The 447002-nt window shown below is 62.4% G+C and carries 456 protein-coding genes, 13 tRNA genes and 1 other RNA gene; 176 read left to right on the plus strand and 294 right to left on the minus strand.

Annotated features, from left to right (window positions below):
• Nucleotides 1-346 precede the first annotated feature (346 nt).
• The 5 genes from MST27_RS02980 to MST27_RS03000 all read left to right on the plus strand — a co-directional run bounded on the left by MST27_RS02980 (nucleotide 347) and on the right by MST27_RS03000 (nucleotide 5074).
• Nucleotides 347-1675: a TRZ/ATZ family hydrolase gene (locus MST27_RS02980; protein ID WP_243604536.1), complete on the plus strand. Its 1329-nt coding sequence runs from the start codon at nucleotides 347-349 to the stop codon at nucleotides 1673-1675.
• Nucleotides 1676-1773: 98 nt separating this feature from the next.
• Nucleotides 1774-2472, plus strand: a complete 699-nt coding sequence (gene ubiG / locus MST27_RS02985) for a bifunctional 2-polyprenyl-6-hydroxyphenol methylase/3-demethylubiquinol 3-O-methyltransferase UbiG (protein ID WP_243604537.1) — start codon at nucleotides 1774-1776, stop codon at nucleotides 2470-2472.
• A complete protein-coding gene (mupP, locus tag MST27_RS02990; RefSeq protein WP_243604538.1) occupies nucleotides 2472-3143 on the plus strand; it encodes an N-acetylmuramic acid 6-phosphate phosphatase MupP in 672 nt (223 codons plus the stop codon). Before ubiG ends, mupP begins: the two co-directional genes overlap by 1 nt.
• A gap of 63 nt (nucleotides 3144-3206) precedes the next feature.
• The gene (locus MST27_RS02995; protein ID WP_243604539.1) at nucleotides 3207-3947 is read left to right on the plus strand and encodes a YciK family oxidoreductase; all 741 of its coding nucleotides are present in this window, start codon (nucleotides 3207-3209) and stop codon (nucleotides 3945-3947) included.
• Nucleotides 3948-4147: 200 nt separating this feature from the next.
• The gene (locus MST27_RS03000; RefSeq protein WP_243604540.1) at nucleotides 4148-5074 is read left to right on the plus strand and encodes a GGDEF domain-containing protein; all 927 of its coding nucleotides are present in this window, start codon (nucleotides 4148-4150) and stop codon (nucleotides 5072-5074) included.
• Nucleotides 5075-5117: 43 nt separating this feature from the next.
• On the opposite strand, the gene rluB is transcribed toward MST27_RS03000, so the two are convergent.
• From rluB to zwf, 4 genes are all read right to left on the minus strand, one after another.
• Nucleotides 5118-6260 carry a 23S rRNA pseudouridine(2605) synthase RluB gene (rluB, locus tag MST27_RS03005; RefSeq protein ID WP_243604541.1) on the minus strand — a complete coding sequence of 381 codons (1143 nt, stop codon included), beginning with the start codon at nucleotides 6258-6260 and terminating at the stop codon, nucleotides 5118-5120.
• A 128-nt stretch (nucleotides 6261-6388) separates the two neighbouring features.
• A complete protein-coding gene (locus MST27_RS03010) occupies nucleotides 6389-7039 on the minus strand; it encodes a bifunctional 4-hydroxy-2-oxoglutarate aldolase/2-dehydro-3-deoxy-phosphogluconate aldolase (protein ID WP_243604542.1) in 651 nt (216 codons plus the stop codon).
• 17 nt (nucleotides 7040-7056) lie between these two features.
• Nucleotides 7057-7770: a 6-phosphogluconolactonase gene (gene pgl, locus MST27_RS03015; RefSeq protein ID WP_243604543.1), complete on the minus strand. Its 714-nt coding sequence runs from the start codon at nucleotides 7768-7770 to the stop codon at nucleotides 7057-7059.
• A complete protein-coding gene (gene zwf, locus MST27_RS03020; RefSeq protein WP_243604544.1) occupies nucleotides 7757-9226 on the minus strand; it encodes a glucose-6-phosphate dehydrogenase in 1470 nt (489 codons plus the stop codon). Before zwf ends, pgl begins: the two co-directional genes overlap by 14 nt.
• 153 nt (nucleotides 9227-9379) lie before the next feature.
• Here zwf and MST27_RS03025 point away from each other — a divergent pair, with 153 nt between their 5' ends.
• Nucleotides 9380-10243, plus strand: coding sequence for a MurR/RpiR family transcriptional regulator (locus MST27_RS03025; protein WP_459705563.1), 864 nt, complete (start codon nucleotides 9380-9382; stop codon nucleotides 10241-10243).
• On the opposite strand, the gene MST27_RS03030 is transcribed toward MST27_RS03025, so the two are convergent.
• From MST27_RS03030 to edd, 10 genes are all read right to left on the minus strand, one after another.
• Nucleotides 10244-10435 carry a DUF1289 domain-containing protein gene (locus MST27_RS03030; RefSeq protein ID WP_243604545.1) on the minus strand — a complete coding sequence of 64 codons (192 nt, stop codon included), beginning with the start codon at nucleotides 10433-10435 and terminating at the stop codon, nucleotides 10244-10246.
• An 84-nt stretch (nucleotides 10436-10519) separates the two neighbouring features.
• Complete coding sequence (locus tag MST27_RS03035) at nucleotides 10520-11743, minus strand: maltoporin (RefSeq protein WP_243604546.1); 1224 nt, start codon at nucleotides 11741-11743, stop codon at nucleotides 10520-10522.
• 219 nt (nucleotides 11744-11962) lie between these two features.
• Nucleotides 11963-13120 carry an ABC transporter ATP-binding protein gene (locus MST27_RS03040; protein ID WP_243604547.1) on the minus strand — a complete coding sequence of 386 codons (1158 nt, stop codon included), beginning with the start codon at nucleotides 13118-13120 and terminating at the stop codon, nucleotides 11963-11965.
• Between the two features lie 9 nt (nucleotides 13121-13129).
• A complete protein-coding gene (locus MST27_RS03045; RefSeq protein ID WP_243604548.1) occupies nucleotides 13130-13975 on the minus strand; it encodes a carbohydrate ABC transporter permease in 846 nt (281 codons plus the stop codon).
• The gene (locus MST27_RS03050; protein ID WP_243604549.1) at nucleotides 13968-14894 is read right to left on the minus strand and encodes a carbohydrate ABC transporter permease; all 927 of its coding nucleotides are present in this window, start codon (nucleotides 14892-14894) and stop codon (nucleotides 13968-13970) included. The genes MST27_RS03045 and MST27_RS03050 overlap by 8 nt, the downstream gene beginning before the upstream one ends.
• 158 nt (nucleotides 14895-15052) lie before the next feature.
• Nucleotides 15053-16303, minus strand: a complete 1251-nt coding sequence (locus tag MST27_RS03055; RefSeq protein ID WP_243604550.1) for an ABC transporter substrate-binding protein — start codon at nucleotides 16301-16303, stop codon at nucleotides 15053-15055.
• A gap of 160 nt (nucleotides 16304-16463) precedes the next feature.
• Nucleotides 16464-17924: an ATP-binding protein gene (locus tag MST27_RS03060; RefSeq protein WP_275973056.1), complete on the minus strand. Its 1461-nt coding sequence runs from the start codon at nucleotides 17922-17924 to the stop codon at nucleotides 16464-16466.
• A complete protein-coding gene (locus MST27_RS03065) occupies nucleotides 17908-18645 on the minus strand; it encodes a response regulator (RefSeq protein WP_243605037.1) in 738 nt (245 codons plus the stop codon). Before MST27_RS03065 ends, MST27_RS03060 begins: the two co-directional genes overlap by 17 nt.
• A 36-nt stretch (nucleotides 18646-18681) precedes the next feature.
• The gene (locus MST27_RS03070) at nucleotides 18682-19656 is read right to left on the minus strand and encodes a glucokinase (RefSeq protein ID WP_243604551.1); all 975 of its coding nucleotides are present in this window, start codon (nucleotides 19654-19656) and stop codon (nucleotides 18682-18684) included.
• Complete coding sequence (edd, locus tag MST27_RS03075) at nucleotides 19653-21482, minus strand: phosphogluconate dehydratase (RefSeq protein ID WP_243604552.1); 1830 nt, start codon at nucleotides 21480-21482, stop codon at nucleotides 19653-19655. The genes MST27_RS03070 and edd overlap by 4 nt, the downstream gene beginning before the upstream one ends.
• A gap of 123 nt (nucleotides 21483-21605) precedes the next feature.
• Here edd and gap point away from each other — a divergent pair, with 123 nt between their 5' ends.
• Nucleotides 21606-22607, plus strand: a complete 1002-nt coding sequence (gap, locus tag MST27_RS03080; protein ID WP_243604553.1) for a type I glyceraldehyde-3-phosphate dehydrogenase — start codon at nucleotides 21606-21608, stop codon at nucleotides 22605-22607.
• 31 nt (nucleotides 22608-22638) lie between these two features.
• On the plus strand, nucleotides 22639-23118 hold the full coding sequence (locus tag MST27_RS03085) for a methylglyoxal synthase (protein WP_243604554.1): 480 nt from the start codon (nucleotides 22639-22641) through the stop codon (nucleotides 23116-23118).
• Here the strand turns inward: MST27_RS03085 and scpB are convergent.
• Genes scpB through MST27_RS03110 form a run of 5 tightly spaced genes read right to left on the minus strand, consistent with a single transcriptional unit; the run spans nucleotide 23115 to nucleotide 27519 of the window.
• Nucleotides 23115-23873: an SMC-Scp complex subunit ScpB gene (gene scpB, locus MST27_RS03090; RefSeq protein ID WP_243604555.1), complete on the minus strand. Its 759-nt coding sequence runs from the start codon at nucleotides 23871-23873 to the stop codon at nucleotides 23115-23117. The two genes, MST27_RS03085 and scpB, sit on opposite strands and share 4 nt — an antisense overlap.
• Complete coding sequence (locus tag MST27_RS03095; RefSeq protein WP_476756124.1) at nucleotides 23870-24727, minus strand: segregation and condensation protein A; 858 nt, start codon at nucleotides 24725-24727, stop codon at nucleotides 23870-23872. The genes scpB and MST27_RS03095 overlap by 4 nt, the downstream gene beginning before the upstream one ends.
• A gap of 42 nt (nucleotides 24728-24769) precedes the next feature.
• The gene (locus MST27_RS03100; protein WP_275973076.1) at nucleotides 24770-25975 is read right to left on the minus strand and encodes a tryptophan--tRNA ligase; all 1206 of its coding nucleotides are present in this window, start codon (nucleotides 25973-25975) and stop codon (nucleotides 24770-24772) included.
• Nucleotides 25976-26020: 45 nt separating this feature from the next.
• Nucleotides 26021-26644 carry an L-threonylcarbamoyladenylate synthase gene (locus MST27_RS03105; protein ID WP_243604556.1) on the minus strand — a complete coding sequence of 208 codons (624 nt, stop codon included), beginning with the start codon at nucleotides 26642-26644 and terminating at the stop codon, nucleotides 26021-26023.
• Nucleotides 26641-27519 carry a PHP domain-containing protein gene (locus MST27_RS03110; protein ID WP_243604557.1) on the minus strand — a complete coding sequence of 293 codons (879 nt, stop codon included), beginning with the start codon at nucleotides 27517-27519 and terminating at the stop codon, nucleotides 26641-26643. Before MST27_RS03110 ends, MST27_RS03105 begins: the two co-directional genes overlap by 4 nt.
• Before the next feature lie 174 nt (nucleotides 27520-27693).
• Between MST27_RS03110 and ispZ the strand changes: the two genes are divergently transcribed.
• The 6 genes from ispZ (at nucleotide 27694) to MST27_RS03140 (ending at nucleotide 31699) form a co-directional block, all read left to right on the plus strand.
• The gene (gene ispZ / locus MST27_RS03115) at nucleotides 27694-28275 is read left to right on the plus strand and encodes a septation protein IspZ (RefSeq protein WP_243604558.1); all 582 of its coding nucleotides are present in this window, start codon (nucleotides 27694-27696) and stop codon (nucleotides 28273-28275) included.
• 3 nt (nucleotides 28276-28278) lie between these two features.
• Complete coding sequence (locus tag MST27_RS03120) at nucleotides 28279-28578, plus strand: YciI family protein (protein WP_243604559.1); 300 nt, start codon at nucleotides 28279-28281, stop codon at nucleotides 28576-28578.
• 64 nt (nucleotides 28579-28642) lie between these two features.
• Nucleotides 28643-29032 (plus strand): hypothetical protein, encoded by a 390-nt coding sequence (locus MST27_RS03125; protein WP_243604560.1) that lies wholly within the window; start codon nucleotides 28643-28645, stop codon nucleotides 29030-29032.
• A gap of 19 nt (nucleotides 29033-29051) precedes the next feature.
• A complete protein-coding gene (locus tag MST27_RS03130) occupies nucleotides 29052-29729 on the plus strand; it encodes a response regulator transcription factor (RefSeq protein WP_243604561.1) in 678 nt (225 codons plus the stop codon).
• Nucleotides 29730-29855: 126 nt separating this feature from the next.
• On the plus strand, nucleotides 29856-30266 hold the full coding sequence (locus MST27_RS03135) for a Spy/CpxP family protein refolding chaperone (RefSeq protein ID WP_243604562.1): 411 nt from the start codon (nucleotides 29856-29858) through the stop codon (nucleotides 30264-30266).
• A 77-nt stretch (nucleotides 30267-30343) separates the two neighbouring features.
• On the plus strand, nucleotides 30344-31699 hold the full coding sequence (locus MST27_RS03140; RefSeq protein ID WP_243604563.1) for a sensor histidine kinase: 1356 nt from the start codon (nucleotides 30344-30346) through the stop codon (nucleotides 31697-31699).
• Here the strand turns inward: MST27_RS03140 and MST27_RS03145 are convergent.
• On the minus strand, nucleotides 31696-32262 hold the full coding sequence (locus MST27_RS03145) for an NAD(P)H nitroreductase (protein ID WP_243604564.1): 567 nt from the start codon (nucleotides 32260-32262) through the stop codon (nucleotides 31696-31698). The two genes, MST27_RS03140 and MST27_RS03145, sit on opposite strands and share 4 nt — an antisense overlap.
• Nucleotides 32263-32320: 58 nt before the next feature.
• Entirely contained in the window at nucleotides 32321-32692 is a 372-nt protein-coding gene (locus MST27_RS03150) for a YkgJ family cysteine cluster protein (RefSeq protein WP_243604565.1), read from the minus strand.
• A 316-nt stretch (nucleotides 32693-33008) separates the two neighbouring features.
• Between MST27_RS03150 and MST27_RS03155 the strand changes: the two genes are divergently transcribed.
• On the plus strand, nucleotides 33009-34460 hold the full coding sequence (locus MST27_RS03155; protein WP_243604566.1) for a TrkH family potassium uptake protein: 1452 nt from the start codon (nucleotides 33009-33011) through the stop codon (nucleotides 34458-34460).
• Between the two features lie 3 nt (nucleotides 34461-34463).
• On the opposite strand, the gene MST27_RS03160 is transcribed toward MST27_RS03155, so the two are convergent.
• Genes MST27_RS03160 through MST27_RS03170 form a run of 3 tightly spaced genes read right to left on the minus strand, consistent with a single transcriptional unit; the run spans nucleotide 34464 to nucleotide 36959 of the window.
• Nucleotides 34464-34904, minus strand: a complete 441-nt coding sequence (locus tag MST27_RS03160; protein WP_243604567.1) for a nucleoside deaminase — start codon at nucleotides 34902-34904, stop codon at nucleotides 34464-34466.
• A 32-nt stretch (nucleotides 34905-34936) separates the two neighbouring features.
• Nucleotides 34937-35863: a DUF808 domain-containing protein gene (locus MST27_RS03165; RefSeq protein WP_243604568.1), complete on the minus strand. Its 927-nt coding sequence runs from the start codon at nucleotides 35861-35863 to the stop codon at nucleotides 34937-34939.
• A 46-nt stretch (nucleotides 35864-35909) separates the two neighbouring features.
• Nucleotides 35910-36959, minus strand: a complete 1050-nt coding sequence (locus MST27_RS03170; RefSeq protein WP_243604569.1) for an AraC family transcriptional regulator — start codon at nucleotides 36957-36959, stop codon at nucleotides 35910-35912.
• A 161-nt stretch (nucleotides 36960-37120) separates the two neighbouring features.
• On the opposite strand from MST27_RS03170, the gene MST27_RS03175 reads away from it, so the two are divergent.
• The 4 genes from MST27_RS03175 to MST27_RS03190 all read left to right on the plus strand — a co-directional run bounded on the left by MST27_RS03175 (nucleotide 37121) and on the right by MST27_RS03190 (nucleotide 40835).
• Nucleotides 37121-37438, plus strand: coding sequence for an Mpo1-like protein (locus MST27_RS03175; protein ID WP_243604570.1), 318 nt, complete (start codon nucleotides 37121-37123; stop codon nucleotides 37436-37438).
• Nucleotides 37439-37590: 152 nt separating this feature from the next.
• Nucleotides 37591-38979 carry an adenylate/guanylate cyclase domain-containing protein gene (locus tag MST27_RS03180; protein WP_243604571.1) on the plus strand — a complete coding sequence of 463 codons (1389 nt, stop codon included), beginning with the start codon at nucleotides 37591-37593 and terminating at the stop codon, nucleotides 38977-38979.
• Between the two features lie 64 nt (nucleotides 38980-39043).
• Nucleotides 39044-39811: an AraC family transcriptional regulator gene (locus tag MST27_RS03185; RefSeq protein ID WP_243604572.1), complete on the plus strand. Its 768-nt coding sequence runs from the start codon at nucleotides 39044-39046 to the stop codon at nucleotides 39809-39811.
• A gap of 133 nt (nucleotides 39812-39944) precedes the next feature.
• Nucleotides 39945-40835: a DMT family transporter gene (locus MST27_RS03190; protein ID WP_243604573.1), complete on the plus strand. Its 891-nt coding sequence runs from the start codon at nucleotides 39945-39947 to the stop codon at nucleotides 40833-40835.
• 40 nt (nucleotides 40836-40875) lie between these two features.
• Here the strand turns inward: MST27_RS03190 and MST27_RS03195 are convergent, their stop codons facing one another.
• The 4 genes from MST27_RS03195 to MST27_RS03210 form a co-directional block, all read right to left on the minus strand.
• On the minus strand, nucleotides 40876-42612 hold the full coding sequence (locus MST27_RS03195) for an IlvD/Edd family dehydratase (protein ID WP_243604574.1): 1737 nt from the start codon (nucleotides 42610-42612) through the stop codon (nucleotides 40876-40878).
• 64 nt (nucleotides 42613-42676) lie between these two features.
• A complete protein-coding gene (locus tag MST27_RS03200; protein ID WP_243604575.1) occupies nucleotides 42677-43978 on the minus strand; it encodes a TRAP transporter large permease in 1302 nt (433 codons plus the stop codon).
• Nucleotides 43975-44547, minus strand: coding sequence for a TRAP transporter small permease subunit (locus tag MST27_RS03205; RefSeq protein WP_243604576.1), 573 nt, complete (start codon nucleotides 44545-44547; stop codon nucleotides 43975-43977). Before MST27_RS03205 ends, MST27_RS03200 begins: the two co-directional genes overlap by 4 nt.
• A gap of 78 nt (nucleotides 44548-44625) precedes the next feature.
• Complete coding sequence (locus tag MST27_RS03210; RefSeq protein WP_243604577.1) at nucleotides 44626-45645, minus strand: TRAP transporter substrate-binding protein; 1020 nt, start codon at nucleotides 45643-45645, stop codon at nucleotides 44626-44628.
• Between the two features lie 159 nt (nucleotides 45646-45804).
• Between MST27_RS03210 and MST27_RS03215 the strand changes: the two genes are divergently transcribed.
• Entirely contained in the window at nucleotides 45805-46779 is a 975-nt protein-coding gene (locus MST27_RS03215) for a LysR substrate-binding domain-containing protein (protein ID WP_243604578.1), read from the plus strand.
• A gap of 21 nt (nucleotides 46780-46800) precedes the next feature.
• On the opposite strand, the gene MST27_RS03220 is transcribed toward MST27_RS03215, so the two are convergent.
• Together MST27_RS03220 and araD1 are read right to left on the minus strand one after the other, a co-directional pair.
• On the minus strand, nucleotides 46801-48381 hold the full coding sequence (locus MST27_RS03220; RefSeq protein WP_243604579.1) for an aldehyde dehydrogenase (NADP(+)): 1581 nt from the start codon (nucleotides 48379-48381) through the stop codon (nucleotides 46801-46803).
• 129 nt (nucleotides 48382-48510) lie between these two features.
• Complete coding sequence (gene araD1, locus MST27_RS03225; protein ID WP_243604580.1) at nucleotides 48511-49506, minus strand: AraD1 family protein; 996 nt, start codon at nucleotides 49504-49506, stop codon at nucleotides 48511-48513.
• 123 nt (nucleotides 49507-49629) lie between these two features.
• On the opposite strand from araD1, the gene MST27_RS03230 reads away from it, so the two are divergent.
• Nucleotides 49630-50562 carry a LysR family transcriptional regulator gene (locus MST27_RS03230; RefSeq protein WP_243604581.1) on the plus strand — a complete coding sequence of 311 codons (933 nt, stop codon included), beginning with the start codon at nucleotides 49630-49632 and terminating at the stop codon, nucleotides 50560-50562.
• 6 nt (nucleotides 50563-50568) lie between these two features.
• Here MST27_RS03230 and MST27_RS03235 read toward each other — a convergent pair whose 3' ends face one another.
• A complete protein-coding gene (locus MST27_RS03235) occupies nucleotides 50569-50853 on the minus strand; it encodes an Rdx family protein (protein ID WP_243604582.1) in 285 nt (94 codons plus the stop codon).
• A 69-nt stretch (nucleotides 50854-50922) separates the two neighbouring features.
• On the opposite strand from MST27_RS03235, the gene MST27_RS03240 reads away from it, so the two are divergent.
• A complete protein-coding gene (locus MST27_RS03240) occupies nucleotides 50923-53100 on the plus strand; it encodes a patatin-like phospholipase family protein (RefSeq protein ID WP_243604583.1) in 2178 nt (725 codons plus the stop codon).
• An 18-nt stretch (nucleotides 53101-53118) separates the two neighbouring features.
• On the opposite strand, the gene MST27_RS03245 is transcribed toward MST27_RS03240, so the two are convergent.
• The 3 genes from MST27_RS03245 to recQ form a co-directional block, all read right to left on the minus strand.
• Nucleotides 53119-55053 (minus strand): FimV/HubP family polar landmark protein, encoded by a 1935-nt coding sequence (locus MST27_RS03245; protein ID WP_243604584.1) that lies wholly within the window; start codon nucleotides 55051-55053, stop codon nucleotides 53119-53121.
• 203 nt (nucleotides 55054-55256) lie between these two features.
• Nucleotides 55257-55688 carry a MarR family transcriptional regulator gene (locus MST27_RS03250; protein WP_243604585.1) on the minus strand — a complete coding sequence of 144 codons (432 nt, stop codon included), beginning with the start codon at nucleotides 55686-55688 and terminating at the stop codon, nucleotides 55257-55259.
• A gap of 152 nt (nucleotides 55689-55840) precedes the next feature.
• Nucleotides 55841-57964 (minus strand): DNA helicase RecQ, encoded by a 2124-nt coding sequence (recQ, locus tag MST27_RS03255; protein ID WP_243604586.1) that lies wholly within the window; start codon nucleotides 57962-57964, stop codon nucleotides 55841-55843.
• Nucleotides 57965-58188: 224 nt separating this feature from the next.
• On the opposite strand from recQ, the gene MST27_RS03260 reads away from it, so the two are divergent.
• The gene (locus MST27_RS03260; protein WP_243604587.1) at nucleotides 58189-58776 is read left to right on the plus strand and encodes a UPF0149 family protein; all 588 of its coding nucleotides are present in this window, start codon (nucleotides 58189-58191) and stop codon (nucleotides 58774-58776) included.
• Nucleotides 58777-58792: 16 nt separating this feature from the next.
• A complete protein-coding gene (locus MST27_RS03265; RefSeq protein ID WP_243604588.1) occupies nucleotides 58793-59194 on the plus strand; it encodes a YbaN family protein in 402 nt (133 codons plus the stop codon).
• Nucleotides 59195-59203: 9 nt separating this feature from the next.
• On the opposite strand, the gene MST27_RS03270 is transcribed toward MST27_RS03265, so the two are convergent.
• The gene (locus MST27_RS03270; RefSeq protein WP_243604589.1) at nucleotides 59204-59782 is read right to left on the minus strand and encodes a tRNA-uridine aminocarboxypropyltransferase; all 579 of its coding nucleotides are present in this window, start codon (nucleotides 59780-59782) and stop codon (nucleotides 59204-59206) included.
• A 95-nt stretch (nucleotides 59783-59877) separates the two neighbouring features.
• On the opposite strand from MST27_RS03270, the gene MST27_RS03275 reads away from it, so the two are divergent.
• On the plus strand, nucleotides 59878-60552 hold the full coding sequence (locus MST27_RS03275; RefSeq protein WP_243604590.1) for a glutathione S-transferase: 675 nt from the start codon (nucleotides 59878-59880) through the stop codon (nucleotides 60550-60552).
• 21 nt (nucleotides 60553-60573) lie between these two features.
• Here the strand turns inward: MST27_RS03275 and MST27_RS22395 are convergent, their stop codons facing one another.
• Nucleotides 60574-60699, minus strand: coding sequence for a PA1414 family protein (locus MST27_RS22395; RefSeq protein WP_275973058.1), 126 nt, complete (start codon nucleotides 60697-60699; stop codon nucleotides 60574-60576).
• Nucleotides 60700-60888: 189 nt separating this feature from the next.
• On the minus strand, nucleotides 60889-62610 hold the full coding sequence (aceK, locus tag MST27_RS03280; protein WP_243604591.1) for a bifunctional isocitrate dehydrogenase kinase/phosphatase: 1722 nt from the start codon (nucleotides 62608-62610) through the stop codon (nucleotides 60889-60891).
• Between the two features lie 154 nt (nucleotides 62611-62764).
• Between aceK and MST27_RS03285 the strand changes: the two genes are divergently transcribed.
• Nucleotides 62765-63682 (plus strand): DMT family transporter, encoded by a 918-nt coding sequence (locus MST27_RS03285; RefSeq protein ID WP_243604592.1) that lies wholly within the window; start codon nucleotides 62765-62767, stop codon nucleotides 63680-63682.
• Nucleotides 63683-63742: 60 nt separating this feature from the next.
• Here the strand turns inward: MST27_RS03285 and cysK are convergent, their stop codons facing one another.
• Nucleotides 63743-64717 (minus strand): cysteine synthase A, encoded by a 975-nt coding sequence (cysK, locus tag MST27_RS03290; protein ID WP_243604593.1) that lies wholly within the window; start codon nucleotides 64715-64717, stop codon nucleotides 63743-63745.
• A 142-nt stretch (nucleotides 64718-64859) separates the two neighbouring features.
• Here cysK and MST27_RS03295 point away from each other — a divergent pair, with 142 nt between their 5' ends.
• The 4 genes from MST27_RS03295 to MST27_RS03310 all read left to right on the plus strand — a co-directional run bounded on the left by MST27_RS03295 (nucleotide 64860) and on the right by MST27_RS03310 (nucleotide 68592).
• Nucleotides 64860-65936 carry an AsmA family protein gene (locus MST27_RS03295; protein ID WP_243604594.1) on the plus strand — a complete coding sequence of 359 codons (1077 nt, stop codon included), beginning with the start codon at nucleotides 64860-64862 and terminating at the stop codon, nucleotides 65934-65936.
• Between the two features lie 140 nt (nucleotides 65937-66076).
• Nucleotides 66077-66922: an AAA family ATPase gene (locus MST27_RS03300; protein WP_243604595.1), complete on the plus strand. Its 846-nt coding sequence runs from the start codon at nucleotides 66077-66079 to the stop codon at nucleotides 66920-66922.
• Nucleotides 66923-66969: 47 nt separating this feature from the next.
• Nucleotides 66970-67368, plus strand: coding sequence for a GFA family protein (locus MST27_RS03305; RefSeq protein ID WP_243604596.1), 399 nt, complete (start codon nucleotides 66970-66972; stop codon nucleotides 67366-67368).
• A 45-nt stretch (nucleotides 67369-67413) separates the two neighbouring features.
• Nucleotides 67414-68592 carry a vWA domain-containing protein gene (locus tag MST27_RS03310; RefSeq protein WP_243604597.1) on the plus strand — a complete coding sequence of 393 codons (1179 nt, stop codon included), beginning with the start codon at nucleotides 67414-67416 and terminating at the stop codon, nucleotides 68590-68592.
• A 10-nt stretch (nucleotides 68593-68602) separates the two neighbouring features.
• Here the strand turns inward: MST27_RS03310 and MST27_RS03315 are convergent, their stop codons facing one another.
• From MST27_RS03315 to MST27_RS03325, 3 genes are read right to left on the minus strand one after another with little or no spacing between them, the layout of a single operon-like run.
• Nucleotides 68603-69142 carry a DUF2937 family protein gene (locus MST27_RS03315; protein ID WP_243604598.1) on the minus strand — a complete coding sequence of 180 codons (540 nt, stop codon included), beginning with the start codon at nucleotides 69140-69142 and terminating at the stop codon, nucleotides 68603-68605.
• Nucleotides 69142-69918 (minus strand): class II glutamine amidotransferase, encoded by a 777-nt coding sequence (locus MST27_RS03320; RefSeq protein WP_243604599.1) that lies wholly within the window; start codon nucleotides 69916-69918, stop codon nucleotides 69142-69144. Before MST27_RS03320 ends, MST27_RS03315 begins: the two co-directional genes overlap by 1 nt.
• A 43-nt stretch (nucleotides 69919-69961) precedes the next feature.
• Entirely contained in the window at nucleotides 69962-70429 is a 468-nt protein-coding gene (locus MST27_RS03325; protein ID WP_420864214.1) for an MFS transporter, read from the minus strand.
• 206 nt (nucleotides 70430-70635) lie between these two features.
• Here MST27_RS03325 and MST27_RS03330 point away from each other — a divergent pair, with 206 nt between their 5' ends.
• Nucleotides 70636-71076 carry a universal stress protein gene (locus MST27_RS03330; protein ID WP_243604601.1) on the plus strand — a complete coding sequence of 147 codons (441 nt, stop codon included), beginning with the start codon at nucleotides 70636-70638 and terminating at the stop codon, nucleotides 71074-71076.
• A 100-nt stretch (nucleotides 71077-71176) separates the two neighbouring features.
• Here the strand turns inward: MST27_RS03330 and MST27_RS03335 are convergent, their stop codons facing one another.
• Entirely contained in the window at nucleotides 71177-71869 is a 693-nt protein-coding gene (locus tag MST27_RS03335; RefSeq protein ID WP_243604602.1) for a DUF6901 family protein, read from the minus strand.
• Nucleotides 71870-71992: 123 nt separating this feature from the next.
• Nucleotides 71993-73912, minus strand: coding sequence for an ATP-binding cassette domain-containing protein (locus tag MST27_RS03340; protein WP_243604603.1), 1920 nt, complete (start codon nucleotides 73910-73912; stop codon nucleotides 71993-71995).
• 224 nt (nucleotides 73913-74136) lie between these two features.
• Here MST27_RS03340 and MST27_RS03345 point away from each other — a divergent pair, with 224 nt between their 5' ends.
• Nucleotides 74137-76065 carry a transglycosylase SLT domain-containing protein gene (locus MST27_RS03345; protein ID WP_243604604.1) on the plus strand — a complete coding sequence of 643 codons (1929 nt, stop codon included), beginning with the start codon at nucleotides 74137-74139 and terminating at the stop codon, nucleotides 76063-76065.
• Nucleotides 76066-76113: 48 nt separating this feature from the next.
• Here the strand turns inward: MST27_RS03345 and MST27_RS03350 are convergent, their stop codons facing one another.
• From MST27_RS03350 to yegS, 3 genes are all read right to left on the minus strand, one after another.
• Nucleotides 76114-76917 (minus strand): MOSC domain-containing protein, encoded by an 804-nt coding sequence (locus MST27_RS03350; RefSeq protein ID WP_243604605.1) that lies wholly within the window; start codon nucleotides 76915-76917, stop codon nucleotides 76114-76116.
• A 24-nt stretch (nucleotides 76918-76941) separates the two neighbouring features.
• Nucleotides 76942-77874, minus strand: coding sequence for a chemotaxis protein CheV (locus MST27_RS03355; RefSeq protein ID WP_243604606.1), 933 nt, complete (start codon nucleotides 77872-77874; stop codon nucleotides 76942-76944).
• Between the two features lie 119 nt (nucleotides 77875-77993).
• The gene (gene yegS, locus MST27_RS03360) at nucleotides 77994-78914 is read right to left on the minus strand and encodes a lipid kinase YegS (RefSeq protein WP_243604607.1); all 921 of its coding nucleotides are present in this window, start codon (nucleotides 78912-78914) and stop codon (nucleotides 77994-77996) included.
• Nucleotides 78915-79295: 381 nt separating this feature from the next.
• Here yegS and MST27_RS03365 point away from each other — a divergent pair, with 381 nt between their 5' ends.
• The 10 genes from MST27_RS03365 (at nucleotide 79296) to MST27_RS03410 (ending at nucleotide 91615) form a co-directional block, all read left to right on the plus strand.
• The gene (locus MST27_RS03365) at nucleotides 79296-80732 is read left to right on the plus strand and encodes an undecaprenyl-phosphate glucose phosphotransferase (RefSeq protein WP_243604608.1); all 1437 of its coding nucleotides are present in this window, start codon (nucleotides 79296-79298) and stop codon (nucleotides 80730-80732) included.
• Nucleotides 80733-80884: 152 nt separating this feature from the next.
• Nucleotides 80885-81322 carry a low molecular weight protein-tyrosine-phosphatase gene (locus MST27_RS03370; RefSeq protein WP_243604609.1) on the plus strand — a complete coding sequence of 146 codons (438 nt, stop codon included), beginning with the start codon at nucleotides 80885-80887 and terminating at the stop codon, nucleotides 81320-81322.
• A gap of 15 nt (nucleotides 81323-81337) precedes the next feature.
• Nucleotides 81338-83548 carry a polysaccharide biosynthesis tyrosine autokinase gene (locus MST27_RS03375; RefSeq protein WP_243604610.1) on the plus strand — a complete coding sequence of 737 codons (2211 nt, stop codon included), beginning with the start codon at nucleotides 81338-81340 and terminating at the stop codon, nucleotides 83546-83548.
• Between the two features lie 154 nt (nucleotides 83549-83702).
• Nucleotides 83703-84764: a glycoside hydrolase family 5 protein gene (locus MST27_RS03380; protein ID WP_243604611.1), complete on the plus strand. Its 1062-nt coding sequence runs from the start codon at nucleotides 83703-83705 to the stop codon at nucleotides 84762-84764.
• A gap of 351 nt (nucleotides 84765-85115) precedes the next feature.
• Nucleotides 85116-86372, plus strand: coding sequence for a hypothetical protein (locus MST27_RS03385; protein ID WP_243604612.1), 1257 nt, complete (start codon nucleotides 85116-85118; stop codon nucleotides 86370-86372).
• Nucleotides 86332-87216, plus strand: a complete 885-nt coding sequence (locus MST27_RS03390) for a glycosyltransferase family 2 protein (protein WP_243604613.1) — start codon at nucleotides 86332-86334, stop codon at nucleotides 87214-87216. The genes MST27_RS03385 and MST27_RS03390 overlap by 41 nt, the downstream gene beginning before the upstream one ends.
• Nucleotides 87206-87967, plus strand: coding sequence for a WecB/TagA/CpsF family glycosyltransferase (locus tag MST27_RS03395; protein ID WP_243604614.1), 762 nt, complete (start codon nucleotides 87206-87208; stop codon nucleotides 87965-87967). Before MST27_RS03390 ends, MST27_RS03395 begins: the two co-directional genes overlap by 11 nt.
• 129 nt (nucleotides 87968-88096) lie before the next feature.
• Entirely contained in the window at nucleotides 88097-89128 is a 1032-nt protein-coding gene (gene gmd, locus MST27_RS03400; RefSeq protein WP_243604615.1) for a GDP-mannose 4,6-dehydratase, read from the plus strand.
• A gap of 151 nt (nucleotides 89129-89279) precedes the next feature.
• The gene (locus MST27_RS03405; RefSeq protein ID WP_243604616.1) at nucleotides 89280-90200 is read left to right on the plus strand and encodes a GDP-mannose 4,6-dehydratase; all 921 of its coding nucleotides are present in this window, start codon (nucleotides 89280-89282) and stop codon (nucleotides 90198-90200) included.
• A gap of 326 nt (nucleotides 90201-90526) precedes the next feature.
• Nucleotides 90527-91615, plus strand: a complete 1089-nt coding sequence (locus tag MST27_RS03410; protein ID WP_243604617.1) for a polysaccharide biosynthesis/export family protein — start codon at nucleotides 90527-90529, stop codon at nucleotides 91613-91615.
• Between the two features lie 108 nt (nucleotides 91616-91723).
• On the opposite strand, the gene MST27_RS03415 is transcribed toward MST27_RS03410, so the two are convergent.
• A complete protein-coding gene (locus MST27_RS03415) occupies nucleotides 91724-91915 on the minus strand; it encodes a hypothetical protein (protein WP_243604618.1) in 192 nt (63 codons plus the stop codon).
• 264 nt (nucleotides 91916-92179) lie between these two features.
• Between MST27_RS03415 and MST27_RS03420 the strand changes: the two genes are divergently transcribed.
• From MST27_RS03420 to MST27_RS03430, 3 genes are read left to right on the plus strand one after another with little or no spacing between them, the layout of a single operon-like run.
• A complete protein-coding gene (locus MST27_RS03420; RefSeq protein ID WP_243604619.1) occupies nucleotides 92180-92974 on the plus strand; it encodes a PP2C family protein-serine/threonine phosphatase in 795 nt (264 codons plus the stop codon).
• The gene (locus tag MST27_RS03425; RefSeq protein ID WP_243604620.1) at nucleotides 92971-94521 is read left to right on the plus strand and encodes a serine/threonine-protein kinase; all 1551 of its coding nucleotides are present in this window, start codon (nucleotides 92971-92973) and stop codon (nucleotides 94519-94521) included. Before MST27_RS03420 ends, MST27_RS03425 begins: the two co-directional genes overlap by 4 nt.
• A gap of 53 nt (nucleotides 94522-94574) precedes the next feature.
• Nucleotides 94575-95423, plus strand: coding sequence for an FHA domain-containing protein (locus MST27_RS03430; RefSeq protein ID WP_243604621.1), 849 nt, complete (start codon nucleotides 94575-94577; stop codon nucleotides 95421-95423).
• A gap of 22 nt (nucleotides 95424-95445) precedes the next feature.
• On the opposite strand, the gene MST27_RS03435 is transcribed toward MST27_RS03430, so the two are convergent.
• The 3 genes from MST27_RS03435 to MST27_RS03445 all read right to left on the minus strand — a co-directional run bounded on the left by MST27_RS03435 (nucleotide 95446) and on the right by MST27_RS03445 (nucleotide 100393).
• Complete coding sequence (locus MST27_RS03435; RefSeq protein ID WP_243604622.1) at nucleotides 95446-96684, minus strand: sensor domain-containing phosphodiesterase; 1239 nt, start codon at nucleotides 96682-96684, stop codon at nucleotides 95446-95448.
• Nucleotides 96685-96855: 171 nt separating this feature from the next.
• Entirely contained in the window at nucleotides 96856-97878 is a 1023-nt protein-coding gene (locus MST27_RS03440) for a GGDEF domain-containing protein (protein WP_243604623.1), read from the minus strand.
• Nucleotides 97879-98392: 514 nt separating this feature from the next.
• Nucleotides 98393-100393 (minus strand): TonB-dependent receptor family protein, encoded by a 2001-nt coding sequence (locus tag MST27_RS03445; protein ID WP_243604624.1) that lies wholly within the window; start codon nucleotides 100391-100393, stop codon nucleotides 98393-98395.
• A 305-nt stretch (nucleotides 100394-100698) separates the two neighbouring features.
• Between MST27_RS03445 and MST27_RS03450 the strand changes: the two genes are divergently transcribed.
• The gene (locus MST27_RS03450) at nucleotides 100699-100875 is read left to right on the plus strand and encodes a hypothetical protein (RefSeq protein WP_243604625.1); all 177 of its coding nucleotides are present in this window, start codon (nucleotides 100699-100701) and stop codon (nucleotides 100873-100875) included.
• Between the two features lie 159 nt (nucleotides 100876-101034).
• Entirely contained in the window at nucleotides 101035-101220 is a 186-nt protein-coding gene (locus MST27_RS03455) for a hypothetical protein (protein ID WP_243604626.1), read from the plus strand.
• Between the two features lie 87 nt (nucleotides 101221-101307).
• Here the strand turns inward: MST27_RS03455 and MST27_RS03460 are convergent, their stop codons facing one another.
• On the minus strand, nucleotides 101308-103047 hold the full coding sequence (locus tag MST27_RS03460; protein ID WP_243604627.1) for an amidase: 1740 nt from the start codon (nucleotides 103045-103047) through the stop codon (nucleotides 101308-101310).
• 151 nt (nucleotides 103048-103198) lie between these two features.
• Between MST27_RS03460 and MST27_RS03465 the strand changes: the two genes are divergently transcribed.
• Entirely contained in the window at nucleotides 103199-105325 is a 2127-nt protein-coding gene (locus tag MST27_RS03465) for a TonB-dependent siderophore receptor (protein WP_243604628.1), read from the plus strand.
• A gap of 83 nt (nucleotides 105326-105408) precedes the next feature.
• Here MST27_RS03465 and MST27_RS03470 read toward each other — a convergent pair whose 3' ends face one another.
• Complete coding sequence (locus MST27_RS03470; protein WP_243604629.1) at nucleotides 105409-106620, minus strand: MFS transporter; 1212 nt, start codon at nucleotides 106618-106620, stop codon at nucleotides 105409-105411.
• 98 nt (nucleotides 106621-106718) lie between these two features.
• Here MST27_RS03470 and MST27_RS03475 point away from each other — a divergent pair, with 98 nt between their 5' ends.
• From MST27_RS03475 to tal, 4 genes are all read left to right on the plus strand, one after another.
• The gene (locus tag MST27_RS03475) at nucleotides 106719-107669 is read left to right on the plus strand and encodes a LysR family transcriptional regulator (protein WP_243604630.1); all 951 of its coding nucleotides are present in this window, start codon (nucleotides 106719-106721) and stop codon (nucleotides 107667-107669) included.
• Between the two features lie 220 nt (nucleotides 107670-107889).
• On the plus strand, nucleotides 107890-108414 hold the full coding sequence (locus tag MST27_RS03480) for a nuclear transport factor 2 family protein (RefSeq protein ID WP_243604631.1): 525 nt from the start codon (nucleotides 107890-107892) through the stop codon (nucleotides 108412-108414).
• 241 nt (nucleotides 108415-108655) lie between these two features.
• Complete coding sequence (gene dusA / locus MST27_RS03485) at nucleotides 108656-109657, plus strand: tRNA dihydrouridine(20/20a) synthase DusA (protein WP_243604632.1); 1002 nt, start codon at nucleotides 108656-108658, stop codon at nucleotides 109655-109657.
• Nucleotides 109658-109782: 125 nt separating this feature from the next.
• A complete protein-coding gene (tal, locus tag MST27_RS03490) occupies nucleotides 109783-110709 on the plus strand; it encodes a transaldolase (RefSeq protein ID WP_243604633.1) in 927 nt (308 codons plus the stop codon).
• Here tal and rssC read toward each other — a convergent pair whose 3' ends face one another.
• Both rssC and rssB read right to left on the minus strand, forming a co-directional pair.
• Nucleotides 110710-111192, minus strand: a complete 483-nt coding sequence (rssC, locus tag MST27_RS03495) for an anti-sigma factor antagonist RssC (RefSeq protein ID WP_243604634.1) — start codon at nucleotides 111190-111192, stop codon at nucleotides 110710-110712.
• Complete coding sequence (gene rssB, locus MST27_RS03500) at nucleotides 111189-112373, minus strand: two-component system response regulator RssB (RefSeq protein ID WP_243604635.1); 1185 nt, start codon at nucleotides 112371-112373, stop codon at nucleotides 111189-111191. Before rssB ends, rssC begins: the two co-directional genes overlap by 4 nt.
• Nucleotides 112374-112577: 204 nt before the next feature.
• Here rssB and MST27_RS03505 point away from each other — a divergent pair, with 204 nt between their 5' ends.
• Entirely contained in the window at nucleotides 112578-112877 is a 300-nt protein-coding gene (locus MST27_RS03505) for a PilZ domain-containing protein (protein ID WP_243604636.1), read from the plus strand.
• Between the two features lie 75 nt (nucleotides 112878-112952).
• Here MST27_RS03505 and MST27_RS03510 read toward each other — a convergent pair whose 3' ends face one another.
• Nucleotides 112953-113654, minus strand: coding sequence for an MlaA family lipoprotein (locus MST27_RS03510; protein ID WP_420864215.1), 702 nt, complete (start codon nucleotides 113652-113654; stop codon nucleotides 112953-112955).
• 224 nt (nucleotides 113655-113878) lie between these two features.
• Between MST27_RS03510 and MST27_RS03515 the strand changes: the two genes are divergently transcribed.
• Nucleotides 113879-114145, plus strand: coding sequence for a DUF4404 family protein (locus tag MST27_RS03515; RefSeq protein WP_243604637.1), 267 nt, complete (start codon nucleotides 113879-113881; stop codon nucleotides 114143-114145).
• Nucleotides 114146-114208: 63 nt separating this feature from the next.
• On the opposite strand, the gene queF is transcribed toward MST27_RS03515, so the two are convergent.
• The 3 genes from queF to MST27_RS03530 form a co-directional block, all read right to left on the minus strand.
• On the minus strand, nucleotides 114209-115039 hold the full coding sequence (queF, locus tag MST27_RS03520) for an NADPH-dependent 7-cyano-7-deazaguanine reductase QueF (RefSeq protein WP_243604638.1): 831 nt from the start codon (nucleotides 115037-115039) through the stop codon (nucleotides 114209-114211).
• A gap of 75 nt (nucleotides 115040-115114) precedes the next feature.
• Nucleotides 115115-115894 (minus strand): ABC transporter permease, encoded by a 780-nt coding sequence (locus tag MST27_RS03525; protein WP_243604639.1) that lies wholly within the window; start codon nucleotides 115892-115894, stop codon nucleotides 115115-115117.
• On the minus strand, nucleotides 115891-116823 hold the full coding sequence (locus tag MST27_RS03530; RefSeq protein WP_243604640.1) for an ABC transporter ATP-binding protein: 933 nt from the start codon (nucleotides 116821-116823) through the stop codon (nucleotides 115891-115893). The genes MST27_RS03525 and MST27_RS03530 overlap by 4 nt, the downstream gene beginning before the upstream one ends.
• Before the next feature lie 239 nt (nucleotides 116824-117062).
• Between MST27_RS03530 and MST27_RS03535 the strand changes: the two genes are divergently transcribed.
• Both MST27_RS03535 and MST27_RS03540 read left to right on the plus strand, forming a co-directional pair.
• Entirely contained in the window at nucleotides 117063-119510 is a 2448-nt protein-coding gene (locus tag MST27_RS03535) for an acyl-CoA dehydrogenase (RefSeq protein WP_243604641.1), read from the plus strand.
• Between the two features lie 374 nt (nucleotides 119511-119884).
• Complete coding sequence (locus tag MST27_RS03540; protein WP_243604642.1) at nucleotides 119885-120292, plus strand: PA2817 family protein; 408 nt, start codon at nucleotides 119885-119887, stop codon at nucleotides 120290-120292.
• Nucleotides 120293-120565: 273 nt separating this feature from the next.
• Here the strand turns inward: MST27_RS03540 and MST27_RS03545 are convergent, their stop codons facing one another.
• From MST27_RS03545 to MST27_RS03640, 20 genes are all read right to left on the minus strand, one after another.
• Complete coding sequence (locus MST27_RS03545) at nucleotides 120566-122557, minus strand: polysaccharide biosynthesis protein (protein WP_275973080.1); 1992 nt, start codon at nucleotides 122555-122557, stop codon at nucleotides 120566-120568.
• A 45-nt stretch (nucleotides 122558-122602) separates the two neighbouring features.
• On the minus strand, nucleotides 122603-123787 hold the full coding sequence (locus tag MST27_RS03550) for a DegT/DnrJ/EryC1/StrS family aminotransferase (protein ID WP_243604643.1): 1185 nt from the start codon (nucleotides 123785-123787) through the stop codon (nucleotides 122603-122605).
• A gap of 77 nt (nucleotides 123788-123864) precedes the next feature.
• The gene (locus MST27_RS03555) at nucleotides 123865-124296 is read right to left on the minus strand and encodes a MaoC family dehydratase (protein ID WP_243604644.1); all 432 of its coding nucleotides are present in this window, start codon (nucleotides 124294-124296) and stop codon (nucleotides 123865-123867) included.
• Nucleotides 124297-124299: 3 nt separating this feature from the next.
• Nucleotides 124300-124956 carry an acetyltransferase gene (locus MST27_RS03560; protein ID WP_243604645.1) on the minus strand — a complete coding sequence of 219 codons (657 nt, stop codon included), beginning with the start codon at nucleotides 124954-124956 and terminating at the stop codon, nucleotides 124300-124302.
• Nucleotides 124949-125557 carry a sugar transferase gene (locus MST27_RS03565; protein ID WP_243604646.1) on the minus strand — a complete coding sequence of 203 codons (609 nt, stop codon included), beginning with the start codon at nucleotides 125555-125557 and terminating at the stop codon, nucleotides 124949-124951. Before MST27_RS03565 ends, MST27_RS03560 begins: the two co-directional genes overlap by 8 nt.
• Complete coding sequence (locus tag MST27_RS03570; RefSeq protein ID WP_243604647.1) at nucleotides 125554-126699, minus strand: hypothetical protein; 1146 nt, start codon at nucleotides 126697-126699, stop codon at nucleotides 125554-125556. The genes MST27_RS03565 and MST27_RS03570 overlap by 4 nt, the downstream gene beginning before the upstream one ends.
• A 1-nt stretch (nucleotide 126700) precedes the next feature.
• Nucleotides 126701-127798: an alpha-2,8-polysialyltransferase family protein gene (locus MST27_RS03575; protein ID WP_243604648.1), complete on the minus strand. Its 1098-nt coding sequence runs from the start codon at nucleotides 127796-127798 to the stop codon at nucleotides 126701-126703.
• Nucleotides 127799-127805: 7 nt separating this feature from the next.
• Nucleotides 127806-128513, minus strand: coding sequence for an acylneuraminate cytidylyltransferase family protein (locus tag MST27_RS03580; RefSeq protein ID WP_243604649.1), 708 nt, complete (start codon nucleotides 128511-128513; stop codon nucleotides 127806-127808).
• Nucleotides 128497-129558, minus strand: coding sequence for a nucleotidyltransferase family protein (locus tag MST27_RS03585; RefSeq protein WP_243604650.1), 1062 nt, complete (start codon nucleotides 129556-129558; stop codon nucleotides 128497-128499). Before MST27_RS03585 ends, MST27_RS03580 begins: the two co-directional genes overlap by 17 nt.
• A gap of 11 nt (nucleotides 129559-129569) precedes the next feature.
• A complete protein-coding gene (locus MST27_RS03590; RefSeq protein WP_243604651.1) occupies nucleotides 129570-130232 on the minus strand; it encodes an acetyltransferase in 663 nt (220 codons plus the stop codon).
• Complete coding sequence (gene neuB / locus MST27_RS03595; RefSeq protein WP_243604652.1) at nucleotides 130229-131317, minus strand: N-acetylneuraminate synthase; 1089 nt, start codon at nucleotides 131315-131317, stop codon at nucleotides 130229-130231. The genes MST27_RS03590 and neuB overlap by 4 nt, the downstream gene beginning before the upstream one ends.
• Before the next feature lie 3 nt (nucleotides 131318-131320).
• Nucleotides 131321-132475 carry a UDP-N-acetylglucosamine 2-epimerase gene (gene neuC, locus MST27_RS03600; protein ID WP_243604653.1) on the minus strand — a complete coding sequence of 385 codons (1155 nt, stop codon included), beginning with the start codon at nucleotides 132473-132475 and terminating at the stop codon, nucleotides 131321-131323.
• The gene (locus MST27_RS03605; RefSeq protein ID WP_243604654.1) at nucleotides 132472-133623 is read right to left on the minus strand and encodes a LegC family aminotransferase; all 1152 of its coding nucleotides are present in this window, start codon (nucleotides 133621-133623) and stop codon (nucleotides 132472-132474) included. Before MST27_RS03605 ends, neuC begins: the two co-directional genes overlap by 4 nt.
• Before the next feature lie 9 nt (nucleotides 133624-133632).
• The gene (locus MST27_RS03610) at nucleotides 133633-134613 is read right to left on the minus strand and encodes an NAD-dependent 4,6-dehydratase LegB (RefSeq protein WP_243604655.1); all 981 of its coding nucleotides are present in this window, start codon (nucleotides 134611-134613) and stop codon (nucleotides 133633-133635) included.
• Between the two features lie 11 nt (nucleotides 134614-134624).
• Nucleotides 134625-135872 (minus strand): lipopolysaccharide biosynthesis protein, encoded by a 1248-nt coding sequence (locus MST27_RS03615; protein WP_243604656.1) that lies wholly within the window; start codon nucleotides 135870-135872, stop codon nucleotides 134625-134627.
• 54 nt (nucleotides 135873-135926) lie between these two features.
• Nucleotides 135927-137534 carry an MBL fold metallo-hydrolase gene (locus MST27_RS03620; protein WP_243604657.1) on the minus strand — a complete coding sequence of 536 codons (1608 nt, stop codon included), beginning with the start codon at nucleotides 137532-137534 and terminating at the stop codon, nucleotides 135927-135929.
• 63 nt (nucleotides 137535-137597) lie between these two features.
• Complete coding sequence (locus tag MST27_RS03625) at nucleotides 137598-138698, minus strand: LPS O-antigen chain length determinant protein WzzB (RefSeq protein ID WP_243604658.1); 1101 nt, start codon at nucleotides 138696-138698, stop codon at nucleotides 137598-137600.
• Between the two features lie 152 nt (nucleotides 138699-138850).
• Nucleotides 138851-139135 (minus strand): integration host factor subunit beta, encoded by a 285-nt coding sequence (gene ihfB, locus MST27_RS03630; RefSeq protein WP_243604659.1) that lies wholly within the window; start codon nucleotides 139133-139135, stop codon nucleotides 138851-138853.
• Between the two features lie 242 nt (nucleotides 139136-139377).
• Nucleotides 139378-141039, minus strand: coding sequence for a DEAD/DEAH box helicase (locus tag MST27_RS03635; protein ID WP_243604660.1), 1662 nt, complete (start codon nucleotides 141037-141039; stop codon nucleotides 139378-139380).
• 483 nt (nucleotides 141040-141522) lie between these two features.
• A complete protein-coding gene (locus MST27_RS03640; protein WP_243604661.1) occupies nucleotides 141523-142272 on the minus strand; it encodes a spermidine synthase in 750 nt (249 codons plus the stop codon).
• A 113-nt stretch (nucleotides 142273-142385) separates the two neighbouring features.
• On the opposite strand from MST27_RS03640, the gene MST27_RS03645 reads away from it, so the two are divergent.
• Together MST27_RS03645 and MST27_RS03650 are read left to right on the plus strand one after the other, a co-directional pair.
• Nucleotides 142386-143735: a class II 3-deoxy-7-phosphoheptulonate synthase gene (locus MST27_RS03645; RefSeq protein ID WP_243604662.1), complete on the plus strand. Its 1350-nt coding sequence runs from the start codon at nucleotides 142386-142388 to the stop codon at nucleotides 143733-143735.
• A 127-nt stretch (nucleotides 143736-143862) separates the two neighbouring features.
• Nucleotides 143863-145314, plus strand: coding sequence for an SLC13 family permease (locus MST27_RS03650; RefSeq protein ID WP_243604663.1), 1452 nt, complete (start codon nucleotides 143863-143865; stop codon nucleotides 145312-145314).
• Nucleotides 145315-145377: 63 nt separating this feature from the next.
• Here MST27_RS03650 and efp read toward each other — a convergent pair whose 3' ends face one another.
• The 4 genes from efp to ffs all read right to left on the minus strand — a co-directional run bounded on the left by efp (nucleotide 145378) and on the right by ffs (nucleotide 147536).
• Nucleotides 145378-145944: an elongation factor P gene (gene efp, locus MST27_RS03655; protein ID WP_243604664.1), complete on the minus strand. Its 567-nt coding sequence runs from the start codon at nucleotides 145942-145944 to the stop codon at nucleotides 145378-145380.
• Nucleotides 145945-146079: 135 nt separating this feature from the next.
• Nucleotides 146080-147240 (minus strand): elongation factor P maturation arginine rhamnosyltransferase EarP, encoded by a 1161-nt coding sequence (gene earP / locus MST27_RS03660; protein ID WP_243604665.1) that lies wholly within the window; start codon nucleotides 147238-147240, stop codon nucleotides 146080-146082.
• 20 nt (nucleotides 147241-147260) lie between these two features.
• Nucleotides 147261-147431 (minus strand): hypothetical protein, encoded by a 171-nt coding sequence (locus MST27_RS03665; protein ID WP_243604666.1) that lies wholly within the window; start codon nucleotides 147429-147431, stop codon nucleotides 147261-147263.
• An 8-nt stretch (nucleotides 147432-147439) separates the two neighbouring features.
• An RNA gene (gene ffs / locus MST27_RS03670) (signal recognition particle sRNA small type) lies at nucleotides 147440-147536 on the minus strand.
• 291 nt (nucleotides 147537-147827) lie between these two features.
• Here ffs and MST27_RS03675 point away from each other — a divergent pair.
• Nucleotides 147828-148820, plus strand: coding sequence for an NAD(P)/FAD-dependent oxidoreductase (locus MST27_RS03675; protein ID WP_243604667.1), 993 nt, complete (start codon nucleotides 147828-147830; stop codon nucleotides 148818-148820).
• Nucleotides 148821-148853: 33 nt separating this feature from the next.
• On the opposite strand, the gene MST27_RS03680 is transcribed toward MST27_RS03675, so the two are convergent.
• From MST27_RS03680 to MST27_RS03690, 3 genes are all read right to left on the minus strand, one after another.
• A complete protein-coding gene (locus tag MST27_RS03680) occupies nucleotides 148854-149783 on the minus strand; it encodes a ZIP family metal transporter (RefSeq protein ID WP_243604668.1) in 930 nt (309 codons plus the stop codon).
• Nucleotides 149784-150054: 271 nt separating this feature from the next.
• A tRNA-Gly gene (locus tag MST27_RS03685) sits at nucleotides 150055-150130 on the minus strand.
• A gap of 6 nt (nucleotides 150131-150136) precedes the next feature.
• Nucleotides 150137-150212, minus strand: a tRNA-Glu gene (locus tag MST27_RS03690).
• A 215-nt stretch (nucleotides 150213-150427) separates the two neighbouring features.
• Here MST27_RS03690 and MST27_RS03695 point away from each other — a divergent pair.
• Both MST27_RS03695 and MST27_RS03700 read left to right on the plus strand, forming a co-directional pair.
• Nucleotides 150428-151195: a hypothetical protein gene (locus tag MST27_RS03695; RefSeq protein WP_243604669.1), complete on the plus strand. Its 768-nt coding sequence runs from the start codon at nucleotides 150428-150430 to the stop codon at nucleotides 151193-151195.
• A gap of 47 nt (nucleotides 151196-151242) precedes the next feature.
• Nucleotides 151243-151926 carry a glutathione S-transferase family protein gene (locus MST27_RS03700; protein WP_243604670.1) on the plus strand — a complete coding sequence of 228 codons (684 nt, stop codon included), beginning with the start codon at nucleotides 151243-151245 and terminating at the stop codon, nucleotides 151924-151926.
• A gap of 35 nt (nucleotides 151927-151961) precedes the next feature.
• Here MST27_RS03700 and MST27_RS03705 read toward each other — a convergent pair whose 3' ends face one another.
• The 3 genes from MST27_RS03705 to msrB are packed head-to-tail and all read right to left on the minus strand — an operon-like array spanning nucleotide 151962 to nucleotide 153806.
• Nucleotides 151962-152840 (minus strand): ATP-binding protein, encoded by an 879-nt coding sequence (locus MST27_RS03705; protein WP_243604671.1) that lies wholly within the window; start codon nucleotides 152838-152840, stop codon nucleotides 151962-151964.
• A 58-nt stretch (nucleotides 152841-152898) separates the two neighbouring features.
• Nucleotides 152899-153381, minus strand: a complete 483-nt coding sequence (locus MST27_RS03710; RefSeq protein WP_243604672.1) for a glutathione peroxidase — start codon at nucleotides 153379-153381, stop codon at nucleotides 152899-152901.
• Nucleotides 153382-153407: 26 nt separating this feature from the next.
• Nucleotides 153408-153806, minus strand: a complete 399-nt coding sequence (gene msrB, locus MST27_RS03715; RefSeq protein ID WP_243604673.1) for a peptide-methionine (R)-S-oxide reductase MsrB — start codon at nucleotides 153804-153806, stop codon at nucleotides 153408-153410.
• A gap of 191 nt (nucleotides 153807-153997) precedes the next feature.
• On the opposite strand from msrB, the gene MST27_RS03720 reads away from it, so the two are divergent.
• From MST27_RS03720 to htpX, 3 genes are all read left to right on the plus strand, one after another.
• Nucleotides 153998-155209 (plus strand): pyridoxal phosphate-dependent aminotransferase, encoded by a 1212-nt coding sequence (locus MST27_RS03720; RefSeq protein WP_243604674.1) that lies wholly within the window; start codon nucleotides 153998-154000, stop codon nucleotides 155207-155209.
• Between the two features lie 3 nt (nucleotides 155210-155212).
• Nucleotides 155213-155656, plus strand: coding sequence for a hypothetical protein (locus tag MST27_RS03725; RefSeq protein WP_243604675.1), 444 nt, complete (start codon nucleotides 155213-155215; stop codon nucleotides 155654-155656).
• A 114-nt stretch (nucleotides 155657-155770) separates the two neighbouring features.
• The gene (gene htpX / locus MST27_RS03730; RefSeq protein ID WP_243604676.1) at nucleotides 155771-156643 is read left to right on the plus strand and encodes a protease HtpX; all 873 of its coding nucleotides are present in this window, start codon (nucleotides 155771-155773) and stop codon (nucleotides 156641-156643) included.
• Nucleotides 156644-156718: 75 nt separating this feature from the next.
• On the opposite strand, the gene MST27_RS03735 is transcribed toward htpX, so the two are convergent.
• The 15 genes from MST27_RS03735 to ccmA form a co-directional block, all read right to left on the minus strand.
• Complete coding sequence (locus tag MST27_RS03735; protein ID WP_243604677.1) at nucleotides 156719-157387, minus strand: thiopurine S-methyltransferase; 669 nt, start codon at nucleotides 157385-157387, stop codon at nucleotides 156719-156721.
• A gap of 51 nt (nucleotides 157388-157438) precedes the next feature.
• Complete coding sequence (locus MST27_RS03740; protein ID WP_243604678.1) at nucleotides 157439-158824, minus strand: sigma-54-dependent transcriptional regulator; 1386 nt, start codon at nucleotides 158822-158824, stop codon at nucleotides 157439-157441.
• Nucleotides 158821-160029: a sensor histidine kinase gene (locus MST27_RS03745; protein ID WP_338052418.1), complete on the minus strand. Its 1209-nt coding sequence runs from the start codon at nucleotides 160027-160029 to the stop codon at nucleotides 158821-158823. The genes MST27_RS03740 and MST27_RS03745 overlap by 4 nt, the downstream gene beginning before the upstream one ends.
• Before the next feature lie 98 nt (nucleotides 160030-160127).
• Nucleotides 160128-161594 carry a sigma-54 dependent transcriptional regulator gene (locus MST27_RS03750; protein ID WP_243604679.1) on the minus strand — a complete coding sequence of 489 codons (1467 nt, stop codon included), beginning with the start codon at nucleotides 161592-161594 and terminating at the stop codon, nucleotides 160128-160130.
• Between the two features lie 410 nt (nucleotides 161595-162004).
• A complete protein-coding gene (fliT, locus tag MST27_RS03755) occupies nucleotides 162005-162301 on the minus strand; it encodes a flagellar protein FliT (RefSeq protein WP_243604680.1) in 297 nt (98 codons plus the stop codon).
• Nucleotides 162302-162415: 114 nt separating this feature from the next.
• Nucleotides 162416-162844, minus strand: coding sequence for a hypothetical protein (locus MST27_RS03760; RefSeq protein WP_243604681.1), 429 nt, complete (start codon nucleotides 162842-162844; stop codon nucleotides 162416-162418).
• A gap of 29 nt (nucleotides 162845-162873) precedes the next feature.
• Nucleotides 162874-164100: a c-type cytochrome biogenesis protein CcmI gene (gene ccmI, locus MST27_RS03765; protein WP_243604682.1), complete on the minus strand. Its 1227-nt coding sequence runs from the start codon at nucleotides 164098-164100 to the stop codon at nucleotides 162874-162876.
• A complete protein-coding gene (locus tag MST27_RS03770) occupies nucleotides 164097-164570 on the minus strand; it encodes a cytochrome c-type biogenesis protein (RefSeq protein WP_243604683.1) in 474 nt (157 codons plus the stop codon). Before MST27_RS03770 ends, ccmI begins: the two co-directional genes overlap by 4 nt.
• Nucleotides 164567-165097 (minus strand): DsbE family thiol:disulfide interchange protein, encoded by a 531-nt coding sequence (locus MST27_RS03775; RefSeq protein WP_243604684.1) that lies wholly within the window; start codon nucleotides 165095-165097, stop codon nucleotides 164567-164569. Before MST27_RS03775 ends, MST27_RS03770 begins: the two co-directional genes overlap by 4 nt.
• Before the next feature lies 1 nt (nucleotide 165098).
• On the minus strand, nucleotides 165099-167072 hold the full coding sequence (locus MST27_RS03780) for a heme lyase CcmF/NrfE family subunit (protein ID WP_243604685.1): 1974 nt from the start codon (nucleotides 167070-167072) through the stop codon (nucleotides 165099-165101).
• Complete coding sequence (gene ccmE, locus MST27_RS03785; protein WP_243604686.1) at nucleotides 167069-167536, minus strand: cytochrome c maturation protein CcmE; 468 nt, start codon at nucleotides 167534-167536, stop codon at nucleotides 167069-167071. The genes MST27_RS03780 and ccmE overlap by 4 nt, the downstream gene beginning before the upstream one ends.
• Nucleotides 167533-167709, minus strand: a complete 177-nt coding sequence (ccmD, locus tag MST27_RS03790; RefSeq protein WP_243604687.1) for a heme exporter protein CcmD — start codon at nucleotides 167707-167709, stop codon at nucleotides 167533-167535. Before ccmD ends, ccmE begins: the two co-directional genes overlap by 4 nt.
• The gene (locus MST27_RS03795) at nucleotides 167706-168461 is read right to left on the minus strand and encodes a heme ABC transporter permease (RefSeq protein ID WP_243605043.1); all 756 of its coding nucleotides are present in this window, start codon (nucleotides 168459-168461) and stop codon (nucleotides 167706-167708) included. The genes ccmD and MST27_RS03795 overlap by 4 nt, the downstream gene beginning before the upstream one ends.
• Nucleotides 168462-168613: 152 nt before the next feature.
• A complete protein-coding gene (gene ccmB, locus MST27_RS03800; protein ID WP_243604688.1) occupies nucleotides 168614-169285 on the minus strand; it encodes a heme exporter protein CcmB in 672 nt (223 codons plus the stop codon).
• Nucleotides 169282-169917, minus strand: coding sequence for a cytochrome c biogenesis heme-transporting ATPase CcmA (ccmA, locus tag MST27_RS03805; RefSeq protein WP_243604689.1), 636 nt, complete (start codon nucleotides 169915-169917; stop codon nucleotides 169282-169284). Before ccmA ends, ccmB begins: the two co-directional genes overlap by 4 nt.
• 133 nt (nucleotides 169918-170050) lie before the next feature.
• Between ccmA and fliK the strand changes: the two genes are divergently transcribed.
• Nucleotides 170051-171571, plus strand: coding sequence for a flagellar hook-length control protein FliK (fliK, locus tag MST27_RS03810; protein ID WP_243604690.1), 1521 nt, complete (start codon nucleotides 170051-170053; stop codon nucleotides 171569-171571).
• Nucleotides 171568-171891 carry an EscU/YscU/HrcU family type III secretion system export apparatus switch protein gene (locus tag MST27_RS03815; protein ID WP_243604691.1) on the plus strand — a complete coding sequence of 108 codons (324 nt, stop codon included), beginning with the start codon at nucleotides 171568-171570 and terminating at the stop codon, nucleotides 171889-171891. Before fliK ends, MST27_RS03815 begins: the two co-directional genes overlap by 4 nt.
• Here MST27_RS03815 and MST27_RS03820 read toward each other — a convergent pair.
• The 15 genes from MST27_RS03820 to flhA form a co-directional block, all read right to left on the minus strand.
• Entirely contained in the window at nucleotides 171872-172312 is a 441-nt protein-coding gene (locus MST27_RS03820) for a rhodanese-like domain-containing protein (RefSeq protein ID WP_243605044.1), read from the minus strand. The two genes, MST27_RS03815 and MST27_RS03820, sit on opposite strands and share 20 nt — an antisense overlap.
• Before the next feature lie 125 nt (nucleotides 172313-172437).
• Nucleotides 172438-172842 carry a DUF2802 domain-containing protein gene (locus MST27_RS03825; RefSeq protein WP_243604692.1) on the minus strand — a complete coding sequence of 135 codons (405 nt, stop codon included), beginning with the start codon at nucleotides 172840-172842 and terminating at the stop codon, nucleotides 172438-172440.
• Between the two features lie 3 nt (nucleotides 172843-172845).
• Complete coding sequence (locus MST27_RS03830; protein ID WP_243604693.1) at nucleotides 172846-173325, minus strand: chemotaxis protein CheW; 480 nt, start codon at nucleotides 173323-173325, stop codon at nucleotides 172846-172848.
• Nucleotides 173326-173407: 82 nt separating this feature from the next.
• On the minus strand, nucleotides 173408-174304 hold the full coding sequence (locus MST27_RS03835; RefSeq protein WP_243604694.1) for a CheW domain-containing protein: 897 nt from the start codon (nucleotides 174302-174304) through the stop codon (nucleotides 173408-173410).
• Between the two features lie 84 nt (nucleotides 174305-174388).
• Nucleotides 174389-175177: a ParA family protein gene (locus tag MST27_RS03840; protein ID WP_243604695.1), complete on the minus strand. Its 789-nt coding sequence runs from the start codon at nucleotides 175175-175177 to the stop codon at nucleotides 174389-174391.
• A 90-nt stretch (nucleotides 175178-175267) separates the two neighbouring features.
• Nucleotides 175268-176080: a flagellar motor protein MotD gene (motD, locus tag MST27_RS03845; protein ID WP_243604696.1), complete on the minus strand. Its 813-nt coding sequence runs from the start codon at nucleotides 176078-176080 to the stop codon at nucleotides 175268-175270.
• 114 nt (nucleotides 176081-176194) lie between these two features.
• On the minus strand, nucleotides 176195-176935 hold the full coding sequence (locus MST27_RS03850; RefSeq protein ID WP_243604697.1) for a flagellar motor protein: 741 nt from the start codon (nucleotides 176933-176935) through the stop codon (nucleotides 176195-176197).
• Complete coding sequence (locus MST27_RS03855; protein WP_243604698.1) at nucleotides 176935-178050, minus strand: protein-glutamate methylesterase/protein-glutamine glutaminase; 1116 nt, start codon at nucleotides 178048-178050, stop codon at nucleotides 176935-176937. Before MST27_RS03855 ends, MST27_RS03850 begins: the two co-directional genes overlap by 1 nt.
• Before the next feature lie 48 nt (nucleotides 178051-178098).
• Nucleotides 178099-180270 carry a chemotaxis protein CheA gene (locus MST27_RS03860; protein WP_243604699.1) on the minus strand — a complete coding sequence of 724 codons (2172 nt, stop codon included), beginning with the start codon at nucleotides 180268-180270 and terminating at the stop codon, nucleotides 178099-178101.
• A gap of 12 nt (nucleotides 180271-180282) precedes the next feature.
• On the minus strand, nucleotides 180283-181077 hold the full coding sequence (locus tag MST27_RS03865) for a protein phosphatase CheZ (protein ID WP_243604700.1): 795 nt from the start codon (nucleotides 181075-181077) through the stop codon (nucleotides 180283-180285).
• A 20-nt stretch (nucleotides 181078-181097) separates the two neighbouring features.
• Complete coding sequence (locus MST27_RS03870; protein ID WP_243604701.1) at nucleotides 181098-181472, minus strand: chemotaxis response regulator CheY; 375 nt, start codon at nucleotides 181470-181472, stop codon at nucleotides 181098-181100.
• Between the two features lie 122 nt (nucleotides 181473-181594).
• Complete coding sequence (fliA, locus tag MST27_RS03875) at nucleotides 181595-182317, minus strand: RNA polymerase sigma factor FliA (protein ID WP_243604702.1); 723 nt, start codon at nucleotides 182315-182317, stop codon at nucleotides 181595-181597.
• An 18-nt stretch (nucleotides 182318-182335) separates the two neighbouring features.
• Nucleotides 182336-183163 carry a flagellar synthesis regulator FleN gene (fleN, locus tag MST27_RS03880; RefSeq protein WP_243604703.1) on the minus strand — a complete coding sequence of 276 codons (828 nt, stop codon included), beginning with the start codon at nucleotides 183161-183163 and terminating at the stop codon, nucleotides 182336-182338.
• A 91-nt stretch (nucleotides 183164-183254) separates the two neighbouring features.
• Nucleotides 183255-184544 carry a flagellar biosynthesis GTPase FlhF gene (gene flhF / locus MST27_RS03885; protein WP_243604704.1) on the minus strand — a complete coding sequence of 430 codons (1290 nt, stop codon included), beginning with the start codon at nucleotides 184542-184544 and terminating at the stop codon, nucleotides 183255-183257.
• A gap of 15 nt (nucleotides 184545-184559) precedes the next feature.
• A complete protein-coding gene (gene flhA / locus MST27_RS03890; protein ID WP_243604705.1) occupies nucleotides 184560-186680 on the minus strand; it encodes a flagellar biosynthesis protein FlhA in 2121 nt (706 codons plus the stop codon).
• Between the two features lie 238 nt (nucleotides 186681-186918).
• On the opposite strand from flhA, the gene sodC reads away from it, so the two are divergent.
• Complete coding sequence (sodC, locus tag MST27_RS03895; protein WP_243604706.1) at nucleotides 186919-187440, plus strand: superoxide dismutase [Cu-Zn] SodC; 522 nt, start codon at nucleotides 186919-186921, stop codon at nucleotides 187438-187440.
• Nucleotides 187441-187496: 56 nt separating this feature from the next.
• Here the strand turns inward: sodC and flhB are convergent, their stop codons facing one another.
• From flhB to fliE, 18 genes are all read right to left on the minus strand, one after another.
• The gene (gene flhB / locus MST27_RS03900; RefSeq protein WP_243604707.1) at nucleotides 187497-188633 is read right to left on the minus strand and encodes a flagellar biosynthesis protein FlhB; all 1137 of its coding nucleotides are present in this window, start codon (nucleotides 188631-188633) and stop codon (nucleotides 187497-187499) included.
• Between the two features lie 39 nt (nucleotides 188634-188672).
• Entirely contained in the window at nucleotides 188673-189452 is a 780-nt protein-coding gene (gene fliR / locus MST27_RS03905) for a flagellar biosynthetic protein FliR (protein WP_243604708.1), read from the minus strand.
• Nucleotides 189453-189485: 33 nt separating this feature from the next.
• Complete coding sequence (gene fliQ / locus MST27_RS03910; RefSeq protein WP_243604709.1) at nucleotides 189486-189755, minus strand: flagellar biosynthesis protein FliQ; 270 nt, start codon at nucleotides 189753-189755, stop codon at nucleotides 189486-189488.
• A gap of 15 nt (nucleotides 189756-189770) precedes the next feature.
• Nucleotides 189771-190547, minus strand: a complete 777-nt coding sequence (gene fliP / locus MST27_RS03915; RefSeq protein ID WP_423707487.1) for a flagellar type III secretion system pore protein FliP — start codon at nucleotides 190545-190547, stop codon at nucleotides 189771-189773.
• Nucleotides 190547-190966: a flagellar biosynthetic protein FliO gene (gene fliO, locus MST27_RS03920; RefSeq protein ID WP_243604710.1), complete on the minus strand. Its 420-nt coding sequence runs from the start codon at nucleotides 190964-190966 to the stop codon at nucleotides 190547-190549. The genes fliP and fliO overlap by 1 nt, the downstream gene beginning before the upstream one ends.
• Before the next feature lies 1 nt (nucleotide 190967).
• Nucleotides 190968-191438, minus strand: coding sequence for a flagellar motor switch protein FliN (gene fliN / locus MST27_RS03925; RefSeq protein ID WP_243604711.1), 471 nt, complete (start codon nucleotides 191436-191438; stop codon nucleotides 190968-190970).
• 42 nt (nucleotides 191439-191480) lie between these two features.
• Nucleotides 191481-192452 carry a flagellar motor switch protein FliM gene (gene fliM, locus MST27_RS03930; RefSeq protein WP_243604712.1) on the minus strand — a complete coding sequence of 324 codons (972 nt, stop codon included), beginning with the start codon at nucleotides 192450-192452 and terminating at the stop codon, nucleotides 191481-191483.
• Between the two features lie 12 nt (nucleotides 192453-192464).
• Nucleotides 192465-193001: a flagellar basal body-associated protein FliL gene (gene fliL, locus MST27_RS03935; RefSeq protein WP_243604713.1), complete on the minus strand. Its 537-nt coding sequence runs from the start codon at nucleotides 192999-193001 to the stop codon at nucleotides 192465-192467.
• 224 nt (nucleotides 193002-193225) lie between these two features.
• A complete protein-coding gene (locus MST27_RS03940; RefSeq protein ID WP_243604714.1) occupies nucleotides 193226-194482 on the minus strand; it encodes a flagellar hook-length control protein FliK in 1257 nt (418 codons plus the stop codon).
• 63 nt (nucleotides 194483-194545) lie between these two features.
• Nucleotides 194546-194854 (minus strand): Hpt domain-containing protein, encoded by a 309-nt coding sequence (locus MST27_RS03945; RefSeq protein ID WP_243605046.1) that lies wholly within the window; start codon nucleotides 194852-194854, stop codon nucleotides 194546-194548.
• Nucleotides 194855-194929: 75 nt separating this feature from the next.
• Nucleotides 194930-196633 carry an ATP-binding SpoIIE family protein phosphatase gene (locus tag MST27_RS03950; RefSeq protein ID WP_243604715.1) on the minus strand — a complete coding sequence of 568 codons (1704 nt, stop codon included), beginning with the start codon at nucleotides 196631-196633 and terminating at the stop codon, nucleotides 194930-194932.
• Nucleotides 196634-196939, minus strand: coding sequence for an STAS domain-containing protein (locus tag MST27_RS03955; protein ID WP_243604716.1), 306 nt, complete (start codon nucleotides 196937-196939; stop codon nucleotides 196634-196636).
• A gap of 178 nt (nucleotides 196940-197117) precedes the next feature.
• Nucleotides 197118-197570 carry a flagellar export protein FliJ gene (fliJ, locus tag MST27_RS03960; RefSeq protein WP_243604717.1) on the minus strand — a complete coding sequence of 151 codons (453 nt, stop codon included), beginning with the start codon at nucleotides 197568-197570 and terminating at the stop codon, nucleotides 197118-197120.
• 3 nt (nucleotides 197571-197573) lie between these two features.
• Nucleotides 197574-198932, minus strand: a complete 1359-nt coding sequence (fliI, locus tag MST27_RS03965; protein WP_243604718.1) for a flagellar protein export ATPase FliI — start codon at nucleotides 198930-198932, stop codon at nucleotides 197574-197576.
• Nucleotides 198922-199701: a flagellar assembly protein FliH gene (fliH, locus tag MST27_RS03970; protein WP_243604719.1), complete on the minus strand. Its 780-nt coding sequence runs from the start codon at nucleotides 199699-199701 to the stop codon at nucleotides 198922-198924. The genes fliI and fliH overlap by 11 nt, the downstream gene beginning before the upstream one ends.
• 19 nt (nucleotides 199702-199720) lie before the next feature.
• Nucleotides 199721-200737 carry a flagellar motor switch protein FliG gene (gene fliG, locus MST27_RS03975; RefSeq protein WP_243604720.1) on the minus strand — a complete coding sequence of 339 codons (1017 nt, stop codon included), beginning with the start codon at nucleotides 200735-200737 and terminating at the stop codon, nucleotides 199721-199723.
• Nucleotides 200730-202517 (minus strand): flagellar basal-body MS-ring/collar protein FliF, encoded by a 1788-nt coding sequence (fliF, locus tag MST27_RS03980; RefSeq protein ID WP_243604721.1) that lies wholly within the window; start codon nucleotides 202515-202517, stop codon nucleotides 200730-200732. The genes fliG and fliF overlap by 8 nt, the downstream gene beginning before the upstream one ends.
• A gap of 15 nt (nucleotides 202518-202532) precedes the next feature.
• On the minus strand, nucleotides 202533-202862 hold the full coding sequence (fliE, locus tag MST27_RS03985; RefSeq protein WP_243604722.1) for a flagellar hook-basal body complex protein FliE: 330 nt from the start codon (nucleotides 202860-202862) through the stop codon (nucleotides 202533-202535).
• Nucleotides 202863-203150: 288 nt separating this feature from the next.
• On the opposite strand from fliE, the gene MST27_RS03990 reads away from it, so the two are divergent.
• Nucleotides 203151-204338: a benzoate/H(+) symporter BenE family transporter gene (locus tag MST27_RS03990; RefSeq protein WP_243604723.1), complete on the plus strand. Its 1188-nt coding sequence runs from the start codon at nucleotides 203151-203153 to the stop codon at nucleotides 204336-204338.
• Nucleotides 204339-204412: 74 nt separating this feature from the next.
• On the opposite strand, the gene MST27_RS03995 is transcribed toward MST27_RS03990, so the two are convergent.
• Complete coding sequence (locus MST27_RS03995; protein ID WP_243604724.1) at nucleotides 204413-205174, minus strand: SDR family oxidoreductase; 762 nt, start codon at nucleotides 205172-205174, stop codon at nucleotides 204413-204415.
• A gap of 212 nt (nucleotides 205175-205386) precedes the next feature.
• Here MST27_RS03995 and MST27_RS04000 point away from each other — a divergent pair, with 212 nt between their 5' ends.
• Nucleotides 205387-206391, plus strand: a complete 1005-nt coding sequence (locus tag MST27_RS04000; protein WP_243604725.1) for an NADP-dependent oxidoreductase — start codon at nucleotides 205387-205389, stop codon at nucleotides 206389-206391.
• 36 nt (nucleotides 206392-206427) lie between these two features.
• On the opposite strand, the gene pyrF is transcribed toward MST27_RS04000, so the two are convergent.
• The gene (gene pyrF / locus MST27_RS04005) at nucleotides 206428-207123 is read right to left on the minus strand and encodes an orotidine-5'-phosphate decarboxylase (RefSeq protein WP_243604726.1); all 696 of its coding nucleotides are present in this window, start codon (nucleotides 207121-207123) and stop codon (nucleotides 206428-206430) included.
• 153 nt (nucleotides 207124-207276) lie between these two features.
• Here pyrF and MST27_RS04010 point away from each other — a divergent pair, with 153 nt between their 5' ends.
• Both MST27_RS04010 and MST27_RS04015 read left to right on the plus strand, forming a co-directional pair.
• Nucleotides 207277-207444, plus strand: coding sequence for a DUF2897 family protein (locus MST27_RS04010; RefSeq protein WP_243604727.1), 168 nt, complete (start codon nucleotides 207277-207279; stop codon nucleotides 207442-207444).
• 116 nt (nucleotides 207445-207560) lie between these two features.
• The gene (locus MST27_RS04015; RefSeq protein ID WP_243604728.1) at nucleotides 207561-210155 is read left to right on the plus strand and encodes a bifunctional diguanylate cyclase/phosphodiesterase; all 2595 of its coding nucleotides are present in this window, start codon (nucleotides 207561-207563) and stop codon (nucleotides 210153-210155) included.
• Nucleotides 210156-210168: 13 nt separating this feature from the next.
• Here MST27_RS04015 and MST27_RS04020 read toward each other — a convergent pair whose 3' ends face one another.
• The 7 genes from MST27_RS04020 to MST27_RS04050 form a co-directional block, all read right to left on the minus strand.
• On the minus strand, nucleotides 210169-210711 hold the full coding sequence (locus tag MST27_RS04020) for a hypothetical protein (RefSeq protein ID WP_243604729.1): 543 nt from the start codon (nucleotides 210709-210711) through the stop codon (nucleotides 210169-210171).
• 17 nt (nucleotides 210712-210728) lie between these two features.
• Nucleotides 210729-212159: an aminotransferase-like domain-containing protein gene (locus MST27_RS04025; protein ID WP_243604730.1), complete on the minus strand. Its 1431-nt coding sequence runs from the start codon at nucleotides 212157-212159 to the stop codon at nucleotides 210729-210731.
• Between the two features lie 116 nt (nucleotides 212160-212275).
• A complete protein-coding gene (locus tag MST27_RS04030) occupies nucleotides 212276-213073 on the minus strand; it encodes an OmpA family protein (RefSeq protein WP_243605047.1) in 798 nt (265 codons plus the stop codon).
• A gap of 5 nt (nucleotides 213074-213078) precedes the next feature.
• Nucleotides 213079-213426 (minus strand): DUF4398 domain-containing protein, encoded by a 348-nt coding sequence (locus MST27_RS04035; protein WP_243604731.1) that lies wholly within the window; start codon nucleotides 213424-213426, stop codon nucleotides 213079-213081.
• Between the two features lie 11 nt (nucleotides 213427-213437).
• Nucleotides 213438-214268 carry a substrate-binding periplasmic protein gene (locus MST27_RS04040; protein WP_243604732.1) on the minus strand — a complete coding sequence of 277 codons (831 nt, stop codon included), beginning with the start codon at nucleotides 214266-214268 and terminating at the stop codon, nucleotides 213438-213440.
• A gap of 119 nt (nucleotides 214269-214387) precedes the next feature.
• Nucleotides 214388-215317, minus strand: coding sequence for an electron transfer flavoprotein subunit alpha/FixB family protein (locus MST27_RS04045; RefSeq protein ID WP_243604733.1), 930 nt, complete (start codon nucleotides 215315-215317; stop codon nucleotides 214388-214390).
• Nucleotides 215318-216067, minus strand: a complete 750-nt coding sequence (locus MST27_RS04050; protein ID WP_243604734.1) for an electron transfer flavoprotein subunit beta/FixA family protein — start codon at nucleotides 216065-216067, stop codon at nucleotides 215318-215320.
• A gap of 332 nt (nucleotides 216068-216399) precedes the next feature.
• Here MST27_RS04050 and MST27_RS04055 point away from each other — a divergent pair, with 332 nt between their 5' ends.
• Entirely contained in the window at nucleotides 216400-218055 is a 1656-nt protein-coding gene (locus tag MST27_RS04055; protein ID WP_243604735.1) for an electron transfer flavoprotein-ubiquinone oxidoreductase, read from the plus strand.
• Nucleotides 218056-218113: 58 nt separating this feature from the next.
• Here the strand turns inward: MST27_RS04055 and MST27_RS04060 are convergent, their stop codons facing one another.
• From MST27_RS04060 to ttcA, 5 genes are all read right to left on the minus strand, one after another.
• On the minus strand, nucleotides 218114-218680 hold the full coding sequence (locus MST27_RS04060) for a DUF1285 domain-containing protein (protein ID WP_243604736.1): 567 nt from the start codon (nucleotides 218678-218680) through the stop codon (nucleotides 218114-218116).
• 8 nt (nucleotides 218681-218688) lie between these two features.
• Complete coding sequence (locus MST27_RS04065; RefSeq protein WP_243604737.1) at nucleotides 218689-219291, minus strand: DUF4823 domain-containing protein; 603 nt, start codon at nucleotides 219289-219291, stop codon at nucleotides 218689-218691.
• A gap of 76 nt (nucleotides 219292-219367) precedes the next feature.
• Complete coding sequence (locus MST27_RS04070; protein ID WP_243604738.1) at nucleotides 219368-220039, minus strand: DNA-3-methyladenine glycosylase I; 672 nt, start codon at nucleotides 220037-220039, stop codon at nucleotides 219368-219370.
• A gap of 71 nt (nucleotides 220040-220110) precedes the next feature.
• Nucleotides 220111-221175: a 3-deoxy-7-phosphoheptulonate synthase gene (locus tag MST27_RS04075; protein ID WP_243604739.1), complete on the minus strand. Its 1065-nt coding sequence runs from the start codon at nucleotides 221173-221175 to the stop codon at nucleotides 220111-220113.
• A 498-nt stretch (nucleotides 221176-221673) separates the two neighbouring features.
• Nucleotides 221674-222498 (minus strand): tRNA 2-thiocytidine(32) synthetase TtcA, encoded by an 825-nt coding sequence (ttcA, locus tag MST27_RS04080; RefSeq protein ID WP_243604740.1) that lies wholly within the window; start codon nucleotides 222496-222498, stop codon nucleotides 221674-221676.
• Nucleotides 222499-222611: 113 nt separating this feature from the next.
• Between ttcA and MST27_RS04085 the strand changes: the two genes are divergently transcribed.
• From MST27_RS04085 to MST27_RS04100, 4 genes are all read left to right on the plus strand, one after another.
• Entirely contained in the window at nucleotides 222612-223238 is a 627-nt protein-coding gene (locus MST27_RS04085) for a DNA-J related domain-containing protein (protein WP_243604741.1), read from the plus strand.
• A gap of 137 nt (nucleotides 223239-223375) precedes the next feature.
• Entirely contained in the window at nucleotides 223376-223975 is a 600-nt protein-coding gene (locus MST27_RS04090) for a Yip1 family protein (RefSeq protein WP_243604742.1), read from the plus strand.
• 161 nt (nucleotides 223976-224136) lie between these two features.
• Nucleotides 224137-224799, plus strand: a complete 663-nt coding sequence (locus tag MST27_RS04095) for a Yip1 family protein (protein ID WP_243604743.1) — start codon at nucleotides 224137-224139, stop codon at nucleotides 224797-224799.
• Between the two features lie 54 nt (nucleotides 224800-224853).
• Nucleotides 224854-225348, plus strand: coding sequence for a SprT family zinc-dependent metalloprotease (locus tag MST27_RS04100; RefSeq protein WP_243604744.1), 495 nt, complete (start codon nucleotides 224854-224856; stop codon nucleotides 225346-225348).
• A gap of 2 nt (nucleotides 225349-225350) precedes the next feature.
• Here the strand turns inward: MST27_RS04100 and MST27_RS04105 are convergent, their stop codons facing one another.
• Nucleotides 225351-226538: an MFS transporter gene (locus MST27_RS04105; protein ID WP_243604745.1), complete on the minus strand. Its 1188-nt coding sequence runs from the start codon at nucleotides 226536-226538 to the stop codon at nucleotides 225351-225353.
• A gap of 252 nt (nucleotides 226539-226790) precedes the next feature.
• On the opposite strand from MST27_RS04105, the gene MST27_RS04110 reads away from it, so the two are divergent.
• From MST27_RS04110 to MST27_RS04145, 8 genes are all read left to right on the plus strand, one after another.
• Complete coding sequence (locus tag MST27_RS04110) at nucleotides 226791-226964, plus strand: periplasmic nitrate reductase, NapE protein (RefSeq protein WP_243604746.1); 174 nt, start codon at nucleotides 226791-226793, stop codon at nucleotides 226962-226964.
• Nucleotides 226965-227007: 43 nt separating this feature from the next.
• Complete coding sequence (locus MST27_RS04115) at nucleotides 227008-227268, plus strand: chaperone NapD (RefSeq protein WP_243604747.1); 261 nt, start codon at nucleotides 227008-227010, stop codon at nucleotides 227266-227268.
• Nucleotides 227265-229769 (plus strand): nitrate reductase catalytic subunit NapA, encoded by a 2505-nt coding sequence (gene napA / locus MST27_RS04120; RefSeq protein WP_243604748.1) that lies wholly within the window; start codon nucleotides 227265-227267, stop codon nucleotides 229767-229769. Before MST27_RS04115 ends, napA begins: the two co-directional genes overlap by 4 nt.
• 11 nt (nucleotides 229770-229780) lie before the next feature.
• Nucleotides 229781-230263 (plus strand): nitrate reductase cytochrome c-type subunit, encoded by a 483-nt coding sequence (locus MST27_RS04125; protein WP_243604749.1) that lies wholly within the window; start codon nucleotides 229781-229783, stop codon nucleotides 230261-230263.
• A gap of 10 nt (nucleotides 230264-230273) precedes the next feature.
• On the plus strand, nucleotides 230274-230870 hold the full coding sequence (locus tag MST27_RS04130; protein ID WP_243604750.1) for a cytochrome c3 family protein: 597 nt from the start codon (nucleotides 230274-230276) through the stop codon (nucleotides 230868-230870).
• A gap of 142 nt (nucleotides 230871-231012) precedes the next feature.
• Complete coding sequence (locus MST27_RS04135) at nucleotides 231013-231804, plus strand: dienelactone hydrolase family protein (protein WP_243604751.1); 792 nt, start codon at nucleotides 231013-231015, stop codon at nucleotides 231802-231804.
• A 130-nt stretch (nucleotides 231805-231934) separates the two neighbouring features.
• A complete protein-coding gene (locus MST27_RS04140) occupies nucleotides 231935-232372 on the plus strand; it encodes a hypothetical protein (protein WP_243605048.1) in 438 nt (145 codons plus the stop codon).
• Nucleotides 232369-232770 carry an META domain-containing protein gene (locus MST27_RS04145; RefSeq protein ID WP_243604752.1) on the plus strand — a complete coding sequence of 134 codons (402 nt, stop codon included), beginning with the start codon at nucleotides 232369-232371 and terminating at the stop codon, nucleotides 232768-232770. Before MST27_RS04140 ends, MST27_RS04145 begins: the two co-directional genes overlap by 4 nt.
• Before the next feature lie 332 nt (nucleotides 232771-233102).
• Here the strand turns inward: MST27_RS04145 and dinB are convergent, their stop codons facing one another.
• A complete protein-coding gene (gene dinB, locus MST27_RS04150; RefSeq protein ID WP_243604753.1) occupies nucleotides 233103-234101 on the minus strand; it encodes a DNA polymerase IV in 999 nt (332 codons plus the stop codon).
• Nucleotides 234102-234469: 368 nt separating this feature from the next.
• Here dinB and MST27_RS04155 point away from each other — a divergent pair, with 368 nt between their 5' ends.
• Nucleotides 234470-234742 carry a hypothetical protein gene (locus MST27_RS04155; protein WP_243604754.1) on the plus strand — a complete coding sequence of 91 codons (273 nt, stop codon included), beginning with the start codon at nucleotides 234470-234472 and terminating at the stop codon, nucleotides 234740-234742.
• 9 nt (nucleotides 234743-234751) lie between these two features.
• Here the strand turns inward: MST27_RS04155 and MST27_RS04160 are convergent, their stop codons facing one another.
• The 9 genes from MST27_RS04160 to MST27_RS04200 all read right to left on the minus strand — a co-directional run bounded on the left by MST27_RS04160 (nucleotide 234752) and on the right by MST27_RS04200 (nucleotide 238696).
• Nucleotides 234752-235201, minus strand: coding sequence for an acyl-CoA thioesterase (locus MST27_RS04160; protein ID WP_243604755.1), 450 nt, complete (start codon nucleotides 235199-235201; stop codon nucleotides 234752-234754).
• Nucleotides 235202-235398: 197 nt separating this feature from the next.
• Nucleotides 235399-235474 (minus strand) — tRNA-Glu (locus tag MST27_RS04165).
• Between the two features lie 48 nt (nucleotides 235475-235522).
• A tRNA-Ala gene (locus MST27_RS04170) sits at nucleotides 235523-235598 on the minus strand.
• Between the two features lie 50 nt (nucleotides 235599-235648).
• Nucleotides 235649-235724 (minus strand) — tRNA-Glu (locus tag MST27_RS04175).
• 50 nt (nucleotides 235725-235774) lie between these two features.
• Nucleotides 235775-235850 (minus strand) — tRNA-Ala (locus MST27_RS04180).
• Between the two features lie 50 nt (nucleotides 235851-235900).
• A tRNA-Glu gene (locus MST27_RS04185) sits at nucleotides 235901-235976 on the minus strand.
• Nucleotides 235977-236026: 50 nt separating this feature from the next.
• Nucleotides 236027-236102, minus strand: a tRNA-Ala gene (locus tag MST27_RS04190).
• A 121-nt stretch (nucleotides 236103-236223) separates the two neighbouring features.
• A complete protein-coding gene (gene gltX, locus MST27_RS04195; RefSeq protein WP_243604756.1) occupies nucleotides 236224-237705 on the minus strand; it encodes a glutamate--tRNA ligase in 1482 nt (493 codons plus the stop codon).
• A 61-nt stretch (nucleotides 237706-237766) separates the two neighbouring features.
• The gene (locus MST27_RS04200; protein ID WP_243604757.1) at nucleotides 237767-238696 is read right to left on the minus strand and encodes a LysR family transcriptional regulator; all 930 of its coding nucleotides are present in this window, start codon (nucleotides 238694-238696) and stop codon (nucleotides 237767-237769) included.
• Between the two features lie 107 nt (nucleotides 238697-238803).
• On the opposite strand from MST27_RS04200, the gene MST27_RS04205 reads away from it, so the two are divergent.
• Entirely contained in the window at nucleotides 238804-239838 is a 1035-nt protein-coding gene (locus MST27_RS04205; RefSeq protein WP_243605049.1) for an HlyD family secretion protein, read from the plus strand.
• Nucleotides 239828-241381 carry an MDR family MFS transporter gene (locus MST27_RS04210; protein ID WP_476756125.1) on the plus strand — a complete coding sequence of 518 codons (1554 nt, stop codon included), beginning with the start codon at nucleotides 239828-239830 and terminating at the stop codon, nucleotides 241379-241381. The genes MST27_RS04205 and MST27_RS04210 overlap by 11 nt, the downstream gene beginning before the upstream one ends.
• A 95-nt stretch (nucleotides 241382-241476) precedes the next feature.
• Here the strand turns inward: MST27_RS04210 and uvrB are convergent, their stop codons facing one another.
• Nucleotides 241477-243492, minus strand: coding sequence for an excinuclease ABC subunit UvrB (uvrB, locus tag MST27_RS04215; RefSeq protein WP_243604758.1), 2016 nt, complete (start codon nucleotides 243490-243492; stop codon nucleotides 241477-241479).
• 267 nt (nucleotides 243493-243759) lie between these two features.
• On the opposite strand from uvrB, the gene MST27_RS04220 reads away from it, so the two are divergent.
• On the plus strand, nucleotides 243760-244956 hold the full coding sequence (locus MST27_RS04220; protein ID WP_243604759.1) for an amino acid aminotransferase: 1197 nt from the start codon (nucleotides 243760-243762) through the stop codon (nucleotides 244954-244956).
• Between the two features lie 52 nt (nucleotides 244957-245008).
• Nucleotides 245009-245084: transfer RNA gene (locus tag MST27_RS04225), tRNA-Asn, on the plus strand.
• Between the two features lie 360 nt (nucleotides 245085-245444).
• Here MST27_RS04225 and MST27_RS04230 read toward each other — a convergent pair.
• The 3 genes from MST27_RS04230 to MST27_RS04240 all read right to left on the minus strand — a co-directional run bounded on the left by MST27_RS04230 (nucleotide 245445) and on the right by MST27_RS04240 (nucleotide 246601).
• The gene (locus tag MST27_RS04230; protein WP_243604760.1) at nucleotides 245445-246200 is read right to left on the minus strand and encodes a BamJ family beta-barrel-assembly machinery protein; all 756 of its coding nucleotides are present in this window, start codon (nucleotides 246198-246200) and stop codon (nucleotides 245445-245447) included.
• Nucleotides 246201-246435: 235 nt separating this feature from the next.
• Nucleotides 246436-246512 (minus strand) — tRNA-Asp (locus tag MST27_RS04235).
• A gap of 13 nt (nucleotides 246513-246525) precedes the next feature.
• A tRNA-Val gene (locus MST27_RS04240) sits at nucleotides 246526-246601 on the minus strand.
• A gap of 215 nt (nucleotides 246602-246816) precedes the next feature.
• Between MST27_RS04240 and rdgC the strand changes: the two genes are divergently transcribed.
• From rdgC to sugE, 3 genes are all read left to right on the plus strand, one after another.
• Nucleotides 246817-247737 carry a recombination-associated protein RdgC gene (gene rdgC / locus MST27_RS04245; protein ID WP_243604761.1) on the plus strand — a complete coding sequence of 307 codons (921 nt, stop codon included), beginning with the start codon at nucleotides 246817-246819 and terminating at the stop codon, nucleotides 247735-247737.
• A 149-nt stretch (nucleotides 247738-247886) separates the two neighbouring features.
• Entirely contained in the window at nucleotides 247887-248831 is a 945-nt protein-coding gene (locus MST27_RS04250) for a bile acid:sodium symporter family protein (protein WP_243604762.1), read from the plus strand.
• Nucleotides 248832-248959: 128 nt separating this feature from the next.
• Nucleotides 248960-249274 (plus strand): quaternary ammonium compound efflux SMR transporter SugE, encoded by a 315-nt coding sequence (sugE, locus tag MST27_RS04255; RefSeq protein ID WP_243604763.1) that lies wholly within the window; start codon nucleotides 248960-248962, stop codon nucleotides 249272-249274.
• Nucleotides 249275-249293: 19 nt separating this feature from the next.
• On the opposite strand, the gene malK is transcribed toward sugE, so the two are convergent.
• Together malK and MST27_RS04265 are read right to left on the minus strand one after the other, a co-directional pair.
• On the minus strand, nucleotides 249294-250409 hold the full coding sequence (gene malK / locus MST27_RS04260) for a maltose/maltodextrin ABC transporter ATP-binding protein MalK (RefSeq protein WP_243604764.1): 1116 nt from the start codon (nucleotides 250407-250409) through the stop codon (nucleotides 249294-249296).
• A 73-nt stretch (nucleotides 250410-250482) separates the two neighbouring features.
• A complete protein-coding gene (locus MST27_RS04265; protein WP_243604765.1) occupies nucleotides 250483-252102 on the minus strand; it encodes an alpha-glucosidase family protein in 1620 nt (539 codons plus the stop codon).
• A gap of 346 nt (nucleotides 252103-252448) precedes the next feature.
• Here MST27_RS04265 and MST27_RS04270 point away from each other — a divergent pair, with 346 nt between their 5' ends.
• Complete coding sequence (locus tag MST27_RS04270) at nucleotides 252449-253729, plus strand: hypothetical protein (RefSeq protein WP_243604766.1); 1281 nt, start codon at nucleotides 252449-252451, stop codon at nucleotides 253727-253729.
• A 68-nt stretch (nucleotides 253730-253797) separates the two neighbouring features.
• Here MST27_RS04270 and MST27_RS04275 read toward each other — a convergent pair whose 3' ends face one another.
• The 5 genes from MST27_RS04275 to malE all read right to left on the minus strand — a co-directional run bounded on the left by MST27_RS04275 (nucleotide 253798) and on the right by malE (nucleotide 260924).
• On the minus strand, nucleotides 253798-254346 hold the full coding sequence (locus MST27_RS04275; RefSeq protein WP_243604767.1) for a sugar O-acetyltransferase: 549 nt from the start codon (nucleotides 254344-254346) through the stop codon (nucleotides 253798-253800).
• 73 nt (nucleotides 254347-254419) lie between these two features.
• The gene (gene malT, locus MST27_RS04280; protein WP_243604768.1) at nucleotides 254420-257164 is read right to left on the minus strand and encodes an HTH-type transcriptional regulator MalT; all 2745 of its coding nucleotides are present in this window, start codon (nucleotides 257162-257164) and stop codon (nucleotides 254420-254422) included.
• A gap of 38 nt (nucleotides 257165-257202) precedes the next feature.
• A complete protein-coding gene (gene malG, locus MST27_RS04285; protein ID WP_243604769.1) occupies nucleotides 257203-258093 on the minus strand; it encodes a maltose ABC transporter permease MalG in 891 nt (296 codons plus the stop codon).
• A gap of 10 nt (nucleotides 258094-258103) precedes the next feature.
• Complete coding sequence (gene malF, locus MST27_RS04290) at nucleotides 258104-259669, minus strand: maltose ABC transporter permease MalF (protein ID WP_420864216.1); 1566 nt, start codon at nucleotides 259667-259669, stop codon at nucleotides 258104-258106.
• Between the two features lie 67 nt (nucleotides 259670-259736).
• A complete protein-coding gene (gene malE / locus MST27_RS04295) occupies nucleotides 259737-260924 on the minus strand; it encodes a maltose/maltodextrin ABC transporter substrate-binding protein MalE (protein ID WP_243604771.1) in 1188 nt (395 codons plus the stop codon).
• A 259-nt stretch (nucleotides 260925-261183) separates the two neighbouring features.
• On the opposite strand from malE, the gene MST27_RS04300 reads away from it, so the two are divergent.
• Both MST27_RS04300 and MST27_RS04305 read left to right on the plus strand, forming a co-directional pair.
• Nucleotides 261184-263250: an alpha-amylase gene (locus tag MST27_RS04300; RefSeq protein WP_243604772.1), complete on the plus strand. Its 2067-nt coding sequence runs from the start codon at nucleotides 261184-261186 to the stop codon at nucleotides 263248-263250.
• Nucleotides 263251-263272: 22 nt separating this feature from the next.
• Nucleotides 263273-264352 (plus strand): protein kinase family protein, encoded by a 1080-nt coding sequence (locus MST27_RS04305; RefSeq protein WP_243604773.1) that lies wholly within the window; start codon nucleotides 263273-263275, stop codon nucleotides 264350-264352.
• A 184-nt stretch (nucleotides 264353-264536) separates the two neighbouring features.
• Here the strand turns inward: MST27_RS04305 and MST27_RS04310 are convergent, their stop codons facing one another.
• Nucleotides 264537-266201: a glucan 1,4-alpha-maltotetraohydrolase domain-containing protein gene (locus MST27_RS04310; RefSeq protein WP_243604774.1), complete on the minus strand. Its 1665-nt coding sequence runs from the start codon at nucleotides 266199-266201 to the stop codon at nucleotides 264537-264539.
• Between the two features lie 368 nt (nucleotides 266202-266569).
• Between MST27_RS04310 and MST27_RS04315 the strand changes: the two genes are divergently transcribed.
• Both MST27_RS04315 and MST27_RS04320 read left to right on the plus strand, forming a co-directional pair.
• Nucleotides 266570-267862 (plus strand): maltoporin, encoded by a 1293-nt coding sequence (locus MST27_RS04315; RefSeq protein ID WP_243604775.1) that lies wholly within the window; start codon nucleotides 266570-266572, stop codon nucleotides 267860-267862.
• Nucleotides 267863-268008: 146 nt separating this feature from the next.
• The gene (locus MST27_RS04320; RefSeq protein WP_243604776.1) at nucleotides 268009-268932 is read left to right on the plus strand and encodes a MalM family protein; all 924 of its coding nucleotides are present in this window, start codon (nucleotides 268009-268011) and stop codon (nucleotides 268930-268932) included.
• Between the two features lie 20 nt (nucleotides 268933-268952).
• Here MST27_RS04320 and MST27_RS04325 read toward each other — a convergent pair whose 3' ends face one another.
• The 4 genes from MST27_RS04325 to MST27_RS04340 all read right to left on the minus strand — a co-directional run bounded on the left by MST27_RS04325 (nucleotide 268953) and on the right by MST27_RS04340 (nucleotide 272732).
• Nucleotides 268953-270830, minus strand: coding sequence for an MFS transporter (locus tag MST27_RS04325; RefSeq protein ID WP_243604777.1), 1878 nt, complete (start codon nucleotides 270828-270830; stop codon nucleotides 268953-268955).
• Between the two features lie 97 nt (nucleotides 270831-270927).
• Complete coding sequence (locus tag MST27_RS04330) at nucleotides 270928-271254, minus strand: AzlD domain-containing protein (RefSeq protein WP_243604778.1); 327 nt, start codon at nucleotides 271252-271254, stop codon at nucleotides 270928-270930.
• Nucleotides 271254-271967 carry an AzlC family ABC transporter permease gene (locus MST27_RS04335; RefSeq protein ID WP_243604779.1) on the minus strand — a complete coding sequence of 238 codons (714 nt, stop codon included), beginning with the start codon at nucleotides 271965-271967 and terminating at the stop codon, nucleotides 271254-271256. Before MST27_RS04335 ends, MST27_RS04330 begins: the two co-directional genes overlap by 1 nt.
• A gap of 195 nt (nucleotides 271968-272162) precedes the next feature.
• Entirely contained in the window at nucleotides 272163-272732 is a 570-nt protein-coding gene (locus MST27_RS04340) for a GNAT family N-acetyltransferase (RefSeq protein WP_243604780.1), read from the minus strand.
• 456 nt (nucleotides 272733-273188) lie between these two features.
• Between MST27_RS04340 and MST27_RS04345 the strand changes: the two genes are divergently transcribed.
• Both MST27_RS04345 and MST27_RS04350 read left to right on the plus strand, forming a co-directional pair.
• A complete protein-coding gene (locus MST27_RS04345; protein WP_243604781.1) occupies nucleotides 273189-276656 on the plus strand; it encodes a hybrid sensor histidine kinase/response regulator in 3468 nt (1155 codons plus the stop codon).
• An 85-nt stretch (nucleotides 276657-276741) separates the two neighbouring features.
• Nucleotides 276742-277986 carry an MgtC/SapB family protein gene (locus tag MST27_RS04350; protein WP_243604782.1) on the plus strand — a complete coding sequence of 415 codons (1245 nt, stop codon included), beginning with the start codon at nucleotides 276742-276744 and terminating at the stop codon, nucleotides 277984-277986.
• 7 nt (nucleotides 277987-277993) lie between these two features.
• On the opposite strand, the gene MST27_RS04355 is transcribed toward MST27_RS04350, so the two are convergent.
• Both MST27_RS04355 and MST27_RS04360 read right to left on the minus strand, forming a co-directional pair.
• A complete protein-coding gene (locus MST27_RS04355; protein ID WP_243604783.1) occupies nucleotides 277994-279469 on the minus strand; it encodes a DNA recombination protein RmuC in 1476 nt (491 codons plus the stop codon).
• Nucleotides 279470-279536: 67 nt separating this feature from the next.
• On the minus strand, nucleotides 279537-279890 hold the full coding sequence (locus tag MST27_RS04360; protein WP_243605051.1) for a tetratricopeptide repeat protein: 354 nt from the start codon (nucleotides 279888-279890) through the stop codon (nucleotides 279537-279539).
• A 559-nt stretch (nucleotides 279891-280449) separates the two neighbouring features.
• On the opposite strand from MST27_RS04360, the gene MST27_RS04365 reads away from it, so the two are divergent.
• From MST27_RS04365 to MST27_RS04375, 3 genes are all read left to right on the plus strand, one after another.
• Nucleotides 280450-283029: an intermembrane phospholipid transport YdbH family protein gene (locus tag MST27_RS04365; RefSeq protein ID WP_243604784.1), complete on the plus strand. Its 2580-nt coding sequence runs from the start codon at nucleotides 280450-280452 to the stop codon at nucleotides 283027-283029.
• A 99-nt stretch (nucleotides 283030-283128) separates the two neighbouring features.
• Nucleotides 283129-283320, plus strand: coding sequence for a YnbE family lipoprotein (locus MST27_RS04370; RefSeq protein ID WP_243604785.1), 192 nt, complete (start codon nucleotides 283129-283131; stop codon nucleotides 283318-283320).
• Between the two features lie 8 nt (nucleotides 283321-283328).
• Nucleotides 283329-283673: a YdbL family probable chaperone protein gene (locus MST27_RS04375; protein WP_243604786.1), complete on the plus strand. Its 345-nt coding sequence runs from the start codon at nucleotides 283329-283331 to the stop codon at nucleotides 283671-283673.
• A gap of 39 nt (nucleotides 283674-283712) precedes the next feature.
• On the opposite strand, the gene MST27_RS04380 is transcribed toward MST27_RS04375, so the two are convergent.
• The 12 genes from MST27_RS04380 to MST27_RS04435 all read right to left on the minus strand — a co-directional run bounded on the left by MST27_RS04380 (nucleotide 283713) and on the right by MST27_RS04435 (nucleotide 298500).
• Complete coding sequence (locus MST27_RS04380) at nucleotides 283713-284939, minus strand: c-type cytochrome (protein WP_243604787.1); 1227 nt, start codon at nucleotides 284937-284939, stop codon at nucleotides 283713-283715.
• Nucleotides 284936-286702, minus strand: coding sequence for a GMC family oxidoreductase (locus tag MST27_RS04385; protein ID WP_243604788.1), 1767 nt, complete (start codon nucleotides 286700-286702; stop codon nucleotides 284936-284938). Before MST27_RS04385 ends, MST27_RS04380 begins: the two co-directional genes overlap by 4 nt.
• Nucleotides 286699-287454 carry a gluconate 2-dehydrogenase subunit 3 family protein gene (locus MST27_RS04390; protein ID WP_243604789.1) on the minus strand — a complete coding sequence of 252 codons (756 nt, stop codon included), beginning with the start codon at nucleotides 287452-287454 and terminating at the stop codon, nucleotides 286699-286701. Before MST27_RS04390 ends, MST27_RS04385 begins: the two co-directional genes overlap by 4 nt.
• Before the next feature lie 231 nt (nucleotides 287455-287685).
• Entirely contained in the window at nucleotides 287686-288438 is a 753-nt protein-coding gene (map, locus tag MST27_RS04395; protein WP_243604790.1) for a type I methionyl aminopeptidase, read from the minus strand.
• Entirely contained in the window at nucleotides 288435-288695 is a 261-nt protein-coding gene (locus MST27_RS04400; protein WP_243604791.1) for a ParD-like family protein, read from the minus strand. The genes map and MST27_RS04400 overlap by 4 nt, the downstream gene beginning before the upstream one ends.
• 117 nt (nucleotides 288696-288812) lie before the next feature.
• A complete protein-coding gene (locus MST27_RS04405) occupies nucleotides 288813-289799 on the minus strand; it encodes a lipid A deacylase LpxR family protein (RefSeq protein ID WP_243604792.1) in 987 nt (328 codons plus the stop codon).
• Nucleotides 289800-289926: 127 nt separating this feature from the next.
• On the minus strand, nucleotides 289927-291888 hold the full coding sequence (locus MST27_RS04410) for a PhoX family protein (RefSeq protein WP_243604793.1): 1962 nt from the start codon (nucleotides 291886-291888) through the stop codon (nucleotides 289927-289929).
• Nucleotides 291889-291922: 34 nt separating this feature from the next.
• Nucleotides 291923-292750, minus strand: a complete 828-nt coding sequence (locus MST27_RS04415; RefSeq protein WP_243604794.1) for an energy transducer TonB — start codon at nucleotides 292748-292750, stop codon at nucleotides 291923-291925.
• Between the two features lie 11 nt (nucleotides 292751-292761).
• A complete protein-coding gene (gene tolR / locus MST27_RS04420; RefSeq protein ID WP_243604795.1) occupies nucleotides 292762-293223 on the minus strand; it encodes a protein TolR in 462 nt (153 codons plus the stop codon).
• A 12-nt stretch (nucleotides 293224-293235) separates the two neighbouring features.
• Complete coding sequence (gene tolQ, locus MST27_RS04425) at nucleotides 293236-293943, minus strand: protein TolQ (RefSeq protein WP_243604796.1); 708 nt, start codon at nucleotides 293941-293943, stop codon at nucleotides 293236-293238.
• An 86-nt stretch (nucleotides 293944-294029) separates the two neighbouring features.
• A complete protein-coding gene (locus MST27_RS04430) occupies nucleotides 294030-295958 on the minus strand; it encodes a phytase (RefSeq protein ID WP_243604797.1) in 1929 nt (642 codons plus the stop codon).
• Between the two features lie 61 nt (nucleotides 295959-296019).
• Complete coding sequence (locus MST27_RS04435) at nucleotides 296020-298500, minus strand: TonB-dependent receptor (RefSeq protein WP_243604798.1); 2481 nt, start codon at nucleotides 298498-298500, stop codon at nucleotides 296020-296022.
• Between the two features lie 1064 nt (nucleotides 298501-299564).
• Here MST27_RS04435 and MST27_RS04440 point away from each other — a divergent pair.
• On the plus strand, nucleotides 299565-300476 hold the full coding sequence (locus MST27_RS04440) for a GGDEF domain-containing protein (RefSeq protein WP_243604799.1): 912 nt from the start codon (nucleotides 299565-299567) through the stop codon (nucleotides 300474-300476).
• Between the two features lie 10 nt (nucleotides 300477-300486).
• Nucleotides 300487-301509 (plus strand): AraC family transcriptional regulator, encoded by a 1023-nt coding sequence (locus MST27_RS04445; protein ID WP_243604800.1) that lies wholly within the window; start codon nucleotides 300487-300489, stop codon nucleotides 301507-301509.
• A gap of 36 nt (nucleotides 301510-301545) precedes the next feature.
• Here MST27_RS04445 and MST27_RS04450 read toward each other — a convergent pair whose 3' ends face one another.
• The 5 genes from MST27_RS04450 to MST27_RS04470 form a co-directional block, all read right to left on the minus strand.
• Nucleotides 301546-301965 carry a hypothetical protein gene (locus MST27_RS04450; RefSeq protein WP_243604801.1) on the minus strand — a complete coding sequence of 140 codons (420 nt, stop codon included), beginning with the start codon at nucleotides 301963-301965 and terminating at the stop codon, nucleotides 301546-301548.
• 10 nt (nucleotides 301966-301975) lie between these two features.
• Nucleotides 301976-303427 carry a GMC oxidoreductase gene (locus tag MST27_RS04455; RefSeq protein ID WP_243604802.1) on the minus strand — a complete coding sequence of 484 codons (1452 nt, stop codon included), beginning with the start codon at nucleotides 303425-303427 and terminating at the stop codon, nucleotides 301976-301978.
• A gap of 180 nt (nucleotides 303428-303607) precedes the next feature.
• Nucleotides 303608-304609, minus strand: a complete 1002-nt coding sequence (locus tag MST27_RS04460) for a 2-hydroxyacid dehydrogenase (protein ID WP_243604803.1) — start codon at nucleotides 304607-304609, stop codon at nucleotides 303608-303610.
• Nucleotides 304610-304781: 172 nt separating this feature from the next.
• Complete coding sequence (locus tag MST27_RS04465; protein ID WP_243604804.1) at nucleotides 304782-305423, minus strand: hypothetical protein; 642 nt, start codon at nucleotides 305421-305423, stop codon at nucleotides 304782-304784.
• 87 nt (nucleotides 305424-305510) lie between these two features.
• The gene (locus MST27_RS04470; RefSeq protein WP_243604805.1) at nucleotides 305511-305810 is read right to left on the minus strand and encodes a hypothetical protein; all 300 of its coding nucleotides are present in this window, start codon (nucleotides 305808-305810) and stop codon (nucleotides 305511-305513) included.
• A gap of 11 nt (nucleotides 305811-305821) precedes the next feature.
• On the opposite strand from MST27_RS04470, the gene ampC reads away from it, so the two are divergent.
• Nucleotides 305822-306997, plus strand: a complete 1176-nt coding sequence (ampC, locus tag MST27_RS04475) for a class C beta-lactamase (protein WP_243604806.1) — start codon at nucleotides 305822-305824, stop codon at nucleotides 306995-306997.
• A gap of 118 nt (nucleotides 306998-307115) precedes the next feature.
• Here the strand turns inward: ampC and MST27_RS04480 are convergent.
• The 4 genes from MST27_RS04480 to dapA form a co-directional block, all read right to left on the minus strand.
• Nucleotides 307116-307205 (minus strand) — tRNA-Ser (locus MST27_RS04480).
• A 118-nt stretch (nucleotides 307206-307323) separates the two neighbouring features.
• Nucleotides 307324-308190: a phosphoribosylaminoimidazolesuccinocarboxamide synthase gene (locus MST27_RS04485; RefSeq protein ID WP_243604807.1), complete on the minus strand. Its 867-nt coding sequence runs from the start codon at nucleotides 308188-308190 to the stop codon at nucleotides 307324-307326.
• A 121-nt stretch (nucleotides 308191-308311) separates the two neighbouring features.
• On the minus strand, nucleotides 308312-309412 hold the full coding sequence (gene bamC / locus MST27_RS04490) for an outer membrane protein assembly factor BamC (protein ID WP_243604808.1): 1101 nt from the start codon (nucleotides 309410-309412) through the stop codon (nucleotides 308312-308314).
• Nucleotides 309413-309452: 40 nt separating this feature from the next.
• Nucleotides 309453-310331, minus strand: coding sequence for a 4-hydroxy-tetrahydrodipicolinate synthase (gene dapA, locus MST27_RS04495; RefSeq protein WP_243604809.1), 879 nt, complete (start codon nucleotides 310329-310331; stop codon nucleotides 309453-309455).
• A 208-nt stretch (nucleotides 310332-310539) separates the two neighbouring features.
• Between dapA and MST27_RS04500 the strand changes: the two genes are divergently transcribed.
• The gene (locus MST27_RS04500) at nucleotides 310540-311100 is read left to right on the plus strand and encodes a glycine cleavage system transcriptional repressor (RefSeq protein ID WP_243604810.1); all 561 of its coding nucleotides are present in this window, start codon (nucleotides 310540-310542) and stop codon (nucleotides 311098-311100) included.
• Between the two features lie 17 nt (nucleotides 311101-311117).
• Nucleotides 311118-311591, plus strand: coding sequence for a peroxiredoxin (locus MST27_RS04505; RefSeq protein ID WP_243604811.1), 474 nt, complete (start codon nucleotides 311118-311120; stop codon nucleotides 311589-311591).
• 65 nt (nucleotides 311592-311656) lie between these two features.
• Here MST27_RS04505 and MST27_RS04510 read toward each other — a convergent pair whose 3' ends face one another.
• Both MST27_RS04510 and MST27_RS04515 read right to left on the minus strand, forming a co-directional pair.
• Nucleotides 311657-312727, minus strand: a complete 1071-nt coding sequence (locus tag MST27_RS04510; protein ID WP_243604812.1) for an AI-2E family transporter — start codon at nucleotides 312725-312727, stop codon at nucleotides 311657-311659.
• Nucleotides 312728-312746: 19 nt separating this feature from the next.
• The gene (locus tag MST27_RS04515; protein WP_243604813.1) at nucleotides 312747-312998 is read right to left on the minus strand and encodes a sulfurtransferase TusA family protein; all 252 of its coding nucleotides are present in this window, start codon (nucleotides 312996-312998) and stop codon (nucleotides 312747-312749) included.
• Between the two features lie 106 nt (nucleotides 312999-313104).
• Between MST27_RS04515 and MST27_RS04520 the strand changes: the two genes are divergently transcribed.
• Nucleotides 313105-314535 carry a M48 family metalloprotease gene (locus tag MST27_RS04520; protein WP_243604814.1) on the plus strand — a complete coding sequence of 477 codons (1431 nt, stop codon included), beginning with the start codon at nucleotides 313105-313107 and terminating at the stop codon, nucleotides 314533-314535.
• 42 nt (nucleotides 314536-314577) lie between these two features.
• Here the strand turns inward: MST27_RS04520 and nadA are convergent, their stop codons facing one another.
• The 17 genes from nadA to aspS all read right to left on the minus strand — a co-directional run bounded on the left by nadA (nucleotide 314578) and on the right by aspS (nucleotide 329616).
• On the minus strand, nucleotides 314578-315636 hold the full coding sequence (nadA, locus tag MST27_RS04525; RefSeq protein WP_243604815.1) for a quinolinate synthase NadA: 1059 nt from the start codon (nucleotides 315634-315636) through the stop codon (nucleotides 314578-314580).
• A gap of 241 nt (nucleotides 315637-315877) precedes the next feature.
• Nucleotides 315878-317374 carry an acetyl-CoA hydrolase/transferase family protein gene (locus MST27_RS04530; RefSeq protein ID WP_243604816.1) on the minus strand — a complete coding sequence of 499 codons (1497 nt, stop codon included), beginning with the start codon at nucleotides 317372-317374 and terminating at the stop codon, nucleotides 315878-315880.
• 198 nt (nucleotides 317375-317572) lie between these two features.
• Nucleotides 317573-317648 (minus strand) — tRNA-Lys (locus MST27_RS04535).
• 54 nt (nucleotides 317649-317702) lie between these two features.
• Nucleotides 317703-318377, minus strand: coding sequence for a 7-cyano-7-deazaguanine synthase QueC (queC, locus tag MST27_RS04540; RefSeq protein WP_243604817.1), 675 nt, complete (start codon nucleotides 318375-318377; stop codon nucleotides 317703-317705).
• Between the two features lie 53 nt (nucleotides 318378-318430).
• Complete coding sequence (queE, locus tag MST27_RS04545) at nucleotides 318431-319078, minus strand: 7-carboxy-7-deazaguanine synthase QueE (RefSeq protein ID WP_243605052.1); 648 nt, start codon at nucleotides 319076-319078, stop codon at nucleotides 318431-318433.
• 119 nt (nucleotides 319079-319197) lie between these two features.
• Nucleotides 319198-320019: a tol-pal system protein YbgF gene (ybgF, locus tag MST27_RS04550; protein WP_243604818.1), complete on the minus strand. Its 822-nt coding sequence runs from the start codon at nucleotides 320017-320019 to the stop codon at nucleotides 319198-319200.
• Between the two features lie 5 nt (nucleotides 320020-320024).
• On the minus strand, nucleotides 320025-320528 hold the full coding sequence (pal, locus tag MST27_RS04555; RefSeq protein ID WP_243604819.1) for a peptidoglycan-associated lipoprotein Pal: 504 nt from the start codon (nucleotides 320526-320528) through the stop codon (nucleotides 320025-320027).
• A 50-nt stretch (nucleotides 320529-320578) separates the two neighbouring features.
• Nucleotides 320579-321880, minus strand: coding sequence for a Tol-Pal system beta propeller repeat protein TolB (gene tolB, locus MST27_RS04560; protein WP_243604820.1), 1302 nt, complete (start codon nucleotides 321878-321880; stop codon nucleotides 320579-320581).
• The gene (tolA, locus tag MST27_RS04565) at nucleotides 321877-322881 is read right to left on the minus strand and encodes a cell envelope integrity protein TolA (RefSeq protein ID WP_243604821.1); all 1005 of its coding nucleotides are present in this window, start codon (nucleotides 322879-322881) and stop codon (nucleotides 321877-321879) included. The genes tolB and tolA overlap by 4 nt, the downstream gene beginning before the upstream one ends.
• Nucleotides 322881-323333 (minus strand): protein TolR, encoded by a 453-nt coding sequence (tolR, locus tag MST27_RS04570; protein WP_243604822.1) that lies wholly within the window; start codon nucleotides 323331-323333, stop codon nucleotides 322881-322883. The genes tolA and tolR (MST27_RS04570) overlap by 1 nt, the downstream gene beginning before the upstream one ends.
• 12 nt (nucleotides 323334-323345) lie before the next feature.
• Nucleotides 323346-324038 (minus strand): protein TolQ, encoded by a 693-nt coding sequence (gene tolQ, locus MST27_RS04575; protein WP_243604823.1) that lies wholly within the window; start codon nucleotides 324036-324038, stop codon nucleotides 323346-323348.
• A gap of 2 nt (nucleotides 324039-324040) precedes the next feature.
• Nucleotides 324041-324484 (minus strand): tol-pal system-associated acyl-CoA thioesterase, encoded by a 444-nt coding sequence (gene ybgC, locus MST27_RS04580; protein WP_243604824.1) that lies wholly within the window; start codon nucleotides 324482-324484, stop codon nucleotides 324041-324043.
• 51 nt (nucleotides 324485-324535) lie between these two features.
• Nucleotides 324536-325588 carry a Holliday junction branch migration DNA helicase RuvB gene (ruvB, locus tag MST27_RS04585; protein ID WP_243604825.1) on the minus strand — a complete coding sequence of 351 codons (1053 nt, stop codon included), beginning with the start codon at nucleotides 325586-325588 and terminating at the stop codon, nucleotides 324536-324538.
• A gap of 75 nt (nucleotides 325589-325663) precedes the next feature.
• Entirely contained in the window at nucleotides 325664-326269 is a 606-nt protein-coding gene (gene ruvA / locus MST27_RS04590; protein ID WP_243604826.1) for a Holliday junction branch migration protein RuvA, read from the minus strand.
• A gap of 75 nt (nucleotides 326270-326344) precedes the next feature.
• A complete protein-coding gene (gene ruvC / locus MST27_RS04595) occupies nucleotides 326345-326869 on the minus strand; it encodes a crossover junction endodeoxyribonuclease RuvC (RefSeq protein ID WP_243604827.1) in 525 nt (174 codons plus the stop codon).
• 148 nt (nucleotides 326870-327017) lie between these two features.
• A complete protein-coding gene (locus MST27_RS04600; RefSeq protein WP_243604828.1) occupies nucleotides 327018-327764 on the minus strand; it encodes a YebC/PmpR family DNA-binding transcriptional regulator in 747 nt (248 codons plus the stop codon).
• A 76-nt stretch (nucleotides 327765-327840) separates the two neighbouring features.
• Entirely contained in the window at nucleotides 327841-329616 is a 1776-nt protein-coding gene (gene aspS, locus MST27_RS04605) for an aspartate--tRNA ligase (protein WP_243604829.1), read from the minus strand.
• Nucleotides 329617-329940: 324 nt separating this feature from the next.
• On the opposite strand from aspS, the gene MST27_RS04610 reads away from it, so the two are divergent.
• Both MST27_RS04610 and MST27_RS22400 read left to right on the plus strand, forming a co-directional pair.
• Complete coding sequence (locus MST27_RS04610) at nucleotides 329941-330411, plus strand: Dps family protein (protein WP_243604830.1); 471 nt, start codon at nucleotides 329941-329943, stop codon at nucleotides 330409-330411.
• A 228-nt stretch (nucleotides 330412-330639) separates the two neighbouring features.
• Entirely contained in the window at nucleotides 330640-331266 is a 627-nt protein-coding gene (locus MST27_RS22400) for a cold shock domain-containing protein (protein WP_275973090.1), read from the plus strand.
• Between the two features lie 24 nt (nucleotides 331267-331290).
• Here the strand turns inward: MST27_RS22400 and MST27_RS04620 are convergent, their stop codons facing one another.
• Nucleotides 331291-331497 carry a SlyX family protein gene (locus MST27_RS04620; RefSeq protein WP_243604831.1) on the minus strand — a complete coding sequence of 69 codons (207 nt, stop codon included), beginning with the start codon at nucleotides 331495-331497 and terminating at the stop codon, nucleotides 331291-331293.
• Nucleotides 331498-331500: 3 nt separating this feature from the next.
• Nucleotides 331501-331923: an HIT family protein gene (locus MST27_RS04625; RefSeq protein WP_243604832.1), complete on the minus strand. Its 423-nt coding sequence runs from the start codon at nucleotides 331921-331923 to the stop codon at nucleotides 331501-331503.
• Between the two features lie 457 nt (nucleotides 331924-332380).
• On the opposite strand from MST27_RS04625, the gene MST27_RS04630 reads away from it, so the two are divergent.
• The 4 genes from MST27_RS04630 (at nucleotide 332381) to MST27_RS04645 (ending at nucleotide 337072) form a co-directional block, all read left to right on the plus strand.
• Complete coding sequence (locus tag MST27_RS04630; RefSeq protein WP_243604833.1) at nucleotides 332381-333661, plus strand: OprD family porin; 1281 nt, start codon at nucleotides 332381-332383, stop codon at nucleotides 333659-333661.
• 156 nt (nucleotides 333662-333817) lie between these two features.
• Entirely contained in the window at nucleotides 333818-335533 is a 1716-nt protein-coding gene (locus MST27_RS04635; RefSeq protein ID WP_243604834.1) for a proline--tRNA ligase, read from the plus strand.
• Nucleotides 335534-335541: 8 nt separating this feature from the next.
• A complete protein-coding gene (locus MST27_RS04640; protein WP_243604835.1) occupies nucleotides 335542-336495 on the plus strand; it encodes a hypothetical protein in 954 nt (317 codons plus the stop codon).
• Nucleotides 336496-336499: 4 nt separating this feature from the next.
• Nucleotides 336500-337072 (plus strand): lytic transglycosylase domain-containing protein, encoded by a 573-nt coding sequence (locus MST27_RS04645; protein ID WP_243604836.1) that lies wholly within the window; start codon nucleotides 336500-336502, stop codon nucleotides 337070-337072.
• Between the two features lie 62 nt (nucleotides 337073-337134).
• Here the strand turns inward: MST27_RS04645 and MST27_RS04650 are convergent, their stop codons facing one another.
• The gene (locus tag MST27_RS04650) at nucleotides 337135-337587 is read right to left on the minus strand and encodes a TlpA family protein disulfide reductase (RefSeq protein WP_243604837.1); all 453 of its coding nucleotides are present in this window, start codon (nucleotides 337585-337587) and stop codon (nucleotides 337135-337137) included.
• 28 nt (nucleotides 337588-337615) lie between these two features.
• The gene (locus tag MST27_RS04655; RefSeq protein ID WP_243604838.1) at nucleotides 337616-338836 is read right to left on the minus strand and encodes a virulence factor BrkB family protein; all 1221 of its coding nucleotides are present in this window, start codon (nucleotides 338834-338836) and stop codon (nucleotides 337616-337618) included.
• Between the two features lie 157 nt (nucleotides 338837-338993).
• On the opposite strand from MST27_RS04655, the gene arsC reads away from it, so the two are divergent.
• Genes arsC through MST27_RS04670 form a run of 3 tightly spaced genes read left to right on the plus strand, consistent with a single transcriptional unit; the run spans nucleotide 338994 to nucleotide 340352 of the window.
• Nucleotides 338994-339347 carry an arsenate reductase (glutaredoxin) gene (arsC, locus tag MST27_RS04660; protein ID WP_243604839.1) on the plus strand — a complete coding sequence of 118 codons (354 nt, stop codon included), beginning with the start codon at nucleotides 338994-338996 and terminating at the stop codon, nucleotides 339345-339347.
• A complete protein-coding gene (gene wrbA, locus MST27_RS04665) occupies nucleotides 339344-339949 on the plus strand; it encodes an NAD(P)H:quinone oxidoreductase (RefSeq protein ID WP_243604840.1) in 606 nt (201 codons plus the stop codon). The genes arsC and wrbA (MST27_RS04665) overlap by 4 nt, the downstream gene beginning before the upstream one ends.
• Nucleotides 339942-340352 carry a DUF2069 domain-containing protein gene (locus tag MST27_RS04670; RefSeq protein ID WP_243604841.1) on the plus strand — a complete coding sequence of 137 codons (411 nt, stop codon included), beginning with the start codon at nucleotides 339942-339944 and terminating at the stop codon, nucleotides 340350-340352. Before wrbA (MST27_RS04665) ends, MST27_RS04670 begins: the two co-directional genes overlap by 8 nt.
• Before the next feature lie 15 nt (nucleotides 340353-340367).
• Here the strand turns inward: MST27_RS04670 and hda are convergent, their stop codons facing one another.
• The 3 genes from hda to MST27_RS04685 form a co-directional block, all read right to left on the minus strand.
• Nucleotides 340368-341072, minus strand: a complete 705-nt coding sequence (hda, locus tag MST27_RS04675; RefSeq protein ID WP_243604842.1) for a DnaA regulatory inactivator Hda — start codon at nucleotides 341070-341072, stop codon at nucleotides 340368-340370.
• Nucleotides 341069-342169, minus strand: coding sequence for an AI-2E family transporter (locus MST27_RS04680; protein WP_243604843.1), 1101 nt, complete (start codon nucleotides 342167-342169; stop codon nucleotides 341069-341071). The genes hda and MST27_RS04680 overlap by 4 nt, the downstream gene beginning before the upstream one ends.
• A 76-nt stretch (nucleotides 342170-342245) precedes the next feature.
• Complete coding sequence (locus MST27_RS04685; RefSeq protein WP_243604844.1) at nucleotides 342246-343346, minus strand: DUF2066 domain-containing protein; 1101 nt, start codon at nucleotides 343344-343346, stop codon at nucleotides 342246-342248.
• A gap of 308 nt (nucleotides 343347-343654) precedes the next feature.
• Here MST27_RS04685 and purM point away from each other — a divergent pair, with 308 nt between their 5' ends.
• From purM to dapC, 5 genes are read left to right on the plus strand one after another with little or no spacing between them, the layout of a single operon-like run.
• Nucleotides 343655-344716, plus strand: a complete 1062-nt coding sequence (gene purM / locus MST27_RS04690; RefSeq protein WP_243604845.1) for a phosphoribosylformylglycinamidine cyclo-ligase — start codon at nucleotides 343655-343657, stop codon at nucleotides 344714-344716.
• Nucleotides 344716-345363 carry a phosphoribosylglycinamide formyltransferase gene (purN, locus tag MST27_RS04695; protein WP_243604846.1) on the plus strand — a complete coding sequence of 216 codons (648 nt, stop codon included), beginning with the start codon at nucleotides 344716-344718 and terminating at the stop codon, nucleotides 345361-345363. The genes purM and purN overlap by 1 nt, the downstream gene beginning before the upstream one ends.
• Nucleotides 345364-345371: 8 nt before the next feature.
• Nucleotides 345372-346082 (plus strand): DUF3108 domain-containing protein, encoded by a 711-nt coding sequence (locus tag MST27_RS04700; RefSeq protein WP_243604847.1) that lies wholly within the window; start codon nucleotides 345372-345374, stop codon nucleotides 346080-346082.
• 56 nt (nucleotides 346083-346138) lie between these two features.
• On the plus strand, nucleotides 346139-346780 hold the full coding sequence (locus MST27_RS04705; RefSeq protein WP_243604848.1) for a COG3650 family protein: 642 nt from the start codon (nucleotides 346139-346141) through the stop codon (nucleotides 346778-346780).
• A 47-nt stretch (nucleotides 346781-346827) separates the two neighbouring features.
• Nucleotides 346828-348024: a succinyldiaminopimelate transaminase gene (dapC, locus tag MST27_RS04710; protein ID WP_243604849.1), complete on the plus strand. Its 1197-nt coding sequence runs from the start codon at nucleotides 346828-346830 to the stop codon at nucleotides 348022-348024.
• 29 nt (nucleotides 348025-348053) lie between these two features.
• Here the strand turns inward: dapC and MST27_RS04715 are convergent, their stop codons facing one another.
• Together MST27_RS04715 and MST27_RS04720 are read right to left on the minus strand one after the other, a co-directional pair.
• The gene (locus MST27_RS04715; protein ID WP_243604850.1) at nucleotides 348054-348203 is read right to left on the minus strand and encodes a hypothetical protein; all 150 of its coding nucleotides are present in this window, start codon (nucleotides 348201-348203) and stop codon (nucleotides 348054-348056) included.
• A gap of 11 nt (nucleotides 348204-348214) precedes the next feature.
• Complete coding sequence (locus tag MST27_RS04720; RefSeq protein ID WP_243604851.1) at nucleotides 348215-348460, minus strand: hypothetical protein; 246 nt, start codon at nucleotides 348458-348460, stop codon at nucleotides 348215-348217.
• A gap of 132 nt (nucleotides 348461-348592) precedes the next feature.
• Here MST27_RS04720 and MST27_RS04725 point away from each other — a divergent pair, with 132 nt between their 5' ends.
• Nucleotides 348593-348925: a thioredoxin family protein gene (locus MST27_RS04725; protein WP_243604852.1), complete on the plus strand. Its 333-nt coding sequence runs from the start codon at nucleotides 348593-348595 to the stop codon at nucleotides 348923-348925.
• A gap of 327 nt (nucleotides 348926-349252) precedes the next feature.
• On the opposite strand, the gene MST27_RS22545 is transcribed toward MST27_RS04725, so the two are convergent.
• The 40 genes from MST27_RS22545 to MST27_RS04925 all read right to left on the minus strand — a co-directional run bounded on the left by MST27_RS22545 (nucleotide 349253) and on the right by MST27_RS04925 (nucleotide 376652).
• Nucleotides 349253-349837 (minus strand): DUF2514 family protein, encoded by a 585-nt coding sequence (locus tag MST27_RS22545; RefSeq protein ID WP_420864217.1) that lies wholly within the window; start codon nucleotides 349835-349837, stop codon nucleotides 349253-349255.
• On the minus strand, nucleotides 349765-350238 hold the full coding sequence (locus MST27_RS04735; RefSeq protein ID WP_243604854.1) for a hypothetical protein: 474 nt from the start codon (nucleotides 350236-350238) through the stop codon (nucleotides 349765-349767). The genes MST27_RS22545 and MST27_RS04735 overlap by 73 nt, the downstream gene beginning before the upstream one ends.
• A gap of 45 nt (nucleotides 350239-350283) precedes the next feature.
• Complete coding sequence (locus tag MST27_RS04740; RefSeq protein ID WP_243604855.1) at nucleotides 350284-352449, minus strand: hypothetical protein; 2166 nt, start codon at nucleotides 352447-352449, stop codon at nucleotides 350284-350286.
• Between the two features lie 73 nt (nucleotides 352450-352522).
• Nucleotides 352523-355204 carry a host specificity factor TipJ family phage tail protein gene (locus tag MST27_RS04745; protein ID WP_243604856.1) on the minus strand — a complete coding sequence of 894 codons (2682 nt, stop codon included), beginning with the start codon at nucleotides 355202-355204 and terminating at the stop codon, nucleotides 352523-352525.
• Nucleotides 355158-355592, minus strand: coding sequence for a hypothetical protein (locus MST27_RS04750; protein WP_243604857.1), 435 nt, complete (start codon nucleotides 355590-355592; stop codon nucleotides 355158-355160). Before MST27_RS04750 ends, MST27_RS04745 begins: the two co-directional genes overlap by 47 nt.
• Nucleotides 355592-356074, minus strand: coding sequence for a DUF1833 family protein (locus MST27_RS04755; protein WP_243604858.1), 483 nt, complete (start codon nucleotides 356072-356074; stop codon nucleotides 355592-355594). The genes MST27_RS04750 and MST27_RS04755 overlap by 1 nt, the downstream gene beginning before the upstream one ends.
• The gene (locus MST27_RS04760; RefSeq protein ID WP_243604859.1) at nucleotides 356074-356586 is read right to left on the minus strand and encodes a hypothetical protein; all 513 of its coding nucleotides are present in this window, start codon (nucleotides 356584-356586) and stop codon (nucleotides 356074-356076) included. Before MST27_RS04760 ends, MST27_RS04755 begins: the two co-directional genes overlap by 1 nt.
• Entirely contained in the window at nucleotides 356583-358916 is a 2334-nt protein-coding gene (locus tag MST27_RS04765; RefSeq protein WP_243604860.1) for a phage tail tape measure protein, read from the minus strand. The genes MST27_RS04760 and MST27_RS04765 overlap by 4 nt, the downstream gene beginning before the upstream one ends.
• Nucleotides 358917-358975: 59 nt before the next feature.
• Entirely contained in the window at nucleotides 358976-359344 is a 369-nt protein-coding gene (locus tag MST27_RS04770; RefSeq protein ID WP_243604861.1) for a hypothetical protein, read from the minus strand.
• A 44-nt stretch (nucleotides 359345-359388) separates the two neighbouring features.
• Nucleotides 359389-359646, minus strand: a complete 258-nt coding sequence (locus MST27_RS04775; RefSeq protein ID WP_243604862.1) for a phage tail assembly protein T — start codon at nucleotides 359644-359646, stop codon at nucleotides 359389-359391.
• A 29-nt stretch (nucleotides 359647-359675) separates the two neighbouring features.
• The gene (locus tag MST27_RS04780; protein ID WP_243604863.1) at nucleotides 359676-360026 is read right to left on the minus strand and encodes a phage tail assembly chaperone family protein, TAC; all 351 of its coding nucleotides are present in this window, start codon (nucleotides 360024-360026) and stop codon (nucleotides 359676-359678) included.
• A 2-nt stretch (nucleotides 360027-360028) separates the two neighbouring features.
• Nucleotides 360029-360514: a phage tail tube protein gene (locus tag MST27_RS04785; RefSeq protein ID WP_243604864.1), complete on the minus strand. Its 486-nt coding sequence runs from the start codon at nucleotides 360512-360514 to the stop codon at nucleotides 360029-360031.
• A gap of 73 nt (nucleotides 360515-360587) precedes the next feature.
• Nucleotides 360588-360953, minus strand: a complete 366-nt coding sequence (gene gp17, locus MST27_RS04790; protein WP_243604865.1) for a tail completion protein gp17 — start codon at nucleotides 360951-360953, stop codon at nucleotides 360588-360590.
• A complete protein-coding gene (locus tag MST27_RS04795; protein ID WP_243604866.1) occupies nucleotides 360954-361451 on the minus strand; it encodes an HK97-gp10 family putative phage morphogenesis protein in 498 nt (165 codons plus the stop codon).
• Nucleotides 361444-361785, minus strand: coding sequence for a phage head closure protein (locus MST27_RS04800; RefSeq protein WP_243604867.1), 342 nt, complete (start codon nucleotides 361783-361785; stop codon nucleotides 361444-361446). The genes MST27_RS04795 and MST27_RS04800 overlap by 8 nt, the downstream gene beginning before the upstream one ends.
• Nucleotides 361782-362276, minus strand: a complete 495-nt coding sequence (locus MST27_RS04805; RefSeq protein WP_243604868.1) for a head-tail connector protein — start codon at nucleotides 362274-362276, stop codon at nucleotides 361782-361784. The genes MST27_RS04800 and MST27_RS04805 overlap by 4 nt, the downstream gene beginning before the upstream one ends.
• Nucleotides 362277-362489, minus strand: coding sequence for a hypothetical protein (locus MST27_RS04810; protein ID WP_243604869.1), 213 nt, complete (start codon nucleotides 362487-362489; stop codon nucleotides 362277-362279).
• Nucleotides 362490-362534: 45 nt separating this feature from the next.
• A complete protein-coding gene (locus MST27_RS04815) occupies nucleotides 362535-363734 on the minus strand; it encodes a phage major capsid protein (protein WP_243604870.1) in 1200 nt (399 codons plus the stop codon).
• 12 nt (nucleotides 363735-363746) lie between these two features.
• A complete protein-coding gene (locus MST27_RS04820; RefSeq protein ID WP_243604871.1) occupies nucleotides 363747-364409 on the minus strand; it encodes an HK97 family phage prohead protease in 663 nt (220 codons plus the stop codon).
• The gene (locus MST27_RS04825; protein WP_243604872.1) at nucleotides 364406-365635 is read right to left on the minus strand and encodes a phage portal protein; all 1230 of its coding nucleotides are present in this window, start codon (nucleotides 365633-365635) and stop codon (nucleotides 364406-364408) included. The genes MST27_RS04820 and MST27_RS04825 overlap by 4 nt, the downstream gene beginning before the upstream one ends.
• Nucleotides 365635-367308 (minus strand): terminase large subunit, encoded by a 1674-nt coding sequence (locus tag MST27_RS04830; protein WP_243604873.1) that lies wholly within the window; start codon nucleotides 367306-367308, stop codon nucleotides 365635-365637. Before MST27_RS04830 ends, MST27_RS04825 begins: the two co-directional genes overlap by 1 nt.
• Complete coding sequence (locus MST27_RS04835) at nucleotides 367309-367752, minus strand: terminase small subunit (protein ID WP_243604874.1); 444 nt, start codon at nucleotides 367750-367752, stop codon at nucleotides 367309-367311.
• Nucleotides 367753-367846: 94 nt separating this feature from the next.
• Nucleotides 367847-368182 carry an HNH endonuclease gene (locus tag MST27_RS04840; protein WP_243604875.1) on the minus strand — a complete coding sequence of 112 codons (336 nt, stop codon included), beginning with the start codon at nucleotides 368180-368182 and terminating at the stop codon, nucleotides 367847-367849.
• Complete coding sequence (locus tag MST27_RS04845; protein WP_243604876.1) at nucleotides 368182-368337, minus strand: hypothetical protein; 156 nt, start codon at nucleotides 368335-368337, stop codon at nucleotides 368182-368184. The genes MST27_RS04840 and MST27_RS04845 overlap by 1 nt, the downstream gene beginning before the upstream one ends.
• A 263-nt stretch (nucleotides 368338-368600) precedes the next feature.
• Nucleotides 368601-368921, minus strand: a complete 321-nt coding sequence (locus MST27_RS04850) for a phage holin family protein (RefSeq protein WP_243604877.1) — start codon at nucleotides 368919-368921, stop codon at nucleotides 368601-368603.
• A gap of 101 nt (nucleotides 368922-369022) precedes the next feature.
• Nucleotides 369023-369238 (minus strand): hypothetical protein, encoded by a 216-nt coding sequence (locus tag MST27_RS04855; RefSeq protein WP_243604878.1) that lies wholly within the window; start codon nucleotides 369236-369238, stop codon nucleotides 369023-369025.
• Nucleotides 369239-369595: 357 nt separating this feature from the next.
• Entirely contained in the window at nucleotides 369596-370141 is a 546-nt protein-coding gene (locus tag MST27_RS04860; RefSeq protein WP_243604879.1) for a hypothetical protein, read from the minus strand.
• Nucleotides 370138-370326, minus strand: a complete 189-nt coding sequence (locus MST27_RS04865) for a hypothetical protein (RefSeq protein ID WP_243604880.1) — start codon at nucleotides 370324-370326, stop codon at nucleotides 370138-370140. Before MST27_RS04865 ends, MST27_RS04860 begins: the two co-directional genes overlap by 4 nt.
• Entirely contained in the window at nucleotides 370323-371468 is a 1146-nt protein-coding gene (locus tag MST27_RS04870; protein WP_243604881.1) for an oxidoreductase, read from the minus strand. Before MST27_RS04870 ends, MST27_RS04865 begins: the two co-directional genes overlap by 4 nt.
• Complete coding sequence (locus tag MST27_RS04875; RefSeq protein ID WP_243604882.1) at nucleotides 371468-371842, minus strand: hypothetical protein; 375 nt, start codon at nucleotides 371840-371842, stop codon at nucleotides 371468-371470. The genes MST27_RS04870 and MST27_RS04875 overlap by 1 nt, the downstream gene beginning before the upstream one ends.
• Nucleotides 371843-372056: 214 nt before the next feature.
• A complete protein-coding gene (locus tag MST27_RS04880; protein ID WP_243604883.1) occupies nucleotides 372057-372689 on the minus strand; it encodes a hypothetical protein in 633 nt (210 codons plus the stop codon).
• A gap of 154 nt (nucleotides 372690-372843) precedes the next feature.
• Nucleotides 372844-373146, minus strand: a complete 303-nt coding sequence (locus MST27_RS04885; protein WP_243604884.1) for a nuclease domain-containing protein — start codon at nucleotides 373144-373146, stop codon at nucleotides 372844-372846.
• On the minus strand, nucleotides 373143-373583 hold the full coding sequence (locus MST27_RS04890; protein WP_243604885.1) for a recombination protein NinB: 441 nt from the start codon (nucleotides 373581-373583) through the stop codon (nucleotides 373143-373145). The genes MST27_RS04885 and MST27_RS04890 overlap by 4 nt, the downstream gene beginning before the upstream one ends.
• Nucleotides 373576-373842: a TraR/DksA C4-type zinc finger protein gene (locus MST27_RS04895; RefSeq protein WP_243604886.1), complete on the minus strand. Its 267-nt coding sequence runs from the start codon at nucleotides 373840-373842 to the stop codon at nucleotides 373576-373578. Before MST27_RS04895 ends, MST27_RS04890 begins: the two co-directional genes overlap by 8 nt.
• Nucleotides 373839-374093, minus strand: coding sequence for a hypothetical protein (locus tag MST27_RS04900; protein ID WP_243604887.1), 255 nt, complete (start codon nucleotides 374091-374093; stop codon nucleotides 373839-373841). Before MST27_RS04900 ends, MST27_RS04895 begins: the two co-directional genes overlap by 4 nt.
• Nucleotides 374090-374260, minus strand: coding sequence for a hypothetical protein (locus tag MST27_RS04905; protein ID WP_243604888.1), 171 nt, complete (start codon nucleotides 374258-374260; stop codon nucleotides 374090-374092). Before MST27_RS04905 ends, MST27_RS04900 begins: the two co-directional genes overlap by 4 nt.
• Nucleotides 374257-374550 (minus strand): hypothetical protein, encoded by a 294-nt coding sequence (locus tag MST27_RS04910; RefSeq protein ID WP_243604889.1) that lies wholly within the window; start codon nucleotides 374548-374550, stop codon nucleotides 374257-374259. Before MST27_RS04910 ends, MST27_RS04905 begins: the two co-directional genes overlap by 4 nt.
• The gene (locus MST27_RS04915) at nucleotides 374547-375206 is read right to left on the minus strand and encodes a replication protein P (RefSeq protein ID WP_243604890.1); all 660 of its coding nucleotides are present in this window, start codon (nucleotides 375204-375206) and stop codon (nucleotides 374547-374549) included. The genes MST27_RS04910 and MST27_RS04915 overlap by 4 nt, the downstream gene beginning before the upstream one ends.
• Nucleotides 375206-376057: a replication protein gene (locus tag MST27_RS04920; protein ID WP_243604891.1), complete on the minus strand. Its 852-nt coding sequence runs from the start codon at nucleotides 376055-376057 to the stop codon at nucleotides 375206-375208. The genes MST27_RS04915 and MST27_RS04920 overlap by 1 nt, the downstream gene beginning before the upstream one ends.
• Nucleotides 376058-376226: 169 nt before the next feature.
• On the minus strand, nucleotides 376227-376652 hold the full coding sequence (locus MST27_RS04925) for a helix-turn-helix domain-containing protein (protein WP_243604892.1): 426 nt from the start codon (nucleotides 376650-376652) through the stop codon (nucleotides 376227-376229).
• On the opposite strand from MST27_RS04925, the gene MST27_RS04930 reads away from it, so the two are divergent.
• The 22 genes from MST27_RS04930 to MST27_RS05030 all read left to right on the plus strand — a co-directional run bounded on the left by MST27_RS04930 (nucleotide 376651) and on the right by MST27_RS05030 (nucleotide 388010).
• Entirely contained in the window at nucleotides 376651-377436 is a 786-nt protein-coding gene (locus MST27_RS04930; RefSeq protein ID WP_243604893.1) for a S24 family peptidase, read from the plus strand. The two genes, MST27_RS04925 and MST27_RS04930, sit on opposite strands and share 2 nt — an antisense overlap.
• Before the next feature lie 327 nt (nucleotides 377437-377763).
• Complete coding sequence (locus MST27_RS04935; protein WP_243604894.1) at nucleotides 377764-378357, plus strand: hypothetical protein; 594 nt, start codon at nucleotides 377764-377766, stop codon at nucleotides 378355-378357.
• 166 nt (nucleotides 378358-378523) lie between these two features.
• The gene (locus tag MST27_RS22550) at nucleotides 378524-378775 is read left to right on the plus strand and encodes a DUF1654 domain-containing protein (protein ID WP_420864218.1); all 252 of its coding nucleotides are present in this window, start codon (nucleotides 378524-378526) and stop codon (nucleotides 378773-378775) included.
• A 157-nt stretch (nucleotides 378776-378932) separates the two neighbouring features.
• Nucleotides 378933-379310, plus strand: coding sequence for a helix-turn-helix domain-containing protein (locus tag MST27_RS04940; RefSeq protein WP_243604895.1), 378 nt, complete (start codon nucleotides 378933-378935; stop codon nucleotides 379308-379310).
• Between the two features lie 264 nt (nucleotides 379311-379574).
• Nucleotides 379575-380051, plus strand: coding sequence for an HNH endonuclease (locus tag MST27_RS04945; RefSeq protein ID WP_243604896.1), 477 nt, complete (start codon nucleotides 379575-379577; stop codon nucleotides 380049-380051).
• Nucleotides 380052-380355: 304 nt separating this feature from the next.
• Nucleotides 380356-380706, plus strand: a complete 351-nt coding sequence (locus MST27_RS04950) for a hypothetical protein (protein ID WP_243604897.1) — start codon at nucleotides 380356-380358, stop codon at nucleotides 380704-380706.
• A 62-nt stretch (nucleotides 380707-380768) separates the two neighbouring features.
• The gene (locus tag MST27_RS04955) at nucleotides 380769-381083 is read left to right on the plus strand and encodes a hypothetical protein (RefSeq protein WP_243604898.1); all 315 of its coding nucleotides are present in this window, start codon (nucleotides 380769-380771) and stop codon (nucleotides 381081-381083) included.
• 439 nt (nucleotides 381084-381522) lie between these two features.
• Nucleotides 381523-381894 carry a hypothetical protein gene (locus MST27_RS04960; RefSeq protein ID WP_243604899.1) on the plus strand — a complete coding sequence of 124 codons (372 nt, stop codon included), beginning with the start codon at nucleotides 381523-381525 and terminating at the stop codon, nucleotides 381892-381894.
• Entirely contained in the window at nucleotides 381891-382271 is a 381-nt protein-coding gene (locus MST27_RS04965) for a hypothetical protein (RefSeq protein WP_243604900.1), read from the plus strand. The genes MST27_RS04960 and MST27_RS04965 overlap by 4 nt, the downstream gene beginning before the upstream one ends.
• The gene (locus MST27_RS04970) at nucleotides 382268-382504 is read left to right on the plus strand and encodes a hypothetical protein (protein ID WP_243604901.1); all 237 of its coding nucleotides are present in this window, start codon (nucleotides 382268-382270) and stop codon (nucleotides 382502-382504) included. The genes MST27_RS04965 and MST27_RS04970 overlap by 4 nt, the downstream gene beginning before the upstream one ends.
• A complete protein-coding gene (locus MST27_RS04975; RefSeq protein WP_200630016.1) occupies nucleotides 382501-382740 on the plus strand; it encodes a hypothetical protein in 240 nt (79 codons plus the stop codon). The genes MST27_RS04970 and MST27_RS04975 overlap by 4 nt, the downstream gene beginning before the upstream one ends.
• A 222-nt stretch (nucleotides 382741-382962) precedes the next feature.
• Nucleotides 382963-383145: a hypothetical protein gene (locus MST27_RS04980; protein ID WP_243604902.1), complete on the plus strand. Its 183-nt coding sequence runs from the start codon at nucleotides 382963-382965 to the stop codon at nucleotides 383143-383145.
• Complete coding sequence (locus MST27_RS04985; RefSeq protein ID WP_243604903.1) at nucleotides 383142-383294, plus strand: hypothetical protein; 153 nt, start codon at nucleotides 383142-383144, stop codon at nucleotides 383292-383294. The genes MST27_RS04980 and MST27_RS04985 overlap by 4 nt, the downstream gene beginning before the upstream one ends.
• A 3-nt stretch (nucleotides 383295-383297) precedes the next feature.
• Nucleotides 383298-384029, plus strand: coding sequence for a phage recombination protein Bet (gene bet, locus MST27_RS04990; RefSeq protein ID WP_243604904.1), 732 nt, complete (start codon nucleotides 383298-383300; stop codon nucleotides 384027-384029).
• 449 nt (nucleotides 384030-384478) lie between these two features.
• Nucleotides 384479-385126 (plus strand): lambda exonuclease family protein, encoded by a 648-nt coding sequence (locus MST27_RS04995; protein ID WP_243604905.1) that lies wholly within the window; start codon nucleotides 384479-384481, stop codon nucleotides 385124-385126.
• Complete coding sequence (gene ssb, locus MST27_RS05000; RefSeq protein WP_243604906.1) at nucleotides 385123-385596, plus strand: single-stranded DNA-binding protein; 474 nt, start codon at nucleotides 385123-385125, stop codon at nucleotides 385594-385596. The genes MST27_RS04995 and ssb overlap by 4 nt, the downstream gene beginning before the upstream one ends.
• 43 nt (nucleotides 385597-385639) lie before the next feature.
• The gene (locus MST27_RS05005) at nucleotides 385640-386005 is read left to right on the plus strand and encodes a hypothetical protein (RefSeq protein WP_243604907.1); all 366 of its coding nucleotides are present in this window, start codon (nucleotides 385640-385642) and stop codon (nucleotides 386003-386005) included.
• Entirely contained in the window at nucleotides 386002-386202 is a 201-nt protein-coding gene (locus tag MST27_RS05010; protein ID WP_243604908.1) for a hypothetical protein, read from the plus strand. The genes MST27_RS05005 and MST27_RS05010 overlap by 4 nt, the downstream gene beginning before the upstream one ends.
• A 17-nt stretch (nucleotides 386203-386219) precedes the next feature.
• A complete protein-coding gene (locus tag MST27_RS05015) occupies nucleotides 386220-386957 on the plus strand; it encodes an HNH endonuclease signature motif containing protein (protein WP_243604909.1) in 738 nt (245 codons plus the stop codon).
• Nucleotides 386941-387180, plus strand: coding sequence for a hypothetical protein (locus MST27_RS05020; protein ID WP_243604910.1), 240 nt, complete (start codon nucleotides 386941-386943; stop codon nucleotides 387178-387180). Before MST27_RS05015 ends, MST27_RS05020 begins: the two co-directional genes overlap by 17 nt.
• Nucleotides 387181-387192: 12 nt before the next feature.
• On the plus strand, nucleotides 387193-387363 hold the full coding sequence (locus tag MST27_RS05025; RefSeq protein ID WP_243604911.1) for a hypothetical protein: 171 nt from the start codon (nucleotides 387193-387195) through the stop codon (nucleotides 387361-387363).
• Entirely contained in the window at nucleotides 387360-388010 is a 651-nt protein-coding gene (locus MST27_RS05030) for a hypothetical protein (protein WP_243604912.1), read from the plus strand. The genes MST27_RS05025 and MST27_RS05030 overlap by 4 nt, the downstream gene beginning before the upstream one ends.
• On the opposite strand, the gene MST27_RS05035 is transcribed toward MST27_RS05030, so the two are convergent.
• Complete coding sequence (locus MST27_RS05035) at nucleotides 388007-388255, minus strand: hypothetical protein (protein WP_243604913.1); 249 nt, start codon at nucleotides 388253-388255, stop codon at nucleotides 388007-388009. The genes MST27_RS05030 and MST27_RS05035 overlap by 4 nt on opposite strands.
• On the opposite strand from MST27_RS05035, the gene MST27_RS05040 reads away from it, so the two are divergent.
• The 8 genes from MST27_RS05040 (at nucleotide 388254) to MST27_RS05075 (ending at nucleotide 394672) form a co-directional block, all read left to right on the plus strand.
• Nucleotides 388254-388988: a hypothetical protein gene (locus MST27_RS05040; protein ID WP_243604914.1), complete on the plus strand. Its 735-nt coding sequence runs from the start codon at nucleotides 388254-388256 to the stop codon at nucleotides 388986-388988. The genes MST27_RS05035 and MST27_RS05040 overlap by 2 nt on opposite strands.
• A gap of 180 nt (nucleotides 388989-389168) precedes the next feature.
• Nucleotides 389169-390146 carry a DNA-methyltransferase gene (locus tag MST27_RS05045; protein ID WP_243604915.1) on the plus strand — a complete coding sequence of 326 codons (978 nt, stop codon included), beginning with the start codon at nucleotides 389169-389171 and terminating at the stop codon, nucleotides 390144-390146.
• Between the two features lie 45 nt (nucleotides 390147-390191).
• The gene (locus MST27_RS05050) at nucleotides 390192-390404 is read left to right on the plus strand and encodes an excisionase (protein ID WP_243604916.1); all 213 of its coding nucleotides are present in this window, start codon (nucleotides 390192-390194) and stop codon (nucleotides 390402-390404) included.
• Nucleotides 390385-391470, plus strand: coding sequence for a phage integrase Arm DNA-binding domain-containing protein (locus MST27_RS05055; RefSeq protein WP_243604917.1), 1086 nt, complete (start codon nucleotides 390385-390387; stop codon nucleotides 391468-391470). Before MST27_RS05050 ends, MST27_RS05055 begins: the two co-directional genes overlap by 20 nt.
• A gap of 45 nt (nucleotides 391471-391515) precedes the next feature.
• Nucleotides 391516-391893, plus strand: a complete 378-nt coding sequence (locus tag MST27_RS05060) for an ArsC family reductase (protein ID WP_476756126.1) — start codon at nucleotides 391516-391518, stop codon at nucleotides 391891-391893.
• 42 nt (nucleotides 391894-391935) lie between these two features.
• Nucleotides 391936-392970 (plus strand): 2,3,4,5-tetrahydropyridine-2,6-dicarboxylate N-succinyltransferase, encoded by a 1035-nt coding sequence (gene dapD / locus MST27_RS05065; RefSeq protein ID WP_243604918.1) that lies wholly within the window; start codon nucleotides 391936-391938, stop codon nucleotides 392968-392970.
• Nucleotides 392971-393056: 86 nt separating this feature from the next.
• Nucleotides 393057-394259 carry an aminotransferase class V-fold PLP-dependent enzyme gene (locus tag MST27_RS05070; RefSeq protein WP_243604919.1) on the plus strand — a complete coding sequence of 401 codons (1203 nt, stop codon included), beginning with the start codon at nucleotides 393057-393059 and terminating at the stop codon, nucleotides 394257-394259.
• Nucleotides 394256-394672, plus strand: a complete 417-nt coding sequence (locus MST27_RS05075) for a SufE family protein (protein ID WP_243604920.1) — start codon at nucleotides 394256-394258, stop codon at nucleotides 394670-394672. Before MST27_RS05070 ends, MST27_RS05075 begins: the two co-directional genes overlap by 4 nt.
• On the opposite strand, the gene tcdA is transcribed toward MST27_RS05075, so the two are convergent.
• Complete coding sequence (gene tcdA, locus MST27_RS05080) at nucleotides 394669-395466, minus strand: tRNA cyclic N6-threonylcarbamoyladenosine(37) synthase TcdA (protein ID WP_243604921.1); 798 nt, start codon at nucleotides 395464-395466, stop codon at nucleotides 394669-394671. The genes MST27_RS05075 and tcdA overlap by 4 nt on opposite strands.
• A 161-nt stretch (nucleotides 395467-395627) precedes the next feature.
• On the opposite strand from tcdA, the gene MST27_RS05085 reads away from it, so the two are divergent.
• From MST27_RS05085 to MST27_RS05100, 4 genes are all read left to right on the plus strand, one after another.
• Nucleotides 395628-398225 (plus strand): glycosyltransferase, encoded by a 2598-nt coding sequence (locus MST27_RS05085; RefSeq protein ID WP_243604922.1) that lies wholly within the window; start codon nucleotides 395628-395630, stop codon nucleotides 398223-398225.
• 133 nt (nucleotides 398226-398358) lie between these two features.
• Nucleotides 398359-399504: a succinyl-diaminopimelate desuccinylase gene (gene dapE, locus MST27_RS05090; RefSeq protein ID WP_243604923.1), complete on the plus strand. Its 1146-nt coding sequence runs from the start codon at nucleotides 398359-398361 to the stop codon at nucleotides 399502-399504.
• A complete protein-coding gene (locus tag MST27_RS05095; RefSeq protein WP_243604924.1) occupies nucleotides 399498-400307 on the plus strand; it encodes a putative RNA methyltransferase in 810 nt (269 codons plus the stop codon). Before dapE ends, MST27_RS05095 begins: the two co-directional genes overlap by 7 nt.
• A gap of 24 nt (nucleotides 400308-400331) precedes the next feature.
• Nucleotides 400332-400703, plus strand: coding sequence for a hypothetical protein (locus MST27_RS05100; RefSeq protein WP_243604925.1), 372 nt, complete (start codon nucleotides 400332-400334; stop codon nucleotides 400701-400703).
• Between the two features lie 118 nt (nucleotides 400704-400821).
• Here the strand turns inward: MST27_RS05100 and MST27_RS05105 are convergent, their stop codons facing one another.
• From MST27_RS05105 to MST27_RS05120, 4 genes are all read right to left on the minus strand, one after another.
• Complete coding sequence (locus MST27_RS05105) at nucleotides 400822-401031, minus strand: cold-shock protein (protein WP_243604926.1); 210 nt, start codon at nucleotides 401029-401031, stop codon at nucleotides 400822-400824.
• 248 nt (nucleotides 401032-401279) lie between these two features.
• Nucleotides 401280-403115, minus strand: a complete 1836-nt coding sequence (locus MST27_RS05110) for a GldG family protein (protein ID WP_243604927.1) — start codon at nucleotides 403113-403115, stop codon at nucleotides 401280-401282.
• A gap of 9 nt (nucleotides 403116-403124) precedes the next feature.
• Nucleotides 403125-403856, minus strand: coding sequence for an ABC transporter permease subunit (locus MST27_RS05115; RefSeq protein ID WP_243604928.1), 732 nt, complete (start codon nucleotides 403854-403856; stop codon nucleotides 403125-403127).
• The gene (locus MST27_RS05120) at nucleotides 403853-404776 is read right to left on the minus strand and encodes an ABC transporter ATP-binding protein (protein ID WP_243604929.1); all 924 of its coding nucleotides are present in this window, start codon (nucleotides 404774-404776) and stop codon (nucleotides 403853-403855) included. The genes MST27_RS05115 and MST27_RS05120 overlap by 4 nt, the downstream gene beginning before the upstream one ends.
• A 184-nt stretch (nucleotides 404777-404960) precedes the next feature.
• On the opposite strand from MST27_RS05120, the gene MST27_RS05125 reads away from it, so the two are divergent.
• The 5 genes from MST27_RS05125 (at nucleotide 404961) to MST27_RS05145 (ending at nucleotide 410198) form a co-directional block, all read left to right on the plus strand.
• Nucleotides 404961-405431: a YqhA family protein gene (locus MST27_RS05125; RefSeq protein WP_243604930.1), complete on the plus strand. Its 471-nt coding sequence runs from the start codon at nucleotides 404961-404963 to the stop codon at nucleotides 405429-405431.
• Between the two features lie 164 nt (nucleotides 405432-405595).
• Nucleotides 405596-408085 (plus strand): glycerol-3-phosphate 1-O-acyltransferase PlsB, encoded by a 2490-nt coding sequence (gene plsB / locus MST27_RS05130; RefSeq protein WP_243604931.1) that lies wholly within the window; start codon nucleotides 405596-405598, stop codon nucleotides 408083-408085.
• A gap of 122 nt (nucleotides 408086-408207) precedes the next feature.
• On the plus strand, nucleotides 408208-408894 hold the full coding sequence (locus MST27_RS05135; protein WP_243604932.1) for a DUF4197 domain-containing protein: 687 nt from the start codon (nucleotides 408208-408210) through the stop codon (nucleotides 408892-408894).
• Nucleotides 408895-408903: 9 nt separating this feature from the next.
• Entirely contained in the window at nucleotides 408904-409521 is a 618-nt protein-coding gene (gene trhA, locus MST27_RS05140) for a PAQR family membrane homeostasis protein TrhA (protein WP_243604933.1), read from the plus strand.
• Between the two features lie 224 nt (nucleotides 409522-409745).
• Entirely contained in the window at nucleotides 409746-410198 is a 453-nt protein-coding gene (locus tag MST27_RS05145) for a DUF305 domain-containing protein (protein ID WP_243604934.1), read from the plus strand.
• 9 nt (nucleotides 410199-410207) lie between these two features.
• On the opposite strand, the gene MST27_RS05150 is transcribed toward MST27_RS05145, so the two are convergent.
• Complete coding sequence (locus tag MST27_RS05150) at nucleotides 410208-411566, minus strand: heavy metal sensor histidine kinase (protein WP_243604935.1); 1359 nt, start codon at nucleotides 411564-411566, stop codon at nucleotides 410208-410210.
• A complete protein-coding gene (locus MST27_RS05155; protein ID WP_243604936.1) occupies nucleotides 411563-412246 on the minus strand; it encodes a heavy metal response regulator transcription factor in 684 nt (227 codons plus the stop codon). Before MST27_RS05155 ends, MST27_RS05150 begins: the two co-directional genes overlap by 4 nt.
• Before the next feature lie 219 nt (nucleotides 412247-412465).
• Here MST27_RS05155 and MST27_RS05160 point away from each other — a divergent pair, with 219 nt between their 5' ends.
• From MST27_RS05160 to MST27_RS05185, 6 genes are all read left to right on the plus strand, one after another.
• Nucleotides 412466-412732 (plus strand): heavy-metal-associated domain-containing protein, encoded by a 267-nt coding sequence (locus MST27_RS05160; RefSeq protein WP_243604937.1) that lies wholly within the window; start codon nucleotides 412466-412468, stop codon nucleotides 412730-412732.
• A 23-nt stretch (nucleotides 412733-412755) separates the two neighbouring features.
• Nucleotides 412756-413199 (plus strand): DUF411 domain-containing protein, encoded by a 444-nt coding sequence (locus tag MST27_RS05165; RefSeq protein ID WP_243604938.1) that lies wholly within the window; start codon nucleotides 412756-412758, stop codon nucleotides 413197-413199.
• Nucleotides 413200-413269: 70 nt separating this feature from the next.
• Entirely contained in the window at nucleotides 413270-414019 is a 750-nt protein-coding gene (locus MST27_RS05170) for a multicopper oxidase domain-containing protein (RefSeq protein ID WP_243604939.1), read from the plus strand.
• Entirely contained in the window at nucleotides 413950-415101 is a 1152-nt protein-coding gene (locus MST27_RS05175) for a copper resistance system multicopper oxidase (RefSeq protein ID WP_243605055.1), read from the plus strand. The genes MST27_RS05170 and MST27_RS05175 overlap by 70 nt, the downstream gene beginning before the upstream one ends.
• Nucleotides 415091-415975: a copper resistance protein B gene (locus MST27_RS05180; RefSeq protein ID WP_243604940.1), complete on the plus strand. Its 885-nt coding sequence runs from the start codon at nucleotides 415091-415093 to the stop codon at nucleotides 415973-415975. The genes MST27_RS05175 and MST27_RS05180 overlap by 11 nt, the downstream gene beginning before the upstream one ends.
• 10 nt (nucleotides 415976-415985) lie before the next feature.
• Complete coding sequence (locus MST27_RS05185) at nucleotides 415986-416636, plus strand: c-type cytochrome (protein ID WP_243604941.1); 651 nt, start codon at nucleotides 415986-415988, stop codon at nucleotides 416634-416636.
• A 10-nt stretch (nucleotides 416637-416646) separates the two neighbouring features.
• On the opposite strand, the gene mdoH is transcribed toward MST27_RS05185, so the two are convergent.
• The 3 genes from mdoH to MST27_RS05200 form a co-directional block, all read right to left on the minus strand.
• Nucleotides 416647-419175 carry a glucans biosynthesis glucosyltransferase MdoH gene (gene mdoH, locus MST27_RS05190; RefSeq protein ID WP_243604942.1) on the minus strand — a complete coding sequence of 843 codons (2529 nt, stop codon included), beginning with the start codon at nucleotides 419173-419175 and terminating at the stop codon, nucleotides 416647-416649.
• The gene (locus MST27_RS05195; RefSeq protein ID WP_243605056.1) at nucleotides 419168-420667 is read right to left on the minus strand and encodes a glucan biosynthesis protein G; all 1500 of its coding nucleotides are present in this window, start codon (nucleotides 420665-420667) and stop codon (nucleotides 419168-419170) included. Before MST27_RS05195 ends, mdoH begins: the two co-directional genes overlap by 8 nt.
• Nucleotides 420668-420884: 217 nt before the next feature.
• On the minus strand, nucleotides 420885-421424 hold the full coding sequence (locus MST27_RS05200; protein WP_243604943.1) for a DUF3087 domain-containing protein: 540 nt from the start codon (nucleotides 421422-421424) through the stop codon (nucleotides 420885-420887).
• Between the two features lie 134 nt (nucleotides 421425-421558).
• On the opposite strand from MST27_RS05200, the gene MST27_RS05205 reads away from it, so the two are divergent.
• On the plus strand, nucleotides 421559-422047 hold the full coding sequence (locus MST27_RS05205; RefSeq protein ID WP_243604944.1) for a GNAT family N-acetyltransferase: 489 nt from the start codon (nucleotides 421559-421561) through the stop codon (nucleotides 422045-422047).
• Nucleotides 422048-422087: 40 nt separating this feature from the next.
• Here the strand turns inward: MST27_RS05205 and wrbA (MST27_RS05210) are convergent, their stop codons facing one another.
• The 5 genes from wrbA (MST27_RS05210) to MST27_RS05230 form a co-directional block, all read right to left on the minus strand.
• A complete protein-coding gene (gene wrbA, locus MST27_RS05210) occupies nucleotides 422088-422687 on the minus strand; it encodes an NAD(P)H:quinone oxidoreductase (protein WP_243604945.1) in 600 nt (199 codons plus the stop codon).
• A 43-nt stretch (nucleotides 422688-422730) separates the two neighbouring features.
• Nucleotides 422731-423429, minus strand: a complete 699-nt coding sequence (locus MST27_RS05215; protein WP_243604946.1) for a pirin family protein — start codon at nucleotides 423427-423429, stop codon at nucleotides 422731-422733.
• A gap of 130 nt (nucleotides 423430-423559) precedes the next feature.
• Nucleotides 423560-424435, minus strand: coding sequence for an alpha/beta fold hydrolase (locus tag MST27_RS05220; RefSeq protein WP_243604947.1), 876 nt, complete (start codon nucleotides 424433-424435; stop codon nucleotides 423560-423562).
• A gap of 62 nt (nucleotides 424436-424497) precedes the next feature.
• Nucleotides 424498-425208 (minus strand): LrgB family protein, encoded by a 711-nt coding sequence (locus MST27_RS05225; protein WP_243604948.1) that lies wholly within the window; start codon nucleotides 425206-425208, stop codon nucleotides 424498-424500.
• Nucleotides 425205-425570: a CidA/LrgA family protein gene (locus tag MST27_RS05230; RefSeq protein ID WP_243604949.1), complete on the minus strand. Its 366-nt coding sequence runs from the start codon at nucleotides 425568-425570 to the stop codon at nucleotides 425205-425207. The genes MST27_RS05225 and MST27_RS05230 overlap by 4 nt, the downstream gene beginning before the upstream one ends.
• A 363-nt stretch (nucleotides 425571-425933) precedes the next feature.
• On the opposite strand from MST27_RS05230, the gene ccoG reads away from it, so the two are divergent.
• Both ccoG and mapR read left to right on the plus strand, forming a co-directional pair.
• Nucleotides 425934-427343 (plus strand): cytochrome c oxidase accessory protein CcoG, encoded by a 1410-nt coding sequence (gene ccoG, locus MST27_RS05235; protein WP_243604950.1) that lies wholly within the window; start codon nucleotides 425934-425936, stop codon nucleotides 427341-427343.
• 107 nt (nucleotides 427344-427450) lie between these two features.
• Entirely contained in the window at nucleotides 427451-428866 is a 1416-nt protein-coding gene (gene mapR, locus MST27_RS05240) for a GntR family transcriptional regulator MpaR (RefSeq protein ID WP_243604951.1), read from the plus strand.
• 8 nt (nucleotides 428867-428874) lie between these two features.
• On the opposite strand, the gene MST27_RS05245 is transcribed toward mapR, so the two are convergent.
• The 5 genes from MST27_RS05245 to MST27_RS05265 all read right to left on the minus strand — a co-directional run bounded on the left by MST27_RS05245 (nucleotide 428875) and on the right by MST27_RS05265 (nucleotide 435347).
• Nucleotides 428875-429657 carry a PhzF family phenazine biosynthesis protein gene (locus MST27_RS05245; protein WP_243605057.1) on the minus strand — a complete coding sequence of 261 codons (783 nt, stop codon included), beginning with the start codon at nucleotides 429655-429657 and terminating at the stop codon, nucleotides 428875-428877.
• A gap of 130 nt (nucleotides 429658-429787) precedes the next feature.
• Nucleotides 429788-432919, minus strand: a complete 3132-nt coding sequence (locus tag MST27_RS05250) for a transglycosylase domain-containing protein (RefSeq protein WP_420864219.1) — start codon at nucleotides 432917-432919, stop codon at nucleotides 429788-429790.
• Between the two features lie 142 nt (nucleotides 432920-433061).
• The gene (locus tag MST27_RS05255) at nucleotides 433062-433808 is read right to left on the minus strand and encodes an MBL fold metallo-hydrolase (RefSeq protein WP_243604953.1); all 747 of its coding nucleotides are present in this window, start codon (nucleotides 433806-433808) and stop codon (nucleotides 433062-433064) included.
• Between the two features lie 3 nt (nucleotides 433809-433811).
• Nucleotides 433812-434741: a pyridoxamine 5'-phosphate oxidase family protein gene (locus MST27_RS05260; RefSeq protein ID WP_243604954.1), complete on the minus strand. Its 930-nt coding sequence runs from the start codon at nucleotides 434739-434741 to the stop codon at nucleotides 433812-433814.
• Between the two features lie 9 nt (nucleotides 434742-434750).
• Nucleotides 434751-435347: a glutathione S-transferase family protein gene (locus tag MST27_RS05265; RefSeq protein WP_243604955.1), complete on the minus strand. Its 597-nt coding sequence runs from the start codon at nucleotides 435345-435347 to the stop codon at nucleotides 434751-434753.
• Between the two features lie 131 nt (nucleotides 435348-435478).
• Between MST27_RS05265 and MST27_RS05270 the strand changes: the two genes are divergently transcribed.
• The gene (locus tag MST27_RS05270) at nucleotides 435479-436039 is read left to right on the plus strand and encodes a TetR/AcrR family transcriptional regulator (RefSeq protein ID WP_243604956.1); all 561 of its coding nucleotides are present in this window, start codon (nucleotides 435479-435481) and stop codon (nucleotides 436037-436039) included.
• A gap of 18 nt (nucleotides 436040-436057) precedes the next feature.
• Here MST27_RS05270 and MST27_RS05275 read toward each other — a convergent pair whose 3' ends face one another.
• Together MST27_RS05275 and MST27_RS05280 are read right to left on the minus strand one after the other, a co-directional pair.
• Complete coding sequence (locus tag MST27_RS05275; protein WP_243604957.1) at nucleotides 436058-439132, minus strand: efflux RND transporter permease subunit; 3075 nt, start codon at nucleotides 439130-439132, stop codon at nucleotides 436058-436060.
• 5 nt (nucleotides 439133-439137) lie between these two features.
• Nucleotides 439138-440235: an efflux RND transporter periplasmic adaptor subunit gene (locus MST27_RS05280; protein ID WP_243605058.1), complete on the minus strand. Its 1098-nt coding sequence runs from the start codon at nucleotides 440233-440235 to the stop codon at nucleotides 439138-439140.
• A gap of 97 nt (nucleotides 440236-440332) precedes the next feature.
• Here MST27_RS05280 and MST27_RS05285 point away from each other — a divergent pair, with 97 nt between their 5' ends.
• A complete protein-coding gene (locus MST27_RS05285; protein WP_243604958.1) occupies nucleotides 440333-440986 on the plus strand; it encodes a TetR/AcrR family transcriptional regulator in 654 nt (217 codons plus the stop codon).
• A 23-nt stretch (nucleotides 440987-441009) separates the two neighbouring features.
• On the opposite strand, the gene MST27_RS05290 is transcribed toward MST27_RS05285, so the two are convergent.
• A complete protein-coding gene (locus MST27_RS05290) occupies nucleotides 441010-442218 on the minus strand; it encodes an ammonium transporter (RefSeq protein WP_243604959.1) in 1209 nt (402 codons plus the stop codon).
• Nucleotides 442219-442537: 319 nt separating this feature from the next.
• Nucleotides 442538-444031, minus strand: a complete 1494-nt coding sequence (gene dgt / locus MST27_RS05295) for a dGTPase (RefSeq protein WP_243604960.1) — start codon at nucleotides 444029-444031, stop codon at nucleotides 442538-442540.
• A gap of 123 nt (nucleotides 444032-444154) precedes the next feature.
• On the opposite strand from dgt, the gene MST27_RS05300 reads away from it, so the two are divergent.
• Both MST27_RS05300 and MST27_RS05305 read left to right on the plus strand, forming a co-directional pair.
• Complete coding sequence (locus MST27_RS05300; RefSeq protein WP_243604961.1) at nucleotides 444155-444352, plus strand: hypothetical protein; 198 nt, start codon at nucleotides 444155-444157, stop codon at nucleotides 444350-444352.
• Nucleotides 444349-445053 (plus strand): MOSC domain-containing protein, encoded by a 705-nt coding sequence (locus MST27_RS05305; protein ID WP_243604962.1) that lies wholly within the window; start codon nucleotides 444349-444351, stop codon nucleotides 445051-445053. The genes MST27_RS05300 and MST27_RS05305 overlap by 4 nt, the downstream gene beginning before the upstream one ends.
• A 124-nt stretch (nucleotides 445054-445177) precedes the next feature.
• Here the strand turns inward: MST27_RS05305 and MST27_RS05310 are convergent, their stop codons facing one another.
• The gene (locus MST27_RS05310) at nucleotides 445178-446074 is read right to left on the minus strand and encodes an EamA family transporter (RefSeq protein WP_243604963.1); all 897 of its coding nucleotides are present in this window, start codon (nucleotides 446072-446074) and stop codon (nucleotides 445178-445180) included.
• 211 nt (nucleotides 446075-446285) lie between these two features.
• Between MST27_RS05310 and MST27_RS05315 the strand changes: the two genes are divergently transcribed.
• Nucleotides 446286-446990, plus strand: coding sequence for a YebC/PmpR family DNA-binding transcriptional regulator (locus MST27_RS05315; RefSeq protein ID WP_243604964.1), 705 nt, complete (start codon nucleotides 446286-446288; stop codon nucleotides 446988-446990).
• Nucleotides 446991-447002: the final 12 nt, after the last annotated feature.

Here is a 447002-nt window from a genome sequence, read left to right on the forward strand (position 1 = left end):
AACCGCTGTCAACCACCTCCTTCCACCGCCCCGACCATCCGACCAGAGCCGCCAGCAGCGCCCAACCTCCGCCGCGCTGCCAGCGCGGCGCATTCTACTCGAATCCGCCCTCCGTGCAAGCCCTTTGTCTCGATAACCTATTGATATACAACTGGTTTTTCGAAGGGCCTGCGCCGGAGAAGGTGCGCATTATAGGGCGCCCGAAGATCGCGTCAACACTTTAGTACGTTTTATTCAGCCTAGCCTCTAAACGAATTCGCGCAAGCTCGGCCCCGCTGGTTTCCTTCTATATCCCTGACTCTCGCTTTACACTGACAACACCACTCTTACCAATCGAAACGATCCAATGCCTCAAGCGCACCCAGACCCGCTGGACCTTCTTCTCTTCCCGACTTGGTTGGTCCCGATCGAACCTGCAGGAGTGGTACTCAAAGACCACGCGATCGGCATCTATCAAGGGCGCATCGCGCTAATCCTCCCCCATGAGCAAGCTAAGGCATTGAGGGCGGAGAGGTCACTCCAGCTGCCTGGCATGATGCTTACTCCGGGTCTCGTGAACGGCCATGGCCATGCCGCAATGACATTGTTTCGAGGCCTAGCCGATGATCTGCCGCTTATGAGCTGGTTGCAGGAGCATATCTGGCCTGCCGAAGCAAAATGGGTCAATGAAGCCTTTGTCCGTGCCGGAACCGAACTCGCGGTGGCCGAACAGATACAAGGCGGTGTGACCTGCTTCTCCGATATGTACTTTTACCCTGAGATCGTCAGTCAAGTGGTTCATGCCTTTGGTGTCAGGGCACAGATCGCCATTCCTGTCCTGGACTTTGCCATACCAGGCGCCCGCGACGCTGACGAAGCCATGCGTAAAGGAGTCGAACTGTTCGACGACCTGAAACATCACCCCCGACTATCGGTGGCGTTCGGCCCCCATGCGCCCTACTCCGTCGCGGACAGTAAGCTCGAAGCCATTCGCACGCTCGTAGCTGAGATGGACATCGGCATCCATATGCATGTGCACGAGACACTGCATGAGGTGGAAGAAGCTGTGCGCAATGATGGCGAGCGCCCGCTAGCCAGGCTGGCGCGCTTGCAGCTTCTGGGTCCTCGGTTCCAAGCGGTTCATATGACCCAGGTCGCCGAGCAGGATGTCGAGCTGCTTGTCGAACACAATTGCAGTGTCATCCATTGCCCAGAATCCAACCTTAAGCTCGCCAGTGGGTTTTGCCCCGTGGAGCAGCTCTGGGAAGCTGGAGTGAATGTTGCGATCGGCACCGATGGTGCTGCGAGTAACAACGACCTTGACCTGCTAGGCGAGACTCGCACCGCCGCGCTGCTGGCCAAAGCTGTGGCGGGATCAGCCACGGCACTGGACGCACATCGAGCTCTACGCATGGCAACCCTGAACGGCGCGCGTGCCTTTGGCCTCGATGAGTGCATCGGATCGCTGGAGGTGGGGAAGTTCGCTGACATGGTCGCTTTCGACCTATCCGGTCTTGCTCAGCAGCCCGTCTACGATCCGGTCTCCCAGCTCATCTACTCATGCAGCCGAGATTGTGTGCGACACGTATGGGTGGGCGGGAAGCAGCTGCTTGATGACGGTAAGCTCACACGAATGGATGAACAACTCATCATTAAGAACGCGTGGGAGTGGGCCGAGAAGATCAAGGCCAGATAGCACCGAACCGCGACAAACCGCCATACTCTCCGCTTGAAGGAAGCTGGCACCATTCAGCGTTTAGAGGGAAACCCCTCGCGCAATCAACGGGACAGATCATGAGCAACGTCGACCACGCCGAGATCGCTAAATTCGAAGCGCTGGCCCACCGCTGGTGGGATCGGGAAAGTGAGTTCAAACCCCTGCATGAAATCAACCCCTTGCGGGTTAACTGGATTGACGAGCACGTCCCGCTCGCCGGCAAGAAGGTGCTCGATGTCGGCTGCGGCGGCGGCATCCTGTGCGAGGCGATGGCGCAAAGAGGCGCCGACGTAACCGGCATCGACATGGGTGAAGCCCCATTGGCGGTCGCGCGCCTCCATTTGCTTGAATCCGGACTCGAGGTGGATTACCGGCAAACCACAGCCGAAGCGCTGGCGGAGGAGTGCCCATCTCAGTTCGACGTGGTTACCTGCCTTGAGATGCTGGAGCACGTGCCGGATCCCGCCTCGGTGATTCGGGCGTGCTCCGCAATGGTGAAACCCGGTGGGCAAGTATTCTTTTCCACAATCAATCGGAATCCCAAAGCCTACGCACTTGCGATCATCGGCGCGGAGTACGTCCTAAAGCTATTACCCCGTGGCACCCATGACTACCGCAAGTTCATCCGCCCCTCCGAGCTTGGCGCATGGAGCCGTGATGCCGAACTGGAAGTCCAGGACATCGTCGGCCTGACCTACAACCCCCTTACGAAGCACTACAAGCTATCGCCCGATGTAGACGTCAACTACATGATCCAGACAAGGCGGGAGGTGTGATGCGCCTAGGTGCCGTATTGTTCGACATGGACGGAACGCTGCTCGATACCGCTCCCGATTTCATTGCCGTCACCCAAGCCATGCGCGTTTCACGTGGGCTCAGCCGGATAGCTGACCAATCCATTCGTGACGTCGTATCCGGCGGGGCCCAGGCGATGGTGCTGGCCGCTTTCGATGTCGACCCACTTTCCGCCGAGTTCGAAGCGTTACGTCAGGAGTTTCTGGACCGGTATCAGGACCACTGCGCACTTGAAAGCCGCCTGTACGATGGCATGGAGCAACTACTCGCCGACATCGAACAGGCCAAGATTGCCTGGGGAGTGGTTACCAATAAGCCTGTCCGCTTTGCTGAACCGATCATGCAGCGACTCGGGCTGGCTTCGCGCTGCGCCGTACTGATATGCCCGGATCACGTGAGCAGAAGCAAGCCGGACCCGGAACCCATGCTGCTCGCATGCAGTCGCTTGGCGCTTGATCCCTCGACAGTCCTATTCGTTGGCGATGACCTGAGAGATATCGAATCAGGTCGCGCGGCAGGAAGCAAAACCGCAGCAGTACGCTACGGGTACATTCACCCGGATGACAATCCCGACCACTGGGGCGCCGATGTCGTTGTCAGCCACCCGCTCGAGCTACGTGCAGTGCTGGATCGTGCGCTCGGTTCTTGCTGACGCCAGTTCAACCTCCTCCGTCGCCGGCTCCCAGGCACCTCGTTCTGATAGTGAGATATACAGATGTTCGACTACTCCGCGCGTCCAGACCTATTGAAAGGCCGGATCATTCTTGTGACAGGCGCCGGCCGCGGAATCGGCGAAGCTGCAGCGAAAGCTTATGCCGCCCATGGTGCAACGGTGCTGCTACTGGGCAAAAACGAGGAGAACCTGAACCGCGTCTACGATGAAATCGAAGCAGCGGGCTGGCCTCAGGCTGCGGTGATCCCACTTAATCTGGAAACTGCACTGCCCCATCAATTTGATGAACTGGCTGCGATGATCGAGCGCGAGTTTGGCCGCCTCGATGGCCTGCTGCACAACGCAGGTATCGTTGGACCTCGAACGCCAATCGAGCAGCTGTCCGGCGACAATTTCATGCGCGTCATGCAGGTCAATGTAAACGCCGCGTTCATGCTCACCAGTACCCTGCTACCACTGCTCAAGCTATCGGAAGATGCCTCGGTGATCTTCACCTCCAGCAGCGTTGGCCGAAAAGGGCGCGCTTACTGGGGGGCATATGCCGTATCCAAATTCGCCACGGAAGGCCTGATGCAGGTCGTGGCGGACGAGCTCGACGGCACTTCCCGCGTTAGAGCCAACAGTGTGAATCCCGGGGCGACGCGTACCGATATGCGGGCGAAGGCGTACCCGGGCGAGAACCCCAGTGTGAACCCGCTGCCTGAGACAATCATGCCCGTCTATCTTTACCTCATGGGACCTGATAGCCGAGACGTCAACGGCCAGGCTATGGACGCCCAGTAGAGACAATGATCACGACGGATTTCCGGCAGACGGCAACCCTTGGCCAATCAAAGCGAGGACTGATTGCCGCTTTGCTGGCGCAACGCCATCAAACGAGGCGGAAAGACTCGCTTAAGTCTTTGAAAAACAACACGATATGCGACGTGGCATTCAATTCGCATAGCTTTGCTCATTAACGCAACTTGCGTTCGAGGATTGCCATGCTGCCACTGAAGCAGAATAACGTTACGGTCGATATCGGTGCCGCTCGAAGCGAGCCGTCCTTCAGGCCGTCCACATCGCCTGCAGGACGCCCTTACGAACTGGCGGACCTGGTACGCGCCCTGACAGGCCGCCTTCAGATGAGCCTCGAAGTGGATAGGCTCCTGGGCTTCTTTTTCGAAGAAGTCGGCAGGCTGATGACAGTCGACGGACTGGTCTATCGCCACGCTGCCACAGAAGTCGAACTGCTGTTGGGTCAGTCGTCCGAGGCCCGGATGGGCTTCCGCTTGTCGATCCAAGGCGACGAGCTGGGAGAGCTGCTGATCTGCAGCGGCGAACCTGTCTCTGAGCTGCTCGCCACCCAACTTGCCGCCGCGCTCGACTGCCTTATCTTCCCACTACGTAACGCCCTGCTGTACCGCCAGGCCGTTCGCGCGTCGTTGAGAGACCCGTTGACCGGTACGGGAAATCGCCTGGCACTGGAGCAAAGTCTGAGCCGAGAAACCGAGCTGGCCCGGCGGCATGCTCAAGACTTGTCAGTGGTCATGCTCGACATGGATCACTTCAAGACCCTCAATGACCAGCACGGCCATCACGCCGGCGACGCAGCACTGCGAGCAATATCCTTGCTGATGAAGGAACAGCTACGCAATGTCGACATGGTCTTCAGGTTCGGTGGCGAAGAATTCGCGCTCGTGCTTTCGAACACTAGCGCCACAGCCGCGGCTGTGGTGGCTGAGCGCATCAGGGCTGCGATCGAACAGCTGCCCTTCCTGGTGGGCGAACGTCAGGTCAAGCTGTCAGCCAGCCTGGGTTGCGCAACCTACCTCACGGGCGAACCTCTGGACACACTACTTCAGCGCGCCGACCAGGCGCTCTATCAAGCCAAGCGCAGCGGCCGTAATCAGGTCGCCAGCGCAGATTAACGCGCTCGAGTGCAAGCATGTCGCCGCACTCGACTGTTGCGTGTCATTGGGACCGCTTCGGGCCCTGGCCTCGCCCAGTCGCTGGACGCCGACCGTTCTTCACCGGTACTTCACCACGGGGCTTCGGAGACGGCTTGCGTCCAGCCTTATCACCTGAGCCGGAGGTTTCGGCCGGTTTTCCGCGACCGCGCCGCACGTCGGCTGGTCGATCCGCCACCGGCGTACCACGACGTGACGCCGGTGTGTCGCGCTCGTCGCGTCTTTTACTGCCAGAAGCAGGCACTTCGGCCTCAGCCGCCGAACGCAACACGCGCACGCGTCGATCACCGCGAGGGATCGGCTTCGCCACCTTGCGCTGCATACGGTCGAGCTTTTCCTTGGTCTTGGCCCTCATCTCGGGCAACGTCACCGGCTTGAGACCGACTTCCTCGCTCAGAATGTCGACCTCGCTTTGCGACATCTCACGCCAACGGCCCATAGGCAAATCAGACGTCAGAAATACCGGACCGAAGCGAACGCGTTTCAGGCGGCTGACGACCAGCCCCTGGGACTCCCAAAGGCGTCGCACCTCGCGATTCCGGCCTTCCATCACGACGCAGTGGTACCAATGGTTGAAGCCCTCGCCGCCTGGCGCCTGCTGGATGTCGGTGAAACGTGCTGGGCCGTCCTCGAGCATCACACCGGTCTTGAGGCGCTCGATCATTTCGTCGTCGACCTCACCCCGTACCCGGACGGCATACTCACGATCCATTTCGTATGACGGGTGCATCAAGCGGTTGGCGAGCTCACCGTCGGTGGTGAACAGCAACAGACCGGTCGTATTGATATCCAGCCGACCGATATTGATCCAACGACCGTCCTTTGGCCTTGGCAAGCGATCAAACACCGTCGGACGCCCTTCCGGGTCGTCGCGCGTGCAGATCTCACCGTCGGGCTTGTTGTAGATCAGCACCCGACGGACGCTCTCGGCCGCCTCCTCCCGCTTCAGCAGCCGACCATCGACCGAGATGGCATCGTGCGAATCGACCCGCTGGCCGAGCGTCGCAACGCTCCCGTTGACCTTGACCCGCCCGGCGGTGATCCAGCTTTCCACGTCGCGGCGGGATGCGAGGCCGAGACGCGCCAATACTTTCTGGAGTTTTTCGCCGTGGGCTACATGAGGGGTTGAGTCTTCGTGTTCGGTCATTCTGGGCACCTCCCGGTGTGCAGTTCCGATGGGAAAAGGCCGCGCACTATACGCGCAACGGCCTAGGTAAGCACTATCAGATTAGCAACCCGTATTGCCCGCAGGAGCCGATCGGTGAGCCAAATCGATCAATGCGAGCCGAGCGCCGCCAGCGCATCGGCAGTCGCCTGTGTGATACCACGCCAGTCCCCGGACTTGAGCGCAGCGGCATCGATCATCCAGGTACCGCCCACGCACATCACGTTCGGCAGCGCCAGATACTGAGCGGCGTTAGCGGCATTCACGCCGCCGGTCGGACAGAAACGGACGTCGCCGAAAGGACCGCCCAAGGCTTTGATGGCATTGACGCCACCGCAGACCTCCGCAGGGAAGAGCTTGAACCGACGATACCCCAGCGCATAGCCACGCATGATGTCAGAGGCGCTGCTGATGCCGGCCAGCAGGGGCACGGAGCAATTGACACCAGCTTGCAACAGTTCGTCGGTACAGCCAGGCGAGACTATGAACTGTGCACCGGCCGCTTCGACCTCATCCATCATGCGCTTATCCAGTACCGTGCCGGCACCGATGCAAAGGTCAGGGCGCTCCTGGCGCAACCGACGAATCGCGGTCAGGCCATGCGCCGAGCGCAGCGTGATCTCCAGGGCGGTCAGCCCGCCGGCGGCAAGGGCGTCGGCCAACGGCAGGATCTGCTCCTCGCTTCCAATGGTGATCACCGGAAGGATGCGTGCCTCGGTGCAGATCCGTTCAATCTGAGCGTTTTTTTGTTCCATGGACATGACTGAATCCTCGGCCCTCAGGGGCACCAGTAAATTTCGAGAGGGGGATGCATGAATGCCCGAATGGGCATCTGTGATGGCTCAAGACGCATGGCTTGCTGCAGCGTGTCGAGCTTCGCCGCGCCCTGGATTGCGAGGCATTGCACAGAGGCGGCCGACAGAAGCGAATAGGTCATGCTGAGACGTTCATGAGGCTCGACCGGTGCACGCATGGGTAGGCAGCGGGTAGCTTCCGCCGCGCTCAGGGCCTGCGACAACAAGGGGCTACCTGGGAACAACGAGGCGGTATGGCCATCATTTCCCATGCCGAGGACCAGCACATCGATAGGCGAAGCGAGACTTGCCAGCGCCTCGCTCGCCAGCTTGGCGGCCTGCGCCAGCGTCTCGGCCGGCTTATAAAGCCCGATGAATTGCGCCTGCGCCGCGGCATTGCATAACAGGTGCCGCCGTACGAGCCCCTCGTTACTGTCCGGATGGCTCGTGTCGACCCAGCGTTCGTCGGCCAGGCTGACCTGCACTCGTGCCCAATCGAGTGAGTGTTGGGAAAGTGCCTCGAAAAACGCGATCGGGCTGCGCCCGCCTGAGACCACCAGACTGACTGAAGCCTTTTCCGCGAGTGCGGCCTCGAGAGCGCGCGCGACCCGCTCGGCCAACGCCACGGCCAGATGCTGGGCATCCTGAAGCTCATGCGATACCACGCCCGCCGGGAGCGCCAGATCAGAGATCGCCATACCAGGACCTCCCGTCACGTGTAATGAGCGCGATGGAGGCTACCGGCCCCCAGGAACCCGCCGGATACGCTTTCGGAGGTTCGCCAATGCGAGACCAGCCGTCGATCAACTGGTCACACCATTTCCAGGCGTACTCGATTTCGTCCTTGCGCACGAAGAGGTTCTGGTTGCCCTGCATCACCTCGAGCAACAACCGCTCGTACGCATCGGGGATCCGCGAACTCTTGTACGTCTGTGAAAAATTGAGCTGAAGCGGCCCGCTGCGCAGGTGCATGCCTTTATCCAGGCCCTGCTCCTTGGTCATGACCTGAAGCGATATACCCTCATCGGGCTGCAAACGGATGATCAGCCGATTGCTGATGAGGGAGCGCTGCTCCGGCGCGAAGATGTAGAACGGCGGCTCCTTGAAGTGGATGACGATCTGCGAAACTTTCTCCCCCATGCGCTTGCCGGTGCGCAGATAGAAAGGCACGCCGGACCAGCGCCAGTTGCAGATGTCGGCACGCAGCGCGACAAAGGTTTCGGTGCTGCTCTCGGCATTGGAGTTCTCCTCCTCGAGATACCCCGGCACAGCCTTGCCACCGACCGAGCCAGCGACGTACTGGCCGCGCACCACGTAGCGCCCCAGTCGCTCCGGCGTAATGGGCGCGAGGGCTTTGAGCACCTTTACCTTTTCGTCGCGAATGCTATCGGCCGTAAGGTCGCTCGGTGGATCCATCGCAATCAGGCACAGGAGCTGCAGCAGGTGGTTCTGGATCATGTCCCGCAGCTGACCAGCCTGGTCGAAATAGCCCCACCGCCCTTCGATCCCGACCGTCTCAGCCACCGTGATCTCCACATGGGAAATATGGTGTTGGTTCCACTGGGTTTCGAACAGACTGTTGGCGAAGCGCAACGCAATGAGGTTCTGAACCGTTTCCTTGCCCAGGTAATGGTCGATCCGGTAGATCCGCGATTCGGGGAAATATTGCGCGACCGCCTCGTTGACCACGCGAGACGACTCAAGGTCATGACCGATCGGCTTTTCGAGCACGACGCGCGTCTGGTCCGCCAGGTCGGCGTGGGCAAGGTTCTCGCAGATCGCACCGTAGACCGAAGCCGGTGTGGCGAAATAGGCGATCAATGGCAGTACTGGCGACACCTTTTCTGCCAACGAGGCGTAATCGGCCTGGTTGCGGAAATCCATCGTCAGGTAATCGAGCCGGGCCATGAACCGCGACAGTACGTCTTCATCCAGCTGCGTAGCGGACACGTGCTTGCGGAGCGCCTGATCAATCCGCGCCAGATGTGCCCCGGCATCGCCTGTATCGCGGGAAAGCGCGAGAATGCGTGTGTCGGCATGTAGCAGACCTGCTCGGTCCAGCTGATAAAGTGCCGGGAACAGCTTGCGCAGCGCCAGATCGCCGAGGGCACCGAACAAGGCGAAGGTCGTCGCATCAACAGTAATAGCAGGCATGATTTTTTTATTAACCAAATTAAGCTGCGTGACAGGTAAGCTTGCGCATCTTAAGCACAAAATGTTGTTGTTAAAACAACATATGTCGTTTTTTTCGCTATCCGCGCCGCCCAATAGGCTTCGCCATGGATACGAACCCTTGAAGGAAGAGACATGGATCGCATGAAAAATCTCTTGGAACAGATAAAAAATCGACTCGACGAGCTGAACAAGGCCGAACGCAAGGTGGCGGAAGTCATTCTCAGCGATCCACAGCAGGCCACCCGTTACAGCATCGCGGCCTTGGCTCAGGCGGCGAATGTCAGCGAACCGACCGTCAATCGATTCTGCCGGTCATTTGGTGCGGCCGGTTATCCGGCCTTGAAGATTCAGCTGGCGCAAAGCCTGGCCAGCGGAGCGGCTTATGTCAGCCAGGCGGTCGAAGCCAACGATGGACCCGAGGCTTACACACGCAAGATATTCGGTAGCGCCATCGCCTCGCTCGACAGTGCCTGCCAGGCCATCGACCCGCGCGTCGTGAGTCAGGCGGTCGATCTGATGATCCAGGCGCGTCAAATCCATTTCTTCGGACTGGGCGCATCGGCGTCGGTAGCGCTGGATGCCCAGCACAAGTTCTTCCGCTTCAATCTGCCGGTCAGCGCTCATGCCGATGTGCTTATGCAACGGATGCTCGCCTCGGTCGCACACACGGGTGATCTGTTCGTCATCATCTCTTATACCGGACGCACCCGCGAACTGGTCGAAGCGGCCCGAATCGCGCGAGACAACGGCGCTTCGGTACTCGGCCTCACAGCGGCCGACTCTCCATTGGCCAAGGTATGCACCCTGAGCCTCGACATCCCGCTGCCGGAAGATACCGACATCTACATGCCGATGACTTCGCGGATCATTCAGCTGACCGTGCTCGACACCCTTGCGGCCGGCGTGACGCTGCGGCGCGGCGTCGACTTCCAGCCGCACCTGCGCAAGATCAAGGAAAGCCTGGTCGCGACGCGCTATCCAAGCGAGGACAGCTGATCACTTCTTTTTCTTCCTGGCCTTGCCCATGTGCTTGAGCCGCTGGGCAGCCAGCTCGTTGACGGTTTTACGTTCCTTGTTGCTCAGGCCCTTCCAGGCCTTCATCTCCGCCCGGCTACGGCCACAGCCAATGCATATCTCGTCTTTCAGCTTGCATAGACTGATACAGGGATTTTTCGCCTTGTCGCCCAAAACCACCTCCGGACCCGCTGTGCCTATCGCTAGTAGAGAGGCACAGCTGCCGGAGGTTCTAAGGGAATCAAACTATCGAGGCGATCAATCCCACCAGTACTCGACCTGCACGCCGAAATTCGAGCCGTGCTGGGCATTGCCGAACGCCCCGGTGTCGGACAAAGCGCTACCTGCCGCCATCAGATTCGCAGCGCGCTGAGCAGCATCGTTCCATTGGGCATAGGTGTAATACAGACGCACCTCAGGACGCGCCCAGAAATCTGGGCCTGCCGGGGACCACGTCGGCGCGATCGTGAACTTGGTCAGTTTGCGTGTTCCGTCCGGCGCATCGATCTGGTCATGACCGACCTCCGCGACGAGCTTGAACTGTTCGGTGAGTGCATAGACAGGACGTACACCGACGGAAATCCAGTCCTGGTCGCCGCCATCCTGCCGCTTGTCCTTCTGATAGACCGCCTGGAATTGGCCACCGAATCGAGGCGTTACCTGCCAATCGAAGAACTCCACTACCCGCCAGCTCTTGTCGCTGCTGCCGAGCGTAACGTCGCCGGTATAGCCCAGCCCGGTACCGGGCCCTTCACCGTACTGCAACGCAAAGGTATTGCTGCCGCCCAGGAAGCCGATCTGCTTGTGCTGGACAGCCACGGACCAGCCACTGTTGGAGTCGTCACGATCGGGATCGTCGATGTAGCTGACGCCGACTTGCAGCTCGCCGTCGGGGTTGGTGTCGAAGCCGCCGACGTTGAAGTCGTGTCGATTGACGTATTCGTCCTGGAAGACGCTGTCTTTGCGCGAGAAGGCATAACTGTACTTCAGGCCACCGATCTCCATGTCCTCGATACCGGCTCCCGTCGCGCTCTGGTTCCAGTAATAGAAGTCTGAGATGTGGATGTCGTTCCGCTTGTAGAAGCGCCGGCCCGCCCACAGAGACCCGCCATTCAACGCTGGCACCTTGCTCCATTCGGCGTAGGCCTGGACCATCCTCGCCCAGCCGTGATCACCGGTGAACTTCGGGGTGTGATCGTATTCGTTGTACAACGCCGCCATGCCCTCGAGGCTCAGCACAGAACCGTCGCTCAGCGTGAACAGGTCCTGGCGCAGGCCGAGCTCAGCGTACTGTTCGCATTCGTTGCCGAGACGGAACTTCGACGGAGCACCTGGCAGTTGGAAACAGGCCTGCGAGTCGCTTGCACTCGATTCGCCGATACCGCTGCGCACGTATCCGTTGAAGTCCAGCGCCTGGACGGTAAACGGCAGGGCGAGGCTGGCCAGCGATACCGCCAGGCCCAAGCGTGTGGTCTTTTTCATATCCGCTCCAATTAGCTCTTATTGTTGTTACTGCTGTTGGATCGAGCCGGTATGGCTCTCCTTACGATCCGCATGCCAGCAAGACGGGCAGCGGTTCGACTTTGCGGCGCTGCCGGGGTTCGCCCCGAAGCGCCAAAAAACCAGGCACATCAATAACATCCAGACGAAAGCTGCGCCGGTACGCAGATATACAGCGACCGGGCCTTTTTTCCACTGCGCTCAGCGAGCAACCAACCGCGTCACTGTGCCGTTGCGCCCCATGCCGCCGTCTCCGCGAGCGACGCCGAGCCGTTCGCCGGTCTTCGCATCGAAGAGCAGGACCTTGTCCGGCTCGAATTGCAGCGTCAGGCTGCTGCCGACGTCGGGGACGCTGTCCGGTGCAAGCCGCACGCATACCTTGGTCTGGTTGAGCTCGACGAACACCATGGTGTCAGGCCCGGTCGGCTCGATTACCTGCACGTCGGCGCGTAACGTCGGCAGCGCACCGTCACTGCCCAGACTGATCTGCTCCGGGCGAATGCCGAGAATCACTTCGCGACCTTCCAGCGATTCCCCATCGGCCAAACGCAGCGGCAACTCGCAGCGGTCCTGTCCGCTATCCAGCAGCGCCAGCCATTGAGCGCCCTGCCGGTTCAAGCGCAGCGGAATGAAATTCATTGGGGGCGAGCCGATGAAGCTTGCAACGAACAGGTTCGCCGGGTTGTTGTAGATATCCTTGGGCGTGCCGAACTGCTGGACAATTCCGTCCTTCATCACGGCCACCTTGTCACCCAAGGTCATCGCCTCGATCTGATCATGGGTGACATAAACGGTGGTGGTCTTGAGGCGCTGATGCATCAGCTTGATTTCGGTCCGCATCTCTACCCGCAGCTTGGCGTCCAGATTCGACAGTGGTTCGTCGAACAGGTAGATCTTCGGCCGGCGTGCCAGTGCTCGTCCCATGGCGACGCGCTGCTGTTGGCCGCCGGACAATTGGGACGGCTTGCGGCTGAGCAGATGCTCGATCTGCAGCAGCTTCGCGACTCGGGTGACCTCTTCCTCGATCGTGGCAGGCGGCACCTTGCGCATTTTCAGGCCGAAGGCAATGTTTTCCCGGACCGTCATCGTCGGGTACAGCGCGTAGGACTGAAACACCATCGCGATGTCCCGATCCTTCGGACTGGCCGAGCTGATGTCCGCGCCATCCACACGAATCTCACCGCCGGTGATGTCCTCAAGCCCGGCAATGCAATTCATCAGCGTCGACTTACCGCAACCGGACGGACCGACCAGGATCAGGAACTCACCGTCACTGATCTTCAGGTCGATGTCCTTGAGCGTCTCGTGTGAGCTGCCCGGATAGCTCTTGCGAACGTTGCAAAGTTCTAGTGCAGCCATGTCGTTCTCCTAGCCCTTGACCGCGCCGGCCGTAAGCCCGCGCAGGAAATACTTGCCGGCGAGGATGTACACCACCAGCGTCGGCAGCCCGGCGATCACCGCGGCAGCCATGTCTACGTTGTATTCCTTGGCACCGGTGCTGGTATTGACCAGGTTGTTCAGCGCCACTGTGATGGGTTGCGTATCGCCACTGGCGAACACGACCCCGAAGAGGAAGTCATTCCAGATCTGGGTGAACTGCCAGATCAGGCACACCATGATGGTGGGAATCGACATCGGCAGCAGGATCTTGCCGAAGATGGTGAAGAAGCCGGCACCGTCAAGGCGCGCCGCCCGTATCAGTGCGTCCGGCACACTCACGTAGAAGTTGCGGAAGAACAGTGTGGTGAACGCGAGGCCGTACACCAGATGGACCAGCACCAGCCCGGGCGTCGTGTTGGCCAGTCCGAGCTGCCCCAGCGTGAAGGACGCCGGCAGCAAGATGACCTGGAACGGCAGGAAGCAGCCAAAAAGCAGCAGACCGAAAAACAACTGGGACCCACGGAAGCGCCACATGGCGAGCACATAGCCGTTCAGCGCGCCCAGCAACGTGGAGATCACCACGGCCGGCACGGTGATCTTCACCGAATTCCAGAAATACCCACCGACCACGTCCCAGGCCTTGACCCAACCGATGACCGTCATCACGTCCGGCCAGGAAAGCAGGTTCCCGGTCCGGATGTCCTCGGGCGTCTTGAAGCTGGTCAGCAGCATCACGACCAGGGGCACCAGATACAGGGCCACTGCCGTGAGCAGTGTCGCGTAGATCGCCACACGGCTGAATGTCAGGCGCTTGCGCCCTACCAGACTACTCATGGCGCTTGTTCCTCAATTCCGAATACAGGTAAGGCACGACGATCGCCATCACCGCACCGAGCATGAGGATCGCGCTGGCAGCGCCAAGCCCCATCTGGCCACGCGTGAAGGTGTGTGCGTACATGAACATGGCCGGGAGATCCGATGCGTAGCCCGGCCCGCCTGCCGTCATCGCAGCGACCAGATCGAACGCCTTGATCGCGATGTGCGCCAGAATCATCAGCGCACTGAAGAACACCGGGCGCAGGCTTGGCAGGACGATGCGCAGATAGATGCTCGGCAGGCTGGCTCCATCGATCTGCGCCGCCCGTACGATCGACTGATCGACGCCGCGCAGCCCGGCGAGAAACAATGCCATGACGAAGCCCGACGCCTGCCACACCGCCGCGATCACCAGGCAGTACACGACGCGGTCAGGGTCGACCAGCCAATCGAAGCGAAAGCCCTCCCAACCCCAGTCACGCAGCATCTTGTCGATACCCAGGCCTGGATTGAGCAACCACTTCCACGCCGTGCCGGTGACGATCATCGACAACGCCATCGGGTAGAGATAAACCGTGCGGATGAAGCCTTCGCGCCGAATGCGTTGGTCCAGCAGCACGGCGAGCAATACGCCGATCACCAGACTGATCGAAACGAACAACCCACCGAATATCAAAAGATTCTTGCTGGCGACCCACCAACGGTCGTTATTCCATAGCCGTTCGTATTGCAACAGCCCGACCCACTTGTAGCTGGGCATGAAACGCGAGTTGGTGAACGAGAGCAGAAAGGTCCAGAAGATGTAGCCGTAGAAGCCGACCAGCACGATCAACATGCTCGGCGCCAGAACCAGCTTGGGCAGCCAGTTCTGCAGCGCGTCCAGCGGGGAAGCCTTCGGCAGCTTGGACGCCTTGGTGATGACAGCGGTTGAGCTCATGGTTGGCTCCCGGTGTATACAGAACGCATGACGCACCTCGAGTACCGTTCGACGGGCAAGACACTCCCGTCGCGGCTGATCACCGATCAGCCGCGGGGTTCCGATGCCAGGGCATCGCAGGGTTATAAAACGGGGTCGTGGAGCACGACCCTAAGGACCTACTGGACCGCCTGAATCGCCGCAGCCAATTGCTGCGCCGCCTTCTTCGGATCGGCAGCAGGGTCGTTGAAGAAGTTGGTGACCACGTCGAACACCGCACCCTGCACGTAGCTGGATGCCGCCATGCCGTGAGCCAGACTGGGCACCAGGCCCGGACCTTCAGCCGATGCCTTGAAGTCTTTCATCGACTGCTGAGCGCAGCTGTCGAATTCGCTCATGTCCTGGTCGAGCCGAACCGGAATCGAGCCCTTGTTCTGATTGAAGAACTGCTGAAACTCCGGTTCGAGAACAGTGCGAGCCAGATCTTGCTGCGCCTTGCGATTGTCTTCATTGCTGAGTTTGAACATCGCCAGCGAGTCGATGTTGTAGGTAAAGCTGCCCTGCGTTCCCGGGAACGGCACGCAGGTGTAGTCCTCGCCGGCGATCTTGTTCGCGGCCGTCCACTCGCTCTTGGCCCAGTCGCCCATGATCTGCATGCCGGCTCTGCCGTTCATGACCATCGCGGTGGCGCTGTTCCAGTCGCGCCCCGCGGCATCCTTGTCGACATAACTGCGCACTTTTTTCAGCGCCGCGAAAGCCTCGACCATCTTGTCTCCGGTCAATACGTCTCGATCCAGCTCGACGAACGCCTTGCGGTAGTCTTCCGGGCCGAGCACCGCGAGCGCGATGTCCTCGAACACGGTGCCGTCCTGCCAGGGCTGGCCGCCGTGCGCCAGCGGCATGAAACCGGCGGCCTTGAGCTTGTCGGCAGCGGCGTAGAACTCATCCAGCGTGGTGGGCGGCGTAGCGCCAGCCTTTTCGAACACTTCAGGATTGATCCACAGCCAGTTGACGCGATGCACGTTCACCGGCACGGCGACGTAGTCACCCTCGTATTTCATGGCAGTGGAAACCTGCTTGGGCAGCAGCTCGTCCCACTTGGCCTTCTCGGCCACCTCGTTGAGGTCGGAGAGCAGTCCCAGCTCACCCCATTCCTGAATGTCGGGGCCTTTGATCTGGGCGGCGGCCGGTGCGTTGCCGGAAACGGCGCGGGTCTTCAGCACGGTCATTGCCGCCTCGCCGCCACCTCCGGCCACGGCGAAGTCTTTCCAGGTATGGCCTTGCTCTTCGACCAGGCGCTGCAGCGTGTCAGCGGCGCGCTTTTCACCACCGGACGTCCACCAGTGCAGAACTTCGACTTCTCCGGCGTGAGCCAGCGGAACAAGGGATGCGAGGGAGACAGCAGTAACAAGACGATGTAGGGCGTTCATGGGTTTTCCTTTCTTGTTTTTATCAATGCAAGGCTTCGCTTGCGCTGCATCGATTCTAGGCGCGCCTGTTGGCGCGCCGGGTAACGAAGGGATATTGAAATGTCACCATCTCGTTACAAGCCAGGCAGCGCTGTAACAAGACCGCCGAGCCGGTGCTGATTCACCCCACCTCTCGAGGCAGGCTCAGCGTCACACGCAGCCCCCCCTCGTCCAGGTTGCGCAGACTGATCTCTCCGCCATGGGCATGCGCGATGTTTCGGGCGATCCCAAGACCCAGTCCGTAACCGGGCTGTTTGGTTGCCAGCCGAAAGTTGGGCTCGAATACCTGTTCAAGCCATGCCTGAGGAACGCCAGGCCCCTCATCATCCACATGGAGCATGAAGGTGTGCTTGTCGTCCTCGATCCGCAGATGGGCTCGTTCGCCATATTTCAGCGCGTTGTCGAGCAGATTGCCGATGCAGCGCTTGAGCGCCAGCGGTTTGCCCGCGTAGGGCGCAGCTGCCCTGCCCTGTACCGTCACTCGCCCGTTGCCATTCGACGCCAGATAGGGTTCCGTGACGCAATCAAGCAGCAGGTTGAGATCCAGCGGCTCGATGTTTTCATGGATGTCGGTGTCCTTGACGCACTGCAGCGCACCTTTGACCAACAGCTCCAGCTCGTCCAGGTCGCGACTGAACTTGCGCTGCAGTGCCTCGTCCTCGAGCAACTCGACCCGCAGGCGCAGGCGCGTGATGGGCGTCCGCAGATCATGGGAGATGGCGCTGAACAATTGGCTGCGCTCGTTGAGGTAGCGACCGATCCGCTCGCGCATGCTGTTGAATGCGCGACTGACCTCGACGACCTCGCTGCCACCGACTTCCGGCAGCAACTCCACTTCGCTACCCAGCGACATCTCCCGCGCCGCGCGTGCCAGCCGCTTGAGTGGCCGGCTTTGCCAATGCACCAGAACACCGATGAACAGGAGCAGGAAGCTGCTGGTGAACGCAATGAACCACAGTTGCTGGATCGGGATGACATCCTCTTCCAGACTCGCGTAAGGCGCCGGCATCAGCGAAGCGAGGTAGAGCCACTCGTTCGGTGCAATCTGAATCTGGGTCACCAGCACCGGCGGATTCAGCGGCTCCAGGCTCAATGCGTAATGCGCCCAGGACCGCGGCAGCTCGTCGAGCTTCAAGCCGCCGTTGAAGATGCGCAGGTCGTCGGGGCTGACGAAGCTCACCGACATGTCGACGTCCCGTCCGAGGCGCTCGCGCAGTACCTGATCGACTTCTGCCAGCACAGCTTGCTTGCGCTCGGTCGGTGGCAGAACCTGCATGTCCAGTGGCTTGTCGTTGAGCGATACGAAAAAACGCGTCCCGCCCATGCTGCGCAACTGGTCGAGGACCAGCGGCCGGTAGCCAAGCGGCAAGGAACGGAAATAGCTGACGCTGGCGGACATGGACTGCGCCACGCTGCGCGCGCTGGTGAGCAGGCCTTCCATCTGGCTCGCCCGCAGTTGCGACACCCAGATGAAGCTCGACAGCGCCTGCGCCAGTAACACCGCAAGCAGTGTCAGCAACAGCATGCGGCCGAGCAGAGATCGCGGCACCAGCGGCCAGCGGCGCTTAGCCAAGCGGATCATGATGGGGCGTGACCTGCGCAGCGAGGAGATAGCCGCTGCCACGAACGGTCCGGATCAGCCGAGGGCATTTTCCTGTATCGCGCAGGCGCTGCCGGAGCCGGCTGACTGCCATGTCGACGATGCGTTCAAGCGGCATGACCTCCCGCCCGCGCGTCGCATTGGCAATGGTGTCGCGATCGAGGATCTGCTGTGGATGGTCGAGGAACAGCTTGAGCAAGGCGAAATCCGCGCCGGACAGCAGCACTTCCTCACCGTCCTGGTGAAACAGTCGGTGGCTGACCATGTCCAGCCGCCACTCGTCGAACGCCAGCACGTCACTGCCGCTACGCTCATGTGCAAAATTGACCCGACGCAACAGCGCCTTGATACGGGCCAGCAGCTCACGCGGACTGAAAGGTTTGCCCAGATAATCGTCCGCGCCGAGCTCCAGGCCGATGACGCGATCAGTCTCGTCGGAGCTGGCGGTGAGCATGATGATGGGCATCTGGGCCAGCCGCTGGTGGCCACGCACCCAACGGCACAGGCTGAAGCCATCCTCGTCGGGCAGCATCACGTCGAGAATGACAAGGTCGGCGGCGTGACTGCACATGGCCTCGCGAAACTGCGCTCCATCGGCGACGGTCCGCACGTGAAAACCCGAGCGGCTGAGGTAGGCGTCCAGCAGCTCGCGGATTTCCTGGTCATCATCGACCAGCAGAATCGATCTTCCAGTCTGTGTCACTGGCATCCCTTCTCTTATTATCAGGTTCGAAGCGGGTCACTGCCCGCCGGGCGCGCCCTCCAGTAATGACTGCAGCGCGACGCCAGCACCTTCCAGCCCGGGGTATTCAGCCGTCACGACCCAGACCGGAACCTTGTCAAAATAGCGACTCATGCCCCCCTTGTCGCGAAAGCTTTGAGCGAAACCGCTGCGCGCGAAGAACTCCACGAAGCGCGGCACGATCCCTCCCGCGATGTATACGCCGCCCTGAGCGCCGGTCGTCAGGACATTGTCGCCGGCAATCCGACCCAACCATACGCAGAATTGTTCCAAAACCGATTTCGCGTAGGCATCGCCGTTCAACGCCGCGGCGGTGATCTCGGCGGGTGTCGTCAGGGTAGCCGCCTTGTCATCCAGGCTGCAGCTGGTTCGGTAGAGCTCCAGCAACCCGCCACCACTGAGCACCGCCTCGGCATTCACATGGCCAAGCTTCGCGTGCAGGCGCTCCCACAGCGCGGCCTCACGCCGACTGCCGATCGGCAGGCAGACGTGCCCACCTTCGCCCGGCAACGCCTGCCAGCGCCCGTCAGCCAGCGGCACGAGCGTCGCTACGCCAAGGCCCGTACCCGGGCCGATCACCAGCCGTGCCCGCCCAGGCGCCGACTGGCCTGGGCAGATATCGACGAGTTCGCCGGCCCGCAGACGCGTCATGCCAAGCGCCATCGCCGAAAAATCATTGATCAGCAGCAGTTCGCTCAGCCCCAGTTCCTTGCAGAACGCCTGCCGACTCAGGCGCCAGTGGTTGTTGGTAAAGACGAACTCGTCGCCCGACACCGGGCCGGCACACGCCAGGCAAACCGCCTCGAGATCCTCGACTTCCTGGCCGACGCCCTTCAGGTAGGCACGGATCGCATCTTCCGGGCGCGGATACTCCTGGGTTGGCAACACGCGCACCGAGTCGATCCGCTGATCCCGCCAAAGCGCGAATCGCGCGTTGGTTCCACCGATATCTCCCACGAGTGCCGTTTTCACTTGAGCGCCTCCAGCCCCTCGGTAAACACGCTCGCTCCCCGTTCGGCCGGGCTGAACGCGGCTCGCATGAAGCCGAACAGCTCGCGACCGCAACCAATTCCGGGGTCTGTCGGCGCCTTGACCTGATCGCGGGCGTCGAATTCGGCCTGATCGACCAACACACGCAGCTCGCCGGTTTCACCGTCGACCCGGATCAGGTCGCCGTCTCGGACTCGACACAAGGGCCCGCCGTCGAGCGCCTCCGGGCTGACGTGAATCGCCGCGGGCACCTTGCCGGACGCTCCGGACATCCGACCATCAGTGACAAGCGCGACCTTGTGTCCGCGGTCCTGCAGCACGCCGAGAAAGGGTGTCAGCTTGTGCAGCTCCGGCATGCCATTGGCCCTGGGCCCCTGGAAACGCACCACAGCGACGAAGTCTCGCTCGAGCTCGCCGTTCTTGAAGGCCTGCGCCAATTCGGTCTGATCGCTGAACACTCGGGCCGGCGCTTCGACCACTCGATGCTCAGGCGCCACGGCGGAAATCTTGGTCACGCCACGGCCGAGATTCCCCTCCAATACCCGCAGCCCACCTTCCGGGGAAAACGCGCGCTCGACAGGCCGCAGGATCGCCTCGTCCAGACTGCTTTCGGGGCCTTCTCGCCAGACCAGCTTGCCATCCTCGAGGAAGGGTTCGCGGGTGTACTGCCTGAGGCCCTGACCAAGAACCGTATAAACATCCTCGTGCAGCAAACCGGCATCGAGCAGCGTACGGACCATGAAAGGCACACCGCCGCAGGCATGGAAGTGGTTCACATCGGCCTGACCATTGGGGTAGACCTTCGCCAGCGTCGGAGTAACCGCCGAAATGTCCGCCATGTCCTGCCAGGTCAACTGGATACCGGCGGCCTGTGCGAATGCGGGGATGTGCAGGGTATGGTTGGTCGAGCCGCCAGTGGCATTGAGCGCGACGACCGAATTGACGATCGATTTTTCGTCGACAACCTTGCACATCGGTACGTAGTTGCCCGATTGGTTCGTCAGCCGCGTGACCTGACGGGCCGCTTCACGGGTCAGCTCATCGCGCAACGGCGTGTACGGGTTGACGAAGGACGAACCCGGCAGGTGCAGCCCCATGATTTCCATGACCACCTGATTGGTATTGGCGGTGCCGTAGAAGGTGCAGGTGCCGGGACCATGATAGGAAAGCATCTCGGATTCCAGCAGTTCCTCCCGGCTGGCCTTGCCTTCGGCATAACGCTGGCGAACCTCGGCCTTCTGCTTGTTAGGGATGCCGGATGTCATCGGCCCGCCCGGCACGAAGACCGTTGGCAGGTGGCCGAAACGCAGGGCGCCGATCATCAGGCCCGGTACGATCTTGTCGCAGATACCCAGATAGAGCGCACCGTCGAACATGTTGTGCGAGAGCGCAACCGCCGTCGCCATGGCAATCACCTCACGGCTCGCCAGGCTGAGCTCCATGCCGGCCTCGCCCTGGGTGACACCGTCGCACATTGCCGGCACGCCGCCGGCAAACTGGCCGACGGAACCCATATCGCGCAGCGCTTCCTTGATGACGTCCGGGAAGTACTGGTAGGGCTGATGCGCCGAGAGCATGTCGTTATAGGCCGAGACGATCGCGATGTTGGCCTCGTTCATCAGACGCAGGCGCTGCTTGTCTTCCTGCGACCCGCATCCGGCCACGCCATGTGCGAAATTCGCGCACTGCAGCTTGCCGCGCTGCGGGCCCTGACTCGCGGCCTCGGCCATTTGCGCCAGATAACGCTCCCGCGTCGGCCGGCTACGCTCGATCAATCGTTCGGTGACTTCCTGAATCCGCGGGTGCATGCCAATCACTCCTGCTCTTAATCTGTAGTTTTACAAACAAAACATAGCGCCACTGGGCTTGATTTCTATTTTGACAGGAATAATCTTGTAATTCCCACAACAAATTCCGCCCAGGACCCTCGTATGACTATTCGTATCGCCATCAACGGCTTCGGCCGTATCGGACGCAATGTCCTCCGTGCCCTGTACACGCAGGACTACCGCAAGCACTTGCAGGTCGTCGCGATCAACGACCTGGGCAGTAGCGCGATGAACGCGCACCTTTTGCAGTACGACACCGTCCACGGCCATTTCGACGCATCCGTGGAGGTTGCCGACGACAAACTGACCGTCAATGGTGACGAGATCGCGGTATCGGCGATCCGCAACCCCGCCGAACTCCCCTGGCGCGCGCTGGACATCGATGTGGTGTTCGAATGCACCGGCTTGTTCACCTCCCGGGACAAGGCCAGCGCCCATCTCCAGGCCGGCGCCAGCAAGGTGATCATCTCGGCACCGGCCTCCGGCGCGGATGCGACCATTGTCTACGGCGTGAACCACGACAGCCTGCGCCAGTCGCACCAGATCATCTCCAACGCCTCCTGCACGACCAACTGCCTGGCACCGGTGGCCCAGATCCTGTCGGGAGCATACGGCATCGAACATGGCCTGATGACGACCATCCACGCCTATACCAACGACCAGAACCTTTCGGACGTCTACCACAGCGACCCATACCGCGCCCGCTCGGCAACGCAATCCATGATCCCGACCAAGACCGGTGCGGCCGAAGCCGTTGGACTGGTCCTGCCGGAGCTCGCGGGCAAACTCACCGGCATGGCCGTACGCGTACCGGTCATCAACGTCTCGCTGGTCGACCTGACACTGGAATTGAGCCGCGAAACCACCGCCGACGAAGTCAACGCCCTGATGCGCGAGGCCAGCACGAATTCGCCGATCCTCGCGTGCAATTCACTGCCCTTGGTGTCCTGCGACTTCAACCACAACCCGATGTCGTCCATATTCGACACCAACCATACGAAGGTTAGCGGACGCCTGCTGAAGGTAATGGCCTGGTACGACAACGAGTGGGGTTTTTCCAACCGCATGCTCGATACCTGCCGAGCCCTGCACGAGGCGCCTTGATCTCAATCGCCAGGCAGACACAGGGACGAACATGAACCGCATCGACTTCATCACCGCGACGTTGTCGGCTCGCAAGCGCATTGCGCTAGTGGCACACGATCATTGCAAGGCGCGCCTGCTGGAATGGGCGCAGCGCCAGAAGGATCGCCTGGCGCGGCATGAGCTGGTCGCCACTGGTACCACCGGGCTGCTACTCGGGGAGCATCTGAATTTGCCGGTCGAGTGCATGATCAGCGGCCCGCTCGGCGGCGATCAGCAGATTGGTGCGCGCATCGCCGAGCGTCGAATCGACATGTTGGTGTTCTTCTGGGACCCCTTCGAACCGCAGCCCCATGACCCGGACGTCAAGGCGCTACTGCGGGTCGCAGCGGTCTGGAACATTCCCCTGGCGGCGAACGAAAGCAGCGCGGATTACCTGCTTTCGAGTCCGTTACTCGACCAGGCACACCCACTCCAAGTGCCCGATTACGACAACTACCTGCTGGCTCGCCAAACGAAGAAGGACCCTTAGTCGCGGGATTCCCCGTCCGGCAGCGCCTCGTCATCGACGCTGTCCTCGCGCAGGTCGTCAAAGTCCGTCTTGAGGCCGACCTCCATGCTGTCCAGCTCGGCCAGCAGGCTGCGGAAGCTGGTCTGCTCGCGCGGCGCATCGGCTTCCGAGGCCAGGTCGGCACGTGCCTGCAAGCTTTCCGGTACAGGCGCATCCTCAGGATCGACAAGCGGTTCGGGCTCCATCTCACGCAACACAGCCAGCGGCGGGAGTTCGTCCAGATTGCTCAGATTGAAGTAGTCGAGAAACTGCTTGGTCGTAGCGAACATCGCAGGTCGCCCCGGCACGTCACGATGGCCGACCACCCTCACCCACTCACGCTCCAGCAAGGTCTTGACGATCTGGCTGTTGACCGCAACCCCACGGATCTCCTCGATCTCGCCGCGCGTGATGGGCTGGCGATAGGCGATCAATGCCAAGGTTTCGAGCAATGCACGCGAGTAGCGCTGCGGCCGCTCCTCCCACAAACGTCCCACCCAGGGCGAGAAATTCGCGCGAACTTGCAGGCGGTAGCCGCTGGCCACTTCCTTCAGTTCGAAAGCGCGCCCCTTGCACGACTTGTCCAACACGTCCAAGGCCTTGCGCAACAGGACGGTCGAGGGGCGCTCTGCCTCGTCGAACAACTCGGCCAATCGCTCGAGCGACAGAGGCTTTCCGGAGGCCAGCAGCAGCGCCTCGAGCAACGAGGCCAGGTCCTTGGGATCGGAAAGGTTCACAGGCTTGCCTCCTCGGCCGGCTCCGCCATGGTTGGCGATTCTTCGCTGCGCGTACGCACGTGGATGGGTCCGAACGGCTCGTTCTGCACCAACTCGACGAGCGATTCCTTGATCAGCTCCAGTACCGCCATGAAGGTCACTACCACGCCGAGCCGCCCTTCCTCGACACTGAACAGTTCAACGAATGGGACGAACGCGCCACCCTTGAGGCGCTCCAGCACATCGCTCATGCGCTCGCGCGTCGAGAGGGTTTCACGTGTCACCTGGTGGCTCTCGAACATGTCGGCGCGCCTTAGCACCTCAGCCATGGACACAAGCAACTCCTCGAGCCGCACGTCCGGCAACAGCTTGCGCGCTCGGGCATCGGGAGCCTCGAGTCGAGGCACGTGCAGTTCTCGGCCAACACGGGGCAGCTGATCGAGGTTTTCCGAGGCGAGCTTGAAACGCTCGTATTCCTGCAGGCGCCGGATCAGCTCGGCTCGAGGGTCGTCCTCGTCTTCCTCGGCTTCGGCCGAACGGGGCAACAGCATGCGCGATTTGATTTCCGCGAGCATGGCCGCCATCACCAGATACTCGGCCGCCAGCTCCAGGCGGACGGCTTTCATCAGCTCCACGTAGCCCATGTACTGGCGAGTGATTTCGGCGACGGGAATGTCGAGGATGTCGATGTTCTGCTTTCTGATCAGGTACAGCAGCAGGTCCAGCGGCCCCTCGAACGCCTCCAAGAAGACCTCCAGCGCATCCGGCGGGATGTACAGGTCCTGCGGCAGCTCATTGAACGCCTCGCCGTAGACCAGCGCCAACCGCAACTGCTCGCCTGCCACGGGCCCTTGCGGCGCCTGGGTATCCTGCATGTCTGCTCCAGAAATATGCGGACCTCGGGACGGCCGCTCGATCTATCGGTAGTTGATGCCCATGGCCTGACGCACGACCACGAGCGTTTCGCGCACTTCATCGCGGGCCTGCTCAGCCCCCTCGGCCAGAATGCTCCGCACCAGGTCCGGGTTCTGCTCGTAATCGATCGCGCGCTCCTGCAAGGGCGCCAGTTCGGTCTGAATGGCCTCGATCAAGGGCGCCTTGCATTCCAGACAGCCGATACCGGCGCTGCGGCACCCCTCCTCGCTCCAGCGGCAGATTTCGTCGCTGGAATGGTTCTGGTGCATCTGCCATACCGGACATTGGGTAGGCTCACCCGGATCATGCCGGTGCACGCGCGCCGGGTCGGTTGGCATCCGTCGGATCTTTCCCTCGATCTCTGCCGGCGTATCACGCAGGAAGATGGAGTTGCCGGACGACTTCGACATCTTGCCGCCATCCAGCCCCGAAACCTTCGGCGTATCGCCCAGTAACGCCTGGGGCTCAGGAAGCAGGAGTTTGCCGCTGCCTTCCAGATATCCGAACAACCGCTCCTGATCACCCAGGGTAATGGTCTGCTGATCCTTGAGCAGCGCGCGAGCGGTATTCAGCGCCTCGAGATCGCCCTGTTCCTGATAGCTCTTGCGCAGGCTCGAATACAGCTTCGACCCTCTCTTGCCGAGCTTGCGTATTGCGGCCTCGGCCTTGGCCTCGAAGTCCTCTTCGCTGCCGTACAGATGATTGAACCGCCGCGCCACGTCCCGAGCGAACTCGATATGCGGCAACTGATCCGCACCTACCGGCACTACGCCCGCCCGATAGGCCAGGATGTCGGCGGCCTGAAGCAAGGGATAGCCGAGAAACCCGTAGGTCGACAGGTCCTTGTGCTGGCCGTCGAGCTCAAGTTCTTTATAGGACGGCACACGCTCCAGCCAGGATAGCGGGCAGATCATCGAAAGCAGCAGGTGCAGTTCGGCATGCTCGGGCACCTGCGACTGGATGAACATGGTCGCCGAGCTGGGGCTTACGCCAGCGGCAAGCCAGTCGATCGTCATCTCGTGCACGTTGCGCGCTACCTCTGGCCCGCCGGCGTAGTCGGTGGTCAGGGCGTGCCAATCGACGATGCAGAAGAAACATTGGTACTCGTGCTGCAACCTGACCCAGTTCTTCAGCACACCGTGGTAATGGCCCAGGTGCAGGCGGCCGTTGGGCCGCATGCCGGACACCACCCGTCGCTGTGAATCCATGGAACTCAAAAGGGTTTCCTTCGTTCGAGAGAAATAGCCGTACTGTCAGGCGGTGAAAGGCGCCGGATCACCGCAACCGACGCGGACGACTTCGGGGTCACCGTCGACCAGGCTGATGACGGTGGAAGCTTCGACGCCACCGTACCCGCCATCAATGATCAGGTCTACCTGCCGCTCGAGCGCATCGCGTATTTCATAGGGGTCGCTCATCGGCTCGGTATCGCCGGGCATGATAAGGCTCACGCTCATCAGCGGCTCGCCCAGCTCGGCCAGCAGCGCCTGGGCGATCGGCTGAGCCGGCACCCTCAACCCGATGGTGCGACGCTTGGGATGCAGCAGCATCCGCGGCACCTCGCGGGTGGCGTTGAGAATCAGCGTATAGGGTCCCGGCAGGTGGGTCTTGAGCAGCCGAAAGGCGGCGGTATCGACCTTGGCGAACAGGCCCAGCTGCGACAGGTCGCGGCAGACCAGGGTGAAGTTGTGCTTGTCGTCGAGTTCGCGCAAACGGCGAATACGTTCGATACCGGCCTTGTTGCCCATCGAACAGCCAATGGCGTAACAGGAGTCGGTGGGATAGACCACCACGCCGCCGTTGCGGATGATTTCCACGGCCTGCTTGATCAAGCGGGACTGCGGGTTGTCTGGATGGATCTGAAAGAACTGGCTCATGACTCCTCCTGCTCGGCCACCGCTATCGCCGGCCGCTCCTCGAAACGCGCCCACAGCGGCGAGAGATCCTCCGGCAACGCGCGGTAAAGCCCGAGTTCTGACCAGTCCCCCGGTGCATGAAAATCGCTCCCCACGCTTGCCATCAGCCCAAACTCGCGCGCGAGGATCGACAATCCGCCGACCTGTTCCAGCGGCTGCAGGCCGTTGACCACTTCCAGCGCATGACCACCGGCCTGCGCGAACTCCGCCACGAGGCGCCGCCGTTTGCTGCGAGTGAAGTCGTACTGCCATGGATGGGCCAGGCTGATCCAGGCGCCGGATTCGGCGAGGACTCTGACCGTATGATCGAGCGTCGGCCAATGTTGCTTGACGTCGCCGAGCTTGCCAGCCCCTAACCACTTGCGGAAGGCTTCCGCTCGATCACGCACGTGCCCGGCACGCACCAGAAATTCGGCAAAATGCGGTCGCGCCGGTGCGTTACCGCTGTCACCCAGCTCCTGCTGCACCGCCCGGGCCCCTTCGAGCGCGCCCGGCATTCCTTTCGCGGCCAGTCGCTCGGCAATCAGCTCGGCGCGCCGCCAGCGACCCTCGTGCAGTGTTTCGATGGCGCGGGCCAGCGGTAACGCGTCACGCTCGAACGCGTAACCCAACACATGGATGGTCGCGCCGTTCCAGAGGCAGGACAGTTCGATTCCGTTGACCAGCCGCATCCCCAGCGACTCGGCCGTCGCGCGAGCGTCATCCAGACCGTCAAGGGTATCGTGATCGGTCAAGGCCAGCAGCTCGACGCCGCGAGCGTGCGCGCGTTCCACCAGCACCGCGGGCGCCAGCACGCCGTCGGACGCGGTGCTGTGGCAATGCAGGTCGACATTCATTTGGTACGCGTTCTCCTAGGGGGTTGCGGCACACAGCGTGTGACCACCTTGACCGACGCTCGTGCCCTCGTCCGGGTTCGCCATATAGGGCTGGGCCGAAATGGGCGGCAGGACCATTTCGCCACAAGCGCGGTTTGTTATTATGCCGGCCACACACCGCCCGTGGCTCCCTTCGTGAAACAAATCATCGATTTCGTCCCTTTGCTGCTCTTCTTCATCGTCTACAAGCTCGAGCCAAGGGCGATCGAGCTGGCCGGCTTCAACCTGACGCTGGGCGGCATATTCAGCGCGACGGCCGTTCTGATCATCAGCTCCCTGATCGTCTACAGCGCCCTGTTTGTGCACCAGCGCCGGCTGGAAAAGTCGCAGTGGCTCACACTCGGTGCCTGCCTCCTGTTCGGAGGCCTCACCCTCGCGCTGCATAGCGAAACCATCCTCAAGTGGAAAGCACCGGTGCTGAACTGGCTGTTCGCGCTCGCCTTCCTTATCAGCCAGTTCATCGGCGATCGGCCGCTGATCCAACGCATGATGGGCCATGCGGTGGAATTGCCTGCCCACCAGTGGGCCCGCCTGAACGTCGCCTGGGTTCTGTTCTTTTTGGTCTGCGGCTCGGCCAACCTGTTCGTCGCCTTTGTCTATCCAGCCATCTGGGTCGACTTCAAGGTGTTCGGCAGCCTTGGCCTCACGCTGCTCTTCATGGCCGCCCAGGCCGTATTCCTGGTACGCCACATGCAACCCGAACAATCGAGGGACTAGTCCATGCTCTACGCCATCATCGCAACAGATGTCGCTGACTCGCTACAGAACCGCCTGGCATCTCGACCAGCCCACCTGGCCCGACTCGACCAGCTCCAGCAGGAAGGCCGCCTGGTCCTGGCGGGCCCGCATCCGGCAGTCGACAGCAACGATCCAGGCACCGCGGGCTTCACCGGCAGCCTGGTCGTTGCCGAGTTCGAATCACTAACAGCCGCCGAGGCGTGGGCGGCAGCCGACCCCTACAAGGCGGCAGGGGTCTATGGCGAAGTGGTCGTCAAGCCGTTCAAACAGGTCTATCCCTGAGCCGCCCAGCCGGCAGCCGTTACCGGGTCGCAGCATGGCGACCATTTTGGAAAAAGGAGTTCCGATGCGCAAAGGTTCGCTGCTTCTGCTGCTCAGCGTGATGCTGGCCAGTCCTGTTCTACACGCCGAACAAACCCCGCCTGACCTCGCTGCTGCCGAACGTCAGGTCGAGCTGGAGCAGCAACTGCTCGACAATCAGGCACAACGGCAAGCACTGAAAGCAGACATGGCTTCTCAGCCAGACACGAGCGCGCAGCAGGCTCAGCTGGCACGGCTGCAAGAGGAAAATCGACGCCTGCGCCTACAGCTTCAGCAAGAGCAGGCCAAGCCTCAGCCACAGTGGCTGGGCGAAGACCAACAATGGTTCGCTGTAGGTGGCGGCGTGGGTGTGCTCGGCTTCCTGCTGGGTGTACTGACCACACGTGGCCGCCGCCGCCGCCAGTGGCTGAACTGATGCAAGCACGAACGAACCCATGAGCGAACTCTTGCTGATCGACGATGACCAGGAGCTGTGCGAACTGCTGGTCAGCTGGCTGTCCCAGGAAGGCTTCGCGGCTTACGCCTGTCACGACGGGCAGAGCGCCCGCGTGGCGCTCGCCGAGCGCCAGCCCTCCGCTGTGGTGCTGGATGTCATGCTCCCCGATGGCAGCGGGCTCGAGCTGCTCAAGCAACTGCGCAGCGAGCATCCTGACCTGCCGGTGATCATGCTGTCAGGCCGTGGCGAACCGCTCGACCGCATCCTTGGCCTGGAGCTCGGGGCCGACGACTACCTGGCCAAACCGTGTGATCCTCGCGAGCTGACGGCCCGGCTTCGTGCAGTGCTGCGCCGCAGTCAACCTGTCAGCACGCCAAGCCAACTGGAACTTGGCGACCTCTGCTACAGCCCGGCGCGAGGTGTCGCGACGGTCGGCGACCATGAGGTCACCCTGACGCTGTCGGAGGGCCGGATACTCGAAGCGCTGCTGGGTCAGCCGGGCGAACCGATGGAAAAGCAGGCCCTGGCCCAGCTCGCGCTAGGACGCAAGCTGACGCTCTACGACCGTAGCCTGGACATGCATGTCAGCAACCTGCGCCGCAAGCTGGGGCCCCACTCGGACGGACGGCAGCGCATCGTTGCGTTACGCAGCCGTGGGTATCTGTACGCGAACTGAGTGGCTTTACCGAGCCTTTACCCTGACCTGACGGCCGTTGACCTTGCGCGCCCTAGACTGAGCTCATCCGATCGAAATGGATCAGCAAGGTCCGGGTCGGTTCCCACAGTCAATGGAGAACGCACCATGCGCAAGACACTCATCGCCGTACTGTTCGCTTCGACCCTTCCCGCCATTGCGATGGCGATGCCCGATGGCGGCGACCACCGCCGTCACGACGGCCGCCACGGCCCATTCGAACAACTTGACCTGACCAAGGAACAGCGAGGTGAGATGCGCAAGCTGATGGGCGAGCAGATGAAAAGCCATCGCGAAATCACCCAACGCTACCTGGACAAGCTACCGGAGAGCGAACGCAAGGCTATGCAGGATGAGCTGAAGGCCAACAAGGAAAAGACTCACCAAGCCATGCGTGGTCTGCTCAAGCCTGAACAGCAGAAGCAGTTCGACGAGATGCACGAAAAGATGGAAGCCAAGCGCGCCGAACGCGCCGAATTCCAGAAGTGGAAAGCTGAACGCGATCAGGACAAGAGCTGATCGAAGCCCCAAAGCTGCCCGGCCGTGCTCGCCTCTTCAGGTGAGCACGGCCGGGCTTCGTCGTGGAGTAACCAACGATGCGGTCGCTGTTCTGGCGCATATTGGCAACATTCTGGCTAGCGATCGCGCTGGCCGCCGGTCTCGCGGTCCTGCTCGGCCACGCCCTCAACCAGGACACCTGGATCATCAACCGGCACCCTGGCGTCAAGGACCTCTCGAAAATCTGGACGCAAGTTTACGAACGCCAGGGGCCCATTGCCGCGCAATTTTTGCTGGAACGCCATCGCAGCCGTTTCCATGTTGATGTGCAGGTCCTGGCCGAAAACGGGCAACCGATCATCCGCGGCACCTTTCCCCCACGCGCTGCCGCGTTCGAGGCACGGCAGGAAAATCGGGACGGACGCCTGCCCTGGCGCCGCCTGACCGTTGATTACACCAGCCCACTTTCGGGCGAAACCTACCTCTTCATTTACCGCATTCCGAACTCCGAGCTGCAAGCTTGGCATCGCGGCAGCCTTTTCTGGCCGCTGAGCGCCATTGGCATCGCGCTCGTGGTGCTGACCGGATTCAGCCTGTTGCTGACGCTGTCGATCACCCGACCGCTGGACCGTCTGCGCGGCGCCGTTCACGACCTTGGCCAGACGACCTACCAGCAGAACTCCCTGGCGCGCCTGGCGACACGGCGAGATGAGCTGGGCGTGCTGGCGAGCGACTTCAACCGGATGGGCGCTCGGCTGCAGAGTCTGATCAGCAGCCAGCGGCAACTCTTGCGCGACGTTTCCCACGAGCTGCGTTCACCGCTGGCCCGCCTGCGAATCGCCATCGCCCTCGCCGAACGCGCCACACCCTCCGAACGCGAAGTGATCTGGCCCCGCCTGGCCAAGGAGTGCGACCGGCTCGAGGCGCTGATCAGCGAGATTCTCGAATTGGCTCGACTGGACGCCGAGCCCGGCGCGGCCAGCCCGGTGGATCTGGCAGGGATGTTTGCCCAGCTCGAGGAAAACGCCCGGATCGTCTCGCCCAATCAGCACATTGACTGGCGAGTGGAAACCGCTATCGACCTACGCGGTTGGCCGGACATGCTTGAGCGTGCGCTGGACAATCTGCTGCGCAATGCCCTGCGCTTCAATCCCGAAGGGCAACCGATCGAGCTACGCGCCAGCGCCGATGAAGATTGGGCAATCCTGAGCATTCGCGACCATGGCCCGGGGGTGGATGAGGCGCATCTGACCCAGCTGAGCGAACCCTTCTTTCGGGCACCCGGCCAGACGACCGCAGGCCACGGCCTCGGGCTCGCCATCGCACGCCGGGCAGCCGAACGCCACGGCGGCGAGCTGCTGGTGGGCAATCATCCCGACGGTGGCTTCGTCGCCAGCATCCGCCTGCCGCTACGCGCAGCCGTGGCGAAAACCCCGCTCCCGGCTGGCGGTTAGCGCGTCGCGTCCCAGCGGCTGACAAATGCCTGGGGATCGAGTTCAGGCGCGCGGCGCAGGCTGCCCTCAGGCGTTCCGAGATAGATGAAGCCAAGGAGGTGCTCGTCCGCCGCCAGTCCGAGCCCGTCGGCCACGAAGCGGTCGTGGGACAGCTCACCCGTGCGCCATACCGCCCCGACGCCCTGAGCATGCGCGGCCAACAGCAGACCATGTGCAGCGCAGGCCACGGCCAGCAGCTGCTCGGAGCCGGGTACCTTGGGGTGCGATTGCACCCGCGCGATCACGGCTACCAGCATCGGCGCTCGCAGGGGCATCTTCCTTGCTTTCTGTATGGCCTCATCCGGCACATTCGCCTCACGTGCCTGCAAGGCATGGACGAACAGCTCACCAAGCTGCCGGCACGCCTCCCCCTCGACGGTCAGAAAGCGCCACGGGCGCAATTGCCCATGATCGGGCGCGCGCAAGGCTGCACGAAACATGACATCCAGTTGCGCGGCCGTCGGCGCCGGCTCGGCAAGGCGCGGCACGGAAACACGGTTGATCAGCAGGTCTAGAGCATCCATCCATCACCTCCAAAACGAATCGGACATTCTAGGGCTCGAGCGCGTTCATGGCACCCGTTCAGGCCACACGGTCCGGCTGCAGATGCGGTTCCAGTGGCGGTGTCAAAGGCGGCAAGCCGTGAGCAGCACGAGCCGCGTCGCAATGCGCGTTGTGCTCGCCGTTGGCCCAGGACGCGTCGAACTCGCGGCAGGTGCTCGAACGCTGTTCGTACAGCGTGCAGCGCACTCCGCATCCAACATCGCCCAGCAGACCGACACAGCGCGCCGGCTTGCTTTCCGTGCCCTTCATGGCGACATGAAAAGGGCTGACCTGAACGGTGATGTCGTCCGGTACCGTACCGCCGGATGAGGCGCATTCGCCCCAGAAGAAGGACACACGAAAGTACGCGCAGCAGGCGCCGCACGTGAGACAGGGATTGTCGATCGACATGAAAGGAGGACACCCAGAAAACCGGCAAAGGGCCGGCACCCCAAGCTGTGTGGAAACGACGGCGAACGAACAGGCCGCGTTGATACCGGATCGCTTGCGCGTCACGCGCGCCACGCCCTTATCAGCCTCGCCTGGCCTCGCCCGTGGGTTTTCTACGAGGCCTGACCTGGGCGGCTATTCTATTGATCGCAACGGCCTTGGGAAGAGCCCTCGCGGGCGCCATGAAAGATTTTTTCGGGTCGCCGATAGCCGGTTTACCTACGCGACGACAGGCGTAGAATGGCGGGCCTCTTTTCGAGCCGAGCATTTATCAAACATGGCCCTGCCGACCCTGCGCATCATCGGTTTCATCCTCGGCATCTTCCTCGTTACTCTGGCGGTCAGCATGGTCATCCCGATGATCACCTTGTTCGCCTTCGACCGCACGGACGACCTGCAGGCGTTCCTCTGGGCCAGCCTCATCACCTTTAGCTGCGGTGTCGCGCTGGTTGCGCCGGGCAAGCCCGAGCTGGCTCAACTGCGCCCGCGCGACATGTACTTCCTGACCACCGCAAGCTGGCTGATCGTCTGCTGCTTCGCCGCCTTGCCGATGATGCTCATCCACCACATCAGTTACACCGACGCCTTCTTCGAAACGATGTCGGGCATCACCACGACAGGGTCGACCGTGCTGTCAGGCCTCGATTCAGCCTCACCCGGCCTGCTCATGTGGCGCTCGATGCTCCAGTGGCTCGGCGGTATCGGCTTCATCGGCATGGCGGTGGCAATCCTGCCGCTGCTGCGCATCGGTGGCATGCGGTTGTTCCAGACCGAATCATCCGATTGGTCGCAGAAGGCCATGCCCCGCTCGCACGTCATGGCCAAGTCGATCCTGATCGTCTACCTCGCGCTCACCCTGTTGTGCGGGTTGGCCTACTGGCTCAGCGACATGACGCCCTTCGAGGCGATCAATCATGCGATGACTACCATCGCCACTGGTGGCTATTCGACGTCCGACAGTTCGATGGGGAAGTTCTCACCGGCAGCGCACTGGGTCGCCGTGGTGTTCATGATTCTCGGCGCCCTGCCCTTCATCCTGATGGTCTCGACCGTACGCGGCAATCGCTATGCCCTGGTCAACGATCAGCAAGTGCAGGGCTTTCTGGGGATGCTGCTGATCATGTGCGTTGCCTTTGCCATCTGGCTGACGTTCAACTCGGACTACGACTTCCTCGACGCCCTGCGGATCGTCTCGCTGAATGTCGTCTCGGTGGTGACCACCACAGGCTTCGCGCTAGGCGACTACACCCAGTGGGGCGAGTTCGCGGTGCTGGCCTTCTTCTACCTGACGTTCATCGGCGGTTGCTCGGGCTCGACTTCTGGCGGGCTGAAGATCTTCCGCTTCCAGGTCGCCTACTCGCTGCTGCGCGCCAACCTGGCGCAGCTGGTGCATCCGCGGGCGGTCATCAAGCAGCGCTACAACAAACACACCCTCGATGAGGAAATTGTCCGCTCGATCCTCACGTTTTCGTTTTTCTTCACCATCACGATCGGCGCGCTTGCCCTCGCCCTCGCATTGCTGGGTCTGGACATGCTCACCGCGCTGACCGCCGCGGCGACCGCGGTCTGCAACGTCGGTCCGGGACTCGGACCGATCATCGGCCCGGCCGGTAACTTCTCGACGCTACCCGATGCGGCCAAATGGCTGCTTTCGTTCGGGATGCTGCTCGGACGTCTGGAAATCATCACCGTGCTGGTGATGCTGACACCTTCGTTCTGGCGGCACTGATGCTCAGCTTTCGCCAATGTCCTCGTTCCACAGGGCGGGGCGGTTGGCGATGAAACCACGCATCATCTCCACGCATTCGGCGTCCTGCAGCACCTCGACCTCCACGCCTCGACTGCGCAACAGAGCCTCTTCACCAAGGAAAGTCTGGTTCTCGCCAATCACCACCTTGGGGATGCCATAGAGCAGGATCGCTCCGCTGCACATCGAGCAGGGGGAAAGGGTCGTGTAGAGCACCGACTCGGCATAGACGCGCGCCGGTTGCCGACCGGCGTTCTCGAACGCATCCATCTCGCCATGCAGCACCGCGCTGCCCTGCTGGACGCGCCGGTTATGGCCGCGCCCGATGATCCGTCCCTGGTGCACGATCACCGAGCCGATCGGAATGCCACCTTCGGCCAACCCCTGGCGTGCCTCGTCGATTGCCGCCTGCATGAACTCATCCATCATGTCGCTCCTCTACGAACGGGCCGTTATCTTCATACGGCGCCAGATTTGCCGAACAGGCGTTTGCCCAAGGCAACGCCAGCAAAAACCACACCGCCTGCGAGGATGCCGAACCCCGCATTGAGCAGCGTGGGCGTGAGCCCCGCCAACAGTGCACCGACGTAGGGCAACGCCAGGGAATGCTCGGCGCTGTTCTCGATGAAATGGTGCACGGCTTGCAAGCCATGGGTCAGGATGCCGCCGCCGACCATGAACATGGCCGCCGTGCCGATAACCGACAGCGACTTCATCAGCCAGGGCGCGACGGCCAGGATGCCGCGCCCGATGGATTGCAAGGCGGCGCTGGATGTCTCACTCAGGGCAAGCCCGGCATCGTCCAGCTTGACGATCGCCGCGACCAACCCGTACACGCCGATCGTCATGATCAGGGCGATGCCGGCCAACACCGCAACCTGCTGGGAAAAACTCGCGGTCGCCACGGTGCCGAGCGTAATGGCGATGATTTCCGCCGAGAGGATGAAGTCGGTCCTCACTGCGCCGCTGATCTTCTCGCGCTCGAAGCTGGCCATGTCGACCTTCGGGTCTGTTAGCGCCGCGAGATGGCGGGCATGCGCCTCGGCGTCCTGGTGCATGAAGCGGTGCGCCAGCTTCTCGAACCCTTCGAAGCAGAGAAAAGCGCCACCAAGCATCAGCAAGGGCGTGATCAGCCAAGGGACGAAGGCACTGATCAAAAGCGCCGCAGGCACCAGGATCGCCTTGTTGCGCAACGAACCCTTGGCTACCGCCCAGACGACAGGCAACTCCCGGTCCGCCTTGACGCCGGTCACCTGTTGCGCGTTGAGCGCCAGGTCGTCGCCCAGTACACCGGCGGTTTTCTTCGCCGCAATTTTCGTCATGACGGACACGTCGTCGAGCACCGAAGCGATATCGTCGATCAGCGCGAGCAGGCTACTGGCCAAATTCGAAATCCTGAATGAGGGAAAGGAAGCGCCCTAGGGCGAGTCGCTAGTGTCTATGGCCGGCGTCTCGAGGGACAAGTTCCGAGCCCATTGCGAGCCGCTCGGCGCGGTATTCCCCTGGTGTCATCGAGTGCCAACGCCTGAACGCACGGAAGAAGTTACTCGGGTCGGCAAACCCGAGCAGGTAGCCGATCTCCAGCAATGCCAGCTCCGGCTGGGCGAGGTACTGCTCGGCGAGCGTGCGCCGCGTGTCGTCCAGCAGCTGCTGAAAACTGGTGCCTTCCTCGTGCAGGCGCCGCTGCAAGGTACGTTCGGAGAGGTGCAGCAGCTGCGCCACCGCATCGCGCCTCGGCTCGCCTTCGGGCAACAGACGACAGAGCAGCTGACGCGTACGGTGCGTGATGCGGCTATCCGTGAACCGCGCCAGGTACTGGCCGGCGAAGCGGTCATGCAGATTCGCCAGCTCCGGATTGGCGGTGGGCAACGGGACGGTCAGGTCGGCATGGCGGAACAGCAAGGAATGGCGAGGGGCGGAGAATTGCAGCGGGCACTGGAACAGCGCCTGATAGGGCTCGACGTCCTCGGGTGTCGGCCCTTCGAAACTGGCCTCCAGCGGAATCAGCGGCCGGTCAGTCAGCCAGCGGCAGAACGCCAGCGTGCTGGCGAGCGAGCCCTCCGCGCTCTGGCGCGCCGCCGGCAATCGATCGCCATGGATCGCCAGCGTCAGTCGATAGCCACCCCCGTCGGGCTCGAAGCTGACATCGGCCCCCTCGGCAATGATTCGCTGATAGCGCACCAGACGCTGAAAGCTTTCCTTGAGCGTTGCGCTCGACATCAATGCATAGCCAACCACGTGCATCGCGCCTGGCCGCATCACACGGGCAAGATTGAGCCCGATCGCAGCATTGCCGGTCAGCGCCACGGCACGCTGCCAGAGCTGGGTCATGGCATCCTGGGGAAAACGCGCATCGGCATCCTGGAGCGCCTGATAATCGAGCCCCAGCTCGTCGAACAGGGCATGGCAATCGACGCCACCGAGCGACAGCGCCTGCACGATGCCGTTGGCCCAACTGGATGAAGTGGTGCGCTGGTTCATCGCTTGTCCCTGGTCACGTTACGCACTTGCAAAGCCTTCGCGGCAGCCAGTTTCGGCCCAGCCATGAACGTACGCAAGGGCATCGAACTGGCGCACCAGGCCACTAGCCCTCGCCGTACGGCGATCTAGACTTGCCCTACCACAATGACAGGAGGTGCGACATGACCGCGCGAACCGCCGAACGATTCACTCGCTTTGCCGACTTTTATCCCTTCTACCTGGCCGAACACAGCCACCCGACCTGTCGCAGGCTGCATTATGTCGGCAGCCTCCTGGTGCTCGGCATCCTGTTCTACGCTCTGCTTTCGCAACAGTGGGTGTGGCTTATCGCAATGCCGGTGGCTGGATACGGCTTCGCGTGGGTTGGCCACTTCGTCTTCGAAAAGAACCGCCCGGCGACCTTCCAGTACCCGCTTTACAGTTTCCTGGGCGACTGGGTCATGCTGAAGGACATGCTCACCGGGAAGATCCGTTTCTGACTGCGAACAACAAGGCGCCGGCGCCCCGTCACGGAATGGATGGGCGGTTTGGCGCCCGGGCGCCGACTTGGTTATGATCGCGCCGGGCGCTGGCTTTCTGCGCCAGGATTTCTACGGCGCGCTCCAGCCGGATCGACCAGGGATAGCAACAGATGTCTACCGTGACCGGCGAACGGCGTAACGGCCTTGCCACTCGTCCACTGCGTGAATACTACGCGCGCGTCTTCGCCTATCTGACCTGCGCCGCGACCCTCGCGGCGGGCACCTACAGCCAGCATTTTCCGATCGCCCTGCTGTGGATGGTGCCCTACACCCTGCTCTACCCGCACTTCGCCTACCACCTGAGCTACCGCTTCAAGCGCGAGCACCCGGAACGCACCTCGCAGACCCTGCTCTGCCTCGACGCCCTAAACGCCGGCGCCGGCATCGTGCTGCTCAATTGCTCGCTGGTGCCCAGCCTGATGTTTCTGCTGACCCTGACCTTCAGTGCACTGGTCATCGGTAGCCTTCGTCATCTGCTCATGACCTTGCTGATGGTGGTCGTCGGCATCGGCCTGACGAGCCTTGTCGTACCGCTGCAGTTCAGTGGCCCGACGCCCGTGCTGGTTGCCTTGGCGAGCATCCTGTTCACCAGCCTGTACATCTGCATCACGGCGTATTACGTCCACCAACAGGGCGTCCGCCTGGCCCAGGCACGCAGTGAAGTCGAAGCGGAACAGGCCAAGGCTGCGCGGCTGGCGCGCAATCTGGCGAAATACCTGTCACCGCAGGTGTGGGAGTCGATTTTCTCGGGCAAGCGCAGCGTGCGGCTGGAAACTCAGCGCAAGAAGCTCACCGTGTTCTTCTCGGACATCAAGGGGTTCACCGAACTGTCCGAGGAACTGGAAGCCGAGGCCTTGACCGACCTGCTCAACAACTACCTCAACGAAATGTCGAAGATCACCCTCAAGCACGGGGGCACCATCGACAAGTTCGTTGGCGACTGCGTCATGGTGTTCTTTGGCGACCCCACCAGCCAGGGCGCCAAGAAGGACGCCGTGGCGGCCGTGTCCATGGCCATCGCGATGCGCAAGCACATGAAAGTCCTGCGCCAGCAATGGCGGGCGCAAGGCATCACCAAGCCGCTGGAAATCCGCATGGGGATCAACACCGGTTATTGCACGGTAGGCAACTTCGGCGCCGACACTCGCATGGACTACACCATCATCGGCCGCGACGTGAACCTGGCGAGCCGCCTGGAAAGCTCCGCCGAAGCCGGCGAGATCCTGATCTCTCACGAGACTTATTCGCTGGTCAAGGACGTGATCATGTGCCGCGACAAAGGGCAGATCACCGTCAAGGGCTTTTCCCGACCGGTACAGATCTATCAGGTCGTGGACTTCCGCCGCGACCTCGGCGCGACCAACAGCTTCGTCGAGCATGAGCTGCCGGGGTTCTCGATGTACCTGGACACTAACGGTGTGCAGAACTTCGACAAAGAGCGCGTCATCCAGGCGCTCCACCAGGCCGCCGAAAAGCTGCGCGACAAGGTCATCATGTAGCGTCGGCTCACTGACCAAGCCGAATCGAACGCTGCTGGCGTTTCGCCTGCAGCCGAGGTCCACCATGCCGCCCATCCTTTCTCTTCGCCATTACAACCACGATCAGATCATCCACAGCCATGAACATGTACAGCTGGTATTCGGGCTGCGCGGGCAGCTGGATTTCGAGGTTGCCGGCCAAGGCAGCCGCATCCAGCAGCAACTCCTGGCCGTGGTGCCTGGCGATACCCGCCACGCGTGCGGCAGCTCCCAGGGCAGCCATTGCCTGGTGGTCGACATCACGGATCGGGCCTGGCTGCAGCAACGGCTCGGCCATCACGCGGACGCCGCCCAGCGCCTGCTCGATCGTCCTGGCGCAGTCCGTCTGAGCCCGATGCAAAGCCAACTGGTCGGCTGGCTCGCCGCCAGCCCGATAAACGATCCGATCATCAGCGAGCAAGGCGCAGCCCTGTTGCTGGTCAGCCTCGCGTCCGGTTGCGAGCCGGCCGGACAAGAGCGCCCATTTGCTCTGGCGGCACTGCAGGCCTATATCGATCGTCACCTATCGCACCCGCTGCAGGTCAGGGATCTGGCGACGATCGCAGGTCTGTCCGTGCAGCGATTCCACGCCCGCTTTGTCAGCGAAACAGGCATGACGCCGCAGGAGTTCGTCCGTCTGCGCCGCCTGCAGCAGGGCCACGCGCTGCTGGTCGGAACGCAGCTTCCGGTCGGCGAGGTCGCCGCTCGGGTCGGCTATGCCTCGCAAAGCGCCTTTACAGCGGCACTCGGCCGCCAATATGGCCTGACGCCGCGGGCGATCCGCCGCGAGGCACGCGACAATTCGCGAGCGTAACTCGACAGACCAGCCGCCGCACAAGCACTACCCTGGGCGTCACCACTGCCATGGCGCCATCGCGAGACCCCATGAACCCTATCGACTCATCTACGCGTTCCTCCCGCCGCTCGGCATCGCTGGACACCAGGCCATGACCCACCGTAACGCTCTGCTTGCCATCCATTTCGGCGCGCTGATGTTCGGGCTCTCCGGCGTGTTCGGCAAGCTGGCCGCGAGTGCACCCCTGGTCATCACCCTTGGTCGCGCCGGCTTTGCCGTGCTCGCCCTTCTTCTGGCTGCGCAATTTCTGCGTAGCGGTGGTGCGCGGCCGAACTCCCGCCAGGGTATTGGGCTGGCCCTCGGCGGGCTCCTATTGGGCGGCCACTGGCTAACCTTCTTCCTGGCCGTTAAGGTGGCCGGCGTCGGTATCGCAACCCTGGGGTTCGCCAGCTTCCCCGCGTTCACCCTCTTGCTCGAAGGGCTGCTGTTCCGCGAGCGCACTCGCCCTGTCGAATTCGGCATGGTCGGCCTCGTCTGCGCAGGGCTGCTACTGGTCACACCACAGTTCGACCTCGCCAGCGAGAGCACCCTGGGCCTGATCTACGGTGTTCTCTCGGGACTGATGTTCGCCCTGCTCTCGCTGCTCAACCGCGCCGTTACACGTGGCGTGGACCCGGTGCAGGCAGCCCTCTGGCAGAACGGCACCATCCTGCTGTGCCTGCTGCCTTTCGCCTGGTCATCGCTGCCGGCCGTGCCGGCCATGGATTGGCTCTGGCTCGCGCTGCTCGGCGTGCTCTGTACCGGCGTGGCGCACAGCCTATTCGTCGCGAGCCTGAAGGTACTCAAAGCCCGGACGACCTCGGTGATCTTCGCGTTGGAACCTGTCTATGGCATCGCCATCGCCTGGTGGCTGTTCAATGAGCAACCCACGGCGCGGATGCTCTTCGGTGGCGCCTTGATCATCCTGGCCTCGGTCATCACCAGCCGATTGAAGACGCCCACCGTGACCGCCCCCGCCTCGCCCGTGCCGAAAGCGCCCTAGCGGCAGAAGACACCGCATCTTTCCCGCTGGGCGTTGCCGGTCAGTGTGAATGCCGTGGCACACCGGCACCGCGGCAGCCAACCAGAAAGTCGAAGTCGCACCCCTCGTCGGCCTGCATTACATGCTCGACGAACAGCCGCCGATAGCCACCGTCCCACAGCAGGCCCTCCGGGGCCTGCCAGGCCGCCAGCCGCTCTTGCAGTTCGGCATCCGGTATATCCAGATGCAGGCGGCCCTCATAACAATCCAGTTCGATGAAATCCCCGTTGCGCACTACCGCCAGCGGGCCGCCAGCGGCGGCTTCCGGCGCGACGTGCAATACCACGGTTCCGTAAGCGGTACCGCTCATGCGGGCGTCAGAAATCCGCACCATGTCGGTGATGCCCTTGGCCAGCACCTTTGGCGGTAGGCCCATGTTGCCGACCTCGGCCATTCCCGGATAACCCTTCGGGCCACAGTTCTTCATGACCAGGACGCAGGTTTCGTCGACGTCCAGATCAGGGTCGGCAATGCGTGCCTTGTAGTCATCAAAATCCTCGAACACCACAGCACGACCGCGGTGTTTCATCAGCTCCGGCGTTGCTGCCGACGGTTTCAACACCGCGCCACTGGGTGCCAGGTTGCCACGCAACACGCAGATGCCGCCGTCCTTGCGCAGCGGATTGTCCAGCGTACGAATGACCTCATCCTGGCCGTAAATCGGGGCCTGCGCACAATTGCCCCAAAGCGACTTGCCGTTGACGGTCAGCGCATCAGGATTCGGCAAGAGATTGTTCTCGCCCAGCCGGCGGATCACCGCTGGCAACCCGCCCGCGTAGTAGAACTCTTCCATCAGAAAGCGCCCCGACGGCTGCAGGTCGACAAGGGTCGGCATGCCCCGCCCGATACGCGTCCAATCATCCAGTTCCAGATCAACCCCGATCCGGCCGGCGATGGCCTTGAGATGAATGACGGCATTGGTCGAGCCGCCGATAGCCGCGTTCACCCGGATGGCATTCTCGAACGCTTGCTTGGTCAGTACTTTGGACAACCGCAGGTCTTCGTGAACCATCTCGACGATGCGCATGCCGGACAGGTGCGCCAGCACGTAGCGCCGCGAATCCACCGCCGGAATCGCCGCGTTGTGAGGCAACGAGGTGCCCAGCGCTTCAGCCATGCAGGCCATGGTCGATGCGGTCCCCATGGTGTTGCAGGTGCCCGCGGAGCGCGACATGCCGGCCTCGGCGGAAAGAAACTCGTTGAGATCGATCTGCCCGGCCTTGTACTGCTCATGCATCTGCCAGACGATGGTGCCCGCACCGATATCGCGGCCCTTGTGCTTGCCGTTGAGCATCGGCCCGCCGGTGACGACGATGGTGGGCACATCACAGCTCGCCGCGCCCATCAACAGCGCCGGGGTGGTTTTGTCACAGCCGACCAGCAATACCACGGCGTCCACCGGATTGCCGCGAATCGATTCCTCGACATCCATGCTGGCCAGGTTGCGCGTCAACATGGCGGTCGGTCGCAGGTTCGATTCACCGTTGGAGAACACCGGAAACTCGACCGGATAGCCACCGGCTTCCAGCACGCCCTTCTTCACGTGCTCGGCAATCTTGCGAAAGTGCGCGTTGCAGGGGGTCAACTCCGACCAGGTATTGCAGATGCCGATGATCGGCTTGCCCTGGAATTCGTGATCCGGGATGCCCTGGTTCTTCATCCAGCTGCGGTACATGAACCCGTTCTTGTCAGTGGTGCCGAACCATTGAGCGGAGCGCAGGGGGCGTTTGTCAGTCATTTTGCGTGCACCTTTCCAGCAGCAGACCGTACGGGCCTGCCGGGTTGATCGTTTGTGAGTAGGGTCAGAGCAGCCACGTCGAGATGGCCGGGAAATACAGCAGCAAACCGAGCACCGCGATCTGGATGACGATGAAAGGCACCATCGAGCGGAAGATGTCGGTCAGGGTGATATCGGGTGGCGCCACACTCTTGAGGTAGAAGGCTGCAGGGCCGAACGGAGGCGAGATGTAGGACACCTGCATGCTCACCGCGAAGAGGATGCCGAACCACACCGGGTCGTAGCCGAGCTCGACGACGATGGGTACGAAGATCGGCAGGCAAAGCATGGCGATGCCGATCCAGTCGAGAAACATGCCCAGCAAGAGGAACATCAGCATCATCACCAGCACGATGACGAAAGGCGCAACCTCGAGCCCGGTAATCGCTGACGAGACGAAGCGGTTGCCGCCCATGAGGTTGTAGACGCCGACCAGACAGGCCGCGCCGATACCGATCCAGACGATCATTCCGCAGGTTTCAAGGGTCTGGGTCAGGCTTTCCTGCAGCAATCGGATGCTGAATTCGCCGCGTATCAACACCGCGAGCAACACGCCCATCGCACCCATGGCTGCCGCTTCCGTTACTGATGCAATGCCTGCATAGATGCTCCCCAGCACCAGCCCGGCGATGGCAATCGGAAAGAACATGCCCTTGAAGGCTTCGCCCAGGGTCAACCGCGGCACCTTGGTGTCTTTCTCCAGATGCGCACCGCCCATATGCGGATAACGCAAGCACATCACCACCACGTAGAGCATGTAGCTGCCCATCAGCAGCGCGGCCGGCACGATCGCTGCCTTGAACAGATCGGCGATGGAGACGCTGGCAATCAGCCCATAGATGATCAGCACGATCGAGGGCGGCACCATGGTGCCCAGCGAACCACCGGCACAGACCACACCGATGGCAATGCGCTTGTCGTAGCCCAGGCGCAGCATCTGCGGCAGCGCCAATACGCCAAGCAGGACGATCTCACCGCCGATGATTCCCGAGATGGCGGCAAGAAAGAACGCCACGACGATGGTCTGTACCGCGACCCCGCCCGGCAACCTTCCAGCGAAGAAGCGCATGGAATTGAACAGGTCCCGCGCCAGTCCTGAGCGATCCAGCAAGCCCGCCATGAACACGAACATCGGCACCGCCACCAGCGAGTATTCGGTGATGAAACCGAACATGCGGCTGGCCACCAGCGGCACGGCCACCGGACCGAACCAGCCCAAGGTGAAGCCAGCGGCGACCAGGCCAGTGACGAACGCCAACGGTAGCCCCAGCACCAGCAGCGCGAAGATCGCGAAAATCATCAGGTAGGTTGCGATCTCGATGCTCATTTCGTGGCATCCGTATCAAGACGCGCACGTCGGTGAGTCGCGATCCGCACCACCTGTTGCACACACATCAGCGCAATGGAAATCAGGATGACGATCTTGGTGAGTGCCGGCAGCGGCTGGTTCCAGGACGACCCCGAGGTTTCCAGCCGCCAGCTGCCATCGGGCGCATGCGTGGCGTTGTAGGCAAGCACCCAGGCGGCATAGCCGATCGCCAGGCAGAACAGGATGCCCAGCAGCAGATTCAGCAATTCCAGCCAACTGCGCTTAGCGGGTGAAAGGCGGTCAAGCAGAATGCGAATCTGAATGTGCCGGTTGGTCGCCAATGCATAGGGCCCGCCCAGCGCGAAGATGGCTGCGACGAGAAAGGTCGTTGTTTCGTGCGCCCATTCAGTAGGCGCGTTGAAGCCATAGCGCATGACGACTTCAAACACACTGACCAGCATGGCGACGAACACCAGCCAGGCAATTACCTGACCCGCGCGTCGAATACCACGATCAAGCAGGCTCTGGCCCGGCTCTGGGGCGCAGACATCCAGATGATCGTCGGACGAAGGTTGAGTTTTGTTCACAGCAAAACTCCTCGGACTCTCCGACAGCAGCCGGACAGTCGTTGGTTACTCGAATATTGGATGGCCGCGTTGCGCGGCTCAGAGCATGCCCTTGTCCTGCAGGTAGGCCTGGATCGAGTCCACCGCCTCCTTGGCCTGCGGACTGCGTTCACGCCACCGCGCCCATTCGTCTCGCGCGGACTGACGGAACTTCCTCAGCTCGTCCTCGGTAAGCGAAGTCAGTGTTACATCGCCCTTCTGCTTGGCCACGGCGACCTGCTCGTCGTCTTTCTTTCGCAGATCGGTAACCAGCTGCTCGGTAAAGGCATCGACCGAGTCTTCAAGAATCTTCTGCTGCTCGGGAGTCAGCGCGTCCCACAGCGCCTTGTTCACCGAGATGTCCTTCATCGGCATCGAGTGGAAGCCGGGATAGACCGCGAACGGCGCGTACTTGTGGTAGCCCTGCTGGTAGTTGGTGGAGAACACCGTGTAATCGGCCGCGTCGATCACACCTTTTTCCAGGCCCGTGTACACCTCGGACGTCGGCAGGTTCACCGGTGCCGCACCGACCAGCTTGAAGATATTTGAAACCATGCCTTCCGGCGCGCGCACTTTCAGGCCTTTGAGGTCATCGAGGGTTTCGATCTTGCGCTTGCTGATCAGAGCCTCCGCGCCCACAGCGCCAGCGCGGATGAGATGAACGTTGTACGGTTCCACCAGAAGGTTGTAACCCGCCTCGCCGCCCGCGTTGCGCATGTAGTCCAGGAAGGGCGCCGGACCGCTCCATGCCCCGACCATGTTGCCGTATACCGCGAAAGCCGGATTCTTGCCGGAGAAATACCCGGGATCGGTGATGTGGCCTTGGATAATGCCAGCTCCGACGGCATCAAGTGTCTCGTTGTTACCGACAATGGTGCCGGTTGGCAGAACCTCTACGGTGATTTCGCCATTGGTTTTCTCGCCGACACTTCTCGCCCACTCCTGAGCGATGCGGTATTCGTCATCCCCGGCGTTGACGTTGATCTGGAATTTCCATTCCTGTTTCGCAACGGCATTGCCGGACGCAAGGATCAGGGATGCTGCGAGGCCAAACCCGAAAAGGTGGGCGTCAAGATGCATAAAGGCTTCTCCGATTATTCTTATTAGGCACCGTCACGATCGAGGCGCTAGCCACGGAAGCAGCGGAGCGGTGCTGTCGTTGTCCTGAAGCCTAGAGAGACAAGACATCATCAACAAATATATATTTCAGCATCCCCGATACACGAACGGATATACCTGATGAAGCCGATCAACAGTAACTGGTTTGTCCGGACACGGCTCAAGAACCGGCATATCCCATTGCTAGCTGCGCTCGGCGAGACCGGTAACCTCAATCGTGCTGCCATTGGATTGGGCATTTCCCAGCCGGCCATCTCGAAGCTTCTGAAGGAATTGGAAGACGGGCTTGGCGTTGAGTTGTTCGAACGCCATGCTCGTGGCGTAGTCCCAACGCTGTATGGCGAGGCGATGATTCGCCACGCCAAGCGCATGCTGAACACACTGGACAGCGCCTACAGCGAAGTCGACGCGCTGCGTCATGGTCAACAGGGCCATGTGCGCATCGGCACCATCCTGACACCCTGCGCAGAGCTTCTGCCTGAAGTGGTTCGACGCGCCAAGCTTGGTTTTCCAGAGCTGGAAATTACCATCCGCACGGGTTCAAGCCGCGATCTGCTGGCGATCATGGATGACGGCGAGTTGGACTTTCTGGTTGCGCGCTTTTTTGCCAGCAGTCAGCAAACCGACTTGCGCTTCGAGCCGTTGGCCAAGGAGCCCCTGCAAATCTGTGCACGCGCCGGGCTGATCGAGGGTCCCATGTCCCGCGCGCAACTGAACGCCGCGGACTGGGTGCTGCCCCCAGTTGGAAGCGTGTTGCGACAGGAGTTCGATGCATTGTTCCAACGTGTTGGCATGCGTCCGCCACGAAAGGTCGTGAACGCGGAAAACCTATTGATGGTGACCACGCTGGTCGAGAAGGACGACATGCTGACCGTGTTGCCACGCGATGTGCTGGTGCACTATGCGCGCTACGGCATGCTGGAAGAAATCGAGGTTGATGCGAGTATCGATGCCGATCTGAACCAGGGGCTGATGGCCTACGGCATCATCACTAAGACACCGCAGCAGCTCTCGCCAGCGGCCGCCAGCGTGCTCGAGCTGCTGCGAGACACTGCTCAACAGATGGGGCTAGGACACGAAGCGGCTCACCCTTGATCGAGCGAGCCGCCACGTGGATCAGAGCGCCGCGTCAGTGGTTTCACCGTCCACCAGACGCTTGATGCCCAGCGGGTTGGCGTCTTTCAGGGCGTCCGGCAAGAGCGCATCCGGGAAGTTCTGATAACACACCGGGCGCAGGAAGCGGTCGATCGCCAAGGTCCCGACTGAAGTCCCCCGGGCGTCCGAAGTGGCCGGATAAGGCCCACCATGCACCATGGCATCACAGACTTCTACCCCGGTCGGGTAGCCATTGAGCAGTAGCCGTCCGGCCTTCTGCTCCAGCAGCGCCACCAGATCAGCGGCGTCCGCGAGGTCAGCAGGTTCAGCGATGAGCGTTGCGGTGAGCTGGCCATGCAAGCCTGACAGCGCGCGCATCAGCTCAGCCTTGTCATTCACTTCAACCAAAACGGTAGTCGGGCCGAACACCTCTTCCTGCAACAGCGGATCGCCATCGATCAGCAGCTTTGCGTCAGCCTTGAACAGCTGCGGCTGTGCCTGGCTCCCTTGCTGGGCCTGGCCAGCAAGATGGCTGATCCCGGGATGGCTTTGCAGATGCTGGACGCCCCTTGTATAGCTGCTAAGCGTGCCCGCATTGAGCATCGTTTGGGCTGGTTGTTCGTTCATGAAGCCGACCAGCCGCTCCTGAAATTCGCTGAACTCCGGCGAGCGAACGCCGATGACCAGACCAGGGTTGGTGCAGAACTGGCCGCAGCCCATCACGACCGAAGCGGTCAGTTCGTTGGCGACCGAATCACCCCGGCTCTTGAGTGCCTCGGGCATCAGCACCACGGGGTTGATGCTGGACATCTCGGCGAATACCGGAATCGGTTGGGCGCGCGCCGCGGCCATGTCACAGAGCGCACGACCACCTCGCAGCGAACCGGTAAAGCCCACCGCCTGTATGAGCGGATGCTTGACCAACCATTCGCCTACCCCGCCGCCGTAGATCATGTTGAACACACCCTTGGGCATGCCGGTTTTCTCCGCCGCGCGAATCACCGCATCGGCGACGCATTCAGCCGTCACCATGTGACCGCTGTGTGCCTTGAACACAACCGGGCACCCAGCTGCCAGCGCCGATGCGGTGTCGCCTCCAGCAGTGGAGAAGGCCAATGGAAAATTGCTCGCTCCGAACACGGCGACCGGCCCGAGCCCCATACGGCATTGGCGAAGATCGGGGCGCGGGAGCGGCTTGCGCTCTGGCATCGCTCGGTCAATCCGCGCACCCAGAAAATCACCACGGCGCAGCACCTTGGCAAACAGACGCATCTGCCCGCTGGTACGGCCACGCTCACCCTGGATTCGGCCCGCCGGCAACGCGGTCTCACGGCAGACCAGCGCGACGAAATCATCGCCCAGCGCATCCAGCTCATCGGCAATGGCATCGAGGAATTCGGCACGCCGGCTGGCGGGGAGCGCTCGGTATTCGGGGTAGGCGCTGGCTGCCGCTTGCGCCGCAGCATTCACTTCGTCCTCAGTCGCCTGATGAAACTCGTAAGGCAATGCTTCGCCAGTGCTGGCATCGACGCTATGGACAATATCCGACCCCTTCGCGCTGCGGGCCCCGCCTATGTAGTTCTGACCGCTGATATTCGGCATGGAATTTCTCCTCTGATGATGTGCTTCGTGAGGCTTCGCCCAGTCCGCCTCCGAGCGAAGAGTTTGAAATGTGGCAAACCCGACGCCATGCGCCGGGTCGTTGCGGGAGATCGATGGGCACGCGGTGTGTCAGAGCTGCGTTACGCCGCCAGGGGTGATGCCCGCGCGACGGACGCTGATGCCATTGCGCAACGGCGCGCCAAAGGCGTCCAGGCTGACTTCAAACTGATCGCCCGGCTGGGCTTTTATACCGTCCGCGAACGAGAGCGTCGCCGTCCCGAAAAAATGTACGTGGACGTCACCAGGACGCAGGAACTGCGCATATTTGAAATGGTGATATTCAAGGTTTTCCAGCGTATGACACATGTTCTCCTCGCCGGATAGAAACTCTTTCTCCCACAACACCTGTTCGCCGCGGCGGATACGACTTACCCCAGCCAAATGCGCCGGCAACGACCCTACTCGCAACTCCGGGCCGAACGAACAGTAGCGCAACTTCGAGTGCGCCAGATAAAGGTAGTTCTTGCGCTCGACCACGTGATCCGAAAACTCATTGCCGAGGGCAAAGCCCAGGCGATACGGCTGACCATCATCCCCGATCACATAGAGGCCAGTGAGTTCGGGCTCTTCGCCATAGTCTTCGGCGAAATCTGGGGCGGGAAAATCCGCACCGGGGCGCACCACGATGCTGCCGTCTCCCTTGTAGAACCATTCAGGCTGAGCACCAACACTGCCTGACTTCGGTCGACCGCCTTGCATACCCCAGCGGAACATCTGCATCGAGTCGGTGAGCTTGGCTTCGTCCTGCTCGCCCTGCTGGTGCATCTTGTCGCGAGTCGCGGCGCTGCCCAGATGGGTCAGACCCGTGCCGCTAACCAGGCAATGCGCACTATCTTCATGGTCGAGCGGCGGCAGGACTTGCCCCGCCCCGAGCAGGTCGCGGTACAGCGGACCGGCTTCCCGCGCCTGGGACTCGACATGTTCAGCGAGGCTGCGCTGCTCACGTATTGCCGCCAGGGCCAACTCGCGCGTGCTGGTGACGCCGGTCAGCACATCGATTCGCTCGCCGACTACCAGCCCCACGTGCCTGCGACCCTGCTCGTTCTCGAATTGAATCAACCGCATGCGCACCTTCCTCTTGTTGTGATCACGCCCCGCCTGACGGAGGCCTGTAGCGATCACTTTAAAAACCGCTTCCGCTGGTGCCTAATGACGGCTTCTGATTGAGCGATAACTTCCAGTCATCTCATGATTCCCGCCCTCCCCACCATCGTCTCCCGCCTTCGGCTCAAGCAGCTGCGGTTACTGATTGCGCTGGACGAACAGGGCTCGCTGCACCGCGCTGCCGAGCAGGTCTTTATCAGCCAACCCGGCGCGACTAAATCGCTGCATGAAATCGAAAACACCTTTGGATTCGAGCTGTTCACTCGCAACAGCCAGGGGTTGGAGCCCAACGACCTGGGCCGCTGCGTGATCCGCTATGCCCGGTTGATCCATAGCGATCTGGCGCACCTGCGAGAAGAAATGGTGGGGATTCTGCAGGGTCAGGGCGGCCGGCTATCCGTCGGCACCATCATGGGCGCCGTACCCATGCTGATGCGTGCGCTTGGCCGGCTGAGGCAGAAGCAGCCCGAGCTTTCGGTCGAGATAGTCGAGGATACGAGTGCGCGACTGCTGGGCCTGGTCGATCAGGGCCGACTCGATCTGGCCATCTGCCGCAGTAGCGTCAGCCAGCGCCCTGATGCCTACGACTGCCTGACACTGCACCCAGAACAACTGACACTCGTAGCCCACCCTGACCACCCGGCGCGCGCTGCGACCAAGCTCGAATTGAGCGACCTCAGCATCTACCGCTGGGTGGTCTACCCCACCAACATGCCCATGCGCCTGCTGCTCGAACGCGAGTTCAGCCAGTGCGGGCTGGAGTTTCCGCGCTACCCGGTCGAAACCGCTTCGACCTTCACCATGCTCAGCCTCTTGCAGGAGGATCCCGAACTGGTGGCTGTCATGCCGTTGGCTGTAGCCGAATTCAGCGAGAAGTTCGGAATGATTCGCCGCTTGCCGTTCGAGCTGCAGTCCCGCAGCGAGCCCTATGGGCTGGTGGCCCGCCACGGCAGCACGCTGTCAGCCGCGGCACAGTTGCTGCTGGACGAAATACGAAGCGAGCAGCTGTCCGGCTGAGAAGGTTCATCGCCGCTCGTTATGGCCGAGGTCGCGCTGCGGATCGATCAGGTCACGGACACGCTGCTTCAGCTCCTTGGCTTCAGGGAAACCACCATCAAGCTTGCGCTCCCAGATCTGCTCGCCGTTGCAACTGATGTGGAAGGCGCCGCCCGTAGCCGGTACCAGCGACACCTTGCCGAGGTCGTCGGCGAAGGTCGACAGGAGTTCCTGCGCCAGCCAGGCGGATCGCAACAACCACTGGCATTGGGTGCAATAGGTGATAACGATCTCAGGCTTGCTATCGGGCATGGTGGCGCGCTCCGGCGACTGGCTGGCCCCCTATAATAGCCGCCATTTTCCAAGAGCCCCGGTGTCGCCATGCCCCGTCTCCTCTTTCTGCTCCTGCTCTTCCCGCTCCTGGCCATTGGCGAACCCCAGCCGCGAACCGGCCTGGTGCTGTCTGGCGGTGCCGCGCGCGGCATCGCCCACATCGGTGTGCTGAAAGCCCTCGAAGAACATCACATCCGTATCGATGCCATCGCAGGAACCAGCATGGGCGCCGTGATCGGCGGCCTCTACGCCGCCGGCTACAGCGTCGAAGCGCTGGAAGAGCTGGCTTTGACGCTGGATTGGGAGCAGGTCCTGTCCGACGATCCGCCACGTGAAGACATTCCCTTTCGCCGCAAGCAGGACGACCGCGACTTTCTGGTCAAACGCAAACTGAGTTTTCGCGACGACGGCAGCCTCGGCCTGCCACTCGGTGTCATCCAGGGCCAGAACCTCGCGCTGCTGCTCGAACGCCTCCTGGTGCATATCAGCGACACACGTGACTTCGACCGTCTGCCAATCCCCTTCCGCGCCGTTGCGACCGATATCGCCAATGACCAGAAGGTCGTCTTTCGCTCGGGACACCTGCCGCAGGTGATACGAGCAAGCATGTCGATTCCGGCCGTCTTCGCGCCGGTGGAGGTCGATGGCCGCCTGCTGGTCGATGGCGGAATGGTCGACAACATCCCCATGGACGTGGCGCGCGAGATGGGAGTGGACCGTCTGATCGTCGTGGACATCGGCTCGCCGCTGGTGCCGCGCGAGCAACTGCTCACCGTGGTGGATGTGCTCAATCAGTCCATTACCATGATGACCCGCCGCAACTCCGAGGAACAGCTGGCCACGCTGCGCACCGAGGACCTTCTGGTGCAACCGATGCTCGCCGGGTACGGCTCCACCGATTTCGGCCGCGCCGAGCAATTGATCGATGCCGGCTACCGCGCCGCGAGCGCACTCGAGGCACGTCTGGCCGATATGCGCAGCCCCAACGCGGGCAATCCGGCGCTGGCGCTTGCCCGCTCGTCCGAGCCCAAGTCGCCGCTGATCACCGCCGTGCACATCGAGAACGACTCGAAAGTCGGCAATGCCGTGGTCCGCCGCCACATCCGCCAAGCGATAGGCGAACCACTGGATTTGCAGCAATTACAAAAGGACATGGGCACCCTGTACGGGCTCGACTACTTCGACCGGGTCGAATACCGGGTGGTACAGGGCACGCTGGGCAATACCCTGGTCGTCACCACACGTGACAAGCGATCTGGAACCGACTACCTGCGTCTGGGTATCAACCTCTCGGACGATTTTCGTGGTGACAGCGCCTTCAACATCGGTGCGAGCTATCGGAAGAACGGCATCAACGAGCTCGGGGCCGAATGGCTGACGCGCCTGCAATTGGGAGATCAGCAGGAACTGTTCAGCGAGTTCTACCAGCCACTCGATGCCGGTTCGCGCTGGTTCGTGGCGCCGAACGTGATTGCCGAGGCGCGCAATCTGGAAGCACTGCAGAACCATGATCCGATTGCCGAGTATCGGCTGCAACGCTATGGCTACGCCCTGAACGTGGGCCGTCAGATCGCCAACAACGGCGAGGTGCGCTTCGGTATCGGCCAGAGTTGGGGTGAAGCGGATGTCAGGATCGGCGACCCGGAGTCGCCCGACTTCAGCTTCCAGGAAGGCTATTACCAGTTGCTCTATTCATTCGACACCCTGGACAACGTCGATTTTCCCCAGGAAGGCGAAGACATCGGCATAGGGTTGCGCCAGTACGAACCTTCCCTGGGGTCGGACGAGCGCTTCCGGCAATGGGAAATCAACCTGGACAAGGCCTTCAGCGATGGTGTGAATACACTGATCGTCGGTGGACGCTACGGGCGCACCCTGAACGATGCCGAGGTGGTGACATCCAGCTTCCAACTGGGCGGCGCCCGCCAGCTCTCGGGGTTCCGTCAGGATGCGCTATCGGGCCAGAACATTAGCCTGGCACGATTGATCTACCTGCGCAGGATGACGCCCCGCTCGTTTCTGCCGCTGGATTTTCCGCTCTATCTGGGCGCGTCGCTGGAACGCGGACGTGCCTGGAACAACGACAACGAGTACGACAGCGGCCAGATAAACGCCGGCAGCCTGTTCATCGGCTACCAGACGCCGCTCGGCCCCCTCAATTTCAGCTATGGCTTGAATGACGAATCCGAACGCGCCTTGTACATGAATCTCGGACGCAGCTTCTGAGGCGGTGCCACGCACGAATCAGGCGATTCGCGCCAGCAATTCGTTAACCTGCTGGCGCTGCGCCTCGTCACCTTCGCTGACGAGACTTTCGAGGATCACGCAAGCGCTCTCGATATGTCCCTGCTGGATATAGGCCACCGCCTGGTTGAGCCGTACCAGATGCTCCGGGTTGGGCTCGAGCTGCTCGATCGGTGGCAGCACCGGTGCCTGGTACCCCCCCGTCGGGTCAAGCAGGGAAGGCAACTCACCGAGCGTAAGGGTTCCATCAAGGTCATCGAGCCAGGTGTCCGAAGCGTCCTTTGCCGACGCGACCTCGGCTGTCTGCCCGAGCAGCTGCTCGTCACGCTCGAAATCGGCCAGGGCGTCGAGGTCCAGCACGAATTCCTCGTCCATGGGCTTCACGACGTCTTGCCGCTCAACCTCGGCGAACGCGGCAGCCATGGCCGGATGGAGTGTCAGCAACTGGTCGAGGTTGGCCGCATGACCACCGGCTTCCCGGTAGGCCGCCGCCTCGCGACGGTAGCTCTCGACATCACCGGATTCGGCGAGCAAGCCAAGCAGACGCAGCCGCAGCTCCAGCTGCTCCGGCGCCTTCTCGATCCCGCGAACCAGAACGTCCAGCGCGTCCTCACGACGCCCATAGGTCAAGTAGATATCGGCGGCCTCCAGCACGTCGGTCTCGCTCACCGAGGCGTGAGCCGGCTGTCGAGGCATTTCCGAGACGGCATGAGCGACCAACGGCGCAGGGGCGCGTGGCGCGGCCACGGCAGTCGCTTCGCGCGGCTCGGCTTCGGGCTTGGCCTTTCTGCGACGGCCATAGGCAAGCCCGCCCAGCCCAACCACCACCGCTAGCCCTCCCAACGGCAGCATCCACTCACGCCACCATGAGTCGTGGTCCATGACTGTCGCCGGTAGGCTCGGCTGATTGGATTTGATCGCTGGCGCCGATTCGACGGGCCGGGCGAGAACGGTAGCCGGTGCAATGGCCTGGTCGCTCGATGCTGCCGCGCTGTCCCGCTCGGCCAGCCTGGCCGTGACCGCTTCCAGCTGTGAATGCATGTCCGCCAGCATCTGTCTCAGTTGCTCGTTTTCCTCGCGACTGGCGGCCAACTCTTCGAACAGCTGTTGCCGCAGGGTTGCGACCTGATCGTCAACGGCCGCCGGCTCGCTCGACGTCGCCGTTGGCGTTGGCAACGGCTGAGGCTCGACGGTGACGGCTTCGGCCATCGGCGCCGGAACCGAAGCCGCGCCTGCCAGATAGTCTGGCAGCACCAGACGGGCCCCAACCATCAGCCGCCCAGCATCACCGCCAGCAAAAGCCCCGGGATTGAGCGCGAGGATGTCTTGCATCAGCCGCGACTGCCCTACCGCTCCATTGCGCGAGGCCAGCGCGCCGGCAATGCTCCAAAGGCTTTCGCCGGGGCCGACCTGATGACGATTGCCAGCGGTTGCGGCTGGCAGGTTCGGGGCCGGCACAATCGGCGAAGCTTCGGGGCGAACCGGTGCGCTCGGACGAGGCATAACCGTGGCGATGGGCGCCACCTGGGCTGGCACTGTCGGTAACGGATCGAGCAGAACGGTGTATTCACGCAGCATCCGACTCGTCGTGCGGGTAACCTCCACGACGAAATTGAGATAGGGCTCGCGAACGGGCTTGTCCGAGTAGACCTGGATGCGGCTGCCGCGAGCATCGATCACCGGGACGAAGCGCAGGTCCTGAAGAAAGGCAAGACGGTCCACGCCGATGCGCTGGAAATCGTCGGGCGACGCCAGCATGACGCGAATGTCCTCAACGCCAAGGTTGCCGGCGTCGATCAATCGAATCTCAGCGCTCAATGGTTGATTCAAGGCCGAGTGCAGCGTGATCTCACCCATGCCGAGCGCTGAGGCCATACCGGAATAAATCAGTGAACCGGAGGCCACTGACCACAATACGCGACGACTTAATGCCATGTGGCCTCTCCCGTGAGTGGGCACTCGACGCGAAGAGGTCGCCGGCCCGCCAGATGTTCATAGCTTGTGACGCAGTTATCGTCACAGCCCTGAAAAGCTTTATACAGCCTGTCGGGTTCTGTTGTAAGGCATTTTGATATCACTCGGCGATTTATTGACCAGCGGCGGGATAACCGGCCTCACCGTGAACAGCGTAGTCGTCGCTAGCGCTTGACCAGATTCGCCAGGATGCGTGCATGCACCTGCTGGCATTTGCGCAGGTCCTCCTCGTCGATGCCGTCGAACAGCTCCTGACGGACCTGAGTGGAAATCGCTTCGATCTTCTCGATCAAGGGTCGTGCCGGAGCGCCCAGGGTAATCAGCTTCGCCCGCCGGTCGTCCGGTGCCGCCTTGCGATGGACCAACCCCTGGGCCTCCAGGCTATCGAGCAAGCGAGCCAAGGTCGGGCCCTCTACCGCTACGCTCTGCGCCAGCTCCCGTTGAGTTGGCTCGTGATCGAACCGAGCCAGGTGCAGCAACACCAGCCAACGAGCCTGGGACAAGCCGAGGTCGGCCAGCCGGCGATCGAGCTCCGCGCGCCAGCCACGCGACAATTGCGCCAGCTGCATGGCGAAGCGGTGTTGATCGGGGTACATGGGAGGGTGATCCTGGAAAACCTAATTATTAGTGAGCTAATCACAGCAGCAAAATGCTGGCAAGGCTACCAAAGACCGAGAGCGTTACGCCGCATTGCCGCCTGTGCGCATTAGCGAATGCCGGCCCCACACGCAGCGGCAATCCGCCGCGGCTATAACTCGAACTCGGCCTCTAGCGCGGCGCGTACGCAAAACAGGACGGGCTCCGACACACGTCCGGCGAAGAGCTCGGCCACTGCCGCCACCGGCGGCAGCTCGCCTTCGCCGTCGAGAAAGGCTTCCTGAATTTCCATCAGCAGCGCTTCCGGTATGTCCAGCGCCTGTTCGAGACTTAGCTGCTGTTGACCGATTGCCTCGGCCAGCAACGCATAGACGTTCTTTTCGCTGCAGTCGAGTTGCCGGGCGATCTGCGCAGGCGTCATGCCGGCCCGCGCCAGGGTAATCAGCTCGTGCCGAATATCGACCGGCGAACCGCCCACCGCTGCAGTGCCTTGCAGAACCTCAAGGAATGCCTGACCGTACCGGTCGAGCTTGCGCGCGCCGACGCCGCTGATACGTCCCATGTCGCTCAACGTTCGCGGTTGGCTGCGGAGCATCTCGAGCAAGGTGGCATCCGGGAAAATGACGTATGGCGGGACGCTGTGCTCCTCTGCCAACTTTCGGCGCAGAGCACGCAGCGCCTCCCAGGTTTCGCGTTCGTCGTCCCGAACCAGCTGGCTGGCCGCGCTGGCGGTCGTCTTTGTCGTCTTGGTCGGTTGCTCACGACGCAGTTCCAGCGAGGCCTCGCCGCGCAGCAACGCACGACAGCTGTCGTTCAGCCGCAGCCCGCCGTAACCTTCCAGATCCACGTCGGCGAGCCCTCTGGCCACCAACTGACGGTACAGCGAACGCCATTCGCCTTCCGAGAACGACTTGCCCAGGCCAAACACCGACAGGTGTTGGTGCCCAAGGCTGCGAATCTTTTCGTTGTCACGTCCCAGCAGGATGTCGACGAGGTGACCCACACCGTAGCGCTGACCGCTGCGATAGATCGCCGACAGCGCCTGGCGCGCCGGCTCGGTCGCATCCCAGGTCTGCACACCATCGACACAGTTGTCGCAGTGCCCGCAGGGCTCGGCGAGATGTTCATCGAAGTAGCCCAACAGCACCTGGCGGCGACAGCGGGTTTCCTCGCACAGCGCCAGCATGGCATCGAGTTTGTGTTGCTCGATACGCTTGTGGCGCTCGTCGCCCTCGGAGTTATTGAGCATCTGCTTGAGGAAGATCACGTCCTGCAGCCCGTACGCCATCCAGGCGTCAGCCGGCAGCCCGTCGCGCCCCGCCCGCCCGGTTTCCTGGTAATAGGCTTCGAGCGACTTGGGCAAGTCGAGGTGCGCAACGAAGCGCACGTTGGGTTTGTCGATGCCCATGCCGAATGCGATGGTGGCGACCATGATCAAGCCTTCCTCGTTGAGAAAACGCTTCTGATGGAAAGCTCTCAGCTCGTTCGAGAGTCCGGCGTGATATGGCAGCGCCGGGAACCCTTGCTCCGTCAGAAAGGCAGCCATGTCGTCAACTTTCTTGCGCGACATGCAGTAGAGGATACCGGCATCGCCTTTTCGCTCGGACAGAAAGGCCAGTAGCTGCTTGCGCGGCTGTTCTTTCGGAACGATGCGATAAAAGATGTTCGGCCGATCGAAACTGGAGAGGAATCGCTCGGCATTTTCCAGGTGCAATCGCTGGACGATCTCCTCGCGGGTCCGCTTGTCAGCGGTCGCGGTGAGCGCCAGCCGCGGCACGTGCGGAAAAAATTCGGCCAACTGCCCGAGCTGCAGATACTCGGGTCGGAAATCATGTCCCCATTGGGACACGCAATGCGCTTCGTCGATCGCGAACAGGCCGATCGGCAATCGCTGCAGAAAGGCCAGCATGCGTGGCTGCACCAGCCGTTCGGGCGCGAGGTACAGGAGCTTGATCTCCTGGCGGCGCAAGCGCTCGGCGATGTCACGCTGCTGTTCCGGGCTCAGCGTCGAATTCAACGCCACCGCCGACACACCCAACTCGTCGAGCGTGGCGACCTGATCATCCATCAGCGCGATCAGCGGCGACACCACCACGGCCAAGCCATCGCGTAATAGCGCTGGGACCTGATAGCACAACGACTTCCCGCCCCCGGTAGGCATGAGCACAAGCGCATCGCCGCCACTGGCCACCCGCTCGATGATCGCGCCCTGGTTGCCGCGAAACGCGTCGTAGCCAAATACATCTTTGAGAATGCGCTGTGCCTGGTCGAGCATGCCGGTCTCCGAAACAAGACGCGCGAGTATACGCCAGCAAGCCAGTCGAATCAGGACCAGACAGGGCGCAAGCCGGTTCGGCGGTGGAACTCCGCGGGTTTTTGCACCTCTGTGCATGTCAGGAGCTGCAACCAATGGATGACCCGGCTGCCGCGTCGGCGCGGTAGCCGGGGACCTGCGGCTCGTCTAGAATCAGTCCTGTTTTCCATCCAAGGTAGCCATCGATGTCTTTTGCCGAGCAACTCGCCCGCCTGCAAGTGTTTCTGGATGCAGACGACCTGCATGAAGAAGCGCTCGATTACATCGCTGCGCACGGCTACCTGACAGCCTTGTGCATCTGTTCCGAAGAAGTGCCTGAGCGCGAATGGATCGACGCGCTGTTCGCTGAGCCGCCCAAATATGCCGACGACACCGAGCGCGAAGCGATCGAGGCGACGCTGGTCCAGCTGAAGGCGCACATCGGCCGTCAACTGGCCAGTGACGAGGACATGGAGCTGCCCTGTGAACTCGATATGGGCGACGACCCGGACGAATCCGACCTGCGCGGATGGTGCATCGGCTTCATGGAGGGCGTATTCATGCGTGAGGCGGTCTGGTTCGAGGAGGCCGAGGAGGAAGTCAGCGAGCTGCTGCTGCCGATCATGGTCGGCTCGGGCCTGTTCGATGAGCAACCGGAGTTCAGCGATATCGCAGCCGACCCAAATCTCGTGGACGAGATGGTCTCGCAGATTCCCGAGATCCTTACCGCGCTCTATCTGATCTGTCACGCTCCTGAAGAAAAACCCGCACTGCTCAAGCCGCGGCGCCACTGACGGCGAGATCGCCTCCTTGGCCCCTCGCGATATACCCCTGTATCGCAACCCGCTCTTACGGTACGCCTTGCTGGGAGTGGGTTGGCTGAGCGTAGCGCTTGGCGTGGTTGGCATCTTCCTTCCCGTGCTACCGACCACACCCTTCTTGCTTCTGGCGGCGGCCTGTTTCGCCCGCAGTTCTCGACGCTTCTACGACTGGCTCGTATCGCACCCTCGCCTTGGCCCCTGGTTCCGTGACTACCTCGAAGGCAACGGTATTCCACTGAAAGGCAAGGTATACGCGATCAGCCTGATGTGGATCAGCATCGGTGTGTCCTGCTGGCTGGTGCCGATGGTCTGGGCCCGGATCGGCATGCTGACCAGCGCGACCCTGGTGACGCTCTACATCCTGCGTCTGAAAACCTTGCCCAGCCGCTGAGCGTTCCGCTCATGCCGGGTAGTTGCGCCGGTAGATGTCTGCACCCATCGCCTGAATCTGGCTGTCGATCAGCGCCTCGAACGGTCTGAGCAGCGCGTCGAAACGCCCCTCGCCTTCGAGCATACTCAACGCTGTGACGATGGACTCCAGGGTCGACAATGCCCCCGGCATCGGCGCCTTGCGCAACCGATAGCGTGATACCAGATCCGGCGGCAACGCGACCCTCGGCAAGCGGGCAATCTGTGGATTGAGGTACAGGAGCTTGCGCGCCTTACGCCAGGTCCCGTCGGGCACGACCAAGGTCAGCGGGCGTGACGACCCGGCAAACGATGCAACCGGCAACGCCTCGTCGCCGGGGAAGAGCAGCACGCTATCCTGCAAGTCGGGCAGCGTATCGAAGCGCTCCCCTACCAGCAGATCAGCATTGCGCAACCCCAGCGCCGCCAGTCGCGCGGTATTCAAGGCGTGATTCACCTCGCTGGGGTGTTGCAGGATGAGTACCCGGGTACGGCTATCCAGCGACGGGATCAGTGGGCAGAGACAGTGACTGTCGGGGCGCAGACAACGCGCGCATTGCGAACGGGACATGAGAGCTCCTGGCGGGGGGCAGAAGTCTGACATAACCGGCAGCTCGCGGCGTACCGGCTATGCTGGAGCGACCGCCACCACCAGGATTCGCCCCCATGCTCACCTTGCACCACTTGGAAAACTCCCGATCACACCGCGTCCTCTGGCTGCTCGAAGAACTCGAATTGCCCTATGAAATCAAACGCTACGCACGCGACTCCCAGACCCTGCTGGCACCGGACGAACTCAAGGCGATCCACCCGCTCGGCAAGGCCCCTATCCTTTGTGACGAGGCTGCGTGTCTGGCGGAGTCCGGCGCTATACTCGAGTATCTGGCCGAGCGCTATGCGCAAGGGCCCTTGGCATTGCCGAAACCGGGAACGCCCGAGCACCTGAAGCTACGTTACTGGATGCATTACGCGGAGGGCTCCGCCATGCCGCCGTTGCTGCTACGGCTGGTTTTCGACCGCGTCGCCGGAGGGCCCATGCCGTTTTTTATCCGGCCCGTCGCCCGTGCGATCGCCAACGGCGCCAACAAGGCGTTCATCGGCCCGCAGCTCAACCTGCACCTCGATTACATGGAAAGCGAACTAAGCAAGACGGAGTGGTTCGCGGGCCAGACGTTCACTATCGCCGATATCCAGATGAGTTTTCCGCTGGAAGCTGCCGAAGCACGGGCCGGGCTTGACGGCAGCCGGCCTCGACTGATGGATTTTCTGCGCCGCATACGCGAACGGCCCGCTTATCAGCGAGCCGTGCAGCGCGGTGGACCAGTAATGAGCGGACGATGAACCCGCCGCTCCGAGCGTGAATCAGCGGCGCGAACGCATCGTCTTGTCGCGCGGCGCCTCTACCCGAATGGGTTGGGGACGGGGCGGTTCGATGAAGCCAAGCGCCACTGCCAGATTCCAGCACACACTGTTGAGCCATGCTTTCATGGACGAACCCTCCTGCTTGATAACGGGTCTTGGTGGAGCCATCGGGCTTCGAGCGCAGCATAACCCAAGAAATGCACCCCCGCTTGAGACAGCTGTTGCAACATGTTCAGGCGATCGTGCCGTTCATCCGGCTCTAATAACTGCGACCCGGTTCGGCCGCAGGCGTTCCGCCGGGCGCCGAGTCGAACCTCATTGGGCGCTGGCCAGACGCCGACGATAGGGAAACACATCGATCACTTTGCCGTCCCGGATCGCTTGTTGCAGACCTTTCCAGTAGTCGGCGTCGTAGAGTTCGCCATGCAGCTTGGCGAACAGACGGCGCAGGCGCAGATCGGCGAAGAGAAACCGGGGAAACTCCTCAGGAAACACATCGTTCGGCCCGACCGAGTACCACGGCTCTGACGACAGTTCGTCCTCCGGGTAACGCGCCTCGGGAATGTGACGGAAGTTGACCTCAGTGAGAAAGCAGATCTCGTCGTAATCATAGAAGACCACACGGCCGTGGCGCGTCACGCCAAAGTTCTTCAGCAGCATGTCACCGGGAAAGATGTTCGCCGCAGCCAGTTGCTTGATCGCCAGGCCATAGTCTTCCAGCGCTTCGAGCACCTGCTCCTCGCTGCCGCTTTCCACATAGAGATTCAACGGCGTCATTCGCCGCTCGGTCCAACAATGGCGGACCAGCACCGTGTCGCCCTGCACTTCCACGGTCGACGGGGCCACTTCAAGCAACTCGGCCAGGCAGTCGGGCTCGAACTTGGCCACAGGGAAACGGAAGTCGGCGAACTCCTGGGTGTCGGCCATGCGACCGACCCGGTCGACACTCTTCACCAGCCGATACTTTTCGATGACCGTGGCGCGATTTACCGTCTTGGCGTGGGAGAAGCGGTCCTTGATGACCTTGAACACCGTATTGAAGCCAGGCAGCGTGAAAACGCTCATTACCATGCCACGCACACCCGGTGCCATGATGAAACGGTCGTCCGTAGTGGCGAGATGACCGATCAGCGCCCGATAGAATTCTGACTTGCCGTGCTTGTAAAACCCGATCGAGGTATAGAGTTCGGCGATGTGCTTGCCCGGAAGAATGCGGCGCAGGAAGCCGATGAATTCGGCCGGAATGGCCACCTCCACCATGAAATAGGAACGGGTGAACGAGAAGATGATGGACACCTCGGCCTCATCGGTGATCAGGCCATCGGCCTGGATCCCGATACCCTCGCGATGCAGCAGCGGAATCACCAGCGGCCACTGCTCATCATGCGTGTAGACGCGTCCGACCAGATACGCGCCCTTGTTCCGATAAAGCACCGAGGTGAAGAGCTCGACAGTAAGGTCCGGATCCTTGATGACCCAGTCGGGCAAGGCCGCGCCCAGCTGCGCCTCTAGCCGCTCGAGGTCGCCCGGCAGGTCGCCATAGGGGACGTCGAAGGCAAAATCGTTGAGCATCTGTTCGAGCACACCGCGCAGGTCTCCGCCTGGTTGGTAGCGACGTGTCTGCGCCAGACGTTGGGCCCGGTTGGCCGGTCGCGTGGTGTGGATGAACATGGTGTCGTCGCTGATGCAGTCGTGGCTGAACAGCGTGCAGAAAATCGAGTTGTACCAGGTCTCGGACAGCTCATCATCGAACCGTGGATTGATGAGCTCGATGTACTCGCGCTTGATCCTTGGCCAACGTCCGACCTCGAGCAGCGCCGACGAATCAAAGCGCGCCCGCAATGCCTGCGCGGTCTCTCCGACCTTCTGCTCATAAAGGTTGATACGTGCAGCCGAGGCCTGCTGCGCATCCTGCCAACGAGCCGTTTCGAAGCGGGCCCTGGCGCCTTCGGTAATCAGCCGGAAGTGCTCGCGGTAGTCATCGAAGCCCAGCAGGATCTGTCGGGCGATGTCGACATCCAGCGACTGCAGCGCCATAGGGTTGCTCTCGTCGGGGGTGAAAGCCCGAGCTTATCCAGAGGCACAACCCATTGAAAGCCGACCGGCCAAACGGCCCGTTTGAAAGTGCGATCGGAGTTGCCAGCCGGCCAACGCTCGCCAACACTCATCGCTCCACCACCGGAGCCTCGCAATGCGCCCTATCGACTTGCTGCGTCTGATCAGCCTGGCGGCCATCTGGGGTGCCAGCTTTCTCTTCATGCGCATCATCGCGCCCGAGCTCGGCACCTTTCCGACCGCTTTCTTTCGAGTGCTATTCGCCTGCTTAGGGCTGTTGCCGATCCTGTGGATCTTGCGAGTGCGCTGGAACTTTCGCGGCAAGCTGAAGTTGTGCCTGATCCTGGGAATGATCAATTCCGGCGCGCCATTCGCCCTTTACGCTCTGGCCGCGCAGTTTCTTCCGACGGGCTATTCGGCCATCTTCAACGCGACTACGCCGATGATGGGAGTAATCATCGGCGCCCTGTTCTTTGCCGAGACGCTGACCGTTTCGAAGCTGATCGGTGTGCTCTTCGGCTTGAGCGGTGTCGCCTTGCTGACGCGCACGGGACCAGTGGTTTTTGACCTGCAGCTGGTGGTTGGTGCGCTCGCGTGCCTGGGCGCAACTGCCTGTTACGGCCTGGGCGGTTTTCTGACGCGTCGCTGGATCAACCAGAACGGCGGACTGACCAGCGAACTGGTCGCCTTCGGCAGTCAGGTCGGAGCGGTGCTGTGCCTGCTGCCCTTGTTCGTCATATCGCTCTTCGCGTCGCCTCCGGTCTCCTGGGGAGACGGCCGGGTATGGCTGAGCCTGGCAGGCCTTGGCGTCGGTTGCACGGCCTTCGCCTACATCCTCTACTTCCGACTGCTGGCGGACATCGGCCCGGTTCGAACCCTGACGGTGACCTTCATCATCCCGCCGTTCGGAGTGCTTTGGGGGGCGCTGTTGCTTGGCGAGCCGCTGGATTGGGCCTATCTCTATGGCGGCGCGCTGATCGCTGTGGCGCTCTGGCTCGTCCTGAGGCAGGCACCGTCCACGATCGTGGCGGCGCCTCAGACCCAACGCAGTTAGACGGAAGAGCGTTAGCTTCCGGTGCGTGGGGCTGAACACACAGCCCCGCGCAATGCTGAGTTACTGCTGCAGCTCCTGCTCACCGAACATGTCGGCGAACAACATGGTGGACAGGTAACGCTCGCCGGAATCCGGCAGGATCACCACGATGTTCTTGCCCTGCATCTCCGGCTTTTCCGCCAGGCGGACTGCCGCAGCCATCGCCGCGCCGCAGGAAATGCCACAAAGGATGCCTTCCTCACGCATCAGGCGCAGGGCCATCGCCTTCGCCTCCTCATCCTCGACGCGCTCGACCTGATCGACCATCGACAGGTCCAGGTTCTTCGGCACGAAACCTGCGCCGATACCCTGGATCTTGTGCGGGCTGGGCTTGACCTCTTCACCTGCCAGCGTTTGGCTGATGACCGGCGAGCTGACCGGTTCGACGGCAACGCTGAGGATTTGCTTGCCCTTCGTCTGCTTGATGTAGCGCGACACACCGGTAATGGTGCCACCAGTACCGACCCCGGCGACCAGCACATCGATATTGCCTTCGGTGTCGTTCCAGATCTCCGGACCGGTCGTCTTCTCGTGGATGGCGGGATTCGAGGGATTGTCGAACTGCTGCGGCATGAAGTACTGATCCGGATCCGAGGCGGCAATTTCCGCCGCCTTTTCGATCGCCCCCTTCATCCCCTTGGCCGGCTCGGTGAGCACCAGCTCGGCCCCCAGCGCTTTTAGCACCTTACGCCGCTCCAGGCTCATCGACGCCGGCATGGTCAGCATCAGCTTGTAACCGCGTGCGGCCGCGACGAACGCCAGACCGATCCCCGTGTTGCCCGAGGTGGGTTCGACCAGGGTCATGCCCGGCTTGAGTTTGCCGCTTTGCTCGGCGTCCCAGATCATGGCCGCGCCGATCCGGCACTTGACCGAATAGGCCGGGTTACGGCCCTCGATCTTGGCCATGATGCTGACGCCCTTGGGACCCAGGCGATTGATCATGACCAGCGGCGTGTTTCCGATGGTTTGCGCGTTGTCAGCGAAGATGCGGCTCATGGCGGTGTCCCTGCGAAGAAAAAAACCAGACTCATGAGCCTAAGCGCAGTCCCCCAGCGCGTCCAGCCGAACTCACCAACAGCGCCCGGGGTCCACCTCAGGTAAGCCTTCTTCGACGACCACCAACCGCCTCGGGCCCGTCATGAACAAACGCTTTCGCCTGCCTTTATGGATATTGCTTGGTGTTGCCCTGCTGCTGATCGTCGCGCACCTTGCGCTTCCGCATCTGGTGCTCAATTACCTGAACGACAAGATGGCCGACATGGGGGACTATCAAGGCCACGTCGAGGATGTGGACCTCGCCTGGTGGCGCGGAGCCTACAGCGTCGACGGGCTTCTGATCGAAAAGAAGGACGAGCCGGTCCAGGCGCCCTTGTTTACCGCATCTTCGATCGATGTCGGCGTGAGCTGGCGGACGCTGTGGCGAGAGCGAGCCCTGGTCGGAGAAGTGATCCTCCACGAGCCGCACCTGAACTTCGTCGACGACAACGAGCAGGACAATGACCAGACCGGCGGTGGCGTCGACTGGCGCGAACGCATCAACGAGCTGGTGCCCTTCACCCTGAACGAGCTGCGCGTCATGGACGGCCAGCTGTCGTTTCGCAATTTCGACGCCGATCCGCCCGTGCACGTCTATGCCAATGCCATCAACGCCAGCTTCTACAACCTGACCAACACCTCCAACCAGGAGCAAGGGCGAGTGGCGACCTTCGAGGGTGAGGCTAAATTCTTCAACCAGGCCCCGATCGAGGCGACCGCCCATTTCGACCCCTTTACCGATTGGCAAGATTTCGACGTCAACCTGCGCATGACCGGCCTGGACCTGACCAAGCTCAACGACTTCAGCAATGCCTACGGCAACTTCGACTTCGAGGCAGGCACCGGCGACCTCGTGGTGGAGGTCGAGGCGCGCGACAGCCAGCTCGACGGCTACATCAAACCGCTGTTGCACAACGTCCAGGTATTCAACATCGAGCAGGACGTGAAGAACGAGGACAAAGGGTTCTTCCGCGGCATCTGGGAAGCCGTGGTCGGCGGCGGTGAAAACCTGCTCAAGAACCAGAGCAAAGACCAGTTCGCTACGCGCGTCGAGCTGTCGGGCAGCACGAAGGACACCGACGTGAGCCCCTTCCAGGCATTCCTCGCCATCCTGCGTAACGGTTTCGTGGAAGCCTTTTCGACGCGTTTCGAGCGCTCGTTGTCGGAGGAAGGCGACTGAATAGAACCCAACACGACATGCCGCCCATTCAGTGACTGAATAACCCACTCGCGTTCACAGCGGGGTGTGCATCCCTTATAGTCGGCCGTCTAACCCCACACGAAGCGCCTGCGCGCCAGGCCCTATCAAGGAACAGTCCGATGAAGTTCGAAGGCACCCGGTCTTACGTCGCTACCGATGACCTGAAGCTTGCCGTCAACGCCGCCATCACGCTCGAACGCCCGTTGTTGGTCAAGGGCGAACCCGGGACCGGCAAGACCATGCTCGCCGAGCAACTGGCCGAATCATTCGGCGCCAAGCTGATTACCTGGCATATCAAATCCACGACCAAGGCCCATCAAGGCCTGTATGAATACGACGCGGTGAGCCGCCTACGCGACTCCCAACTGGATTCGGATCGGGTCCATGACGTACGCAACTACATCAAGAAAGGCAAGCTGTGGGAGGCGTTCGAATCCGAGCAGCGCGTCATCCTGCTGATCGACGAAATCGACAAGGCCGACATCGAGTTCCCCAACGACCTGTTGCAGGAACTCGACAAGATGGAGTTCTACGTCTATGAGACCAATGAAACCATCAAGGCCAGGCAGCGCCCGATCATCATCATTACCTCGAACAACGAGAAGGAACTGCCGGATGCCTTCTTGCGCCGCTGTTTCTTCCATTACATCGCCTTCCCCGACCGGGAGACGCTGCAGAAGATCGTCGACGTGCACTACCCAGACATCAAGAAGGATCTGGTCGCCGAGGCGCTGGACGTGTTCTTCGATGTGCGCAAGGTGCCGGGTCTGAAGAAAAAGCCCTCGACCAGCGAGCTGGTCGACTGGCTCAAGCTGTTGATGGCGGACAACATCGGCGAAGCCGTGCTGCGCGAGCGGGATCCGACCCGAGCGATCCCGCCGCTGGCCGGCGCCCTGGTGAAGAACGAACAGGACGTGCAATTGCTTGAACGTCTGGCGTTCATGAGCCGGCGCGCCAGTCGCTGATCCTCGCCGGCCCTAATGGCCGGCCGTGACCGAACTGGAGGAAAGCCATGCAAACGCATACCGGAAGTTGCCTGTGTGGTGTCGTGCGCTATCGCATCGACGCCCCGATCGAGGAGCTGACCCACTGCCACTGCAAGATGTGCCGCAAGGCGCATGGAGCGGCCTTCGCGACCTATGCCAGCGTCCCGCTGGAGGCGTTTCACTTTCTTTCCGGCAAGGATCAACTGGGCGTCTACCACTCTTCCGAGCACGTCACCCGGACGTTCTGTATCCGCTGCGGCTCCAACCTGCAGTTCGTCGACAATCGCGAACACGAGCTTGGCGTCGCCGCTGGCACCCTTGATTCACCGCTACCCGTCCCGTCTCAGGCGCACATCTTCGTGAACTCCCAGGCGGACTGGTACGAAATCCGCGATGGGTTGCCACAGCACGACGACGACCGATGACATCAGACAAAGGGCGCCGCCACGACGGGCCCGCGAGGTTCCACCATGCTGCTTGGCCTGTTCAATGAAATGCGCGCCGCCAAGGTGCCGGTATCGGTACGCGAGCTGCTCGACCTTATCAATGCACTGAAGCACAACGTCGTGTTCGCCGACATGGACGAGTTCTACTACCTGGCCAGGGCGGTCCTGGTAAAGGACGAGCGCCATTTCGACAAGTTCGATCGCGCTTTCGGCGCCTATTTCAACGGGTTGCAAAACCTTGACCAGCACATCGAGGCGCTCATTCCCGAGGAGTGGCTGCGCAAGGAATTCGAACGCTCGCTCAGCGACGAGGAACGCGCCAAGATCGAATCGCTCGGCGGCCTCGACAAGCTCATCGAGGAATTCAAGAAGCGCCTGGAGGAGCAGAAAGGCAAGCATGCCGGCGGCAACAAGTGGATCGGCACCGGCGGCACCAGCCCCTTCGGCTCGGGCGGCTATAACCCGGAAGGCATTCGCATCGGCGATGCGGGCAAGCGCCAGGGCAAGGCAGTAAAGGTCTGGGATCAGCGCGAATACAAGAACCTCGACGATCAGGTCGAACTCGGCACTCGCAACATCAAGGTCGCCCTGCGCCGGTTACGCAAGTTCGCGCGCCAGGGCGCGCAGGACGAACTGGACCTGGACGGCACCATCGACCACACCGCGCGCGACGGCGGCCTGCTCAATATCCAGATGCGCCCCGAGCGGCGCAACGCTGTGAAGTTGCTGATCCTCTTCGATATCGGCGGCTCGATGGACGCGCACGTGAAGGTCTGCGAGGAGCTCTTCTCCGCCTGCAAAACCGAGTTCAAGCACCTGGAGTATTTCTACTTCCACAACTTCATCTACGAGTCGGTGTGGAAGAACAACTTCCGCCGCACGTCCGAGCGTACTTCGACCCTGGACCTTCTGCACAAGTACGGCCCCGACTACAAAGTTGTCTTTGTCGGCGACGCGGCGATGGCCCCTTACGAGGTCACCCAGCCCGGTGGAAGCGTCGAGCACTGGAACGAGGAAGCCGGTTATGTCTGGATGCAGCGCTTCATGGAGAAATACAAGAAGCTCATCTGGATCAACCCGTACCCGAAGGACACCTGGGGCTACACCGCTTCTACGGGCATCATCCGCGATCTGGTGGAGGATCGCATGTACCCGCTGACGCTCAGCGGGCTGGAAGACGGGATGAAATTCCTTTCCAAGTAGAGGACAGCGCCTATTGCCTCGGCGGCCCCGGCGTTACGGAGCGCCGCCGGGGCGCGTGACGGCGCGGGAAGAACGCCTGGCGCAGCAACAGGTACAGGCTCTCGACCAGCCAGGCCAGCAGCAGCGCGCAGGCCAACCCCCAGGCCACCGCCGCTGGCGCAAGCAGGATCTGGAAATCGTAGCTGCGCCAGACCTGGGCACGCATGCTTTCGTCAGCCCCGACCAGCACGTGCCACGCCCGAGCGAACCAGGGGCCTTGCATGATGCGCCACTCTCGGTCGAGCAGACGCGAGCGCTCTACCAGCGCGGAGACGCTACGTGCGTCGCTCTGGATCACCGGATCGGCACTGGCCCGGTAATGCTCGACCAGCGCCTCCAGGTCGCCGCGGAAAAACCGACCCGCCGTTTTTTGGAAGCCCAGCAGCGCCTGTTGCGACTCCAGCCGCCGGGCCTCGACATGCTGGGCGTAAGCCTGAATGAAACCCGGAACCTGAATGCCGATCAGCAAGCCCAGCGCGAACAGCGTCAGCCGAAGGTAGCTGCGCAGCATCATTCCACCTGCCCGCGTGCGACACATTCACCATGCCGCCAAAGCGTCCACTCGCCAGGCTGGTGCGTGTGCCATTGTTCGTTGTCCGTCAAAGGCTCGGTGGCCAGGACGGTCACCACGTCATCCGGTGTGGTCTCGGCCTTGAAATCCACGGTCAGCTCAGCGTCCTTCAACTGGGCCGGGCCGAAAGGCGCGCGCCGGGTGATCTGCGCCAGCTTGGTGCTGCAGAAACTGAACAACCATTCGCCGTTGCTGAGCAGGCAATTGAACACGCCTCTGGTCCGGTAGCTGGCGCAGGCGTCCAGCAAGTGAGGCAGCAACGTTTCGCCAGTAACTCGGTCGGGGAAGTGGGTACGGATGCGGCTGAGCAGGTCGCAGAACGCCGCCTCGCTGTCCGTGTCCCCCACCGGGCGGTAGAAGCCTGGGCCGGGATTGAACTCGCTCAACTGACCATTGTGGGCAAAGCACCAATGCTGCCCCCACAACTCCCGAACGAAGGGGTGCGTGTTGACCAGGGCGACCTTGCCGACATTGGCGTGGCGAATGTGCCCGATCACCACCTGGCTCTTGATCAGGTAATGCTGGACCATCTTCGCGACTTCGGATTCACAGCTCGCCACCGGGTCCTGGAACAGCCGCAGCCCTCTTCCCTCGTAGAAGGCAATGCCCCAGCCGTCCTTGTGCGGCCCGGTACGGCCGCCGCGCTGCATCAGACCGGTGAAGCTGAAATGAATGTCAGTGGGTACGTTGGCGCTCATGCCGAGCAGTTCACACATGTGATCTCTCCCGATGGGTCATGCAACGTCCTTACGGTGGTCGCTACAGGCGCGGTTCGGTTCGCGCCCGGTAGCGATCGGCAGGATAGTAGGCGTCCGGTTCGTCCTCCTCCTCGAGGCGCTCGCGCAAGGTGCGGTCATCCGCCTCGCTCGCTGGCGTACCGCGCTGGCGGCGCTTGCGTTCCAGTGGCCAGCGTACCGCGACGAAGAGTGCATAAAGCGCAAAGGCGATCAGCCCATACAGCGCCAGATCCGCGACCGCGCGCCAGACGTTATTGCCGACCTTGAAGAGCAGGTCTAGCGCAGTAATGGCCACCGCAGGCGCGAACAACTCCTTGGCGGGATCGACGATTGTCGGGGTGAACAGCATCACCGCGACGAGCAGCCGAAGCGGCTCGCGCAGCCAACGCCAAAGCGGGCGGGTCATGCGGAACCAAACCAGCAGGCAGCCCAGCGCAGCAATGGCATAGGCGGCCCAGGCAATTGAATATTCGTTGGTCATTTCGAACATGGCGATCTCACGGCAGGCCGGCATGTCATCCCGGCATCGACGGGCCGCATGATAGCAGCCCCAGGCGCGCACACTGCGACCGAAACGATGTAATGCAAGCTGGTCAGCGCAGGCGCAACGCCGTATAAACCTTGCAAAAAAGCCCAAGCGCCCATTGCGTGCCGAGCAGCCATACTTGTCGCAACTGACACTTCAGGAGAATCACCATGACCTACAAGCATATTCTGGTCGCCACCGACCTGAACGAAGAATGCCATCCGGTCGTAGAGCGCGCTCAGGCGCTGGCAACGGCCAGTGGCGCCAAACTGGCCATCATCCACGTCATCGAGCCCATGGCCATGGCCTTTGGCGGTGACGTGCCGATGGATCTGTCCATGCTGCAGCAGCAACAGTTCGACCAGGCCCGTGAGCGCCTGGCCTTATTTGCCGATCGCTACCCGGGGCTGACACCCGAGCAACGCCATATCGCTTATGGCCAGCCCCGTCAGGAGGTACATCGCCTGGTCAGGGAGCAAGGTTGCGATCTGGTGGTGGTTGGCAGTCATGGTCGCCACGGCCTCGCTCTCCTGCTGGGCTCGACGGCCAACGACATCCTCCATGGCGCGCCCTGTGATGTCCTTGCCGTGCGCCTGAAGAAACCGGAGTGATCCGAAGGTGCCAGCCTGGACGCGCCTGACGGCTTCCAGGCTGATCGGTTGCGGGGCCGCGCCTCGAGCGCTTCGCCGCCGCCAAGAGACACGACCGCACTCAGACCAGTTCGGCGCCCTCTCCCGCACTCATGACCATCGGTCGAATCTTCTGCAGCTGCGTTTCCAGCGAATAGGTCAGGCTCGACGCCATGGAAAAGAAGGTGAGGAATGCCTTCAGGTTCGAGTCACCTCGGCAGGTGTCATGGATGCGTTGCCAGAACGCCTGATTGACCAGCTGCAACTGCTGGAACGAACGCACCAGCCCGCGCAGCTCCCAATCGGCGTGCCGCCCCTCGCGCAAGTTGAAGTATTGGCGCGCGAGGTACAGTGACACCGCTCGCAGCACGAACTCCTGATTGTTGGCGAACGGCAAGTGCTGATGGGCCATGGGTTTGAGCCGCCCCAGCACCGGGCAAGCGCTGGTCGCCATGATGACGCCAAGCAGGGCACGCAGGCCTTCCTCGAGACCGACCTGCTTGTTGTATTCGCGTTCCGGCGTACGCACTTCGACGCGCGCCTTCTGCACCGCCGGCAGTCCTTGAAAATCCTCGATGACGCGGTGCAGGTCCACTGCGGCTGGACAATGGCTGAAACGATCGCGACTCAACGGGCAATTGCTGCATTGCTGGTGATCCAGCCGCGTCCACTTCGGGGCGAGCCGGGCCGCGTCCTCGTCGTAACCACGGTCCGGCTCGATCCGGTAGCTGAACTCGTGCTCGTCGTCGAGGATGATGCGGTATTCGATAGCCATCTGGTCTCCGTCCAAATCCTGACAGATGTTGTAAGTGTGGGCCCGGCCATCAGGCCGGACGAAACCATGCTGCGCGATTGCTTCCAGACCGGACATGTGGCGCCTCGACGCGGGGCGATACGGTCAGCCCTCCAGCTCCGCCCAGCGCTCGAGCAGCTGGTCGAGCGTCTGCTGCAACCCCTCCAACCGTGCAATGGTCTCGCTGGTTTGCGCTGCGGGCTGCTGATAGAACCCCGGTTCGGCCATGGCCGCCTGAAGCGCAGCGATCTCCTGTTCGGCCGCATCGATCTTCCCGGGCAGAGCCTCCAGTTCGCGCTGGTCCTTGTAGCTGAGCTTTTTCCTGACCGGCGCCGGTTCGCTCGCGGGTTGGGCTGGCGCAGGATCGGCCTTGGTCTGCTTGCTCTCCTTGCTCTGCTTTTCATCCTGGGCATCGCCGACGCCCAGGAGCTTGATCGACCCGCCCTGGCGCAGCCAGTCCTGATAACCGCCGACATACTCACGCACGAGGCCATTACCCTCGAATACCAGCGTGCTGGTTACGACATTGTCGAGGAAGGCCCGATCGTGACTGACGATCAGCACCGTGCCCTGAAAGCCCAGCAGCACTTCTTCGAGCAACTCCAGAGTTTCCACGTCCAGGTCGTTGGTCGGTTCGTCCAGTACCAGCAGGTTGGCGGGCTTGCTGAATAATCGAGCGAGCAAGAGGCGTGCCCGCTCGCCGCCCGACAGCGCCTTGACCGGTGTCCGAGCACGTTGGGGGCTGAACAGGAAGTCGCCCAGATAGCTGAGCACGTGGCGGTTCTGGCCATCGATGGTGATGAAATCACGGCCCTCGGCGACGTTGTCGATCACCGTCTTCTCCAGGTCGAGCTGGTGACGCAATTGGTCGAAATACGCCACTTCCAAACGGGTACCCGCCTCTACGGTGCCGCTTGTGGGCTGCAAATCGCCGAGCAGCAGTTTGAGCAAGGTGGTCTTGCCGCTGCCGTTGGCCCCGAGCAGGCCGACCCGGTCGCCGCGCTGCAGGACCAGCGAAAAATCCCGAATCAGTGGCTGCTCGCCTGGGTGCGCAAAGCTGGCGTGCTCGACGACGATGACCTGCTTGCCGGATTTCTCCGCCGCTTCGATCTGGATATTCGCCTTGCCCTGGCGCTCGCGTCGTTCGCTTCGCTCGGCACGCAAGGCCTTCAACGCCCGGACCCGGCCTTCGTTACGCGTACGCCGAGCCTTGATGCCCTGACGGATCCACACCTCTTCCTGGGCGAGCTTCTTGTCGAACAGGGCATTGGCGGTCTCTTCCGCAGCCAGTTGCTGGTCCTTGTGCACGAGGAAGCTGGCGTAGTCGCCGTTCCAGTCGATCAGGTGGCCGCGGTCGAGTTCGAGAATGCGCGTCGCCAGATTCTGCAGGAAGGCACGGTCGTGGGTGATGAAGAGCACGGCCCCGTTGAAGCCGGTCAAAGCGTCTTCCAGCCAGGCGATCGCGCCAATGTCGAGGTGGTTGGTAGGTTCGTCGAGCAACAGCAGGTCAGGCTCGGACACCAGCGCCTGCGCGAGCAGCACGCGGCGGCGCCACCCTCCGGACAGCTCGGCGAGGGTCTTGTCGGCAGGCAATTGCAGACGGCTCAAGGTGCTGTCGACGAGCTGCTGCAGCCGCCAGCCATCCTTCGCCTCGAGCGCCTGCTGGACATGCATGAGCTTTTCCAGATCGGCATCGCCCTGGATGTTCTGGCTCAGATGATGGTACTCGGCGAGTAATTGCCCGACCCCGGACAGGCCTTCGGCAACCACGTCGAATACGGTTCGATCATCGGCACGCGGCAGTTCCTGAGGCAGCTCGCCGATCTTCAACCCAGGCGCGCGCCAGATCTCGCCGTCGTCTGGCAACTGGCTGCCCTTGACGAGCCCTAGCATGCTGGATTTGCCGGTACCGTTGCGGCCGATGATGCAGACCCGCTCACCTCGCGCAATCTGCCAGGACACGCCATCGAGCAGCGGATTGGTGCCATAGGCGAGGGACACATCGGTCAGTTTGAGCAGGGTCATGGCTACCTCCGGAAAACAGGGCGCGCATTCTAGCAGAAGCGATCCCCTGCCCCGGCTCGTCGTGTCCAGTCAGCCGGAGCCGAAATCGGCCAGGAATCGCTACGCTCGTCGGAAGTCCGCCCTTGTTGTGTTTCAAGAGCTTAATCCACGTTTAACTTGCCCCCATGCGCCAGCTAAGCTAGCCGCACATCGAATTCTTTCTCCCGTCCCCCCCCGGAAGTATCATGCGCGGCCGTATCGCCAGTCTCTGCCTTTGTGTTTTCGTCACAGCCGTCACCCTTGACACCTCCGTAGCCGCCAGCCTCGAACAGCAGCGTCAGTACTACGACGAAGCCAAGCGAGCATTGGCCAAGGGCGACAGCGGCCCTTATCGGCGCTACGCCAGCGCGCTACGCGACTACCCGCTCGAACCCTACCTGGCCTATGACGAGCTGACCGCGCGATTGAAGACAGCCAGCAATGCCGAGGTGGAGAAATTCCTGGCCGAACATGGTGACCTGCCGCAGGCCAACTGGATGAAGCTGCGCTGGCTGCGCCTGTTGGCCGACCGTGGCGACTGGCGCCCATTCCTCACCTACTACGATCCGAAAATGAATTTCACCGAGCTGGATTGCCTGTACGGTCAATATCAGCTCAGCAGTGGCCAGACCAAGGAAGGCTACGCTACCGCCGAACGGCTCTGGCTTGTCGGCAAGTCCCAGCACAACGCCTGCGACGCATTGTTCGAGCGCTGGGAAGCGGCAGGCCAGTTGACCGAGAACCTACGCTGGCAGCGAGCCAAACTGGCTGTCGAGGCCGGGAATTACGGCCTGGCCAAGTACTTGGTGAAAAACCTGCCTACGCTCAAACGCGACGGTGAGCTCTTGCTGGAGGTGGCGCAAAAGCCACAGTTGCTGACGCAATCCGACCGCTTCGTCTCGACGCGTCCGGCCATGGCAGACGTGGTCGCCATCGGCTTGCGCCGACTGGCACGGCAGGATCCTGAAAAGGCATTGGGACTGCTGGAAAGCTATGCGCGCCGCCATGCGTTCTCCAGTGACGAAAAAGTCGCCATCGCTCGCCAGATCGGCCTGACGCTGGCCAAGCGCTTCGACCCGCGTGCGCTGAAGGTGATGAGCGAATATGACCCGCAGCTGCGCGACAACACCGTCAGCGAATGGCGGGCGCGCCTGTTGTTGCGCCTGGGGCGCTGGAACGAGGCTCATGAACTCACGCAGCGCTTCCCCGAAGAGCTGGCCAGCACTAACCGATGGCGGTACTGGAAGGCCCGCAGCCTGGAGCTCGCGCAACCGAACAGCACGCAGGCCGAAGGCCTCTACAAGCCCGTCGCGGGCGAGCGGGATTTCTACGGTTTCCTTTCCGCCGACCGCATCCAGGCGCCCTATCGTCTGAACCACCAACCACTGGCGCTCGATCCTAAGGTGGTCCAGAAGGTGCGCAACACCGCGGGAATTCGCCGTGCGATGGAATTTCATGCGCGCGGGCAGATCGTCGATGGCCGCCGCGAGTGGTATTACGTCAGCCGCCTGTTCAGCCGCGACGAGATGGTCGCCCAGGCCCGCCTGGCCTACGACATGGAGTGGTATTTCCCGGCGATTCGCACCATCAGCCAGGCCCAGTATTGGGACGACCTGGACATTCGCTTCCCGATGGCCTATCGCGGCAGCCTGGTGAAAGCGGCCCGTGCTCGTGAGATCCACCCCAGCTGGGTGTTCGCCATCACTCGTCAGGAAAGCGCCTTCATGACCGATGCACGTTCCGGCGTCGGCGCTACCGGCCTGATGCAATTGATGCCGGCCACGGCCAAGGAAACGGCGCGACGCTATGACATCCCGCTGTCCTCGCCGCAGCAGGTGCTTAATCCAGAGATCAACATTCAGCTCGGTGCGGCTTACCTCAGCCAGATATACGGGCAGTTCAAGGGCAACCGGGTACTGGCTTCAGCGGCTTACAACGCCGGCCCCGGCCGGGTTCGCCAGTGGCTTAAGGGGGCTCAGCACCTTCCATTCGATGTCTGGGTGGAGAACATTCCCTTCGACGAAACCCGCCAATACGTTCAGAACGTACTGACTTATGCGGTCATTTATGGGCAAAAACTCAACGCACCCCAACCCTTGGTGGAGTGGCATGAGCGCTATTTCGAAGGACAATGATGCGTCCGGGTCCAGGCGGCCCGGGCAGGCTTAACCCGATCAGACGGATCAATCCAGCCGTTCGACCGGCATTCCAGTTGCCAGCGTGCCAGGGCCTTCGGCAATCAGGTTTTGACCGAAGAAAACACCGCCCTCACCCTTTCGATAGGTCATCAGCGTAGCGAGCGGCTCGCGATCCTCGCTGCGGATCGCCGTGTTCGGATCGATGGTGGGAATGGCGCAGCGGGAACAGGGCTTGACCACCCGAAACCGCATGTCGCCGATGCGAATCCGCCGCCACCCATCCTCGGCATAGGGCTCGGCACCGGAGACCACCAGGTTAGGCCTGAAGCGGCGCATATCGAGCGGTCGCCCAATGCGTGCGCAGAGATCATCCAGCGACGCCTGGCCAATCAGAAGGAACGGAAAACCATCGCTGAAGGCTGTCAGCTCGCCGGGCGCTGCATAGGCGGGATCGACCTGGATCCCTCGGCTCGTCGGCAGGTAGACCAACCTGGCCGGCCGGCCAAGCAGGTGCGTCAACCAGGCGGCCGCCGCGTCGCCGGCATCCGGCGCCTGGAGCAGCTCGCGCCAGATCGTCACGCCACGCAAGGCGCCATCGGCGCCTGGCACCGGCACCAGCAACGTCTCCATGCCGGGAGCCGAAAGCCGCAGGGCCTCGGTACCCGCCCAGCGCGCATCGAGCAGTGCCATCTGCGGCAGTGCACGCTGGGTCATGAACTTTCCGGAATCGGCGTCAACGGCCATCCAGCGTCGGTCACCCGTCAGACCAAGATCGTCACAATGCGCTATGTCCAGGCTTTCAGCGGAACCCGATTTGAGCGGGTAACGGTATAACGAGGTCAGGCGCATGTGCGGTCTCGGTCAAGGGATGGGTCAGTGAACGTCGTCGCGCAGCAGTCGCTCGCGGATGACGTCGACAAGTTTCTCCGGTTGGAACTTGGAAAGGAAGTTGTCGCAGCCCACCTTTTGCACCATCGCCAGGTTGAAACTGCCCGACAGCGAGGTGTGGAGCACGACGTAGAGATCGCGCAGACGCGGGTCGTTGCGAATTTCCGTAGTCAGACGATAGCCATCCATCTCTGGCATTTCCGCATCGGTAAAGACCATGAGGAGGCGATCGGTCAGGACATCGCCTGCCTCTGCCCACGCCTTGAGTTTGTTGAGACCCTTCATGCCATCGCTGGCGGTGTGTACGGTGATGCCGAGCTGCGTTAGCGTCTCGCGCAGCTGCGCCAAGGCCACGGTGGAATCGTCCACACAGAGCACTTCTCGACCACGAGCGCGCTCCAGAACCGGATCCTGGAGTCGCTCGGGCGAGATGCTGGTGTCATAGGGCACGATCTCCGCGAGGACCTTTTCCACATCGATGACCTCGACCAGCTGATCGTCGACCTTGGTGATCGCGGTCAGGTAATGCTGGCGTCCCGCCGTAGTGGGCGGAGGCAGCACTTCTTCCCAGTTGAGGTTGAGGATGCGATCCACGCCGCCAACGAGGAAGGCCTGAATCGAACGGTTGTATTCGGTCACGATGATGGTGCTGCGCTCATCGGGCACGATGGGTCGCAGGCCGATCGCCCTGGACAGATCGATGACCGGCAGCGTCTGGCCCCGCAGGTTGACGACACCGCATACCGAATTGTGACGATGCGGCATCAGCGTCATTTTCGGTAGCTGGACGACCTCCTGCACCTTGAAGACGTTGATGGCGAATTTTTGCCGGCCGGACAGCCGGAACATGAGAATTTCCAGCCGGTTCTGCCCGACGAGACGGGTACGCTGATCGACTGAATCGAGAATGCCGGCCATAGCTGGCTCCTGGTGAGTGCGGACTTACGGGCTATCGGCAGCAAGACGCAGCGCTTTATCCACGTACGCGATTATTTCCTGACGCATCATCCAACGAACTGCGCGATAGCACAACGCCACTATTCAGCCTGAGCCGCTAACGCACCCTCTTTCAACAACGGACACTCCAAAGGCAGGTGCAGCCGGATCGCACCTGGCCTCACGTCGAATCGCATGTGCCTGGCCCCGGACGGCTCGCCATCGAGATTTATATCGATCCGCTCCGGCGCCTCGACCTCGAGCCATGGCACCCGCGCATTGACCGAAACCGTCTTGATTCCGCGCAAGCCGCCACTGAGCAACGTCCCGAGCGTGCCTACCGCATCGGTCGCCGCTGGAACGATGCAGACATCAAGCAAACCGTCGTCGATCAGCGCATCCGGGCAGAGCGACTGACCGCCACCGGACTGTTTACCGTTCCCCACGCCCAGCGCCAGGAATTCACCTTCCCAGGAAAAATCGGGGCCCGTGAAGCGACCCCACGCCGAGGTCATTTCGCTGAAACGGGACAAGCCGGTGAGCAGGTAGGCGCCGCCACCCAGCACCTTTTTCAATTCCTCCGAGGTACTGGCCGTGACCTTGGATCCGAATCCGCCGGTCGCCATGTTCAGGAATGGCTCACCATTCATCAGCCCGACGTCGACGGCGACCGGCTCATGTTCGAGCAAGGCCAAGGCATCGAAGGGCTCCAGGGAAATCTCGGCGGCATGGGCGAAGTCGTTAGCGGTGCCGAGCGGCATCAGGGCCAGACTGGCATCGACGCCGCTTTCCAATAGCGCATGTGCGACCTCACGCAGCGTGCCATCGCCGCCCCCGGCCACCAGCGTTCGGTAGCCAGCCTGCAACGCTTCTTGCACCAGTCGTTGTGCATCGCCTGGCTCCCAGGTAACCCGGACCGCCAGTTCGTGCCCCAACCCGCGCCACTCGACGACTGCCGCCCGGACGTCTTCATTGAGTGCCTGTTTGCCGTGCAGGACGAGCAATGCCCTGGATCTGCTCATGCTTTCGTTTCCGCTACTGAAATCCCGCAGATGAGACATGCGGGAAGCACCGAAGTTGTCCTTCGCAGGCGCTGCAGACATGCAAAGAGGGGTTAAGCCCGGGCGACAAACAGGCAAACCATCCGTCAGATCCGCGATCGCTAACGCGACACGTTCTCATCAAGATGCGGAAGAAATCCTTTTAGATCAGAAGGTTATAGCCCCAATTTAATCCTGTTGAATTCTCCACAACTTTGCACGTGGCGGATGAACTCGCGTCTTGCCCGGCGGTCGGAGCACTTGTCCCGGTAGAGGTTGCAATAGCGGCCTGCTATCAACCCCGCGGATCGCGGCGATCAAAACGAGTATTGAGCTAGCAATAGCCGAAGGAAGGAGCCTTGTATGCGCTTACAGTCCGTTGGAACCCTTGAGTACGCCCACCCCAGTTTCGTCGATTATTTCCTTGCTAGTGTCCGGCTGATCCACGGGCTTACTTCCGTCCTGCCAGGGGTACTCCTTTTACTGTTCCTGCCGCTGGACCTCCCTGCAGGCGGTGGCACCTTCAGCACCTTCCTGATGTTTTTCGGCGTGATCAGCGTCGTCATCTTTCAGTCGGTCGGCATCTATAGCGAAGAGGTGTTCAGTACCCTGCTGCGCTTCCGCACCATGGCGGTGGCCTGGGCCGCGGCGTTCAGCCTGCTGATCTTCATGCACCAGGGCCTGGGCATGTTCAGCTACCTCGAAGCCAAGCATCTGACGTTCTGGTTCGTCACCAGCACCGTGCTCTTCGGCGCCGAGCGCCTGATGATGCTCGCCCTGTTCCGTCGCCTGATGGCCAAGGGTATCTACCTCCAGAACGCAGTGATCCTTGGCGGTACGGACAATGGCGTGCGCGTGGCGGAGTACCTGGCGACCCACCGTGACATCCGCACCGGCGTACTCGGCTTCATCGACGATCGCCTCGAGCGCCTGCCCAAGACCCTGGCCGACCTGCCGCTGCTCGGTAACACCCGCGACCTGGAACGGATGATCCGTGAAGAAAAGGTCACCCAGGTGCTGGTCGCCCTGCCCTGGTTCGCCGACAGCCGTATCGGCCATATCATCAACGAACTTCGCAAGCTGCCGGTCAACGTCCTGCTCGTGCCCGACATGGTTGCGTTCCGCCACGCCAACAAACGCATCACCGAAGTGGGCGGCCTGCCGACCCTTATCGCGTCGGACCTGCCGCTGCGTGGCTGGTCGCCGATGTTCAAGCGAATCGAAGACATCATCCTGTCCAGCCTGGCTCTGCTCGCCGCGGCTCCGGTGATGTTGTTGCTGGCCTTGGCAATCAAGCTGGATTCCCGCGGCCCGGTGCTGTTCAAGCAGAAGCGCTATGGCTACAACAATCGGCTGATCGAGGTTTACAAGTTCCGCTCGATGTACCACGAGCGCAGCGATGCGAACGCCGATCGCCAGACGACCCGCGACGATGACCGCATCACCCGCGTCGGCCGTTTCATCCGCAAAACCAGCCTGGACGAGCTTCCGCAGCTGCTCAATGTGTTCCTCGGCAGCATGTCGATGGTCGGCCCGCGCCCACACGCGACAGCGACCAAGGCCGCGGGCGTCCTGTTCGAAGAGGCGGTATCCGAATACTCAGCACGTCATCGCGTCAAGCCCGGTATTACCGGCTGGGCGCAGATCAATGGCTACCGCGGCGAGACCGACACGCTCGAAAAAATCGAAAAGCGCGTCGAGTACGACCTGGACTACATCGAACGCTGGTCGGTCTGGTTCGATCTCTACATCCTCGCCCGGACCGTGCCCGCGTTGCTGTTGAACAAGGATGTCTACTGACTGCCCTGCGCATCACTCATAGCGGCACTGCGCCACATTCACGCGTCACGGCAGCTGGACGGAAGGAACTAATGAAGCGAGACAACCTCAGATTTGCGTTCCACAGCATCCATGCCCTCACGCCCCTAACGACCGGGCGGCGAGGCTGAGCGATGTTCAAGAACATATTGATCGTCTGTGTCGGCAACGTCTGCAGAAGCCCCGCGGCTGAAGCGCTGTTGACCCACAGACTCCAGGGAAAAGGCCTGTCGATCAGCTCGGCCGGCATAGGTGCACTAGTAGGCAACCCTATGGACAAGACTGCACATGAAGTGCTGCAGGACAACGGACTGCAACACACGAGCCACCGCGCTCGACAGGTCGACAGCGAGATGTTGCATAACGCCGACCTCATTCTGGCGATGGAGCAGAGCCACATTGCCCATATCCGTCAAATGGCCCCGGAAGTACACGGCAAGACCTTCCTGATGGGCAAATGGCTCGACGACATGGAGATTCCCGACCCGTATCGCCAGTCCAAACCGGCCTTCGAACACGTACACAGCCTTCTAGCGCAGTCCGTCGAAAGCTGGCTCCCCTATCTGAAGTAAGAAGAAGGAACTTCAATGACCACCATGCCTAGACCCATCTATGAAACCAAAGAGGACAAGGACATTGACCTGGCGCACCTCTTTGACACCTTCCTCAACAATCGGGGCCTGATTCTTTCCATCACCGGTTTCTTCGCGGCCCTCGGCGTCGCTTATGCGTTACTGGCGACGCCGGTTTACCTCGCCAGCGCGATGATTCAGATCGAACCGAAGAACGGTCTGCCAAGCCTCACCGATGTCGTCAGCAATACGCCCGCCGTTTCACCTGCGCAGACCGAGATTGCTCTGCTCAAGTCGCGGGCCGTGGTAGGCGGCGCGGTTGAAGCGCTGAACCTCGACATCATCATCGAGCCGCACTTCTTCCCCATCATCGGTGGCTTCGTCTACCGTCGTTTCGAGCCCACCGAAGAAGGTGAGCTGGGCTGGTACCCGGACGGCTTCGAAGCCTATGCCTGGGGTGGCGAATCGCTGCGGGTGACCCAGCTGATCGTGCCGGACAAGATGCACGGCGAAGAACTGACCCTCGAAGCAGCGGAGAACAACGGCTTCATCCTGCGTGATCCGGATGGTGAAGTGGTTGCGCAAGGCACCGTCGGCGAGCCGGTGGAGACGCCCGACTATGGCATTACCGTCGCCGAGCTGAACGCGCGCCCGGGCACCACGTTCAGTGTGACCAAGAACCGCACCTACGCCACCACCGAGGACTATCAGAACCGTTTGGCGGCCGGTGAGCGCGGCAAGCAGTCGGGCATCGTCAATGTCACCCTGGAAGACACCGACCCGGACAAGGCCATTCTTGTCCTGGAAGAAGTCGCCCAGCGCTACGTCGACCAGAACGTGGCACGCAATGCGGCCGAAGCCACCCAGAGCCTCGAGTTCCTCAGCGAGCAGGTACCGGAGGTGCGTCGCAAGCTCGACGCCGCCCAGACCGCACTGAACCAGTACCAGACCGGCAACCGCTCGGTGGACATCTCCGCGGAGACGCAGTCGGTACTCGACCGCATCGTCGACCTGGAAAAGCAGATCTCCGAGCAGAACCTCAAGCGCACCGAGATGGAGCGACGCTTCACGCGCCAGCATCCGAACTTCCAGGCGCTGATGAACCAGATCAACCAGCTGCAGCAGCAGAAAACTGAGCTGGAAAAGCAGATCGGCACCCTGCCCTCCACCCAACAGGAGCTGCTGCGCCTGAATCGCGACGTGGAAGTCTCGTCCGAGACCTACGCGATGCTGCTGAACAAGACTCAGGAACTGGACATCATCCGCGCCGGCACCGTGGGTAACGTGCGGATCATCGACCATGCCGCAGCCGACATCGACCAGCCGATCAAGCCGAACAAGCCGCTGATCGTGATCGTTGCCACCCTGCTGGGCGCCATCCTCGCGGTCGCCTTCGTCTATGTGCGTGAAGCGCTCAAGCGTGGCGTCGAGAACCCGGAAGAGATCGAGCGCGTCGGCATCCCTGTCTATGCGGCCATCCCGTTCAGCGAAAAGCAGGGAGCCCTGGAGAAGCGCCTGGCCAACTTCAAGCGCGACAAGAGCAACGCATCCTATCTGCTTTCGATCAACGATCCGGCCGACCTCGCGACCGAAGCCATGCGCAGCCTGCGCACCAGCCTGCACTTCGCGATGATCGAAGCGAAAAACAACATCCTGATGATCACGGGCCCGAGTCCAGCGGTGGGCAAGTCCTTCGTCACGAGCAACCTGGCGGCCGTCATTGCGCAGTCTGGCAAGAAAGTGCTGCTGGTCGATGCAGACATGCGCAAGGGCTACCTGCACAAGGTCATGCGCTGCCAGGCGGACAAGGGTCTGTCGGACATCCTGTCGGGGCGCATCACCCTGTTCGATGCGATCCAGAAGACGCAGATGAACAACCTGCACGTGATCACCCATGGGCAGCTCCCGCCCAACCCCTCCGAACTCCTGATGCACGAGAACTTCTCTCGCTTCGTCAAGGAAATCAGCACCATGTACGACCTGGTGATCTTCGACACCCCGCCGATTCTCGCCGTCACCGACGCGGCACTGGTCGGCAGCCAGGCCGGTACCACCCTGATGGTCACCCGTTACGGCCTCAACGGCGTGAAGGAGATCGAGTTTGCCAAGCGCCGTCTCGAGCAGAACGGCCTGCTGGTCAAGGGCGTGATCTTCAACGCCGTGATTCGCAAGGCGTCGACCTACAGCGAATACGGCTACTACCAGTACGAATACCAGAGCAAATGACGCCTGGTGCGGCCGCCTAGAGCGTGCCGCACCAGCCATTCGCCGACCAAGCGGCCGGCCGAGCGCCGGCAACGAGGTTCGGCGGCTGCCTCGATTCGTCCGAGCAACCCGGCTGACCGCTCTGCGGTCGGCCCCGCTTGCACAGGTACATCAGATGAGTAACAACCAACGCTCGCCGCTTCGTGCTGCGATACGGATCTTTAGCGCCCTGGCCTTGGCGACCTTCACGTCAGCCGCGCTCGCAGACGAGCAGCGCCCGGCTCCCGGTATCGACCTGGTGGGCATCAACATGTCGGGCGCCAACTTCGCACCACATGTCACACCGGGGCGAATGGGCACTCATTATTTCTTTCCCGAGAAAAAGCACTTCGCTTATTACGCGAAGAAAAACATCCGCGTGATTCGCTTTCCGTTCATCTGGGAGCGGGTGCAGCACGACCTGGACATGGGCCTGAACTTCGACCACATGCGCATGTTGCGAAAGACGCTGGACCTGGCGGCACGCCATGACCAGAAGATCATCCTCGACATGCACAACTACGGTCGTTACAAGGGCCAGCTCATCGGCTCACCCGAGGTTCCCTACGAAGCCTACGCCAGCGTCTGGCGCAAGCTTGCCGAGGCGTTCAGGGGGCATCCGGGACTGTGGGGCTACGACATCATGAACGAGCCTCACTCCACCAAGGGCCTGTGGCCCGGAGCGGCGCAAGCAGCCGTCAATGCAATCCGTGAGGTGGACAGCCAGACGCCGATCTTCATCGAAGGCGATCGCTGGGCCAGTGCGTTCCACTGGCGGCACGTCAACGAAGACCTGCTTATCGAAGACCCGGCCGACAACCTTATTTACGAAGCCCACCTGTATCTCGACAAGGACTTCTCCGGGCGCTATGCCGAAGACGAAACCGTCGATCCCATGCTCGGTGTGGAACGGGCTCGCCCCTTCGTCGAGTGGCTCCAGGAACACGGCCTCAAAGGGTTTCTGGGTGAATACGGCGTACCCGCGCACTCGGAATCGATGCTGGAAGCGATGGATGAGCTGCTCGCCTATCTGAACGAGCATTGCATTCCCAGCGCCTATTGGGCCGGCGGCCCGGGTTGGGGGGAATATGTGATGGCAATCGAGCCGATCAAGGGCAAGGATCGTCCACAGATGGAGGTGCTGCAAAAGCACATCGCCAACACCTGCTCTGATATCGGCCCGGCCGCCGCGCAATGATCCGGGTGCCCTCGATGAGCCGAGCCAAGCCTCGATCGGTCAAGCCCTCGGCCAACCGGGACCGTTCGTCCCCCGGTGAGACTCTCGTCGGAAAATACGCAACTTTTGAAAAAACCTCGGTTTTTCACGCAACCCATAGGAACACGGCTTGTCAAACCCCTCGATCGGCCATGGTGGGTTAATCCAGATGTCGGGATGGGTCTACCAGGCGCCATCGGGCGCTCCTCGCATGCATTCAGGCTCGGCGTCCTACACCTGGATTTGCTGCAAATGCGCCTCTTGGCAGACGGGAAGACTTGAGCTGCAACCGAGTGGTTCTGGACAAGGGAAAAGCACCGAAGGATTCAGGTGATGACGACTATCAGCTCAAAGATCATATTTTTGCCATTGACGGTACTGGCGGTCATCCTGCACTTCTCGGTGTTCGGTGACAGTACTCACAACCCCATCGGTTTCAAATTCCTCAACGAGGCCTACCTGGCGTTATGCCTTGGTTTCGCGTTGCTGTTGGTGCTGGCCAGTTCCGAGGAAGCGTCGCGCGAACTGCGCGTATTGATGTATTACGCCGTCTATAGCGTGTTCGTGTTCACCGTGTTGCCTGCGGTATTCGCCTACCACACCTTCGGCCAGCCGATCATGTACGGGCTGATCGAGGAGCGGCGGATCCTGTTCACGTTCGGCTTCGTGCCGCTGCTGCTGCTCTCCAAGCGCATCAGCACGCTGCAGTTCGAACGAGCCATCATTTACGCAGCACTGATCGCTGTGTTTCTTTCCTGGTGCTTCAAGTTCGGCCTCGTACCGGACCTACGTGAAGAGCAGACGGCCTGGGACCGCCCGGACCGCTCCTCCATCGGCCCCTTCCTGATCTGCTTCGCCTATTTCTATTGCATCCAGATCTGGTCCAACGGCAAGTCACCGATCAACGGCGAGGCCAGACAACGCAGTCTTTACATGGTGATTGCCGCCATTCTGCTGCTTACCCTGGTGTTCGCGACCCAGACTCGGCAGCTGATCGTGCTGTGCCTGGCTTTCACCTTGTTCTGCCTGCGTGCCAAAGCCGTTATCTGGGCCGCGTCGCTCTGCGTGCTGCTCTCCCCGTTCTTCTTCTACCCGGAGCTGCTGGAAACCTTCGGCATGAATCTGGAGTTTTATCAGGAGAACCTGGAGGGTGGCGTCGAAGACGGCGTGCGTCCTTACACCATCGCCTCGGTGTTCAATCACCTCGACCTGGTCAACTGGCTGCCGAGCGGCTCGCTTTCGCTGATGTGGCAGGACGGATTCATCCCTTACTTCGGTGAGCATTTCTTCCTGTCGGACATCGGCATCATCGGCACCCTGTTCCGCTTCGGGTTCCTGACCTTCCTGCTGGTCCCACTGACGCTCTACATCTATCGGCGCATTGCGCGGAATATCGATCCGCAGATGGGCTTCACCTATTCGGTCATGTTGGCGTTCTTCGTGATCTGGCCATTGAACGGCCTGTTCGAGTACACCCAACCGGTCATCTGCATGCTTTTAGTGATCCATGCCCTGAGAGCACGTCATCTTCGCAGCAAGGAACGAGTCCATGAACGTCGCACTTATTCTCAACTACAAAGCTGCTACTGAGACCATCAGCTGCGCTGAGAGCCTCCTGGCGCACTGCCCGACCGTGAACCATATCGTGGTCGTCGACAACGACTCCCAGGATGGTTCGGCCGCTCAGCTCCAGGCGTGGCTGGACGAGAAGGCGCATCCGAATGTCACCTTTCTCCGCAACCCCGAGAACAACGGGTATGCCGGAGGCAACAACTACGGGCTGCGCTGGGCGATGGAGCATCTGCAGCCGAGCTATTTCTGGGTGATCAACAACGACACCTACGTCGATAGCGATGCCTTTTCGCCGCTGCTGCAGGCGTTGCAGGCAAACGATCGTCAGTTCGTGGGCTCGTTGGTGCTCAGCGCCGATACGGGTCGCCTGGAATGCTACGGCGGCGGCAAGCTGTACCCAATCCTCGGCAAGGCTCGGCTGCTCGGCAAGGACCAGAGCCTGGAAGCCATCGACGAGCAGCGACAGACGCATGCCCCCGACTACATCATGGGATGCAGCCTGGCTTTCTCCGCGGCACTGACGCGGGAGATCGGCCTGATGGACGAGGCGTACTTCATGTATTTCGAGGAAGTGGACTGGCAATACCGTGCACGGCGCTTCGGCATCACCAGTCAAGTCATCCCGGCCAGTCGTCTGTTCCACTACGGATCATTGAGCCTGGGTAGTCGCTCGGCGTTCTACCACTACTATCGCAACCGCGCGGCGACCCGCTTCAACAAGCGGTTCTACGGGCCGGCGTTCGCCCTCACTTCTGCCTTTCTTCTTTCAGCGGTTACAACGCTCAAGGAGTATCGAAATCCCACTCTGGCCTGGTCGGGTATCAAGGGCGCATTCAAGGGAGTAGCAATGAGTGTCAAGTGATACTACAGCGTTCGGAATCGACTTCTATTCCGGCAACAAAAAGGCATTTCTGAATTGCGTCCGGGAGGGTGTGAAGCAGCCGTTCTCGTTCGTTGTAACCCCAAACGTCGACCATCTCCTGCAGATGGAGACCGACGGGCAACTACGGGACGCCTACGCCAAGGCACGCTGGCGGCTGTGTGACAGCCGCATCCTGCTGTCACTTCTCGACAGGCTGGGCGTACACCTACCCGAGGCCATTCCCGGCAGCGACCTGACCCTGGAGCTGCTCAAGTGGGCGGACCAGGAGCGGCTTCGTATCGTGCTGATCGGCGGTCTGGAGACCGAAGCGGCCAAGCTGCGCACCATCTATCCCGGCCTGACGCTGTACCACTACAACCCACCGATGGGGTTCATCAAGAAACCGGACGAAGTCCAGCGCTGCCTGGAATTTGTTCGCCAGCACCCTTCGGAGCTGGTGCTCTACGCCGTCGGTACGCCGCGCGGCGAGATCCTTGCTGCCGCCACCCAGCCTCATGAGCGGACCGGCATGGGCTTTTCCATAGGCGCCTCGATCTCCTTCGCGACCGGCACCATCAAGCGTGCGCCCAAATGGATGCGCGAATGCAAACTCGAGTGGCTGCACCGTATGTGCATGGAGCCCAAGCGCTTGGCCAAGCGTTACTTCGCCGATGCGGTCTACATCGTGCCGGCCTACCTGAGGGAACGAAGCTTGCGGCAGAAACCCACACCGACCAAACAGGAATCTTGACGCGCGCCGATTGGCGATTGCCTGTCGTGAAACCTGACGGATGACCCGCCGCCGGCCCAGGCTCCCGAGAGCGCGCCGGTAGCACGAACACAAACCAACCCTATCACTCACAGGAATACAGGGAAGACCATGAAAGCGATCATCACAGGCATTACGGGACAAGACGGTGCGTACCTCGCCGAGCTGCTGCTCGAAAAGGGCTATACCGTTTATGGCACCTTCCGCCGCACCAGCTCGGTGAACTTCTGGCGGATCGAAGAACTGGGGATCGACAAACACCCGAACCTGCACCTGGTCGAGTATGACCTGACCGACTTGTCCTCGAGCATTCGCCTCATCGAAACGACCGAAGCGACCGAGGTATACAACCTCGCAGCGCAAAGCTTCGTGGGGGTCTCCTTCGAGCAGCCGCTGACCACGCTGGACATCACCGGTGCGGGGGCCGTGAACCTGCTGGAAGCCATCCGTATCGTCAATCCGAAGATTCGCTATTACCAGGCGTCCACCTCGGAAATGTTCGGCAAGGTGCAGGCGATTCCGCAGATCGAGACCACCCCGTTCTATCCGCGCAGCCCCTACGGTGTGGCCAAGCTCTACGCGCACTGGATGACCATCAACTACCGCGAGTCCTATGACATCTTCGGGAGCAGCGGCATCCTGTTCAACCACGAGTCGCCGCTGCGAGGCCGCGAATTCGTGACCCGCAAGATCACCGACTCGGTCGCCAAGATCAAACTCGGCCAGCTGGACGTGCTTGAACTGGGCAACATCGACGCCAAGCGTGATTGGGGCTTTGCCAAGGAATACGTCGAGGGCATGTGGCGGATGCTGCAAGCCGACGAGCCCGACGTTTTCGTGCTTGCGACCAACCGCACCGAGACCGTGCGCGACTTCGTGACACTCGCCTTCCGCGCCGTCGACGTCGAGCTGGTCTGGGAAGGAAGCGGTGACCGGGAGATGGCCATCGACAGCGCAACGGGCAAAGTGGTGATGCGCGTCAATCCGAAGTTCTATCGCCCGGCCGAGGTCGACCTGCTGATTGGCAATCCGCAGAAGGCCAAGGAAAAGCTCGGGTGGGAGCCGAAGACATCGCTCGAGCAGCTTTGCCGCATGATGGTCGATGCGGACCTGCGCCGTAATCAGCAGGGCTTTTCGTTCTGACCCACGGTTGGCGCCAGTTCGCTTGGCGCCAGCTGGAGGCACTGCCCCACCCGCGGTGACGCACCGGGGCAGTTTTACCTCGATTGGCAGTGGGCGACGTACACCCACCCCTGCCACTGGAACCGGAAAACCTCATCCTGTTGAGAAGATCATGCTGAAAGTGCTGATTACGGGCATCACCGGCTTCACCGGCCGATACATGGCAGAAGAGCTGGCTGCGCATGGTTACGATGTGCATGGCCTGAGCTACCGGGAGCCGAAAGGCGAATTGCCAGCCTGCATTTCCGCTATCCACTGTTGTCCGCTGGACGACGGTGAAAAGCTTCGCACCCTGCTTGCCGACATCCGACCGTCCTATGTCGTGCACCTGGCGGCCGTTTCCTTCGTCGCCTTCGCCGATGCCGATGCCATTTATCAGGCGAACCTGCTCGGCACCCGCCGCCTGCTCGAAGCACTGCGAAGCACGGCCTCCGACCTGCGTGCGGTTCTGCTGGCCAGCAGCGCCAACGTCTACGGCAACGCCACCGAGGGCGTGCTGGACGAATCCACCCCGCTGGCGCCGGCCAATGATTACGCCGTCAGCAAGGTCGCCATGGAGTACCTGGCGAAGCTGTATGCCAGTCGGCTACCGCTGATCGTCACCCGTCCCTTCAACTACACCGGCATCGGTCAGGCGGAGCAATTCCTGATTCCCAAGATCGTCGCTCATACACGCCGCAAGGCCGCTGTGATCGAACTTGGCAACCTGGACATCGCGCGGGATTTCTGCGACGTCCGCCAGGTGGTGCAGGCCTATCGGCGCCTGCTCGAAACACCGGCGGCCGTAGGCGAGACCGTCAACATCTGCTCAGGCTCTGCCTATAACCTGGAATACGTGCTTCAACATGTGGCGGCCATTTCTGGTCATCGCATGGAGGTTCAGGTGAACCCGGCCTTCGTGCGCAGCTCGGATGTAAAGAACCTGTTTGGCAGCAAGACCAAGCTGACGACGCTTATCGGCGAACTGTCGCCGATCGAATTACGCGACACCTTGCGCTGGATGATCGAGGCGCCGCCACAAGCGCTCCAGTAACCTGCTTATTCCCTCGCACGAGCGAAGGCACTGTTCTGCGAACACACGCGTGCTGCGCGCCTGCCTGATCGTGGAGCGCCCGCGCCAGAGCCGCCTGTATCCATTGCCGCTAAATCCTGTGATGCATTCGGTGCTCTGAACGTGAACCCGCAAGGAACGCAGCGGTCTATGGCTACTGTGAGCGAAGCCACCCCACCGGGTGCTTCGCCAGCGAGTGAAGAGACGACTGTTGGCCTCGGGCCGACGCCGCGACTTCCTTTGTTCAAGAGTGAATCCAGCCGTTTCACTTCGTGAAAAACAACTATTCCGTCAAGGATGAAGCCCCCATGAAACCATTATTTGCTCTCGCGTTCTCTTCAGTGCTGGTGCTGCAGGGATGCGTATTCGCACCCGGCCAATATCTCGATCCGGACGTTTTCAAAGACGGCGCGGAAATGGAAGATGGCAACGTCCAGCTGCTTCGCATCACCCCCGATATGCTCAAGGGCGACCTGTCGTCCGACATGGGCACCTCGAGCAAGCAGGAACTGCTGGACTACAAACCCGAGGCCTACCGTATCGGTGCCAACGATCTGCTCTACATTACCGTGTGGGATCACCCGGAGCTGACCGCGCCATCCGGCCCGCAGCAGCAGATCGACGCCAACGGCCGTCTGGTTCGCCCTGACGGCACCCTGTTCTACCCTTACATCGGCAATGTTCAGGCCGCAGGCCGCACGATCGAAGACCTGCGTACGGAAATCGCTCGCCGCCTCGCCAACTACGTTGACAGCCCTCAGGTAGACGTCAGCCTGCTGCGTTTCGGCAGTCAGCGCGTCGTGCTGTCCGGCGCATTCAACACCGCTGGCGAAGTTCCGGTCACCACCGCCCCGATGACCATCGTTCAAGCGATCGGCCAGGCTGGCGTGGATACCGACACCGCTGACCTGTCCGGTCTGATGCTTAAGCGCGATGGCCGTGAATACATGATCAACCTGGACGACATGAATCGCCCGGACTCCTGGCTGCACCAGGTCTACCTGAAGGACGGCGATCAGCTGCACCTGCCCTATAACGACCAGAAGAAGATCTACGTCCTGGGCGAAGTGATCCAACCGCAGGCGCTGAGCTTCAAGACGACCAGCTACAACCTGATGGACGCGATCGGTACGGCTGGCGGCATCCGCCAGGAAACCGCTGATGCCGAAGCGGTCTACGTGATTCGCGGCGCCGAGAACATCGCCACGGAACAGGCCAAGGTATTCCAGCTCAACGCCACCTCGCCGACGGCCTTCGCTCTGGCCAAGAGCTTCCCGCTCCAGCCGCAGGATGTAGTGTTCGTCGGGCCAGCCGGTATCACTCGCTGGAACCGCTTCATCAGCCAGTTGCTGCCATCCGCCTCGGTGGTAGGTGTTGGCGCCGCGTTCAACCGCTGATAGCCCTGGCGGCCTGACAGCAGGCTGACCGTCGAAACCGCAGCGTGCCCCGGGCCGCTGCGGTTTTTTCATGCCCGCGCCAGCGCCAGCTAGCACCAGCGTGCTCTGTCACTCGGTCGGGATGGTCGGATCGTCTTCGAACAGGTCGATGTCCTCGTCGGTCAAGCCCGCATCGTCCGGGTCGGACATAGGCGTGTCATCGATGCTGGCTCCGTCCGGATCGCCGGGAAGCGTTTCGCCCACCTCTCCGTCATTCGCCGCCTGCAATGTCATGGCCACGGCTGTCATCTCGTCTCGCATATCTCACCTCTCGGCAGGACCCCAATGGCCCATGGAGTTGAGACAACATGCGCTCGCACCCGGACCAGACCGTCGGTCTGCATCCACCCGTTACAACTCTCGACAGGATCGCGCACCGCCGCAGCGATGGAATTAAGCGCAGGCAGGGACGACTGGTTAACACTTTCCTCGCCTGAGCCCCGACGGGCGGTGACAGTGATCAACCGCGGACGCATCATGCCGGAATCGTTTTAGCCGCTCATACCCGAGGTCTCTAAGCCCCGCATGGCCCCGCACCCGCCCTCGCACGTGCTCGATTCCGCCGGGCTGACCTCGCCCGGACGCAAGCGAGACCATAACGAAGACGCCCTGCTCTGCTGCCCCGCGCTCGGACTCTGGGCGGTCGCCGACGGCATGGGTGGCCACCAGCTCGGCGAGGTCGCAAGCGCCGTCGCGCTGGCAGCGTTGCAGCAGGCTGTCGCCGCGGGCAATGATCTGCGCTCGGCCGTCCAGGCAGCCAATCACGCCGTGCGTACCGCGGCGGCACTGCCCGGCATGGGGACCACGATCGTCACCGTGCTCTTCGATGGCGCCGAGTTCGAACTGGCCTGGGTGGGCGACAGCCGTGCCTATCGAGTGAATTCCGCTGGGATCCTGCCGCTGAGCCGCGACCACAGCTGGGTCCAGGCAATGATCGACGCCGGTGAGATGCGTCCCGACGAAGCCACCCGCCATGGCTGGCGCAACGTGATCCTGCAATGCCTCGGGCGGGACGAAGCGCCGGAGATCGGCCTGCTGACCGGAACGTTGCAGCCGGGTGAGCTCCTGCTGCTCTGCAGCGATGGCCTCAACGGCGAACTGACCGACGATGAGATCCATCGGCTGTGCGTCGAAGCCGACACGCTCGAACAGCTCGTCGAGCGGCTCGTCGCCGAAGCCAACACCCGCGGTGGACGAGACAACATCACCTGCATCGTGCTTGGGCGTTCGCTGACCGATCAGGTCACACCATCACTCGGGCAGCGTGTCCTGCACATGCTGTCGAAACCCCTCAAATCCCTGGTAGGCCGAGCGTCATGACGGAGCGGATGTTGGAAGTACCCGGCTATCGCTTGCACAAGCGCCTGGGCAAGGGCGGCATGGCCGAGGTGTATCTCGCGACCCAGTTGTCGCTGGATCGGGAAGTGGCACTGAAAATCCTCCTCGCTACCGACGACGAGGCCTTCGTCGAGCGCTTCATACAGGAAGGGCACATCGTCGCTTCCTTGCGTCACCCCGCAATCATCACCATCCATGACATCGGCCAGATCGCCGACGGACGCCATTATCTGGCCATGGAATACATCGGCGGCGGTGACCTGGCTCAGCATCGCGGCACCGTCATGTCGCCGTCCCGAGCCCTGGATATTGTTCGCCAGTTGGCCGGCGGGCTGGCGGTCGTTCACGACAATGGCCTGGTGCACCGCGACGTCAAGCCAGCCAATGTGCTGTTTCGCGACGACGGTAGCGTCGTGCTGACCGACTTCGGCGTGGCCAAGGCGGTCGAGCTGGACAACGAACTCACCCATTTCGGCATCGCGGTCGGTAGCCCGGCCTACAGCAGCCCGGAACAGGCGCAGTGCCAGCCGCTCGATGCGCGGAGCGACATCTACAGCCTTGGCGTCATCCTCAGCGAGATGCTGCTCGGCACGAACGTGTTCAGGGCCGCCAGCTATCCGCAAACGGTGCTCAACCACCTTCAGCTGCCTCCGCCCGAGCTTCCACCAGCACTTGCGCCTTATCAGACCCTGATCGATCGCATGCTGGCCAAACGCCGCGAAGACCGGTTCGCCAATTGCCGTCAGCTTCTGGCGGCCATCGAGACACTTACCGAACCGGACATGGACATGACCCGCATCGCGCCGGCGCTGGATCTGTCTCGGCAGGCCCGCCCCCCATCCGGCCAAGGCAGACGCCGCCGCTGGGTGATCCCGGCCGTCGCCGCCGTGCTGCTGATCGCGCTGGCCGTCGGCGGGCAGCAATGGTATCGACACCAGCAGATCCACGACTTCCTCGCCCGAGCCGAGGTAAGCCTGGCCGAGGGAAGCCTGACGAGCCCGGTCGACGACAACGCCGATCACTACTTCCGCGAAGCCCTGCGCCTGGATCCGGACAATGCTCAGGGCCTGGACGGTCTACGGCGTGTCCTCGATGCGCGCATTCAGGGCTATCTGCGGCTGGCCGAACAGCGGCTGACAGAGGACCAATTGCTGCTGCCAGCCGAAGACAGCGCCGTGCATTACTACCGGCAAGTCCTGGGCTGGGTACCCGAACACGCGGCCGCGCTGGACGGCATCCAGCGGGTGCTGCAGCGCTACGCGGCGCTCAGCGAGGCGGCGTTCGGCCGGCGCGAATATGCGCTGGCACTCGAATACATTCAGCAGGGGCTCGAGGTTGCGCCGGATGACCCCACCTTGTTGGCCCTGCGTGACGACCACCCACGGCGTGTCGCCAGCGCGCGCGCCGCCCGGGCCCCCGCGCGAACGCAAGTGGCTGCGCCGGCCCGAACCGCGCGCTCGGCCGACGCACCGGCCCAGGCTTCGGCCAACCCCGTCAAGCGGCTCTGGAATCGAATATTCAAGCAATGACGACCCAACCCTCTCAGGGTTTGGTCACGCCATCAGCACAAGGTAAGGCACAGATGCTCAGGATCCACTTCGCTGACAACCGACAGGCCCCGGTCTGGCTTGCGGATGAACACTTCACCTTCGGCGCGGATGCGACGAACGATCTGGTCCTCAAGGATGCGGATGTCGCCGCTTTCCACGCCAAACTGCGCCAGGAGAATCGCTTCTACTACCTCACCGATCTTGGTACCGCGGGCGGTACCTTTGTCAATGAGGAGCGGATCGGCGAGCGCTATCAGATCCGTTCCGGTGACCGCGTACGCCTGGGATCGGTGGAGCTGCAGATCCTCGACCCCGCCAAGGTGGGCGCCAGGACCGGGCAAGCACCGCGCTGGTTGCTGCAGGTATTGCAAGGCGAAAACCAGGGTCACAAGTACCACATCACCGGATCCATGACCTTCGGCCGCTCGGTCAAATGCGAACTCTGCTTCAGCGACCCTGAACTATCGCGCCGGCACGCCGAGTTCTTCCTCAAGGGTGATGTGCTGGAAGTGAAGGATCTCGCATCGGCCAACGGCCTCAAGGTCAACCGCGAGCGTGTTACCACCGCCGTGCTGCAGCCGGGCGACCAGGTGCAGCTCGGAAGCACCACGCTATTGGTCATCGGTCCGAAAGTGTCGGTGACCGAGGCGATTGACGAAGACGCCACCGTTTTCATGGCCGCCTCGGAGCTGCCGCCCATCACGGCGCCGTCGCCCGCCCCGAAGCCGTCGCAGCCACGCCCCGCGAGCCCGAACCCGCTCAAGCCCGCCATTGCCAATGCTCCGGTTCAGGCCGCGCCCGCCAGTTCGCGGCGCAACGCCATCCTGGTTGCGGTGCTGATCGTCGCCGCCGGAGTTGCACTGGCTCAGCAGTTCCTCTGAGCCCTTTCTTAGCCCATGCGCCCTACTCGCCCAGACGCTGCGGCCGTCCCAGCAGGTAGCCCTGGGCCTTGACGACATTGAGCTGGCGCAGCGCGGCCAGTTCGTCGTCTGTCTCGACGCCTTCGGCGATGATTCGGCACCCCGTCTCTTCGGCGAACCGGATCAGGGCTGCTGCCAGGGCGCGAGAATGGGTATCGGAGTCGATATTGGTGATCAGGCTGCGGTCCAGCTTGATCACATCCGGTCGCAGCTTGAGGATATGTCGAAAGCTGGCGTAGCCCGCGCCGGCATCGTCCACGGCCAGGCGCAGGCCGCGTCTGCGCAGCGGCTCCAAGGTCGAGGCGATCACAGCGTAGTCCTCAATGGAGCAGTGTTCGGTGACTTCGAGCATCAGCCGTTCGAGCGGGTAACGGGACAACAGCTTGACCACGCTGCCGTCCAGGATCGCCGCCGGGCAGGCATTCAGCGACAGATAGACATCCGCTTCGATGCGTTGCAGGCCCCGCAGTGCCTCTTCCAGCACAGCGATCTCCAGCACCGAGCGCAATCCGACCGCGCCCGCCTCGTCGAACCAGCGATCCGGGGCGCGATAGGGTTCGGGATGAAAGCGCGCCAATGCCTCGTACCCTACGATGCGCTGATCGATCAGATGGACGATCGGCTGGTACAGGGTGTGGTAGGCCCGCTCGGTCAGCACATGCGAGATACGGGTCAGCCGCTCCTCGAACACCTTCTCGCTGGCGGCATGGCGCTCCAGTAGCCGGCCCGCGAACCGCGCGAACAGATGGAGGGTGTTGACATCGTAGTCACGCAGCGTGTCGTCAGGCTCGGTGCTGAAACAGCAAAAGGTGCCGTAGAGGGTGCCATCGCTGAAGCGGATTGGCACGCTGAGGTGAGCACCGACGGGCAGCTCCCGCGTGATCGGCAACGACAGCGCCTCACGCAGCTCGGTCGCATCGCGAATCAGCGACGGTAAACGACCGTCGACCACGCGCTGACAATAGCTGTCCGCCAGTGGACCGGAATCGCCCGGCTTGAGCGGAAGCGCGCGAATCTGCCCTTCGATGTAGCGGAACACCCGTTGGCCTTCGCGGAACTGGCTGATGAACGCCACCTCCATGCGCAAATGCGACTTCACCGACCGCAACGCTTCGGACAGCATCTCGCCGACCGAAAGCTGGCTGGCATCCAGACGAGCCAGTGCGGACGCGGGATCGTTGCTCAAATTGGATAGGAGTTCGTCGGTGCGAGCGTTCGACATTGGCATCTCCCGGCAATCTCATGCGTTCTTCTGAGCGTAGCCACGACCTGCCAGGCAGTTAGCCGGCATGGATAACAGGTAGACAACCGGTTGCCTGCCAGTGCACAACCGGGGCTCGTCCATGAAAAGGTGCTATCGGAAATGACCGGCCATACCCATCGCCCATTACCTTCAGCCCAGCTCGATACAGTTGCGGCCATTGGCCTTGGCTCGGTAGAGGGCGCTGTCGGCACGATGGATGGCCTGAGCCAGCGTCTCATCCCGCATTTTGAGCGTTACGCCCAGGCTGATGGTCATGCTCAGGGAGACGCCTGCACACAATAGGGGCGTTTCCACGATCGCCTGTCGCGCACGCCTGGCGAGCTGAGCCAACTCCTCGCGCTGATTGACCAGCACCAGTATCAGGAACTCTTCACCGCCCAACCGCACCAGGATGTCGTCGGCACGCAGGGTGGCCTTCAGCCGGCGCGCCGTCTGGACGATCGCCTGATCGCCGACGGCATGGCCATGGCGGTCATTGACTGACTTGAAGTGATCGAGATCGCCGTAGAGCACGCCAACCTTGGTGTCGTTCGCCAGTGCCGCCTTTTCCAGCGCCTGGCCGAAATACTCCAAACCCTGGCGATTCCAGGCCTGAGTCAGCGGATCGGTCATCGCCCGGTGGCGTTCGGCATCGAGCGTCTGATACAGCGTGCGAATGTGCGTGCTCTGTACGCGATGCAGCACATGCCACTCGGCCAACGAGGCCAGATCGACAAGCATGCTGCGCTCGGCGTCGCTCAACTGCCTGGGTTCGGGATGCAGCAGGCACAGCGTGCCAATCGGAAAACCATTCACGCGGATCGGATGGCCGGCATAGAGGCGGATGTAGGGCGGCGCGGTCACCAGCGGATTCGACAGAAATCGGGGGTCATCGAGCGTATCGGGCACCACCAGCGAGTGCCGCTGCAGGATGGTGTGGCTGCAAAACGCGATATCGCGAGAGGTCTCGCTCAGGGGCATGCCGGTACGGGCCTTGAACCACTGCCGGTCGCGGTCGATCAGGCTGATCAGCACCGTCTCCACGCCGAACGCACTGCGCGCCACCCGGACCAGGGTGTCGAGGTACTCGTCGGCCGCCGTGTCGAGCAGGTTCAGGCAATCGAGGGTGAATTGCCGCAAGGCTTCGTCAGGATGAGGCGGCGCGATGATCATGGCTGTACTTCAACAGGATGAAGAAACGGCAACCCGACAGCTGCCTTGGAACGGGTGGCGAGACCACATCCCACAATCTAGTCGAGAATGGCCCGTCCTGCTGGCCGCACGGCTTGCCAGAGCGGCCGGAGGCCGGAGGCGCCGCCGCGTCCGGCTCATATCGAGCGACAAACAAGGTGGGCGCTAATTGAACAGTTACGTCCCTAATCGCCCAGCCATGGTTACGGCCAGTTCGCCGGGTTTGCTTGATTACAGTGGCTAACCAGCGCAGACAGGTGCCGGCCGATTTGCTGAGCTCGGCACGGCCACGAGCCGAGCACTTCAAGTAAAACAACAAGCGACACGTCCATCCTTGGATTGCCAAAGGCCCTGCTGGCCTGGTTTTTCGGCCAGTTGCCTGAATCTGTCCGCGTTTGCCAAGAGGCAAGCGTGACGCTCAAGGTTCATCCCTTTCGCGCCCGCTCCTGCGCGTGATGCTCGCTTGGCCCGTCGATGGCGGGCCTTTTTTTAGCGTTCATTCGAATGTGAGCTTGACGCCCGCGTAGAGCGTCCGCCCTGGGGCGGGCTCATAGTAACGGCCGAAGTTGTCGTTGATTCGCAGGTTGTCGTAGTAGTCACGGTCGAACAGGTTGTCGACGCCGACGTAGGGTTCCCAGCGCTGCCCACCCATGGACACCCGCCAACCCAGCCTTGCATTGGCTACCGCATACCCGGCGACGCGGTTTTCGTTGGCGTTGTCGGCGTACTGGTGATCATGGACGTTCAGGTTCAGCCGCGCGTACCAGGCCTCGCGGTCGAAGCCTACTTCGGTGAACAGGCTCTGTCGCGGAATGCCGGCGATGCGATTGCCGTCGTAGGCGTCGAAACGATCGAAGCGATAGTCGTTGTAGCTCCAGGCACCCGTCAGTTGCCAATACTGACCGAACAACCATTGCGCACTCAGTTCCACGCCATCGCGGCTGCTACGACCGGCATTGGTATAGAAGGTGCGCCCGTCCACCACCGGCACCAGTTCGTCTTCGATGCGCATGCTGTAGATCACGGCCTCGTAGCGCAACCCGGGCCACTCCCCCTTCAGGCCGATCTCGCGATTGGCTGCGCGCGCCGGCCCGAGGGAGGGATTGAAGCCACCACCGGCCGGGTTGGCCAACTCGTTGATGGTCGGCGTCTCGAACGACGTGGCGTAGCGCCCGTAGAGCACGTGGTGCTCATCCAGTTGCCGGCTCAGGCCGAGGCTGTAATTCCAGTCATCCAGCGTGCGCCCACCGGAGGCATCCCCGTCGTCGAGGAAGCGGTCCTTGGCATCCAGTCGAACGCTGTCGTAGCGCAACCCGGTGGTCAGCAACCAGCCCTCGGCAAACGCCAGCTGATTTTCCGCAAAGACACCGCGGCTATCCGCCGACTCCCGTTGACGCTGGGTGAGCGCTCCGGTCATTCCGCCGTCAAGATTGTCGTGCCGACTGCGCTCGTCGCGCTGGCTTTCCAGATCCAGGCCGACCGTCAGCTCATTGGGCAAGCCCGCCCACGCCTGGCGAAAGGTGCGTTGCAGACCGATGCCGGCAAACCAGCGGTCATAACTCGTCTGCCCGTTGGACTGCAGCGGCAAGCGGTTGCCAAATTCGCGGCGGCCGTAATAGCCGCGTACCTGGTAGCTGTCATCGCCGGCCGCCTGCCCCTCCCAGGCCAGTGACAGGCGCTGCTGGCGGATCCATTCATCCGAATCGAACTGAAGGCTCTGAGGACGCGCCTGGGAACGGTCCTCGCGGACCTGCGCGAGCGTCAGCGCGCCCGGGTCTTCGGCACGGTTGTCGATCGCATGGAGCGTCGCGCTCAAGGTTCCGGTTTCGCCCTGCCAGCGCACCTTGCCGGTGAGGTTGTTGGTTTCCGCCACGCCTTGTGGGCGATACCCCTCGAGCCGGGTACTGCTCACCGCCAGCAATCCACCCAAGGCACCCACAGTGCCGCTGGTTTCCGCACGCGCCCGGCGATAACCCAGTTCGCCGCCTGTGAGTTCCACTTGCGTGCGTGGCGTCGCGCTCGGCTGACGGGTCTCGATGGACAGCACACCACCGGCGGCATTGCCATGAATGGTCGAAGCCGGCCCCCGGATCACCTCGACGCGCTCGACCAGCGAGGCATCCAGCCCATCCATTTCCGTCTGCCCGTCGGGCATGGTCAGCGGTACGCCATCGACCAGCACCCGCACACCACGCACGCCGAAGCTGGAGCGCGCGCCGAAGCCACGGATCGACAGCCGCATGCCTTGCGCCAGGTTGTAACGGCTCTGGGAAACGGTACCGGGAATCGGGGCGAGAAAGCTGTCCAGAGTCAACAGCTGCTCGCCGGGCTGATCCTCGGTTGCCCTGGCGCTGACGGCCATCGGCAGCGTGAACCAGTCGCTCTCGCTTCTCGGCGACGTCACCAGGAGGGGATCGAGCACCAGCGCATCGGTGGATTGCGCCGCTGCGGAGCCGGAGGCAATGGCTATCGCTCCGACGAGTGTCCTCTTGAACATCTGTGGTTCCTTCATCTGGCTGGCGACGAACGCCCTTTATTGTTCTGGCCTAGCGCCCTGGCTAGCGAACCCTAACGCCCCCTGCGGCGTCACGCCAAGCGTCGACATCGCAACGGCTTCCAGCGGACCCCGTGCCAGCCACTTTGTTCTGAACCGTGCGTAACAAGGCGCGAAGGCCAGACGCGCCAGATGACACGCGAGCCCTGGCGTAATAAACGGTAACCGGGTGCGGCATTCCAGCAATTGACAGTGCAGTGGAGGAATCCTAGCGTTCGCTGACGTTTACCTGCTGAACGGAGGCAATCATGGACATCCAGGTTCGACCGCTGACGCCCCTTGAAGGAAGCCTGTGGGAGGTACGCATGGATCGAAGGAAGGTCACTTTCCGCAGTGAATCCGAAGCCCGCGCCTTCGTTCAAACCCTTCAGGCGCGTCTGGCCGCACCACACGCCCTGCCCCTCGCCGAACAACGCCAGGCCTGACGGCCGAGCCACCGCGCACCGTGCCTGCAAGCGGACGCGGTGCGCTGCCTTTGCTATGCCATGGTGAGACCGGCATTTAATGCCATTGCACCAACGGCCAATGGAAACCTGCGTGAATAACGCGTTGGATAAACGCTCCTTTTCACGTGAGCCACACTCATGAACCTCTACCAAATCGCGCTGTGCGCCGTGCTCAGCCTGGGCATGATCGGCGCGGGCGCGCTGCTCGATTATCGCAATCACGACCGCGACAGAGCGGCCCGGACCACGGACTACTCGAACCCGAACACCCTCCTCACCGGCCGCCCCAAGCCGCGCGACGAAAAGGAAAAGCCAACAGCCTGAGCAGCCAGCCAGAGATCAGGAGCCGCAGCGGTTCCGCGAACGCTGGACGGCGCGCTGGTCACCGCCGACTCCCCGACGGCCAGCCACTCAGCTCGTCGGCCTGGCACAGGCTGCGTCTGACAGCGGCGGCGTACGAGGTGGTACCTGGCGTTTGCTACCCATCGACTCGTAGGCAGCGGCCAAGCGCAGCAGTGAGGAATCGTCGTAGGCGCGGCCAGCGAACGTCAGCCCGACCGGCATGCCGATATCGGCCATGAGGCCCATCGGCACGGTGACCGTGGGCACGCCCAGGTGCCGGATCGCGAGATTGCCATTGGCGACCCAGACGCCGTTGCTCCAGGCGATGTCCGCCGACTCGGGATTGACGTCCGCGTCGGCGGGCGCCACATCGGCGACCGTCGGGAAGATCACCGCATCAAGCCTAAGTCGATCCATCCACTGCTCCAGATCGAGCCGACGTGTCTGCTCCAGGCCGCGCAGACCGTCGGGTAGCGTCTCGATGTTGTCCCAGGGCGTGATGCCGCGCTGGGCCATGCGTACGTATTCATCCATCCCGGCCGCCAGGTCGCCCTCGCGGTTCGGCAAGGTGCCGGGGTCGTGCGGGAAGATCTGCGGACCGTCCACATCCACCAGACGGTTCAACGCGGGGTCGCCATTGGCCTGCAGGAAATCGTCGAAGGCCCAGGCGGTCAGGTCCCAGAGCTCATGATGGAGAAATTCCTTGGAGACCAGCCCGCGGTTGAACACTGTCGGTGCGCCCGGGCGATCCCCTTCGCAATTGGAGACCAGCGGGAAATCCACTTCCACCACCTCGGCACCTGCAGCTTCGAGCGCACGGCGGGCAGCGACCCACAGCGCGATCACCGACGGTCGTGTATGGATGCGCTGCCCGGTGGGCCCGCCGATCCCGGGATTCTCGCTGGTACCGGCCTCGGGGTCGGCATTGATGTACATCTTCGGCACGCCAAAGCGCTTGCCGGCCAACGCACCAACGCCCGACAGCAAGTCGAGGTAAGACGCCGGGCGCACCGAAGTAACACTTGGCAACGGCACCCAGGGCTGCATGCGCCACAGATCGCCACGGGTGTCCGGGTCCTCGGCGACGATGATGTCGAGCACTTCGAGCAGATCGGCCATGGTGCGGGTGAACGGGACGACCACATCCATGGTCGGCGTCAGCGGCCAGTTGCCGCGCACCGAGATGATCCCGCGTGACGGCGTGTAGGCACACAGGCCGCTGTTCGAGGCCGGCCCGCGGCCGCTGGACCAGGTTTCCTCGGCCAGGCCGAAGGCGGCGAAGCTGGCCGCGGTCGCGGTACCGGCCCCATTGGAGGAGCCGGAGGCAAAGGGTGCCGGCAGGTAGTCACCGTTGTAGGGGCTCTCCGCGCGACCGTAGACGCCACGCTGCATCCCGCCGTTGGCCATCGGCGGCATGTTGGTCTTGCCCAGGCAGATCGCGCCTGCCGCGCGCAGACGCTCGATGGTAAAGGCGTCACGGTAGGCGACGAGCTTGGCGAAGGCCGGGCTGCCGGAGGCCGCTGTGAGGCCCTTGACCAGGTAGCTGTCCTTGGCCGTGTAGGGGATGCCGTCGAGCGGACCGAGCGTTTCGCCGCGTGCACGGCGCGCGTCGGACTGGCGCGCTTCCTCTAGCGCCTCGGGATTGCGGACCACCACGGCGTTGAGTGCGGTCGGCGTGTCGAGGCCATCGTAAGCGTCGATTCGCGCGAGATAGGCCTGAACCAGTTCGACCGCCGTAACCCGCCCCGCCTCCAACGCATCGCGCAGATCGGCAATGGACGCCTCGGTGACTTCGATCGGTGTATTCATTCGGCCCTCTCTGGTTCTGGAAACGGTGCGCACAATATAGCGATATCCGCCCGGGCCGCCGAGAGGTCAGGGTTATGCGATACGATCTCAGTTGATAATAAATCGCAATAACTCTAGGATGCGCGCCCCCACCGTTTCCAAGGATCGTACGATGCGGCGCCTTCTGTTCCCGATGCTCGCGGTTCCCACCCTGCTCTGCCAAACCACGGCCCTGGCCGACGAAGCGCAACAAAGCCCACTGGCGCTTGATGAAATGGAAGTGACCGCATCGGCCGAACGCGCCGACGGCCCGGTCGACGGTTATCGTGCAACCCGCTCCGCCAGCGCCACACGTACCGATACCCCCATCCACGAGACGCCTCAATCGATCAGCGTCGTACCCGCGCAGGTCGTGCAGGACATTGGCGCCACCCGCCTGGAAGATGCGCTGGACTACGCCGGAGGTGTCGAGCGCGGCAACAATTTTGGCGGTCAGGGTCTGACCGAATTCCTGGTACGAGGCTTCAGCACCCAGGAGTTCTACCGCAATGGCTTCGCGGTCAACCGCGGCTACCCGAACATGCCCGACGCCAGCACGCTGGAGCGCATCGAAGTCCTGCGCGGTCCGGCGTCGATGCTCTATGGCCGCGGTGACCCGGGCGGAACCTTCAACATCGTCAGCAAGCAGCCGCAGGTGCAGCGACGTACCGTACTGGGCAGCCAGGTCGATACCGAGGGCCTGCGCCGCGGCACGCTCGATACCACTGGGCCATTGGACGACGAGGCTACCTTCACCTATCGCCTGAACCTCGTGGCCGAGGGTGCCGACAGTTTCCGCGATCACGTCGAAAGCGAGCGCTACAACATCGCGCCGGTGCTGCACTGGCAGCTCAGCGACGACACCGCCGTAATTCTTGAAGGCGACTATCTGCACAACCGTCACCCCATGGACCGCGGCGTCACCCGCTACGCCACGCAAGCCGGCGAATTGCCGCGCGACCGCTTTCTCGGTGAGGAAAGCGCCGGCAAACTGACCAACCAGAACGCCACAACCCAGCTGCGCGTGGAGCACCAGCTCAGCCCAGACTGGGCGCTACGCGGCGGTGTGCAGTACCTCGACGGCAGCATCGACGGCGGTGCGGTGGAGAGCAACGGCATCGCCGCAGACGGCCGCACCATCGGTCGCAACTACAGCGAGCGCTGGCTGAACTGGAACGACTTCATGGCTCAGGCCAACCTCGAGGGCCATTTCGACACGGCGGGGCTGGCGCACACCCTGCTGCTCGGTCTGGAGTTCGACGATTTCAATTACAACTCGCTGATCCGTCGCTCCAGCGGTGCGCTCGACGCCTTCCCGATCGACCTTTACACCCCGGCCTACGGCCAGGCCCTGCCCGAGCTGACCCGCACTACCACCCACGACGCGGAAGACCTGAAGACCTACGCCCTCTACCTGCAGGACCAGATCGCCCTGACCGAACGCCTCACCGCGCAGGTCGGTGCTCGCCTGGAGCGCTTCGAGCAACGCTACGTCAACAAGCTCTCCGTCGCCGGCAGCTGGGAGCAGTCGCACAACGCCGTGTCGCCGCGCGTAGGGTTGATCTACGACCTGACCGAAGCGCTGGCCGTGTATGCCAACACCTCGCGCTCGTTCAAGCCCAACCGTGGCGCGGACCGTTCCAGCCAGGCGTTCGACCCCGAACAAGGGATCGCCCATGAAATCGGCATCAAGTACGAGCTGCCGGAGCACGACATGAGCGTCACCGCCGCCCTGTTCCACATCACCAAGGAGAACGTGCTGACCACCGATCCGCAGGACAGCAACTACCAGGTGGCTGCCGGCGAAGTGCGCAGCCGCGGCTTCGACATCAGCGTGGCTGGCAACATCACCCCGCAGTGGCGCGTGATCGGCGGCTATGCCTATGTCGATGCGCAAGTCACCGACAGCACGACAGCCAGCATGCCGGTCGGTACTCGCCTGGCCAACGTGCCACGCCACAGCCTGAACCTGCTCGACACCTATGAGTTCACCGACGGCGCGCTGGCTGGGCTCGGCCTGGGCGTCGGCGTGAAGTACGTCGGTGATCGCCGCGGCAGCAGCTCGAATTCCGCCTTCGACATGGACGCCTACACCACTGTCGACCTGCTGGCCTACTATCCACTCACCGAACGCGTGCGCCTCAACCTGAACCTCAACAACCTGTTCGATGAGCAGTACGACGAACGCGCCTGGGGCAATATCTGGGCCTACCCCGGCGCCCCGCGCACTTTGCAGGCCGGCGTTTCGATAAGCCTCTGAATAGCCATCAGGCAAGCGCCCGGGGCACCGTCTCAGCGCCCCGGGCCGCGGATGGCCAGCACATCGCTGTCCATCCGGATCAGTCAGGGCCTGCCGCCGCGGGCCAGCCGCACACCCAGCGCCGTGGTGGCTGCCAAAGTCGCCAGCCCCACCACACCCATCCAGCTCCACTGCGCGAAGGCGATGCTGCCGAGTCCGGCGCCCGCTGCCATGCCAACGAACACGCCCGTGAACAGCACCGCATTCAAACGGCTGCGTGCGGGTGGGTCGATGCCATAGACAATGGTCTGGTGAGCCACCAGCGTCGCCTGGATACCGAAATCGAACCCGATTGCAGCCACCACGATGAGGCCCAGCTGCCACTGTGGCGGAACAGCGACCGCCAGCCCCAGCATGGCAAAGCAGACAGCAATCAGCCCGGCACCGAGGCGGGTCACGCGCTCCGGCCCGCTGCGGTCAGCCAACCGTCCCGCCAGAGGCGCCGCCAGCGCACCCGCGGCTCCGGCCAGGCCGAACGCACCGGCGGCAGCGCTGCCCAGACCGAAGCTTGAATGCAGCATCACCGCCAGGGTGGACCAGAACGCACTGAAACCCACCGATAACAGCCCTTGTGAGAGTGCCGCACGACGCAAGGCTGGATAGCGCGCCCAAAGCTTCAGCATCGAGCCAAGCAAGTCGCCGTAGGACAAGGCGGTGGTGGGAGCGAAGCGCGGCAAGCCGCGCCAGGCGCCAAGCCCGATGAGCGCAATCGAAACGGCCGCCAGCCCGTACACCGCTCGCCAGCCGAACTGGTCCGCAATCAGCCCACTCATTACGCGGGACAGCAGGATGCCCAGGAGCAGTCCGGTCATGACAGTGCCGACGATCTTTCCACGTTGCGCCTCGGGCGCTACCGTGGCCGCGGCCGGCACGATGTCCTGCGCCATGGTCGCGGTCAGACCGATCGCCAGGCTCGCCACGAGCAAGGTGGCGATACCCGGGGCGAGACTGCTGACGCACAGAGCCAGAATGAGCAACAGGGACTTGGTCAGGATGATCCGGCGCCGGTCGTATCGATCGCCCAGCGGCGCCAACAGCAGGATGCCCAGGGCGTAACCCAGCTGCGTGAGCATGGGCACCATGCCGACGGCGCGCTCACCCGCCTGGATGTCCGCACCAAGCACACCAAGAATGGGCTGGCTGTAGTACAGGGTCGCCACGCTGAGGCCGGCGCCCGTAGCCAGCAGAAGAATCAACCCACGCGAGGGTGCCGCTGAGCCTTGATCGAGCGAGGGGACAAGCTGAGCTGAAGTCATGACAGAGATCCATTGGCGTTGAAACGTGCCGCCATTCTCTTCGCGCATCACCGCTCGCTGTAGTAGCCTCGTTTACAGATCAGTTATGCGTGAAACGTATGAAAGACCTCCTGGTAACCGGCTTGGATCGCATCGAGCTGCTTCGGACTTTCGTCCGTATCGTCGATACGGGCAGCCTCTCCGTCGCCGCCTCGCAGATCGGCACCACACAGCCAACCATCAGCCGACGACTGCAGGCATTGGAGCGCTCGCTTGGCCTGCAGCTGCTCGCCCGCTCGACACACCGGATGCAACTCACCGGCGATGGTGAACGCTGCTACGCGTACGCCGTGCAACTGCTCGAACGCTGGGCGGAAATGGAAGCCGAGTTGCTCGGCGCACGCGATGATCCACGCGGCACCCTGCGGGTCCAGGCCCCACATGCCTTCGGCCAGGACCAGTTGATTGCGCCGTTGAGCGACTATCTGCGCCGCTATCCCAACGTCAATGTCGAATGGGTATTGCATGATCGCAGCCCGGATTTCAAAGCCGAAGGCATCGACTGCGCGATTCAGGTCGGTGTCATCGACGACCCGTCGGTGGTCGCCATTCGCCTCGGCGAGGTGCCGCGAATCGTGGTGGCGGCGCCAGCCGTGCTGGGCGACGCCCCGTTTCCCAGCACCACGGCCGAGCTGCAGCGCTTGCCCTGGCTGGCACTACGCACCTACTACACCAATGAGGTCGTGTTGATCTGCCAGGCGGACGGGCGCGAGCACCGCTTCGGTATCCAGCCACGCATGAGCACCGACAGCCTCTACGCGCTGCGCAGCGCGGCACTGGCGGGGCTCGGCGCGTGCGTCAGTTCCGCCTGGATCGTCGCCCGAGACATCGATGAAGGGCGTCTCGTCCAGTTGATCCCACAGTGGCAGGCCGCTCCCTTGCCGGTCTACCTGATCCACCCCTACGCACGCAGTTACCCGGCCAAGCTGCGGCTGTTCGCCGAACTCATTCGGCAGCGCATGCCAAATCTCGTCGAATTGCGCGCGTCGGGGCGCGCGAAAACCGATTGACGCCACCGAGAGGGCTTCAAGCCGCGGCCAACTCATGCGTGAAGCCTGCTGGTTCCGAGTTCGCTCGACAACGCGCCCGGCACACGACGCGAGAGAATCGAGCAAGGAGCACGGAGGATCCGGTTACAGCCAAGCCCCACCCAACAGGCAAGCTCGTCCCCACAGTTTCCGATTTGAAGGCTGTGAGGCAATTTCCGACGACTTCCAAAAGGAGCTCAGCATGTACACCTCAACCTCTACTTACATCCGCTCATCCGGCCTGGCGACCGTGCTGGCATTCAGCACCGCGCTGCTGTCCATTCCGACGAACGCCGACACCCAGGATGACGTGGAGACGCGCAACAAGCGAATCGTCACCGAAGCGTTCGACGCCTGGGCCGCGGGCGGGAACACGTTCTTCCGCGACATGCTCGCGCCGGATATGGTCTGGACAATCAAGGGTTCTGGCCCCAGCGCCGGTGAATACCGAGGCCTCGACAACTTCGTCGAGCACGCCATTCGGCCATTCGCCTCGCGCCTGCAGACACCGGTCCGGCCCGTCAGCAAACAGGTCTGGGCTGATGGCGATCATGTCGTCATTCAGTGGGATGGCGCTGGCGTCGCGAAAGACGGCCAACCCTACTCCAACAGCTACGCCTGGATTTTCCAGATGCGCAACGGCAAGGCCACCGAGGTCACGGCGTACCTGGACCTTGGACGTTATGACGATGTGTTGCGGCGCATTCCTGACCCGGACATGCCGTAGCCACGCCGGCCGGGTCGGCACGCTGACGACCCGGCCATACGGCCACCGCTGTCCTCATCTGACCTGACCATCTGGCTGAGCTGCTGATAAACTGCTGCCCTTCTCTGCATAGCCCTGCGCTTCTGCCGGCGGAAAGATCCAACGCGGCTCCGCCAGCCGTGCTGCCAACGATCGGCAGCCGATCGGATCACCGATCGAACCCTGACAGCAACAGGCTTCAGCTAATCAGCCGGAACACCGCATGCTTCTTCGCGACCACACCCAAGTCACCACTCGCCCCTCCCGCCGCTTCTCCGTCGCGCCGATGATGGATTGGACGGACCGCCACTGTCGGTTCTTTCTGCGCCAGCTGTCGCGCCATGCGCTGCTGTATACCGAGATGGTCACCACCGGCGCGCTGATCAATGGCGATACCGAGCGGTTTCTGCGCCATGACGAGGCCGAGCATCCGCTGGCGCTGCAGCTCGGCGGCAGCGTGCCGGGCGAGCTCGCGATTTGCGCGAAGATGGCCGAAACGGCGGGCTACGACGAGGTCAATCTCAACGTCGGCTGCCCCAGCGACCGGGTGCAGAACAACATGATCGGTGCCTGCCTGATGGCGCATCCGGCATTGGTCGCCGATTGCATCAAGGCGATGCAGGACGCAGTCGGCATCGAAGTGACCATCAAGCACCGGATCGGCATCAATGGCCGCGACAGCTACGCCGAACTCTGCGATTTCGTTGGCCAGGTCAGAGATGCCGGCTGCCGCAGCTTCACGGTGCATGCACGTATCGCCATCCTCGAGGGGCTTTCACCAAAGGAAAACCGCGAGATTCCCCCGCTTCGCTACGAGGTCGTGCAGCAGTTGAAGAATGACTTCCCGGACCTGGAGATCATCCTCAACGGTGGCATCAAGTCGCTCGACGCCTGCGAGGCGCACCTGCAGCATTTCGACGGCGTGATGCTCGGGCGCGAGGCGTACCACAATCCCTATCTCCTGGCCCACGTGGATGCGCGGCTGTTCGGCAGCGACGCGCCTATGATCACCCGCGCCGAAGCCTTGCAGCGCATGCGGCCCTATATCCAGCGCCATCTCGAAGCCGGCGGGGCGATGCATCACATCACCCGCCATGTGCTGGGCCTGGCACAGGGATTTCACGGGGCGCGGCGCTTCCGCCAGCTGCTATCGGTGGACGTGCACAAGACCGAGAATCCGCTGGCCTTGCTTGACCAGGCCATCGGCATGCTGGAAGGTCACTGAACCGAGGAACACGCCGTCCCTTTTTCAATCCAAGTGCTGTCCGCAGCCCGCGACACCCGGTTCGGCCGGCTGCCATGCGCCAGGCCGGCCCTGTCGAAACGCCAACTCAGAGGATAGAGCGCCCCATGACTTCCAAGCTGGAACAACTCAAGCAGTTCACCACCGTCGTCGCCGACACCGGCGATCTTGACGCCATTGCCCGCTTGAAACCGGTGGACGCCACCACCAATCCTTCCCTGCTACTCAAGGCGGCGAGCCTGCCGCGCTACGCCGAGCACCTGCAGGCAGCGATGTCCCAGTGCAAGGGCGATATCGGTCTGGGTTGCGACCTGTTTGCCGTTGCCGTCGGCCAGGAAGTGCTCAAGCTGATTCCGGGGCGGATTTCTACCGAAGTCGATGCGCGCCTGTCCTTCGATGCCAAGGCGATGGTGCAGCGCGGCGAACGCCTGATCGGGCTCTACGAGAAGGCTGGCGTGTCGCGTGATCGCGTTCTGATCAAGCTTGCCTCCACCTGGGAGGGTATCCGCGCCGCCGAACAACTGGAGAAATCCGGCATCCAGACCAACCTCACGTTGCTCTTTTCCTTCACCCAGGCCGTGGCCTGCGCCGATGCCGGCGTGTTTCTCATCTCGCCCTTCGTTGGCCGCATCTATGACTGGTACAAGAAGCACGAGGGCCGCGACTACGTGGGCGCCGAGGACCCGGGCGTGCAGTCCGTCAGCCGGATCTACGATTACTACAAGGGCAACGACTTCAAGACGGTGGTGATGGGTGCGAGCTTCCGCAACGTTGGCCAGATCGAGGCACTGGCCGGATGCGATCGTCTGACCATCAGCCCGGAACTGCTGGGGCAGCTGGCTGACATGCAGGGCTCGCTGGAGCGCGCACTCGAGCCAGGCCGTGCGTCCGAGCCGCGTATCGCCATGGACGAAGTCGGCTTCCGCTGGGGCCTGAACGAGGACGCCATGGCGACCGAAAAACTCGCCGAGGGGATTCGTCAGTTCGCGCGGGATCAGGAGAAGCTGGAAGCCCTGCTGCCAACCAAGCTGTAATCAGGAACGTTCCAGCGCCGTCACGAGGTCGCGAAAGGCCTCGCGATTGGATTCGTTGAGGCTCATCAGGATGCGATGGGCCTCCAGCACCTTGCTCTTCACCACGTCCTCGGACTGGTCCTGACTCGGCAGGTCGGCCAGCTGGTCAGGCGTCGGCAAAGGCTGATCGACAATGTTGAACACCTGGTCGAAGCCCATGGACTGAAGCAGCCGGGTGATGTCCTCATGCGTCGTCACCAGGGTTGGCAGCATGCCGATCTTCTGCCGCGAAAGAATGGACAGCTTGGCCAGCAGGCCCAGGGTGGTGCTGTCGATGCTGCGGCTTTCGGTGAGATCGATCACGATGGCGGAGAAATTGAGCGACGAGAAGATCTTTTCGATCGTCGCGTCCAGCGCCGAACAGAGCGTCAAACGAATCTCGCCGACGAACTTCAGGACAAAGGTCCCATCCTGCTCCGCGAACTGGATCGTACCAGTGCTCATGCAAGGTTCCTGCTCAATACCAGCAATGCGATGTCATCCGGCATATCGTCCAGGCCGGCCAGGCCGAACACGCGGCGCAGCCCCTCAAGGGTGCCGCCGGCATTGGCTACGAGCTCGGGCAGTCCCGCCTCCTTCTCTTTGAGCGTCTCGCCGGGCAAAAGGTCCAGAATGCCATCGGACAACAGCGTCAGGCTGAAGGACGCCGGCAATTCAATCTCGTAATTGTCGTATGTCGCTTCGGCGAACAGGCCCACGGGGAGACCACGGCCTTCTAGGTAACGCGCCTGCCCTTCGGTATAGAGGACCGGCATCGGCAGGTGCCCCCCGATGCTGTAGTGCAGCAGGTTGCGCTCCTGATCGATCACGCCGCCGAGCATGGTCACGTGCTTGCCGAGCTTGCAGTTGATCAGGCCGCGGTTGATGTGGTCGAGCACCTCGGACGGCTTGAATTCGCGAAGCACACCGCCGCGCCGCGACTCGTAGAGCAAACGCGTGGTCATGAACTTCAACAACACGGTCACGAACGCGGACGAGGCGCCGTGGCCGGACACATCTGCCAGGTAGAAGCCGATGCGGTGTTCATCGACGCGGAAGTAATCGACGAAGTCGCCGGAGAGGTAGAGCGAGGGGATGATCAGGTGTGAAAACTGGAAATCGTCGATGCTGCAGGGCGTGTCCGGCAGCATGTTCATCTGCACCTGGCGGCCCGCGTCCTGGTCCTCCTGCAGGAGATGCAGGCTGGCCTGCAGGTCGCGGTTGGCCGTTTCGAGCTGTTCGCGGTAGCGGCGGTTCTCCAGCCGCAAGCGCGAACGATCCAGCGCCCGTCGCACCGAGTGCTCGAGCATCGCCAGATCTTCCAGGGGTTTGATCAGGTAATCCGCAGCCCCAAGGCGCAGCGCCTCGACCGCATCGCTCATCACGCCGGCACCGGAAACGACAATCACCGGCAGGTCGGCCTGGCGTTCGGTCACGAGACGGATCAGCTCCAGACCGTCCATCTGCGGCATGCGCAGGTCGCAGATGATCAGATCCGGATGCTCGGCATCGAACAGCTCCATGCCGCGCGGCCCGTTGGGCGCCTGCAGAACCCTGAATCCGCTGTCGTCCAGATAGGCAGCCAGGCTGGCTCGCACTACGTCGTCGTCATCAATGATCAGCAGCGTCGCGCTTGGGTTCTGCATGGTCCTACCAGGCGGTATCGCCAGGATGTGGCGAGAGCATCGGCCCCGCGCGGGCGCTGGGCATGGGATCTTTTCAAGGCGCAGACGGTACTCCCATACGACATGCGTTTCAAGCCAGAGGCAGGCGCTCGGTCCATCGCTTTACAGCCATGATTGACGGGCGTTATAAGGGCCCGGGGGCCATAGCAACGAAAGGACGAAACCATGACCCAGCGCGACCGGGACTACAGCGAGAAACGAGACTTCATCCGCATGCAGATCGAGACGGCCGTGACCCTGACTCACGCCGGCCAGACCTTCGAGGCCATCTGCCAAGACCTTTCCAGCACCGGCATGCAGGTTCTGGCAGCTACTCAGCTGAGCATGGGCGACCAGGTAAGGGTGCAGATCCCATCCGAACACGCCGAACTGAAGGGGCTGGACGCGCAAACCGAAGTGGTGCGCGTCGGCACCCATGGCGACGGCCGTCAGAGCCTGGGGCTGAGCATCCTTTCGATGAACTGAGCGAAGCCCGCGGAAAACAAAACGGGAGCGCCTCAAGCGCTCCCGTTTTTTGTTTCAGGCTGTTATCGCCACGCCTTAGAAGTCGTCTTCGACCTGGCCATCCTGCACTCGGAACTCGCGATTCTGCAGGTAGGCGTTACGAATGAAGATGTAGCGATCACCCGTGATCATCCGCTCGGCCGAAAGTAGGTCGGCTCGCGTATCCACCACATCGACCGCACGCGTGATATTGCGGGTCGGAATGTGATCCATATGCGGGTAAGGCTGCAGGAATGCGTCCGGCACACGACCCGCGGCGTCACGCACCGTGCTCGGCCCCAGCAGTGGCAGCACTACATAAGGACCACTGCCCAGGCCCCAGGCGCCAAGGGTCTGGCCGAAGTCCTCGTCATTCTTCTGCAGGCCCATGCGGGTCGCCACGTCGAAGAACCCCAGCACGCCAAAGGTGGTGTTGAAGAGAATCCGGCTTGTATCGATCCCGGCATCGCGGACCTTGCCCTGCAACAGGTCGTTGGTCAGCACCACCACGTCGCCAAGGTTGCTGAACACGTTGCCGATGCCCGTTTCGAGAAAGTCCGGTGTGACCTTCTGATAGCCCTGCGCCAACGGCTTGAGCGTATAGGTGTCGACGGTGTCGTTGAAGCGGAAGACCACGCGGTTCACCCCTTCCCAGGGATCCTCTTCGGCCGCCAGCGACGAGGTCGCTCCCAGCATGGTCAGCGCCGCGACCAGCGTGACCTTGAAATATCCGAACCAATCCTTGCCGATCGATCGCATCGCTGCATCCTCTTGTTCGCGTGGCAGCTGCCCATGAAAGCGCAGCAGTATAAGGCCTTTCCGACGACTTCAGTCAGCCGTCAGTCACGCCCGCAACATGCTGCAAACAGCGAAACGAACTCGCTCGGGCGCAACCTATCGAAACAGACAGGTCCGGTTTGCTGGTTTAGGCTTCACATGAGCACCGGCCTTGAGAAGTCGCACCAACCACAGAGGGAAGCAAGATGTCCGAACATGACCTGCAGTCGCAACTGCTCGAGTTGCGCAGTCAACTGGCGCAGGACACGCCGCTGACTGAAGAAGAACGCGCGGAGCTGCAACTGATTGCGCGTGATATCGAGTTACGCCTGGCCAACCAGGAGATGGTCGATCAGAACGACTCGCTCGTCGACGGCGTGAACCTCGCGGTCGAGCGCTTCGAGGTCAGCCACCCCAACACCGCCATGACGCTGCGCAACATCATGCAGACCCTGGCGAACATGGGGATTTAGAGCAGCTCGAGGAAACGCGGAAGGCCGGGCGATGGCTCTGCCTGACCTTCCGCAGCCGGAAGGCTATTGCCGGACGAGGCGTCCATTGTCGATGGGCAGGTTCTCGGTGCTGCGGTAGGGATTGATATCCAACCCGCCGCGGCGCACGTAACGGGCATGGACGCTCAGGCGTTGCGGCTTCAGCAAGCGCTGAAGATCGAGAAAGATGCGCTCGACGCATTGCTCATGGAAATCGGCATGCTGGCGAAAGCTCACCAGATAGGCCAACAGGCTCGAATGATCCAGTGCGGCACCCTGATAATCGATGACCACGGTGCCCCAGTCGGGCTGCCCCGTCACCGGGCAGTTGGATTTGAGGAGATGGCTGTACAGGCACTCCTCCACCTCGCGGTCCGGCTCGCAGCGCAGCAGGGCGGCGCACGGTGCGTCGTAATTGTCGATCGCCACGTCCAACGCGTCGATGCAAACTCCCTCCGGCAGCGCGATGCCCTGTGCAGCCACCTCCTCCAGCGTCCTCAGCCTGACGCCAACCGGTTTGCCCGCCGCCGCGGACAGGTCACGCGTCATCACCTCCGCCAGCGCTTCGCGACTGTCGAAGCGGGACTGGTTCAGCGAATTCAGATAGAGCTTGAATGACTTCGATTCGATGATGTTCGGCGAGTCGGCCGGGATGCTGAACTCGCCGATCGCCACCACCGGTTTGCCGGACGGCAGCAGCCACGACAGCTCATAGCAGTTCCAGATATCGACGCCGCGATACGGCAGCGTCTCGGCCGTCAGCCCCAGCTCCGCCCACTTCGGCGCGCGGGGGATGGGAAACAGCTGCTCGGGGCTGTAGGTCGCGACGTAGGCACTCGTCTTGCCCAGCGGCGAATGTTCGGCGGGATGCTGCATGGCGGAAACCTGTACGAAAAACGGCCGACAGTGTATCGGGTTGCGGGGCTTTTATCATCGCAACCCGATACGGCCTTACTGGCGCATCCCGCGCCCGCTGGTCAACAGCCGGATCGACCAGAGGTACAACAGCACGGCGGCGATCAGCATGAAGGTAATGGCGATGCCGATGCGGATGTCCGACACGCCAAGGATGCCGTAGCGGAACGCATTGACCATGTGCAGGATCGGATTGGCCAGCGACAGCGTCTGCCAGAACGGCGACAGCAGGTGGATCGAGTAGAACACCCCACCCAGGTAGGTCAGAGGCGTGAGCACGAAGGTCGGGATGATCGAGATGTCGTCGAAATTGCGTGCGAACACCGCATTGATGAAACCGCCCAACGCGAAGATCGTCGAGGTCAGGGTGATGACGAGCAGCGTCACGCCGAGGTGATGCACTTGAAGATCGGTGAAGAACATCGACAGCAGGGTAACGATCACCGCGACCGCCAGGCCTCGGGTTATGCCGCCCAGCGCGAAGCCGATGAGGATCACGTGTGGCGAGACGGGCGAGACCAGCAGCTCCTCGATCGAGCGCTGAAATTTGCTGCTGAAGAAGCTCGACACCACATTGCTGTACGAGTTGGTGATCACCGACATCATGATCAGGCCCGGCACGATGTACTGCATGTAGGTAAAGCCGTCCATCTCACCGATGCGCTCACCGATGAGATTGCCGAAGATCACGAAGTACAACACCATCGTGATCGCCGGGGGCAGGAGCGTCTGTGGCCAGATGCGGGTGTAGCGGCGGATTTCGCGGTGGACGATGGTCTGCAATGCCACCAGGTTCGGGCGGAATTCTGCGTTCATTGGGCCACCTTGGGCAGGTTGTTTTCCACCATCGACACGAACAGCTCCTCCAGCCGGTTGGTCTTGTTGCGCAGGCTCAGCACCTCGATGCCCTGCGCCGAGAGCATGCGGAACAGCTCGGTCACGCCCTGGCTCTTCTCGACCTGCACTTCCAGCGTGTGGTGGTCGACCAGACGCGCGGGATACGGCCCGAGTTCCGGGGGCACGAGCTGCGATTCCTTGAGGTCGAGCAGGAAGGTCTCGACGTGCAGCTGCTTTAGCAGCTCACGCATGCTGGTGTTCTTGACGATCTGGCCGTGGTCGATGATGCCGATGTTGCGGCAGAGCTGTTCGGCCTCTTCCAGGTAATGCGTGGTCAGGATTATGGTGATGCCTTCCCGGTTGAGCTCGGTCAGGAAGGACCACATCGAGCGGCGCAGTTCGATATCGACCCCCGCAGTGGGTTCGTCGAGGATCAGCAAACGCGGCCGGTGGATCAGCGCTCGCGCAATCATCAGGCGTCGCTTCATGCCGCCGGACAGCATGCGCGACGAGACATCGCGCTTGTCCCAGAGGCCCAGCTGGTTGAGGTATTGCTCGGCACGCTCCTTGGCGACTTTCGCCGGGATGCCGTAGTAGCCGGCCTGGGTGACCAGGATGTCGAACGCCTTCTCGAACTGGTTGAAGTTGAATTCCTGCGGCACCACGCCCAGGCAGCGTTTGAGGCCGCTGGGGTCGCGATCCAGATCATGGCCGAACACGTTGACCGTGCCGCTGGTCTTGTTCACCAGAGTCGAGAGGATGCCGATGGTGGTGGATTTGCCCGCCCCGTTGGGCCCGAGCAACGCAAAGAAGTCGCCTTCGGCCACGTCGAGGTTGATGCCCTTGAGGGCCTGGAAGCCGTTTCCGTAAACCTTGGTCAACTGCCGAATGGACAGAGCAGTAGTCATATGAGAATGCACGCAACGCTGAGGGATTCACCGTACATAAGGGCAGCACGAGACAATTACAACCGCACCGTTCAAAGCTTCCGCCCGAGGTCAGCCCTCCCCCAAAACTGCCCCTCCAGAACTCCCCCTCACCGTTCCGGTCATTAACTGATACCAATCGCGTCAAACGGTCCCTTCACCGTCTTGAGCCCAGTGCCTATGCTCAAACAGGACGCCACTCGCTCAACAAGGAAACCTTCATGACCCTGCTCTGGCTGCTCGTATTACTCATTGGCATCGCCATGATCGCTCACTTGCGGGTGTCGCCTGTCCCGGCGCTGATCATGGTCGCCGCCTACCTTTCGCTGATGGGCGCCGCGTACGAGACGCCGGCCTGGCTGATGGTCATCCTGTGGCTGATATTCGCGGCGGTCGCCGTGCCGCTCCTGCTTCCGGATCTGCGCATCAAGCACTTCAGCGCACCGATGTTCGACTGGTTCAAGAAGGTGCTACCGCCCATCTCCGACACCGAGCGCGATGCCATCGATGCCGGGACCGTCTGGTGGGACGGCCAGCTGTTCAGCGGCAAGCCCGACTGGGACGTGCTCCTGGCCTACCCCACGGCGAAGCTGACCGAAGAGGAACAGGCGTTTCTCGAAGGCCCGACCGAAACGCTCTGCGCCATGGTCAGCGACTGGGAGATCGGCCAGCGCCTGGATCTGCCGCAGGAGGCCTGGGACTACATCAAGGCCGAGGGCTTCTTCGCGCTGATCATCCCGAAGGAATACGGCGGCAAGGGCTTTTCCGCCTATGCGCATTCGCAGATCGTAATGAAGCTCGCGACCCGTAGCGGCGACCTGGCGACAACCGTCATGGTGCCCAACTCGCTGGGCCCGGCCGAATTGCTGATGCACTACGGCACCGAAGACCAACGCAACCACTACCTGCCGCGCCTGGCCAATGGCACGGACATTCCCTGCTTCGCCCTGACCGGGCCTTATGCTGGCTCCGACGCCGGGGCCATGAACGACACGGGCGTCATCTGCAAGGGGCAATGGCAAGGCGAGGAAGTGCTCGGCCTGCGTCTGAACTGGGAAAAGCGCTACATCACCCTTGGCCCGGTGGCCACGCTACTGGGCGTCGCCTTCAAGACCTACGACCCGGACCACCTCTTGGGCGACGAGGAAGAACTCGGCATCAGCCTGGCGCTCATCCCCACCGACACCGCGGGCGTGGAGATCGGCCGTCGGCACCTGCCGCTCGGTGCGGCATTCATGAACGGCCCCAACTGGGGCAAGGACGTATTCGTGCCGCTGGAAGCCATCATCGGCGGCCGTGACATGATCGGCAAAGGCTGGATGATGCTGATGAACTGCCTGTCGGTCGGGCGCTCGATTTCGCTGCCGGCGACGGGCGTCAGCGCTGCCAAGACCTGCAGTTATGTCACTGGCCGCTACGCCAGCATCCGCGAACAGTTCAACGTGCCACTGGCCGCCTTCGAGGGTATTCAGGAGCCGCTGGCGCGGATCGGCGGCAACGCCTGGCTGATGGACAGCGCCCGTATCCTCACCGCCAATGCCGTCGACCTGGGCGAGAAGCCCTCGGTCCTCTCCGCCATCCTCAAGTACCACCTGACCGAACGTGGCCGTGCCTGCGTCACCGACGCGATGGATATCCATGCGGGCAAGGGCATCATCATGGGGCCGAACAATTACCTCGGCCGGCTCTGGCTGTCAGCGCCGATTTCAATCACGGTGGAGGGCGCGAACATTCTGTCGCGCAACCTGATGATCTTCGGCCAGGGCGCCATTCGCTGCCATCCGTTCGTGCTGCGAGAAATGGAACTGGTGCATGAACCCGATCGCGATGCAGCCGTCGTGAAGTTCGACAAGCTGCTCATGCAACATATCGGTTTCGCTGTCAGCAACACCGCCAGCACCCTGGTGCTGGGCCTGACCTTCGGCCTGCTCGGCAAGGCGCCCGGCAACGACCTGACCCGCCCCTACTTCCGCGCCCTGGACCGTATCGCCGCCGCCTTCGCCATGCTGGCCGACCTCTCGATGATGCTCCTCGGCGGCGAACTGAAGCGACGCGAGCGGCTTTCCGCCCGCCTCGGGGACGTGTTGAGCCATCTGTACCTGGCGTCGGCCGCGCTCAAGCGCTATCACGACCTCGGCCACCCGGCGGACCAGGCGCCGCTGTTGCGCTGGGCACTCGAAGACTGCCTGAACAAGGCCGAACAGGCGCTCGCCGACACGCTCGCCAATTTCCCGAACCGCCTGCTGGGCGTTGTGCTGCAGGTATTGGTCTTCCCATTCGGCGCGCGGCACAAGGGGCCGTCCGACGAACTGGACGCTGAAGTGGCAGCTATCCTGGGTCGTCCCGAAGGCGATCCAGCCCTCGAACAGATCCTCGACGGCGTGTACCGGCCGGCGCGCGGCGACCAAGCGCTGGTCGCCCTGCGTGACGCCTACGATGCACTGGTCGCTGCGCAACCGCTGCAGAAAAAGCTGCACAAGGCAATCAAGAGCGGCGACGTGAAGCCCATCGCCGGAGAAAACCCGATTGATGCCGCCGTCGCCGCCGGCGTGCTAGACGGTGCCGAAGCCCAGCAACTGACTGAAGCGGAAGCCGCCAGACGCAAGGTCATCAGCGTCGACGACTTCGCCAAGGAAGACCTCGGCTACCAACCGGATCGGGTGAGGTAACGCGTGCCCCATCCGCACGCACCAAGCAGAACCCTGCTGTTTAGGCGAAAACGTCCGAAATAGAACAACCTCAGAACCATCTGCAGGCAGAACCGCACCAACCCCCCCTCTCCCCTCCGGGGAGAGGGCTGGGGCCGGGTCCGCACAGGCTAAGCGTCGCAACACCGGTACACCTGCACACGACATTGATAGCTACATCACGACATCCCGCTGCCCCGGCCTCCAGCCGTGGAAAACCAAGCCCGCACAACCCGCGCCTGGCTTAACCCTCGGTCTCGAAAATCGAACCCCACCCCTACCAACGAGTCAACTAGACACGCCCTACAACCGCGCCGCACCCTATAATCGTGCGCCCAACTCGACACAGGTGAACCATGGCCAACGCATACCACGATCACAACCTGGCACTGCTCGCCCATCTGCGCGGCATCCTCCTCGCCATGGGCGAGTCCGAACAGGTCTCCGAGGAAAGCCACGCCCTTTTTCTCGAGCGCTTCGACGAACTGATCATGAACCTCAAGGACGTGCCGGCCGAACGTCACCTCGGCCAGGACCTCATCTGCCAAGTCTTCCACCGCTACCCGCAAATTGCCCACCTCGTCCCGCGCGACCTGCTCTGGTTCTTCGGGGGCGATTGCCTGCACTTCATGCCAGACGAAGAAATCGAACTCTTCCAGCGCCTGGAAGAACGCCGCTACGAAGCCGAGCAGAACGATGAGCCGTTCGACTGGAACATGGAAAAGCAATTGCTGACGATGCCTGAGGAAGGCGCGCGGCACTGATCGGATAGGAGCCGGACTGCAGGGGTGCCTGCAAGGCATTCCCCGCGGTCCGCCGAAACGCTCTGCCCCTCGCTGGCAGGATGAACTTGCCGAAAGCCCCGCCATCGGCTGTGCGTGAACTGGAGCGAACCCTGTCCGCACGAGCCAGTAAGGAAGAGCGTGTGAAACAGGCTTATCCGAAACGGACGATCATCGAATACGGCCGGTATTCAGCCGTTTCCGCTCGCTGAAAGAAGTAGAAAGAAGCCAGCGCCCCCCAGGCGAGACCACCGCCTAGTCCGTTCGCCCCGCCCGACGCTGCTGGTATATCAGATCGACGATCTCGCCCTCAGGCACATACCCACTGACCACCTCGCGAAGCAACATGCGCACCTGCGGATAGTCATCCCGCTCCACTGCCTCCAGCAGCTTCGCCAGCACGCCTCGTAGCGCGTCCCAAGTGAAGTATTCCTCATCTGCCCGCATGATCATCGGATGCTCGGTGGGGCTCACGTTGTCGCCAATCAGCAACTCTTCATAAAGCTTCTCACCCGGTCGCAACCCGGTGAACTCGATAGCGATGTCGCCATGCGGGCACTTCTCCGAACGCACGCTCAGGCCCGACAGATGAATGAGCTTCTCGGCCAGCTCGGCAATCTTCACCGGCTGCCCCATGTCCAGCACGAACACATCACCGCCCTGCCCCATGGAGCCCGCCTGGATGACCAACTGCGCCGCCTCGGGAATGGTCATGAAATAGCGCGTGATCTTTGGGTGTGTGACCGTCACCGGCCCACCCGCACGAATCTGCGCATAGAAGCGCGGTATCACCGAGCCTGACGACCCAAGCACGTTGCCGAACCGCACCATGGTGAAGCGGGTCTTGTTGACGTGATGGACCGCATCATCCGTCCCGAACAAAACCGGCGCCGTCTCCCGACTCAGCGCCTGCAGGATCATCTCCGCAACACGTTTAGTACTGCCCATCACGTTGGTCGGCCGCACGGCCTTGTCGGTGGAAATCAGCACGAAGTTGGCCACGCCTGCCTGCACAGCCGCCTGAGCCGTGTTCATGGTACCCAGCACATTGTTCAACACGCCCTCGGCCACGTTGTGCTCGACCATCGGTACATGCTTGTAGGCGGCCGCGTGGTAAATAGTCTCCACCTGCCAAGTGCGCATCACATCCACTAGCCGATCAGCGTTACGAATGGATCCCAGAATCGGCACCAGCTTGATCGGCAACGAAGCCCGCTCGATCGCCCGCTCCAGCTCGATATGGATGCTGTACAGGTTGAACTCACTGTGCTCGAACAGCAGTAACGCACGGGGCTTGTTGATGAGAATCTGCCGGCACAGCTCCGAACCGATCGACCCGCCCGCGCCGGTCACCATTACCACCTTGCCGCGAATGCACTGCTCGAACAGCGCCTGCTGCGGTGGCACCGCATCACGACCCAGCAGGTCGGCGATGTCCACTTCCTGGATGTCCTCGACCTTTACCCGCCCACTGGCCAGGTCCATAAAGCCCGGCACACTGCGCACGTGCAGCGGATAATGCTCAAGCATCTCCAGCACTTCCCGCCGGCGTGCGCGAGACGCCGAGGGGATGGCCAAAAGGATCTCATCGGCGCCCGTCTCGTCGATCATCTGCTGGATATGCTTCGGCGAATACACCCGCAGCCCAGAGATGCTCCGATTGTAGAGATTGGGGTCATCATCGATGAACGCGACCGGGCGCATGCCCCGCCCCAGCCGCAGTGCTGCCACTAACTGGTTGCCCGCAGCCCCAGCGCCATATACCGCGACCTTAGGCAACCCTGCATCGCGGCCCTTGAATTTGGTAAGCGAATCCGGGGAGAACCAATCCCCCATGAAGTACTGGCGCATCACAAGACGAAGCCCGCCGATCAATACCAGGCTCAGCCACCAGTAGTTGAAGACCATCGAGCGCGGAATCAGCTTGGGTGCATCACTGCGCCAATACACAGCAAGGGAAAGTAGCAAAGCGGATAGCGTCACCGCCTTGGCAATCGCCATCAGAGCGTCATTGCCAAAGTAACGCATTACCGCACGGTACATACCGAACCGGATGAAGAACGGAATGGCTATCAGCGGCGCGATACCAAACAGCCAAGCATGGCCGCCAAGCGGATCGACAAAGCTAAAGCTACCGAGCCGTATGGAAAAAGCTAACCAAAGCGCAATCCAGACTAGCGCCACATCGGTTAAAACCTGGATCAACCGTTTGTAGCGCCTGGGTAGACGCACCAACCGGCAGCGCAATTTCTCAGCAAGTCTTAACACCACGCTCTCACTCCTGATCGCGGATCAAACCGCGCGCTTTGTAGCAAGATTCATGACTTCGCTAATCGCGCAGCAGGTCTTCTCTATTTCGGCTTCCGTCAGGGTTGGATGCACCAGAAACATCAGACTGGTTTCACCTAGTTCGCGGGCAACTGCCAATCGCTCCGCTGGCCGCCAGCCCGTGCCATCGAACGCCTTTTCCAAATACACTTCAGAACAGGATCCAGAGAAGCAAGGAACTCGTCTCGAAGATATTTCGCCAATTATACGGTCTCGATTCCAGCCTTGGGCTAATTCCGCAGGCTCAACGAATACGTAACACTTATAGGCTGCATGGAGGATATCGTTTGGAACAGCCGGCACGCGTAAACCGTTCAAGCCTTTGGCCGCACGCCAAATACGCTCAGCGTTAGCCAAACGCGCCGCATGCCAGCAAGGCATCCGCTGCAACTGAATACGACCGATCACCGCCTGGACTTCCATCATTCGCCAGTTGGTGCCAAAGCTCTCATGGAGCCAACGGAAGCCCGGCGCATGTTTGCGTTCATAGACAGCCTCCCAACTTTTACCGTGATCTTTTATCGACCACATTTTTGACCACAGGCCGCGGTCATTGGTTGTGACCATCCCTCCTTCGCCACCGGTGGTCATTATCTTGTCTTGGCAGAACGACCAAGCGCCGACATGGCCAATGGACCCCACCGACCGCCCCTTGTATCGTGCACCATGAGCCTGCGCACAATCCTCGATCACCTTCAGGCCGCACTCGTCTGCTAGCGCCATGATCGGGTCCATGTCGCAAGGCCAACCGGCCAAATGCACGCAGATCACCGCGCGCGTTCGTGGTGTGAGTACCGCCCGGATCGTTTCAGCAGTGATGTTTTGCGAGTCTCGATCAACCTCCGCAAACACCGGAACCGCACCCACGCTAACGATGCTGGAAACAGAGGCAAGGAATGTGCGCGGTGTAACGACAACTTCATCACCCGCCCCAATACCTAACCCCTGCAGTGCCAAGTCCAGCGCAACAGTACCGTTGGCCAAGGCTATGGCAAAGTCGGTATCAGCCCAAATTGCAAAATCTTTTTCGAATTCGCGGCACTCCTGTCCGGTCCAATAATTAACCTTATTAGAGAGAATGACATCACGGACAGAATTAGCCTCTTCTTCGGTGAAAGAAGGCCACGGAGAGAAATGACTATTAAGCACAGCAGCACACCCTCAAATTCTATAAGGCCACGCTTAATATTACGGCCCTAACTTATATTAATAAATATCGGTGTATCTCACTTCGGCGGCATATATATTTCCGCCTCTCCATTGATTACAATTTTGCCGCCTACGGTGCAGACCGTATCAAAGAAAACACGGCGTTTGGTTATATCGACAGAGCATACCTTTACGGTAGCGACCACCGTATCACCCATATAGACTGGACGCTTGAAACGTAGACTTTGAGATACATAGACACAACCTGGGCCCGGCAACCGTGTTCCAAATAGCGCAGAGAAAAACCCTGCTGACATCAGTCCATGAGCGATACGCTTACCGAATCTCGATGAGTTAGCGTATTCATCATTGACATGTACTGGATTGTGATCGCCGGACAGCCCGGCGTACGCTTTAATATCGGCATCTGTGATGGTCTGCGAATAGCTGACAGTCATACCGGTCTGTATAGCTTCGATCGGAATTTCTCCAAGGAGAATGTCACTCATCCTTCAGCCCCCTAACCCTTTGCGAGCCAGAGGCTTTGCCGGATTGCCAACAACCACCGCACCATCCGCCACGTCTTTCGTAACCACCGCCCCCATCCCAACAACAGCTCCTTTACCGATACGCAACGGCTTACCGGGACGGCCTTGTTTGATAATAGCCCCAGTTCCTAAATATGCGTAATCGCCAATCTGAACGTTTCCGTTGCATTTAACCCCAGGGGCGAATGTTACATAATCTCCTATCACACAATCATGAGCTACATAGCTATAAATGTTAGCTTGGAAGAACTTTCCGATCCTTACATTCGACGTGATGACAGTGAACGGGCAAAGAATTAAGCCATCACCGGTCTCAACGCTATCCAACGTAACATTACCGCTAGCTACGACATTTATGATCTTAATTCCATCCGCCAGACAACGCTCAGAAAGTTTTTGGCGCACCCTAGCATCAGCGACAGCTATGGTCATGTACTTGTTCGTTGCATCCAGCGAAATGAACTCATCATAAGCTATAACTTCATGACCATTTAAAAACGACTGAGGCGGCGTGTCGTCTACAAAAAATATCTGCCCCCCGCTAACAGAAGCTCTGAGAAGCGGCATAACCTCGCGCCCAAACCCGCTAGCGCCAAAAACCGCATATATGTTATTAGCCACCTTGATTCCCCTTGCCAGAGCCTCGGAACTTGCTCATTGTAGCCTCGTTCTCAGCATTTATACCTTCGCGCAGAAAGACCTTTTTAATCGTTAGGAATATAATTTTTAAGTCCAACCAAATTGATTGATTATCAACATACCAAACATCGAGCTTAAACTTTTCTTCCCAGCTTAGAGAATTTCTACCATTCACTTGAGCCCAACCACTTATACCTGGACGAACATTATGTCGACGACGTTGTTCAGGAGTGTAGAGATCTAGATATTCCATAAGCAACGGGCGAGGCCCAATTAGACTCATATCGCCCTTCAACACATTCCAAAACTCGGGCAACTCGTCCAAACTACTTGCGCGAAGGGCTTTTCCGAGAGACGTCAGGCGGTCGGCGTCAGACAAATAATTACCGTATTGATCAGTCAAATCGAGCATAGTACGAAACTTAATCATCTCAAATTTTCGCCCGTGCATACCTGGACGAATTTGACGAAACAAAACCGGGCCGCCCAATTTTAAACGGATAAGCAATGCGATAGCTGCCAGTAGTGGTGCCAAAAACAGCAACACAAACATCGACACGAGAATATCCATTACACGCTTCATGGAACTACATCTACCTTTTGAGATTCCGAATCACGATGCTCGCCATTAAATATCAGAAAATATAGCGAAAAATAGAAAATGTCAAAATAATGGGGAGTTGCTATAGAATCCGTCATCCCTCTCAACGCCCAAAACATAAACGCTAACGCATAAATGCGCGCTTTAGGTCTAACAAAAAACGCGCCCACTCCTATTACCAGCATCAGTAAATATACGCCACCCGCCAGGCCGAAAACCGAAAAAGATCGCAACAGAGAATTATGCGGGTTATTTGCAAAGCGTTCATGAATAAGGCGGCAGCAGTTTGAGAAATCGACCCCTTGAATATACCCATAGAAATCTATGTTACGGAAAAAGTCAGACCAAATTACAAGCCTAGGATCACCCGATATAGGCGACAAATTAGCCGCCGACATAACAGCTAGAAAATAAATACCTCCTATGGAGACCAGCATCATAATAACGGCATAGAACCAGACAACCCCCCCAATCGATCTGCACCATTGATACGACAAAAGCAATAAATAGCAAATCATGGCCGCAATAGACACCGCAGCAGAAAAGCGACTGTTTAAATAAAGTGACATCAAAATTGCGGGAAATAACAGACGCACTTCAAGCCGCCCAGACCACTTATAGCGAAGGCAGAGCACCAACAAAGCCATCCCTAAGAAAAGAGAAGTAGCGTAGTTCTCGCTAGCACCCCCAAGAACAGCACCTTTGAATTCATGCACTCCGAAATAATCTGCAATACATGCAACAAGCAAGACACCAAGCAAAAGGTAATACGCTCGGGTTAACACCACCAAATAGCTAGGCTTGTTGATTATAGAATAACCAGAAACAAGCAGCGAAAACTCCAAGAAAAAGAAATAAATCCTATCAAAGCTCAAATTACTAAGAATGGCAAACGCCCCGAACGTTATCCAGCAAACCGTACCCCATAAAAAAAAAGCCTTGCCTCTTGAAACACTTCTGTTAAGCGAAAAACTTGAAAGAGAGAAAATCAGCATACTAGAAAGATAAAATACTTTCACATAAGCGGAACCAGCGTCGACCAAGTACATGTAAAATAACGCCAACATACCAACGTGCAGTACGACGAAAGACACATTGGGCCGATTAATCACCAGCACTTTCACCTCACAAATCGATTGGCTTAACGCCAAAACGATTAAAAATCGCGCGCTGTTCTTCTACATTCAGGTCGTTGCTGTCAGCACAAAAATATGACTCTGTGCATATATTGGATATGCTAGCGCTGTACAGCGCTGTAGAGGAACTCCCTACCAAAATGACCTCAACTCCTGATAGCGCTAAATGTGCGAGCATAATCTCGATAGAATTCTTGTTCTCGTAGACGCAGGACACGCATGAATAGCGGCCACTTTCAGTGAATGCTTCAAGTCGCTTTTCTGCAAGATCAGGTCGTTCGGTCGGGTGTGGCAGGTATATAACTTTGCAAACTTCTTTCTGAGAACCTAAGGAGGCAATAAACGCTTGACCCAATCTCCGAAATTTACTTATGCTTTCTTGGACGCTGCATAAGCCCACTTCGGCTAGCGGCTGACCTACGACGACTACGTTACCCTTCGTGCTAAACTCGGTTATATTTGGAAGCGAGTCTCTAGATACAAGCGTTAATATAGACGTCAACGCACTGATATAGTCGTCAGTAGAGATTAGATTAACGCCTTTTCCCGAGAAAGCTGATTTACCTAACGCCCAATACTCGTTTGCCTTAATTTTCGAGACACCAAAAAAGCTACGATACACCGGGAAAAGACCCACTACTGCGAGTATTTTTTTTGCGAGAGTGCGAAACCCAGCTTTTCTTTCTAGCAACCCCGAATCGATATAGCTCCCTAAACCGTCTTCATACGCAACCGTTTTCCCAACCGACGCATGATAGAGAATAAAATTGGTTATATGATACGTTTTGTTAGGGATCCAGATTTCGATTTTCGCTCCTTTTAACCGGAGACTCTCTACAGCGTTATCACCGAGGCGCTTAATTTCAGCTATACGCCCCCAAACACCCTTCGCTTCGATCTTTTTTACGACATATATATCTGCGCCGGTAAAAATTCTGCTAATCAATTCCGGATAGTGTGCGCCCTCGCGCAACAATACGCAGTCAAAATAATTTCGACCTAATTGCTTAGCTTTCAATACAGATAAAACGATTATTAGCTGATGCATAGACAACACTACGCATATCTTTTTTGAGCTACCGATCATGCTTCACTCAGCCAAACCTTTGCATTACGAACTCAGCGAACCGTAGATCGTCTGCAGTATCAATATCTACCGAACGAGCCCTACTCATTATATAAGCTCGACTATTCTCCACAAAAAAACTTTTCTCTTTTTTATAAATTTCTGTCGTCGCTATATATATAGCACCGTTCAGTCGATAGAATACGGGAAGGTCTTGGCTTCGCTTATTTTTTATATCTGTGCTTATGAAGCTATCCATACACTTAGATTCATCTAGCGTATTACACCACAAAGGAGAGTGATCAACTTCACAAACACTAATTACCGAATTGCATTTTTCTTCGACCATAACGGCCAAACTTTTTACTATATCGTCCGAAGCCCTAAGAGGCGAACTTGGTTGTAGCAACATAACAGTTTGCGGGAAGATATGCTCACACTCCAACTCTTTTAAAGCATGGAGTAGAGCCTCCGACGTGGGTGAATCGTCTCGCGCAAGCTCTGCTGGCCGAGTCACGACTCGTACGCCTTTCCTAGAAGCAAGCGCAAGGATAGCCTCGTCGTCACTAGAAACAACGATTAGATCAAGCACATTAGAATTTAGCGCTGCGTCAATCGTCCACTCTATAAGCGGCTTACCACCAATTGGCAACAGGTTTTTGCCAGGTAGCCTTTTGCTGCCGCCTCTGGCAGGAATAATGGCAACGGTATCAACTTTTCTAGTTCTTGGTAACATTTAGTTTCTCAACTTCCTGTTGCGCTCGCTGGTAGTCTTCCATTCGACCGATATCCAACCAGTACTCATGCACAGGAAACATATTTACATCGCAGCCATCCTCGATTTTTTGCTCAAGCAAAGTTGGCATATCGACCCTGGCGTTAGGCATGACAGCTTTAACAAATTCAGGAGAAAGAAGATATATGCCAGCATTGATAAAAAATCGATGCACCGGTTTCTCAATCATAGAGCGGATTCGATGCCCTTCACTTTGAATAACACCATAAGGTATGCAGTGCTCGTATTCTCGAACACACATGGTTGCGACCCCTTGATGTGTTTCGTGAAACTCTAATAAGCTTTGAAAATTCAGAGTCGTTAATAAATCGCCATTCATCACAAACAAAGGCAGGTCTATTTCATCGTGAGGTAGGAGACCTAGGGCGCCACCCGTACCTAAAGGATGCTCTTCATGTATATAGCAGATTTTAATCCCCCACTGCTCGCCGTCGCCGAAATGCTCACGTATCATTTCGGGCATATAATGTGTTGAAATATAAAAGCGGTGAAATCCAGCCTGAACAAACCGTTCTAAAATCAATTCTAGGATAGGTTTGCCCCCGACCTTAAGAAGGGGTTTTGGGCAGGTATGCGTGAGCGGGTGCAACCTCGTACCAAAGCCACCAGCCATAAGAAATACCGGATTGTCACGACGCTGATTGTTTAAAAGGCCATACAATGTTTCTAATCCAACGACTCGCCCTGCGTCATCCGTTATAGGTAATTGGAGTACTTGATACTTTTCCATATCTTTTAGGATGCGCTCTCTACTCCACCCCTTTTTTGCAGATCGAGGCGTATTGCACATCGTTTCGCTCACAGGTCCAGTTAGAGGCCGGCGCGCTAACAACGCACGACGGACATCTCCGTCGGTAAGAGTACCAAGCAACTTACGCTCCGAATCCACAATTAAAACTATACGCAGCGCCTCTCGATCAAGAGTGATTATAGCCTCCTCCAAAGGCGTTTCTGGCCCGACGAGAGCAGATTCCCACTGTTTCATTTGAACCTTCTTTAAGTTTGGCTAATATTCCGCGCTGCAGCACCTAGCAACGTTTCGCCAGGTCCCAAGTTGCGTACCACAGTAGCCCCTGCACCGACGATAGCGCTCTCGCCTATATGGATAGCTTGGATTACCGTAGCACCAGTAGCAATAAATACAAAGTCGGATAGGTTGACGTGGCCACAGACAGTGGCGCCAGGAGCAACATGTATATGCGATCCTAAATAGCAATCGTGGTCGATGCTGGCACTAGTATTAATTATCGAATTAAGCCCAACCGTTACGTCCGCTTGAATCACAGCACCCGCCATCACTTGTACGCCCTCACTCAAGACAGTGCTCTCATCTACCCAAGCAGTAGGATGTACAAGCACCGGGAAACTAAAGCCTTTCTCTTTGAAGCGTTCAAAGACTCTCCGACGGGCTGTGCTGGCGGCTAGCTGGCCTATACCATTGACCAGCCCTACGGAAGCGGGATTGATCGCATCAAGCGCTTCGTCGGCGCCCAGCACGATTAAGCCCCTCCACTTCCTAATACCGTTTTCGGCTAACACCGGATCGCATACGCCTACTACGTTCATTTCAGCAGCGCGGATGAGTGAAAGCAGCACTTTGGCATGGCCTCCGGCTCCTAGCATCACTAGAGGCAGCTCAGCATAAGCATTGGCCATCATGATTCAACAGTCTCGCCCGCCCGATAAGCACGCGAGGAACGCCGCCCAACCAACCCCCACAACGCTGTAGGAGGCAAACCCATACCGCTACGGGCAGTAGTTAGATCCTCGCGAGACATTACGGCACCCGCGGCTATTTCGCGCGCAGCAACTACCTGCTGACGCGCGGCGTGACGAGTATCCCATTCGCTAGCCTGCGGGGCCTTGCAAGTGTCACCGAGGGCCAGTTCGAGAGAGCGGATATCCGAAACCATTCGTTTGAGCTCATCCGGCTCCAACGAAGCTTTGTGGTCAGGCCCTGGCAGCGAGCGGTCAAGAGTGAAGTGCTTTTCAATGACTTTGGCCCCGCGAGCCACCGCGGCAACCGGAATCAGGCAGCCTTCCGTGTGATCCGAGTAACCGACATCAAGACCAAAGGCATGGGCCAACGTATCCATAGCCCTGAGGTTAACTTCGCTCCAAGGGGTGGGGTATTGAGAGGTACAGTGAAGCAACGTCACATGCCCCTGTAACCGTTGCCGCGCCTCTCGGCAACTCCAACTACGCCAGACTTCATTCATGTCCGCAGGCTCCCGGCTTGATGCCAGCGCATGCGCGACGATGGCAAGACCCTGCTCTACCTCAGCGAGCGTCGCCATGCCCGTGGATAGGATCAACCTCTTGCCAGTACGTGCGAACTGCCATAGAAGCGGGCCGTTGGTCAGCTCGCCAGAAGGGACCTTGAATAACGGCATGCCCAGCTCGGATAGAAAGATCAAGCTATCCGGATCGAATGCAGTAGAAAGGAACTCGATGCCTTTTTGCCGAGCATAGCGCTGTAGATCAACATGCCAGGCCTGGGGTAATTCCAACTTCTTGAGCATTACCAGCTGGCTTTCAGACTCATCCGTGCTCTGTTTCTGGTAAGCAGCCTTAGGGGCGGTCTTCGAGGCCAGACGTGCCGCATTGAAGGTTTGAAACTTGACTGCATCGACACCAGCCGCCGCTGCGGCGTCCACTAGAGCGAAAGCCAGATCACGCTCACCATTATGGTTTACACCTGCTTCGGCGATGATGTAAACCGCATCTTTGTCGGACTGCTTCATGGGTCAACTCAGATTGTGGAATGACTTATTAAATGTCCCGTCGAAACGCTCAAGGACATCCACGATGGCTTCGGCTGCATTGCCTTGGCCGTAAGGATTGACAGTTTCTTTGCTGGCTTCGGCGAATTCGTGGGAAAGCGCTCGCTGAAGTGCAGCCTCAACGGCCTTGGTATTCGGCTCACAATGCAGCACAGAATCCGCGGCCAAACGACCTTTCTGGCGCGCACCGATGTTTACGGTAGGAATACCGAAAGCAGGAACCTCAATGATTCCGCTGGAGGAATTCCCCACCACAGCAGCTGACATAGCGACGGCACTCAGATAGCGTTTGAACCCGAGCGAAGGGATCGCCAACACCCGCTCAGGCCGGTTCTGCGCATAAGCTTCAAGTAATGGAATGATGGCTCTGCCACCGTTGTCTGCGTTTGGATAAGTCAGAATGATCTGGTGATCTGGAAATTTATCCAGCGCCTGCAAAAGCGCAGTGAAGCTTTGCTCCGGGTTCTCGTCCGATAGAGTGACCGGATGATAGGTCACCAACAGGTAAGGCGAACGGAGCGCAAAGCCAAGGCTTTTACCGAGTTCTTCGATGGTCATTTTCGGGCTGCGGCGCAAATGGTCGAGGCCAACCGCACCGACGTTAAAAACTCGTTCAGGCGACTCGCCCATCTGGATGACACGACGCCGATATGGTTCCGCTGCGACAAAATGCAAGTGAGCCATTTTGGTGATGGCATGCCGGATTGCATCGTCATAAGCCCCTTCAGTAATTTCACCACCGTGCAAATGCACGATAGGAATCCGCATGATCAGAGCGGCCTGAGCAATCGCCAAAGCCTCGAAGCGGTCACCAAGCACTACCAACATATCCGGCCGTAAGCGATCTAGGGCATCCGCGAATCCTAGAGTTCCCAGTCCTATGGACTTGACGACTCCAACCGACGTATCTGAAGACAGGAGCATTTCTACCTTGGAATCGACGCTGAAACCGTCCTGCTCAATCTGTCTCCAGGTTTCACCAAATTCAGGCGAAAGGTGCATGCCACTTACGATGATCTGCAACTCCAGCTGAGCACTAGCCTGGATATCCTTCATCAACCAATAGAGCAAGCCGTACTCGGCTCTCGTACCGGTGAAGACTGCGACCTTGCTTTTCATGCCTTCCACCCCGGCAGGACGCTGCTTGGTACGTTGACAACCCGAGCCTCCAGCCATTCAGCATTCGTCAAGTCGCCTCGCAGGCAGTTGACGTACAGAGGCAGACGGTTCATCAACTTCCAGATCGGCCGCGTCATCACACCGCTGTCATTGGTAGACTTTAACAGCACGTCGCGTCGTGCAGGGCTTTCACAAATAACAGCGTTGAGCCAGTAATTGGAGCGACAGCCTTCGGGCTCTTTAAAGAACTGCAGTTCGCTCCCTTCTAGTACCTCTGCATAGCGGCTTGCCAGCTCTCGCTTGCAAGCGATGAAGTCCTCCAATTGCTCCAGCTGCGCACACCCGAGCGCCGCATTTATATTAGGTAGACGATAATTATATCCAACTTCATCATGGACATATTCATATGGGTGTGGCTTCTTGGCTGTAGTTGTTAGATGCTTAGCGCGCGCGCCCAACTCTTCACCAGCCAAGATCATACCTCCACCACCGGTGGTGATAATCTTATTGCCATTAAAACTCAAGATACCTAAACGACCGAACGTGCCTGTGTGCCGGCTTTTGTAAATACTTCCTAGCGACTCGGCGGCATCTTCGATAAGAACCAAGTTCCAGCGCTTACATACAGTAACGAGATATTCTATTTCGACTGGATGTCCGAAGGTATGCATGGGCAAGCAGGCCCTCAGCACTCTCTCATCTAGTTTAAGCCTGCATATACCGTCCGAGTCTATATATGCATATTCATCCAGCCACTTCTCAAGCGCTGTAGGAGAGAGTCCGAGGGTATGCCGGTCAACATCGATAAAGACCGGAGCAGCGCCGCAATATGCAATGGCATTGCACGTTGCCACAAAGGTCAACGGCTGGGTTAAAACTAGATCGCCAGGCTGGACTCCAGCAAGCATCAGAGCGGCATGCAAGGCGGCAGTACCGTTGACCGTCGCGACCGCTTTTGGGCTACTGGTGTACGCAGCCATGTCCCGCTCAAAGCGGTCGACGAAAGCACCTACGCTCGAAACAAAAGTCGACTCAATGGTTTCCACCACATAATCACGCTCGTGCCCGGAGAACACAGGGGCATGAAGTGGGATGAAATCATTTGTTTGGTATTGATCCCGCACAAACTTAATAAGGGAGTCGAACATGGCTTGATCTCAGACGTTGTAGATGTCGGCTTTATATTTAGCCAAATTCTCTGGCCGGGACAACCAATCAATCGTTTCCTGCAACCCCTGCTTTATAGAGTAATTCGGAGTAAAGCCAGTAAGTCCGTTTATCTTGGTATTATCGCACCAGAGACGGAAAACCTCCGACTTTTCCGGGCGAATGCGCTGATCATCAGTCAAAAATTCAACATCACTACCCATGAGCTCACGGATCAGATTAAGAGTATCTCCTACCGAGATCTCATAGTTGGAGCCAATGTTAACAGTTTCTCCTATGGCCTTATCGCAGCGAGCCAACTCTAAAAAGCCACGACAGGTGTCAGCAACGTAATTGAAATCGCGGGTAGGAGACACATCGCCCAACTTGATCTCCTTTTTGCCGCTAGCAATTTGAGTGATGATAGTCGGTATCACCGCCCTCGCCGATTGCCGCGGACCATAAGTATTAAAAGGCCGTGCGATAGTCAAAGGCAAATCAAATGCATTAAAGAAGCTCATCGCCATAGAGTCAGCACCAATCTTAGAGGCACTATATGGCGACTGAGCTTGTAACGGATGCTTCTCATCTATTGGAACGTACTGAGCCGTACCATAAACTTCGCTGGTAGAAGTATGAATAACGCGCTGCACGCCGTTTTCTAAAGCCGCCTGGCAAATATTTAAAGTTCCTTTCACATTAGTATCAACATAGCTATCAGGCGCCACATATGAATAGGGTATTGCAATCAACGCAGCCAAATGAAATACAGTATCAACGTCTTTTGTGATGTGCTTGCAGTAATGCGGATCTCGCACATCACCATTCACTACCTCAACATCGGCGAGACAGTCAATATCTTCAAGCCACCCCCAATAGTTAAAAGAATTATATTGAGATAGTGCCTTGACTTGATACCCCTCGCGCACAAGCAACTCTGTAAGATGCGAACCAATAAAACCATCAGCCCCAGTAACCAGCGCTTTGCTCATCAACCATCCTCCTACTCTGAAACACTAGAAAATCCGCATATTTTCTGATATACGGCGATTTTCCAAACAAGTATCACCAAAAACGACACGCACATTGCCCATACCACAGCAATCGCACCAAACATAGGAATACCTATAAAACATCCGATAAGAAAAACTAGCAAGCCAAGAACTTGGCTATATAAAATAACCTTATCGTGGTGCTTTGCATACAAGCCTACATGAGGAACCATGCTAGCAGCATAAATAATAACAGCCAAAAGCAGCCATTGCAGCAGATAGAGATTATCTAAATAAATTTCTTTTCCAATCCAGCTAAGTACAAAAGGACTAAAAAACAGCGCGAAAGCAGCCATCATAACCGTAGCCAATATCAAAGTGACAGCAAGCTCTTTCATATGTTTTTTAAATTTCCGCTCATCGTTATCTTTCGCGGCAGCAACAATTTTAGGATATAAAAAAGCAATCACACCTGTATCAAGGAAGGACACAATAGAAAACGCAATCCCAACAAATAAAACGTAGGCACCCAGGATATCTAGCCCAACAGCACTTCCGATCCAATAACGATCAAAGGTAAACAAGCCGCGAATTGCAAGGCTTGCTATTAACAGCGGAAAAGCGATCTTAACTCCGCGTAAAATCCAGCGCCAATCAACCTCTCTATTCCATGTACTTTTATCAAGCTGGAGTATTCTCGCCAGTCCCAATGCGCATGCAGTGCCTGCGCCTATGGACCAAGCCAGAAACACAAACTCTAGATTACGCGCCTCCTGTACGTACCCCATCAACAAAACAGCAACAATAGCCCAAGCCCCACTCCTTAAAAACAAAACCAAGCTCGCTAAAAACTGCTCAGACATCACAACAAGCAAGCGATTCAGTTCTTGCGCCGTATGCTCAAATAACAACAACACTAAGAACCATCCGACATATCTCCAAGAAGAAAAATACACAAAGAAGGCGGAAAGTAGCAGCGGAAAAAACAAAGCATAACTAATCGCGAAAAACGTCCACTGATCCCTAATTATCGGCAACCACTTTTCCCTCCCGACACCAAGCAAGTCGCGAGTCGAATAAGTATAAAACTCGAAACCAATTACAAAAAACGAGTAACCAATGGTTGCGACAAATAATCCAAAGAGACCTACCTCTTCTGGTGATAGAAAATTAGCCAGAAAAAAAATCAGCAGAAACTTACAGACAAGTGTTCCACCTCGAAGCGAAACATTTATCAACCTTGAAATAAGCTCACTCATTTGCAGAATATTCGGTGACCAAAACAACCATTAATGCAGCACAAAAACATAGCCTTATATATCATCCAGAACGTCCTGCTCGTTTTTCGCCACTGCCCCACCGATCATAATATCGACGAACAAGTTGTTGCGTCTGTACCACTCCCGCAGAAGAGAAATCAGCGCCTTCTTCTGCCCCGCCTCTCCATGTACTACCCGTATCTCAGCCGGCCACTGTTGCATTCCAGTCACAAATTCCACCAGCCCCTTCTGATCCGCATGCGCCGAGTACCCGCCAATGCTAGTAATGCCGGAGCGAATATTAATGCGCTCACCGTCGAGAACTACGTAGCCGCCTTTAGGCCCGTAGATTTGTATGTCATGCCCGGGTGTGCCCTTGGCCTGGTAGCCGACAAACAAAACGTTATGCCTTTTATCGCCCAACATGGCTCTGAGGTAATTTACGATGCGACCGCCGCTACACATGCCGCCACCGGCAATAACGATGGCTGGGCGTGCAGTCTGGGTCAGATGATTCACGATGCGCTGGTGTTCACCGTGGCTATCGATGGTGATGAGCTGCTCAAAGGCCAGCGGGCGGCGCCCAGATTGGATACGCTCGCGGGCCTCTTGGTTCCAGAACGGCTTGAGGTTTCGATAGGCCTCGGTGAAGCGACTAGCCAGGGGTGAGTCGAGAATGATGGGGAGTTCAGGCCAGTTTGGTTCTGTGTTTGGTTCCGCATTGATGCTGGTCCCCTTTTCCCCCACCCCAGCCCTCTCCCCAGAGGGGAGATGGGGCATATTGGATCTCACCGAGGCTTCGTCGCTGGCGCTTACTTCCACCTCAGCCCTCTCCTCGGCAGAGAAAGGGGACTGGTCTGCGGCCGTTCTTTGCTTGCTCTGAATGATTTCTTCGAGCTCGTACAGCAGCTCCTGGGTACCGCCGATGCTAAACGCCGGGATCAGAACGGTGCCTTGATCTTCCAGTGCCTGCTCGATAACGGCTTCGAGCCGCTGGCGACGATTGCTGCGGTCTTCATGCAGGCGGTCACCGTAGGTGCTTTCCAGCACCAGGATATCGGCGCGTTCAGGTGACTGCGGTGGCGTCAGGAAAGGTGCATGAGGTGCGCCGAGGTCGCCGGAGAACACTACGCGTTTGCTTTCGCCAGTCTGGTGATAGGCGAGGTCGACTTCGACATAGGCCGAACCCAGGATATGGCCGGCTCGCTGCAGGCGAATCCGCGCGTGCATCTGCTCGTTATCGATCAGGGTGAACCAGTGTCGGTAAGGAAGCGCAATGATCCGTTTCTCGATGAGCTGGATATACCTTTCTATATGCGCCTGGTCACGACTAACGCTGAGCTTGAAGGCATCCTCAAGAACGATGGGCAACAGCTTCGCCGAAGGCTCGCTACAAAGGATGGGGCCCTCGAAACCTGCGGCCAGTAGATAAGGAATACGCCCAACGTGGTCGATATGGACGTGAGTCACTATGAGCGCTTTGACGGTTTCCAGTGAGAACTCGATATCGAGGCGACTGTTGCCGCTCGGAAGGGAAGCATCGTTGCCTTGGAACAAGCCGCAGTCTACCAGCAGACTGTTCTCGGCACCGATGTGCAGCTGATGGCAGGATCCGGTCACGCCATCCTTGGCACCGTGATGTTCTATGATTGGATAGAGCATAGTTAATCCTTTAACGTTGCATTTGGGGAATAACCCGCTATCGAAACTGGAAAAGCTCGTTTGCTATTTTTCGCGCCGAACCAAAACCCTAACTAAAGCGACAAATACACCGAGCATTCCACCGAGAACGATTCCAAGCGCAATGATCAATGCCTTTTTCGGCTTGATGGGTGTTTCAGGGACTTCGGCTGCACTGTCCAACGTGAATACCGATACATTTTCCGGCGCTACGTCAACTGTTTTCAGAAAGGCTAGTTGCTCTTGAAGACTGCGCAATTCCGGAATAAACGGATCATCTGACTGCCTTGCTTCCAACACCTTCATTTCTGACTCGATAGCTTTCGCGCCACGCATGTAGGTCAAGCTGCCATCCACAAACGCTGATAGTTCATCGCTCGAAGCGGTATGACCAGCAGTTACTTGAGGGCTCGTCATACCTACCTCTCTAGCAACCACCAACGCCTCTTTGAGAATAGCAATACGATCTTCACGCCGCTGTTGCGCAGTGCTACGCAATGAAGCGATACGGCGTTCGACCGAATGAATACGGGCGCTCAGCTCACTGGCAACGTTTCGCTGCATGTCACGCTCGGAAGCGGCTGAAGCCCGGTTTATAAGCTCATTTGTCCAAGCAGCAGCTAACTCAGCAGTATTCTGGTCAACCGACACTTCAAGCAATTCAGCACGCTGTTTATCAGGCGTGGTAATTGTGATCAGCTCGTTGAACTCCGCCCAGAGCTGGTCCCGAGGGCCGGAACGCTCAGCTTCTGTAAGAGTGGGCAGATATAAATCGTTGAAGACGCCTCGCCGTAGAGATTGGGAACGCAGATTGCGAGTGAACACAGCGTACACATCCTCGACGGTGAACGGCTTGAGCGGCGCCTGGTTCGCCCGCCCAGATTTGTCCTCGTCGCCGCTCGCATAAAACGAAGATTCCAGCCTGCCCGCGTTATAGGCAGCAATATCGGAGAGAAGCGGCGGAAGGACGGTGGCCTTTGCTTGATAAACGGGGGAGGAAAAAAATGCGTATGCCAAAGCGATCACGGCGCCTGCAATCGTGGCGCTGGCGATGATGAGCTTCTGAGACCAAAGGGCTTTGGCTAGCTCAACGAGGTCTATCTCTCCATCTCGCGTATGGGCGGTGTAGCTTCCTGATTCCTGCATGAATCCCCTCCAAGGGAAGCGCTAAACTAAAAACGGCGCATACTGCCACGGAGGGTAAAAATTGCCAAACCAAACAGCGCTTTATTGCAAAGGCACTGACCTACGGCAAACAACTAACCTTGGGTAGAGGTGCAAAGCGGCCATGTTGCAAATCATTCCTCATCATTCACACGATCACGCAGCTCCTTCCCAGGCTTGAAATGCGGAACGTATTTGCCATCGAGTGGGACGGACTGGCCGGTCTTGGGATTACGACCGACGCGAGGGGCGCGATAGTGGAGGGAAAAGCTGCCGAAACCGCGGATTTCGATGCGGTCACCGGTGGCCAATGCCTGGGCCATTTGTTCGAGCATGGTTTTGATTGCCAGCTCCACGTCCTTGGAAGAAAGCAGGCCTTGCTGGGTGACGATACGTTCGATCAACTCCGACTTGGTCATGGTTTTCCCTTCGTTTTCAAGCGGCTAGATCATTTGGGTTGCGTCCGTTTGTAGCATGTTGTTCAGAGTTTGAACAGCCCAGGCGTTTGGTTGGGTTTGGGTTGTTTTAAGCGCTAGCCGTCCGTCCAGCCCGCGGTCGCCCATCACAGGGAAGCGTGGCAGGCGGGGTGTTGGGCTTGGGAGGGCTACAAATAAAAAAAAGGGTGGGCCATAGCCCACCCTTCTGGTCACCACCGGGACAGTCAGTCCTCGCGATAGCGGCGCAGCTTGAGCTGCTTGCCGCCGACACGGGTGTCCTTGAGCTTGCCGAGCAGACGGTCGAGGCCGTCTTCCGGGAGCTCAACCAGGCTGAAGCTGTCGCGCACCTGGATACGGCCGATGGCTTCGCGGGCCAGGCCGCCTTCGTTGAGGATGGCACCCAGCAGGTTGCGGGCAGCGATGCCGTCACGTGCGCCCAGCGGCGTACGGCAGCGGGCGCGGCCTTCGGCCAGCGGAATCGGAGCACGACGCTCGCGGTCACCGCTGCGCTCGGAGCGCTCGGAGCGTTCACGTGGTGCGCCGGTCGGAACCAGGGGCTGCTCCTTTTCCACTTCAGCGAGGGTCAACGCCTGACCATTGGTGGCTTTGCGAAGCAGCGCAGCGGCCAGGGCACGCGGGCTGCAACCAATGTCGGCAACCAGCTTGTCGAGCAGCTCGCCGTGGGTGGCTTCGGCATCGGCGACGAGCGGCGCCAGGCTGTTGGTGAGCTTTTTGATACGCGCTTCCAGCACTTGCTGGGCATTCGGCAGGCGGGCCTCGGCGACCTTCTGGTTGGTGACGCGCTCGATCACCTGCAGCATGCGGCGCTCGCGCGGCGTAACCAGCAGCAACGCACGGCCTTCACGACCGGCACGACCGGTACGGCCGATGCGGTGAACGTAGGATTCCGGGTCATACGGCATGTCGACGTTGAACACGTGGGTGATGCGTGCCACGTCGAGGCCGCGTGCCGCGACGTCAGTGGCGACGACGATATCCAGACGGCCATCCTTGAGCGATTCGATCACGCGCTCACGCTGGTTCTGGGCGATATCGCCATTCAGCGCGGCCGCCTTGTAGCCCTTGGCTTCCAAGGCAGCGGCCAGATCCAGCGTCGCCTGCTTGGTGCGCACGAACGCGATCAGGGCGTCGAAATCTTCGACTTCCAGCAGACGCAGCACGGCCGGGATCTTCTGATCGGCATGGACCATCAGGTGCGCCTGCTCGATACGAGCGACGGTCTGCGTTTTGGTGGCTACCTTGATGTGCTGCGGCTCGCGCAGATGCTTTTCGGCGATGGCACGAATGGAGTGCGGCAACGTTGCGGAGAACAGCACGCTCTGGCGGCTTTCCGGCATGGCTTCGAAGATCACTTCGAGGTCATCCATGAAGCCCAGCTTGAGCATCTCGTCCGCTTCGTCGAGGACCAGAAACTGGATGGTCGACAACAAGGCACTGTTGCGGCTCAGGTGATCGACGAGGCGGCCCGGAGTCGCGACGATGATCTGCGCGCCCTGGCGGATGGCCTTGAGCTGCGGGCCCATGGGCGCGCCACCATAGACGGCCACCACGCCCACGCCTGGCATCTGCTTGGAATAGGTTTCGAATGCGGTGGCGACCTGCAGGGCGAGTTCGCGGGTCGGTGCAAGGATCAGCGCCTGCGGCTCGCGCTTGGACGGGTCGATCTTGGAGAGAATAGGCAACGCAAAGGCTGCGGTTTTACCGGTACCGGTCTGGGCCTGGCCGATCATGTCGTGGCCGCCGAGAATGACCGGGATAGCCTGGCTCTGGATCGCCGAAGGCTCTTCGTAACCCACCGCTGCGACAGCCGCGAGTACGGATGGATGAATACCGAGTGCGGCAAAGCCGCCGATTTCCTGGGACATGGGTCTTTTCCTGATGCTCCGCAAAGACCCAAGTTCCGAAGCTGCGCATGCCATGCAAAACCCGAAGGTTACCCTGGCAGCCTGGTCGGCGGGGTTTGCGAAAACGTAATGGATGATGAATCGTCAAGGACAGCCGCGAGAAGCGGACAGCAGCCGAAGCAGCGCTTCGTGTATTGCAGTACCTGAACGCAGGCTGGGTTTCAGCCGGCGCGTACTATACCGGAATTCTGTGAAGCTGTGCGCGCATTTTGTCTTTTGGGTTAGGTTTGCCCGGGAGGTGCGGATGGGATTGCGACGACCTTTATCCGAGCCGAACCTTGGACAGCTCGCTTGCCAGGGCGCTAGCGCGTAGCCGCGTCACCCAAGGCGTTTCGTTCAATAAGGGATATGACGGCCAGCCCTGAAGGCGAACCTTTCCAGCCGACGTTGACAGTGCGCCACTCTCACCGCAAAGCACGCGTACCGAGGGCGCACGAGCGGCCATCAGCTGGCCGGGCGGATCGCTGCGATGAGCGGGTCCAGCGTATAACCGAGGCGCGGGGCGAGCGAGGCGGCGCGGTCACGCAGCCCGTCCATATCCAGTGATTGCTCCAGGTCAGCAGGCACGAACAGCACCACGTTGCCCTCCTTCACCGGGCATTCCCAGTAATGCCGATGAAAGAGGCCACGCAACAGGGCGGCACCGAGCGGCTTGTCCTGGTCGGTGCCCCACTGGTTGATTACCAGCCAACCGCCGGGGTTGAGCTTCTGCTGGCAGCGCTCGAGAAAGCGCCAGGCCAGGTGTGCGGCGGACGGCCCGGTGTCGGTATAAAGGTCGACGAAGATCAGGTCGGCCGTTTCGGCCGTGTCGAGTAGTTCGACGGCGTCGCCGATGCGGATATAAAGCCGCGGGTCGTTCTGCAGGCCCAGATAGCGCATGGCCAGATCCGGCACATCCGGACGCAGCTCGATGGCCTCGACATCTTCGACGGGCAGGAATTCGAGGCAGGCTTGGGTCAGGGTGCCCGCACCAAGGCCCAGGAACAGCGCCGTCTCCGGCGCCTGGTGAAGCAAGCCGCCCATGAGCATGGCGCGGGTGTAGTCATACTCGAGCCAGCTCGGGTCGCGCGTGAAGACGCAGCTTTGCTCGACTGCCGCGCCGAATTCGAGAAACCGGTACTCACCGACTTCAAGCACGCGGATCAGGCCAAAGGCGTCCTCGACTTCGGCCAGCAACACTTCCTGCTTGTCCATACCTGCTCACTCAAGACCATGCGGCATCTTAACAGGCGATTGGCAGGGACTATCAGCGGCGGCCGGTCGCATCGGGTAACATCGCGCCCATTCATTACGGTTGGACGCACGACATGAGCCAGGCCTGGAGCCCTTCAAGCTGGAGAAACAAGCCCATCGAGCAGCAGCCGGTTTATCCGGATGCCAGCCACCTCGAGCGGGTCGAGCGCACCCTTGCCGCCCTGCCACCGCTCGTGTTCGCCGGCGAGGCGCGTGAGCTGCGTCGGCAATTTGCCGAGGTGACGCAGGGCCGCGCCTTTCTCCTGCAGGGTGGCGACTGTGCCGAGAGCTTTGCTGAGTTCTCCGCGCCGAAGATCCGCGATACGTTCAAGGTATTGCTGCAGATGGCTGTCGTGATGACCTTCGCTGCAGGCTGCCCGGTGGTCAAGGTGGGCCGAATGGCCGGGCAGTTCGCCAAGCCTCGTTCATCGGGCGAGGAAACCATCGACGGCGTCACCCTGCCCGCCTATCGCGGCGACATCGTCAACGGCATCGGCTTCGACGAGAAGAGCCGCGTCCCGGACCCGGAGCGGCTGCTGCAGGCGTATCACCAATCCACGGCGAGCCTGAACCTGTTGCGCGCCTTCGCCCAGGGCGGGTTCGCTGATCTCCACCAGGTGCATCAATGGAACCTGGATTTCATCGCCAATTCGCAGATGGCCGAGAAGTACCACCAGCTTGGCGAGCGCATCGACCAGGCGCTCCGCTTCATGCGCGCCTGCGGGATGGACAATGCGCCCCAGCTGCGCGAGACCAGCTTTTTCACCGCGCATGAGGCGTTGTTGCTCAACTACGAGCAGGCCTTCGTACGTCAGGACAGCCTCAGCGGTGGCTGGTACGACTGTTCGGCGCACATGCTGTGGATCGGCGACCGTACCCGCCAGCTCGACGGCGCCCATGTGGAGTTTCTGCGCGGCGTGGGCAACCCGATCGGTGTCAAGGTCGGCCCCAGCATGCAGGACGAGGAGCTGATTCGCCTCATCGATATCCTGAATCCGGACAATGACCCAGGGCGCCTGAACCTCATCGTGCGAATGGGCGCGGACAAGGTCGAAGCCGGCCTGCCGCGCCTGATTCGCGCCGTGCAGGCCGAAGGTCGCCAGGTGCTGTGGAGTTCGGACCCGATGCACGGCAACACCATGAAGGCCTCCAGCGGCTACAAGACGCGGGATTTCGCGAAAGTCCTCGCGGAGGTGCGGCAGTTCTTCGAGGTGCACCGCGCCGAAGGCAGCTACCCCGGCGGCATTCACATCGAGATGACCGGGCAGAACGTCACCGAATGCATCGGTGGCGCCCGCCCGATCACCGAAGATGGGCTATCCGACCGCTACCACACGCACTGCGACCCTCGGCTGAATGCCGACCAGTCCCTCGAGCTCGCCTTCTGGATTGCCGAGACGCTGAAGCAGGTCCGTCCGGACTGATTGCCGACCGCCGGGCTGCCGCCCCGCACCTCAACCTTCGGACGAAACGAAACCGCGCCGCGCCTGTCCCCCAGATAGGAGCGCGCGGTCTCGCGCGGTAGTCAGCGCCGTTTCGTAGAGGGCCCACATGAGCGAATCATCACCGCAAACCAAGGGCGCCACGCTTGCCGCCTGGATCGGTCTGGCGCTAGGCCCGCTGCTACTGATCACCTGCCTGCTGACCGAGCCGCCTGCCGGGCTTTCCGACCGGGCCTGGCTTACCGTTGGCCTTGCCGCACTGATGGCGGTCTGGTGGTCCACCGAGGCCATTCCCATCCCGGCCACTTCGCTCTTGCCGATCCTGCTCATCCCGCTGCTGGGCATCGATACCCTGGCGAAGGCCACGGCGCCTTACGCCAACCCGACGATCTTCCTGTTCCTGGGTGGCTTCCTACTCGGCCTGGCGATGCAACGCTGGAGTCTGCATCGGCGCATCGCTCTGGCGACCCTGCTGGCGGTAGGCAACCAGCCCAGCCGTCAGATTGCCGGGTTCATGATCGCGACCGCATTCATCAGCATGTGGGTGAGCAACACCGCGACGAGCATCATGATGCTGCCAATCGGACTGTCGGTGATCGGGCTTCTCGTGGCAGGCAGTGACGAGCGCGAGGGCAGCCGTTTCGCCATCGCCCTGCTTCTGGGCATCGCCTACGCCGCGAGCGTCGGCGGCATCGCCACATTGATCGGCACGCCGCCCAACGCGTTGCTCGCAGCGTTCATGCGCGAGAACTACGACGTCGAGATCGGATTCGGCCAGTGGATGCTGCTGGGCCTGCCGCTGAGCATCGGCATGCTGATGTTCATCTGGTGGTCGCTGACCCGTCGCGGCTTCAGGCTGGCCGGCGGCGATACGCGGGCGCTGCTGGAGCGGGAGATGGCTGAACTCGGGCCGATGGCACGCGCCGAAAAGCTCGTGGGCGCAGTCTTCATGCTGGCGGCGCTGGCCTGGATCTTCCAGCCATTTCTCGCCGAGTACGTAGAAGGCCTGAACGACACCAGCATCGCCATGGCAGCGGCGATCGCCCTTTTCCTGATTCCGGTGAACCTGCGTGAACGGGTGTTCCTGCTGGATTGGGCGCAGGCGAACAAGGCCCCATGGGGTGTATTGCTGCTGTTTGGCGGTGGCCTTTCTCTGGCGGGGGTGATTGGCGCCTCCGGACTGGCCGAGTGGATCGCCGAAAGCCTGGGTGTCTTCGGCGCCCTGCCCTTGCTGTTGATGATCGGCGTCGTTGTTGCCGTGATTATCTTCCTGACCGAAATCACCTCCAACACAGCAACCGCCGCGGCTTTCCTCCCCCTGCTCGGCGCCCTGGCCGTCGCCCAGGGGCTGGAGCCGGAAATGCTGGCGATTCCTGCTGCTGTCGCGGCCAGCTGCGCTTTCATGATGCCGGTGGCGACGCCGCCGAACGCGATCGTGTTCGGCACCGGCCAGTTGCCGATCCAGGCGATGATCAAGGCTGGCTTCGTCCTCAACCTGTTCGGCGTGGTGCTGGTGACGCTGCTCTGTTATCTGCTGGTCGGCTGGATCTGGGCCGGCTGATAGTGCACAAAAGAAACCCCGCCGTAGCGGGGTTTTTCGAACATCACTGTCCAGCCAGGCGGATCACGCCTTGACGCGGGACTTGTACTCGCCGGTGCGGGTATCGATTTCGATCGAGTCGCCGATTTCGCAGAAGGCGGAAACCTGCAGCTCGGCACCGTTCTTCAGACGGGCGGTCTTCATCACCTTGCCGGACGTATCGCCGCGAACGGACGGCTCGGTGTAGACGATTTCACGCACGATGCTGGTCGGCAGTTCGACCGAGATCACCTTGTCGTTGTAGAAAACCGCTTCGCAGACGTCGGTCATGCCGTCTTCGATGAAGGTCATGACGCCTTCGAGGTCATCCTTCTCGATCTCATACTGGTTGAATTCGCTGTCCATGAAGACGTACAGCGGATCGGCGAAGTAGGAATAGGTAACTTCCTTGCGCTCAAGAATGACCGGCTCCAGTTTGTCGTCGGCCTTGTAAACGGTCTCGGTCGCCGAACCGTTGAGCAGGTTCTTCAGCTTCATCTTGACGACGGCGCTGTTACGACCGGACTTGTTGAACTCGGCTTTCTGGATGACCCAGGGTGCGCCGTTGATGATGGCCACCTGGCCGGCACGGAACTCTTGTGCGGTTTTCATACGAATATCCGAATGGAATTAGAGACAAAAAACAGGCGCGTATCATAGGGGCTGTTCCCGCATCGTCGCAAGCTGCGATGCGGCCGCCGGGGTACCGCGCGCCTTGCCTGCACAGTAACCCTCGATGTACGCGCGTCAGGGCTGGCCGGGCGTCGCCCCCAGCCAATCGGCATGGAACAACATCAGCTTCCCGGCCAGATCACCATTGGCAACCTGCCGGTGCGTCCAGCGTTCGGCATGCTCGCGCAGCGCCACTTCGTGTTCGAGCAAACCAGCCCAGGCGGCACCGCTGCCGACGCCTTCATTCCAAGCACGCCAGAACGCGCGCAGGGCATTGGCCGCGGCCGGGTCGAGATCGCGAAGATAGAGCTCGAGGAAGGCATTAAGCTTATCCCAATGCGCACCTTCCTCCTGCGGATAGATGTGCCAGACCAAGGGACGTCCGGCCCATTGCGCCCGGATGAACGACTCCTCCCCACGCACCGCGTTGAAATCGCAACTCCAGAGCAACATGTCGTACTGGTTCTGCGTTACGAATGGCAGCACGGCGATCTGCAGCGCGCCACGCGAATGGCGGTCACCGGCCTGCAAACGGGCAACACCCAACCAGCGAGCGACGTCGCCCAGCACGCGCCCTACCGGCACCAGCAGCTGCGTCGGTCGAGCGCCCGCCGCGAGCGTATCGAGCCACTCGGATACCGCGTCGTTCTCATAGGCGAATAACGACAGCAGGCACGCACCCGGCAGAGGATCGACGTCAAGGCTTTGCAGAAATGCCTCGCGCAGGTGCGGATCACGCTGGAAGGCTTCACGACGCGCGATCAGGTCGCCCTCACGGATCAAGCCACCCGTCCCCTGCTCGAAGCCCGGAAAGAAGAAATACTTCTGCAACCCGTCGGGCTGCATGGAAGGTAAGGCATGGCATCCCACTACCCAGTCCTCTGCACTCAGGTATTCAAGGTTCAGCCAGAGGATGCGGCGGTCGCTTTCCGCCATGGCCGCGATATAGTCAGTCGGCAACTGGCAGGCGAACGCTTCGATGACGACGTCGGCCGGCTCGGCGCCACGCCAGTTCTCGCACCAATGACGGACCTCGACGCCCTCATGCCACTGCTGGTCGGCGGTGGCCAGCGTACCGGGGCAGAGCTGAGCGAAGGTCTCGAGATCGTCAACCCATAGGCGAACGTGCTGACCATGCTCCACCGAGAGCTGACGCGCCAGACGCCAGGTCACGCCGATATCGCCGAAGTTATCCACCACGACGCAGAAAATGTCCCACCGGGCCTTGATCGACAAAGCGACGTCCTCGTACCGGATTAGCGATACCCTACCGTGCATGGCGGGCTGAACAGGCAGAAGCGCAGGATACGGATGCCAGACGGCAGCGCAACCGCAAAGACCGAGGCGAACGACCACGGGCTGACGAAGAGGCCAGGGAAGTAATAGATATGGAAAGGAGAAAACCGGGAGATGAGACGCTTCGTCATGGAGGCAGCCCTACCAGCCACACCCCGGCACACAATGTCACCGCTGCGGCTGCTTCCTTCCGGACCTGACCGGGTTCACGGCTGATCGTTGCGAGGGGACCGATAGGACCACCATGACGACACCCGCCTGGCGGCGAGCGGCGCCATTGTACCGGCTTCTTCCCAACTTACAACTGCTGCCTTCTTCTGGCAGGCCCGCGATGCCGCTGGTCAGGCAGATCGGAAAAATTGCCGCCGGTCATGAAATGGCAAACAGAACCCCTAGGCAAACGCGCGGGTCTGTTTGAGGATAAGGGGCGGATCAGCGATAGCCGCCGCAGGATCGACGGTGGTGAAATCGAACGAAACGGCGCAGTAGTAGTGCGCGGGACGCACGGCGCCATCGAAGAGGTAAGCATGAGCAAAGCTCCCATCGCCATCATCGGCGCCGGTATCGCCGGACTGTCGGCGGCCGAGGCACTGCAGACCGCCGGTGAGGCCGTGCAACTGTTCGACAAGAGTCGCGGCCCCGGCGGCCGTATGTCCAGCAAACGCAGCGAAGCAGGAAGCCTCGACCTCGGCGCGCAATATTTTACGGCACGCGATCGCCGGTTCAGCGAAACGGTACAACGCTGGCAGGCACAAGGGTGGGTCGATTCCTGGTCACCCAACCTCTACCAGGCGCGGAGCGGCCAGCTGTCACCTTCGACCGACGAGCAGGTCCGCTGGGTGGGCGTGCCGCGTATGAGCGCCATCGCCCGAGGCCTGATCGGCGACACCCCGGCAACCTATGCGTGCCGCATTACAGATGTGTTTCGCGGGGAAGCATTCTGGACACTGGTCGATGCCGACGGTACGAGTCACGGACCTTTCAGCCAGGTTATCATCGCCCTGCCAGCCCCCCAGGCCAGTGCATTGCTGGCGACGGCGCCCAAACTGGCCGCTGTTGCCGCGAGCGTACCCATGGAGCCAACCTGGTCGGTGGCCGTCGCTTTTGCCTCGCCACTGGAAACCCGCGTCGAAGCCTGTTTCGTGCAGGACGATGCACTCGACTGGCTGGCGCGACATCGCAGCAAACCCGGCCGCGATGACCGTCTCGACACGTGGGTGCTGCACGGCACAAGCGCCTGGAGTCGGCAACATCTGGATCTACCCAAGGAAGCGGTCATCGAGCAGCTGGTCGGCGCCTTTGCCGAGCTGATCGATTGCGTCGTGCCGGAAACCACCTTCACCCTCGCCCACCGCTGGCTATATGCGCGTCCAGCCCAAACCCACGAGTGGGGCGCGCTGGCCGACGCCGACCTTGGTCTATATGCGTGTGGCGACTGGTGCCTTTCAGGGCGCGTAGAAGGAGCCTGGCTGAGCGGACAGGAGGCGGCACGGCGACTGCTCGAGCAACAGCAGCGCTAAGCCTGCCGGCAGGCGACCTGCCGTCGCCTGCCCTCAACCCAAAGCGGTATCGAGGAACATCATCACTGCGAAGCCCCCCATCAAACCTACCGTTGCGGAAGTTTGATGACCGTTACGGTGCGTTTCCGGGATCACCTCGTGCGACACCACGAAGATCATTGCACCGGCGGCCAGCCCCAGGCTCACCGGGTAGGCAATCGCCAAGCCGCTCGACATCCCCAGCCCAACCACGGCCCCGAGCGGCTCCATCAACCCCGACGCCGCCGCCACCAGCACTGCCCTGCCGGCGGACAAGCCCGTCGTCCGCAATGCCAGCGCGACGGCAAGCCCTTCGGGGATGTCCTGAATGGCGATGGCGGTCGTCAGCGGCAGCCCAACATGCATGTCGCCGTCGGCAAAGCTCACCCCGATCGCCATACCTTCTGGAATGTTGTGAAGAATGATTGCAAAGACGAAGAGCCACACCCGGCTCATTCGCTCGTGCTCCGGCCCGAATGCACCGGCACTCTCATGCTCATGAGGTGTGAAGTAGTCGAGCCCGAGCATCAACAGAACGCCCAAACCGAGTCCGATCACGACGGTGGCCGCTGCCGCCGGACCACTGCCCAGAAGGTCCCGCGCGGCCGCAAGCCCGGGAAGAATCAGCGAAAACGAGCTGGCCGCCAGCATCATGCCAGCCGCGAACCCGAGCATGCTGTCCTGCGTTTTGGTGGAGATATTGCGCAGGGCCATGGCCAACAGCGCCCCGAGGGCCGTCGCTGCGAACCCAGCCGTACCACCCAGCAGCGCGTAACGCAGATGGCTCTGGTCACCGTTGTTTATCGCGCTGTAGGCGCTCGCCAGCAACAACGCGGCGACCGCGAGTACGGCCGCACCCAGCCCCAGCGTGATGACAGGGTTCGCCCGGGCATGAGCGAACCATGCGGAGCGCAGCGTCGCTGCGGCACTTTGACCAACTGCCATTGACACCCCCAGCCCTCGATCGACTTCGAAGGCAAGCCACCTCTTTATATTCATGCTTGGAGAGGTTCGGCAAGCCACACTTCTCGTCACGAGCGTTGGACCGTGCATTGCCTGGCTAAGTTTTCAGCAGGGCAAGTCGAGCATCGATAAGGAATAGAAGAGTGGGAGCGTGAAACAGGCGTGAGGCGCAAATCGCAGGCAACAAAAAAGCGACCCTAAGGTCGCTTTTTTTGTTGCTCGGACCAGTTCGATGAACTGCCTCGAGCGAATTTGGAGCGGGAAACGAGACTCGAACTCGCGACCCCGACCTTGGCAAGGTCGTGCTCTACCAACTGAGCTATTCCCGCAAATAATGGCGTCCCCTAGGGGACTCGAACCCCTGTTACCGCCGTGAAAGGGCGGTGTCCTAGGCCACTAGACGAAGGGGACGCTGCCCGGAAACTCCAGCTTCATTCCGGCTTGTAGCGCCTGCTTTTGGGCTAACGCTGCAAGTGGCGCGCATTCTATGGAGGCATCCTGGGGTCGTCAAGCATCATGTCGAAAAAAATTTGCCGATCGATTCCAGCCGCTCAATGAGCTATCAGCTTGCCATCCAACCCTCTACACTCGGTACGAAAATCGCCCGTGTTAGAGAGGTGTGCGCAGTGTCCTCCGCCCTGATAGCAGGATTGGTCCTCGCTGGCTTGTTCATTCTGATCACGATCGGATACATCAATCAGCTCGTGGAAAAAGGCAATCTGGAAAAAGCCCGCCAACGCGCCGAGCTGAATGACCGCATCCGGCGCTGCGCCCTTCTATCGGACGCGTTCCCTGGCCAAATGATGACGCCTGCGCTGAAACTCATGCTCAGCCGCCTCGAGCTGCATCTGGCCGAGCGACTGCTGCCGCTGGACAAGAAAAATGCCGCCCTTGCCTCGCGCATCGAAGCCCTGCGTGCCTCGGTAGCTCAGGGGCAGGATATTCCGGTCACGAATCCGCCTACGAAGATCATGACCGAAGCCCAGGCCAAAGAGCTCCGCCTGTTGCTCGATGATCTGCAGGCGCTGGTCGTCTGGGCCGCCAAACAGCGCCAACTCGAACCCATGCAAGCCAAGCAGTGGCTCGCCGAGACCCAGCGCATGCTCGTTCTGCTCCATGTCGAATATTTCACCAACGCTGGCAAGCTGGCCTTGCAGCAAGGTAACGCGCACAAGGCTCGCCTGGCCTTCGAGCGCGGCCTTCAGTATGTGCGCAAACAAGCGAATCAAGCGGATTACCAGACGCAGCGCAAGCAGCTCGAAGCGAACTATGCCCACGCCAACCAACTCGAACAGACGCAGCAGAAGCCGGACCTGAACGAGCCCAGCGAACTGACCGAAGGGCTGAAGGCGTTCGAAACCGACGACGACTGGAAAAAGAACAATATCTACTGAGACCGGCCGGTTGGCTCCGCGGCCGGGCCTTGTGAAGGAGAAACCCGATGTCGATGATCCTCTATGGCGCCCCGCTGTCACCTTTCGTTCGCAAGGTACGCCTGTGTCTGCAGGAGAAGGGGCTCGATTACCAGCTCGAAGTGGTCATGCCGTTCACGCCACCTGAATGGTATCTGCAGCTGAACCCCCTTGGACGCATCCCGGCGTTCAAGGACGGCGACCTGACACTGGCTGATTCCAGCGTGATCTGCCAGTACCTGGAGGAAGCCTACCCGGACACCGCGCATCTTTATGGAAGCGATCCTGCCCAAAGGGCGAAGGTTCGCTGGCTGGAAAAGTATGCGGATTACGAACTGGCGCCGTTGACCACCTTCACGGTGTTCCGCAACCGGATCCTGAAGCCGAGCAGCGGCCACCCATGCAATGAGGACGCCGTACAGGCTGCGCTGACTGAAAAGCTGCCGCCGCACTTCGACTATCTCGAGGCACAACTGGGCGACCGCCCCTATTTTCTCGGCGACCAACTGTCACTCGCAGACCTTGCCGTCGCCTCGCAACTGCTGAACATGGAGCATGGCGGCGAGCACCTCGATGCGACGCGCTGGCCTTCATTGGCGGCGCATCACGACCGGGTCAGAAGCCTGGCATCTACGCAGAGCTTCTGGTCGTCGGAACAACGCACGACTGCCAAACTGGTGGAAATGGGCAAGGCGCGACAAGACGCCAACTGACCGCATCGAAGGGCGCCCCGTGCGGGCGCTCTCAGTCACAGCAGGCGCTTGCCCACCCACTGGCGGGCGAACTGATACGCGCAACGCCCATTACGGTTACCCCGCGACGTCGCCCAGCGTATCGCCTCCTTCTCCACCGACTCGTCCCAGCTCCAATTCAGTCCCGCCTTTTCGGCCAACGCCGCCACCCAGTGCCGCACCACGTCAAGGTAGTGATCCTGGCTGAACGGGTAGAACGAAAGCCACAGGCCAAACCGGTCCGATAAGGCGATCTTGTCCTCGACCGCTTCGTTCGGATGCAATTCACCATCGACCATCTGCCAATGCTCATTGTCGCTCTGGCGCTCCGGCACCAGATGCCGGCGATTCGAGGTGGCATACAGCAAGACGTTTTCCGGCGCACGCTCCAGCGAGCCGTCCAATACGCTCTTCAGGACCCGGTAATCCCCCTCGCCTGCCTCGAAGGACAGGTCGTCGCAGAACACGACGAAGTGGTACGGCAAGCCGAGCAGTGCGTCGACCACGCGCGGCAGATCGGCCAGGTGGTCGCGCTCGATTTCGATCAGGCGCAGACCCGCCGCGGCATGCTCGGCCAGCAATGCACGGATGAGCGACGACTTTCCTGTGCCACGTGCACCCCAGAGCAGGACATGGTTGGCAGGAAGGCCGGAGACGAATTGCCGGGTGTTGCTCGACAGCAGCTCGCGCTGACGGTCGATACCGATCAGGTCATCCGGCCGGATATCCAGCGATACCTTCAGCGGCTGAAGGTAACCGCCCTGCGCCTCCCGGTGCCAGCGGGCAGCGAGACTACTTGCCCAGTCGATAGGTGTACGGGGTGCTGGAAGCAAGGGTTCCAGACGCGCCATCAAGGCCTCGGCGCGCTGCAGGAAGGCTTTCAAGTCGGTGTCCATGACAGTAAATAAACCTGGGAATAGGGAAAACGGCCGATCGACTGGCGATCGGCCCCAATCAGAGATACGCCTCGATCTGCGCCGCGAGGGCTTCAGGCTTGGTCCGCGTAGCAAAGCGCTCGACCGACCGCCCCTCGTCCGCGATGAGGAATTTGGTGAAGTTCCACTTGATCGCCTTGCTGCCGAGCAGACCGGGCGCGCGCTTCTTCAGCGCGATGAACAAGGGATGCGCGTCGCCGCCATTGACGTTCACCTTGGCGAACAGGGGGAAGCTGACACCGTAATTGCGTTCGCAGAAGGTTGCGATCTGAGCCTCGTCGCCCGGCTCCTGACCACCGAACTGGTCGCAGGGAAACCCGAGCACGACCAGCCCCCTGTCCCGGTATTGAGTCCACAACGCCTCGAGTCCCTTGTACTGAGGCGTGAAGCCGCACTGGCTGGCGGTATTGACGACCAGATAGAGCCTGGCGCCAAACTCTCTTAGCGTTGTGGATCGCCCATCTATGGTGGTGCACGGAATGTCGAGCAACGGATCATGCATGGCCGGTACCTGCGAGGCGGCGCGACTCACGCATCGCGCGGTTTGAGGTTGAGCGAAGCGGAGTTGATGCAGTAGCGGAGCCCGGTTGGTGCCGGCCCGTCAGGGAAAACATGGCCCAGGTGCGCATCGCAACGGGCACAGCGAATCTCGATGCGATGCATGCCGTGGCTGAAATCATCAAGGCTGGTGATTGCCGTGTCGCTGACCGGCTGGAAGTAGCTCGGCCATCCACAGCCGGAATCGAACTTGGCGTCCGAATCGAACAAGGGCTCATCGCAACAGGCGCAATGGTAGACGCCGGGTGTCTTGGTGTCGTTGTACTTGCCCGTGAAGGGACGTTCGGTCGCGCCCAGACGGCAGATCTGGAACTGCTCGTCGGAGAGCTCCTCACGCCAGGTTTCCAGCGGTTTCTCCAGCTTTTCCATCGGTACACCTCGGGTTCGTAAAAAGGCCACTCTGTACCTTTTCCGGTGATCGGGCCGCACGTATGATGCGGAGCTCTTAAGACGCCTAGTCTGGCAGCGGGGTTGCAGGCTGCCAAGGCGCCCGGGTTCACGCCGCACGCCGCCTGCCCGCCAGAACGCAGGCGCGTCATCACTTCGGGACACACAGGATCATGCAGGTCAGCAAATCGAACAAGCTCGCCAATGTCTGCTACGACATCCGCGGGCCAGTGCTCAAGCACGCCAAACGTCTGGAAGAGGAAGGCCACCGCATCCTCAAGCTGAACATCGGCAATCCGGCACCGTTCGGTTTCGAAGCGCCTGAAGAGATCCTTCAGGACGTGATCCGCAACCTGCCAACCGCGCAGGGCTACAGCGATTCCAAGGGCCTTTTCAGCGCGCGCAAGGCAATCATGCAGTACTACCAGCAGAAGCAGGTGGACGGCGTGACGATCGAGGATATCTACCTTGGCAACGGCGTCTCCGAGCTGATCGTGATGTCGATGCAGGCGCTGCTCAACAATGGCGACGAAGTCCTCATCCCGGCACCCGATTACCCGCTCTGGACGGCCGCGGTCAGCCTGGCCGGTGGCAAGCCGGTGCACTATCTCTGCGACGAACAGGCCAACTGGTGGCCCGACCTGGCCGACATCAAAGCCAAGATCACGCCGAACACAAAGGCCCTGGTACTGATCAACCCGAACAACCCGACCGGCGCCGTGTACCCGCGCGAGGTGCTGGAGGGCATGGTCGAACTGGCGCGCCAGCACAAGCTGGTGCTGTTCTCCGACGAGATCTACGACAAGATCCTGTATGACGACGCCGTTCATGTCTGCACCGCTTCGCTGGCGCCGGACGTGCTCTGTCTGACCTTCAATGGGCTGTCCAAGTCGTACCGCGTCGCCGGCTTTCGCTCCGGCTGGGTCGTGATTTCCGGGCCCAAGCACAAGGCCCAGAGTTACATCGAAGGCATCGACATCCTGGCCAACATGCGGCTCTGCGCCAACGTGCCGTCGCAACACGCCATCCAGACCGCTCTGGGCGGCTACCAGAGCATCAACGATCTGGTCCTTCCGCCTGGGCGGTTGCTCGAGCAGCGCAACCGGACCTGGGAACTGCTCAATGACATCCCGGGCGTCAGCTGCGTCAAGCCGATGGGCGCCCTCTATGCGTTCCCACGGATCGACCCGAAGATCTGTCCGATCCACAACGACGAGAAGTTCGTCCTCGACCTGCTGCTGTCCGAAAAGCTTCTGATCGTCCAGGGCACAGCCTTCAACTGGCCGTGGCCGGACCACTTTCGTGTCGTTACCCTGCCCCGGGTCGACGACCTCGAACAAGCGATCGGCCGTATCGGCAACTTCCTCCGGACGTACAGCCAGTAGCCCATGGACCTGCAGATCGACGATTTCTACCGGGATGCCTCCGCCGGCCTGCTGGCGCTGTACCAGGCGTTCCCGCGCAAGATCACGCTATACGTCGAAGACCTCATTGGCCATGAGGAGCCCGACGAATTCGGATTACCCAGCAAACGGCATCAGAGCTGCCTCGGCGCCTTGATCTGGCTTGCCGAGGAAGGCTACCTGCGCTACGAGAACACGTTGCAGTTCCAGGCCCTGGAACAGGCCGTGCTGACCGAGAAGGCGTTCATTCGTCTGAGCGCTGCCAGCCCCGAATCCCCTTCCGCTGTCGATGCCCTGCCGCCGAGCATTCGCCGCGTCCAGGGCAGTTTCGCCAATTGCCTGCGCATGGCCTTGCGCGATGGCGACAGCGAGCGACTCGCCCAGCTCGCCCGCCAGCTGTTCTGCGATGGGCTGCGCGCCAAGCCCTGAGCCTGACGGCTCGCAAGCGACATAGCTTGAAATAGTCGCTTGGTTGAATAGCGCCGACCCGCCCCTTATATAGCCTACGTTCTTTACTGTTCCTCCTCGGAGTCTGTCGCAAACATGATGCGCATTTTCTTGTTTCTGGCCACCAACCTGGCTGTCTTGGTCGTCGCCAGCATCACCCTCAAGCTGCTTGGGGTAGACCGCTACACCGGCCAGAACTACGGCAGCCTGCTCGCGTTCTGCGCGGTCTTCGGTTTTGCCGGTTCACTGATTTCGCTGTTCATCTCCAAGTGGATGGCGAAGATGAGCACCCGCACCGAGATCATCACCCAGCCGCGCACCCGCCATGAGCAGTGGCTGCTGCAGACAGTCGAGCAACTGTCGCGCGAAGCCGGCATCCGCATGCCGGAAGTCGGCATCTTCCCGGCCTACGAGGCCAACGCCTTCGCCACCGGCTGGAACAAGAACGACGCACTGGTCGCGGTCAGCCAGGGTCTGCTCGAGCGTTTCTCGCCGGAAGAAGTGAAAGCCGTGCTGGCGCACGAGATCGGTCACGTAGCCAATGGCGACATGGTTACGCTCAGTCTGATCCAGGGGGTGGTCAACACCTTCGTCATGTTCTTCGCACGCATCTTCGGCAGCTTCGTGGACCGCGCGATCTTCAAGAACGAGGACGGGCATGGCATGGGCTACTTCATCGCGACCATCTTCGCGGAGCTGGTGCTCGGCATTCTCGCCAGCATCATCGTCATGTGGTTCTCCCGGCAGCGCGAGTTCCGGGCAGACGAAGCCGGTGCTCAACTGGCCGGTACCGCTGCGATGATCGGCGCGCTGCGGCGCCTGCAGGCCGAACAGGGCGTGCCGGTGGACATGCCGGACAGCCTGAAGGCCTTCAGCATCAACGGCGCGCTGCGTAACGGCCTGGCGGGCCTCTTGATGACTCACCCGTCGCTGGATGATCGTATCGAAGCCCTCCGCCAGCGCGGCTGAACGTGACTGTCTGCACCACCGACCCCGCCGCCTGGCGGGGTTTTTGTTTCAGCTCGCACCCGGCGGCGGACAGCCTCAGGTCGCCTGAGGCCGCCGAATCAAGTGATAGCAGCGCTCATCCAGGCGCGTCAGACCACGCTGAAGAAATTTCCAGTTGCCGTCGAGGACATCGGCCTGCGCCAGCAAGCGGATCTCCCAATCTGACGCCAACGATTGCCGAACCTCGCCGTCGCTCACCGCGAAGGGCGGACCGTCCATTTCCGACTGCTCATAATCCAAGGTCACCAGCAGGCCTGCGCCGCCGCTCGCGAACAACCCCGCGAGATGCCTCACATAGCGTTGTCGCATGTCCGGCGGCAGTGCGATCAAGGCTGCGCGGTCATAGAACGCCGCGCATCCCGTAACGTCCGCCGTCGTCAGCGAGAAGAAATCGCCGCAGAGGATCTCCACACCGCCGGCTCGAAAACGCCGGTAGGCGCCCCGTTGATCGATCTCCGGCTGCGAGCCCTGTTCAGCGTAGTAGTCAGCAGCCGCCTTTTCGCTGAGCTCGATGCCCAACACTTCGAACCCCTGCGCGGCTAACCAGGCCATATCGAGGCTCTTGCCGCACAGCGGCACGAGCACGCGCGCGCCCAGCCCCAGCTCCAACCCTGGCCAGTGGCTCTGCAGGTAGGGGTTGACCTTGTTCAGATGAAAGCCGATTTCGTTGCGCGACCAGCGACGGTGCCAGAATCCTGCGTCCACGTTGTGCTCCTCGTTCCGCGATGGACGAAGCCTAGCAGAGCGGCCACCCGATCAGGCGGAGGACACGAGCGCCTCGGGGTCCATGCCGGCGTCACGCATCTGGGCGAGCTTGTAGCGCAGCGTGCGGGCACTGATGCCCAGCCGATCGGCGGTTTCCTTGCGCCTGCCGCGCTCGGCACGCAGGGTATCCAGAATGAGCTCGAACTCCCGACGCCGCAGATCGTCGCCAAGCACACCACCGCTCTCGGCGGGTTTGGACTCGACGGGAACGGGCTCGACGGCCCGCAGCATCGCTGGCGATGCCGGCACGGCCAGGCCGTGCAGCCGCAGATCCTGCGGATGAATGACACCACCCTGCTGGAGAATCAAGGCACGCTGGATGGCATTGTCCAACTCACGTACGTTGCCCGGCCAGGCGTAGGTTTGCAGGCATCGACGCGCCTCATCGCTAAACCGGGGCGCGGCCTGGCGCATCTTGGCGGCTTGTGTCGCCAGCAACCGCTCGGCCAGCGGCAGAATGTCAGCCGGTCGATCTCGCAGAGCCGTCCAGGCCAACGGAAAAACCGAGAGCCGGTAGAACAGGTCTTCACGGAATCGCCCGTCACGCACCTCGCTCGCGAGATCGCGGTTGGTGGTGGCGATGATGCGGATGTCCAGTGCGATCGGCTTGCGACCGCCGACGCGCTCGACCTCGCGTTCCTGAAGGACGCGCAGCAGCTTGGCCTGGAGGCCAAGGGGCATTTCCGAGATTTCGTCGAGCAGCAGGCTGCCACCGTCGGCCAGCTCGAACTTGCCTGGCTGGCTGGCAATCGCCCCGGTAAACGCGCCCTTTTCGTGACCGAACAGCGTCGCCTCGAGCATGTTGTCCGGTATTGCCGCGCAATTGATCGCAACGAAGGGCTTCGCCGCACGCGGCGAGCACTGATGAATGTAGCGTGCCAGGACCTCCTTGCCGGTACCGGACTCGCCAGAAATCAGCACGGTGGAGTCGCTCTGCGCGACCCGTGCAGCCAGGGCAAGCAGCTGCTGACTGGCCGGCTCGACCGCGACGGGGCCCTGTCCTGGCTCGTCCAGCTGGCCACAGGCGTGACGTGCCACGAGCTGCAGCAGCACCTGGGGTTCGAATGGCTTGACCAGATAGTCGACAGCACCTTGGCGCATCGCCTCGACGGCGCGTTCGACCGCGGCGAAAGCCGTCATCAGCAGCACCGGTACCTGTGGGTAGCGCTGACGAACCATCCCCAGCAGTGCATGCCCGTCCATGCCTGGCATGTTTACATCGCTGATCAGCAGGCCGTAGCTGTCGTCTTGCAGCGCCAGCAGTGCAGACTCTGCACTTTCCACGGCACGGTGACTGTAGCCGCCCAGCTCCAGCGTGTCGCTCAATGCCTGGCGGAGCGCGGGATCGTCTTCCACGAGCAGGATGTTCGTGATCATCGGTTCGTCCTCTGGATCGCAACGGCGGCAGAATCGAGCAACGGCAGACTCAGCATGGCGCAGGTCCCCAGCCCTGGCCGCGAGCGAAGCCGGAAAGCGCCTGAGTGAGCACGCGCCACCGACTGCACCAGCGCAAGCCCCAGGCCGGTACCATGGGTCTTGGTCGTGAAAAATGGCTCCCCAGCCCGCTGCAACGTCGCGGTGTCGAGCCCGACCCCGTTGTCACTGATGTTGATCAGCAGACGGTCATCACGGCGAAAGAGATGAACTTTCAGTCGCAGTGGCTGGGCGCCGGCCTGGCAGGCGTTTTCGATCAGGTTGAGCAGCGCACCGACAAGCGTGTCGCGATTGCACAGCAAGGTCCCGCTGCGCGCGTCGCACTGCCAGCGCAAGGCGACGCCGTCGATACGCGTCTCCGCCGCCGCCCGCAGAGCGCCCAGCAGGTCGGCGGGAGTCAGGCGATCGACCAGCGGCAGGTCACCGCGGGCAAAGACCAGCATGTCACGCACCTGGTGTTCGAGTTCGTTCAGGCGATCCTTCAACCGACCGGCAAAACGCTGCTGCTGCTCGTCCGACAAGCCGCCTTGCTCCAGATGGCTTGCGTAGAGTAATGCCGTCGACAACGGCGTGCGGATCTGATGCGCAAGGGAGGCCATCATGCGGCCAAGGGCGGACAACCGCTCATGGCGCGCCAACTGCTCTTGCAGGCGGCGCGTCTCGGTAAGGTCAGTCAGCAGCACCAACTGGCCAGGCTCTGCATTGAGCGAGCGTGTGGCGATCGATACGCGGCGCCCGTCACGCAACGAGATCTCATGGCCGTCATCACGCCTCGGAGCAAAGCTTCGCGCAATGACCTCTCGCCAAAGCGATCCCTGCAGCGGCTCGCCGAGCAGGTCGATTGCCACGGGGTTCGCCTCGCAGACCACACCCTGGCCGTCAATGACGATAACCCCGCCCGGAAGCAGGTCGAGCAGGCTCTGCAAGCGGTTGGCCAGTCGCTCTTTCTCGCCGAAATCACGCAGGCGCTGGGCACTGGCCTCGGCAAGCTGGTCGTTGAGGCTGTTCACACGCTCTTGCAGCAGGCTTTGTGATTGGCCCAATCGATCCGCCATGCGAGCAAAGTCATCGATCGACCGTTCGAGCTCGGCCGCGCTGGCGGTGTCTGGACGGGCGAGCGCCCGGTGGGAAGAGAGAGCTGAAGTCACGGAAGCACTCATTGCCGTCAAAAGATGGTCACTGAGTGCTTGGGAGCAAGGATCGTGCCTGCCGTCGGACAGGCTCGATCAGGCTGCGCAGCGAGGGGTCAGTCGTCCAGGTCGTCGTCGCGCCGGTTCATGCCGTACTTGCGCATCTTCTCGACCAGCGTAGTGCGGCGTATACGCAGGCGTTCGGCCGCCCTGGCAACCACACCACCCGCGTCGTCCAGCGCCTGCTGGATGAGGCCCTGCTCAAGATTGCCCAGGTAGTCCTTGAGATCCAGCCCTTCAGCCGGGAGCATCGCATGAGCCTCGGCCGAGACCATGGGCGCGCTGATGGCTGCACGCTCTTCCATCTCGTCGTGCATGCTGGCGGCATACTGCTCGTCATCGTCGTCGACATGGCGAAATTTCTTCGGCAGTTCCATGACGCCAATCACGCCATAGGGATGCATGATGGCCATGCGTTCGACCAGGTTCGCCAGCTCTCGAACATTGCCTGGCCAGTCATGACGACACAGCGACATGATGGCGGCGGAGTTGAAGCGGATCGAGCCACGCTTCTCATGTTCCATCCGCGAGATCAGCTCGTTCATCAGCAACGGAATGTCTTCGATGCGCTCGCGCAACGGTGCCATTTCGATCGGGAAGACGTTGAGGCGGTAATAAAGGTCTTCTCTGAAGCCGCCCTCGACGATCATCTTTTCGAGGTCCTTGTGGGTCGCGGCGATGATCCGTACGTCAGCGTTTTGTGTACGGTTGCTGCCAACCCGCTCGAAGGTTCGCTCCTGCAGCACGCGAAGCAGCTTGACCTGCATCGGCAGCGGCATGTCGCCGATTTCGTCGAGGAACAGGGTTCCTCCCTCTGCCAGTTCGAAACGACCGGCACGCGCGGTGATGGCGCCGGTGAAGGCGCCCTTCTCGTGACCGAAAAGCTCGCTTTCGAGTAGCTCAGCCGGAATGGCGCCGCAGTTGACCGGAACGAACGGCCCGTTACGCCGTTTGGAGTGGTAATGCAGGTTCCGTGCAACCACCTCCTTGCCCGTTCCTGATTCGCCAAGGATAAGCACGCTCGCCTCGGTATCGGCCACCTGCTGCATCATTTGCCGAACATGCTGCACGGCGCGGCTAGTACCGACCAGGCTACGGAACAGGTTAGGCTCGCGCTGGCGCCCCCGCGATTTGGCCTGGTCGTACATTTCCCGATAGACCTGCGCGCGATGCAGCGAGTCGAGCAGCTTGTTGTAGCTCGGCGGCATCTCCAGGCTGGCCAGCACCCGTCGGCGAATGTCATCCGGCCAGTCACTGCGCGCCGGCTCGCCGATCAACAAGACGGGAAGGTTCTCGTCCCATTTCCCCAGCTGCTTGAGCAGGTCGACTGCACTGCCTCGGGCAACGTCCCCGAGCATGACGCCCAATACGCTGCGACTGGACTCGAGCGAATCCACCACTTGCTGCCACTCGTTGCTGGAACAGGCCAGATGATCTTCGCTCAGGAAATTGAGGATGACGGCCAAGTCACGCCGGCGCTCACTGTCATCGTCTATCAACAAAATCTTGGTTTCACGCCACATCTTGTTTATAGGCTCTTGAGGCTGAATGAAACGCCGTGAACGCGTCCAACATTAGAAGGCGAACTTCACCGGCAGATAGCCATTAGTAAAATTCAAAAAGGAGAGCTGAGTCAAATTTATGACGTGATTTTTTTTAGCGACACCGCTCGCGAGCGAGACACTTGATACCGCATGGTTTTCCCCATGCCCTTAGTTGCATCGTCGATAGACGCTAGATGAGCTTTTCGTCCCAGTAACCGAATTGAGCAGGAAATAAGACCAACAGGAGGAATAAGCAGGGGTAGTCGGCCAATTGTGCGGCTGAATTGCAACGGGGCTAGAGTTGAATAGACCGATGAATATCAAGGTGCCGTAATTACCGCCCCACTGACGAACGGTTAAATCAGCGCGGCGAAGATGCCTCGCGTGGCTTATTCGAACAACTTGTAAACTTTCGCGCCATTTTGCGACTGGTTGAGCTGTATCAATTCACTCGCGATTCGTTTCTGTTCAGCCTGGCAGGTACTGACCAGCTCTCGGTAGAGTTCGACCAATTCCTGCATGCGCTCGCGGATAGCCGGATCGTCCAGACGGGGCTCTTTCATCGCCGCCTCGACAACCTGGCGGCATTGCAGATCGAGGACACTGATAGCGGCCCAGTCCTGCTGAACCAGCGCATCGCGCAATGCGCTGCCCGTTTCTTCAAGACGCTTGACTGCTGCACTCATGTGTCACTGCTCCAAAGATTCTGCCTACGGCAAGCCCCGGGCGATATGCCCTGCCAGACAGGCTATCGGCCACCGGCAGCCACGCTTTAGGGAAATTTATGCGGCCTCGCACCACTAGTGCAGGCCACGCAGGCCCGGTGGCACGCTCGGCTGAGCCACGGCCTCCCAGGGCCCATCGGGACGGCCGGAAGAATACCAGTCGCCATCCCAGCGGTAATACAGCCGCTCACGGTAATACAGCCGCTTGCCTTCGATGACATAGACGCCGAGCCGGTTGTCCCAGTGCGCCGCCGCATGAGGCGGTGGCGCGTAGCGAGGATGACTCTTCTGAGTGGCAGGCGGACGAGGTGCTGGCGGCGTACGAACCGGTGGCGGGCTGCTGATCGGTTCACGGGCGTCAGGGGTCGGTGCGGGAGGTGCCGGAGGGCGCTCAGCAGGTTCGTAGGGATTGCCTGCGCACGCCGCCAGCAGCGACGCGAGCAGGACGACACCTGCCGCCCTCACGAATGACCATTTCAGGGAAGGGAACGATTCACTTGCCATCATCTGTCGCCTCGCAGCCCCAACGGTAGTCAGGGCGTATCCGGTTGATCGATCGTAAGCTGCACCGCCTCATTCTGGCGGGACGGGCTGAGCGGCTGGCTGTCGCCCTTCCACTCACCGCGAGTTGCGTTACCGTCCCTGGAAATCCGGGCAAACAGCCTGACCTGGTCGAAGTTGGACAAGCGAAGCTGGGGTGTCATTGCATCGGCGTCGCCAAGCGTGACGGTCGCTGGCAGATCGGCCACGGTCAGTCGCTTCACGGCGAGCGGCATGGGCGGGCCGGAGACCGCACGGGCGAACACGAACACGGCGTCGCCCGGCTGGACCTGTTGGCTCAGCGAATCATCCAGGCGCACCGACACGGTGACGCCGGTATCGGCAGCCGGCAGTTCCGCGGTTGCCGGTTGCGCCTGCTCTTCGCCGGCTCGACCAGCGTCCCCCATCTCTTGACGGGCACGCTCGATCCCTCCCTGAATGGCCTCGCGGGATGGATCTTCCGCCGGCAAGGTGGCGACCAGGCGTTCCCAGTATCGAATCGCATCGGCGAAGCGCTCCTGCTCGAAAGCTGCAATGCCCAGCAGGCCGAGGCTGGTCACCTCCTGAGGGTCGGCCTGCAAGGCTTCGGTTGTCAGGCGCTCGATCTGCTCGGACCACTGGCGGTCATTGGCGAAGTACAGTGCCTGGGCCCACTGACCGAGAATGTCAGGCTGGCGGCCTGCAAGCTCAGCCACGCGCGCGTAGGCCGGGACCGCGTCATCCGGGCGCTCCTGGCTCATATAGGTCCTGGCGAGGAAGTACCATGCTTCAGCCGAATCCGGTTGCGCCTCGACCGCTCGCTCCAGGCGTGCGGTCATCTCGGCCATGGTCTTCGGCTGCTCGGAGAACTCCCGGGCCAGCTGAAGCTTGTCGCTGGCCCCCCATTGCATGTAGAAGCCATAGCCGACCAACGGAACAAGAATCGCAGCCGCCAGCGGTATGGCCCGGCCCAGGCGGCCAGCACGACGGGTTTCACCTGCGGCGGTATCGTCGAGCAGCTCGCGTGCCGCGTCATCACGTGCCGCCGCAAACTGGTCGTCGTCGAGCGTGCCGGCCGCATGCTGGGACGCCAGCTCGGCAAGGCGCTCCTCATAAAGCGCCACGTTGAGGGCGGTGCGGTCTTCTTCGGTCTGTGCCTTGCGACCTCGAAGCAACGGCAGCAGCAAGAATGCCAGGGCAGCCAGCAGCAATACGCCAGCGGCGATCCAGAAATCGATCATGAGTCTTTTTTATCCAGCAACTGGGCGAGGCGCGCGCGTTCAGCCTCGGAAAGGGTGTGCGATGCAGCGGCAGCGCCGGATCGCCGTCGGCGAACGAGGATCATCGCCAGTACGAAGAATCCAATCACCAGCAACGCAACGGGGCCGTACCAGAGCAGCAGCGTCTTGGCATTGACCGGCGGGTTGTACCGCACGAAGTCACCGTAGCGATCGACGAGATAGTCCACGATCTGATCGTCGCTCTGACCTTCCTGGAGCATACGGTAGATCTCGCGGCGCAGGTCCATGGCAATCGGCGCGTTGGAATCGGCGATGTTCTGGTTCTGGCACTTCGGGCAGCGCAGCTCCTCGACCAAGGTGCGATAGCGCTCACGTTCGGCGTCGTTGCGAAATTCGTAGGCGTCGATGGCGGCCTGGACGTTGCCGATCAGCGCAACGGTCAGCAGAACGGCGTGGATGAACGCTTTCATTCGTCGACCAGCTCCTGATAAAGCGCGGCCAGCTTTTCACGCCATACGCGCTCATCGATGACCCCGACGTACTTGTGGCGGATGACGCCCTGCTTGTCGACGAGGAAGGTTTCGGGCGCTCCGTAGACGCCGAGGTCCAGCCCGAGGCTGCCCTCCTCGTCGCGGATATTCAGCTGATAGGGGTCGTGGAAGTCACGCAGCCACTTCTGCGCGGCGGCGTTGTCGTCCTTGTAGTTCACGCCGTGAATCACCACGCCCTGCTGCGCCAGCTTGTTGAGCACCGGATGCTCGACCTTGCAGGCGACGCACCAGGTGGCCCAGACGTTGACCAGCGCCGGCTTGCCCTTGATGTCATCGGCGCTGACCAGCCGTTGCGGATCCTCGACGGAGGGCAGCGAAAACGCCGGTAGCGGCTTGCCAATCAGTGCCGACGGCAACTCGGTCGGATCGAGGAAAAGGCCGCGATAAAGAAACACCGCCACCACCAGGAAGATCGCCAGCGGCAGCACCATCAACAATCGTTTCATCTCAAGCTCCTTGCTGGGCGAGGCCGAGTGCTTCGCGCACGCGCAGCTTGACCTTGACGCGGTAACGACGATCGCAAGCGGATAGCACGCCGCCAAGGCACGTCACCAGGCCGCCAAGCCAGATCCAGCGAACGAATGCCTTGATGTGCACGCGCACCGCCCAGGCACCGTCTTCCAGCGGCTCGCCCAGGGCGACGTAAAGATCACGGGTAAAGCCAGGATCGATCCCTGCCTCGGTCATTGGCATCTGCTGAACGGTATACAAGCGCTTTTCCGGATGCAGCGTGGCGACCTGCTCGCCGCCATCGAATACGCGAATGGTGGCGCGGTCGGAGGTGAAGTTGGGCCCCTCGAAGTGGCTGGCTCCCTCGAAGGTAAAGGTGTAGCCACCAAGCTCCAACGAATCACCGGGCGCCATCCGCAGATCGCGTTCATCGCTCTGCAGGCTGGTCAGCACAACGCCCATGGCGCAGATGACCAAACCAAGGTGCCCGAGCTGCATGCCCCAGTAACTGCGGGTCAGGCTACGGATACCTTTGAGCAATCCCTTGTGGCGCGTCTTGTCGAGAATGTCGCGGATCCCACTGATCACCACCCAAGCCCCGAGCAGGCAGACCGCAAGCACGGCCCAGTGGAAATCGCCGAACAGCAGCGCCCCCAGACCGCCCAGGACCACGCTGGTGATCAGTACGGGCGTCAGCATGCCGACCAGCCAACGAAACGGGGTGTCTTTCCAGCGAACCAGTACACCGACGCCGAGGGCGAGCATCAAGGCCCCCATCAGCGGCAGGAACATCGCGTTGAAATACGGCGGGCCGACCGACAGCTTCGCATCGGACAACGCATCGAGCAGCAGCGGATAGAGCGTACCCAGCAGGATCATGGCGGTTGCAACGACCAGCAGCAGGTTGTTGACCAGCAGGAGCGTCTCACGAGACCACAAGCCGAACCCGACCTGGCTCTTGACCACCGGGGCGCGCAGGGCGAAGAGCGTCAGCGATCCCCCCACCACCATCAGCAGGAAGATGAGAATGAACACGCCGCGCGCCGGGTCCGTTGCAAACGCGTGCACCGAAGTCAGCACACCGGAACGGACCAGGAAGGTCCCGAGCAGGCTGAGCGAGAAGGCGGCAATGGCCAGCAGCACCGTCCAGCTCTTGAACACGCCACGCTTCTCGGTGACCGCCAGCGAATGAATCAAGGCGGTCCCAACGAGCCAGGGCATGAAAGAGGCGTTCTCCACCGGATCCCAGAACCACCAGCCCCCCCAACCGAGTTCGTAGTACGCCCACCAGGAACCGAGTGCGATGCCGACACCCAGGAACGCCCAGGCAACCAGGGTCCAGGGCCGTGACCAACGCGCCCAGGCCGCATCGAGCCGACCGCCGAGCAGTGCGGCAATGGCGAAGGCGAACGCGACCGAGAAGCCAACGTAGCCCATGTAGAGCATGGGTGGATGGACGACCAGACCGAAATCCTGCAGCAGCGGGTTGAGATCGCGACCGTCCGCTGGCGCCTGCGGCAACAGGCGCTCGAAGGGGTTGGAGGTAATGATGAGAAAGAGCAGAAAGCCGATGCTGATCAAGCCCATCACGCCCAGCACGCGGGCGAGCATGTCTTGCGGCAACTGGCGCGAGAAGATCGACACGGCGAACGTCCAGCCGGCCAGGATCAGCGCCCACAACAGCAACGACCCCTCGTGTGCGCCCCAGACGGCGCTGAACTTGTAGTACCAGGGCAGCGCGCTATTGGAGTTCTGCGCGACGTAAGCCACCGAGAAATCATCCACCATGAACGCGTAAGTCAGGCAAATGAAGGAGAACGCGAGAAAGGCGAATTGCCCCCAGGCCGCCGGCTGCGCGAGCCCCATCCACTGGCGGTCGCCGCGCCACGCGCCGATCATGGGTAAGGTGCCCTGCACCACCGCCAGGCACAGCGCGAGGATCATTGCCAGATGGCCGAGTTCAGGGATCATTTCGCGTACTCCTGCTTGCCGCCTTCGTAGTGCTTCATCATCCCGCTCTTCTCGAGCGCCTGACTGACTTCCGGTGGCATGTAGTTTTCGTCGTGCTTGGCGAGCACCTCGTCGGCAACCAGCACGCCCTCACCGTTCACCCGGCCAAGGGCGACGATGCCCTGCCCTTCGCGAAACAGGTCGGGGAGGATCCCCTGATAGCGGACGGTTACCGTCGCATTGTTGTCCGTAACGCGAAAGGCCACGGTCAGCGAGTCGTTGGTGCGCTTCACCGAACCGGCCTCGACCAGCCCCCCCGCCCGGATACGCGTGCCCTCCGGTGCTTCACCCGCGGCAATCTGCGTCGGTGTGTAAAAGAGATTGATGTTTTCCTGCAGGGCAGTGAGTGCCAGCGCGACGGCGATGCCGACGCCAGCCAGGATGCCCAGCACGATGAACAGACGCTTCTTGCGCACAGGATTCACTTCATATCCTCCCGGCGCATACGACGCGCCTCGTCTTGCAGATAACGCCGGCGCGCCAGTAACGGCATCGCGACGTTGAAAATCAGAACGGCCAGACTGATGCCATAGGACGACCAGACGTAGAGTCCGTGGTTACCCATGGCGATGAATTCGGAAAACGACGAGAAATTCATGATGCCTTGCTCACCAATGCCCTCACCTCGGCCTTGACCCAGCTGCTGCGCGCTTCGCGGCGCAGCACTTCCAGGCGCATCCGCATCAGCAGAACCAGGGTGAAGAAGCAGTAGAACCCGAGCACCATGACCAGCAGCGGCAACCACATCTCGGCAGGCATCGCGGGTTTTTCGGTCACGGTGAAGGTCGCGGGTTGATGCAGCGTGTTCCACCACTCCACCGAGTACTTGATGATTGGGATGTTCACCACCCCGACGATGGCCAGCACTGCGCACGCCTTGGCGGCGCTGTCACGATTGCCGATCGCCTGCCCCAACGCAATGATGCCGAAGTACAGGAACAGAAGGATGAGCATCGAGGTAAGCCGGGCGTCCCATACCCACCAAGCACCCCAGGTAGGCTTGCCCCATACCGCCCCGGTAAGCAGCGCCAAGAAGGTCATCCAGGCGCCGATCGGTGCCGCCTGCTGCAGGGCGACGTCAGCGAGCTTCATCTTCCAGACAAGGCCCACCACCCCGGCCACGGCCAGCATCACGTAGATCGACTGCGCCAGGAAGGCGGCGGGCACGTGGATATAGATGATGCGAAAACTGTTGCCCTGCTGGTAATCCTGCGGCGCGAAAGCCAGACCCCAGACCACGCCGACGCCGATCAACAGGAGCGACGCCCAACCGAGCCAGGGCATCCAGCGGCTGCTGATCTCGTAAAACCATTTGGGCGAACCCAGTTTGTGGAACCATGTCCAGTTCATAGAACCTGCCTCGAACCCACCAAGCGTGCCAATTGTGCCCCGGAACCCTGTGGCGTCCGGTTGTTGCGGATCAGTAAAACCGATGTTACCGCCGCGGTGCCTGTCAACCTTCGTGCTGACATCACCGGCACCCATGATCGGTTACCCATCCATCATTCGCCGACGCTGATCTTCAGGCCGGCCGCTATCGCGAAAGGTGTCAACGTAACCGCCAGCGCCGTCAGGCTGGACATCCAAAGCAGATGACCGGTAGCAGGCAGCCCCTGCAACGCGGCCTGCAGTGCTCCGCTGCCGAGGATGAGGACCGGGATATAGAGCGGAAGGATCAGCAGAGCGAGCAACAGGCCACCGCGCTTCAATCCCACCGTCAGCGCCGCGCCCACCGCACCCAGCAAACTCAGCACCGGCGTGCCCAGCAGCAGCGACACCAGCAGAACCGGCAACGCCGCGAGGGGCATGCCCAGCATCAACGCGAGCAAGGGCGCCAGCAAAACCAGCGCCAGCCCGGAAAAGGCCCAGTGTGCCAGCACTTTGGCGAGAACCAACAGCGCCAAGGGGTGCGGCGAAACGACCCACTGTTCCAGGGAACCGTCTTCGAAATCACTGCGAAACAGCCCGTCTAACGAGAGCAGCACGGCCAACAGCGCAGCGACCCAGATCAGCCCTGGCGAAATGGTTTGAAGCAATTGGGTTTCCGGACCGACGGCCAACGGAAAGAGAGCGATCACGATCGCGAAGAAGACCAGCGGGTTCGCCAGCTCAGCCGGCCGGCGAAAAAGCAGACGGGTCTCGCGAGCCAGCAGCAGCGTGAATACATTGCTCATGCGGCACGCTGCCCCAGGTCCAGCTCGCGATACCCGGCCGGCCTGTCGCCCAGGGTGTGGTGAGTGGTCATCACCACCATGCCGCCCCGCTCGCAGTGCTCGGCCAGGTGCCGCTCGAGCTGCGCCACACCCTGTTTGTCGAGCGCCGTGAAGGGCTCGTCGAGAATCCACATCGGGGGTGGCGAAAGATGCAGACGGGCCAAACCGACCCGCCGCTGCTGGCCGGCCGAAAGCGTATGACAGGGAACGTCCTCGAATCCGCGCAACCCGACCTCGGCCAAGGCTTGCCAGATGGCCTCGCGCGTCGCAGGCTGGTGCAGGGCGCAAAGCCAGGTGAGATTCTCTTCGGCCGTGAGCAAGCCCTTGATGCCCGCCGAATGGCCGATCCAGAGGAGGTTGCGGGCCAGCTCGCCTCGTTGGCTCTCCAGGCTGCGCCCGTTCAGCCGGACTTCTCCGGCGGTCGGCTGCATCAGCCCGCTGAGCAATCGCAGCAGGCTGGTCTTGCCGCTGCCGTTGGGGCCGGCGACCTGCAGCATTTCACCACCGGTGATGCGCAGGTCTAGGTGCTCGAAAAGCAGCCGCCAATCCCGCTCGCATGAAAGCGCTACAGCTTCGAGAAAGGGACTGGACACGCTTGGCACCTCAAGATGGAAGGGGCATGGCCGCTACACTCATGGGCAGCCCCGGGGCGGCCGGAATTATACATGCCGAACCTCGGCACCAAAGGCCATGACGCTGAAAGGTTGTAAGAGCATTTGAGTAAAGATGACCGAGATCAAGCCTAGCCAGCCTATTGCCAGCCCGGCCGCGGCTCGCGCGATACCGACGGCCTCGGATATGGCCCTGAAGCTGTTGCAACCGCTTCAGGGATTGCTCGCGGCCGGCGAAAGTGCCGAGGCCGAAGTCATCGCCGTCAAGGAGGCCTTGCAGAATTTTCAGGTGACCCTGCGGCTGACGCTCGGCAATGGTCGCCAGGCCACGCTCGAGACGACCAGCCCGCGAGCCACCATGCCAGGCGCGGTGATGGTCGTTACCGCCCTGTCCGAAACGCGTCTGATGGCCGCGCTACTGCCGGCGAGCCGGCAACCGCAAAGCAGCATCGACCTCTCGCAGCTTCCGGTCGGCACCTTGGTCCAGGGCAAGGTCACGGCCAGCCAGCAGAGCCTGCAGGGCGGCCAACCGGTATTTCGCGTCGTGATCAGCCTGCTGAACTCGCCCATGGCCGGACAAACGCTGAGCCTTGAGTCGTCCCGACCCATAGCCTTGGGCAGCCTGTTGACGGCTCGGGTACAGGGTGACCAGTCGCTGGCCTTCGTTCCCTTGAGCGGGCGCCTTGACCAATGGGCAATCGGCCAGCAATTGACGGCTCAGAGTAGCCGCCAGGGTTCGCTGGACGCCTTGTTCAAGGCACTTGCCTCCCCTGCCGAGCTGCCTGCATCGGTACGCGGCGCCGCCGAGCGGCTGCTTGGCCTGGTTCCCCAGATGCAACAGCTCGGCGATCCCAAGGTGCTGGCCCAGGCACTGGCCAGAAGCGGCGTGTTCATGGAGTCTTCGGTGGCCGGCGGCGAAGCAGATCCGCTGCCAACGGACATGAAGGCTGCGTTGCTGCGCCTGATTTCACAATTGCCCGGCTTGCCCGGTGGCGCCCTGGGTGCCGCACAGGCCAGCGCTACGCTGGGACAGGCGTTGCCGGCTTTCGCCCGCAACGCGCTCGGCGCACTGGCACAGCCGAGCGCCCGGCAGTTGGCTCAGAGCTTCCCTCTCCCCAGTCGCTTGCCACCCGGCATCGACGACGAGAATGACCTGGAGGCATTGCTGAAACTTGCCGCCGCCGCGGTTTCACGCCTGCAGACCCATCAGCTGTCGAGCCTGGCGCAGACGCAGACCACCCCCGACGGCACCCAGGTCACCACCTGGCAGGTGGAGATTCCGATGCGCGACCAGTCGAGCATCGTGCCGCTGCAGGTCAAGATGCAGCGCGAGGACGAACCGGCACAGGCCCAAAAGGAAAAGCCCGACACCCTGTGGAAAGTCGAACTGGCCTTCGACGTGCCGCCGCTTGGCCCGCTTCAGATCCAGGCGCAGCTTCTGCGCGGCAGCCTCTCGAGCCAGATATGGGCCGAGCGCAGCAACACTGCCGAACTGATTCGCGCTGAACTGGACCACCTGCGTCAACGGCTCGTGGCGGCCGGCCTGAATGTCGGTGAGCTCGCCTGCGCCAAGGGGACGCCGCCGCAAGGGCCTCGCACCTCGCTCGATCAACGCTTCGTGGACGAAACCGCATGACCGCAGACTCACCCCGCCAGGCCATTGCCTTGACCTACGACGGCGTTGATGCCCCGGCTCTCTCGGCCAAGGGCGACGACGAACTGGCCGAAGCCATACTCGCCATCGCTCGCGAGCACGAAGTGCCGATCTACGAAAATGCCGAGCTGGTCAAACTGCTGGCGCGGCTGGAGCTGGGCGACGCGATCCCTGAGGCGTTGTACCGGACCATTGCCGAGATCATTGCCTTTGCCTGGTACCTGAAGGGCAAATGCCCGCCCGGCTTCACGACGACCCCGTCCGCCACGGACCTGCCCCGGCTCAATGCGCCTGGGCGTTGAGCGTGGTGATCTGCCCGAAATTGTCTTTCTCCTGCGGAAAATCATGCAGCATCCAGGCGAAATACCCTTGCCTGAAATAGAAGACATGTTCGTAGCCCCACTCGACCGCCATACGCACCGCTTCGGCGCTGGCCGGGCAGACCTCACTGTCGCAATAGACCACCAGCGGCATGTTGCGCGGCCAGGAAGGGCTCGCCAAGCCCAGAAAGTCATGCGCAAGGTTCAGGTGAACCGCGCCCTCGACGTGGCCCCAGGCCCACTGCTGCCCGTCCCGAACGTCGATGAACACCGCGCCCAGTTCGTGCAGCCGCTTGGCCTGGTAAACATTCACGGTCATGGCGCCGTCGATCTCGGCAGGCGCTTCGTTGGCCTGAAGCACGGTCGAACTTCCCACCAGCAGGCAAAGCAAAAGAATGCGCAGCATCACATCCTCCTCGGCAACGCCGGGCAGCCGGCCGGCGCCAAGAAAGCGCGGCCCTGTTCAGGTTGGAGGAAGGATGAAGCTCATCGTTCCGCGCTCGCTGCGCGGCGCGATCATCGGAATCACTAGCCGGGGTTGCGGCGCATCTGGTGCAGCTTGCTGACCAGCTCAGCCTCGGATTGCGAAAGCCCGCAGGACTGGGTGAGATCTTCCACGCTCGCGCCCATGCCTACCAGTTTGGCGGCCTGGGAATAGGTGAAGGTATCGATGTCTCGCTGCTCGAGCTGCGTGATGCGCTCGGGCAGTGGCGCCAGGCTCCGCGACAGCTCACGCAGTTCCTGGCCCATGCGCACGCCACTCTCGAGGTAGGTATCGAGACGTGCGCCCAACTCCTTGAGACGCCGGTCGCGTGCCTCGTCCCGGCGTGCCTGCTCCAGCTGGTACTGCCGCTGACGACGCAACAGCCAGAGACAGAAGCCCAGCAATCCCAGGCAACACAGGGCCAGCGCGACCAGCGAAGCGATCAGCATGGATCAGATGCTCTCAAGTTCCGCCCATTCTTCTTCGGTCATCATCTTGTCGAGTTCGACCAGAATCAGCAGCTCGTTGTTCTTGTTGCACACGCCCTGGATGAACTTCGCCGACTCGTCGTTACCGACGTTGGGTGCTGTCTCGATCTCGGACTGACGCAGGTAGACCACCTCGGCCACGCTGTCGACCATGATGCCGATCACCTGGCGATCCGCCTCGATGATCACGATCCGGGTGTTATCGGAGACCGGCGCCGTGTCGAGGCCGAAACGCTGGCGGGTATCGATCACCGTCACCACGTTGCCGCGCAGGTTAATGATGCCCAGCACGTAGCTGGGCGCACCCGGCACCGGCGCGATCTCGGTGTAACGCAGCACTTCCTGGACCTGCATCACATTGATGCCGTAGGTCTCGTTGTCCAGACGAAAGGTTACCCATTGCAGGACTGGATCATCGGAACCCTGCGCGGAAGTCATTTTCATAGCCCACCCTCTTCAAATACCGCTGCGGCGGTTGATTCTATCGGTAACGGGGATCGCTCGCGCGAGCCCACTGGTTGTTCGTTCAGGACGGTATGCCCTTGAGGTGACGCGTCGCCCCGCTGGCGATGAGTTCGGCCAGCGCGGCCACGTCGACCAGCGCGCACATATGGTCGATTACCGTTCCGGCAAGCCATGGACGCTGCGTACGTTGCGAGCGCCATTTGACTTCCTTCGGATCGAGGCGGATCGACCGGCTCACGTGGTGCACCGCCAGCCCCCACTCATAGCCCTGCACGGAAATGACGTACTGCAGGCCTTCGCGGCAATCGTCACGGTATCGGTCGGCCATCACCCAGCGTGCGGTGTCCAGCACCTTGAGATTCCCGGCCTGGCTGGGCAGGATGCCGAGAAACCAGCTTGGCTGGCCGAACAGAGGAGTCAGGTCCTGGCCGGCCAATGGATAGATCGAGCCGAGACTGACCAGGGGAACCGCCAGTGTCAGGCCTGCAACGTCGAACAACAGGCACTCGAACGGTTCCTCGCCCCACTCCGGCTGGCCCGAGTCGGCTTGCGTCGGACCGCCAGGCCCTTGGCGCATCGCATCCAATTGCGCGATCGGCTCGACCAATCCGACCGGCACCTGCGGCGGCACCTCCGGCTCAAGCTCGAGCAGCGCGGCCGGCTCGAGCCTCTCCGGCTCGGGCATGGCAACAGGCACGACTACCGGTGCCGGCCGAACCGCCTCCGCCGTCGTGACGACGGCTGCTGGCCGAACGGGCTCGAGCGGCGCCGCGGCAGGCGCGACCTCACGCAGCGGGACGACGCGTTGAGTGTCGCGACGCTGTTCTTCGAGCACAGCAGCCTGGAACTCGTCCTGGCTGACCGACTCGGCCAGTTCCATGGCGTCCTGCAGCAAGGCGTCGAGGTACGACTGCAAGGTCTGCTGCGATCGGCTTTCTTTAAGAAGGGTACGGCTCATGAAACCAACTCGTGAGTACCAACTGGATAGGCTATCGGCTGCATCGGCCATGAACTTGAGGCGCGATCAGCCCCGTACGTCGACTCAGGCGACCTGGGTCGTTTCCTGCGCGGCGAGCAATGCCTTGAGCAGAGCCCGATACGCGATTACCGCACGGCTGTTCGGATCGTACTGCGACGGTACCAGCCCCGCCAGGCTCGCATCGCGCAGCCGGGTATCGATCGGGATGAAGGCCTGCCACAGATGGTCCTGATAGCCGTTGCGCAACAGCTTGAGCGTATTCATCGAGGCCTGGGTCCGGCGGTCGAACATGGTCGGCACGATGGTGTACGGCAACGCCTGACGGCGAGAACGATTGATCATCTTCAGGGTACTGACCATTCGCTCCAGTCCCTTCAGCGCCAGGAACTCGGTCTGCACCGGAATGACCAGCCGCTGGCTGGCCGCCAGCGCATTGACCATCAACACGCCCAGCAGCGGCGGGCTGTCGATGATGGCGTAATCGAAATCCTGCCACAGCTGCGAAAGGCTCTTGGCAATAACCAGCCCGAGCCCGTTCTGGCCCGGCGACTGGCGCTCCAGCGTCGCCAGCACGGTACTCGACGGCAGTAGCGATATCCGCTCATGGCTCGTCGGCACCAGCAGCTCCCGGGGCAGACCCTCGGGTACGGTGCCCTGATGCTGGAACAGGTCGAACACGCTGCGCTCGATGTTGTCCGGGTCCTGGCCGAAATAGCTGGTCATCGACCCGTGTGGGTCAAGATCGAGCACCACGACGCGCTTGCCGGAATCGGCCAGCAAGCCAGCGAGCGACACCGACGTCGTGGTCTTGCCCACCCCACCTTTCTGATTGGCTACAGCCCAGACTCTCATACGCGTTTTTCCATCCGGATAGCACCAGACCGGCCTCTGCCCCGCCGGCCGTGTCGGCGACGGGGAATTGACGAAACTGCCTCGCGGCACCTACTGATCGGTAGCGGCTGCACGTTGTATGCCAGGCCGAGCCTCGCTGGTGCGCCCCACATCCGACACGCTCCGGCGGACGTCCAGGTTGCGCGAGATCACCAGGATCACCCGCCGGTTGCGTGCCCGCCCCTCGGCCGTGGCGTTGTCCGCCACGGGTTGAAATTCACCATAGCCCACGGCGGCCATTCGGGACGGATTCACACCGCCGGCAGCCAACATCCTCACCACGCTGCCCGCCCGTGCCGCCGAGAGCTCCCAATTGGTCGGGTAGGCCGCCGTGCTGATCGGCAGGTTGTCGGTGAAGCCTTCCACGCGAACCGGGTTGTCGAAGGGTGCCAGAATGTTGGCAACCTTCTCGAGCATGCCGAACGCCTGGTCATTGGGCAGCGCGTCGCCACTGGGGAACAACAGGCTGGAATTCAGTTCGATCTCGACCCAGAGTTCATTGCCGCGGACGGTCAGCTGATTGGTTTCGATCAGGTCGGCGAAGGCGCTGCGCATGCTGCGCACGATGCTGTCGAGCGGATCCACGGGATTGGCTGTGGCCGCGTCCGATTCAACGACCGAGGGCGTGTCGTGCTGACTGGAGCGAGGCCGCTCCTCGCCGACCGGGATCGGCATGATGGAACGGTCAGGCTGGTTGAACACGCCGACCAGCGAATCCGAAAGGATCTTGTATTTGCCTTCGTTGAGCGAGGAAATCGAGTACATCACCACGAAAAACGCGAACAGCAAGGTGATGAAGTCAGCATAGGAGACCAGCCAGCGCTCGTGGTTTTCGGGTTCCTCATGCGTTCTGCGGCGTGCCATGTTCAGTGGCTCCCGCAGCGGCATGCGCCGAGCTTTCGCGAGCGTGGCGTCGCGATCTGATCAAGGGTCTGGATGCGCTGCATACTGGGGTCCCCGCGGATGGCGTCGACTCGGTCAATCCATGAAGCCTTGCAGCTTCATCTCGATCGAGCGTGGGTTTTCGCCTTCGGCGATCGACAGCACGCCTTCTAGCAGCATTTCGCGGTACGCCGTCTGCTTCTGCACGACGCTCTTGAGCTTGTTACCGATCGGCAGCACCAGCAGGTTGGCGAAGGCCACACCGTAGATGGTCGCGACGAAGGCCACGGCGATCCCGCTGCCAAGCTGGCTGGGGTCGGCGAGATTACCCATCACATGGATCAGGCCCATCACCGCACCGATGATGCCGACGGTCGGTGAGTAGCCGCCCATGCTCTCGAACACCTTCGCCGCGCGCAGATCGCGGGTTTCCTGTGTATAGAGATCGACTTCGAGGATGCTGCGAATCACTTCCGGCTCGGCCCCATCGACCAGCAGTTGCAGCCCTTTGCGTGCGTAGGGATCGGGTTCGATTTCCGCTACGGGCTCCAGACCCAGCAGGCCTTCCTTGCGTGCGATACCGCTCCAGCCAGTGACGAGCGCAATGCCACCGAGCATGTCGATGCGGGGCGGAAAGAAAATCCAGCGAACGATCGACATCGCCCGCATGAAAACGGACATCGGTGTCTGCAGCAGCACGGCGCCGAGCGTCCCGCCCAGCACGATCAATGCAGCAGGCCCGTTGAGCAGGGCGGAAGCATGGCCGCCCTCGAGAAAGTTACCCCCGACGATGGCGACGAATGCCAGAACCAGCCCGATGAGGCTGAGTACATCCATCAGATACAGGCCTCGCTCAGGTGCCGGCCGATCTCGTCGAGGCCATAGACCGCATCGCTGAGGTTCGCCTTGGCGACGGCCATGGGCATGCCATAGATCACGCAGCTCGCCTCATCCTGGGTCCAGACCTGACTGCCACTCTGCTTGAGCATGCGCGCGCCCTCGCGCCCGTCGGCGCCCATGCCGGTCAGGACCACGGCCAGAACCTTGTCCTGATACGCCTTGGCCGCAGAGCCGAAGGTCACGTCGACACAGGGGCGATAGTTGAGCCGCTCATCCCCCGGCAGGATACGAACCGCGCCGCGGCCGTCGACCATCATCTGCTTGCCACCCGGCGCCAGCAACGCGAGCCCCGGCCGCAACAGGTCGCCATCCTCGGCTTCCTTCACCTGGATCTTGCAGAGTTTGTCCAGGCGCTCGGCGAAGGCCTTGGTGAAAGCCGCCGGCATGTGCTGAATGAGCACGATGGGCGCCGGAAAGCTGGCCGGGAGTTGGGTCAGAACGCGTTGCAGCGCCACAGGTCCGCCTGTGGAAGTGCCAATGGCCACGAGCCGATAGGCCTTGCGGCGCGGTGCCGGCGAACTGGAAGCCGGTGCCGGCTGCGCATGTCCGGTTGCCGCTGGGGACGCCGTGGTGTGGCGCGTCGAAACCGGCGCGGTGCGGCTGGACAGCGAGGGCGACGTGCTAGACGTGCCGAGATGGCTGCTGTAGCGGCGGTTGCTGCGCGCGATGGTGTGGATCTTCTCGCACAGCAACTGCTTGACCTTGGCCGGGTGGCGAGAGATGTCCTCGAAGTTCTTAGGCAGGAAATCCACCGCGCCGGCATCAAGCGCATCGAGGGTCACCCGTGCGCCTTCGTGCGTAAGCGAGGAGAACATCAGGACCGGCGTTGGGCAGCGCTGCATGATCTGCCGTACCGCTGTGATGCCGTCCATCATCGGCATCTCATAGTCCATGGTGATGACGTCAGGCTTGAGCGCCTGCGCCTGGTCGATCGCCTCGCGGCCGTTGGTCGCGGTACCAACCACCTGGATGTTCGGGTCTGCCGAGAGAATTTCCGAGACCCGGCGCCGGAAGAAGCCGGAGTCGTCGACGACCAGAACCTTGACTGCCATAAAACACTCCTAGCGACAGCGGCCCCGCAGGAGCCGCCGCCCAGATGATCAGACCCGGCGCGCGTAGCGCTTGAGCATGCTGGGAACGTCGAGGATCAGCGCGATCCGGCCGTCGCCCGTGATGGTCGCGCCGGACATGCCAGGCGTGCCCTGCAGCATCTTGCCCAGCGGTTTGATCACGACTTCCTCCTGGCCGACCAACTGGTCGACGACGAAGCCGATGCTCTGGTTGCCGACGCTGAGGATCACCACGTGCCCCTCGCGCTGCTCCTCGTGCTCGGCGCCCTGAACCAGCCAGCGCTTGAGGTAGAACAGCGGCAGGGCCTTGTCACGCACGATGACGACTTCCTGCCCGTCGACCACATTGGTGCGCGACAGGTCGAGGTGGAAGATTTCGTTGACGCTGACCAGCGGGAAGGCGAACGCCTGGTTGCCCAGCATCACCATCAGGGTCGGCATGATCGCCAGAGTCAGCGGGACCTTGATCACGACGCGCGAGCCCAGCCCCTTGGTGGAGAACACGTTGACCGTGCCGTTGAGCTGGGAGATCTTGGTCTTGACCACGTCCATCCCAACACCGCGCCCCGACACGTCGGAGATCTCCGACTTGGTCGAGAATCCCGGAGCGAAGATCAGGTTGTAGCACTCCAGATCGCTCAGGCGATCGGCGGCATCCTTGTCCAGCATGCCCTTCTCCACCGCCTTGGCACGCAGGATGTTGGCATCCATGCCCTTGCCGTCGTCGGTAATCTGCAGAAGGATGTGGTCGCCCTCCTGCTCGGCGGACAGCACCACACGTCCGGTGCGCGGCTTGCCGGCGGCTTCCCGCTCTTCGGGCGTCTCGACGCCGTGGTCGACGGCGTTGCGCACCAAGTGCACCAGCGGATCGGCCAGTGCCTCGACGAGGTTCTTGTCCAGGTCGGTCTCTTCGCCGACGAGCTCCAGGTTGATTTCTTTCTTCAGGCTGCGCGCCAGATCGCGAACCAGGCGCGGGAAACGGCCGAACACCTTCTTGATCGGTTGCATGCGCGTCTTCATCACCGCGCTCTGCAGGTCGGCCGTGACCACATCCAGATTGGACACGGCCTTGGACATGGCTTCATCGCCGCTGTTGGAACCCAGGCGGACCAGGCGGTTACGGACCAGTACCAGCTCGCCCACCATGTTCATGATTTCGTCGAGCCGCGCCGTGTCCACGCGCACGGTGGTTTCCGCCTCGCTGACCGGCTTCTCCGGCGCCGGCGCTGCCGCAGGTTTGCTGGGCGCGGCAGACGCGGCCGGCTTGGCTGGAGCGGCCTTTTCAACCGGTTTGTCCGACGCGGCGGCCGCTGGCTTGACCGCGGCCTTCGCGGTCGGAGCGGTGGCGACTACTTCAGGTTCGAACTTGCCCTTGCCGTGGAGCTGGTCGAGCAATGCCTCGAATTCGTCGTCGGAGATGTTGTCCCCGGCCGGCGCTGCAGCTTCGGGTTCGACCGGGGTAGCCGACGCCTGGGGCGCCTCGGCGAACTGACCCTTGCCATGCAACTGGTCCAGCAGCGCTTCGAACTCCTCGTCGGTGATTTCATCGCTGGCCGGCTGGGCGGACGTAGACACTGCCTCGGCGGACGGTTCGGTGCCGGTCGCGGTCGCAAACTGGCCTTTGCCGTGCAACTGATCCAAAAGCGATTCGAATTCTTCGTCGGTGATCTCATCACCGCTAGCCGCGGCCGGGGCCTCCGCTGCCTCGTCGAGTGCGCCGAGGAACTGCTCGAACTCGCTGTCCGCGTTCACAGGCTCGGGGGCGGGCTCGGCCGCCACGGCAACCGGTTCGGCAGCGGCCGGCGCAGCAGAAGCCGGCTCGGCCAGGCGCGACAGTGCCGCCAGCAGCTCCGGCGTGGCAGGCGTAATCGCGGTACGTTCACGCACCTGACTGAACATTTCGTTGACGGAGTCCAGTGCCTGCAGCACGACGTCCATCAATTCCGAGTCGACGCGACGCTCACCCTTGCGCAGGATGTCGAAGACGTTTTCGGCGATGTGGCAGCACTCGACCAGTTCATGCAACTGGAGGAAACCCGCACCACCCTTTACCGTATGGAACCCGCGAAAAATCGCATTGAGCAAGGCTGCGTCATCGGGGCTGCTCTCCAGCTCCACCAGTTGCTCTGACAATAGTTCGAGAATCTCGCCGGCCTCTACCAGGAAATCCTGGAGGATTTCTTCATCGGCGTCGAAGCTCATATTTCACATCCCCTAAAAGCCCAGGCTCGAAAGCAGATCGTCGACATCGTCCTGCCCGGATACGACATCCTCACGTATATCGGCATGCATCTGCGGACCTTCACCGTGGGAAGGGCCTTTTTCTAGTTTTTTTCGTTCCTGCTCTGCGCGCAGCTCTTCGCGGTCGTGCTGGATACCCGCGACGCGATCGACCTGGCCGGCCATCAGCACGAGATTGAGCAGGTTGCTTTCGAGTTCGGTGATCAGTCGCGTGACTCGCTTGATCACCTGACCGGTCAGGTCCTGGAAATCCTGAGCAAGCATGATCTCGCTGAGGTTCTCCGACAGCTGGGTCCCGTCGTTCATGGTCCGCTGCAGGAACTGATCGAGCCGCTTGACCAGGTCACGAAACTGCTCGGCATTCATGTCGCGGCGCATGAAGCGCTGCCAATCGGCGGTCAGGCTCTGTGCCTCGTAGCTGACGTAGTTGACCAACGGCGCGGATTCCTCGACGAGGTCCATGGTCCGGTTGGCCGCCTTCTCCGTCATTTCCACGACATAAGACAGCCGGTCGGTTGCATCGGTGATCGGGGACGGGTCGCCCCCCGTCGCACAGGTGTCCATCTCCAGTTTGACGATGGCGTTGTGCAGTTCCCGGGTGAGCTTGCCGACTTCCTGATACAGCCCCTGGTTCCGAGCCTGGTTGAGCTCGTTGAACATCTGGGCCGCTTCTTCGAATCGGCCCTGCTGGAGGCTTTCGATCAATTGGGGTGCGTGAGCCTTGAGCGTCGCTTCGAACTCCGCCAGGCTTTGGTCTGCTTGCGTCATAGTGCCCTCGCGGCGTTACTTCAGCCGTTGACGCGCTCGAAGATCTTCTCGATTTTCTCTTTGAGTACCTGAGCCGTGAACGGCTTGACCACGTACCCGTTAACACCGGCCTGCGCGGCCTCGATGATCTGGTCACGCTTGGCCTCGGCCGTCACCATCAGCACCGGCAGGTGCTTGAGGCGGTCGTCCGCACGCACCGCGCGCAGCAGGTCGATGCCGCTCATGCCGGGCATGTTCCAGTCAGTGACGAGGAAATCGAAACTGCCGCTCTTGAGCATAGGCAGTGCAGTGGTGCCATCATCCGCCTCGGCGGTGTTGGTGAAGCCCAGATCGCGCAAGAGGTTCTTGATGATCCGTCTCATCGTCGAAAAGTCGTCGACGATGAGGATTTTCATGTTCTTGTCCAAGTACACCTCCGTAAATCCCGAAATCCCAGAACCTGCTCAGGGTCTGTTGCGGGCTTCGTTCATGAAGCTCGCCCAGAGCAGTTTCTATTCGCGTTTTCTTGAGAACCGACCTATCGAGCGCGCCATTCGCCGAGACGGGCCCGCAGGCGCGCCGCACACTGGCTGTGCAGCTGACTGACCCGTGACTCGCTGACGCCCAGAACCTGGCCGATTTCCTTCAAATTCAACTCTTCGTCGTAATACAGCGACAGCACCAGCTTTTCACGTTCGGGCAGATTGGCGATCGCATCGGCCAGGGCCTGCTGGAAACGCTCGTCCTCGAGATCACGAGACGGTTCCGGATGTGCACTGGCGGCATCTTCACCGAACTCCCCGTGCTCGCCTTCGGTCAGCAGATCATCGAAGCTGAACAGGCGGCTGCCCAGGGTGTCGCCCAGAATGCCGTAGTACTCATCGAGACTCAATTTAAGTTCGGCCGCAACCTCATGATCTTTAGCGTCGCGTCCGGTTCTGGCCTCGATTGCGCGTATCGCTTCGCTCACCATCCTCGAATTGCGGTGCACCGAACGCGGCGCCCAGTCGCCCTTGCGGACCTCGTCGAGCATGGCGCCACGAATGCGAATGCCCGCGTAGGTCTCGAAACTCGCCCCCTTGCCGGAGTCGTACTTCTTCGACGCCTCGAGCAGGCCGATCATGCCGGCCTGCATCAGATCGTCGACCTGCACGCTGGCCGGCAGCCGCGCCAGCAGGTGATAAGCGATGCGCTTGACCAGCGGGGCGTACTGCTCGATGAGCTGGTACTGGGAGTCTTTAGCCACTTTGGTGTTGTACATAACCGATTCCAGCCGCTGTCAGTCGTGTGCGTTTGCGGTGGGCCTGACCAGGCGCTCCACAAAGAACTCAAGGTGGCCACGCGGGTTCGCCGGCAGCGGCCAGGTGTCGATCTTCTGCGCGATGGCCTTGAACGCCAGCGAGCATTTGGCTCGCGGGTAGGCCTCGTAGACCGCGCGCTGTTTCTGAACGGCCTTGCGAACCGCCTCGTCGTAGGGAACCGCGCCGACGTACTGCAGGGCGACGTCAAGAAAACGTTCAGTCACCTTGGTCAGCTTAGCGAATAGATTGCGTCCTTCCTGCGGGGCGTGCGCCATGTTCGCCAGCACCCGGAACCGGCTGATGCCGTAGTCGCGGTTGAGCAGTTTGATCAGCGCGTAGGCGTCAGTGATCGACGTCGGCTCGTCGGTGACGACCAGCAGGACCTCCTGCGCCGCCCGCACGAAGCTCACGACACCGTCGCCGATGCCGGCGGCCGTATCGATGATCAGCACGTCGATGTCGTTGCCGATTTCGCTGAAGGCCTGAATCAGACCGGAATGCTGCATCGGCGACAGCTGCACCATGCTTTGCGTGCCGGACGCGGCGGGCACGATGCGCACGCCGCCCGGCCCCTGGATCATGACATCGCGCAGATCACAGTCACCGGCGATCACGTCCGCCAGGGTGCGCTTGGCCGTCAAGCCGAGCAGCACGTCGACGTTGGCCAGGCCAAGGTCGGCGTCGAGCAGCACGACACGCCGACCGAGGTCGGCCAGCGCCAAGGAAAGATTGACCGATACGTTGGTCTTGCCGACGCCACCTTTGCCGCCGGTCACTGCAATAACCTGTACGGGATGAATACCCATCATCAAACGCCTATATCTTGCTGGGGCCCGCAGGCCATCGATGCGTTCAGCCCGAACGCGTCTAGTGTTTCGCTCTCACGCAGCGCCCTGTTCATCCCGCCCTCCGCGAAGATCCGTTGTACAGGCCGGAGAACATGTCAGCCATCGTTTCCTCGCTGGGCGACTCTTCGGATTGCAGACTCACCGCCCGGCTGACCAGTTGATGCGTCCGTGGCAGCTGGAGATCCTCTGGAATGCGCGGACCGTCGGCGAGGTAGGCAATCGGTAGATGCTGGCTGATGGTCAGCCCGAGCACGTCGCCCAGAGTACCCGCCTCGTCAAGTTTAGTCAGGATGCAGCCCGCCAGCCCGCAAGGCCGGTAGTGATGCCAGGCCGCCTTCAGCACCTGGCTCTGGCTGGTCGCCGCGAGCACCAGATAGTTCTTCGAACGCACGCCCCGATCGGCCAATGCCTGAAGCTGCAGGCGCATCATCGGATCGCCCGCCGGCAGACCGGCGGTGTCGAGCAGGATCAGCCGCTTGCGCGCGACCGGCTCCAGGCTCTTGCTCAGCGGCTGGCTCGGGTCGATCTGGATCACCGGCACGTTGAGGATACGGCCCAGAGTCTTGAGCTGTTCCTGAGCGCCGATACGGTAGTTGTCCATGCTCGCCAGGGCGATGCTCTGCGCGCCGTGCTTGAGGACATGGCGTGCGGCGAGCTTGGCCAGGGTCGTGGTCTTGCCGGCGCCGGCCGGGCCGACCAGGGCAATCACACCGCCCTCTTCCAGCGGCTCGTGCTTGGTCACCTTGATCGACTGGGCCAGGTGCGCCAACAGCATGCGCCAGGCCTGACGCTGATCGCTGATCGCGGCCACCTTCTCCAGCAGCCCGCGCGACAGGTCCGCCGGCAGGCCGAGGCGCTGCAGGCGACGCCACAAGCCGGCCTGCTGCGGGCGACGATTCTGCTCGTGCCCCCAGGCCAACGACCCGAGCTGCACTTCGATCAGCTCCCGCAGCCCCTGCAATTCGGACTGCATGGCCTCGACGGCACGCGAGTCGAGTGCCGATGCTGCCATCGCGGCAGCAGGCGCAACGGCAGGCTTGGCGCTCGCGGCAGGTTTCTCGTCAAGCAACTGACGGTCGCGTGCCGGCTCCGTGTGCGGCGCGCTCAGTTCGGCATGCGCGTTGGCGATACGGGTCTGAGTCTTGCGCAGCTCCGCCTCGAGCGCCGGATTCGGCTGCTTGGGCGCCACCGCCTCCATCGGATAATCGAGCACGGCCGTCAGCTCGACGCCACCGGCCACACGGCGATTGCCAGTGATCACGGCATCAGCGCCCAGCTCGTCACGAATCATCTTCATGGCGATACGCATGTCGGCTGCGAAGAAACGTTTGACCTGCATGGCCTGTACCCTCGGTTAATTCTGACCCACCGTCGAAACGATGGTGACCTGCTTGTTATCCGGTATTTCCTGATAGGCCAGGACATGAATGTTGGGGACTGCCAGCCGGGCGAATCGCGAGAGCATCGCGCGGACCGGGCCGGCCACCAGCAGGATCGCCGGCTTACCCATCATTTCTTGACGCTGTGCCGCATCTACCAGAGACCGTTGCAACTTTTCGGCCATTCCCGGCTCGAGAAGAATGCCATCTTCCGAACCCTGTCCGGCCTTCTGCAGGCTATTGAGCAATATCTGTTCCAACCTGGGTTCAAGCGTGATCACAGGCAGCTGCGGCTCAAGCCCCACAACGTTTTGCACGATTGCGCGGGACAGCGCGACCCGCACGGCCGCCACCATCGCGGCGGGATCTTGACTCTTGGTGGCCACGTTCGCGATGGCTTCGGCGATGGTGCGGATGTCGCGGACCGGTACCTGCTCCTGCAGCAGCGCCTGCAGCACCTTGAGCAGTGTCGACAGCGAGATCATCCCCGGCACCAGTTCCTCCGCGAGCTTCGGCGAACTCTTGGCCAGCAGCTGCATCAGCTGCTGGACTTCCTCATGCCCGAGCAGCTCGTGCGCATGCTTGTGCAGGACCTGGTTGAGGTGCGTAGCGACCACGGTGCTCGCATCCACCACGGTGTAGCCGAGCGACTGCGCCTGGTCGCGCTGACTGGCCTCGATCCAGACCGCCTCCAGCCCGAACGCCGGGTCCTTGGCGGCGATGCCGTTGAGCGGGCCGAACACCTGCCCGGGGTTGATCGCCAGCTCGCGGTCGGGATAGACCTCGGCTTCAGCCAGGCTCACTCCCATCAGCGTCAAGCGATAAGCGTTGGGCAGCAGATCGAGGTTGTCGCGGATGTGCACCGACGGCATCAGGAAGCCGAGGTCCTGCGACAGCTTCTTGCGAACCCCCTTGATACGGGCCAGCAACTGGCCGCCCTGGTTGCGATCGACCAGCGGAATCAGGCGATACCCCACTTCCAGGCCAACCATGTCGACGGGCGTCACGTCGTCCCAGCCGAGTTCCTTGGTCTCCGCGGCGCGCTGGGCGGGCAGCGTTTCCTGCTGTTTCTGAACCTCCTGCTCGGTTTTCGCCTTGGCCTGCTTCTGACGGTGCCAGATCCAGTAGGCCCCACCGGCTGCCACGGCGCCAAGTCCGAGAAAGGACATGTGCGGCATGCCGGGGACCAGGCCCATGGCGATCATGATGCCTGCCGACACCGCAAGAGCCTTCGGCGAGGCGAACATCTGGCGGTTGACCTGCTGGCCCATGTCTTCGGAGCTGGTCACGCGGGTCACCATGATCGCCGCGGCGGTCGAGAGCAGCAACGAAGGGATCTGCGCAACGAGGCCGTCACCGATGGTCAGCAGCGCATAGACCTGACCGGCTTCACTGAAGCTCATGCCATGTTGCGCCATGCCGATGCCCACGCCACCGATCAGGTTGATGAACAGAATCAGCAGACCGGCGATGGCATCGCCGCGCACGAACTTGCTGGCACCATCCATCGAGCCGTAGAAATCGGCTTCCGAGGCCACCTCGACCCGGCGCTGCTTGGCTTCGACCTGATCGATCAGGCCGGCGTTGAGGTCCGCATCGATCGCCATCTGCTTGCCCGGCATGGCGTCGAGGGTAAAGCGCGCGCTTACCTCGGAGATGCGCCCGGCACCTTTGGTGACCACGACGAAGTTGATGATCATCAGGATCGCGAACACGACGATACCGACAACGTAGTTGCCGCCGATCACCACGTTACCGAAGGCTTCGATCACATGGCCTGCCGCGGAGCCGCCTTCATGGCCGTTGATCAGCACGACTCGGGTCGAGGCCACGTTCAGCGCCAGCCGCATCAGGGTCGCGACCAGCAGAATCGTCGGGAACACGGCGAAGTCCAGCGGCCGCAGCGCATAGACGCTGACCAACAACACCACGATCGACAGCGCGATATTGAAGGTGAACAGCAGGTCCAGCAGGAACGGCGGCACCGACAGCATCATCATGCCCATCATGACGAGCAGGAGCAGCGGCACGCCGAGGTTGCCGCGCCCAGCGCCGGTCAGGCCATTGCGAATATTGACGAGTTGCGTGCGATCCACGAAGACCCCGACAGAACAGTTCCAAAGAATTGACGCCTGAAGCGCCCTGTACGGGTTGATAGCAAGAAGGGGTCCAACTTCGGCATCGCAGCCGACACGGGCGATTCCTTGCAAGGCCGGCAGCTCGATTGCGAACCGACCGCAGCCATCAAAGTCTCAAAAAGAACGTCGTGCGGCGCCTACCGCGCGACGACTTCCGGCGGCCAGGCCCGCCATCGACAGGCACAGGAGTCTTGCAATGAAACAGTGGATCATCGCGGCGCTCGCGGGCTGCGCGGTAGTCGGCGCCAACGCCGAAACGCTCAACGTCCAGGTCAAGGCGGTCAATGCCCAGGGCGTCGGCGACAGCGTCGGTACGGTAAAGATCGAAACCAGCGAGTACGGGCTGGTGTTCCGCCCGGAACTGTCGGGGCTCGAGCCGGGCACCCACGGTTTCCACATTCACGCCAAGGGCAGCTGCCAACCCGAGGACAAGGACGGCAAACCCGTTCCCGCAGGGGCAGCCGGCGGGCATTGGGACCCGCAGAATACCGGTAAGCACGGTGAGCCCTGGGGTGACGGTCACATGGGCGACCTCCCGGCCCTGATGGTCAACAGCGACGGCAAGGCGAATCAACCGGTACTGGCGCCGCGCCTGAAGAGCCTTGGCGACATCAAGGGGCTGGCCCTGATGGTCCACAAGGGCGGTGACAACCACGCCGACCACCCCGAGCCGCTCGGCGGTGGCGGTGCGCGCGTCGCGTGCGGATTGATCGAATAAGAAAGCAGCTGGAGGCTGAAGGGCTTGCGCTTCAGACCTCCGGCTACCCGCTCACCTCACTCATCCTTTCTCAGATCAGGCGGAATCGGCAGGTTGCCCAACGGGTCGGGCCGCTTGCCCCTGCCGGAGCGGTACTGGCGCAACTGGTAGACGTAGGCCAGGACCTGGGCAACGGCCAGGTACAGGCCGGCCGGAATCTCGTGCTCGAGTTCGGTGGAGTAGTAGACCGCACGCGCCAGGGCCGGCGACTCGAGGATCGTCACCTCGTGCTCGCGGGCAATCTCACGAATCTTCAGCGCAACGAAATCGCCACCCTTGGCGACCAGCCTGGGGGCAGCGCTTTTGTCGCCGTCATACTTGAGCGCAACGGCGAAGTGCGTGGGGTTGGTGATGACCACGTCGGCTTCCGGCACCGCCTGCATCATGCGCCGCTGCGCGGCGTCGCGCTGCAGCTGGCGAATCCGCGACTTGACCTCCGGCTTGCCCTCGCTGTCCTTGTACTCGTCGCGTACCTCCTGCTTGGTCATCATCAGCTTCTGCTTGTTGTCCCAGAGCTGGAACGGCACGTCGACCGCGGCGATGAGGATCAGGCCACAGGCCATCCACAACGCGCACCAACCCACCACTTCGGCGCTGTGCATGATGGCCAGGTCCAGCGGCTGCTTGGCGATGGATAGCAGGTCGTCCTCATAGGCGGCGAGCACCGCCAGCGCCACGAGCAGCACGACGAAGAATTTCGCCAGCGCCTTGAGCAACTCGACCAGTGCCTTGGTCGAAAACATCCGTTTCAGACCGGGGCCCGGATTCATCCGGCTGAACTTGGGTGCCATGGCCTTGCCGGAGAACAACCAGCCGCCCAGCGAGATCGGCCCGATGATCGAGACGATCATCAGCACGATCAGCAGCGGCATGATGGCTTCCAGCGCAATCATGCCGCTGCTCATCAACAGCCGCACCATGGCGCCTTCGTCCAGCAGCGTCTCGCGGCTGAGTTCGAAGCTGCCCTGCATCATCGCCATCAGGCTGCCGGCCAGGCTGCCACCGGACGCCAATAAACCGCCGATGCCGCCCAACGTGACCGCCACGGTATTCAACTCGCGTGAACGAGCGATCTGGCCTTTTTCACGGGACTCACGGAGGCGTTTCTCTGTGGGTTCCTCGCTTTTGTCGGCACCGCTTTCGCTCTCAGCCATGCTGGGCCTCCGCCGATCTTGGATGGACGAGTGGGCTCATCAGCGCAGCCCGATCAGTTCGCGAAGCATCGCCAGCGCTTCGCTGACAAAGGTCTGGTACTGCGCCAGGATATCGGCCATGCCGATCCAGACGAGGACCAACCCGAGCACCAGGGTCAGAGGAAAGCCGATCGAGAAGATGTTCAGCTGCGGTGCCGCCCGGGTCATCAGGCCGAAGGCCAGGTTGACGACCAGCAAGGCGGTGATGGCCGGCAATACCAGCAATAACCCCGCGCCCATGACCCAACCGAGCTTGCCGGCGACGTCCCAAAAATGGTTGGTGCCGACCAGCCAGCCACCGATCGGCAGCGTGACGAAGCTTTCGGACAGGATCTCCAGTACGACCAGGTGCCCGTTCATGGCGAAGAACAGCAGAATGACCAGCATGTTGAAGAACTGGCCGATCACCGGTACCGACACGCCGTTGGCCGGGTCGACCATCGAGGCGAAGCCCAGGCCCATCTGCATCGCCAGAATCTGCCCCGACACGATGAACACATGGAAGAACAGCTGGAGCACGAAACCCAGCATGACCCCGATGAGTATCTGTTCGGCAATCAGCACCAGCGCCTCTGCGCTGAGCGCCTCGACGACCGGCACCGCCGGCAGCGTCGGCACCAGCACCACCGAAATGGCCAGCGCGAGGTAGAGGCGGATACGCATCGGCACGAGCTGCGAGCCGATGATCGGCATGCTCATCAGTAGCGCGGCAATGCGGAACATGGGCAGCAGGAACTGGCCGACCCAGGCGCCAATCTGCGCATTGCTGAGTTCAAGCACTTCGTTTGCCCCTGCGCGACACCACGGCCGTCTTCACCCGATGATCAGGGGAATGTTCTGGACGAGGCCCTGGGTGTACTCCATCAGCTCGCGAACCAGCCAGGGGCCGGCCCAGATCAGCGTCACCAGCATGACCAGCAGGCGTGGCAGGAAGCTCAGGGTCTGCTCGTTGATCTGGGTCGCCGCCTGGAACATGGCGACCACCAGCCCCACCAGAAGGCTTGGCATCACCAGCACGCCAACGATCATCGCGGTCATCCACAGCGCTTCCCGGAACAGATCAACCGCGACTTCAGGTGTCATGCGTGCCTCCCAGGGCTAGAGCGTGCCGAAACTGCTGGCGAGCGTACCGATGATCAGCCCCCAGCCGTCGACGAGCACGAAGAGCATGATCTTGAACGGCAGCGAGATGATCAGCGGCGACAGCATCATCATGCCCATCGCCATCAGCACGCTGGCCACCACCATGTCGATGATGAGGAACGGGATGAAGATCATGAAGCCGATCTGAAAGGCCGTTTTCAGCTCGGACGTGACGAAAGCCGGGACCAGGATGGTCAGGGGCGCGGCGTCCGGAGTCTGGATGTCGGTCCGGCGCGACAGGCGCACGAAGAGCTCCAGATCGCTTTCGCGCGTCTGCGCCAGCATGAAGTTCTTCAGCGGTACTTCCGCCCGCGCCAGGGCATCTTGCGCCGACAACTGCTCGTTCAGGTAGGGCTGCACCGCCTCGTTGTTGATGCGTTCGAACACCGGCGCCATGATGAACAGCGTGAGGAAGATCGTCAGCCCGACGAGAATCTGGTTCGAAGGCGTCTGCTGCAAGCCAAGCGCCTGACGCAGGATCGAAAAGACGATGATGATCCGGGTGAAGCTGGTCATCAGCATGACGAACGCCGGGATGAAGCTCAGCGCCGTCATGATCAGCAGGATCTGCAGGCTGACCGAATACTCCTGCTGACCCTCGGCGTCGGTGCTGAGGGTAATCGCCGGAATCGACAATGGATTGTCGCCCTGGCCGATCAGGGAACCGGCGTCCTGCCCCATTGCCAGCGGCGCGGCGAGCACCAGCAGGAGCGTCAGCAGCAGTCGACGCATCAGGGCTTGTCCTTCTGGTCCCGACCCAGCAGCTCCATGAGGCGCTGGGCGAATTCCGGGTTGGCCGGCTCGGCGTCCGGCAGATGCACTGGCTCCTTGAGCACGTGCAGCGGCGTGATGCGACCGGCACTCAGGCCGACCAGCACCTGCTCGCTACCCACCTGCACCAGCACCAGACGCTCGCGCGGGCCCAGCGCCTGGGTGGAGATCAGCTTGATCGCCTGGTTGCTGCGCGGGTTCAGCTGCTGCATGCGACGAAGGGCCCAGGCGAGCGCGAAAATCAAGCCGATGACCAGCAGCAGCCCAAGCAGCAGCTTGGTCATCTGAGCCCCCATGCCGCTGGATCCGACACTGGCCGCCGGCTCGGCCGCCATCGCCGGCAAGGCCAGCGCCCAGGATAGAAAGGCGAATGTCTTCATCTCAGCGCAGCTTCTTGATGCGTTCGCTGGGGCTGATCACGTCAGTCAGGCGGATGCCGAACTTCTCGTTGACCACCACCACTTCGCCATGTGCGATCAGCGTGCCATTGACCAAGACGTCCAGCGGCTCGCCGGCCAGACGATCCAGCTCCACCACCGAACCCTGGTTGAGCAGTAGCAGGTTGCGAATACTGATCTCGGTGCTGCCCACTTCCATGGAAATGGACACCGGGATATCCAGGATCACGTCCAGGTTCGGCCCTTCCAGCCCGGCGGGGTTGCCGGCATGCTTGGGTGCGCTGCCGAACTCCTCCAGCGGTGCGCGCGGAGGGCTCGGTGCGGCCGCCGGCCCCTGATTCAGCAGCGCATCGATGTCGTCCTGATTGGCATCGCCCGCCTCGGAGAGCGCGGCTGCCCACTCGTCGGCCAACGCCTGTTCTTCCGGGGATGTGTTTTCGAATTCGTCTGCCATTGCGATTCCTCGACCGGCTGGTAATGGAGTAGATGGGCTCGATCAGCGCGGGCGCAGCACGGATTCGAGCACCTGCAGGGCCAGATTGCCCTTGTGCGCGCCCAGCTTGACCTTGAAGGCCGGCATGCCGTTGGCGCGCATGATCATGTCTTCGGGCATTTCCACCGGGATTACATCGCCCGGTTGCATGTTCAGGATGTCGCGCAGCTTCAGCTGGCGCCTGACGACGGTCGCGCTGAGCGGCACGTTGACGTCGAGGATGTCCTCGCGCAGCGCGTTGACCCAGCGTTCGTCCTGATCGCTGACATCGGACTGGAAACCCGCATCGAGCATCTCGCGAATCGGCTCGATCATCGAGTACGGCATGGTCACGTGGAAGTCCCCACCGCCGCTGTCGAGCTCGATATGGAAGGTCGACACCACGACCACCTCGCTCGGGCTGACGATGTTGGCCAGGGCAGGGTTCACCTCCGAATGGACGTACTCGAAATTGACGTCGAGCACGGCATGCCAGGCTTCCTTGAGATCGACGAAAGCCTGGTCGAGCACCATGCGCACCACGCGCAATTCGGTCGGCGTGAATTCGCGCCCCTCGATCTTGGCGTGGCGGCCGTCACCGCCGAAGAAATTATCGACCAGCTTGAATACCAGCTTGGCGTCGAGGATGAACAGCGAAGTGCCGCGCAGCGGTTTGACCTTCACCAGGTTGAGGCTGGTCGGCACATACAGTGAGTGGATGTATTCACCGAACTTCATGACCTGGACGCCACCGACCGAGACGTCCGCCGACCGGCGCAGCAGGTTGAACATGCTGATCCGCGTATAGCGCGCGAAACGTTCGTTGATCATCTCCAGCGTCGGCATGCGCCCGCGGACGATGCGGTCCTGGCTGGTAAGGTCGTAGCTCTTGATGCTGCCCGGCTCGGCGTCGCTCTCGGTATCGACCAGACCGTCGTCCACACCATGCAGGAGCGCGTCGATCTCGTCTTGCGAGAGCAGGTCTTGAACAGCCACTGGCACGGCCCCCTATTGCAGTACGAAATTGGTGAACAGCACTTGCTCGATGGCAAGCTTGCCGATTTCCTTCTGGGCCAGCTCCTGCACGCTCACGGTTGCCTGCTGGCGCAGCATTTCCTGGCCCACCGGAGTCGCCAAAGCGGCGAAGTCCTGGCTGGAGAACAGCATGACCAGTTGATTGCGCAACAGCGGCATGTGTTCCTTGAGCGCGTCGAGTGCCGCCTGGTCACGCGACATCAGGGCGACGCCCACTTGCATGTAGCGCGGCCGGCCGCCGGTGTTGCTGAAATTGACCACGAACGAAGGCGCCAGCACTTCGTACACCGCCGGCTGGCGCTGAGGCGCGGCCGCCTCGGCCTTGGCGGCATCCTCGGCTGGTGCCTCCGATTCCCCCTTGCCCATGAAATACAGCGTAGCGCCAACCGACAGGCCAACCGCCAGCAGCAGACCGACCACGATCAGGATGATCAGCTTGAGCTTGCTCTTGCCACCGGCCGGTGCGGCGCCGGGTGCCGCGACATCGGGTGGTCCCTGTTTCTTAGCCATGCCAAATATCCGTCATCACCAGGTGATTCCACTGCGTTCAAAGGGTTAGGAGCAACTGCTGTGCCAGAGTATCGACCAGCGAGGGGCGGCAGTAAATGCCGTGCGGTCATGCCGCCCTCGCGGTCTGCCATGAGGGACGACAAGTTGTTGGAATGGCGATGCTTGAAAAAAACGGGGAGGCACCTGGCCAGGCCGTCATGCGAGGCCTGGCCACGGTGCGTGAATCAGGCGTAGTAGTCCACCAGCCCCCGGTCGCCGCCACCCCGATTGCTGCGAATTTCCGTCATGCCTTGCACGGCATCTTCCTCATCCCCAGCGCCGAAGCCGGCGATGCTCCGCCCCCCGCGCCCCTCGTCACCGCCCTGCCCTTGGCCCTGCCAGCCGCGCGCCAGCGATTGGTCGGACACGTTGACGTCCATCGTCATGCCTTGCTGGGTGAACATGTCGCGCAGGCGCTGCATCTGGCCTTCCAGCGCGTCCCGAACGCCGGCGTGCGGGCTGAGGAAGGTGACCTGCGCCTGATCCTTGTGCATGTCGATGCGGACCTCCATGCGCCCCAACTCGGCCGGGTCCAGCTGGATTTCGGCTGATTTGAGGTTCTGACTGGACATCCACATCACCCGATCGACGACCGCTTCACTCCAGCCCGACTGCTGAACCTGCACCGGCTGGCCAGGCACCAGCGCCACCGGGCGCTGGACCTGCAGCGGTTGCTGCGCGACAGCTTGCGCCAGCGGATTGAGGCGGTTGATGGCCGATTCGGCCGCCGCTGTACGGGTCTCCTTGGGCGTATCGAGCTGCTCGAGCAGTTCACCGAAGTCTTCCTCCGAGGACACTTCAGCCAGCGCCTCGGCACCCTCCTCGGCCACCTGCAAGGGGGCGACTTGCTCGGCCTGCTCCTGCCCAGACATTTGCTGCGCCATGAGCATCGGGGACAGCGGACCCTTCTGCCCGGACGCCTGCGCGTCCATCGACACACGCTGGCCCGCCAGTAAAACGTCAGAGGTGGACGAATCCCCTTCAGCCGGGTTCGTCTGCATCGACGGCAGTCCTGCCAGGAATTCGTCGCCACTCGGCAACGACGGCGCGCTTTCGGTTGGCACCTCGGCCGGCGCGCTCCCCAGTCCGAGCAGCAACAAGGGATCCACCTCGGTCTCCTCGGTCAGCTCAGGGCTATCGGTGGCAACCTCTTGCGTGGCTGGCAAATCGTTGCCGCTCTCGGCGGTAACCGGCTTCGACGTGCCGTCGGTCGCGGCGGTTTCCTGACTCGGCTTTTCCGCGGCCGTTTTGTCCCGGGCCGGCTTGGCACTGGCCTCATGACGCTCGGCGGGCTTGGCCTGGCGCTCCTTGGCATAGACGTTGGCGAAGCTGGAAGGCTCGTCGCGGCTGGGCTGTGACGTGGGTTTGGCCGCCGTGCCAGTAGCCTTTGGCGCAACCGCAGGGGCCTTGATATTGAGTAGCAGATCGGGGGAAACGGCCATGGGCTTTCCGCTCAAGGTGATGACTTCGAAGCAGAGAAAGCAAACTCCGGGCCAGTCTTCCTGTTAGCCGAGCCCGCCGAAGCGCTGGCGCTCGGCCCGGTACAGAATGCGAACGATGGCGAACTCGCGCTCGATGCGCTCGATCAAGCCCGGCGCGGCGCCAAGCTGTTCGCGGCGTGCGGTCTCCTCGAGTTCACGACAGAGTTCCGCCAGCAAGGCAGCCCCCATGTTGCTGCAGCTGCCCTTGAAGCTGTGAGCCGCCTGGCGCAGTTGCTCCGGTTCGCCAGCGTCCGAGGCGCGCTTCAACAACCGCAAGCGCTCTTCGGAGTCGACCAGGAACGTATCGAGCAGGACCGGATATTCCGCCTCCATGACCTCCTGAAGCGTTACCAGCACCCGACTGTCGAGGTGATCGGCCACAGCTGTCCTCCTGGCAAGAAGCCTGAATTATGCATGAGCGCCCCAATGGAACTCCACGCTGAGGACCTTCCCTTCGCGATCCCAATGGAACCGCTCGGTCAATTGATTGATCATCCGCAGCCCGCGGCCATCCAGCGATTCAGCGCGGTACTGCTTGTTCAGCACCTCGGCCACGTCGAACCCCGGGCCGCTGTCGCTGACACAGACACGCAGCCAGCCCGTGCCGCCTTCGCCGCGAACCGTCAGCTGAATCGACACGCTTCCCTCGCGCAGTTGTTCCAGGCGGCGCTGACGCTCGTCGTAATACTGCGTGAAGCCAGCCGCATCGCATTTCATCGACGAATCCAGCAGCAGCACGCCATGCTCCAGCGCATTGGAGTACAGCTCGCTGAGCACCGTGTAGAGCGTGCCCGCGCGCTGGCGCAACGGCGGAACCTGCAGCAACATCTGCATCAACATCGGCAAAGGATTGGCGGTACGCAGGCTGTCGGGGCGCAGCTCGATGCGGGTGGACCAATCCATTGGCCGCAACGGCCGGGCGCCAAGCGGGAATTGACCGAACGGATTGCTCAGGGAGGCTGGCGTGTCGGCCACGTTCACCTCCACCAGGCTCAGGTCATCGAGCATCTGACCGTGAAAGGCGCTCAGTGCCTGCTGGATCTCGTCGAACAGCTGGGCGGGCTCACGATTGGCGTCCATGACGGCCAGCAGGCGAGCCTCACCGAACAGCTCGTCGTTGGCATTGCAACTTTCCAGAACCCCGTCGGACATCAGCAGCAGGCGATCGCCGACAGCCAGCGGCAGGGTCTCGAAGCGATCATCGAACGCGGCGCTGTCCTGCACGCCCAGCGGCAGATGGCGAGAGGTCAGCGGCACGCGCTCACCCTGCCCGGACCGGAGCAGGTAACCATCCGGCAGGCCACCGTTCCAGACACGCAGCATGCCCTGGCTGAGGTTGATGTCGAGAAAGGTCGCGCAGCAGAACATCTCGACCGGCAGGATCAGCTTCAGCTTGGCGTTGATCTCGCGAAGGATGTCGCTGCTCGAATAGCCCTTGGCCGTCATGCCATAGAAGGTTTCCGCCAGCGGCATGGCGCCGATCGCGGCCGGCAGCCCGTGGCCGGTGAAATCACCGAGCAGAACGAAAAGCCGCTCGGCCGGCGCATGCGCGGCGAGCAACAGGTCGCCATTGAACAGTGCCCGAGGCGACTGGTGGTAGCGGATGTTGGGGGCGTTGAGGCAGCCGCTATGCGCCACCTTGTCGAAGATCGCCTTGGCCGCACGCTGTTCGTCGAGCAATTGCTGGTTGCGCCGTGCGATCAGGTCGCGCTGTTCGAGCACCGTGGCCTGCAAGCGCCGCAGCCGGTGCATGGCCTGAATCTTGGCTTCGAGAATGATCGGGTTGTAAGGCTTGGCAATGAAGTCGTCGCCGCCCGCCTCCAGACAGCGGACCAACGCCTCGTTCTCGGTCAGCGAGGTGAGAAAGATGATCGGCACCAGTTCGTTGCCGGCCAGCTGCTTGATCTGCCGCGCCGCCTCGAAGCCATCCATCACGGGCATCAGCGCATCCATCAGGATCAGATGGGGCCGCTCGCGCTCGAATATCTCGACCGCGTCGGCCCCATTGGGCGCGGTGAGCACGCGATGGCCCTGCCGCGCGACGATGGCGGCCAGCAACATGCGATCGGCTGCACCGTCCTCGGCGATGAGTATGGAAAGCCTGCGTGGCATTCAGGCGATGGCGAACAGTTGTTCGAAGTTGGAAACCGAAAGGACCTTGCGCACGTCAGGGTTGCACTTGATCAGGCGGATATCGGCCTTGTCGCCACCGGCGTGGTCGCGCAGCAACAGCAGCATGCCGAGAGCGGAACTGTCGAGATAGGTCGCTCCGCTGAGGTCGACCACGTAACGCTTGGGAGTGCAATCGACGCGTTGGTAGGCGTCGCGAAACGCCTGGTGGGCATTGAAATCGAAACGCCCCTGGATGGTAATGGTCAGCTCTTGTCCATCTGCCGATAGCTGTGAACTGATGGTCATGTAGCACTCCTAATCCTAACGAGGTCGCGGCCCTGCGCCACGGCTGTCGTGTGTTGCTGGATTGGCGCTGGCATCGCCGGTGGCGCCTCTTCTGCCAGCGCCTGCGGCTTCAATGACCAGCCGTGCTGTTGCAAAGAAGCTGATGAAGATTTAGCACCCAAACCTACGCGCAGCAAGCTCATTCCTGTTTTGGCCGGCCGGCGAGTCGCTGGGAGAATTCGTCGAGCAGCTTCTGCTCGCGCTTGTCCGCGGCCGTACGCGCCTCCTGCAGATAGCGGTCGACCAGCTTGCGCAGCCCGTCGAGCCTGGCCCGTCGCTGCTGCCATTGCTCACGTAGTTTGTCGAGGTTGTTGCGGTGCCAGTCCAGGCTGCGTTGCTGCTGGGCAATGGCCGATTCGAGTTGCGAGAGGAAGCGCTGATAATTGACCAGCCATTGCCCGGAGACGCCCTGGCTGCCCTGGTTCAGCCACTGCTGCTGGTAGTCGCTGAAGTACTGCCGCAGCTCCTCGAGCTTGGCCTCTGCCTGCGCCACCTGCGTCTGGCCCTGGCCGAACAGCCTCGCGGCATCACGCTCGGCACGTTCGGCCATGTCGATCACCGGCCCGAGACGTGCCGCACGGCTTGCCGACACCGCTTAGTTCGCCGCTTTCGGGTTGAAGACGTTGTTCAGCGAGACCTGGCTCTGTGTCAGCCCCTCGGCCTCGTCGAGACCCTGCCTGAGGTAGCGGACCATCTCGGCCTGGCGCGCAATCGCCAGGTCGGTCTCCGGATCGCCACCGGGCACGTAGGCGCCTACGCTGATCAGGTCTCGGCTCTGCTGGTAGCGCGACCAGAGCTGCTTGAAGCGTTGCGAGCCGCGCAGATGCTCTTGGCTGACCACAGCCGGCATGACCCGGCTGATGGAGGCCTCGATGTCGATCGCCGGGTAATGACCTTCCTCGGCGAGCCGACGCGACAGCACGATATGACCGTCGAGCACGCCTCGGGCGGCATCGGCGATGGGGTCCTGCTGATCGTCCCCCTCGGACAGTACGGTGTAGAAGGCGGTAATCGAACCGCCGCCCTTCTCCGCGTTGCCGGCACGCTCGACCAGACTCGGCAGTTTGGCGAACACCGACGGTGGGTAGCCCTTGGTCGCCGGCGGCTCGCCAATCGCCAGGGCGATCTCCCGCTGGGCCTGCGCGTAGCGGGTCAGCGAGTCCATCAGCAGCAGCACGTTCTTGCCCTTGTCACGAAAATACTCGGCGATGCGGGTGCAGTATTGCGCGGCGCGCAGGCGCATCAGGGGCGCATCGTCAGCTGGCGAGGCGACGACCACCGAGCGCTTGATGCTCTCCTCGGTGAGGATGTGCTCGATAAATTCCTTTACTTCGCGGCCCCGCTCACCGATCAACCCGACCACGATAACGTCGGCCTCGGTGAAGCGCGTCATCATGCCGAGCAGCACGGACTTGCCGACGCCGGTCCCGGCGAACAGGCCAAGGCGCTGACCGCGCCCGACCGTCAGCAACCCATTGATGGAGCGAATGCCGACGTCCAGCGGTTCACTGATCGGGTGGCGCTTAAGCGGGTTGATCACCGGGCCGTCCATCGGCACCCAGTCCTCGGCCTTCATGCCACCCTTGCCGTCCAGCGCTCGTCCCGCGCCGTCGAGCACTCGCCCCAGCATGGAGGTGCCCATGGGCAGACGTCCGGTATTGGGCAACGGTACGACACGGGCTCCGGGCGCGATCCCGGCCAGGCTGCCGACCGGCATCAGGTAGAGTTTGCCGCTGGCAAACCCCATCACCTCCGCCTCGACCTGGGTTGGGTGATAGCTGTCTTCGTTGATCACCAGGCAGCGGCTGCCCACCGCCGCGCGCAAGCCTTCGGCTTCGAGCGTCAGCCCGACCATACGCAACAACCGACCCTCAAGGATCGGCTGACTGGGAAGTTTGATCGCCTGGCCATAGGCTTCGAAACGCCGGGCGAAGCTGGTGCGTTCAAGGCGCATCGGGCTGTTCCGCGTCGAGGTCGATGTGCAGGTCGGCTTCCGGGGGGCTGGTCGCATTCTCCCGCTGTTGGTCGAACAACTGGGCAATCGCCTGTGCCAAGCGCGTCTCGACGCTGGCGTCGATACGGCTCTGCTCGGTCTCGACGCGGCAGCCGCCGGGCAACAGGTCGCTGTCCTCGAGTATCCGCCAGGTTTCTTCGTGGCGCTCGCGTAGCGCCTTCACCAGCTCGAAGTCCTGAGGGTTGACATGGATGCGCACATTGCTGGCGCCCATGGGCAGCAGCTTGAGCGCCTCGCGCAACACCTGGCGAATCTGGCTGGAATCGATCAGCAGGTCGCGCTGGATGACCTCACGAGCGAGCTGGCTGACCAGCGTGACCATGGCGTGCTCGAGATTGCGGTCCTGATCGGCGATGGGCTCGAGCAATTGCCCCATCAGCGTCTCGAGGCTGGCCAGCTTTGGAGCCAGCGCAGCGTCGGCTTCCTGTCGCGCTTTCAACTGCCCGGCATGAAAACCGTCCTTTTCACCGGTGCTGAAGCCTTCGTTGTAGGCCTCCTGGCGAATCGCCTCGAGCTCGTCGAGCGTCAGCGGTTTGACTTCCTCGACGGGAACGTCCTCGCTGTGCGCCAGCTCGGCTTCTTCAAGCGGCTGCTCCGGCGCCTCCGGTTCCGGTGCGCCACCAAGCGGATCGAAGCTCGGCAAGGCCCAGCGATCGAAGACATTGACGTCTTTCGCGCGGATCACATCGCTGGGGTTTTCCTTCGACATCGAATCAGAGCCCTACTGCTTAGATCATTTCTTCGCCGCCCTTGCCGCCGAGCACGATTTCTCCGGCTTCGGCCATGCGACGGGCGATGGTGAGGATTTCCTTTTGCGCACCTTCCACTTCGCTGATGCGCACCGGCCCCTTGGCTTCCAGATCGTCGCGCAGCAGTTCGCCGGCGCGCTTGGACATGTTCTTGAAGACCTTTTCCTTGATCGCCTCGTCTGCGCCCTTGAGCGCCATCACCAGTACGTCGGAGGATACTTCGCGCAGCAGCACCTGGATGCCCCGGTCGTCGACATCCGCCAGGTTGTCGAACACGAACATCAGGTCTTCGATCTGGGAGGACAGGTCCTCGTCGACTTCGCGGATGGCATCCATCAGCTGGCCTTCGACCGAGCTGTCGAGGTAGTTCATGATGTCCGCCGCACGCTTGACGCCGCCGAGGCTCGCACGCGTGGTGTTCGAGTTGCCGGAGAACTGCTTCTCCAGAATCAGGTTCAGCTCCTTCAACGCCGCCGGTTGCACAGTGTTGAGCGAGGAGACGCGCAGCACGATGTCCAGACGCACCTTGTGGTCGAAATGCGAAAGCACCTCGCCGGCCTGGTCAGGGTCGAGATAAGCCACCACGATCGCCTGGATCTGGGGGTGCTCGTAGCGAATGACATCGGCCACGGCACGCGGCTCCATCCACTTCAGGCTGTCCAGGCCGCTCGTGTTGCCGCCCAGCAGGATACGGTCGATCAGGCCGCCCGCCTTGTCCTCTCCCAGCGCCTGGGTGAGCATCTTGCGGATGTAGCCGTCCGAACCGACGCCGAGGCTGGTCTGATCGCCGACGATCTCGACGAACTCGCTCATTACCGATTCGATCTGGTTCTTCTGCACGTTGCGCAGCTGCGCCATGGCCGTGCCGACCTTCTGCACTTCCTTCGGGCCAAGGTGCCGCAGGACCTGCGCGGCATCGGCCTCGCCGAGCGAAAGCAGGAGAATCGCGGCCTTGTCGACCTTGTTCATCTTGGCGGGAACCCGTGCGTCACTCATCTGCGTTGATCCACTCTTTGACGACCTGCGCTACCCGGCCCGGATCGTCGGCTACCAGATTCTTGATGGCATTCAATTGCGCATCGTACCCCTCGGTCGGGCTCGGCAGCATGATGCTCTGCGGCCCGCTCAGACTGACCCGGTCACTGGCCAGCGCACCATCGATGCCTTCCATGTCGCCCAGCTCGGCATCGCCTGCGCCGACCGGCGCCAGTTCCTTGCCCTTGCCGGCATTGGTCAGGTTGTTCAGCACCGGACGCAGCACGCCGAACACCAGCACCAGGATGAACAGTACACCCAACACTTGTTTGACGATGTCCCAGAACCAGGGTTGCGTGTAGAACGGGCTGTCGACGAACGTCTCTTCCATCGAGTCGCTGGCGAACGGCGCATTGATCACGCTGACGCTGTCACCGCGGCTGGCATCGAAGCCAACGGCGTCTTGTACCAAACGGGTGAAGCGCGCCAGTTCTTCGGCACTGCGCGGAACCCGCGTGGCCTGGCCATCGGCGGACACCACCACCTGGTCATCCAGTACCACCGCGACGGAAAGCCGGCGCAGGCGACCCTGTTGTTGCTTGGTGTAGCTGATGGAACGGTCAAGCTCGTAGTTGCGGGTCGACTGCTCGCGCTTGTCGGCCGGATATGGCGCCAGCATCGGCTGGCCGGTGGCCGGGTCCATGACCTGCTGACCATTGGCATCGAGCAGCGGCTGGCCGGGGGCGATCGCGCCTGCCGGCGCTGCACCGGCGACCGCGTTCTCCGGCGCGGCGGCCGGGCCCGGCGGTTGGTTGCTCAGGGCACCCGGAACACCTTGCGGGCCGAGGCTGCTCTGGCGCTGTTCGTTGACGCTCTGCTCGCTGCGCAGGGCCGGCTGGTCCGGGTTGAACGTCTCGGACGTCGACTCGACGGCGCTGAAGTCCACGTCAGCCGATACCTCGGCCTTGTAACGACCGTTGCCCAGCACCGGCTGCAGGATGTTGTGCACGCGTTGGGTGTAGAGGCTCTCCATGCGGCGGCTGTAGTCGAACTGCTTGCCGGCCATGCTCAGTTCGGTCAGCTCCTGCTGGTCGGACAGCAGGTTGCCCTTCTGGTCGACCACGGTGATCTGAGACTTGGTCAGCTCAGGCACGCTGGTGGCGACGAGGTTGATGATGGCCATCACCTGGCTCGGCTCGAGGCTGCGCCCCGGATAGAGTTCGACCAGAACCGACGCGCTCGGCTTGCGCTCGTCACGAACGAACACCGAACTCTTCGGGATCGCCAGGTGGACACGCGCGCCCTTGACGTTGTTCAGGCTGGAAATGGTGCGACCCAGTTCCCCCTCCAGACCACGGCGATAGCGGGTGGCCTCCATGAACTGGCTGGTGCCAAGCCCCTGTTCCTTGTCGAGGATTTCGAAACCGATGTTGCTGTCGGTCGGCGCAATGCCGGCGCTGGCGAGTTTCAGGCGCGCACGCGCCAGATCGTCTGCCTTGACCAGCAGCGCACCGGAGTTCGGCTCGACGGTGTAGGTGATGTCCGCGGCGGTCAGCGTCTCCATGACCTGATTGGCGTCCATCCCGGCCAGGCTGCCGAGCAGCGGGCGATAGTCCGGCTGCTGCGACCAGAGCACCACGGCAAAGCCGATGGCCACACTCGCGGCCAGGCCGACCAGCAGGCCAATCTGCCGCAGCATCGACATCTCGGAGAGGTTTTCAAGGAAAGACAGGCCAAACAGCGGCTTCTTCGGAGCATCCGAATCGACCGCGACGGGAACCTTGCTAAGCACTTCAGCCATTGATCAAACCCTGCCTTAGACCGGCATCTGCATGATGTCTTGATACGCCTGGACCAACTTGTTACGCACCTGGGTCATGGCCTGGAAGGAGACGCTGGCTTTCTGCGACGCGATCATGACGTCGGTCAGATCGACACCGCCCTGCCCCATCTCGAAGGCGCTGGCCAGTTGACTGGACGCCTGTTGGGTTTCGCTCACCTTGTTGACGGCCTGGCCGAGCATGTCGGAAAAGCTCGGCGCACCCACTTCCTGCGGGGCGGACACGGGCTTGGAGCGAGCCATTGCGTCGGTCTGCATGGCGCGCATTTCCAGCATCAAGCGGTTGAATTCGATACCCTGGCTCATCGTTCCTCCAACAGCTGCGGTTTTTTTGACGCTTCGCAGCAGGCACAGGGGTAATAGCAACATCGGTGCCAGAACAGTTTCGAGAGGGACGAGAGGCAGGCCGAAAACTGCCAGGCCCAAGGCCAACGGCGCCGAGGAAGCCAGGCAAAGCCGCACCAGCCCCACGCCTCGTCCAGCCTTCGGCGTGTATTGACTCCCCTTGCTGTTACGCCAATCGCCGCGCCTGCTGTACGGTGACGTCTGCCGCGGCGCGCTCTAGGCTAAACGGCCGGACTCAAAGGAATCGCCATGACGGACGCTACTCGCTCCCTACCTCGCCCGCTCGCCGACACCACGGCCTCGACCATGGTGGCCGGGTTCATCGCCATGCTGACCGGCTATACCAGCTCGCTCGTGCTCATGTTCCAGGCGGGCCAGGCGGCCGGTCTCAGCGAGGGCCAGATCTCGTCATGGATATGGGCGCTGTCCATCGGCATGGCGATCTGCAGCATCGGCCTGTCGCTTCGCTATCGCGCGCCGGTGGTCATCGCCTGGTCGACGCCTGGTGCCGCCCTGCTCATCACCAGCCTGCCAGGCGTACCTTACGGGGAAGCCATCGGTGCCTTTATCTTCGCCTCGGCCCTGATCGCGCTGTGCGGGCTGACCGGCAGCTTCGATCGACTGATGCGCAGGGTGCCCGCCTCGCTGGCCGCCGCCCTGCTGGCAGGGGTGCTCTTCAACATCGGCATCGAAATCTTCCGCGCGGTGGAAGTGCAGCCGCTACTGGTGCTCGGCATGTTCTTCACCTACCTGGTGGCCAAGCGTGTGCAGCCCCGTTATGCGGTACTCGGCGCGCTGCTGGTCGGCTGCCTGATCGCCGGGCTGTCCGGACTGCTGGACTTCCAGCGCCTGAGCCTGCGCATCGCCGTACCGGTCTGGACCACCCCATCGCTGTCCGTTGCAGCCATCTTCAGCATAGGCATTCCGCTGTTCGTCATCGCCATGGCCTCGCAGAACATGACGGGGCTGGCGGTGCTCCGTGCAGAAGGCTACGACACACCGGCATCGCCGCTGATCTCGGTGACCGGCATCGCCTCACTGCTGCTGGCACCCTTCGGCTCCCACGGCATCCACCTAGCGGCGATCACCATGGCCATCTGCGCCGGGCCGGAGGCGCATGCCGACCGGGGCAAGCGCTACACCGCGGCGGTCTGGTGCGGGGTGTTCTACGGTATCGCGGGTATCTTCGGCGCGACGCTGGCGGCGTTGTTCGCGGCCTTTCCCGCCGCGCTGGTGTTGTCGGTTGCCGCACTGGCCTTGCTCGGCTCGATCGGGTCGGGGCTGACCCAGGCGATGCAGCAACCCAGTGAGCGCGAGGCTGCGCTGGTCACCTTCATGGTGACCGCCTCAGGGCTCACGCTGTTCGGCATCGGAGCGGCGCTCTGGGGGCTGATCGCGGGGGTTCTGACGTTGGTGATCCTGAAGGGTCGCGGGTGAGGTGGGCGGCATGATGCCGCCTGCTGCGTTCAGGACGGATGCGGTCGTACGGCATGACCGCTGAGAGCAACGACCTAGATAGCCGTCGCCCCACCATCCACAGCCAAGGCATGGCCCGTCGTGAACCCCGCCCCATCGCTACACAGATAGAGCACCGCCGCCGCGATCTCCTCCACCTTGCCGATGCGTCCAACCGGGTGCATCGCCGCGGCGAACTCGGCTTTGCGCGGGTCCGCCTCATAGGCGCGGCGGAACATGTCGGTGTCGATCACCGCCGGGCACACCGCATTGACCCGTATGCCCTTCTTGGCATACTCGATGGCCGCCGACTTGGTCAGCCCGATCACCGCATGCTTGGACGCCGAGTAGATACTCATCTTGGGTGCCGCACCAAGGCCGGCGACCGAGGCGGTGTTGACGATCGCACCGCCCCCCTGCGCCAGCATCACGGGTAGCTGGTGTTTCATGCACAGCCAGACACCCTTGACGTTGACGCCCATGATGGCATCGAACTCGGCCTCGCTGCCCTCGGCCAGCTTACCCTGCTCGATCTCGATCCCGGCGTTGTTGAAGGCGTAGTCCAGCCGGCCATACGCCTCGATGGTCTGCTGGACCAGGGCGCGAACCTGCTCATCGCGTGTGACGTCGCACCGAACGAACCGCGCGTCCCCACCTGCTTCCAGGATGGCCTCGACACAGGCCTTGCCACCGGTCTCATCGAGATCGGCCACGACGACCTTCAATCCCTGCGCGGCAAACGCGAGGGCGGTAGCGCGGCCAATGCCCGCTGCGGCACCGGTAACCAGCGCGACCTTTCCGGCGAATGACATGCTCATGCGTAGTTCCCTTGTTCGTATATGGAGAAGCCGAGCGCCTGGCGTGACCAAGGCTGGCGAATCGGTCACTGTTATACCGCCAATGCGGGACAAGTCATAAGTTGCTCGCCCGATATCACTCGCGCCGATGCCCGTGCATTTCAGATCCCCCCACCACTTGCAGGTCAGGACCCGAGGGGCTAAACCAAAGGTTTTCCTGATCAGAGGCTCCCATGGACAAGACCAATCGCCAATTCCTGTTGGCCAAACGCCCGGTCGGTGCGCCGGGCCGTGACACCTTCGACTTCGTCGAGACGCCGGTGAGCGAGCCGGGACCTGGGCAGATTCTCGTCAAGGTGGAGTACCTGTCGCTGGACCCCGCCATGCGTGGCTGGATGAACGATGCCAAGTCCTACATCCCGCCGGTCGGCATCGGCGAAGTGATGCGCGCGCTGGGTGTCGGCAAGGTCATCGCGTCTCAGCACCCCGGTTTCGCCGAAGGCGATTACGTCAATGGCGCGCTGGGCGTCCAGGAATACTTCCTCGGTGAGCCCAAGGGGTTCTACAAGGTCGACCCGAAGCAGGCACCGCTACCGCGCTACCTTTCCGCGCTCGGCATGACCGGCATGACCGCCTATTTCGGCCTGCTGGCCGTAGGCGAACCCAAGGCGGGCGAAACGGTGGTGATCTCCGGAGCTGCCGGCGCGGTGGGCAGCGTTGCCGGGCAGATCGCGAAGATCAAGGGGTGCCGTGTGGTCGGGATCGCAGGCGGTGCGGACAAGTGCCGCTTCCTGACTGACGAGCTCGGTTTCGACGCTGCGATCGACTACAAGAGCGAAGACGTTGCCGCCGGCCTGAAGCGCACCTGTCCGAAAGGCGTGGACGTGTTTTTCGACAATGTCGGCGGGGACATCCTCGACGCCGTGCTCACCCGCATCACCGTCGGCGCACGCATCGTCATTTGCGGGGCGATCAGCCAGTACAACAGCACCGATGCGGTCAAAGGCCCGGCGAACTACCTGTCGCTGCTGGTCAATCGAGCCCGCATGCAGGGCATGGTGGTCATGGACTACGTCTCGCGCTATCCCGAAGCGATGAAAGACATGGCGCAATGGATGCAGAGCGGCCAGCTCAAGAGCAAGGAGGATGTGGTCGAAGGCCTCGAAACCTTCCCGGACACCCTGATGAAGCTCTTCACCGGCGGCAATTTCGGCAAGCTGGTCCTGAAAGTCAGCTGAGCCGCACGTCGGCCACTGGAGCGACCGACTTTTGCGTCATGCCAGCTCCGCTACGACCGCAGCCAACGCCCTCGCCGGATCACCGGACTGGGCGATTGGCCGGCCGATAACCAGGAAATCGGATCCAGCCGCCATTGCCTCGGCGGGCGTCAGGATCCGGCGCTGGTCATCCGCCGCGCTACCGGCCGGTCGGATGCCGGGCGTCACCAGTTGCAACGTTGGGAATTGTGCCTTGAGCGGCTGCGCTTCCTGGGCCGAACACACCAGGCCATCCAGCCCGGCCCTGGCCGCCAGCCCGGCCAGCCGTAGCACCTGCTGCTGGGGGGGGATATCCAAACCGATATCCGACAGGTCCTGCTGCTCCATGCTGGTCAGCACCGTCACACCGATCAACAGCGGCTTGGCCCCGTTTGCCTTGTCCAGCGCTTCCCGGCAGGCAGCCATCATCCGCAGACCTCCGGAACAGTGCACGTTCACCATCCACACGCCCAGCTCGGCTGCCGCACGGACCGCCATCGCGGTGGTGTTCGGAATGTCGTGGAATTTCAGGTCGAGAAACACCTCGAATCCCTTGGCCTGCAAAGCCTCGACGATATCCGGGCCACAGCGGGTGAACAGCTCCTTGCCCACCTTTACGCGGCACAGCGCCGGATCCAGGCGGTCGGCCAACGCCAGCGCGGCATCACGGGAAGGGAAGTCGAGCGCAACGATGATGGGGGTCTGGCTGGGCATGGGCAATCCTCGTCAAAATCCGGCGCGCATTGTGGCAGAAATCCACCGTTTCGGCGGCGTCCAGCGCCCACGAGACCTTTCCGCCCACTGGAATGGCGTCGCCTTGCGCCACAGCGTAAGGTGACGACATAGAGTCTATTCAGGAGTGCGTAGATGCCCTGGTACATCTGGTTGCTATTGGCCGTGGTCCTTGGTTCGATCATCGGCGGCTTGATCATGTTGAAAGCCGGGGCCCGCAAGATTCCGCTGACCGAGGAGCAAAAACAGCGGATCGCCCGACGCAATGCCGAAGCGGATGCCGAGGACGCCCGCGACCGCTAGCCGATCGCGGGCGAGATCACCGGTCCCGACATCCTTGCGGGAACACAGCCCAAACGTTCAGTGATGGCGTTTCGCCTTTATCCGGGCGATCATTCTTGCCTTCGTAAGGATGAACCATGTCAGCAGTACCCGCCTCCTTCGGTGATATCAGGCCCCAGGCCCAGGCCACCTTCGCCCGCCGTATCCTCCCGTCCATCGCCTGCCTACTGGCTGTCGCGCTACTCGCGGCGGCCGCCGCCGTCATCCATATCGCCTGGACCATCGATCGCGACGCGCTCGTGCGTGAACGGTTCCTGGCCGAGCGCGCGTTCGAAACCCATCAGGAGGGCATGAATCGACACATCGCGGACAACGCCTTCTGGGGTGACGCCTACGCCAACCTCAGCAGCCGTACCAATCTGGACTGGGCGTACGACCAGCAGAATCTCGGACCTTCGCTGTTCGAGGACTTCGGCTACGAGGCCGTGTTCGTGATCGATGCCCAGGGGCGCACCACCTACTCGGTGATTCGCGGCGAGCTTGCGCAGATCGACGCCGATGAGTGGCTTGGCAACGGATTGCGTGCACTGCTAGCCGATGCCCGCACGGCGGTCGAAGACGAGGAAACCGCTGCCGGCCTGCTGACGGCCGAGGGGCACCCGGCCATGGCCGCGGCGGCGGTCATGACGACGGGCGGCAGCGATATCAAGCCGGGCCCCGGCCCGGCGGCGACCTTGCTGTTCGTCGATCTGCTCGACCCTGCGCGTCTTCGTGAATTGGGCGCGGCCTATGCGATCGACGGCCTGCGTGTCGCAACCGGCCAGGGCGACGACCCCGATGCGCGCCTCGCGCTGGCGCGACTCGACGCTTCGCCGGTGACAATGACCTGGTCGGTGTCGCAACCCGGCGAATACCTGCTCTGGATCACCATGCCAGTGCTCGGCGCCGTCACCCTCGGCCTCGGCCTGCTCGCCTGGCTACTGCTGCGCCAGGCGTTGAGAAACCTGCGGGTGATGGACACCAGCTACAAACGTCTGATGGCGAGCCGCTCGGCGCTGGCGGCCAGCGAAGAGCGCTTTCGCGACGTCGCCGAGGCCGCGTCCGACTGGATCTGGGAAACGGACCACCAGGCCCGGCTGACTTACCTGTCCAGCCGGTTCGAAGAGATCACCGGTCACAAGCCGGACACCTGGATAGGCCGTCCATTACTCGATCTGCTCATCAGTGACAAAGCGGCGCTGCAGGACTGGCTCGGCTCGTCACGCCGAGCCCCTCTGCGTTGCAGCTACCGGGCCGCCATTGGCTGCGAGCGGCATTGTCGTTTGTCAGCGCGGGCGATCCGCCGCGACGGGGCGCTGCTCGGCTATCGCGGCACCGCAAGCGACATCACCGAAGAAACCAAGGCCCAGGCGCGCGTGCAGTACCTGTCGCAGCACGACGCGCTCACCGGCCTGCCCAACCGCAACCGGCTACGCGAATACCTGGAAACCAGACTTGCGACGGTCACCAGCGTCTCGAAGCTGGCCGTCCTGTACATCGATCTTGACCGATTCAAGCCGGTCAACGACACGCTGGGCCACGGTGCCGGCGACGAGATTCTCGTGGGGGTCTCCAGTCGGCTCAAGCAATGCGTGCGAGCTGACGATCTCGTTGCTCGCCTGGGCGGGGACGAATTCGTCATGGTGCTCGGGCGCCTGCAGGGTGGTGACGATATCGAGGGGCTTTGCGCCCGCGTGGTGACGAGCCTCAGCGAACCCTTTCATTACGAAGAGCACCTTATCCACATCGGTGCCAGCATCGGCATCGCCCTGGCGCCAACCGACGCCGTACAGGCCAGCGACCTGCTGCGCTGCGCCGACATCGCGCTGTACCAGGCCAAGGCCAATGGCCGCGGCACCTGGTGTTTCTACGGCAGCGAGATGGACAAACGATTGCACGAGCGCCGACGGCAGGAAGACGACCTGCGCCTGGCTCTGGCCGAACAGCAGTTCGAGGTCTATTACCAACCGCGCTATTTCAGTGAAGGCATGCGGGTCAACGGTGCTGAGGCGCTGATCCGCTGGCATCACCCGACACGCGGCCTGCTCCTGCCTGAACAGTTCGTGCCACTGGCCGAAGAAACCGGCCTGATCGTTCCGCTTGGGGAATGGGTGCTGCGCCAGGCCTGCCTCGAAGCAGCGAACTGGCATGCCGCGACGGTCGTGTCGGTGAACCTTTCGCCCCTGCAGTTGCGCAACGCCGAGCTGTTCGAAGTCATCCGCAGCGCCCTGCTCGACAGCGGCCTGCCCGCCGCCAGGCTTGAACTGGAGATCACCGAAAGCGCGTTGCTGGAGGAAAACCAGAGCACGCTCGATGTACTCAATCGCTTGAAAACGCTGGGTCTGCGCCTGGCCATGGACGACTTCGGCACGGGTTACTCGTCGCTGAGCAATCTGCGGCTTTATCCGTTCGATGTCATCAAGATCGACGGCAGCTTCGTCGCCGGTATGCCGCACTCGGTCGAGGATCACTCCATCGTCAAGGCCTTGATCGATCTCGGGCGCGGGCTGCGCATTCGGGTCACGGCCGAAGGGGTCGAGACGTCGGAGCAGATGGATTTGCTGCTGGCGGACGGCTGCAGAGAAATGCAGGGCTTTCACATGAGCCGGCCGTTACGTGTCGAGGAACTCCACCAGCTCTTCGAGCGCAGCCGCCTTCAGGAAACAGCACCCAGCGACGCGAACCTGACCTGAGGCCCTGCGGCCCTCAACGCTTGATTTTGAAGTTGATCTGCGCGCCGCTGATATCGTCCTCGCGCCCTTCGATATCCGGCAGCAGGCGACCGCTCATCTGCAACGAGCGGTCGGGCTTTCCGGTCGGGAAAAGGGGTGGAAGAAGGTCCAGGCTGGCCTCTTCCTGGCTGTTGTCGAGCGTTTCGGTCCAGTCGTCCGGCAGGCTCAGATCCAGCTCGGGAGCGTCCAGCGCCGGCTCGGCCGCCGCCTGGCGACGCTGGGCCGCAGCGCGTTCGGGTGCCTTGACGGGTGCCGGTGCGACCTCGACCGGTGGTGGCGCCTCAGCCGCCTCGTCCGTGACCTCGGGCAACTCGATGCTGATCGGGGGCGGGAGATCCTGGTCGGGCTGATCGAGCCGGGGTGCCTGGTCCGGCTCGGGTGCGATCGGCTCACCCAGCGTGATCTCCCCACGCGGCTCAGGCGTGTCCGGTGCATGCGGCTGCTCCGACGGCTGGTCGCCATCGCAAGCACCGAGAAGCGGTAATGCCAACCGGAACAACCATGCCCTCACCGTCACCCCTCACCTCCTCATGACTAGTTCGCTTGCCGACAGAGCTCCCCTGCCAAAGTACCCAGCGTCTTCAACGCCCGCTCTACCTCAGCGGTCCACGGCAAGGCGCAATTGAGCCGGATGCAGTGATTGAACTGCTCGGTATTGCTGAAGATCAACCCTGGCGCGATGCTGATCCCCCGATTGAGCGCCTGTACGTGCAACTCCTTGGTGTTCACGCGGGCCGGCAGGCTCACCCAGAGAATGAACCCGCCCGTGGGCCGCGTCATCTGCGTGCCCTCCGGGAAAAAACGCTGCACCGCCAGCTGGAACGCGCTGAGGTTGCTGCGGTACTCGTGCCGGATATAGCGCAGGTGCCGATCGTAGCCGCCATTCTCCAGGTAGGCGGCCACACCCATCTGGGTCACGCTGCAGGCCGAGTGGGTGCTGAAGGTCTGCAGGCGATGGACGTCCTCCCGGTACCTGCCCGGCAGGATCCAGCCGATCCGTACACCCGGAGACAGCGTCTTGGAGAAGCTCGAGCAATAGATCACCCGCCCCTCGCTGTCATTGGATTTCAGCGCCTTGACCGAACCTGCGTCGAACATGAGTTCGCCGTAGATATCGTCTTCGACAATCTGGATGTCGAAATTCGCCGCCAGCTTGAGCAATTGTTTCTGCCGTGCGTCCGGCATGCTGCCGCCGAGCGGATTGCTCAGCCGCGCGGTGAGCACGAGTGCCTTGATCGGCCACTGGCTGGCGGCCAGTTGCAACGCTTCGAGGCTCAGACCCGTATCCGGGTCGCAGGGAATCTCGATGACCTTCAGACCGAGCAGGTCGGCCAGCTGGAGCAGGCCGTAATAACTGGGCGACTCGGCAGCGATGAGATCGCCGGGCTTGGTCAGTACGCGTAACGACATCTGCAGTGCATCGACGCAACCGTGAGTGATCACCACTTCATCCGGTCCGACGACCACACCCGCGTCACGCATGCGGATGGCGACCTGCCGGCGCAGAGGCTCGTACCCGGGGCTGAACATGTAGGTGAAGGCGCGCTGGCTCTGGAAGCGCGTCACCTTCGCCAATTGCTGATGCAGCGCCCGAACCGGCAGGTAATCGACATGAGGTACCGCGGCCCCGAGCGGAATCAATCCGTCGCGACGCGACTCACTCAATACCTGATTGATGATGCTGCTGCGGGTGACCAGCGTCGGCCGCTCGACCTGCGCGATATCCGGCGTCGGGGCCGTCAGCGCCGGCGTGTGGTGCACATAGAAACCCGACTGCGGGCGCGCCCGGATCATGCCCTGGTCTTCTAGGTTCGCGTAGGCCTGCAGGACGGTGGCATGGCTGACGTTGAGCTGCATGCTCATCTTGCGCACGGACGGGACACGCTCGCCAGGCCGATAGACACCACGGCGAATGTCTTCGGCAAGCTGGTGCGCAATACGCTGGTAAAGCAACAGATTGGTCATTTGGCCCGTCTCCGCGAACTGGACCATAACAGTAGTACAGGGCTACAGAACCCGACCAATACAGTTAGCAGGTAAGTCGCCGAAACAGTCGGTTACCTTTACGCCGGCGCCACGCCTCAACGCGGTGGACTGAGCCGCCCCTTGTCGTCCGAGAAGAGAATTTCGACCCGACGATTCTGTGCCCGCCCCCGCGCCGAGGCGTTCTCGCTGATCCGATGCTGCTCGCCGTAGCCGAGCACCTCCATGCGCGAGGCCTCGATGCCTAGGTCGACCAGGAAATCCGCGACGGCCTGCGCCCGAGCGCGGGACAGCTGAAGATTCTCAGCGGCGTCGCCGCGGTTATCCGTATAGCCCTCGATACGGATTCTGCGGCCAGGGTTGAGCTGGAGGAAATGGGCCAGTTTGAGCAAGGTGCGATTGGCCGAGTTACCGAGTTCGGCGCTAGCCGGCTTGAACAGGACATCGCCCAGGGTCATTACCAAACCGCGATCGGATTCGGCAGCAGCCATACTGATCATCTGCTCGTCCAGCCAGCGATCCTGCTGATGGGCGTCCAGCACCCTGGCCTCTTGCAGCGTCTGCCGCAGGCGCTCCTGTTCCATCGCCAATTGCGTAGCACGCATCTGGTTGCGTTGCAGCGCGCTGTGATTACGAGCGATCTCGCTGTAGCGCCGACTGAGATACGCATAGTGTTCGGCATCCTCGGCATTGCCCAGATAGCCTGCGAAGCGCTTGGCGCGCTCGAGTGAATCGCCGGCACGCATGACATCCTTCGGCGCGTCATGCACGACGCGTGCATCCTGGCTGACCTGCTCGTACGCAGCGCTCGCCTCCTGCAGCTGCTGCTCCAAGCCCGGGGACGTACAGCCCTGAAGGCCGGCAGCGCCAAGAAAGAGAAACGGCATGATGCGAATCGACTTCACCGTAATGCTCCCAACTGTTCACGCAAGCGCGCGATACGACGATTCAATTCGTTCAGCTGCAGTTCACTTTTGTCGTTGAGCACTTGCGCCTCGGCATAGCGAGCATCCAACTCGGCCTGCTCAGCCTGCAGCCGGGCGCGGCGATAGTCGCGATCCTTCATCGCCGCGGTGGCGTTCGCCAGTTTGTCTTCAGCCTGCCGCAATGCCGGGACCTGTTCGGTGGCACCGACGGCACGGGCCTGAACGATGGCCTGCTCAGTCAGGCGAAGCTGCTCGGAGGGAGCGGGATCGGTAGCGCAGCCTGAAAGCACCAGCGCGCAAACGGATAGGAAGGGTATTTTCAACTCGTTCGACCCTAGCGGTGAGAACTGCTGGCAGGTGCCAATTGTTGTTGCTTCCAGCGATCAAGGTTATCCGCGAGCAGCTGCTCGGGCACACCAGCGGCGCGTAGCTCGGTCATCTTTACCGCGAGCTGGCCCCGCAGCCAGGGGGAATTGCACGCAGAGTCATGGGACACCGCCAAATGCATCCCTCTACTCAGTACCGGTGGTTGCAGCCGTTGCACGTCGTCGAGCAAGCCCAATGGGCCGGCAAGCGCGACGGCGCTGTACCGCTCATGCAGGACGTAATCGGTCTCGCCCACCAGCAGCCGCTGCATCGCTTCGGCAAGACTGGGCGCGGTATCCAGCTTCAACGCCTCGGCTGCATAGCCTTCGAAGACGCGGCCCCAGTTCTGCCCAGCCACTCGCGTACCGGTCTGTCCGGCGAGATCGTCCCGGCTCGCATAGAAGACCCCTGGTTCGTTACGCACCCAGGCAGCGACCTGCAGCCCGGTGATGGCCGGATGCACGAAGTCCATCCGCTCCAGCTCCGACACGCTCAATGCCGCATCGGCCAACAGATCCACGCGGCCACTGCTTACCTCTTCCAAGGCTTTTGCCGAGTCACCGGTATAGAGCAGCTCCAGCTTGAGCTCGAGCGAATCGGCGATCCGCTTGAGCATATCGGCATTGGCACCTATCAGGCGCTTCGGATTCTGCGGATCGCGCCAGAGAAACGGTGGGTTGTCCGCACCACCCGTGGCGATCAGACGGTCGCACTTGCCACCCGCCGCGCCGGCGGCCAAAGGTGTCGCGAGCAGCGACGTGATCAGGGCGGCGATTTTCAGCCGGACGGCACAGCGCATGGGTTACCTCTTGTCGGATGGCGAACGGACCTGGCAGCGCATCTTAACACCGGCCGCGGGGACCGAGCGCCCATGAAAAAACCCGCTACGAGAGCGGGTTTTTCTTCCTGCGAAACGCCTCAGACGAGCTCTTCGAGCGCCGGCAGGATTTCGAAGAGATCACCTACCAGGCCGTAATCGGCAACCTGGAAGATAGGTGCTTCCTCATCCTTGTTGATCGCGACGATCACCTTGGAGTCCTTCATGCCGGCCAGGTGCTGGATGGCACCGGAGATGCCGACCGCGATGTACAGCTGCGGCGCGACGATCTTGCCCGTCTGGCCGACCTGCATGTCGTTCGGTACGAAGCCAGCATCCACCGCGGCGCGCGAGGCGCCGACCGCTGCACCGAGTTTGTCGGCCAGCGAATACAGGTGCTTGAAGTTCTCGCCGTTCTGCATGCCCCGGCCGCCGGAGACGACGATCTTCGCAGCGGTCAGTTCGGGACGGTCAGACTTGGCCAACTCTTCGCCGACGAAGGAAGACACGCCCGCATCACCCGAACCGGACACCTGCTCGACGCTCGCCGAGCCGCCCTCGGCATTGACCGGATCGAAACCGGTTGCGCGAACGGTGATGACTTTGATCGGCGCGCTGGACTGCACGGTGGCGATGGCATTGCCGGCATAGATCGGACGCTTGAAAGTATCAGCACTCTCGACAGCGATGATCTCGGAGAGCTGGTCGACATCGAGCTGAGCAGCGACACGCGGCATGAAATTCTTGCCATTGGTCGTGGCAGCGGCCAGGACGTGGCTGTAGTCCTTGGCGAGGCCGGCGATCAACGGCGCAACGTTCTCCGGCAACTGATGGCCGTAGGCCGCGTCGTCGGCGACGAGCACCTTGGATACGCCTTCTATCTTTGCAGCCGCTTCGCCGATGGCGCCGCAACCGGCGCCGGCGACCAGCACATGAATATCGCCACCGATTGCTTTGGCGGCAGCCACTGTGTTCAGGGTCGCAGCGGCCAGAACGGCATTGTTGTGTTCAGCGATAACCAGGATAGCCATTTAGATTACCTTCGCCTCGTTCTTCAGTTTCTCGACCAGTTCAGCCACCGACTTGACCTTGATACCGGCGCTGCGTGCAGCAGGTGCTTCGACCTTCAACGTCTTCACGGTCGAGGTGACGGTCACGCCCAGCGCATCCGGGGTCACGACCTCAAGGGGCTTCTTCTTGGCCTTCATGATGTTCGGCAGCGACGCATAACGCGGCTCGTTGAGGCGCAGATCGGTGGTCACGATGGCCGGCAGGTTCAGCAGCACGGTCTGTGCACCGCCGTCGATTTCACGCTCGACCTTGACCTTGTCACCTTCCACTTCGACCTTGGAGGCAAAGGTGCCCTGGGCGAAGCCGGTGAGCGCACCGAGCATCTGACCGGTCTGGTTGTTGTCGCTGTCGATGGCTTGCTTGCCGAGGATGACCAGCTGGGGCTGTTCCTTGTCGACAACGGCCTTGAGCAGCTTGGCCACGGCCAGCGAGTTCAGCTCTTCGCTGGACTCGACCAGTACGCCACGGTCGGCGCCCAGCGCCAGGGCGGTACGCAGCTGCTCTTGAGCGGCGGTCGGACCGATGGAAACCACGACGATCTCGCTGGCGACGCCCTTCTCTTTCAGGCGAACGGCCTCTTCCACGGCAATTTCGCAGAAGGGGTTCATCGACATCTTGACGTTGGCGAGGTCGACGCCGGAGTTGTCCGCCTTGACACGAACCTTGACGTTGTAATCGACCACTCGTTTGACAGCTACAAGAATCTTCATGGATTCCTCTACTCTCCGGTGAATAGGAATGTCGCCGAGGCGAACCGAGCCATGGCTCGGGGATTCGGGCGTCAATAGAACCGCGGAACCCTTTCGGCGCGCGCAAAACTGCCCGTATCTTGACTGCTGCCTACGGCTGGGGTCAACAACGCATATACCCCGCTATAACCAGCAGATTCGCGATTCTAACAGGCTTGCGGAAAATTCAAACAAACGTTTGTATTGGACCCCTACCGGCACATCTATATAATGCGGCAGCTCGGCCAGGTCAGGGAAACGATCCAGCCCTCACGATCACACAAAAATTCAAAGCCTTGAGTAGGAGATAGCCAATGGAACGCGAATACATGGAATTCGACGTAGTCATCGTCGGCGCCGGCCCCGCGGGCCTGTCCGCTGCCTGCCGACTGAAGCAGAGGGCTGCCGACGCCGGGAACGAGATCAGTGTCTGCGTCGTCGAGAAGGGTTCCGAAGTCGGCGCCCATATCCTGTCCGGCGCCGTGTTCGAGCCTCGCGCGCTCAACGAGCTCTTCCCCAACTGGAAGGAACTCGAGGCCCCGCTGAACACCCCCGTCACGCGAGACGACATCTACCTGCTCAAGAGCGCCGACGCGGCGCGCAAGCTGCCCAATGCACTGGTTCCGAAGACCATGCATAACGAAGGCAACTACATCATTTCTCTCGGCAATTTGTGCCGATGGCTGGCCCAGCAAGCGGAAAACCTGGGCGTCGAGATCTACCCGGGCTTCGCCGCCCAGGAAGCGCTGATCGACGAGAACGGCGTTGTCCGCGGCATCGTTACCGGTGACCTGGGCGTCGATCGCGAAGGCAATCCCAAGGAAGGCATGTACACCCCGGGCATGGAGCTGCGTGCCAAGTACACCCTGTTCGCCGAAGGCTGCCGAGGCCATATCGGCAAGCAGCTGATCAGCCGCTACCAGCTCAACGCCAACGTCGATCCGCAACACTATGGGATCGGTATCAAGGAACTCTGGGACATCGATCCGGCCAAGCATGAGCCCGGCCTGGTGGTGCACACCGCCGGCTGGCCGCTGGACGATGACAATACCGGCGGCTCCTTCCTCTATCACCTGGAAAACAACCAGGTCGTGGTCGGTCTGATCATCGACCTGTCCTATAGCAACCCCTACCTGTCGCCGTTCGATGAGTTCCAGCGCTACAAGCACCATCCCGTGGTGAAACAGTATCTGGAAGGTGGCAAGCGTGTGTCCTACGGTGCGCGCGCCATCGCCAAGGGTGGCCTGAACTGCCTGCCGAAGATGGTGTTCAAGGGCGGTGCGCTGATTGGTTGCGACGCCGGCACGCTGAACTTCGCCAAGATCAAGGGCAGCCACACCGCCATGAAGTCCGGCATGTTGGCCGCCGAAGCCGTAGCCGACGCGCTGTTCGCCGGACGCGAGGGCGGCGACGAGCTGACGGGCTACGAGGAAGGATTCAAGAGCAGCTGGCTGTACGACGAGCTGTACAAGAGTCGTAATTTCGGTGCGGCGATCCACAAGTGGGGCGCGGTCAAGGGCGGTGCGTTCAATTTCGTCGACCAGAACATTTTCGGCGGCAAGATTCCTTTCACGCTGCACGATACCAAGCCGGATCATGCGTGCCTGAAACTCGCCGCGCAGTCCAAACGAATCGATTACCCTAAGCCCGACGGCAAGCTCAGCTTCGACAAGCTCAGTTCGGTGTTCCTCTCCAACACCAACCATGAGGAAGAGCAACCCGTTCACCTCAAGCTGACCGACCCATCGATCCCGATCGAGAAGAACCTGCCGCTGTACGACGAACCCGCCCAGCGCTACTGCCCGGCTGGCGTCTACGAGGTGGTCGACAACGACGACGGCAGCAAGCGTTTCCAGATCAACGCGCAGAATTGCGTGCACTGCAAGACCTGCGATATCAAGGACCCGGCGCAGAACATCACCTGGGTTGCGCCAGAAGGTACCGGCGGGCCGAACTACCCCAACATGTAAGCAACGAAAAGGCTCCCTCGGGAGCCTTTTTTATCACCGGTAAGAACTGCAGCGATCGCTATTCGGCGCGACCAATCGGAAAGAACACCCCACCGCTCCACACACCGAGCCAGTTTTCGCCTTCGACCACACCCGGCACCGCCAGCTCGACAAGCTGGTAGAACACGTTGCGATGTACCAGTGCTTCCAGATTGGCGCGCACATGGATGTAGGGTGACGGCTCCTGCGTCTGCGGAGCGATGACGACACGCAGCGGATGCTCGGCGCCCGCCTCCACCTCATCCTCGACATTGGTGACGAAGCGCAGACGTTGCTCTGCGCCATCGCCCGTCACTTCCAGACGCACCGCCACGAAGGGGGCATCCTCGACCTGTATGCCGACCTTCTCGACCGGCGTGACGAGAAAATAGTCATCGCCATCGCGGCGGATGACTGTCGAGAACAGGCGCACCATCGCCGGCCGGCCGATCGGTGTGCCCATGTAGTACCAGCGGCCGTCGCGAGCGATGCGCATGTCGAGATCCCCACAGAATGGCGGATTCCACAGGTGCACCGGTGGCAGCCCCTTCTTCTCTTGCTTCGGAATCTGCCCCAGCAGATCCGCAGCCTTGCCTGCATCGCTCATGTTGGCTCCTATCGACTAAGGCCGATCAGGCTCCGTGCATAGTCCCTGAGAGGCGGACCCAGCAGAACCTGTGGCGTCGCATCATAGATGTTCAGCAGCCCACCGCGGCTGCGGATCCGTGCCGTATCGACCAGATAATGGCTGCCCGTCTCGATGAGCATCAGCTGGATCACGCTGGTGTCGACACCCAGCCGGTCGACCGCACGCTGGTCGTTCAACTCGTCGAAGCTGCCGATTCGGTCATCCGCCGCGGCGAATCGCGTATACAGCAAGTAATGGGCACCCGCAGCGGTCGCCTGGTTCAATGCCTCGTCCAATCCAGCAGGATCGGGTGCACGCCGGACGAGGGGGAAATACTCGACGAAGCCCTTGAAGGCTTCTTCCGCCACTACATTGGGCCGCGGGTAAGCGTTTCCTGGCGGCACGAAGTGCCCTTGAGCGATGTAGATGGACGAATCCGGCTGCAAGCGCCAGGACGCAGACCGCTGCGTATGGCTGTGGTCGAGAATACCGACGTCGCGCAGCTGCTCGCGTGTCCCCTCGGCCATGTCGCTGACCTTCATACACCCGCCAAGAACCAGGAAGGCGGCGATTAAACTGATCATCTTCATCCGAATGCTCCTGCGGCTGACGGAAAACTGGCAGTCCGCAGCCCAATGCAGCAACCACGCCAGCTCGCGCCCTCGGCTAGTGATTGACCGTGAACGCCAGCATCGCCGAAAGCTGGCACAGCGGCCGGCCACTTTCTTCATGCCAGCGGTTGAAGACATCCTGCACCCGCGCCTGGTCCCGCTGGCTGCTCGGAACACGATCCACGACGTTCTGCGCTTTCAGCGCCGCAACCACATCATTGCTGGGGATGAAGGTGTCCTTGCCAGCCATGCGCAGCAAGCGCGGCGCAGACAAGCCGCCGAGCTGGCAACCTTGCTTGGCCAGGTATCGCCACAAGCCGACGATGTCGGTGATCGGCCAACCGGCGAGGAAATGACCGAAACTGCCATGGCTCGCGGTCACGTCAAGCACGAACTGGGCGTTGCGTGGCACGCTCTTGAGCTTGCCAAGATGCCGGATGATGCGGGCGTCCTGCATCAAGCGCTCGATATGCTCGCCGCCCATCAGCACCACCTTTTCCGGATCGAACCCGAAGAAGACCTCCTCGAAGGCCGGCCACTTGGCATCCACCAAGCTGTGCTTGAGCCCCGCGCGGAAGATGCGCAGGCTGATCAGCGACAAGTAACGGTCGTCCGGGACGGCGCGCAGCTCGTCGCCGCTGTTGGGCCGCGGCAGGCGGGCTTCCAGCGCCGCCGCCGAACCGAAACGATTGAGGCAGTACTCGTGCAGCCATTTGTAGTCACGCATGCAGTTCAATGCTCGATCCAGATTCGCGGCACAGGTTGCCCGCCCGGGACCGAGCCCGCAAGCCCGGCCACCTAGCGACGCAACCGGGCTGCCGCCTCGAGCAGGGTTTGCTCGGTCAACTGCCAGCCCAGGCAACCGTCGGTGATGGAAACGCCGTAGCGCAGATCGCCACCTAGGGCCTGGCAACCGTCGAACAGGTTGCTCTCCAGCATGACGCCTTTCAGGCTGTCGTCACCGCCCAGGCGCTGGTCGAGGACCGTCTGCAGCACTGCCGGCTGGCGCAACGGGTCCTTGCCGCTATTGGCATGGCTGCAGTCGACCAGAATGCGCGCTTCGATACCCTGCCGCTGCAATGCCGACCGAGCCGCGGCAACGCTCGCCGCGTCATGATTGGGCCCGGTGTGCCCGCCTCTTAACACCAGGTGGGTATCAGGGTTGCCGCGGGTAGTGATCACGGCCGGATGCCCGAGGTCGTCGATGCCGAAATGGCTGTGCGGGTGGGCGGCGGAGCGCATGGCGTCGCAGGCTATGCCCAGGCTGCCATCGGTGCCGTTCTTGAAACCGACCGGCATGTCCAGGCCGCTGACCAGTTCCCGATGGACCTGGGATTCGCTGGTACGGGCACCAATCGCAGCCCACCCCAGCAGGTCGTCCAGGTAACCTGCCACCAAGGGCTGCAACAGCTCCGTCGCGACCGGCAAACCGCGCTCGACAATGGCCAGCATCAAGCGCCTGGCAACCGCCAGCCCCGCCGCCATGTCGCCGCTGCCATCGAGGTGCGGATCGTAGACCAGGCCCTTCCAACCCACTGTGGTCCGCGGCTTCTCCACATAGGCGCGCATGACCAGCAGCAGTTGATCCTCGACCTGAGGCGTCAGCGCAGCAAGGCGCTCGGCATACTCCAGCGCGGCCTTGGGGTCGTGTAGCGAACAGGGGCCGACCACGACCAGCAATCGCGGATCACGCCCCTCGAGCACGGCGCGAATGGCGTCACGGTCAGCTGCGATACGTTGGGCGAGAGCGCCCGTCAGGGGCAGGCGCTGGCGCAGCAAGGCGGGGCTGGGTAGCGGCTGGGCGCTGCGACGGCTGATGGAGACAGATGTGGAGACAAGTTGAGCGGAGGCGGAAGCATTCATGATCTGGCGGTTCCCTCGCCGGCGCGGTCGATGCCGCGGCGGCGCTATCGAGTTGTTCGTTCTGGTGGTATGGAGGCAGCGGTCAGTCGGCTAAATCGCCAGTCATAGCGGTCGTTGCGGTAAGCGTTCCGATAACGGTTCATCTGCGGTTCCTCGAGCGGTGGCCATCGTTGGCCGGAAAAAACAAAACCCCCGGTCGGGTTGCCGACCGGGGGTTTCTTCAAACGTCTCTGGTGGCGACCCTGGTTGTCAGGCCGCCTGTGGGGTATCAGGCGAGCCTATGGCTAAACCAATACCCAAAAAAGTAATACGCCGACGACAGCAACGACTGCACACGAGCCCGCGCGGCGCGAGCAGCACCGGCGTGGAGCGAGGACAGAACATTGAGGCTGAACGGCATGGGAAACTCCAAAGCGATGGCCGAACCTTACTCCAGCGCCTCGCGGACAGGCAAGCAGGGCGAAGACGCCGCGACCCGGGTCGCGACGAACCGAGCGTTTAAAGGCTCATCACATCTAGGAAGCGCGGCTTCGCCGCATCATCGATGCGCAGGCTCTTGAAGTCGAAGAGGTTGCGGTCGGCCAGCTGCGAAGGCACCACGTTCTGCAGGGCGCGGAACATGATCTCCACACGCCCGGGCGATTTACGCTCCCACTCCTGCAGCATCTCCTTGACCACCTGGCGCTGCAGGTTCTCCTGCGAACCGCAGAGGTTGCACGGGATGATCGGGAAGGCCTTCATCGTCGAATAGGCCTCGATGTCCGCCTCGCTGCAGTAGGCGAGCGGACGGATCACCACGTTGCGCCCATCATCCGAGAGCAGCTTGGGCGGCATGGCCTTCAGCGTGCCGCCATAGAACATGTTGAGAAAGAAGGTTTCCAGAATGTCGTCGCGATGGTGCCCGAGGGCCATCTTGGTCGCGCCGATCTCGTCGGCGAACGTGTACAGGGTGCCGCGGCGCAGGCGCGAGCAGAGCGAACAGGTGGTCTTGCCTTCCGGAATCTTCTCCTTGACCACCGAATAGGTGTCTTTCTCGACGATGTGATACTCGACCCCGATCGACTTCAGGTATTCGGGCAACACTTGCTCGGGGAAGCCGGGTTGCTTCTGGTCCATGTTGACGGCAACGATTTCGAACCTGATCGGCGCGACCTTCTGCAGATACAGCAGCACGTCGAGCATGGTGTAGCTGTCCTTGCCGCCGGACAGGCAGACCATGACCTTGTCGCCATCCTCGATCATGTTGAAATCAGTGACGGCCTCGCCGGCGAGACGGCGCAGGCGCTTCTGCAATTTGTTCTGGTTGACCGAGAGGTTGCCCATGTCAGGTGTTCCGGGTGAGATGCGAAAGGCGCGCATTTTACGCGCAAATGCCCTGCCGCCCTACCCCGTCCATCCTGCGTTCGCCATGCTGGCGCTATGCTAGGCTTGCCCGCATGAACGATGACCTCGAACCCGAGCAGGACCTGGCTGAGCAGATCCTACTGCTGCTCCGCGAACAGCCCGATGGCTGCAGCGAATACGAGCTGATCCAGCAGCTCAAGGCCCGGCACAGCACTCATATTCCGCACCTGCCGCTGATCGACAAGCTGGTGCTATTCCGCACGCATTTCCTCGTTTTCAATGCGCTGTACCGCTTACGCGATCGGCTCTGGGGCGAATGCAGCCATCACCTCCAGATCTCCCCGCTCTGCGTCCAGCTGCAGCCCTACGTTCCAGGCACCAGTGGGATCACCACCGGCGATCCGCTTCGCGATTACTACCTGGACATGACCAACCTGCGCGACACCGACGAAGCGGAGGTCGAGCGCTTGCTCGCCAGCTTCTGGTCGCGCATGCGGGGCGACCAGGTGGGTGACCGCAGCGGCGACTGGGACCCGGAACAGAAGCGCGCCGCGCTGGAGCTGTTCGAACTGGACAGCGAGCCCGGCCTGGACATGGCTGCCATCAAGCGGCGCTATCGACAGCTCGTCAGCATCCACCACCCCGACCGCGGCGGCAGCACGACCCGCATTCAGTCGATAAACCTGGCGATGGAAATACTGCAACGGCATTACCGTTAGCGGTATAGCTTCCAAACGCTCTAACCACCCGGGTGCGCCGTGCCGCTGCAACCCTATACTGCGACTTAAGGTCGCACGCCCGTCCAACTGACGGAACGCCAGGCGAAGCGGCCCTCCAAAACAGAGGAGACGCTGGCATGATCAACCATGTTTGGGGACTGTTTGCACACCCTGGCCAGGAATGGCAGGAGATTACCGGCGAGGAACGTGAGGTCGGGCATCTTCACCTCGGTGAGGTGGCGGTGCTGGCTGCCATCCCGGCCATTTCGGCATTCATCGGAACCACGCAAGTGGGCTGGAGCATCAACGGCGGCGAGGCCGTGAAGCTCACCGAAAGCAGCGCCTTGCTTCTGACGGGGCTCTCCTACCTCGCGATGCTTGCGGGCGTTGCGGTCATGGGCGGATTCATCCACTGGATGTCGCGCACCTACGACGCCAACCCCACCCTGGTGCAATGCATCGTATTCGCTGCCTACACCGCGACGCCTTTGTTCGTAGGCGGCCTGGCGGCGCTCTATCCGCACATCTGGCTGGGCATGATCGTCGGCACGGCAGCCATCTGCTATACGGCGTACCTGCTGTATGTCGGCTTGCCGACCTTCATGAACATACCGTCCGATGAGGGCTTCCTTTTCTCAAGCTCGGTGCTTGCGGTCGGGCTCGTGGTGCTGGTAGCCATCATCGCCCTGTCGGTGATCATGTGGGGCATGGGCATCGGCCCGATCTACGTGCGCTGACCCACCCCCTCGCGGTCGGTCCAGGGGTTCGCCCCGGCCGGCCGCGCCGTTTCGCTTGCCTCTTTCCGCCCGAAGCGGGCCCGTCATGGTTTGGAATCCCTGCCGACCTTGAGCGTCTAAACCGCAACAGCGGCGCTCAAGCCCAGGCATCAGGAGGCTCCATGACCCCAGAATTCATCAGCTTGTTCACTCGCCCGGACCGCGCGTGGGAAACCATCCGCCAAAAGGAAGACGCCAACAGCCTGCATTACCTGTTTCACTTGCTGGTGCTGGCGCTCATCCCAGCGGTATGCCTGTTCATCGGCGTCACCGTCGTCGGCTGGAGCCTCGTCGAGGACGAGCGCGTGCGGCTGGATGCGGGGAGCGCGTTGCAGCTGTGCCTGCTGCTCTATCTGACCATCATCATCGGGACGCTCATCATGGGCGCCTTTGTGCGCTGGATGGCAAAGGCGTTCGAGGTACGCCCTAGCCTGAACCAGTGCATCGGCTTCGTGGCGTACGTCATCACGCCCTTCCTGCTGGCTGGAGTCACCGGGCTCTACCCGAATCGCTGGTTCGCCGCCATCGTCTTGCTCCTTGCAGGTATTTACTCGACCTACCTGCTGTTCACCGGGCTACCCGCGTTCATGCGCCAGCGCAACTCGCAGAGCTTCCTGTACGCCAGCTCGATCTGGGGCGTAGCGTTGCTCGTGCTCGTCACGGTGATGGTCAGCATGATCCTCTTCTGGCACCTGCGGCTGGAACCAACCTACGAGCGCAACACGGTGGAAAATCAGGGCTACTCCACTGAAGAGCGGCCACAGGAGGAGCCCGGCGGTCTTTGACCGGTTGCCGATATCGGTCGTTGGGGCATAATCCCGGCTTCTCTGGAGACCCCAATGCCCGATCAGCTTCACGCACGCGTCGAGGCCTGCTACAGGCAGGCCGAGGCGTTTTTCAACCGCCGGTTCGAGCGCCCGCAGGTGAGCTTCAAGCTCAGAGGCCAGAAGGCTGGCGTGGCCCACCTCGATCAGAACCTGCTGCGCTTCAACCCGCAGTTGTATCGGGAGAACCGCGAGCACTTTCTCAAGCAGACCGTCGCCCATGAGGTCGCACACCTGATCGCGCACCAGATGTTCGGCGGCCGCATTCGCCCGCACGGCGAAGAATGGCAACTGATCATGCGCGGCGTATACGAACTCACGCCGGACCGTTGCCACACCTATGAGATCGCACGGCGCCAGGCGCATCGCTTCATCTACCGGTGCCGCTGCGACGGACAGGACTTTCCCTTCACCGCTCAGCGCCATGCACTGGTACGCAAAGGCCGACGCTACTATTGCCTCCAGTGCCGCGCGACCCTGGTGTTCAGCGGCGAACAACGACTGGAGTGATGTTAGAGCGCCCTGGCGCGCCAACCGGCCAGCACGAAAAGCGCAGCAAGCACAGCCATCAGAGGCAGCCAGCCACTGTGTTCCCAGACATATCCCGCCACGTACCCGATCACGCTCGAGCCCAGGTAATACGCACACAGGTATAGCGCCGAGGCCTGCGCCTTGGCCCCCGCCGCATGCTTGCCGACCTGGCCGCTGGCGACCGCATGGGCCGCGAAGAAACCCAGAGTGAACAGGGCAAGCCCGGCGACGATCGCGATCAGCCAAGGCGCCGAGCAGAGCGCGACCCCGCACAGCATCAGCGCAACGCCGCCTTGCAACACCGCGCGAGCACCAAAGCGCGGCACCAGACGCCCCGCCCAACCCGCGCTGAAAATGCCCGCCAGGTACACCACGAACAGCAGGCCGATCACCGTGGAAGACAGCCCGAACGGCTCGCCGGCAAGGCGAAAGCCGATGTAGTTGAACAGCGCGACGAAACCGCCCATCAACAGAAAGCCCTGCATGAAGAGGTTGCGCAGGACGGGATTACCCAGGTGCCGGGCGAAATTGCCCAGCAGCCCACGGAGCGAAAGCGGTTGTGCGCTGAAGTGTCGCGACCGGGGCAGCAGCCAGGCGAACAGGCCCAGCGACAGTAAGCCGAGCCCGGCGATCCCGCCCAGCGCCAGTTGCCAACCGCCGATGTCACTCAGCAAGCCCGAAAGCAGGCGTCCCAGCAGCCCGCCCAGGGCCGTGCCGCCGATGTACAGCCCCATAGCCGCTGGCAACGATTCGGGCTCGAACTCCTCGCCGACATAAGCCATCGCCAGCGCCGGCAAGCCGCTCAGTGCCAGCCCGAGCAGCGCGCGCAGCACCAGCAGCGTATGCCACGAATCCGCCCAGACACAGGCCAGCCCCAGCAGACTGGCAGTGGCGAGCGCGCTCACCATGACCGGCTTGCGTCCCCAGCTTTCCGCCAGCGCGCCGGAAACCAGCAGGCACAACGCGAGCGACAACGTGGTCAGCGAGAGCGCAAGGCTGCTACTTGCCGCCGACACTCTGAAGTGTGCAGCCAGAAGCGGCAGCAGCGGTTGAACGCAATACAGTATGGCGAAGGTGGCAAAGCCGGCACAAAACAGCGCCAGCGTGGCCCGGCGATAGCCGGATGTGCCGCGTTTGAGGTGCGCGGCGGAAGCGGATCCAAGGGGCATGTTGGCAGTCGAGCAGCGAGCATGAAGCGAAGGGGTGCGAAGCCTATCACGCGCAGAATACAGCCGTGGACCCGGCTGGCGCCGCCTGCCGCTCATCCGAAACGCGCGGTGTAGGCGGGTTCGCTTGCGCTGGATCAAGAAAAGTGGAATTAGCAGCAATAACCTTATGCTTTGTGGACGAATGGTTTTGAAAGGCCGATTCCCTTTACCTAGACTCCTGCCATGACAATCGCAGTGACAAAGGTGAACGCAGTGGCCACTCAGACCGACCCAGCCCCCGCTGGAAAAGCCCAGGAAACCAAGCTTTTCATCTTTCTACTGGTATTTCTATTTCCTCTCTTGAGCGTCGTGACCGTTGCCGGTTACGGCTTCATCGTCTGGATCAGCCAGCTGGTCGTCTTCGGCCCCCCCGGCCCTCCCAGCTGACGAATCGACCGCTCTCCCCGATCACTAAGACACGCTGCCGCCCATGAATAACGTCTTGCATATCGCGAGCCTGCTCGTCCATTGCCGCCCGGAGCTGATCGACGCGGTGAAGGGCAACCTGAGCCTGCTCCCCGATATCGAATTGCACCAAACGAGCCCGGCCGGAAAGATCGTGGTCGTCATCGAAGCTGAACATGAACGGCGCATCCTCGAAACCATCGACCGAATCCAGCAGATACCCGGCGTACTGAACGCCGCCCTGATCTATCACGAACTCCTCACTCTCGAAGGAGAGCCTGAATGAGCCTCACCCGTCGTCAATTCGCCAAAGCCAATGCGGCCGCCATCGCGGCCTCCGTAGCAGGCCTGCCCATCGCCACCAGCGCCAGCAATCTGGTGACCGGTCCGGAGGCCACCCAACTCAAGTGGCACAAGGCACCCTGCCGCTTCTGCGGCACCGGCTGCGGCGTGATGGTCGCCACCTCGGGCGACCGCGTCGTTGCGACCCACGGCGACGTGAAGGCCGAGGTCAACCGCGGCATCAACTGCGTCAAGGGCTACTTCCTGTCGAAGATCATGTATGGCAGCGACCGGCTGACCCAACCCCTGCTGCGCATGAAGGACGGCCGGTACGACAAGCAGGGCGAGTTCCAGCCGGTCAGCTGGGAGCAGGCCTTCGACATCATGGAAGAGAAATACAAGGCGGCGTTGAAGGAAAGCGGCCCGAGCGCCGTCGGCATGTTCGGCTCCGGCCAGTGGACGGTCTGGGAAGGCTACGCCGCGAACAAGCTGATGAAGGCCGGTTTCCGCTCCAACAACCTGGACCCGAACGCGCGCCACTGCATGGCGTCGGCCGCGGTCGGCTTCATGCGCACCTTCGGCATGGACGAACCCATGGGCTGCTACGACGACATCGAAGCGGCCGACGCTTTCGTGCTGTGGGGCTCGAACATGGCAGAGATGCATCCCGTTCTCTGGACCCGGGTGACCGATCGCCGCCTCAGCGCACCGCATGTGAAAGTGGCGGTGATGTCTACCTTCGAGCACCGCAGCTTCGACCTCGCCGACATCCCGATGGTCTTCAATCCGCAGACCGATCTGGTGATCCTCAACTACATCGCCAACCACATCATCCAGAGCGGTGCGGTCAACGAAGACTTCATCAGGAACCACACACGCTTCGCCAAGGGCGCGACCAATATCGGCTACGGGCTGCGCCCGACCGACCCACGCGAACTGAAGGCCGAGAACGCGGCCGTCGCGGCTAGCTGGACCGATATCAGCTTCGAGGACTATGCCGAGTTCCTCAAGCCTTACACCCTCGAACACGCCGCGCACGAATCCGGCGTGCCCGCCGAGCGCCTCAAGGCACTGGCCGAGCTGTACGCGGATCCGAAGGTCAAGGTGATGTCGTTCTGGACCATGGGCTTCAACCAGCACACCCGCGGTGTCTGGGCAAACAACATGATCTACAACATCCATCTGCTGACCGGAAAGATCAGCGAACCGGGCAACAGCCCCTTCTCGCTCACCGGGCAACCCTCGGCGTGCGGCACCGCACGTGAAGTCGGCACCTTCTCGCATCGCCTGCCTGCCGACATGGTAGTCACCAATCCGAAGCACCGCGCCGTCACCGAGAAGATCTGGAAACTGCCGGAAGGCACGATACAGGAGAAGCCCGGCTTCCACGCGGTGCAGCAGAGCCGCGAGCTGAAGGACGGCGGCCTCAAGGTCTACTGGACCCAGGCGACCAACAACATGCAGGCCGGTCCCAACATCATGCAGGAGGTGCTGCCCGGCTGGCGGAACCCCGAGACCTTCGTGGTCGTCTCGGACGTGTATCCGACGGTTTCGGCCCAGGCCGCCGATCTCATCCTGCCCGCTGCAATGTGGGTGGAAAAGGAAGGCGCCTACGGCAACGCCGAACGGCGCACTCACTTCTGGCACCAGCTGGTCAATGCGCCCGGCGAAGCACGCTCCGACCTCTGGCAGTTGATGGAATTTTCCAAGCGCTTCACCACCGATGAGGTCTGGCCCGCCGAGCTGCTCGCCAAGGCGCCGGAGCTCAAAGGCAAGACGCTGTTCGAGGTGTTGTTCAAGAACGGTCAGGTCGACCGCTTCCCCAACGCGGACATCGAAGAAGGCTACCGCAACCACGAAGCGGAGCATTTCGGCTTCTACGTCCAGAAGGGACTGTTCGAGGAATACGCCGAGTTCGGCCGTGGGCATGGCCATGATCTCGGCCCGTTCGACCTCTACCATCAGGAGCGCGGCCTGCGCTGGCCGGTGGTGGACGGCAAGGAAACCCGCTGGCGCTATCGCGAGGGTTACGACACCTACGTCGAGAAAGGCGCCGGGGTTCAGTTCTACGGCTACCCGGATAACAAGGCCATCATCTTTGCCCTGCCCTACGAGGTGCCGGCGGAAATTCCCGACGAGCAATACCCGTTCTGGCTCAGCACCGGTCGCGTGCTGGAGCACTGGCATACCGGCAGCATGACCCAGCGGGTCGACGAGCTTCACCGCGCGGTGCCCGATGCGCTGGTTTACATGCACCCGGACGATGCGCGAGACCTCAAGGCGCGGCGCGGCAGCGTGGTGAAAGTCATCAGCCGGCGTGGCGAGATGCAGGCCCGCATCGAAACCCGCGGGCGCAACAAGCCGCCGAAAGGGCTGGTCTTCGTGCCCTTCTTCGATGCCAACAAACTGATCAACAAGGTCACCCTCGACGCCACCGACCCGATCTCCAAGCAGACCGATTTCAAGAAGTGTGCCGTGAAGATCGAAGTGGTCAGCATCGCCTGAGGAGAGTCACCATGAAATTTCGTCTACTGCCTTTGACGCTCCTCGCGGTGATCGGCCTCGCCGTGGCCGCGGAGCCCAACTACCCGCTCGATGCACCTGCGCCAGACGGTCGCCGGCCGGGTGGCACCCTCACCCAGGAATTCACCCCACCGCCGCTACGGGACGAGGAGAACAAGGACCTTCGCCGCGAGCGCAACTATCCGGAACAGCCGCCGACCATTCCGCACACAATTCGCGGGTATCAGGTCGACACCAACGGCAACCGCTGCCTCGCCTGCCACAGCCGCGCCAATAGCGCGCGCACCCAGGCGCCGATGATCAGCATCACGCACTTCACCGATCGTGATAGCCAGACACTGGGCACGGTCGCCCCCCGCCGTTACTTCTGCACCCAGTGCCATGTGGTGCAGCATGACGTGAAACCGCTGGTGCAGAACGACTTCGAGAACATCGACGAGCTGCTGTATCGCGAAACCGAACAGGCCGAACAGTAAGGGGCGCCGGATGAAGTCGATACTGTCGTTTCTCAAGCGGTACTGGACGGTCCTGCGCCGCCCAAGCGTGCATTACAGCCTGGGCGTGCTGACACTGGGCGGGTTCATTGCCGGCATCATCTTCTGGGGCGGTTTCAACACCGCGCTGGAAGCGACCAATACGGAAACTTTCTGCATTTCATGCCACGAGATGGAAAACAACGTGTACATGGAAATCAAGGACACCATCCACTACACCAATCGCTCAGGTGTACGCGCGACCTGCCCCGATTGCCACGTACCGCACGAATGGACCGACAAGATCGCGCGCAAGATGCAGGCCTCGAAGGAGGTCTGGGGCAAGATCTTCGGCACCATCAATACGCGCGAGAAGTTCCTTGGCATGCGCCGCGAGATGGCCGAGCGTGAATGGCGTCGGCTGAAGGCGAACGACTCGCTGGAATGTCGCAACTGCCACAACTTCGACTACATGGACTTCACCAAGCAATCCCCACGAGCGGCCCAGTTCCACTCCACCGCCCTGGCCAAGGGCGAAGCCACCTGCATCGATTGCCATAAAGGCATCGCACACCGCCTGCCGGATATGCACGGCGTCCCCGGCTGGTAACCGCCCCTGAGACGTGGCCGGTCACGGCCGGCCACGTCGCTGCCCCTCTGCGCCACCCGCCTGAACCTCATCCTTGCGCTCGAGTCGAACAACGGCTATCCAGTTGCCTGAATCGACCCGAACACAGCACAAGGAGTCCCCCATGCGCATCTGCCTGCTCGGCGCCCTCATGGCCGCCAGTGCCTTGGCCCACGCCGAGGTCCAGACCCGTGAAATTCCCTATACCGCCGCCGACGGCACGAAAATGGTTGGCTATTACGCCTACGACGATGCCGTCGAAGGCAAGCGCCCGGGGGTCGTCGTGGTCCATGAATGGTGGGGCCTGAACGATTACGCCAAGCGCCGCGCACGCGACCTGGCCGAACTCGGCTACAGCGCCCTGGCCATCGACATGTATGGCGAAGGCAAGAACACCGAGCACCCCAAGGACGCCATGAGTTTCATGCAGGCGGCGCTGAAAGATGCCGATGCCGCCAAGGCGCGCTTCAACGCAGGCATGGACCTGCTCCGGGAACAACAACAGACCGATGCCGACAAGCTCGCCGCCGTGGGCTACTGCTTCGGCGGCAAGGTCGTGCTCGACATGGCGCGCCAGGGCGTCCCGCTCGATGGCGTGGTGAGTTTCCATGGCGCGCTGGCGACCCAGACGCGCGCGGTCCCGGGTAGCGTGAAGGCACGCGTACTGGTCGAGCATGGCAGCGCCGACAGCATGGTCAGCAGCGACGATGTCGCGGCGCTCAGCGCCGAAATGGTCAAGGCCGGCGCCGACTTCCAGCTCGTCAACCTGCCGGGCGCCAAACACGGCTTCACCAATCCCGACGCTGACCGATTCCAGGAAAAGGGCGTCGACGTGGCCTATGACAAGGCCGCCGACGAACAGTCCTGGAGCGATATGCAGCGCTTCCTGGGCGAAACGTTCGGCCAGGGCAACTAGGCAGGCGCGGCTTGAGGAGTGGAGCGGCACGCCCATCGCACGGGCGCCGCTCCAACCTCCAGCAGAAGCCAGCCGACGAGCATCCGCCGTGCTAGGATGGCCGCCCCGCACACTGCCCTACCCGCGAGTCATGGCCGAGCACGATTTCCGCTACACCCTCCTCAACCCCGCCCACACCCTCACCGAATGCCGGGCGCTGGTCCCGGGTCGTTACCAGGTCACTGGAAACGGGGGCAATGTCCGTTCCGGCGATACCCTGATCGTGACCCTCAAGGGCAGTCGCGACCTTTTCCAGCGGTTGACGGTGGAGAAGGTTCGCCACCTCATCAACCCGCCCGGACAGTGGACGGCCGTGGCCAGCGGGCCGGTATTTCGCGAACTGGCCATCCTGAACTGGCAGGTCGATTGCGACAGCTGCGGCAAACGGCTCGACTTCGAATTTGCGGTCGATGCGGCTAAAGGCGAATCAGCCCGGGCGCCCGCCGCCGAGGCGCGCATCGCCGAACTTGGCTGGCGGAGCGATGCCGGACGCCACCTGTGCCCTGCTTGCGGAGATGCTCGCTCATGAAACGGCTCATACCGGTGGCGCTGATCGCGGCCGCCGCGGCAGGTTGTGCAGTCGAACCGCTCACTCTGGAGCGTGAGGTGACCTATATCGTCGAGTGGGTCGGAGATGAGCCGGTGGTCGGACGCAACCCCATTTCCCTGACCTTCAGTGAAGACCGGGCGTATGGCAACGCGGGCTGCAATCATTGGTTCGCCAGCTACCAGCTCGACGGCCAGCAATTGCGCTTCGACCAGATCGGCAGCACCCGCAAGGCTTGCGCCGAACACATCATGCAGCAGGAGCGGCACTTCTTCGAGCTGCTTTCGCAGGTCGAGCGATGGGATGTCTCCAACATCGACCAGCTCCGCTTCTGGCCGACGCAGGGTGCCGCGATCCGCGCCTGGCCCGAGCAGAACTGACTGCGCCAAACCTGGGCACGCGGCGCGCCGCGTGCACTTGCGTCAGGCAGCACCTGGGTCGCGCAAGCCTTCCACCCGATTCGCCCCCCGGCCCGACTCCACCGCGGCAGCGGCCCAGAATTCGCCTGAAGCCTTACCGATCAAGGCCTTGCGCCGCCGCTTCGCCCCAGCGGGCCCATGGCTCGCTGTCCGACCTGAAACTGGCACGCCAGATGCAAAACAACTGGCAACCAGTTTTGGGGACCTCGGTACAGGCAGGCCGGGAACTCCCCTCTTTTATCCGCAAGACCGACAGGCCACTCGATGAGTGGCCTTGTTGCATTCGGCAGTTGCTAGAACAGGCGCAGTTGTTCGAATCCACCACGAAGATCCACCAGCCGCACCCCTACGCCGATCAAACGTACCGGGCGCTTGCCACGGGCAAAGGCGCCGGCGAGCAGATCGGCATAATCGTCCAGCTCGAGCCCGGCACCGGCCTGCTCGAGGGTGGTCTGGGTGAAATCATGAAACTTGAGCTTCACGAAGGGCTTGCTGGGCCGGTAACCCTCATCGAGCCGCGCCATGCGCCTGGCCAACTGATCCAGTAGCTCGGGCAACTGCTCCAGGCAGGCGGCCAGGTCAGGCAGATCCCTGTCGTAGGTGTTTTCGACACTGACCGATTGCCGGCGGCTTTCGACCTGCACTTCACGATCATCAACGCCATGCGCCAGGCTCCACAATCGCTCGCCAAACGAGCCGAACTCGCGGACCAGCTCCAGGCGCCGCCAGGTGCGCAGATCGGCGCAGGTCTGGATGCCCATGCGCTTGAGCTTCTCGGCCGTGACCCGTCCGACGCCATGCAGCTTGGTCACTGGAAGTGCCACGACGAAGTCATCGACCTGGTCGGGTGTGATCACGAAAAGCCCATCCGGCTTGTTCCAGTCGCTGGCAATCTTGGCGAGAAACTTGTTGGGTGCGACACCCGCCGACACCGTGATGCGCAATTGCTGCCAGACACGCCGACGAATGTCCTGAGCGATACGTGTGGCACTACCGCCGAAGTGTTCGGAGCGACTGACGTCCAGATAGGCTTCGTCGAGAGACAGCGGCTCGATCAGGTCCGTGTAGGTGCGGAATATGCCGTGGATTTCCCTGGACGCCTCTTTGTAAGCGTCCATTCGGGGACGCAGGATCAACAGATCCGGGCAGAGCTTGAGTGCATGACCGGAGGCCATGGCCGACCGCACGCCGTACGCGCGCGCCTCGTAATTGCAGGTCGCGATCACACCACGACGATCGGCAAGCCCGCCCACGGCGATCGGGCGGTTGGCCAGGCTGGGGTCGTCGCGCATTTCGATCGCTGCATAGAAGCAGTCGCAATCGACATGGATGATCTTTCGGAGCGTGTTAACGGTCTTCGCCTCATGTTCAACCGGCTGGCCACGAGCCGCTCGGCCGGCCGAGCGCATTATCACCGAACAGCCATCGGCCCGGCCACGCAAGACGCCGAGCGCAACATCCTCGGTTGTCGGATTGGCCGACGAACGGCTGCGGTTGCGCCATGGCTTACAGCAGCGCTGCCAGAGCGTCTGGCGGCGCCGCGCCGAGCGCGAAGACGCCGAGGCTCGCCCGCCACCACGCGCGCCCACCGAACAATCCCCACGCCCCTGAGTCGGAAATCAAGAGCCCCAACGATTGATCAACCCACCAGGAGGCAACGATGAAAGCCACGATCACCGCGCTTGCGATGAGCACAGCCCTGTTCGGCGCCAGCGCCATCGCCGCTCAGGACGACATGAAGCATGACACCCATGGCGCCGCCCATACTCAAGGCAGCGCCATGAACGAAAACCACCAGCGCAACGACACGGCGAATGTCGGTGCCAACGACAAGACCATGGACGAGAAAATGAAGAACGAGGTGCAGGACGACTGGCGCGAGGATGCCAAGGAGCGACGCGACGCCGACGTCAGCAAACCGGAACAGCGCTAGGCCAGGCTGCTAGAGCTCGAGGGGGTAAGGTTGCACCAGCGCCTTGCCGTACCCCTCGACGAACTCGGATGGCATCCGCTTCGGTTTGCCGCTGGACAACTGGATGCAGACGAACGTGGTCTGGGCTCGCAGCAAGGTCGCACCGTCGGCGGGCCTGACGAGCTGAAAGTTGCGTTTCATCTTCAGACGCTGATCGGAATCGACGATCCACGTAGCCAGTTGCAGGCGATCCCCTTCGTAGGCTGCCGCCAGGTAGTCGATTTCGTGACGCAACACGGCCATGGCCCTATCCAGCCGACGGTAGTCTGCCAACCCCAGCCCGAGGCTCTGCGAGTGGCGCCAGGCGCAGCTTTCCAGCCAGGTCACATAGACCGCGTTGTTCGCATGTCCCAGCTCATCGATATGCGACGCATCCACTTCGATATCGATGACGTACCCCTCGGCCCGATCCCAGATCATGGACACCCCTCTTGCTTGGCTGTGTGTGCGCTACGCCTGCGTATCCTACCTGCCATGGCCGTCAGACGCGTCTATGAACGACTATTCAGCAGCCTGCCACTGCTCCATGACAGGGTTTGGACGGTTGAAACGCGCGCAAAACAAAAAGGGCCATTTCGTGAGAAATGACCCTTTGGTGCCCAAACCGGGCAAAAAAATGGCGTCCCCTAGGGGACTCGAACCCCTGTTACCGCCGTGAAAGGGCGGTGTCCTAGGCCACTAGACGAAGGGGACGAAACCTTCGCGAAACAGACCGCAAAACCACTGCGACCCGTCGTGGATTGGTGGAGCTAGACGGGATCGAACCGTCGACCTCTTGCATGCCATGCAAGCGCTCTCCCAGCTGAGCTATAGCCCCGGATTTAACGTCTCCCGACCTGCGACGCCTGGGCATCGCAATCTGAATAGTGGCGTCCCCTAGGGGACTCGAACCCCTGTTACCGCCGTGAAAGGGCGGTGTCCTAGGCCACTAGACGAAGGGGACGCAAGCCCTTCAAAGGCAACTGACCGAAACGGTCAGCGTGGCAACGAGATTGGTGGAGCTAGACGGGATCGAACCGTCGACCTCTTGCATGCCATGCAAGCGCTCTCCCAGCTGAGCTATAGCCCCGGATTTAACGTCTCCCGACCTGCGACGCCTGGGCATCGCAATCTGAATAGTGGCGTCCCCTAGGGGACTCGAACCCCTGTTACCGCCGTGAAAGGGCGGTGTCCTAGGCCACTAGACGAAGGGGACGCAAGCCCTTCAAAGGCAACTGACCGAAACGGTCAGCGTGGCAACGAGATTGGTGGAGCTAGACGGGATCGAACCGTCGACCTCTTGCATGCCATGCAAGCGCTCTCCCAGCTGAGCTATAGCCCCGTCTCGAGGACGGGGCGCATATTAGGTGCGGCCCTGCACACTGTCAACGAAATTTTTATCCCGAACCGAAGAATTTCAGCAGTAGAACAAATACTTATCGCCGACGAGTGGTGTCAGGCCATCAGCCCATCGCGGTGAACAGTTTTTCCCACTCCTTCACTTCCTTCTTCGAGGCACCGCCCAGCAACTCGAGCGCCTGTCGCAGGCGGAAGCGTGTCAGGTCCGGGCCAAGAATCTCCATGGCGTCGAGCACCGATACCGAGCTGGCCTGACCGGTGATGGCCGCGAACATCAGTGGCATCACGTCACGCAGCTTCAGCTCGAGCTGCGCCGCGACGGTCTGGATGCAATCGGTGATTCGTTCCTTGTCCCATTGGCGCAGGGCTTCGAGCTTCCATAACGTCAGCTGCAGAACCTGTCTCACCTGCGTCAGATCGAGCTTCTTGTGCTCGAACAGCGCCGGATCGAGATTCAGCGCACCGGAAAAGAAGAAACCGGCAAGCGGCGCGATCTGGCTGAAGGTTTCGACACGCTGCTGGACATGCGGTGCGATCTTCATCATGTAGTCGGGGTTGAAGGCCCATTTCTGCACTTGCGCAGCGAAGGCATCCACCGAGAGTTCGCGCAGCCAATGGCCGTTGAGCCACGACAACTTCTCGATATCGAAAATGGGGCCACCCAGCGAGATGCGGTTGATGTCGAAGTGTTCGATCATCTCGGCCAGCGTGAACTTCTCGCGCTCATCCGGCATCGACCACCCCATGCGGCCGAGATAGTTGAGCATCGCCTCTGGCAGGTAGCCCATACGCTCGTAGAAGGTCACCGAGGTCGGATTCTTGCGCTTGGAGAGCTTGCTCTTGTCCGGATTGCGCAGCAGCGGCATGTAGCAGAGCTTGGGCTGCTCCCAGCCAAAGTACTCGTAGAGTTTGATCAGCTTCGGCGCCGACGGCAGCCACTCTTCGCCACGCAGCACATGGGTGATGCCCATCAGATGGTCATCGACCACGTTGGCGAGGAAATAGGTCGGCAGACCATCGGCCTTCATCAGTACCTGCATGTCCATGCGGTCCCAGCCGATCTCGACGGTGCCACGCAGCATGTCGTCGACCTGACAGACGCCTTCGCTCGGCACCTTCATGCGAATCACATGGGACTCACCCGCGGCGATGCGCTGCTGCGCGGTTTCGGCCGGGATATGCATGCAATAGCCGTCGTAGCGCGGTGTTTCCTTGTTAGCCATCTGTTCGGCACGCACCTGATCGAGCCGCTCGGCGCTACAGAAGCACGGAAAGGCATGGCCTTTAGCGACCAGCTCGTCCGAGTACTTCTTGTAGATCTCGCCGCGCTCACTCTGACGGTAGGGGCCGTGCGGGCCGCCGACGTCCGGGCCTTCGTCCCATTCGATCCCCAACCAGCGCAGTGCGTCGTAGATCTGCTGTTCCGACTCGCGTGTGGAACGCAGCTGATCGGTGTCCTCGATGCGCAGAATGAACTGGCCGCCGTGCTGGCGAGCAAAGCAGAGGTTGAACAGTGCGATGTAGGCGGTACCGACGTGCGGGTCGCCGGTGGGAGACGGAGCGATGCGAGTGCGAACGGTGGTCATGGTGGACTCGGAATCAGGATTCAGGAAGTGCTGCCACGGGCTTGAGCCGGCTTGGCCAGCCTCAGCGCATGGAAAGGGGCGATGTTAACAGGCGCGCGTCGACTGGCTCCACCAGCCGACCGCCCTCGACAGGCAGTGCATCCATCAGGAAATCGAGGAAGGCCTTGACCTTCATCGCCTGAAAGCGCCTCGATGGATAGACCGCGTAGACCTCGCCGGTCGGCAACTCGACCTCCGGGAGCAGCTCCACCAGCAAACCGTCGCGCACCTCCGCGTCGCTGATCATCGTCGGCAACGCAGCAATGCCCACGCCGGCCAGCGCCGCCTCGCGGGCGAAGGTGATGTTGTTGCACGTCAGCACGCGACGGCAGGCAACCTGCGGCTCGATGATCGGCCAGTAGCGCACCGGATCGCGCGACAATCCAATGGCGCGATGGCCGACCAGGTCCTGGGCCCGGGCCGGTACACCATGAGCGGCGAGATATGCCGGGCTGGCACAGAGCCGCCGCCTGGCTTCGAACAGTTTGCGTGCCACCAGCGAGGAATCTTCCGGCTGGCCGACGACGATGGCGATGTCCACCCCCTCTTCCAGCAAGTCGACCGCTCGGGAGGCCAACTCGACCTCCGCGACGATGTCCGGGTGCCGGCGCATGAAGTCGCCCATGACACGACCCAGCACCCACTGCCCGAACTCGATCGGCGCGGTAATACGCAGGAGGCCGGCGGGTGCCTGCTGCAGCTGCATCACCGCCTGCTCGGCCTCCGCGAAGTCGAGCATGATCTGTCGGCAGCGTTCGTAGTAGGCCTGACCGACCTCGGTCAAGCGCAGCCGGCGCGTGGTCCGATTGAGCAATCGCACACCCAGCCGCTCTTCCAGCTGGGCAATGCGCCGGCTGACGGTCGATTTCTGCATGCCGAGGCTGGAGGCGGCCTGGGTGAAGCTGTGGCAGTCCACCACGCGGGTAAAGATCAGCGCGTCGTCGAGCCCCATTCATTGTTCCCTCTGCGCAACAAAGTTTCGCAAGTGTAACGACTTATTACTCGAACGGAACGTTGCTAGATTGCTCGGCTGACTTCGAGCCCATGAGCGAAGACGCTATGCCCGCCACGTTGCAACGCCGACTGTTTCTCTTCATCACCTTGGTCCTGCTGGTCGTAGCGGCTTTTCTCGCGCACTGGTATCTGGTGGGTCGCCATTACGAGCACACCGACAACGCCTATGTTCAAGGCGAGATCACCCGCGTCTCCAGCCAGCTTGCCGCACGCATCGAGCGCCTTCACGTGCAGGACAACCAGCACGTCTCACCCGGCGATCTGCTGGTTTCCCTGGAGCCCGGCGATTTTCGTCTTGCCGCGCAGCGAGCCCGCGCCAACCTGGCCATCCACGAGGCCGAGCTCGCCCAGGCGCGCAGTCGTCTGGCGCAACAGGCAAGCCTCATCGCCGCCAGCCAGGCCGCGGTGGGCGCCGCGGAGGCAAACCTCGAGCGCAGCCAGCTGGACCTGTCGCGCGTCGAGGCGCTGCGCAAACCCGGTTTCGTTTCCGAAGAGCGCGTCACGACCCTGTCGGCAGATGCCCGGGTAGCGCGCTCGCAACGTCAGAAAGCCGAGGCGGACCTGAGCGCGCAGCGGCAGCAAGTCGAAGCGCTAGAAGCCGATATCAGCCGCCTGGAAGCGCAAATCGATGCGGCTCGTGCCGAGATCGAGCAAGCCGAGTTGAACCTGGGCCGCACTGAGATTCGCTCGCCGATCAGCGGCGTAGTGGGTCAGCGATCCGCACGTGCCGGACAGTACGTCGCGGTGGGCGCCTATCTGATGTCCATCGTCCCGGACGAGGACGTCTGGGTGCAGGCCAACTTCAAGGAAACGCAGATCGGGCGCATGCGCGAAGGTTTGCGCGCCGAGCTGACCTTCGACAGCTACCCCGACACCCCCATCGAAGGCCGTATCGAGAGCCTCTTCCCTGCCTCGGGGGCGCAGTTCAGCCTGTTGCCACCCGACAACGCCACCGGCAACTTCACCAAGGTGGTGCAGCGCATCCCGGTCAAGCTGACCTTCGCCCAGGATTCGCCACTCGCGGGCCACATCCGCCCGGGGATGTCCGTGGACGTCAAGGTCGACCTTCGTGGCCGCTGACGCCCTGGTCCGGCCAGTAGGCGAGCCCAGCCGCCGCGATTGGATCGCCGTGATGAGTGCCATGCTTGGCGCCTTCATGGCAGTGCTGGACATCCAGATCACCAATTCCTCCTTGAAGGACATTCAGGGCGCGCTATCGGCGACGCTGGAAGAAGGGTCCTGGATTTCCACCTCCTATCTGGTGGCTGAGATCATCATGATCCCGCTGACCGCCTGGCTGGTGCAGTTGCTCTCCGCACGGCGACTGGCCGTATGGGTATCGGTCGGTTTTCTGATCGCATCCCTGCTCTGCTCCTTCGCCTGGAACCTCGAGAGCATGATCGTCTTTCGTGCCCTGCAAGGCTTCACCGGTGGCGCGCTGATCCCGCTGGCTTTCACCCTGACGCTGATCAAGCTGCCGGAACACCATCGAGCCAAGGGCATGGCGCTGTTCGCCATCACGGCGACCTTCGCCCCTTCGATTGGCCCGACACTGGGCGGCTGGCTGACCGAGAACTGGGGCTGGGAATACATCTTCTACATCAACGTACCGCCCGGCCTGCTGATGATCGCAGGACTGCTCTATGGCCTGGAAAGGAAGCCGCCGCACTGGGAGCTGCTCAAGCGGACCGACTACGCCGGCATCTGCTCCCTCGCTCTCGGCCTTGGCTGCCTGCAGGTATTTCTCGAGGAGGGCCATCGCAAGGACTGGCTCGAATCGAGCCTGATCGTGCAGCTCGGGTCGGTGGCGGTAGTCAGCCTGAGCCTGTTCGTCATCCTGCAATTTTCGCGACCCAACCCGCTGATCAACCTCGGCATCCTGCGTGAACGCAACTTCGGCCTGACCAGTATCGCCAGCCTCGGGATGGGGCTGGGACTGTACGGGTCCATCTACCTCTTGCCGCTTTACCTCGCGCAGATCCAGAACTACAACGCGCTGCAGATCGGCCAGGTGATCATGTGGATGGGGATTCCCCAGCTGTTCCTGATCCCGCTGGTGCCCAAGCTGATGAAGGTGGTCGCGCCGAAACTGCTCTGCGCCGCCGGGTTCCTGCTGTTCGGCCTCTCCAGCTTCGCCTCGGGCGCGCTCAACCCGGACTTCGCCGGCGACCAGTTCCACCCCATCCAGATCATTCGCGCGCTCGGTCAGCCAATGATAATGGTGACCATCTCGCTGATCGCCACGGCCTACGTGCAACCGCAGGACGCCGGCTCCGCCTCCAGCCTTTTCAACATACTGCGCAATCTCGGCGGTGCCATCGGCATCGCGTTGCTCGCCACCCTGCTCGACAGCCGTGGCAAGCTCTATTTCGACTATCTGCGCGAATCGGTGGTACCGGGGAATCCGGCCGTGGCCGAGCGGCTGGCCAGCCTGACGGCACAACTGGGCAGCGAACAGGCCGCGCTCGGGCGCCTCAGCGAGATCACCCATCAGCAAGCCATGATCATGGCCTACAACGATGCCTTCCACTTCGTCGGCCTGGCCTTGGCAGTCAGCATGGTCGCGGTGCTCCTCACCCGGTCACTACCGCAGAGCGTGCAAGCCGGCGCCGGAGGACACTGACCGGCTCCCCCGTAGAAGCAGCTCTGCCGGCGATCAGCCGTGCTGCTGTCGGACGCCAGTAGAGCCCGCGCCTACTCGCCCTCTCCGGCCACGCCTTACACCTGCAACAGCCGTTCGCGCAGCTTCTGGATTTCGTCGCGGGTCTGGGCAGCAGCTTCGAACTCGAGGTCGCGCGCATAAGCCAGCATCTTCTCCTCCAGCTGGCGAATCCGCTTGGTGATCTCGCTCGGTGAGCGCAGCTCGTTCTCGTAGCGCGCGGCCTCCTCGGCCGCCTTGGCTTCGCCGCGCCGTTTCTTGCTGCGCGAACCCGGCACCGTGGCGCCTTCCAGAATGTCCTTCACATCCTTGAATACGCCTTGCGGGACGATGCCGTGGGCTTCGTTGAACGCGATCTGCTTGGCGCGTCGACGTTCGGTTTCGCCGATGGCGCGCTCCATGGAGCCGGTCATGTTGTCGGCATAGAGGATCGCCCGCCCGTTCAGGTTGCGTGCCGCCCGGCCGATGGTCTGGATGAGCGAGCGCTCCGAGCGGAGGAAACCCTCCTTGTCCGCATCGAGGATCGCCACCAGCGACACCTCCGGCATGTCCAAGCCCTCGCGCAGCAGGTTGATGCCCACCAGCACATCGAAGACACCCAGGCGCAGGTCGCGAATGATTTCCACCCGTTCCACGGTGTCGATGTCGGAGTGGAGATAGCGCACCCGGACATTGTGGTCACCCAGGTAATCGGTGAGGTCCTCGGCCATGCGCTTGGTCAGCGTGGTCACCAGCACCCGCTCCTCCTTGGCGACACACTTGTTGATTTCCGACAGCAGGTCGTCGACCTGCGTCAGCGCTGGCCGCACCTCCACCAAGGGGTCGACGAGGCCGGTCGGACGCACCACCTGCTCGATGACTCGCCCGGAGTGCTCGGCCTCGTAAGGGCCGGGGGTCGCCGAGACGAAGATGGTCTGCGGACTGACCGCCTCCCATTCATCGAAACGCATCGGCCGATTGTCCAGCGCCGACGGCAGGCGGAAGCCGTACTCGACCAGGGTCTCCTTGCGCGAACGGTCGCCCTTGTACATGGCACCGACCTGCGGAACGCTGACGTGGGATTCGTCGATCACCAGTAGCGCGTTGGCTGGCAGATAGTCATAGAGCGTTGGCGGCGCTTCACCTGCTGATCGACCCGAGAGGTAGCGTGAGTAGTTCTCGATGCCGTTGCAGTAGCCGAGCTCCATGATCATTTCCAGGTCGAAGCGCGTGCGCTGCTCCAGCCGCTGGGCCTCGACCAGCTTGTTGTTGCTGCGCAGGAAATCGAGGCGGTCCTTGAGTTCCACCTTGATGTTCTCGATGGCATCGAGCAGCGTGTCGCGCGGCGTCACGTAGTGGCTCTTGGGATAGAAGGTGAAGCGCGGCAGTTTGCGGATCACCTCCCCGGTCAGCGGATCGAACGCCGACAGGCTTTCGACCTCGTCGTCGAACAGCTCGATACGAATGGCTTCAAGATCGGATTCGGCCGGAAAGACATCGATCACGTCGCCTCGCACGCGGAAGGTCGCGCGTGCGAAATCCATGTCGTTGCGGGTGTACTGCAGCCCTGTGAGCCGACGAAGCAGCTCGCGCTGATCGATTCGATCGCCGCGATCGAGGTGCAGCACCATCTTCAGGTACGACTGCGGATCGCCCAGGCCGTAGATGCATGACACGGTCGTGACGATGATCGCGTCAGGCCGCTCCAGCAGCGCCTTGGTCGCCGAAAGCCGCATCTGCTCGATGTGGTCGTTGATGGAGGCGTCCTTCTCGATGAAGGTGTCGGAGGACGGCACGTAGGCTTCCGGCTGGTAGTAATCGTAGTAAGACACGAAATACTCGACCGCATTGTTCGGAAAAAAAGCCTTGAACTCGCCGTACAACTGGGCCGCCAACGTCTTGTTCGGCGCCAGCACCAGCGTTGGGCGCTGGACGTGCGCAATCACGTTGGCGATGCTGAAGGTCTTGCCGGAACCGGTCACCCCGAGCAGCGTCTGGTGCGACAGGCCTGCTTCGATGCCCTCGATCATCTGCCGGATGGCTTCAGGCTGGTCGCCGGCGGGTTTGAAACGCGTGACCAATTCGAACTGCGACATATCGACCTCTCATGATTGCGATGCGCCCGAACACCGTTTCACCCTGGCGCAGGCCCTTGATGCGGGCCGTGGCGCCGAATCTCAAGCTGCCCGTGCCAGTTCTGGACGACCGGCATTCCGACAGGCCCGTCACGGGCATAAAAACCGCCCTAGCATATCGCGACGATGGCCCAGGCCCGCTATACTCTTGCCCCGTTTGCGCACCGCCCCGCGCGCGAAGCGAGGGGTGCTGCACCAGTCACCCCCTTCTCTTCGAGCCTCCCCATCATGAGTTTGTTCTCCGCTGTCGAAATGGCGCCGCGCGATCCGATCCTAGGCCTCAACGAAGCCTTCAATGCCGACACGCGGCAGAACAAGGTCAACCTGGGGGTAGGCGTCTACTACAACGAAGAAGGCCGAATTCCCCTGTTGCGTGCGGTTGCCGCCGCCGAAATGGCGCGGCTCGAACTGAATGCGCCGCGTGGCTACCTGCCGATCGACGGCATCGCCAGCTATGACATGGCCGTGCAGGGCCTGCTGTTCGGCGCCGACTCGGCACTGGTCGCCGATGGCCGGGTCGTGACCAGCCAGGCCCTCGGTGGGACGGGCGCGCTGAAGATCGGCGCCGACTTCCTCAAGCGCATGCTGCCCGAGGCGGTCGTCGCCATCACCAACCCGAGCTGGGAAAACCACCGCGCGCTGTTCGAGTCCGCAGGCTTCCCGGTGCAGAACTACCGCTACTACGACGCTGCGACCCACGGCATCGACCGCGCCGGCATGCTCGAAGACCTGAAGAGCCTGCCGCCCCGCTCCATCGTCGTGCTGCACGCCTGCTGCCACAACCCGACAGGTGTCGACCTGCAGGTCGAAGACTGGCAGCAGATCCTCGAAATCCTGCGCGCCCATGATCACGTGCCGTTCATCGACATCGCCTATCAGGGTTTTGGTGACAGCATCGAGGAAGACGCTGCTGCCGTGCGCCTATTCGCCGAATCAGGGATGAGCTTCTTCGTGTCCAGCTCGTTCTCCAAGTCCTTCTCGCTGTACGGCGAGCGCGTCGGCGCGCTGTCGATCGTCACGCAGAACCGCGACGAGTCCGCACGCGTGCTCTCGCAGATCAAGCGCGTCATCCGTACCAACTATTCCAACCCGCCTACGCACGGCGCCACTGTCGTCTCGGCTGTACTGAACAGCCAGGAATTGCGCAGCATGTGGGAAACCGAACTTGGCGAAATGCGCACCCGCATCCGTGACATGCGCCTGGAGATGGTTCGCCAACTTGCCGCGAAAGGCGCCAAGCAGGACTTCAGCTTCGTTGCCAAGCAGCGCGGGATGTTCTCCTATTCGGGCCTGACCGCCGCACAAGTCGAGCGCCTGCGTGTCGAGTTCGGGGTCTATGCGATCAGTACCGGCCGCATCTGCGCTGCGGCACTCAACACGCGCAATCTGGACCACGTGACCGACGCCATCGTCCAGGTTCTCTGATCTGGCAAGGGGTTGACTTCTCCTTTCCAAACAGTAGGATACGCACCGCTGTTCCGCGATAGCTCAGTCGGTAGAGCAAATGACTGTTAATCATTGGGTCCCTGGTTCGAGTCCAGGTCGCGGAGCCAAATTCAAAGCCTCGGTTAAAGCCGAGGCTTTTTTGTATCCGACGGACTCTCACCAGGGACGGTGTCCCAGGTTATTCGCTTCGCTCACCCCTTCGGGGCCGCGCTGAAGCGCGTTCTGCCAAGCAGTCGAGTCCAGGTCGCGGAGCTAAATTCAAAGCCTCGGTTGAAGCCGGGGCTTTTTTGTATCCGACGGACTCTCACCAGGGCCGGTGTCCCAGGTTATTCGCTTCGCTCACCCCTTCGGGGCCGCGCTGAAGCGCGTTCTGCCAAGCAGTCGAGTCCGGACCTCAGCCGAGGCCTTTCGCTCACCGGAAACGAAAACGCCCCGCACAAGCGGGGCGTTTGGCACTGCGGCGTTGCTTACTGCTGCGGCGCTTCTTCGGTAGCCTCAGGCTCGGCTTCAGCAGCCGGAGCGGCGTCACTCTCGTCGCCCTTGATTCCCAGCAGTTCGAGATCGAACACCAGCACCGAGTTGGCTGGGATCAGCGGGCTCGGGCTCTGCTCGCCATAGGCCAGCTCGCTCGGGATGTAGAGCTTGTACTTCTCGCCGACATGCATCAACTGCAGACCTTCGACCCACCCCGGGATTACGCCACCTACCGGCAGGTCGATCGGGGTACCGCGCTTGATCGAGCTGTCGAACACGGTGCCATCGGTCAGGCTGCCTTCGTAGTGAACGGTGACGACATCGTCCGGCCCCGGCTGGGCGCCGTCGGCTTCCTTGACGACTTCGTATTGCAGGCCCGACTCAGTGGTTTTCACACCTTCACGCTTGGCGTTCTCCTCGAGAAACTTCTTCCCCGCCTCGACCGCCTGCTTGTTCATTTCAGCCATGCGCTCTTCGGCACGCGTCTGCAGATAAGAGAAGGCTTCCATCAGCTCTTCGTCGGTCAGCTTCTGCTCTTTCTTGCCAATGGCATCATCGATGCCCTGGGCAACGGCCGCCGAGTCCAGGTCCGCCATGCCTTCCTGCGCCAGGCTCTTGCCCATGTTCAGGCCAATCCCGTAGGAGGCTTTTTGCGCCGGGGTTTCCAGCTTGGCGCTGGTCTCCGAATCACAGCCAGCCAGAACCAGGCTGACCAGGGCTATCGCAGACGCCAAACGATGATGTCTCATTCTGTATCCTTATTACGCTCTTGGGAGGTGTAGCAAAACAGTTGCCGGAGCTTAGCAGCCACCCTCGCCCATCGCTACCGGCGGCTCCCGGGCAACATGTAAAGAGAGTGCAAAGTCAGGACCTGCCGCACGAAACGGCAACGAGCGCGGGGGTTTTCCGCAGGCGAAAAAAAAAGCGACCCTCAGGTCGCTTTTCTCATGCTGCAAGGCGTTCAGTATTCCTTGCTAGCGAATATGGCGCAGCGGACGGGACTCGAACCCGCGACCCCCGGCGTGACAGGCCGGTATTCTAACCGACTGAACTACCGCTGCGCTTAACCTCGAGTGGTGGGTGATGACGGGATCGAACCGCCGACCCTCTGCTTGTAAGGCAGATGCTCTCCCAGCTGAGCTAATCACCCGTTTGCTCTCGAAGTGGGGCGCATTCTAGAGAGGGTTCCTGACCTTGGCAACCCCCTTTTGAAAAAAAAATTGAAGAACTTACAACGACTTAGGAAACCGCACTGTTTATCGGCCAAAACGGGCTTTCGATCGGCATTGCGCTCGAGCAGGGTTGGCCTGCGTGGGCGGGACGGGAATAATGCGCGCTTTGCTTTTACCGGAGTTTCAAATCGCCATGTGGTTTCGCAACCTGCTCGTCTACCGTCTCACCCAGAACGTGCCTTTCGATGTCGAGACACTTGAAACCGCACTGGCCGCCAAACCTGCCCGCCCCTGCGCCAGCCAGGAGCTGAGCACCTATGGCTTCGTCGCGCCGTTCGGCAAAGGCGAAGATGCCCCGCTGGTGCATGCCAGCCAGGGTTTCCTGCTGATCTCGACGCGCAAGGAAGAGCGCATCCTGCCGGGCAGCGTCGTCAAGGACGCCGTCAAGGAGAAGGTCGACGAGATCGAAAACGAGCAGATGCGCAAGGTCTACAAGAAGGAGCGCGATCAGATTAAGGACGAGATCATCCAGTCCTTCCTGCCACGCGCCTTCATTCGCAAATCCGGCACCTTCGCCGCGATCGCGCCGGAACAGGGCCTGATCCTGGTCAATTCCGCCAGCCCCAAGCGTGCCGAGGACCTGCTCTCCACGCTGCGTGAGGCGATCGGCTCGTTGCCGGTGCGCCCGCTGACCGTGAAGATCGCGCCAACCGCCACCATGACCGAATGGGTCAAGACCCAGAAGGCTGCCGACGACTTCTTCGTGCTCGACGAGTGCGAACTGCGCGATACCCATGAAGATGGCGGCGTAGTGCGTTGTAAGCGCCAGGACCTGACCAGCGACGAGATCCAGCAACACCTCGAGGTTGGCAAGCAGGTTACCCAGCTGTCGCTGGGCTGGCAGGACAAGCTGTCGTTCGTGCTGGACGACAAGCTGGTGATCAAGCGGCTGCGCTTCGAGGAATTGCTCCAGGAGCAGGCCGAGCAGGACGGTGGCGAGGACGACCTGAGCCAGCAGGACGCCAGCTTCGTACTGATGATGCTGACCTTCAAGGACTTCCTGCCGTCGCTGTTCGAGGCACTGGGTGGTGAGGATACACCTCAGGCCATCTAAGCTGCCTGCAGTCTGGTGGGGTGTGCCCTGCGCCGGGCCGGCCGGTCGTGTCATTGCCGGGCCGGCGCGGCGGCGGGCGAAACGTCAGCCGGGCACGACGCTGTTGGCTCGGCTGACGGCGCTTATTCCATAACCACAAGGTAAACACGATGCGTGCCCTCGCCGCCTTCAGCCGCTTCATTGGCAATACCTTCGCCCTCTGGGTGCTTCTGTTCGCCATCCTGGCCTTCTTCCAGCCTGCCTGGTTCCTGCCGGCCACGGCGTGGATCGTGCCACTGCTTGGCCTGATCATGTTCGGCATGGGCCTGACGCTGAAAGCCGCCGATTTCGCCGAGGTTGCACGCCGTCCGCTCTGGGTGGCGCTGGGCGTGGGCGCGCAGTTTCTGGTCATGCCGGCGCTGGCCTGGTTGTTGTGCCAACTGCTGGGCCTGCCGGCCGAGATCGCGGTGGGCGTGATCCTCGTCGGCTGTTGCCCGGGCGGCACGGCCTCCAACGTGATCGCCTGGTTCTCGCGCGGCGATGTGGCGCTTTCAGTAGCGATCACCGCCGTGACCACCCTATTGGCGCCGCTGGTCACTCCCGCGCTGATCTGGCTACTGGCCTCGGCCTGGCTGCCGGTCAACTTCGGCGCGCTGTTCATGTCGATCGTACAGATCGTATTGCTGCCCATCGCCCTCGGTCTGGTTGCCCGTCGCCTGCTGGGTAATCGTGTCCATCAGGTGGTGGAAGTGCTGCCACTGGTGTCGGTGGTGAGCATCGTGATCATCGTCGCGGCAGTGGTGGCAGCGAGTCAGGCCAAGATCGCCGAGTCGGGCCTGCTGATCATGGCGGTGGTGGTGTTGCACAACGGCCTGGGCCTCGGCATCGGATATCTGGTCGGCCGCCTGTTCGGCTTGCCGCTGGCGCAGCGCAAGACGCTGTCGATCGAAGTCGGCATGCAGAACTCCGGGCTGGGCGCGGCTCTGGCCAGTGCGCACTTCTCGCCACTCGCGGCCGTGCCCAGCGCCTTGTTCAGTGTCTGGCACAACCTGTCCGGTGCGCTTCTGGCCACGGTCTATCGACGGATGAAAGACGAGCGACCGGAAGTCCGCTGACCGCACCGGCCTTCGGTCCGAGGCACTTGCCCAGACCGACCGCCTGTGCAAAATAGCCATCGCCGAGGACGACCTCAGCCATTGCAAAGACCCGGGGACGGCCCCGCTTCCGTCTCGTCGAGGTGCATATGTCCTGGATCATCCTTTTTCTTGCCGGCCTTTTCGAAATCGGCTGGGCCGTCGGGCTCAAATTCACCGAGGGTTTCACGCGGCCCATCCCAACGCTCCTGACCGTCACGGCGATGCTGGCGAGCCTCGGCTTGCTGGGCCTGGCGATGAAGGAACTGCCACTCGGAACGGCCTACGCGGTCTGGACGGGCGTCGGCGCGATCGGCACTGTCATCGCCGGGATCCTGCTGTTCGGCGAGTCGACCAGCCTGCTGCGCCTGGGTAGCGTACTGCTCGTCTGCATCGGCCTGCTCGGCCTGAAACTGAGCCATTGACCACCGACGGCTACCGTGCTCAGCCGAAGAGCGCGGGCTCGCGGTAATGACGGGCACAGGCCTGGCCATCAGCACGAAACAGATGACACTTGTTCGCCCGCAAGCCCGTCGCGTAGGCCTGCCCTTCAGCGATCCGCTGATTACCGTCGCTGGCCACCGCGACCATTCCCTCCACCCCTTCCAGCGTCAGGTGCAGGAGATTGTGATCGCCCAACCGCTCGGCCACCGCCACCTCGCCATGAAAGACGAAATCAGCCTGCTCGGGCGCGACGAAATGCTCCGGTCGAACGCCCAGCGTCAGGGTATCGCCCACGTCGACCCCGGACCCATCGACCGGTAGCCGCAGGACGCTGCCACCGGGCATGAGCACCTCCACCACATCGGCGCTGGTGCTCGCCACGGTCACCGTCAGGAAGTTCATCTGCGGCGAGCCGATGAACCCCGCCACAAACTGGTTCTGCGGGTAGTGATAGAGCTCCAGCGGTGGCCCCACCTGAGCGATGCGCCCCGCATTTAGCACGACGATCTTGTCGGCCAGGGTCATGGCTTCGACCTGATCATGGGTCACGTAGATCATCGTGGCCTTCAGCCGCTGGTGCAGTCGCGAAATTTCGATGCGCATCTGCACGCGCAGGAAGGCGTCAAGGTTCGACAGCGGCTCGTCGAAGAGAAAGACCTTCGGCTCCCGAACCATGGTGCGGCCGATGGCGACGCGCTGGCGCTGGCCTCCCGAGAGGTCCTTTGGCTTGCGATCGAGCATCTGGTCGAGTTGCAGGATCTTCGCCGCCGCGTCGACCCGCCGGCGAATCTCCGCCTTGTCGATCTTCGCCAGTTTCAGGCCGAAGGCCATGTTCTCAGCGACGTTCATGTGTGGATAGAGCGCGTAGGACTGGAACACCATACCGACCGAGCGATCCATCGGCGGGCGCTCGTTGACACGCTCGCCATCGATCTTCAATTCACCGTCGGTGATGTCTTCGAGCCCGGCGATCAGCCGCAGCAGGGTCGACTTGCCGCATCCCGACGGGCCGACGAAGACGACGAACTCCCCGTCGGCGATGTCTAGGTCGATGCCGCGCGTGATGGGCACGCCGTCATAGCTCTTGCAGATGTTTCGCAGGGTTACGCTGGCCATTCTTGTTGTTCTCCTTCAAAGGCATACCGCGACGGTACGCGGCATGCCGTGCGGGCATCGGAGCCGGTCGACCTCAGCCGAGCCGGCGTGCGAAACCGAATCCATGCGCCGGCAAGTGTACGCCGTGCCCCTCGAAAACAGCCGATGCCGAGGGCACATCGAGCCCTTCGACCGGAGCCGAGAGGTCAAAGTGCCGTGCCTGGTCGCTCATGTTGAACAGGCAAACCCAGACCTCGTCCCCGAGGCGGCGCTCGTACACCAGCAAGGCCTCGTCATGGTAGACGGTGCGCATGCTGCCCTCGATCAGCAGACGTTGGTCCTGACGCCAGGCCAGGAAGCGTCGATAGATATGCAGCATCGAATCCGTATCGCGCTCCTGAGCCGCTACGGACAAGGGCAGGTGCTTGTCCGCCAATGGCAGCCAGGGCTGTTCGCGGCTGAAACCGCCGTGGGGGTCGGCATCGTGCCAGGGCATGGGCGTGCGGCAGCCGTCCCGTCCCTTGAATTCCGGCCAGAAGCGGATGCCATAGGGGTCGACCAACTGCTCGAACTGCAACTCGGCTTCATCCAGCCCCAGCTCTTCGCCCTGATAGAGGCAGACGCTGCCACGCATGCTCAGCAGCATCGCCATGAACATCCGCCCACGTGCGTGATCGGGCTGATTGGCCAGTGCCCAACGACTCATCACCCGCACCACATCGTGGTTGCCGATCGACCAGCAGGGCCAGCCGTCGGCGAGCTCGCGCTCGACGCAGTCGATGGTGTGACGCAGGAATCCGGGGCTGCATTGTTCGGTCAGCAGGTCGAATGAATAGGCCATGTGCAGCGTGTCGCTGCCGCCGGTGTAGGCGGCCATGGTCCGCAGCGAGTGATCACAGCCGATCTCGGCGACCGTGGCGCTGCCTGGGTATCGCTCGAGCAGGTGCCGGATGCGGCGCAAAAAGCCGAGGTTTTCCGGTTGGGTCTTGTCGTAGAGATGTTTCTGGAAGGCGTAGGGATTGTCGGCACGCACCCCGATGCTGCCTTCGCGGATGTCGTAGTTCGGCGGGTTGTCGCGCAGCTGGCGGTCGTGGAAATAGAAGTTCGCCGCATCCAGGCGAAAGCCGTCGACGCCCAGCTTGAGCCAGAACTCCATGTCATCGAGCAATTGCTGCTGGACCGCCTCGCAGTGGAAGTTGAGGTCCGGCTGGCTGGCCAGGAAATTGTGCAGGTAGTACTGCTTGCGGCGACTGTCCCAGGTCCAGGCCGGCCCACCGAACACCGACAGCCAGTTGTTGGGCACGGTACCGTCGTCCTTGGGATCGGCCCAGACATACCAATCCGCCTTCGGGTTGTCCCGGCTCGAGCGGCTTTCCTTGAACCAGGCGTGCTGGTCCGACGAGTGATTGAGCACCTGATCGATGAGGATGCGAATGCCGCGGGCATGAGCGACTTCGATGACCTGCTTGAAGTCGTCGAGGGTACCGAACAGCGGGTCGACGTCCCGATAGTCGGACACGTCGTAACCGAAATCCTTCATCGGCGAGGTGAAGAACGGCGACAACCAGATGGCATCGACGTTGAGGCTGGCGATGTAGTCGATCTTCTCGACCACGCCGCGCAGGTCGCCGACGCCGTCGCCGTTGCTGTCATAGAAGCTGCGCGGGTAGACCTGATAAATGACGCCGCCGCGCCACCAGTCGTTGCGATTCATACAACCAACCTTCGATGTCTGGGGGAACACGACGCCACTCTAGGTGCGTCGACCGGCCGCAACATCCTCCCGCCGCTCGATTGCCGAGGCGTATGCCGCCGGCGTAGCCGAGGCACCCGGGTGGGGCGTAGATCGAATGGCAGGTCCGGCCTGGCGAAGCACAGCGGAATCAGCAGCGATCGCCACGCCATTAAGCCGTCACCAAACAGACGAACCGACACTTATCTGTCACGAGAGGCCTATAGGATCGGTTCCGTTCCAGGACTGATCTGCAGTAGCTGCCGCCAGCCCGACCACGCGCAGCCAGTCAGGAGCGACACGCACCCACCTTCCATGGAGAGACGACATGTTCAAGTGCAAGCCCCTCGCAGCCGCCATCATCGCGATCCTGGCTACCCAGGCCTATGCCGACGACAACAGCGCAGAACAGAACCAGTCCGGCGCCGACAACGTGGCCGAGGTGACCCAGACCGGCGGTCAGGACAACCTGTCCTACCAGTCGCAGATTGGCGCGAACAACGATGGCATGGTCACCCAGACCAACGCGACCCTGTCCGACGCCATCCAGACCCAAGGGGGCAACCTGAACCTGGCCGACATCGTGCAGACCGCCACTGAGCAGAGCGAGGCGATCCAGGAACAGTACGGCGACAACAACGATGCCAGCCTCGTGCAGGCCGACAGCTTCGGTGCCAGTGCCCGGCAATACCAGGACGGTACTTACAACGTCGCCATCACCGAGCAGAACGCCGCCAACCTGAGCACGTCGGTCATCGACCAGGCCGGCAACGACAACTTCGCCGAGTCGATCCAGGACGACACCGAAGCGAGCACGGCGGAACAGCGCCAGACCGGGGATGAGAACATTTCGCTGGTCTGGCAGGACGGCGGCGCGCGCAATCAAGCCACCGTGGACCAGCAGGGCAACCTCAACGACGCGACCATCTATCAGGTGAACGCCTTCGACTCGAGCGCCGAGATCACCCAGCAAGGCGATTCGCAGGTCGCCTCGGTCAGCCAGGAAGGAACCGACCACAGCGCCACCATCGAGTCGATGGGCCTGTCCAACGAGGCCTACATCGACCAGAGCGGCTCGCTGCAAACCGCGTCGATCTACCAGGACGGCACCGCCAACAGCGCCGACGTCTTCCAGGCGGGCGACAGCAACACCGCCACCCTCGATCAGACCGGCGACAACAACTACGCCATCGTCGATCAGCTCGAGGGCAGCCAGCACACCGCCTCGCTGAAGCAGGCCGGGCAGTACAACGAAGCCTACGTGACCCAGGATGGCTCCGGGCAGAGCGTCGAGTTCCTCCAGGACGGCGACGACAACCTGCTCACCGCCCAGCAAAGCGGCAACGGCAACGAGCTGACCGGTTCGACCTACGGCGACAACAACCTGGTCGATGTCGTGCAGGACGGCGACCTCAACGTGGCCGACATCCAGCAGATCTACGGCTCGGATAACGAAGTCAGCCTGCTGCAGACCGGCGAAGGTCATCTGGCACAGGTGATCCAGGGCGGCGACGCCAACCAGGCGATCCTCGACCAGAGCGGCCTGGGCAACTCCGCCATGGTGTCGCAGATGGGCTCGGGGAACATGGCTATCGTCACCCAGCAGTAACGTGTGAGCGGCAGCCGGCCCTGCGCCGGCTGTCTTCCCCGCCCGCCCCGATCGGCACGCGGCCCCGGCTAGCGGCTTCGCGCCGGATTGCCGACCACGGTCGCGCCCGCCGCGACATCCCGCGTCACCACGCTGCCCGCCCCGATCACGGCGCCATCGCCGACGGTCACGCCTGGCAGGATGATCGCGCCACCGCCGATCCACACATGCTCGCCGATGATGACCGGGCGACCGAATTCCAGACCACTGCGACGCCCTTCCGCCTCCCGCGGATGATCAGCGGCATACATCTGCACGCCGGGCCCGATCTGCGTGCCGGTGCCGATGCGCACCTCCATCACGTCGAGGATCACGCAGTTGAAATTCAGAAACACCTCGTCGCCGAGGTGGATGTTGTAGCCATAGTCGCAGTGGAACGGCGGGCGGATCACCGCGCCCTGCCCCACGCGGCCGAACAGCTCGGCCAGAAGCGCCCGGCGGACGACCGGTGTCTCGGCGAGCGCCGCGTTGTAGCGCACCATCCAGGCCTTGGCGCGTGCCTGGTCTGCCTGCAGCTCCGGGTCGCCGGGTCGATACAGCTCACCGGCGAGCATTTTCTGTTTTTCTGTCAGCGTCATGTCTGGCTCCGCGGGGTAGAAAACACATCGGGCATGGAACGTAGCGGCGGCGCATCGCTCGCCCGCGCGCCATTCACTCGCCCTGGATCTTGCTCAGCAGACTGCGCGCCAGCTGAACCGCTTCGTTTCGATGGGTGATGTTGAGCTTCTGATACAGGCTGCGGATATGCGTCTTGATGGTCGTCGGCGCCACGTTCAGGTGTTCGGCGATCTGCTCATTGGACTGGCCGGCATGAATCAGACTGAGCACTTGCCACTCACGGCGCGTGAGCGGTGAATGGCGGATCAGCTCGGGCACGTCCGGCCGGTTGATGATGTCCTGGATCACCGCTTCGTCGAGGGTGATGCGGATCGCCCGGCTGAAGTCGCGCTGCTGCTGCGCCAACTGGATCAGGCGGTCGGCGCGCTGCGCTTCGAGTTCATCCAGCCGCCGCTCGTGTTGCAAGGCCTTGAGCATCGCAATGAGCAGCTTGCCGATGCGCAGGAAACTGCCGATGGCGCCGGTACTGCTGGCCAGGGTCAGCGCCAGCTGCAGGTTGTCCAACGCCTGCCTGCGCTCCTCTCGCAGCCAGTGCAGCTGCGCCAGGAGGATGTGATTGCGGTTGAGATCCATGACCAGGCCGTGCTGCTCGGCATCGGCCTGCAGTTGCCTGAGGATTGGCAGCGCCTTGTCCGGCTGGTTCAGCGACAGGTAGGCGCGGGCATGGTTGCGGCCGTTGTACTGGGCGAAGTGGTTGAGGCCACGCGCCAGGGCCGGCGCGGTCAGTAGCCATTGCTGGATGGCCGTCTTGTCCTGGGTCGAATCCCAGTAGCTGAGCATTACCGCATGGGCATTCGCGAGCCAGTCGACGTGGTAATTGTCGTCGGCGAGCATGCTTTGCATCTTGCCGATGTAATCGGCACAGGCACTCTGCTGCCCACGCGCATGAGCGACCCCGGCGAGCAGCGCGTAGCACTGCAGCAGCCAGCGGTCACCCACATCCTCGAGTATCTGGATGCCCTGCAACGCACATTGCTCGGCGGCATCCAGGTGATGCCATTCCAGCAGCACCTGCCCGCGTACGCGGTAGATGAATTCCATGATGGGCGTGGCCTGCAGATCGGCCTGCTCGACGTATTGAATCGCCCGCTCTTGCAGGGAATAGGCCTTCTGCAGATAGCCCTGGGCAATGGCGATCTCCGACAGTTGCCCAAGGTTCCAGACCACCAGGTGCGAGGCGCGAATCTCCCGGGCGCGGCGCTCGGCCTCCTCGTACTGCTTCTGCGCCTGCGGCAACAGCCCCTGGACGAAATGCGCCTCGGCCAGCCCGGACAGCGCCGCGACCTTGGAGGTGCGCATGATCAACGGCTCACGTGCCAGCGCCTCGCGGGCCAGGGCGATCGCCTGCTGCTCATCGCCCCGGTTCATCGCCACCTGCGCGCGCACGGCATTGAATTCGCCGACGATACGCGCCCAGTCCTCTTCCGAGCAGCTGTCCTGCAGTGCCTGCTCGCTGGCCTCGAACCAGCGCTCGACCTGATCGAACTGATAGGAGTTCTGCGACACCCAGGCTTGCAGCAGGGTCAGCAGGGGCGAACCCGCGATGACCGCTTCGGGAAGCATTTCCAGGCATTGCTGCAACAGCCCCAGGCGCCCCTGGCGATAGAACTGTCGCCCGTGGCGCTCCAGCACCTCGCCGACGCGAGTCGGACAGCCTGCCAGCACGGCGTGCCGCGCCGCCTCTTCCGGCAGATTCTCGGCCATCAGCGCCTCGGCCGCGCGCAGGTGCAGCTCGGACGCCCGCTGCGGCTGATGGGTACGCAGCTCGCCCTGAAGAAAGGTGGCGAAGAGTGGATGGTAGGCATACCACTGGCGCAGCCCGTCCAGCGGTTGCAGAAAGAGGCCGCCACGCTCCAGTTGCTCGAGCATCTCGCGGGCGTTACGGCCCTGGGTCAGCCGATCGGCCAGCGGTACGTTGAACCGCTCCAGCAGACAGGTGGCCTGAAGGAACTCCAGCGTGGCAGGCCCCAGGTCGGCGATGACCTGTTCACGCATATAGTCGCGGATGTAGGGGTGCCCCAGTTGCAGATGCTCCAGGAACAGGTCCATGCCGCGGCCGGTCTGCACCTCCTGCAGGGCCAGCTGCAAGGCGCAGGGCCAGCCGCCGATACGACGGTTGAGGCGCTCGACCTGCTCGCGGTTGATGGCGACCGGCAGACCAAGGTCGAGCAGCGCTTGTACTTCATCCGTCTCGAAGGCCAGGTGCTGCGCATCGACGGTGAGTAATTGATGCTTGACGCGCAGGTCGGCGACGCCGAGCTCCGGCAGCCCGCGACTGCACACGAGCAGCGTCAGCCACGCCGGCATGTTGCGCAGGAAGAAGCGCAGCGCGGCAACGACCGTGGCGTCGTGCAGCACCTCGAAGTCATCCAGCACCAGCAGCAGGGGTTCGTGCTCGCCCGGCAGTTCTGCCAGCAGATGCGTGAGCAGCGTTTCGAAGGTTTCAGCGGCCTGCCCCGCCAGCAACAGGCTGCGCGGACAGCCGTGCTCCAGCCGTGCATCGAGTACATGCAGCAGGTACCGCCCGAACTGCAGTGGATCGTTATCGCCGGGGTGCAGCTGCAGCCAGGCGACCCGGCCGTCGAACGCCCGCGCCCATTGGCAGGCCAGCGTCGTCTTGCCAACACCGCTGGGCCCGTGCAGTACCGCCAGACGGACCTCGCCCAGGCGCTGGAACCATTCGTCCAGGCGCGGACGTGGCAGCAGGCCTCGGGGCAGCGCGGGCATGTTCAGCTTGGCCGGGATCAGCGGCAAGGGCGCAGGCAGTACGGCATTCATGATCGTCTCTCCATGGCTCATTTCCCGTCCGGGCGTTCCTAGCCTTTCACGCCTCCGGCGGTCAGCCCGCCGACGATCCACTTCTGGCAGTAGAGGAAAACCGCGGTGATGGGCAGCCCGGACAGCACCGCCGCGGCCGCGAAATCACCCCACAGGTAATTCTGGTCGTAGAGGTACTGCTGGGCGCCGACCGACAGCGTGAGCTTGTCCACGTCCATCAGGAGCACCGAAGCGATCGGGTACTCGGTGATGCTGGTGATGAAGGCCAGGATGAACACCACTGCCAGGATCGGCACGCTCATGGGCAGCAGGATATGCACGAAGGCCTGCCAGGTCGTGGCGCCATCGACGATGGCCGCTTCCTCCAGCGAGCCGTCGATGCTTTCGAAATAGCCCTTGATGGTCCAGATGTGCAGCGCCATTCCACCCAGCGAGGCGACGATCACCGCGCCATGGGTGTTCACCCCGAGCCAGCCGACATGCTTGCCGAGCTGGTCGAACAGGGCGTAGATGGCCACCAGCGTCAGCACGGGCGGGAACATCTGGAAGATCAGCATGCCCTTGAGAATCGGCCCCTTGCCGGCGAAGCGCAGGCGGGCAAAGGCATAGGCGCTGGTGGTCGAGAGCATGAGGATCAGCACGGAGCTGGTCAGCGCGATCTTGACGGAATTCCACAGCCAGGTGAGCACCGGGAATGGAGGCTGGGTAACCTCGCCATTGTCATGGACGTAGGGAAAGCCCAGCGCCAGGGACCAGTGCTCCAGCGTCGGATTGTCCGGCAGCAGGCTGCCGCTGGCGAAGTTGCCCTCACGAAACGAGATCGACACCACCATCAACAGCGGGAACAGGATAAGCGCGACGAAGGCGAGCAACGCGGCATGGGTGAACCAGATGCGGTATTTGACGGATTGGGGTTGGACCATGGCCATGGGCGAATCCTCAGACTTTGACCTTGGAGAGCTTCAGGTTCAGCCAGGCCATGGCGCCAACAACGAGGAAGATCAACGTGGCGATGGCTGCCGCCAGGGCAAAATTCTGCCCTGAATCCTGGAACGCGATGCGGTAGGTGTAGCTGACCAGCAGGTCGGTGGTGCCCGCCGGCGTGGTGGTGCCGAGAATGTCCGGGCCGCCGCGGGTCAGCAGGGTGATTAGGACGAAGTTGTTGAAATTGAAAGCGAAACTCGCGATCAGCAGTGGCGCCAGCGGCTTGATCAACAGCGGCAGCGTGATCTTGAGCAGGTTGTCCAGCGGCGTCGCACCGTCCATGGCCGAGGCCTCATAGAGGTCGCGCGGGATCGCCTGCAGCAGCCCCATGCACAGCAGCAACATGTAGGGGTAACCCAGCCAGGTATTGACGATAAGAATCATGGTCCGCGCCAGGGTGGGATCGCTGAACCAGTCCGGCCGCACCCCGAACAGGCTGTCGAGCATCAGATTGATTTCGCCGAAGCTCTGGTTGAACAGGCCCTTGAAGACCAGGATCGAAATGAACGCCGGCACCGCGTAAGGCAGGATCAGCATCAGCCGGTAAAAGGCCTTGCCGCGCACCATTTCCCACTGCAGCAGGCTGGCCAGCACCAGTCCGACGGCAAGCGTGAAGATCACCGTCAGCCCGGCGAAGCACACCGTCCATACGAAAATCTGCAGGAACGGGCCGCGGATCTTCGGATCGGTGAGGACCTTGGCGAAGTTGCTCCAGCCGGCGTAGACCGTGTATCCCGGCGCGACCGGCTGCCCTTCGGCGTCGACATAAAAGCCGATCTCGTCGTTGGCCGTCAGGCGCGCACCGGTCTGGTTGTTGATCAGCGAACCGTCGTCCTGCAGCCGGTACAGCGGCTCCACCGCCGCGACCTCGCGCAACCCATACAGGCGCAACAGCTGCCCGTCATTGCCGCGCATCACCCATTGCTCCAGCGCCTTGCGCTGGCGGATCACGTCGCGCAGCGGCACGGCCGCGCCGAGCGCTTCGACCTCGGCCTCGCGGCTCATGGCCAGCGCCTCGCCCTCTACCGGCTCCCCTTCCAGCGGCGCCGACACCCATACGCCCTGCGGCCCTCGGTCGACGCGCAGGCGCAGCTGGCCCTCGTCGTTCTGATGCAGGCTGAAGCCGTATCGCTCACCGGCCAGGTAGGTCTGGCCGAGGTGATAGCGCTGGGCCTGCTCGAAACTCAGCAGGTTGGTGCCGCTGTAGTTGGTGAAGCCGATCCCGACCGTGTAGAGCAGTGGAAAAATGACGAACACCAGCATGCCCGCCACGGAGGGGAAGATGTAGCGATGCGCATAGGCGCGGCGGTGGATGAACACGAAGCTGGCGATCCCGGCGACGACCAGCCCGAGCAGGGCGAACACCGTCTGCCCTTGGGCATAGAGGGCGACGATGAGATAGAGCGCAAAGGCATTGCAGAGCGTCCACAAGCTCCAGCGCATCGCTGCGGGCAGCCTGGGAACGGACAGCTTCGGCACGGCGCGGCCGGGCATCTCGGCGGAAAGGTTCATGGCGGACATCGGAATCTGGGCCTCGGGGCGCGCGGCGGCAGCCGCAGGCACCTGCGGCTGCCGCGGCGGGTTGTCGTTACTTGACGATGCGTTTGGCGGCGTCATCCAGTGCGGCGTCCACGGTTTGGCGGCCTGAGGTGATGTTGGTCAGCGCCGCTTCCATGGCCGACCAGAACACGCCCATCTGCGGGATGTTGGGCATCGGACGGCCCTGCTCCGCGCTTTCGAACGTGGCCTTGATCATCGGGTCGTCCGACAGCTCCTCCATGAAGGCCTTGTTCACCACCGCGCCCAGCGGGACATCGGCGTTCACGGTCTTCAGCCCCTCGACTTCGAGCAGGTAGTTCTCCAGGAACTCGACCGCCAGCGCCTGGTTCGGGCTGGCCGCGTTGAGGGTCGCGGCCATCACCCCGGAAAAGGGTTTGCTCGGGCTGTCCCCCACCGCCGGGATGGGCGCCACGCCGAAATCGATGTTGCTCTTGCGGATATTCGACCAGGCCCAGGGGCCGCTGATGAACATCGCCGAATCGCCCTTGTTGAAGGCCGCTTCGGCGGCGCTGTAATCGGCGCCCTTGGGCATGACGCCCTCGTCGATCAGGCGCTTGAGCATGGCTGCGCCTTGCTTGGCGCCGTCGTTGTTGACGCCCGTCTGGCTGACGTCATAGCCGGTGTCGGTGTCCTTGAATGCATAGCCGCCATTGGCTGCCAGCAGCGCCCAGCTGAAGTAGGTGTTGTTGTAGTCCCAGAGAATTGCACGCTTGCCGTCGGCGGCGAGGTCCTTGTGCATCGCCAGAACCTCTTCGAAGGTCTTTGGCGGCGTCGGCACGAGGGCCTTGTTGTAGATCAGCGCGGGCGCTTCGACCGCCATGGGATAGCCCCACAGCTTGCCGTTGTAGCTGACCGCATCCCAGGCGAAGTCGGCGATCTCCTGCTTACTCTCGGCACTCGGGGTGACGGCTGTGATCAGACCGCTCTGCGCCCATTCGCCCAGTCGATCATGAGCCCAGATGAAGATGTCCGGTCCGTTTCCGGTCGCCGCGGCCTGCTGGAACTTGTCCGTGGCGCCGTCCGGGTGCGCCACCTCGACGGGGATACCGGTTTCCTCGGTGAATCGTTCGCCCACCTTCGCCAATCCCTTGTAGCCCTTGTCGCCGTTGATCCAGACGACCAGCTTGCCTTCCTCGATCGCGGCCTGGACGGAGAGCGGCAAGCTCAGGGTGGCGCAGAGACCGATCGTGGCTGCTGCAAACAGCTTTTTATTCATTTTGGGTAGTTCCTCGTGGCTTCTTATTGTTGATCCACAACGTCTGCTTGCCGCCGGGCGGTCGTGCAGTGCATCCATACTCGTCCGGCCGCTGGGCTAAAACATCCTCCCCTGCAGGTGGATGAGGGGCGTAGAGCCGGGGCGTAGTTCGGCCGTTTGGCAGCCCTGTGCGCAAGCGATAATCGGCCCGTCTCCGCCTGCACAGACAAGCCGCAACGCTGTTGAATAGAGTCTCTTTTCCGCCCGCCCGGAGCCGGACATGCGCCCTCTGCCGCCCGTTAGTCCTCTTATCCTAGCCCTTTGTTTCGGACTGCTCGCTCCCGTTGTACAAGCGGAACCTCAAGTCCCGATCCGACTGGATGGTCAACCGCTGCAGCCGACCTGGGAAACCCTGGCGGACAATCGTTTCGCGACCATCCTCGAGCTGACCGAAGGTCAACTTCGATTCGGCGACGACGCGGCCAGGCCGGAGCCGATGAAACCCTTCCTGCGGCACTCGCTGACAACCGGCAACGGCTACGAATTCAGCGTGACCGAAGCGGGCCGCTATCGCCTGCTGGTGCAGACCGGCGAGGACGCCAGCCTGCGTTTGCTGCCGATCCGTCAGCACCGCGAGCCGCCCGAGCCGGTCTGCCAGCCCTGGAGCGGCGGTGCCGTGCAGGTGCCCGTAACCGGTGTGTTCGAGGACGGCCAGCGGCTGCGCGACGCCTACAGCGGCGACACCGCCATCGTCGAGAACGGGCAGGTCGAGCTGACCCCGGCGCCTGGCAGCGACGGCCTGCTGCTGATCGAAGCGGCCGATCTTGCTCCTGCGCCGCCGCGTGACTGGCGCAATGCGACCGTCTACTTCGTCCTCACCGATCGCTTCGCCAATGGCGACCCGCACAACGACCGCAGCTATGGCCGCATGCCCGATGGCGAGCAGGAAATCGGCACCTTTCACGGCGGTGATCTCAAGGGGCTGACCGGCAAGCTGGATTACCTGGCCGAACTGGGCATCGATGCCCTTTGGATCAGCGCGCCGTACGAGCAGATCCACGGCTGGGTCGGTGGCGGCGACGACGGCGACTTCCGTCACTACGCCTATCACGGTTATTACCCACTCGATTACACCCAGCTCGATGCCAACATGGGCAGCGAAAACGATCTGCGTGCGCTTATCGGCGAAGCTCATGCACGGGGCATCCGCGTGCTGTTCGACGTCGTGCTCAACCACGCCGGCTATTCGACACTCGCCGACATGCAGCACTTCGGTTTCGGCGCGCTGCGCGAAGGCATGGCACAGTACCTCCCCGCGCGCTGGACGCGCTGGCAGCCGGAATCGCACGAGAACCTGCACGCCTACCACAACCTCATCGACTACGAGCACCCCGACTGGGCACGCTGGTGGGGCAAGGACTGGGTACGCGCCGGCATCGCGGACTACCCGGCTGCGCCGAGCGTGCTGGTCGATCCCCTTCAGGGGTCCCTCGCCTTCCTGCCCGACTTTCGCACCGAGCGCGACACGCCGGTGGGCTTGCCGCATTTCCTGCGCCACAAACAACCGACGCGGGCCGTCGAGCTCGACGGTTATCGCGTCCGCGACTATCTCACCGAGTGGCTGACGCACTGGGTGCGTGAGTATGGCGTCGATGGGTTTCGGGCCGATACCGTCAAGCATGTCGAGAAGGCGACCTGGGCCCAGCTGCGCGACCAAGCCGAGCAGGCGCGGCGCGACTGGTCCGCGGCCAATCCAGCCGACCCGATGGCCGGCGAGCCGTTCTGGATGGTCGGCGAAGTCTTCGGTCATGGCCCGGCGCCCAGCGACTACCAGACCAACGGCTTCGACGCGCTGATCAACTTCGCCTTCCAGAAGGAGGTGGCCGGCCCGGGCAGCGACTGTCTGCGTCGCGCCGAGTCAGGCTACCGGCAGTATGCCGACCTGCTCGCCCGCCACCCCGGGCACAACTTCATGAGCTATGGCTCCTCCCATGACACTGCGCTGTTCAGCGCCGAGCACGGCGGCGACTTGGCGCTTCAGCGGGGCCTGGCCAACGCCTTGCTCCTGAGCCCGGGCGCGGTACAGATCTACTACGGCGACGAGAGTGCGCGGGCCTTCGGCCCTACCGGCTCGGATCCGTTCCAGGGCACCCGCTCGGACATGAACTGGGACGACCACCACACCCCACGGATTGCCGCGCTGCTGGCGCACTGGCAGCGTCTCGGGCAATTCCGGGCACGGCATCCGGCCATCGGCGGCGGCACTCACCGGCAGCTTTCCGAGGCGCCCTACGCCTTTGTGCGTCAACAGGGCGAGGACCGTGTCATCGTGGTCCAGGCGCGTTGAGCCTGCAGAGGAGTGCGACGCCATGACACCCGAGCAGCAACGCCACGCCGAGCAACTCTCATTCGTCGCCAGCGGCGCGGAGCTGGAAATCGGCACCCCAGCCGATTGCCCCCTGCCGCTGGATCGCCTGATAAGCGTCCGCGGCGACGAGCCCTGGGTGCGCGAACGCTTCGACGGCGGGCTGACCGCCCAGGTCTACCGCGTGCATGCAGACGGACGGGACTGGACCCTCAAGCGTGCCCGCGCGCGATGCAAGGTGCAGAACCTTGATGGCCAGACCAGCTTCCTCAACGAGATCCAAAGGCGCGCCGACCTTCGCGCGCTCAAGCGCGATCCGTCGCTCGCCGAACGGCTGGAATCCATCGTCGACACCCGCTACGCCAGCTACCGCCACGGTGTGCTGCTATCCCCCTGGATCGACGGTAAGCCGATCCAGGCCTGGAGCGAACGCCAGCTCCTGCAGCTCTTCGATACGCTGGTCGCCCTGCTGCTCGGTGGGCTCTTCGAATGGGACCTGTGCCCGGGTAACACCCTCGATGACGGTCAGGTGCGCCTGTTCGACTTCGGCTACATGTATCGCTTCGATCCGCTGCGCGCCTTCAACAGCAACGGCACCGCGACGCCACAGTTCCATGCCGCCGAGCGCTTCGAGACCCGGCAGTATTTCGCCCACCTGCTCGTGTTGGAAACCCAGGGCGAGACCTCTGCCCTGGCGGCGTTCGAGCTGGAAAAGCGCATCGCCATCGAGGCCTACCGGCAATTGCGCGCCGCGCTCGCGAAACGCGGCGCCAGCGGCGAAGTGCTGCACTGGCTCGACTCGATAGGTCAGCAATGGACGCAGGGGCTTAAAGCAGACCGGGAAGCGCTGTACCTGAAGGAAGCCTGGCGCTCGCACTGGCTCGATCTGCAGGACGACCTCCACGGCCAGACCTGCACCGCCTCGACCCTCGCACGCATCGACTGGCTGCAGGCAACCGTCGAGCACCGCTACCGCGACCTGCAGGCCGTGGCAGCGGTCGCACCGGCCGATCTGCTGCTGGCCCGCCTGCGAAAGGCACGACGCCTGGCGGTTCGCTGGCAACTAGCGTCCCCCAGAGCATAGTGTCCGCTTACCGCCCAGCTTCACGGCACAGCTGCTTCAAGAAGCCGGCGCCTTAAGGTATCCCCCCGACTCCCTCGACATCCCGAAGCCCTGAACGACGCCCGGCGTGACACGCCGGGCCCGCTACGCCTGGCCTCGCTGCACAGGCGTAACGGATCGTTCACCTGAAGGGCCCAGCTGCTCGTCAGAACGAGCCCTGGGTCGAAACCCCTTCCGCGCTCATGAAGCGATTGTTGCCGCCGGGCTGCCACGTCTTGACGTCGGTCGGGCGGGTTTCACTGCGCACGATGCATTTCCACTCCACGGCCTGCTCGGCTGGCAATGCGAGCGTGCCCGCCCAGGTCGGATAACGGCTGACATCGGTCAGTCGCACCGCGCCCGCCGGGCTCCAGTTGCCGAGTTCGGTCAGATTGCCGACTGCATAGACGCTGTCACCTGGCTGCGTCACGCCGTTGTCGCAGCGGAAGTCGACATTGACCAGCCCTTCGCCACCATCCCCGCCACTCGTGCTGCCGGTCGTCCAGATGCGCACCTGGCCGCTGTCCTCGTCCAGCGCCAGGTTGAAGCTACCGCTGGCGACCTGCGCCGGGTCCTGCAGATCCGAGCCCAGCGCGACCACCAGCGTCTGCGCCGTGCCGCGGACCGTCGCCACCAGCCCCGAGTAGCCGCTATGGAACTCGATCGCCGAATCGGCCCGCACACCCGCCGCGCGGCGAATCCGGATCAGCTCGCGAATCAGCGTTCCGTGCCCCCAGTCGTACATGTGCGACCAGTACACCACCGGCGTTCCCGGGCTGGAGAGGATGTAGGCGTAGGCCTGCCGTACTAGGTCGTCACGCAGCGGCCAGTGGTGCTGCCCGCCGTTCTGCCCGGGGGAGTAACCGGTGTCATGGTTGTCGACGAAGGTCACCGCAACTTCGCGCCAACGCGCGTCGGGATTGCCGTTAAGGCCGTTCTTCCAGTCGGCGATGGCGCCGTTCTGCATGCGCTCCTTGAGGGCGAAGTCGAATACCGGGCACTTGGCGCGGTCGGACCAGTCCTTGATGACCTGCTGCCAACTCGCGGTGTTGCGCCAGTCCCAGCTGGGATATTCGGCCGGTGCCTTCCAGAGTTCGCCCACGCAGAACGCATCGTCGTGCGCAGCGCTCATCCAGCTGTCGACCCGCTCACCGGCGTAACCGCGCACGAAGTCGAAGCGGAAACCGCCGGCGCCATACTGGCTGCGCAGGTTGGAGAATTCATCGCGGAACATCCCGTACACCTGCGGATTGCCGGTGTTGAGATCGGCATCGCCTCCAATGAAACGATCGCCGTCGTCGCAGTCGTTGGGGTAGTTGCCAGGATCGGCACAATCATCGCGCCAGAACCCCTGGCCGGCCGGCAAGTTGATTTCCTTGTCCGGGTAGCCGCGGTTCATGTGATTGGGCACCACATCGTAGAGCACCTTCACTTGCGCAGCGTTGAGTGCACCGGCCGCCTGCCGCAGCTGGGCATCGCTGCCGTAGCGGCCGTTCTTGTTGAAGTCGTGCCAGAAATAACCTTCGCCGCCACCGGAAGTGGCGCCGTCGCTCCAGCTGGAAAAATCGCGCCAGGGCACCGGCATCCAGATTGCGCTGAAGCCATCGGCGGCGATGGTGGGCGCCATGTCGCGCAAGGTGTCGTACCAGTTGCCGGGCGACTCGCGGACGACGTTCCAGTGAAATCCCTGAAGGATGATTTCGTCGCCGCCGTGATAGCGAACCCCGCCAGGGCTCTTGCCAGCCAGATCGGCGGCCTGGACCGAGCCCAGGGTCAGCAACAGGGAGGAGACCGCCAGGGCCAGGCGGGCAGGATACAAGGGATGTTTCATCGAAGTTGCTCCACGCTTGTCATTGTTTTGTGGGCACCCGACTGCGGCCACCGGCTTTCGCGATGACCGGGCGCAGACGGTCATCGGGAGGATCACCGTCGGATCCAGCCTGCCCCGCCTCCTGCACCGGCCATACCTCCCCGACTGGTTTTTTCAAGGCTTAGTGGCCAGGCGTAGTCCTCGCATCGCCCTGGCCCGATGCCCTCCGCCCCTGCTACGCCCTCGCGCTCCGCCTCGAAAAAAAACGACCGGGAGGATGTTGCGAACGTCGCCGATCCGCAGGCTTTCGTGCACCGCCAGCCCGCCATGACCGCGAGTCTGGCGCCACGGCTGGCAGTACCTAACAACAAGAACAAAGGACTTTCGCGATGAACCCCCAACAATCCGTACGTCTTCTGCAACCCACCCTGCTCTGCGCCGCCCTGCTGGCGGCACTGCCCGCGCATGCGGTGGATTTCCACGGTTACCTGCGTTCGGGCGTCGGCACCACAGCTGGTGGCGGCGACCAGGCCTGTTTCCAGGTGCCGGGCGCGCCGGCGAAGTACCGCCTGGGCAACGAATGCGAGACATACGCCGAGATCGGCCTCGGGCAGGAGCTCTACAACGAGGGCGGCAAGAGCTTTTACGTCGACAGCATGATCGCGTACCGCTCCGATCAGGGTAACGACTGGGAAGCCACCGGCACCGACACCGATGACGGCGCCAACAATCCCTTCGACGAAGCAGGCACCACCTCCATCCGTCAGTTTCACGTGCTCGGCAAGAACGTCATCGACGCCCTCCCCGGCGCGACGCTTTGGGCCGGCAAGCGCTACTACCGACGCAATGACGTCCACATCAACGATTACTACTACTGGGATGTATCCGGCCCCGGGGCAGGCATCGAAGACATCGACCTGGGCTTTGGCAAGGCGCACATCGCCTGGGTGCGCAACACCGATGGCGACTGGACCTACCAAGGCAGCGGCACCGGGACCAACATCGCCAACGACACCCTCGACCTGCGGCTCTCCGATCTGGCCATCAACCCTGGTGGCAAGCTGGAACTCGGCTACGACTACGGCAAGGCCAACCTGACCGACGAACAGGAGCGCGACCCCGGCTATACCGACCAGAAGGGCCACCTGATCACCGTCCAGCATGAGCAAAGCAACTGGTTTGGTGGCTATAACAAGCTGGCGGTGCAGTACGGCACCGACGGCATCATCGGCAGCAGCGGTCGCAACAGCACCGGCAACAGCGACGGCACCATGATCCGCGTGGTCAACAGCGGCGTGGTGAGCCTTACCGATAACATCGAGATGATGTACGCGCAGATCTACGAGGACCGTGACTTCGACAACGACTCCGGACAGCAATGGCTCTCCTTCGGCGTACGCCCGGTCTACAAGTGGAGTGACGTCATGAGCACTGCCCTGGAGTTCGGCTATGACCGCATCGATCCACAGGCCGACGGCGAGCGCACCCGCGACCTGAAGAAGATCACCCTGGCCCAGCAATGGTCGGCCGGTCGCAGCTTCTGGGCGCGTCCGCAGATCCGTGCCTTCGCGACCTACGCCATGTGGGACGGTGACCGCTACAACGCCGCCAGCGAGTCCATCGATGCCGGCGATGACGATGGTTTGACGTTCGGGGTCCAGGTCGAGGCCTGGTGGCAGTGAGGGACGGCGCCCCGCATGGGGCGCCCGCTTGACTTCTCGTTCCGCCGCTCCAAGCGGATTTAGCCCCGGCTTGCCGGTTGCAGGACGGTTGCGCAGCGCCTCCGCCGCCTGCACCGGGGCTCTTTTTTGACCTGCGAGGTTTATCCATGTCCCCCTTTCGAATCGCCACCTGGCTGTTCGGCTTCGGCCTGCTGGCCGGCTGCGCCACGGACTCGCTGCGGCGGGTCGATACCTTGAGCCCGGCCCCTGCTCCTTCGACGATACCGGTCGAGCAGGCACGCGCCGAACTGGAGGCCCAACCCCTCTGTTGTGGCACTCTGCGCGAGCTGCCCTATCAACCCGTCCCGGTGGATTTCATCGGCAACGTGGAAATCGGCCCTGACGCGCCGGCCTTCGCCTTCGACAGTGGCAAGAGTTTCTTTCGCGCGTTCGAGCTACCGGCCGGGGATCGTTCCTTCGAAATTCGCTTGTACAGCCAGGCTGGCAACACTGTGCTGGCGCCACGCGCCATGGTGCTCGACAGCCAGTTCCGCATGACCCGCCTGCTGGATGCGGACGACTTCATGTACGTTCCGGCCAGCGGCTTCAAGGGCGACAGCCTGGACGCGCGACTGCGCATCGACCGGCTCTACCCAGGACACCCCGCCAGCGAGCGCTACCTGATCCTCTATACCAGTGAGCAGCAGATGCGCGGCCAGACCCAGCTGGAGCACCCGGCCAAGGCCTATGCCCGAGCGCTGGGCAACCAGCCACCGAACATCGCCGATCCGATTGCGCGGCATTCACCGGCTGGCGTGGTGCGCATGGTTCTGGTCGCCGATCGTGAAGCCGGCCAACAGGCCGGGCACTACGTCCCGCCCTACAGCACCGGACGTGAAATGGGTGTGGAGATGGCCGGTGAAAAAGCGCCTGCCGTGCTGCCGGAAACCCGGGCGTATTATCGGCAGGGCATCGACGCAGCGCTGGCCGCGAAAGACGTGGAGCGCGCCTTGCGCCTGGCCGACGAAGCGGCCCGGGTCGGTGACCAGGACGCCAAGGCCTACCTGCTCGAGCGCATCGAAATCCGTTGAACGATCCGAGGCGACCGCGCCTAGCGCCGGTCGCCTCGCAGCCGCGCCACTTCCGCCTGCAGCCGCTGACGGCTGGCTTCGCTCGCGGCGATGGGCGCACTCGCGACCAGATCGACCTTCGACCAGATCCGCCGGAAGAAGCCCTTGTTCGGGTCGCGGCTGAAAAAGCTGCCCCACAATCCGCCAAGTGCCATGGGCACGACCGGGACTGGATTGGCCTGCAGGATGCGCTCCACCCCGGCCTTGAACTCGTTCATCTCGCCATCGCTGGTGAGCTTGCCCTCGGGAAAGATGCACACCAGCTCGCCCTCCTCGAGGTACCGGCTGATGCGCTCGAACGCTTGATGATAGGTGGCTTCATCTTCCTGGCGCCCGGCAATCGGCACCGCGCCGGCCGTGCGGAAGATGAAGTTGAGCACTGGCAGGCGGAAAATCTTGTAGTACATGACGAAGCGCACCGGCCGCCGCACCGCCCCGGCGATCAGCAGCGCATCGACGAACGAGACATGATTGCAGACCAACACGGCCGGGCCTTCCTCTGGAATGGCCTCGAGCCCACGCTGGCGCACGCGGTACATCGAATGCCCGAGCAGCCAGACCAGAAAGCGCATGCTGAACTCGGGCACGATGCTGAAGATGTAGGCGCTGACCGCGACGTTCATCAACGATGCCACGAGAAACAACTGCGGAATGGACAGCCCCGCAACGCTCAGCAACAGGATCGCGACCAGCGCCGACCCGACCATGAACAAGGCGTTGAGAATGTTGTTCGCCGCCACCACCCGGGCGCGCTCCTGTTCAGCCGTGCGCGACTGGATCAGCGCATACAACGGCACGATGTAGAGCCCACCGAACATGCCGATCCCCAGCACCGACAGCAGGATCCACCAGGCCTGGCCGATCTGCAGCAACCCCAGCCAGTCATGCGGCAGTGCCGCTTGCGGAAAGCCGCCCGAATTCCACCAGAGCAACAACCCGAACAGGGTCAGGCCAAAGGAGCCGAACGGCACCAGACCAATCTCCACCTTGTGGCCGGACAGCCGTTCGCAGAGCAGCGAGCCCAGCGCGATACCCACCGAGAACACCGTCAGGATCAGGGTCACGACGGTCTCGTCGCCGTGCAGCAGGTCCTTCGAATAAGCCGGAATCTGGGTCAGGTAGGTGGCCCCGAGAAACCAGAACCAGGAGTTGCCCACCAGCGAGCGTGATACCGAAAGCCGCTGCCCCAACCCCATGCGCATGATCGCGCCGGTCTGTCGAAAGAGGTTGAAGTCCAGCCGCAGCGATGGCAACGAAGCCCCAGTGGCCGGCACCCCTCGGCTGGCCAGGTAGCCCGCGACAGCGACCAGCACCACGCCAGCGGCGACGAGTTGGGCATAGGCATCGTTGGCCATCATCACCCCGGCGGTGATGGTCCCTGCGAGGATCGCCAGGAACGTCCCCATCTCCACCAGTGCGTTGCCCCCGACCAGTTCATGGTTCTCCAGCAGTTTGGGCAGTACCGAATACTTGACCGGCCCGAACAGCGCGGATTGCGTGCCCATGCAGAACAGCACCACCAGCAGCAGCGGCAGGTTGCCCAGCAACATCCCCGCGCCGCCGGCCAGCATGATGACGATCTCGCCGGCCTTGATCGCGCGGATCAGACGCTCCTTGGCGAACTTTTCGCCCAGCTGGCCACCCAGCGCGGAAAACAGGAAGAACGGCAGGATGAACAGCAGCGCGCAGAGGTTGATGAGCAGGCTGGTGTCGGCACTCGAGCCAATCTTGTAGAGGATCGCCAGAATCAACGCCTGCTTGAACAGGTTATCGTTGAAGGCGCCGGACAGCTGGGTCAGAAAGAACGGCAGGAAGCGACGCTTGCCGAACAGGGTGAACTGCGAGTGAGGCGTGCTCATGGATCCGGTTCCGTGGATGGGACGTATTGATTGGAGCGCGGCAATTCGTCTCAGGGCACATCGAGCCAACCGCTGACGCGGCGCACTGCGTGCCAGATCACAGCGGCAGCTGCCCGAACGCCCAGCGCAGCAGGAAGAACCCCAGCAGCCCGCCAGCGATGGTCGCCAGCAGATTACGGGTCACGGCGGCGATAACGATCGACAGCAGCCCGGCCAACAAATAGGCATTGCGCCAGTCCAGCGCCCATTCGCCCTGCGGCATCAGCATGCCGGGCACGACGATCGCGGTAAGCACCGCCACCGGCACGTAGTGCAACCCCTGCTCCACCAGACGTGGAAAGCGCAGGTCCGGCCAGGCGAAAAAGCTGTAACGAATGGCGAAGGTGATCACCAACATGCCAAGGATCAGCAACCAGGTCTGCATCAGGCGATCTCCTCACGTAGGCGCCGCTCTTCGCGGCGCTCCAGCCAGACGCCGACCAGGATCCCGGCCAGCGCCGAGGCGATCAGCCCGAGCTTGTAGGGCAGCGACCAGGTGAGCAGCGCGACGGCGGCCGCCACCATGGCCGAGGCCACCTGGGGCCGGGTTCGCATCATCGGCACGGCAATGCCGATGAAGGTGGCGATCATGGCGAAGTCAAGCCCCCAGCTAGCCACGTTCGGCACGGCCTGGCCAAAGGCGATACCGGCCAGCGTCGCCAACTGCCAGCTCAGATACATCGTCAATGCCGCGCCCAAAAAGAACCAGTGCTTGTTCGGGGATGCATCGTCCCGCGCATATCGATGCTGAATCACGGCGAAGGCCTCATCGGTCAGCCAGAACGCCAGCGGCACCCGCCAGCGGCTGGGCAGGTGCCGTACGAAGGGTTGCATCGACGCGCTGTAGAGGGCGTGGCGCAGGTTGACGACCAAGGTGGTCAGCAGCACGACCAGCGCGCCCACCCCACCGGTGATGAGCGTGATGGCGATGAACTGGGCCGAACCGGCGAAAACCAGCGCCGACATCCCCATGGCCTGCCAGCTGGTCAGGCCGGCACCAATCGCCAGCGTGCCGAAGATGATGCCGAAGGGCACGGCACCGACGATCAGCGGCAGAATATCGCGACAGCCATGCAAGAATTCTTGCGAGCGGGACATCGGGGCTCCTTAGGGTATGCACCGCAAAAACGACTCACGCGCGGACACGCGTGAGGGATCGCCAGTCGAGTGGATGATCACGGGACGACATGCCCGGGAAAAGGGCAGACATTACCCTAATGCAGGCCTTCAGGGCACGCCGTCAGCGCGGATCACGCCTGCCAGAGCGCCGTGCAAAGCAACCGGGGCGCGTCCTCAGCCCGTGGGGCCGGCTTCCAGCGCCGCCCGGACCGCCGGCCATTCGCGGTCGGTGATGCTGTAGAGCACGGTATCGTCCAGGCGCCCATCGGCAAGGCGGCGATGGTTGCGTAGCAGCCCTTCACGCTGCGCGCCGAGCTTCTCGATAGCGCATTGCGAGCGCAGATTGCTGGCCGCCGTCTTGAGCTGCAGGCGCACCAGTTGCCATTCCTCGAACGCGTGCCTGAGCAGCAGGTACTTGATCGAAGCGTTCAGGCCGCTGCCGTGCTCGGCCTTGTCCAGCCAGGTCCAGCCCAGTTCGGCGGCCGGCAGCAGCGGATTGAAGTCGGCGAAACGGGTGGTACCGACGATGCGGTCGGCCACCCGAAGGGTGAAAGCCACGGCGCGTTCTTCACGCTGATCGGCGAGTGCGGTGCGGTACCAGTCCGGCCGCAGCGGGCCGTTCAGGTAGATGAGTTCGTCGCGATTCCGGTCCGCCAGTTCGACCAGGCTCGGAATGTCGGCCTCCACGAGCGGGTCCAGGCGCAAGGCGCCTCGCTGCAGGGTGACCGGGCGCGGGGTGAACATCGTTTTTCTCCTGGCGCTGGGGATGGTTGGCATCGCTGTTGTGATCCCGGACGTCGGCCGAAAGTGCCCGTTGCCGACCACCGTCGATCCGCCAGTGCCTGGTCTGTGCGGACCGAGGCTGCAACCGGAGCACCGCTTCTGAACGACCGCGGCGTCTACCACGGCACTTTCGCGCGGCGCGGCCGCGACGACCAGCCTCATGCGACGATGGTCGCAGCCGCGACACGACGGGCTGATTTACTGCGAAACTTCGCGCAGTCATCTACTAATTACGGCAGCGCCCAGTGCCGGACCTTTTCCAGCGAGCCAACGCTCGAACCGTCCCGTGTCCCGGTACCGGCTGCATGCGTCAGTCATCCAGGCCAGCCGGCGCGGTTCGCGCCTCGCTGGGCCGGTGGCCCGGCGCCCCGGTCCGGATCGGTTGGCGCCCTTGTTGTCTTGTCGTCTGGAGTTCGCATGTCGCTGTCTGGCGGGCTGATCGCATTCGTCGCCCTCACTTATATGGCCGTCCTGTTCGCCATCGCCTTCTATGGCGATCGCCATCGCGGGCAGATGTCGCCGCGCGTTCGCGCCTGGGTCTACAGCCTCTCGCTGGCGGTCTATTGCACCAGCTGGACATTCTTCGGCGCGGTGGGCCAGGCCGCCGAGCAGCTCTGGTCGTTCCTGCCCATCTACCTCGGCCCGATCCTGCTGATGCTGCTGGCGCCCCAGGTCATCCAGAAGATGATCATGATCAGCAAACAGGAGAACATCACCTCCATTGCCGACTTCATCGCCGCCCGCTACGGCAAATCGCAGCTGCTGGCGGTGGTGGTGACGCTGATCTGCCTGGTCGGCGTGCTCCCCTACATCGCCCTGCAGCTCAAGGGCATCGTCCTGGGCGTGAACCTGCTGATCGGCAACCACAGCGAGGCGGAAGCCGGCTCAGGTGCACAGGACACCGCACTGATCGTGTCGATGGTGCTGGCGCTGTTCACCGTGCTGTTCGGCACCCGCAACCTGGACGTGACCGAACACCACCGTGGCATGGTGCTGGCCATCGCCTTCGAGTCGCTGGTCAAGCTGCTGGCGTTTCTCGCGGTCGGCGCGTTCGTCACCTTCGGCCTGTATGACGGCTTCGGCGATCTGTTCAATCGCGCCCACGATGCCCCGGAGCTGGCCTCGTTCTGGGAAGAAACGGTCAACTGGCCTGCCATGCTGGTGCAGACGACCGTTGCGTTGATGGCCATCGTCTGCCTGCCGCGGCAGTTCCACGTCACAGTGGTGGAAAACATCGAGCCGCGCGATTTCCGCCTTGCACGCTGGGTGTTCCCGCTCTACCTGGTCCTGGCCGCGGTGTTCGTCATTCCCATCGCGCTGGCCGGACAGATGCTGCTTCCCAGCGGAATCAGCCCCGATTCCTTCGTCATCAGCCTGCCGCTCGCCGAATCCCATCCGGCGCTGGCGCTGCTCGCCTTCATCGGTGGCGCCTCGGCGGCGACCGGGATGGTCATCGTCGCCAGCGTCGCCCTCTCGACCATGGTGTCCAACGACATGCTGTTGCCCTGGCTGCTGCGCCGCAAAGAAGCCGAGCAGCCCTTCGAGGTGTTCCGCCACTGGATGCTCTCGGTGCGCCGGATCAGCATCGTCGCGATCCTGCTGCTGGCCTATGTCAGCTACCGCCTGCTCGGCCCCAGCGCGAGCCTGGCGACCATCGGCCAGATCGCCTTCGCCGCCCTCACCCAGCTCGCCCCGGCCATGGTCGGCGCGTTGTACTGGAAGCAGGCCAACCGCCGCGGCGTATTTGCCGGGCTGACCGCCGGCGCGCTGATCTGGGTGTACACACTGATCCTGCCATTGCTCGGCTGGCCACTGGAGATGTTCCCCGGCCTGCAGTGGATGTACACCACCGAGCTGCCCTTCAGCACCAGCGCCCTGACCCTGGGCGTCACCCTCTCCCTGGTGGGCAACGCGACGCTCTTCTTCTGGGTCTCGATCCTGTCGCAGACGCGGGTTGCCGAGCACTGGCAGGCCAGCCGTTTCATTGGCCAGGAAATCCATCCGACGGCCGGCGCCCGGCGCCTGCTCGCGGTCCAGGTCGAGGACCTGCTCTCGCTGGCGTCACGTTTCGTCGGCGCCGAACGGGCCGAGTTGAGCTTCCAGCGCTTCGCCCGTCGTCACGGCCATGACTACTCGCCCAGGCAGCAGGCCGACGGCCAGTGGATCGCCCACACCGAGCGCCTGCTGGCCGGCGTGCTCGGTGCCTCGTCCACGCGAGCAGTGGTCAAGGCGGCGCTGGAAGGTCGCGACATGCAGGTCGACGACGTGGTGCGCATCGTCGGTGAAGCCTCCGAAGTGCTGCAGTTCAACCGCGCGCTGCTGCAGGGCGCCATCGAGAACATCACCCAGGGCATCAGCGTGGTCGACCAGTCGCTGCGGCTGGTGGCCTGGAACCACCGTTACCTGGAAATGTTCGAGTACCCCGAAGGCTTGGTGTACATCGGTCGCCCCATCGCCGACATCATCCGCTACAACGCCGAACGCGGCCTCTGCGGCCCGGGCAATGCCGATACGCACGTCGCCAAGCGCCTGTACTGGATGCGCCAGGGCCGCGCGCACACCTCCGAGCGCACCTTCCCCAACGGGCGGGTGGTCGAGCTGATCGGCAACCCGATGCCCGGCGGCGGCTTCGTCATGAGCTTCAGCGACATCACCGCCTACCGCGAGGCCGAGCGCGCCCTGAAGGATGCCAACGAGAGCCTGGAGCAACGTGTCAGCGAGCGCACCCAGGAGCTGTCCGAGCTGAACAAGGCACTGACGGCCGCCAAGAGCACCGCCGAGGCGGCGAACCAATCCAAGACACGCTTTCTCGCCGCGGTCAGCCATGACCTGATGCAGCCGCTGAACGCTGCCCGCCTGTTCTCCGCCGCGCTGTCGCACCAGCATGATGCCCTGCCCCGCGAGGCCCAGGACCTGGTCCGCCATCTGGACAGCTCGCTGCGTTCGGCCGAGGACCTGATTTCCGACTTGCTGGACATCTCGCGGCTGGAAAATGGCCGCATCACACCGGAGCGCAACCCCTTCCCACTGTCGAACCTGTTCGACACCCTGAGCACCGAATTCACCGTACTGGCCGCCGAGCAAGGGGTGGACTTCAGGGTGCACGGCAGTCGCCTGCGGGTGGACAGCGACATCCGTCTGCTGCGTCGGGTCCTGCAGAACTTCCTGACCAACGCCTTCCGCTATGCCAAGGGCCGGGTGGTGCTCGGGGTGCGCCGCCAGGGCGATTCGCTGCGCCTGGAAGTCTGGGATCGCGGTCCCGGCATCGCCGAGGACAAACTGCGCGTGATCTTCGAGGAATTCAAACGCCTGGATAGCCACCAGACCCGTGCCGAAAAAGGACTGGGTCTGGGCCTGGCGATCGCCGACGGCTTCTGCCAGGTGCTCGACCATCCGCTGTCGGTACGTTCCTGGCCCGGCAAGGGCAGCGTGTTCAGCGTGACCGTACCGATCGCCAGCCAGGTGTCCCGGCCGAAGCCGAAGGGCAAGCACGAGACCCAGCCGACGGCGCTGACCGGCGTCCAGGTGCTGTGCATCGACAACGAGGACAGCATCCTGGTGGGCATGAACAGCCTGCTGTCGCGCTGGGGCTGCCAGGTCTGGACCGCCAGCAACCGGGCCGAATGCGAGGCGCTGCTGCGCGAGGACGTGCGTCCGCAGCTGGTGTTGGTCGACTACCACCTCGACCATGGCGAAACCGGTTCCGACCTGATGGCCTGGCTGCGTACCCGCCTGGGCGAACCCATCCCCGGCGTGGTGATCAGCGCCGATGGACGTCCGGAGCTGATCGCGGCGATCCATGCCACCGGGCTGGATTTTCTCGCCAAACCGGTCAAACCCGCTGCCCTGCGCGCACTCATGAGCCGTCACGTGCCGCTGCACTGAACCGAGCCCGGCTTGCCCCAGCGCAAGCCAGGCGTTCAGCGCAACGGCTAGACTCAAGGCCGTCAAAGCACCAGGCGTTACACCCATGACCCTCGACACCTTGCTGAGTCTCGCCACGGCCCTTGGCGTAGGCTTGCTCATCGGCACCGAGCGCAGCTGGAGCAGCCGCGATAATCGTGACGAAGAGCTGGCCGGCATCCGTACGTTCGGGCTGAGCGGCCTGTTCGGCGGCTTGGCGGCACTGATGGCCGGCGAATACGGCGTAGCGGCCTGGATTGCCCTGTTCCTGGCGCTGGCGCTGCTGGTCGTGGCCGGCTATGTGGTGGAGTCGCGTTACAGCGCCGACCATGGCATGACCACCGAGGTCGCGCTGCTGCTCACCTTCCTGCTCGGCAGCCTGGCGATCGCCGAGAGCCGCTTGCTGGCCGCCTCGGTGGCCATCGTCGTCGCCCTGCTGCTCAACCTGAAGGCGCGCCTGCACAGCGCGCTGAACCGACTCAGCGAAGCGGAACTGGGCGGTGCGCTCAAGCTGCTGTTCATCTCCGTGGTGCTGCTGCCGGCGCTCCCCGACCAGGGCTTCGGGCCTTGGCAGGCGTTCAATCCCTACACGACTTGGTGGATGGTGGTCCTGATCGCCGGGATCGGCTTCGCGGCCTACGTCGCTATCCGCCTGTTCGGCACGCGCCATGGCCTGCTGGTTACGGCACTGCTCGGCGGCATCGTGTCGTCCACGGCAATGACCATCACCCTGGCCCGGCTGGACGCGAAGAAGCTGCGTCCGGCCCTGGCCGCCGGGCTGCTCGCCACCTCGGCGCTGATGTTTCCGAGAGTGCTGCTGGAGGTCGGTGTGGTCAATCGCGGGCTGCTGCCTGCCTTGCTCGCGCCCATGCTGACGGCCGGACTGATCTATGCCGCCGGTGCGCTGTTCTACTACCTGCGCGCCGCCCAGCGGCCGGAAAACCCGGCCGAGCCACCGCTGAAGAATCCGTTCGAGCTCGGGCCGGCGTTGCGCTTTGCCGGCCTGCTGGTGGTGATCCTCTTCCTCGTCGAGGCCGGACAGCGTCTGCTGGGCGATACGGGCGTCTATCTGGTGTCGCTGCTGTCCGGGCTGACCGACGTCGATGCGATCACCCTGTCACTGTCCAGCAGCGCGCACACCGACCTGAGCCAATCCGTCGCGGTGCGCGGCATCTTTCTCGCGGCGCTGAGCAACAGTCTGGTCAAGGCCGGCCTGATACTCGCCATTGGTGGCCGCGCGCTGGCCACGCTCACGCTACCGTTCATGCTGGGCGGCCTGCTGGCCGGCCTGATCGTGCTCTGGGTGGTCTGATCGGGCGTCAGTCTTCGGCGGCCTCGATCGGGCTATCGGCCCCGGCGCGCTCCAGCCAATCGGCCGGCAGGCGCTTGCTGGCCCTGGCGCCCAGCAACTTGAGCTGTTCGGCACGAGCGACCAGGTTGCCGCGCCCGTCGGTGAGCTTGTTACGTGCCCCGGCGAACGCCTTGTCCAGCTGCTGCAAGCGCGTGCCGATCTCGTCGAGGTCTTGGATGAAGGCGGCGAACTTGTCGTAGAGCGCCCCGGCCCGTTCGGCGATTTCGCGAGCGTTCTGGCTCTGTCGCTCCTGCCGCCAAAGGCTGTCGATCACCCGCAGCGTCGCCAGCAGGGTGGTCGGGCTGACGATCACTATGTGCCGGGCGTAGGCCTCCTGGAACAGCTCCGGGTCGGCCTGCAGCGCCGCGGCAAAGGCCGCCTCGATGGGCACGAAGAGCAGCACGAAATCCAGGCTCTGCAAGCCTTCGAGGCGCTGGTAATCCTTGAGTGACAAGCCCTTGAGATGATTACGCAGCGACAGCACGTGCTGCTTGAGGGCCAGCGCGCGACTACCGTCGTCCTCGGCGCACGTCAGCGCTTGATAGGCCGTCAGGCTGACCTTGGCATCGACCACCACCTGCTTGTCGCCGGGTAGCTGGATCAGCACGTCGGGCTGGAAGCGCTGACCGTCCGGGCTCTTGAGGCTGACCTGCGTGTGGTACTCGCGTCCTCTCTCCAGTCCGGCATGCTCGAGCACCCGTTCGAGAATCAGTTCGCCCCAGTTGCCCTGCGTCTTCTGCCCCTGCAGGGCGCGAGTCAGGTTGGTCGCCTCGTCGCCGAGGCGCTGGTTGAGCTGCTGCAGCCGCTCGAGCTCCCTGGCCAGTGAGAAACGCTCGCGCGCCTCGTTCTGATAGCTCTCCTCGACACGCTTTTCGAACGACTGGATGCGCTCCTTCAGCGGGTCGAGCAGTTGACCGAGCCGTTCGTGATTGGCTTCGGCGAAGCGTTGCTCACGCTCCTCGAAGATCTTGCCGGCCAACTCGGCGAACTGTGCGCGCAATTCGTCGCGTGCGCCCTGCAGATCCGCCAGGCGCTGCTCATGGGTCTTCTGCTGTTCGCCGAGTTCGGCGCTGATCGCGGCGTGGGCGGCACTCAGGGCTCGGAGCTCCGCCTGCTGGGCATCGCGCTCGGCCTGCAGATCATCGAGCTGGTCGCGGGTTTCCGCACGCTGGGCCTGCAGCCACTCGGTTTCCCGACGCAGCACCGCAACCTCAGCCTGCAGCGACGCGCGGGCCTGCTGGAGATCGGCCTGTTCGAGCCGGCTGGTTTCAAGCTGGGCGCTGAGTCCTTCCTGAGCCAGCAGCGCCTGGCTGAGACGCTCGTCGAGCAGTGAGAGCTGGGCCTGCCGCTCGGACAGGCGTCGTTGCAACACGGCGGCGGCCGCGGCCAGCATGAGACAGAGAATGCCAAGGCCAGCGGTCAGATAGAGGGGATCAAGGGGCATGAACGGCTCCGGCACAATTGCCGCGCAGTATAGCCAGCACGCCCCCTGTGGTCAGTCCGCGCCTGGCCTAGCGCTTGGGCGGGAGGTGCTGGAGTATGCGTGACGCTTCGGTGGAGCCTTGGGCAGCGGCCTGCTCCAGCCAGTGGCGGGCCTTCGCCAGCTCGCGGTGCTGGGGCTGGCAATACAACTGCCCCAGCTCCAGTTGCGCCTGACGATCGCCGGCGCGGGCAGCCTGGCGCAGCAGTTCGAAGCCGATGCGACGGTCGCGTTGACTGTCACAGTCATGGCAGAGCAGCCGTCCCAAGCGGCTCTGAGCTTCCACCACACCTTCGAGCGCCGGCTGCTTCAGCATACGACCGGCGATACGTTTGACACTCTTGGTCTGTCCTAGACGCTGGCTGTCCAGCAGCCACAGCGCCATGCGCATCGGCAGGCGCGCTGAAGAGGAATTGCTGTCGACCGGAGTCGAAGCGAGAGGACGCGTTCTCATGATCACCGAAAGCTTCGGGGGACAAGGGCGCGCACTCTACTCCTTTTTTTTCAGAGTTAAAGACTTGAAAAAATCCACGAAACGCGATCTGCATCACAACGGAAATTAATCCACAGAAGCTGTGGATAACTCAGTGGACAAACGGATGACAACCTCGCCAAGTGCCGATGGTTAGTGGGTTGCGGTTAAACTGGCGGTTTTTTCACCAACCTAAAAAGGTCTTATTTTTCAGTAAGTTAAATATAGATATAGGCGCGCAAAGGCTTTGCGACACTTTGTCATAAGCGCTTGACACGCACGGTGCACGAATGTGCACAAGTTTGGCGCAACGCCGCGCCAGGTGCCGTAACAAGCAGCTTTCATGCGGGTTTCGGGCTAATCCCGGGAACCTTTCGCCGGCTGGCCGGTCGCTCATCCGCGCCGTGACGGTGCACTTCGCCAATGGCTGTCGGAGCCTTATGCTTGAACGCCCGACATGACGGAGCAAGCAATGGCTCGGCTGTGCCGCAACCTGCTGTTCAGCGCATCTGCGGTGCTTATGGCACTGCTGCTGGTCGCGCTCTTCGCCCATCAGCGCTGGGTGCATTTCAAGCAGGCCCAGCACCTCGAAGTGGTCGAACTGGCCGGCGTGAGGCTTACGACGAACGGTATCGCCCTGCGACAACTTGTCCTGGTCCAGATGCAGCCCGACGGGACTCGCCTTGCGCTCGAAGCCGATGATCTGCGACTCGAACTCGACGCCTGGTGGCGCCCGCTTCCCCTTCGCTCGCTCGAACTCACCGCGGTGCGAGTCAGCTGGCAGCCAGGGCGATCCGAAGCAACCGAGGAGGACGAACCGCCCAGCCTGCCAGAACCAGATGCGCTGCGGCAGTGGGCTGCCTGGATCCCCCGCGAAGGCCGCATCGAACATACGGAGCTCACCCTGCCCTGCGTCCGCGGTCAATGCACGCAGGCAGGCACCCTCAACTGGCGGCACGCGGGCGAGCCGGTCTGGCCGGCGCGGTTGCAACTGGCGCTGTCACACGACGACCATCGGCTGGAGCTGATTGCCGAAGCCGCGGCGCAGGATGGCGGCACCCAACTCGATGTCGACCTGCTGCTCGACGACCAACCACGCCTGACGTCACAGAGCCGTTTCACCCCGCTTGAAGGGAAAACAGCCTGGCTCGGCTCGCTCAGCCTCTCGGCGCTGCCGGAGGCACCCTGGCTGCTGGAGTGGTTGGGCAACTGGCTGGCCGAGACGCCTGCGACCCTGCCCGAACTCCCCGAACAGATGCGTCTTGGTGCCGGCTGGGAGCTGACCTTGGACACGCGCACCCTGCCGCAGGACTGGACGGCGCTGGCGGGCAACCTCAGGCTGTCAGCCAACCTCCCCGCCCCCTGGCCTGTGGTGGGCATCGGCCAGGTACAGGGCCGGCTCGACCTCAGCGCCAAAGCGGAGAACGGGCTCTGGATACCGGTCGACCTCGCGGCCGATCTCGTCATGCGCCCGGAGCCCGAGCCATTTGCCGTCCTGCCGCCAGCGCTGCGCCCGAACGCGGTCAGCTTGAAAATCACGCCAGTGACCGCGAGTACGCCCACGGCGGCGCTGCCATTCGACCTGCACCTGTCCGCCAGCGGCCCGTCACCCCTCACGCTCGATGGCCGCGTCACGCTGCAGACCACAGCGCCGTACATGGCCGAGCTGAACGCCCTGCACTTGACCCTGCGCAGCCAGAAACTGACGAGCCCGCAATTCACCCTGAACGAGCTCGCTGCCGACCTACGCCTGACTGGAACACTGTCGCCGAAGGCAGCGGCCCTTCGCCTGGACAAGGGCTCGCGGCTGACACTGGGCAACCTGCTGACACCGTCCGACGTCGACGCCCGTCGGCTGTCGGCGGACCTCGCTGGCACGACGATCGAGGCCGGCTTCACGCCCGGCGGATTGACGCAACTCGCGCTGAGCGGCACCCCCCGGCTGAGCGTCGGCGAGCTTCGGCATCCGGTGTTGCGCCCGCAGGGCTGGCAATGGAGCGGAACGCTGGTGGGTGACCGCTCCCGCGTCTCGCTGGACGGCCCACTGAGCAACGACGCAGGGCTCAGCCTGCCGCTGTTGCTGGTGCAGGACTTGGCCGGCGGTACAACCCGCGTCGACGCGAAGCTGCCCGAACTCTTCCTGCGCGCCGGCAACCCACTGGCCGACACACTCACCGATTGGCCACGGGTGCTGACCGTGGGCACCGGGCGCCTGCAGGGCCAGCTGCAGCTGCAGATTTCGAGCACCGGCACGCCGACGGGGACGGCCACGCTCAGCGCCAAGGGGCTTGGTGGCATCTATGACCGGACCGAGCTGAGCGGGATGGACGCCGAACTGTCCCTTGCGCTGCAGGATGACCAGCTGCGCGTCGATGTGCCCGTGCTGAGCGTTCGCGAGGCCAATCCTGGTTTCACCTTCGGCCCACTGCGCCTCGATGGCAGCTTCACCGGACCGCTCGCGAACCTCGCCCAGGGCCGCCTGACCTGGCGGCTCGCCGAAGTGGGGTTGCTGGGCGGGCGGCTCTGGCTCGAGCCTGGCATAGCCGACCTCGCCGCGCCCACCCAGCAGCTCGATGCGCACCTTCGCGGTCTGCAGTTACCGGCGCTGCTCGAAGCCTATCCGGCCGAAGGCCTCTCCGGCACCGGCGTGATCGATGGCGAGATGCAGGTGATACGCAGCGACGCGGGCATCAGTATCGAACAGGGCTCGTTGAAAGCACGCGAGCCAGGCGGCGCGCTGCAGTTTCGTTCGGCGCAGATCCAGGCGCTGGGTCAGTCGAACCCGGCCATGCGTTTGGTGACCGAGGCGCTCGATGATTTTCACTACGACCTGCTTACCGGCGACGTGCACTACGCGGCCGATGGCGCGCTGACCCTGGGCCTCAAGCTGCACGGGCGCAACCCGGCGCTCGAAGGCGGGCGGCCGATCAACTTTGCGATCAACCTGGAAGAAGACATCCCCGCCCTGCTGACCAGCCTGCAGCTCTCGGATCGCGTCAGCGAAACCATCCAGCGACGCGTGCAGGAGCGGCTAGGCCAGGAACGCAAATGAGTACCGCGAGGCATTTTCGGCGTCGCACGCTTCGAAGCGGTGGTTTTTCACCAAGCTGATGAGGCAAGGTAGCGCCTACCCGAACAGGAGAACCCCGCCATGCGGTTGCGTCACATGATCAGCCTACTGGCGCTGGCCCTGCTGGCCAGTGCCTGTACCCCACGCGTCGAGTTGGCCGTGCCGAACGAGCCGATCAACATCAACCTCAACGTGAAGATCGAGCACGAGATCTACATCAAGGTCGACAAGCAGCTCGATTCGATCATCAACGAAGACAGCGGACTCTTCTGAGGACTCCCATGAAAAGCTATCTGAAACTCGGCACCCTGCTCATGGCCCTGTGCCTGGCGCTGCCCGCCGCGGCGATGTCCCTCAACGAAGCCATGGCTGCCCTTGGCCAGGCCAAGGCCAGCGGCCAGCTTGGCGAGAAGCCCGATGGCTACCTCGGTGTGGTCCAGGGCGGCGGTCAGGCCGAGGAAATTGCCAGCCAGATCAACCAGGCACGCCGCGCCGAATACCACCGCGTGGCGCAAAAGAACGGCATCAGCGTCGCCGACGTCGAAGCCATCGCCGGCAAGAAGGCCATCGAGAAGACCCCGCCTGGCCAGATCATCCAGCTCAACGGCAGCTGGGTTCGCAAGTAATTCCAACCGAGACGGCCCGCCCGAGCCGTCTCGACTCCCTCAGGGCTCCATCTCCTCGCGCACGGCTTTCACCTCCTCGGCCGTCACCGGTTCGGCCGCGTTGCCCCAGCTGTTGCGCACGAAGGTCAGCACATCGGCCACGTATTCATCGGTCATGTTCCAGGCAAAGGACGGCATGGCCGGGGCCGTGGGTGCCGCATCGGTGCCAACCGCCCGGCTGCCGGCAAGCACCACGCGGATCAGCGAGGTCGCGTCGCGGCTGTTCACCAGCGGCGCGTCGGCGAGCTTCGGAAAGAGATTGGGGATCCCCTCGCCGTTGGGCGTATGGCAGGCCGAGCACTGATCCTCGTAGATGAGCGCACCGGTGTGCAGGCGCTCGTCGTCCTTGGCCAAAGGCTCGGGGGCTGGCTGTTCGGGGTCGCCGAGGCTCTTGAGGTAGGTCGCCACGGCGGCGAGGTCGGGGTCCTTCCAGTGCTGGGTCGAATGCTCGACCGCCTCGGCCATGGGCCCGGACGCCATGTCGAAACGGTTGGCGCCGGTTTTTAGATAACGGACGATCTCCGCCTCGCTCCAGCGGCCGAGGCCCGTGTGGCGGTTGCCGGTGATGTCCGGCGCCATCCAGCCTTGCAGCGGGCTACCGGTGAGGAACTCACCGTCCTTGTCGCCGCCGATCAGGTTCTTCGGCGAATGGCAGCTGCCGCAGTGACCGAGCCCCTGGACCAGGTAGGCGCCACGGTTCCACTCGGCAGAGCGCCCCGGGTCGGGCTGATACTCGCCCTCCTCGAAGGCCAGCCAGTTCCAGGCGATCAGGCTGGTGCGCAGGTTGAATGGGAACGGCAGCTGGTTGGTGTCGACCTTGCGATGCACCGGCTCGAGCGAGTTGAGGTACGCCCAGATCGCCCGGTTGTCCTCGCGCGTGACCTTGGTGTACGCGGTATAGGGCATGGCCGCATAGAGCCGCTTGCCGCCACGGGCGTGACCGCGGGACATGGTGTTCTGGAAGTCCTCGAAGGACCAACGGCCGATGCCGGTGTCCGGGTCGGGCGTGATGTTTGCGCCCAGCACGTCGCCGAAAGGCGTTTCGATCCGCACGCCACCTGCGAACGGCGCCTCGCCCGGCAGGGTATGGCAGGCGGTGCAATCGCCTAGTTCGGCGAGATAGCGGCCGCGTGCGACCAGGTCGTAGGAATCGCTGCCGTCACCGGCGTGGGCCAAGCCCGCGGCGATGCCGAGCAGGCCGGCGCACAGAGAGGTGAACGTCTTCATACCGAAATCATCTCCCCCGGGTTCTTCAGGTAGAAACGGCGGATGGCGTCGGCGGCCTTGAATGCCAGCGCGCCGACGGTGCCGGTGGGGTTGTAGCCGGGGTTCTGCGGGAAAGCGCTGGCGCCGATGACGAACAGGTTCGGCACATCCCACACCTGCAGGTGCTTGTTCACCGAGCTGGTTGAGGGGTCCGCGCCCATGACGAAGCCACCGACCACATGCGAGGACTGGTACGGCCCGCTGTTCCAGTGGCCGTCCTGGAAGGTCTTGACCACATGCTTGGCGTTCATCGGTGCGGCAATCTCGGCGAGCTTGTCGATGGCGAACCGCGACATGCGTCGGTCGTTTTCAGGGAAGTCGAAGGTGATGCGCAGCAACGGGCGGCCGTGCGGGTCGGTGTAGGTCGGATCGAGCGACAGGTAATTGGTACGCGTGCTGTAGCTGCTCGCCTCGCAACCGATGGACATGGTGCTCAGGTAGTTGTCCACCGTCGCCTGCTTCCAGGTCGAGCCCCAGCGCGGCGTGCCGGGCGGTACCGGGCGCGTGCCGATCGGCGAGGCGCCCACCGGCGTCACGCGGATGCTGCCGCCGCCGAAGAAGCCCAGCCCGGAATGGTCGAAGTTGTCATTGTTGAACTCGTCGATGCCCATGCCGACCGCACCGGCGCCGATGAAGGGGTTGAAGTTCTTGTCTTCGAAGAACAGCTGCACGTTGTTGGCCGTCTGGTAGGCGTAGTTGCGCCCCGTGGTGCCGGTGTTGCTCACCGGGTCGTAGGGCTGGCCGACGCCGGAGAGCAGCATCAGGCGCACGTTCTCCAGGGTAAAGGCGCTGACTACCACGAGGTCGGCCGGCTGCTCGTACTCATGGCCCGAGGTATCGACGTAGACGACACCGGTGGCGCGCGTGCCGGTCGAATCCAGGGTCACGCGGAGCACCTCGGCGTGGGTGATGGCCGTGAAGTTCGGTTTGCGCATCAGCGCCGGCATCACGTTGACGATGGCGCTGGCCTTGGAATAGTTGGCGCAACCGAAGTTGGTGCAAAAGCCGCAGAAGGTGCAGGGGCCCATGGTCACGCCGAGCTGATTGGTATACGCCTGCGACGCCAGCGAGGAGGGCACTGGGAACGGCTTGTAGCCCAGCTCGCGCACCGTCTCGGCGAAGAGCGTCGGGCCGTAGGGCTGTGCCAGCGGCGGCAGCGGGTACTCGATCGAGCGACTGCCCTCGAAGGGGTTGCCGCCCTCCTGCATCTCGCCGTTGAGGTTGCCGGCCTTGCCGGAGGTGCCGGCCAGACGCTCGAAGGCGCTGTAGTGCGGCTCCATCTCGGCCCAGTCGGTACCCCAGTCCTGCAGAGTGAGCGCCTCGGGAATGGCATCGGCGCCGTAGCGTTCGGTCAGGTGACTCCTGAGGCGGAACTCCTCGGGCTGGAAGCGAAAGGTGATACCGGCCCAGTGATTGCCGGCGCCGCCGACGCCGTTTCCAGGGTGAAAGGAACCCCATTCGCGCATCGGCAGCGCCGTCTGCGAAGGGTTGTTGCGCACCGTGACGGCGTTCTGCATCGGCCGCAACATCAGCTCCTGACGGCGCAGGTAGCGCAGCTCGTCGGTCACCGAGGCGATGTTGAAATCGCGTGCGGTGTCGCGCCAGGGGCCGCGTTCGAGGCCGATCACCTCGAGGCCTTCGTCGGCCAGTTCGTTGGCGATGATCGAGCCGGCCCAGCCGAGCCCGATGACCACGACGTCGGTGGCGGGAAGTTTCCTGATCATTTCGATTCCCTCGCCTTCCAGGACTCGCCGCCGATGATCGACAGGGGCACCAGGTCCAACTTCTGATTGTGCAGCGCGATATAGGGCCGGTAGTCGTAGCGGGCGCCGGGGAAGCCGATCATCTTCCAGGACACCATGTCGCGGTTGCCGCCGTAGATCGGGTCGCCGAAGAAGCCTTCCATGGTGTTGCCCAGCACCTGCTCGAAGAACAGCTTCGAGTCCAGGCCGTCGAGGTCGATGCCGCCTTTCTCCAGTTCGGCGAGCAGCGCGTCCTGCTGTTCGGCGTTGAGGCCGCTGAAGGATTGTCCATGGCGCGACTGGCATAGCGTTTCCAGCCCGACCAGCCCACGGCGCACGCGTTCTCGCGGAGTGAACGGCGACTGGTCGCCCTGCTCCGGCGTGCCCTCGCGAAACGGGCCCTGCATGTACAGGCGGCTGGCGTCGCCGTAGTTGCTCGCCAACTGGCGGTCCATGAACACCACGCAGCCGGCCTCGCTGCCGCTGACGCTGAGCTCGTCCGCCGGGATCAGCCGATCGACGATGGCGGTCACCTCGCGAACCTCCGCGTCGCTGAAGAAACGCCAGCCGGGCGAGTCGTAGTGCATCGGGCCGTTGTGGTCGAACGGCTGCCAGGGCGGTATGCCGGTGAGGGTCGCAGCCTTCGCCGAGGCGGCAGCCCCGACGGCCAGGCCGGTCATGGAGGAGAAGATCAGTTGGCGGCGGGTCAGGCCGAGGCGGGTGTCGTCACTCATGCGGGCTCCCTTGAAGCGAGATGCAGACCGAACTGGCCATGCATTCAGTCCTGGCGAAGCGAACCGGGCTAATCGCTCCGCGAGCGACACCCGCTCGTTTCGCCTGGGTATCCAAAGGGACCTCCCAAGGAAACAATTTGTTTCATTCGGCGCAACGCCGTCCCGCTTGAGATCAGACTCGGCATCCGCCAGGCGGCGATCGAATGAATCGAGGACGCCAGCCGACAACGGCTATTGCGTCAACACCTCGAAACCCTCTTCGGTCACAGCGACCATGTGCTCCCACTGCGCCGACAGGGCCCGATCCCGTGTCACCACAGTCCACCGATCGGCCAGCGTCCTGACGTGCCGCTGCCCGGCGTTGAGCATCGGTTCAATGGTGAAGATCATGCCGGCCTTCAGCCGAAGGCCCTGCCCCGGCTGGCCGTAATGCAGGACCTGGGGTTCGTCGTGGTAGACCTTGCCGATGCCATGACCGCAGTACTCCCGCACCACGCTGAAACCAGCCCCGTGGGCAACCTGCTGGATGGCGTGGCCCACGTCGCCGAGCGTCGCACCCGGCCGTACGACCCGGATTCCGGCCCACAGCGCCTCGTGGGTGGTCTCGACCAGACGCCGGGCTTCGGCACTGGGCTCACCGACGAAGTACATCCGGCTGGTATCGCCGTACCAACCGTCCTCGAGCACGGCCACATCGATGTTGAGGATGTCTCCGTCCTCCAGCACCCTGCTCGAGGGAATGCCATGGCAAACGACCTCATTCACGGAAGTGAGGATCGTCTTGGGATAATCCATGTAACCGAGATTGGCCGGTGTGGTCTTCAGCACCTCGACGATGAAGTCATGGCACAACCGGTCGAGTGATTCTGTGGTGACGCCCGGCTTCACGTGTTCGGTGATCATGTCGAGCACCTGTGCCGCCAAGGCGCCCGCCGTCCGCGCCTTCACAATGTCAGCCGGGCGGTTGAGCACGATATTTCTCATCGCCCTCCCCCCGCTACCTCAAGCGATCCCCCGCCGGACATCGAGTCAAGACAGAGCTGCGCCAGATCGAGCCCGCCGGCCTGTTCGGCGCGGATCAGCATTCTGCAAAGGTCGTCATGAGTCAGCCCGGGGTGCATCTCGGCCAGCATTCCGATGCGCATCCAGTGCTCGGCCTGCGCGTTGATCGAACGACAGAGCGCGTTGCCGGCAACGCGCAGATTGTCATGCATCTGGTCCGAAATTTTTACGATGCCCATCAGAAGCTCCATACGAAACATATACGAAACGTATATTAGGCAGACTCGCTGCACACCGCAAATCGCACATCGACGGGAGGCATCATCGGTGCCACAGACGAAGGGATTCCGGCCCGGTCAGAACCAGGCCGAAACCGTCAACGAGCCGAACTGGTCGTGCTTATCCTGTCCACGGAACTCCCGGGTACGCCAGACGCTGGCGAACGCGAGCTGCCAGCGGTTCCAGGTCAGTGCGATGCCCGCCTTGGCGTCGCCGACCCACTCGTTCGGGTCGACCGAGTGGCTGCTCTTGAAGGTGTTGCCCTCCAGCAACATGTTCTGCGCCATGTAGCGCCCCTCGACGTCGGCGAACAGGCTCCAGGCGAAACCGCCGCCCTGATCGAAGAACAGGCTGCCACTCTGCGCTGGCGCCACGGCGGGAACGCTGAAGCTGCGCGCCAGACGCTGGCCGACCCGCAGGCCAAACCCGGCCGAGCCGTAGGTATAAAGATTGCCGAGGGCGAAACCGGCGCTCGGGCCGTACTCGACCTCCAGGCCGGCCAGCCGCTGCTGCAACCACCAGCGGTGCTGGTAGGCAAGATTGACGAAGGGTTCGTTACGCAATTGGTTGTCCCAGCCCCGGGGCTCGTCGCTGTCAGTGACGTCATGAACGCGCCGCTGGATCTTTTCGCCGCCCGCGGCCGGCCCGACGATGCCGACATCCAGATGCAGGCCGCTGGTGCCACGCCAGCCGTCATGCCGATCATCGGAGAAAATCGACACGCCGGCGAACAGCAGGGCCGCGTAAGGCCGATCGTCCTCTATGAGGTCGGCACGCTCGATATCGTTGGGGGTGTAGAGCTGATGGCCCAGCCGATAGGCCAGATTATCGACCTGATCGGCCCTCCAGCCGGGCATGGCGTCGGCGAACCGGCGCGACCAGTGATCGGCGTCGGGTTTGATCGAACGCATCAGCTCGAAGCCGTTGGTGTAGTGACCGTCGCTGCCGGAAGAGATGACGTCGTTTTCGATCTTCAGCGAGTAGAGGTCCGCCTGGCTCGCCAGGGGTAGGCAGGACAGGACGACGGCCAGCGTCGTCCGGGTACGCAATTGTGAAATGGACATGACCCAGCTCCGTGGTTACATGCAAAGAAGTATGTATCAGCATGTTAGAACGGCGGCTGAGTCGAAACGTTCACGCACGATCGGAGCAGAACCTCGCCGTTCCCGCTCCTTTGGGCGAGGCGTACGGTCAGGTGCCGATCACGCCGCCGTCGTGCTTGGTGATGAGGATGGTCGAGGCGCGCGGGCGGGTCTTGCCATCGCTGGCCGGAAAGCTCAGCTCGGGGTGCTGCACGTTGATCCACATGGCGCGGTAGTCCGGGCTCCAGGTGATGCCAGTGATCTCGCAGCCGCGCGGGCCGACCAGAAAGCGTCTGACTTCGCGCGTTCGCGGGTCGGCGCAGAGTAATTGATTGGTGCCCATGGCCTGCATGGCCGCTTCCTCGTCGCCGAAATCGGTCTCTATCCAAAGGCGCCCGGCCTCGTCGAACGCCAGACCATCGGGGGAGGAAAAGATGTCGCCGTTGATCGTTCCGGTGAGGTGGGCTGGCACCGGCTGGCCGTCTGCGTCGCTGGCGCCGGGCTGCTCGCCGGCCAGCAGGAAGACTTCCCAGGTGAACGCGGTCGCGGTCGGGTCGGCGCCCTCCTCGTGCCAGCGCAAAATCTGTCCGTGCAGATTGTTCGGTCGGGGGTTGGCCTTGTCGGTCGGCCATTTCACGCCACGGTTGTCGTTGTTGGTCAGCGTCACGTACACCTCCCGGCTGTGCGGGTGCACCGCGACCCACTCGGGCCGGTCCATGGGCGTCGCGCCCACCTGGTCGCCGGCGGCGCGGGCATTGAGCAGCACCTCGGCCTGATCGGCGAAACCGTTCTCGGCGGTCAGCCCGTTCTGCCCGTGCACCAGCGCCAGCCACTCACCGCTGCCGTCGGCATCGAAGCGCGCGACGTAGAGGGTGCCGCTGTCCAGCAACTGGCGGTTGGCCTGATCGGCGCCGGGCACGTAACGGCCGGCGGGCACGAACTTGTAGACGTACTCACCCTTGGTGTCATCGCCCGAGTAGAACGCCATGCGACCGTCGTCGCCCAGAGACAGGACCGAACATTCGCGGCAGTAGCGCCCGAAAGCGGTGCGCTTGACCGGGGTGCTCGTGGGATCGAACGGATCGAGTTCCACGACCCAGCCGAAGCGGTTCGGTTCGTGTACATGACCACCGTGGGGCTGCGTCGGATCGGGCGTGGCATCGAAGCGCGGGTCAGCGGTTTCCCAGCCGTAGAGCTTGCTCATGCCCTTGCCCTCGATGCCGTAGCGCTTGTGCGACACGCGCCGGGCCATGTCCTCGGGATCATGGTTGACGAAGTAGTTGTGCCAGTTTTCCTCGCAGACGAGGTAGGTGCCCCAGGGCGTGAAGCCGCTGGAACAGTTATTGATCGTCCCGATGATCTCCCGTCCGCTGGGGTCGGAAGCGGTTTTTAGCGCGTCGTTGCCTGCCAACGGGCCGCTCACCGCCATAGGTGTCATGGCCGAGATACGCCGGTTGTAGCGCGACGGCATGACCCGCTGCCACTGGCCCTGCGCATCCTTTTTCACTTCGATGACGCTGACGCCATGCGCCGCCTGCTCCTTGCGCACTTCATCCAGTGGGCGCCTGCCTTCGACCAGCGTCATGCCATTGGGATGCAGCGGCGGATTGACATACTCGTGGTTCATCACCAGCAGGCCGTGACTGTCGGGGTTCTCCGAGAACGGAAAGAAATGCATGCCGTCGTGGTTGTCGCCGGCCTGCTTGAGCTGGGCCTGCCAGTCGTCCGTGGCGTCCGGGTTCCACTCCGGGGCGTCGGCCATGACGGCATCACCCCAGGAAAAGAAGGTACGCGCGCTGTAGCCAGGCGCCACCTGCACGCTGTCGAACGCCGGGTCGAGCTGCGGCGGAACCCCCTCGAAGCCGATTAGTGAGTCGCTCTGCACCATGCGGCCGCAGGCGCTCAGGCTGCCGCCAATAAACCCCAGTGCGGCGAGGCCCATGCCACCTTTGAGCAGGTTGCGGCGACCGCGGTCGACCAGCTGCCCCAGCGGAGCGTTGCCGCTCGGATTGATCGCTTGGTCGTCGAGGGCAGAGAGATTGGCGTGAAAGCTCTGAAAATCCTGTTTCATGAATGACTCGTTCGGAACGTGAATCGGCTGCGCATCACTGGATGCGGTAATGGAAGGTGTTCTTCACTTCGGGGACGGTCACGGCGCGACCGTCGATGATCCTGGGCTGATAGCGAAAACGCTTGGCAGCGGCGAGTGACGGCTGGATGAACAGCGGGTGGCAGTCGTCCAGCGCCTTGGGGTTCTCGATGCGCCCCTGCGGATTCACCGAGTAGCTCACGGTACAGGTGCCCTCGATGCCCTTGTCCAGTGCGCGCGGCGGATAGGCCGGCGCCTGCTTGGCAATCGGCAGGTACTGGCGGCTGGCGGCGGCTTCGACCTCCCGAGCCCGTTCAGCAGCGGCTGCTTCGGCCTGTTCCCGCTGTTGTGCCACACGTGCCAGCTCTTCGCGGCGCAGGGCTTCGCGTTGCTCGGCTTCATGTCGTTGACGCTCGGCCTCGAGCCGCTCCTGGCGCTCGCGCTCACGCCGCTCCCGTTGCTGCTGCTCGCGAAGGCGTCGCTGTTCCTGCAAGCGTGCAGCCTCCTGCTTTTCCTGCTCGGCACGCTTAAGCGCCAGCTCGGCCTGCTCCAGACGCTGCCGTTCGATGCGGGGATCGGGCTCGGGTTCCTTGACCACCTGTTCAACCGGCTCAGCCGCCGCGGTCTGCTGCGGCTCCTGCACCTCGGCCATGGGCTCGGGCGGCGGCAGGCTGACCAGTTGCGTGCGCAGCACCTGCGTCGCCTGGGGCGCGTTCAACTCCGGCGTCCAGCCGTGCAGCAGCAAGCCGAGCACGGCGGCATGCAGGCCCAGGGTCGCGACCAGGGCGACGGCATGACTGCGCCACGGCGAGCAAGCGGCGGGCACGCTGTCAGGCAACGTCATGCTCAGCGCACTCATGGCGTCGGCGGCCCGGCTGGCGCCTCGGTGATCAGCCCGAGGTTGACCACCCCGCCACGCTGCAGCTCGGCGATGCCGGCCACCACGCGGCCATAGTCGGCGGCCTCGTCGGCGCGCACGTAGACCTGGGTGTCGCCGCGCTCGGCGATGATCGCCTCGACCTTCTGCCGCATCTCGGCGAGGTCGACGGCCGTGTCGGTCCGATCCTCGACGTTCAGCTCGCTGCCCAGGTTCCAGTAGAAGCTGCCGTCCGCCTTGACCGATAGCGTGAGAATCTGCCGCTCGTTTTCCGTGGGCAGCGCCTCGGCGGCCACCTTGGGCAATTCGATCTTTACGCCCTGCACCAGCATCGGCGCGGTGACCATGAAGATCACCAGCAGCACCAGCATTACGTCGATGTAGGGCACCACGTTCATCTCGGCCTTCGGCCCGTGCTTGCGCTGCGTCTTGACCAGCATGACAGGGCTCCTTCAGGCGGCTGCGGAGATGCTCGGCGAGCCGGCATGCAGGCGGCGATGCAAGCGTGCCTGCAGCTCGTTGGCGAAGGCGTAGTAACGCGCGCTTAGAGTCTGGCCACGGGCGGCGAAGCGGTTGTAGGCCATCACTGCAGGGATCGCCGCGAACAGGCCGATGGCGGTGGCGATCAGGGCCTCGGCGATGCCTGGGGCGACGGTCGACAGTGTCGCCTGCTGCACCTGGGACAGACCGAGGAACGAATTCATGATGCCCCACACGGTGCCGAACAGGCCGATGTACGGGCTGACCGAGCCGACCGTGGCAAGAAACTGCAGACCGTGTTCCAGCTGCTCCTCCTGTTCGGCGATGGCCACGTACAGGCTGCGCTCGACGCCCTCGACGACTGCGTCCGGCGCGATGCCAGGCTGCCGTTGCAACTGGCTGAATGCACCGTAGCCCGCGAGGAAGATCCGCTGCAGCGCCGCCTCGCGGGGCAGTGCATGTTCGCTGCCTTCGCGATACAGCTGGGCAAGTTCGCCACCGCTGCGAAAGCGCTGCAGGAAGCCGTTCAACAATCGTTCGCTGCGGTGCAAGGAGGCGCCACGCTGGATGATCAGGTACCAGCTGGCGACCGACGCCATCACCAGCGTGAGCATCACCAGTTGCACCACCAGGCTGGCCTCGCTGACCAGCCCCCAGACGGACATGTGTTCACTTTGCATCAGCATTCCTCCGGCCACCCGTGGGGCGGCACTCTTTGGCTTGATCGGGCGACGATCGACGCCACCCGAGGGTTTGGCCGCCGGGCTCAGTCCAGCCCCAGCACCTGCGCAATGGCAGCCCAGGGCACGTACTTGTAGTTCTGCGCGCCTTCGGGCATGCGCTTGCGACCGTCCTGCACCACCAGCAGGCCGCGGTTCCAGCGGCCGCCGAGGTTGGCCGAAGTGACCTCCAGACCATCGGTCTCCGACGCCCCGTCGATACCGCGCTCGGCATTGAGGCCGACCCGGAACGCACCGCGCACGGCGTAGGGCGCCTTGGCATCGAGCACCAGGTAGCTGTCGTTACCCTGGCTGGAGACGACCAGGTAACTTGTCGACGCACCCTGGTATAGGGCCAGGCCCTCGATGTCTGCATGCAGCGGCTCGCCCCGTCCGATGACCTTTTCCAGCATCGCCGGCTGATCGGCACGGGCGTCCAGCGTCCAGACCGCCTCGTCTTCCTCACCAACGAACAGCCGCTCGTGGCGGTCGTCGGCCACGCAGCCCTCGGGCTGGCTGGCAACCTTGAACCGGCGTACGAGCTCACCCTGCGGCGTGCCGCTGGAACCGGTGAGGCGGTATTGCAGGAAGGTGCCGTCCTTGTCATTGGCGATGGCGTGGATGTCGCCCTGGCCACCTTTGAACAGACAGAGGCCGTAGATCGCGCTGAGCGGCGTTTCGATCTGGCCGATGTCGCGCAATCGGCCATTGCCTGGATCGATGGCGAACAGGTGCAGGCTGTTGTGATCGCGATTGCTGGCGACGGCGAGGTCGACCAGTCGGCCACCGAGCCTGAAACCCTCGCGCAGATCGACGTTGTTCAGCCGTCCGACCGGCAGGTACTGCAACTGCTTGCCGGCCAGGTCGTAGACGGCCAGGCCGCCCTTCTTGTCGGTGCCCAGCACACGACTGGCTGCTGGATCGGCGCGATTGACCCAGATTGCCGGATCGTCCGCCGCATCACCGAGGTGCGGCACCGGATCAGTCTGCACCAGGGCCGGAATGACCGGGATCGCCGTCATCGCAGCCGGCGGCTCCGGTTGCCAGTCCAGGTGCGCGCGGTGGGCGCCACGCTCGTCGGTCAGCAGCAGATCGACGCCGGACGGGGCGACGCGTGCGCTCACCTGCTCCGGCTCGTCAAAGCCTTCCAGCGGCACCACTGCATGGTGGCGCCAGTGAGTGGCATCGCGCCGGTACAGGTGCAGGGCGCCCGCCTCGGGATCGAGCGCCAGCAGGCCACCCGGGACCTGCGCCATGCCGGCAGCCGCCTCGGCGAGCCCACCAAATGGCTGGACGATGTCCACCGGCTGGCGCCGCAAGGGCGCCTCGGCATCGGCCGCGTAGCGCCAGAAGCCCACCGCTTCCTCGTTGACCAACAGCTCGCCAGTCGCATCGTCCACCTGGCAGAACTGACTTTCCGGCGGCAGGCTCAGGCCGCGCACGCGCCGTGGGGTCTGCAGCAGCTGCTGGTCCGCGGCGACCAGCCACTGTTCGCCGAGACCCTCCTCGCCGACGAGAAAGACGAACCCGTTGCGCGCGGTGTCGCGGTACAGACACAGGCCCTCGATGGCGAAATCGGTCTTGGGCAGGTACAGCGGCTGGCTCCAGCGATGCTGTCGGTCGAGCCCGAGCAGCACGGCCTGCTGGCGTTTGCGGTCCAGCGTGGCGACCAGCAACCCCTCCTTGCCGGCACGATGGTCCAGCCCCTCGAAGCGGCCCTCGACGGCGCTGAGCACCGCGTCCTTGTCATCCAGCAGCTGTAAGCCGCGCGAATCCGGGCGAACAAGGAGCTGTGAAGCGCCTGGCCAGAATGCATCGTTGCCAATCAATTGAGCACTGTCGGCATCCAGCGGTGCGCCGCTCGCCGGGCGAAAGCTCACCGGCTGCTTGGTAGGCGGCTGGCCAGTAGTGGACTGGCAGGCCGCCAGTGCAACGCAGACGGTCAGCCACAGCGGTTTGAACGAAGTCAGATTCATGGTTTTCCCATTCGGCAGCCGCAGGCCGGCACCACGATGGCGGGGCGCCGCGGCAAAAGAGTCAGAAGTGAGTCAGGGTCAGACCGAGCTTGTAGGTCGGGCCGTATTCCTCGTACTGGGCGTTGTAGCGACTGCGCCCGGTGTAGACGAAATAGGACTCGTCGGTGAGGTTCAGCGCCTCGAAGGTCAGTTGCAGGCTCGGCGTGATGAAGTAGCCCGCCTTGAAGTCGAGGAAGAGCTGCTCGTCGGCGTAGAGGTCATGGGCTTCGTCGTCGATACCGGACACCTCCGCCAGGTACTCGGACTTGTAGTTGGCCGCCAGGCGCATGTTGAAGACGTCGTTTTCCCAGCCGACCATCAGGTTGCCGACCGTATCGGAGTGGTTCGGCAGGTCGATGCTGCGACGCATGCCCTGCCCTTCGATCTCGGCGTCGGACTTGCTGAAGGTGGCGTTGGCGCCCAGCAACACGCCGTTCCAGGGTGCCGGCAGCCAGTCGAGCTTCTGCGAGTAGGACAGTTCGATACCGTAGAGCTTGGCACTGCTGCCGTTCTCGAAGCTCAGCGCCTCGTCGAAGGCCGCCCAGTCACCCGTACCGGCGAGGTCGGTGTTGTAGATGAAGTTGTCGATGTCCTTGTAGAACAGGTAGGCCGCCACGGCGCCTGCGCGGCCCATGTAATGCTCGATGCCAAGGTCATAGTTCATCGATTCCAGCGGCTTGAGGTCCGGGTTGCCGAACTCGGCGTCCTCGCCATCGATGACGAAGCCGGGCGCCAGCTGCTCGAAAGTCGGGCGCACCACGGTGTTGGTCCAGGCCGCGCGAACGAAGGTATCGGGCGTCAGCTCATAACGCGCATGCAAACCCGGCAGCCAGTGATCGTAACGGTTGTCGCTGGATACGGCTTCGAACTCACCGTCGCGCAGGCCGGTGCCCTTGGCGCTGAACTCGGTGCCTTCGTAACGCAGGCCGGCGATGAAACGCCACTTGTCCAGGTCCAGAGTGTTCATGAAGTAAGCGGCATTGATGTCCTCGCTCATGTCGAAATCGCCGATGCGCGACTCCTCCTCATCGTAGAACGCGCTCGGATCCAGCCCGCCGATCAGCCCTTCCAGCGCGCCGGCGCTGATGCCCGAGCCAAAGCGGCCCAGGGCGTAGTCGACGTTGCCGGCCTGAAAGTCGGCCAGGGTCAGGTCGTCGAAATCGTCATAGGCCCAGATATCGACGTCGTTGGTCTTGTCGCGCCGGCTGAGCTTGCCGCCGAACTTGAACTGCGCGGCATAGCCCTGGATGTCGTAGTCGCGGGCAAGATCCAGGCGGATGTTCTTTTCCTTGTCGCGTGCGTCGCTTTCTTCCCACTCCACCTCGTCCAGTTCGAAGCTGGCCGGGTCGTAGAAGGACGGGTCGACGACCAACCGCGGCTTGCCCGTGCTGTAGAAACCGACCTCGGTAAAGTCGCCTTCGAAGGTCGCGCCAGAAATGCCGCCCGGGTTGCGCTCGCGCGCCTGGCTGTAGCCGACCTGACCGCTGAGGGTCCACAGGCCCATCATGCGTTCGCCACCGAACACGTAGGACTGGATGGTCTGGGTTTCCTCGCGGGACTTGAGCTCGCGCCAGCCTTCGGCGTCGCCCAGCTCGCCGGCCAGCTGCGCATCGGCGAACTCGACGCCAGCGGCGTTGCGGGTCTCGGTGTCCTTGAAGCGGCTGTAGAGCGTGCGCAGGTAGTAGCTGCTGAAATCGTCGGGCCGGTAGTCGAAGTTCAGGCCGAGGCCCGCGCGCTCGCGGGTGATCTCATAGTCACGCTGCTCGAATTCCTCCAGCCGCGCGCCGTCTTCGAAATCCCAGGCGCCACCGGTTTCCACGTTGTCGGAGCCGAAGTCGCGCTCCTGCCAGCTCAGCGCAGCGGCGACGCCGAAGTTGTCGACGCCATCGCCCAGGCTGAAGCGATTGCTGAAGGCCCCGGAGAATTTCGGGCTGGTCTTGCCGACGTTCTCGTCATGGCTGCCTTCGGTGCTGAGGCTGTAGAACAGGCCGTCGTGATCGAAGGCGGACAGGCTCTCCACCTCGATGGTGCCGCCGAGAGAGTTGGCGTCCATGTCCGGGGTCAGCGTCTTGACCACCGAGAGTGACTGCACGAGTTCCGAGGGCAGCACATCCAGCGCCACCGCGCGGCGGCCGCTCTCCGGCGAAGGCACCAGGGTGCCGTTGATGGTGACGCTGTTCAGGTCCGGCGCGATGCCGCGCACGCTGACGAAACGGCCTTCGCCCTGGTCGCGCTCGACGGACAGACCGGGGATACGCTGCAGGGCTTCGGCGGCGTTGTCGTCCGGCAGCTGACCGATGCCATCGGCATGGACCACGCTTTTCACGCTGTCGGAGTTGCGCTGCTCCCTCAATGCTTCGTCGATGCTGACGGCCTGACCGATCACTTCGACGTGTTCCATGACGAGCGGCTCCTCGGCCCAGGCCGATCCGGCGCTGACGGCCAGGGCGAGCAGGCTGATATGGAAGCCTGCATGACGAATGCCGCTGCGGTATGTGCTCATGAACAATCCCCCGAACGCTATTTACCGGGTCCATCCCGGAACTGGGGCGGACGGTAGGCGGCGGATATGGCGGTTCTGTGACAGCGGGTGGTGCTGGGGCGCCAGCGGGGGCTTATCGGGGGAGTTTTGGGTGGAAATTGAGCTGGTTTGACCCGTGCGTGGCTCGAAGTGCAACGAACAGCCTCCGTAGGCTGGGCTTAGCCCACCAGTAGCAGGTTTCATTCCGTCACGCTGGGCCGAACGCGGGGGTGAGGCAGGTGTGAGGTAGCGGTTCTTGCCGCTGCTCGTTTTCGCGCGATCCTCGGCGCTGGTTCCGCCCTGCTGGGCGACTCACTTTTTCCAGACGCACCTACCCGGCCGGGAAAAATGTAAGCAAAAACGCTTGCCCCTGCATCCGGACTAGGCGTCCCCGGTTCGCTGCGCTCGACTTCTTTCATCCCATCCGCGCTCCGGCGTACAAGGGCCCATCCATGGCCCTTTATCGCGGGGACGCCTAGTCTTCTCGCGGCATCCATGCCGCTCGCTCCCCTCCACGCGGATTCCACTCGGCCTCCTGAAGGGGCGTTCGGCGGTGTCTGGTAGTTTGTTCGCCAGCAAACAAGCGAATCGAGCTTGTCTCGCTGTTTACGGCCCTTCAGACGACTCGGACTCGATTTCCCTTCAGGAGGCCGAGCGTAGGTGCTGCGCAGGGGGACGCGAGGCATGGATGCCGAGCGAGGCGCGATGGGACATGAATGTCCCTCCGCGCCGGCCCCCGGAGCAGCACCGGAGGGAGGGAAGTTTTGCGAAGCAAACCGGGGACGCCCAGTCCGGATGCAGGGGTGGCCTGCTTTTTGGTTACTTTTTCTTGGCCACGCAAGAAAAAGTGACTCGCCCAGCAGGGCGAAACCACTGCTTCAGCCACCTCGCAAACAGACCTTACAACCAAAACGATCCAGCTCCTCAGTCAGCCCCCCCGAAAAAAGCGGTGAGCCAATTCAACCCCCACCCCATTCATCCAACCGTCACATCCATCTGTTTCCGTGCCCCTCACGTACTGGCGCGCACCTCGCCACGGAGACCCGATGAAATTCCTGAGACTCCACACCTTCACTCTGCTCGGCCTCGCCTTCGTCGCCAATCTAGGCTTGCAGGTCTACCTGGCCACCGGCCAGATCAAGACCTGGGCGGAGATCAACTGGATGGACGTCGCCGGCGAAGGCGGCTCGGCGGCGCTGGCGCTCGTCTGGCTGATCATGCTTCTGCACAGCCGGCCAGCCGGCCGCGTGACGCGACTGCTCGCACTGGGATTGGCGTGCGTGTTTTTCTCCTGGTGGATGGACACGCTGGACGAATTCATCCACCTGCCCGAGCTGGCGGCATGGGACAACTGGCTGGAAACCGCGCCAATGCCCATCGGCCTGATGCTGATCACCCTGGGCATCTACCACCTGAACCAGGAGCAACGCGCCATCAGCCAGCAGATGAGCAAGCGGGAAAAGGGATTTCGCGAGCATCGCCTGTTCGACAAGCTGACCCCGCTGGGTGCCGCAGAGTACCTGCGCCAACAACTTCAACTGGCGCTGGTACAGGCACGCGAGCAGGCACAACCGCTGTCACTGGTCGCGGTTGATCTGGACGACTTCAGCGCGATCAACCAGCGCTTCGGCCAGGCCGAGGGCGATGCGGTGTTGCAAGCCGTCGCGCACCTGCTGCTGCTCAACCTGCGCCAGCAGGACCTGCTGTGCCGCCTGGCGGGTGATCGTTTCGTCGCCGTCTTGCCGAACACGGGAGAGGCCCAGGCCCGTTCGATCGCCTGCGAGCTGCAGCGAGCCGTGGACAGCCTCGCCCACCGAACCGAGCAGCATGGCGAGCGCCTGCACTTGCAGGCATCGACCGTAGCGGTGATGGCCATCGATGACGATCCCGAGCAGCTACTGAAACGGCTCAACCTCGGCCTGGCGAAAGCCAAGCAACAACTGCCGCGCTGCGCCTGAGGGACATCGCATGGCCCTCGGTTACGAGTGCGACACGCGCTTCATCGCCGCTCACCATCAGCCCGCGGTGTTGATCGATCTGGCGATGTCGCGCGGCATCGACAGCCACCAGCTGCTGCGCGGCACAGGCCTGTTCTATGAGGATGTCAGCGCAGGCCGGGCACGTGTCAGCCCGGCCCAGTCACTGATGCTGATCGCCAACGCACGGCGGCTGTTGGCAGCTGATGACAGCAGTTTTCTGTTCGGCCAGCGTCTGTTGCCTGGGCACTACGGTGATGTCAGTCATGCGCTGAACCATGCAGCTTCGCTGCATCAGGCGCTGGACGTGCTGCAGCAGTTCCGCGCGCTGCTGTGCCCCTTGCTGACGCCACGCGTGCTGCACGATCAAAAACAGGTCCATCTCTATTGGACTGACAGCTGCGGAGCTGGCGAGCAACTGCGCTTTCTCATCGAGGCCAACCTGACCGCCGTGGTCGCCTTGACCCGCCGGCTGTCGGGCAACCGGCTGCCGTGGCGCTTTCACCTGGCGTATGCACAGCCGCGCCACGTGGAGCAGTACTGGGTGCATCTGGGGGAAGAACTGGCGTTCGAAAGCCAGATGACGATGATGAGCCTGCCCATCGACTACCTGCACCAGCCCTGGCCAACCGCATCGGCCACGGCTGGCCAGGTCGCATTGCAGGCCAGCCAGGCACAACTCGAGGCGCTTGGCTGGTCACGCAGCTTCATCGACCAGCTGTACGAGCACCTGGAAACCCATATCCGGGACCCCTTGAGCCTGGAACGGGTGGCACAGGCCTTCGATATGAGCCCGGCGACTTTCAAGCGCAAGCTGCACAAGCATGGCACCGGCTTTCAGGAGCAGCTCGATCAGGTGCGCAAGCACGTGGCCCTCTACCTTTATCGGATGAAGGGCTACGGCAACGAGGAAGTGGCCAATTACCTTCGTTTCAACGACACCACGAACTTCCGCCGCTCCTTCAAGCGCTGGACGGGCCTGGCACCGAGCAGCCTGGGGCAGCTGTTCGATTGACCGGCTGCCGACAACGCAGGCGCTCCGAGCCGCCGGCTATACCGGCAGCTCGAAGCGGGCGTAGGGATTACTGCAGGGCAGCCGGTAGCCGAGAAAGGCGACCTTGGGGCTGGCCTGCCCCTGCTTGCGCAGGAAATCGGTCGAGACCATGAAGTCGGTCAGCAACCGACGCTCGAACTTGTCGACGCGTACATTGGTGTAGGCGCTGCCCAGCCCGGTTTCCTGGCGAATCTTGTACAGCCCCATCAGCGCCGCGAGCTTTTCCGAGCCGTAGTGCGCTGCCATGGCATCGACGAACTGACGCTGGTCGCGCTCGTCCATCTCGAAGTCACCTACCAGGCAATGCAAAAGGTGCGGGATGAAGACTTGCCGATCCTCATAGACCCAGGCGCCCGCGCCGACCGCGACCAGGCCGAGCGAAGCGGCCGACGAAACCAGGAAAGTGCGACGTTTCATCGAGGCGTCCTCAGCTGAACAGCAGGTTGGCGGCGCGCAGCGACAGGGCCGCTGCGGTGAGGCTGGGATTGGCCGGTGAGCAGGTCGGATAGGTCGCTGTGCCAACCACCACAAGGTTGCGCATGCGGTGGTGAAGCATTCCCCCGTCGACGACCGAGCCATCGCCCGCCTCGCCCATACGCAGAGTGCCCTGCACATGCGATTCGGTCAGGCGCCACTCGCGGAAATGGATGGACTCCACCGGCAGCGGCGAGAGCAGTTTTTCCAGGTTGTCGAGGCCATACTGCACGCCCTTGAGTCCATAATCCGACTCGCCGCGGTAGTCGATCACCGCGTCGCCCGTCTTGGGGTCGATGGTGACGCGATTGTCCGGGTTGGGCAGGTCCTCGCTGACGAGCATCAGCGGCAACAGCTGGTTCCAGCGACCGACCTCGGGGCGCAGCCCGTAGGGCCAGCGGTTTTCGAAGTACACCAGGCAGGCCGAGTGCTCCTTGCGGAAATCCCCGTCGTACAGCGCATAGTTGAGGCCGGTGGTGATGGTGCTGCCGTCGAAGTTGCCGAGGCCGTCAAGATAGACCTCAACGTTGGCTCCGACCTGCTCGTGCAGGCCCCGACCGGTATCGCCGTAGTCGATATCCGAACGCAGGAGGATTGCCGGGCTCTGGATGGCGTTGGCGCCCAGCACGAACAGGTCCCCGAAAACCTTGAACTCGCCATCGGCGCCACGGATCGTGGCCGCCTTGATGGCGTTGCCTTCGTACTCGAGCGCCCTCACCTCGGACTTAAGCAAGACGTCGACCTTGGGATCGCTGAACAGGTGCGGCAGACCGTTCTGCGCAGTGAACTTGGCGTTCATCGGGCACAGGTTGCAGCTGGCATTGGCGCAACACACCCCACGCGTGCCGGTCGCCACGCGAGCGCGTCCGGTCGGCATGATGAAGTGACGGTCCGGCATCGCCTCCTTCATCAGCATGTCTATGGAAGAACCCTTGTGCGGAGGCTGCGGAAACGGCTGGCTGCGTGGCAGTACCTGCGCCATGTCGGGGTCACCGGCGATCGACATGATCTGCTCGGCCTGACAGTAGAACGGCTCGAGCTCGTCGTAGCTGATCGGCCAGTCGTTGGCGACGCCGTAGCGCGTCCGGGTGGCGAAGTCGCTGGGGTGCAGGCGCGGGGTCTGCGAGTACCAACAGTTCATGCCCCCGCCAAGCGCGATGGTGGTGTTCCACGGTTTCTCACCGCGGTTGTCATAGGTCGACTCGGGCAGAACCAGAGAGCTGGCCTGGTTCTGGATTTGCCAATCCCAGGGGTGGAAGTCGCCCCATTCGATAATCAGGGCGCGGCCGCTGATGTGCTTCAGCGCCTCGTCAAGAAAAAAACTGGAGCCGAACCCGGAGCCGATCACGACCAGCTCGTAGTGTTCCTTGGCGATGTCCCTTGCGCTTACGCGGTTGATCTCCACGTTCTACGTCCCTCTACAGCTTCATCGATACTCGAGCTGTCATACCACCCGAAGACGTCAGGGATATGTCCGCTGCACAGCGCTTGAGGCCGCCCTTGAGCCTGCGGTCGGCCAGTCCTACGAGACTTCCAAGTCAGCGCTAAGTTCCGCCGGCCCAGGAAACGAGGCGTGACGCTGCGTTCAGGCCAAGGTGGGTGGCGTGACCCGATGCAGCGTCCCCGTACCGCGCTCGAATGCGGTGATGTTGTCGAGCGTCGTTTCGGCAATGTTGGTCAAGGCCTCTGTGGTGAAGAACGCCTGATGGCCGGTGATCAGCACGTTGGGGAAGGTCGTCAGGCGCATGAACAGGTCGTCGGCGATGACATGCTGGGACAGGTCCTGAAAGAACAGTTGCTCCTCCTCCTCGTAGACATCCAGCCCGAGGCGGCCAATCTTGCCGCTCTTGAGGCCGTCGATTACGGCCCTGGTGTCGATCACCCGACCGCGCCCGGTGTTGATCAGCATGACGCCGTCCTTCATCTGGGCAATGGCGCGGGCGTCGATCAGGTGGTTTGTCTGCGGCGTGAGGGGACAATGCAGCGAGATGATATCCGAGTCGGCGAGCAGGCGGTCAAACGTCACGTACTCGACGAACGCCTTGGCATCGTGGCTCGGACAGGGATCGGCAGCCAGCACTCGGCAGCCGAAGCCATGCATGATGTCCGCGAAGATCAGCCCTATCTTGCCAGTGCCGACCACTCCGACCGTCTTGCCGTACAGATCGAAGCCGAGCAGACCATCCAGGGAAAAATTCCCCTCGCGAACACGGTTGTAAGCGCGGTAGGTCATGCGGTTGAGGCTGAGGACCAGCGCTACCGCATGTTCGGCCACTGCGTGCGGCGAATAGGCCGGCACGCGCGCCACCGTCATGCCAAGGCGCTCCGCCTCGGGCAGGTCGACATTGTTGAAACCCGCCGAGCGCAGGGCGATCATCCGCGTACCGCCGCCTTGCAGCAGCGCCAGGACACCCGCATCGAGCCGGTCGTTGACGAAGGCGCAGACCGTCTCGAAGCCGGCGGCCAGCGGCGCGGTCTCGGTGGTCAGGCGCGCATCGAGGTAGAGCAACTCGTGACCGTGGCGCTCGTTGGCGCGGTCGAGAAACGTCCGGTCGTAGGGCTTGGTGCTGAAGACGGCGACACGCATGGCTTCCTCCGGCTATCGGGTGGTGTCACTCAGGACGCCAGATGCCTGGCGCGCACACCGAAACAGGCTAGCAGAACCCTCCTCAGGGCGATGACGCCGGGCCGCTGCCAGCGACACGGAGGAAACCGAGAAGCGCGATGCCGCCAGTGCGCGATCGGCGGACTGAACCGCGTCAGAGATTGGCATTGATCCAGTCACGCACCTTGCGCCTGTCCCGGCGCGAGATGAGCTGGCGAGTCAGGGGGCTTTCCGGGATCAGGGCGCATTCCGGGTCGCTGAGATCGCCCAGACGGAATCGCCTCGTGATGCCCAGCGGGTGTCGTTCGGAGCCGTAGAAAGCCGCCGCGCGAATTTCCAAGGCATGAAAGTGCCAGTCACCAACCGGGCAGAGCCCTTTCAGGGCGATCCCGTGCGTCTCGCACACCTGCCGCACCATGCCCTGGAAGGTGCCGATATGAACGAAATCGCCCGTACGCAACGGGCCCTGGTGGGTAATCTGATGGATCGCCAGATCTGGCGTCGCGTCATCCTCGATCCCGTGGCGGATATCGGTGATGTCGACTTCGAGGGTGCCCTTGGACGTGTCGATCAGCACCATCAACTGGTTGATGAACACGGGCTCCGCACTCATGTTGGAAATCAGGCACAAGGACCCGAGCCCCTTGCCGGCGCCCCGGTTGATGATCAGGCTGGGTTTGCGCTGCCGCTTGAAGTTGAGCAGCAGCAGCTGGGCGTAGAACAACCAGACCAGCAAGGTGCAGGCGCTGATCGCCAGGGAGAGGATTTGCTGGTTTTCTTCAAGCCATTCGATCATTGATTGTTCTCAACGGATATCGAACAGCTAAGACCTCGAACGCCGGTTTCCGTGCCGCGCGCCAGCGGTATCACGGCCCGGCGCGAATCAGACCGGGCTGATTTTCTCGACGCTGCTGGACAGCTTCGCGTCCGGTGCGATACCAGGCCGTTCGCGCTCCACCGGCAGTGCTCGCAGGGCCTTGCGCATGAAATACACGCTGAAGAACAACGCCACTATCAAGCCCACCAGCAATGCAGCCGTCCCCATGATCACCTCCGTAAAAGTCGGCAATGATGGCATAAAGACATAGCGCCGAATATCCAGCCGCGCCAGCAGTTGATCTGCCGGGCGCGCATTCCGTAATACGTCCGGAAAGAGTGCTACGTTTGCATTCGTCCCAGCCATCGAGGTCTGCTATGCGCCATCGCTCCTCTCATCACCTGACGCGCCTGTTGACCGCCGCGATTGTTGCGTGGGCCGGCCTCGCCGATGCGGCGTCGCTTGCCGAACAGGATGCGCGCGTTCGAGGTGCCATCGAGGAAGTCATGCAGGCACACGGCATCCCGGGTATGGCCGTTGCCCTGACAATCGCCGGCAAACAGCGGTTCTACGAACTAGGCGTCGCCTCGGAGCAGACAGGCGAGGCGGTCGACCGCGAAACGCTGTTCGAACTCGGCTCTATCAGCAAGACGCTGACCGCGACCCTCGCCACCTACGCCCAGGCCACCGGCAAACTGTCGCTGGCAGACAGCCCGGGTCGATACGTACCCGAACTGGCCGACAGCGCACTGGATCAGGTTTCGTTGATCAACTTGGCCACCCACACGGCAGGCGGCTTCCCGCTGCAGCTGCCCGAAACGGTGCAAGACGAATCACAGTTGATCGCCTACTTCAATGAATGGACACCGCGGTATGCACCCGGCACACAGCGGACCTACGCCAATCCAAGCATTGGCCTGCTCGGCCGGGTCGCCGCGCGCAGCCTGGACCTGACGTATGCCGCAGCGCTCGAGCATGAGCTGCTGCCCAGACTCGGCATGACCCGCACCTACCTCAAGGTGCCTGCGCAAGAGGCGACCCATTACGCCCAAGGCTACGACAAGGCTGGCAAAGCGGTGAGGCTCAACCCGGCAATGCTTGCCGACGAAGCCTATGGCGTGAAATCCGGTACATCGGACCTGCTGCGATTCGTCGAAGCCCACCTCGGCCTCGTCGACATGGAGGGCGCCGTCGCGCAAGCGATAACCGCGACCCGCATCGGCTATTACCAGACGGGCTCGATGACTCAGGACCTGGTCTGGGAGCAATACCCCTACCCCCCATCACTGCAGCAGCTGCAGGCGGGAAACAGCAGCCAGATGGTTCTGGACACCCACCCAGTGAAGGCGATCGTTCCGCCATCGCCGCCGCAGTCTGACGTTTGGATCAACAAAACCGGCTCGACTAACGGGTTCGGTGCCTACCTGGCCTTCGTGCCGGCGCGCAAGCAAGGCATCGTCATCCTTGCCAACCGCTACTACCCGAACGAAGCGCGCGTGGCCTTGGCGTACCGGATTTTGAGCATGCTAGAAGAAGACCAGGCGCAGGATTAACGACCGAGTGGTGAAGGCGACACGGACAACGCGAGGTAATTTGCCCTGAGCGGATCACCAGAAACGAAAAAGCCCCGCTGCGCTTGGCGCGGCGGGGCTTCTTTTCAAGCATAAATAATGGCGGAGAGATAGGGATTTGAACCCTAGGTACCCGCGAGGGTACAACGGATTTCGAATCCGTCCCGTTCGGCCACTCCGGCATCTCTCCAGCGGCGCGCATCATAGCAGCTCGGACGCGTTTGTCGAACCCCAGAAGTGCGCTTTTTTCTCGATTTTCAGCCTGTTGCGGCGGGGACCCCGCCTGGCATCCCCAGCTCGGGCCGGGCTCAGGCTGTCAGTCGGGTCAAGGCCTCGCGGTACTTGTCCGCCGTCTTTTGCGCAACGTCTGCGGGCAGGCGCGGTGCTGGCGGTTCCTTGTTCCAACCGGTGGATTCCAGCCAGTCTCTGACGAATTGCTTGTCGAAACTGGGCGGATTGCTTCCAACCCGGTAGCTGTCCGCCGGCCAGAAGCGGCTTGAGTCAGGCGTCAGCACTTCATCCATTAGGGTCAGGGTGCCGTCTTCATCGAGGCCGAACTCGAATTTGGTATCGGCGATGATGATGCCCCGGGTCGCGGCGTACTCCACGGCTGCGCTGTACAGCGCAATGGAAGTGTCACGGACCTGAGCCGCCAGTGCCTTGCCGATGATGGCTTCGCACTGCTCGAACGAGATGTTCTCGTCGTGATCGCCTACGGCTGCTTTGGTCGAGGGTGTGAAGATTGGCTGCGGAAGTTTGGCGGCCTCCTTCAGTCCGTCAGGCAGCGCGATGCCGCAGACGGTGCCGCTCTTCTGGTACTCCTTCCAGCCCGAGCCAGCCAGATAGCCCCGAACGATGGCCTCCACCGCAACCGGCTTCAGACGCTTGGCGACGACGGCGCGTCCGTCGACCAGCGGCAGCTCGGCAGCCGGGACGACGTCCTCCACGCGATCGCCAGTGAAGTGATTGGGCACCAGGTCAGCCAGTTTGGCGAACCAGAAATTCGAGATCGCCGTTAGGATCTTGCCCTTGTCGGGTATCGGCTGGTCCAGGATCACATCGAAGGCCGACAAACGATCGGTTGCGACCATGAGCATGCGCTTGTCGTCAATTTCGTAGAGGTCGCGAACCTTGCCGGAGTAGAGCTTTTTCAGGCTGAGGGCTTTAGCTGTCATGGGATTCTCGCTCTGGCGAACCCAGGCGCCGCAGGGCGCGGCGGTCGGGCCTGTCATTAAACAAAACAGGCGAAACCGGATGGCTTCGCCTGGATTGGTTGCGGGGTTGTCGGCGTGTGGCTCAGCCCAGGTTGTCGCGCAGCATCGTGAGTACGCGCCGGGCGACATCTTCCGGGGCGACGGTGTCCAGATCCTTGTCCAGCGTCACCTGAACACCTCCATTCACGGTCGTCAGGCGCACCTGATAGCGCTCGGCACGCGCTTCGATTTCCTCGCGGTCCGGCGCGCTGCCAAACAGCCTGGCGAAGAAGCCCGGCTTGTCGTCTGGCTTCTCAGCGCCTTCCGACAGGTTGACATAGTAGACGCCCAGGCTGCGATCAAGGTCTTCGACCAGAATATCGCTGGCGCTGAGTGCGCGACCGACGCTGGACCAGGCCCGATTGAAATCGGTGTCCAGCTGCAAGACGGGGCTGCCGCTGCCGGCTTCACTCAGGGTCACGCGGCTTGGCGCGTCGAATTCGCGTTCGGCCAGCAGCGAGGTGGAACCACCCTGGTCCGCGCGGCTGACGAGCGCGGTCTGCATTTCGTCGAGCAACACGCGATCAAGTTCAGCGTTGGCGGTACGCTCCGGCCAGGCGACGTCGGCATTGTTGCCTGCCGGTCGTTGCACGCTGAGCAGCGACACTTCGCTGGTCTGGCGCTGCACACCCGGCTCGACACGCACACGAACACGCGTCTCGCCCTCACCCAGTCCAAGGTTGCGCACCAGGCCGGGCGCCAGCTGGTCGCGCGTCTGCCAGGCGGTGGTGAACTCACCCGTTTGAGGACGCTCCTCGTCGATCTGGAAGCCGTTGTCGGTAAAGAACTGGCGAACCGCGGTGTAGGTTTCGGATGGAGAGCGCAACGCAACCAGCCAACGACCATCCTCGGAGGTCTGCAGGCTGAAATCGCTGGCCGTCTCGGCGGCCACCAGCCGCTGCGGGCGCGGCACTTCGTAGTCGCCACTGGCTCGGCTGTCAGCCACTTGCTGCGGAATCGGCAGCAAAGGTTCGATGGGGCGCAAATTGGCGCCTGCCGGCACCTGCATCGGCGGCACCTGTTGCGCCTGCAGGTAGTCACTTCCGCGGTCACGGAAATATCCGTCGTCGCCCCACAGCCAGCCGCAACCGCTGGTGGCAGAGATGATCAGGGCTAGCGTCGAGAGTCCGGCCAGTCGCTTCATGCGTGTTCCTTCATTGTTAAACCCGTACACCGGAATTGGTTCAGGCCAGCACACCGGACTGGCGCATGGCCTGGCGCAGTGGCTCCTGGCAATGCTGGCTCAGCCAGGTCAACGGCAGGCGGATGCCTTCGGGCATCAGACCCATTTCATGGAGCGCCCACTTGACCGGGATCGGGTTGGCCTCGATGAACAGCATCTGGTGCAACGGCATCAACAGGGCATTGATCGCCCGCGCCTTCTCGGCATCACCGGCAATCGCCGCGGCGCAGAGCTCGCTCATCGCGCGCGGGGCGACGTTCGCCGTTACCGAGATGTTGCCCTTGCCGCCCATGAGCATCAGCTCAACGGCGGTCGCATCATCACCGGAATAGACGAGGAAGTCCTGACCCACACGGTCGAGCACTTCACGCCCGCGCTTGAGGTCGCCCGTGGCCTCCTTGATACCGATGATGTTCGCCACCGTGGACAGCCGCTCGACAGTCTCGGGCAGCATGTCGCACGCCGTCCGGCCCGGAACGTTATAGAGAATCTGCGGGATGGCGACCGCTTCGGCGATGTGCCGGAAGTGCTGATACAGCCCTTCCTGGGTCGGTTTGTTGTAGTAGGGCGTGACCAACAGGCAGGCATCGGCGCCCGCCGCCTTGGCGTTTTCGGTCAATTCGACCGCTTCGCGGGTGGAGTTGGCCCCCGTACCGGCGATCACGGGAATACGCCCGTTGACCTGATCGACCACACGCCGGATCACTTCGATATGCTCAGGCACTTCGAGGGTGGCGGATTCGCCCGTGGTCCCGACAGCGACGATTGCGTTGGTCCCTTCCTGCAAGTGGAAGTCGACCAGTTTGGCCAGGCTTTCCCAATCGAGACCGCCTTGCGCATCCATGGGAGTGACCAGCGCCACCATACTGCCCGCAATCATGCAACCACTCCTGCCGGAAAAAGAGAGGCGTAATGGTACAAGGCTCCATTGCGCTTTGCGAGTACGCCGGAGGCATCCTGTAGCGATGCCGAGCGGTTGGCTTCGTCGCGCGACCGGCCGACGTGCATTCCTTCGCGCGGTGCTTTCCGCTACCCTTAGCCGTTTTCGGCTTGGCTAGCCGCCCGATTCATCTTGCCAGGAACGCTGCATGCCCCTCCCCCCCGTACCTCGTGAACAGTTTCTCGTCATCAGCGCCTTGGGCAAAAGTCCAATGGAGCTCACCAACGTGCTCTGCAAAGCCAGCCACGAGAATCGCTGCGCCGTGGTCAGCACCCGCCTGACGCGGCACGGCGAGTGCTGTGCGCTCGTGTTGGAGGTGACCGGGACCTGGGACGCCCTGGCCCGCATGGAAACGGCATTGCCCGGCCTGGCGAAGAAGCACGACTTCACCACCAACGTCGTGCGTAGCGAGGCACTGGAAACCCGACCCCAGGCCTTGCCGTACGTGGCGTACGTCAGCTCCGTCTACCGGCCGGACATCCTCAACGAGCTCTGCCAGTTCTTCATCGATCATCGCGTCGAACTGGAAAGCCTCACATGCGACACCTACCAGGCCCCTCAGACCGGCGGCACCATGCTCAACGCGACGCTGACTGTCACGCTGCCTGCCGGGACCCAGATCAGCTGGTTGCGAGATCAGTTCCTCGATTTCGCCGATGCGCTGAACCTGGACGCACTGATTGAGCCCTGGCGCCCCCAGAACCCTTGAAGAAGGAAATCAAGCTCATGGCTGTGGAGATCGACCAACCCATTCCACCCTTCGTGGCCCAGGCCACAAGCGGCGTGCAGGTGACGCAAGACACCTTGAAGGGCAAGCAGACGGTCATCTACTTCTATCCAAAGGACAACACGCCGGGCTGCACCACCCAAGGCCAGGGTTTCCGCGATCTGCATGAAGCCTTTCTGGCCGCTGACACTCAGGTGTTCGGCGTGTCACGGGACAGCCTTCGGACGCATGAGAACTTCAAGGCCAAGCAGGGCTTCCCGTTCGAGCTCATCAGCGACAAGGACGAAGCGCTCTGCCAGCTGTTCGACGTGATCAAGCTCAAGAAGCTCTATGGCAAGGAATACCTCGGCGTCGACCGAAGCACCTTCCTGATCGACAACCAAGGCGTTCTCCGCCAGGCGTGGCGGGGCGTCAAGGTACCAGGCCACGTCGAAGCGGTATTACAGGCGGCGCAATCGCTACAGAGAAGTTGATCGCGCGGCCATCATCCCGGCACTGGGCAACGTGAGATGCCCAGTGCCGGAGCCCAAACGCCACTCTAACCGTCGACGATCGGCGCCGCCGCGCGCCGGGGCCAGGCATACAGCACCGCCTTGAACAGTGTCGCCAGCGGAATCGCGAAGAACACGCCCCAGAAGCCCCACAATCCGCCGAACAGCAGGACCGAGCAGATAATCGCCACCGGGTGGAGGTTGACGGCCTCGGAGAACAGAAGCGGCACTAGCACGTTGCCGTCGAGCGCCTGGATGATTGCGTAGGCCACCATCAGATAGATGAACTGATCGCCAAGCCCCCACTGGAACAAGCCAATCAGCGCGATCGGGATGGTTACCAGGGTGGCCCCGATATAGGGCACCACCACCGACACGCCTACCAGCAGCGCGAGCAGCGCGGCGTAATTCAGCTCCAACGCCGCGAACACCGCATAGGACACCACACCACAGATCAGGATCTCGATCGCCTTGCCGCGGATGTAGTTGGCGATCTGCAGGTTCATTTCCTGCGACACCTGCGTGATCAGCGTTCGCTCACGCGGCAGATAGCCGCTGAGCCAGTCACTGATCTGCTGACGATCCTTCAGAAAGAAGAACACCAGGATCGGCACGAGAATCAGGTAGATCAGCAGGCTGATCAGCAGCGGCAGGCTCGACAGCGACGACGTCAGCACAATCTGGCCATAGCGTCCGATCTCGCCGCGCATGACATCGATTCCGCGCCGTACCTGCTCCTCGGTGAGCAGTTGCGGATAACGCTCGGGCAGCAAGAGCAGCAGCGACTGCCACTCGACCAGCATGCGCGGCAACTCGTTGAACAGCGTCAACACCTGCTGCCAGACCAGTGGCACCAGGAACAACAGGCACACCGTGAGCGCGCCCACGAACATCAGGAACACGAGCCAGACCGCAACGAGGTGCGGTACCCGCTTGCGCTCCAGCGCACCGACCAGCCCCTGCATGAGATAGGCAAGCACCAGACCGGCGATCACCGGCGCGAGCATCCCGCCAAGCGTCAGGACAATCGCAAAAGCCGCCACCAGCAGCACGGCGAGGACGACGGCCTCTTCATCAGAAAAATAGCGGTGGATCCAACCGCGCAAAACGTTGAGCATCGTGAGTCCTCATCTGCCTTCAGGCCTTGCGCAGCCAGTAGCGAAACACGCCGTCGGCGGTTTCTTCATGCAACATCGTATGGCCCGCCAGCTTGGCGAAGCTGTGAAAATCCCGCTGTGAACCGGGGTCCGTTGCCGTCACCTTCAGCACCTCTCCGCTGGCCAGCCGATTAAGTTCCAGCTTGGCCTTTAGCAGCGGCATGGGGCACTCCAGTCCGGCCGCGTCGAGTTCCGCGTCGCAGGGCGGCTCTTTGGTGTGCACTTCAGTCATCGTCGTCTCCTTGAAAGCCCGGCAGGATACCGAGCCCTGCCCGGCTCTGGCCAGCTACCCGAGCACAAGGCTACAGTAGCGCTCCCGCAACGATGAGCCAGTCTGGATGAAACTGCTGCGCCCCACCCTGCTGACACTGGCCTGCCTGCTCGGGCAGCCGGCCATTGCCAACGACCTTCCCTCCCTGGGCGACTCAAGCTCCGGCATCGTCTCGCCGGAACAGGAACATCAACTCGGCCGGGCATGGCTGAGCCTGCTGCGCGGGCAGGTCCCGCAGCTCTCCGACCCACAGCTCAAGGAGTTCCTCGAGCGCAGCGTGTACCGGCTCGCCGAAACCAGCCAGCTGCAAGACCGTCGACTGGAATTCGTTCTGCTCGACAGCAAGGAGCTGAACGCTTTCGCCGCTCCCGGTGGCATCATCGGCGTGAACGGCGGATTGTTCCTGCATGCCGAGACCGAAGCAGAGTACGCCTCGGTGCTCGCCCACGAACTGGCCCACCTGTCGCAGCGCCATTTCGCGCGCGGTCTGGAGGCTCAGAAACGCATGCAACTGCCCTTGATGGCCGCCATGCTCGCCGGTGTGGTGGCCGCCGCCGCCGGTGCCGGTGATGCGGGCATCGCTGCCATCGTGTCGAGCCAGGCGGCCGCGATCCAGGCACAACGCCGCTTTTCCCGGCAGAACGAGCAGGAAGCTGACCGAATCGGTATCGTCAATCTCGAGCGGGCTGGCTACGATCCTCGCGCCATGCCGCAGATGTTCGGCCGCCTGATGCGGCAATATCGCTACGACCAGAAGCCGCCGGAATTCCTGCTGACACACCCGGTCACCGAGTCACGGATCGCCGATACCAAGAACCGCGCAGAGCAATACGCCAACGGCGGTGTGGAAGACAGCCTCCGCTATCAGCTCATGCGGGCCCGTACCGACCTGAAGTTCGAGACGACGCCCGGTCTCAGCGCGAAGCGTTTTCGCGCCATGTTGAGTGATGATGAGAATCTCGATGCGGCGCGCTACGGGCTGGCGCTCGCCCAGATCAAAAGCGGCCAGCTCGAAGAAGCCGCAAGCAACCTCAGAACGTTGCTTGCCAAGGAGCCGGACGAAGTCGCTTACAACCTGGCACAGATCGAACTGGACATCACCGGCAACCGCCTGACGCCGGCGCGCGAACGAACCCAGCGTCTGTTGTCGCTCTATCCTGGCAGTTATCCGGTCCGCCAGACCCACATTGATCTGCTGATGAAGGAAGGCAAACAGAAGGAAGCCGAGCAGGAGCTCGACAAACTGGTGAGCGCCCGCCCGAAGGACCCGGATATCTGGTATCAGGTTGCGGAAATCCGCGGTCTGACCGGCAACATCGTTGGCCTTCACGAAGGTCGCGCAGAATATTTCGCGCTGGTGGGTGACTATGATCAGGCGATCGAACAACTGGATTTCGCCAAGCGCCGCTCCGGCAATTTCCAGACTGCAGCCCGCATCGATGCCCGCCAGCAACAGCTCAGAGACGAAAAACGCATGGTCGAGGAAATGCTGCGCTGACGACTGCCGCGCTCTCCAATACGGAGGGCAAACGCCAGTCGGTCAGGCGTTGCCGGCCTGATTGAGGCGTGCCGCCTGGGTGAAGTCCAGCATGCGCTTGAGCGGTTTGACCGCACGCGGAATCAGCGCCGCATCGACGAAGATCTCGTTCGATCCGGTACGCAGGCAATCAAGGGTCCGTTCCAGGGTATTCATGGCCATCCAGGGGCAGTGTGCGCAACTGCGACAGGTCGCCCCGCTGCCTGCGGTCGGCGCTTCGATGAATTGCTTGTCGGGGCACAGCTGCTGCATCTTGTAGAAGATGCCGCGATCCGTTGCCACGATGAAGCTGGGATTGGCGAGCGTCTGCGCTGCCTTGATCAGCTGACTGGTGGAGCCCACCGCATCAGCCAGCGCGATTACCGCCTCGGGCGACTCAGGATGCACCAGCACGGCGGCCTCGGGATACAACGCCTTCATATCCTCCAGCTGCTTCGCCTTGAACTCCTCATGGACGATGCAGGCACCATCCCAGAGAAGCATGTCGGCACCGGTTTCTCGCTGAACATAGCTACCCAGGTGTTTGTCTGGCGCCCAGATGATTTTCTCGCCGTTGTCCATCAGGCTTTCGACGATCTCGAGAGCACAACTGGAAGTCACGACCCAGTCAGCCCGGGCCTTTACGGCAGCCGAGGTATTGGCGTAGACGACCACCGTGCGCTCGGGGTGCTGGTCACAGAAACGTGAGAACTCCTCGACCGGACACCCCAGATCCAGCGAGCAGGTCGCCTCGAGCGTCGGCATCAGCACCCGCTTTTCCGGATTGAGGATCTTGGCCGTCTCGCCCATGAATCGGACGCCGGCCACGATGACGGTTTGCGCCGCATGCTCGTTGCCGAACCGGGCCATCTCCAGCGAATCCGCAACGCAACCACCGGTTTCTTCGGCCAGGGCCTGAATGACCGGGTCGGTGTAGTAGTGAGCCACGAGCACGGCGTTCTGCCGCTCCAACTCGGCGGCAATCTCGCGACGCAGCAACGCCTGCTGCTCCTGTGACAGCGGCTGGGGCTGCTTCGCGGCCAGGTGGGCCTGTACGAGGATGCGTTCGGGTATCTGCGTCATGTCGCGGTTCCTGCAAGCACACGTGATGCACGGGTCGCCGATTATAGCCTTTGACAACAGGCCTATCGGTCGCAGCAAAAAGGAGGGATACGGCATGAGACGAACGTCCGCAGCCCCGTTCAAGGGGGCGGAATACTAGCCGAAGCGTTCAGGCGTTGGGAAGCAGAGGGGGCGATCAGGAGGAGCGTGACAGGGAGGGGCAACAAAAAAGCCCGCCGGCTGGCACCGGCGGGCTCTGGGGTCACTTGCCCTTGAGCATGTGGCCGCGTTCTTCCAAGTTGGTATGCCAGTCCATCGCATCGTGCAGCAGATGCGGTGTCTGCCCGCCTTTTTTGCACGCGGCTTCGAAGTAGGCGTTGAGTGCGTCGCGATAGGACGGATGCACGCAGTTGTCGATAATGACACGCGCGCGCTCACGCGGTGCCAGGCCCCGCAGATCGGCCAGACCCTGCTCGGTCACCAGGATGCTGACGTCATGCTCGGTATGGTCAACATGCGCCACCATCGGCACCACGCTGGAAATCGCGCCACCCTTGGCAATCGACTTGGTAACGAAGATGGCCATGTGTGCGTTACGGGCGAAGTCACCCGAGCCGCCAATGCCATTCATCATCTTCGTGCCACCGACATGTGTGGAGTTCACGTTGCCGTAGATATCGAACTCGAGTGCGGTGTTGATGCCGATGATGCCGATACGACGCACCAGCTCCGGATGGTTGGAGATTTCCTGCGGACGCAGCACCAGCTTGTCCTTGTACTTTTCCAGATTGCCAAACACCCGGTCATTGCAGCGCTGCGACAGGGTGATGGAGCAGCCCGACGCAAAGACCATCTTGCCGGCGTCGATCAGCTCGAAGGTGGAGTCTTGCAGCACTTCGGAGTACATGACCAGGTTTTCGAACGGCGAGTCGATCAGGCCGCACATCACCGCGTTGGCGATGTTGCCGATCCCCGCCTGCAGCGGTCCGAGGCTGTTGCTCAGGCGACCCGCATCCACTTCCTTCTTGAAGAAATGGATCAGATGGTTGGCGATGGCCTGGGTCTCGTCGTCCGGCGGCGTGACGGTGGAGTACGAATCCGGCTGGTCGGTGATGACGATCGCGGCAATCTTGGCCGGATCGACCGGAATGGCGGAAACACCGATACGGTCATCGACCTTCATCAACGGAATCGGCTGACGGTTCGGACGCTCGCCCGGAATGTAGATGTCGTGCAGACCTTCCAGATTCGGGTTATGCGCCATGTTCAGTTCGATAATCACCTTGTCGGCGAACAGCGCGAGGTTGGCCGAGTTGCCTACCGAGGTCGTGGGGACGATGTGCCCCTGCTCGGTGATGGCGACCGCTTCGATGATGGCCAGATCCGGTTTCTTGATCTGATGGTTACGCATCTGCTCGACGGTATGCGACAGGTGCTGGTCGATGAACATGACCTCGCCGCCGTTGATCGCTTTGCGCAACGCTGCATCCGCCTGGAACGGCATCCGGCGCGCCAGCAGACCGGCTTCGGCCATCAGGCCGTCCAGGTCATTGCCGAGGCTGGCACCGGTGATAAGACTGATTTTCAGCGGCTTGTCCTTGGCGCGCTTGATCAGCGCCATCGGGACTGCCTTGGCTTCGCCGGCGCGGGTAAAACCGCTCATGCCGACAGTCATGCCGTCGACTACATGGGTAGCAGCCTCGTCGGCGCTCATGACCTTGCTATGCAGGGAGGACAGGCGGATGCGATCAGAATACATTTGAGCCTCGAACCACTGTGAAATCGGAAGGTGGCAGTCTAGTACGTTTAAAGACGCTCGGGTCACATACCAAGGTCGTAGAGGAATAAGCCTTGATTACCGTCTCGCAGGGTCTTTTTTCAGCTTTATAAACTGCAGACATAAAAAAACCGGATGACCTGAAGGTCGTCCGGCTATTTCCCCTCGACGGGGTGTGTATGGTGGGTCGTGTAGGATTCGAACCTACGACCAATTGGTTAAAAGCCAACTGCTCTACCAACTGAGCTAACGACCCAATGCGGGGCGCATGATACTGATTTGATTCAGGAATTCAAACTATTTTTTGATTTCAGGCATAACGGGTCGGATCGGCCAGCCCGGCGTCAGCGAAGCCTGCGGCACGTAGCCGGCAGCTGTCACACTTACCGCAGGCGCGCCCATCATCATCGGCCTGGTAGCAGGATACCGTCGTACCGTAATCGACGCCGAGTCGAGTTCCGGCCAGCACGATCTCGGCCTTGCTCAGGCTCTGCAGCGGAGCGCGAATACGAAACCCCTGGCCTTCCACGCCTGCCTTGGTCGCCAGATTGGCAAGCCGCTCGAAGGCCGCGATGAACTCGGGACGGCAATCGGGATACCCGGAATAGTCGACTGCATTAACACCGATGAAGATGTCGCGCGCGCCCAACACCTCGGCCCAGCCAAGCGCCAACGACAGGAACAGCGTGTTGCGCGCCGGAACGTAAGTCACCGGGATACCTTCGACGGCGGCCTCCGGCACGGCGATCGTCGTATCGGTCAGTGCCGATCCACCGATCCCGTTGAGATTCATACCGATCACCTTGTGCTCGACGACGCCAAGCTGCCGGGCCACTCGCTCGGCCGCCTGCAGCTCGGCGCGATGACGCTGGCCGTAATCGAAGCTCATCGTGTAGCAAACGTATCCTTCAGCCCGCGCCATCGCCACGACCGTGGCCGAGTCGAGCCCGCCCGAGAGCAAGACAACTGCCTTCTTTTCACTCATATCCTTCTACCTTGTCGAGAGAACACCTTAGCGCAACATGGCAGGCGCAGGCATCAACGCCCGCGCGCATCGTTCCAGAGAATCTTGTGCAGTTGAAGCTGAAGCCTGACGGGCAGGTTGTCCTGCACGATCCAGTCGGCAAGTTCGCGCGCATCGATCTGGCCGTGGCTCGGCGAAAACAACACTTCGCCTGCCCGCTTCTCGAGGCCGTACTCGATGAGCTTGGACACAGCCCAGTGGTAGTCCTCGCGAGAACAGATCACGAACTTGACCTGGTCATTAGGCGTCAACAGCGCGACGTTCTCGTAACGATTGCGGTGCGCTTCGGCCGATCCCGGAGTTTTCAGATCGACCACGCGACTGACGCGGGCGTCCGCTACTGAAATATCCAGCGCACCGCTGGTTTCCAGCGAGACCTCATAGCCTGAGTCACACAAGTGACGCAACAGCTCCGCGCAATTGGGCTGGGCCAACGGCTCCCCACCCGTCACACAGACGTAACGTGGATTGAAGGATGCGATCCGCTCGAGAATCGCATCGATTCCCATCAGCTCGCCGCCGCTGAAGGCATAGGCCGTATCGCAATATTGACAGCGCAGGGGACAGCCGGTCAGGCGAACGAACACGGTGGGCAGGCCACTGGTGCGCGTTTCCCCCTGCAGCGAGTAGAAAATCTCGGATATTCGCAGGGTATGGTGCATATCAGCCACGGGCGTGACGGCTAAACAGGCCATCCGCCTCCGTTGCGGGAAAGGGGGCGCGATTTTAACGAAAAAACCCGCCATTGGGCGGGTTTTATTGAAAAGCCTGAGCTCTGCGATCAGCGGCTCAATTGCCGCTGCGCCAATTGGGCGGCAGAGCTGTTCGGAAAGTCCGCAATTACCTGCCGGAGAATCCCGTTAGCCTTGTCTCGGTTACCCAAACGAAGCTCGACATCCGCGAGCTTGTACAGCGAATCCGGGACCTTGTTGTGCTGAGGATAGGCCTGACTCACCTTCGCGAACGCCTGACCCGCCGCCTGCAGATCGCCCTTGGCAAGGTTGACCTCACCCAACCAGTACTGGGCGTTTCCCGCGTAGGGGCTGCTCGGGTACTTGCGCAGGAACGCAGCGAAAGCCTGGCTGGCCTTGTCGAAATCCTTCGCCTTGATGAGATCGAACGCCGCATCGTAATACAGCTTTTCTTTCTCCGGGTCAGAGGACTCACCTGAACCCGACTCTTGCGCAACCGCATCGTTCGATGCTTGCGCCGGACCAGCGGCCGTGTTGCCGCTGGCAGAAGCATTCTGACTGGAACCCCCACCCGCCGACATATCGGACAGACGACGATCCAGATCTTGGTAACGCTCCAGCCCTTCCTGTTTGAGGCGCTGGATTTCGTTCTCCTGCACTTCGAGCATGCCGCGCAATTGCGCAATCTCTTCCTGCATCTGCTGCAACTGCACGAAGAGCATGCCCTGTGCGGAAGACGGAGCAGCAGCCCCGCCTCCCGCGTAGGCACCGTTATTATCCGCCCCGGCCGAGTAACCCGACGGCGCGTCACCAGCGGTTTGCGAGTCGTATTCCACAACCGGAACCTGAGCCGCCGCAAATAACGGCAGGCCAAGCGCCAAGAGCGGCAGAGCGTAACGGTGCTTGAGCATGGCTATTACTTACGCAGCTCTACGCGACGGTTCTGAGCCCACGACTGCTCGTCGTTACCCATGGCCACCGGACGCTCTTCGCCGTAGGAAACCAGCTCCAGCTGAGCAGGCGATACGCCTTGCAGGACCAGATAACGCTGAACGGCCTTCGAGCGACGCTCGCCCAGAGCCATGTTGTACTCGCGAGTACCACGCTCGTCGGTGTGGCCTTCCAGTACGACGCGATTGCCAGCGGACTTCAGGTCCTTGGCATGAACGTCCAGAGCGCGCATGGCTTCCGGCTTCAGATCGGAGCTGTCGTACTCGAAGTAGAAGGTGGTGATAGCGCGCAGAGCGGCTTCTTCGCTCATGCTGCCGTCGACGGCACCACTGTCAGCGCCGTAGCCAGCGTTCGGATCGACAGCAGTAGAGCCTTCGCCGGAATCGTCGCCGCCCTTGGACGAACAACCTACGGCTACGGCCATAGCCAGAGCCAGCGCAGCGAACTTACCGAATTTCAGCATTTCCATGTGTAACAACCCCAGGTGTGTTTTTGGTTAGGTAAAGCAGTTGTACCGCATCAGTTCAGGTAAGGGGACCACGATGGCTCACGGACTTCGCCTTGAGCAGTAGGAAGCGGGAGCCTAACTCGACCATTGATTGATACGAGCATCAAGACTCCCCGGCCCTGCTGGCGGGTCGCGTAGATTAGCATGGTGCCATTAGGCGCAACAGTGGGCGACTCATCTAAACTCGTGTCCGAAAGCAGTCGAAGGTTGCCGCGCTGAAGATCCTGCGCCGCCACCTTGAAGTTGGTGTAACCCTCCTGACGATGAATCATTACAAGAGTCTTTTCATCAGCCGATAGTTTCGGATTGGCGTTGTAGTTACCGACGAACGTGACCCGCTCTGCATTATTGCCACCCAGCCGCTGCTTGTAGATCTGCGGCTTGCCGGCACGGTCGGAGGTAAAGTAGATGGTCTGCCCATCGGCACCCCAGAACGGCTCGGTGTCGATCGCGTAATGATTCGTCAGACGCTGGAGCTGGCGTGACCCCAGATCCATCACGTAGACCTCCGGGTTGCCATCCTTCGAGAGCACGAACGCGAGGCGGTTGCCGTCCGGAGAGAAGGCCGGTGCGCCGTTCAAGCCCTCGAAATTGGTGATCTGTTCGCGACGCCCCGTATCGACGTGCTGAATGAAAATGCGTGGACGCTTCTGCTCGAACGATACGTAAGCGATGCGACGGCCATCCGGGGAATAGCGCGGTGACAGGATCGGTTCGCGGGATTGCAGCAGGGTCACGGCCCTGGCGCCATCATAGTCCGAACGCTGCAGCGTATAGCGGGTATTCGCGCCGCCCAAGCGCTCGGCCGTCACGTACAGCAGCCGCGTGGAGAAGGCCCCCTTGATACCGGTCAGCTTTTCGAAGGACTGATCGGCCACGTAATGCGCCATGTCGCGCAGCTGCTCCGGGCTGCCTCCGACGCTGCCGTTCATGACCTGCTGCTCGGTGTTGACGTTGAACACCTCGTAGCGGACCTGGAGCTTGCCACCGGATGGCTCGATATTGCCCACCACAACGTACTGGGCGCCAAGAGCCTTCCAGTCACGGAAGATGATTTCGCTGCCGCGGGTCGGCAGGCTGATCATGTTCTGCTTAGGGATGGGCTGGAAGATTCCAGTGTTGCGCATGTCATTGCCGACGATCTCGGCCATGTCTTCCGGAAGGAGACTCCCGCCCTGCCAGCCGAAAGGCACCACCGCGATAGGGATCGCCCGATCGGAGCCACTGGTCACCACGATGTTCTTCTCCTGCGCAGACGCGGTTCCCAACGCGAATGCAAGAAGAACGACGAAACCTCGAAGGTAATTGATCACAACGCAAGATCCTCAGGCGTGAATGTCATCGTGAACGAGCGATACGGCTGAAATTCCTGAGCAGAGAGCCCCTGCATCTCGGTCAGCCGACCAATGTTCTTCACCGCGGCAACCGCGGAATTGTCAAAAGGTGTATCGCCACTCGAACGGGAAACGCTTACGGCGGTGATGGTCCCGTCGGGCAGCATGTTCACCCGCAGCGACACCGACATGTTGTTACGTGCCGACGGCGGTCGTGTCCAGCCCTCCGCGGCGCGCATCCGAATCAGATCGTCGAAGTCGCCGGCGACTTGATCGCCTTGGGTATCAGCCATCGCCTGCTGCCGCTGGGTATCTTCCGAGAGCAGCTCAGCCAACGCCTGAGCCTTCTTGTCCTCTGCCGCTTTGCGTGCCGCTTCGGCAGCAGCCTTTTTCTTGGCCTCTTCGGCCGCTTTCTTTTTCGCCGCCTCGGCCGCAGCTTTTTTCTTCGCTTCTTCGGCCGCTTTCTTCTTGGCGGCTTCCGCTGCGGCTTTCTTTTTCGCTTCGTCGTCCGCTTTCTTTTTCGCCGCTTCATCTGCGGCCTTCTTCTTGGCGATTTCAGCCTGCTTTTTCTGCTCGGCAGCCTTCCTGGTCTCCTCAGCCTTTTTCGCCTCAGCCGCTTTCGCCGCCTGCGCCTTGGCTACCTCGGCCTTTCGAGCCTCTTCCGCCTTCTTTTGTTCCGCAGCCTGGGCGGCGGCCTGCCGTTGCTGCTCGACCTTGCGCTGCTCCATCTGCTCGGCTTCGTACTGCTTGGCGGAGGTCTTCTGCGCCTCGCCGGCAATCTTCTGGTTCGTCTGAGTCTTGGCCTGACTCTGAGACTTGAGCTGGTAAAGCGTGGCCTGCACGATCGGCTTGGATGGCGGCAAGTCTGGCGTCATCGCGAAGCTGACGAACAGCATGGCGAAGATGATGACGTGCAGCCCGACCGCAAGGATGGTCGGCCAGTAGTAGCTTTCAGACCGTGAACGTTCCGGCTGTTGCATCAGGGGGCCTCGGTGATCAGGCCGACGTTGCCGACACCCGCTTCCTGCAGCCCACCCATGGCCGCCATCACGGAGCCGTAGTCGACCGCCTTGTCACCACGCACGAACACCTGAATCTGCTGCCCCTGACTGCGGTTCTGATTCATGATCGCCGTGACGGCGCGGGTCATGTCTTCGAGCGTCAAGGCCTGATCCTGAACCGTGTCGGTGTCGACTTCGCTGCCGATGTTCCAGTAGTAGCTCTTGTCCGCCTTGATCGAGATGGTGAGCACTCGAGCATTGTTATCCTGCGGAAGCGCCTCACTGCTGACTTTCGGCAGGTCGACCTTGACCCCTTGGTTGAGCATCGGCGCGGTCACCATGAAGATGACGAGCAGGACCAGCATCACGTCGATGTAGGGCACCACGTTCATCTCGGCGACGGGCTTGCGTCTGTTGCGGATTCTTGCCATGGCCGGTGGGCCTCAATCTTCGGTGGTGTGAACTTTGCGATGCAGGATCGCCTGGAATTCGTCAGCGAAGGTGTAATAGCGCCCGATGAGCAACTCCCCACGCGCTGAGAAGCGGTTATAGGCAATGACGGCGGGAATCGCTGCGAACAGACCGATCGCCGTGGCAATGAGAGCCTCGGCGATACCCGGGGCAACGGTCGCCAGCGTCGCCTGCTGGACCTGCGCCAGTCCTCGGAAGGAATTCATGATGCCCCAGACCGTACCGAACAGGCCGATGTAGGGGCTCGTCGAGCCGACAGTCGCCAGGAATGGCAGACTCTGATCGAGCTTTTCTTCCTCTCGGGAAATCGCCACTCGCATGGCCCGGTTCACGCCGTCCATCACCGCATCGGGGTCAACGCCCTGCTGCTGCCGCAGGCGGGAAAATTCCTTGAAGCCCGCGCGAAAAATCTGCTCGACTCCCGAGTCCGGATCCGGGTTGCTACCAGCCTGGCGATACAGCTTGGACAAGTCGATACCGGACCAGAAGCGCTCTTCGAAACCGTCAAGCGCACGCTTGGCGGCGCGCAGCATATTGGTGCGCTGGAAAATCAGGATCCATGAGGTCACCGAGGCGCCCACCAGGATCAGCATCACCAGCTGCACGACGAAGCTGGCATTACTGATAAGGCTCCACATGGACATGTGATCGACGTTGGCTTCCACGCTTACTCTCCTGCTGGGGGTAGACCCGACTCGACGAACGCCGCTCGCAGCGATTCGGGAATGGGACGGGGTTTCAAACTCTTGGCACGTACACAGGCAACCAGAAACCGCCCTTCACAGAGCAGCTCGCCATCACCCGCTCGCCTTACCTGCTGGCGGAAACGCAGGCTTGCACGCTTAATCTCGATCACGTCGGCGCTTACCAGCAGTTCGTCGTCCAGGCGCGCCGGCGACAGATAACGCGCCTCGCTCGAATGCACGACGAAAAGCAGGTCTTCGCCGACCAGCTGCGACTGGGCGAAACCCAGGCTGCGCAACCGTTCGGTACGGGCCCGCTCCATGAACTTGAGGTAATTGACGTAGTAGACGATGCCGCCCGCATCGGTGTCCTCGTAGTAGACACGGCAGCGATGACTGAACGGTTGAGCATGTGATTCCGCGCGCATACTAGTGCCAGCCTTCGCAAATGCCAATTGGGTCGGACAACAATATTTTTGTCACTGTGTGTCGCCATCGAAGAGGTCGGCCACCGGGGATTCGCCCATGCGCCGCGGCAGATTCAGCCCGAAGTGCAGGTAGGCATGACGGGTCACCACCCGCCCCCGCGGTGTGCGCATGATGTAGCCCTGCTGGATCAGGTAAGGCTCGAGAACGTCCTCGATCGTGTGGCGCTCTTCACTGATCGCAGCGGCAAGGCTTTCGATGCCGACCGGGCCGCCGTCGAACTTCTCGATCAACGTCAACAGCAGGCGACGATCCTGATGATCGAGACCACGCTCATCGACGTCGAGCATGTTCAAGGCCTGATCGGCCGTGGCACGCGTGATCTGTCCATCACTGCGTACCTGGGCGAAATCCCGCACGCGCCGCAGCAGCCGGTTGGCGATACGAGGCGTGCCACGCGCGCGACGTGCGATCTCGAATGCCCCTTCGGCCTCGATGGACAAACCAAGGATGCCGGCCGAACGACTGACGATGGTGGCCAGATCCTGCGTGGAGTAGAACTCGAGTCGCTGGACAATGCCGAAGCGGTCGCGCAATGGATTGGTCAGCATCCCGGCCCGCGTCGTCGCGCCGACCAGGGTGAAGGGCGGCAAATCGAGCTTGATGGAGCGGGCCGCCGGGCCTTCGCCGATCATGATGTCGAGCTGGAAGTCCTCCATTGCGGGATATAGGACTTCCTCCACGATAGGCGAGAGGCGATGAATCTCGTCGACGAACAGCACGTCGCCGTCCTCGAGATTCGTCAGCAGCGCTGCAAGATCGCCAGGCCGCTCCAGCACCGGGCCGGAGGTGCTCTTGATCGAGACGCCCATTTCCTGGGCGATGATGTTGGCGAGTGTGGTCTTGCCGAGGCCGGGAGGCCCGAAGATCAGCGTGTGATCCAGGGCCTCGTTGCGCCCACGGGCAGCCTTGATAAAAAGGTCCATCTGTTCGCGGACCACGGGCTGGCCGATGTAGTCGCCCAGGCTGACGGGGCGTATCGCCCTGTCGAACTGTTCCTCGCGGTCACGACCGCCAGCGGTCACGAGACGATCGGCTTCGATCATGGCGCGACGCCTCTTGTGCGCTCGCCATGGACAGGATGCGCCCCTCGCTTACGCTCGATGAAAAGCACGTCCACGCTAGACCATCCCCTTGAGGGCACGGCGAATCAGATCTTCACTGCTCAAATCTTCTTCCTGTACGGCGGCTACTGCACGGCTCGCCTCTTGCGGCTTGAAGCCAAGGGATATCAATGCGCTGACGGCGTCGTTCTCGGCGCTTGAGACTGCCACAGTTCCGCGGGGTTCCACCACCAACGTAGCGATGGACGGCATGGTTTCCCACGCCTTGAAACGGTCCTTCAATTCCACCAACAAGCGCTCGGCGGTCTTTTTGCCGACGCCGGGTATCTTGACCAGCACGGAAGTATCCTGCGCCTGAACGCAACGCACCAGCTCATCGACTTCAAGACCGGACATGAGCGCCAGTGCCAGCTTCGGACCCACCCCGTTGAGCCGGATCAACTCGCGGAACAGCTCGCGGTCGCGCTTTTCCGCGAAGCCGTAGAGCAGATGCGCGTCCTCCCGCACCACCAGGTGAGTATGCAGGGTTACCGGTTCACCGACCGCCGGCAAGCGGTAGAGCGTAGTCATGGGGACTTCCACCTCGTAGCCCACGCCGTTGAGGTCGAGAATCAGGTGAGGCGGCTGTTTCTCCGCCAGCGTTCCGCGCAAACGTCCGATCACTGTCATGCATCCTCTTGCGACGAGCACGTGCGGCTCGCCAGGTTGTTCATCTGGCACGCGCCAGTGCCTCGTGGATCAAAGCCGCAAGCGCCCGCCTCGTCGTTTGGCTCCAGCCAGGCCATGCGGAATCAGGCTTTGTCGGTGATGCGCGTGGCACAGCGCAATAGCCAGCGCGTCGGACGCATCAATCTGCGGTTTCTGAGTCAGTTTCAACAGGTGCATCACCATCAGCTGGACCTGCTGCTTGTCGGCACCGCCCGTACCGGCGATGGCCTGCTTGACCTGGGTGGCGGTGTACTCGGAAATCTGCAACCCCTGTTGCGTCGCAGCGACGATGGCCGCGCCGCGGGCCTGCCCAAGCTTGAGCGCGGAGTCGGCGTTGCGGGCCATGAAAACCTGCTCGATGCCCATGGTGACCGGCCCGTGCAGGCGAATCACCTCACCGACCCCCTCGAACACTGCTTGCAGGCGCTCGGCGAGCAGGCCACTGCCGGTGCGGATGCAGCCGGACGCGACGTATTCACAGGTTCGACCGTTGTCACGCACCACGCCGTAGCCTGTAATCCGCGAGCCAGGGTCGATGCCAAGGATGAGCGTCATGCCGCCGCCGTACTGTCTATTTATCCAGGCGCCAGTATAAGGAGATGAGCGCGACGCAGCCAGCCATGCAATGCGAGGTCGTTCGAGCCTCAAGAAAAAAGCCGGAAGCACCCGAGGCGACTTCCGGCTCGATACCCGGCGAGATGGCTCAGTCCAGTTGCTCCATGATCTCATCCGGGATTTCGGCGTTGTGATAGACGTTCTGCACGTCGTCGAGGTCTTCCAGCGCATCGATCAGGCGCAACACCTTCTGCGCAGTTTCCAGGTCAGCGACAGGCGCGGCGATGGACGGGATCATGGCAATATCCGCCTCCTCGCTCTTGAAGCCTGCCGCGCTCAAGGCTTCGTTCACCGCATGGAACTCGGTGAAGCTGGTGGAAACCAGCGCCGAACCGTCCTCGCCCATTTCCACATCGTCAGCGCCGGCTTCGAGCGCCGCCTCCATCAGGGCGTCCTCATCCACGCCGGCAGCAAAGCTGATCTGGCCCTTTCGGTCGAACATGTACGCCACCGAGCCGTCAGTACCCAGGTTTCCACCGTGCTTGCTGAAGGCATGGCGCACCTCGGCAGCCGTACGATTGCGGTTGTCGGTCATGGCCTCGACGATGAGCGCAACGCCACTCGGTGCATACCCTTCGTAGGTCAGCTCGACGACGTTGTCGGCTTCGTTGTTGCCGGCACCGCGCGCGATGGCGCGATCGATCACGTCGCGGGACATGTTCGCAACCAGGGCCTTGTCCACGGCCAGGCGCAGGCGCGGGTTATCGGCAGGGACCGCCCCGCTCTTGGCGGCGACAGTCAGCTCGCGGATCAGCTTGGTGAAAATCTTGCCGCGCTTGGCGTCCTGGCGCCCCTTGCGATGCTTGATGTTGGCCCATTTGGAATGCCCAGCCATTAACTGCCTCCCTTTGCGATCAACTTTTCAACATGCTCAAACCAAGAGCCCAGGTCTCCCTGGGCTCCGGCCATCATCATTCGGCTTTCGGCTGCTCGCGCAGACGAATGTGCAGCTCGCGCAACGCCTTGGCATCAACCGCACCCGGCGCCTGGGTCATCACGTCCGCGGCGCTCTGGGTTTTCGGGAAGGCAATGACTTCGCGGATCGATTGCGCACCTGTCATCAGCATCACCAGGCGATCGAGACCGAACGCCAGACCACCGTGCGGCGGCGCACCGAACTTCAGAGCATCGAGCAGGAAGCCGAACTTCTCGTTCTGCTCTGCTTCGTCGATGCCGAGGATGCGGAACACCGTCTGCTGCATTTCCTTGCGGTGGATACGAATCGAGCCGCCGCCGAGCTCGGTGCCGTTAAGCACCATGTCGTATGCGCGCGACAGCGCGGCGGCGGGATTGGCCTCCAGCACCTCAGGTGTGCACTTCGGTGCGGTGAAGGGATGGTGCAGCGCGCTCAACGAGCCGTCGTCGTTCTCTTCGAACATCGGGAAATCCACGACCCACATCGGTGCCCACTCACAGGTAAGCAGATTGAGGTCATGGCCGAGCTTGATGCGAAGCGCACCGAGCGCTTCGGAAACGATCTTGGCCTTGTCGGCACCGAAGAACACGATGTCGCCATCGACCGCACCCACGCGATCGAGGATGACAGTGAGCTTGTCCTCCGGAATGTTCTTGACGATCGGTGACTGCAGACCCTCGACGCCCTTGGCACGCTCGTTGACCTTGATGTAAGCCAGGCCCTTCGCACCATAGATGCCGACGAACTTGGTGTAATCGTCGATCTGCTTGCGCGGCATGCTCGCCCCGCCCGGTACCCGCAGCGCGGCTACGCGGCACTTGGGATCGTTGGCCGGGCCGGCGAAGACCTTGAACTCGACTTCCTGCAGTTGGTCAGCGACATCGACCAGCTCCAGCGGGATACGCAGGTCCGGCTTGTCCGAACCGTACCGGCGCATGGCCTCCTCGAAGGGCATGTGCGGGAACTCACCGAACTCGACGCCCAGGACTTCCTTGAACAGCTTGCGCACCATCCCCTCGGTAATGCCGATGATGTCGGACTCGTCGAGGAAGCTGGTCTCGATGTCGATCTGGGTAAATTCCGGCTGACGGTCGGCGCGCAGATCTTCGTCGCGGAAGCACTTGGCGATCTGGTAGTAGCGATCGAAGCCAGCGACCATCAGCAACTGCTTGAACAGCTGCGGCGACTGGGGCAGCGCGAAAAAGCTGCCGGGATGGGTACGGCTGGGCACCAGATAGTCCCGTGCGCCTTCAGGGGTGGCACGGGTGAGGATGGGCGTCTCGACATCGAGGAAGCCGTTCTCGTCCAGGTAGCGACGAATGCTGGTGGTAATACGCGAACGCAGCTTGAGCTTCTCCGCCATCTCCGGACGCCGCAGGTCGATGAAGCGGTACCGCAGGCGAGTTTCCTCACCGACATCACTGTATTCGTTCAGAGGGAACGGCGGGGTTTCCGCATCGTTCAGCACTTCGAGCTCGTAGCCCAGCACCTCGATGGCACCGGACGCCATGTTCGGATTGACCGCACCGGCCGGGCGCAGGCGCACCTTGCCGGTAATCCTGACGACATACTCACTGCGCACCTTGTCCGCCGTGGCGAAGGTCTCGGCGCGGTCCGGATCGAAGACGACCTGGGCCAACCCCTCACGATCACGGATGTCGAGGAAGATCACCCCGCCGTGGTCCCGGCGGCGGTGTACCCAACCGCAAAGCGTGATTTCCTGGCCGTCCAGGCTTTCGTTCAACTGGCCGCAATAGTGGCTGCGCATCATGGTGGCGTTCGCTTCTCGTATCTTTGAAATTCGTTGGATCGCGCGATTGGCGACGAGGCGGTCGTGCCGCTTTGGACAGAGCCTGTAGCCCTGGTCGCCAAATGCGGCTCCGCGTGAAACAAGCGCGGGAGTATATCCCGTTAATCGAGGCAAAGCAGCCGATGCCTATAGACCCAGACGATCAAGGCAATAGCGTCAATCAGGGAACCGCGCTGGCACCAGGCATTCGAACGCATCAGGCCCGTGCGGCAAAAACGCACCTTTAACCGCTCGAGCCGTTTTTCTGGCATAACTGTCAGCCATATTCACCAACGGGAGACCACCATGGAAATCGACATCGGTATTGCCGAACAGGACCGCGCCGCCATTGCCGAGGGCTTGTCCCGCTTGCTGGCCGACACCTACACCCTTTACCTCAAGACGCACAATTTTCACTGGAACGTGACAGGGCCTATGTTCAACACCCTGCACACCATGTTCGAAACCCAGTACACCGAACTGGCTACTGCAGTCGATGACATTGCTGAACGGATCCGCGCGCTTGGCTTCCCCGCGCCGGGCACCTATTCGGCTTATGCGCGTCTGTCCTCGATCAAGGAGCAAGAAGGCATCCCGTCTGCAGACGAGATGATCAAATTGCTCGTCGAAGGCCAGGAGGCGGTCGTACGCACCGCGCGCGGCATTTTCCCCCTGCTAGAGAAAGTCAGCGATGAACCTACCGCCGACCTGCTGACGCAACGCATGCAGATCCATGAGAAGACCGCATGGATGCTGCGTAGCCTGCTGGCCGCCTAACGGCTGACTGTTACCCTGGTGGAGCCGGCAATCCCGGCTTCGCCTCCCCTCGCCCCCCCGCTCAAGCGCACTTCTATGCTGCTACCGCGGTTTGAGCGCCCTTCTTCTTTGCTGTTAAATACGCCCGCGTCGCCACAGGCACTTCTCCAAACGCGCAGCGCTTTTCCAGTCTGCGATTCACGCCCGCGGCCGTCGTGTTCTTCGCTATTTAACTGTGAGTTTCAATCAATGCTTAGAGTCATTCATGTTCTGATCGGAGCCGCCGCGCTCCTGCTCTCATTCGCCCCCAGCCTGATGGGTGGCCCGTCACCTCTGACGCACTCGGACGCGCTTTCATTGCTGTTCATCGGCTTGCTCAATGCGCAATTCGCCGCCTCGGCAAACACTATCAGCAACGGGCGTACCGTGGTCATCGGCGCGTCAATCCTGCTAATCGTCGCAGCCGTTGTGCAGGTCCTCGTACTGTTGGCCCCCATCGGCCTGCTGGCCGGTCAGCCGGCCACGCTCGCCAGCGTCGCACTGGCACTGGTAGCCGTGCTGCTTCACCTCGGTGCGGCGCAAAGTGACAGGGTGCCCGCCGTACGCACGACCAAAACGCCGGCGAACCCTGCAAAGCCTCGGGCACGGTCCAGCGCACCGGCAGTGGGACGTGAAACCGGCACGGTGAAGTGGTTCAACACGTCAAAGGGATTCGGCTTTATTTCGCGCGATAGCGGTGATGATGTTTTCGTGCACTTTCGCGCCATTCGCGGGGAAGGCCACCGCGTGCTGATCGAAGGCCAGCGGGTCGAGTTCACCATCATGATGCGCGACAAGGGTCTCCAGGCCGAAGACGTGGTTGCGACGGCCTCCTGATGCGCCCATGCCGCCGACCGCATGTCAATAATGCGGCGGCGGCACCTCTTCCGATTCCCCACCCACAGTGCTTTGCAGTTCCGCTTGCCGCCGCGCGAGCACCTCGACCTGAGCCTGTAGGCGTTCGATCACCTTCTGCTGTTCGACCAGGACGTCGTTGAGCGCCTGAACGGTGTCGTCCTGAAAGGCCAACCGTGTTTCGAGGTCGGCGATACGCTGCTCCATTTCCATCGTCTACTCCAAAAACCTGAATTCGCCAGTCATGACCAGCTCGAGTTTGCGCCTGATGGCAGCGACCTGCTCGGCCGCGTAAGGCTGCGCCGGACGATGCCCCCAGACCGGCGCAGGCCATGCCGCATCGCCGCGCCGGCGGGCGATCACATGGACATGCAGCTGGCTGACAACGTTACCCAGCGTTGCAACGTTCATCTTGTCCGCCTGAAAAGTGTCCTTGACGATTTCAGCCAGAGCGGTCGCCTCGCGCCACAGCGCTTGCTGATCAGAGGCATCCAGCTGAAACAACTCGCTGGTTTCCTCCCGACGCGGCACGACAATGAACCACGGATAATTCGCGTCGTTCATCAATAGCAGGCGACACAACGGAAAGTCCCCGATAGCAACCGTATCGTGCTCAAGGCGTGGGTCCAGTTCAAACATTAAGTCTCACTCCCGCAGATATATCTCATGTACAGGCAATGGCCTGCGTCCTGAATCAAGCATAGCCTTGCAGCCACCCGGCAAACAGTCTCCGACAGCGCACCGGATCGAGGCACGCATACCGTTCCCAGGCCCGATATTGGCGCAGAGCGGCGGCGATTCAGCACATCGGACCACCAGCCGAACGGCATTGGGAGTTTGTGCACGCTTATTGCTAACCGTCTGCAGGGCACGAATTTAGGGGGGAGAAAAACTGTAATGACTGCGCTAAGCTTGCCGTCGCAAGTTTACCCAGCTACACAGTAATTCTCGGAAATACATTCCTAGGCTTGCTGCAGGTTTACGACCAGCTAGGCAGACATGGATTGAATTGAGCTTGTATACGACCAATAAGATGCCTCTTTCCGGCGCACGCAGGAAAGCAAGCACCAATTTGAAACCAAAGGAGCAATCACGCATGAAAGTGATGAAGTGGAGCGTTATCGCCATGGCCGTTGCGGCCGGCACGTCGCAAATGGCGCTGGCGTCCAGCCAGTCCGAATCGGAAGGCTTCGTCGAAGGCAGCAGCCTGACCATCCTCAACCGCAACCTGTACATGAACCGTGACTTCCGTGACAACGGCGCCGGTGGCGATGAGACAGAGAACGGCCAGAGCTATCGCGAAGCCTGGGGCCATGGTTTCATCGGCACCTTCGAGTCCGGCTTCACCCAGGGCACCATCGGTGTCGGTGTCGATGCCATCGGCCTGCTGGGCGTCAAGCTCGACAGCGGTACCGATCGCGCATGGCCCGATGTCTTCCCGCGAGACGGCGAAGGTCGGCCGCAGGACGACTATTCCCAGGCTGGAGCGGCCGTCAAGTTCCGTCTTTCAGACACCGTACTGAAGTACGGCACGCAGTTTGTTGCATTGCCGGTCTTCTCTACCGATGACGCTCGCCTGCTGCCGGAAACCGCACGCGGCGCCCTGCTGACCAGCAGCGAAATCGAAGGGCTCGAACTGAACGTCGGTCGCTTCACCTCTCTGAGCGCGAAATCCGAAGCAGACCACGACTCGGTTGGCCTGGACGAAATCAACTTCGTCGGCGGCACCTATGCGTTTACCGATAACTTCAGCACCTCGCTGTATTACTCGGACGTAAAAGACGCGTTCGAAAAGATCTATGGTAACGCCAACTACAATATGGCGCTTGCTGACGACCAATCGCTGGCGTTCGACTTCAACATCTACAAAAGCGACTACGATTCCGAAATCACTGGCACTGGCAGCGATGAGGACAACACCATCTGGAGCCTGGCAGCCACCTACTCGCTTGGCGCTCATGGCTTCACGGTCGCTTACCAGAAGTCTCACGGCGGCTTTGACACCAACGGCTACATCTACGGCATCGACGGCGGCGGCACCGTATGGCTGGGCAACTCCGTTCAGTACTCCGACTTCTACTATGAAGACGAGCAGTCCTGGCAGGTCCGCTATGACCTCGACATGGCGGCCTACGGCGTATCGGGTCTTAGCTTCATGACCCGTTACATCGACGGTAGCAACATCAATATGGGCGCTGGTAATCCTGACGCAGAAGAATCCGAGTGGGACATCGAAGCCAAGTACGTCTTCCAGGAGGGCCCTGCCAAGGACCTGTCCCTGCGCGTACGTCAGGCCTTCTACCAGGCCACCAACGGCTTGGACAACGACCTGAGCGACACCCGTCTGATCGTCGAGTACCCGCTGAGCATCCTGTAACACCGCTCCGCATCGTTACTCGTGCAACACAGGAAGCCCGGCACCCGCCGGGCTTCTTCGTTTCATCCGCATAGACGGAACGATTCTGTACGGCACCCGACCGCCACCGTACAATGCCGGGCCAAATTCCCAGCTTTGCAAGGACACAACGGCCAGATGCGCACCAGTCAGTTCCTGCTCTCGACCCTCAAAGAAACACCCTCCGATGCGGTGGTGATCAGCCATCAACTGATGCTGCGTGCCGGCATGATCCGCAAGCTCGCCTCCGGCCTGTACACCTGGATGCCGATGGGACTGCGCGCACTGCGCAAGGCCGAAGCGATCGTGCGCGACGAAATGAACAAGGCTGGCGCACTCGAAGTGCTTATGCCGGCAATCCAGCCGGCCGAGCTGTGGCAGGAGTCGGGACGCTGGGTCCAGTACGGCCCTGAGCTGCTGCGCCTGAAGGATCGCCATGATCGCGAGTTCTGCGTCGGCCCGACTCACGAAGAGGTCATCACCGACCTCGCACGTAACGAGCTCAACAGCTACAAGCAGCTGCCCATCAATTTCTACCAGATTCAGACCAAGTTCCGTGACGAGATCCGCCCGCGCTTCGGCCTGATGCGCGGGCGCGAATTCCTGATGAAAGACGCCTATTCCTTCCATCTGGATCAGGACTCGCTGCAGCAGACCTACGACCGCATGCATCAGGCCTACTGCAACATTTTCACGCGCCTGGGCCTCGACTATCGTCCCGTCCAGGCCGATACCGGATCCATTGGCGGTACCGGCTCGCATGAATTTCACGTACTGGCCGAATCCGGCGAAGACGACATAGCGTTTAGCGACAGCTCCGACTACGCCGCCAATATCGAGAAAGCCGAAGCCATACCGCGAGAGACCGAGCGTGGCGCCGCCACTGAAAAACTGCGTCTGGTCGACACACCAAACTGCAAGACAATTGCCGCGCTGGTCGAGCAGTTTCAGCTACCGATCGAGAAGACCATCAAGACCCTGGTGGTCCGCGGCATCGAGAAAGGTCAGCTGGTTGCCCTGGTCGTACGTGGCGACCACGAGCTGAACGAAATCAAAGCGGCGAACCTGGCGCAGGTCGAGAGCCCGCTCATGTTCGCCACGGATGAGGAAATCCGTGCCGCCATCGGCGCCGGCCCTGGCTCTCTGGGCCCGTTGAACCTGCCGATCCCCTGCGTCATTGACCGTTCGGTAGCGCTGATGAACGATTTCGCTGCCGGCGCCAACGAAGATGACAAGCACTACTTCGGCATCAACTGGGAACGCGACCTGCCGCTGCCCGAGGTGGCCGACCTGCGCAACGTGGTGGCCGGCGACCCCAGCCCGGACGGCAAGGGCACGCTGGTGATCAAGCGCGGTATCGAGGTGGGGCATATCTTCCAGCTCGGCACCAAGTACAGCCAGGCCATGAACTGCCAGGTCATGGGCGAGAACGGCAAGCCGGTCACCCTGACCATGGGCTGCTACGGCATTGGCGTTTCGCGTGTCGTGGCGGCGGCCATCGAACAGAACTACGACGACAGAGGCATTCTCTGGCCGGACGCCCTGGCGCCTTTCCAGATCGCACTGGTACCGATGAAGTACGAGAACGAGGCCGTTCGTCAGGCAACCGATGCGCTCTACGACCAACTCTGCGCCGCCGGTTTCGAAGTTCTGCTCGACGACCGTGACAAGAAGACCAGTCCGGGCGTCAAATTCGCCGACATGGAACTGGTGGGCATTCCGCATCGGATCGTCATTGGCGACCGAGGGCTGGCCGAAGGCACGCTGGAATACAAGCATCGCCGCGACGCGGAAGCCCAGGCCGTTCCAGCTGCCGATATCCTCGAGTTCATCAATTCGCGTATCAAACGCTGACGGACATCATGCTCAACCGAAGTGCTCATGCTTCAACCTGCGCCACGCTCTGCGTGGCGCTTCTGCTCGCAGGCTGTGCCAACCATTTGCCGCAACGCAGCGAAAACGAGGCCCGAACGGAGCGCAAGCTGCTCGATCACAGCCTGCGTATCGAAGTTGGCGAGCCCGTGCTGGAACTGCCACAGCGGCGAATTCGCATATTCGACCAGAAGACCTTCGAGGTTACCGATTTCGAGGTCACGCGTCGCTACGATCGCTATACGCCCTACCAGCCCTGGCGCGAGCTGTACGAGATCCCATTGGGTGCGGTCGCCATCGTGGCCGGTGTCGGCGCCAATGTGCTCAACGTCGTGCTGCTGGGCAATTTGCCGGAAAGCGCAACACGCGACTGGATCAGCTATGGGTTCGCAGGCCTCAACCCGTTTCTCAACACCGAATCCAACGGGCGTTCGCAGCAGAACCTGGCTCGCCTGGAGGAGCAGCGGCGCGACGCCCGACTCGAATACACGAGCCTACCCTGGGCGGAACGCCCGGTGCAGGTGGCAGCCGGCAGCGAGCTGCACGAGCTGAGTACCGATCGCAACGGCGTGCTTCGGCTCAACCTGCTCGACGGCCCCTTCCCCGAGCAGGACATCAGCCAGATTGGCCGGCTGGTATTGCAGGTGCGTGATCCCGAGGACGGCACGCAGGCCGACGCGGTACTTCTGGTCAGCCGCAATCTGCGCAGCAAGCTATTGGAAGCGCATGACCTCATCTTCGACGACCTCGAAGGAGACGACGTCGAGCAGTGGGTGCACCGCGTCAAGCGTCTGTCCGAATTGGGCCTTGAGGAAGAAGCCAGTGAGCTGGAGCAGAGCCTGATCGAACTGACCCGCAACGATCCCGACCTGCAGCAGGAATTCTTGCGTGCACTGATGCAGGACGCAGGTCGCCAGGCCAGAGACCCGGGCGAAGACGGCTGAGCCAATGAAGTATCCGTATTGGCTTTGCGCGCTGACCCTGGTCGTCGCCATGCAGGCAAGCGCCTCGATCCGCCAGGCTCCCGAGCCGGAACTGCGGGACCTCATGCAACGCACCGTGGCCGAAGCGGGCAGTTTCCAGGACCGCTTCGATGCCGAAGTCTGGCTACTGGACATGTCGACGCGCCTCAAGCGCTTCATGCCTGATGCTGGGGAGCGCCTGACGCTGCTGCGCCTGGTGCATCAGGAGGCCAGCAAAGCCGGGCTGAAGCCGGAGTGGGTCCTTGCGTTGATACATGCAGAGAGCCACTTCGACCGCTTCGCCATCTCCAGCGTCGGCGCTCAGGGCATGATGCAGGTGATGCCCTTCTGGAAGGCCGAGCTGGGGCGACCGCAGGACAATCTGACCGACAACGCCACCAACCTGCGCTACGGCTGCACCATCCTCAGCTACTACCTGAAGAAGGAAAACGGCGACATCAACCGGGCCCTTGCGCGCTATAACGGCAGCCTGGGCAAACCTCACTATCCGGCCAAGGTCCTGGGCTTCTGGCAGGATTTTTGGTATGTGCGCCCCTGAAACCATGAGCAGGTCGAGGGCTAGCCACGCAGGGTGTCGTGCCGGATAGCGGCCGAGTCGTCCTAACCGCCCTTGCGCAGCGTATCGAGGCGTGCCAGCAAGCCTTCTTGGGTCTGCTCGCCAACCAGACTCTCACGCACCTCGCCGTCGGGACCGACAATCACCGTCACGGGCAGGACGGCGCTGCGCGATAAGCCGAGCCGCTCCGTCGGGTCCACGCTCAGCACCCGGAAACGGATGCCGAGCGCTTCTGCAGCCGCTACCAGCTCCTCGCCCTGCAGCTCGTCGAAGTTCACACCCAGGACGGTGATGTCTTCGCTCGATGCGTCGAGCGCGTTGAGCTCAGGAATTTCGGTACGACAGGGACCACACCATTCCGCCCAGTAGTTCACCAGCACCCAGTCGCCTTCCAGGTCCCGGCCGGCAACTTCCTGGCCGCGCGCATCAGGACCCCAGCTCTCGCTGCAGCCGACCAGTGCCAGGCAGGCCAATAAGCCCATGCACCTTGAAATCATCGTGTTTTCCTTTTTCATACCGTTCAAATCAGGTGCGCTCCGCATGCAGCCAGTCGGCCACGCTACCGCCAAACAGGTTTGCCTGTTCCTTGCGTAGCAGTTCCAGCGCCTGGCGCAAGGGCGGATACCAGGGTTCGTCGAGCTGTTCGGGCAAGTCATGCACCGCAGACAAGGGCCAGGGGCTGTTCTGCAGCAAGCGATCAAAACTGTAGTTGTTCAGATCACGGCAGAGGACCCAGGCGGACGAACCCGTCCGGCATACGAGCCGCTCACGTTCGAAGAACTCGAGAATTTCGTCCCACTCATCCTCCGGCAATTGCCAGCCCTTGCGATGGGCATCACGCAGCCCTACCTCCCTACCGGCCTGGTGCCCCTCGTAAAGCACGCGCAGCAATCCCAACATCACGATCAGCCTGGGCAGTGCGCGGCGCCGCCATTGTTGCGATGACGACAACCCGCAGACCAGCTCGGCCCCGAACAGCACGATCATCCAGGACAGGTAGACCCAGAGCAGAAACAACGGCACCGCAGCGAAGGCACCATAGATCAGCTGATAGCTTGGAAAATAGCTGACATACAGGCCGAAAGCCTGTTTGGCGGCTTCGAATAGAACCGCGGTGAACAACCCGCCGACCGCGGCATGCCTGAGCGGAACACGCGTATTGGGCACGGCGGCGTAGATCAGTGTGAACGCCGCGACACTGAACACCAGTGGCATGATCTTCAATACCGTGCCGGCGCCTATCAGCGCATGGGGGCCCGAGATCAGCGACAACGAAGTGATGTAGGTGCTCATCGCGAAGCCGGCCCCCAGCAACAGGGGGCCGAGGCTCAGGATCGCCCAGTAGAGCAGGAAGCTCGACATCCCACGGCGCGGCTGGCGGACGCGCCAGATGAGGTTGAAAGCCTTCTCGATGGTCAACAGCATCATAAGGGCGGTCGCCATCAGGAAGCCCACCCCGAACCAGGTCAGTTGGCGCGCCTGGTCCGTGAAGGCCACCAGGTACTCCTGGATCGTCGCCCCGGTCGAAGGAATGAAGTTGTTGAACACGTACCCCTGGATCTGCTCGCCAACCCCCTGGAACGCCGGAATCGCAGCCAGCATGGCGAAGGTGACGGTCATCATCGGCACCACGGCGAACAGCGTGGTATAGGTCAGCGCAGCCGCGCTGTGGGGGCCCCGATCTGCCAGAAATCGCTTGACGAGGAAACGGCCGAAATCGACCAGGTCACGTAGCCGTTGATGCATGCCTTCTCCTCAAAACGATTCGCAAGCGGTATTGCCTCCTGCGGGCGCGGACACGTCGATGGATCGGACCTGCCAGCGTGCACGACCGAGCGGCGTTTCAGGCCAGGCGGCATTGAAGGTTAGAATGGCCAACTTACTTGCCGGGAAGCAACCCAGAATGTCCGACCACATCCTTTATCACAACCCGCGCTGTTCGAAATCGCGCGGCGCCCTCGAACTGCTCGAAGCGCGCGGCGTTCAGCCCACCGTCATTCGCTACCTGGAAACCCCTCCCGACGCCGAGGAGCTTGCTCGCCTGCTGGCGCGCCTGGGCATCAGCCCACGGCAGTTGCTGCGAACCGGGGAAGAGGAATATCGGACGCTCGGCCTCGCTGATGCCAGCCTCAGCGACGCGGAGCTGATCGCCGCCATGGTCGCTCACCCGCGCCTGATCGAGCGCCCCATCTTCATTTCCGGTGACCGTGCCGTGATCGGCCGCCCGCCGGAGAAGGTGCTGGAGCTACTGCCATGAGCGCGTCGTACGTTCTGGTGCTGTATTACAGCCGCCACGGCGCGACCGCCGAGATGGCCCGACAGATTACGCGCGGTGTCGAGCAGGCCGGTCTGGAGGCTCGCCTGCGCACGGTTCCGGCCGTCTCGACGGAATGTGAAGCGGTGGCGCCGGCAATCCCTGATGAAGGCGCGGTCTACGCCACGCTGGACGATCTGAAGCACTGCGCCGCCTTGGCCCTCGGCAGTCCTACCCGCTTCGGCAACATGGCTGCCCCGATGAAATATTTCCTCGACGGCACGAGCGGGCTCTGGCTCACCGGCGAGCTGGTCGGCAAGCCCGCCGGCGTATTCACTTCCACGTCCAGCCTGCATGGCGGCCAGGAATCGACCCTACTGTCGATGCTGCTGCCGCTGCTCCACCACGGGATGCTGGTGCTCGGTCTGCCCTACAGCGAAAACGCCCTGCTGGAGACGCGTGGCGGCGGTACGCCGTACGGCCCGAGCCATCATGCCGGCGCCGATGGCAAGCGCGCCCTGGACGAACAGGAGATCGCCCTGTGCCGTGCGCTCGGTACGCGACTCGCACAAACCGCCAAGCGCCTGGAGAACAACCTTGGCTAGAACGCCCAAGCCTCTGCCATCACTCGACTGGCTCGCACCGAGGGTCCGGCTCAGCCGTGCCGTTGCACTGGCGAGTTTCGTCGGCCTCGCGGTACTCCTGCTGGTCTGGAACCTGGCCTTCGCCGACCTGCATGGTGCGCGCACCTGGGTGGTGGTCGGCATCCAGCTGGTTCCCCTGCTACTGGTCGCGCCTGGAATGATCGCCGGTAGCCCTCGGGCGCACGCCTGGACTTGCTTCATCGTGAATCTGTACTTCATCCAAGGCGTCCTGGCCGCGATAGACCCGGCACGGATGCTGTACGGATGGGTCGAGGCGCTGGTCAGCCTGACGTTGTTCGTCAGCGCCCTGCTCTACACGCGCTGGGCGTATCAGTACGAACGCAAACAGGCCGGAGAAAGCTGATCGAGGGCCGGTCGGCTACCAGCCCAGCGTTTCCTTCAGGAAGGGAATGGTCAGCTTGCGCTGTGCCTGCAACGAGGCCTGATCCAGGCGATCGAGCAATTCGAACAAGGCACTCATGCTGCGCGTGCCACGGGTGAGGATGAACCGACCGACATCGTCCGGCAGGTTCAGCCCTCGGCGGGACGCGCGCAGCTGCAGCGCGCGCAGCTTGTCCTCGTCGGAGAGCAACTGCAGCTGGAACACCAAGGCCAGGCTCAGCCGCGACTTCAGGTCCGGCAGCGCTACCGCGATCTCCCGTGGCGAATTGCTGGCCGCGAGCAGCAGGCGCCGACCGCTGTCGCGCAAGCGATTGAACAAGTGGAACAGCGCTTCTTCCCAGATCGGGTCGCCGGCGACGGCATCGAGGTCATCGAGGCACACCAACTCGCTTTGCTCAAGATTGTCGAGCAGCGCCGGCCCGTATTCAGCGACCTCCGCAAGCGGCAGGTAGACGGCCTGCTCGCCGCGCTGCTCGACACGCAGACAAGCCGCCTGCAGCAGGTGGCTGCGGCCCACGCCAAGGTGCCCCCATAGATAAATCAGCTCATCTGACCACCCCGCCTCGGGCGAGCAGATGCGCTCGACGTAGCCAAGCGCCGCGGCATTGGCGCCTGGGTAGAAGTTGGCGAAGGTGGCATCGTCGCGCAGACGAATCCCCAAGGGGAGCTGGATGGGTTTCATTGCTTGGGAGGTTCGACCGGTGTGCCTGGGCCTGGCGGCTCTGCGTAAAGGTCGGAGAGTTTATAGAGATCGTGGACGTGGCGCAGCAGCACCATGATCACGGCTGCAACCGGAAGGGCCAGCAGAACGCCGGCGAAACCGAACAGTTGTCCTCCGGCGAGCACCGCGAAGATCACCGCGACCGGGTGCAAGCCGATGCGGTCGCCCACCAACAACGGTGTCAGCAGCATGCCTTCGAGCATCTGACCCACCGTGAATACCGCCACCACCCCCAACAGCGGATAGAGTTCGAGGCCGAACTGGAACAGAACGGCGATGATCGCCGCGCCGATGCCGACCACGAAGCCCATATAGGGCACCAGGCTGGCAAGCCCGGCCAGCACCCCGATGAGCAATCCCAGATCGACGCCAACCAGCATCAGACCAACCGAATACACCACAGCGAGCGCCAGCATCACCAGCAATTGTCCGCGCAGGAAGGCACCGATGACTTCATGACACTCGCGCATCAGGCCCATTACGGTTTCTTCGCGACGGCGCGGCAGCAGCCCGCGCAACTTCGCCATGATCAGGTCCCAGTCACGCAGCAGGTAGAAACAAACCACCGGCACGAGCAGCAGGTTGGCCAGCCAGGCCAGCAGCGCGAGGCTCGACGCGGTGGCCTGGCTCAGAATCACCGTGACAATGTCCTTGGTACTGCCCAGGTTGGCGGAAAAGGCACTCTTGATCTGGTCGAAACGCCAGAATTCCTCGCTGAGGCCGAACTGCGCCTGGATCCAGGGCAGGCCCGTCACCTGAAGCCAGTCGAGTGCCAGCGGCGCAAGCTCGTACAGATGCATCAGTTGTCGGCCCAGCATGGGCAGCAAGACCACAAGCAGTAGCAGAAGAATCAGGCTGAACAGGGTGAACACCAGAATCACGCCCCAGGTTCGAGACGCGCCCCAGCGTTCGAGGCGATCGACCAGCGGATCTCCCAGGTAGGCCAGGAGAATGCCCACCAGGAACGGCGAGAGGATAGGCGAGAGTTGATACAGCAGCGCACCAAGCAGCAGCAGAACCACCAGCGGCAGCCAGCGGCTCGTTCGATCGATCGTCATGTTTCGGAACATCCCCTGTACTGAGCTTCGATTGCCACGTTCGCCGCTGGCGCTGGCAACCCCTGAGTCCTTGTCGCTACCAGCGGTAGCGCATCACCGTACCCGCTTCTTCCTGCGGCGCAGGTTCGGGTTCCTGTGGCTGCCCAGTCGGTTGATCCTGCCCCGGTTGAGCCTCCGCCTCGTCAGGCTCGCCAATTGACGCTTGTGCATCGATGGGTTGCGCGGCCTGCCATTCTTCTTCGGTCATTTCCTGCAGGCGCGCCAGCGCAAGCTGGGCACGGAGCTGCTCGGGGCTCGCCCGGAGCACATACACCAACCGATCGCTTTCGACCCGTTGCAGCCGGCCGTCGAATGGCTCGAGCAGTCGGTCGAGTTCGGCGAAACGCGCCACGTTGGCGCCCATCACCTCCAGGGTGATCTCCTCGCTGGCGCCTGGTGCGACGCGATACTGCGGCGCCAGGAAGCGGCTGACAGCCAGCATGACCTGGTCGGCAACGGCCTCGCGGCTGTCGCCGCTGACCTTCTCCCCGGCCCGCTCATCACCCAGCCAGAACTGCCAGCTGGCTTCCCAGTTCTCATCGGATTGTCGCACCATCACCGCAAGCAGCCCGTCGGCATCGTAGCGCTCGGACGCATCGCGCAGCGCCTGCGGATCGCTCGCCGACAGGGCCTCGCGGGTGGCGGCAAGCTGCTCGCTCAAGTCGGCCAGCGGCAGGCGCAAAGGCAAGCCCCGGTGCTGGGCGGCCGTCTGCAGGGTCTTCGACCCCTCCTGCGCGTCGCCTACCAGCTGAGTGCCGTCCGGTGACTCGACCAGCCACCAGGTCATGATGCTCGGACGATCGCTTCCCCAGAGCGACAGGCCCGCCGAACGCAGCGCCCGCTCGGTCGTATGAGGGTCGAAATCGACGATGACCGCGTCCCCTTCATAGGCATATCGGCTGATCAGTTGCTGCGGATCGTCACGCAACGCTGCGACCGACGCCTGCTCGCTCTGCTCCTCACCGGTCAAGCGCAGCAGCAGGGTATCGAATGCCTGACGCAACGCCTGCTCACGGTCGGCCGGCTGCTGGCTGGAAACCGGCTGGCGCACCTTGTAGAGATCGGACAGAGGAACTGCGACGCTCGGCAGGGAGACGAGCGCACAACAGATGGCTAGAACGCGGGTAAGCAGGCGCATGGAGATCTCGCTGGCGGCCGGACATGGATGGGCCCCGCCGACGCTGAACGATCGAGGCCGGGCACGGCTGACAAGGGCTATACCTTAAACAGCAGCCAGGATCGGAGCAACCGCGGCGCCCTGTGCAGGTGGCGTAATGCGCAACTGATCGTGCCGGGGCCGAACAGGAGGCGCGCCGCGGGATGGCCGCTGTGCGGCAAGCCTGATAAAATCGCGCGCTTTCCGCAGACCGGACTGGCGCCCCGTGCGCCGGCACGCAGCCTCGTTCTGACCGGTCGCTTCGCACTTCCTTCACAGGTCCGGATTCTATGAGCAAGCAACCCTCCATCAGCTACAAGGACGCTGGCGTCGACATCGATGCAGGCGAAGCGCTGGTCGAACGCATCAAAGGCGTAGCCAAGCGCACTGCGCGTCCGGAAGTCATGGGCGGGCTGGGTGGCTTTGGCGCCCTGTGCGAAATCCCTGCCGGCTACAGGCAGCCGGTGCTTGTCTCGGGCACCGACGGTGTCGGCACCAAGCTGCGCCTGGCGCTGAACCTCAACCAGCACGACAGCATCGGCCAGGACCTGGTCGCCATGTGCGTCAACGATCTCGTGGTCTGTGGCGCCGAGCCGCTGTTCTTCCTCGACTATTACGCCACCGGCAAGCTCAACGTGGACGTTGCCGCCACCGTCGTGACCGGTATCGGTGCCGGTTGCGAGCTGGCCGGCTGTTCACTGGTCGGTGGCGAGACGGCCGAAATGCCCGGCATGTATGAAGGCGAGGACTACGACCTGGCCGGCTTCTGCGTCGGCGTGGTGGAAAAGAGCGAAATCATCGACGGTACCAAGGTGCAGGCCGGCGATGCGCTGATCGCACTACCCTCGTCAGGTCCCCACTCCAACGGCTACTCGCTGATCCGCAAGATCATCGAAGTGGCCGGCGTCGATATCGAGCAGGTGCAGCTCGACGGCAAGCCGCTCGCGCAGTTGCTGATGGCGCCGACCCGCATCTACGTCAAGCCCTTGCTGCAACTGATCAAGCAAACCGGCGCGGTCAAGGCCATGGCTCATATCACAGGCGGCGGTCTGTTGGACAACATCCCGCGTGTATTGCCCGATGGCAGCCAGGCCGTCATCGACGTCGCCAGCTGGCAGCGCCCCGCTGTCTTCGATTGGTTGCAGCAACACGGCAACGTCGACGAACACGAGATGCATCGCGTCCTCAACTGCGGCGTGGGCATGGTCATCTGCGTGGCGCAGGACCAGGTCGATGCCGCGCTCGCCTGTCTGCGCGGCGCCGGTGAAGCGCCTTGGGTTATCGGGCAGATAGCCACCGCGGCCGGAGAAGGTGTCGAGCGTGTGGTGCTGAACAACCTGAAAACCCACTGATGTCGGCACCCTGCAATGTGGTCGTGCTGATCTCCGGATCAGGAAGCAACCTCCAAGCCCTGCTCGACAGCCAGGATGAGAAGAACGCCGCCCGGATCCGTGCGGTCGTCTCCAACCGCGAGGAAGCGTTTGGCCTGCAGCGTGCTCAGGCGGCTGGAATTGCGACGCATCTGGTCCGCCACAAGGATTTCGCCGACCGGGAAGCCTTCGACGCGGCGCTGATGGCGATCATCGACAAGCACCAACCTGACCTGGTGGTCCTGGCCGGCTTCATGCGAATTCTGACGCCAGGCTTCGTTCGGCATTACCAGGGACGGTTGCTGAACATCCATCCGTCCCTGCTGCCCAAATACAAAGGGCTGGATACCCATCGCCGTGCGCTCGAAGCCGGCGATACCGAGCATGGCTGCAGCGTGCATTTCGTCACCGAGGAGCTCGATGGCGGCCCGGTTGCCATTCAGGCGTACCTGTCGGTCCAGCCCGGCGAAACCCTCGAAAGCCTGACGAGCCGCGTGCATGCGGCCGAGCACATCATCTATCCGCTGGCCGTCCGCTGGTTCGCCGAAGGCCGCTTGCGCCTGGCCGAGCAAGGCGCGATGCTTGACGGCAATCCGCTGCCGGGCACCGGCCACCTCGTACGAATCTAGGAGACTCTATGCGTCGCGTCTTGTTGCTCACCCTCGCCGTTCTGGCCCTGCCGGTCCAGGCCCTGGAGCTCAAGCCCTTCTCCGCTAGCTACACCGCGGACTGGAAACAGGTTCCGGTCAGCGGCACCGCCCAACGCAGCCTGGAAAAGGTTGACGCTGAGACCTGGCGGCTCGATTTCGAAGCGTCCATGCTGGTGGCCAGCTTCAACGAGCGCAGCACCTTCAAAATCGAAGGCGAGCGTTTCATCCCGCAGAGCTACCGCCTCAAGCGCAGCGGCCTCGGCCGAGGCAAGACGATCAGCCACGAGTTCGACTGGCAAGCCAAGAAAGTGATTGGCGAAGACCGCGGCGACTCGGTGGAGCTGCCGTTGAACACCGGTCTGCTCGACAAGTCCACCTACCAGATTGCCCTGCAGCACGCGGTAGCGGCCGGTGAAAAGAGCATGAGCTACCAGGTCGTCGACGGCGACGAGATCGAAACCTACGACTTCCGCGTACTGGGTGAGGAAGCCGTCAGCACCAAAGCCGGCCAGGTCGATGCGATCAAGGTCGAGCGCGTGCGCGATCCGACCCAGAGCAAGCGCCAGACCATCCTCTGGTTCGCCAAGGATTGGGACTTCCTGCTGGTCCGCCTGCATCAGATCGAGAAGGACGGCAAGGAATACCAGATCATGCTCCAGGAAGGCACCGTCGACGGCAGGACCGTCAAGGGCAACTGATTCAGCGCTGCACCCTCGTCGGATGGTGCAGCTTCTCTCCATCTCCGGGCCTTTCGATGACACCTTCCTGCCGCGTCCTTCTGCTCGCCCTGCTCCCCGTCTTTGCTGGTTGCCAGTCCCTTTCCGGCGGCAAGCCCACCGCGCCGACCGAACGCCTGCAGGGCACGGTCGAGCGCGTCGACGGCCAGCTGATGCTCACCACCTGCCGGCCCCAACGGCAGCTGGAACTCATCGACACCGGCGATACCGGCCTGCCAGATGATGTGCTGGCCCTGTCGGCCGGCCAGCCGCTTTACGCGGATGTCCGAGGGCACCTCGCGCAGGGCCGTCTGGAACTCACCCGTGTGTACCGGCTGCAGGCGGAAGGCCCGGGTTGCGACGACCCCGACCTGCCGCTGACGTTGCTGCGCGCCAGTGGTCACGAACCCGGCTGGAACGTGGTGGTGACCAAGGCCGGCATGCTCCTGAACCGTCTTGGCGACGCGCCCATGGCGGTGCCTTACCTGGAGGAGCAGCTGCCGGACGGGCAGACCAGTTTCAGCAGCGAAGCCAATACGCAGCGCATCGACCTTTGGGTCGCACCGCAACGCTGCGTCGACAGCGCCAGCGGAGCGGTCACGCACCTCACTGCCGAGCTACGCCTAGACGACCAGACCTTGCGCGGCTGCGCCTACTACGGTGGCGCACGCAGCGACTGACCCAATCGAAGCGCCCGGCGCTTCCCGACGTGTCGAAGACCACAACGATGAATGACGCCCTGACCCTGCTGCAGCCCTACCCGTTCGAGAAACTCCGCGGCCTGCTGGCCGACGCCAAGCCCTCGGCCGACAAACGCCCGATTTCCCTGTCGATAGGCGAACCAAAGCACCGCTCGCCGGACTTCGTTGCCCAAGCGCTGACCGACAACCTCGACCAGCTTGCCGTGTACCCGACCACGCTCGGCATCCCGGCGCTGCGTGAGTCCATCGCGCGCTGGTGCGAACGTCGCTTTGGTGTAACAGCAGGGGCGGTCGATCCGGCGCGCCATGTGCTGCCCGTGAATGGAACGCGGGAGGCGCTGTTCGCCTTCACTCAGGCCGTAGTCAGACGCGAGCCGGGTGCGCTGGTGCTGAGCCCCAACCCCTTCTACCAGATCTACGAAGGCGCGGCCCTGCTAGCCGGCGCGACGCCGCACTACCTGCCCTGCACCGAAGCGAACGGCTTCAACCCCGACTTCGATGCCGTCCCGACCGACGTCTGGCAACGCACACAGATTCTCTTTCTGTGCTCCCCAGGCAACCCCACCGGTGCACTCGTACCGCTGGATACCCTGAAGCGCCTCATCACGCTGGCTGACGAACATGACTTCGTGATCGCGGCCGACGAATGCTACAGCGAACTCTACTTCGACGAATCGCAACCTCCGGCCGGCTTGCTGACCGCCTGCGCCGCGCTGGGGCGTGACGACTTCCATCGTTGCGTGGTCTTCCACAGCCTGTCCAAACGCTCGAACCTGCCTGGGCTGCGCTCGGGTTTCGTCGCTGGCGATGCCGAGATCCTCAAGGCCTTTCTGCTCTACCGCACCTACCATGGCTGCGCGATGCCGGTGCAGACCCAGTTGGCGAGTATCGCGGCCTGGAACGACGAAGCGCATGTGCGGGCCAACCGCGAGCTGTATCGGGAGAAGTTCGACGCTGTGCTGGACATCCTGGCGCCGGTCATGGACGTTCGACGCCCTGATGGCGGTTTTTACCTGTGGCCGCGAACCCCGATTGACGATCAGCGCTTCACCCGCGAACTCTTCGCGCGTGAGCACGTCACCGTCGTGCCGGGTTCGTACCTGTCGCGTGAGGTCGACGGCCTGAATCCTGGATCAGGCCGGGTGCGCATGGCGCTCGTCGCTCCGCTGGCCGAGTGCATCGAAGCCGCCCAGCGCATCCGCGCCTTCATCGAGTCGCTGTGAACCCACCGGGCGCGCTGGCGCCCGGCTACTCAGGCGACGCCTGGCGGGATCATGTCCTTGCCGTAGTCGCGCAGCTTCTCCAGATTTTCAGGCTTCATGTGCTCGGGGATGTCAGCCTGATCGGCTTCATCCCGCTTGTCGCGCTCCGGACCTTTCGGCTCCTGCTCGGACTCATTCATGCGTACCTCCGTCAGATCGCGTGTTCTTCCCAGATCAGCTCACCGGCGTCGCTGACCTCCCGCACCTTGGTCAAGGCTGCCTCCGCCGCGACGTCCGCTTCGGATGCCAAATCGTAGCGGCGACCGTTGGCTACCTTGAAGACATGGGCGTTCTCATCGGTACCGCGACGCTTGACGGCGATCACCGCCTCGAAGGCGTCATCGACCGGGACTGCCGATGAAATCGCTTCATAGTGTTCGAAATGCTTGCGTGCCATGGAGATTCCTCGTCGTAGCGGTGGTCCTTTGTGGACACGCCAAACCGGGAAATGATCGCAACGCCCGACGTCGCACAGGCTGAACCGCTGCCGCCCGGGCGACTCAACCAATGACGGCCAGAGGAGAACCGCATGCAGATGACCGAACGCTACAGTGCCAGCGCCCCGACACGCGCCGAGGTGGACGCCCTCGATGGCGTCACCCTGCTCGAATTCGGCACCGACTGGTGTGGACATTGCCGGGCCGCACAGGCCCCCTTGGCGAGCGTGCTCGCCGGGCACGAGCTGCGTCACCTGAAGATTGAGGACGGGCCGGGGCGCCCGCTGGGGCGCTCCTTTCGGGTCAAGCTGTGGCCGACGCTGATCCTTATGCGCCAGGGCGAGGAGTTGGGGCGCGTGGTACGGCCGACTCACGAGCAGCCGATCGAAGAGCTGCTCGGGTTGGGCGCGATAACCAGCGAGTGAGATCCGATCCCGTTGCCTACCCGACCGCCGCATCCTCCCGACGGGCGGCAGGCTTCGTCCCGACATGGCATAATCCGCGACCCAGCCTGGCCGGAGAACCTGGAGCCCTGTTATGCCTGATTCGAAAAATAGACTGTGCCTGTTTGGCATCAAGGCGTGGGACGCGGCACTCACAGGGCGCAACGCCTAGTGCCGCGCGGCTTTTGGGCCGTTTTCACCCATCCAAAACACAGCATTTTGCGTGCTCTGCCGATCCAATAGAATCAAACACTTACGTTTGCGTTTTGGGGAAGAAATTTCCCGCCCTCCCAGCCCGTCCGGGCAACTTTAATTCCCCTTCACCGCATCATAGGCCCGCTCACACGCGGCACCCGCTACTCCCCGCTCGTCGGCGACTCGAGCATAGAGTTGAGCAGCCTCTCCAACCCGGCCGAACACGTCGGCTCGCACTCGGGCGGCGTCTTCGGCTGCCTGGCCGAGCTGGGCAGTGATGGCATTGCCGGCGTCACGACTGCGCTGCTCGGCTGCGGCGAGGCGCTGCTGCAGGCGCTCAAGAGCACTGCCAGCGCGCTCAGCGTCAGTACGCGCTGCAGCCAGTTGTTCCTGTGCCTCTGCATCTGCTTTCTCCGTTGCGGCCTGGCGCCGCTGATTCTCTTGGATGACTGCCATAGCGGCGCGGCGGTCGCGCTCGCTGACTTCGGCGCGGTAGTCGGAAAGGTCGGCTTGTGCTTTTGAGGCGTCAGACTGAGCCGACATCACCCTAACCTGCTGCACGCCCACCGCAAGGACCAAGCCAAGGACCAAGTAGGCCCAAGTCGGGACCAGCTTCAGCCAGGCGGTCATGCGACCTCCTCCATCGCTTGCGCATACAGCGCGTTCCAGGTGTGCCGATGCGGCTTGCCCGGTCGCCATACGCGCAGGTACAGATCCCACGCGCCTTGCTCGTCACCAATGGCCGGCAGGGCTTTCGGATCAGTCCATAGCAGCAGCCGGGCAAACGCCGCAGCCAGGACATCGTCGTGCTCGAGCGCGGCATAGACGGCGCCTTCGGTGGCGATGACGTTTCGTGCACGGCATACAGCCAATGCGTGTTCGCGGCTGGCCGAATGGCGCAGCACGCCACGCACCCCGCCGCCCTGTTCGAACTGCCAGAAACCACGGGCCGGCCCGCCGATCTGGCGACGATGCTCGAACCGAGATTCCTGCAGGCCGATCGCAAGCATCTGCACCTCAGCCGCCGCGCTATTCATCCGCGCAGGCAGCATCGCGAGAGCGGGCGCTATGGCTCGCTCCCGTATTTCAGAGAGGGTCATGGGAAACTCCAGGCAATAAAGAGCCCCGACTAGCGGGGCGATAGATCAGGACGCGACGAACTTGTAAACAGTACCGGAGGTGTTAAGCGTCCCGCTCACAGTAAATCCTGTTGCGGTTAGCGTTAGCCCGGACAGGCTAAAGTCGATACTTCCCATGGCGGCGCTAGTTCCATAGAAAAACTGGACGCTTTTCGGTGGAAACGGTGTCGTGATGGCCTTTGAAGCGGCGCCGTCCCCTACATACCCGTAGGCATACGATCCGTTTTCCGCTGCCTGTGCAGCGAGGAAGTTGTGCCGCAAGAAGTTGCCGCCCGATATGTTCAGCGCGCTAAGGTCGTGCTGGTTCACATCGATCGCACCAACGCGGCGCACCGGTATGAATTGCGTCCCGGGGTCAGTGTTACGCAGCGTTCCAGAGACGCGAACTCCGTTGCAGGTAGCACCTACTAGCGATACGACGGCGCCAGAAGTTGATAACGAAGGCCTGTCACCGTTGAGCGTAATATCGAGACGAGTCCCGCCGTTTTGTAGCAGTACGAACTCACGCAGGAGGTTCTTATAGGACACATCCACCGTCAGGCCAATGCATGGCCCCGAGCATATCAGGCCGTACTCTATCGATCGCGCCGAGAACGCTGTGCCGCCTGACGTGGTGAATGCGTCCATCCCTGCAAAGTTGCCGCGGATCTCTACGTTATCAATCCCGGTTGCTGCGAACAACGTGGTCCCGCCTACGTTCGAGCCGCAGTAGTTGAAGTTGTTTGGACCGAAAACAACATCGCGCATATAGCCATCCCACATCTTGGCCTTCGCATCTCCGTTATTCCCTGCAACCACGAACCCTCGAACATTAGCCGCATTGTTGCCACTGTTCATGACCAGCGGGCCATACACCTCGTGGATGCGGTTGCCGGTTATTTCATATGTCCGGAAGCCGGTTGTGTACTGCGAGAAATCTGCCGTGCCTGCAACGAAATCCGCCTCGAGCGGCGGCGTTATTTCAAGCACGCCATCGAGTACGTACACGATGTCGTTCTGCTTGAGCTTCACGCCTCGCCCTTTGGCGTTGACCAATTTCCCGCAGAAGCCGACGAAACTATTTTCGATATCGAAATCGAAATCAGCAGTCTTAGTTGTGCGGTCGTCAACGAACAGATAGTGGCCTGACCCCGTCCCGGAAGAAATAGGGCCAATCCAACCGCCTTGCTCCATGTGGCAATATTCGGCCTGAACGCTCACGGACTTCGTTGCGTGTAGAAACTTGACGCGCGCAGAATACTTGCCGTCACCAATGATATTGGTTCCGTCCTTGACGATATTCACGGTCCCGTCATGCGTGAGGCCGGAATTGATACGACAGGTCGCAAACGTGCTCAGGCTCGCCAACATTGCGTTCGTTGCATCTGTCGCGTCCACGCCTGGCAGCGCGCCGAAATCGTAAGAGCACGGAATCGGCGCTTGCCGAACCCACCGCCCCGTACCCGATCCGACTATTGTCCCGTTGTTGTCTGCGGCAACACTCGATGCATCCCAGCGCCAAGGGCCACCGCCATACCCCGGCTGTGTATGGCCAAGCAAGAAGGCTTGATCACCGTTGTAGCGCCCAACAGTTGTGCGGAGGTCGGCAATTGTTGGGATCGAACGGTAAGAGCGTGCGACGATGGTAGCCCCATTGTTCAGATCTTCATCATCGAAAAGCGCGTCGAGGGTGACACCCGGTGCTATACCAACCATGACCGCCCCGTCAGGGCCAGCCAATTCCTGCCGCAGCACGTCATCCCCAAGCAATACGAGGCTGGTCTCGTCGGTCGCCCAAGTGCCTGTCAGCGTCAGAGGTAGCGTAGCGCCAGGACCCGGCCGATAGAGGCCGGCAGTCGTGCCGGTAGTGGCTGCATCGACAGCGACGTACTCGTTCCGCTCTATCAGGACGACGCCTGCCGCATAGTCACCCTTGCTGACATAGCCGGACGACACCAGAAATGCCTGGAACCGGCTTTCTTTGTCAGCCTGGCTCAGCGTGAATGCGTTCTCGCGGCCTTCTTGCGACGTGTCGAAATCGTTCTCCATTCCCGCCCAGGACTGGCGCAGCACGCCCTTGCGGTCGGCATAGAACGGATCACCGCCGTTAACCAGCTTGTCGAGATTTTCGGCGTTGTCGTATAGGTCGCGCGGATCGGTCGACGGGACGTTGTTTCGGGTATTGAAAGTCATGCATTTACTCCAGGCGTGCAAATCCGCACGGCGTCCTTGCGGGCCGTGTCCGGTATGTGGTGTTGGCTAGTTGTTAGGCGGGTGGCGTTGCGTCGTCGTAGGCGTAGACCTCGGGCGCGTAGTTGACTGCCTCGACCGATGCGCCATCAGTCCCGCTCGGGCTGATCGACGTTATCAGTGCCGGATAGCTCCAGCGATTGACCGGTCCGAATAGCAAGTGCGGCGGCTCGATGCTCCAGCTGGTGTCGGGCTCGAAGTCCAGACCACTGATGGACAGTAGATAGTCGTCGATGCGCGTCGCGGCGTATGGACCAGACAGCGTGCCATCTGGCCGGCGAATACCGACCACATGCGCACCGCCAGCCGACCAGTCGAATGGCTCGGATGACTCGATGATGCCGTTGTCGTAGCTGAGCATGATTGCGCTCTGCCCGTAGCCCGGTACGTCATCCTGAAGCGGAACGTAGCTGAGATAGCGACTGTTCAGCGCGTCCAGTTCAGTGCCAAAGCTGTACGACCAGCGCCGGTATTTCTGTTCCATCCGGCGCCGCATCCCGATTCGCCAGGCCTGAGTCTTGCCAGTCACGCCATCCAGCTTCAGTTTCTCGACACGCAACCCTGCGTCACCAGGCAGACGGCACTGAACTGTCTCCTTCTGCCAGGTGTGGCTGTCGACGTACTCCACATCAACTCCATCGAAGTCGTCCGGCTTGAGCGCTGAGAACTGCCTGGTCAACGGCTTTGTCATGTTCTGCGGCGTATATGGATGCTCCATGACCGTGCGCGGCTCGTCACGAACAGGCCTAATCAGCCCGCGGTCGATGGTGAAGTCCGCAAATCCAGCCTGCAGGGCCTCTAATAGCGACTGCTTGACGGTCCCGGCTGACTCGATGGCTGCATCGTAATAGTCGCCGCGCGCGGTCCAGATGGCGTGCAGGCGGTCTAGCTCCGCCATGTCCAGGTCATCGTCCGTATAGCCAATCGAGTGCGCGACGTGGATAACCCAAGGCACGATATCCCTCGTCGGCGTTTCCACATCCCAGGCGTTGCCGTTGCGGACAGGGAGAACACGCGTCGGCTCGACGGAGATCAGGTTCTCCGACTGCGATGCCAGGCGATCTCCGCCGCGCACCCTGACAGCTAGCACCGTTACGCCTTCGTATGACTTCTTGATCGGCAATTGAGCCTTGAGACCGTACCACTGAACCACGTCTTGATAGTTCGTCTTCGTCGACTTTGCACCTATACGCCGCATGCGCACCTCAGGGCGGATCGCCTCGGGCAGCTCGACCAATTCAGTAAACCCTATAGTGTCTAGAGTCGTGCCGGTGTAGGTCTTCTTGATGCTGGTCCACTCTCCGGCCGTGTCTCGATCGCGGTATTGCAGCTCAGTCGTAACCGAAAGCGTCTTGACATTGCCGGAGTTCTGGCTGATGTAAGAGAGGCCCTGCGGGAACATCACGTCCCATTCGATCTTCTGGGTTGTTTCGCCATCAGGGCACGCTGAGAACGGCCCAGCCCATGCGCCCTCTTGAGTTGAGCCATCCAAGTAAAGCGTGGCGCCAGATGTTGTCAGCGCCAGAAAGCCAGGCCACGCGCTGTCAGTAGCGCCTTCATCAGTCAGACGATCAACCGAGATTGAATATTGGCCGGCTGCAGTCAGCCGATAGCGGAGGCCTGCATAGCCTATACCCATGCTCACAGAGCCGGTCTTGAGGCCAGTGACCGCGCCGCCGTTGACGTAGCTGAGCGTCATCTCGTCTGGCGCATCAATACCTTCGGCGAAGGTCTCAACCTGATAAAAGCCGGCGTTGTCGCCAATTATCTCGATCTGCATTCCAGGGAATGGTGCAAGCTGTGAAAGGTCGCCCTGGATGATGTCCCGCGAAGCTCCGCCCTCCACGACGGTATAGGGATACGGCACCTCTATCCTAACAATCATGCCAGCCGCCCAGCCTTCAGGGAATTCTCCGGCGCCAGGGGGGATGCCCACCTCGAATCCGACAAAACCATAGGCAGTCGCATCCGGATCAGGCGCTACGCTGTAAGTAGCGTTCAACTCGAGCCCTGCCGTGCCGGTCGACGTTGCCCCAACCTCAGACGCGCTGTGCCACCAGTTAGCGGCCGATTCTTCGCTGAGATCGGCGCCTGGTTGGTAGATGGCAAATTCCGCATCCTCGCCGAGAGAGATGATCGGCGTGTCGCCAACCCTAATGCGGCTGGCAGGCAGGTCGTACTTGCCCTTGCCGATACACAGCAGCATCTCGATCCAGTGTTCACGCGGCGCACCAAAGTAGCGATGTGCTGGCAGCAGGTAATCCGGGTAGCGCTTGAAGCGGCCAGCAATCTCTGGGATGACGGCGTTCAGCGAGACCTGATTGCCCTTTACCCTGGCAAGGTCGAGATCCTGCCCCTTTCCGGGGTTTTTCGGTGCGGTCGGAGCCTTCGGCTGAGCAAACGGGTTGCCCAAACCAAACAGCTTGGCCAGCGGGCCCGGCCGAAAGATGGATTCCAGCGCGCTGCCCTTTGGCTCGACGCAGATCGAGACGCTGTCAGACGGCGCTAACTCCGCGGCATCCCACGCCCCCGACTCAATCAGCTGCCCGTTGATCGTTACGCTGATTGGCGCATTTTCGCGCGCCTCGAAGCTCGGCACATTGGCGCGCAGCCAGGCGGCGACGGTTACGCGCTCGGTAGTCTCGTACCGCTCAGCCGGCTCGGCCGCAAACTTGCTCGCGTAAATCTCGATCGGCATGGTATTTCACTCGGTAATAGGTGCGTTCGAAGTCGGCTATGCGGAGCCAGCGAAAGCCGGACTTTGGGTTGATCTCTGCTACGGCCAGCATCCCGTCCAGCTCGAGGACAACGCCGACGTGGGTGCAAAGCTCGCCACTCATGACGGCGGCCAGGGCGCCGGGTATTGGCGGCCCTTCTGGCAGCAGATCGGCGTACACTCGGTAGCTTTTGGCTGACTCTCGCAGGCAGTGGCGACTGATCACGCCGGCATCGGGCAAAGGCTGCAGACCCAGCAGCTCCTCGCGGATCGCCGTAGCCAGACCCCAGCAGTCGAATTCCCGAACGCCGCCCACGACCTCGCCTCGCCCGCCGTCCACGTAACGGGCGAATAGGTATTGCTCGAGCATCAGAGGTATCTCAGGCCAGGGGAGAACGTCGTGGAGTAAACGTCGCGCGGCCACTGCCGGTTGATCAGGTCGAAGAACCCTGCTTGCAGCTGGACCGTCGAGCCATTCATCTCGCCGCCAAGGATGGTCATGCGATACGGGCGCTCGGCCGGCTCGGACAGGTTGCTGGCGAGAAACTTCCGGTAGATCAGCGTGATGCGCTCCTCTTCCTCCAGAGCCGCGTCGACCTTCTGCTGTGCCGTGCCCATGACTCCATCGACAGCGAAGTCGAGCGTCTGACTGCCGCGGTTGCTGCGCTCTGGCTCTGCGAGCTGGAAGGCTGCGGCCTCGAAAGTCAAGGCGCGCCCGTTCTCATCGATCACCGACTGGTTTTCGAAGCCCTCGCACAGCAGGATCGGCTCAGCCCAGGCAGCGCACGTGATCTCCAGCGTGTGAATGATCACGTCGCCGCCCGATGCATAGACTTGCTCAAGGATGGTCATTACGGCCACTCCTGATTTATGCCTTCGTCAAGCGCGCCCATGAAGGTCTGGTACTTCGATTCTGGCCACTCCCGGTTAAGTGCAATGTCGACGATGCTCTGTTGAGCGATAAAGCCGGGGAAGCTGCCCCAGCCTGGCGCTAGGATCGGCCGCTCGCGCAACTCAAGCTCAGCCGTAAAACGCCAATGGCTTTTGCCAACGAGCGCCGGGCCTTGGTAGATGTCGGTGAAACGCGCGGCGTAGTCCTGGATGCCACCCTCTGGCGTCTTCAGCGGACAGTCGAACCACTCCGAGCCTGATTTAAGCGCATCCTCGAACCATGCTTCGAACAGCTGCGCCTGGACGTCATCGAATATCCAAGCGACCGAGGCCATCGTCGGCACCGATGTAAACCGGCGCCGCTGCCTAGCCCGTCCACTCTGCATCTCCGTGCGAACCATGGGGCTAACCGCCTGGAAGGAATAGCCCTCGCGCAGCGGAAGTGGCAAATATTCGCGCGGATACTCGATCATTGCCCCACCCCTTGGATTCCGAATTTCCGGCTAATCGCTTTCTGCGCCTTGCCGTCGCTCATGATGTCGCTCACGAAGATATCGATGACGTTTTGCCCGTTCTCCTGGCGATTGCTGACCGTTCCGGCCTTGCTGGCGTCTTCGTACAGGTTTACGACCGGAGCTCCAGTGCCTCCCGACTGGATGTCGCTCAGCGTCTTGTCGAGCTTTGCGCTGGTTTCGGCGGTTGTGACGCGCTCGCCCTTCTCCAGCAGCCAAGTGCCGGTTTCAGGAATTGCGTCGATGCCTTCGTGGGCCATGCCGATAGCGCCGATGTTGCTAACGATGCTGGCTGTGGCGGCTGCGACTGAGGCCATAGCTGCAAGGTTTGCAGGGAACGGGTTTGCCGCAGCCATTGCTATGCCGGTCTGAATGGCAACCATTGACTGAGCAATTGCCGCGGCCTTCTGGACCGCAAACATCGCCTTGTAGAGCCCGGACTGCTCGCCAGCAAAGGTCTTTGTCAGTCCTGCAAGGTCACCGAAGATGCTTTCTGCCGATGCCAGCTGCGCCATCTGGCGGGCCTGCTCGATTCGTGCAAGCTCGTCTTCGTGCTGCTGCTTCAGTGCTAACTCTTCCTCATCCCACACTGCGGCGAGGTCGGCGCGGTCCTGGCGGAACTGCTCGAGCATTTCAAGCTGAGTGTCGTACCACTCTTGCAGCTTTTCCTCGGCCTCGTCTATCTTCAGAAGCTCGCCTAATGCGCCGCCCACCTCGGGAGCCAGGCCGCCGAACTCCGGTGCATCTGACGTTGCAGCGCCCGCTATGCGACCCGCGACCTGCATGCGCTCGTCAGGCTCAATGCCTTGCATCGCATCCAGCACGGCCAGGCGCTCTCGCATCTGGTCGGTTAGCTGTTCTTCCTCCGTGCGCAGGCTGGCGACCAGTTCCGCATATGCCTCCGTCTGCTCTTTTTGCTTCTCATAAGCTGAGATCGTTTCCAGCGCGGCCCGCGCCTGCGCCATCTGCGCATCGCTGGCTTTGGCCTGTTCCAGGTTGTAAATGGCAAGCGCTTCGGAACTCATGCCGAGGGTGTCGGCTTGCTCCTGAAGGGCTTCGACCTGCTTAGTGATCGCCGCTGCGGCCTTTTCCGCAGCCTTGGCGGCCTCTTCTGATTGGCCGCCACCAAGGTTTAGGCCGGGCCCGCCCGCTGATGGGCCTGAGGTCAGCTTCGGCTCGACCGGAAGGGCAATCGGCTTGCCGCCCTGCATCGCCGCTTCAGCTGCTGCCCGCAGCTCTGCCAGCTCGGCGTCAATCTCCTCTTTACTGTAGAGCTTGACGATTCCGTCGCGCCCAAAGAAAACGAGCCGATCTAGCGCGCCGGACGCCTTCATTTCCTCCAGCCGCTCAATTTCGTCATTCAGGCGAACAAGATCATCTGCGGCGATACCGTTCATGAACGCAGCGGCAGATTCGGCAGCCCATTGAATGAACTGAACGGTGTTCCGGGCGCCGTCGATAATAGTTGTGAACGAGCCCACCACTGCCTTCGCCATATCGGCGGCAGCCTTGGCGGTTTGCGGATCGCGCAGCGTGTTGGTCAGTTCCAGCAGATCCGGCAGCAGTTCTGCGGCGATTTGCTGGCCCACCCCTCCGGCCACTCTTCCTAGCAGGTCTAGGTCATCGTTGAACTGCTTAGCACCTGCAATGGTCTCCTCGGACAGGATCAAGCCAAGGTTCTGCGCCTCGTCAGCCAGGCCGCGCATTTCTTTGCCGCCATTGCGCAGCAGCGGAGCCAACAACGTCGCGTCATTGGCAATAGCCTCCAGGAAGAAGGTCATTTCCTGCTGGTTGGCGCCAGCCTTTTCCAGCGTGTCGACGTACAGCCCGAGAGCCTGCGGGCCCGACAGATTGCGGAACTGCTCGGCGGTCACGCCCACCTTCGGCGCGACTTGCTCGAAAAACTCTTTCAGCTCGCCGCCGCCAGTCACAAGGAAGTCACCCACCTTGTCGTTCACATCCTTGAGGATGTCAGACAGCTTGTCGTTCTCAATGCCGACCGTGCGAGCGCCGGCTGCGAACTTCTGAAACTCAGTCGTCGAGACGTTGGCGACCTTCGCCAGATTCTGGATCTCTGCAGCTGAGTTGATGCTGCTTTTGACCCAAACCGCCAGGGCGCCAACCGCAACGGCGGACGCGGCGCCGACGGCTTTGCCAGCCGCGTCCATATTTTTCTGGACTTCACGTTTCCACTTGGCCGAACTGCGCTCGGCCTTGTCCATGCCGGCGACGAACCCACCTGTTTTCGCTACCAGGTCGAGCGTGAGCGTTCCGAGTGACTTCGAGGCCATGGACTTTCCTTTGGGCAATAAAAAACCCGCCGAAGCGGGTCTTGTTGATTATGCGAATACTACTTGCTCGTAAACCGGACTAGCTTATCCATGGCGCGGCCGGTGCATTCAAGGGTGAGGGTCGATCCGTCCTCGAAGGTTAAGTCGGCCACATTCTTTTTGGTCGAGTAGAAGGAGCCGGCGACCGCAAACACGATACCGAGAATCGCCCCGAACAGGCCGAGGAAGAACAGCCCCAGGCCGCCCAGCAAAAGCGCACCCACTGCACAGCCGATCAAGCCGAACTTCTTCTCTGTTTCTGATCTGGCTGCAACAGCTCGCACGCCTTCCGGCCCATATTCGGCTTTGCGCGAACCTTCAATACATAGCTTGTCTCGACTGAAGAAAGCGCTTCCCTTCAATCCAAATGACCCGCCTACTATCTTCATAGACCCCTCCCGTGTGAGAGCGGAATCTATCACGCACAGAAGGCTTAAACCCAGCTCTGCAGATCCTCCAGCGTCAAGACTGGCTGATCATGGTGAGGCGCAAAGTCGTGCAGCTGATAGCCGCCGTTCTTCGATTTGCTGTTGGCATAGAGCGTTGCCAAGAGAGCTGATCCGCGCTCTATGCGCAGCCCAAGGTTGAAGCTTCCGCGCTTGGCCCGGTATTTTGCCCACCGAACGAACTCTGGGTAGCCAATGTTCTCCTGGGCTTCGGCAATCGTTCGACCGCCCACCCCGGAGAGCACCAGTTCATGCCAGAGTTCGTCGGCGTCGGTCAGCTCGTCGTCTTTCCCATGCCGTTCACTTCGCCAATCACGGCCAGCAGGGCGAAGGTCAGGTTGCCGTCGAGCGGCCCGCGATCCGGATCAGCCTCGCCAGTAATGTCGGCTGCGGTGAAGACGGGTTTGCCGCTCTCGTCGCAGATGCAGGCAGCGATGCGCCCCGCAACGGCATCGGTCTTGCCGTTCATGGCAGACAGATCAGAGACAGCGGAGCGGTACGAAAGCGGCCGTACGTAGACGGTCGCCTCCAGCTCATGTTCGCCCTGCTTCCACTTGACGGTGCGCTCCACCGGGGCGCCGGTGAAGGCGCCCATCTGCTTGAGGGAATCAATGCTCAGTTGCATGGTTATGCCTTCGGAATCAGTGCGGCTCCACCGGAGCGCTGAATGGTCACGGCGCTGGAAACTACGCTGTTCTGTGCGAAGTCGAACGGCACGTCGGACAGGTAGCCTTCGAAGGTGAACCAGGTGCGGGTCGCGGGAAGCTCGAAGTCTTCGCCGCCGACAGCAACGGTCGGTGCCTCGGTGCCATCAGACCAACCCAGCGCCCACTTCAGAGTCGGAGCCGGATTCATCTGACTCAGCTCGAACATACGGACGTGGCTCGGCTCGCTCGGGTCGAAGTTGACGGTGAGCGATGCTTGGCCCGGAGTGCGCAGACCTGGCATATACGAGCGGTCGTTTTCCTCGAGGCAGGTGGTCTCGATCTGGTCAGCCGGCGAGCCGCCCGGGTTGAAAGCAGTAGCGCAGGCGATCGCGACGACCTCGAAGGTGCCGGGGGTTTCGCTCTCGGCCAGCATGTAGACCTGCGAGCCTTGGGAAATAATGGCCATGTGTGTTCCTCAGTACGGGTTTTTGGGCAATAAAAAACCCGCTCGGAGGCGGGTTGTTGGGGTTGAACTGGGGTCAGCGTGGCGTCTTCCAGTCCACGTCGAAGCTGAGCCGGTAGCGGCCAGTCTCTTCGTCCTTGGATTCACCGCCCCAGCGGGTTATATGGGCGCGGAGTTCGATTGAATCGCGCAACGCTTCTCCTACAGCGCGCGCCGATGCGCCTGTGGCTGCGTATACGTCGAACTGTAGCGTGAAATTGTCCATGTCTGGACGTTGGTTGATGTAGTTCTCCGGCGCCCCGCTAGCGAGCTGCCAGACGGCATACGGGAGAACAGTGCCTTCTGGAGCCTCACCGAACGGATACAGGCGAACCGGATCGGTGCCGAGCACAGCCGTTACGCCAGTATCTGCTGCTGCGACTTGAAAGATTGGCGGGAACATTTATCCACCCTTTGCGGCCTTTTTCGTGGCTCGCTTGATTGCTCTATCGAGAGCTTTCTCGTACTGGCGCACGAACTCATCAACCACTTCGCCGATGTTGTTATCAGCCGCAGGCCGAAGGTATGGCTGAGCGCGGGCTTTCTCGGTGCCTAGCTCGACCAGCATTGCGTGCGGGGTCGCGCCGCCCGGCCCAGTATCAGGGTTGCCCGGTTCCATGTTGCGAATCGAACCCGTCAGCACGCCGATACGAAACCCAAGGTCGCCAGTTCGCTTGAAGAGGCGCCCGTTCCAGCGCATCGCGATGTTGTCTGCGATCGCTCGACCTGTTTCGGAGTCGTCGATGCGCTGGGCGTTCTGCTTGGCCTTGTCGACGATGATTTGAGCCGCTTTCCGCAGGGCGAACCGCCCGCCCTTGCGCTTAACGTCATCCGTCACGGAATCCAGCTTGCCGAGCAGCGAGTCCAGGCCCGTTATGCTGAATTCGACGGAGTCAGCCATCAGATACACCCTCTGAAACCGGCAAGGTGATGTATTCGAGCCCTGAATCGGCGTCCGGCAGCGCGCCGTGGATCGCGTAAACCTTGCCGCGGTGCAGAATCCGCATCGTCGGCAGGATACCCGGCCGGTAGCGAATGACGATTCGCGCCGTGATTTCCGACTGATTGGCCTGAGCGGCGATGAAATCCCGTGCGGAAAGCGGCTCAATCGAGGCCGGCACGCTCTCTGCGAACACTTGCCAGCCTGGGATCATCTCACCGCTGACAGGATCTTGATTCAGGCCAGGGCGCTCGAGCGTGATCCGATGGCGAAGTCGATACGAGATTGTCTTCATACGCCCATGTTCATCCGGAAAGGTTGAGCCAGCGCGTCGGCCGCCTTGATCAGCGTCTCCTTTTCGTCTGGAGATGCGTCATACATGGCTTCGACACGAAGCTTGATTGCGGCCTTCAGCGATTCAGGCACTGCGCCTGGATCTGTTGCGAATTCGACACGCACAGCGGTTCCGAAGTCGCCAGAAACAATCGATCGGTCGGCATCGAAGTCGAAGACGTCAGCATCCACTCTGGATCCGTTCACTACCGAAGAAACGAGCGTTACAGATGCGGGCCAGATTGGCAGTAGATACGGCCCGCAATCCTCTGATGCCCAGCGGTAGGTGGCAGCCGCAAGCGCGCGCCCAGTGAAACGCTCTACGACTTCTCGCGCCGCGGCGATATGCGAGCTGATCAGACCGTCATCCGCATCATGATCGACGCGCAAATGGGCCTTGGCCTCTTCCAGCGTGACCGGCTCGACCGTTGCAGGGGTGACGGTAATCAGCATTTACTTGTTCTCGGGTGCGGCCTTCATGGCCTTGTTCGAGGGAGCCTTTACGGCCTTTGTTTCTTGCGCCTTGGCTGGCTTCTGCTCTGCCAAAACACCTAATTCGACGAGACGTTTCGCCTCATTGGGGTCAAGCTCTCGCGTGTCGCCAGTCACATACTGCTTATCGCCGAAGTGCTCGCGCTTCACGTCATAGGTGACCTTGCTTGCCATTTTTTACCTCTAGGAAGGGCCAGCCGAAGCCGGCCCCTTATTGCGTTACGGAGTCACGGCCGGAGCGATGTCGCCGTAGATGAAGGCCTCGGGACGGTAAACCGCCAGAGCCAGACGCTCTTCCGCCAGGATGGTCACCAAGTTCTTGACGAAGTCGTCTTCGTTCTCGGTGGCAACCTCGACGCGTGACTGCCAGCGGTCGAACAGCTGGGCACCCAGCTTGAACGCGCCGGTCAGGAACTTGCCGGAGGTGATTGCCTGGGTGGCAACGACCGGAAGACCCCACATGGTCGGCGATGCGACACCCTGAGGCTGGCCGATGATGTAGCGCCCATCCGCGTCCTTGGTCAGCTCAATGCCAGCCCAGTCGATCGGGTTGAGCACGTGGCCAGTGGCCGGGAACTCAGCCAGAACCGCCTGCAACATCGCAAGGCGCAGCGTGTCGAGCGTGGTGGCACCGGTTACGGTGAGAGGGGCGCTGTACGCGGTCGCCTGCGGGATGATGCCGAGCAGGTTTTGCCCAGTACCGTCACCGTTGAGCAACTGCTGCTCTTCCTTGTAGGCCAGGCCGTAGCGCAGCTTGCCGTCGATGTAGCTGGCGAGCATCGGTGCGTCGGACATGATCTGGCGCGAGGCCTTGACCCAATGCGCGATGACCTTTGCGCTGGTGTTCTTCAGTTCGAACTGGATGTCCGACTGAGGCTTGAGTGCAGTTTCAGCGACCATGCCGGCGTTGTTGGTGAAGCCGGTTTCCTGCACGTACTCGAGGACGTTGCCGTCCATGCGGCCAGGGGTGATCAGGTCACGAACGGTCAAGCGGCGCTCTGGCTGCATGATCATGCCTGGCAGGCGAGTGTTCTGGACCAGATCGCCCGCAGAGCCGGCCGCGTCGGTAGTTGCCAGAGTAATCGTCGCCTTGAACTGCATGTCGGCACGGCCGCGCTGCGAGTTCGATTCGGACAGGCTCTTGAAGTTCTGGGACTCCACGAACTGCTCGCCGAAGGTTTTGTGCTGCTGCTTTTCGCCCTCTTCGCCGCGGCGAGCCAGCTTCTGTTCCAGCTCATCGACACGGGCTTTGAAGCCGTTCATCAGGGTCAGGGCGTTGTCGGCCTGCTCTTTCAGGTCCGCGGTGATTTTTTCACCGTGAGCCATCTTGCCGGTGATGTCTTCGCCCAGCTTTTTGACTTCATCGGTGGCTTTCTTGAACTCGGTGGTCAGTTGGACCAGTTGGTTTTCGTCGGACATTTGAGTGAATCCCTATGCAGATTTGGTAAGAATCGCCAGCGCATCGCTTAGCGTTTTGCTCGCTTCGGTGTCGCCGGACTCACTCCGGAGCAACTTTGCCAGGCCGCCGCTCGCGATAGCGGTGGCTTGGGTTTTCGAAAAGCCTGCCTCTCGCAGGAACTTCTCAAATTCGGGCAGAGTGGGCAGAGAACCATCCTCGAGCGCGGACTTAACCGCATCGATGGTGGCCGCCTCATTCATCGGAAAGGTGACGATGCTGACCTCGAACAGGCGCAGCTCCTTGAGGTTTCGTACGCCGGTCGATTTGTCCCGATCAGCGCCGCGGACGCCGTAACCGATGGACATACCGTCCAGGGCGCCGGCCTTCATCAGCGCGTGAATCTCTCGAGCGCGCTGAACCTCGTTAACGAGCAGCCGCCCCTCTACGTAAAGCCCTTTCTCATCCTCCCGGATGGCCGTATACACGCCGATGGGCTCGTTCCGGTCGTGATTCCAGAGCACGGGCGGCATACGCTTGCGGCCTTCCCACTCCTGAATCGACTTGGCGAAAGCGCCTCGGTGGACGATATCGCCGCCACCGTCGACGTTCCCGAAGACAGAACCGTACCCAGAAAAAAGGCCGTCATCGCTGACAGCCTTGATCTCGAACGATACGTCCAGAGTTTTGTGGTTCATGGGGTCTCCTCCGGAGCACCGATCTTGTCGATGGTGGTCAGGTTCAGTTGTACGGTCAGCGCGTCACCCCCCTCGACCGGCGGCAGGTCTTCCAGCGCGCGCACATCGTTGCGGCTCATGACGCCGTTCTGGAGCATTTGCGAATAGAAGGACGACCGCGCGGCAGAGTCGGCTCGAAGCAGCCCCTCGACCGCGAATTTTGGCCGGTACTGGTCACGCTCTTCAGGCAGCAGAAGCTTTTTGGTAATGGCCTGCTCGATACGAACAAGCGTTGGGCGCAGCGAATAGGTCAAGAACCCGAGATTGGTATTCTCCAGGCTCGACGCCCAGCTCGAGGCCTTGTCGGTATGCCCGATTAGCTGAGGAGGCACCCCGAATGCTCGGCAAATCTCTTCAATCCCGAAGTAGCGGGACTCCAGAAGCTGCGCGTCGGCCGGGTTCATGCGGATGCCCTGGGCGCTTGCGGGCTCCATTCCAGCCTCAAGGACCATCCATTTGCCGGCGTTTTCTGGCCTGCCGAACTGAGAAAGAGAGTCTCGCAGTCGGTCACGCTGATCTTTCTGGAGAGTGGTGGCGCCAGTTTTGAGGAATCCACCCACTTTCAGGCCGTTCTGGAACTCCCTGGCTGCGGCCCGGTTCGCATCCATCAGCCCGCCCATGGTTTCGGCTGCAAACTGGATGGGCGAAAGCCCCATTATCCCGTCGAGCGTGAAGCCCTTCAGGTGCAGGATCTCGTTCTCGCGGTAGATAGTTACCTTGCCGCCCTTGGTGTACTCGTAGGTCAGCTCGCCCGAGGAGCTGCGCACTACTGCGACCTTTTCGGGGTTCAGCGGCGTCAGAGAGACGACTCGCCGGCCAGCCCACTCGATCAGAACGAAGGAGTTACCCCAAAGATCCAGGGATGCCAGCTGAGACTCCCAGAACTCGCTGGCCGTCATGTCCGCATTCGGGGAGGAATGCAGCAAGCGGTACAGCGGGTGCTGTTTCGCGAGCGACTTATCTTCGGCCCGCAAGTGCAGCGGCAAGGACGAGATCGTTTGCGAACGAAGCCGCACGCAGGCCCATACCGCCGACAGCTTTAGGGACGAGTCAGGTCCGACCGTTGAACCGGACGGCGTTGTATGTGAATCGAAAGGCAGCGCCCGCTCACCGTCTTCCAGGCGCGCGCGTCCGGAGAGTCGGCTCCAGAACCGCTGCCAGAATCCGGGGTCATTGAGGGTTGCCATTAGGCGATCACCAGGTTGTCTAGGAAGTCGTTGACGTTCATCTGGCCAGGGGGATTCGCGGCCATCAGCGATACAGCGTTAAACAAGGCCATCAGTGGGTCGATCTTTGCCGAGCCACTGGCCTGCTTGGTGATAAGGATTGCGTTGCCCTTGGGCTCTACGCGGGCGTTGCCACAGCACCAGTTCATCATCGGCTGGTCGGCATGGATCAACCCGCCTTCGGCCAATTTGCGCTCGGTAGTCTTGATCGCGCCGCCGAGGCGCCAACCTTGGCTGACCCCGACGACCTTTTCCTGATCGACTTCGCGCTCAATGATGGCTTCGAGAATGGCTCCAATTCCGGCCGGATCCAGGCCTACCTGATGCAGCAGGCCCGCGGCATATACCTGCTCGACAACGTCCGCCACTTCGTCCACGTCGTCGCCGATCTGCTTGACCAGCACAAGGTCACCAGAGCGCGAGTAGTCATGGAGCTGAGCCGCGATGTCTTTGCGTCGCTCGAGAACAGACGGATGCGCCCATGCTCGGCACCAAGCCATCCATTCGCGGGTTTCACTGTGCCGGCCAACGACCGCCAAACCGAGCAAGTCATCCAAGCCGCCGCCATCGACACCGATCGTGACGACCTCGCTGTGCTCAAGGATGTATTCGAGCGAAATGACCTTGCGCGCCTGCGCTTCCCAGAACTCAGCACCGGCCCAGCGGTTCGACATCAGCGCCAGGCCGATCTCGACGTTCATGTGCTTGGCTAGGAAGTCCCGAACAGCCTCTTCGCCGGCCTCTTGTGCCTCTTGATACTTCTGCTCGATGACCTGCTGGTCTACCGAGACGCCCCAATTTGGGTTTGTGACGTAGGCGTTCGCCAGGTCTTTGTGCAGATCCTGCTCGAGCATCCGCTTTGGGAACTCGTAAATGATCGGCAGGAATCGTTTGTCATTGATCCGGCCATCACGAACACCGCGCGCATAGTCCAGTTTCGCCTTAAACACGCCAGACGGAGGCGCCGCGGACTGGGTTGTGCAGTAGAAAACGAAGCCTTCAGGGCGTGATGCAAGCCCGCCAGTGGCCTCGGTAAGCATGTTTGCGGACTTGGCTTGCTTGCCGAACTCGTGCAACTCGTCGATGAATACGCCGATGGCTTTCTTGCCGGTTACCGTGGCGCTGTCTGCAGCTACTACCTTCAGCGTGGCCTGGTTCAGCCGGTCGGTAATCGTGCGGATGTGCTCTTGCTCGTGGAAGCGAGCCTCAAGCTCTTCATCCGCCTTAATCATGTCGCGGATCGGCTTGTAGGCGTTGTCCGCGGCTTCCTTGGTCGGCGCGAGGATGATGAACTCGCCAGATGGGCGCGTATTTAGAATCAATGCGGTGAGCATGACGCCGGCAGCAATGGTGCTCTTGCCGTTCTTCTTGCTCACCATCAGGAAGTAGTTGGTGATGAGCCGGCGCTTTGCCTCGGCATCGTAGGATCCGAACAGGACCGCGACGAGCTCGAGCACCCACGGCTGGCACGTATCACCCATCAGAGGGCTGCCAATCGCGTCAACCATCCGGAGATTGCAGAACACGTCGAGCGCGTCGTCCGCCTGGTCCTGAAAGATCGGGGTCAGCGGCATGATCGACTGGCGGTCAACGATGCGCGATTCCCAATCGGGGCAGGCGGTTGTCCATTCCATTTACTTCACCGCTTTGAGCTGCCCTGGCTTGCGTAAGCCAAACCTGCCAGTGGCCACCTGTTCGGCAGCCTCTTGCACTTGTTCTTTCTTGCCCTTCTCGCCCGGCTTGGCGACCGTGAAAGCTGCCAGCGCCTTTGCAGCATCCAAGCGCAGCTTCGGCTCAGCTTCCAGGTCGTTCATCATCTGGCGCATGAATTCCAAAGGGTCAGCAGCCGTAGCCGGGATGTGCGGGTTCGGATCGACTTCAGGCGGCGCGGACTTCTTGCGCTCCTGCACGGCGACCGTGCGTGACATGGCAGCAATCACATCAGGGTCTTTCTCGTAGCGAGACGCAGCCTGTGCGGCAGTTTTCTCTGGGCAGCCAGCCTCAATCGCGGCCTGTTTCTTGCCCATGCCGGCCAGCCGCGCATCGGCGTACCGGCGCTTCTGATCGGTTAACGCCATGGTTAACTGTCCTCGTTAAGCGGGATAATTTCTGCAAATGAGTGAGGGCGCGGTTTCCTGGGTCGGACGATTCCGAACTTTCGACCCACCCCCCCTACGGCTGCTGCTCCGTCGCGCTCTTGCTGACGTGGCATCCAGTCTTGACTCGCTGGCCATCGACCATCTCGACGTGCACACACAGCACCTGGCAGTTCTCTTCCACGTCCTCGCCTCCCATGAAGAGCGGGACAACGTGGTCAAGCTCAAAGCCAGATGGGTAGGCAACGACACGTCCGCACATCGCACACGTTGGATCGCGCAGCCATACCGCATAGCGCCGAGCCTGCAGCCTGCGCCCAGTGATGCGCCTATCTGCTACCACTGCCACCTTGATTGGCTGGGTGTCGGCCATCTTCAGCTGATGCGGCTTGTGCATCTTCAGCTTGGCCATCAGCTCACCCTCGAGCCATCCATGTAGGTGGCAGGTACAGCATCTGGATCAGCGTCTTCCTGCGCCAGTGCTTCCACGAGCATCAGCAGCAGCTGGTTCGTCTTGCGCTGCTCTTCCAGTAGCTGGGTCAGTAACGATTCCACGCGCTCGGTCATATGCCACCTTTGCCCATTTCTTCAGCCATTCGCGGCGACGCTCACATGCTGCACAAGCCATGGCTATACACACGACGCCATAGAAGCCACCCACTTGACCGCCTCAATCACAGCCCAACCGATAAGGCATAGGGAGATGAGGCCGGAGGCCAGGACGAGGCGCCAGACTGTGGTGCGTTTCATGCGGTACATACCAGATTGGGGTGAAGGCCCGTCATCAGGCGGCGCAGCCACTCACGAAATCGCTCAGCCTTCATCGCTCATCACTCCCCGCGAATGCCGGCCTTCTTGGCAAGCCACTGGGTATAGAGCCCGCCGGCCACATCAGCGCCTAGCACAGCGACCACGATGCCGAGACCGCCGGCCATGTAGATGCCGGAGCCGAATGCCAGGGCGAGCATCAGCGTGCTCATGCCCAAGAAGCCGGACGCACCGAAGCGGAGTGCCACCCGCTTGGTGATCTGGCCCATCGTGAGGTCTTCACCGGCAGATGCGCGCAGCATCTCGCCAGAGAGTCCAGCCATTGAAATAAGCACGAGCAGCCAGAACGGCATGTCCGCGAGAGTCTGCTGCTCTGTGGTCATAGTGGAGTCTCGTTAGGAATAGGTCCGGCCTCACATGCCTGTCGCTATCCGCCAGGGAGCTAGGAAGCAGTCAGAGGCATGGGGCCGGAAGAGGGTTTCGGCTACGTCCGCTTGAACGTGTCCGGGTATTCGGATGCGAGGCCTTCGCCGCACACCTTGGTCTTGATGACCTCGTGAAACTCGACTTCGCCGCGCTCGTTGGATCGGCGATAGACACGGCGCTCCATGATCAGCTGGGCGTGCTCAAGGGCAGAGGCCATCTCCTTCACTTCGTACTGGAAGTAGCCGTATTTCGTGTAAACCTTGACGGTGAACATGCAGCCTCCAGTACGAAGAAAGCCCCGACACATGGCCGAGGCTTGTAATGGGTGCGCTGGGTAGGTGAGCCCTTATCGAACCGTTCGCGCATAAAAAAGCCCAGCGGTTAGGCTGGGCTCTTGGATTGGTGCAGGTGGCCGGTGCTGATCTCCGGCACGGGTAGCTCGCAGCTACGTCTACCCACTGGGGGTGGCTATTCTCCCCTGCGTTGCGCATCAGCCTGCGCATTCACCTGCTGCTCAACTCCTCCTCGCCCGTTCCGTTTCCGGCCGCTAGCAGTCTCATTGAGCTTCTCGGCCATCTCAACGCGTGAAATGACCAAGATAGCGACACATTACTGCCACTCTGCCAATCCGTCAAGCGGCCTGACATGAAATTAAACCTTCCATGTCCAGAATGTGTTGCGCCTCTACCAGAGCTTCGTCCACAAGCCGCTTCAGTTCCTTGCGAATGCCAGCCTTCCACCGGTGTTGCGTGCGCTCCGGCACCGGGTCATCGCTCCACCGGTCCATCTCGTACCATCCGGCCGGAAGGACGTTTGTCGAGCGCTTACCTTCCACGCCTGGCAGCTTCGGGTAGGCCCAGGTCACCACGCAGCAGTTGATGAAGCGCGCCGGTGCGGGCGACTGGATTGTTCCGACCAGCTCGCCGATCGCAATGCGCTTGCGCTCCGCATGTGTAGAGTATTGCGCCGTGAGTGCGCGCCAGTGCTCTTTGCTGAGCCGCTTGTGCAGCACCGCATGGACCATGCAGTCGAAGAGGAACTCCGCCTCCTTCCCGCTGATCTCGCCAGGAATGCGCGCTTTTTGCACTTTGGGTTCGAAGTCACAGCCCCCTGCCGAGTTGATCACCTCCGACGCCAGGGCGCGGACTACTGCGGAAACCACGTTGCGATAGGTCATGCTGCCTCCCCCGACTCGATCACGTCTTCGCTGTCCTGCCAACCCCGATAGCCCTTGTTCGTCTCGATGTACACGTCACCGAAGAGCTTCCCCATGAGCCCGCCGCGGCGCTTCACGATCCTGCAGTGCTCGCCGTAGATTCTGAACATGGCAATCGGAAAGAAGATGTGTGTCCACTGGTTCATGCTGCTACCTCCCCCTTGAGCATGTTCGGATTCACCGTGTGCCGGCCGACCTCGCCGAACTCCGCGTGATGGATGATGCACTTCATGTTCTGCTGGGCCCGGTAGCCGCCCCATGCGGAGTAAGCGTCCTTGGCGGTCAGGGTGTTGAAGGACTCGACGGTAACGCCGCTGTATTCCTTGACGCTCTGGTGGTGGACGTGGCCGATGTACCAGTAGCGGAACTCAGTGCGGCCCCAGGCCTGCGCCTGATCGGTAGCCATGACGCCGGGGAGACGGTCAGGCTTGCACGAGTGGCCGTGGTGCATCCCGATGAGCACCTTGCCGTGCTCGTGGTACATGAACGGCGCCGGCGAGGTGTCGATCGTCACGCGCGGCTCGTTGGCGTAGATGTGGCTGAGGGCGATGCTCAGCCAGATAGCCCCGGTGTCGTCGTGGTTGCCGATGACGTTGCAGACGCGCACCCGGGCGTGCTTCATGAGGGCCGACTCGATGCACTGCCTCATCACTTTCACGCCGACGCGAATCATCTTCGCGTAACGCCCGTCGACGTCCAGGATGTGGCCTGACCGGCTCGTGGTGCCTTCCATGTTGTCGGCATGGAACCAGTCGCCGCAGTTGATGATCAGCGCTTGCTCGCAGGCCGGCGCCATATCGACCAGGGCCGCCATAGCACCACACTGGACGCGCTCGGCAATGGCAAGATCCCAGTCGCTGCCCTGTGTCTCCTCTCCCCAGGCCCGCATTCCAATGTGGGCATCGCCGATCGGGTAGGCTGCGAGCAGCTGGGACAGGTATCCGGCATCCTTCACCGCCCTTGGCTTCACTTGCGGCAGATCCTCGGACATGGCCTCGCAAGCCTCACGAATCAGCTCGGCCTGGCGTTCCTGATCGATCGTCGTCTTGACCCACTGCAGCTTTGCCTTTCCGTCCTCGTCGTACAGGGTGGAAGTGCCCTTCAGGCGAAATCCATCGGGCACGGTTTTGGTCATGTCGTGCTCCGGGCTCCATCCCTGGCGGGCCAGGCGAGCCTTGTGCGCGTAGACGTTTCTCTCGTGCAGGTTGAGCAGCTTTGCAGCCGCGGCCACGGTCCGGCCTACAAGGGCGGCCTTGATTGTCTCGTCGTCGTGCTTGCGTGCCGGCATTACGCGGCCTCCCCCTGCTGCATCAGAATTCGGATTGTCTCGATCGCGCGCCCGCTCTTGATCATGGCGGGGTCACAGCGGTAGACGCGCCACCCTAGGCGGGCGGCAGCGTCGTATTTCTTGAGGTCGGCAGCGAAGCCGGCACCGCGGGTGTGGCGCCCGCCTGACCATCCGCCACCCTCTACCTCGATCAGCAATCCGTGCTCAATCAGCGCGAAGTCAGCGCGCCAGTCGCTCAGGCCAGCCTTGGCCAGGCGATCCCTCAGACCCTTACCAGGCCCTCCACAAGCCTCAGCAGCAAAGCGGTACTCGCGCACAGCCTTGATGCCGGCGTCGTGGAGGAACAGGTCCAGGATCTCCTCGGCCTTGCTCATCTACTCCCCCTCGCCTTTAGCGCCGCCACAACGGCAGGTCGCGCACTCTCTGGAACAGCTGCCAGCAGGACGCGCCCCTGTCGATCCTTCTCCGGCCCCTTCAGGTCGCGAACCTTCCACCGGATGAGGCAGGCCGTTTTGTCCGCTTCGATCAGCGCCCGAGCATCGGCAGTCAAGGTCGCCAAATTGAATCCAGCATTCGCCGCAGAGGAAGTCATTCATCTTCGGCCTCGACTTGCTCGGCGCCACACTTGGCACAGTTCCAAATGGTCAGCTGCTGGCCCCGCGAACCGAACCGATAGCAGCCGTGGTCCTCGAAGGTGTGCTGGCACTCCGGCGCGAAGTTCATGTGCTTCTCGGTCTCGAATGCCACGTCTACGCCGGAAACGGTGCGAGGGTCATGGGCAAAGAAAGACTTGATGTCAGGGCGTGCCGTAATCCGCGCATTCGGGCAAGGCATGTTCCCGTGCTCGCCGCCGCATACGAAGCAGCGGATGGCTTGAGTCGTATAGGTTCGCCCTAGCTCAGGCACCTTCTCAGCCTCGTCGCGGTAGTCGAAGGTGTTCTGCTGGCCGAACTCTGGCGGCAGGCGGTCCTCGGCCAACTTCGCGTAGCCCTGGATGTCATGCCAGTTGTCGGCGTAGTTCGGGTCGCCGGAGAGGATGCGCCCGACCTTGTCAGCGATGACCTCGAGCGATTGCTTCTGCACGTCGGTAAGGCGACCCCAGCCGGCCTCCGCGCACATGGTGCGTTTCAGGTTCTGGCAGATGCGCGCGTGATCGGTGAAGTCGCCGTAACGGCTGCCGCGCTCGGCCAGGGTTTGTGCGAGTTTGTTTGCGTCAGTCATTGCGGCTTCCTTGTGGCTCTGTTGTTTGCGATCAGGGGGAGCTGGCCGGGCTTTAGCGGCCATGGGTGTTCCTTGCGGCAGTCGTGGCACCAGACGATCTGGCGGCTGCTGAATGCCGTGGTGTCGTGGTTGGCGTTGGTGGGGCATGGGACCTTCAAGCTGCACCTCGCACACTGATCAGCCCGGCCTCGTACCAGCGCATCTGCGTCTCAGCGAGAGCGCGCAGCACGTCGCGGAAGTCGATATCGGCCTTGATCCGGCCATCGAGGCGCGCATGACAGGCGTCGCAAGCGTGGATAGCGAAAAGATCAGGAGTCTTGATCCCGACTCCGCGCATACCGACCGGCAGATGGGCGAGGACCACCGTGCCGTCATCGAATCCACAGCCCGGGAGGCGAAGCGTGCACGACTGGCCGCGAGCCGAATCGCGCAGTTTTTTGCTGACTATTCGGCTCATGCTGCCCTCCGCTCGCCATAGATGGCGTACATCAGGTCTTCCGGGTGCGGCAGCAGCAGGCCCAGGTGCTCGGCGCAGTAGGCGTCAAGCAGCTCCAGGTAAGTGGTCATCTGCTGGATCGTGAAGGCTCGAGTCTTGGCGCGGCCTACGCGGTACCGAGTGCCGTCTGGCAGCTCTACCGGGTGAACCTCGGACGGCCAGAGCTTGCTGACCAGGATCTCGTGCCACTCTTCAGCGCTGGCCACCTGGCCGAACGAATCGCGCAGGTGCGTCTGGATGATCCCGTTCCACTGCCAGAGCAAACGGTTCTGAGCCTCGGACCGCTTGCTGCGCACTTCGGTGATGGCCACCTTGCGAGGCTTGGAGAGGTCCAATCCCTGCAGGAAGCTGATCAGGCGCTGGCGGTCCATGTCGGAGCGGAGCATGTGGTCAGCCATGACGCCGCCCCTCCCGCTTGTCGTGGTCGTCCTGGCAGGAGATGCAGCGCTCTGCCCACGGAGCAGCAGCGCGACGCTTGGCGGGGATAGCCTCGTCGCAGTCGATGCAGAACTCAGCGCCCTGCCCCTGCAGCCTGGCCTGTACCAGCGCCACGCCACCTATACGATCTGCCTCCTCTAGGCCAGTAGCGCGATCTGTTACATCGGGGGCTGTGCGGGCCTGGTGGAAGGCTTCGGTGATTTCCATGTAGTCGGTCATTTAGAGGCCTCCTGCGCAGACTGCAGGCGTTTAAGCAGCTCACCATGCGCTACCACTTCCGCACCTGCGCGTTCGGCAAGGCTGGAGATGATCCGAAGCTGGCGCTCGCCGCTTGCCCCAGACTGAAGGTCGCAGCTGAAATGCAGGCCGGAAATGACAAGGACAATTGCGTCATAACGGCGCGTGGCGGTTTCTTTGTTCTTGAGAAGAATCGAAAAAGGCTGTTCACAGAACATGTCGAGCTGGCTCATTTCGAGCCCTCCCCGGCGCGAGCAGCAGCGCATCGAGCCTCGAGCTGCGGGAACTCATGGCCTATGCGATACAGCTCTCCGAACATGCGAGCATTGCTCAGTCGGAGCTTCTGGTTATCCGCCTTCAACTGGTTGCGCTCCTTCACAATCTCGTCGTACTTGCTCATTTGCTCGCTCCTACGCCGCGCTGGGTGCTTCCGTCAGCACAGACGACGCGATGGTCATTGCCGCGGGATAGGCCTATGCCGGTCCCGGTGATGGATTGGGTGCGATAGCCCTGCTTCTGGAGTGCCTGTACCGCCAGGCGCTGCTGTGCCGGGGCGGCGTATATGCGCTGGCGAACCTTGGCGCAGGAACGGTGCGAGCCGTTGTTGCGAGGCTTCAGGCAGATGTCGCAGGTGGTCGGGCAGTCAATGCCCCGGTCATGGATGCGGCCGGTGCCGATGGAGGTGCTCATCCCCTGCCCCCCTTGAACATTTCGCGGAGCTTCTGCAGGTTCTCCCGGCCAACCTCCGGCGTGCGGACGGTCACCGTCTCTGGCAGCGCCAGGGGAATCTCGCGCAGCGGCTGGCCGGTCATGACCATGCGGACGGTGATCGCGTAGTTGCGGTCGAACAGCTTGCGGCTCCGCTCTTCCGAGAGATTCGCCAGCTCGTAGAAACCGGTCTCGCAGGCGGCGTGATGGACCGCAGGATGCGACCACTTCCGGTCGGCGGCTGGGTGGGCGTTGGCGCAGGCTTCGCGGTACGCCTTGGCCGCATCGGGCAAACCCAACATCTCCGGCGTCGGCTCACACCACTTGATGAACCGGCCCACGCTCGGCGCGAACTCGCCGCCGGACTTGCGACACTGCTGGATACCGAAGCGGATTTGCTCGAGCGAGTTGATGCCCGCAGCCATGAACCCCTTGATCCAGGAGCGCTTGGCGGCTTTCAGGGAATCCTCGTCCGGCCAGGCCTGCTTCCACGCGGGGAAGATGCACTGCAGTTCTGCGAACAGGCTGTTGACCACGCTTGCCGTCCCCTGGTCGACCGAACGTGGCTGCGGCGCGGACGCTGCGCCTACGTGCTTGCCGCTCGTGGCGGCTGGGATCAGATCCTTGACGTTTCGCATCACAGGTCCCCCAGGTCTTCCGCCCAGCTGGTGTCGCCGGAGTGGAAATCAGGGGCGGCAGGCTTGCCGGCCGGCATACGCCCATCGTTGGTCAGGCGCTTGATGATCCAGTCAACCTTGAAGCCCTGCCAGCCAGCTACCAGCGCCTCGGTCATCGCGGTCTCGGCGGAGATGCCAGCGGCTACGCACTTGTGCAGCTCGGCGTTTAGGGCAGTCCAGACGGTTGCGCTCAGTGCGGCGCGCTTCTGCTTGCGCAGGGCGATCCAGTCCTGGAGAAGTTGATCAGGGATGGCATGGGGGTTGTCAGCCAGCATGTGAGTCAGGCCGAACCCTGCCGAGGACGGCTTGCGGCTCTTCGCCTTGGCCTCGGACTTGCCTTTCACGGGGGGCGTTACAATCTCTTCCGAAGGAAGAGTTGTTTTCTTTGTATAAAGGAAGCAAGTTGCCGTTTTGGTCTCACTCGCGTCCTGTCTCAGTGAGACGATTTGGGCTGAGTGAGACGATTTGGTCTCATTGAGACTGTTCTGCTTTTGGTCGTAGAAGGTCCACTCTGATACCGGAGAGATGCCCAGCTCGCCCCGGCTCCCGCCTACGCGGAACATGATGCGACGCTCAAGGAGATGGCTGATCGCCTTCGACACAACGTCGCGGCGCATGTTGGTGAGCTTGCCCAGGTCATCGGCAGAGAGACGCTTGGTCTCCACCTGGTATCCGATGGTCTGACGCGCCACAGCCATCAGAACGCGGAATTCGCGTGCGGGCAGGTCAACCGCCGCCAACGACTCCATGATGCTGTTGTCCATCCGGGTGAACCCCCGTTGGGTGTTGCCAATCTGAATAACGTTGTCCATAATCTTTCCCTGTTCACGTTGTACTGCTGTAGAGAAGCCGGGCCGCAATCCCGGCTTTTTTGTGCCCGCGATACTGGATATCTCCCCAGCCCCACCGGCGTTCTTTGCTGCTCTTTTGCCACTACCTAAACTGGGCTCAACGGTTACGGAGAACCCAGCCATGTCTCACTCACTCGGGAAACTCACCCTTGGCAGCTTTGCCGATCGCGACGATCTGCTCGCGGACAGTTGCGTCCGTGAAACGGCGGCCAGTGCGAATGCCAGCGTGACTCTGCGCGCCAGGACGGCGACGCTCGACGAACCCTTCAGGTTGAGGCTGTTGTTCCTGACGCGGATTGATCTGCTCAGCAGGGGCAACCGGAACGGAAGGTTTGAGCAGATCGGAGGCGGTGAATGCTCCACCAGAGGCAGCAGCTAGCCGCTCGGCATGCTTCGATTCACCGGTGTACTCGGTGCGAGGCAACGTGCCCTTCGAGATCCATTTATCAACTGCGGTGCGACTAACGCCGCAAATCTTCGCGGCTGATACTGGCCCGCCTACCTTGTCCACAGCCCAAGCAACGGCTGAGGAGTAATCAGCAATGGAATTGCCCATGATTGACCTCTCTTATCAACTAGGAGTTGATATTAGAGATCAACTGACAGTTGCGCAAGCGGCATGCAATCATCAACCTATGGTTGCATCTGCGAACATTCGAGAGGCCTTCACGGCCCGTCTGAACAAGGCTCTAGACGAGAAGGAAGGCGTCAGGCCGGCCCGTGGGCGCAACGTAGACCTGTGTAATGGCCTGAGGTCGGTCGGAGTGACAACGACGACTCAGGCGACCAGCAAGTGGCTTCGCGCAGAGTCCATCCCCGAGAAAGAAAACATGCGCCCTCTCGCATCTTGGCTAGGGGTCAACGCTCAGTGGCTCGAATACGGCGACGGCCCCATGCGCGGCGGTGCGGAGGCGTCGAACGTCGAGCCCGGCCCGCCCATCGTTAGCCCGTACCGGGCCATCCCTATTGTCGGAACTGCGCAGATGGGCACCGAGGGCTATTGGTATGCCCTGGACGAAGCTGACGGCGTTGTAGATGTCTATTCGCGCGACGCAGGCGCTTACGCCCTGCGCCTGAAAGGCAACTCTATGGCGCCGGCGATCAAGAGCGGATGGATAGCGGTCATCGAGCCAAACAACCGCTTCATGCCTGGCGAGTACGTCATGGTCCGCCTGGTCGACGGCGAGTGCATGCTCAAGGAGCTGCTGTACGCCAACGACGTTGAGGTGAGCCTGGCGTCGGCCAATGACGCCTATGATCGTCGCACCATACCGATTGAGCAGGTCGAGCAGATTCATGCGGTGGGGGCGATCGTGGCGCCGAGCAAGGTTAGGGTTTAGAGATGAGCGAAGCTGACAGCGTATTAGCCGAGGATTTCGTGCGCTTTCTTGAAGGCACGCGCCCCGACTCAAACTGCAACGCGTGCGGGAAAGCTCCTGCAAGATGGGGCCTATGCGCAACTACGGATTCTGGCGATGAGCCCGCCAAGGCAGGCGGTGGGGCGCAAATGCAGAAGATGGTGCACAGATTCACCTCGCTCAGCTCAGATGGCACGCAACGCGGACTACCGACGTTCGGCATGTACTGTACGCACTGCGGTCATGTTGAGCAGGTCGTCGTCAAGGTCGTTACTGAGTGGCTTGACAGCAACCAGGGCGGCTCCCCCAATGCTTAATCGCGACCAATCGTGGGTAAAAGAAGGCGGTGCGTTTAATTGGTCAGGCTGCGTCGAAATTAGTGGCTCCTTAGCTGCCAATCCAGAAAGCGATGACAACGTCAGAAGACAACCGCATACTCATGCCATGACTAACCTTACTCGAGACGAAATGAACCAAACGCTATCTGCGATTGAAGAGCGGATGGATAAGCGTATCGAGAGAATGGAGCGCGACGCCGAGCGTCGCACAGTAGATTACAAGCACGAGCTATCGCTTCGAGATGATCAGCTACGGCGTGAGCTGGACATGAGGCAGGAATCGTTTCGCGCAGAGCAAGCTGCTCGAGATGCTGCGCTCGCTGAGAAGTTTTCCGGCTTCCTGGCAGCTCAGGCTGAGCGAGACAAGGCTTGGGAGAAGGTGACCGACGCTCGCTTCGAGCGGATTGAGCGGGACGTGAACAGCATCAAAACTGACGCTAAGACCATTACCGCCGACGTACACGGGCTGAAGATCACCATGGCTAAATATCTTGGCGGAGCTGTGGTCATAGGCGCTCTCGCATCGGCTGCATTAGGCGTAGCTCTCAGGCACTTCTTCTCATAACGCTCAAGCCCCGCACCCACGCGGGGCTTTTTGTATCCGCACCAGCCTCTCCTGCCTTCGTCTGATCCCTTTCTTTACATGTGGCGGCGCGCCACCATCTTTTCTCTTGCCCGGCTTAATCCTCATACTTACTGTGTGAATATCCAGTAGTAGAAGGAGGATTCACATGCCAGGACCAGCACACGCCACCCATCAAACCCAGCTGTCCAGCTATAGCCGTCTCGTACGGCGGGTAAACCTCACCCTCACAACTCCCAGGGCGCAGCGCGAGCGCCAAGCGAACTTATGCCCCAGCTCTAGCGATCGGCCGGAGGACTGGGAGCGCCTGCTTGAAGAGATCGAGCAGGCCGAAGGCGTTGCCCTCACCCACCGTCCGGATGGCTCCATACACGTCCGCTGGCTCCGTACAGAGCACTAACACTCGGCCCCGCCTTCGTGCGGGGCTGACTTTCCGCGGCGCAGCTTAAACCCTCAGTTGATCTTTTCTCGAAAATATCAATTGTTGGTTGTTGACAAACATCAACCAGTGGTTGATATTTGCATCAACGAACAACGCAGCAGCAGGAGCAACCCGAATGGACGTTTTCACTCACGGCAACTGGCAGGGCTTCACCGATCGCGGCCTCAGCGAGCGCGAGCTGGAATGCACCGTTCTGGCTGCTTGCGGGCTGACGAACAAAGAGATCGCCAAGGCCATGGGTATCGCGCCGGACACCGTCAAGAAGCGCATCCAGACCGCCATGTACCGCCTCGACGTTCCGCGCCGCGCCGCCCTGGTAGCCGAGGCCATGCGCAAGGCCGTGATCGCCCCGCTCGTGCTGCTGCTGGCCATCTGCGAAGTAGCCCCGCACCAACAGTTTCAAACCCGCCCAGTCCGCACGCCGGCCGCTGTAAAGCGCGTCGCCCGGATCGGTCGTGAGATTTCGCAGCCGCTGATGCTGGTGGCCGCCTGATTTTGATTTAGGGCAGCGATGCCTGGGCCTCGGCCCGAAGTTCTTTAGTGGCACCGCAACACGACAGGCAGCGATGAGCCGGCCTTAACGGCTCAGACGGATGGCAACTCTCCCGGGTGCGCAGCGTAAAGCCCCAAACGAGTTTTCCAGCGGGAAGGTTCCGCGGCTGGAGAGAAAGATTCAGAGATGACCCGGTCGCTACGGTGACCGGGATGCTCTCCAGGGAGCCTTCGTAGAGGGCTTCGCGGAAAGCAGGAGGAAGGAATGAAGCTTCTATCTCACGCCGATTTGATTGCTGCAATCACTTACGACCCGGAGACCGGGCTGTTCACAAAGCCAGGCGGGCTCCCCACCGCAGGCAACCCAGACAGGAAAGGCTACATGATGATTTCCGTCTGCTCGCAGAACTACCGCGCCCACCGTCTCGCTTGGTTCTACATGACCGGCGAGTGGCCGGCGCAGCAGATCGACCATATCAACTGCGCCCACGGCGACAACCGTTGGGTCAACTTGCGGCTTTGTACGCGCAGCCAGAACAACCACAACCAGCCAATCCGAAAAAACAACCGCTCCGGGGTCAAGGGCGTGCACTTCAACCGCAAGGCTGGGAAGTGGCATGGCCAGGTTTGCCTGAACTACCGGATACACCACGTCGGACTTTTTGACGAATTGGAAGCGGCGGAAAGCGCGGTAAGAGCAAAGCGAGACGAGCTGCACGGCAGATTCGCAAACCACGGCTGAGACGACTCGGCAAAGCGCGCAACGGAGACGAACACCCACACGCCACCTCAAGGAGGAATGGCCATGTACAAGCACCTGAACGCCACGCTCGGCTTCCTGGCCGGGCTGATGATCGTTACCGCTATCGCAGCCGTGATGAACGGATGGGTGTAGCGCGGAACATTCACTGATGCCGATTCGATGAGTCGGCATTGGGAATCAACCGAGCGCCGCGACACCCCACGCTCTCAGGTGGTAGTGAGAGCGCAGCGGATGGAAGAGGCGCAGTTGGCGGCTTGATGGATTCACTGAAAAGGACAACGCAATGAAGAGCTACGAGACATACGTGAAGACTCGCGCCGCCAGGAAAGAAGCAGAAAACTGGATGGCCAACGCTCGCAAGATTGATAGCCAATCCAACACGCCATATTCACTGACTGGCTTGAAGTTCAGCGCCGAATATTGCGGGCAAGCTTATGCGGGCGCGAACAACTACCACAAATCGCCGGAGGCCTTTAATCAGGCCATGCAGGAGGTGATCGCGGATAACTTCAACGCGCTATCTGCCAAGGCCTTGAACAGGATGATGGAGCGCGAGCGGCTTGCTCTGATCGCTTGCGAGGATGAGGTGGTAAGCGTGCAGGCCGACATTGCGGCAGCAAAGGAAACCGCCTAACCCCACCCCCGCAGCTTGGCGACAGGCTGCAGCGGGCACCCATCAGCACATAGGAGGATGAGATGAGCATTGCAGTGGACGAAACACCGGTAGGCGGCGGGGTTCGCATAATCGATCGCAGCTTGCCGCAGACCTTCCAGGGCGTTGCGGTAGTCGTCCAGCGCGACCCGCACCCAACGCTCGGGCATGGAATCCATCTCGACCAGGCGATTGAGCGAGCGCATGTGATGGCTGCGAGCTTCGACATGCTCGAGGCGCTGGAGTCGTTCCCCGGCTTTCTATGCGGAACTGCGACGGGTGACGCCTGGATCGAGAAGATGCGCGCAGCAGTTACCAAGGCAAAAGGCCAGCCATGCCAACCACCCCTGAAGCCCTGACCCTCTGCGGCGCCCTAGCAGCGCTGTACATGTGGGATTGGTGGCAGCGCAATAAGCCATCCTGACTCATCCATACCAAATCACACCTGAGCGCGGCAGGCCTACGGGATACCCGCGACGAGGATCAGCCGGCAAGTGCCTCGATTGCAGAAAAACCCCGGCAGCCATCTACGGGATTACCCACAGCTTTGCCCGTCGGGATGGCCGAATGGCTCACGTAACGAGCCTGCATCGGAGGTCGGCTTGCTTGATAGCCCGGCCGGCAAGTTCCCAGATCGCGGTGCAAGGTCCGCGTCCAGGCCGACCCCCGATGCAGTGGATTCGCCGCAATCGGTATTTCCGAGGGAAAACCGGAAACGGATAAAAGCTGGACTTCGGCAGCCAGCCACACCTGCATCACCCCCTTCCATCGCCCATCCGGGCAACCGAGGTATCCACCATGAAGCACTACGGACCCATAGGGCGCCGCGAACAGCCGTGCCCGGATGACAGCGTTTCGATCGAAGAAGCGATCCACGAACAGCTCGACGAGCTCGAGCCCAGCATCGTCGCCGCCTACGCCGAGTTCGTGGCGGACAAGGTTGAGGTGCCGGTCGAGATGGCCGCCTCGCTGATCCTGGAGATGGGCGTCAGATGGCGCTGGGAGAGCACGCAAGCCGCCATAGGGCAGCGTAACCCATGGCTTGCACTGGCGCTGTCCGAGCTCGTCACGAGCATCCACGAGCTAAAGGATGCATTCATCGAAAACCACGCGGCGCAGTTGCGCAGCAAGGCCGAACAGATCGAACAGAGCAAGCAGGAGGCGGCATGAGCAAGGAAGTGAAGCGGTTCAACTTCGATGTGGACAAGTTCGGATCGCCGCGAGCGTACGAATCTGAGCACGGCCGCTGGATGAAGCGTGATGACTACGAATCCCTTCTCGCTGAGCGGGATGCAGCGCGGATGCGAGTCAAGGAGCTTGATCTGCTGTTCGGCCGCTACCTGCTGGCCATGAAAGCAGCCGTGATCGACGCAGATCAGCGCGGCGATGAAGAGGGTATGCGCTGGATCTACAACAGCCTGGCAGGCCCCGGCGAGCTGCCAGCAGAAGACGAGATCGACGCACAAGCGTTCTTCGACCGTGAAATCAAGCCGATCGACGAGGCGATGGCCGAACTATTCACCGCCCTGCAAGGAGCCCAGCCATGACCTGGTATGCGACTGCGTGGAGTCACATGGAAACGGTGCGAACTGGCCGCGCCGATGCAGAGCCGGCCGCAATAGCAAAGGCCATTGACGACAGCTATCCGTACTCGCAGCGTTCGGGCTGGGCTTACAAGGCGTGGCTGGACGCCAGACGCGACTTCTTCCGCAAGTACAACTTGCCGCTACGCAGAGCGCGCAAACCTGCGCCAGACCTTTTGCGAGGAGCCCAGCCATGAACATTCACAGCCTGAAGCATGACGCTCACGTTCGCCACCCAGGCCTGCCAAAAGCGAGCTGGATAAGCATCAACATCCGTGGCTTCTCACTGCGCCGGCCTCGATTCATGAAGTTCAGGGTCGCTAACGCCGTGACCTTTTGGGTGCTGGGAATAGAAGTTGTTATTCGCCGCCCTTGGCTCGCCGGCCCAGCCCGGCAGCTGCATCCCGAACTATTCAAAGGAGAGCAGCCATGACCATCCAACTCAAGGAGCTGGCCGGCGCTGTCGGCCTCGTCATCGTAGCCCTGTTCATCGGGGCGCTGTGCCACGTTGCGCTGATAGGGGGTGTGTGATGGCGAGCTCGTATCAACGCGCCAAGCGCATAGCGTTCTGGCAGACATTCGGAGGCGGTGTTCTGGCTCTGGCCGGCATCGCCTTGTGGTTCATGGCTAGCGGACTGGCAGGGAGGATCACTTCATGATTCGTCGACACTTCGAGGCCGCCCTGGTCCGGCTAGCTGCCTGGATTTTGATCGGGCGAAACGTCCAGCGCTCCGGCGTTGTATCGCGCCGCGACAACAACGACATGTGGTACATGGCCGAAAAGCTGGATTCCATAGCGGGCCGCATGAAAGACGGCTACAGGAAGGTGACCCCATGAACCGCACCCTCCCCCTCCCCTACGACGACACCCCATCAGGCCACAGCTTCGCCGCTGGGTGGACTGTCCTCTGGGTATTCGGACTGGCTGGCGTTTTTCTGTACGGCCTGGCGTTCGAAGCCGCCCTGCATCACTTCTTTGGAGTTTGAGTAATGAGCAACGTAGCGACCTTAAAACCCGCGAGCCTAGCCTCGCGAATGGCTGACCGATTCGGGGTTGACCCGAACGAGATGATGCAGACCTTGAAGGCCACCGCTTTCAAGGGGCAAGTCAGCGACGCGCAAATGCAGGCGCTTCTGATCGTTGCAGACCAGTACGGCCTGAACCCTTGGACCAAGGAGATTTATGCCTTCCCCGACAAGGGAGGCATCGTGCCGGTAGTGGGCGTCGACGGCTGGTCGCGGATCATCAATGAGAACGGCGCGTTCGACGGCATGGACTTCCAGCAGGACGACGAGTCGTGCACCTGCATCATCTACCGCAAAGACCGCAATCACCCAATCAAGGTCACCGAATGGATGGCCGAATGCAAGCGCAACACTCAACCATGGCAGTCGCACCCGAAGCGGATGCTGCGCCACAAAGCCATGATCCAGTGCGCCCGCCTCGCCTTTGGTTACACCGGGATCTTTGACGAGGACGAAGCGCAGCGGATCACCGAGAAGGACGTGACGCCTTCGGCAAGCGAGCCGGACATCACGCCTGCGCTCGAGTCGATCCAGAACGCGAGCAGCATGGAAGAGCTGCACGCAGCATTCAAAGCCGCATGGAATCAACATCCTGCGGCCAGGGCGCGCCTAACTGCCGTGAAGGACGAGCGCAAGAAGGCGCTCAGCGAACCGATCGAAGGCGAGCTCGTGGAGAAGGAAGATGGAGCCAATTAGCGCAACTGAGCGCATGCGATTGATGTGGGTCTGGAGCGACATGAAAAGAAGATGTCACCGAGAGTCGCACCACGCATACGCCAACTATGGTGGCCGCGGCATCACCGTCTGCGAGCGCTGGCGCCAGTCATTCGCGCATTTCCTAGAGGATATGGGGCCGCGCCCAGATCCTAGCCTGACCCTAGAGCGCGTCGACAATAGTGCAGGCTACTCGCCAGAAAATTGCGTATGGGCGACTCGCTTAGAGCAAGGCCTGAATAAGCGGGAATACCGGAACAATACCTCTGGAGAAAGAAACATTGCCCAGGAGCGGAAGATAGCGAGGGGGCGTGAGTACGTGTACTGGAGGGTCCGCATTCGGCGAGGCGGCGAGATCGTGGCGCACGCGCGATTCCGGTCGCTTGAAGATGCGATCCGGTATCGAGATAAAGCAGAAGAGGAATGCCGTCATGGCTGAGCACAAGTTCATCCAAGGCAGCCCTGAGTGGCATCAATTCAGGGTTGGAAAGGTAAGCGCTAGCCGAGTCAGAGATGTGATGTCAAAGGGTCGCGGTGATGCCCCTTCCGCCACCCGCAAAAACTACATGATGGAGCTTCTCTGCGAGCGACTCACAGGGAGGCCAGGCGGCGTAGATTTGTCACGCAACGCGGCGGTTCAGCGTGGCGTAGAGCTTGAGCCGCTGGCTCGTGCTGCGTACGAGATAGACGCGGGCAACATGGTTACCGAAACCGGATGCTTCTCTCACCCCAAAATCGACGGGTTCATAGCCTCGCCAGACGGGCTCGTCGGTAGTGTCGGGTCGATTGAGTGCAAATGCCCTAATACGGCCACCCACATCGCCACCATCCAATCCGGCAAGCATGACCCGCAGTACGAATGGCAGATGTTCGCGCAGATGGCTTGCGCCGAGCTTGAGTGGGTCGACTTCGTCACCTTCGACGACCGCCTGCCGGATGAACTGCAGTACGCCTGCTTCCGCCTGGAGCGCGACGAGGCACGCATTCGGCAGATGGAAACCGAAATCAAGCTCTTCCTCGAAGAGCTGGCAGAACTTGAACACGAAATGCGAGAGCGCATGAGGAGTAAGGCGGCATGAGTAACCTGAACGAATGGCGCGGCATAGGCCGGCTTGGGTCCGCAATTGAAACGCGCTTCATGCCGAACGGAACGGCTGTCGCGAATTTCAGCATCGCGGTCGACGACAGCTACAAGGACAAGCAGACGAATCAGAAGGTCGAGCAAACCGAATGGGTGCGCTGCGTTGCCTTCGGCAAGACTGCCGAGTTCCTGGGCGAGTGGCTGCACAAGGGCAAGCGCATTCTGGCCTGCGGAAAGATGAAGACCCGCGAGTACGAGAAGGACGGGATCAAGCGGTACGTGACCGAGATCCACATCGGCCAGGGTACCGAGATCATCGACTGGCCGGAGAAGGATGCCCAGCGGCAACCCCGGCCGCAGCAGGACCAGCCTCGTCAGCAGAGCCAGCCAGCTCCGGCGGAGGATGAATTCATCGATGACATCCCCTTTGCCGACCCCTACCGCGGCGCCCGCTCGCTGCTGATCTGATCCACCCCGGGCGCCCCGCGCGCCCTCCTCCCGGTAAACCACCATGAACCTCGATGACACCATTCGAGCTATGGCCGCACTCGGCCGTAGCAAAGGCCAGGTGCGCGAAGCACTGGGCATTTCCCGCAACACGTTCGCGGAGATCGTAAAGCTCCTGCCCGACATTGAGTGGCAGCTCTCTGCGGAGACGCTTGCAGCAATGAGAGCGGGCGCACGCAGGGCCGCGGAGATACGCAAGGCCAAGCATTTGCATACGGTCAACGGCATCACTGGATCGATTCCCGATCTGTGCGCCTGGTTCGGCCAATGCACGCCCCAGTACGCGAGACGCCGAATCCAGCAGGGCATGACGGTCGCGCAAGCTGTCACCACGCCACTGTCCAGGCGAAGGAAAAAGGAGGCCGCATGAACGGACCTCGCAATCACACAGGTCATCGCATCGGCGAATGGCACCACAGGGCGAAGCTCACAGACGCCCAGGTGGCAGCGGTGCGGGCCGACTACGAGTCAGGCAAAGGCGGGTATCTCGTCCTGTCGAAGCGATACGGCTGCGGCATGAGCACCGTGCGCGACATCGTGCAGTACCGCACCCGATGGGCAGCGTAGGAGGAGTCATGAGCAGTTTGAGTCAGGTTGCGCTAGAGGCGCTGAGCCGTGCCAGGCAGGCAAAGCCGAGACGATGCATCAAGAAGCCATGGACGCCGGACGAAGACGAGCTGATGCGCGAGCACTACCCACACAAACCCATGGCATTCATGCAGGAGCTGCTAGGTCGCTCAGATCGCTCTATTTACAGCCGCGCCAAATTGCTTGAGCTGAGCAAGACGGCTGAATACCTGGCCGGGCCGCACGCCTGCCGTCTACGTCGGGAGGACAACCCCGGCACCAAGACACGATTCAAGAAAGGCGCCGCCCCATGGAACGCTGGCCTAAAGGGATGGAACGCGGGTGGCCGGGCAGCCGAAACGCAATTCAAACCCGGCAGAAGACCAGAAGAATCCCGCAACTATCGCCCCATCGGAAGCCTGCGGCTGAGCAAGGACGGATACCTCGAGCAGAAGATTTCTGACGACCAGAGCGTTTACCCGGCGCGCCGATGGGTCGCGCTACACCGCCTCGTGTGGGAGGCGGCCAACGGCCCAGTGCCTGACGGGCACATTGTCATCTTCCGGCCAGGCCAGCAAACGACCAGCCCTGACGAGATCACGCTGGATCGGCTGGAGTGCATCACTCGCGGAGAAAACATGCGGCGCAACACCATCGCCCGCTACGGCGAGGAATACCGTTCAACCGCCATGACCCTTGCTTGGTTCCGGCGGAAGATCAACAACTTGGAGCAGCAGCATGAACAACCTCAGTGATTTGCGCGCCATCCTCGGCAAGACGATGGAGGGCGTGCTAGCGGGCACCTACTCGATTGAACAAGCAAGGGCTGTTGCCCAAGTCGCGGCAGAAGTAAATGCCACAGCGCGCCTTGAGGTAGACATGGCCCGCGCCACAGATGGCGACTTCCGGGGCTCCGGTTTCATCGACGTCGAACCGCGAATCGCCCCACGGCCTGCCATTGCGCAGAACAGGGCTTGATGGAGCGCACCCATGCACACCGAACACCATCGCTGCCAAATATGGCTGCACAAACCCACCGGCGTGAAGTACCGCAAGGACGCCAGTAACGGCGCCGCCTCGCTGATGCAATCTCTCAGCGCCAAGCCGCGCTTCGCCACCGATGAAGAACTCCGCGACGCCAATATATGGAGCAAGGTATGACCAAGCATGACTTAAAGGAACTGTCCGCCATCGGCGCAGAGCTGGCAGCGGCAAAGGCTGAGGTGCAGCTGGAGATGGAGCGGCACCGCAAAACGTGGCGGCAGTTGGAGCAGGTGCGGGGGTTGTTGCGTGAGTGCAGGCCAGTAGTGGTACAGCTCAGCAATCAGAATGGTGCCGAGCTGTTCAATGACTTGGTTCAGCGCATCGACGCCGCCCTATCCCTGCAGGCCGAGCCGGTGTGCCGATGCACCATGCGTGAGAAAATGGTCGGAGACGGATGTTCTGTATGCAATCCCGAGCGGGCGGCAGACTTTGAGGACGACGAGCCAGCCCCGGCGCAGGCCGAGCAGCGGCCGGTGGGTTGGCAGTCCATAGTCCTGCACGCGAGCGAGCTGGCGGACATGGTGCTAAAAGGCGATGCGCCGCAAACCGCGCAGCGTACTGCAAGGGCATTGCTTTCGATGCTGGCCACCCGCCCCGCGCAGACCGAGCAGCAGCCGGAGCAGAGCGGACTAAAAGTAACTGTTAATCGGAAGTCATTGGAAAGGGTGTTGAGGCATGACTTTGCGGAAGACTGCCAGGAATGCGCAATTGGTAGGTCTGAAGCGTGGGCCGAATTGCGCGCCGCCCTGTCCGCCCAAGGCTAAAGCTCTGCCCTCTCCCGCTCGTGCAGCATGATGCCTTGGAGCACATGCAGGGCCGTGAGATTTCCGCCAGTGGTTTCTCGCCATGATTGGTGGATCACCCGGTACAGGCGGTCGACCTCCGACATCACGCGCTTGTATCGCTCGATCTCAAGCGTAAGCCGGCGCACCTCGGGGTCGGGGTATCGAGCCCAGATTGCCCGCAGTTCTTCGCGGGTCACTGGTTTGAAATCTGGAAGTTTGTTCATGGCCGCTCCTTTTACGGGAGCGTGCCACAACCACACAGAGCGTCGCACGGTCTGTCGGACGGGCGCGCGCGAGGAGAAAGGAATGAAACAGGTATTGGTTGATAGGGAGCTGCTGGAGAGCCTGGCCGAACTCGGCGAAGACGCCATCAACCGGATGGGGAGCTATTTGGCAGAAAAGCACGGCGAGCAACGCTATGTGGACGCAGCGCGCGCCATCCTCGCCCAGCCCGCAGAGGCGGAAGGGGTCGAGGTTGTGGCTTGGCAGCAGCGATACATTTGCCCAGACGAAGGCCCGAGCTGCTGGCAATCCGCTGATGAGCGGACCGTGGAAATACTTCGGCGTCGCGATGACTATGAGCTTCGCCAGCTGGTCCCGCTAGCCGCCCTGTCAGCCGTGACCGCCGAGCGGGATAGGTTGCGGGATGCTAACGCATCGCGATCCGACAAGCTGAACGAGGCGCAGAGCATCATCGAAGAACTCCGCGCCGAGGTCGAGGCGCTGCGCTCCTATGCTCTGATCGGGACCGATGCTTATCGGGCAACGGTCTACGTTCTGCGGCGCGCAGCCTGTGACGAGGTGTTTGGAGTGGCGAAGCTACAGCGCATATTCCTGCTGGACTGGCAAAGCGCCGAAAGGCTGCTCAAGGAAATGGTCAGGCGCGGCGACGTTGAGCAATGCGCAGGTCATGGGTGGAAGTTTCCAGACGCCGCCATGGCTGCGAAGGAGGCGTGAATGCTGCTATCCACGCTGGCATATTTGGCTATCTGCTTTCTGATCTGGCCGCTTAGCGCAACTCGATTCTGCGCGACGCTAGTCATGCTGTTTGCCTTCTCCGTAGCTACAACCACCATCACCCCCTAACCCCACCCAAACACACAGCCTGCCGGCGAGAGTCGGCGGGGAGGAGAAGTCATGTCTGGAGAAAGACACCGCATCGTTGTTGGCGACTGCCTTGAATCACTCAGGGGCATGGCTTCGGATTCGGCCAACTGCTGCGTTACAAGCCCGCCCTACTTCGGACTGCGAGACTACGGCGTAGAAGGACAGATTGGCCTGGAGGAAACCCCATCTGAGTTTATCGCTCGCTTGGTCGAGGTTTTTCGCCAGGTGCGCCGAGTGCTCAGGGAGGATGGAACGGCCTGGGTGAACATGGGCGACACCTACGGAAAAGGGAAGCAGCTGCTGGGAATTCCATGGCGGCTGGCCTTTGCATTGCAAGATGATGGCTGGATACTTCGCCAAGAGATCATCTGGTCAAAGCCTAACCCGATGCCTGAGAGCGTCCGCGACCGGTGCACGAAGTCCCACGAGCATATCTTTCTGCTGAGCAAGTCGCCCGCCTATTTCTTCGACCAGGAGGCCATTAAGGAGCCGGTCGCGCCAAGCTCAATCGCACGTCTATCCCAAGACATCGAGAACCAGGCTGGAAGCGACCGAGTGCCAGGCAAAACAAACGGGCCAATGAAGGCGGTTCGTAGTCGCCGCGATAGCTTCAGGCGCGATGGCTCGAAGCGAGAACAGGCGATACCGGGACAGTCATGCGGCACGCACCGGCCCGACAGAGAAGAAAGCGACTATGCGCTGGACCTAAGGAACAAGCGTTCTGTTTGGTCTGTGCCAACCATTGGCTTCAAGGGCGCCCACTTCGCCACCTTCCCACCAGACCTGATCCGCCCATGCATCCGGGCGGGCTGCCAGCCTGACGGCTTGGTGCTCGATCCATTTGGCGGATCCGGAACTACAGCGGTAGTAGCCATGCAGGAGGGCCGGCGGTCGACCCTCTGCGAGCTCAACCCCGAATACGCCGAGATGGCCAGAAAGAGAATTGATGCAGCCTGGCTAGACGGTGCTGCGCAGATGGACATTCTGCGCGACCAGCCAGCCGCCTAACCCCACCCCATCAACCCACCCGATATGCGGGAGGGAGGAGTAATCATGAAACTTAGCCTGGAGAAATGGGCCGAGGCGAACTTCGACCCGGCCCCTACGCTGAACACGTTGCGCCGCTGGGCGCGAGAGGGGCGCATCTTTCCCGCACCGGTGAAGCACGGGCGCAGCTATTATGTTGAGCCCGATGCGCAGTACATCGAACAGGGCACACTAGCCGGACGCATAGCGAGGGATCGACATGGCGCCAAGGCCGCGTAAGAACGGGTCGAAAGATCTGCCGCCGAACCTGTACCGCAAGACGGATAGCAGGAACGGGGCGACCTATTACTCATATCGGGACCCAGCGTCCGGCAAGTGGTACGGGCTGGGCAGCGACAAGGCCCAGGCAGTCCGTGAGGCCGTGCACGCCAACCATACCGGCGCGAAGATTCGGCCAGCGCTGGCTGATCGGATCAACGCGGCGCCGATGCGTCGGTTCTCGGAATGGATCGATGAGTACCGCAAGCTGTACGCCGAGCGTGACGTGTCCCAGCAAAGCAAGGAGTCAGCACGGATGCGACTCAACCGGCTCGAGGAGGCGCTCGGCCATCACGACGCGGCAGCAATCGGGACGTTTGAGATTGCCAGCTACCTGAAGACGCTCACAGATGAGGGCAAGGCGCAGATGGCGCGTGCCATGCGTTCGCTGCTCAGTGACGTAATGCGCGAGGCGATAGCGGCGGGATGGAGGAAGGACAACCCGGTCGAGGTGACGCGGGCTGCGAAGGTGAAGATCAAGCGCGAAAGGCTGACCGTGGACAACTGGAAGGCGATCTATGCCGAGGCCAAACAGCCCTGGCTGAAGCGCGCCATGGAACTAGCGGTGCTGACCGGGCAGCGGCGTGACGACATAGCTGGAATGCTTTTCAAGGACGTGCACGACGAGCACCTGCACGTCATCCAGGCAAAGACCGGTGCGCGGCTGCGGATAAGCACGAAGCTGCGCCTCGAATCCTTGGGGCTCGAGCTGGGCGAGGTCATCAAGTCGTGCCGTGACGCGGTAGTGTCAAAGCATCTGGTGCACCACAGCAAGACGGTCAGCAAGGCGACGCCTGGCATGCCGATCGTGCTCGACACGCTGAGCAAGGCATTCTCGGAAGCCAGGGACAGGACTGGCATCAAGTTCGGGGAGAGCCCGCCAACCTTCCACGAGATGCGTTCGCTTGCGGCCCGTTTGCACGCCGCCGAGGGTCGCGACCCGCAAGCGCTACTCGGCCATCGGTCAGCGGCAATGACCGCCCTCTACCGTGACAGTCGCGGCGCGGAGTGGATCGACGTGGCATAATGTGCGACTGCGTTTTGGCGGAGTTTTGGCGAGGATTTGGAGAGAGTGGAAACGCCCTGTAAGATCAACAACTTATGCCTCTACGGCATCAAGGCGTGCGACACCATGAAAAAGGCTCGCACCTGGCTCGACGAGCACGGACTGGACTACCGTTTCCACGACTACAAGAGCGCCGGCATCGACCGCGCCCATCTCCAGGCCTGGTGTGACGAACACGGCTGGCAGACCATTCTCAACCGTGCCGGCACTACCTTCCGCAAGCTGGACGACGCGCAGAAGGCCGATCTCGACCAGGCCAAGGCGATCGAGCTGATGCTGGCCCAGCCATCGATGATCAAGCGCCCCGTCCTTGACCTGGGCGACAGGACATTGGTCGGCTTCAAGCCCGACACCTATGCGGCCGAGCTGGCAGCCACGAACTGAGACCCGCTCGCCGAGACGAGCGCGAACGATAAGGATCCCTCTATGAGCAACACCCTCTTCAGCCTGGCGTTCGGCGTAGGCACCCAGAACCGCCAGGGCACCTGGCTCGAAGTCTTTTACGCACAACCCCTGTTGAAACCGGCCGGCGAACTGGTCGACGCCGTCGCCCCGCTGCTGGGCTACCAGGGCGGCAACCAGGCGATCGCGATCACTACGACCCAGGCGGCCCAGCTGGCCGACGCCCTGAAGGCGATCGATCCCGTCCAGCTCGCGCTATTGACCCGTCTGGCCGAAAGTCAGCGTCCGCTCGTGGCGACGCTGCTGGCCGAGGACAGCGCCCTGAGCTCGACCCCCGAGGCGTACCTCAAGCTGCACCTGATCTCCCACCGTCTGGTCAAGCCGCACGGGCTCAACCTTGCCGGCATCTTCCCGCTGCTGCCGAACGTCGCCTGGACCAACCAGGGCGCGATCGACCTGGCCGAACTGGCCGAGCGCCAGCTCGAAGCCCGCCTCAAGGGGTACCTGCTGGAAGTCGTCTCTGTCGACAAGTTCCCGAAAATGACCGACTACGTCGTCCCCGCCGGCGTGCGTATCGCCGACAGCGCCCGCATTCGCCTTGGCGCCTACATCGGCGAAGGCACGACCGTGATGCACGAGGGCTTCATCAACTTCAACGCCGGAACCGAAGGCCCAGGCATGATCGAAGGCCGCGTCTCGGCGGGCGTCTTCGTCGGCAAGGGCTCGGACCTGGGGGGCGGCTGCTCGACCATGGGCACCCTGTCGGGCGGCGGCAATATCGTCATTTCCGTCGGTGAGGGCTGCCTGATCGGCGCCAACGCGGGCATCGGCATCCCACTGGGCGACCGCAACACCGTGGAATCCGGTCTCTATCTCACCGCAGGCACCAAGGTCAATCTGCTGGATGAACAGGGCGAACTGGTCAAGGTCGTAAAGGCGCGTGAACTCGCCGGACAAAGCGACCTGCTGTTCCGCCGCAATTCGCAGACCGGGGCGGTCGAATGCAAAACGCACAAGTCCGCGATCGAGCTGAACGAGGCGCTGCACGCGCACAACTGACCGATTAGCTCGAAGCCCTGAGCGAGCAGCTTGAAGCAGTAAAGCTCCGCTCCTGGCTTCCAGCTTCCAGCTTCAGGCTTAACGCTATGCTCTCTTCCCCCTGGCGTGCCGACTTCCCCGCCCTGGCCGTTCTCGAAACGCAGGGCCAGACCTATCTCGACAGTGCCGCGACGTCGCAAAAACCGCAGGCGCTGATCGACGCTTTTACCGGCTACTACACCTGCGGCACGGCGAACGTCCACCGTGCCCAGCACCAGCCCGCCGAACGCGCCACCCGCGCTTTCGAAGATGCGCGAATCAAGGTGGCACGCTGGCTGAACGCAGCCTGTCCGACCGAGATCGTCTTCACCCGTGGCGCCACCGAGGCGCTCAACCTGCTCGCCTACGGCCTGGAACATCGGGTCACGCCCGGTGACGAGATCGTCGTCAGCGCACTGGAACACCATGCCAACCTCCTGCCGTGGCAACAGTTGGCCAAGCGCCGTGATGCCCGGCTGGTCGTGCTGCCGCTCGATGCCAACGGCCTCATCGACCTGCAAGCGGCGCAAGAGCTCATCGGCCCGCGCACCCGCCTGCTGGCGGTCAGCCAGCTGTCCAATGTGCTCGGCGCCTGGCAACCATTGGCCGAACTCCTGCCGCTGGCCCGTGCGCAGGGCGCGCTCAGCGTGGTGGATGGCGCGCAGGGCGTGGTGCACGGGCGCCATGACATGCAGGCGCTGGACTGCGATTTCTACGTACTCTCCAGCCACAAGCTGTACGGCCCGGAAGGCGTGGGAGCGCTTTACGGCCGCGGAGAATCGCTGCTCCAGCTCAAGCATTGGCAGTTCGGCGGCGAGATGGTCCGCGTCGCCGATTACCAAAGCGCCGATTTTCACGCCGCGCCGCTGGGCTTCGAGGCAGGCACACCGCCCATTGGTGGGGTGATCGGCCTGGGCGCGACGCTCGACTACCTGTCCAGGCTCGACGCTGCAGCAGTGACCGGCCATGAGCAGGCGCTGCACATGAAGTTGCTCGCCGGCCTGGCCGTCCGCGATGGCGTCCGGCTGCTCGGCGCCCCTCAGATCGCGCTGGCCAGTTTCACCGTCGAGGGTATTCACCACGGCGACCTGGCCCACCTGCTCACCGAACAAGGCATTGCCGTGCGCAGCGGCACTCATTGCGCGCAGCCGCTGCTGAAGACGCTGGGTGTGGAAGGCGCGACCCGCGTATCACTCGGGCTGTACAACGACGGCCTCGATCTGGAGCGTTTCTTCAGTGCGCTGGATCAGGCGCTGGAAATGCTGCGATGAGCGCGCTGCCGCACGCTGCCGAGCAAACCTTGCAGCACTTTCGCGAGGCGGCCGGCTGGGAGCAGCGAGCGCGTCTGTTGATGCAGTTCGGTGATAGCCTCGCACCGCTGGCGGACCATGAGCGCGACGATGCCCACCTCGTCGCCGGCTGCGAGAGCCGGCTCTGGCTGGTCGGCGAGCAGCATGAGGATCGCTGGCAGTTTCGCGGTACCAGCGAGGCCAGGCTGTTGCGCGGCCTGCTCGCTGTGCTGCTGGTAAGGGTCAACGGCTCGAGCGCCGCCGAGCTGCAGGTGCTGGACGTGGCCGAGTGGTTCGGTCAGCTCGGCCTGTCTCGACAGCTGTCGCCGTCGCGTGCCAACGGAATGAATGCCGTGATCGCCCGGATGCGCGCGTTGGCAAAGGAGGGCTTCTAGCGCTCCGCTGGGCGCCGAGCGCCTGCGACCAGCTTGTCCACTGCACGGGCCGCCGCAACCAGGCCGAAGCTGGCGGTAACCATCATCGCCGCACCGAAGCCGCCGGCACAGTCGAGCTTGACACCCTCCCCGACGAAACTCTTGCTCTGGCAGACGCCGCCGTCGGGCTTCGGATAGCGCAACTGCTCGGTCGAGAACACGCAGGGCACGCTGTAGGTGCGCCCCGGCGTGCGCGAGAAATGGTATTCGCGCCGCAGCAAGGAGCGAACCTTGGCTGCCAGCGGATCGTTGAAGGTCTTGTTCAGGTCGGTGACCTGGATCTGCGTCGGGTCCACCTGACCGCCGGCGCCACCCGTGGCGATGATCTGGATCTTGCGGCGCTTGCACCAGGCGATCAGCGCGGCCTTGGCCGGCACGCTGTCGATGCAGTCGATGACGCAGTCAAGCTGCTCGGTGATGTAGTCAGCCATGGTGTCACGGGTCACGAAGTCAGCGACGGCGTGCACCACGCAGGCCGGATTGATCGCCCGTATCCGAGACGCCATCTCATCGACCTTGGGCTTGCCCACTGCGCCTTCGAGCGCGTGCACCTGGCGGTTGGTATTGGTGATGCACACATCGTCGAGGTCGAACAGGCTGATCTCGCCGACGCCGCTGCGTGCCAGCGCCTCCGCCGCCCAGGAACCGACCCCGCCGATCCCGACCACCGCGACATGCGCTGCCGCCAGTCGCTCGAGCCCTTCGGAGCCGTACAGGCGGGCAATTCCGCCGAAACGCTGATCGTCGATAGGCATGTCGATTTCCCCGGAAAAAACAGCGCCGATTATAGGTCCTCCATCCGCTGCAAAAACAGCTTGGCGCCCCACTGTACAGGCGTTCGGGCCGGGAGTAGGATGCGCGCCAGCCGGCGTTCGCCGGTCTTCCCTCTGTTCCTCCTCCTGGAACCTTCGCACCGATGTCAGCTCGCAAAATGGGTCTCAACCTAGTCATGGTCGTGGCCGTGGCTTCGCTGTTCACTGGCCTCTGGGCCTGGTTCAACCAACCTCAGGAGGCGCCCGACTGGCCCGACCAGATCGCCGGCTATTCCTTTTCGCCGTTCCGCCTGCAACAGGACCCACAGGAAGGCACCTACCCCAGCGAAGACGAGATCCGTGCCGATCTCGAGCTGCTCACCAGCCAGACCGATAACATCCGCACCTACTCGGTGGACAAGGTGCTCGGCGAGATCCCGCGTCTGGCCGAAGAAGCCGGCTTGCGCGTGACCCTGGGCATCTGGTTGAGCAACGACCTGGAAGCCAACGAGGCACAGATCGAGCGCGGCATCGAGATCGCCAAGCGCGAACGCAACGTCATTCGCGTCATCGTCGGCAACGAAGCGCTGTTCCGCGAGGAAATCACCGTCGAGCAGATGATCGGCTACCTGGACCGTGTTCGCGCGGCCCTGAAAGTACCGGTTACGACCGCCGAGCAGTGGCACATCTGGGAGAAGTACCCGGAGCTGGCCAAGCATGTCGACCTGATCGCGGCCCACGTCCTGCCCTACTGGGAATTCGTGCCCCGTGAGCATTCGGTCGCCTTCGTGCTCGACAGGGCGCGTGAACTGAAGAAGGCCTTCCCGAAAAAGCCGCTGTTGCTGGCAGAAGTCGGCTGGCCGAGCAACGGTCGCACCCGTGGCGGCGCGGTCGCGGACCAGGCCGAACAGGCGCTCTACCTGCGCGAGCTGGTCAACACGCTCAATGCCAACGGCTACAACTACTTCGTCATCGAAGCCTTCGACCAGCCCTGGAAGGCCGGGGAGGAAGGTGCGGTGGGTGCCTACTGGGGCGTATTCAACGCCGAGCGGCAGCCCAAGTTCCCCCTGAGCGGCCCAGTCGTGGAGATTCCACAGTGGCACCTGCTGGCGAGCGCGTCGGGTGTACTGGCACTGCTTGCCCTGGCATTGCTGTTGATCGACAGCAGCGCGCTGCGCCAACGCGGCCGGACCTTCCTGACGCTGGTCGCCTTCTTGGTCGCCACCATGCTGGTGTGGATCGCCTACGACTTCAGCCAGCAGTACAGCACCTGGTTCGGCATCACGGTCGGCGTGCTGCTGGCGCTGGGCGCGCTCGGGGTGATGATCGTGCTGCTGACAGAAGCTCATGAACTGGCCGAAACCGTCTGGAAGCGCCAGCGCGTGCGCCCGTTCCTCCCGGTCACGCAGGACAGTAGCTACCGGCCGATGGTCTCGGTGCACGTGCCCTGCTACAACGAACCGCCCGAGATGGTGAAGCAGACGCTCAATGCCCTGGCGCGCCTGGATTACCCGCACTTCGAAGTGCTGGTGATCGACAACAATACCCGCGACCCGTCCATCTGGGAGCCGGTGCAAGCCCATTGCGAGGCGCTCGGCACGCGGTTCCGCTTTTTCCACGTCGCGCCACTGGCCGGCTTCAAGGGTGGCGCGCTGAACTATGCGATGCAGCACACCAGTCCGGAGGCCGAGGTCATCGCGGTGATCGATTCGGACTACTGCGTCAGCCCCAACTGGCTGAAGCAGATGGTGCCGCACTTTGCCGACCCGCAAATCGCCGTGGTGCAGTCACCGCAGGACTATCGCGACGAGCACGAATCGCTGTTCAAGAAGCTCTGCTACGCCGAGTACAAGGGCTTCTTCCACATCGGCATGGTGACCCGCAACGACCGCGACGCGATCATTCAGCACGGCACCATGACCATGACGCGCCGGTCGGTGCTCGATGAGCTCAAGTGGGCCGAGTGGTGCATCACCGAGGACGCCGAGCTCGGCCTGCGGGTGTTCCAGAAGGGTTTGTCAGCCGCCTATTCGGAGCACAGCTTCGGCAAGGGCCTGATGCCGGATACCTTCATCGATTTCAAGAAGCAACGCTTCCGCTGGGCGTACGGCGCCATGCAGATCTGCAAGCATCACCTCGCCAGCCTGCTGCTTGGTCGTGGCAACGACCTGACACGTGGGCAGCGCTACCACTTTCTCGCCGGTTGGTTGCCCTGGGTCGCAGACGGCCTGAACGTGTTCTTCACCTTTGGCGCACTGCTCTGGTCGGCGGCGATGATCATCGTGCCGAACCGGGTCGATCCGCCGCTGCTGATCTTCGCCCTGCCGCCGCTGGCATTGTTCGTGTTCAAACTGGGCAAGATTCTGTTCCTCTACCGGCGTGCCGTGGGCGTGAACATGCGCGATGCGATGTCCGCCGCCGTGGCCGGCCTGGCCTTGTCGCACACCATCGCCAAAGCGGTGCTGTTCGGCCTGGTGACGCGCAGCATTCCCTTCTTCCGCACGCCCAAGTTGCGCAGCAGCCACGGCGTACTGGTCGCGCTGGCCGAAGCGCGCGAGGAGGCTTTCGTCATGGTGCTGCTGTGGGGCGCCGCGCTGGGCATCACCCTCTCGCAGAAGCAACCGGGGCTGGACGTGATGTTCTGGGTCGGCGTGCTGCTGGTGCAGTCGCTGCCGTACCTGGCCGCGCTGGTGATGGCGCTGCTTTCATCCCTGCCAAAGCCGCAACCTGCACCGCTGGGCGAGCCGGCCGGGATGCAGTAGCCCAGCGCAGGGCAGCCGGGTTTCGCTCGATCGGACGAAGCCCGGCGCCCCGCTCGCCGGCGCGTCGTGCAACGCCGAACACGCCGATTTGCTTTAGTATTGGCGCCCTTTCCCCGCCTGCACCGGAGCCGTGATGACCGACGCCCTCTCCCCGACCCTTGAACTGGCCTGCGAGCTGATCAACCGGCCGTCGGTGACGCCACTGGACGAGGGCTGCCAGCAGCTGATGAGCGATCGGCTCTCCGCCTGCGGTTTCGCCATCGAGCCGATGCGCATCGAAGACGTGGAGAACTTCTGGGCGATCCGCGGCCAGGCAGGCCCGGTGCTCTGCTTCGCCGGTCATACCGACGTCGTGCCCACCGGCCCCGAACACGCCTGGCACAACCCACCCTTTGCCGCGCGCATCGACGAGCACGGCATGCTGCATGGCCGTGGCGCAGCCGACATGAAGGGCAGCCTGGCGGCGATGGTCGTCGCGGTCGAGCGCTTTACCGCCGACCACCCGAACCACAACGGCCAGATCGCCTTTCTGATCACCAGCGACGAGGAAGGCCCGGCGCATCACGGCACCAAGGCGGTGGTCGAACGGCTACGCGAGCGCGGCCAGCGGCTGGACTGGTGCATCGTCGGCGAACCCTCGAGCACCCGGTTGGTGGGCGACGTGGTGAAGAATGGGCGCCGCGGCTCGCTCGGTGGCACCCTGGTCGTGCGCGGGCAACAGGGCCACGTGGCCTATCCGCATCTGGCGAAGAATCCGATCCACCTCGCTGCGCCCGCCCTGGCCGAGCTGGCCGCCGAGCACTGGGATGACGGTAACGCCTTCTTCCCGCCGACCAGTTTCCAGATTTCCAACCTGAATGCCGGCACCGGCGCGACCAATGTCATCCCCGGCACGCTGGAGGCAGTGTTCAATTTCCGCTTCTCGACCGAGTCGACGGTCGAAGGCCTCAAGCAACGCACCGCCGCGATACTCGACAAGCACGGCCTGGACTGGAGCGTCGACTGGGCGTTGTCCGGCCTGCCGTTCCTGACCGAGCCGGGCGACCTGCTCGACGGCGTGGCCAAGGCGATTCGCCACGTCACCGGTCGCGAAACCACTCCTTCCACCAGTGGCGGTACGTCCGACGGTCGTTTCATCGCCACCCTTGGCACTCAGGTCGTCGAGCTCGGTCCGGTCAACGCCACGATTCATCAGGTCGACGAACACGTCCTGGCCAGCGACCTCGACCTGCTGACCGAGATCTACTACCAGACGATGGTCAACCTGCTCGCATGCTGATCTGCCCCCTCTGCCATGCCCCACTCGAGGTTACCGAGCGAGGCGTCGCCTGCCCCGCCAACCACCGCTTCGACCGTGCGCGGCAGGGCTACCTCAACCTGCTCCCGGTGCAACACAAGAACAGCCGCGCCCCGGGCGACAACCAGGCCATGGTCGAGGCCCGTCGGCGCTTTCTCGAGGCGGGCCACTACGCTCCGCTGGCCCGGCGCCTGGCCGAACTGGCTGCTGAACGTACGCCGCAGCGCTGGCTGGACATCGGCTGCGGCGAGGGCTATTACACGGCGCAGATCGCCCAGGCGCTGCCTGGTGCGGACGGCTATGCCCTCGACATCTCCCGCGAGGCGGTCAAGCGTGCCTGCCGCCGCGCACCGCAGCTCGAATGGCTGGTGGCGAGCATGGCGCGGGTACCGCTGGCCGATGCGAGCTGCAATCTGCTCGCCAGCGTCTTCAGCCCACTGGACTGGCACGAGGCGCGGCGCCTGCTCGCACCCGGTGGTGGCCTGCTGCGCATGGGCCCGACTCGCGAGCACCTCTGGGAGCTGCGCGGTCTGCTGTATGACGAGATCCGCGACTATGACGACGAGAAGCACCTGTCATTGATTGCGGCCGGCATGCAGCTCGCCCATAGCGAGACCCTCTCGTTCGAGCTGCAGCTCGACAGCGCCCAGGCCCGCGCCGACCTGCTGGCGATGACGCCGCATGGCTGGCGTGCCAGTGCTGAGCGCCGCGCAGCCGTCATCGACCAGCCATTACGGGTTCGGGTCGCGATACGCTACGACTGGATCCAGCGAGACCCGTTCTAAACCCTCACACAAGGCCACCCGCTCATGCGCCAACCCGACATCGAGATCTACCTCAGGGACGCCAGCCAGGACGCTGTCACCGAATGGCTCAGCCAGGCGATCGGTCCCTGCTCGCCCTGGCAGCCGAAGGGTCAGACGTTCAAGTGCCGCGCCGCAGACATCCCGGTGACCTGGCTGCCGAAGGCCGTCGGCAAGTGGCATTGCCTGCTGCTGGAGAGCGATGCCACGCCCTGGGAGGACGACGTGGCATGTGCCCGCGCCGCCCATGCCGCGCTGAATGTCGAGATTCGCTGCGCGCCGGGCAGCTGGAGCGAAGACGAAGCCGAAGACGCCGCCGACCGCTGGGTCTGCATCAACGACGAAGGCGAACGCGAGATTCTCTGGCATACGAGCTGAACACGGGCATCGCATGCCGATGGGCCGGCCAGCCTGCAACTGGGTCAGCACCAACCACGCCTTGAAATGAAAGAAGGCCCGTCAATCGAAGTTGACGGGCCTTCTTCGAAGCACCGGGTCAGAGTCCAGCGACGTCTTCGGCCTGCAGGCCCTTCTGGCCCTGGATCACCGAGAATTCCACCTGCTGACCCTCGGTCAGAGAGCGGTGGCCCTGGCCACGGATCGCCTGGTAGTGAACAAACACATCCGGGCCACTACCACGCTGGATGAATCCATAACCCTTGGCATCGTTGAACCACTTGACGGTTCCGGTCTCGCGCTCAGCCATCCTACTTCTCCAACTCGCTTCTTATTATTCCCCGTGCGGGGCGTGATCGATCAGACCCGACCTGCTCGAAGCCTGCACCGGCACTCTACCGGAGCATGCATGACAAGCGCGTTTCAGGCCCAACGCCGGCTGAGTATAAACAGGAAAAATTCTCGTCTTCGAGAATTTTTTCCACCTCGCGCCGAGGCTGGGCATGAAGGCCCTGACAGTGCTGTGCCAGAGCGCCTCAACCCATCCGTGCGGAGCGTTCAGGCGACCCGCTGACGGCGCCACAGCCATGCCAGCAGCACCAGCACGGTCAGCAGCAAAGGCACTGCCGCGATGTTGATGAACTTGAGCGTTCGCCCCAGCGCCTCGATATCGGCGTTGAGCTGGTAACGCACCTCACGCAGCTCCTTGCGGATGCTCAGTTTTTCCTGCAGGAAGTTCTGCAGCGCCGCCTGTTGATCCTCGGTGAGTTCGAGCGCCTGCTCCGGATCCGGGCTCTGGAGTTCGGCAAGCTTCGCCTCGGTGGCCGCCAGGCGTTGCTGCAGCACCTCCTCCTTTTCGAGGAACCGGCTCTCCGCCTGACGCTGCAGCGCTTCGACCACCTCGAACGGACGTGCGAAGCGACCACGCGAGCGAACGCCGATCAGCGCATCGCTGCCCGCCAGGTTGTCCAGCGCATTGACCACGAAGGTGCCGTTGTCCGCCCAGGGCTGTGGCAGGCGTTGCCCAAAGAAGTCCTGCACCTGGACCCACATGCGATCGGTCAACAGATCGGTGTCGGCCACGGCGATCACATTGATGCTCGCCGCCTCCTTGAGCCCATCCTTGCGACCCTCGATGCCGTCCGGATAGGCCGACCGCGCCGGACCCTGTATCCGAGCCACCAGGGTGTAGCGTTCGCCGGTCGGCTCCAGCTCGCGCAGCAGCACGCCCGGATTGTCCAGGGTGGCAAAGCGTGCCGCGTCGACCGGCATGGCATATTCGGAGCTCTGCAGCAACGGCGTGAACCGCGTCTTCGCATCCTCCAGTGGCTCAAGCGAACCGGCGGTCGCGAGGGTCAGGCTCTCGAGTGACGCGGTGGTGACGTCGTCGCGGTCCATCGCCGCCGGTGGCAGGCTCAACAAACCCGGATGACGCACCGCCCGCCGCTCGGCCCCGACGCCGACGGACATCGCGTACGAGGCATCGGCTACGACCTTGTCCTGTACCAGACGAACCCCCCAGGCCTCGAACAACGGCCCCAGGTCGGATGCCCTGCCCTCGGCGAACTCGCCAGGGCCGATGCCCATGCCAGGATCGGCTTCGCTGTAGGGATCGACGAATGCCAGCAGTTTGCCGCCGCGCAGGACGAACTGATCGATGGCGTACAGCGTCTGCTCGGGCAGATCCTTCGGATGGACCAGCATCAGCACCGAGACGTTGGCCGGAATCATGTCGATATCCGGCTGCAGGCTCTCGATATGGAAGAGTTGCCGAATGTTCTCCAATACCATCCACGCGGACGAGGCTTGCTGAGTACGCATGTCGAACCCACCGTTGATCGGCAGGCCCGACATCACGCCCACCACCGGCATCTGCGGCGAGGACAGCGTCTGCACCAGGCGACTGATCTCGTATTCCAGGAATGCTTCCTGATCCAGAGCGAAAAACGGGATGCTCTGCGTCTGCCCTTCGGCATTGGTGCCAGCCAGGCCGAAGTAGACCCTGTCACCACTCTGGTTCAGCGGCACGGCCTGCAGGCCCAGCTCGGCGGCGCGGTCCTCTGCTTCGGAAAAGGGCTGCGGATCGATCACTTGCAGCCGGATGCGGCCGTCGGCCTCCCGCTCGTAGGCACGTAGCATTTCCTCCACGCGTCGGGCGTAATTGCGCAGGCCGACCAGATCCCTGACAGCCTCGTCGGAGTAGAACAACTGCAAGTCGATAGGCGCCTTGAGTTCGTCGAGAACTCGCTCGGTGCCTTCGGAGAGGGTGTAGAGCTTCTGCTCCGTCAGGTCCAGACGGGCATCCGTGAGGACCTGGCTGGAGACAATGTTGAAGGCGAGGAAAGCCAGGGCGATCAGCAGTAGCCCGGCGCTGGAGTGGATCACTCGTTTCATGGCGGCTCCTCAGGCGGCTTTCTTCAGGTCGACGACCACGGCAGTGGCCGCCAGCCAGGCGACGATCAGCGTGACGAAGTAAAGGAAATCGCGCAGGTCGATCACACCCTTGCTGAGCGAATCGAACCGGATAAGGAAGCTCAGCGAGGCCACCGCGTCCACCAGCCATCTCGGTGCCCAGGCGAAGGCGTCGAGCACCATCGGCAAGCCGCTGACGATAAACAGGAAACAGACGCTGACGGCCAGAATGAAGGCGATCACCTGGTTCTTCGCCAGCGCCGACATGCACGAACCGATCGCCAAGAAGGCACCAGCAAGCAACCAGCTGCCGAAGTAACCCGCAAGGATCGCACCATTGTCCGGGTCACCCAGGTAGTTGACGGTCAGCACCATCGGGAAGGTCAGCAGCAGTGCAAGCCCGGCGAACACCCAGGCGGCGAGAAATTTCCCGCAGACGGCCTCGAGCAGGCTGACGGGCAAGGTCATCAGCAATTCGATGGAACCGGATTTGCGCTCCTCGGCCCAGAGCCGCATGGCAATCGCGGGGATGAGGAACAGGTAGAGCCAGGTGTGAAATCCGAAGAACGGCACCAGGTCGGCCTGACCACGCTCGTAGAAGTTACCCAGGTAGAAGGTGAACACACCGGACAGCACGAGAAAGATCAGGATGAAGACGTAAGCCAGAGGCGTCGCGAAATAGCTGCCCAGCTCACGCTTGAAGATCACAGGCAACTGCCTCATTGCGCCTCCCCCCGAGTCAAGGTGCGAAATACCTCGTCCAGCCGACCACGCTCGACGTCCAGTTCCTTCACCGCCCACCCTTGCTGGGCGATCAACGCGCTGATCGGCGGAAAGATCACCGCCCCGGGTTTGGCCAGCACGGTGATGCCGCGACCGGGTTCGTTGCGCTCGACGCCCGCCACGCCCGGTAAGGCCGCGAGGGCGATCTCGTCGAGCGGGTCGTCGCTGACCAATGTCACCGCCTGGTGATAGCGCGATCGACTTTCCAGCTCGTATGGCGTGCCGTCAGCCACGAGCCTGCCACGGGCAATCACCACCGCCCTCGTGCAGACGGCCGTGACCTCTTCGAGAATGTGGGTGGAAACGATGACGATCTTGTCCCGCGCCAGCCCCTGGATCAGCTGCCGCACCTGATGCTTCTGGTTCGGGTCCAGGCCGTCCGTAGGCTCATCGAGGATGAGCACGCGCGGATCATGCAGGATTGCCTGAGCCAGGCCGACCCGGCGCTTGAAACCTTTCGACAGGGTCTCGATGGTCTGGCCCAGCACCGCATCCAGCTCCACCTGCGCCGCCGCGGCGGCCACCCGAGCGCGCCTGTCCGCGCCACGATAGCCGCGCACCTCGGCAATGAATTCGAGGAAGCCGCGCACCGTCATATCGGCGTAGCAAGGGGCGCCCTCCGGCAGGTAGCCGATGAGCCGCTGCGCCTGCAGCGTCCGGGTGCGGATGTCGTGTCCGAACAGCCTCGCGGTACCGGAAGTCGGCGCGAGAAAGCCGGTCAACATCTTCATGGTCGTGGACTTGCCGGCGCCATTCGGGCCGAGGAACCCAAGCACCTCGCCCGGCTGGACGCTGAACGACAACGCGTCCACAGCGGTGTGCTGGGCAAATCGTTTGGTCAGCTTGTCTAGTTCGATCATTGGCTCTCACCATCCTGGCGGGCCCGCAACGTCGGAAACCGGGCCCGATGCGCGGCGGAATATAAGTAGAGCGAGCGCGGCATTGCAACTGGCGGGAGAAACAGCATTAGCGATGCAAAAAGCACTGTGGTAGAACCGCTCGGCAGCGGCATGGCGCTTGGCCGGGCGAGTGATCGGGGGCGGGATGATCGAGCGAATCTTTCAGGGCAGCCGGTTTCTGGTGTGGGTCGCCGTCGCGACGACGGCCGTTTCGGCCGTGCTCTTGTACGGTGTCAGCCTCAACACCATGGCGCGCATCCTCCTGGATCTCGTTCACGAGGTCCCGAATACGGCAGACGCAAGCAAGAGCCTGGCCGTCAAGCTGCTGAAGCTGCTCGACCTGCTGTTCATCGCGATCAGTTTCCAGCTCATCGCGGTGAGCCTGTACCGGCTGTTCATCGGCACCTCGAACAAGGCGACCACCCTCGGTCCGCTTGAAGCCGACTCGTTTCACGACCTGAAAAAGACCCTCATCCAGGTTTCGGTCGTCATACTGGTCATCCTGTTTCTCGAGCACGCCGTTGAAGTGGGCGCCACACTGGAAACCCTGTATCTGGGGGCCGCCATCAGTCTCGTAACCTTTTCGGCCATCCTGGCTTGGAAAAACATGAAGTAAACTTCGCCGCACCGCGATTCCTGCGTGCCATGCCCTTCGGCCGCATGGCGACAGGGTTCTCGCCAGAGGTTCAGCGCTACCTGCCAACACAGCGCCTGGAGCATCCTCACCGTCCGCGGTGTGGCTGATCCTGGCATCCAACCCTTTTCAACCGAATCTGTCGTATGACCCGTTCTCCGATCCGCCGTCTGATTTTCTCCCTCGTGCGTCGCCTGCTGTATGTCTGGGTTCGCTCGGAGACCATCAACCAGTCCGCCTTCACCCTCAAGCTGGATCGCAGCCAGCCTGTGTTCTACGTGCTGCAGCGCGCATCGCTGAGCGACCTCGCGGTGCTCGACCACGAATGCAGCAAGGCCGGGTTGCCGCGCCCGGTAAGCGAGGTTGCCGTCGGCAATCATCTCGAACCGGCCGCCTTCATGTTCCTCAACCCCGCCGCCAGCTGGTTCGGGACGCGAACCCGCACGGTCGCGCCCGAGGCGCTGGTCCGCCTGGTCGGCGCGCTGGAGCAGAACGCGGTGGACAATGCGCAGATCATCCCGGTGAGTGTCTTCTGGGGCCGCTCGCCCGACCGCGAGACCAGTGCCTGGAAGTTGCTGTTCGCCGACAGCTGGGCTGTCACCGGGCGGCTGCGCAAGCTGCTGAGCATCCTCATGCTCGGTCGCAAGACCCGTGTGCAATTCTCCACGCCGATCCAGCTCAACGAACTGGTCGCGCAGAACAAGGGGCATGAACGTACCCTGCGCATGGCGCACCGCATGTTGCGCGTGCACTTCCGCAATCAGAAGACCGCGGTAATCGGTCCCGACCTGTCTCACCGCCGCAACCTGGTCAAGGGACTGGTGCATGCGCCCCAGGTGCGCCAGGCGATCCGAGACGAAGCCGAGCGCGAGAACATCTCACTGGAAAAGGCCGAAGCCCGGGCGCTGCGTTATGGCAATGAGATCGCCTCGGATTACGCCTACACCGCGGTGCGTTTTCTCGAGGTGGTGCTGTCCTGGTTCTGGAACAAGATCTACGACGGGATTCGCGTCAACCACCTGGAACCGCTGCAGGACGCGGTACAGGGCCATGAAGTCATCTACGTGCCCTGCCACCGCAGCCACATCGATTACCTGCTGCTCTCCTACCTGCTGTTTCGCAACGGCCTGACGCCCCCGCACATCGCCGCCGGCATCAACCTCAACATGCCGGTGATCGGCAGCCTGCTGCGTCGCGGTGGCGCCTTCTTCATGCGTCGCTCATTCAAGGGCAATCCGCTCTATACCGCGGTGTTCAATGAATACCTGCACACCCTCTTCAGCCGCGGGTTTCCGGTGGAGTACTTCGTCGAAGGCGGACGTTCGCGCACCGGACGCATGCTGCAACCGAAAACCGGCATGCTGGCCATCACCCTGCGCAGCTACCTGCGTTCTTCACGCCTGCCGATCCTGTTCGTGCCGGTCTACATCGGTTACGAACGGGTGCTGGAGGGCCGTACCTACCTGGGCGAACTGCGAGGGGCGGCGAAGAAGAAGGAATCCATCTTCGACATCTTCAAGGTCATCGGCGCATTGAAGCAGCGCTTTGGCCAGGTCTGGGTCAACTTCGGCGAGCCGCTCAAGCTCAACGAATTCCTGGAACACGAACAACCAGGCTGGCGCCAGCAGAACCTGGCTCCCACCTTCCGCCCGGAATGGCTCAACGAGACGACCAACCGTCTGGCCGAACGCATCGCCCAACGCCTCAACGAAGCAGCCGCCGTCAACCCGGTCAACCTGGTCGCCCTGGCCATGCTGTCGACCAGCCGTCAGGCGCTGGACCGCCGGGCGCTGGCACGCATCCTCGACCTCTACCAGAACCTACTGCGCGCCGTGCCCTATTCGCCACACACCACGCTGCCAGAAGGCGATGGCGAGACGCTGATCACCTACGTCAAGGACCTCGGTCTGCTGGCCGAACAGAAGGATGCGCTCGGCAACATCCTCTATCTGGACGAGCAGAACGCGGTCCTGATGACCTACTACCGCAACAACGTGATGCACATCTTCGCGCTGCCAGCCTTGCTGGCGAGCTTCTTCCAGAGCAGTTCGCGAATCAGCCGCGAGCAGATCCTGCGCTACACCGAAGCGCTGTACCCCTACCTGCGTGCCGAGCTGTTCATCCGCTGGGAGGCCGACGCGCTGGAGTCGGTGGTCGATCAGTGGCTGGCAGCCTTCGTCGACCAGGGCCTGCTCAAGGTCGATGGCGAGGCCTATGTGCGGCCAGCGCCCAGCTCACGCCAGTTCGTCCTGCTCACACTGCTGGCGCGAGTGATCGTCCAGACCCTGCAACGCTTCTACATGGCCATCTCGCTGCTGCTCAACAGCGGCCAGAACAGCCTGGACGCCGAAGAGCTGGAAACGCTCTGTACAGTGATGGCCCAGCGGCTGTCGATCCTCCACGGGCTGAATGCGCCGGAGTTCTTCGACAAGAGCCTGTTCCGCCATTTCATAAAGACGCTGCTGGAGCAGGACGTGCTGCGCCAGGACGCCAGCGACAAGCTCGCCTATCACGACAAGCTCGGCGAACTGGCCGAAGGCGTGGCCAAGCGGGTATTGCCGGCCGAGATTCGCCTGTCGATCCGCCAGGTGGCGCTGGAACCGCATCACGACGATTCCGAACCCACCTCGGCGTAGAGCGCACAGTGAGCCGCCCCCGGCCTGTCGTGACAGCCCGGGGTTGCAACGCTGCGCACAGGCGCATAATCCTTTAGCATCGCGCTGCCCTTGATCCCCGCTAACGACCCGAAGGTATCCCCATGCTTCGCATCTGCACCCTGATCGTCGGCCTGGCGCTTTCCGCCAGCGCCTTTGCCCTGTCCCTCTCCGACTTCAGCCAGGGTGACGCCGGCAAGGCGTTGAAGGATGCCCTGAGCCAGGGCACCAAGGTCGCGGTGCAACAGCTGGGGCAGCCGGGAGGCTTCAGTAACGACCCGGACGTGCGCATCGAACTGCCCGGCAATCTGGGCAAGGCATCGCGCATGCTGAAAATGATGGGCATGGGTGCTCAGATCGAAGAGCTGGAGAACGGCATGAACAAGGCGGCCGAATCGGCAGTGCCGCAGGCGCAGGCGCTGTTGCTCGATGCCGTGAGCAAGATGACCGTCGCCGACGCCAAGGCGATCCTGGCGGGCGGTGACGATTCGGCTACCCAGTACCTGAACAAGACCAGCCGCGAGCAGATTCGCGCCCGCTTCCTGCCCATCATCAAGCAGGCCACCGACAAGGTCGGCGTGGCCCAGCAGTACAACGCCCTGGCGAGCAAGGCGTCCGGCCTGGGCGCGGCCGATCCGCGCTACAGCAGTGTGGAAAGCTACGTCACCGAACAGGCACTGGACGGCTTGTTCACCGTGATCGCCGAGCAGGAGGCGAGCATCCGCCAGAATCCGGCACAAGCCGCCACCAGCGTGGCGAAGAAGGTCTTCGGCGCATTGATGGGTCAGTAAGGCGCCCCGATGTATCACGGGGAGAAGCTCAACGCCTGGACTCACCTGGCCGGTGCGGCGCTGGCAGTGGCTGGAACGGTCTGGCTGTTGATATTGGCCGCCCAGGATGGCGACCCCAGGAAGATCGTCAGCATGGCGATCTACGGCTTTACCCTGGTCCTGCTCTACAGCACCTCCACGCTCTATCACAGCGTGCGCGGGCGCGCGAAGGTGATCATGCAGAAGCTCGATCACCTGTCGATCTATCTCTTGATCGCCGGCAGCTACACGCCCTTCTGCCTGGTGACCCTGCGCGGCAGTTGGGGCTGGTGGCTGTTCGGCGGCGTCTGGTCGCTGGCGGTCATCGGCATGCTGCAGGAGATCAAGCCGCGCTCGGAAGCCCGCGTGCTGTCGATCGTCATCTACGCCGTCATGGGCTGGATCGTCATCGTCGCAGTGAAGCCCCTGCTCGCCTCCCTTGGCAGCACGGGATTCACCTGGCTGGTGAGCGGTGGCGTCGCCTATACCGTGGGCATCCTCTTCTTCGCCTATGACCAACGTTTCCGCCACTGGCATGGCATCTGGCACCTGTTCGTCATGGCCGGCAGTCTGCTGCATTTCGTGGCGATCCTGCGCTACGTCGTCTAACACGCCGCTGGCGCTCATCATGAGCGATCCACATATTCAGCTCGAAACGACCCTCATCCACAATCGGCACACCGGCCCCGCCGAGCTGACATTTCTGTAAGCCAATCGACAGCAAACCCGCGCGGTTGCTGGTCCGCGATCGGGGGGAACGACCCATCGGCATCCTGGTCAGGTTTAGAACAACACACGCAACGTCTTGTTACTACCGACGATAAGGATGAACGATGAACAACTACGCCCGCTTCGGCGCGATGATCGCCACATCCACGCTGGTCATGTTCGGATTGATGTATCTGAACACCTATCAACTGGACCACATCTTCTTCAGCGAGACGCGCGCGTACATGGCGCTGGTCATGGGGGCAACCATGGCGTTCATCATGCTGGCCTTCATGCTCGGCATGTATCAGAAACGCAGCGTCAACATTGCCATCTTCGCCGGCAGCGTGGTGCTGTTCGCCACCGCCCTCTGGCTGGTGCGCAGCCAGCAGACCGTAGACCAGGTCTCGTACATGAAGGCGATGATCCCGCACCACTCGATCGCCATCATGACGAGCGAGCGCGCCACCATCACCGACCCGCGCGTGCGCGAACTGGCCGACGGCATCATCCAGTCGCAGCGGGAAGAGATCGCCCAGATGAAGCAGCTGATCCAGGAACTCGAAGGCAATGACTGACGCTCAGCACTAACCGCCAGCGCGGAACAGAATTTTGAAATCGGTCCATCCGTCCTGGCTGCTGCAGCTGATCTCGCCACGGTGCGCCTCGATGATCGAACGGGTGATCGCCAGCCCCAGCCCGGCATTGTTCGGGCTACCTTCGCGGCGTGCCGGGTCGACCCGGTAGAAGCGATCGAACAACCGTGGCAGATGCTGAGCCGGAATGGTCGCGCCCGGGTTGCCAACGCTCAGCGCGACGCCAGCATCGCCGGCCTCGATCACGACACGAATCACCCCGCCATCGGGTGTGTAGCGCAGCGCGTTGGAGAGCAGGTTGGACAGCGCTCGGTGCAGCATCGCGGCGTCGCCCTGAAGGCTCGCTGCGCCGGTCAGCTGGATCTGCACGCCGCGGTCGTCCGCGGTCATCTGGTAGAACTCGATCAACTGCTCGCAAAGCGCGCGCAGGTCGATGAGACCTGTTTCCGGAGTGATCAGCCCGTTGTCGGCCTTGGCCAGAAAGAGCATGTCGTCGATCATCCGCGCCATCCGGCGCAATTCCTCCAGGTTGGAATAGAGGGTTTCCTGGTACTCCTCGCGACTGCGAGCCCGGGTCAGGACCACTTCGGTGTGCGTCATCAGGTTGGATACCGGCGTGCGCAGCTCGTGGGCAATGTCCGCGGAGAAGTTGGACAACCGCACGAAGGCCTCCTCCAACCGGGCCAGCATCGCATTGAAGGCCAGCACCAGTTGCCGCAGCTCGGCGGGCACCGACTCGGCCGGAATACGTTCGGTCAGTGACTTGGCCGACACCGAGGCGGCGACCTGCGTGACCTCGCGCAATGGACGCAGGCCGCTGCGCGCCAGCAACCAGCCAAGCACCCCGCTGCCCAGTACGCACAACAGCCAGGCGCCCCAGAGCCAGCCCGTGAGGGTACGAAAGAACAACCGATGAGTGGTGACGTCCAGCGCCAGCTCGACACTCAGCGGCTGCCCCGCCACCATCATGACCTCCGCCCGATGACGCCACACGCGCGGCCCACCCGAAGCCGGCTGCACCGCGTGTGCATGGCCGCCTGGCAGGGAAGCGCCACCGCGAGCGGCGAAGCGTACCTGCCCCTGGGCGTCGACGATGCGTACGGACAGATCGCTATGGCCGCCCAGCAGCGCCTGCAGTTGCGGCTGCAGACGGTCGAACCCGGACAGGTCATCCAGCGTCTGCAGCAGTTCGCGACTGGCATGGAGTTTTTCTTCCAGCGTCTGCCGGTCCAGGTCGTCGAAGTGATGCTGGCTCAGCTGGTGGAAGAACACGCCCGCCGCACCGAGCACGCCGGACACCGCCAGCATGAACATCAGGCTGAGCCGCGCGGTCAACGACAGCCGCTTCATGCGGCGTCCGGATCATCGAGCAGGTAGCCCATGCCACGCGCGGTGTGGATCAGCTTCGGTTCGAAGCCGTCGTCGATCTTCGCGCGCAGCCGCCGGATCGCGACCTCGATGACGTTGGTGTCGCTGTCGAAATTCATGTCCCAGACCTGCGAAGCGATCAGTGACTTGGGCAGCACCTCGCCCCGCCGGCGCAACAGGAGCTCGAGCAGGGCGAACTCCTTGGCGGTCAGGTCGATGCGCTGGCCAGCCCGCACCGCGCGACGCTTGAGCAGGTCGACCTCCAGGTCGGCGATCTTCAGCTGGGTTTGCAGCGCCGCCGCGTTGCCACGCCTGAGCAGCGTGCGCACCCGCGCCAGCAATTCTGAAAAGGCGAAGGGCTTGACCAGGTAATCGTCGGCGCCGAGCTCCAGACCGCGGACACGGTCCTCCACGCGGTCCCGCGCGGTCAGGAACAGCACCGGCAGCTCGTGACCGGCGGCCCGCACCAGGCGCAGCACTTCCCAGCCATCGAGGCCGGGCATCATCACGTCGAGGATCAAGAGGTCGTAAGGCGCGCTCAGCACCAGTTGCAACGCGTCGGTGCCCGTGGTGACGCGATCGACGGTGAACCCGGCCTCGCTCAGGCCCTGCTGCAGGTACATCCCGGTTTTCGGCTCGTCTTCGGCGACCAGCAGTTTCATCGCATCGTCCTCTCTGCTCTGGCCCCGGAGTGTGCCGCGAACCGTCCCGGCGGACCACAAGCTGACAGAAAAGTAATCTTCCGCTCAGCTTGCCGAAAGCCTTGTCGCGCTAAGGTCGGGCCAAGAAAGCACTTGGCGTGCAGCGCTTGACCTTGCCATGAGGGCAAGGTCGAAGATGCGGATCAGCCGGAATAGGCCGGCGGTTCTGCGGAGGTTTTCATGAGCACCACGACAGTCCTTCAGGTTCAGGGCATGACCTGTGGTTCCTGCGTTCGCCACGTCACGCAGGCGTTGACGCCACTGGCTGGCGTCGAGGCGGTAGAGGTGGATCTCAAGGGTGGGCTGGTGCGTGTCGAGGGCAATCCCGACGTCGCCACGCTGCTCGAAACATTGGCCGATGCCGGCTACCCGTCAGCGCTCGCCAACGGCACCCCGTCCGGCGCAGCGCCGAAAGGCGGCTGTGGTAGCGGCTGCGGTTGTCGCTGATCGATTCATCCGGAGTGCTTCCCATGCGATACACAGCTTCGAAACTCACCCTCATCGCCGCGCTGCTGGTGGCTGGCGGCGCTCAGGCTGCGCAAGTCATCGATGTCCACCGTGACGCGAACTGCGGCTGCTGCAAGGACTGGATCACCTACCTCGAAACCAACGGGTTCGAGGTACGCGACCACGTCGAGCAGGACATGAGCGCGGTCAAGCAGCGTCTGGGCGTGACGCCCCGCCTGGGTTCGTGCCACACCGGCGTGATCGACGGCAAGTTCATCGAGGGCCATGTCCCGGTCGCGCAGATCCACGAGCTGCAGCAGCGACAGGATCTGGTCGGCGTAGCCGCACCGGGGATGCCGGCAGGTTCGCCGGGAATGGATTATGGCCAGCCGGCCCAGGCCTACCAGGTCATCGGCCTGACGCACGCCGGCAAGGATGTGGTGCTCGCCGACTATCCGGCGAAGTGAGAGACACCGGCCGGGTGCTGCTGACGCGCTCCCGGACGATCCGATGACATCAGGAACAGACAGGCCGCCAATGCCGACCAACGCTTCCCGCCGAACCTTCGTCAAGAGCCTCGCCGCGACCGGTGCCGTCGCCGGTCTGGGGCTCTGGCGCCAGCCCGTCTGGGCGCTGACCAGCCCCGGCCAGCCGACGGTGCTCAGCGGCACCGAATTCGACCTGACCATCGAGGCGATGACGGTCGACTACACCGGTCGTCAGCGCACCGCCATGGCCATCAACGGCAGCATTCCCGGCCCACTGTTGCGCTGGCGCGAGGGTGACACCGTGACCCTGCGCGTGCGCAACCGCCTGCCGCAGGATACCTCGATCCACTGGCACGGCATCCTGCTGCCGGCCAACATGGACGGCGTGCCCGGCTTCAGCTTCGCCGGCATCGCGCCGGACGGCATGTACGAGTACCGTTTCAAGGTCAAACAGAGCGGCACCTACTGGTACCACAGCCATTCCGCATTCCAGGAGCAGCTCGGTGTCTACGGCCCGCTGATCATCGATCCCGAGGAGCCGGAGCCGTTTGCCTACGAACGCGACTATGTGGTGTTCCTCTCCGACTGGACCGACGAGAGCCCCGCGCGCGTGCTGGCCAAGCTGAAGAAGCAGTCCGACTACTACAACCAGGGCCGCCGCACGGTTGGCGATTTCATCAACGATGTCGCCGATCAGGGCTGGCGCAAGACCTTCAGCGATCGCTGGGCCTGGGCGAAGATGAACATGTCGCCACCGATCTGGCCGACGTCAGCGGCGCAACCTACACCTACCTGCTGAACGGCCAGGCGCCGGACGGCAACTGGACCGGGCTGTTCCAGCCGGGCGAACGCATCCGCCTGCGCCTGATCAACGGCTCGGCGATGAGCTACTTCGACTTCCGCATCCCCGGTCTCAAGCTCACCGTGGTCGCCGCGGACGGGCAGAACGTCGAACCGGTACAGGTGGACGAAGTGCGCCTGGCCGTGGCGGAAACCCTCGACGTGATTGTCGAGCCCGACGGTAGCCAGGACGCCTACACCCTCTTCGCCCAGGCCATGGACCGCAGCGGCTACGCCCGTGGCACCCTGGCCGTGCGCGAAGGCCTGCAGGCACCGGTGCCCAGCCCCGACCCGCGCCCCGAGCTGAGCATGGAGGACATGGGCCATGGCGACCATTCCGACCATGGCCAGGCCGCCCCGGCACCTGCGCAGGGCCATGACGCCCATGCCGGGCACGGCGACCATGGCGCGATGGATCACGAGCAGATGAACCACGCCGCCATGGGCCACGGCTCGTCCGGCGACGGCATGCAGGCGCATCCGGCCAGCGAAACCGACAACCCGCTGGTCGACATGCAGACCATGATGCCGGTGCCCAAGCTGGACGATCCAGGCATCGGCCTGCGCGACAACGGCCGGCGCGTGCTGACCTACGCCGACCTGCGCAGCGCCTTCGCCGACCCGGATGGCCGCGAGCCGGGCCGCACCATCGAACTGCACCTGACCGGCCACATGGAGCGCTTCGCCTGGTCGTTCGACGGCATTCCCTTCGCCGACGCCGAACCGATCCGCCTCAAGTACGGCGAGCGGGTGCGCTTCGTGCTGGTCAACGACACCATGATGCACCACCCCATTCACCTGCACGGACTGTGGAGCGACCTGGAGGACGAACACGGCAACTTCCAGGTGCGCAAGCACACCATCGACATGCCACCGGGTTCGAAACGGAGCTACCGGGTCACGGCCGACGCCCTCGGTCGCTGGGCCTACCACTGCCACATGCTGATGCACATGGACCTCGGGATGTTCCGTGAAGTCCATGTCGAAGAAGCTGCCAACGTCACTTCAGCGCCCGAGCAGGAGCACCCGCATGACCACTAGGATCGCGGCGATCATCGCCCTCTCCCTTGCTGCTCCCCTGAGCCTGGCGCAGCAAGGCCCGGACCACAGCGGACACGTCCATCGCCCGGCCCAGGACAACGGCGGCCACGCCGCTCACCCACCTGCGCAGCCGCCCGCCACGGGCATCCCGCCGGGGCAGGCGACGCGCCCACCGGTTCCGACGATCCGTCCCGAGGACCGGGTGGCCGCCTTTCCTGACCTGCCCCCTCACGCGATGCACCAGGGCGGCAGCAACTTCCTGTTCCTCGCCGATGAACTGGAATGGCAGGACGCCGACGAAGGCAGCGCGCTGGCCTGGGATCTATCCGGCTGGGTTGGAGGCGACATCGACCGCCTGGCCTTCCGCTCCGAAGGTGAGCGTACCAATGGCCACACCGAGGAAGCCGAACTGCAACTGCTGTGGAGCCACGCCATCGGCCCCTGGTGGGAAACCGTCGCCGGCGTGCGTCAGGACTTCAAACCCGGCTCGCCGCAGACCTGGGCGGCCTTCGGCGTGCAGGGCATGCCGCTGTTCGGCCTGGAAACCGAGGCCACCGCCTTCCTCGGCGAGGGCGGCCAAAGCGCACTGCGCCTGGAAGCCGAGTACGACATCCTGCTGACCCAGCGCTGGGTGCTGCAACCGACCGCCGAGCTCAACCTGCACGGGCGAAACGACGAGGCGCGTGGCGTCGGCGCCGGATTCAGCGACGCCAATCTCGGGCTGCGCCTGCGCTATGAGATCAGCCGCCAATTCGCGCCTTATATCGGCCTGACCTGGAACCGTGCATACGGCAATACCGCCGACCTGCTGCGTGCCGAAGGCGAGGATGTCAGCGACACTCGTCTAGTCGCCGGCATCCGCTTCTGGTTCTGAGGCCCGACCCATGAAAACAGTCCTGGCGACCTTGGCGCTGAGCACCTTAGCGGTCGCAGTCGGCGCCGCGGCGGTGGTGTATTCCGGCATCATCGATGTCGGCGCGGATTCCCCGCATAGCGCGCCGCTGCACACCGTGCTGGAGGCCACCCGCGAACGCGCCGTGGCCGTGCGTGCGCGTGACATCGAAGTGCCGACGCTGGGGTCTGCGGAGCAGATTCGTTCCGGGGCAGGCAACTATGCGGCGATGTGCGTCGGTTGCCACCTCGCGCCCGGAGTCGCCCCGAGTGAACTGAGCCAGGGGCTCTATCCGGCGCCGCCACGCCTCGCCGAGGCCTCGGGTCACGACAACCCGGCCGCTAGCTTCTGGATCATCAAGCACGGCATCAAGTCCACCGGCATGCCGGCCTGGGGCCGGTTCATGGAGGACCAATACATCTGGTCGCTGGTGGCCTTTCTCGAACAGCTGCCCTCACTTACGCCACAGGAGTACCAGGCGCTGGTGAATTCAAGCGACGGTCACCAGCACGGCGGTGGCGAAGACGACACCCACGGCACCAGCGGCGCGCATCATGCCGAAGGTCCCCCTCCGACCGAGTCCCATCAACCGGCGCAGCCTGAGGCCCATCGCCACGCCGATGGCAGCGACCACGCCCACTGACTGGCCGGTGTCATGACTGCGCCACGCCTTCGCTGGCGTCACGCCAGTTCTGGTAGCGCGGATCCTCCCAGACGCGCCGGTGCAGGCGCGACATGCCTTCCGGGTCGTTGAGCAGGCGCCAGCGGGTCGCCTCGGCCGCGCCGCGCGGCCCGGCTTCGAGCACCTCCTTCAGGCGCTGCTCGCGCAGCCGGTCCGCTGCCGCCACCGCCTTGGCGTGACGCGCACGCGCCATGCCGCAGACCAGCGCGTTATAGATCGGGTTGACCGCGGCCATGAGAAACCCGTCGCGCAAGGCTTCGTCGTTGTTCTGCACGGTGTAGCGGTCCGTGGCGGCCAGCTCCGCGGGCGGCCGGTGCTCCTCGGGAATCAGAAACAGTTTCATCCGCCGCGTGGCCAGGCCTGGTGCGGTGCGGCTGGTCAGCACCGATACCGGCGCCGACAGCATCAACGAGACGACGATCGGCGCCAGCCACCAGAGGAAGGCCGGATCAAGCCAACCGACAAGGGCTGTCCAGAGCGCTCCGAGCAGCATCTGCGGGCCATGGCGTCTCAGGGCCTCGCCCCAGTGTGTCGCATTGTCAGCCCGCTGCGGCGACTTCCACTGTACCGACCAGCCAAGGAACGCCGCGGTGACGAAGACCGTGTGGAAGAGCATCCGCACCGGTGCAGCGAGCATGGAGAACAGTGTCTCCAGCAGCATCGAGAGCAGCACCCGGATACGCCCGCCGTATTCGCTCGCACCCTGTATCCAGATCAGCAGGACGCTGAGCAGCTTGGGCAGGAACAGCAGCGTCAGGGTCGCGGAGAACAGCGCGATCGCCTCCTGCGGGTGCCAGCGCGGCCATAGCGGGTAGAGCTGATTCGGCTGCAGGAAATACTCCGGCACCATCAGCGTGTGGATCGCCAGCAGGCCGGTCGAGAGAGCCAGGAAGGTGAACCACAGCGGGGCCGACAGGTACGACATGACCCCGGTGAGAAACACGAACCGGTGCACCGTGTGCATGCCCTTGACCAGGAACAACCGGAAGTTCATCAGATTGCCGTGGCACCAGCGGCGGTCGCGCTTGAGCTCGTCGAGGAGGTTGGGCGGCAGCTCTTCGTAACTGCCCGGCAGGTCATAGGCGATCCACACGCCCCAGCCGGCGCGGCGCATCAGCGCGGCCTCGACGAAGTCGTGCGAGAGGATATCGCCCGCGAAGGACCCCTTACCCGGCAGTGGCGCCAGGGCGCAATGCTCGATGAAGGGCTTCACCCGGATGATCGCGTTATGCCCCCAGTAGTGCGATTCGCCGAGTTGCCAGAAGTTGAGCCCGGCGGTGAACAGCGGGCCGTAGACGCGCGTCGCGAACTGCTGCATCCGCGCATAGAGGGTATCCATGCCTGATGCCTTGGGTGCGGTCTGGATGATGCCGGCGCCCGGGTTGGCTTCCATCAGCCGGACCAGGCTGGTCAGGCAGTCGCCACTCATGACGCTGTCGGCATCGAGCACGACCATGTAGCGGTAACTGCTGCCCCAGCGCCGGCAAAAGTCGTCGATGTTGCCGCTCTTGCGCTTCACCCGGCGACGGCGGCGGCGATAGAAGATGTGGCCAAAGCCATCCACATCGCGGCACAGCTCCAGCCAGGCCTTCTGCTCGGCGACGCAGGTGTCGGGATCGTTGCTGTCGCTGAGCACGAAGATATCGAAATGGGCAATCTGCCCGGTGGCTTTGAGCGACTCGTAGGTGGCGCGCAGGCCCGCGAATACCCGAGGGACATCCTCGTTGGCGATCGGCATCACCAGCGCGGTGCGGGCATCGGGCGGGATCGGCTCGTCCCCCAGGGTGGTGGCCGAAATGTTGTAGCGGTCCCGCCCACGGAGCAACTGAATGAAGCCCATCAGGGCCGTCCAGAAACCGACCGAGACCCAGCAGAAGAGCAAGGCGAACAGCATCAGGATGCTGGTCTGTACCACGTAAGGCAGGATCTGCCGTGCCGATTCCTGCAACGGCTGCTGATAGACCTCCTGCAGGTCCACCAGCGCCCAGCCCTGATAGGGCAACACCGATTTCATGTGCCAGGTGGCGACAGCCGTCTGGATGAGCATGAGCAACAGCAGGACGGTGCGGCGTACGGCAGCGACCCGGCGCCAACCGGTGCGTTCGACGACGGGCGGCGCCGAAACGGTGCGATTCTTGCGCCGCAGCAACCGCCACCAGCTCAGGCGCAGGATATTGGTGTGCCAGGGTTCGGGAACCATGCGGGTGCGCACGATCGGTGGCGTCGAGCGAATGCACACGCGGCCTTGATGGTCGCGGCCGAGAGCACCGGCCCGCTCGAGGGTGTCGTGCCAGCCAAGCCGCAATCGCGCCGCGACGCTCGACATGAAGGCGTCACCCGCCCCCTCGCGACCCTCGTCCCCGGCCAGGCACCGATGCAGGTCGTCCAGCCCGCCGCCTGTCTGCTCCACAGCCGCTGCCAGCGTCCGCCGCTGCTCAGCTGTCAGCGGCATCCGCTCCAGATAGCCGTCGATGACGGCAGGCGCTGCGACATTACTCATTGCTGGGGATCTGGTAGGTCCAGGTTTCCGAAAGCGTATTCTCGCCTTCGACCAGAGCCGCCCGCAGCTCCACCGGACGCGCCGGGTCTCGCACCCGCAGGCGCAAGGTCAGGCGCCAGCCATCGGTCACCGGGTTGTGGCGCAGGTTGTTCTCCACCAGCTCGGCGTTGTCATCGACGCTCACTCGGGTGCTGACCATGGCCTCGGGGGCCAGCTTGGCCAGGTTGGGCCCGACGAAATCGACGATCAGCGCGGTGGTGCCATCCGGCTGGCGGATCAGATTGGACTGTTTGACGTCGCCCGTGGACAACCGCGTCTGGCTTACCCAGGCCCGCTCGGGATCGTGCAGGGCAGGCTCGTTCATGGTGAAGTGCAGCAGGTAGCCGAAGTCCAGCGGTTCTCCCGGCTGCGGCTGCTCATCCGGCACCCAGAAAGCCACGATGTTGTCGTTGGTTTCGTCGGGCGTGGGGATCTCGATCAGCTCCACCCGGCCCTTGCCCCAGTTGCCGCGCGGCTCGATCCAGCCGCTCGGGCGCAGCTCGTAGCGGTCGTCGAGGTCCTCGTAGCGGGAGAACTCGCGCGTCCGTTGCAGCAGGCCGAAGCCGCGCGGATTTTCGACCGGGAAGCTGCTGATAGCCAGCCGCTTTGGATTGTTCAGCGGCCGCCAGAGCCATTCGCCGTCACCACTGTGCACCGCCAGCCCTTCGGAGTCGTGCAGTTGAGGGCGGTAGTTGAGCTGCGGGCTGGGCTGGTTCGAACCGAACAGGTACATGCTGGTCAGGGCACCGAGGCCGAGCTTCTCGACCGGCTGGCGCAGGAACACGCGCGCCTGCACGTCGACGGTACTGTCCTTGCCGGGCGTGACCACCAGTCGATAGGCACCGGTCGCGCGCGGTGAATCGAGCAAGGCGTAGATGATCAGGTTGCGCCGATCGGCCTGTGGGCGTTCGAGCCAGAACTCGCGGAACCAGGGAAACTCCTCGCCGCCGGGCAAAGCGGTGTCGATCGCCAGGCCCCGCGCCGACAGACCGTACACCTGACCCTTGCCGATTACACGAAAGTAGCTGGCGCCGAGCACGGAAATGAGCTCGTCGGCCTTGTCCGCCTTGTTCAGCGGATAGAGCACCTTGAAACCGGCGAAGCCGAGGTTTTCCAGCGATTTGGGATCGACCTGGACGTTGCCGAAATCGAACATCTCGGGATCGTAGGTGACCTCTTTTACGCCGCTTGCGGTGATCTCGTTGATCCGTACGGGCACATCGAAATGCATGCCCTGATGGTAGAACTGCACCTCGAAGGGCGTCTCGGCGTCATGCCAGAGGGCCTTTTCATTGCGAAAGCGCAGTTGCTGGTAATCGCCGAACGCCATGTCGCGAAATACCGGCTGCAGGTTGCTGCGCGGGGCGACGAAGCTTTCGTTCGCCAGCTTTTCGGCCTTGGCGGCCACATCATCGATGCCGAATGCCCACGCCGTGCCGCTCAACAGCAGCATCGACAAACCAAGCGCTGCAGCTAGCGCCCCGTTACCTGACTTTTTAATGATCCGTGCCACCTTGCCTCCTGAATGACCACGAATGCCGCTGGTCGGGAACCGCCAACGATTGCCCTCTTTGGTCTATCGGAACGGCAAATGATTCCCGACGGGGTGTAAAGGAATCGACACAACGCCCATCCCTTCGCGCACCCGTTGCATGCCGCGCTCCAGAGGCTCAGCGGGGCGCCGCGATAGACTTCACGGCTGCCAGCCAGGCCTCATCCAATTGCCGTTGATCGGGCTCGAGCCCCTGCGCCAGCATCGCCTCGCGGTGGCGCTCGATCTCGGCCTGCTGCTCGGCCAGCGCGGACGTATTGCCATCCAGCTCGTGCATTTGCATCAGCCCCAGGTGGTAAAAGCGCAGCAGCTTCATGGCCGACGCATCACCTGCCGCGACGCCTGCCTTGACCTGGTGCATGACATTGGTAACGCGCATCAGGCTGCGCTTGAGCCGCCATCCGTAGACCGCGCAGGCCATCCAGGGTTGCGGCCAGAATACCGACCGCACCAGTGCCGCGGTGATGAGAAGCCCGGCCACTACGCCGGCAATGTTGAGCCGCAGGTTGTTACCGCCCGGCTCGCCGAACACGGCCACCGCCAGCATGGCGAGGCCCATGGCCAGCACCGCGAAGGTCGCGACCACGATCAGGCTGCTCAGCCGTGTCTGCTGCCGGTAACGGGCGGGGTTCATCGGTTCGATCTCGAATGCCACCATCTGGGGCTGTCCTCTGCGTCTGGGTCTGAAGCGACCTTGGAAGGTGCATTATGATGCAGCCGCCTGCCGGGCCGTTGCTCCAGGACATCCGACGTGCACCGTCTCGCCCGCACCCATCGCTCAGGAGCCCTCATATGCGCCGACTGGTCACGCCTGCCGACTTCGACCGCGTTCACGACATCTACATGGACGCGCATGTGGTGCGCTACCTGGGGTTCGATCCCATGCCACGCGAGGCCTTCGCCAGGGTGTTCGATCCGCTGTTCGACAGTGGCTGCTTCTATGTCTACGAGGTAGACACGCGTGTGCAAGGCTTCTACCAGGTACAGCGGCATCGTGGACGCGCCGCGCATGTCGCCTACCTCGGGACATTCGCCGTCGCGCCGGACGTCCAGGGTCAGGGCGTAGCACGGGCGATGATGACGGACGCGCTGGCCAGGCTGCGCCAGGCAGGCATCCGCCGGGTCGAGCTGCTGGTCGAGGCAGACAATCCCCGCGCCATCGCGTTCTACGAAGGGTTCGGGTTCAGCCACGAAGGGACTCAGCGCGCCGCTTACAAACGAGCGTCCGAGCCGGGATATATCGATGAATTGATGTACGGTCTGCTCATCGAGCAGCCCTGAGGGCAGCGGCGCACCGCGCGGGTGCGCGCCGCCCCACCACTCAGGCCATCAGCTTGGTGGTCAGCTTCGCCACGTGCTCGCCCTGGAAACGGGCGATGGCCAGCTCCTTCTCCGACGGCTGCCGCGAGCCGTCACCCCCGGCGATGGTCGAAGCGCCGTAGGGCGTACCACCGTTGACCTCGGAAATGTCGAAAAACTCGCTGATGCCGTATCCGGTCGGCACGATGACCATCCCGTGATGCGCCAGGGTGGTCCAGGTCGAGGTGATGGTCATTTCCTGCCCGCCGCCGGTGCCGGTGGAGGTAAACACGCTCCCTACCTTGCCGTGCAACGCGCCCTTGGCCCAGAGACCGCCGGTCTGGTCGAAGAAGGTGCGCATCTGGCTGGACATGTTGCCGAAGCGCGTGGGCGTGCCGACGATGATCGCGTCGTAGTCCGCCAGCTCCGCGGGGCTTGCCACCGGCGCCTGCTGGTCGACCTTGCCGCCGGCGTTCTTGAACGCCTCGGCCGGCATGGTTTCCGGCACGCGCTTGATCGTCACTTCGGCGCCCGGCACGCGACGCGCACCTTCGGCAACCGCGTTGGCCATGGTTTCGATGTGGCCGTACATCGAGTGGTACAGCACGAGAACTTTCGCCATTTCGCTTTCCTCTTCCTGGTTGTGATTGATCTGTTCGTTTCGCTCAGCGGACGTCCACCAGCACGATTTCGCTATCTTCCAGCGCCTTGACCGTCACCCGCTCCACGCCCTGCACGGCAATGCCGTCGCGTGCCGCGGCGACCTGCCCGTCGATTTCGATGCGCCCGCTGGCGGGCACCAGATAGACCTTGCGATCCGCGCCGATCGCGTACTCGGCAACCTGGCCGGCCGAAAGCGTAGCGGCGACCAGCCGGGCGTCCGCTCGGATCGGCAGGGCCTCCTCGTCACCCGCCATGCCGCTGGCCAGGGTAACGAAGCTGCCGGCACGCTCCCCCACCGGGAAGGGCTGGGTTCCCCAGGCCGGCGGCAGGCCGGAGCGGTCCGGATAGATCCAGATCTGGAAGATTTCGGTGGACTCGTCTTCGAGGTTGTATTCGCTGTGGGCGATGCCGGTGCCGGCACTCATCACCTGCACATCGCCTGCGACCGTCCGCCCCCGGTTACCGAGGCTGTCCTCATGGGTGATCGCACCCTTGCGCACGTAGGTGATGATCTCCATGTCGCGATGCGGGTGGGTGGGAAAGCCCGACTGCGGGGCGATGACATCGTCGTTCCAGACACGCAACCGTCCCCAGTTCATCCGCGCCGGGTCGTGGTACTCGGCAAAGGAAAAGTGATGGTGCGCATTCAGCCAGCCGTGGTTGGCGGCACCGAGCGTTGAGTAGGGACGGATCTCGATCATGGAGGGCTTCCTGTGTGACCGCCTCGGCGCCATGCCTCGGTAACGGAATGGCGCCATATTCCATCCAATCGATTAGTTATTGCTTGGATATTTCCGCTATGTTTTATCGAAGATATCGATAGTTCTGGTTTCAAGCGAGAAACCGCAGGGTCTCCCCGAGCACCTCGTCAGGCACCTCTTCAGGTAGATAGTGGCCGGCGGGCAGCGCCTTGCCCTGTACGTCCCGCGCGACCGCACGCCACTCCTCGAGCGGTTCGAAGCAGCGCTGGATAACGCCCCGCTCCCCCCAGAGCACCAGCAGGGGCGCTTCGATCAGACGTCCTGCGGCGCGATCCTCGCGGTCGTGCTCAAGGTCGATGCCGGCACTGGCGCGGTAGTCCTCGCAGAAGGCATGGGCGGCACCGGGCAGCTTCAGGCAGCGCAGGTATTCGGCGTAGGCGGCCTCGCTGAACGGATGCGCATGGTCGGCACGGGTCGCCACGGCGGTCTGCAGCACGAGTTCCGGATCCGCCTCCAGCAGCCGTTCGGGCAGCGGTGCCGGGCGGATCAGGAAGAACCAGTGCCAGTAGGCGCGGGCGAAGGTCTCGTCGGTCTGACTGTACATCGCGAGCGTCGGCGCGATATCCAGGAGGATCAGCCGCCGAACGGCGCCGGGATGATCCATGGCCAGGCGGTGACTGACCCGCGCGCCACGGTCATGGCCAAGGATGTCGAACCGTTCGAAGCCCAACCGACGCATCAGCTCGACCTGATCGAGCGCCATTTCGCGCTTGCTGTAGGCCACGTGGTTTCCGCCGCCTTCCGGTTTGCTGCTATCGCCGTAGCCGCGCAAATCGGCGGCGACCACGGTGAAACGTTCGGCCAGGCGATCGGCGATCAGGTGCCAGATCACGTGGGTCTGCGGATAGCCGTGCAGGAGCAACAATGGCGGGCCGGAGCCGCCCTGCCGGTAGGCGATCCGTACACCATTGACCTCGCGTTCGTCACGCTGGAACCGCTCGAACATGGCGCCACTCCTGCTGTCGGGAATCCTAAGCCTAGGCGCTGTTGGCCCAGGCGCAACGTCGCTTACCCCAAAGCCAGCGGCAGGAACAGCGCGATGAGGATGCCCAACAGGCTCATGCCCAACGCGGCGAAGGCGCCGCACTCATCGCCCTCCTCCAGGGCGCGAGCGGTGCCGATTGCGTGAGCGTTGATGCCATAGCTCAAGCCGCGTGCGGCCGGATGCTCGACGCCCGCCCAGCCCAGCAGCAGGGGTCCGAGTGCCGTGCCGATGACGCCGGTGAGCATGACGAACACGGCGGCCAGCGATGCGAGCCCGCCCAGTTGTTCGGCCACCAGCATGGCGATCGGCATGGTCGCGGCTTTTGGCGACAGGCTCATCAGTACGTCCAGCTCTGCGCCGAGCGCCCGGGCGATCAGCAGGGTCAGCACGACACCCAGCACGCCGCCGGTAACAAGGGTGATCAGGATCGGCCAGAACAGTTGCCGGATACGCCGCACATGGCGGTACAGCGGCACTGCCAGCGCCACGGTGGCCGGCCCGACCAGCACTGCGATCATCGAGGCGTTGGCGCGATAGCTCGCATAGTCGATGCCGCACAGGTAGAGCGTGCCCACGACCAGGAGCATGCCGACCATGACCGGTTGCAGCACCAGCCAGCCACTGCGCCGATAGATCGCGAGCGCCAGTTGGAAGGCGATCAGTGTCAGCCCCACGGCGAACAACGGGTGGTCCAGCGTCGAGGCCCATACGCCGCGCCAATCGATGCCGCTCATGCCTGATCCTCCGGCTGACGGTCCATTCGGCGGATCAGCAGCTGCATCAGCCAGCCGCAGAACGGCACCGTAACCACCAGCGAGAGCACCAGCCCGGCGGCGATGGCCGGCAGGTCCGCCAGTAGCGCAGCGCCACTGGTCATGATGCCCGCCGCCGGCACGATCAGCAGCAGTGGCAGGTACTGCAGCAGCAGCGCGGCGGTCTTTTCCAGCGGCTCGGGAATGCCGCGGCGTACCAACAGCAGCACGAACAGCAGCAACATGCCGATGATCGGGCCCGGCAGCGCCGGCAGCAGCGACAGGTGGATGACGCTGCCGATCAGTTGCAGCACGACCAGCCAGGTCAGGCCTTTGAGCATCATGGAGCGGGTCCTCGGGTGCGAATTAGAACGGGCCATCATGCCGTGACCGGTGCACGACGGCGAGCGCGACCGGACTATCGCTGGCCCGGTCCGGCTGAAACAGGTGCAGATGGCTCCGAAAAAGACGAATCAGCGAGACGGACGCCCGCGACCTGGCGTCGCAGCGTGCCCACCTCGTGTCGGCACGCCCTATCCGGATCCAGCCCATGGGGACAGGCCTTTGCTGTAGCAAAGCTCCGTCCCGCCTGCCTTTCGATCGATCTGATCCGTATTTTTCCGCACTACCTGAGCCTGTTATGCAGCAGGTTTGCGCCCGATCATCCAGGCCGCCTGACTTGCCTGACTTGCCTGACGGGGCCACCCATGAACGATCGAATTCCAGTCACGCTCATCGAAACCCTCGATGCGCGTACGCCCATTCGCCTGACGCCGGCCCAGGCGGGTGGGCCCATCCACACGCGGTCTTTCACCGGCCGGTTTCGCGACTTGCGCCGGATCGGGGCCGGGCTTCTGCTGGCACTCTTCTTCGCCACTCAGTGGTTAACCTGGGAGGGTCGCCAGGCCGTGCTCTGGGACCTGGGCCGCCAGCAGTTCCATATCTTCGGTGCGACCTTCTGGCCGCAGGACTTCATCCTGCTCTCGGCCCTGTTGATCATTGCGGCCTTCGGCCTGTTCTTCATCACGGTGCTGGCCGGGCGGGCGTGGTGCGGCTATGCCTGCCCGCAGAGCATCTGGACCTGGATCTTCATGTGGGCCGAACGCGTCACCGAGGGCGACCGCCACCAGCGGATCAAGCTCGACGCCGCGTCCTGGTCCGTGGGCAAACTGGCGCGGCGAAGCGCCAAGCACAGTTTCTGGCTGGCAGTCAGCCTGGCAACGGCGGTCGCCTTCATCGGCTACTTCACACCGGTGCGCACGCTGGTCGCCGACCTGTTCAACCTGCAGCTGGGGCTGACCGAGGCCTTCTGGCTGTTCTTCTTCACCGCCGCGACCTATCTCAACGCCGGCTGGCTGCGGGAAAAGGTATGCGTGCACATGTGCCCCTACTCGCGCTTCCAGAGCGTGATGTTCGACCCGGATACCCTCGTCATCAGCTACGACGCCGCACGCGGCGAACAGCGCGGGGCACGGCGCAAGGACAGCGACCCACGTGCCCAGGGCCTAGGCGACTGCATCGACTGCACGCTCTGCGTTCAGGTTTGCCCGACGGGCATCGACATCCGTGACGGTCTGCAACTCGACTGCCTGAGCTGTGGCGCCTGCATCGACGCCTGCGACAGCGTGATGGACAAGATGGGCTACGCCCGCGGCCTGGTTCGCTACACCTCCGAACGCGCGCTCACCGGCGGCAGGACGCGATTGCTGAGGCCGCGCCTGGTCGGATACGCCGCCGCGCTGCTGGTGATGATCGGCGCCTTCACCTGGGCGCTGGCCGAGCGCCCTCAACTGTCGCTGGACGTGACGCGCGACCGCACGCTGTACCGGGAAAACCAGCACGGCCAGATCGAGAACATGTACAGCCTGAAGGTGATCAACAAGACCCAGCAGGCGCGCCGTTATCAGATCAGGCTGGACGACGAACGCTTCGAGTTGCACGCCCCACGCGAACTGCAGCTGGCGCCAGGCGAAATCGTCGATGTGCCGGTAAGCGTCGCGCTGCTCGACCAGGCCGAGTCGGTGGCCGGCGAGCTGCGGTTCGCCGTCAGCGATGCTGCCGAGCCGGAACGCCAGGTGAGCGCCCCGAGCACTTTCATCGCGCCACGGGTTCGCTGACGGGAACGGTACAACTGGATGGGTAACGAGCGACGAATCGGCGAGCCATGCCGTAGCATGGCCGGATTGCACAATCCTTCAGCCATGACCGGCGAGCACCTCGACCCATGAAGCGCTACGAGAAATTCGCTGACGAAATCGCCGAGCTGATCCGCTCCGGCGTGCTGAAAGTGGGCGAAAAGGTGCCGTCGGTACGCCATGCCAGCCGCACCTATGGCGTCAGTCCGTCCACCGTGTTCCAGGCTTACTACCTGTTGGAGGACCGTGGCCTCATTCAGGCGCGGGCCCGTTCGGGCTACTTCGTGCGCGAACATGCCAAGCGTCCGCTGCCTGAGCCCGAGATCAGCCCACGCCTGAGCGAGACCACGGATGTAGATGTCAGCGAACTGGTGTTCTCGGTGCTCGCCTCGCTGCGTGATCCGACCACCGTGCCCTTTGGCTCGGCCTTCCCCAGTCCCGAACTGTTTCCCTTGCAGCGACTGGCGCGGTCGATGGCGCAGACCGTGCGCGAGATGCCGGCGCGTGAAGTCGTGGCCGAAATGACCAGCGGCCATCCTGACCTGCGTCGCCAGATCGCCCTTCGTTACAGCGTCAGCGGCGTCCTGCCACCAATGGACGAACTGGTGATCACCACCGGTGCGATGGAGGCGCTGAATCTCTGTCTGCAGGTGGTCACCGAACCGGGCGATCTGGTCGCCATCGAGGCGCCGGCCTTCTACGCCACCTTGCAGGTACTGGAGCGGCTCAAGCTCAGGGCTGTCGAGATTCCGGTACATCCTCGCGACGGTATTGATCTGGACGTGCTAACGAGCAGCCTGGCGAGCCTGCCGATCAAGGCCTGCTGGTTCATGAGCAGCCTGCAGAATCCGCTCGGGGCAAGCATGGACGATAACCGGAAGCGGTCACTGTACGACTTGCTGCAGCGTCACCAGGTGCCGCTGATCGAGGATGACGTCTATGCCGAGCTGTATTTCACGCGTGAGCCGCCGAAACCGGTGAAAAGCCACGACCGTGACGGGCTGGTGATGCACTGCGGCTCCTTCTCCAAGAGCCTGGCGCCGGGCTACCGGATCGGCTGGGTAGCCGGTGGACGCTACGCCGAGCAGATCAGTCGCCTGAAGTTGATGACCACCATCTCACCTTCGGTGCCCGCCCAGGCCGCCATCGCCGACTACCTGCAACACGGCGGCTACGACCGTCACCTGCGCCGGCTGCGCCATGCGCTGGAACGCCAACAGGGCGAAATGCTCGCGTCCGCTGCGAGGCATTTCCCAGCCAGTACACGCGTCAGCCGCCCCAGCGGCGGCTACTTTCTCTGGTTCGAATTTCCCCAGGCGGTCGACTCGCTGCAGCTGCTGCAGATGGCCCTCGCCCAAGGCATCAGCCTGGCACCGGGGCCGATCTTTTCGGCCACGCGGCGCTTCGGCCATTGCGCCCGACTGAACCATGGGCATCCCTGGGATGCGCGCAGCGAACAGGCGATGGCGACGCTAGGGCGGATGATCCAGTCTTTTTGCGCCTGACACGGCGGCTAGATCTGGATGCTGCCCTGCAGGTACAGCACCGCGTGCCCGGCCACATGGACCCGTTCACCCTCGACGCGGCAATACAGCTCACCGCCGCGTCGCGATGCCTGGTGCGCCCACAGGCGGGTCTTGCCCAACCGCTCGCTCCAGTAAGGCGCGAGCCCGGCATGGATGGAGCCGGTGACCGGGTCTTCGTCGCCGCCATTGGCGGGCCAGAAATAACGCGAGACGAAGTCATGCTCGACGCCCGGTGCGGTGACGACCACATCCAGCGGCGCCAAGGCTTTCAGGGCGGCCAGATCGGGCGCCAGTTGGCGCACCTGACCTTCGTGCTCATACACGGCAAACCAGGCCTGGCGATTGCGCAACACCGCCTGCGGCGCCTCGCCGAGCCCCTGGAGCAACTCGGCAGGCGGGTGATTCACCCGTTCCGGTGCCCGGTTGGGGAAGTTCATCTCCAGCAGCCCATCATCCTGCCGATGGACCTGGATATCTCCCACCGCGGCGGCGCGAAAGGTCAGCGGCGCCGCCGCCAGCCCCTGCTCCAGCAGGACGAAGGCGCTGGCCAGAGTGGCGTGCCCGCAGAAATCGATTTCCGTCATGGGCGAGAACCAGCGGATATGGAAGGCGCCGTCCGCCTCACGCACCAGAAAGGCGGTCTCCGACAGGTTGTTTTCCAGCGCGATGGCCTGCATCTGCGCATCGCTTAACCACCCTTCCAGCAGCGGCACGACGGCAGCCGCATTGCCTTTGAAGGTCTGGTTGGTGAAGGCATCGACCTGGTAGATCGGGAGTTTCATGCTCGGCTCCTGGCTCGCGCATGCGCGCCAGCCGGCATGCGACGACGCGCAGTGTCGCCGGCGCCGAACGGCCCGGCAACCACGTCGGGCGTCGAGCGACGCCTGACGTGGCGCCTGGTCAGGCGCCTGCGCGGTTGCTGGCGGTCAGCGTCGGCTTCATGGGCGCAGCTGGCGCCGGTGGCTGGCACTGCGTGTGCGCGCCGGGCTCGAGGTAGGGCTGCAGGATCGGCGCCATGCCCTTGAGCACCTGCACCGGCAACGCCGAGGTGAACCGGAAGCTGTCCGCGCCGCGACCCGGCACGTAAGCCGTCAGGGTGCCGAAATGGTTCGGGCCTATGTAGAACACGAAGGTCGCGGTGCGGTTGAGCGCCAGCGAGCTGATCAGCCGGCCACCCGCACCGACGGTCTGGATGCGGTTGTCGCCGGTGCCGGTCTTGCCGCCCACGCGCAGCGGCTCGCCATCGGCCTGCATGAAGCTGCCGCGCAAGCGCCGTGCCGTGCCCCCCTCGACCACGCTGCCCAAGGCCTCCCGCAGGGCTGCGGCAACCTCACTGGGCAGCACCCGCTCACCGGCATCCGCGGCAATGCCCAGCCGCGTCTCGTACGGCGTGTCGCTGGCGAAATGCAGGCTGTCGATGCGCACGCTGGGCAAGCGCACGCCGTCGTTGACGATGATGCCCATAAGCTCGGCCAACGCGGCCGGACGATCACCCGAGCTGCCCAGCGCGGTCGCCAAGGACGGCACCAGGTGGTCGAACGGATAGCCCAGCCGCTGCCAGCGGCGATGAATATCGGTGAAAGCCTCCACTTCCAGCATGATGCGGATGCGGCTGTCGCGCGCACTCTTGTGACGGCTGCGGAACAGCCAGCCATAGACCTCCTGGCGCTCCGCGCTGCTGGCGGTGATGATCTCCGAAATGCCCGCCTCGGGGTGTTTGGTCAGGTAACCGAGCAGCCACAGGTCGAGCGGATGGACGCGGGCGATGTAGCCCTGGTCAGGCAGGCTGTAGGCGCCCGGGGCATAGCGCGTGTAGAGCGATTCGAGCAGTTTGTCGCTGAGGTCCGCGTCCGGCAGGCGCGTGCGCAGGAAGCGATCGAAGCCGGCACGGTCGGCCTCAGGCATGAGGTATCGGTGAACGGCGGCGAGCCGCGGCGCGGTTGGCCGCATGCCATCGAGCAATACCTCGATGCGCTCCTCGGTCGTCTTGCCGCGGTACTTCTTCCAGAACCGCTGCAGAAACACCGAGCCCTCGCGGTCGGCGAAGCGCCGAAGGTATTCGAGGCGCTCGGGATTGTCGTCAGTCTTAAGAAGCTCGACGCTGTTGGCGGTCTGGTAGGTGCTGTAACTCACCAGGTCGCGCATCAGCCGCACGAATGGCAGGTTGATCGACTCCTGCAGCGCCTCGCGCATGGTCGGCAGCCGACCATCGTCCTCGCGCCTGAAGTTGCCGAAGCGATGCATACCGGCACCGGTGAAGAAGCGCTCGGCGGGGCTTGCCGAATAACGCCGCTCCAGCGCGGCATCGAGCATGGCCGGGAGGTTGCGGTCCTCGTTCTGGATCAGGTAGCCCAGGGCCCAGCGCGTCAGCGGGTCGACCGCCTCGGCCTTGCGCAGCGCGGCAACATCGCGGCCGGCGTAGCGCCCGTGCAGCTCGGCGATGACTTCGAGGTAGGTGGTGAGCACTCGCAGCTTCGCCGTCGAGCCCAGCTCCAGCTTGCTGCCCTCGTTGATGTCGAAGGGCTGGTTGGTGTTGTCGGTCTGTACCCGCACACGGAAACCCTGCTCCCCGCGTTCGAACAGCGTGAAGCTGTAACGCACATCGCCGGTACGCTCGGGCGACAGCATGCGCTCGCCAAACAGGCCGACCTCGCCGGCGAAGGTCGGGTCCGCCAGGCGATGCAGGTAGTCGGTTACCTGACCTTGCAACTGGCCGTGTAGCGGCGTAGTCGCAGCCAGATCAAGCCGATCCAGCTCGTACAGCGACACGCCCAGCAGGCTGCTCAGGCGCATGCGAGCGGCGGTGATGCCCTTGCTCGACGGAACCTCGCGAACACCCGGCTCGAGGCGCAGATCGCGGTAGGTGACCTTCTGCAGCAAGGCGGCGTTGCGCAACCGCGTGCCGATTACCCCGCCGTTGGCCAGCAGGCGGATGTGGCTGTCGGTGAGTCTGGCCATGTCTTCTCGGCCCGCCCCGAGGTAATAGGAGGGCCTGCGCTGGGCAATCAGTAAGGACAGCACCTGGCGCAGGGCCAACCCCTGCGCTTCGTAGCTCGTACCGGCGTTGCGGCGTGAATCGAGCAGCCGGTTGACCTCAGCGAAGTCCGCGCCGAACCACAGGCGCAGGCCGTCGGCGATGCCATGCACCTCGCCATGCCCGTAGGCCGCCGAGAGCGGCACGCTGTTGAGGTAGTCGCGCACGATGCGCTGGCGGGTGACCATGGTCATCTGGCCTTCGCGATAGGTGCGCACGCTCGCCGAAACCATCTGCCGGAGCTTTTCCTCGGCGTTGCCGGTGCGCCCTTCGGGCGAGTGGCGATATTTCTCCACCTGTGTCGCCAGGGTGCTGCCCCCGGCCGCCTGGACTGGCAGGCCGAGCTTCTTCTCGACCTGGCTGATCGCAGCCATGGTGAAGCGCGGCCAGTCCACCGCCGGGTTGGCCTTGGGCCGGCCAGGATTAAGCAGGCCACGGTCCTCGATGAACATCAGGCTCATCGCCACCACCGGCGGAATGCCGTCGAAGCGCTCGTAGTACTGGTGCGGGTAGCTGTTCTCGTACAGCGGCTCGCCACGGCAATCGTCGATCGTCAGGCCCGCCTGGGATTTTTCCGGGTACGGCACGAAGAAGCCACGGTCGGCATAGCGCGCCAGTGCCGGCGAGAACCGGACCTGTTCGTGAATATCGAAGCCGCGCGCCGATAACCGCTGGAGAAATTCAGGCAGGGCCGAATAACCCAGGCGTCGGTCGAACGGGCCGGCTTCGGGAAACAGAATGCGGTCGCTTGCACCGGCTTCGAGCCGGTAGTCGAGCTTCTCGGCATAGCGACTCAGCCACAATGCCTGCAGCTTGGAGGTGTGCATTTCGTGCCAGGCGGCGTAACCCCCGCCGGCCAATAACGATACGCCCAGCAACAGGCTCATCCGGCGTGCGAGGCGGTTACCTTTGTTGGGTTTTTTCGGGGGAATGCCCGGCCGTGACAGGCGGCTGCCCCGCCCCGTCCGGGATGTATCGGATTGCCATACTGCGCCCATGGTCTCTGGCCTGGCTTCCTTGAGGAATCATGGGCTTAAGCTTAGCTGGCGCGGCTTGCCCAGCGGGGTCGAGCAGACGAACGGAGCGGCGCTCGCAGCCGCCTTTTCGGCCCCTCTTCGCGCCGTTTTTTTCTGCCTTCGATCATTCGATCCAGTGCGGATAGAACCCCAGTCCGGACGGTGCGGCGGAGGCGTCCACACGCAGGATCTGCGCCGGCAGCGGCTTCTGGCTTGAGCGGTCGTCCTCGGGGTCGCCGGCGAAGAAGTATCGACGCCCGTCGTCGAGCGTGAGAAACAGCCCCAACGCACCGTGCCCGGGCCGCTTCACCAGCACTAGCCGTTCGTCGCCGAACAGGTCCAGGCTCTCGTCAAAGCCCAGATAGGCACGCCGCTGGAACGGCAGCGGTCGCCACCGCACGCCGTGGGCGAACTGTGCCGGAACGACCGCCGGCGGTGTTGCATGGGCCGCGTAGGCAATGCTTTCGGCGCTGGCCAGGACGGGTAACTCTGCGAAGTCCGCCAGCCCGGAGGCGTGCTCCCAGCGCGCACAGGCCAACAGCACCCGGTCGACCGCGATCCCGTCGCGATCGAGTTGATCGCGCGCCGGCGAGACCGCACCGTAGCGCTTCTCGCGCCACGGCAGGACGCTGTCCAGTTGCGCATCGACCTGCCGGCCGAGGCCCGTGCCGAAAAGCAGTCGGACGCCCTGGTGCTCGATGAGCACAGCCAGGTGATCGACCGGCACCGCCTCGACCCAGCCACCATCCCGCCAGGCGAACTCACCGCTGGAATGGGTCTGGGCCGTACGCACCAGGCTGAACCGGGTATCGGCCGCGTGCGAAGCACCGGCCAGCAGCATCAGGCAGAGAAACAACCACGAGCGACGCATGGCTCACCTCGACCCCTGAGGCAGAAACGGGGAACATTCGGGCGCGCCGAACGACAATGGCAGACGGGCCCGCCGCAAGGCCCAGCGCGCCGGTGTGAACACGACCATCCGCTCGGCACCGGGTGCGGCGACGATGCCATGCGCGCCGTACTGCTGCGGCCACACTACCTCGGCATGCGCCTGGATCTGGAGCAGATCGCCACTGGCGAAGTCGATGAACAACAACCCGCAACGCGGCTCTCGGACGAGGTTGCCCAGGGTGTTGAAGAACTGGTTGCCGCTGTAGTCCGGCAACCAGAGCCGCCCATCGTCGGCCACCTCGACAAAGCCCGACGGCCCGCCCCGGTGCGAAACATCCAGACCGCACCCCTCCGCCCCGGCGCTGCCGCTCGCGATAAACAGAGTGTCGGATCGACCGACCAGCTCGAGCCACGCGCTGTCCGGGCCGACGCCACCGAGCCGGTCGCCGGCGGTTCGTGCCTGGCTCCGCCATGGCCGCGCCTGGATGTACTTGGGGCAATTGCCGAATGACTGAGCGACTGCGACGCTCAAGCCGTCGGCATCGCGCTCCACGATACGGCCGTTCGCCCGGTTGCGCCGCCGCGTATGCCACGAGAGGCCGAGCACGCCAACGGCGGCACGCGGGCTCAGGCAGGCGGCGATCGGGTCATCCGACTCCAACCGTGCCGCAATGCTGAGCACCTGCGGGTGCGGCGACCAGACGAATCCTGGCGAGCCCCAGATAATGCTGGCGTGCGGTTGACCATCGGCGTCTGCGGCGCCGAGCAACAGCGTCGGCAGGCACGCGAAGAACTGTCGGTGCTGCTCGGGCATGAAAGGCCGGATCACACGTGAGCCGATCTGCGCCATCTTTTCCTGCACGCCCACACGGGCCTGCACCCAGCGCTCACCATCATGAAAGGGCGTATTCATGGTGCTGCCCTATTCCAGACCAGGCATCGGGATATAGCCCGGCAGTTCACGGATGCGGCCGAACCAGGCCTGTAACGCCGGATAGTCCGCCAAGTTCTGCCCACCTTCGCCGGCCAGCGCAGCGTAGGGATAGACCGCGACGTCCGCGATGGTCGGAATCGGCGTCTCGGCCAGCCAGGCATGCTTGCCCAGCTGTTGCTCCAGCAAGGTCAGGGCCGCCTGCGCACGGCTTTCGGCAAGTGCCTGGTCGATGGGCATCCGGAACACTCGACCAAATCGAGCCGTCGCCGGCCCGTGGTGCATTTCGTTGGCGGCGAAACTCAACCAGCCGGCGATTCGCGCCTGGCTGAGCACATCCTGCGGATGCCAGGCGGGCGCATGGCGCAACGCCAGGTAGACCAGAATCGCCTGCGAGTCCGCCAGCCGAACCTCGCCGTCTTCGAGCACCGGGACCTGCCCACGCGGGTTGAGCGCCAGGAAGGCGGGTCGCTTGTGCTCACCCTGCCGCAGATCGACCGGCACCCGCTCGGCGCTCTGGCCGATCAGGCTGAGGAACAAGCGCACCTTGTAGCAGTTGCCGGAAAGGGTCAGATCATGAAGTTTCATCGCCGCGTGCCTCGGTAGGGTGAAGACGACTCGATAATAGACAGACCAGTCTGTATAGTTCAAGCGGAAAGTTGTCACGAGCCGCCATCCGCAGCCAAGGTCGCGCATAATGGCGGCCCGAGGAGACCGACATGGCTACGAACAAGCGCGACCAGTTGCTCGGCACCGCTGAGCGTCTGTTCTACACCGAGGGTTATCACGCCACAGGCATCGACCGGATATTGAGCGAGTCTGGCGTGGCGAAGATGACGCTCTACAAGCACTTCAAGTCGAAGGATGACCTGATCCTGGCCGTGCTCGACGCGCGCCAGCAGCCCATGCTCGAGCGGCTACGCTCCGCGCGTGAAAGGCTCCCGCCACGCCAGGCCTTGATGGGTGTGTTCGACGGGTTGGACGCGATGATCCACAGCCCGACGGCGTTCTGTGGCTGTCTGTTCATCAACGCGGCGGCCGAGTACCAGGACCGCGACCACCCCATTCATCAGCGGGCGGCTGCATACAAGGCACAGTTCCAGACGCACCTGCACGCCCTGCTGCAAGACCTCGGCGCCACACAAGCCGAGCCGCTTGCGCGGCAACTGCAGTTCATGATCGAGGGGGCCTTGAGCATGGCCCACATCGAAGGGCCCGGCGACCAGGCCAAGCTGGCAAAGGCCGCCGCCGAGCAGTTGCTTCAGGCAGCTGGCCTCTGACCTGAGGCCAGTGGTCTATCAGATCGACGCACTGGGCTTGACCCTGAACCAGGCCGCATAGAGCGCGGGCAGGAACAGCAAGGTCAGTGCCGTTGCCACGATCAGCCCCCCCATGATCGCCACCGCCATCGGCCCGAAGAACACGCTGCGCGACAGCGGAATCATTGCCAGCACCGACGCCAGCGCCGTCAGCACGATGGGGCGGAACCGCCGTACCGTTGCATCGACGATGGCATTGAAGCGGTCCTGACCGGCGGCGATGTCCTGTTCGATCTGATCCACCAGGATCACGGAATTGCGCATGATCATCCCCGACAGGGCAATGGTGCCGAGCATGGCGACGAAACCGAACGGCTTGTTGAGCAGGAGCAGGAACAGCGCCACGCCAATCAGCCCCAGCGGTGCGGTCAGGAACACCATGGCCGAGCGCGAGAAGCTCTTGAGCTGCAGCATCAACAGGCTAACCACCACAATGACGAACAGCGGCATCCCCGCGTTCACCGACGCCTGGCCGCGACTGGAGTCCTCCACCGTGCCGCCCACTTCCAGCAGATAGCCGCTCGGCAGCTCTGCGCGAATCTCAGCCAGACTCGGTTCGATCTGCTGGACCAGCGTGGCCGGCTGCTGATCGCCGTAGATGTCGGCGCGCACGGTCACGGTCGGCAACCGGTTGCGATGCCAGATGACGCCCTCCTCGAAGCCGTACTCCAGCGTTGCGACCTGCGCCAGCGGCACGTTACGCCCGTTGGTCGTTGGGATGGCCAGGCTGGGAAGCATCGACAGCGACAGGCGCTCCTGCTCGGTGCCGCGCAGTACGATCTCGATCAGCTCGTTGTCCTCGCGGAACTGGCTGGCCGACGCTCCATTGAAGGTGCGATTGAGAAAGCTCGACAGTTCGGCCGTGCTGACACCCAGCGCGCGCGCCCGATCCTGGTCGACATGCAGCCAGACCGCCTTGCTCGGCTCCTGCCAGTCGAGGTGCACGTTGGCCACGTGGGGGTTCTCGCGCACCTTGGCGGCCACCTGGCGAGCCAGCTTGCGCGCAACGTCGATGTGCTCGCCCGTGACCCGGAACTGTACCGGGTAGCCAACCGGCGGGCCGTTCTCCAGTCGACTCACGCGGCCGCGCAAGGTCGGGAAATCCTCTCGCAGCCGTTCGATCAGCCAAGTGCGCAGCGCTTCTCGCTGCTCGATGCTCTCGGACAGCACGACGAACTGCGCGAAGCTGGTCGCAGGCAATTGCTGGTCCAGCGGCAGGTAGAAGCGCGGCGACCCGTTACCGATATAGGCCACGTAGTTATCGATACCGGCGCGATCCTCGAGCATCGCTTCGAGGCGACGCACCTCTGCCTCGGTGGCCTTCAGCGAGGCACCCTCGGCAAGTTTGAGATCGACCATGAGTTCCAGACGGCCGGAGGCCGGGAAGAACTGCTGCGGCACGATGCGAAAGAGCGCGATCGAGCCGGCGAACAAGAGCAGCGTCAGGATGATGACTGTCTTGCGATGGCTGACGCAGTAATGAATCACGCGCCGCACGCGCTGGTAAAAGCGGGTCGAATAGGGGTCGTGTCCCTGGCTCTCACCACCGTGCTTTTGCGCATGCTTGCGAGCCAGGTCAGGCAGCAGCTTGTCGCCCAGGAGCGGCACGAACATCACCGCGGCGATCCAGGAGGCGATCAGCGCGATGGTAACGACCTGAAAGATCGATCGGGTGTATTCACCCGTACTCGATTGCGCCGTAGCGATCGGCAGGAAACCAGCCGCGGTGATCAGGGTGCCTGTCAGCATCGGAAAGGCCGTGCTCGACCAGGCGTAACTGGCCGCCTTGAGCCGATCGTAGCCCTGCTCCATCTTGATCGCCATCATCTCCACGGCAATGATCGCGTCGTCGACCAGCAGCCCGAGCGCCAGCACCAGCGCACCGAGCGAGATCTTGTGCAGGCCGATGTCGAAGTAGTTCATCGCGGCGAAGGTCATCGCCAGCACCAATGGGATCGACAGCGCCACCACCAGACCGGTGCGCACGCCCAGCGAGAAGAAACTCACCAGCAGCACGATGACCAGCGCCTCGATCAGCACTTTCACGAACTCACCGACGCCGGTCTTCACCGCCGCCGGCTGGTCGGACACCTTGCTCAAGGCCATGCCGGCCGGCAGCTCGCGCTGCAACCGGGCGAACTCCTGCTGCAGCGCCTCGCCCAGCAGAAGGATGTCGCCGCCCTCCTTCATCGACACCGCCAGGCCGATTGCCGGCTCGCCCATGAAGCGCATGCGCGGCGCCGGCGGATCGTTGAAGCCGCGATGCACCTCGGCCACATCGCCGATGCGGAAGGTGTCGTTGCCGACGCGGATGGGGAAGTCGCGGATTTGCTTGACCGTTTCGAACCGGCCGGTCACCCGAAGTTGAACCCGATCGCTCGGCGTCTCGACGAAACCGGCCGACATCACCGCATTCTGCCCTTCGAGCGCCTGCCTGACCGCCTCCAGCGGGACGCCCAGGCTCGCCAGCTTGACGTTGGACAGTTCGATCCAGATCTTCTCGTCCTGCAACCCGATGAGCTCGACCTTGCCGACGTTCTTCACCCGTTGCAGCTGCAACTGGATGCGGTCGGCATAGTCCTTGAGCACCGCGTAGTCGAACCCCTTGCCCGTCAGTGCGTAGATATTGCCGAAGGTCGTACCGAACTCATCGTTGAAGAACGGCCCCTGGACGCCCGCCGGCAGCGTGTGGCGTATGTCGCCGACCTTCTTGCGGATCTGGTACCACAGCTCGGGGATCTCGTCGGAATGCATCGAGTCCCGTGCCATGAATGTGATGTTGGATTCACCGGGGCGTGAGAAGGACACGATGCGTTCGTACTCGCCCGTTTCCATCAGTTTCTTCTCGATGCGCTCGGTCACCTGGCGGGACATTTCTTCGGCGGTCGCGCCCGGCCACTGCGTCTGGATGACCATGGCCTTGAAGGTGAAGGGCGGGTCCTCGCTCTGGCCAAGCTTGCTGTAGGACAGCGCGCCGACCACCGCCAGCAGCAGCATGAGATAGACGACGATCTGCCGGTTGCCGAGCGCCCAGGCGGAAAGATTGAAGCGCATGGGGGTCACTCCTGGGCTGCCATCACGACCGAACGGTTGTCACGGTCGACTGCCCGCACCGCCTGACCTTCATGAAGCAACTGGACCCCGGCGAGCACGACCCAGTCATCGGCGTTCAGCCCTTCGAGCACGGGCACCTGCGACTCTCCGAACGAGCCGGTACGCACCCTGACACGCTCGAGCGTGGCATCGGCCTTTACCCGCCAGACATAGGCATTGCCCTGCTCGGCCGTCACCGCCGAAAGCGGCACCGCCAGCGGGACCTCGGCCTTGCTGCGAATCGAAACCCGCGCGCTCTGGCCCAATTCCGCTGTCACCTCGGCATCGGTGAAGGCGACCCGCGCCGAGTAGGTTCGCGATTGCTGGTCGGCTGCAGGCGAGAGCTCGCGGATCCGTCCGGGATACTGTCGTCCCGGCTGCGACCAAAGCTCGACGGACACTTCCTGGCCGACCGCGTGACGCTCGAAGGCCTGCTCAGGGAGGCTGATCGCCACCTCGCGCTCGCCATCTGCAGCCAGCACGAAGGCCGTCTGGCCGGCCGCGACCACCTGACCGACCTCGATGTGGCGCTGGGCGATGACCCCGTCTCGCGTCGCGCGCAGGGTGGCGTATCCGACCTGGTTGTTCGCCACATCGAACTCGGCCTTGGCCTGCTGCAGACGTGCCTGCGCCGAGCGGAACGCGTTATCGGAGGCATCGAACTGCGACCTGCTGACCAGCTGGCGATCCAGCAGGGTCTTGTAGCGATCACGTTCGGCACGGGCGACGCGCAGGTTGGCCTCGGCAGCGGCGACCTGAGCGCGAATGCCTTCGAGCTGCAGGCGAACATCCTGGGGGTCCAGGCTTGCCAGCGCCTGCTCCTTGCGAACCCGGTCGCCCGCCTCCACCAGACGCTCCGTGACCTTGCCGCCGATACGAAACGCCAGTTCCGGCTCGTATCGCGCATGGACTTCGCCTGGGTAGCTTTCGATCGACTCGCTTGCCGGCTGCGGCTGGACGACCATCACCGGCTGTGGCGGTGCCTCCTCCGCCACCTCTTCGCTGCAACCGGCAAGGAAGACGAAGGTAAGCACACCGAGCAAGGGAAGCGGCGGACGGATCACGTTGTGAACTCTCTCTGTCGGAAAGGCGGGTTTGTAATACTTGTACTGCCCGGTATAGTAAAAATCCCGTACCGACCAGTCCAGTATTAAAACGCTCATGTCCGATCGCACCACCGCCCCCGGGCCAGGCCGCCCCAAAGACCCCGCCAAACGCGAAGCCATCCTGGGCGCCGCACAGGTGCTGTTTCTCGCCAATGGTTACGAAGGCAGCAGCATGGAGGCCATCGCCGCCGAGGCCGGAGTGTCGAAGCTCACCCTCTACAGCCACTTCCGGGACAAGGAGGCACTGTTCTGCGATGCCGTGAAAAGCACCTGCGAGACTCGGCTACCGCGCAGTCTGTTTCTGCTTGAGCCGGGTCGGACCATGGAACAGGTGCTGCTCGCCATCGGGACGGCATTCCAGGCGCTGGTCAACAGTCCCGAATCGATTGGCCTGCATCGGGTGATGGTGGCAATGGCGACGCAGAATCCCGCACTGTCGCGCCTGTTCTTCGATGCCGGCCCGCAGCGGTTGCTGGGCGACCTCGAAGCGCTGTTCGCCGAAGCCGACCGTCGTGGACTGCTGGTAGCGCCGGCGCCTCTGAGCGCGGCCGAGCATTTCTGCTCGCTGGTCAAGGGCGGCGCGCATTTTCGCCTGCTGATCGGCTACAGCGATGAACCGACCGCCGACGAAGCAGAGCGTCACGTGCGCGAGGTGGTCAGCCTGTTCCTGCGCGCCTATGGCCCAGGTGCTGCCGGCAAGCCCGACTAGGACCGCCGGCACGCGACGTGGCCTCAGTCGTGGCTCAACGCACCGATCCTGTGGATGGACAGGTCCGCACCGTTGAATTCCTCCTCCTGGGTCAGGCGAATGCCAACGGTCGACCTGAGCAGGCCGTAAACGAGGAAACCACCCACCAGCGCAACCAGGATTCCGAGTACGGATCCTGCGACCTGGCTACCCAGGCTCACCCCACCGAGCCCGCCCAGCGCTTGCTGACCGAAGATCCCACAGGCCAGACCACCCCAGACACCGCACAGGCCATGCAAGGGCCAGACGCCCAACACGTCATCGACTTTCCACTTGCTTTGCGCAGCGGTGAAGGTCCAGACGAACAAGGCACCCGCGACGAGGCCTGTGGCCAGCGCACCGATCGGGTGCATGAGGTCGGAGCCGGCACACACGGCGACCAGGCCGGCAAGCGGGCCGTTGTGCAGGAAGCCCGGATCGTTGCGGCCGACCAGCCAGGCCGCCGCGGTGCCGCCGACCATCGCCATCAGCGAGTTCAGCGCAACCAGCCCGCTGACCGCCTCGAGTGTCTGGGCGCTCATTACGTTGAAGCCAAACCAACCGACAATGAGAATCCACGAACCCAGGGCCAGGAACGGGATGTTCGACGGCGCGAAGGCCACCAGCCGGCCGTCACGGTAGCGACCGTTGCGCCGCCCCAGCAACACGACTGCACCAAACGCCAGCCAGCCGCCCATCCCGTGGACCACCACCGATCCGGCGAAGTCATGAAAAGGCGCGCCGAAGCGAGCTTCCAGCCAGGCTTGCAGGCCCAGGTTGCCGTTCCAGATCAGGCCTTCGAAAAATGGATAGACGAACGCGACGATCAACAGCGTCGCGCAGAGTTGCGGCCCGAATTTGGCGCGCTCGGCGATCCCGCCGGAAATGATGGCTGGAATCGCTGCGGCGAAGGTCAGGAGGAAAAAGAACTTGACCAGCGAGTAGCCGTTTTCGGTAATCAGCTGGTCCGCAGGTTGGAGAAAGGTCACGCCATAGGCGACCCAGTAGCCGACGAAGAAGTAAGCCAGCGTGGACACCGCGAAATCGGCGATGATCTTCGACAGCGCATTGACCTGATTCTTCAGGCGCACCGTGCCCACTTCGAGGAAGGCGAATCCGGCGTGCATCGCCAGTACCATCACTGCGCCCATCAGGATGAATAACGAATTGGCGCCGTGAATCAGCACCTCCACCGCACTGCTTGGATTGTCCATCGACCAGGTTCCACCGAATCATTTCGCACCAAAACGGCAAGCGCGACCCACAGCGCGCACCAGAATGCGTCACAGCGGGAAAGCCATTTGCCACCTTCGTCGCGGTGCGCGGGTCAACGGTCCTGAACAAGCCATTGGGGCCTGACCAGGGACGGCCGCCGGCGCCCACCGCTGCGATCGCGCCGTCCGGATGCGCCATTTGTGAGCTTCAGACGAAACGATCGCACCAGGACACAGCAAAACCCGTACCAGCACATGGCCAGTTCGACCCAAAGCAAGGCATCGGCAAGCGGTGAGCGCCCCCGTTTAGGCCCCGCCGCTAGAGTGCCGACAGGGTTCGGAACTCGTCCTGTGCAAGCTGATCGGTCATTCCGCTGACGAAATCCTGCAACATGCGGCAACGGTAGTAGAACTCCCACAGTGGGCTGTCGGGTGCGCTCGGCTCGTGCGCTTTCAGCGCCTCGTGGTAGGCCTTGATCAACTGGCTGGGCAGTCGCCGCGCCAGCATCTGCAGATGCGGCTCGCGACGGCAGCTGCCCTGGGTCAGCGCATGGAAGGTCGCAGGCGTGACACGCAGCAGTGGGGCGTAGGCATCGAGCAGGCCCTGCAGGATCCGGTATCCCTGGAGCTGGAGCGTCTCGACTTCGCGGTGGCAGAAAACCCGCTCCATCGCCACATCCTTGAACGTCTGAACGATCGCGTTGGCCAGGCTGCGATCCTCCAGCAGGGCCCGGTCGAGTGTGCCGTGGTACACCGCCTCGATATGCTCGACGAACTGCTGCGCGGCATGCTGGACCAGCGGATGCACGAGATTGACGCGCAACCAGATGAAGAACTCACCCACCTTGTTGATCGGCTCTTTCTGGGCGCGGCCCTGGGCATATTCGACCATGCTCCTGAAGCTGCGGCCGTTGCTGACGGCATCGTCCGGCGAACCGTGTTCGCTGAACCTGTCGATCAGCAACTGCGCGAGCTGCTCGATGCTGAAGATGCCCTTCTCCACCGAGTCCTCGATGTCCGCCAGGCAGTAAGCAATGTCATCCGCCGCCTCCATGATGTAGGCGATCGGGTGTCGGGTGCCGGGCTGCACGCCAAGGGCGCCCTGCAGGTCGGCGACAAACGCCGCTTCCGACAGGTAGAAGCCGGGTTTCTTGTTCAGATAGGCACCGGGCGTGCCCGGCTCCGGTTTGGGCGTGTGAGCGGCTCGCACGTACTTGAGCAGCCCGGCCGTCTGCGTGTAGGTCAGGTTCAGGCGCAGCAGGCTGACCACCAGCCGAATCGCCTGGGCGTTCCCTTCGAAGTGCATCAGGTCGCGCAGCATCGTCTCGCGCAACGGGGCAACGCCCGACTGCGCCGGCACGGCGTCCTCGAACAGCGGCTCCAGGTGCCGGCCGAACCACTCGCCAATGGCGAATTCACCAAAATGCCCAAACGGCGGATTGCCGATGTCATGCATCAGGCAGGTCATCTCCACCAAGCTCTCGAGGGCACCCTCCAGGCCATCCAGCCCATACCGGACAGCCCGATCGCCGAGTTGCTTGTAGAGCGTACGGACGATGAAGCGGCCCGTCTGCTGCACTTCAAGCGAGTGGGTCAGGCGGCTGCGCACCGCAGCGTTGCGTTCGAGCGGAAACACCTGTGTTTTCTGCTGCAGCCGACGGATTGCAGCGCAATTGATGATGCGTCCGCGGTCGCTTTCCAGTTGATCGATGACCAGCGACAGCTCGTCGGTGGACGCCATCAGACCCGGCTCCATACGGCCATAGGGTCGCTGACGGGATATCTTGTCCTTGAAGTTGACCTGACCCGGCATGGCTCGCCCTCGCTCGTCGATGTAGCCGCCGAGCCTAGCGCGGCCGGGGCAGCTTTACCAAGGGCTCGCGCGCGGGTAGCCGTGCTGTTTAGAATTCTCCGCTCTCAATCCTCTGGGCCAGACATGAGCCGGTCGGATTTTCATCGACAACATGCCGAACGTGCGACCTCGGAAGCGCGCCGACTGCTCGCACAACGCCAGGCGCTGGGTTCGCGTTGGCTGGGCTGGGTCGCGACCGAGCTGTATCAGCTGACGCCGCCGGCGTTCGCGTCCATGGTGAGGCGCGAGCTGGCGCGCCTCAACGACGAGCCGGAGCGGTGAAACCGTCCATGGACCGTATCCCGGCCGACTGGACCGTCGAGGGCCCGTTCCTGCGCGATGCCTTGCTGCCGTTGTCGGGTAGCCGGAGGCCGTCAGCCATGGACAAGCAGCCTGCCTCAGTGCAGGTCTGGCTCGGTCAGGATGGGCTGCGTGGCGATCGCGTTGCCGATCGACGCTTCCACGGAGGCCCCGATCGCAGCCTTTGCCACTACCCGGCCGAACACTACGCGTACTGGCGCATGCGTTATCGACACCTTGGCGCAATCGGCGCTGCCGCGTTCGGTGAAAACCTTTCCACCAGGGGCCTGACCGAGCGCGAGGTCTGCGTGGGTGATCGCTACCAGTGGGGCGAGGCGCTGATCGAGGTCAGCCAACCCCGCTCGCCTTGCGCCAAGCTCGACCGCCGCCACGCCGCCCCTGGCCTGTCGCGGGAGATGGCGCAGAGCGGCCGCACCGGATGGCTGTACCGGACCCTGGTTCCCGGCTACGTCCCTCCTGGCGCCAGGCTGCAGCTGATCGCCCGCCCCAACCCCGACGCCAGCATCCTGCGTGTCTGGCTTGGATTTATCGACAGCGCCCTCGGCGACGACGAACTGGCCTGGCTGGTGGGACTGCCCGCCCTGGCCGGCGAGTACCGCCTGGCATTCCGCCACCGGCGGGACGCCAGGCGCCGGCAGCAGGATCAAGGCACGCTGTTCTGACGGGTCGTCAGCGGCTTTATGCCACTGTTCAGCCAATTCGCCTGCAGAATTGGATCGGCCGCTTCAAGGTCTGAGCTCGGCTGTCGGCTGCAGCCCTCGCCGACACCGTCAGTTGGGGCGCCCTTCAGGTCGTGGACTGCCCGAATGCAAGCCGCAACCGCCCCGCCATCCAGCCACCGCCCACATTGATGACCAACCCCAGCATGACCAGCAAGGCGCCAACGCCCTGGAGCAACCCAAGGTGTTCATCCAGCAACAGCGCCGCCGAGGTCAGCCCGACCACCGGCACCAGCAGCGAGAACGGTGCCACGGTATTGGCTGGATAACGCGACAGCAAGCGGCTCCAGAGGCCATAGCCCAGGATCGTGGCACCGAAGGCGAGGTAGACCAGCACCAGCATCGAATCCAGGCTGAAGCCGTGCAACGCCGCGGCGATCGCCTCGGGCCCTTCCAGCATCCAGGACAGGGCGAAGAACGGCAGAGGCGGAATCAGGCTGCCCCAGACCACCAGCCCCACCAGATTCACCTTGCCTACCCTGCGCGTGACGATATTGCCCAACGCCCACATCGACGCCGCGCAGATCGTCAGCAGGAAGCCTGCCAACGTCATGCCACGCTCGCCCTGCAATCCGATCAGCGTCAGACCTCCGGCCGCGACCAACAGCCCAACCAGATTGGCCGCGCGCAATCGCTCGCCCAGAAACAGCACAGCGAAGAACAGCGTGAAGAAGGCCTGAGATTGCAGGACCAACGAGGCGAGCCCGGCCGGCATTCCCATCTTCATGGCCGAAAAGAGGAACGCGAACTGCCCGAGCGAAATGGTCGCGCCGTAGGCCAGCAGCCAGCGCAACGGCATCTGTGGTCGCTTGATGAACAGAACCGCCGGGAAGGCCGCCAGGATGAAGCGCAACGCCCCCAGCAACATCGGCGGGATGTCATCCAGCCCCACCTTGATCACGACGAAATTCATGCCCCAGACAAGGATCACAACCAGAGCCAGCAGCAGATCCTTGGGCGACATCGCAGATTCCTCGCGTTTGGAAGCGCCCATTAGAAACCCGGCGCAATGGCTCCGCACACATACAGCCGGCCGCCAATTCGGCCGTACAGTCCGCTGCCAGCCGTCGCCACCCGGGCATCTCGGCTGTACGACTCGTGCCTGAGGCGTCCGCAGCGGATAGAATCCGCCGTCTCAAACCAGCCTTACCCTTCACAGCCAGACGAGATCGACCATGGGCGCACAGTGGAAAGCGAAACATAAGGAAGCGGCAGCCAATGCCAAGGGGCGGATCTTCGGCAAATTGTCGAAAGAGATCATGATCGCCGCCCGCAGCGGCGCCGAACCAGACATGAATCCACGCTTGCGCCTGGTCGTCGAACAGGCCAAGAAGGCCTCGATGCCCCGCGAGACCCTGGAGCGCGCCATCAAGAAGGGCGCCGGTCTACTGGGTGAAAGCGTCAACTACGAACGCACGACCTACGAAGGCTTCGCCCCGCACCAGGTGCCAGTGATCGTCGAGTGCCTGACCGACAACGTCAACCGCACCGTGGCCGAAATCCGCGTACTGTTCCGCAAGGGCCAGCTTGGCGCGTCCGGCTCGGTGGCCTGGGATTTTGACCATTGCGGACTCATCGAAGCGGCACCGGCGGCCGCCGACGCGGACCCTGAACTGGCGGCCATCGAGGCCGGTGCGCAGGATTTCGAAGCCGCTGACGACGGTGCGACCCTGTTCATCAGCGACGCCACCGACATGGACGTGGTCTGCCGCGGCCTGCCCGAACAGGGCTTCACGGTGCAATCGGCGCATCTTGGCTATCGACCCAAGAACCCCGTCACGACCCTGACCGAAGCGCAACTCGAGGAGGTCGAGGCCTTCCTTGCCGCGATCGACGCCCACGATGATGTGCAGAACGTCTACGTCGGCCTGGCGGGCTGACAACCAAGGCGT

It is taken from the genome of Stutzerimonas marianensis, assembly GCF_022810315.1.
Lineage (GTDB): Bacteria > Pseudomonadota > Gammaproteobacteria > Pseudomonadales > Pseudomonadaceae > Stutzerimonas > Stutzerimonas marianensis.

What these genes read in the sequence shown, in the direction of transcription:
- MST27_RS03475 (WP_243604630.1), top strand. Translation starts at nt 106,719, where the DNA reads ATGAAAGACCTCCTGGTAACCGGCTTGGATCGCATCGAGCTGCTTCGG.
- MST27_RS04630 (WP_243604833.1), top strand. Translation starts at nt 332,381, where the DNA reads ATGAAAGTGATGAAGTGGAGCGTTATCGCCATGGCCGTTGCGGCCGGC.
- MST27_RS03350 (WP_243604605.1), bottom strand. Translation starts at nt 76,917, where the DNA reads ATGCGCCTGACCTCGTTATACCGTTACCCGCTCAAATCGGGTTCCGCT.
- MST27_RS03430 (WP_243604621.1), top strand. Translation starts at nt 94,575, where the DNA reads ATGCTCAGGATCCACTTCGCTGACAACCGACAGGCCCCGGTCTGGCTT.
- MST27_RS05275 (WP_243604957.1), bottom strand. Translation starts at nt 439,132, where the DNA reads ATGCGCTTCAATCTTTCCGCCTGGGCGCTCGGCAACCGGCAGATCGTC.
- MST27_RS03130 (WP_243604561.1), top strand. Translation starts at nt 29,052, where the DNA reads ATGAGCGAACTCTTGCTGATCGACGATGACCAGGAGCTGTGCGAACTG.
- MST27_RS03425 (WP_243604620.1), top strand. Translation starts at nt 92,971, where the DNA reads ATGACGGAGCGGATGTTGGAAGTACCCGGCTATCGCTTGCACAAGCGC.
- fliA (WP_243604702.1), bottom strand. Translation starts at nt 182,317, where the DNA reads ATGTACAACACCAAAGTGGCTAAAGACTCCCAGTACCAGCTCATCGAG.
- MST27_RS03420 (WP_243604619.1), top strand. Translation starts at nt 92,180, where the DNA reads ATGGCCCCGCACCCGCCCTCGCACGTGCTCGATTCCGCCGGGCTGACC.
- dapD (WP_243604918.1), top strand. Translation starts at nt 391,936, where the DNA reads ATGAGCAACACCCTCTTCAGCCTGGCGTTCGGCGTAGGCACCCAGAAC.
- MST27_RS03620 (WP_243604657.1), bottom strand. Translation starts at nt 137,534, where the DNA reads ATGCTCTATCCAATCATAGAACATCACGGTGCCAAGGATGGCGTGACC.
- msrB (WP_243604673.1), bottom strand. Translation starts at nt 153,806, where the DNA reads ATGGAAAAGCTGGAGAAACCGCTGGAAACCTGGCGTGAGGAGCTCTCC.
- MST27_RS04845 (WP_243604876.1), bottom strand. Translation starts at nt 368,337, where the DNA reads ATGACCGAGCGCGTGGAATCGTTACTGACCCAGCTACTGGAAGAGCAG.
- MST27_RS02980 (WP_243604536.1), top strand. Translation starts at nt 347, where the DNA reads ATGCCTCAAGCGCACCCAGACCCGCTGGACCTTCTTCTCTTCCCGACT.
- MST27_RS04090 (WP_243604742.1), top strand. Translation starts at nt 223,376, where the DNA reads ATGATCAACCATGTTTGGGGACTGTTTGCACACCCTGGCCAGGAATGG.
- mupP (WP_243604538.1), top strand. Translation starts at nt 2,472, where the DNA reads ATGCGCCTAGGTGCCGTATTGTTCGACATGGACGGAACGCTGCTCGAT.
- MST27_RS03385 (WP_243604612.1), top strand. Translation starts at nt 85,116, where the DNA reads ATGACGACTATCAGCTCAAAGATCATATTTTTGCCATTGACGGTACTG.
- fliK (WP_243604690.1), top strand. Translation starts at nt 170,051, where the DNA reads ATGACCGAGATCAAGCCTAGCCAGCCTATTGCCAGCCCGGCCGCGGCT.
- gap (WP_243604553.1), top strand. Translation starts at nt 21,606, where the DNA reads ATGACTATTCGTATCGCCATCAACGGCTTCGGCCGTATCGGACGCAAT.
- MST27_RS03650 (WP_243604663.1), top strand. Translation starts at nt 143,863, where the DNA reads ATGAGCGAATCATCACCGCAAACCAAGGGCGCCACGCTTGCCGCCTGG.
- MST27_RS05300 (WP_243604961.1), top strand. Translation starts at nt 444,155, where the DNA reads ATGAGCCGGTCGGATTTTCATCGACAACATGCCGAACGTGCGACCTCG.
- MST27_RS04960 (WP_243604899.1), top strand. Translation starts at nt 381,523, where the DNA reads ATGAAGCACTACGGACCCATAGGGCGCCGCGAACAGCCGTGCCCGGAT.
- MST27_RS04925 (WP_243604892.1), bottom strand. Translation starts at nt 376,652, where the DNA reads ATGGGCAATTCCATTGCTGATTACTCCTCAGCCGTTGCTTGGGCTGTG.
- MST27_RS04875 (WP_243604882.1), bottom strand. Translation starts at nt 371,842, where the DNA reads ATGAGCAAGGCCGAGGAGATCCTGGACCTGTTCCTCCACGACGCCGGC.
- MST27_RS05310 (WP_243604963.1), bottom strand. Translation starts at nt 446,074, where the DNA reads ATGTCGCCCAAGGATCTGCTGCTGGCTCTGGTTGTGATCCTTGTCTGG.
- MST27_RS03470 (WP_243604629.1), bottom strand. Translation starts at nt 106,620, where the DNA reads ATGACTTCAGCTCAGCTTGTCCCCTCGCTCGATCAAGGCTCAGCGGCA.
- MST27_RS03410 (WP_243604617.1), top strand. Translation starts at nt 90,527, where the DNA reads ATGAAACCATTATTTGCTCTCGCGTTCTCTTCAGTGCTGGTGCTGCAG.
- MST27_RS04040 (WP_243604732.1), bottom strand. Translation starts at nt 214,268, where the DNA reads ATGCGCTGTGCCGTCCGGCTGAAAATCGCCGCCCTGATCACGTCGCTG.
- MST27_RS04070 (WP_243604738.1), bottom strand. Translation starts at nt 220,039, where the DNA reads ATGCGTGACTACAAATGGCTGCACGAGTACTGCCTCAATCGTTTCGGT.
- ssb (WP_243604906.1), top strand. Translation starts at nt 385,123, where the DNA reads ATGAGTAACCTGAACGAATGGCGCGGCATAGGCCGGCTTGGGTCCGCA.
- MST27_RS05040 (WP_243604914.1), top strand. Translation starts at nt 388,254, where the DNA reads ATGGCCGCTCCTTTTACGGGAGCGTGCCACAACCACACAGAGCGTCGC.
- MST27_RS04840 (WP_243604875.1), bottom strand. Translation starts at nt 368,182, where the DNA reads ATGGCCAAGCTGAAGATGCACAAGCCGCATCAGCTGAAGATGGCCGAC.
- MST27_RS03760 (WP_243604681.1), bottom strand. Translation starts at nt 162,844, where the DNA reads ATGGCAAGTGAATCGTTCCCTTCCCTGAAATGGTCATTCGTGAGGGCG.
- arsC (WP_243604839.1), top strand. Translation starts at nt 338,994, where the DNA reads ATGTCCGACCACATCCTTTATCACAACCCGCGCTGTTCGAAATCGCGC.
- ampC (WP_243604806.1), top strand. Translation starts at nt 305,822, where the DNA reads ATGCGCCATCGCTCCTCTCATCACCTGACGCGCCTGTTGACCGCCGCG.
- MST27_RS05270 (WP_243604956.1), top strand. Translation starts at nt 435,479, where the DNA reads ATGGCTACGAACAAGCGCGACCAGTTGCTCGGCACCGCTGAGCGTCTG.
- MST27_RS03460 (WP_243604627.1), bottom strand. Translation starts at nt 103,047, where the DNA reads ATGAATACACCGATCGAAGTCACCGAGGCGTCCATTGCCGATCTGCGC.
- sodC (WP_243604706.1), top strand. Translation starts at nt 186,919, where the DNA reads ATGAAACAGTGGATCATCGCGGCGCTCGCGGGCTGCGCGGTAGTCGGC.
- rssB (WP_243604635.1), bottom strand. Translation starts at nt 112,373, where the DNA reads ATGCAGAACCCAAGCGCGACGCTGCTGATCATTGATGACGACGACGTA.
- MST27_RS03300 (WP_243604595.1), top strand. Translation starts at nt 66,077, where the DNA reads ATGAAGTTCGAAGGCACCCGGTCTTACGTCGCTACCGATGACCTGAAG.
- MST27_RS03415 (WP_243604618.1), bottom strand. Translation starts at nt 91,915, where the DNA reads ATGCGAGACGAGATGACAGCCGTGGCCATGACATTGCAGGCGGCGAAT.
- MST27_RS03635 (WP_243604660.1), bottom strand. Translation starts at nt 141,039, where the DNA reads ATGTCCCAGGAAATCGGCGGCTTTGCCGCACTCGGTATTCATCCATCC.
- fliO (WP_243604710.1), bottom strand. Translation starts at nt 190,966, where the DNA reads ATGAAGACATTCGCCTTTCTATCCTGGGCGCTGGCCTTGCCGGCGATG.
- MST27_RS04105 (WP_243604745.1), bottom strand. Translation starts at nt 226,538, where the DNA reads ATGCCCCTTGGATCCGCTTCCGCCGCGCACCTCAAACGCGGCACATCC.
- MST27_RS03450 (WP_243604625.1), top strand. Translation starts at nt 100,699, where the DNA reads ATGGACATCCAGGTTCGACCGCTGACGCCCCTTGAAGGAAGCCTGTGG.
- MST27_RS04400 (WP_243604791.1), bottom strand. Translation starts at nt 288,695, where the DNA reads ATGGGCATCGTAAAAATTTCGGACCAGATGCATGACAATCTGCGCGTT.
- aspS (WP_243604829.1), bottom strand. Translation starts at nt 329,616, where the DNA reads ATGATGCGCAGCCACTATTGCGGCCAGTTGAACGAAAGCCTGGACGGC.
- MST27_RS04335 (WP_243604779.1), bottom strand. Translation starts at nt 271,967, where the DNA reads ATGTCCCGCTCGCAAGAATTCTTGCATGGCTGTCGCGATATTCTGCCG.
- MST27_RS03150 (WP_243604565.1), bottom strand. Translation starts at nt 32,692, where the DNA reads ATGTCGATCGACAATCCCTGTCTCACGTGCGGCGCCTGCTGCGCGTAC.
- MST27_RS05125 (WP_243604930.1), top strand. Translation starts at nt 404,961, where the DNA reads ATGATCGAGCGAATCTTTCAGGGCAGCCGGTTTCTGGTGTGGGTCGCC.
- MST27_RS04685 (WP_243604844.1), bottom strand. Translation starts at nt 343,346, where the DNA reads ATGCGCCTGCTTACCCGCGTTCTAGCCATCTGTTGTGCGCTCGTCTCC.
- MST27_RS04415 (WP_243604794.1), bottom strand. Translation starts at nt 292,750, where the DNA reads ATGACGTTGCCTGACAGCGTGCCCGCCGCTTGCTCGCCGTGGCGCAGT.
- pyrF (WP_243604726.1), bottom strand. Translation starts at nt 207,123, where the DNA reads ATGCCCAGCCAGACCCCCATCATCGTTGCGCTCGACTTCCCTTCCCGT.
- MST27_RS03435 (WP_243604622.1), bottom strand. Translation starts at nt 96,684, where the DNA reads ATGTCGAACGCTCGCACCGACGAACTCCTATCCAATTTGAGCAACGAT.
- MST27_RS04735 (WP_243604854.1), bottom strand. Translation starts at nt 350,238, where the DNA reads ATGACCCTCTCTGAAATACGGGAGCGAGCCATAGCGCCCGCTCTCGCG.
- MST27_RS04770 (WP_243604861.1), bottom strand. Translation starts at nt 359,344, where the DNA reads ATGAAGATAGTAGGCGGGTCATTTGGATTGAAGGGAAGCGCTTTCTTC.
- MST27_RS04830 (WP_243604873.1), bottom strand. Translation starts at nt 367,308, where the DNA reads ATGGAATGGACAACCGCCTGCCCCGATTGGGAATCGCGCATCGTTGAC.
- tolR (WP_243604795.1), bottom strand. Translation starts at nt 293,223, where the DNA reads ATGCTGGTCAAGACGCAGCGCAAGCACGGGCCGAAGGCCGAGATGAAC.
- MST27_RS03725 (WP_243604675.1), top strand. Translation starts at nt 155,213, where the DNA reads ATGGACCTGCAGATCGACGATTTCTACCGGGATGCCTCCGCCGGCCTG.
- MST27_RS04445 (WP_243604800.1), top strand. Translation starts at nt 300,487, where the DNA reads ATGGCCCTCGGTTACGAGTGCGACACGCGCTTCATCGCCGCTCACCAT.
- fliG (WP_243604720.1), bottom strand. Translation starts at nt 200,737, where the DNA reads ATGAGTGACGCACGGGTTCCCGCCAAGATGAACAAGGTCGACAAGGCC.
- MST27_RS04355 (WP_243604783.1), bottom strand. Translation starts at nt 279,469, where the DNA reads ATGCCCCTTGATCCCCTCTATCTGACCGCTGGCCTTGGCATTCTCTGT.
- MST27_RS03025 (WP_459705563.1), top strand. Translation starts at nt 9,380, where the DNA reads ATGGATCGCATGAAAAATCTCTTGGAACAGATAAAAAATCGACTCGAC.
- ttcA (WP_243604740.1), bottom strand. Translation starts at nt 222,498, where the DNA reads ATGGGCAACCTCTCGGTCAACCAGAACAAATTGCAGAAGCGCCTGCGC.
- MST27_RS03640 (WP_243604661.1), bottom strand. Translation starts at nt 142,272, where the DNA reads ATGGACAAGCAGGAAGTGTTGCTGGCCGAAGTCGAGGACGCCTTTGGC.
- MST27_RS03815 (WP_243604691.1), top strand. Translation starts at nt 171,568, where the DNA reads ATGACCGCAGACTCACCCCGCCAGGCCATTGCCTTGACCTACGACGGC.
- pal (WP_243604819.1), bottom strand. Translation starts at nt 320,528, where the DNA reads ATGGAAATGCTGAAATTCGGTAAGTTCGCTGCGCTGGCTCTGGCTATG.
- MST27_RS05025 (WP_243604911.1), top strand. Translation starts at nt 387,193, where the DNA reads ATGCACACCGAACACCATCGCTGCCAAATATGGCTGCACAAACCCACC.
- malK (WP_243604764.1), bottom strand. Translation starts at nt 250,409, where the DNA reads ATGGCCAGCGTAACCCTGCGAAACATCTGCAAGAGCTATGACGGCGTG.
- MST27_RS04300 (WP_243604772.1), top strand. Translation starts at nt 261,184, where the DNA reads ATGCGCCCTCTGCCGCCCGTTAGTCCTCTTATCCTAGCCCTTTGTTTC.
- trhA (WP_243604933.1), top strand. Translation starts at nt 408,904, where the DNA reads ATGTATCACGGGGAGAAGCTCAACGCCTGGACTCACCTGGCCGGTGCG.
- MST27_RS04500 (WP_243604810.1), top strand. Translation starts at nt 310,540, where the DNA reads ATGCCCCTCCCCCCCGTACCTCGTGAACAGTTTCTCGTCATCAGCGCC.
- MST27_RS04820 (WP_243604871.1), bottom strand. Translation starts at nt 364,409, where the DNA reads ATGAACCACAAAACTCTGGACGTATCGTTCGAGATCAAGGCTGTCAGC.
- MST27_RS03170 (WP_243604569.1), bottom strand. Translation starts at nt 36,959, where the DNA reads ATGAACCAGCGCACCACTTCATCCAGTTGGGCCAACGGCATCGTGCAG.
- MST27_RS03645 (WP_243604662.1), top strand. Translation starts at nt 142,386, where the DNA reads ATGAGCCAGGCCTGGAGCCCTTCAAGCTGGAGAAACAAGCCCATCGAG.
- MST27_RS03315 (WP_243604598.1), bottom strand. Translation starts at nt 69,142, where the DNA reads ATGCTGCGCAGCTACCTTCGGCTGACGCTGTTCGCGCTGGGCTTGCTG.
- MST27_RS03050 (WP_243604549.1), bottom strand. Translation starts at nt 14,894, where the DNA reads ATGAGCTCAACCGCTGTCATCACCAAGGCGTCCAAGCTGCCGAAGGCT.
- MST27_RS03700 (WP_243604670.1), top strand. Translation starts at nt 151,243, where the DNA reads ATGTCGATGATCCTCTATGGCGCCCCGCTGTCACCTTTCGTTCGCAAG.
- MST27_RS04930 (WP_243604893.1), top strand. Translation starts at nt 376,651, where the DNA reads ATGATTGACCTCTCTTATCAACTAGGAGTTGATATTAGAGATCAACTG.
- MST27_RS05085 (WP_243604922.1), top strand. Translation starts at nt 395,628, where the DNA reads ATGTCAGCTCGCAAAATGGGTCTCAACCTAGTCATGGTCGTGGCCGTG.
- nadA (WP_243604815.1), bottom strand. Translation starts at nt 315,636, where the DNA reads ATGACGCAGATACCCGAACGCATCCTCGTACAGGCCCACCTGGCCGCG.
- fleN (WP_243604703.1), bottom strand. Translation starts at nt 183,163, where the DNA reads ATGGGTATTCATCCCGTACAGGTTATTGCAGTGACCGGCGGCAAAGGT.
- MST27_RS04970 (WP_243604901.1), top strand. Translation starts at nt 382,268, where the DNA reads ATGACCTGGTATGCGACTGCGTGGAGTCACATGGAAACGGTGCGAACT.
- MST27_RS03345 (WP_243604604.1), top strand. Translation starts at nt 74,137, where the DNA reads ATGCGCGGCCGTATCGCCAGTCTCTGCCTTTGTGTTTTCGTCACAGCC.
- MST27_RS04880 (WP_243604883.1), bottom strand. Translation starts at nt 372,689, where the DNA reads ATGACTGACGCAAACAAACTCGCACAAACCCTGGCCGAGCGCGGCAGC.
- MST27_RS05170 (WP_243604939.1), top strand. Translation starts at nt 413,270, where the DNA reads ATGCCGACCAACGCTTCCCGCCGAACCTTCGTCAAGAGCCTCGCCGCG.
- MST27_RS05070 (WP_243604919.1), top strand. Translation starts at nt 393,057, where the DNA reads ATGCTCTCTTCCCCCTGGCGTGCCGACTTCCCCGCCCTGGCCGTTCTC.
- MST27_RS03465 (WP_243604628.1), top strand. Translation starts at nt 103,199, where the DNA reads ATGCGGCGCCTTCTGTTCCCGATGCTCGCGGTTCCCACCCTGCTCTGC.
- MST27_RS03190 (WP_243604573.1), top strand. Translation starts at nt 39,945, where the DNA reads ATGACCCACCGTAACGCTCTGCTTGCCATCCATTTCGGCGCGCTGATG.
- MST27_RS22400 (WP_275973090.1), top strand. Translation starts at nt 330,640, where the DNA reads ATGCTTAGAGTCATTCATGTTCTGATCGGAGCCGCCGCGCTCCTGCTC.
- neuC (WP_243604653.1), bottom strand. Translation starts at nt 132,475, where the DNA reads ATGAAAAGCAAGGTCGCAGTCTTCACCGGTACGAGAGCCGAGTACGGC.
- MST27_RS03510 (WP_420864215.1), bottom strand. Translation starts at nt 113,654, where the DNA reads ATGCGATCGATCGGCAAGGATTGGTTCGGATATTTCAAGGTCACGCTG.
- MST27_RS03865 (WP_243604700.1), bottom strand. Translation starts at nt 181,077, where the DNA reads ATGACGCAAGCAGACCAAAGCCTGGCGGAGTTCGAAGCGACGCTCAAG.
- MST27_RS05030 (WP_243604912.1), top strand. Translation starts at nt 387,360, where the DNA reads ATGACCAAGCATGACTTAAAGGAACTGTCCGCCATCGGCGCAGAGCTG.
- MST27_RS05265 (WP_243604955.1), bottom strand. Translation starts at nt 435,347, where the DNA reads ATGAAACTTCATGATCTGACCCTTTCCGGCAACTGCTACAAGGTGCGC.
- purM (WP_243604845.1), top strand. Translation starts at nt 343,655, where the DNA reads ATGAGCAAGCAACCCTCCATCAGCTACAAGGACGCTGGCGTCGACATC.
- rdgC (WP_243604761.1), top strand. Translation starts at nt 246,817, where the DNA reads ATGTGGTTTCGCAACCTGCTCGTCTACCGTCTCACCCAGAACGTGCCT.
- MST27_RS03095 (WP_476756124.1), bottom strand. Translation starts at nt 24,727, where the DNA reads ATGCAGGATACCCAGGCGCCGCAAGGGCCCGTGGCAGGCGAGCAGTTG.
- htpX (WP_243604676.1), top strand. Translation starts at nt 155,771, where the DNA reads ATGATGCGCATTTTCTTGTTTCTGGCCACCAACCTGGCTGTCTTGGTC.
- MST27_RS04330 (WP_243604778.1), bottom strand. Translation starts at nt 271,254, where the DNA reads ATGCAGACCTGGTTGCTGATCCTTGGCATGTTGGTGATCACCTTCGCC.
- malT (WP_243604768.1), bottom strand. Translation starts at nt 257,164, where the DNA reads ATGAATGCCGTACTGCCTGCGCCCTTGCCGCTGATCCCGGCCAAGCTG.
- MST27_RS04015 (WP_243604728.1), top strand. Translation starts at nt 207,561, where the DNA reads ATGTCAGCAGTACCCGCCTCCTTCGGTGATATCAGGCCCCAGGCCCAG.
- MST27_RS04985 (WP_243604903.1), top strand. Translation starts at nt 383,142, where the DNA reads ATGAACCGCACCCTCCCCCTCCCCTACGACGACACCCCATCAGGCCAC.
- MST27_RS04625 (WP_243604832.1), bottom strand. Translation starts at nt 331,923, where the DNA reads ATGTTTGAACTGGACCCACGCCTTGAGCACGATACGGTTGCTATCGGG.
- ccoG (WP_243604950.1), top strand. Translation starts at nt 425,934, where the DNA reads ATGAACGATCGAATTCCAGTCACGCTCATCGAAACCCTCGATGCGCGT.
- MST27_RS03610 (WP_243604655.1), bottom strand. Translation starts at nt 134,613, where the DNA reads ATGAGCAAAGCGCTGGTTACTGGGGCTGATGGTTTTATTGGTTCGCAT.
- MST27_RS03145 (WP_243604564.1), bottom strand. Translation starts at nt 32,262, where the DNA reads ATGGATGCTCTAGACCTGCTGATCAACCGTGTTTCCGTGCCGCGCCTT.
- MST27_RS03000 (WP_243604540.1), top strand. Translation starts at nt 4,148, where the DNA reads ATGCTGCCACTGAAGCAGAATAACGTTACGGTCGATATCGGTGCCGCT.
- MST27_RS04320 (WP_243604776.1), top strand. Translation starts at nt 268,009, where the DNA reads ATGTCCCCCTTTCGAATCGCCACCTGGCTGTTCGGCTTCGGCCTGCTG.
- malG (WP_243604769.1), bottom strand. Translation starts at nt 258,093, where the DNA reads ATGGCCATGGTCCAACCCCAATCCGTCAAATACCGCATCTGGTTCACC.
- MST27_RS03285 (WP_243604592.1), top strand. Translation starts at nt 62,765, where the DNA reads ATGCGCCCTATCGACTTGCTGCGTCTGATCAGCCTGGCGGCCATCTGG.
- ihfB (WP_243604659.1), bottom strand. Translation starts at nt 139,135, where the DNA reads ATGACCAAGTCGGAGTTGATCGAACGTATCGTCACCCAGCAAGGCCTG.
- MST27_RS04915 (WP_243604890.1), bottom strand. Translation starts at nt 375,206, where the DNA reads ATGCGAAACGTCAAGGATCTGATCCCAGCCGCCACGAGCGGCAAGCAC.
- MST27_RS03185 (WP_243604572.1), top strand. Translation starts at nt 39,044, where the DNA reads ATGCCGCCCATCCTTTCTCTTCGCCATTACAACCACGATCAGATCATC.
- MST27_RS04160 (WP_243604755.1), bottom strand. Translation starts at nt 235,201, where the DNA reads ATGATCTGGGATCGGGCCGAGGGGTACGTCATCGATATCGAAGTGGAT.
- MST27_RS03045 (WP_243604548.1), bottom strand. Translation starts at nt 13,975, where the DNA reads ATGAGTAGTCTGGTAGGGCGCAAGCGCCTGACATTCAGCCGTGTGGCG.
- MST27_RS04485 (WP_243604807.1), bottom strand. Translation starts at nt 308,190, where the DNA reads ATGACAGCTAAAGCCCTCAGCCTGAAAAAGCTCTACTCCGGCAAGGTT.
- MST27_RS03770 (WP_243604683.1), bottom strand. Translation starts at nt 164,570, where the DNA reads ATGAAAGCGTTCATCCACGCCGTTCTGCTGACCGTTGCGCTGATCGGC.
- MST27_RS04055 (WP_243604735.1), top strand. Translation starts at nt 216,400, where the DNA reads ATGGAACGCGAATACATGGAATTCGACGTAGTCATCGTCGGCGCCGGC.
- MST27_RS03750 (WP_243604679.1), bottom strand. Translation starts at nt 161,594, where the DNA reads ATGTGGCGTGAAACCAAGATTTTGTTGATAGACGATGACAGTGAGCGC.
- MST27_RS04745 (WP_243604856.1), bottom strand. Translation starts at nt 355,204, where the DNA reads ATGCCGATCGAGATTTACGCGAGCAAGTTTGCGGCCGAGCCGGCTGAG.
- MST27_RS04450 (WP_243604801.1), bottom strand. Translation starts at nt 301,965, where the DNA reads ATGAAACGTCGCACTTTCCTGGTTTCGTCGGCCGCTTCGCTCGGCCTG.
- MST27_RS03335 (WP_243604602.1), bottom strand. Translation starts at nt 71,869, where the DNA reads ATGGCTATCGAATACCGCATCATCCTCGACGACGAGCACGAGTTCAGC.
- MST27_RS03140 (WP_243604563.1), top strand. Translation starts at nt 30,344, where the DNA reads ATGCGGTCGCTGTTCTGGCGCATATTGGCAACATTCTGGCTAGCGATC.
- MST27_RS03110 (WP_243604557.1), bottom strand. Translation starts at nt 27,519, where the DNA reads ATGAATGTCGACCTGCATTGCCACAGCACCGCGTCCGACGGCGTGCTG.
- yegS (WP_243604607.1), bottom strand. Translation starts at nt 78,914, where the DNA reads ATGAGCAGATCCAGGGCATTGCTCGTCCTGCACGGCAAACAGGCACTC.
- queC (WP_243604817.1), bottom strand. Translation starts at nt 318,377, where the DNA reads ATGAGTGAAAAGAAGGCAGTTGTCTTGCTCTCGGGCGGGCTCGACTCG.
- MST27_RS03365 (WP_243604608.1), top strand. Translation starts at nt 79,296, where the DNA reads ATGCGCTTACAGTCCGTTGGAACCCTTGAGTACGCCCACCCCAGTTTC.
- MST27_RS05315 (WP_243604964.1), top strand. Translation starts at nt 446,286, where the DNA reads ATGGGCGCACAGTGGAAAGCGAAACATAAGGAAGCGGCAGCCAATGCC.
- MST27_RS04435 (WP_243604798.1), bottom strand. Translation starts at nt 298,500, where the DNA reads ATGAGCACATACCGCAGCGGCATTCGTCATGCAGGCTTCCATATCAGC.
- MST27_RS04800 (WP_243604867.1), bottom strand. Translation starts at nt 361,785, where the DNA reads ATGAAGACAATCTCGTATCGACTTCGCCATCGGATCACGCTCGAGCGC.
- MST27_RS05155 (WP_243604936.1), bottom strand. Translation starts at nt 412,246, where the DNA reads ATGAAACTGCTGGTCGCCGAAGACGAGCCGAAAACCGGGATGTACCTG.
- MST27_RS05020 (WP_243604910.1), top strand. Translation starts at nt 386,941, where the DNA reads ATGAACAACCTCAGTGATTTGCGCGCCATCCTCGGCAAGACGATGGAG.
- MST27_RS03625 (WP_243604658.1), bottom strand. Translation starts at nt 138,698, where the DNA reads ATGCAGGAATCAGGAAGCTACACCGCCCATACGCGAGATGGAGAGATA.
- MST27_RS03870 (WP_243604701.1), bottom strand. Translation starts at nt 181,472, where the DNA reads ATGAAAATCCTCATCGTCGACGACTTTTCGACGATGAGACGGATCATC.
- rluB (WP_243604541.1), bottom strand. Translation starts at nt 6,260, where the DNA reads ATGACCGAACACGAAGACTCAACCCCTCATGTAGCCCACGGCGAAAAA.
- MST27_RS04920 (WP_243604891.1), bottom strand. Translation starts at nt 376,057, where the DNA reads ATGGACAACGTTATTCAGATTGGCAACACCCAACGGGGGTTCACCCGG.
- MST27_RS03245 (WP_243604584.1), bottom strand. Translation starts at nt 55,053, where the DNA reads ATGGCATTAAGTCGTCGCGTATTGTGGTCAGTGGCCTCCGGTTCACTG.
- ubiG (WP_243604537.1), top strand. Translation starts at nt 1,774, where the DNA reads ATGAGCAACGTCGACCACGCCGAGATCGCTAAATTCGAAGCGCTGGCC.
- ybgC (WP_243604824.1), bottom strand. Translation starts at nt 324,484, where the DNA reads ATGCGCGCGGAATCACATGCTCAACCGTTCAGTCATCGCTGCCGTGTC.
- MST27_RS03330 (WP_243604601.1), top strand. Translation starts at nt 70,636, where the DNA reads ATGACCTACAAGCATATTCTGGTCGCCACCGACCTGAACGAAGAATGC.
- MST27_RS03195 (WP_243604574.1), bottom strand. Translation starts at nt 42,612, where the DNA reads ATGACTGACAAACGCCCCCTGCGCTCCGCTCAATGGTTCGGCACCACT.
- MST27_RS03215 (WP_243604578.1), top strand. Translation starts at nt 45,805, where the DNA reads ATGAAGCCGATCAACAGTAACTGGTTTGTCCGGACACGGCTCAAGAAC.
- fliI (WP_243604718.1), bottom strand. Translation starts at nt 198,932, where the DNA reads ATGCGCCTTGAACGCACCAGCTTCGCCCGGCGTTTCGAAGCCTATGGC.
- araD1 (WP_243604580.1), bottom strand. Translation starts at nt 49,506, where the DNA reads ATGCGGTTGATTCAATTCGAGAACGAGCAGGGTCGCAGGCACGTGGGG.
- MST27_RS03200 (WP_243604575.1), bottom strand. Translation starts at nt 43,978, where the DNA reads ATGAGCATCGAGATCGCAACCTACCTGATGATTTTCGCGATCTTCGCG.
- MST27_RS04465 (WP_243604804.1), bottom strand. Translation starts at nt 305,423, where the DNA reads ATGATCGAATGGCTTGAAGAAAACCAGCAAATCCTCTCCCTGGCGATC.
- MST27_RS04095 (WP_243604743.1), top strand. Translation starts at nt 224,137, where the DNA reads ATGACCCCAGAATTCATCAGCTTGTTCACTCGCCCGGACCGCGCGTGG.
- fliE (WP_243604722.1), bottom strand. Translation starts at nt 202,862, where the DNA reads ATGAGCCAGGGTATCGAATTCAACCGCTTGATGCTGGAAATGCGCGCC.
- zwf (WP_243604544.1), bottom strand. Translation starts at nt 9,226, where the DNA reads ATGCCTGCTATTACTGTTGATGCGACGACCTTCGCCTTGTTCGGTGCC.
- fliP (WP_423707487.1), bottom strand. Translation starts at nt 190,547, where the DNA reads ATGCGTCGACTGCTGCTGACGCTCCTGCTGGTGCTCGCCGCGCCGCTG.
- MST27_RS04780 (WP_243604863.1), bottom strand. Translation starts at nt 360,026, where the DNA reads ATGCAACTGAGCATTGATTCCCTCAAGCAGATGGGCGCCTTCACCGGC.
- dapC (WP_243604849.1), top strand. Translation starts at nt 346,828, where the DNA reads ATGAATGACGCCCTGACCCTGCTGCAGCCCTACCCGTTCGAGAAACTC.
- MST27_RS05055 (WP_243604917.1), top strand. Translation starts at nt 390,385, where the DNA reads ATGGCGCCAAGGCCGCGTAAGAACGGGTCGAAAGATCTGCCGCCGAAC.
- MST27_RS05100 (WP_243604925.1), top strand. Translation starts at nt 400,332, where the DNA reads ATGCGCCAACCCGACATCGAGATCTACCTCAGGGACGCCAGCCAGGAC.
- MST27_RS03580 (WP_243604649.1), bottom strand. Translation starts at nt 128,513, where the DNA reads ATGTTACCAAGAACTAGAAAAGTTGATACCGTTGCCATTATTCCTGCC.
- MST27_RS04855 (WP_243604878.1), bottom strand. Translation starts at nt 369,238, where the DNA reads ATGTTCACCGTCAAGGTTTACACGAAATACGGCTACTTCCAGTACGAA.
- MST27_RS04360 (WP_243605051.1), bottom strand. Translation starts at nt 279,890, where the DNA reads ATGGCGCTGTGGCTGCTGGACAGCCAGCGTCTAGGACAGACCAAGAGT.
- MST27_RS03720 (WP_243604674.1), top strand. Translation starts at nt 153,998, where the DNA reads ATGCAGGTCAGCAAATCGAACAAGCTCGCCAATGTCTGCTACGACATC.
- MST27_RS04000 (WP_243604725.1), top strand. Translation starts at nt 205,387, where the DNA reads ATGGACAAGACCAATCGCCAATTCCTGTTGGCCAAACGCCCGGTCGGT.
- MST27_RS05220 (WP_243604947.1), bottom strand. Translation starts at nt 424,435, where the DNA reads ATGTTCGAGCGGTTCCAGCGTGACGAACGCGAGGTCAATGGTGTACGG.
- MST27_RS04945 (WP_243604896.1), top strand. Translation starts at nt 379,575, where the DNA reads ATGAAGCTTCTATCTCACGCCGATTTGATTGCTGCAATCACTTACGAC.
- MST27_RS04460 (WP_243604803.1), bottom strand. Translation starts at nt 304,609, where the DNA reads ATGCGTGTCGCCGTCTTCAGCACCAAGCCCTACGACCGGACGTTTCTC.
- plsB (WP_243604931.1), top strand. Translation starts at nt 405,596, where the DNA reads ATGACCCGTTCTCCGATCCGCCGTCTGATTTTCTCCCTCGTGCGTCGC.
- MST27_RS03320 (WP_243604599.1), bottom strand. Translation starts at nt 69,918, where the DNA reads ATGTGTGAACTGCTCGGCATGAGCGCCAACGTACCCACTGACATTCAT.
- MST27_RS05260 (WP_243604954.1), bottom strand. Translation starts at nt 434,741, where the DNA reads ATGAATACGCCCTTTCATGATGGTGAGCGCTGGGTGCAGGCCCGTGTG.
- MST27_RS03480 (WP_243604631.1), top strand. Translation starts at nt 107,890, where the DNA reads ATGTACACCTCAACCTCTACTTACATCCGCTCATCCGGCCTGGCGACC.
- MST27_RS04125 (WP_243604749.1), top strand. Translation starts at nt 229,781, where the DNA reads ATGAAATTTCGTCTACTGCCTTTGACGCTCCTCGCGGTGATCGGCCTC.
- MST27_RS03455 (WP_243604626.1), top strand. Translation starts at nt 101,035, where the DNA reads ATGAACCTCTACCAAATCGCGCTGTGCGCCGTGCTCAGCCTGGGCATG.
- MST27_RS04065 (WP_243604737.1), bottom strand. Translation starts at nt 219,291, where the DNA reads ATGAAGATGATCAGTTTAATCGCCGCCTTCCTGGTTCTTGGCGGGTGT.
- MST27_RS04265 (WP_243604765.1), bottom strand. Translation starts at nt 252,102, where the DNA reads ATGAATCGCAACGACTGGTGGCGCGGCGGCGTCATTTATCAGGTCTAC.
- MST27_RS02995 (WP_243604539.1), top strand. Translation starts at nt 3,207, where the DNA reads ATGTTCGACTACTCCGCGCGTCCAGACCTATTGAAAGGCCGGATCATT.
- bamC (WP_243604808.1), bottom strand. Translation starts at nt 309,412, where the DNA reads ATGAAGCGACTGGCCGGACTCTCGACGCTAGCCCTGATCATCTCTGCC.
- MST27_RS04315 (WP_243604775.1), top strand. Translation starts at nt 266,570, where the DNA reads ATGAACCCCCAACAATCCGTACGTCTTCTGCAACCCACCCTGCTCTGC.
- MST27_RS03530 (WP_243604640.1), bottom strand. Translation starts at nt 116,823, where the DNA reads ATGACTACTGCTCTGTCCATTCGGCAGTTGACCAAGGTTTACGGAAAC.
- MST27_RS04725 (WP_243604852.1), top strand. Translation starts at nt 348,593, where the DNA reads ATGCAGATGACCGAACGCTACAGTGCCAGCGCCCCGACACGCGCCGAG.
- MST27_RS04805 (WP_243604868.1), bottom strand. Translation starts at nt 362,276, where the DNA reads ATGCTGATTACCGTCACCCCTGCAACGGTCGAGCCGGTCACGCTGGAA.
- ccmD (WP_243604687.1), bottom strand. Translation starts at nt 167,709, where the DNA reads ATGAATTTCTCGTCGTTTTCCGAATTCATCGCCATGGGTAACCACGGA.
- MST27_RS03605 (WP_243604654.1), bottom strand. Translation starts at nt 133,623, where the DNA reads ATGTTCGACTCCCTTATTAAGTTTGTGCGGGATCAATACCAAACAAAT.
- MST27_RS03250 (WP_243604585.1), bottom strand. Translation starts at nt 55,688, where the DNA reads ATGTACCCCGATCAACACCGCTTCGCCATGCAGCTGGCGCAATTGTCG.
- MST27_RS04885 (WP_243604884.1), bottom strand. Translation starts at nt 373,146, where the DNA reads ATGAGCCGAATAGTCAGCAAAAAACTGCGCGATTCGGCTCGCGGCCAG.
- MST27_RS05105 (WP_243604926.1), bottom strand. Translation starts at nt 401,031, where the DNA reads ATGGCTGAGCGCGAGACCGGAACCGTCAAGTGGTTCAACGATGCCAAG.
- MST27_RS04980 (WP_243604902.1), top strand. Translation starts at nt 382,963, where the DNA reads ATGATTCGTCGACACTTCGAGGCCGCCCTGGTCCGGCTAGCTGCCTGG.
- MST27_RS04700 (WP_243604847.1), top strand. Translation starts at nt 345,372, where the DNA reads ATGCGTCGCGTCTTGTTGCTCACCCTCGCCGTTCTGGCCCTGCCGGTC.
- MST27_RS05180 (WP_243604940.1), top strand. Translation starts at nt 415,091, where the DNA reads ATGACCACTAGGATCGCGGCGATCATCGCCCTCTCCCTTGCTGCTCCC.
- MST27_RS05255 (WP_243604953.1), bottom strand. Translation starts at nt 433,808, where the DNA reads ATGCGTCGCTCGTGGTTGTTTCTCTGCCTGATGCTGCTGGCCGGTGCT.
- MST27_RS04815 (WP_243604870.1), bottom strand. Translation starts at nt 363,734, where the DNA reads ATGTCCGACGAAAACCAACTGGTCCAACTGACCACCGAGTTCAAGAAA.
- MST27_RS03100 (WP_275973076.1), bottom strand. Translation starts at nt 25,975, where the DNA reads ATGGATTCACAGCGACGGGTGGTGTCCGGCATGCGGCCCAACGGCCGC.
- MST27_RS04145 (WP_243604752.1), top strand. Translation starts at nt 232,369, where the DNA reads ATGAAACGGCTCATACCGGTGGCGCTGATCGCGGCCGCCGCGGCAGGT.
- MST27_RS04900 (WP_243604887.1), bottom strand. Translation starts at nt 374,093, where the DNA reads ATGAGCCAGCTCGACATGTTCTGTGAACAGCCTTTTTCGATTCTTCTC.
- MST27_RS04750 (WP_243604857.1), bottom strand. Translation starts at nt 355,592, where the DNA reads ATGCTCGAGCAATACCTATTCGCCCGTTACGTGGACGGCGGGCGAGGC.
- MST27_RS04865 (WP_243604880.1), bottom strand. Translation starts at nt 370,326, where the DNA reads ATGAACCAGTGGACACACATCTTCTTTCCGATTGCCATGTTCAGAATC.
- MST27_RS03325 (WP_420864214.1), bottom strand. Translation starts at nt 70,429, where the DNA reads ATGTTCGAAATGACCAACGAATATTCAATTGCCTGGGCCGCCTATGCC.
- tcdA (WP_243604921.1), bottom strand. Translation starts at nt 395,466, where the DNA reads ATGCCTATCGACGATCAGCGTTTCGGCGGAATTGCCCGCCTGTACGGC.
- MST27_RS04955 (WP_243604898.1), top strand. Translation starts at nt 380,769, where the DNA reads ATGAGCATTGCAGTGGACGAAACACCGGTAGGCGGCGGGGTTCGCATA.
- MST27_RS05050 (WP_243604916.1), top strand. Translation starts at nt 390,192, where the DNA reads ATGAAACTTAGCCTGGAGAAATGGGCCGAGGCGAACTTCGACCCGGCC.
- MST27_RS04440 (WP_243604799.1), top strand. Translation starts at nt 299,565, where the DNA reads ATGAAATTCCTGAGACTCCACACCTTCACTCTGCTCGGCCTCGCCTTC.
- MST27_RS03230 (WP_243604581.1), top strand. Translation starts at nt 49,630, where the DNA reads ATGATTCCCGCCCTCCCCACCATCGTCTCCCGCCTTCGGCTCAAGCAG.
- MST27_RS03505 (WP_243604636.1), top strand. Translation starts at nt 112,578, where the DNA reads ATGACCCAGCGCGACCGGGACTACAGCGAGAAACGAGACTTCATCCGC.
- MST27_RS04050 (WP_243604734.1), bottom strand. Translation starts at nt 216,067, where the DNA reads ATGAAGATTCTTGTAGCTGTCAAACGAGTGGTCGATTACAACGTCAAG.
- MST27_RS05195 (WP_243605056.1), bottom strand. Translation starts at nt 420,667, where the DNA reads ATGCTGCTGTTGAGCGGCACGGCGTGGGCATTCGGCATCGATGATGTG.
- MST27_RS04995 (WP_243604905.1), top strand. Translation starts at nt 384,479, where the DNA reads ATGGCTGAGCACAAGTTCATCCAAGGCAGCCCTGAGTGGCATCAATTC.
- MST27_RS03160 (WP_243604567.1), bottom strand. Translation starts at nt 34,904, where the DNA reads ATGGATGAGTTCATGCAGGCGGCAATCGACGAGGCACGCCAGGGGTTG.
- MST27_RS04085 (WP_243604741.1), top strand. Translation starts at nt 222,612, where the DNA reads ATGAACGATGACCTCGAACCCGAGCAGGACCTGGCTGAGCAGATCCTA.
- aceK (WP_243604591.1), bottom strand. Translation starts at nt 62,610, where the DNA reads ATGGCGCTGCAGTCGCTGGATGTCGACATCGCCCGACAGATCCTGCTG.
- MST27_RS04325 (WP_243604777.1), bottom strand. Translation starts at nt 270,830, where the DNA reads ATGAGCACGCCTCACTCGCAGTTCACCCTGTTCGGCAAGCGTCGCTTC.
- MST27_RS03535 (WP_243604641.1), top strand. Translation starts at nt 117,063, where the DNA reads ATGACCCTGCTCTGGCTGCTCGTATTACTCATTGGCATCGCCATGATC.
- MST27_RS03540 (WP_243604642.1), top strand. Translation starts at nt 119,885, where the DNA reads ATGGCCAACGCATACCACGATCACAACCTGGCACTGCTCGCCCATCTG.
- MST27_RS03155 (WP_243604566.1), top strand. Translation starts at nt 33,009, where the DNA reads ATGGCCCTGCCGACCCTGCGCATCATCGGTTTCATCCTCGGCATCTTC.
- MST27_RS04600 (WP_243604828.1), bottom strand. Translation starts at nt 327,764, where the DNA reads ATGGCTGGGCATTCCAAATGGGCCAACATCAAGCATCGCAAGGGGCGC.
- motD (WP_243604696.1), bottom strand. Translation starts at nt 176,080, where the DNA reads ATGGCACGCCGCAGAACGCATGAGGAACCCGAAAACCACGAGCGCTGG.
- MST27_RS03135 (WP_243604562.1), top strand. Translation starts at nt 29,856, where the DNA reads ATGCGCAAGACACTCATCGCCGTACTGTTCGCTTCGACCCTTCCCGCC.
- MST27_RS05075 (WP_243604920.1), top strand. Translation starts at nt 394,256, where the DNA reads ATGAGCGCGCTGCCGCACGCTGCCGAGCAAACCTTGCAGCACTTTCGC.
- MST27_RS03405 (WP_243604616.1), top strand. Translation starts at nt 89,280, where the DNA reads ATGCTGAAAGTGCTGATTACGGGCATCACCGGCTTCACCGGCCGATAC.
- MST27_RS03085 (WP_243604554.1), top strand. Translation starts at nt 22,639, where the DNA reads ATGAACCGCATCGACTTCATCACCGCGACGTTGTCGGCTCGCAAGCGC.
- MST27_RS05185 (WP_243604941.1), top strand. Translation starts at nt 415,986, where the DNA reads ATGAAAACAGTCCTGGCGACCTTGGCGCTGAGCACCTTAGCGGTCGCA.
- neuB (WP_243604652.1), bottom strand. Translation starts at nt 131,317, where the DNA reads ATGAAGCAGTCCGACAAAGATGCGGTTTACATCATCGCCGAAGCAGGT.
- MST27_RS04200 (WP_243604757.1), bottom strand. Translation starts at nt 238,696, where the DNA reads ATGGGGCTCGACGACGCGCTGATCTTTACCCGCGTGGTGGACTGCCAC.
- ruvC (WP_243604827.1), bottom strand. Translation starts at nt 326,869, where the DNA reads ATGACGCTCATCCTTGGCATCGACCCTGGCTCGCGGATTACAGGCTAC.
- MST27_RS03125 (WP_243604560.1), top strand. Translation starts at nt 28,643, where the DNA reads ATGCGCAAAGGTTCGCTGCTTCTGCTGCTCAGCGTGATGCTGGCCAGT.
- fliL (WP_243604713.1), bottom strand. Translation starts at nt 193,001, where the DNA reads ATGGCTAAGAAACAGGGACCACCCGATGTCGCGGCACCCGGCGCCGCA.
- tolQ (WP_243604796.1), bottom strand. Translation starts at nt 293,943, where the DNA reads ATGCAAAGTGAACACATGTCCGTCTGGGGGCTGGTCAGCGAGGCCAGC.
- rssC (WP_243604634.1), bottom strand. Translation starts at nt 111,192, where the DNA reads ATGAGCACTGGTACGATCCAGTTCGCGGAGCAGGATGGGACCTTTGTC.
- MST27_RS03705 (WP_243604671.1), bottom strand. Translation starts at nt 152,840, where the DNA reads ATGGACACCGACTTGAAAGCCTTCCTGCAGCGCGCCGAGGCCTTGATG.
- MST27_RS04135 (WP_243604751.1), top strand. Translation starts at nt 231,013, where the DNA reads ATGCGCATCTGCCTGCTCGGCGCCCTCATGGCCGCCAGTGCCTTGGCC.
- malE (WP_243604771.1), bottom strand. Translation starts at nt 260,924, where the DNA reads ATGAATAAAAAGCTGTTTGCAGCAGCCACGATCGGTCTCTGCGCCACC.
- MST27_RS03740 (WP_243604678.1), bottom strand. Translation starts at nt 158,824, where the DNA reads ATGATCACGAACATCCTGCTCGTGGAAGACGATCCCGCGCTCCGCCAG.
- gltX (WP_243604756.1), bottom strand. Translation starts at nt 237,705, where the DNA reads ATGACCACCGTTCGCACTCGCATCGCTCCGTCTCCCACCGGCGACCCG.
- flhF (WP_243604704.1), bottom strand. Translation starts at nt 184,544, where the DNA reads ATGCAGGTCAAACGTTTCTTCGCAGCCGACATGCGTATCGCCATGAAG.
- MST27_RS22550 (WP_420864218.1), top strand. Translation starts at nt 378,524, where the DNA reads ATGCCAGGACCAGCACACGCCACCCATCAAACCCAGCTGTCCAGCTAT.
- MST27_RS05045 (WP_243604915.1), top strand. Translation starts at nt 389,169, where the DNA reads ATGTCTGGAGAAAGACACCGCATCGTTGTTGGCGACTGCCTTGAATCA.
- MST27_RS03260 (WP_243604587.1), top strand. Translation starts at nt 58,189, where the DNA reads ATGTCTTTTGCCGAGCAACTCGCCCGCCTGCAAGTGTTTCTGGATGCA.
- MST27_RS04785 (WP_243604864.1), bottom strand. Translation starts at nt 360,514, where the DNA reads ATGGCCATTATTTCCCAAGGCTCGCAGGTCTACATGCTGGCCGAGAGC.
- MST27_RS05135 (WP_243604932.1), top strand. Translation starts at nt 408,208, where the DNA reads ATGCTTCGCATCTGCACCCTGATCGTCGGCCTGGCGCTTTCCGCCAGC.
- dinB (WP_243604753.1), bottom strand. Translation starts at nt 234,101, where the DNA reads ATGCGCGACGACCCCAGCCTGGCCAACCGCCCGATCGCCGTGGGCGGG.
- wrbA (WP_243604840.1), top strand. Translation starts at nt 339,344, where the DNA reads ATGAGCGCGTCGTACGTTCTGGTGCTGTATTACAGCCGCCACGGCGCG.
- MST27_RS04610 (WP_243604830.1), top strand. Translation starts at nt 329,941, where the DNA reads ATGGAAATCGACATCGGTATTGCCGAACAGGACCGCGCCGCCATTGCC.
- MST27_RS03515 (WP_243604637.1), top strand. Translation starts at nt 113,879, where the DNA reads ATGTCCGAACATGACCTGCAGTCGCAACTGCTCGAGTTGCGCAGTCAA.
- MST27_RS03680 (WP_243604668.1), bottom strand. Translation starts at nt 149,783, where the DNA reads ATGGCAGTTGGTCAAAGTGCCGCAGCGACGCTGCGCTCCGCATGGTTC.
- MST27_RS05200 (WP_243604943.1), bottom strand. Translation starts at nt 421,424, where the DNA reads ATGGTGGCATTCGAGATCGAACCGATGAACCCCGCCCGTTACCGGCAG.
- MST27_RS05120 (WP_243604929.1), bottom strand. Translation starts at nt 404,776, where the DNA reads ATGATCGAACTAGACAAGCTGACCAAACGATTTGCCCAGCACACCGCT.
- recQ (WP_243604586.1), bottom strand. Translation starts at nt 57,964, where the DNA reads ATGCTCGACCAGGCACAGCGCATTCTCAAAGATGTATTTGGCTACGAC.
- MST27_RS03055 (WP_243604550.1), bottom strand. Translation starts at nt 16,303, where the DNA reads ATGAACGCCCTACATCGTCTTGTTACTGCTGTCTCCCTCGCATCCCTT.
- MST27_RS04270 (WP_243604766.1), top strand. Translation starts at nt 252,449, where the DNA reads ATGTTCAAGTGCAAGCCCCTCGCAGCCGCCATCATCGCGATCCTGGCT.
- MST27_RS03850 (WP_243604697.1), bottom strand. Translation starts at nt 176,935, where the DNA reads ATGGATGTACTCAGCCTCATCGGGCTGGTTCTGGCATTCGTCGCCATC.
- MST27_RS04405 (WP_243604792.1), bottom strand. Translation starts at nt 289,799, where the DNA reads ATGTCCATTTCACAATTGCGTACCCGGACGACGCTGGCCGTCGTCCTG.
- MST27_RS04430 (WP_243604797.1), bottom strand. Translation starts at nt 295,958, where the DNA reads ATGAATCTGACTTCGTTCAAACCGCTGTGGCTGACCGTCTGCGTTGCA.
- MST27_RS04835 (WP_243604874.1), bottom strand. Translation starts at nt 367,752, where the DNA reads ATGGCGTTAACCGATCAGAAGCGCCGGTACGCCGATGCGCGGCTGGCC.
- MST27_RS04505 (WP_243604811.1), top strand. Translation starts at nt 311,118, where the DNA reads ATGGCTGTGGAGATCGACCAACCCATTCCACCCTTCGTGGCCCAGGCC.
- MST27_RS04340 (WP_243604780.1), bottom strand. Translation starts at nt 272,732, where the DNA reads ATGTTCACCCCGCGCCCGGTCACCCTGCAGCGAGGCGCCTTGCGCCTG.
- MST27_RS22545 (WP_420864217.1), bottom strand. Translation starts at nt 349,837, where the DNA reads ATGGCGACCGGGCAAGCCGCATCGGCACACCTGGAACGCGCTGTATGC.
- MST27_RS03955 (WP_243604716.1), bottom strand. Translation starts at nt 196,939, where the DNA reads ATGACCATCAGTTCACAGCTATCGGCAGATGGACAAGAGCTGACCATT.
- fliN (WP_243604711.1), bottom strand. Translation starts at nt 191,438, where the DNA reads ATGGCAGACGAATTCGAAAACACATCCCCGGAAGAACAGGCGTTGGCC.
- MST27_RS03380 (WP_243604611.1), top strand. Translation starts at nt 83,703, where the DNA reads ATGAGTAACAACCAACGCTCGCCGCTTCGTGCTGCGATACGGATCTTT.
- MST27_RS04230 (WP_243604760.1), bottom strand. Translation starts at nt 246,200, where the DNA reads ATGAGACATCATCGTTTGGCGTCTGCGATAGCCCTGGTCAGCCTGGTT.
- MST27_RS05115 (WP_243604928.1), bottom strand. Translation starts at nt 403,856, where the DNA reads ATGAGGCAGTTGCCTGTGATCTTCAAGCGTGAGCTGGGCAGCTATTTC.
- MST27_RS04115 (WP_243604747.1), top strand. Translation starts at nt 227,008, where the DNA reads ATGAATAACGTCTTGCATATCGCGAGCCTGCTCGTCCATTGCCGCCCG.
- MST27_RS03175 (WP_243604570.1), top strand. Translation starts at nt 37,121, where the DNA reads ATGACCGCGCGAACCGCCGAACGATTCACTCGCTTTGCCGACTTTTAT.
- MST27_RS04380 (WP_243604787.1), bottom strand. Translation starts at nt 284,939, where the DNA reads ATGAAGACGTTCACCTCTCTGTGCGCCGGCCTGCTCGGCATCGCCGCG.
- MST27_RS03295 (WP_243604594.1), top strand. Translation starts at nt 64,860, where the DNA reads ATGAACAAACGCTTTCGCCTGCCTTTATGGATATTGCTTGGTGTTGCC.
- MST27_RS04940 (WP_243604895.1), top strand. Translation starts at nt 378,933, where the DNA reads ATGGACGTTTTCACTCACGGCAACTGGCAGGGCTTCACCGATCGCGGC.
- MST27_RS03525 (WP_243604639.1), bottom strand. Translation starts at nt 115,894, where the DNA reads ATGAACGCAGAATTCCGCCCGAACCTGGTGGCATTGCAGACCATCGTC.
- MST27_RS03555 (WP_243604644.1), bottom strand. Translation starts at nt 124,296, where the DNA reads ATGAGTGACATTCTCCTTGGAGAAATTCCGATCGAAGCTATACAGACC.
- map (WP_243604790.1), bottom strand. Translation starts at nt 288,438, where the DNA reads ATGAGAAATATCGTGCTCAACCGCCCGGCTGACATTGTGAAGGCGCGG.
- dapA (WP_243604809.1), bottom strand. Translation starts at nt 310,331, where the DNA reads ATGATTGCGGGCAGTATGGTGGCGCTGGTCACTCCCATGGATGCGCAA.
- bet (WP_243604904.1), top strand. Translation starts at nt 383,298, where the DNA reads ATGAGCAACGTAGCGACCTTAAAACCCGCGAGCCTAGCCTCGCGAATG.
- MST27_RS03040 (WP_243604547.1), bottom strand. Translation starts at nt 13,120, where the DNA reads ATGGCTGCACTAGAACTTTGCAACGTTCGCAAGAGCTATCCGGGCAGC.
- MST27_RS03830 (WP_243604693.1), bottom strand. Translation starts at nt 173,325, where the DNA reads ATGAAAATGACTTCCGCGCAGGGTTCCGATGATCCAGTCCTGCAATGG.
- MST27_RS03590 (WP_243604651.1), bottom strand. Translation starts at nt 130,232, where the DNA reads ATGATGGCCAATGCTTATGCTGAGCTGCCTCTAGTGATGCTAGGAGCC.
- ruvB (WP_243604825.1), bottom strand. Translation starts at nt 325,588, where the DNA reads ATGATCGAAGCCGATCGTCTCGTGACCGCTGGCGGTCGTGACCGCGAG.
- MST27_RS04950 (WP_243604897.1), top strand. Translation starts at nt 380,356, where the DNA reads ATGAAGAGCTACGAGACATACGTGAAGACTCGCGCCGCCAGGAAAGAA.
- MST27_RS03275 (WP_243604590.1), top strand. Translation starts at nt 59,878, where the DNA reads ATGCTCACCTTGCACCACTTGGAAAACTCCCGATCACACCGCGTCCTC.
- ccmB (WP_243604688.1), bottom strand. Translation starts at nt 169,285, where the DNA reads ATGAGCAATGTATTCACGCTGCTGCTGGCTCGCGAGACCCGTCTGCTT.
- MST27_RS04350 (WP_243604782.1), top strand. Translation starts at nt 276,742, where the DNA reads ATGACCCTCGACACCTTGCTGAGTCTCGCCACGGCCCTTGGCGTAGGC.
- MST27_RS05165 (WP_243604938.1), top strand. Translation starts at nt 412,756, where the DNA reads ATGCGATACACAGCTTCGAAACTCACCCTCATCGCCGCGCTGCTGGTG.
- napA (WP_243604748.1), top strand. Translation starts at nt 227,265, where the DNA reads ATGAGCCTCACCCGTCGTCAATTCGCCAAAGCCAATGCGGCCGCCATC.
- mapR (WP_243604951.1), top strand. Translation starts at nt 427,451, where the DNA reads ATGAAGCGCTACGAGAAATTCGCTGACGAAATCGCCGAGCTGATCCGC.
- MST27_RS03835 (WP_243604694.1), bottom strand. Translation starts at nt 174,304, where the DNA reads ATGAGCCGTACCCTTCTTAAAGAAAGCCGATCGCAGCAGACCTTGCAG.
- MST27_RS04740 (WP_243604855.1), bottom strand. Translation starts at nt 352,449, where the DNA reads ATGACTTTCAATACCCGAAACAACGTCCCGTCGACCGATCCGCGCGAC.
- MST27_RS03775 (WP_243604684.1), bottom strand. Translation starts at nt 165,097, where the DNA reads ATGAAACGATTGTTGATGGTGCTGCCGCTGGCGATCTTCCTGGTGGTG.
- MST27_RS04470 (WP_243604805.1), bottom strand. Translation starts at nt 305,810, where the DNA reads ATGGCTGGGACGAATGCAAACGTAGCACTCTTTCCGGACGTATTACGG.
- MST27_RS05290 (WP_243604959.1), bottom strand. Translation starts at nt 442,218, where the DNA reads ATGGACAATCCAAGCAGTGCGGTGGAGGTGCTGATTCACGGCGCCAAT.
- MST27_RS05285 (WP_243604958.1), top strand. Translation starts at nt 440,333, where the DNA reads ATGTCCGATCGCACCACCGCCCCCGGGCCAGGCCGCCCCAAAGACCCC.
- MST27_RS03210 (WP_243604577.1), bottom strand. Translation starts at nt 45,645, where the DNA reads ATGCATCTTGACGCCCACCTTTTCGGGTTTGGCCTCGCAGCATCCCTG.
- MST27_RS03860 (WP_243604699.1), bottom strand. Translation starts at nt 180,270, where the DNA reads ATGAGCTTCGACGCCGATGAAGAAATCCTCCAGGATTTCCTGGTAGAG.
- MST27_RS04025 (WP_243604730.1), bottom strand. Translation starts at nt 212,159, where the DNA reads ATGACCAATCTGTTGCTTTACCAGCGTATTGCGCACCAGCTTGCCGAA.
- MST27_RS04220 (WP_243604759.1), top strand. Translation starts at nt 243,760, where the DNA reads ATGAGTTTGTTCTCCGCTGTCGAAATGGCGCCGCGCGATCCGATCCTA.
- MST27_RS22395 (WP_275973058.1), bottom strand. Translation starts at nt 60,699, where the DNA reads ATGAAAGCATGGCTCAACAGTGTGTGCTGGAATCTGGCAGTGGCGCTT.
- MST27_RS05205 (WP_243604944.1), top strand. Translation starts at nt 421,559, where the DNA reads ATGCGCCGACTGGTCACGCCTGCCGACTTCGACCGCGTTCACGACATC.
- dapE (WP_243604923.1), top strand. Translation starts at nt 398,359, where the DNA reads ATGACCGACGCCCTCTCCCCGACCCTTGAACTGGCCTGCGAGCTGATC.
- queF (WP_243604638.1), bottom strand. Translation starts at nt 115,039, where the DNA reads ATGCAGCATCCCGCCGAACATTCGCCGCTGGGCAAGACGAGTGCCTAC.
- MST27_RS03825 (WP_243604692.1), bottom strand. Translation starts at nt 172,842, where the DNA reads ATGCTGATCGCTTCGCTGGTCGCGCTGGCCCTGTGTTGCCTGGGATTG.
- MST27_RS03270 (WP_243604589.1), bottom strand. Translation starts at nt 59,782, where the DNA reads ATGTCCCGTTCGCAATGCGCGCGTTGTCTGCGCCCCGACAGTCACTGT.
- fliF (WP_243604721.1), bottom strand. Translation starts at nt 202,517, where the DNA reads ATGGCTGAAGTGCTTAGCAAGGTTCCCGTCGCGGTCGATTCGGATGCT.
- MST27_RS03840 (WP_243604695.1), bottom strand. Translation starts at nt 175,177, where the DNA reads ATGAGAGTCTGGGCTGTAGCCAATCAGAAAGGTGGGGTGGGCAAGACC.
- MST27_RS04905 (WP_243604888.1), bottom strand. Translation starts at nt 374,260, where the DNA reads ATGAGCAAGTACGACGAGATTGTGAAGGAGCGCAACCAGTTGAAGGCG.
- MST27_RS05215 (WP_243604946.1), bottom strand. Translation starts at nt 423,429, where the DNA reads ATGATCGAGATCCGTCCCTACTCAACGCTCGGTGCCGCCAACCACGGC.
- MST27_RS05010 (WP_243604908.1), top strand. Translation starts at nt 386,002, where the DNA reads ATGAACGGACCTCGCAATCACACAGGTCATCGCATCGGCGAATGGCAC.
- MST27_RS03120 (WP_243604559.1), top strand. Translation starts at nt 28,279, where the DNA reads ATGCTCTACGCCATCATCGCAACAGATGTCGCTGACTCGCTACAGAAC.
- uvrB (WP_243604758.1), bottom strand. Translation starts at nt 243,492, where the DNA reads ATGTCGCAGTTCGAATTGGTCACGCGTTTCAAACCCGCCGGCGACCAG.
- MST27_RS04680 (WP_243604843.1), bottom strand. Translation starts at nt 342,169, where the DNA reads ATGACGATCGATCGAACGAGCCGCTGGCTGCCGCTGGTGGTTCTGCTG.
- MST27_RS05095 (WP_243604924.1), top strand. Translation starts at nt 399,498, where the DNA reads ATGCTGATCTGCCCCCTCTGCCATGCCCCACTCGAGGTTACCGAGCGA.
- MST27_RS04720 (WP_243604851.1), bottom strand. Translation starts at nt 348,460, where the DNA reads ATGGCACGCAAGCATTTCGAACACTATGAAGCGATTTCATCGGCAGTC.
- MST27_RS05035 (WP_243604913.1), bottom strand. Translation starts at nt 388,255, where the DNA reads ATGAACAAACTTCCAGATTTCAAACCAGTGACCCGCGAAGAACTGCGG.
- MST27_RS03440 (WP_243604623.1), bottom strand. Translation starts at nt 97,878, where the DNA reads ATGATCATCGCGCCGCCTCATCCTGACGAAGCCTTGCGGCAATTCACC.
- dusA (WP_243604632.1), top strand. Translation starts at nt 108,656, where the DNA reads ATGCTTCTTCGCGACCACACCCAAGTCACCACTCGCCCCTCCCGCCGC.
- MST27_RS03950 (WP_243604715.1), bottom strand. Translation starts at nt 196,633, where the DNA reads ATGCCACGCAGGCTTTCCATACTCATCGCCGAGGACGGTGCAGCCGAT.
- gmd (WP_243604615.1), top strand. Translation starts at nt 88,097, where the DNA reads ATGAAAGCGATCATCACAGGCATTACGGGACAAGACGGTGCGTACCTC.
- dgt (WP_243604960.1), bottom strand. Translation starts at nt 444,031, where the DNA reads ATGCCGGGTCAGGTCAACTTCAAGGACAAGATATCCCGTCAGCGACCC.
- cysK (WP_243604593.1), bottom strand. Translation starts at nt 64,717, where the DNA reads ATGAGCCGCATCTTCGCTGACAACGCGCAAACCATCGGAAACACGCCG.
- MST27_RS04620 (WP_243604831.1), bottom strand. Translation starts at nt 331,497, where the DNA reads ATGGAAATGGAGCAGCGTATCGCCGACCTCGAAACACGGTTGGCCTTT.
- MST27_RS04520 (WP_243604814.1), top strand. Translation starts at nt 313,105, where the DNA reads ATGAAACTGCTGCGCCCCACCCTGCTGACACTGGCCTGCCTGCTCGGG.
- MST27_RS05230 (WP_243604949.1), bottom strand. Translation starts at nt 425,570, where the DNA reads ATGATGCTCAAAGGCCTGACCTGGCTGGTCGTGCTGCAACTGATCGGC.
- MST27_RS03035 (WP_243604546.1), bottom strand. Translation starts at nt 11,743, where the DNA reads ATGAAAAAGACCACACGCTTGGGCCTGGCGGTATCGCTGGCCAGCCTC.
- MST27_RS05225 (WP_243604948.1), bottom strand. Translation starts at nt 425,208, where the DNA reads ATGAGCGGCATCGATTGGCGCGGCGTATGGGCCTCGACGCTGGACCAC.
- MST27_RS04965 (WP_243604900.1), top strand. Translation starts at nt 381,891, where the DNA reads ATGAGCAAGGAAGTGAAGCGGTTCAACTTCGATGTGGACAAGTTCGGA.
- gp17 (WP_243604865.1), bottom strand. Translation starts at nt 360,953, where the DNA reads ATGTTCCCGCCAATCTTTCAAGTCGCAGCAGCAGATACTGGCGTAACG.
- MST27_RS04635 (WP_243604834.1), top strand. Translation starts at nt 333,818, where the DNA reads ATGCGCACCAGTCAGTTCCTGCTCTCGACCCTCAAAGAAACACCCTCC.
- MST27_RS04385 (WP_243604788.1), bottom strand. Translation starts at nt 286,702, where the DNA reads ATGATCAGGAAACTTCCCGCCACCGACGTCGTGGTCATCGGGCTCGGC.
- MST27_RS04655 (WP_243604838.1), bottom strand. Translation starts at nt 338,836, where the DNA reads ATGCATCAACGGCTACGTGACCTGGTCGATTTCGGCCGTTTCCTCGTC.
- MST27_RS04060 (WP_243604736.1), bottom strand. Translation starts at nt 218,680, where the DNA reads ATGAGCGATGCAGGCAAGGCTGCGGATCTGCTGGGGCAGATTCCGAAG.
- MST27_RS04345 (WP_243604781.1), top strand. Translation starts at nt 273,189, where the DNA reads ATGTCGCTGTCTGGCGGGCTGATCGCATTCGTCGCCCTCACTTATATG.
- MST27_RS04410 (WP_243604793.1), bottom strand. Translation starts at nt 291,888, where the DNA reads ATGAAACAGGATTTTCAGAGCTTTCACGCCAATCTCTCTGCCCTCGAC.
- MST27_RS04140 (WP_243605048.1), top strand. Translation starts at nt 231,935, where the DNA reads ATGGCCGAGCACGATTTCCGCTACACCCTCCTCAACCCCGCCCACACC.
- hda (WP_243604842.1), bottom strand. Translation starts at nt 341,072, where the DNA reads ATGAAACCCATCCAGCTCCCCTTGGGGATTCGTCTGCGCGACGATGCC.
- MST27_RS04130 (WP_243604750.1), top strand. Translation starts at nt 230,274, where the DNA reads ATGAAGTCGATACTGTCGTTTCTCAAGCGGTACTGGACGGTCCTGCGC.
- MST27_RS04760 (WP_243604859.1), bottom strand. Translation starts at nt 356,586, where the DNA reads ATGATCGAGTATCCGCGCGAATATTTGCCACTTCCGCTGCGCGAGGGC.
- MST27_RS04645 (WP_243604836.1), top strand. Translation starts at nt 336,500, where the DNA reads ATGAAGTATCCGTATTGGCTTTGCGCGCTGACCCTGGTCGTCGCCATG.
- MST27_RS04890 (WP_243604885.1), bottom strand. Translation starts at nt 373,583, where the DNA reads ATGGCTGACCACATGCTCCGCTCCGACATGGACCGCCAGCGCCTGATC.
- tolA (WP_243604821.1), bottom strand. Translation starts at nt 322,881, where the DNA reads ATGCAACAGCCGGAACGTTCACGGTCTGAAAGCTACTACTGGCCGACC.
- MST27_RS03375 (WP_243604610.1), top strand. Translation starts at nt 81,338, where the DNA reads ATGACCACCATGCCTAGACCCATCTATGAAACCAAAGAGGACAAGGAC.
- sugE (WP_243604763.1), top strand. Translation starts at nt 248,960, where the DNA reads ATGTCCTGGATCATCCTTTTTCTTGCCGGCCTTTTCGAAATCGGCTGG.
- tolR (WP_243604822.1), bottom strand. Translation starts at nt 323,333, where the DNA reads ATGGCAAGAATCCGCAACAGACGCAAGCCCGTCGCCGAGATGAACGTG.
- MST27_RS04860 (WP_243604879.1), bottom strand. Translation starts at nt 370,141, where the DNA reads ATGACCTATCGCAACGTGGTTTCCGCAGTAGTCCGCGCCCTGGCGTCG.
- MST27_RS05250 (WP_420864219.1), bottom strand. Translation starts at nt 432,919, where the DNA reads ATGGGCGCAGTATGGCAATCCGATACATCCCGGACGGGGCGGGGCAGC.
- MST27_RS05110 (WP_243604927.1), bottom strand. Translation starts at nt 403,115, where the DNA reads ATGAAACGAGTGATCCACTCCAGCGCCGGGCTACTGCTGATCGCCCTG.
- MST27_RS03995 (WP_243604724.1), bottom strand. Translation starts at nt 205,174, where the DNA reads ATGAGCATGTCATTCGCCGGAAAGGTCGCGCTGGTTACCGGTGCCGCA.
- MST27_RS03990 (WP_243604723.1), top strand. Translation starts at nt 203,151, where the DNA reads ATGACGGACGCTACTCGCTCCCTACCTCGCCCGCTCGCCGACACCACG.
- mdoH (WP_243604942.1), bottom strand. Translation starts at nt 419,175, where the DNA reads ATGAGTAATGTCGCAGCGCCTGCCGTCATCGACGGCTATCTGGAGCGG.
- MST27_RS03310 (WP_243604597.1), top strand. Translation starts at nt 67,414, where the DNA reads ATGCTGCTTGGCCTGTTCAATGAAATGCGCGCCGCCAAGGTGCCGGTA.
- MST27_RS04305 (WP_243604773.1), top strand. Translation starts at nt 263,273, where the DNA reads ATGACACCCGAGCAGCAACGCCACGCCGAGCAACTCTCATTCGTCGCC.
- MST27_RS05150 (WP_243604935.1), bottom strand. Translation starts at nt 411,566, where the DNA reads ATGAAGCGGCTGTCGTTGACCGCGCGGCTCAGCCTGATGTTCATGCTG.
- MST27_RS03305 (WP_243604596.1), top strand. Translation starts at nt 66,970, where the DNA reads ATGCAAACGCATACCGGAAGTTGCCTGTGTGGTGTCGTGCGCTATCGC.
- fliH (WP_243604719.1), bottom strand. Translation starts at nt 199,701, where the DNA reads ATGTCGAAGGAAAACCCCAGCGATGTGATCCGCGCGAAAGACGTCAAT.
- purN (WP_243604846.1), top strand. Translation starts at nt 344,716, where the DNA reads ATGTCGGCACCCTGCAATGTGGTCGTGCTGATCTCCGGATCAGGAAGC.
- MST27_RS03105 (WP_243604556.1), bottom strand. Translation starts at nt 26,644, where the DNA reads ATGAGCCAGTTCTTTCAGATCCATCCAGACAACCCGCAGTCCCGCTTG.
- MST27_RS04810 (WP_243604869.1), bottom strand. Translation starts at nt 362,489, where the DNA reads ATGGCAAGCAAGGTCACCTATGACGTGAAGCGCGAGCACTTCGGCGAT.
- MST27_RS04370 (WP_243604785.1), top strand. Translation starts at nt 283,129, where the DNA reads ATGCGGTTGCGTCACATGATCAGCCTACTGGCGCTGGCCCTGCTGGCC.
- MST27_RS04375 (WP_243604786.1), top strand. Translation starts at nt 283,329, where the DNA reads ATGAAAAGCTATCTGAAACTCGGCACCCTGCTCATGGCCCTGTGCCTG.
- MST27_RS03585 (WP_243604650.1), bottom strand. Translation starts at nt 129,558, where the DNA reads ATGAAACAGTGGGAATCTGCTCTCGTCGGGCCAGAAACGCCTTTGGAG.
- MST27_RS04825 (WP_243604872.1), bottom strand. Translation starts at nt 365,635, where the DNA reads ATGGCAACCCTCAATGACCCCGGATTCTGGCAGCGGTTCTGGAGCCGA.
- MST27_RS03240 (WP_243604583.1), top strand. Translation starts at nt 50,923, where the DNA reads ATGCCCCGTCTCCTCTTTCTGCTCCTGCTCTTCCCGCTCCTGGCCATT.
- efp (WP_243604664.1), bottom strand. Translation starts at nt 145,944, where the DNA reads ATGAAAACCGCACAAGAGTTCCGTGCCGGCCAGGTGGCCATCATCAAC.
- MST27_RS04895 (WP_243604886.1), bottom strand. Translation starts at nt 373,842, where the DNA reads ATGACCGACTACATGGAAATCACCGAAGCCTTCCACCAGGCCCGCACA.
- MST27_RS04650 (WP_243604837.1), bottom strand. Translation starts at nt 337,587, where the DNA reads ATGATTTCAAGGTGCATGGGCTTATTGGCCTGCCTGGCACTGGTCGGC.
- flhB (WP_243604707.1), bottom strand. Translation starts at nt 188,633, where the DNA reads ATGGCTGAGAGCGAAAGCGGTGCCGACAAAAGCGAGGAACCCACAGAG.
- MST27_RS04010 (WP_243604727.1), top strand. Translation starts at nt 207,277, where the DNA reads ATGCCCTGGTACATCTGGTTGCTATTGGCCGTGGTCCTTGGTTCGATC.
- MST27_RS03780 (WP_243604685.1), bottom strand. Translation starts at nt 167,072, where the DNA reads ATGATCCCTGAACTCGGCCATCTGGCAATGATCCTCGCGCTGTGCCTG.
- MST27_RS03220 (WP_243604579.1), bottom strand. Translation starts at nt 48,381, where the DNA reads ATGCCGAATATCAGCGGTCAGAACTACATAGGCGGGGCCCGCAGCGCG.
- MST27_RS04765 (WP_243604860.1), bottom strand. Translation starts at nt 358,916, where the DNA reads ATGGCCTCGAAGTCACTCGGAACGCTCACGCTCGACCTGGTAGCGAAA.
- MST27_RS04510 (WP_243604812.1), bottom strand. Translation starts at nt 312,727, where the DNA reads ATGCTCAACGTTTTGCGCGGTTGGATCCACCGCTATTTTTCTGATGAA.
- MST27_RS04975 (WP_200630016.1), top strand. Translation starts at nt 382,501, where the DNA reads ATGAACATTCACAGCCTGAAGCATGACGCTCACGTTCGCCACCCAGGC.
- MST27_RS04250 (WP_243604762.1), top strand. Translation starts at nt 247,887, where the DNA reads ATGCGTGCCCTCGCCGCCTTCAGCCGCTTCATTGGCAATACCTTCGCC.
- MST27_RS04310 (WP_243604774.1), bottom strand. Translation starts at nt 266,201, where the DNA reads ATGAAACATCCCTTGTATCCTGCCCGCCTGGCCCTGGCGGTCTCCTCC.
- MST27_RS04515 (WP_243604813.1), bottom strand. Translation starts at nt 312,998, where the DNA reads ATGACTGAAGTGCACACCAAAGAGCCGCCCTGCGACGCGGAACTCGAC.
- MST27_RS04755 (WP_243604858.1), bottom strand. Translation starts at nt 356,074, where the DNA reads ATGACCATCCTTGAGCAAGTCTATGCATCGGGCGGCGACGTGATCATT.
- MST27_RS04530 (WP_243604816.1), bottom strand. Translation starts at nt 317,374, where the DNA reads ATGTATTCTGATCGCATCCGCCTGTCCTCCCTGCATAGCAAGGTCATG.
- wrbA (WP_243604945.1), bottom strand. Translation starts at nt 422,687, where the DNA reads ATGGCGAAAGTTCTCGTGCTGTACCACTCGATGTACGGCCACATCGAA.
- tal (WP_243604633.1), top strand. Translation starts at nt 109,783, where the DNA reads ATGACTTCCAAGCTGGAACAACTCAAGCAGTTCACCACCGTCGTCGCC.
- MST27_RS03180 (WP_243604571.1), top strand. Translation starts at nt 37,591, where the DNA reads ATGTCTACCGTGACCGGCGAACGGCGTAACGGCCTTGCCACTCGTCCA.
- MST27_RS04910 (WP_243604889.1), bottom strand. Translation starts at nt 374,550, where the DNA reads ATGAGCACCTCCATCGGCACCGGCCGCATCCATGACCGGGGCATTGAC.
- MST27_RS03370 (WP_243604609.1), top strand. Translation starts at nt 80,885, where the DNA reads ATGTTCAAGAACATATTGATCGTCTGTGTCGGCAACGTCTGCAGAAGC.
- MST27_RS03855 (WP_243604698.1), bottom strand. Translation starts at nt 178,050, where the DNA reads ATGGCAGTCAAGGTTCTGGTCGTCGACGACTCCGGCTTCTTCCGGCGC.
- MST27_RS04715 (WP_243604850.1), bottom strand. Translation starts at nt 348,203, where the DNA reads ATGAATGAGTCCGAGCAGGAGCCGAAAGGTCCGGAGCGCGACAAGCGG.
- pgl (WP_243604543.1), bottom strand. Translation starts at nt 7,770, where the DNA reads ATGGCGATCTCTGATCTGGCGCTCCCGGCGGGCGTGGTATCGCATGAG.
- MST27_RS03565 (WP_243604646.1), bottom strand. Translation starts at nt 125,557, where the DNA reads ATGAAGCGTGTAATGGATATTCTCGTGTCGATGTTTGTGTTGCTGTTT.
- MST27_RS03795 (WP_243605043.1), bottom strand. Translation starts at nt 168,461, where the DNA reads ATGAACTGGACATGGTTCCACAAACTGGGTTCGCCCAAATGGTTTTAC.
- MST27_RS04100 (WP_243604744.1), top strand. Translation starts at nt 224,854, where the DNA reads ATGCCCGATCAGCTTCACGCACGCGTCGAGGCCTGCTACAGGCAGGCC.
- MST27_RS04705 (WP_243604848.1), top strand. Translation starts at nt 346,139, where the DNA reads ATGACACCTTCCTGCCGCGTCCTTCTGCTCGCCCTGCTCCCCGTCTTT.
- MST27_RS04075 (WP_243604739.1), bottom strand. Translation starts at nt 221,175, where the DNA reads ATGAATGCTTCCGCCTCCGCTCAACTTGTCTCCACATCTGTCTCCATC.
- MST27_RS03665 (WP_243604666.1), bottom strand. Translation starts at nt 147,431, where the DNA reads ATGACGAAGCGTCTCATCTCCCGGTTTTCTCCTTTCCATATCTATTAC.
- malF (WP_420864216.1), bottom strand. Translation starts at nt 259,669, where the DNA reads ATGTCCGCCATGAACCTTTCCGCCGAGATGCCCGGCCGCGCCGTGCCG.
- MST27_RS03010 (WP_243604542.1), bottom strand. Translation starts at nt 7,039, where the DNA reads ATGTCCATGGAACAAAAAAACGCTCAGATTGAACGGATCTGCACCGAG.
- MST27_RS03445 (WP_243604624.1), bottom strand. Translation starts at nt 100,393, where the DNA reads ATGTTCAAGAGGACACTCGTCGGAGCGATAGCCATTGCCTCCGGCTCC.
- MST27_RS03390 (WP_243604613.1), top strand. Translation starts at nt 86,332, where the DNA reads ATGAACGTCGCACTTATTCTCAACTACAAAGCTGCTACTGAGACCATC.
- MST27_RS03575 (WP_243604648.1), bottom strand. Translation starts at nt 127,798, where the DNA reads ATGATCGGTAGCTCAAAAAAGATATGCGTAGTGTTGTCTATGCATCAG.
- MST27_RS04390 (WP_243604789.1), bottom strand. Translation starts at nt 287,454, where the DNA reads ATGAGTGACGACACCCGCCTCGGCCTGACCCGCCGCCAACTGATCTTC.
- MST27_RS05005 (WP_243604907.1), top strand. Translation starts at nt 385,640, where the DNA reads ATGAACCTCGATGACACCATTCGAGCTATGGCCGCACTCGGCCGTAGC.
- MST27_RS03940 (WP_243604714.1), bottom strand. Translation starts at nt 194,482, where the DNA reads ATGGCCGTTTCCCCCGATCTGCTACTCAATATCAAGGCCCCTGCGGTT.
- ccmI (WP_243604682.1), bottom strand. Translation starts at nt 164,100, where the DNA reads ATGATCGATTTCTGGATCGCCGCTGGCGTATTGCTGCTGGCTGCCCTG.
- MST27_RS04155 (WP_243604754.1), top strand. Translation starts at nt 234,470, where the DNA reads ATGAAAGCCACGATCACCGCGCTTGCGATGAGCACAGCCCTGTTCGGC.
- fliQ (WP_243604709.1), bottom strand. Translation starts at nt 189,755, where the DNA reads ATGACACCTGAAGTCGCGGTTGATCTGTTCCGGGAAGCGCTGTGGATG.
- MST27_RS04045 (WP_243604733.1), bottom strand. Translation starts at nt 215,317, where the DNA reads ATGGCTATCCTGGTTATCGCTGAACACAACAATGCCGTTCTGGCCGCT.
- MST27_RS03615 (WP_243604656.1), bottom strand. Translation starts at nt 135,872, where the DNA reads ATGAGTGAGCTTATTTCAAGGTTGATAAATGTTTCGCTTCGAGGTGGA.
- MST27_RS04850 (WP_243604877.1), bottom strand. Translation starts at nt 368,921, where the DNA reads ATGACCACAGAGCAGCAGACTCTCGCGGACATGCCGTTCTGGCTGCTC.
- MST27_RS04640 (WP_243604835.1), top strand. Translation starts at nt 335,542, where the DNA reads ATGCTCAACCGAAGTGCTCATGCTTCAACCTGCGCCACGCTCTGCGTG.
- MST27_RS03945 (WP_243605046.1), bottom strand. Translation starts at nt 194,854, where the DNA reads ATGGAGGCGGAATATCCGGTCCTGCTCGATACGTTCCTGGTCGACTCC.
- MST27_RS03235 (WP_243604582.1), bottom strand. Translation starts at nt 50,853, where the DNA reads ATGCCCGATAGCAAGCCTGAGATCGTTATCACCTATTGCACCCAATGC.
- MST27_RS03710 (WP_243604672.1), bottom strand. Translation starts at nt 153,381, where the DNA reads ATGCATGATCCGTTGCTCGACATTCCGTGCACCACCATAGATGGGCGA.
- MST27_RS04935 (WP_243604894.1), top strand. Translation starts at nt 377,764, where the DNA reads ATGCTTAATCGCGACCAATCGTGGGTAAAAGAAGGCGGTGCGTTTAAT.
- MST27_RS04870 (WP_243604881.1), bottom strand. Translation starts at nt 371,468, where the DNA reads ATGCCGGCACGCAAGCACGACGACGAGACAATCAAGGCCGCCCTTGTA.
- MST27_RS05145 (WP_243604934.1), top strand. Translation starts at nt 409,746, where the DNA reads ATGAACAACTACGCCCGCTTCGGCGCGATGATCGCCACATCCACGCTG.
- MST27_RS05160 (WP_243604937.1), top strand. Translation starts at nt 412,466, where the DNA reads ATGAGCACCACGACAGTCCTTCAGGTTCAGGGCATGACCTGTGGTTCC.
- queE (WP_243605052.1), bottom strand. Translation starts at nt 319,078, where the DNA reads ATGCACCATACCCTGCGAATATCCGAGATTTTCTACTCGCTGCAGGGG.
- MST27_RS04365 (WP_243604784.1), top strand. Translation starts at nt 280,450, where the DNA reads ATGGCTCGGCTGTGCCGCAACCTGCTGTTCAGCGCATCTGCGGTGCTT.
- MST27_RS03060 (WP_275973056.1), bottom strand. Translation starts at nt 17,924, where the DNA reads ATGATCCGCTTGGCTAAGCGCCGCTGGCCGCTGGTGCCGCGATCTCTG.
- ybgF (WP_243604818.1), bottom strand. Translation starts at nt 320,019, where the DNA reads ATGCTCAAGCACCGTTACGCTCTGCCGCTCTTGGCGCTTGGCCTGCCG.
- MST27_RS03675 (WP_243604667.1), top strand. Translation starts at nt 147,828, where the DNA reads ATGAGCAAAGCTCCCATCGCCATCATCGGCGCCGGTATCGCCGGACTG.
- MST27_RS04795 (WP_243604866.1), bottom strand. Translation starts at nt 361,451, where the DNA reads ATGGCTGACTCCGTCGAATTCAGCATAACGGGCCTGGACTCGCTGCTC.
- MST27_RS04205 (WP_243605049.1), top strand. Translation starts at nt 238,804, where the DNA reads ATGCCCGCCACGTTGCAACGCCGACTGTTTCTCTTCATCACCTTGGTC.
- fliT (WP_243604680.1), bottom strand. Translation starts at nt 162,301, where the DNA reads ATGAGTGCAGCAGTCAAGCGTCTTGAAGAAACGGGCAGCGCATTGCGC.
- edd (WP_243604552.1), bottom strand. Translation starts at nt 21,482, where the DNA reads ATGCACCCGCGGATTCAGGAAGTCACCGAACGATTGATCGAGCGTAGC.
- MST27_RS03355 (WP_243604606.1), bottom strand. Translation starts at nt 77,874, where the DNA reads ATGGCCGGCATTCTCGATTCAGTCGATCAGCGTACCCGTCTCGTCGGG.
- MST27_RS04275 (WP_243604767.1), bottom strand. Translation starts at nt 254,346, where the DNA reads ATGACGCTGACAGAAAAACAGAAAATGCTCGCCGGTGAGCTGTATCGA.
- MST27_RS03340 (WP_243604603.1), bottom strand. Translation starts at nt 73,912, where the DNA reads ATGACCCTGCTCAAACTGACCGATGTGTCCCTCGCCTATGGCACCAAT.